This window comes from Pseudomonas syringae group sp. 243L2, from assembly GCF_032587875.1.
Lineage (GTDB): Bacteria > Pseudomonadota > Gammaproteobacteria > Pseudomonadales > Pseudomonadaceae > Aquipseudomonas > Aquipseudomonas amygdali.
This window is the reverse complement of sequence record NZ_JAWHPL010000040.1, coordinates 338,355-770,131: the sequence shown is the minus strand read 5'-3', so window position 1 is coordinate 770,131 and position 431,777 is coordinate 338,355. Positions and strand designations below refer to the sequence as shown.

Below are 431,777 nucleotides of genomic sequence, written 5' to 3'. Positions count from 1 at the left end.
TCTGCGCCGGAAGTGGGGCGAATTATAGACAGATCGCAGAGGGCGTCAACCGTTAATTTCAAAAATCTGCAATTCAACTGCTGTGCCCCAACAAACACGGGAGATCCTCTTTAAAGACGATCTTCCGCTACGGGAATTTACAAGCTGGGAAATGCGAATTGCGACGCTTCATGGCTCGCACGTTGCGGCCAGCGCTGGGTAATCGCCTTGCGACGCGTGTAGAAGCGCACACCATCGGGACCGTACGCATGCAAGTCGCCGAACAGGGAACGCTTCCAGCCGCCAAAGCTGTGATAGGCAACCGGTACCGGCAGCGGAACGTTGACCCCGACCATTCCTACTTCAATCTCATCACAAAACAATCGGGCCGCTTCGCCATCACGGGTAAAGATGCAAGTACCGTTGCCGTATTCATGGTCGTTGATCAGTTGCATGGCCTGTTCAAGGCTGTCCACACGCACGATGCACAGCACCGGCCCGAAGATCTCTTCTTTATAGATGCGCATTTGCGGCGTCACGCGATCGAACAGACAGCCGCCCATGAAGAAGCCCTGTTCGTGCCCGGCAACCTGGAGATTGCGACCGTCTACCACCAGAGTAGCGCCCGACTGCACACCGTCCTCTATATAGCCGCCGACCTTGTCGCGATGCTGCCCGGTGACCAGTGGCCCCATATCCAGACCGCAAGTCGTACCTGCGCCGATTTTCAGGCCCTGAATTTGCGGAACCAGTTTGGCCACCAACGCATCGGCGATCTGATCCCCGACACACACCGCAACCGAAATAGCCATGCAACGCTCACCGCAGGATCCATAGGCAGCGCCCATCAAGGCACTCACTGCGTTGTCCAGGTCGGCATCCGGCATCAGTACCGCATGGTTCTTGGCGCCACCGAGAGCCTGAACCCGCTTGCCACGCGCTGCGCCCTCTTTGTAGATGTACTCGGCAATCGGGGTCGAACCGACAAAGCTCAGCGCCTTGACCTCAGGCGCTTCGATCAGTGCATCGACGGCAACCTTGTCACCATGAACCACATTCAGCACACCCTTCGGCAGCCCGGCCTCGTGCAGCAGCTCGGCTATCAGCAGCGTGGAACTGGGATCGCGTTCGGAGGGTTTGAGGATGAAGCAATTGCCACACGCAATGGCCAGCGGGTACATCCACAGCGGCACCATGGCCGGGAAGTTGAACGGAGTGATACCGGCAACGATACCCAGCGGCTGAAAGTCAGACCACGCATCGATGTTCGGCCCGACGTTGCGGCTGTATTCACCCTTGAGCACTTCAGGCGCAGCGCAGGCGTACTCCACGTTTTCAATACCGCGCTTCAGCTCGCCCGCCGCATCTTCCAAGGTCTTGCCGTGTTCTTCACTGATCAACTGAGCAATGCGCGCTTCGTTCTGCTCCAGCAATTGCTTGAAGCGGAACATCACCTGAGCCCGCTTGGCTGGCGGTGTATTACGCCAGGCCGGAAACGCAGCCTTGGCCGAATCGATCGCCTTCTGGACCGTGTCCCGAGTGGCGAGCGCTACTGTGTGGATAACCTGGCCGGTCGACGGATTGAACACATCTGCGGTGCGGCCATCTTCAGAAATGAACTCGCCGTGGATCAGGTGTTGAATGCTGCTCATGGAAAACTCCGGATAATTGCATCGGGCGCGAATGGCTTCGCGGCCCATGCGACAAAAGCACCTGTGTAAAAGTACCTATATAAGAAGAGAGCCTGTCAGCGTGATCAGTCGATCAGGTTCAGCGTTTCGCCAACGGCATCGAACAACCGGTCCAGGTCCTGCGCCTGACTGTTGAAAGTCGGGCCAAACTGCAAGGTGTCACCGCCAAAACGCACATAGAACCCAGCTTTCCACAGTTTCATGCCTGCCTCGAAAGGCCGCACGATTGCATCGCCGTCACGAGGTGCGATCTGGATGGCGCCTGCAAGGCCGTAGTTGCGGATATCCACCACGTTTTTCGCGCCCTTGATACCGTGCAGCACGCTCTCAAAATGCGGAGCGATTTCTGCTGCCTGCTGTACCAGGTTTTCACGCTGCAACAACTCCAGCGCCGCGAGCCCGGCCGCGCAGGCCACCGGATGTGCCGAATAGGTATAGCCGTGGGGGAATTCGACGGCGTATTCCGGCGTTGGCTGATTCATGAAGGTCTGATAGATCTCGCTGCTGGCGATCACTGCGCCCATGGGGATCGCGCCATTGGTGATCTGCTTGGCGATACACATCAGGTCAGGCGTGACACCGAAACTGTCCGCGCCAAACATCGAGCCTGTACGGCCGAAGCCGGTAATGACTTCGTCGAAGATCAGCAGGATATTGTGCTGATCACAAATCTCGCGCAGACGCTTGAGATAGCCTTGCGGCGGAACGATCACGCCGGCAGAGCCCGCCATGGGTTCGACGATTACCGCCGCGATGTTCGACGCATCGTGCAGCTCGATCAGCTTGAGCATCTCGTCGGCCAGCGCAATACCGCCCGCTTCGGGCATCCCCTTCGAATAGGCGTTGCTGGCCAGCAGCGTGTGCGGCAGATGGTCGACATCCATCAACTGGCCGAACATCTTGCGGTTACCATTCACTCCGCCCAGGCTGGTGCCCGCCACGTTCACGCCGTGATAGCCACGCGCGCGCCCGATCATCTTGGTCTTGGTTGCCTGCCCTTTCAACCGCCAGTAGGCACGCACCATCTTCACTGCCGTGTCCGCGCATTCGGAACCGGAGTTGGTATAAAAGACGTGATTGAGATTGCCCGGCGTCAGTTCGGTAATCTTTTCCGCCAACTGGAACGACAGCGGATGCCCGAACTGAAAGCCCGGCGAGTAATCCAGAATGCCCAGTTGCCGGGAAACGGCTTCCTGAATTTCCTTGCGAGTGTGCCCGGCCCCGCATGTCCATAGCCCGGAAAGCCCATCGTAGATCTTACGGCCCTTGTCGTCTGTCAGATAGCTACCGTGCGCAGCCACGACCATACGCGGGTCACGCTGGAAATTTCGATTCGCCGTGTAAGGCATCCAGTGGGCATCAAGCTTCAACTGACTGGCTACAGGCACATCAGACGCTTCGAACATATTCATGGGGGGCAAGCCTCGCAGGCGCTAAACGAACGGTCATTGCAGCCAAGGTGTCACGCGGCTAAAGTTCATAAAACCCGATTTTCATGATCTTTGGTTTGGTAAGGACTAAACAATGAGTGTCCGTCGCCCCGATCCGCTGTCGCAGGTGAGCGATTTTGATATCCGCCTGCTGCGTATTTTCAAAAGTGTCGTTGAGGCAGGCGGTTTTTCTGCGGCTGAAAGCGTGCTTGGCATTGGCCGGTCGGCGATCAGCCAGCAAATGAGCGATCTGGAACAGCGTCTCGGCTTGCGGCTTTGCCAGCGAGGGCGGGCCGGTTTTTCACTGACCGACGAAGGACGTGAGGTTTATCAATCGTCGTTGCAACTGCTCAGCGCTCTGGAAAGTTTCAGGACTGAGGTCAACGGCCTGCATCAGAACCTACGCGGCGAGTTGAACATCGGCCTGACCGACAACCTGGTCACCCTTCCCCACATGCGCATCACCCATGCACTGGCCCGCCTGAAAGAGCGTGGCCCGGGCGTGCACATCAATATCCGCATGATTGCTCCCGCCGAAGTCGAGCGAGGCGTATTGGACGGCGGCCTGCATGTCGGTGTCGTGCCACAGGCCAGCGCCCTGCCCGGCCTTGAATATCACCCGTTGTACAGTGAGCGTTCGCTGCTTTATTGCGCGGTGGGACATCCGCTCTTCTACGCGGACAACTCAACGCTGGATGATGAACGCCTCGCACAGCAGGAAGCCATTGCCCCGACCTTTCGCCTGCCGAACGATATTCAGGAGCATTATCAGGCACTGACCTGCACCGCGAGCGCTTCAGACCGCGAGGGCATCGCGTTCCTGATTCTGACTGGACGCTACATTGGCTACCTGCCAGATCATTACGCCAACGCCTGGGTGCAGGAAGGTCGATTGCGCGCGCTGAAACCGGACTCGAAGTTCTACGACCTCAACCTGGTGACCGTTACCCGAAAAGGCCGACGCCCTCATTTGGTGCTGGAGAGCTTTCTGGAAACACTGGCCGCTACCCGATGACACACTCCTGCAGGACACCCTTCCAGTCAGCCAACGTTGCAGAGCGCCTAGAAAACGCTATCAGGCTGATATTTATTGAAATAGTTGGACTCAAATAAAAATAACCTGAGCAACTGGACAGTTTTTTGCAGTAATCCCCGACAACGACACGCCAGTACATGGCAGTTCCCCGTCCGAGACCTTGCCATGCAGCCTGAAACACTCGACAACGATGACCTGATTTACGGCCTGAATGATCGCCCAAGACCTTTAACGGCCATATTGGCAGCGTTCCAGCATGTCCTCGCCAGCTTCGTCGGGATCATCACCCCGCCATTGATCATCGGATCGACGCTCGGCCTGACTCAATACCTGCCGTATCTGATCAGCATGGCCCTGATGGTGTCGGGCACAGGTACTTTCATTCAGGCGCGCCGCCCGTTTGGTATCGGCGCAGGCATGATCTGCCTGCAAGGCACCAGCTTCGCTTTCCTGGGCGCGGTGTTGTCCGCGGGTTTTCTGGTCAAGCAACGCGGCGGCAGCCCAGAGGACATCATGGCGATGATCTTCGGCGTGTGCTTTTTCGGCGCGCTGGTGCAAATCGTGCTCAGTCGCTGTATTGGCCAGTTGCGACGTGTCATCACGCCGCTGGTGACCGGCATTGTCATCACGCTGATTGGTGTAAGCCTGATCAAGGTAGGTGTGACGGACCTGGGCGGCGGCTTCAACGCACCTGACTTCGGCGCGCCGTTGAACCTGGCGCTAGGCGCCTTCGTTCTGGCAGTGATCATCGTACTTAATCGTTCGAATACGCCCTGGGTGCGCTTGTCGGCGATCATCATCGGCCTGGCGGTCGGCAGTCTCGCCGCCTGGTTCAGCGGCAAGCTGATTCCACAGCCGATCCACGACCTGCCCTTGATCAGCGTGCCGGTGCCGTTCCGTTTTGGTTTCAGCTTTGACTGGACCGCTTTCCTGCCGGTCGCGCTGATTTATCTGATCAGCAGTATCGAAACGGTCGGCGACCTGACCGCCAATTGCATGCTCGCCCGCCAGCCGATCAGTGGCCCGAGCTACATGGCGCGTCTCAAGGGTGGCGTGCTGGGTGACGGCGTGAGCTGCATGATTGCTGCAACGTTCAGTGCATTCCCCAACACCACCTTTGCGCAGAACAACGGCGTGATCCAGCTGACCGGCGTTGCCAGTCGCTATGTCGGGCTGTACATCGGCGCGGTGCTGTTCGTGCTCGGGCTGTTCCCGCACATCGGAGCCATCGTCCAGCAGATTCCCAAACCGGTACTCGGCGGCGCAACGCTGGTGATGTTCGGCAGCGTCGCGGCAGCCGGTGTGCGCATTCTGGCCCAGTCTCCGCTGGACCGACGCAGCATGCTGATCATCGCCACGTCACTGGGTGTCGGTCTGGGTATCGCCGCGCAGCCTGCGCTGCTGCATCAGATGCCCAAACTGGTACAGAACCTGTTCGATTCGGCCATCACCAGCGGCGGCATCACAGCCATCGTAATGTGCCTGCTGATTCCGGAAGGAAAGGTCGCCGTGACCCGGAATGATTCAGCGACGGAACCCAATCCCCTTGAACAACCACGATAGGTTTCCATAGCCGCACTTGCGCCGGTGCTTGCGAGATAATCGCCGGTGCGCTATCTGTTCATTAGTTGCGCCCTACGACCTGTCCGGAATTGCCCATGACCCTTGAAGTCCCCGCACACAGCGCTCACGTCACCAAGCCCGCAAGCCGTATTCGTCAGAAGAACGAACAAGCAATCATCCAGGCAGCCGAAGATGAATTTGCCCGCCACGGCTTCAAGGGCACCAGCATGAACACCATCGCGCTGAAAGCCGGGCTGCCCAAAGCCAACCTGCATTACTACTTCACCAATAAGCTGGGCCTGTATGTCGCGGTACTGAGCAACATCATTGATTTGTGGGACAGCACGTTCAACCACCTGAGCGTCGAAGATGATCCAGCCGAGGCACTGGCCCGCTACATTCGCGCCAAGATGGAGTTTTCGCGCCGCCAGCCTCAGGCTTCACGGATCTTCGCCATGGAGATCATCAGCGGTGGCGAATGCATGAGCGAGTATTTCAGCCAGGACTACCGCCTGTGGTTCCAGGGCCGGGCAGCGGTTTTTCAAGCCTGGATCGATGCCGGCAAGATGGACACGGTCGACCCTGTACACCTGATCTTCCTGCTGTGGGGAAGCACCCAGCACTACGCTGATTTCGCCTCGCAGATTTGCCGAGTCACCGGTCGCTCCCGCCTGACCCGGCAAGACATGGACCAGGCCAGCAACAATCTTATCCGGATCATCCTCAAAGGTTGTGGGCTCACGCCGCCAGCCTTGTAGAATCGGCGCCTTGACGTCAGCTGGATACACGCATGCCTTTTACCCTGGTCGGCCCTTGCGAGTTTCGTGAAGAAATCCGCAAGAGCCGCTTCATCACCCTCGCCGCACCCATCGCCAGCCCGGCCGACGCCCAGGCGTTCATCGAGCAGCACAGCGACCTCAACGCCACCCACAATTGCTGGGCCTGGAAGCTGAGTGGTCAGTATCGCAGCAACGATGACGGGGAACCGGGCGGTACTGCAGGCAGGCCAATCCTGGCAGCCATCGAGGCGCAGGAATTCGATCAAGTCGTGGTGCTGGTGATCCGCTGGTACGGCGGCATTCAACTGGGGACTGGCGGCCTGGCCCGCGCCTATGGCGGTGGTGCCAACAAATGTTTGCAGCAGGCCGAGCGTCTGCCGCTGATTCAGCGTTCGTCATTCCAGCTTGAATGCAGCTTCAGTGAACTGGCGCTGGTCAAGTTGCGTCTCGCGGAAGTCAACGGCCTGCTGGAAAGTGAAAACTTCACTGCTACTGGCGTGCAGATGGCAATCGCGATAGGCCCCGAGCATGCCGACACGCTGCAACGACAACTGGCTGATCTGAGTCGCGGCAGAATTGTTTTGCACAAGGCCACAACAGAGTAGGCAACGCGTCAGCAATTGCCCACATCTACTGTGCATCCGGCTGTGGATAAGCTGAGCACACTCCACTGCGGGCCTTGCCGGGCTTGCGTTTCAGGCGAATGATCGTTTTTTGAGCAATCGCCTGGCATGGATCCATAAACGGTGCAAAAACAGTCTGTTAGCGCTCGTTAGTCCCTTTGGATGCTAACCACCGGCGTATTATTCTCCGCTGACGTGCTTGCGCACAGTATCTGTGGAAGAACCTGTGGATAACAGGTGCAAGGGTCGCGCATCCACATAACGCACCTCGCTTGACGCCTGCTGTACATTTTTCACTCAAATCAAAGAGCCACATTTGCCCCTCGCTCCGCCAGCGCGCCCCGAACTGGTGCCGAAATGATCGCGTCAGGTCGTCACTGCACGGCCATGAATGTCGAAAACACCTTACTCAACCTTGATTGAACGCACAGGACAGGAATCCTGACTCCTTGGCCAGGATTTTGCTTTATCCACAAGCGACCCACTTCTGCCTTCGAGCCTTTCATGTCAAACCACGCGATACCTGCGCGTCTACAACTGCGCCACATCACTAAACGGTATCCCGGCTGCCTGGCCAACGACGCTGTCGACCTGACGATTCAGCCCGGCGAGATTCATGCCCTGCTGGGAGAGAACGGTGCCGGCAAAAGCACGCTGATGAAGATCATCTATGGCGTGACGCAGCCCGACGCCGGGTCGATCATCTGGCAAGGCCAGGTGCAGACCATGCGCAATCCGGCACAGGCAAGAAGCCTGGGGATCGGCATGGTGTTCCAGCATTTCTCGCTGTTCGAAACCCTCAGCGTCGCGCAAAACATCGCCTTGGCTATGGGCGCTGCGGCAGGCACGCCCAAACAACTGGAACCGCGCATTCGCGAGGTTTCGCAACGCTACGGCATGGCAGTGGAGCCTCAGCGCCTGATCCATAGCCTGTCGATTGGCGAGCGGCAGAAAGTCGAAATCATTCGCTGCCTGATGCAGGACATTCGTCTGTTGATCCTCGACGAGCCCACCTCTGTGCTCACACCCCAGGAAGCCGAAGAGCTGTTCGTGACCCTCAGGCATCTGGCCGCAGAAGGCTGCAGCATTCTGTTTATCAGTCACAAGCTGGGCGAGGTTCGTGCCTTGTGTCACAGCGCAACCGTTCTGCGCAACGGTAAGGTATCCGGGCACTGTATCCCGGCTGAATGCTCCGATCTGGAGCTGGCGCGCTTGATGGTCGGTGATGCCGAAGGCTTGACCGCGCACTACGACAAAGTCAGCGGCAGCGAAGCCTTTCTGCGCATCGACAAGCTGTCCTGGCACAACCCGGACCCGTTCGGTTGCTCACTGAAAGACCTGAGCCTGGAAGTACGCAGCGGCGAAATCGTCGGCATCGCGGGCGTTGCCGGCAATGGTCAGGATGAATTGCTGGCGCTGCTGAGTGGCGAACAGACACTGCCTCATGCCCAGGCGACGACCCTGCGCTTCAAAGACACCCCGGTCGGCGACCTGCGCCCCGACGCCCGCCGCAAGCGTGGGCTGGCGTTCGTTCCGGCAGAGCGTCTGGGGCATGGTGCAGTGCCTGAACTCAGCCTGGCCGACAACGCTCTGCTGACCGCTTTCCAGCAAGGACTGGTGAGCAACGGCTTGATCCAGCGCGGCAAGGTTCGCGCACTGGCCGACGAAATCATCCGTCGCTTTGCGGTCAAGACGCCGGACGCACAGGCCGCGGCGCGCAGCCTCTCGGGCGGCAACCTGCAGAAATTCATTCTCGGTCGGGAAATCCTGCAAAACCCCAAACTGCTGATTGCTGCGCACCCGACCTGGGGCGTGGATGTCGGTGCTGCCGCAGCGATTCACCGGGCATTGATTGCCTTGCGTGACGCGGGGGCAGCCATTCTGGTGATTTCCGAAGACCTGGACGAGTTGTTCCAGATCAGCGACCGACTCGCCGCCCTGAGCGGCGGCCAGCTTTCCGACCTGATCCCCACTGAACAGACCAGCACCGTGCAAATCGGCGGCTGGATGGCGGGACAGTTCGATCATTCTCAAACCCAAGCCCACGTGCCTGGTTAACGGAGCAAAACATGCTGCTTTCTCTGGAACCGCGCGGCCAGCAATCGCGCGCCATGTTGTGGTGTTCCCCTTTACTGGCTGCCGTCCTGACACTGATCTGCGGCTCGCTGCTGTTCATCGGCCTGGGGCTCAACCCTTGGGTGACGCTGCACACCTTGCTGATCGCACCGGTCAGCGACTGGTATGGCGTGTCGGAATTGATGGTCAAAACCTTGCCGATTCTGCTCTGCGCGCTGGGCCTGGCGGTCGCGTATCAAGCGCGCATCTGGAACATCGGGGCGGAAGGCCAGTTGCTGCTCGGCGCATTGGCAGGCAGTGCCGTGGCGGTGAATATCATCGAGATGGAGAGTCGTTGGGCACTGGTCATGGTGCTGCTGGCCGGCACCCTCGCCGGCGCGGCTTGGGCGGGCGTGACCGCCTGGCTGCGCACACACTTCAACGCCAATGAAATCCTCACCAGCATCATGCTCAACTACATCGCCCTCAACTTGCTGCTGTACTTCGTGCACGGGCCGCTGAAGGACCCGGCCGGCATGAACTTCCCGGAGTCAGCGACCTTCGGCGACGCCAGCCGTCTGCCGCTGTTGATGGAGGATGGCCGCGCGCACATCGGCGTGTACTTCGCTCTGTTTGCGCTGGTCGCGGTGTGGGTGCTGCTGCAACGCAGTTTCGTCGGTTTTCAGATCAAGGTGCTGGGCCTGGACAAGCGTGCTGCCGGGTTTGTCGGCTTTCGAGAGAAACGCCTGGTCTGGCTCGCACTGTTGATCAGTGGCGCGCTGGCCGGGCTGGCCGGCGTATCGGAAGTGACAGGGCCGATCGGTCAACTGGTGCCGCAGGTCTCGCCAGGTTACGGCTATGCCGCGATCACCGTGGCCTTTCTCGGCCGCCTCAACCCCATTGGCATTCTGTTCTCCAGCCTGTTGATCGCCCTGCTGTACCTGGGTGGTGAAAGCGCACAAATGACCTTGAACCTGCCCTTGGCAATCACGCAATTGTTTCAGGGGATGATGCTGTTCTTCCTGCTGGCCTGTGATGTGCTGATTCTCTATCGCCCACGGTTGAAACTGCACTGGGCCAAGCGCCAGATGACAGCCGTCACAGGAGCCGCATGATGGATATCGACCTGCTGAGCAACATTTTCTATGCCATGGTCCGCTGCGGAACCCCCTTGATGCTGGTGGCGCTGGGCGAACTGATCTGCGAAAAAAGCGGCGTCATCAACCTGGGTCAGGAAGGCATGATGCTGTTTGGCGCGGTGATCGGTTTCATCATCGCCCTGAGTACCGGCAATCTATGGCTGGGCGTGCTGCTGGCGATGCTCGCTGGCATGCTGCTGTCGGCACTGTTTGCGCTGGTGGCGCTGGTGTTCAACGCCAATCAGGTCGCGACCGGGCTGGCGCTGACCATCTTCGGTGTCGGCCTTTCCAGCTTCGTCGGTGCCGCTTGGGTCGGCAAGCCATTGAGTGGTTTTGAACCGGTGGCCATCCCGCTGCTGAGTGACATTCCGCTGATCGGCCGCATGCTGTTTGCCCAGGACCTGCTCGTCTACCTGTCCTTTGCGCTGTTTGCGCTGGTCGCCTGGGCGCTGCTGAAAAGCCGCGTCGGGCTGATTATCCAGGCGGTCGGCGAAAATCCCGATGCGGCCAGCGCCATGGGCTTGCCAGTGTTGCGTGTACGCACGTTGGCCGTGCTGTTCGGCGGCGCAATGGCTGGGCTGGCCGGGGCTTACCTGTCGCTGGCCTATACGCCGATGTGGGCGGAAAACATGAGCGCAGGACGCGGCTGGATAGCCTTGGCGCTGGTGGTGTTCGCCAGCTGGCGCGTGTGGCGTCTACTGCTCGGTGCGTACCTGTTCGGCCTCGCCAGCATCCTGCACCTGGTCGCGCAAGGCATCGGCCTGGCCATCCCGTCCAACCTGCTGGCGATGCTGCCTTACCTCGCCACCATCATCGTCCTCGTCCTGCTCTCCCGCGACGCCCTGCGCACCCGGCTGTATGCGCCGGTATCGCTGGGCCAGCCGTGGCGGGCGGGTCATTGAGGAGCTAGCGGCGCAGATGGTTGACGCAGAGCGTCATGAACGGCATTCCCACGCTGGAGCGTGAGGAACGATAATCCCGACTATCGCGCCGATGCTCAGCGTCAGACATCTACCTTGAACGTTTCCGGCTCATGGAGATTCCAACACTGCATAGGCAGTAGTACGCTGCGGGGTCGAAACTTTCGAGAGGTCCTGCTGGCGCTGCCATGGAGTCTGTCTCTCAATTTGCCAAGGAATCATTCATGACCACTACCAAGAAAACCGCCCTCATTATCGGTGCTTCGCGTGGCCTCGGGCTCGGGCTGGTGCAGCGCTTGACCGAACAGGGCTGGCAGGTCACCGCCACGGTGCGTGATCCGCAGAACGCCGAAAACCTCAAAGCGGTAGAAGGCGTGCGCATCGAAGCGGTGGATCTGGACGAACCTGCTTCGCTGGAAGTGCTGGTCCAGAAGCTGCGTGGCGAGGTGTTCGACGTGCTGTTCGTCAATGCCGGGATTACCGGTGCGCAACACCAGAGCGCGGCAAAGTCGACCGCCGCCGAGCTTGGGCAGTTGTTCCTGACCAACGCTGTAGCGCCGATTCGTCTGGCCGAGCGCTTCGTTGAGCAAATCCGTCCCGGCACGGGCGTCCTGGCGTTCATGAGTTCGTGGCTGGGCAGCGTCACTTGCCCGGACGGCGCAAACCTTGCGCTGTACAAGGCCAGCAAGGCTGCACTCAATTCGATGACCAATACCTTTGTCACCGAGCTGGGCGAGAACCGTCCTACCGTGCTGTCGATGCATCCGGGTTGGGTGAAGACCGACATGGGCGGCGAAAATGCCGCCATCGACGTCATGACCAGCACCACCGGGCTTGTCGAACAGCTCAATGCCTACGCAGGCAAGGGCGGCCATCACTTCATCGATTACCAGGGCAAGACGATTGCCTGGTAATCGGCTGCTCGACTAGAATCGCCGTCCTTCGCCGGGGCGCACCTGACCCCGGCGACCCTGGATCAGCAGACAGGGCAACACTGAGCTGGCTAACCTGAACCTGTCTTTCAGAGGAGCCGGCCCATGCCTGCGATCCGTATCTGGTTGAAAAATCCCCTTGCCGTGTTCACTGCCAATGACCTGGACGCCCGTGGCGGTCTGGTGATCGAAGGCGGCGTCATCACTGAAGTGCTGGCCGCCGGACAACAACCGTCGACACCCTGCACACAGACATTCGATGCCCGCGAGCATGTGCTGCTGCCGGGGCTGATCAACACGCATCATCACTTCTACCAAACCCTCACCCGCGCCTGGGCACCGGTGGTCAACCAGCCATTATTCCCGTGGCTGAAAACCCTGTACCCGGTGTGGGCGCGCCTGACGCCAGAGAAGCTCGCGGTCGCCAGCAAGGTGGCGCTGGCTGAATTGCTGCTGTCGGGTTGCACAACGGCTGCTGACCATCACTACCTGTTCCCCGACGGGCTGGAACACGCCATCGATGTTCAGGTGCAAAGCGTTCGCGAGCTGGGTATGCGCGCAATGTTGACGCGTGGTTCGATGAGCCTTGGTGAAGCCGACGGAGGTTTGCCGCCACAGCAAACCGTGCAGCAGGGCGAGGTGATTCTAGCCGACAGTCAGCGCCTGATCGAGACCTATCACGAGCGCGGCGATGGTGCGCAGATCCAGATCGCGCTGGCACCCTGCTCGCCGTTTTCGGTCACGCCGCAGATCATGGCCGAGAGTGCGGCCATGGCCGAAAAACTCGACGTGCGCCTGCACACGCATCTGGCTGAAACCCTCGACGAAGAGGACTTCTGCCTGCAACGCTTCGGCCTGCGCACCGTGGATTATCTGGACAGCGTCGGCTGGCTCGGCCCGCGCACCTGGCTGGCCCACGGCATTCATTTCAACCCCGACGAGATTGCCCGCCTCGGCGCTGCGGGCACCGGCGTCTGTCATTGCCCAAGCTCGAACATGCGCCTGGCCTCTGGCATCTGCCCGACGCTGGAGCTGATCGCTGCCGGCGCGCCGCTGGGGCTCGGGGTCGATGGTTCGGCGTCCAACGATGCATCGAACATGATCCTGGAAACCCGCCAGGCGCTTTACCTGCAACGCCTGCGCTACGGCGCCGAAAAAATCACTCCGCAGCTCGTGCTGGGCTGGGCCACCAAGGGGTCAGCGCAATTACTGGGACGTACCGATATCGGTGAGCTGGCGGTGGGTAAACAGGCCGATCTGGCGCTGTTCAAGCTGGACGAACTGCGTTTTTCCGGCAGCCATGATCCGCTCTCGGCGCTGTTGCTGTGCGGCGCTGACCGTGCCGACCGAGTGATGGTTGGCGGTCAGTGGCGAGTGATTGACGGGCAGGTTGAAGGCCTGGATATCAAGCAGTTGATTGCCGATCACAGCCAGGCCGCGCGGGAGTTGATTCGGGGCTGAACGTGCGGGGCGATAATCTCAACTATCGTGCGACGCTCCGCGTCGGCATGCCGTTCAAGACGCTCTGCGTCCTCTTGCGACGCAGAGCGTGGGGCGATAGGCAATAGGCCCTAAAGCCCCAGGCACGACAGCATGATGAACGTCGCGAACAGCACGAAGTGGGTCATGCCTTCGATGGCGTTGGTTTCGCCGTCGTTGAGGTTGATGGCGGACACCAGCAGGGTGATGAAGATCATCACGGTCTGCACCGGCGTCATGGCCATCTGGAACGGCTGGCCGCTGTAAAGCGCCATCGCTTCCATGACCGGAACCGTCAGAATCACGGTGGACAACGATGCACCCAAAGCGATGTTGACCACTGACTGCATGCGGTTGGCGAGTGCCGCGCGCAGGGCGGTCAGAATCTCCGGTGCAGCGGAAATGGCGGCCACCAGAATGGCGGTCATCACTGGCGGTGCCCCCGTCCCTTCCAGGCCCAGGTCGACCGTCTTGGACATCACTTCAGCCAGCGCGCCAATCACCACCACACCGGTGACCAATGTGACAATCGAGCGGGTCAGGTTGACCGGCTCTGCATGCTGTTCAGCCTGATCCGAGCCCTGGCGTTTTTTCTTTTCCGGATAGCTGTAGCTGAAAAAGTAACTGTGCGGCCCGACCTGCATGCGCAGGAACAGCGTGTAGAGCAGAATCATCGCGCCAATGGTGAACGCCGAATAGATCTTCCAGTCGCCTTTGGGGATGAACTCGGGCACCACCATCGACACGCCCATGGCGGTGAGGATCATCACGCTATAGGTGCGCGCCGAGTCATCGTTATAGGACTGCTCGCCGTGCTTGATACCGCCCATCAGCGCGGCCAGGCCAAGGATGCCGTTGATGTCGAGCATTACCGCCGAGTAAATCGTGTCCCGCACCAGCGTCGGCGATGGCTCGTTGCTCATCATGATCGCCAGAATCACCACTTCGACCAGCACCGCCGAGAGCGTGAGGATCATCGTCCCGTAGGGGTCACCGACCTTTTCCGCGAGCATTTCGGCGTGGTGCGCGACGCGCATCGAGGCGCAGACGATGAAGCCGACCAGCGCCAACCCGGAAACCAGTGCGACGACCTGTCCGTTGCCCAGCAGCACATGCTCCAGCGGATAGGCGACAAACATGGCAATGATTGCCAGCAGTAGAAACTTTTCTTGCTTGAGCAAAGCGCCCATTACTTTCTCCAAACCCTTGCGACAGATCGCCGCGGATAGTCATGAACGTGTCTGTCATTGAAGCCGTTCAGAGTGCGGTGTGTGACAAAAGGTTTCAACAAATGACCCGAATGAGAACTGCACCCACACGTAAATGACTTTTGATCCCGTCGTCACGATGTGAAATAGTGCCCGCCGTTTTCAACAATAGCGCCCGCCGTTTTCTTCGCGGCCTTCAGGGCGCGCCTGTTTTCATGATTCCGCTTTGTTAGAAAGGACCTTCGCCATGCGTGCTTTTCGACTTCCGCACCTGCTGGCTTGCGGCCTGCTGACCTTGATGGCCAGCGCCGCCCAGGCCGCGCCTATCGACATCGATGACGGCCAACACAAAGTCCACCTGCCTGACACTCCCAAGCGCGTAGTGGTGCTGGAGTTCTCGTTTCTCGACGGACTGGCTTCGGTCGGTGTGACGCCGGTCGGTGCCGCCGACGATGGCGATGCCAACCGCGTACTGCCCAAGGTGCGCAAGGCCGTCGGCGAATGGCAGTCCGTGGGGCTGCGCTCGCAACCCAATATAGAAGTGATCGCGCGGCTCAAGCCGGACCTGATCATTGCCGACCTCGGCCGCCATCAGGCGCTTTACAACGATCTGGCCAGCCTGGCACCAACACTGATGCTGCCGTCGCGCGGCGAGGATTATCAGGGCAGTCTGAAATCTGCCGAGCTGATCGGCGTGGCGCTCGGCAAAGGCCCAGAGATGCAGGCGCGGATCGCGGAGAACCGCCAGCACCTGAAGACTGTTGCCGAGCAGATTCCGGCCAACACCAACGTGCTGTTCGGCGTCGCCCGCGAAGACAGCTTCTCGGTGCACGGCCCGCACTCTTATGCGGGCAGCGTGTTGCAGGCGATCGGTCTGAAGGTCCCGGAAGTACGCAAAGACGCCGCGCCCACCGAATTCGTCAGCCTGGAGCAGTTGCTGGCATTGGACCCGAACTGGTTGCTGGTCGGTCATTATCGTCGCCCGAGCATCGTCGACAGCTGGAGCAAGCAGCCGCTGTGGCAGGTGCTTGGCGCAGTACGTAACAAGCAGGTAGCTGAAGTGGATGGCGACAGCTGGGCGCGCAATCGCGGGATCATGGCGTCCGAGCAGATCGCCGACGATGCGCTTGCCGTACTCAAGGGCGGCAAGGCCGTGCTGAACCCGTAAATGCGCCGCTGGCTGATGGCGGGCGTGATCACCGCGACCTGCCTGGGACTGTTCTGGGTGTCGCTGTTCGCCCTGTCTTCGTTCAGCATTCGTCAGGTAGATGCCTGGAACGGACTGTTCACGCAGGGTCGCGAGGGCGGCAACATCGCTTATATCGTTGCGCAATTGCGCGTGCCACGCGCCTTGTGCGCGGCGCTGGTCGGTGCCTGCCTGGGCGTGGCGGGCGCGTTGATGCAGGGCATCACCCGCAACCGTCTGGCCTCCCCGTCATTGTTTGGCGTCACGGCGGGCGCAGCGTTGGGGCTGGCGCTGTTTTCCACAGGTCTGGTCGCTCTGCCCTTCCCCGGTGGCGCGCTGCTGATGACCTGCCTCGGTGGTGCGTTGGCATGGATCACAGTGTTCAGTCTTGGCGGCGCATGGTCGCCTGCCACCGCTCAGGGGCGACTGGTGCTGGCGGGTGTCGCCGTCGCCGCGCTGTGCGCAGCCTTGACCCGCCTCACTGTGATTCTTGTCGAAGCACAGGCGCAAAGTGTCCTCAACTGGCTGGCCGGTTCACTGGCCAACGTCGGCGCGGCGCAGTTGCAACTGCTCTGGCCTTGCACGCTGATCGGTCTGGTGCTGGCGATTGCCTGTGCGCCGCGCCTGAACCTGATCAACCTCGGCGAAGACGCTGCCCGTTCACTGGGCGTACGCATCGGTGCCTTGCGCCTGCTGGTGTTCGTGGTCAGCTTGCTGCTGGTCGGCGCCAGCGTCTGTGCGGTGGGGCCGATAGCATTTGTCGGCCTGATCGCGCCGAACATTGCTCGCCAATGGCTGGGCAATGACTACCGCTGGTTGATCCCGATCAGCGCCGGACTGGGTGCGGCTATCGTGCTGGCTTCCGACCTGATCAGCCGCGCCGTGGCATTCCCCGTGGAAACGCCGGCCGGCGTGGTCACGGCGTTGATTGGCGCGCCGTTCTTTCTGTTTCTGGCGAGGCGCGCGCTATGAACCAGTCCCGCTCACGGCTGTTGTTGCTGATTGTGTTGCTGGTACTGGCCCTGCTGTTGAGCCTCAGCGCGGGCACCGTCTGGCTGACGCCCGGCGCGGTGCTCGATCATCTGATCGCCCACGACAGCAAGGACTTCGAAGTCTGGAATCACCGCCTGCCACGCGGACTGCTCGCAATCATGACCGGCTGCGCGTTCGGCCTGGCGGGTGCCATCGTGCAAGGTGTGATTCGCAACCCGCTGGCCTCGCCGGAAATTCTTGGCGTGACCCAGGGCGCAGGGCTGGCGCTGACCATCGCGATTATCGGCCTGCCGCAATTGCCGGTGGCCGCGCTGCCGTTTGTGGCGTGTCTGGGCGGTGCAGCGGGGGCATTGCTGCTGGCGTTGTACAACACCGGCGTGCAGTTCTCTGGCGTGCGTTTCGCGCTCTCCGGGGTAGCGATTGCCGTGACGCTGTCGAGCATCACCGAATTTCTGATTCTGTCCAACCCGCTGGATATCAATACCGCCCTGCTGGCCCTGACCGGCAGTTTGTGGAGCCGTAACTGGCACCATGTGTTGCTGGCCTCGCCGCTTCTGCTGCTGATCCCGCTCAGCTTGCTGCTGGCCAAACCGCTGAACCTGATCGGCCTGGGCGATGAAGCAGCGCAGAGCCTGGGTACCGGCCTCAAACGTACGCGCTGGCTGGCGATGAGCAGTGCCGTGCTGTTGACCAGCCTGGGCGTGGGCATCATCGGACCGGTGAGTTTTGTCGGGCTGGTCGCGCCACACATGGCACGCCGTCTGGTCGGCGGTCATCATCAATACCTGCTGCCCGCCTCCATGATATTGGGCGCGTTATTGCTGGTGCTGGCCGATACGCTGGGGCGCACATTGATCGCACCCAGCGAGATCCCCGCCGGGATTCTCACGGCGGTGATCGGCGCTCCGTATTTCCTCTGGCTGCTGGCCCGATTCAAAGGTTGATCCCATGAGTATTCTGAAGGCGCAGCAACTCGACATCGGCTACGGCGCGACGCGGATCGTGCAAGACCTGTCATTCAGCCCGCCGCCTGCGCAGGTCACCGCGCTGATCGGCCCCAACGGTTGCGGCAAATCCACACTGCTCAAAGCCTTCGCCCGGATTCTCACCCCGCAATCGGGCAGCCTCAGCCTGGACGGCAAAGCCTACCGTCAGCTGTCGGCCAACGAGCTGGCGCGCAAGGTGGCTTTTCTGCCGCAAGTGCTGCCGATTCCGGAAGGCGTCAGCGTACGCCAGCTGGTGGCGTACGGTCGCAGTCCGCACAACAGTCTGTGGGGACGCTTGAGCGGGGCCGATCAGCGCAGTGTCGAACAAGCGCTGCAACGCATGGAGCTGGAAACCCTGGCCGACCGGCCGCTGTCCGACCTTTCCGGCGGGCAGCGCCAACGAGCGTGGCTGGCGATGATCCTCGCGCAGGACGCCGCCATCGTCTTGCTCGACGAGCCCACCACCTATCTGGACATCAGCCATCAGGTCGAACTGCTGGACCTGATGCGCGAACTCAGCGCCGAAGGCAAAACCGTGATTACCGTGCTGCACGACATCAATCAGGCCTGTCGCTATGCCGACCATCTGGCGGTCATGCAGGGTGGACGTCTGGTGACCTGCGGCGCGCCGGGCGATGTACTGACGGCCGAGCTGGTCTGCCAGGTGTTCGATGTGCAGGTGCAGATCATGCGCGAACCCGTGGCCGGTACGCCGATGTGCATTGTCGAGCGCAGCACGCGCTGCACCAGTTAGCGGCGCAGCCCACCGCACCTGCACCTTCTCGCTGCACTACGCGTTACACACGAGTCTGTTTTAGATTCTGGCCGAAGGCCGTGGGAGCGAACTTGTTCGCGAAAGGGTCGGCATATTCTCCGAAAATGCATCGTCTGAACGACCTCCTTCGCGGACAAGCCCGCTCCTACACACGCACTATTGCTACAGGGTGAAGCACGCCAGCATCGTAAGTTGTCCTGTTGGTCAGTTATTTGCATTGCTCGGGCATGCACTCCAACAAGACCGCAAGGAGCTAGACCCGATGCACCTGACCAACCCACGTCGTCCCCTGAAAAAACTGCTGTGTGCCATGGCCGCCGTTGTCGGCATTGGCTCCAGCCTGCTCGCCTCGGCAGCCGATCCGCTGAAAGTCGGATTCGTCTACATCGGCCCCATCGGCGACCACGGCTGGACCTATCAGCATGAACAGGGCCGTCAGGCGATGGTCAAGGCGCTGGGTGACAAGGTGACCAGCAGCTACGTGGAAAACGTGCCGGAGGGCGCGGACGCCGAGCGGGTTATCCGCAACATGGCCAAGGGCGGTTACGACCTGATTTTCAGTACCTCGTTCGGCTACATGAACCCCACTCTGAAAGTCGCCAAGCAATTCCCCAAGGTGAAGTTCGAGCACGCGACCGGCTATAAGCAGGACAAGAACATGGGCACGTATCTGGCCCGTACCTATGAGGGTCGCTACGTGAGCGGCTACATCGCCGCGAAGATGACCAAGACCAAGAAGATCGGTTATGTCGCCTCGTTCCCGATTCCTGAAGTGCTGCGCGACATCGACGCCATCCAGCTGGCGCTGAACAAATACAACCCGGGCACCGAGATCAAAGTGGTGTGGGTCAACTCCTGGTTCGATCCGGGCAAGGAAGCCGATGCTGCCAACGCACTCATCGATCAGGGCGTTGATGTGGTCTTCCAGCACACCGACAGCCCTGCGCCGATCCAGACCGCCGAGCGTCGTGGCGTGTATGCCGTCGGTTATGCCTCGGACATGGCTCACTTTGGACCGAAAGCAGTGCTGACCTCCATCGTCAACAACTGGGGCCCGCATTACATTCAGGCCGCCGAGGGCGCAATCGCAGGCACCTGGAAACCACAGGATTACTGGGGCGGCCTGAAAGAAGGTACGGTCGAGCTGCCGATCAGCGACGTGGTGCCTGCCGATGTGAAGGCCGAAGCGCAGAAGATCATCGCCAGCATCGAAAGCGGCGAATTCCACCCGTTCACCGGACCGATCAAGGACCAGAACGGCACCGTGAAAATTGCTGACGGCGTGGTTGCAACCAACGCTGAGCTGGCGTCGATGAACTATTACGTCGAAGGGATCAAGGCCGAACTGCCTAAATAACCGCCTGGCGTCTCGTGCCTGCTTCGGCGGGCACGCTCATCGACAGCGAACACCACATGATTTCCAGGACCGTTAATGGACCAGCTTCCCGTCATCGACATAGCCCCGCTCTACGGCACCGACCTTGAGGCCTGGCAGGATGTCGCCCGGCAGATCGACAGTGCCTGTCGGCAATGGGGTTTCTTTTATATCAAGGGCCACCCGATCAGCGCGCAACGCATCGAGCAGGTGCAATCGGCAGCCAAAGACTTTTTCGCTCGTCCGGCAGCCGAAAAGCTCATCATCGACATCACGCAAAGCACCCATCATCGTGGCTACGGTGCCATCGCTACAGAGCAACTGGACCCCAGCCTGCCGAGTGACCTGAAGGAAACCTTCGACATGGGCCTGCATCTGGAGGCAGGCCATCCCGACGTGCTGGCTGGCAAACCATTGCGCGGGCCCAATCGGCACCCGGACATTCCCGGCTGGGAAAGCCTGATGGAACAGCATTACCTGGACATGCAGGCATTGGCGCAAACCCTGCTGCGCGCCATGACCCTGGCGCTGGGCATCGAACGCGATTTCTTCGATCAGCGCTTCAAGGACCCGGTCAGCGTGCTGCGCATGATTCATTACCCACCGCGTGATACGGCGACCTCGGCCGAGCAACAAGGCGCAGGCGCGCATACCGATTATGGCTGCATCACCCTGTTGTATCAGGACACGGCGGGCGGCTTGCAGGTGCGCGACGTGCGGGGCGAATGGATCGACGCACCGCCGATTGACGGTACGTTCGTGGTCAATCTCGGCGACATGATGGCGCGCTGGAGCAACGACCGTTATCTGTCCACGCCGCACCGGGTTATCAGCCCGCTTGGCGTCGACCGCTATTCGATGCCGTTTTTCGCCGAACCGCATCCCGACACGCGTATTGAATGCCTGCCCGGTTGCCAGAGCGAAAGCCAGCCAGCGCGCTATCCTGTTACAACCTGCGCCGAGTTTCTGCTGTCGCGCTTTGCTGATACCTATGCTTACCGCCGCGATCAGGAGGCAAGTTGAACGTTCGGTCAGGTTTTACCCTGCGCAGCGACGTGCATCTGTAGAATGCCCGCGATCTGCACCTGATGAGAAAAGAATATGTACGACTGGTTGAACGCCCTGCCCAAGGCAGAACTGCACTTGCACCTCGAAGGTTCGCTGGAACCCGAGTTGCTGTTCGCCCTGGCAGAGCGCAACAAAATTGCCCTGCCGTGGAATGACGTCGAAACCCTGCGCAAGGCCTATGCCTTCAACAACCTGCAGGAATTCCTTGATCTGTATTACCGCGGTGCGGACGTTTTGCGCACAGAGCAGGACTTCTACGACCTGACCTGGGCTTACCTGCTGCGCTGCAAGGAACAGAACGTTATCCACACCGAACCGTTCTTCGATCCGCAAACCCACACTGACCGGGGCATCCCGTTTGAAGTGGTGCTGGCCGGGATTACCGGTGCGCTGAAAGACGGCAAGTCGAAGCTGGGCGTCGACAGCGGTCTGATCCTGAGCTTCCTGCGTCACCTGTCCCAGGAAGAAGCCGAAAAAACCCTCGATCAGGCGCTGCCGTTCCGTGATGCGTTCGTCGCCGTGGGCCTCGATAGCTCCGAGATGGGCCACCCGCCAAGCAAGTTCCAGCGCGTATTTGATCGCGCCCGCAACGAGGGCTTCCTGACCGTCGCCCACGCCGGAGAAGAAGGCCCGCCGGAATACATCTGGGAAGCACTGGACCTGCTGAAGATCGAGCGCATCGACCACGGTGTACGCGCCATTGAAGACGAGCGACTGATGCAGCGCATCATCGACGAACAGATCCCGTTGACCGTCTGCCCGCTGTCCAACACCAAGCTTTGTGTGTTCGACGACATGGCCCAGCACAACATCCTCGACATGCTCGAGCGTGGCGTGAAGGTCACCGTCAACTCGGACGACCCGGCCTACTTCGGAGGCTACGTGACCGAAAACTTCCATGCGCTGTACACCCACCTGGGCATGACTGAAGATCAGGCAAAACGCTTGGCACAAAACAGCCTGGATGCACGACTGGTCAAGCCCTAGGGAGTGATTGAGCGGCTCCCCCATCGTTCCTCACGCTCCGCGTCGCAACAGGACGCGAAGCGTCCGGAACGGCATGCAAAAGCGGAGCAGTGACACGATAGTGGTGGGGCAAGCCACACCTGCGGTTCCCGTCAAGCCGCCGCCGCGATCTTGCTGATTTCCCGCTGCCCACTGGAGGAGACCTGCAAGGTGCTGGGCTCCTCGGTGGTGCGCAGCCAGCCCATTTGGAAGAATAACTGCAGCAGCCCTGCCCCCAGCGCGCCGCCAAGGTGCGGGTTGCGATCATTCCATTTCGGGCAGGCACATACCGTTTCACGCTTGCGCTGTGCCAGCGCCGGTATGTAAATACCGCGCTCGGCAAAACTGGCCATACCCTTGCTCGTGACCTCGACACGCTTCTCTTGCTGTTCTATCCAGCCCGCCTCCAGAAGGCGCTGATAAAGCTCGGCGGCCATTTCGCCGCCCAGATGATCGGAGCAGATTCTTGCACGGCGTAGCGGCAACGGCGGCATAGGCTGAGCAAACCTGCGGCTGATCTGTTCGGCACTGGCCAGCGAGGCACAGGCCAGAGCTTCTACAGCGGCCCCCACTTCCGGCGCGGCGAGGCGAAAGAAGCGCTTGCGACCCCGCGCCTCCTGTTTCAACAAACCGCCGCTGGTCAGACGCGCCAGGTGCGCGCCTGCAGAAGAAGTCGAGAGTCCCGCCAAAATCGCCAACTCATCGGCAGGACGAGCAGTACCATCCATCAGTGCCCAGATCATTGCGCTGCGCTTGGGGTCGGCCAGCAATGTTGCGATCTGGCTGATGCAAGGTCCGTATTCCATGTGTTCACTCCCTGTTGAAACATTCATCTATCGTGATGACTGGGTGAAAGCAATCACGCCTCGGTAGAGTTGAACGTGGTTCTTATATGAAATGACAAGTATAAACTCTATGCCCTTCGGCCCCAGTGGGCGAAAAACGATTCGTACAAACTGTTGTTGTACAACAGCTCGAAAAAACCCACGTTTCTCTCTCGCCCGATCGGCAGGAAGATCTTCCTGCCTTAACGGCAAACCCCCTCTAGCAAAGGGGTTCCGACCATTACTTCAAAAAGAGATTGAAAAAACAAGCGTAATACCCATGACAAAACCGCCAAAACCACTCAACAACAGTCAGTTTTAACTTCGCCTGAGAGTTGAAACTTTGCACCGTTGAAACACTTTCAAATATTATATTTTCCGACACTTCCGAAGGTTATTTCCTACCCGGACGTGGCTATTAAAACAAACCAACGGGCGACGGACCTACAGCCTGTTGCTTACAACGTGACCTGAGCATTTCCAGCAACAGAATGACCGGCTTGCTGAGCTGCGCCCGGTGGGCGCATAACAGGTTCAGCGGCGCTCGCTCGCCGATCAAATCAGGCATCAGTACTTTCAGGTGCCCGGCCCGTACATCTGCGGCAACGTCCAGCCAGGATTTGTACGCCACACCTTCGCCCGCTACTGCCCAGCGGCGCACTACATCTGCGTCGTCACTGAACCGGTTGCCGCTGACCGTCAGGCTGATTTCGCGCTTGCCATCATTCAGCGTCCAGCGGTCATGCACACGATCACCGAGCATGAACAACAGGCAGTTATGCTGCGCCAGTTGCTCAACCTGCTGCGGTTCGCCATGACGCTGCAGGTAACTCGGCGCGGCACACAACACCCGCCGGTTGTCAGGCAACACCGGCAATGCGACCAGGCTTGAATCCTCCGGCTCGCCGTAACGCAGCGCCACATCGACCGGCTGGCGGAACAGGTCGGCAATACGATCATCCAGCAACAGGCGCACGGTCAGTTGCGGATGTTGCTGCTGAAATTCGTCGAGCCAGGGCAAGAGTACGTTACGTCCCAGATCCGACGGTGCCGAGAGTTGCAACACGCCCTCACAACGGTCCTGGCTGCTGGCCAGCAGGCGCCGCCCTTCTTCCAGACTGCCAAGTGCAGCGCGAGCATACTCCAGAAACCCCTCGCCTTCGGCGGTCAGACGCAGGCTGCGCGTCGAACGTGCCAGCAAGCGCGCACCCAATTGCCGTTCAATACGTTTGAGCGCCGCGCTGGCAACCGCCGCAGACATGTCCATCACCCGCGCTGCGGCAGAAAGACTGCCCAGGTCCGCTGCACGAACGAACAACTGCAAGTCGTCAAAACGCAACATCAATGCCTCGTATTATCAAAATAAAATTGAAAGAGCCTGCCGTTTTAGCGGGTTTTATCTTTACTGGAAATAGCCAATGATCTCTTCATCATTTTTTCCGAAGAGGCCCGTCATGAAAGCAATCGCGTATTACCACTCGCTGCCGATCAGCGACGCACTGTCATTGCAGGACATCGAACTGCCTGAACCGGTGGCTGGCGCTCGTGATCTGCTGGTAGAGGTCAAGGCCATCTCCGTCAACCCGGTGGACACCAAAATTCGCCAGAACGTCCAGCCCGAGGACGGCGCTCCCAAGGTGCTGGGCTGGGATGTGGCAGGTGTCGTGAAAGCGGTGGGTAGCCAGGTCACGCTGTTCAAGCCGGGTGACAAGGTGTTCTATGCCGGCTCCCTGACCCGGCCGGGTGGCAACAGCGAACTGCATGTGGTCGACGAGCGTATTGTCGGGCATATGCCAAAAACCCTGAGCTTTGCCCACGCAGCCGCGTTGCCGTTGACGGCGATCACTGCCTGGGAGCTGTTGTTCGAGCGCCTGCAGATCGCTCAGCAAAAAGGCGAAGGCTCGCACAGCCTGCTGATCGTCGGTGCAGCGGGCGGTGTAGGTTCGATCCTTACCCAGTTGGCACGTCAGCTGACCACCCTGAAGGTCATCGGCACCGCTTCCCGGCCTGAGACCGAAAGCTGGGTCCGCGAACTGGGCGCACACGAAGTGCTGAACCACAGCAAGCCGTTGAGCGAAGAACTGAAGCGCGTCGGCCTGAACCAGGTGACCCATGTGGCCAGCCTGACCCAGACCGAACAGCATCTGGACCAGTTGGTCGAGGCGCTCAAGCCACAGGGCAAGCTGGCGCTGATCGACGATCCCAAGTCACTGGATGTGTCGAAGCTCAAGCGCAAGAGCCTGTCGCTGCACTGGGAGTTCATGTACACGCGGTCGATGTTCGAAACCGAGGACATGATCGAACAGCACAACCTGCTCAACCGGGTGGCCGAGCTGATCGACGCCGGAACGCTGAAAACCACCTTTGGTGAGCACTTCGGCAGCATCAACGCAGAGAATCTGCGCCGCGCTCATGCCCTGCTGGAAAGTGGCAAGGCCAAGGGCAAGGTTGTACTGGAAGGGTTCTGAACGCGATATGGTTGTGTCAGCGCATCGCGTGACTGACACAACCGTTGCGCCGAATCAGACAGGCTTCGCCTGTGCATCCCGCGTGCCTTGCGCACGGCGTGTCAGTACCGAAAGGCCGACTGTCAGCACACCGCACAGGCTGATAACCAACGCCATGGGTGTGGCCGTGCCGTCATGCAACAAGCCCACTAGGCTGGCGGCGATGGCGGCAACACTGAATTGCAGACAACCCAGCAGCGCCGAGGCACTGCCCGCACGCGCCCACTGGCCGCTCATCGCGCAGGCTGACGCATTGGGGATGATGCACCCAAGGCTTGCCACGCAAATGAACAATGGCACCAGCAGCGGCCAAAGCGCTTCGGTGCGCAGCAAGCTGATCGCCAGCAACACCAGCGCCGCGGTCAGATAGATCCAGACCGTTCGTGACAGCAAAAATGCCGGCCCCGTCTTGCGCAGCAGACGCGCATTGATCTGCGCGACCAGAATGAAACCCGCCGCGTTCATCCCGAACAGCCAGCCATAATGCTCGGCCGGTACGCCGTACAGCTTGATGAACACGAACGGCGACCCGGCGACGTAAGCGAACATTCCGGCCATGGCAATGCCGCCCGTCAGGGCATGGCCGATGAAGACGCGGTCCTGCAGCAGGTTGACGTACTGGCGAAATGCGCCACTCAACGGCTGACGAGGCGTGCTGGCGGGCATGCTTTCCGGCAGCCCCAGTGCAACCGCCGCCAGGCAGGCACCACTGAAAAGCGCCAGGCTGACAAAGATCGATTGCCAGCCAAAGGTGCTGACCAGTACTCCGCCAAGCATGGGTGCCAGAATCGGAGCCAGGCCCATGACCAGCATCAGTTGTGAAAAGACCTTGGCCGACTCGACGGCATTGCACTTGTCACTGACGATTGCCCGCGACAACACCATCCCGGCACAGCCGCCCAACGCCTGAACGAAGCGCGCACCAATCAGCCATTCAAGGCTCGGCGCAAAGGCGCAGGCTATCGAGGCGAGCATGAACAAGGTAACGCCGAACAGCAGCGGAATGCGCCGGCCGAACCGGTCAGCCACCGGACCATAGGCCAGTTGTCCCAGGGAAAGCCCGAGAAAGTAAGCCGCGAGGGTCAACTGAATATGTTTTTCGTCGGTCCCGAAATACGAGGCCATGGCCGGAAAGCCAGGAAGATAAAAGTCGATGGCCAGAGGGCCGAAGGCACTCAATGAGCCAAGGATAAGGATTGTGCGTAGATTCATCGGGTGTCCATTAACGGGTGCAGGGCAACGGGTTAGTCTAACCGGCTTACCTTGCAGAGAACGAAGGACAGGGTAATTAATTCAAAACTTTTCAAAGTTTACAGACAGGGAGACCGCTCCGGTCTCCCTGACCCGCGTCATGCCGGCTGCGCCTGATAACCCTCTTCGCTGATCAACCTGACGATCTGCTCGGGTGACAGACTGCTTTGTACCTTCACCTGCTTGCTGGCCAGTTCAACCTGAACATCAGCGCCTGGGTCGTCGTTCTTGATCGCTTGAGTCACCGCGCGAACACAGTGCCCGCAGGTCATGCCTTGAACATTGAATAACTGCATGGTGTCACTCCCTTATTGATGGATAGCGAGCATCTTCAACCTTGTCATCGTGGCAAGGTCAAGTTTCTGTTATCGCTGCCGGGCTGGTATTCGAGCTGATCGTGAGCCAAGCTGACTCATCAACGTTTACATCAGGAGTATCAGCGATGCGCTGGTCAGCAGTGAGCCTCTTCAGCATTCTCGGTTTCTTGGCTATCGCACCCGCCACTCAGGCCGATCAGGATTACGGCATCCTGATCATTTCCCGAGAGCGCCTGGAAGTCGCGACCTCCTGTGAGATCGGCATCTATGTGCAGGACCGTCTGGCCGGAAGGCTTTTTCAGGAGGACTCGGTGTCTTTCAACCTGCCTCCCGGTGAAGTGTCGATAAGACTGAGCACCCTGCGGGGTACCGTGGTGGGCTGCGAACCGGGAATGGAAGCGCCGCGCAGCACCAAGATCCAGCTCCGCTCGGGCGATATCATCAAATACCGTATCGCCGCGGACCTGAACGGCATGTACCTCAAGAAAGCCGACCTCAACTATTGATTCGCGCTTGACCTTGCCCATGTGGCAAGGTTGATCCTTGCAGGTATCCAGCCTCAGGGAGTGATTCACATGCAACAAACCACCACCTTCGACCTGCCGATCAGCGGCATGACCTGCGCCAGTTGTGCGGGTCGGGTCGAGCGTGCTCTGGCCAAAGTGCCGGGGGTCAACAGCGTGACGGTCAACCTGGCCAATGAGCGCGCCCATGTAGACACCGCAGCACAGACCGATCCGCAAACCCTGATCGACGCCGTCAGCCGTGCCGGCTACAGCGCAACGCTGGTTGAGGATCGCCACGCCGAAGCTGACCAGAAAGCACGCCACCTGCATAACGAACGATGGGCCCTGCTGTTGGCCATCGCGCTGGCACTGCCGTTGATCGCGCCAATGTTACTGACGCCGCTGGGCGTTCACTGGATGCTGCCCGCCTGGGCGCAATTCGCACTGGCGACACCGGTGCAATTCGTTCTGGGGGCGCGTTTTTATCTGGCTGCCTGGAAGGCCGTACGCGCGGGCGCAGGCAATATGGACCTGCTGGTCGCCATCGGCACCAGCGCGGGCTACGGCTTGAGCGTCTACCAATGGCTGAGTGCTGCACCCGGCACCACGCCGCATCTGTATTTCGAAGCATCGGCGGTGGTTATCGCGCTGGTGCTGTTGGGCAAATACCTGGAAAGCCGCGCCAAGCGTCAGACGGCCAGCGCCATTCGTGCCCTCGAGGCACTACGCCCGGAACGCGCCCTGCGCGTGGTCGACGGCCTCGCACAGGACGTCGCGATCAGCTCACTGCAGCTTGGCGATCAAGTGCTGGTCAAACCTGGCGAACGGTTTCCTGTGGACGGCGAAGTGGTCGAAGGCAGCAGCCATGCTGACGAAGCGCTGATTACCGGTGAAAGCCTGCCGGTGGCCAAGCAGACGGGTGACAAGATCACGGGCGGGGCCATCAACGGCGAGGGCCAGTTGCTGGTGAGAACTACAGCGCTGGGCGCGGAAACAGTGCTGGCGCGCATCATTCGGCTGGTCGAAGACGCTCAGGCGGGCAAGGCCCCGATCCAGAAACTGGTGGATAAAGTCAGCCAGGTGTTTGTACCCACTGTACTGGGGATTGCCTTTTTCACGCTGGCAGGCTGGCTGCTGGCTGGAGCCTCGCTTGAAGTGGCGCTGATCAATGCGGTCGCCGTATTGGTGATTGCCTGCCCCTGCTCTCTGGGCCTTGCGACACCTACAGCGATCATGGCCGGAACCGGCGTGGCGGCGCGCTACGGCATTCTGATCAAGGATGCAGAGGCACTGGAGCGCGCCCACGCTGTGGATGCCGTGGTATTCGACAAGACAGGCACGCTGACCGCAGGCACGCCGCGCATCACCAACATGAGTGCGGTGTCGGGCAATGAAGAACACCTGTTGCAACTGGCGGGCGCACTGCAACGCGGCAGTGAACACCCATTGGCCAGGGCGGTGCTCGATGTGTGTCATGAATGGCAACTCAAGCTCGATGCAGCCGAAAACAGCCATGCCCTCAGCGGCCGGGGCATAGCGGGCACCGTTCAGGGCCGGGAGCTGGCGCTGGGCAATCGACGCCTACTGGATGAAAGCGGCCTGCCCATCGGCGAACTGGCCGAATCTGCGCGTATCTGGGAAGCCGAAGGGCGAACGCTGTCCTGGCTGATCGAGCAGGCCCCGGAGCCGAAGGTCATCGGCATGTTTGCCTTTGGTGACACACTCAAGCCCGGAACGGATCAGGCGATCAGGGCGCTGAACGCACGCGGCATTACCAGCCATCTGCTGACCGGCGATAACCGTGGCAGCGCTCAAGTAGTCGCCAAGACCTTGGGGATACACGATGTACATGCCGAAGTGCTGCCTGCCGACAAGGCGGCCACCGTCACCCAGCTGAAAAACCATCATGTGGTTGCCATGGTCGGTGACGGCATCAACGATGCACCGGCGCTGGCGGCTGCGGATGTGGGTATTGCGATGGGCGGCGGAACGGACGTCGCGATGCATGCAGCAGGCATCACCTTGATGCGCGGCGACCCGCGACTGGTTCCAGCGGCGCTGGACATCAGCCGACGGACCTACGCAAAGATCCGCCAGAACCTGTTCTGGGCATTCGTCTACAACCTGATCGGTATTCCCCTCGCGGCGCTGGGCTACCTCAACCCGGTACTGGCTGGCGCGGCCATGGCGCTGTCCAGTGTCAGCGTGGTGAGCAATGCGCTGCTGCTGAAAACCTGGAAACCACGTGATCTGGAGGACACGCCATGAACATCGGTCAGGCGGCGAAAAGCAGTGGTTTGAGCGCGAAGATGATCCGCTACTACGAGTCCATCGGTCTGCTGCAAGCGGCACATCGCAGCGACAGTGGCTATCGCCTGTACAGCGCCGACGATTTACACACACTGGCGTTCATCAAACGCTCGAGAGACCTGGGGTTCTCGCTGGAGGAAGTCGGCAAACTGCTGACCCTCTGGCAAGACCGCCAACGCGCCAGCGCCGACGTCAAGGCGCTGGCCCGCCAGCATATCGTGCAGCTGAATCAGAAGATCGACGAACTGGCCAGCCTGCGCGATACGCTTCAGGAACTGGTAGAACACTGCCACGGCGACGACCGCCCGGACTGCCCGATCCTCAAGGACCTGGCGTCAGGAGGGTGTTGTTGATTGGGATGCCTGCCGCTCAAGAGCGGACGCAGAGCGTCCAGAACTGCATGCGACGCAGAGCGTCGCACGATAGTTGAGATCATCGTTCCGCACGCTCCAGCGTCGGAATGCAGTTCGTGACGCTCTGCGTCACACGGCGACGCAGAGCATTGCACGAGAGTCAGTCAGTTTTTACTGCATCCACGGCGGCGGTGGTTCTTCGGTGGATTTGCTCGGTGGCGCATCGTCTGCCGCACGAGCTGCCTGACGGCGAGCTTCGTCGAGACGGGCGGCTTCGATTTCGCGCAGTACGCCGCCCACATCGGCTTCGTCCTCCGGCTCGTCGAACTCACCAGTCAACACCGTGGCGGGCGACAAAGTGCCAGCCTCGTAGTACGACCACATTTCCTTGGCGTATTTGGTCTTTCTGAGCTCCGGCGCGAAGCGGCCGAAGTACAGCGCCATGTTGCCAACGTCACGCTCCAGCATGCTGAACGCGTGGTTGTTGCCCGCGGCGTCGACTGCTTGCGGCAAGTCGATGATGACCGGGCCGGACGGTGCCAGCAGCACGTTGAACTCGGAAAGGTCACCGTGCACCAGACCGGAACACAGCATCAGCACGATCTGCTCGATCAGGAACGCGTGATACTCGCGTGCCTGATCCGGCTCCAGCACCACATCGTTCAGACGCGGCGCAGCGTCGCCATACTCGTCGGCCACCAGTTCCATGAGCAGTACGCCTTCCAGGAAGTCGTACGGCTTGGGCACCCGGACACCCGCGCTGGCCAGACGAAACAGTGCAGCCACTTCGGCGTTCTGCCAGGCGTCTTCGGTTTCCTTGCGCCCGAACTTCGAGCCCTTGGCCATGGCCCGGGCCTGGCGACTGTTGCGTACCTTGCGGCCTTCCTGATACTCGGCCGCCTGACGGAAACTGCGTTTGTTAGCCTCCTTGTAAACCTTGGCACACCGCAGCTCATTGCCACAGCGCACCACATAAACAGCTGCCTCTTTACCACTCATGAGCGGGCGCAGCACCTCGTCGACCAGACCGTCTTCGATCAGGGGTTCAATGCGTTTAGGAGTTTTCATCAGCTTTTATTGTGGGTCCTTTGTTGCCAGATACGCGATTGTTGCCGTTATACGGCAATCCTCCGCCAGCGAGTAGGGGTAGGGGCCAGTGGATTGAAAGGTTTTTTAAGCAAAAACCACGCAATCCCCCGGTTTAAAGCACCTTTCGTGCCGTACAGGCGATAAAAGATATTCGGGGACAAAACGTGTAAAGCCCGAAAAATCTACGCTAGATATACTCGTTAGTACGCAATACAACCTGGCGTTACTTGAACAAATCACCGGGCGTATACCCGAACAAGCCCTTGAACGCAGCGATGAAAGCCGACGTCGAGTCATACCCACAGGCCAGCGCGGTATGCGTCACACTGGCGCCCTCTTCCAGTGCAGAAAGTGAGGACAGTAACCGTGCCCGCTGCCGCCAGCCGCGAAAGCTCAATCCGGTTTCCCGCTGAAACAGGCGCATCAGGGTTTTCTCGGATGTGCCAAGACGTGCCGCCCAGTCGTGCAGGGTAATCAACTGGCCGGGTTCTTCGATCAGCTCGTTGCATAGCCCCAGCAAACGCGGGTGACGCGGCAACGGCAGCGAAAAACCGACTTCCGGCAAGTGCGCCAACTGGTCCAGCAATACCTGCACCAGCCGCGCCTCATGGCTGTCCTGCTCGGGATAGTCCACGGGTAACAGGCAGAAGCTCTTGATCAGTTCGCGGGCCAGCGGCGTGACTTCCAGCACCCGGCAACGCTGTGGTGCCCAGCCCGAATCAGCCGTGCGAATGTACAGGCTGCGCATTTCGGCACGCATGGAGGTCACGACCTCGTGTTCAAGCCCGGCCGGCACCCAGACGCCCCACTGTGGCGGTGCAAAAAAACTGCCCTCGGCGGTGTGCACACCCAGCACCCCGCTGATCGCATAGGAAAACTGCACCCAGTCGTGACGATGGGGCGGCGTCCACGAACCGGCACTGAGGCTTTCAGCGCGGGCATACAGCGGGCGCGGCAGACCGGACAGTGCCGGTATCTGCCGCTCGCCAGTGGGATGTCGCATATCGATCTGTCCGTTAGTCGGCATCTTATGGCCTTATGTCGCAAGACGGATATGGCGCAACAGAGTAGCCTGCGCACATCCTTGTTTACAAAAGTTGTCCGGGTCCGTCATGCAATCACTCAAACATTTCAAGCGCGTCGCCACCGACTGGTTCCTCTGGGGCATGGTTCTGGCGACGGTGCTCGCCTACTTCTTCCCGCGTTTCGGCGCTACCGGCGGCAGCATGCACGCTGAATACGTCATCAAGGCCGGCGTGTTCGTGGTGTTCTTTCTGCACGGCGTCAACCTGTCCAGCGAGCAGATCAAACGAGGGCTGACCAACTGGCGGCTGCATGTGATGATCCAGGTCTTCACCTTCGTGGTGTTCCCGCTGATCTGGCTGGCGTGCCAAAAGCTGCTGGGCTCGTATGTGCCGGCGCTGCTGATGCTGGGTTTTCTCTACCTGTGCGCCCTGCCCTCGACCATTTCGTCTTCGGTGGCGCTGACCGGCAGCGCAGGCGGCAATGTCCCGGCAGCGATTCTCAACGCCAGCATGTCCAGCGTCATCGGGATTTTCATCACCCCGTGGCTGGTCAGCCTGGTGGTCGGCACCGGCGCTGGCGGGATCGATCTGGGCGATACACTGCTCGACCTGTGCGCCATGCTCCTGCTGCCACTGGTGCTTGGCCAGCTAATGCGGCCGTTGCTGGGCAAGTTTTTCGCCCGTCACAAGAAGTACACCAACCTGATCGACAAGCTGGTGATCCTCCTGCTGGTTTACGCGGCGTTCTGCAACTCGATGATTTCCGGCATGTGGCAGAGCCAGGGCAACAGCGTGATCCTGACCGCATTCATCGGCACCGCGCTGCTGCTGGCGGTGATCCTGTTGATGACCACGCGCACCGCACGGGCGCTCAAGTTCGATCATGCCGATAAGGTCGCGGCGGTGTTCTGCGCCACCAAGAAATCGCTTGCAGCAGGGGCGCCGATGGCAGCGCTGATCTTCGGTAGTAATCCAGGGCTGGGCCTGATCCTGTTGCCGATCATGATCTACCACCCGATGCAGTTGATCGTCTGTTCGATCATCGCCGAGAGCTACGCCAGTCGTCATCGCCAGCAGCTTTCGCAGGCCGCGCTGGAAGAAGCCCAGGCCGCCTGACCACTGTTACATCAGCGCGTCATCGCCCAGCGTGACGCGCGCGTAAAAGACGATTGCCACTGTCGGGATCAACGCTGAATAACCCGGCCTGAGCGCCGTGCCAAAGTGCGTCAGCAGGCGCTGCACCGGCGCTTGGCGAATTGCACCCAGCAACCCTTTGATCGTGCCGGGAGCTTTCTCGGCCTGCTCAGGCTTGAAGAATGCAGCAACGGTCAAACGCTCGGCCAGTGCGTCGATATGTGCCGCATACACTTCCCAGCTCATCGCGCTGACACTGGCGCGAGGCATTTGTACCAGCGGGTGATCGTTGCTGAACGCCTGCCGGAAAAACGTCCGCAGCAGCAGTTCCTCCACTTCAACCACCGTCGCACAGTTGTGCAGCGAATCGCTCAGGCCGTATTGCCGCGCCAGCATGCCCAGCACTCGCGTGTAGGGCACGCCTCGACGCCGGGCGGCATTGATCAGAAAGTGTCCGGCGACCAGCTGGAATTCGCGCACAAATGCGTAGGTGCGATCCGCTTCGGTGGCCTTGAGGCGCGTCCATCGACTGCTGCACAAATGCTTGATGGCCGCCTCCAGCACGTAGTCCGGCGAGCGGGCCAGAACGCTGTGCAGCCAGATGTCCTGCAACACCGGGTCGCGGCTGACCGTCGGTAAAACGGCAACGCCGGTTTCCAGTCCTTCACAGCCGCTGAAGCGAGTTGCAATCAGCACTTCCTGCAAGCGTCTCCAGTAATGGTGATGGCGATAACCCTGCATCCGCACATTCTCGAAATGCTCGACCGGCGTGCGTCCCAGGCTCTTCTCGCCCAGATTCAGCAACAGCACGTGGTCTTCGCTGGAGTAAGCGTTGATCAATCGCCCGCTGATTTTCTGCTTCAACACTTCGGCCTCGGCCGCGTCAATGCGCACCGCAGCCGCCATCAGCAACACATCGCCCACCACCAGCCCGTGTTCGGGCGTCTGTTGCAGGTTCTTGAGCGCGCTGACCAGTAGTCGTCCGCCCAGTGAGTGGCCAATCAGGTTGACCTGTTTTACGTCCGGATGATGTTCGAACAGGTAACGGTCCAGTTGTGCCAACAACACTTTGCCCATATCGCGAGCCCGGTTGCGGATACGCGCAAAATGAACGACGCGGTCTCCTGCCAGCGCGGCTGCGCCCGCCAGCGGATGCACTCGGGCGGCGGCCATCAACAGGCCACGGGAACGGTTGTCCATCTGGGTAAAATGGCTGGATGGCCAGAACGCCAGAATATTCACGCTTTGGCGCAAGGCACCAGGAATACTGTTGGCCAGCATGCGCCGGTCGTCCAGATCATGCCCTGACGAATAGCCGTGAATGAAGACGTTGGCGACCTCGCCCGATGTCTTGGGCAAGGTCAGAAACTTGAAGTGATTTTCCACGTTGTCCTGTCACACATGGGCGGGTTGCACGCTCAATTTCTGACGATGAAGCGCCTGGCGATCAGTATGATCAGCCGCAGGCAAAACATGATACCGGTCACAGCGATCACCCATTTGGCAACCAGCAGGAAATAACTTTCGATTTCATCGGAAACCAGCCCCACCAGCAAGCCCATCCCGCCGATCAGCAACCCAATCAGCGCCAGGCCGATATAGGGCCTCAGCCAGCGGGTCCGCGCGCCTTTGTCGAACAGATAGAGCACCGTGCCGATCAGAATCAGAAGCACCGATACCCCAATGATGAACCCCATGCCTTACCTCAACGTTACAGGCCAATAATCCTGACTGTTCATCCCGCGCACGGGTGTGACGCGGAGCGTCACGAAATGCATTCCCACGCTGGAGCGTGAGGAACGAGAGGTGTCCAGAAGAATACTTATCGTGCCAATGCTCCGCGTTGGCATGCCGTTCATGACGCTCCGCGTCATATCTCTTCAGACGTACCGCCCTTTTCAGCTGTGGATTATGCCCATGACCCCAGCCATTTGCCTAACGCTCCAGAATCGCCGTCACGCCCTGCCCGCCAGCTGCGCAGATCGAAATCAATCCACGCCCGCTGCCTGCTGCATCGAGCAGTTTGGCCAGGTTGGCGACGATGCGGCCTCCGGTTGCGGCAAACGGATGCCCGGCTGCCAGCGAGCTGCCTTTGACGTTCAGTTTGCTGCGGTCAATAGCACCCAATGGCGCGTCCAGTCCCAGACGGGTCTGGCAGTAATCAGCGTCCTCCCAGGCTTTGAGCGTGCACAGCACCTGCGCGGCAAAGGCTTCGTGGATTTCGTAGTAATCAAAATCCTGAAGGGTCAGGCCATTGCGCGCCAGCAGGCGCGGAACGGCGTAGGCCGGGGCCATCAGCAGCCCTTCTGCGCCGTTGACGAAATCCACCGCCGCGGCCTCGCCATCCCGCCAGTAGGCCAGCACCGGCAGGCCACGCTCGCGAGCCCACTCTTCACTGGCCAGCAGCACCACCGACGCGCCGTCGGTCAGCGGCGTCGAGTTGCCGGCCGACAGCGTGCCCTTGGCACTTCGCTCGAATGCGGGCTTGAGGCCAGCCAGCTTTTCGAGGGTCAGGTCCGGGCGCAGGTTGTTGTCACGGATCAGCCCAAGGTACGGCGTCATCAAGTCATCCTGCCAGCCCTCGGCGTAGGCTGCGGCCATTTTCAGATGGCTCTCGAGCGCCAGTTGATCCTGCGCCCCGCGCTCTATGCCCCAGTTCTGCGCCATCAGCTCGCAATGCTGCCCCATCGACAACCGCGTACGTGGCTCGCCGTTACGGGGCAGCTCCGGTTTGAGGTGGTGTGGACGCAACTGCATCAAGGCCTTGATCTTGTCGCCCGGCGTCTTGCTGCGGTTAACCTGTAACAGAATCTTGCGCAGCCCTTCATTGACACCTATCGGCGCATCCGACGTGGTGTCCACGCCCCCGGCAATGCCACACTCGATCTGCCCCAGCGCGATTTTGTTGGCCACCAGCAACGCGGCTTCCAGCCCCGTGCCGCAGGCTTGCTGAATGTCATACGCCGGGGTCTGTGCCGAGAGCCGCGAGCCGAGCACGCATTCGCGGGTCAGGTTGAAGTCTCTGGAGTGTTTGAGCACCGCGCCTGTCACTACCTCGCCCATGCGCAACCCGTGCAGATTGAAGCGCTCGATCAGCCCCTCCAGAGCAGCAGTGAGCATGTCCTGATTGCTGGCAGTGGCGTAAGGACCATTGGAGCGGGCGAACGGAATGCGGTTACCGCCAACGATGGCGACCCGACGAGGATGCGTCATGGAAAACTCCCTTTCTTCAAGCGAATGGATGAGCCGTGTCGATCGCAAGAACAAACGTCATGCCACCGTGGTCCATTCCTTTGAACCCCGACTTCAGGAGAGTGTTCCATGCCGTCAGATCGCTATATTGATTTCGCCAATTCCGACATGGGTCGGCGCTTGGTGAATGCCGTCGGTCTGCCCGCCCCCACGCACCTGGAGCGCTGGCAGGCCGGCCGGCTTCGTCCTGTAGAAGGCACACTGCTGATCAGTGCCGGGCCGCTGGGTGATCAGGTCCGTCAGTTCGCCAGTCGTCTGACCGACTCGCTTTACAGTTTCGGCAGTGACATGCCTGGCGCCACCACCTGGGTGTCCAACCAGGGGCCTCGCCTGAAAGCGGTGGTGTTCGACGCCAGCCAGATCCTGCGCACCGAGCAGCTCAGGCAGTTGCGGGACTTCTTTCAGCCGCTGCTGCGCAATCTTGACCACTGCGCGCATGTGGTCATCCTCGGCAAATCCCCCGAAACACTCGCTGATCCGCTGGCGGCCAGCACTCAACAGGCCATCGTAGGTTTCAGCCGCTCGCTGGCCAAGGAAGTGCGCAACGGCGCAACGGTCAAGCTGCTGCAAGTGGATGACGACGCGCAGGATCAACTGGAGGGCGCCTTGCGCTTCTTCCTGACGCCCAAGGCTGCGTTCATCTCCGGTCAGTTTGTCCACCTGAGCGCCTGTCCGGGCAAAGTGCAGGACTGGACTCGCCCGCTGGCCGGACGCAAGGCTGTGGTGACGGGCGCGGCGCGCGGCATCGGTGCGTCGATTGCCGAGACCCTGACCCGTGATGGCGCTCAGGTCATCCTGCTGGACGTGCCACAGACCAAAAACGAACTGGAAGCACTGGCCTCACGGCTCGGCGGCCAGGCACTGGCGCTGGACATCTGCGCAGCGGATGCTCCGGCCCAGTTGCTTGAACACCTGCCGGACGGCGTCGACATACTGGTGCACAACGCCGGCATCACGCGTGACAAGACGCTGGTCAACATGCCGGAGGACTTCTGGGACTCGGTACTGGCGGTCAACCTCAACGCTCCGCAAGTGCTGACTCAGGTGCTTCTCGACGCCGGTGCGCTGAGGGATAACGCGCGGATTGTGCTCATGGCGTCGATCAGCGGCATTGCCGGTAATCGCGGGCAAACCAACTACACCACCAGTAAGGCCGGTCTGATCGGTTTTGCCAAGGCGATGGCTCCCGGGCTCAAGTCGCGCGGCATCAGCATCAATGCCGTCGCGCCAGGCTTCATCGAAACGAAAATGACCGCGCACATGCCGTTCACCCTGCGTGAGGCAGGACGGCGCATGAGTTCGCTCGGTCAGGGCGGTTCGCCACAGGATGTTGCCGAAGCTGTGGCGTGGTTTAGCCAGCCGGGCAGCGGCGCGGTGAGCGGTCAGGTTCTACGTGTATGTGGTCAAAACGTGATCGGGGCATAAGCCTCAGCATCGAATTCAAGGAGATAGATGATGACGGCTCACTGGCGCTACCTCAATTCTCTGCAGCCCCTGTCCAACCTGTTCATCCAGGCAGCGCTCAGGCGCAAGGTCACAGGGTCGCAGTTACCCGATCTGGGATTGCGAAGCTGGATCGCAGTCGATACCGACAAGCTTGATGCCTACCGCAAGGTCTGTGGATTCGAAGAAAGCAGCCTGCTGCCGCCGACGTATCCGCATGTGCTGGCCTTTCCGTTACAAATGCAGCTGATGACCTCTCAGGAATTCCCGTTTCCGTTGCTGGGGCTTATTCACCTTGCCAATCGCATTCGCACTCATCGCCCGCTCGGCGGCGTAAGCCAGCTGTATATCAGCGTTCAGGCCACCGACCTGCGCCCGCACGCCAAAGGCGCCACCTTCACCCTGGTGACTCAGGCCGAGGACGGCATGGGCCTGCTTTGGGAAGAAGAAAGCACCATGCTGTGCACCGCTGTGCATCTGGAAGACGCGCCTGTAGAGCATCCCGAGCTTGCGCCGCTGCCCCTGATCGAGCTGGACAACTGGCGTGCGTCGGCACAAATCGGGCGCGAGTACGCCAAGGTGTCGGGCGACTACAACCCGATTCACCTCAGCGCACCCAGCGCCAAGCTGTTCGGCTTCCCGCGTGCCATCGCCCACGGCATGTGGCTCAAGGCACGTACGCTCGCGGCCCTTGGCGAGCACTTGCCAGCCTCGAATGTCGAGATCAGCGTGCAGTTCCAAAAGCCGGTACGCCTGCCCGCCGACGTCACACTCTCGGCCAGCGCTGCCGGCTCTCATGGTCAGTTCCGCGTCGAAGGCCTGGAGGGCATCGTGCATATGATCGGTAGCTGGCAGCCTGCAACCGAGTGATGCTCCTGATAAAGCCCTCTGACGGGAGCACCGCTCCCTTCAATGGCTGAACAAACCGCAACGCCCACTTGCCTGGCGACCCGATCCCCCTGAAGCTATGCACCTTCAGGAGAGCACGATGAACATCGACGAGTTGACCCAACGCCTGCACCGCATCCGCGACCAGAATGACTGGAAGCAATTTCACAGCCCGAAAAATCTGGCCATGGCTGCCAGCGTGGAAATGGCCGAGCTGGTGGAGATATTCCAGTGGCTGCGTGAAGACCAGTCCCGCGAGCTGCCTGCCGACCAACTGGAACATGCCGGTCAGGAAGTCGGCGATATCGTTCTTTATCTGTTGTTGTTGTGCAGCGAGCTGGGGCTGGACATGGAAACCGTGGTGCGCAACAAGCTGGCAGACAGCGAGCGGAGATTTGCCAAGTGAGTGATCGGCATTTCGACCAGCTGGCGACCCGCTTTGCAGAAAAGATCTACGGCGGTGCCAAGGGAGCCATTCGTCTGGCGGTGCTGCAGGCCGATTTGACCGAGACGCTGCCCGCACGACCGCTTCGCGTGCTGGATATCGGTGCGGGGCTGGGCCACATGTCACTGTGGCTGGCCGAACAAGGGCATGAAGTGACCCTGGCCGAGCCCGCCGAACCCATGCTTGAAGGCGCACGCCAGCGCTTTGCCGAAGCCGGACAGACGGCGACCTTCATTCAGGCTCCTTGGCAGGCGCTGCCCGGTTTACTGAGCGACACTTACGATCTGGTGCTGTGCCACGCCGTGCTGGAATGGCTGGCCGAGCCGCACTCCATCCTTCCGGTACTGCGCCGCCTGACCCGCGACGATGGCTGGCTGTCACTGGCTTTTTACAACCGTGATGCGCTGATCTATCGCAACTTGTTGAAAGGTCATTTCCGCAAAATGCGCAAAAATGACATGGCCGGGGAAAAGCAGAGCCTGACGCCACAACAACCGCTCGACCCTCGGGAACTGGCGACGCAACTTGAAGGCCTGTGGCAAGTCGAAACCCGTAGCGGCGTACGGGTGTTTCACGATTACATGCCGGTTGAATTCCAGGCTCGGGCCGAGCTGACGGATCTGCTGGAAATGGAACTGGCGCATCGGCGTCATCCAGCCTTTGCCGGGCTGGGCCGTTACCTGCACTGGATGTGCCGTCCGGTCTGACATCACTGCGGAGACCACCATGAAACACCGTTCTGCCTTGTTTGCCGTGCTTCTGGGGACTGGCCTGCTCGGGATTAGCGCGTGCCAGAGCGATAATCCGTATGTGGCCAGTTCTCTGCCCATGCCGCCTGCTCCTGCGCAGGCGGCAAAGACCCTGGACATGAGCGCCTACCCTGCGCCGCCGCGCGACTATGGCCGGTATCGGTCGTGGGGCTGGCTCAACGGCCAGTTGCCGCCCGGTACGGCGTGGGTGGATTCTGCGCAGGTGGTCGAAGCGGTCAGCAATGGTCTGGACCAACGCGGCTTGCGGCCGGCTCGCGGTAATCAAGCTGCGGACCTCTACGTCAGCGCCACGACCCGGCAGGAAACCCGGTTGCGTCAGGTGCGCGAAGATTACGATCCATATTACGGAGGCGGCATGGGCTATGGCCGCTACGATGGCTACCGGCCCGGTTATGGCGGATACGCCAGCGTGCCGGTGGTGCGCACTTATAAGGAAAACGTGATGGTGGTGCAGATCAATCTGATCGACGCACGCACCGGTCAACCGGTATGGAGCGCCAGCGCAGATGCACGCGCCAGCAATAACCTGGCAGACCGCAGCAGCGCATTACGTCAGGCCGTGCAACAGGCGCTGACGGCCTACCCTCCTTCGTAACCCATTCGGAGCACTGCCATGTTTCGCCGTATCGTCCTGCTGTCCTGTGCCTTGCTGCTGGCTGCCTGTCAGAGCAATTCGATCAATCGCGATTTCGATGCCCAGCGTGATTTCGGCGGCTATCGCAACTGGAGCTGGAAAGAACCTGCCGTTCAGTATCAGCCGGATGATGACCCACGGCTCAAAAGTGACCTGACCGAGCAACGCATTCGCCAATCGATCAGCGAGCAACTGGACCAGCGCGGCCTGCGTATGGCCACTACCGGTGCCCGGTCGGATTTGAAAGTACAGGCCTGGCTGATTGTCGAAAACCGCCAGCAAACGGTCAGCACCAACTATGGCGGCGGCTGGAACCCTTGGGGTGGCTACGGCTACTGGAACGGGCCGATGAACACCGAAACCCGCAGCGTGGACTACAAGGTCGGCACCTTGCAGATTGATATGTTCGACGGTAAGGACGGCAAACTGGTCTGGCGCGGCAGCACCGAGCGCATCCTTAACGACAACGCTGGCAGCCCGGCTGAGCGGGAGCAGGCCATCCGCACCACGGTGGCAAAAATTCTGGAGCAATATCCGCCGCGCTAACCTCGCCTGACGTGTTGCGCAATGAGCAGCGCGATCGAGGCTCAGGCCTGCAGATCGCCCTGCATTTCATCGAGTAGCTCCTGAATCGCGTCGAGGCGTTCTTCGGGGTCGTCGATTTCCAGAAGCTCCACTTTGTCCTTTTCGGTGAACGGCAGCAGATAGGCAAGCTGGTTGGACAATGAATACTGCCCACCGGCCGACACGCCCATGTTCAAGGACGCCACCATCGGGTGCTCGGCCAACGCTTCCAGCAGTGCAACGAGGTCGGCGTCTTCTTCCTGCAACGGACGCTCCACGGGCTCTTGCAGCCATTCAACCTCGGCCACCAGCAGTTGATCGCGCTGAACTTCAGCGGCGACCACCCGGAAGCGCCGCCCACCGACGACACGGATGCCCAGCAAGCCGTTGTCCTGCTGCTGGAAATCCGTGACCAGTGCTTCGCAGCCAATCGGCGAGTAGCCGCCCGGCACGGTGCCCACCTCACTTCCTTCGGTGATGCACACCACACCAAACCCTTCACCCTGCTTCATGCAGCGGCCGATCATGTCCAGATAGCGCGCTTCAAACAACTGCAGATCAAGCACGCAACCTGGAAACAGCACAGCGTTCAACGGAAACAATGGCAACGTCATGGAAAAGCCTCCTTTAAATGGCCAGCGACATTGCCAGCGGCAGGAACAGTGCCGTCGCAACGCCCATCAGACTCATTGCCAACGCAGCAAAAGCCCCCGATTCCTCTCCCTCCTGCAATGCCACGGAAGTCCCCACCGCATGAGCGGTAAGACCCAGTGCCATGCCGCGAGCCGCAGGGTTATCAACCCCGGCCAGCGACAGCAGACCGGGGCCGAAAATGGCACCGAATACGCCAGTAATCAACACAAAAACCGCCGCCAGGGCTGCGACGCCGCCGATCTGCTCGGCAACCAGCATGGCGATGGGCGAGGTGACCGACTTGGGTGCCATGGTCATCAGAATCATATGGTCGGCACCGAACAGCACCCCGAACCCGACACACAACCCGGTGGCAAAAACCCCGCCGACTACCAGCGTAGTCAAGACAGGCCAGAACAGCTGTCGGATTCGGCGCATATTCAGGTAAAGCGGCACCGCCAGCGCCACGGTCGCAGGCCCCAGCAGCGTGCTGAGAATTTCAGTGCTCTTGCGGTACTCGGTGTATTCAAGATCGCAGAACAGCACAACACTGATTACCACCACCATCGAGACCAGCACCGGCTGCAGAAACAGCCAACGGGTTCGCTCGTACACAGCCATCGCCAGTTGATAGGCACCCAGGGTGATCGCGATGCCAAAAAGCGGATGGTGAATCACCGACAGCCATGCACCGTGCCAGTCCATATTCATGGCCCCTCCTGGCGTCGGGCCTGGCGCCTGATGAGTGCCTGCATCAGCCAGCCGACAAAGGTCACGGAAATCATCAACGACAGGGTCAGCGTACCGAAGATCGCCCAGAAGTCCTTGGCGATGGCCGACGCATACACCATCACGCCAACGGCAGGCGGTACCAGCAGCAACGGCAGATAACGCAGCAGACTGCTGGCGGCCATGCTGATCGGCTCGCTCACTTCACCGCGCAGCACCAGATAGGCCATCAACAGCACAAGACCGATGATCGGCCCCGGCAATATCGATAGAAACAGATGGTTCAGCGCGGTTCCCAGCAATTGGAACAGCACCAGCCATGTCAAACCCCGTAACAACATGAGGACCCCGGCAAATAAACGAATCCAGCGAATTATCGGCGTCATTATAAACACGCCGCGTCGCAGTTCATGAGCGGGTATTCGTATTGAGGCAGTTGCTTGACCAACCGGCAACACTCTGCTGATCTTGTGATTCGCCCGCAGGCGTTAGCTGATGCGGGCTGTGGCACCTCGACACAAACCACATCAGACAAGGAGAGCGGCATGCCTTCTGTACCCGTCACAGAGCTCAAGCATTACATTGGCAAGGAAGCAGAATGTTCAGACTGGCTGACCATCGATCAGGAGCGCATCAACCTGTTCGCCGAAGCCACAGGGGATTTCCAGTTCATTCATGTCGACCCGGTCAAAGCGGCGCAGACTCCGTTCGGCGCGACTATTGCGCATGGTTTCCTGTCGTTGTCACTGATCCCCAAGCTGATGGAGGGCATCATGGTGCTGCCCGAAGGCTTGAAGATGGCGGTCAACTACGGGATGGACAGCGTGCGCTTCGTTCAGCCAGTGCTGGTCAACTCTCGCGTGCGTCTCAAGGTCCAGTTGACTGAAGTGACCGAGAAAAAACCCGGCCAATGGCTGCTCAAGGCAATCGCCACGCTGGAGATCGAAGGTCAGGAAAAACCCGCTTTTGTGGCCGAACCTTTAACCCTGTGTTTCGTGTAACACGTTTAAAACATGAAACAGTCGTAACAGACTGTTTCATCCCGCTTACTCGCTGCGGCATACTCCCCTGCGGTCGTGCCCCATAACATCTGCTCAAGCAGAGCCGGGCCCGCCCCTGAATCATTCTTCCGGGATCTCACATGCGCGCGCTCGCTCCATTGGCTTTGACACTCTTGATCGCAGGCTGCGGTGATGGCGAATCAATTTTGCCACCCGACGGCCGCCTCTCCGACGGCGGGCGCTATCGCGGCGATCTGGTCAACGGCGTATTGCAGGGCCAGGGCCGTATCGACTACCCCAACGGCAGCTGGTACGCAGGCCAGTTCGAAAACGGCCTGCGCCAAGGCCAGGGTGAATGGCACACCAGCAACGGCGACGTCTACAAGGGTGGTTTCGAGCAAGGCCTGTTCAACGGTCAGGGCCGATTAACGACCCGCAATGGCGCGAGTTATGTCGGTAACTTCAAGCTCGGGCTGCGCGACGGCGAAGGCACTCAGAAAGACAAGGGCGTGCTTTATCGCGGTCAGTTCAAGGCAGGCCTGTACGACGGCCCCGGACGTCTGGAGCTTGAAGACGGCAGCCAGCACCAGGGCATGTTCGCCAATGGCAAGGCCAACGGCGAAGGTTCGCGCAGTGACGCCAGTGGCAATCAATACAGCGGTAATTTTGTCGACGGTCAATTGCAGGGCACCGGCAGCTTCACCAGCGCTGATGGCGATCAATACGTCGGCAACTTTCGCAACAGCCAGCTCGACGGCAAAGGTCGGTATGAAAATAGCGACGGCGACGTCTGGAGCGGTGACTTCAAGGAAGGCGCGCTGACCGGCAAAGGCGAATTGATCGGTGCTGACGGCAGCCGTTATCAAGGCGACTTCGACAACTGGCGCTTTATGGGGCAAGGCCAGCTGCAACTGGCCGACGGCAGCCGCTATGTCGGCCAGTTCGCCGATGACACCTATCAGGGCGATGGCGTGCTGATCTCCCCGGACGGCAAGGAGCAGCGCGGTATCTGGGCCAATGGCCAACGGGTGCGCGACGCCAAAGGCAAACTGCTGCCTGACGCGCTTGAAGCAGGGCTGCTGGTACAAGGCACCCTGCTGGAAAAAGCGCTGGCCGCAGTGCCTGCGTCAACGCCCGCCACCGAGCTTTACACCCTGGTCGTGGGCGGCGACGGCAAGCAGAGCGTGTTCATGCGCGAGGCAGACTATGTCAGCAACCTGCTGAAGTCGCGTTTTGGAGCCGTCGGGCAGGTCAGTCTGGTCAATCATCGCGACCACATGGATGACCGGCCAATGGCAACCCGCGAGACCATCTCCCGCGCAGTCCAGACACTCGCGCAACGTACCGGCCCGGAAGACCTGATCTTCATTTACCTGACCAGCCACGGCACCCAGGAACATGAACTGGTGCTGGACCAGCCGCGTCTGTCGCTGGCCGACCTGCCCGCCGATGCCCTCGCGGCCGCCCTTGCGCCGCTGAAGAATCGTGACAAGATCGTGGTGATTTCGGCGTGTTATTCCGGTGGTTTCATTCCAGACCTGAAAGATGAACGCACGTTGATCATGACCGCATCACGCGCCGACCGCGTTTCATTCGGCTGCTCGGAAGAGGCTGACTTCACTTACTTTGGCGATGCACTATTCGCCAGGGCATTGGTCGAAACCGATGACCTGCAACACGCTTTCAACGAAGCAAAAGCCTATGTTGCCCAACGAGAGAGCGAAGACAATTTCGACGCCTCCGAACCGCAGATATGGGCACCGAAAGGAGTTCTGGCGCGCTGGCAGCAGTTGCGCAAAAGCCAGGCCGAACGCGCTTTGAATACGGCGTTGAACCGCACGGAAGCGAAGACCTCGACTAGCCACTAGGCTATCAGTGTATGAAGGGAGAACGGTTATGTATCTGACGCCGCAACACATCCTGCTTGCAGGGGCCACCGGCCTGACGGGCGAGCACTTGCTTGACCGCCTGCTCAACGAACCGACAGTCAGCCGCGTGCTGGCACCAACGCGCAGGCCCTTGGCAGAACACCCGCACCTTGAAAACCCGGTCGGCGAGCTGACCACTCTGCTGCCAACACTGGCTGGCCGTGTGGATATCGCGTTCTGCTGCCTGGGCACCACGATCAAGCAAGCGGGCTCACAGGATGCGTTCAAGGCGGTTGATCTGGATCTGGTCATAGCGTTCGCCAAACGAGCGCGTGAGCTGGGCGCGCGCCACTTGCTGGTAATCAGTGCGATTGGTGCAGACCCCAAGTCCAGCACCTTCTACAACCGTATCAAAGGCGAGATGGAACAGGCATTGCGCGCGCAGGACTGGCCGCAACTGACTATCGCCCGCCCTTCCCTGCTGGTAGGCAGCCGCACCGAAACCCGCTGGGTCGAGCAACTGGCAGCCCCCATCGCCAAACTGATCCCCGGTAAGTATGGCGCTATCGAAGCCTGCCAGCTGGCCCGCGCCATGTGGCGCCTGGCGCTGGAAGAGCAGAATGGCGAGCGTATCGTCGAGTCGGATGAACTGCGCAAGCTGGGCAAGTAGATGACGGTCGCTGCGGCCGGACGATGATTGTTTTCCAGCCCATCGCATGATCGTTCCCATGCTCCGCGTGGGAATGCAGTTCGTGACGCTCTGCGTCACCCAAGGGAGCATTACCTGATAGCGCAGGTGTTGCTCCGGTAACCCTAAAGCCCGCCCGTAGCCTGAACCCCTAGTCCCGCTGCCGTCAGCAATGACAGCGGCAGCAACAAGGTGTCGAGCAGCGCGCTGCCCGGCAGGTCCAGGCCCGGATAGCTCGGTGCTTCGGCACCGAAACGGTCAGCCGCACAGCAACCACCCTGCAGCGCATACATATTCAACCGCGTGCCTGCATACACCACCGGCGCGCCGGGTTTGGCCGCATTGAGCGTGCGCGCGGTGGCGCAGCCGGTCAGTGCCAGCGCAAGTGATATCAATATCAGCTTATTCATCGCCGCCAATGTGGTGCTCGCCCCAACGCGGCAGCATGTCCTGAGGAATATTCAGCAGATTGAGAATCCGCGCGACGACAAAGTCCACCAGGTCGTCGATGGTCTGCGGCTGATGATAAAAGCCCGGAGATGCGGGCAGAATCACCGCACCCATGTTCGACAGCTTAAGCATGTTCTCCAGATGAATACTGGAAAACGGAGCCTCGCGGGGCACCAGAATCAACTGGCGACGCTCCTTGAGCGTGACGTCGGCAGCGCGTTCGATCAAATTGTTGCAGGCCCCGGTAGCAATTGCCGACAGCGAACCGGTGGAGCATGGCACCACCACCATTGCGCTGGGCGAACCAGAACCTGACGCCACTGGCGACATCCAGTCGTCACGACCATAAACGCGAATCTGCCCGGCAGACGCGCCGGTGTATTCCGTCAGAAACGCCTGCATCATCATCGGTTTGGGTGGCAGGCGTACGTCGGTCTCGGTGGCCATTACCAACTGCGCGGCCTTGGAGATCAGGAAGTGCACCTCCCGGTCCTCACGCACCAGACAATCCAGCAAGCGCAGGCCATATTGCGCGCCAGAAGCGCCGGTCATCGCAACCGTAACGCGCTCCGGGCCGCTCATTTCAGCGCCTCGGCCAGTTTGCCGTGCAGGCCGCCAAAGCCGCCGTTGCTCATGATGACGATATGCGTGCCGGGCTGCGCCTGGCTATGGACTCGCGCGATGATTGCTTCAAGCGAATCACATACCGTCGAGGGTACGCTGCCTCCTGCGACCGTAGCCGCCAGGTCCCAGCCAAGATTGGGCGGGGCATACCAGACCACCTGATCTGCCTGACTCACGCTTTCCGGCAGACCATCGCGGTGCGCGCCAAGCTTCATGGAATTGGAACGCGGTTCGATGACGGCAATGATCGGCGCATCACCGATTTTCTTGCGCAGGCCATCCAGCGTGGTGGCAATGGCCGTCGGGTGGTGAGCGAAGTCATCATAAATAGTGATGCCGCGCACTTCGGCGACCTTTTCCATGCGCCGCTTGACGCTCTTGAAGGCGCTGAGTGCCTGCACGCCCAGCGAAGGCACAACGCCCACGTGGCGAGCAGCCGCCAGCGTTGCCAGGGCATTGGCCACGTTGTGCTGACCTGTCATGTCCCACTCGACGCAACCTTGAAGCTGGCCCTCGAACAACACTTCAAAACGCGAACCGTCTTCACTCAACAGCCGCGCCTGCCACTGACCGCCTTCGCCAGTGGTTTGCACCGGCGTCCAGCATCCCATTTCGATGACCCGCGACAACGCAGGCTCGGTGGTCGGATGGATCACCAGGCCTTCACTCGGAATGGTACGCACCAGATGGTGAAACTGGCGTTCGATAGCGGGCAGATCCGGGAAGATGTCGGCATGATCGAACTCAAGGTTATTGAGGATCGCAGTGCGCGGGCGGTAATGAACGAACTTGGAGCGCTTGTCGAAAAACGCACTGTCGTATTCATCGGCCTCGACCACGAAGAACGGGGTGTCACCCAGACGCGCCGACACGGCGAAGTTCTGCGGGATGCCACCTATCAGGAAGCCGGGGCTCATGCCGGCATGTTCCAGCACCCAGGCCAGCATGCTGCTGGTGGTGGTCTTGCCGTGCGTACCGGCCACCGCCAATACCCAGCGGTCTTGCAGCACATGGTCGGCCAGCCATTGCGGGCCGGACACATACGGCAAACCTTTATTCAGGACGTATTCAACCGCCGGGTTGCCACGCGACAGCGCATTGCCGATCACGACCAGATCAGGTGCGGGGTCCAGTTGCGCAGAATCGTAACCCTGGGTCAGCTCGATGCCCTGGGCTTGCAGCTGGGTGCTCATCGGCGGATAGACGTTGGCGTCGGAGCCGGTGACCCGGTGCCCCGACTCTTTGGCGAGCACCGCCAGAGAACCCATGAACGTGCCGCAGATACCAAGGATATGAATATGCATGACCAACCTCTCAGAACATCTGCGCAGGTTAACGTAGGGACGGTGAAATGGCACCCTGAGTTTGTCCGCTGCATTGCCTGCACAGGCCATTTCAATGACCGGCAGATAAGCCTAAAGTCCTAACCACGGCCGGATGCAATTGGCCTATTCTTGAACGCTTATTGCCATATGCCCGAAAGCAGAATCGACACAGACTCCCTCACAACAAGAACCAGGAGACATATCATGCGTTACGCTCATCCCGGTACCGAAGGCGCTATCGTCAATTTCAAGGAACGCTACGGTAACTATATCGGCGGCGAGTTCGTCGCACCGGTCAAAGGCCAGTACTTCACCAACACCTCGCCCGTCACCGGCAAGGCCATCGCCGAATTCCCGCGCTCCACCGCCGAAGATATCGAAAAGGCCCTCGACGCTGCGCACGCAGCCGCTGCAGCCTGGGGCTCGACCTCGGTGCAGGCTCGCTCGCTGGTGCTGCTGAAGATTGCCGATCGTATTGAAGCCAATCTCGAAGTCCTGGCCATCACCGAAACCTGGGACAACGGCAAGGCGATTCGCGAAACCCTCAACGCTGATATTCCGCTGGCCGCCGATCACTTCCGCTACTTCGCTGGCGTGCTGCGTGCGCAGGAAGGCAGCGCTGCGGAAATCGACGGCAATACCGTGGCCTATCACATTCATGAGCCGCTGGGCGTGGTCGGGCAGATCATCCCGTGGAACTTCCCGCTCCTGATGGCAGCCTGGAAGCTCGCCCCTGCGCTGGCTGCCGGTAACTGCATCGTGCTCAAGCCAGCCGAACAGACCCCGCTGGGGATCAGCGTACTGATCGAACTGATTGGTGACCTGCTGCCTCCTGGCGTGCTGAACATCGTGCAGGGTTATGGACGCGAGGCAGGCGAAGCGCTGGCCAGCAGCAAGCGCATCGCCAAAATCGCTTTCACCGGCTCGACCCCGGTCGGCTCGCACATCATGAAACTGGCGGCGGACAACATCATCCCGTCCACCGTCGAGCTGGGCGGCAAGTCGCCGAACATCTTCTTCGAAGACATCATGAGCGCCGAGCCTGAGTTCATCGACAAGGCTGCAGAAGGCCTGGTGCTGGCGTTCTTCAATCAGGGCGAAGTCTGCACTTGCCCGTCCCGCGCGCTGGTGCAGGAGTCGATCTATCCACAGTTCATGGAAGCGGTGATGCGCAAGGTCGAGAAGATCAAGCGCGGTGACCCTCTGGACACTGACACCATGGTCGGCGCTCAGGCATCCGAGCAACAATTCGACAAGATTCTTTCGTATCTGGACATCGCCAAGGGCGAAGGTGCCGAGCTGCTGACCGGCGGCAAGGTCGAGAAGCTTGAGGGCAGCCTGTCCACTGGCTACTACATCCAGCCGACGCTGCTCAAAGGCAACAACAAAATGCGTGTGTTCCAGGAAGAAATCTTCGGCCCGGTGGTCAGCGTCACCACCTTCAAGGACGAAGCAGAAGCTGTGGCCATCGCCAACGATACCGAGTTCGGTCTGGGCGCAGGCTTGTGGACCCGCGACATCAACCGCGCCTACCGTGTGGGCCGGGCGATCAAGGCCGGGCGAGTCTGGACCAACTGCTACCACCTGTACCCGGCCCACGCCGCGTTCGGTGGCTACAAAAAGTCCGGCGTCGGCCGCGAAACCCATAAAATCGCGCTTGAGCACTATCAACAGACCAAAAACCTGCTGGTGAGCTACGACACCAACCCGTTGGGTTTTTTCTAGGCCAGTTGATTGTCCGACTATCGTTACCACGCTCCAGCGTGGTAACGCGGTTCTGGACGCTCTGCGTCCGATCTCGAATACGCGGGGTCAGCACGAGCTTGTGACGCAGAGCGTCACGAACTGCATGCCGACGCGGAGCATCGGCACGATAGTCGTCTCAGGATGTTCATCGTTCCCATGCTCCGCGTGGGAATGCCTTTCTGGACGCTCTGCGTCCAATCCTGAATGCGCGCTGTCAGTACGAGCTTGTGACGCAGAGCGTCACGAACTGCATGCCGACGCGGAGCATCGGCACGATAGTCGTCTCAAGATGTTCATCGTTCCCATGCTCCGCGTGGGAATGCCTTTCTGGACGCTCTGCGTCCAATCCTGAATGCGCGCTGTCAGCACGAGCTTGTGACGCAGAGCGTCACGAACTGCACGCCGACGCGGAACATCGGCACGATAGTCGTCTCAGAATGTTCATCGTTCCCATGCTCCGCGTGGGAATGCCTTTCTGGACGCTCTGCGTCCAATCCTGAATGCGCGCTGTCAGTACGAGCTTGTGACGCAGGGCGTCACGAACTGCATGCCGACGCGGAGCATCGGCACGATAGTCGTCTCAAAATGCTCATCGTTCCCATGCTCCGCGTGGGAATGCCTTTCTGGACGCTCTGAGTCCGATCCTGAATGCACGCTGGCAGCACGAGCTTGTGACGCAGAGCGTCACGAACTGCATGCCGACGCGGAGCATCGGCACGATAGTCGTCTCAAAATTCTCATCGTTCCCATGCTCCGCGTGGGAACGCCTTTCTGGACGCTCTGCGTCCGATCTCAAATGCGCGGTGTCAGCACAATAGTCATCTCAAAAAGCATCGCGCACCAACCCTGTGCATCGTGCCTTGGCACACCGCCTTGGCGTGATGCATCTTTGCTCTGAATCCTCTGTTCATGGTTGCAAACTCGCACTCCCGGCCGGGATGGAGTATTAATTGCTTGCATCGCTTCCCACAGTCGTTTGAACCGGGACGTCACCGGTTCACCCGAAAGACTACGTCCGACGCAAGCAGCGCGGCGTCATGGAGAATCTGTATGGCGAGCTTTTCCCATTCTGTCGGTGCGCAGACGTACCGCTTCGACAGCCTCAAAGAAGTCATGGCCAAGGCCAGCCCCGCGCGCTCCGGTGATTATCTGGCCGAGGTTGCGGCGCAAAGCGACGGCGAGCGCGTTGCAGCGCAGATGACGCTGGCGAATATTCCGCTCAAGCACTTTCTTGAAGAAGCCCTGATCCCTTACGAACAGGACGAAGTCACCCGGCTGATCATCGATACCCACGACAAACTGGCGTTTGCCCCGGTCAGCCATCTGACGGTCGGTGGCTTTCGTGACTGGCTGCTCAGCGATCAGGCCGATGAAACCAGCCTGCGCGCCTTGGCTCCCGGCCTGACACCGGAAATGGCCGCTGCCGTGTCGAAAATCATGCGCGTGCAGGACCTGGTTCTGGTGGCACAGAAGATCCGGGTGGTGACGCGCTTTCGCAACACCATGGGCCTGCGCGGGCGGCTGTCGACACGCCTGCAACCCAACCACCCCACCGACGACCCGTCCGGCATTGCCGCCAGCGTGCTCGACGGCCTGCTGTACGGCAATGGCGATGCCATGATCGGTATCAACCCGGCAACCGACAGCACCTCGTCCATCGTCGCCTTGCTGGAAATGCTCGACGCCATCGTCCAGCGCTATGAAATCCCGACGCAATCCTGCGTGCTGACCCATGTCACCACGTCCATCGAAGTGATAAACCGTGGCGTACCGGTGGACCTGGTGTTCCAGTCGATCACCGGCACCGAGGCCGCCAACGCAAGCTTCGGCATCAGCCTCAAGCTGTTACAGGAAGGCTACGAAGCGGGCCTGAGCCTGAACCGCGGCACCCTCGGGAAAAACCTGATGTACTTCGAGACCGGGCAAGGCAGCGCGCTGTCGGCCAACGCACATCACGGCGTCGACCAGCAGACCTGCGAAACCCGTGCCTATGCCGTCGCCCGGCATTTCAATCCGTTTCTGGTCAACACCGTGGTCGGTTTCATCGGCCCCGAGTACCTGTACAACGGCAAGCAGATCATCCGCGCCGGTCTGGAAGATCACTTCTGCGGCAAGCTGCTGGGTGTGCCGATGGGCTGCGACATCTGCTACACCAATCACGCAGAAGCCGATCAGGACGACATGGATACCCTGCTGACGCTGCTGGGAGTTGCCGGGATCAACTTCATTATGGGCATCCCCGGCTCGGACGACATCATGCTCAATTATCAAACCACCTCGTTCCACGACGCGCTGTATGCCCGGCAAAGCCTGGGCCTGCGTCCCGCACCGGAATACGAGGCCTGGCTGGAGAAAATGGGCATCTTTACCCAGACCGACGGCCGTGTCCGCTTCGGTGACAGCCTGCCGCCTGCGTTCCGCCAGGCACTGGCGCACCTCGCATGAGTGATCAGCCGATGAACGAAATACAAGACAACGCCGCACCAGCCAACCCCTGGCTGGAGCTACGCCGCCTGACCTCCGCACGCATCGCGCTGGGGCGAACCGGCACCAGCCTGCCCACCTCCGCGCAGCTCGACTTTCAAGCGGCGCATGCCCAGGCGCGCGATGCCGTGCATCTGGCCTTCGATCATGCCGCGATCAGCGCGCAACTGACCGAGAAAGGTCGTGAAACCATTTTGCTGCACAGCGCTGCTGCCGACCGCGACAGCTACCTGCAACGCCCGGACCTGGGCCGACGCCTGAATGAGGAGTCTGCGCAGGCACTGCGCGAGTACGCGGCGGCTCATCCGGGCGGCCTCGATCTGGCGGTAGTGGTCGCCGACGGTCTGTCAGCACTGGCCGTGCATCGACATGCCGTGCCTTTTCTCATTCGCCTTGAAGAGCAGGCAAAAGCCGAAGGCTGGTCCCTGTCGCCAGTGATAATGGTCGAGCAGGGCCGCGTCGCCGTGGCTGACGAGGTGGGCGAACTGCTCGGCGCGCAAATGGTAGTGATCCTTATTGGCGAGCGCCCGGGCCTGAGCTCACCGGACAGTCTGGGGCTGTATTTCACCTACGCGCCGAAGGTCGGGCTGAATGATGCGCACCGCAACTGTATTTCCAACGTGCGCCTGGAGGGCTTGAGCTACGGCATGGCAGCCCATCGGCTGCTGTACCTGATGCGCGAGGCCTGCAGGCGGCAGATCTCGGGGGTCAATCTTAAAGACGAAGCGCAACTGCAGACCCTTGATTCAGACGGCTCTGCCGAGCATTCAGACAAGCCGATCGGCAATTTCCTGCTCGACGGCCCGGCCGCACCACATTAGATTGTGCTTTCTAAAGTCGCCGGGCAGGATCGAGTAATCATCCCGGCGCACTGCATCAGCCCATAGGGAAGTTGAGGCCAACCATGCGGATCATCAAAGCGACTCTCGAACACCTGGACCTGCTCTGCCCATTGTTCATCAAATACCGCGAGTTCTACGGCGAGTCACCGTTCCCGGACTCCTCACGGGACTTTCTCGAAAAACGTCTGCGTCGTGACGAGTCAGTTATCTATCTGGCGCTGGCCAAGGATGACGAGAGCAGACTGCTGGGCTTCTGCCAGCTGTATCCCAGCTACTCATCGCTGTCGCTCAAGCGGGTATGGATTCTCAACGACATCTATGTTGCCGAGGACGCGCGCCGCCAACTGGTCGCCGATCACTTGATGAAACAGGCGAAGAAGATGGCCAAGGAAACGCATGCGGTGCGACTGCGCGTGTCGACCAGCAGCAATAACGAGGTGGCGCAAAAAGTCTATGAGTCCATCGGTTTCAAGGAAGACACGCAGTTCAAAAACTACGTGCTGCCCATCAACCAGGACTGATCACCCGCTCGCCAGCACGCGGCAGCAAAGCCGCGTCAGCGCAACATACTGCTCCAGTCGTCACACATCAAAAACCCAGCGTTTATTCCCAAACCCCTTCTGCGCATTCTGCTTCTATAATGCCGCGCATACTGAACAGTCGTTTCTTCCGCATGCGACCCCGTACAGGGTTCTCGCCTCAGGTGCCTTAATGGATTTCAACCCGCTTGACCTTATTCTGCATCTCGACGTCTACCTTGACCTGTTGGTGACCAACTACGGTACGTGGGTCTACGCGATTCTGTTTCTAGTGATTTTCTGCGAAACCGGGCTGGTGATCATGCCCTTCCTGCCAGGCGACTCGCTGCTGTTCATCGCCGGAGCCGTGGCTGCCGGCGGCGGCATGGACCCGGTCCTGCTGGCCGGGCTGCTGATGCTGGCGGCGATTCTGGGCGACAGTACCAACTACGTCATTGGCCGCACTGCGGGCGAAAAACTGTTCAGCAACCCCAAATCGCGCATCTTCCGCCGCGACTACCTGCTGCGCACCCAGGACTTCTATGAGCGCCACGGCGGCAAAACCGTAACACTCGCGCGTTTCCTGCCGATCATCCGCACGTTTGCTCCATTCGTGGCCGGTGTGGGCAGAATGTCCTATCCGCGCTTCGTGGGTTTCAGCGTATTGGGCTCAGTGCTGTGGGTCGGCAGCCTGGTGACACTGGGCTTCTTCTTCGGCAACGTGCCGTTCATCAAGCAAAACCTGACCTTGCTGGTGCTGGCAATCATCCTGCTGTCGCTGGTGCCGATGATCATTGGTGTGGTTCGCAGCCGTAGCGCGCCTCCGGCAGACGCACGCTGAATCATGTGGTCGTTCAGCAACTGGCGCAGGCAGCGCACGCTCGCCAGACACCCGATTGCTGACGAGCTGTGGCAGAAGGTGCGTGGACGTCTGCCGATCCTCGATGGGCTGAGCAGCGGGCAGCATGCGCAATTGCGTGACGCCTGCGTACTGTTTCTGAATGACAAACACCTCAGTGCACTGCCGGGCGTTGATCTGGATGACGAGCAGCGATTGTTTCTCGCCGCCCAGGCGCAACTGCCTCTGCTGAATCTGGGCGAACTGAACTGGTATCAGGGCTTTCACGAGATCGTGCTGTACCCCGACGACTTCGTCAGCCCGCAGCGCCACCGCGATGCCAGTGGCGTAGAGCACGAGTGGGACGGCGAACACAGCGGCGAAGCCTGGCTGCAGGGCCCGGTGATTCTGGCCTGGCCGGGCGTGTTGAGCAGCGGCCACTGGGATGGCTACAACCTGGTGATCCATGAACTGGCGCACAAGCTCGACATGCTCAACGGCGACGCCAATGGCCTGCCGCCGCTGCACAGCGACATGCAGGTGACCGAATGGGCTCGCGTCATGCAAAGCGCGTTCGATGATCTCAACCGGCAACTGGACCACAACCCCGACGCCGAGCCCGCCATCGATCCCTATGCCGCAGAAGACCCTGCCGAGTTTTTCGCCGTGACCAGCGAATACTTCTTCAGCGCACCCGACCTGCTGCACGACAGTTACCCGGCAGTCTACGAACAACTGAAGGCGTTTTACCGGCAAGACACTATCGCCAGACTGAACCTGCTGCGTCAGCAGGACCCGGCTTACCGGGACAACTGACAGCCGCCAAGGCCATGCGTGGCAACCAAAACAGAATATGCCTATAATCCGGACCACTTTTTGGCGGTTCGCGCCAAAATCTGTCTGGTCAACTATGGGGGCAATGCCCAATGAGCTACAGCAAGATTCCGGCAGGCAAAGACCTTCCGAACGACATCTACGTCGCGATCGAAATCCCGGCCAACCATGCGCCGATCAAGTACGAAATCGACAAAGAAACCGATTGCCTGTTCGTTGACCGTTTCATGGCCACCCCGATGTTCTACCCGGCCAACTACGGTTTCATCCCTAACACGCTGGCTGACGACGGCGACCCGCTGGACGTGCTGGTGGTGACGCCTTACCCGGTGTCCCCAGGTTCGGTCATCCGTGCCCGCCCGGTCGGCATTCTGCACATGACTGACGACGGCGGTGGCGATGCCAAGGTTATCGCAGTGCCACACGACAAGCTGTCCCAGCTGTATGTCGACGTCAAAGAGTACACCGATCTGCCAGCCCTGCTGCTTGAACAGATCAAGCACTTCTTCGAGAACTACAAGGATCTCGAAAAAGGCAAATGGGTAAAAATCGAAGGTTGGGGCAATGCTGACGCTGCCCGCGCCGAGATCACCAAATCGGTTGCAGCGTTCAAAGGCTGATCACTGATCTGGCGTTTCAGGGCACGCCACACACGTGCCCTGAAACACGCTTGACCCCTTCCCTGCCGCTGCTCCCCGCCAATACCGTTCCTTGAAACACACCTATCCATTTTTTTGCAGCGCACACGTTTAAAAATGCGTTCGACTTTTAGGCGCTCGATAAACAGTTCGTTAATTCCCGTATAGCAAGGGTAAACGCCCGATACGTCGTTTAGCCAAAAAAGCGCTATTACGGAATCTGCCTACACGATATTCATTCCATCCGTAGTCCGAATAGCCGCCACCCCCTTGGGATAACGTCGATCTCAACACCTCGTTCATTTAAACGCCCAAGCGACGTCCGTAGACTTTGCCCTATGAATACATCAGGCGATCGACTCCGCATCCTCCTTCGGGAGTGCCATCTCACAGCGACTGACTTTGCGGCCAACCGCAAAATCACGCCGCAACACGTCAATAACTGGTTCAAGCGTGGCGTGCCCATGGCGCGGATCGATGAGGTGGCTGAACTGTTAACCGTAAACGCACGCTGGCTGCGCACGGGCGACGGGCCCAAACATCCCAATGAATCGGCCAATGAAAACACTGGTGAAGACACACGCATGGTCATCCAGCAGACCAGAAACGTGCTGCGCGGCGATGTGGAAATTCAGATCTACACGGAGGTTGAATCCACTCATGGCGTCGGCAAAACCGTCCTTTCCGAAGCCCCTGGGCAAAAAATCCGCCTGCCCGTGCAAGTTCTGCAAACCATGGGCATCGACCCGAAAAACTGCATGTGTGTCGCCATGGTCGGCAACAGCATGGCCGACAAGATCCAGGACGGCTCGATTCTCGGCGTCGACCGCGAACTGACCCAGGTCATCGACGGCGAAATCTACGCCCTCGAGCACGGCGGCATCCTGCGCGTGCGCTACCTCTACCGCATGCCCAATGGCGGTCTGCGCCTGCGCAGCCATAACGACGCCGAATACCCGGACGAACTGTTCAGTGCCGAAGACATCGACCGGGAGAAAATACGGATTCTGGGCTGGATATTCTGGTGGTCGACACTCAACAGTCGGCGCAATGCGATGCTGCTGTTGTGAGGCGTTTGGGGTTGAAAGGCATTCGGGCTGGGCATTGGCGGAGAATTTCAGTATTCTGTGCGCCATCCAGAGCACCCGACGCAGTCATGCGATGCGGTGTTTGAATGGGGCATGTGATCCGTTTGCCCTGTTGCCTATTCGCGCTTCTTCAAGAGGCGCATCTGTTGAAGGCGATTGCGGTCTATCAAAAATAGATCGGAACCGCCTACGAGAAGCCGGCCACAAGCCGGCTTTTTAATGCCTCCCGCGTTCTTCTCGCGGCTGGGCAGTGGATATCATCTACTTGAGAAACTTCCCGCCAAATCAGCCGTTGACAGTACTTTGCTGGTTGTCCCGGTCGAAACCCACTTTAGGATAATCCCAAGTCAGGTTTATTCAGGTAACCGGACTATTAGAGGGTTTGCCACGTGAAAACCATCCATAACGCCCGCTACCAAGCGTTGCTTGATCTTTTGCTGGAAGCGCGCAACGCAGCCGGTATGACGCAAAAAGAATTGGCCGTCAGGCTGGGGCGGCCGCAGTCATTTGTCTCAAAGACGGAGAACGCCGAGCGCGGGCTCGATGTCATTGAGTTCATGGATGTCTGTCGGGGGATCGGTACTGACCCGTATGCGCTGCTCAGCAAGCTGGACTCTATGGCTCGCCTGTAATCTACAATCGCGAAGCTTTGCTGGATGAGCGCTTGCGTGAAAAATGACTCATAGCGATTCAATGCAGTGCGTTTTGGTCAGCTATAGGACTCTCACGGACACACATCTACGTCCCGTCCTCTCCACAGCTCCCAGACCTCTTCCCAACCGTCTTCATGACTCGGACCCGAGACAATAACCAGCTGACTGCACGCACCGTTGCCTAGCTGCCTGATGTAATGCTTTGCCAGTTCAGTCGGGATCATTTCGTCACGCGTTCCCGACAAGTGACGCTGAGGTATCAATGCCAGGCGCTGGGCGTAATCGAGTGGATCCAACGAGCCATTGAGACGCGAAAGTCCTTTTAGTTCTGTCCACTGGTTCGGGGCGAGATTGCCAGCGATGGTCTGAATCAGGGTGATGTCGTTTCGTTGTCCCGCCAGTAGCAACGCGAGGGTTGCGCCGCCTGAATAACCAATCAGCTCGAACTCGTTATTACCGTAACGTTGTTTCATATGGTCCAGCGCGCTGCTGAGGCTGGTGACCACTGCCTGGGAGAAACGGCGATTGGTCCAAAGGGCAGCGCTACAGGCCGGGGCTGTGATGAATTGACAAGGTCTTGCCAGATAGGCGCTGGGCGTCGGGTCGTTGACTGCCAGCTGCGGCACGAGGAGCTTACGTGGGCTCGGGTCGAGACTGGGTTGAGTGGCGGTGGCCCAGGCATGGCCGTCGCCTTCCAGATAGACTCGTAGGCGAGTTGTTCTGAAGGTCTCTGGCGGCAATAGCGCCGCCAGTGGAAAGGGCTGTGCCGGCAGAATCTGCATCTGTCGGCCATGCTGGTTGGCCAATTGCTGCAGATCAGCGCGCGGAGACTGACAACCGGCGATGGCTCCGCTCAACAGCAGCGCCATCACGACTGCAAGGGTACCGCCCAAGCGTTTTCGACCGAGGCGGTAACTCCACATCAAAAGTCGTAACGCACTTTTGCAGAGAACACATCGGCATCGAAGCCTGATTTACCGATGTAGTCATAGTTGACGCCCAGTGTGACGGCACCCAGTTTGTAATCGGCACCCACACCCGCTTCGTAACTGTCACGCACAGCCTTGGCACCGCTGGTTACAAACGGTGTACTGCCGAGCAAAAAGGTGGACGTGCTCTGCGCTTCGTCGGCGGCGAAGTCGTGGTAGGCCATCAGTTTGGCTTGTGGCTCCAGCGTTCCGGCGCGCAAGAGGAAGCTGCCAGCCACGCGCATGCCTGCGCCCAGCTCAATGGTTTCATAACGCTGGTCTTCAACCTTTAACGCAGCCGACGAGCCTTTCTCACGATAGCCGTCGATGTTCACTTGGCTGTAACGCGCCGCCAGGCGTGGTTCGACCAATACTTGCGGGTTGACGTGATAGGTGTAGCCACCCACCAGATTCAGGCCCAGCAGGTCACTGTCGTAATCTGCCTTGGCACGCGTACCTGCAATGCTGCGTTTGCCCTGGTTGTCGTTGAGGCCGTAAGTCAGGCTTGTATCGACAAAGTAATTGCCTTGTTCGAAGCCGCTGTACAGCGTGAATGCATGGCTATCGACTTCGGTCTTGTTGCCACTTTTGCCATTCACGTCGGTATTGATGAAGCTGTACGCCAACCCCAGCGTCAGGTTGTCGTTGAGCTTGCCGTCAGCGCCCACCGCGACTCCGCTGCTGTACGCGTTATAGCCAGCAATTCCGTCACGCTGGCCTTGAGTGGCGTCGCTGTAGAGCGACTGGACCCAAACCCCGGCATTCTTGAAACCTTCGCCAGAAGACGCGCCGCGTATCGAGCTGGTGCGGCTGCCCGTTACGTTGCTGATCAGACCCTGGCTGGTAGTAGCGGCGCTTCTGGCCCCGCCGTTGACCTCCGGCGACAGCTGCGAGGCCAGCTTGGCAAGCTGCCCTCCGTCAGCGTTCAGCAAAAGCTGTTTGAACGCATCGCTGTCGTTCAGCTTGCTGATGATGCTGTCGCCGGTCAGGTTGACCAGTGTGGTCTGTTCATTAACTGAGCCGCCGTTGTTGGCAACTACCTGAGCGACCTCTTCCTTGCCCTTGGCAGTGACCACAGCTACAACGTCTTTGCCGTCAACGGTATAGCTGTCGATTTTAAGTAGCGCCGAGGTACTGACTACATCCAGTTTGCCAGCAGGGTCGACCGCGCGCCCATCCTTGGTCAGCAGTTCGATCTTGCCTGATTCGATGAGCGTGTAAGCAGTGCCGTTGGCATTGAAGTCGTCACCCTTGGCCGCGAGCTTTACTTGCGCTCCCGGTTCGAACTGAGTAGTGCCGGTAACTTTCAGCACCGCGGTTTTAGTATCAGTGGCCTTACTCAGATTCAGGCCGAGTGCCGAATTGCCGTCGACATACAGATCGCCGCCAATGCTGCTGTGTGCGGACTCGAAAGTCATGGTAGTAGGACTGTCGGAGGTGCCACCAACATAAACCGATCCGCCGCTCTTGAGGCGAATGTTGTAGCCATCTCTACGGCTGTCAGTACCTGTGAAGGAAGTATCCCCCTCCAGCTCGATATTGCTTACGTCGATCAGGTTACCGACAACGACGCTGCCCTTTCTCAGGATCAGCTCGATCGGACGATTGCTTCCAGAAGCGTCGATGGCCCTGTCAGCGGAAATGATCGAACCTTCGTTATAGATATTGAAGTCGCCCCGTTCGATGTACCAAGGCTGAGCGCCGATCATAGAGAATTTAGTAGTGCCCATCACGATAGCAGCGCTCTCGCCGCGGATCGTCCCGGTGTTGGTTATGTCCGCACTATTGCCTATCATAGTGGCCCCGTCGATTCGAAGACCCTGAGACCCCGCGCCGCTAGCGGAGAGGCTGCCATGGTTTTCGAAGAATTTCAGGCTCGTGGCGACGTCCAGGGCCGTCGCGCCTTGACCGGAAACTTCAACCAGACCGTGGTTGATGACGTTGCCGTTGATCTTACCGCCCTCCAGGCTGATGCCTTTGGCTCCTTCACCACTGGCAAAGGTGCCGGAGCCACTGATGTTCCCGTTGAGGATAAGGTTCTTTTCAACGGTCGAACCACTTAGCTGAATCGCATCTTTAACCGCACTCCCCGAATAGGCACCGTTGATCTCAAGATTGCCGGTATGGGTCTGACGCTCGCTTTTGTAGCCAGCGTTGGTCAGTTGGACTGTTTCAGCAAAAGCCGGAACGGCAGTTGCAGCCACAGCCATGGCGAGAAGGGTCTTGCGAAACATCACAGAGTTCAAGATTCATTCCTTATGTTGGGGGCGCTGCCATGCTTGTCGAGAACCTGCCGCAGCGAAAAGTGGCCATTGGCCACACAGAAGAGCGCGGCGAGAATAAAGTAACCGACTTGAAATAACATCAACTATTATCGGCACAATCACACTTCGCTAAAGTCGTGCAAGTGCTCAGGGTCGGGATGGCTAGACCCGATAGGACTCCGCATGCGCTACCTTCCTGAGCGTGCGCCAGTACGAGCGAACGCGCTTGGCAAAGGTCGGCGAACTGCTGAACAATACGATGGTCGCAAAGGACACCCACCAGCCGGGGCGCAGGCAGGTCAGCAGGTACTGATTGAGCCAGATGCGCGCGATTCTCAGCCTGTAGCGCTTCGGATCAATACCCCGCAATTGCTCTATCGCAGAAGCTTTGTAGAGTGTGCTCAATACGCGGCGGCTGGTTAGAAAGCGTTCCGGGAAGTCTACGCCAGCCTCGGAGTGATTCAGGACTCTGAAGTTGCGCCTCAAGACGTTGTCCCATAACTTCAGATTGCTCAGCCCTACCTCGCAGGGACGTCCAAGCCGGGCGTCAATGCCCTTCCTGCGCATGACACCCAGCATCAGCGCCTGCTCGGTCACCAGGCGCGCAGACGTGTAGCCAATGAAGTTGCCAAACGGGTTGCGAGACGGCTTGTCATTGAAAAGCGCGCTCCTTTCAAACAGTGGTTGCTCCCACATGGCGAGCATCGCATCGCGTGTGCCGAACTGAACAAGGTCCGATATGTGGAACAACATCGGTAACCGTTCAGGGTCACGAATGTAGAGCGTCGTGGTGGTAATTGGCGTCTCGAACAGCTTTGTTTCGCCAGGCTCGGCATCATCTGACTGGCCTATTACGGCCAGTGCAGAGCTGGTCAGGTTGTGGTCGGCGCGCATCTTCATGACATACGGTCTTGAGGCGGCCTGAATACCGCACAACGTCGATCGCAGCATGCGATTGATGTTGATCTGATTACCGGCATCGTCGACGAAGGCACCCGGATCATCCGACATGATGAGCTGATCCGCTTCAACCGCAGAAGTATCTTCATGACACCAGGTAGAGACGATAACTTCGGCATGTGGCAGGTGTGTCCTGACCGATGCGATACAGGCGAAGATATTCCGCTGGGGGCTCAGGTTGCGATAAAGAGGCCCTTGGATAACCACGCTGATTTTTCTGGAATCAACGGCCACAAGATGAGGCATGTTCTTAACCTTTAATGAGGAATGACGACGAGAACAGATCATTCAGATAAATCTCGCAGCACGCCGAAAGACGCGCAAAAAAAGACGATGCATGCGACGCAGGACTCCAGCCAGCATTGGCAGGCTGATCAGCACCGTCTCAAGACGAGTGACCATGAATAACCTCCCGATTTGAGCCGAACGAGCTGCAGCTGTTGTGATTGAAGGCAGGTTATTGAACGAGGCATTGAGGGTTCGCGAATAGATACCCAGGTGCATGGCAGGCACCATGATCACGATGTTTCGGTTTCGAAGCCTTGGGCTCAAATAGTTGTAGCGAGCCATTTTCTGGATGAAGTCCATGCAGGTAGCCGAGTCATGCTGACCAAAATCAATCAGTACCCATGCGCTCTCGACTTTATCCATATGACGCGCAACGCTGTTCGCCACGATGCCGCTCAGGCCATTTTCGTGAAGGAAGTCTTCCAGACTGAACTGGACGTGGTCCGTCGGTAGATCGCTGATGGGCAGTTCGGTCAGGTTGTAGCGGTCATCGATGACAAGCACCGGGATAGTCTTTCTATACGCGTGCTGGATGTGGGACAGCTGACAGATCAGCTCATGACTGGCCGGCCTGGGGCTCAAATGAGACACGACGAATATCTTCATTTTGAACCTCTGGCATAGGACTTGAAGGGAGTGGAGTTATAGATAGCCTTCACCGCAGCCCACACGCTTTCAAAATAGAAGATTTTCCCGTTGTTTCTGCAAGCACGAACCGCCGAAATCAAAATACCCGGGAGCGACAGGAGGAGGTGATGAAAGTAATCATCCTGCTGACGAACAAACCATGTCTGCGTACTGCGTTGACGCAACATATTGCGCACTTCACAGCTCTGGGTGATCAGCGTCTGTTTGGCCAGCACAGGGTCTGCAAGGAAGCGATTGACCAGAAACTCTTGCCGCGTACTTGGGAGCTGGTCAAACAACACCAGCCTCTCAAAGTCGCTGATAAATTCTCTGACCGTTCCAATATCGTTTTTGAACGTGGACTGCTGAACGACATGATTGATCAGCTCGATCCAGGCTCGAACACTTATATGACAAACCCCGGTCGGTATACTCACTGCTGCCCGGCTGACGAGGTACTTACTTGCGAACTGGTGCAGCCTGGCGAGAGCCGTTTTGCTGGAGATGTTGATCAGAGGCTTCTTGTTCAGAACCGAGAAGTAACGCGGGCCTATGCGTCCGAGTTTGCCACTTGCTGATTGCACCAAAGTCTCTGATCCCAATAGCGCACGGGAGGTGATTGATTGCGTAATGCCGAATGGATTGACCCTGCAAGGTACGCCAGCTTTTGACAGGCGCATACCGTGTTCAATGTCTTCAAATTCAACCCAATACAAAGACTCGTCCAACGGGAAGGCATTCCACACTTCCTTCCGGCAGATGTAGAGACTGCCGGTCGCGTAGCAGGAGTCGCTGTTGTAACGCATGGCACTGGCATAACTGAAACCGGTCCGCTCGATCTCTGGAAAAATCGACGGGGCGATACTCGCTGCATCGCTGCAGTTTCGGCTCACCCCCTGAAGACCGTTGGCTATCGTGCCCAAAGCCATGCCGTAATCCGAATAGCGGCGAGGGTGCATACTAAGCCGATTGTCGAAAAACATGCTTTGCAGTGTCATCAACGGATAGCGCGGACCAAAGCGACGTACGATTTCTCCAAAATTCCTGGGTAGAAATACGCGGTCATGCAGGATCACGAGATTGCTGAATCCGGCCTCCAGAGCGAGACGATTTTTCTTCTTGCAGATCTGCACTGGCGGAGCGGTAATGTCCTGCCCCACGATGCGGACCTTGTCGAAATAGGCGAAGTTGCTTCCCGGTGTGCCACACAGAAGTATCTCCTTGCGCGGGACGTCAATTTCCAGAATGCGCTTCACTACCGCATTCAGGACCGTGGCGTCTCCTGGCCCTACAGGAAGGCAAAAGCTCCAGCCATCAAGATCGTCATCGGACTCCGCCGCCAGCCTTGCTACCTTTTTGTAGGTGACAGAGGTGGCCGAGCGTTCGATTACCTTGAGTGATCCGGCAAAATATTCACGGTCCAGATAGCACTCAAACTCAGTGTCTTCGATAACTGTAATCTTCTCGCCAACATTCAGAAAATGGACACCGTCCCACAGCAGCAGTGGCGCCAGCGGTGAATCACTTTGGACCCCATAAAAGCAGTAACTACCCGAGTCGTACATGGATAACGGACGCAGTGCGGCATGCAGGTTTTTGATTACCCGCTCCGGCTTGCGAAACGGATGGGCGCGGAACGAAACAAAACCCGAACATTCATGGGGCAGCAGCAGGCCAACCGGGAGCTTACGCAGGCTGTCCGCCGCCAGGTAACCAAGGCTTGGATGGTGCTGGAGATGGGTCGTTTTCATGGTTCAGACGACGTACTTGTCGGCAAGCGCGCCGGGCACCTTAACGACAACGGTGGTTGCATCAGTGAGCGCTTCGAACGCAGTGATGTCGCCCGGCTCCAGAACGATGATGTCGCCTGCATGCCAGACCTGATCGCGCATGTTGACGGACCCGGAAATGAGCACGGTTATCTCTGTGGCAACCTTATGATAATGGGCAGCTTCCTTTTCGCCTGCCTGGTAAATCTTGACCCCGACCTCACAGGACTCGGTATTGAAAGCAGCAGGCTCGAAGCCGCCCACAAACCAGCCTTTGACCATGTCTTGCAGTCTTGCCGTTTTCATCGCATTTCTCCTGCTTCGAAAGCGTGAAGCTGACTATTGGTTTTCAGTGGCCGGTACTGACTGGGTTCGATTCGGTAGGCACCGATCCTTTTCTGTAACAGCACCAGCTCATTGAGGGCGGGTGCTATGTAGAAGTTGTCATTGACCCTGGCATCCTTGCGAATCATCTCTTTCGCCGCCGCCACGAACAGCGAGCCGGATTTGAACCAGTACACACCTGCAATGGCGTGGGGACTGATCGGATTTTTTTCGGCAGCTTCAATGACCCGGCAGTGGCTATCCAGACGTACGAATGAATAGCGAGGGTGCAGTGAATTGAAGATAACCACGCCGGCATCTTCATCGTTGTCCCGAAACGCACGTACGGCGTCACGCAGCTCTATATCCAGAAAATCACTGACACTGAGAATCAACAACTCATCATCGTTGTCGATTTGCCCGCTCACCAGAAGTGCCGTGCAGGCGGCACCCCGGGTGACTTTGTTAATGGGCAGAACACTGGCCGCAGGGTGCATTTGCTGGACCATGTTGCGAAGGTGCAGCCGAGTGACATCGTCATTCGAGAATGTGCAGATGATCCTGCGCGGCTCAAGCGCAGCACAGTTGTCGATCAGCGTATGGATCAGTGGCTTGCCATTGCATTCGCACAGATATTCGGGGTACTCGCCGTCGTCGAGCGACGTCTCTCCCTTCTTTCCCGACAGAAGAATGATGTTCAATGCGCTCACAGGCTAGCCACCTTGTCGACGTTGATCTCATCGACCTTGCCGAGGATGTTATTGAGGTTTACATCGCAGGTTTCAGCCACGACCAGAACATGGGCACCGGAATCTCTGGCGGCTTTGATACCATTTTCGTTGTCTTCGACGATCAGACACTCTTCGGGCATCAGGCCCAGTTGCCTGATGGCTTTGGTATAGATATCGGGAGCTGGCTTGGCATGTTTGACATCCTCGTTGGAGAGCTGCAAATCGAGGTATCGCTCCAGGTCTGCCCTGTTCATCATGACCTCCACGGTGTTGCGAATGGAGTTGGATGCAACCGCCAGCTTGTAGCCCATTGTTTTCAACGATGACAACGCGTACTGATGCACAAACGTCGGTTTGCACTGGGCGTACACGATTTCCATGGTGTACTGCTGCTTCATTTCGTTGATGAATGCGTGCAACGCAACCGGCAGGTCGCGCTCTACGCTCAGCATGTCGAGTTTGCGCGAGGTGGGCAGACCGTCGTAGGCGGTGAGGTGTTCATGGCGACTAATGTTGTAACCGAACAGGCTGAGGGCTTTGTTCAGTGCATCGTAATGCCATTCCTTGGCTTCAATGAGGACGCCATCCATATCGAATATCACTGCCTTGATCATGATTGCCTCACTTGAAGAAAGTGGCTGCGTCTGCGGGAATATCAGTGCAAATCGTTAAACCGTCGTGCGCTTCGAGCTCAAGCAATTGCTGCCACAGGCTGCGATGGTCACGCCCGTGCAACTCGGGAGATACCACACACACCTGCTTGCCCTGAGATAGAAGATCGCCAATAACCTGACTGGAAAACCATTCCCCCTCAAAACCGTCAAGCCAGACACCTGCTGCCTTTTCGATCCAGGCTGGGGACGGTTCAACTTCGCTGAGCCGGGTGTAAGTAATAACGTTCGCGTGAAAGTAACTGCGCATGTCCGGTACCGCCATATCGAAGGCAAACCAGTTGGTATGACCATATCGAGCGAAGGTTTTGGCGAGCGCCTGCGCCATTCCATCAGCTTTGATGTTGATGGCCAGTGGCAAGTTACGACCTGCCATGATGGCGAGCAGCTCCTCAAGCGTCAGCTCGCCACCAACGGGCATGTCGTGAGAAATAACCAATTGACCCGCTACATCACGGACATCGGTTTCTGTGCCGAAACCAAGGTCGAATGATCGGTGAAATGCTTCGGGCAAATTGCGCTGCGGCTTTTGCAGCCAATAGCCACGATGGCTGATGATCTGCATGTCAGGCCTGCCTTCCCGAGGCTGCCTGCCTGCTTAGCGGCAACGACAGGAATTGGTTCAGGTCTGCCGGTATACCCAGGCCGTACATGCCATGACCCTCTGCGCCAATACTGTAATGAATCACTTTGGCGCCGCGTCCGATGATCTCGTTGTACGCCGGGGCAACATAGAACTCGCCATTGACGCGAAGATCTTTCATGACCATTGTCTCGATGGCCGATATCAACTGACCTGCATTGCGAAAGTTGTAGATGCCGACAGTGGCTTCGTCAGAGATGACCTCTTTTTCCACTACGCGGGTGATGAGGCCTTCTGCGCTGAAGCCCACAAACGACCACTTCGGATCGCTGGCTTTCATCGTCATGATCAAGCCCGCTGCGTCACTCTCGTTCATTGCCTGCAGATAAGCGTTTATGTCCACATCGACATACTGGTCGCTGTTGGCAATCATCACTTGCTGGCTATAGTCGAGCAGGTGCCTGGCGGCATAAACGGAGCACGCGGCGCCCCCCGTCAGCCCACCAAGCTCGACGATGTCGCATCCAGGTGCCCACGCATTCAGCTTTTCCTTCAGCGAATAGGTTGCGACCTGATCCGCCTGACAGATGAAGATGAATCGGTGCGGACAATCCGGCGTCAGGTTGTCAATCACGACCTTGATCATCGGTACGCCATGTACAGGGATCAACGGCTTGGGATCGGTGTAGCCCGCGACCGCAAAGCGACTCCCGGCACCCGCCATTGGAACGATAATTTGCAGCATGAAAATCCCTTTTGAATGGGTGATTTTGAAGTTGACGAAGCGGCATTGACTGCAATGAATCAATAACAACCGTGTTCAATCATCCGGCCACGCTCAAGCGTCAAATAGCGCTGACAAAACTCTTTACCCTCTTCTACCGCGTGGGTAACAAGAATCAGGGCCATGCCGTCATCCTGCAAAGTGCGAATTCGCTCGTGGCATTTGCGCTTGAACTCTTCGTCCCCCACAGCGAGCACTTCGTCAGCCAGCAAAACCTGTGGCTCAACATGAACCGCCACCGAAAAACCCAGCCTCATATACATACCCGATGAATAGTTCTTGACCGGAGTATCAATGAAGTTTCCCAGCCCGGAAAAATCCACGATCTCGTTGAAACGCGAACGCACTTCCCTGTTACTTAACCCGAACAGGCTGGCGTTAAGATAGATATTCTCCTCCCCTGTCAGATCAGGGTGAAAGCCCACACCGATTTCTATTAAAGGGGCTACACGACCCACCGTAGTCAAACGTCCGCTGGTGGGAACAAGGATGCGTGAAACCAGCTGTAAGAGCGTGCTTTTACCTGAACCGTTATGTCCCACAAGTGCAAGCGACTCCCCTTTATGCAAGGTGAACGACACGTCGCTGACTGCCATGAACGTTTCGGCATGCTCACGGTATCGAGCATCGAACAGACCTAGAAACTTGCTTTTCAAACCGCCCCTGTTGTGGCGAAGAGTGAACTGCTTGGTAAGGTTTTCCGCCTTGATGACGACGCGGCTCATAAATACTCCACCACGTCGTCGACCTTTCTGAATATCAGCAGGCCGATGAGCAACGAGGCGGCCCCCATCAACACGCAAAGCAGCAGATCACGGGTGTCTGGAACCACACCAGCATGCAAAATGCTGCTGAAACTATCGAAATAAAGAGCTACCGGGTTGTAGGCCGCTATGCTGGCGACACCCTCGGGCAGCGCGGAGGTGACCCACACAATTGGCGTCAACCAGAACAGCAAGGGCAGAAACACATCGATGAAGTGTTTTGCATCCCTCACAGTTACCTGAATGACGCTAAGCGCCAGACCGAACCCCATAATCAGCGCCATGAACGCAATCAGTACAATGGGATAAAAAAACAGAGCGCGTGAAAACACGCCACCCAGCATGGGAAATAACGATGCATACACGATCATGCAGCCCGCCCAGAACACAGCAATCGACAATGCTCCGGAGAGGGGTAGCAATATACGCGGGAACCGTAACTTTCGAATGAGATTGCCGTTATTGATGAGCCATTCCCCGCTCTGTGAAACTATTTGCGCCAAAAGCATCCAGTGGACAACACCCGTTACCAGATGAAGTGCAAAACGGTCCTGACTGCTGGGCAGGATATAGGTAAAAACCGTGTAATACGTGAGTGTAACAACCAGCGGATTTCCCAATGACCAAACGAAGCCCAGCGTCGCACCCATGTAACGGATTTTAATTTCCTTGGACACGAGATTGATGATCAGGTCACGCCATTTTATAAAGCTTGTGCTGCGAGATGACGACATACGGTATCCAGCTATTGACAGGTAGATCAGAGAACGATTTTGACAATCAAGATCATAAATGGATAACCTTATGGCCTCCTGCTGCGGGCACATGTTCTCTTCTTTCATAGAGTTACAGCTATAGGACGACGCCTTAGTTACTGTAGGAATATTCCACAAACTACCGGCGGCAGCTAAATAGCCCTTTCGAGGCCTCGCCACGCTCGATCAGAATCGCAAGGCACTTCCATCCGCGCACGTTGATCTATAACGTCAATGGTCATTCGCAATACGACTGGTCCAGCGATCACCCTTGAACAAGCGAGGCTACTCATGACCCAAACCCCTTACACCCCGCCGAAGGTATGGCAGCAGGAAACAAAAGCAGGCGGTACGTTCGCCAGCATCAACCGGCCCGTAGCCGGTCCCACGCATGACAAGGTACTGCCCGTCGGCAAGCATCCGCTGCAGCTTTACTCACTGGCCACGCCCAACGGGGTGAAGGTCACGATCATGCTCGAAGAGCTGCTGGCACTGGGGCACAGCGGGGCGGAATACGACGCCTGGCTGATCCGCATTTCCGAGGGCGATCAGTTCTCCAGCGGCTTTGTCGAGATCAATCCCAACTCCAAGATCCCTGCATTGCTGGACCGAAGCCATGAAACACCTGTTCGGGTATTCGAGTCCGGTTCGATTCTGCTGTACCTGGCTGAGAAGTTTTCCAGTTTCCTGCCCGCCGACCCGGCAGGCCGTACCGAAACGCTGAACTGGCTGTTCTGGCAGATGGGCGCGGCGCCCTACCTGGGTGGCGGGTTCGGGCACTTCTACGCCTACGCGCCGGAGAAACTCGAATACCCCATCAATCGCTTCGCGATGGAGGCCAAGCGCCAACTCGATGTGCTGAACCGCCGACTGGGCGAGCACCGCTACCTGGCTGGCGATACCTACACGATTGCCGATATCGCGGTCTGGCCATGGTATGGCGCGCTGGTAAGGAACAAGGTTTATTCGGCCGCCGAGTTCCTGTCGGTGCACGAATACCCGAACCTGATTCGCTGGACGGAAGAAATCGCCACGCGCCCTGCTGTCATCAAAGGCCAGAAGGTCAACCGCACCTGGGGCGAAGAGGCGGATCAGGTGCCGGAGCGGCATCAGGCATCCGACCTGGATAAATAAGACGCAAGTCAAGGCCTGCGCAAACAGAAACCTGGTGCTACACACTCAAAAGAGATTCTGGGTCGGACAGTCGTGATCTGAACGTAAGGTAGCGTCCTTAGCCACTGCCCAAGGACGCGCCCTATGAGCCGGACAACTGCCCATCCAGATTTTCACTTGCAACTCGACATCGGTTTCCCACGCAGTGGAGTACTTGCAGCATGAGTACTCCCAATGCACCGCATACGCCTGTAAATGATCGCTTTGATGAAGTGCTCGCAATGATTCAGGGCGCTCGACAGCAAGCTGCACAGGCGGTCAACACTCGCCTGATCGAGCTTTACTGGCAGGTAGGCGCTTACATCAGCCGCAAGATTGAAAACGCCGAATGGGGTGACGCGGTGGTCAGCCAGCTTGCCGAGCATCTGGCTGTAACCCAGCCAGGACTGCGCGGGTTTACGCGTCGAAACCTGTTTCGTATGCGCCAGTTCTTCGAGGTTTACCGCGACGATGAGAAAGTGTCAGCAGTGCTGACACAATTGCCATGGACTCATCACCTGATCATCTTCAGCCAAAGCAAGCGCCCCGAAGAGCGTGAGTTTTATCTGCGCATGGCAATCAGGGAAAACTGGTCCAGCCGAGAGCTGGAGCGCCAGTTCAAGACCGCCTTGTTCGAGCGCAGTATCACCCAGCCAGCCAAGGCCTCGGCGATGCTCAAGGAAACCCGACCGGCAGCACTGGATGTGTTCCGTGATGCCTACATGGTGGAGTTTCTCGAGCTGCCATCGGGACACGCCGAAGCTGACCTGCACCGCGGTTTGCTGCAACGCCTGAGGGATTTTCTGATCGAGCTGGGCCGCGACTTCTGTTTTGTCGGCTCCGAGTACGCGTTGCAGGTCGGCGGCCAGGATTTTGCGCTGGATCTGCTGTTTTTCCATCGCGGCCTCAACTGCCTTGTTGCCATCGAACTCAAGGTCGGCCGCTTTGAACCCGAATACCTGGGCAAGCTGGACTTTTATCTTGAAGCGCTGGACCGGAATGTACGCAAACCCCATGAAAACCCGGCCATCGGCGTTTTACTCTGCGCCAGCAAAAACGAAGAAGTGGTCGAGTACGCCCTGAACCGCTCGCTTTCACCCGCGCTGATTGCCGAGTACCAGACCCGCTTGCCGGACAGGCAGCTATTGCAGGCGAAGCTGCATGAGTTCTATGCGAGCGCTGTGCTGAGCGATCAGTGATACCCGCCAGACGCACGATGCATTACGCTTGTGCATGCCTGAGCGGCAGTCTGCCTGCTTGCCCTTTCCCTGACTGGAGCCTCCAATGCCGCACGATAAGGACCCTCGCGCCTACACCGCCCTGTCGCAACGCGGCCGTAGCGCCAGCAGCGGGCCAGGGCTGGCGGTCAACCCGCCGGTCGTGCGTCTGAGTACGGTGCTGTTCGACAGTCTGGAGAGTTTGCGCGAGGCGGAAATTCGCACCACGGGGCCTGAGCGCTCGCTGACTTACGGTGCCAACGGCAACCCGACGGCGTTTGCCTTGCAGGATCTGATTTCCGGGCTTGAGGGCGCACACGGTACTTGCCTGTACCCGACCGGGCTGGCGGCAGTGGCGCAGATGTTTCAATCGTTTCTGCGCCCAGGCGACCATGTGCTGATTACTGAATCGGTGTATGGCCCCGTTCGGCGCCTGGCAAAAACGATGCTGACGGCCTTCGACATCCAGTTCGATTTCTACGCGGCTGACGGTAGTGATGTGGAATCGCTGATCAAGACCAACACACGGATGATCTACGCTGAAGTGCCCGGCTCGCTGACGTTCGACATGTGCGACCTGCCTGCACTGTCACAGGTGTGCAAGGCCAGGGATCTACTGCTGGCTGTGGATAACTCGTGGGGCTCGGGAATTCTGTTCAAGCCGCTGGAACTGGGCGCGGACATTTCCCTGATGGCCCTGACCAAGTACGTGGCCGGGCATTCCGACGTCATGATGGGCAGCGTCAGCACCACCGAAGCGCACTGGAAAACCCTCAAGACCATGAACACCGCCGTGGGCAATACCGTCAGCCCCGACGATGCGTATCTGGTGCTGCGCGGTGCCCGCAGTCTGGCGGCACGCATGGCCATGCATGAACGCCACGCGATGCAAATTGCACAATGGCTGCAGGACCAGCCTCAGGTTGCCCGCGTGCTGTATCCCGCATTGCCGGACGATCCGGGCCATACCATCTGGAAGCGCGATTTCCATGGCTGCAACGGCTTGCTCAGTTTCGAATTCCATGCCGTTGACCGGAAGGTGCTGGACCGATTTACCGGCGCGTTGAAACTGTTCGGGATTGGTTACTCCTGGGGCGGTTTTGAAAGCCTGATCACTGAAGTCGAGCAATATGGTCCTGACCGCGGCACCGGCCCGATGCTGCGGCTGCAGGTTGGCCTGGAAAGCCCGGAAGACCTGATTGCAGACCTACAGAACGGGTTCGCTGCGGGTTAATCCTGATAGTTGCTGCCCTTGCATTGCTCCGTCGCCGTTATTTGCCCAGAAGCCCTCGCTCTGCTAGTGTCGCGCGGTTTAACCTCTACCGGAAATGCCCCCATGGCCCGCAAGAAAGCTGCACTGGATTTCGAACAGTCACTCGCTGACCTGCAAGCGCTGGTAGAGCGGCTGGAGAATGGCGAGTTGTCTCTGGAAGACTCCCTGACCGCCTTCGAGCAAGGTGTACGCCTGACCCGCGACTGCCAAAGCGCCCTTACCCAGGCCGAACAGAAGGTCCAGGTGCTGCTGGAGCGCGATGGCGAACTGAGCGAAGAGCCGTTCGACGATGCGGAACTTCCCGAATGATCGCGAGCTATCAAGCGCAAAGCCAGACTCGCGTCAACGCAGCACTCGAAAAACTGTTTCAGGCACCGAGCCCTGAGCTGAACCGGCTTTACGAAGCCATGCGCTACAGCGTGATGAACGGCGGCAAGCGCGTGCGCCCGCTGCTGGCCTACGCGGCCTGCGAAGCGCTGGGCGGCGTAGCCGAGGATGCCAACGGTGCCGCCTGTGCGGTTGAACTGATTCACGCTTACTCGCTGGTGCACGACGATTTACCGGCGATGGACGATGACGACCTGCGTCGCGGCCAGCCGACCACGCACAAGGCTTTCGATGAGGCCTGCGCGATCCTCGCAGGTGACGGCCTGCAAAGCCTGGCGTTTACTGCACTGCTCGCGCCGCACCTGACCTCACGCGATGCTGAAACGCGTCTGCAGATGGTCAATACCCTCGCAGCCGCTGCCGGCCCGGCAGGTATGGTGGGCGGGCAGGCGATCGATCTGGGCTCTGTGGGGCTGAAGCTTGATCAGGCAGCGCTGGAATACATGCATCGGCACAAGACCGGTGCGTTGATCGAAGCCAGCGTCCGGCTTGGCGCACTGGCCAGTGGTCAAGCCGATCAGCCCCGTCTTGACGCCTTGCAGATTTATGCGCGCGCGGTCGGTCTGGCCTTTCAGGTTCAGGACGACATTCTCGATGTCGAAAGCGATACTGCGACCCTCGGCAAGCGTCAGGGTGCCGATATCGCCCGCGACAAGCCGACCTACCCTGCGTTGCTGGGCCTGGAAGCGGCCAAGCGCTATGCACTGGAACTGCGTGATCAGGCGCTAACAGCGCTGAGCCCGTTCGATGCCGCCGCAGAACCGTTGCGCGAGCTGGCACGCTATATCGTCGAACGTCGCCACTGATTACCGTCACCGAAGCCGGAAATCTGCTGAATCAACCACGGTTCGTCAGGTCTCAGTCATTAAGCGTGTCAGTCGGCGGACTATCCGCCGACTCACTTCATGGGCAGCTTGCGATGCATAAGGTAAACTGCCGCCTCTTTTACTTATAACGATTCGCCTGATGCCCACGACGTTCAAAGAGATCCCCCGCGAGCGCCCGGTCACGCCGCTGCTCGACCGAGCCGATACCCCGCACGGCCTGCGCCGTCTGGGCGAAGCCGAGCTGGAAACCCTGGCCGATGAGCTGCGCCTGGAATTGCTGTATTCCGTTGGCCAGACCGGAGGGCATTTTGGTGCCGGTCTTGGGGTCATCGAGCTGACCATCGCGCTGCATTACGTTTTCGACACCCCGGACGATCGCCTTGTGTGGGACGTGGGTCATCAAGCCTATCCGCACAAGATCCTCACCGGCCGTCGTGCGCGCATGTCCACCCTGCGCCAGAAGGATGGGGTAGCGGCCTTTCCGCGTCGTAGCGAGAGCGAGTACGACACCTTCGGCGTCGGGCATTCCAGCACCTCGATCAGCGCCGCACTCGGCATGGCGATTGCCTCGCGCCTGCAAGGCAGCGAGCGTAAATCCATTGCCGTGATCGGCGACGGTGCGCTGACTGCCGGCATGGCCTTCGAAGCGTTGAACCACGCGCCGGAAGTGGCAGCCAACATGCTGGTAATTCTCAACGACAACGACATGTCGATCTCGCGCAATGTCGGCGGTCTGTCGAATTACCTGGCCAAGATTCTTTCCAGCCGCACGTACAGCAGCATGCGCGAAGGCAGCAAAAAGGTGCTTTCGCGCCTGCCCGGCGCCTGGGAAATCGCACGTCGCACCGAAGAATATGCCAAAGGCATGCTGGTCCCGGGCACGCTTTTCGAAGAGCTGGGCTGGAACTACATCGGCCCTATCGATGGCCACGACCTGCCGACTCTGATCGCCACTCTGCGCAACATGCGTGATCTGAAAGGCCCGCAGTTTCTGCACGTGGTCACCAAGAAGGGCAAAGGTTTTGCGCCAGCCGAAGTCGACCCGATCGGTTATCACGCCATTACCAAGCTTGAGCCGCTGAATGCGCCTGTCGCCCCGAAAAAAATCAGCGCGCCGAAGTATTCCGCAGTGTTTGGCCAGTGGATCTGTGACATGGCCGAGGCTGACTCACGGCTGGTGGGCATCACGCCAGCCATGAAGGAAGGCTCGGACCTGGTGGCATTCAGCGAACGCTTTCCAGAACGCTACTTCGATGTTGCCATCGCCGAACAACACGCCGTAACACTGGCTGCCGGTATGGCCTGCGAAGGCAGCAAGCCGGTCGTGGCTATCTACTCGACCTTCCTGCAACGCGGCTACGATCAACTGGTGCATGACGTCGCGGTGCAGAACCTCGACGTACTGTTTGCCATCGACCGCGCCGGGCTTGTGGGCGAAGACGGCCCGACCCACGCAGGCAGCTTCGACCTGTCCTACCTGCGCTGCATCCCCGGCATGGTGGTCATGACGCCGAGTGACGAAAACGAACTGCGCAAGCTGCTCAACACCGGTTACCTGCACACAGGCCCCGCGGCAGTGCGTTACCCACGCGGTACCGGTCCGAACGCGTTGATCGAGACAGGCCTTGACCCGGTCGAAATCGGCAAGGGCATTGTGCGTCGTCAGGGCCAGGGCGTTGCGATTCTGGTGTTTGGCGTGCAACTGGCCGATGCGCTGGTGGTGGCCGAGAAGCTCGACGCGACGGTGATCGATATGCGCTTTGTCAAGCCACTGGACGAAGCCTTGGTGAGCGAAGCTGCCGCCAACCACGAGTTACTGGTCACACTGGAAGAAAACGCGGTGATGGGCGGTGCCGGTGCTGCGGTCAGTGAGTTTCTGGCACGCGCCAATATCCTCAAGTCGGTACTCCACCTGGGCCTGCCGGACACCTACGTCGAGCATGCCAAGCCTGCGCAGATGCTGGCTGAGTGCGGGCTGGACGCCCAAGGGATCGAAGCGGCGATCAATGAGCGGCTGGCGTTGATTGGCTGACTGAAAGAGGTTCCTCACGCGCCGAGCGTGAGGAATCATCACCACGACCCCGCATGCAGCAATCCTGATAACATGCTGCGCACTTCGACACTGCCGCGATGCCAGCCGATGCCTCATGTGACCCGCTCCGCCTCCACGCCTGAATTGACTTCGGTGTTCGCTGCCCTGCAGCAGCATTTTCTGCAGGTCGTCGTTCCGCTCTGGCAGGGCCCTGGCTGGAACGCACAATTGGCATTGCCTTACGAAGCGCTAGACGCCAACGATCAGCCTCTACCGCCGCAACGCTATCGAGCCATGGCCTGCGCACGTCAGCTGTTTCTGTTTTCCAGCCTTATCGATAACGTCGAAGTGCCGAACGCTCGGGCGCGGGCCGGTGAGCTGTTTCGCTCCCTGCAACAGCACTTCCACGATGCCGAGCATGGCGGCTGGTTCTATAGCATCGATCCACAGGGCAAACCTCTGGATCGCCGCAAGGACCTCTACACTCACGCCTTCATTATTTTCGCCTGCGCACATTACTGGGCGAAGGTGCAGGACCCGCTGGCAGAGTCAGTGCTCAATGCGGCGCTCAGCGTTGTAGCGGAGCGCTTTGCCGACGATGACGGGCTGTACGAAGCGCAACTCGATGAGGACTGGTCGACGCTGGGCAGCGGCCCGCTCCAGAACCCCTTGATGCATCTGGCAGAGGCCTTTCTGGCAACGCTGTCGGTGCGCGCCGACCCTGCAACCCAGTCAGCGCTGGACGCTCTGGTTATCCACATGCAGCGTCGCTTTGTCGACACCGCCACCGGCGTGATGCTGGAGAAACCCTTGGGCGCTGTGGATAACTGGTACGAGCCAGGTCATCAGTTCGAATGGTTCTTCCTGCTGCAATCGTCGCCAGAGCTGCATGGACGTGAGCTGCACGCATCCATGACCCGCGCGTTTGCTTACGCTCAGGCACAGGGTGTCGAGCCACAGAGCGGCGCGGTGACTGCAATGCTGACACTTGATGGCACGGTACGCGACGCCACCCAGCGTATCTGGGCTCAGGCGGAATACCTGCGAGCCATGGCAATGCGGCCAGAGTGCGAGGCGAACCTGGCTGCGCAGATGTCAGCCTTTGCGCAGCGCTTCCTGCATGCCAAAGGCTGGAACGAGTGCGTAGAGCCCGATGGCGCGGTCAGCCGCAGTGACATGCCGTCGACCACGCCTTACCACTTGGCAACCTGTTACATCGGGCTGGCCGACTTTGTCGAGAACCGCTTCGTGAACGCTTTCCCGCCGCCCACGCCTGTAGAAGACTGATTGATCGAACCGCACCACCTGTGCGGCCCGATCAGCAAACAATCAACCGCGGTTACGATCAATCGCAAAACCGGCCCAGGTCTGGCTGACAGGCATCAGTTCCAGGCTGTTGATATTGACGTGCGCTGGCGTGTTCATGATCCAGAAGATAGTGTCGGCGATGTCCTGCGGCTGAATTGGCTCGGCGCCCGCGTAAGTGGCGTCGTACTTGGCCTGGTCGCCGCCGAAACGCACCAGCGAGAACTCGCTCTCGCACAGCCCCGGCTCCAGATTAGTGACGCGTACGCCAGTGCCGATCAGATCGTTGCGCAGGTTCAGCGAGAACTGCCCGACAAACGCCTTGGTGCCACCGTAGACATTACCACCCGGATAAGGATAGTTGCCGGCTACCGAGCCCAGGTTGACGATACTTGCCCCGCGACCATGCGCAATCAGACGTGGAAGCAAAAGGCGTGTGGTGTAGACCAGACCTTTGACGTTGGTGTCGATCATGGTGTCCCAGTCATCCAGATCGCACTTGGGCGCAGGGTCGATCCCCAGCGCCAGACCGGCGTTGTTGATCAGCCCGCGAATGCTGCCGAACTCTTCAGGCAAATCTGCGATAGCACTCTCCATTGCCTTGCGGTCACGCACATCCAGTACCAGCGTATGCACCTTGGTCTGCTTCGACAGCTCGGCGCTCAACGCGGCAAGACGGTCCTCGCGACGGCCAGTCAATACCAGCGACCAGCCTGCTTCGGCAAAACGGCGGGCACAGGCCTCACCGAAACCGGAGGTAGCGCCCGTGATGAATACAGTGGAAGTCATTTCGTTCTCCTGACCTGGCGCGAAAAACAGCGCACCTGTTAATAAGTTCTGATGAGGGCAGCAGAATGCCCGTCAGCGGCACGTCGATGCAACAACCCAGTGTATTTGTACAAAAAACAACCAACTCAAGCCGAGCCATACGCCACGGGCCTTGCAGGCAGTTTTGCCCACCTTATCCACAGTCAGACACACAATCTCTGGGGGCAAGTCGGTAACGCTGAAAGTCCCGTAGTTCGGGGCTTCCAGCAGGTATGGAGAAGTTTTGACCTTGACTTTGCCCGATACTGCCAGGACGCCACGAGGCGTCAGAAAACCGTAATGGCCTGTAGCCCAGACGCAGTAACGGCTGGATCACTATTTCCAAGGCTTGTTAACAGACTTATCCACAGGCTGTGTAACTGGAAAAGCTGTATGAACGACCAGCTTCAATACTGTTGACAAACACCCCTGAAAACCGGTCGAAAACCCTTGATCAAAATTTAATCAATCGCCTGCAAGCCTTATGCATAAAGGGCTTCAGGCACATACTCCCAAGTTATTAACAGCCGGTTCCACAGTAAACCTGAACAAGTCAAAACGGTGACAAAACAACCATTTGCAGCGGTTTTATGTCGCACTTGGCAGACCCGTCAAAATTGTTTTCCACAATCGCAAAAAGTGACGCCCCGAATGTTTGCACATTCGGGGCGCGCGTCGAAAACGGCAGGGTTTTGACGAACTCAGTGTCCGCCCAGATAAGCGTTCCTGACCTCTTCATTTACAAGCAATTCCTTGCCTGTGCCGGACAGCCGGATCTCGCCATTAACCATCACGTAGGCGCGATCAGACAGCTTCAGCGCATGGTTGGCGTTCTGCTCGACCAGAAAGATCGTCATGCCAGTCGCTGCCAGTTCCCGCAGGGTCGAGAAGATCTGTTTGACGATGATCGGCGCCAGCCCAAGGCTCGGCTCATCGAGCAACAACAGCCTGGGACGACTCATCAGCGCACGGGCGATGGCGAGCATTTGCTGCTCGCCTCCGGACATGGTCATGGCGCGCTGGTTGCGGCGTTCCTTGAGCCTGGGGAACAGTTCGAACATGCGCTGCATGTCTTCAGCCGAATGTTTGTCGCCAATCGGTATGGTGCCCATCATCAGGTTCTCCTCGACCGACATGTCGGGAAACACCCGCCGCCCTTCCGGCGACTGCGCAATGCCGTTGGAGGCGATGTAATGCGAGGACTTCTGGGTGATGTCGGTGCCCTGATAGATGATCTGCCCGCTGGCGGCGCGCGGCTGGCCGAAGATCGACATCAACAGCGTCGACTTGCCTGCACCGTTGGAGCCGATCAGGCTGACTGTTTCGCCCTCGTTTATGTGCAGCGAGACCTTCTTCAAAGCCTGAATCGGCCCGTAAAACACATCGATCTCTTTCAGTTCGAGGATCGGCTTGCTCATACCAGCTCCTCTTCATCAGCGCCCAGGTACGCAGCAATCACTTTCGGATCGTTGCGGATCTGTTCCGGCCCGCCCGCGGCAATCACGTTGCCATGGTCGAGCACCACAATATCGTCGGAAATCCCCATCACCATGCCCATGTCGTGCTCGATCAGCACAATGGTCATGTCGTGTTCATCGCGCAGCAGTCGGATCATGCCGCTGAGCGCCTCGGTTTCCTGCGGGTTGAGACCGGCAGCCGGTTCATCCAGGCAGATCACCTGCGGACGCGTGCACATGGCCCGGGCGATTTCCAGACGACGTTGCTGCCCGTAGGACAGCTCTCCGGCCAGACGATTGGCGCAGTCCACCAAGTCCACGACTTCCAGCCAGTAGAACGCCGTATTGAGCGCATCCTCTTCAGCCTTGCGATAGCCTTTGGTATTGAGGATCCCGCTGATCAGGCTGCGGTTGACCCACATGTGCTGGGCAACCAGCAGGTTTTCAACGACCGACATTTCCTTGAACAGGCGAATGTTCTGGAACGTGCGCGCCAGCCCTGCCCTGTTGACCAGATGGGTACCACCAAACATTTTGTAGTACACCCGGCTGAAGAAGCTTTTCGGCGAAACAAAGTCGGTCGCCTTGAACGGCTCGCCCAGCAACCTGATCACGTTGGTGGTCTTGTCGCGGGTGTGCAGCTCGATACGTCCGCCTGTGGCCTTGTAGAAGCCGGTCAGGCAGTTGAACACGGTGGTCTTGCCTGCGCCGTTGGGGCCGATCAGAGCGAAGATAGAGTTGCGGCGAACTTTGAGGCTGACATCGCTGAGAGCCTTGATGCCGCCGAAGTGCATCATCAGGTGCTCGACGGAAAGAATCACTTCATTACTCATCGCGCACCTCCTTCTGTCACCAGCGCACCCTTGCGCGGTTTCACGCCGGTACGGCTGATGCGGATCAGCCCGCGTGGGCGCCAGATCATCATCAACACCATCAGGATGCCGAACAGCAGCACGCGGTACTCGGAGAAGCTGCGCAACAGTTCAGGCGCAACGGTCAGCACGAACGCAGCGATAACCACCCCTACGGTCGACCCCATACCGCCCAGCACCACAATCGCCAGAATCAGTGCAGACTCGAAGAAGGTGAACGACGTCGGGTTAACGAAGCCCTGATAGCTGGCGAAAAACACTCCAGCCAGCCCAGCCGTCGAAGCACCGATGGTGAACGCCGAGAGCTTGACCAGAACATGATTGAGGCCCATCGAGCGACAGGCGATCTCGTCCTCGCGCAGGGCTTCCCAGGCGCGGCCGATCGGCATGCGAGTCAGGCGATGCTTGATGAACAACACGGCCAGTACGACGAGAAACAGCACGGTGTAGATGAACAGGAATTTCAGGTCCGGGTTGTAATCGAAGCCGAAATATTCATGAATCGGAATGCCACCGTCCTTGGCACGACGCCCGAACTCCAGGCCGAAAAAGGTCGGTGACGGGACCGGCACACCATTCGGACCGCCCGTGAACGACAGCCAGTTATTCAGCACCAGACGGATGATTTCCCCGAACCCCAGCGTCACGATGGCCAGATAATCGCCATGCATGCGTAACACCGGAAAGCCCAGAATACATCCGGCCAGTGCCGCCGCAATTGCCGCCAGCGGCAGCGCCGACCAGAAGCCCAGGCCAAGGTACTGATAGCCAAGCGCCAGGCCATAGGCTCCGATGGCATAGAACGCCACGTAGCCCAGATCGAGCAGGCCGGCCAGGCCGACCACGATATTCAGGCCAAGCCCCAGCAATACGTAGATCAGCCCGAGAATAACCACGGTCAGAATGTACTTGTTGGCGAAGATCGGAAACACGATGGCAATCACGATCAGTAGCGGAATGATCCAGTACAGGCGGGATTTGTGATCAGGCTTGAGCACATGCACGCCGGAGTCGGAGCTTTCGAAGCTCTGGGAAACACGTATGCCTTTGGGTGTTTGCAGAAACAGGCTGATCAGAAAGCGCCCGACCATGACCACGGCCACGAGCCAGGCCACGCGGGTGGGTTGCAGGTTGAAGCTGTAGCCATCGAGCACAATCCCGACGATGGGACCGAACACGATCAGTGCCAGCAGCCCCGCGACCACGGCATCTATCAGGCTTTTCTTGATTTCAACAGGTTTGACGACAGGAGCAGCAACAGGAGCGGACATACTTATACCTTCGCCACGAGTGGGCGACCCAGCAGGCCTTGAGGACGGAAAATCAGGATCAGCACCAACAGGCCGAAACTGAACACGTCTTTGTAATCGGAGTTGATCAGGCCGGAGAACTGCGACTCGGCAACCCCCAGGATCAAGCCGCCCAACATGGCACCCGGCAGCGAGCCGATCCCGCCCAGCACTGCGGCAGTGAACGCCTTGATGCCGATGATGAAGCCGGCATAGAAGTCGAACGTGCCGTAATTCATGGTGATCAGCACACCGGCCAGCGCCGCCATGGCAGCACCGATGATGAACACGTAGGAGATGACCCGATCAGTGTTGATGCCCAGAATCGACGCCATCTTGCGGTCCTGCTGCGTGGCGCGGCACATGCGGCCCAGCTTGGTGTATTTGATGATGTAGGTCAGCACGCCCATTCCGACAAATGCGGCGATGAGAATGAAGATCTTGGTGTAGGTAATTTGCACAAAGCCGCTGCCAATCTCGAAGCGCCACGCACCCTCAAGCAACGTGGGCACGCCCTGCTGGCGAGCGCCCTGACTGATCTGCGCGTAGTTTTGCAGGATCAGGGAAATACCGATGGCGCTGATCAGCGGTGCCAGCCGGGTCGAGTTGCGCAGCGGCTTGTAGGCTACGCGCTCGATGACAAACCCGTATACCCCAGTCACCACGATGGTGAAGACCAGCGTGCCGAGAATCAGGAATGGAAAGGATTCCAGTCCGAAGAAAGACAGAACCGCCAGACCGATAGCGGCCAGGTAGGCGGAAATCATATAAACGTCGCCGTGGGCGAAGTTGATCATGCCGATGATGCCGTAGACCATCGTATAGCCGATGGCGATGAGGCCATAGACAGACCCGAGGGTGAGTCCGTTGACCATTTGTTGCAGGAAGATCCCATCCATCACGCACGCTCACACTGAAAGGCAGCTCAGCACCCTGCCGATCACACCCTCGTGAGGTGCGACCGACAGGTCCGAAAACAATAAAAGAGATGCAGGCTCGCTCATGGGCGAGCCCATCACCGGGTCAGCGTCTGCCGGGCAGAACTGACACGAGGTCTATCTCACTTCTGTTTTTCGAGTTGCTTGTATTTGCCGGTGGCGTCCCACTGGTAAACCACGTAGTCGGAGACTTTCAGGTCGCCTTTGGCATCCCAGGCTTTTTCACCCATGACGGTCTTTACCGGGTGCGCTTTAAGCCACTCTGCGGCTTTGTCGCCCTTGTTGGATTTGGCACCATTGAAACCGGCAGCCAGGGCCTGTATCGAAGCGTACGCGTAGAGGGTATAGCCTTCAGGCTCGTAACCGGACTTGCGGAATTGGTCCACGACTGCCTTGCTGTCCGGCAGTACGCGCGGGTCGGCACCGAAGGTCATGTACACGCCGTCTACGTATTGCGCACCACCGGCAGTGGTGACCAGTTCGTCAGTCACGATGCCGTCATCGGACATGAACTTGACGTCCTTGAGGCCCTGCTCGCGCATCTGGCGAACCAGTGGACCGGCCTCCGGATGCAGGCCACCGAAATACACAACGTCGGCACCGGTCGAACGGATTTTCGTTACCAGCGCACTGAAATCCTTTTCGCCTCGGGTCAGCCCCTCCTCAAGTACCGGCTTCACGCCACGCGCTACCAGTTGTTTGGCAGTGGCATCAGCAAGCCCTTTGCCGTAGGTGTCCTTGTCATTGATGACCGCGACTTTCTTGCCCTTGAGCACATCAACGATGTAATCACCGGCGACCACACCTTGCTGATCGTCACGGCCACACATGCGGAACATTTCCTTCAGGCCACGCTCGGTCACCGTCGGATTGGTCGAACCCGGCGTGATGGCAATTACTCCCGCATCGCTGTAAACCTCTGAAGCAGGAATGGTCGACGATGAGCAGAAGTGCCCGACCACGCCGATCACTTTGTCCTGGTCAACCAGACGGTTGGCCACTGCCACGGCCTGTTTCGGCTCACAGGCGTCATCGCCCGCGACCAGCACGATTTTTTCCCCGTTCACACCGCCCGCCGCGTTGATCGCGTCGGCCGCAGCCTGCGCACCTTTCATGTACTGCTGCCCAAATGATGCGTTCGCGCCGGTCATCGGACCCGCAACGCCGATTTTCACGTCCGCCTGTGCAAACGAAGACACGCCCAATGCAGTTGCCACTGCGATTGCCAGAAAACCTTTCCTGTAAAACGTATGCGACATGAGTGGTGCTCCTGAGGATATTTTTTTAATTAGCAGTGCGGTTACATGATTGCCCGGATACGCGTTTGCTTAGAGCAAGGCCCGTGCCATCACTTTTTTCTTATTGAAAATGTCATGCGTTTCCAGCCATTCAGTAACACGACTGCTCAAGTCGCAGGCCGTACAACCGCTTGAGACGCCAAAGGTGCAACCCTCCCCATAAAAAGGGCAACCCAAGCCAGATCAAATAGCAACCCGACCCAATACCTTTGGACAACCCACCTGTAACAACACGCGTCACCGAATTGCACACGCCCGGTGCGCGAACGCTACGAGACGCACCATTTGAGGCTAGCGGATTCAGCCGCAACTGCCGGAATCAACGCCTTAATCTGAAACACACGTCACGCAACCGCAGTAATAACCTTCCCGCATGCGACCGACAAACGACCTTTAAGCGAGATATCATTCCGATTATTCATAGTGCCCGTGTCTGCACCCTCGCGCCTCGAACAGAGAAACCATCATGCTGAACAAACGTCATCTGCCCTCGATAGCCGCATTGCAATGCTTTGAGGCGGTGACCCGGCACCTGAGCTTCACCCGCGCGGCCGAAGAACTCAACCTGACCCAGAGCGCCGTCAGCAAACAGGTTGCGCAGCTTGAGGAGCTGGTTCAGCACCTGCTGTTTCAGCGCGTCCGCCGCCGTTTGCAGTTGACGCCAGCCGGGGCGCTGTATCTGGCCGAAGTGCGCAAGATCCTGACCCAGATAGAGATGTCCACTCACTTCCTGCGCTCTTACGGCGGAGAAACCGAGGTACTGCGGGTGTCCACGCCCTCGACGTTCGGTGCCCGGTGGCTGGTGCCACGCCTGAAGGGCTGGCGCTTGCGTCATCCGCATATTCACCTGGACCTGATCAACGAACAGGAGTCTGACGACCTGATCAAGGGACGTTGCGACGTGTCGTTCTACTTCGGCCAGGCCGCCATACCGGGCGCGGAAAGCGTGAAGCTGTTTGGCGAAGAACTGGTAGCGGTGTGTTCACCCGAGAGCCTGCCGGTTGAACCCCTCAGCGACCCGACTCAGTTGAGCGAACTGGTCCTGCTACAGAATGCCTTCCGCCCCGAGGCCTGGCACGAATGGTTCGAAAGCCAGGGTTATCACACCGACCATAGCTATCACGGGCCGCGTTTTGAGACGTTCTATATGTGCATCCGCGCCGCCCAGGTCGGCTGCGGTGTCGCGCTGTTGCCACGCTTTCTGGTCGAGGAAGAACTGGCAGAGAACAAGCTGGTAATTGCATGGGATTACGCATTGCCCAGCACTAACAGTGCGTACTACCTGTCCTATCCGGAACACACTGCCGACGTGCCCAAAATCCGGGTTTTTCTGCAGTGGATGCTGGAACAGTTGGATCAACCGGCCCGTTAAGGGCGACAATGCCCACCCATCCGGCCGTGAGCTTTCCGTGGTGACAGACAGGAAGTCGCGGGTCCGACATTATCCGGCTGCTCTGGAGAGCCCGATTCAATGAGCGAGAGCGCCTTTTCAAATCGTATCGTGCAAAGCCTGCTCGACACCGATTTCTACAAGCTGACCATGATGCAGGCAGTGCTGCACAACTACCCCAACGTCGACGTTGAGTGGGAGTTTCGGTGCCGCAACGGGGAGGATCTTCGCCCCTACCTGGACGAGATCAGACACCAGATCGAGTTGCTGTGCGAGCTGTCCCTGAGCCCGGAACACCTGGCTTTTCTGGAGCGCATCACGTTCATAAAACCGGACTTTCTGAGGTTTCTGGGACTGTTCCGCTTTAACACCCGCTATGTGAAAACCAGCATCGAAAACGATGAGCTGTGCATTCGTCTGCACGGTCCCTGGCTGCACGTCATTCTGTTCGAAGTACCACTGCTGGCGATCGTCAGTGAGGTGCGTAACCGGCACCGCTATCCTGACACCCTGCTCAGTCAGGCGCGGGATCGTCTGTATGACAAGTTCGAATGGCTGACCACTCATGCCACAGCCGATGAACTGGCCGAGCTGAAAGTGGCGGACTTCGGCACGCGCAGGCGTTTTTCCTATCGCGTGCAGGAAGAAATGCTTGGCGTCCTGAAAAACGATTTCCCAGGCCAGTTTGTCGGCACCAGCAACGTTCATCTGGCCCGTCAGCTTGACCTGAAACCACTGGGCACAATGGCTCATGAATGGATCATGGCCCACCAGCAACTGGGACCGCGCCTGATCGACAGCCAGATCGCCGCGCTTGATTGCTGGGTTCGCGAGTACCGTGGTCTCCTGGGGATCGCGCTGACAGACTGCATCACCACTGACGCATTCCTGAATGACTTCGATCTGTACTTCGCCAAACTATTCGACGGTTTGCGCCATGATTCGGGCGACCCGGTAAAGTGGGCCGAAAAATGCATCTCGCATTACCAGAAGCTCGGTATCGACCCGATGAGCAAGACGCTGGTGTTTTCCGACGGGCTGAACCTGCCCAAGGCACTCGACATCTTCCGGGCGTTGCGCGGACGCATCAATGTCAGCTTCGGGATCGGCACCAACCTGACCGCCGACATACCCGGCATCGCGCCCATGAACATGGTGCTGAAAATGACCGCATGCGCCGGTCAGGCTGTGGCAAAGATTTCCGACGAGCCCGGCAAGACGCAGTGCAAGGACCCGAACTTTGTCGCCTACCTGCGACATGTGTTCAAGGTGCCGGATTTGCCGAGCCCTGAAAAACCAGCTTGAATTGTCCTATTTACGAGGAGTGAATCATGCACGCCGTACAGCGCCAGATTGCTGAACAGCTCAAGGTCCAGCCACCTTTCGCGGACCAGAACGCGCTACAGGCCGAAGTCGCCCGCCGCGTCAGTTTCATCAAGGAATGCCTGCAGAACGCACGGCTCAAGACCCTGGTGCTCGGCATCAGCGGCGGGGTCGACTCACTGACGGCCGGCTTGCTCGCTCAGCGTGCGGTGAAGGAATTGCGCGCGAGCACAGGCGATAACAGCTACCGCTTTATCGCCGTGCGTCTGCCCTATGTCGTGCAGGCCGATGAGCACGAAGCCCAGGCCTCGGTCGACTTCATCGAGCCGGACGAGCGCCATACCATCAACATCGGTAGCAGCGTCAAGGCGCTGGCTGCCGAGGTGAAGGCGTTTGACGGCCTTCCAGCCAGCTCGGTGGATTTCGTTCTCGGCAACACCAAGGCGCGCATGCGCATGGTCGCGCAGTACACCGTCGCCGGCGCTTATCAGGGGCTGGTGATCGGTACTGACCACGCTGCCGAAGCGGTCATGGGCTTCTTCACCAAGTTCGGCGACGGCGCATGCGATCTGGCACCGTTGAGCGGTCTGGTGAAAAACCAGGTACGCGCCATCGCCCGGCATTTCGGCGCACCGGAATCACTGGTCGAGAAAGTACCGACGGCGGACCTGGAAGACCTGTCCCCCGGCAAACCGGACGAAGCCTCGCACGGCGTGACCTACGCCGAGATCGACGCTTTCCTGCACGGTGAACCAGTGCGTGAGGAAGCCTTCAAGATCATCTGCGAAACCTACGCCAAGACCCAGCACAAACGCGAGCTGCCGTACGCGCCTTGAGTGGGTGCGTGCGGAACGAGAGAGCAGCAACACCATCGTGCCCATGCTCCGCGTGGGTACGCCTTTCTGGACGCTCTGCGTCCGTTTCTGAATGTGCTCTGCGGCACAGTTCTGTGACGCAGAGCGTCACCCACGGCATTCCCACGCTGGAGCGTGCGGAACGATAATCTCAACTATCGTGCGACGCTCCGCGTCTGGTCTTGCGTTTGCGGCGCGGCGCGGCGCATATCTGCGACGCGGAGTGTCAACCAAGGCATCCCCACGCTGCAGAGTGCGGAACGATAATCTCAACTATCGTGCGACGCTCTGCGTCTGGTCTTGCGTTTGCGGCGCGGCGCATATCTGCGACGCGGAGTGTCAACCAAGGCATCCCCACGCTGGAGAGTGCGGAACGATAATCTCAACTATCGTGCGACGCTCTGCGTCGGCATGCCGTTCTGGACGCTCCGCGTCCTCGTTCGGGGGCGTGTCGTTACTTCAGGGTCACAGCGCCTTTCATCATGCTGATGTGCCCTGGAAATGTGCAGAAGAACTGGTATTCCTGTGCCGGGTCCAGCTTCGATACATCAAAGGTAACCGAGTCTTTTTCACCAGCGCCGATGACTTTGGTGTGGGCGATGACGCGGCTGTCGTCGGGCTTCAGGTAATCCTTGTCGATGCCGACAGCCATGCCGTCGGTAACGATTGCCTGGGTATCGGACTTCTTGCTCAGCACCCAGTTATGGCCCATGACATTCTTCGGCAGGCTGCCGGAGTGCGTCAGGTTGACGGTGAATTCCTTGCAGCTCTTGTCGATCTCAATGGCTTTGGTGTTGTACATCATTTGATCGGTCGAATCGACTGTGGCCGAACACTCGGCAGCCAGCAACTGGCTACTGGCCAACGACAACAGCGAAATCGCTACAAGCTTGCGAATCATTTGAATCTCCAGGGCAGGACTTGATTAACGTGATAACTGACGTAAGAAGAGAGTGCCCGATCAGGGCCGGGGTTCCAAGGACGTGCGTCAAATGGTCCCTCGGGCGCTCGCGACGGAGCGCCCTTCTGAAGAACGATTCACGGGAGCAGGTAATTAGGCGCTGACCGGCATCACCGTCACCCGGACATCGGGATCATGCGTACCGCCGCCCAGAATCACGCCGCGCAAAGGCGAGACGTCAGAGAAGTCACGCCCCCAGGCCAGGCTGATGTGCTCCAGCGCAGGTTGCACATTGTTGGTGGGGTCGAAGTCGACCCAGCCCGAAGCCGGACAGAACACCGATACCCAGGCATGCGAGGCATCGGCACCGATCAAGCGGGGCTGGCCCGGTGGTGGCTGGGTCAGCAGATAGCCACTTACGTAGCGCGCGGCCAGACCTCGAGAGCGCAGGCACGCCAGCATCAAGTGGGCGAAGTCCTGACACACCCCCCGTCGCCGCTCCAGCACTTCCACCAGGGGCGTGGCGACCTGAGTCGCCTCGTCATCGAAAGTGAATTCGTCGAAAATCTTTTCCATCAGGGCCTGTACGCACAGCAACAACGGGCGGCCCGGCGGGAAACAGACCTGCGAGAATTCGACGAACGAACGCTTCAGGTGAACATAGGGGGATTCGAAGCGATAGCGGCAGGCCTCCAGAATATCAGCAGTCATCGGCTTGGCGCTGTAAGTCAGCGCACTGCGGGTCACTTCCCATTCCGGCGACAGATTGAAGTCCAGAAACGGCTTCTCCATGACCTCGATACGCAACCGCGCATTGACTTGCAACTCGTCGTGCGGACGCTCGAACGCCAGTCGGGTCAGCGGGTTGCCGAACACATCCAGCTCATCACGGCGCGTGGTAGGCTCCGGAAAAATCTCGAGTGCCTGCTCGGTGCAACGCTGCCACGGGCTGCTGCGCGGCCAGAGATGCGCCAGTTGCTGAGCCAGCGAAACCGGGCTGTCGTACTTGTAATGCGTGTCATGAAAAATCTGGTAGAAGGCGCTCATCAGACAGATACCGTGCGTTGGCTGACGTCATCGACGTGAGCAAAATGGCGCAGCGCCAGGCGGTCGGAGGCCTGCCCACTGCTGTCACCAATGCTCTGCAGCAGATCGGCCAGCCCGTCGAGGACAGCGTCGATGCTGCTCTGACCGAACAGCGGGTTCTCCAGACTGCCAAGGTCAAATGCGGCGAGACGCTGAGCCAGCACCGCCAGGCTGCTGTCACGCGGCGCATCAAACTCGTCGTTCAGGCGGCGCAGCGAGCGTTGCACCAGCTTGAGCTGAAACAGCACCGCATGCGGGTTCTGCTCATCAAGCAACAACAGGTCCAGCACCGGAATCAGATGCGGTACGGCCATGTACCGCGAACGATAAGTGATGCTGCTGTTGCCTAGCTCCAGCAACCACTCCAGCCCGGCTTTCTCCGAGACTGCCGAGCCGCGCAAGAACGCTGCCAGACTGGTGCTGAGAAACTTCAGGCGCTCGATACGTCGCCCGATCATCAAAAAGCTCCAGCCTTCGTCGCGGGTCATGTCGTCCAGCGCAAAACCGGAAAGCGCTGCCAGAGACATCACCAGACGGTTGAGAAAATCCAGCAGCTCGCCAAAATCCGGCTCTTCGGTTTCCAGGCTTGAGGCTTCGCGCTGCAATTCGACCAGCGCCTGCCAGTTTTCCCGTGAGAGCTTGCCGCGCACTTGCGAAGCGGCCCACTGCAAACGCTGCAAATTGGCGCGCAGGCTGAACGGCCACTCGTCGCCCAGCAGAGCAACCAGCAGGCGATCCTTCAACTCTTCGCCCTCCTCGGCTTCGGGCAGCATGCCCAGGCTCTCGGCCAGCGCGACGGCCGCCTGCAACGCGAGGGGATCGTCGTCATCGACATAGCGCGTCAACATGATGCGCAGCAGGCGAGCACTGTCGTCGCAACGTTCGCAGTAACGCCCGAACCAGAACAGGTTCTCCACCACCCGCGACGGCAGGTAAGGGTCACGGCGAATCAGGTCATAGACACCCAGCGTGCGCTGCCCCTTCCAGGGCTCGCCAAGGTGCGAGCGTTCGCCCAGCACCCAGGTGTCCTTGCTCGCACCGCCGCGCTGCATCGACACCACGTCGGCATCGGCTTCGGCGGCCACTCGGGTCAGGCCGCCCGGTAGCACGCGATAGCCGTCGAGGCTGGCCACTGCGTAGACACGCATGCCGATGGCGCGCGGCTGCAAACCGGTACCATCGGCCTGCAGCACCGGTGCATGAGACAACTGCGCCAGCTCCTGGGCGACGTAGGCATAGGGGCGCGACTGCATGCGCAGGGCAAGCGCGTTGCGCTGCTCCTCATTCAAATCGCGACCGAACACCGGGGCGAAGTGCTGCGAAGGAAATGCAGGTTTGATCAACAGATCAGGCAGTTTCTCCAGCGCTTGCGCCAGCACGGGCGGCTCTCCGCACCACCAGGTTGCGACCGATGGCAAGATCAGATCTTCGCCGAACAGGTACTGACTGATTTTCGGCAAAAAGCCCAGCAGGCCAGGCGACTCCAGAACACCACTGCCCAATGCGTTGGCGACCAGCACATTGCCCTGACGCACAGCCTCCAGCAGCCCCGGCACACCGAGCGCGGAATCGGTACGTAATTCCAGAGGATCGCAGAAGTCGTCGTCCAGACGGCGCATGATCGCGTGAACCCGACGCAAGCCGCTGAGGGTTTTCAGGTAAACAGTGGCATCGCGCACCGTCAGATCACCACCCTCGACCAGCGGATAGCCCAGTTGTCGCGCCAGGTACAAGTGTTCGAAGTAGCTTTCGTTGAAACGGCCCGGCGTCAGCAGGACGATCAGCGGTGCCTCGTTGCTGGTGGGCGCCTGACGGGCCAGCGTCTGCTGCAACGCGTCGAAGAAACCCGAGAGGTGCCGGACTTGCAGGTCACGATAGGTTTCCGGCAAGGCACGCGCGACGCTCTGGCGATTTTCCAGTGCATAACCGGCACCCGAAGGCGCCTGGGTGCGGTCGGCAGTCACCCACCAGCGCCCGTCCGGGGTGCGTGCCAGATCGACCGCGTACATATGCAGGAACGTGCCTTCGGGAGGTTTTACGCCCTGACACGGCCACAGAAAGTTGTTATGGCCAAATACCAGTTCAGCGGGCAGCAAGCCATTGGCAATCAGCGTCTGCGGGCCGTAAAGGTCCGCAAGCACTGCGTTGAGCAGCCGTGCACGCTGGGCAATCCCTGCCGCCACGTGCTGCCACTCATCGGCCGCAATGATGTGCGGCAACAGGTCCAGCTCCCATGGGCGGTCCGCGCCTTTGGGGTCGGCGTAAACGTTATAGGTGACACCGTTTTCCTGGATCTGCCGGGTCAGCAAGGCTTGGCGCTGGATCAGCTGCGCCGAGGTGCTGCGCTGCATGTGTTCGTACAGACGACGCCAGTGCGGGCGGACGGCACCGTCGGCATCGAGCATTTCGTGGTAAGTACCCTCGGACAGCGGGTAATGGTCAAGCAGGTCGGGCATGGAAGGCTCGGCAGGCAACGTAAGGACTTCAGATTAGTGCAGTCAGATGTCACGTCCGTGTGCATCTGACGCACAGAGCCACTGTTTTTCTAATGCAGACGCATATCCAGCGTCATCGGCAGCTCGTCGTTAATGTTTAGCGACGGAACGTCCAGTTTGCCCGGGGTGTGACCGATGCGGAAGAAACGTGAAAGGCGACGACTTTCCGCTTCGTTGGCGTTGACCGGCAAGGTTTCGTAGTTACGGCCGCCCGGATGGGCGACATGATACTCGCAGCCACCCAGCGAGCGGTGCATCCAGGTGTCGAGCAGATCAAAAACCAGTGGCGCATGCACGCCGATGGTCGGTTGCAGGCAGTTGGCCGGTTGCCAGGCGCGATAACGCACACCCGCGACGAACTCGCCAACCCGTCCAGTGGGCTGCAAAGGCACCGCGACGCCGTTGCAGGTCAATACGTAGCGCTGCGGTGGTAGCCCGCTGAGATGCACCTGCAAGCGCTCCAGCGACGAATCGACGTAGCGCACCGCGCCACCGGCCGAGCCTTCTTCACCCAGAACGTGCCAGGGCTCCAGCGCCTGCCGCAGCTCCAGCTCGATGCCATTGACGGCGTAATCACCCACTTTCGGAAAGCGAAACTCCAAATGCGCAGAGAACCAGTCGGCCTGCACCGGGTAGCCTGCCGAGTTGAGGTCGGCGACCACATCGGCGAAATCCTGCTCGATGAAGTGCGGCAGCATGAAGCGATCATGCAATTGCGTGCCCCAGCGTGCCAGCTTGGCCGGTGCATAGGGTTCACGCCAGAAACGCGCCACCAGTGCGCGTAGCAGTAACTGCTGCGCCAGGCTCATGCGCGCATGCGGCGGCATCTCGAAGGCACGCAGCTCCAGCAGGCCAAGACGCCCGGTCGCACCATCGGGCGAGTACAGTTTGTCGATGCAGAATTCGGCTCGATGGGTGTTGCCGGTGACGTCGATCAACAGGTTGCGCAACAGGCGGTCCACTATCCACGGCGCGACATCCTCACCAGGCTCCGGCATCTGTGCGAAGGCGATTTCCATTTCATAAAGCGAGTCGTTGCGCGCCTCATCGATGCGTGGTGCCTGGGACGTCGGGCCGATGAACAGGCCGGAAAACAGATACGACAGCGAAGGATGGTTGTGCCAATAGCTGATCAGACTGCGCAGCAGGTCTGGACGACGCAAAAACGGCGAATCCGCCGGTGTCGCACCGCCCAGCACGAAGTGGTTGCCGCCGCCTGTGCCGGTGTGGCGGCCGTCGATCATGAATTTCTCTGTGGTCAGACGTGTGAGACGCGCCTGCTCGTAAAGAAACTCGGTGCGCTCGACCAACTCGTCCCAACTGGCGGACGGCTGCACGTTGACCTCGATCACACCAGGGTCCGGGGTAATGCGGAAGTTACACAGACGCGGATCGCTCGGTGGCTCGTAGCCTTCCAGCAGAATCGGGCATTGCAGTTCTTCAGCGGTCGCTTCGATCACGGCCACCAGTTCAAGGTATTCCTCAAGCTTTTGCAGTGGCGGCATAAACAGATACAGACGCCCGTCGCGCGCTTCGGCACACAGCGCCGTACGAGTCAGCCAGTCGGCCGACTCATCGATTTTCGGTGAGCGTTCGGCGTCGATATCTGTGGACTTGAGCGCCGAGGTCAGCGAGTCGCTGTCGGCAAGCTCGGGGAAGTCCTGGTTATGATCGGTCGGATGAATGAACGGATACTCCGCCGCCTTGACCCAGGGTTGCGAGGCCAATGGCAGGCGATAGCCCAGCGCGGAATCACCCGGCACCAGACGGCAGTGTTCGTCACGCAAGTACCAGCGGCCACTCTGCCAGCTATCGCCGCCTGCATTACGGGCCAACGGCAGGACCTGACCAATCATCTTGTCCAGCCCCTGAGCGAAGACCTTGCGCAGACGCGCGCGCTCCAGCTCATCACCCAGCCGCGAGTCTTCGGCAGTCACGTTGACTGGCAATGCGCCTTCGCGCCACAGGTAGTAGAAATTGTCTTCGTAAGCCGGAAAAACGAAACGGGCCGGTAGTTTCAGACGCTCGGCAACGCTGGCCAGAAAGCGCCCGGCCAGCTCGCCGGTAGCGCCGTAATCCTGGGTTTCATCGGCGATCAGCGCATTGTTGCGCCAGACCGGTTTGCCATCCTTGCGCCAGAAACAGTTCAGTGACCAGCGTGGCAACTGTTCGCCCGGATACCATTTGCCCTGGCCAAAATGCACGATCCCCAGTGGCGCGTAATGCGCGCGCATGCGCTGAAACAGCTCGGCAGACAGCTCGCGCTTGCGAGGCCCCAGCGCAGCCGTGTTCCATTCGGCACCGTCGCGATCATCGATGGACACGAACGTCGGTTCGCCGCCCATGGTCAGGCGCACGTCGTCACGCGTCAGGTCCGCGTCGATCTGTCGGCCGAGGGACTGAATGTCCTGCCATTGCTCTTCGGTGTACGGCTTGGTGACCCGCGGGGCCTCCCAGATGCGCTCGACCGACATTTCGTGGCTGAAATCGGTTTCGCACGGCTCGACCAGACCGCTGATCGGCGCTGCGGAAGACGGTTCCGGGCTGCACGCCAGCGGAATATGCCCTTCGCCTGCAAAGAGGCCGGAAGTAGCATCCAGACCGACCCAGCCAGCACCCGGCAGATAGACCTCGCACCAGGCATGCAGGTCTGTGAAGTCGACATCAGTGCCCGACGGCCCGTCCAGCGCCTCGACATCGGCCTTGAGCTGGATGAGATAGCCCGATACAAATCGCGCCGCCATACCCAGATGGCGCAACAGCTGCACCAGCAGCCACGCGGAGTCACGGCAAGAGCCTGAAGCGTTTTCCAGGGTGAATTCCGGGGTCTGCACACCCGGTTCCATACGGATCAGGTAAGCGACGTCCTGACTCAGGCGCTGGTTGAGGCCCACCAGAAAGTCGATGGCGGGTATCGGCTCGCGACTGATGCTGTCCAGATACGCCTGAAATCTTGGGGTCAGCGGCAGTTTTTCCAGGTACGGCGCCAGCTCGCGCTGTTCTTCGCTGGCATAGTTGAAGGGGATGTTTTCGGCGTAAGGCTCCAGAAAGAAATCGAACGGATTGAACACCGCCATCTCGGCGACCAGATCGACCTCGACGCGAAATTCCCTGGTCTTTTCCGGGAAGACCAGACGCGCCAGGTAATTACCTTGAGGATCCTGCTGCCAGTTGATGAAGTGGTTTTCGGGCAGGACTTTCAGCGAATACGACAGTACGCGCGTGCGGCTGTGAGCGGCCGGGCGCAGGCGAACGATCTGAGGACCCAGTTCGACCGCGCGTTCGTAGCGATAGTGCGTGACATGGTGCAAGGCAATATGAATCGACACGGCGTGCCTCCTGCGAGCCTGAACGGTAATTGAGCCGCGCAAGACTTATGCCATCCGGTCAAAGTCGTGCGCCAACGAGAGTGACATTCCCCGCCCGATCAGGCGCAGCACCAAAATTGTGCTCGCCTGAACTGAAGGTGCAAGGGTCGCACGGAAACGGGGCGCACAGGGCAATAAGGTTGGACCCGCACGCAATATTTACTTAGTGCCACAGACAGATTGATGCCTGATTACATCGTCCTCCAATGATTAACCATTATCGGAGCACTTGTAATGACACAGCTAAATCCCGCGCAACAACCGCTTTCAGAACCGACCCCGGCTGTCGACGCTCACATCGACCTCATGGATCCGGCCGAAAGTGCTGACTACGAGACGACACGAAAAGCATTGCTTGCGGTAATGCAGAGCAGCAATGCCCCTATCAGCCTTGAAGACATTCGAATCAAGCCAGATCCAGCGTCCGGATTCGGCGAATACTGCGCTGAGAAAGCGGCTCTGCCTGCACCGCTCCAAGCCGAAAAGCAGGAGTTGCCGTTTCAGATAGACAGCGATGGCAGCGTCAGCCTGGCATTGATGCTGAGCTACAACTACGGGTTGTCGCTTCCACCATCGCCTGACAAAACGGCAATCAAAACCCTGCTCAATACGCTGGCAGAACTTCGCGCCAGTCAGGAATTGGGGCTTATTGATCAGTTCGACATCAAGGCTATGCTGACACCGAAAAATCTGCAGGACCTGAAACGAGCCTGCACCGAGTACTTGGGCAACGAAGGTGGCACGCTGCTAAGCAAGCTGGGTGCTGAAATCATTGCCTCCTGTCCACTGGCACATGTTCAGGACTCCCCAGTGACGGTTATGGCCCGGGTTCTCAGATCCGGACCGGCAAGGGCATTGGGACAAACGCTGCTGGCACAACTTGATCGGCCTGAGGGAGAAACGTCCGCGTCCCTGATGACACTCATGGACCGGATTTTATGGCATGCCATCAGCAGCGATCTTCAGCAACCTGAGGATCGAAAGCCTGGAGAAATTGCTGGCTACACATTCTCCAGAACAGAAAACCTGGGGCGTAGCCACGCTGACATCCTGAACGATATGCACAGCCACCTGATCAACACGGGCAAGGCGGCGTCGATCAACGAAGCAATACTCGCACGCTTCATACTGGCACTGGAGAACTGCCCTGAATGGCTGGTCAACGGTGTTCCCGACGATCTGCCATATGGTTGTACTGAAGTGTGGGTCAATTTTCAGCATGGGGTCACCCTTGCGGAAGCCATCGAGTTTGGTTCTTCACGCTGGATGAGCTTTGACGACCTGATCGAACTGCCAGTGATCTTCAACAAAAAGATGGACACCGAAGAACAACAGGCAGCCTACCTCACAACCCGCCTGCCCATCCTTCTGGCATGGGCGCAGGCCAACGGTTATATCCGTATTCAGGGCAACCTGCCTTATTCCGAACAAGAGATAGCACAGGCAGTCAGCGCGTTCGAAGAATCCGAAACCGAATCACTTGAAGCTGTGAATGCACTGGTTCGCACAGCGCCAGAACGCAAGGCGATGGCCATCGTCGCCATGACAGAAGCGCGAAGGACGCCTGCAATTCAACAGATACTTGAGCAGGAAGATTATCCATTCCCGCCCATTGATCTACGCCCCAGGCTGGCGGTGCTACGGAAAAGCCATACGCCTGTCTATCGCGATCATAAAGGCACCCTCTCAGCATCCAATCTGCCCTATAACGCTTACGGCATAAAACACGATTCGTCGTCGTTGCTGGAGGTCTACATGGCCGGTGAAAACATTGATGACTGGAGACTGCCGGGGCGCGACAGCACGGAAGGCCTACTTCCCATAAACCGTGAAATGCAGTTGCTGTACAAGGCGCTGCCAGACATCAATCAACAATTCGAGCATGAGTTTCAGGCTTATCTGGCTGATGCCCGCAAGGCTTACGCGACAATCATTAAAAAGTTGCTGACTCAACTGCCTTTCAAGCATCGCCTGGCCATCGAAAATGGTGCCGTATCACTCTACTCGCTCAGACTACCGACCCAAGACCTGATGGCTGTTGCAGAAAGCGAGAAGCATCGAGAACCACTGCGAGGCCGCGCCGGTTTTATCATTGAGGCTGTCTACGAAGGCAAAACAGGGTTCTACGAAGTTTTCCCTCTGTTGATGAGGGTGCGTTATCGCCCTGATCTGAAGGCGCTTATCGAGAATGGTGTACCCGGGATCGAGTTCTGGACGATTACATCCACAATCCCGACGCCGGTGATTGTCAATAAGGGAAGAACATTGCCGTTTGATCAAAACGCCTACCTGCGCGGCGATGAACCGCGTGATGGCGCGACCGCCACCATGATTGCAGAAATTGTTGGCGAGCCATTCGGCCCGTCGAACACTGAGACAGCCCTGCATATGCCCATAACCACGTTTTCAACGCGCTGTGCCAGCATCGCCAGCACTGTCTGCAGCCAGTTGTTCTACGTTAATGAAGATGACCTTTATGCACAATGCAAAGGCATTACCAAAATAGAAAAGGACAAAAGCGCGCCCGGGGCTATCGAAGAGATAACCAATATCCTGATATCTCTGACGCCCTGGCCCGAATTCAAAAGCCTCCTGTCCGGAGAGAAAAACCGCATGAGGGCAGGAGCACTAGGGCTGACGGTCTACATGATTCCGTACGGTGGCTTCGCCGGAAAGCTGCTTGCAGGTACTGCAAAGATCGCCACGCGTTTAGGCAAAAAGCTGATAGCCCGAGTTGGCAAAGTTCATGTTTCGAAATTGCTCATGAAAACGCGCATTACACTTAGAGGTACCACCTCGATCAATATCAGGCCAGCCCCTGACGTGACGGGGAAAGTATTGACTGGCGTCTCGCAATTCGTCGTGAAGCACGTCACCTGGAAGTTTTTGGCGATAAACGTAGGTAAGGGTTACAGTCGCAGACTGATCGCCAGTATGGGCACGCAGGAGCCTCAAGCTGAAGAGCAAAAGGCTACCTGACCTGAAGAACAGCCCAGCCGCAGGTACAAGCGTACCTGCGGCCCATAGCTATCAGCGAGGCACTACAGGCTTGCGGGCTGGCTTGCCGCCTTTGCCCTTGCCACCCTTGGCTGCATCCATGCGCTCCTTGGCGGCCTGCTTGTTGCGCGCCATTGCGGCGGCCTTGGCCTCTTCGCGTTTGTCCCACGGCTTGCTGCCATCGCTGCCACGCGGTGGCAGGCCAGTATGCTGGGTCTGGATCAGCGTAGTCTTCGTGTTCTTGGCAACCTTGTGGCTGCCGGCTGGCGTCGAGTTCTTGCGGCGCGCACTTTGATAGCTGTCGGTCGCCGGCTGATGCAACGGGATCAGTTGATCCTTGCCAGGCCCGATCAGATCGGCACGGCCCATGCGTTCAAGGGCCTCGCGCAACATCGGCCAGCCTTTAGGGTCGTGATAGCGCAGGAAGGCCTTGTGCAGACGACGCTGCGCTTCACTCTTCACAATCGTGACTGCGTCGCTCTTGTAGGTGACCTTGCGCAAAGGGTTCTTGCCGGAGTGGTACATGGCCGTGGCAGTGGCCATTGGCGACGGGTAGAACGCCTGCACCTGATCCGCGCGGAAGCCATTGCCCTTGAGCCACAGCGCCAGGTTCATCATGTCTTCATCGGTGGTGCCGGGGTGTGCGGCGATGAAGTAAGGAATCAGGTACTGCTCCTTGCCGGCTTCCTTGGTGTACTTCTCGAACATGCGCTTGAACTTGTCGTAGCTGCCAATGCCCGGCTTCATCATCTGGTTGAGCGGACCTTCCTCGGTGTGTTCCGGGGCGATCTTCAGGTAACCACCCACGTGGTGCGTTACCAGCTCTTTGACATACTCCGGCGACTCGACCGCCAGGTCGTAGCGCAGGCCAGAGGCGATCAGGATTTTCTTCACGCCCGGCAGGGCGCGGGCGCTGCGATACAGCTGAATCAGCGATGAGTGATCGGTGTTCAGGTTCGGGCAGATACCAGGGAACACGCAGGACGGCTTACGGCAGGCCGATTCGATCTCCGGGCTTTTGCAGGCGATGCGGTACATGTTCGCGGTCGGCCCGCCCAGGTCGGAAATCACGCCCGTAAAGCCCGGCACCTTGTCGCGGATCTCTTCGATTTCGCGAATGATCGACTCTTCGGAGCGGTTCTGAATGATCCGCCCTTCGTGCTCGGTGATAGAGCAGAAGGTGCAGCCGCCGAAGCAGCCGCGCATGATATTTACCGAGAAACGGATCATGTCGTACGCAGGGATCTTTTCCTTGCCGTACGCAGGGTGCGGGACGCGCGCGTAAGGCATGCCAAACACGTAGTCCATTTCTTCAGTGGTCATCGGAATGGGCGGCGGGTTGAACCAGACGTCGACCTCTCCATGCTTCTGCACCAACGCACGGGCGTTGCCCGGGTTGGTTTCAAGGTGCAGGACGCGGTTGGCGTGGGCATACAGCACGGCGTCGTTGCGGACTTTTTCCACCGATGGCAAGCGGATGACCGTCTTGTCCCGGGTCATGCGTGGGCTGGCAAGAATCTGCACCACCTTGGCTTCGTTGGGGTCCTCGACGTTGCCTTTTTCCTGCTCGATGGCGCAGGCCTGCGTGTCCTGGGTGTTGACGTACGGGTTGATGATCTTGTCGACCTTGCCCGGACGGTCAATACGCGTGGAATCGACTTCGTACCAGCCCTGCGGCGTGTCGCGACGAATGAACGCGGTGCCGCGCACATCGGTGATGTCTTCGATCTTGTGGCCGTAGGACAGGCGCTGAGCGACTTCGACAATCGCACGCTCGGCGTTGCCGTACAGCAGGATGTCGGCGCAGGCATCGATCAGGATCGAGTTGCGAACCTTGTCCTGCCAATAGTCATAGTGGGCAATACGACGCAGGGAAGCTTCGATGCCGCCCAGCACGATAGGCACATGCTTGTAAGCTTCCTTGCAGCGCTGGCTGTAGACCAGACTTGCGCGATCCGGACGCTTGCCGGCCATGCCGCCAGGGGTATAAGCGTCATCGGAGCGAATTTTCTTGTCCGCGGTATAGCGGTTGATCATCGAGTCCATGTTGCCTGCAGCGACACCGAAGAACAGGTTCGGCTCGCCGAGCTTCATGAAATCGTCTTTGGACTGCCAGTTTGGCTGCGCAATGATCCCGACCCGAAAGCCCTGGGACTCAAGCAGACGGCCGATGATCGCCATGCCGAAAGACGGGTGATCGACGTACGCATCACCGGTAACGATGATGATGTCGCAGGAATCCCAGCCAAGCAGATCCATCTCTTCCCGGCTCATGGGCAGGAAAGGTGCTGGTCCGAAACATTCGGCCCAGTACTTGGGATAGTCAAATAACGGCTTGGCTGCTTGCATGTTCAGGACCTACGTTTGCACGTTGGAAAAATCGCGGGCGCGGAATATAGCACATTTTTTGATCAAACCCGACGACAGTGGTCGGATTTGATGGGCCTGACCTCGGGTCAATCGTCGTCGAAGTTGTAACTGCCCGGTGCCAGGTTCTCGAAACGCGTGTATTTGCCGATGAATGCGAGGCGCGTGGTGCCGATCGGCCCGTTACGCTGCTTGCCGATGATGATCTCGGCAATGCCTTTATGCTCGGTTTCCGGGTGATACACCTCGTCCCGGTAGACGAACATGATCACGTCGGCGTCCTGCTCGATCGCTCCGGATTCCCGAAGGTCGGAGTTGATCGGACGCTTGTTCGGCCGCTGCTCCAGGGAGCGGTTGAGCTGCGACAGGGCAATGACCGGGCAGTTGAATTCCTTGGCCAGCGCTTTCAGCGAGCGCGAAATCTCGGAAATTTCGTTGGTCCGGTTGTCACCGCTCGATCCGGGAATCTGCATCAATTGCAGATAGTCGATCATGATCATGGCGATATCGCCGTGCTCACGTACGATCCGCCGTGTACGCGCACGCATTTCGGACGGGCTGATACCGGCCGTATCGTCGATGAACAGCTTGCGATCATTGAGCAGATTGACCGCAGACGTCAGCCGCGGCCAGTCATCATCGTCGAGCTGACCCGCGCGCACCTTGGTCTGGTCGATACGCCCCAGTGACGACAACATACGCATGATCAGCGACTCACCTGGCATCTCCAGCGAGTAGACCAGAACCACCTTGTCACTGCGCAGCACCGCGTTCTCGACAAGGTTCATGGCAAACGTGGTTTTACCCATCGACGGACGTCCGGCAACGATAATAAGGTCGGCGGGCTGCATTCCGCTGGTCTTTTCGTCGAGGTCGGTATACCCGGTGGACAGGCCGGTAATGGCGTTATCACTGTTGAACAAGGTATCGATACGGTCGATGGCCTTGGTCAGCAGGTCGTTGACACTGACCGGGCCACCAGTCTTGGGGCGCGCTTCGGCGATCTGGAAGATCTGCCGCTCAGCCTCGTCAAGAATTTCTTCGGCGGTGCGGCCTTCCGGGTTGAACGCACTGTCGGCGATTTCGGTGCTGATGCCGATCAATTGCCGCAATGTGGCACGGGCCCGCACAATCTGCGCGTAGGCCTTGATGTTGGCGACAGAAGGCGTGTTTTTCGCCAGCTCACTGAGGTAGCCCAGGCCGCCTACTTGTGAGGTCTGCCCTTCCTTGTCCAGTTGCTCAGCCAGGGTGACCACGTCAATCGGGCTGTTCTGATCGGCCAAACGAGCGATGGCGCGGAAAATCAGGCGGTGGTCATGTCGATAGAAATCACCATCGGAAACTTGATCAAGCACCCGCTCCCAGGCGTTGTTATCCAGCATCAAACCACCGAGCACGGCCTGTTCGGCCTCGATGGAATGTGGCGGCACCTTCAGGGCAGCGGTTTGCAGATCGTATTGCTCGGGGGTGGAAATATCGTTCATGGCCACTTCAATTCGAGGTTTGCAGAATGGGGATGGCACAAAGACAAAGGGCACGACCTGTGAACAGGATCGTGCCCGATGTTAATCCTCTGGCAGCAATGCCGCCAGACGATTACGTATTGCTTAAGCAGCCACTACGACAACGCGTACGGTCGCTTCTACGTCGCTGTGCAGGTGCACGGCTACGTCGTATTCGCCAACGTTGCGGATAGTGCCGTTCGGCAGACGAACTTCGCTTTTTGCAACTTCAACGCCGGAGGCGGTCAGTGCATCAGCGATGTCGTGCGTACCGATCGAACCGAACAGCTTGCCTTCGTCACCAGCGGTGGCAGTGATAGTCACTTCCAGCTCAGCCAGTTGGGCAGCGCGAGTTTCGGCAGATGCTTTCTTGTCTGCAGCCAGTTTTTCCAGCTCTGCACGACGCTCTTCAAACGCAGCCACGTTGGCAGCGGTTGCAGCGGTTGCTTTGCCGTAAGGCAGCAGGTAGTTACGACCGTAGCCGGCCTTAACGTTTACTTTGTCGCCCAGGTTGCCCAGGTTGGCGACTTTTTCCAGAAGGATCAGTTGCATGTGGAAATCCTCTTAACTTTTAACCTTCACCGTTCGCAGGACCATTGCCGGAATCTTTCGAACTCCGGCGACCGCGAAAATCAATCAGGCTGTCGACAATGGCAATTACCACGAGCAACGGATAGATCAGTTGCATGAACACCAGCAGCGTTATGTACATCCCTACCAGCCAGAACCGGGAAAGCCGCTTTTCAGCAACCAGACCGTGGATCAGAGCCAGCCCCGCAAACACCAGCGGTACGCTGCAAAGCGGTGTAAGCATTGCTATCTGCGGACCGAAATTCGGCCCCACCAGCATGCACACCAACAGCGCCAACGCAGGCACCAGCGGGAGTTTCACAGCGCGAAATTCACGCCCGAAACCACCAGGGTTGTACAACATCGCTTGCCAGTACCGCCCAAGAATCAGGCACAGCACACTGACGATTTGCAGCACAGCCGCTATCAGGCCATTCAGGACGGGTGCAATCAGTGCTCCCAGACGCGCTCGCTCTTCTACGTTCAACTGCTCGTAGAGCCCGGCCAGCATTGTCGGCAGATGCTTTTGCAGCTCCTGCGACATTGCTTCCAGAGGTTCGCGAAAAACCGTGCCCAGAATTACTGCATACACCACGCCCAACGCCACGCTGACCAGCAGCACGCGGACCCAGGACTCGCTGGCACGCAAAACCATTGCCAAACTCAGCGAACCGGCCAGCACCATGGCTGTACGAGGTTCGCCGAAATACCACCAGACCAAAGCCGGCAGCAGAGCCCAGGACAGGACACCAACGGCATCACTGAACCCGCGTCGCAGAAGCACAAGGCACCCTGCGGCAGCACTCAACCAGAACAACAGCGGCAATGCCGCACATCCAGCCACTACGAGAGTGGCCTGCATACGGCCGCGCATGATGAATTCAGCCAGGGCACGCATGCTTTCTATCCTTTGTTACGTTTTGTCGACTACCTGGTCTCAGCGGCCGTGGCTGTCGGTGTAGGCCAGCAGGGCCAGGAAGCGGGCACGCTTGATAGCGGTGGCCAGCTGACGCTGATAACGTGCTTTGGTACCAGTGATACGGCTTGGAACGATTTTGCCGGTCTCGGATACGTAGGCTTTCAGAGTGTTGAGATCTTTGTAATCGATCTCTTTGACGTCTTCAGCGGTGAAGCGGCAGAATTTACGACGACGGAAGAAACGTGCCATGTAATTGGCTCCTCAAAAGGTCCGTGGATTACTCGTCAGCGTTATCGCTAACGTCGCTGTTGTCGCCGTCATCGCCATCGGCGCTGTCGGAGTGCTCAGGACGGTCACGACGCTCACGGCGCTCACTGCGGTTCTCTTCAGCCTTGAGCATCTCGGACTGGCCAGTTACGGCTTCGTCGCGACGGATGACCAGGTTACGGATCACAGCATCGTTGTAACGGAAGTTGTCTTCCAGCTCGGCCAGAGCCTTGCCAGTGCACTCAACGTTCAGCATCACGTAGTGAGCCTTGTGAACATTGTTGATTGCGTAAGCCAGTTGACGACGGCCCCAATCTTCCAGACGGTGGATTTTGCCGCCGTCTTCTTCGATCAGCTTGGTGTAACGCTCTACCATGCCGCCGACTTGCTCGCTTTGATCCGGGTGGACCAAAAAGATAATTTCGTAATGACGCATGAATGCTCCTTACGGGTTGTAGCCTGCCGCTCAAAAGCGGTCAGACAAGGAGTGAATGACACTGTTGGTCTTGCTCAGGGACAGGCACATGCGCGCCTGCCGTGACAGCAAGGGGCGCAATTGTAGAGAAGGGTCGAGGGAGGCGCAAGGCAATTGGTGAATTAATGAGCAGATCGCATGGCGCGACCTGCTCACTCTGGCCAGGCGCCGAAATCAGGCCTTTTTGCCGGCAGCCTTGACACTGCGCTGACGCAGCGCTTCAAACAGACACACGCCGGTCGCGACCGACACGTTGAGACTGCTGACACTGCCCGCCATCGGCAGACGTACCAGATAATCGCAGTGCTCGCGGGTCAGGCGACGCATGCCCTTGCCTTCCGCGCCCATGATGATGATGGTCGGGCCGGTCAGATCCTGTTGATACAACTCGACCTCGGCCTCGCCTGCCGTACCGACAACCCACAAGCCGCGCTGCTGAAGCTTTTCCAGCGTGCGCGCCAGATTGGTCACAGCCACCAGCGGGATGACTTCGGCCGCACCGCAGGCGACTTTTCGCACGGCTGGCGTCAAGGTCGCAGACTTGTCCTTGGGCACGATCACGGCCAGCGCACCTGCCGCATCGGCGGTACGCAGACAGGCGCCGAGGTTGTGCGGATCGGTCACACCATCAAGCACCAGCAGCAACGGCGAACCTTCGCTGCGGTCGAGTAGCTCGTCGAGCATTGCCTCGCCCCAGACCTGACTCGGACTCACATCGGCAACCACACCCTGATGCACGCCTTCGACCCAGGCATCCATTTCGCGGCGTTCCGCCTGACCGATGGTCACGCGATTCTCACCTGCCAGCGCCACCAGCGTCTGTACGCGAGGGTCGTTACGACCCTCGGCCAGCCAGATGTGCTTGACGCGTTTCGGGTGATGACGAAGTAACGCTTCTACGGCGTGAACGCCGTAGATTTTTTCCAGCTGACTCATGACTTGGCCTTGGGTTTACGAGCGCCACCGCTTTTCGCGGTTGGCGCGGAGCCCGATTTTGACGGACCTTTACGGTGTTTACTGGCCGGCTTGCTCGACGAAGGAGCAGAGCCCGACCTGTCAGACTTTCCCGACGACGCCTTGCTACCACCCTTCGCGTCTGCCAGAAGGGCTTTTTTCAGCTCGCGGCTTTTACGCACTTCTGCGTTTTTCGCCGCCGCATCGCTCGGGCGATACGCTTCGGTACTGCTCTCCTTGGCAGAAGCGCTACGGCGACCGGACTTGGCAGGCGCCTTTTCCTTTTCCGTCGTTGTAGTGGCGGCAGGCGGCGCAGTGTCATGACCACGACGCTTGCGACCAGCAGGCGTTGCAGCCGCTGCGGTTTCGGAAATTTCGAAGTCGATCTTGCGCTCATCCAGATCAACACGCATGACGCGCACTTCGACGCTGTCGCCCAGACGGAAATTACGTCCGGTACGCTCGCCGGCAAGGCGGTGATGCAGGGGGTCGAAATGGTAGTAGTCACCCGGCAGAGCCGTGACGTGGACCAGACCTTCGACGTAGATGTCAGTCAGCTCGACGAACAGGCCAAAGCCGGTTACCGCCGTGATCACGCCCGGGAATGACTCGCCCACGCGATCTTTCATGTACTCGCACTTGAGCCAGTTGACCACGTCGCGCGTAGCCTCGTCGGCACGGCGCTCGCTCATCGAGCATTGTTCGCCCAACTGGTCGAGCAGCGCGTCGTCGTACGGGTAGATACGCGCCTTCGGAATCGTTGCAGCACCGGCACGACGTACGTGTGGAGTATCCTGCTTGGAGCGGATAACGCTGCGAATAGCACGGTGCGTCAGCAGATCCGGATAACGACGGATCGGCGAGGTGAAGTGCGTATACGCTTCATAATTGAGACCAAAGTGGCCGTTGTTGTCCGAGCTGTAAACAGCCTGGCTCAACGAACGCAGCATGACGGTCTGAATCAGATGGTAATCCGGGCGGTCACGAACGGTTTCAAGCAGCGCCTGATAATCCTTCGGTGTCGGTCCTTCCTTGCCTTTGTGCAGCGTCAGACCCAGCTCACCCAGGAATGCACGCAGTTTTTCCAGACGCTCTGGCGGCGGGCCATCATGGACGCGGTACAACGCGGGAATTTCGTGCTTCTTCAAGAACTGCGCGGTGGCCACGTTGGCGGCCAGCATGCACTCTTCGATCAGCTTGTGAGCATCGTTGCGAGTGGTCGGACGAATTTCGGCAATCTTGCGCTCGGAACCGAAGATGATCCGGGTTTCCTGAGTTTCGAAATCGATCGCACCGCGCACATGACGCGCACCCAGCAACACCTTGTACATGGCGTAAAGCTGCTTGAGGTGCGGAACCACGTCGCCGTATTCGCCGCGAAGGCTTTTGGCTTCAGCCGTTTTCGGCTGTTCCAGGATCGTGCTGACCTTGTTGTAGGTCAGGCGAGCGTGGGAGTGGATGATGCCTTCGTAGAATACGTAGTCAGTCATCTCGCCGGTCTTGGAGATGGTCATCTCGCAAACCATGGCCAGACGATCAACGTGTGGGTTCAGCGAGCACAGGCCGTTGGACAATTGCTCAGGCAGCATGGGCACGACGCGCTCGGGGAAGTACACCGAGTTACCGCGAACCTGGGATTCAGCATCCAGCGCCGAGCCGATTTTCACGTAGCTCGATACGTCGGCAATGGCCACGTAGAGCTTCCAGCCACCGGAGAACAAGCGCAGTTTGCCCGGCTTGGCTTCGCAATAAACCGCATCATCGAAGTCGCGAGCGTCTTCGCCGTCGATGGTCACGAACGGCAGATGGCGCAGATCGACGCGGTGTTCCTTGTCCTTCTCTTCGACTTCCGGCTTGAGCTTCGCAGCTTCCTTGAGTACAGCCTCAGGCCACACGTGCGGAATATCGTAAGTGCGTAACGCAACATCGATCTCCATGCCCGGTGCCATGTAGTTGCCGACCACTTCGACAACATCACCTTGTGGCTGGAAGCGCGGCGTTGGCCAGTGGGTGATTTTCACCTCGACGAACTGGCCGATCTTCGCATTATTGTTGCGGCCCGGTGTTACCAGCACTTCCTGCTGGATTTTCGGGTTATCGGGTACAACAAAACCAATGCCGCTCTCTTCGAAGTAACGACCAACGATGGTTTCGTGAGCACGCGAGATCACTTCGACAATAACACCTTCGCGACGACCGCGACGGTCAAGGCCGGAAACACGCGCCAGCGCCCGGTCACCGTCGAACACCAGACGCATCTGCGCCGGGCTCATGAATAGGTCATCGGAACCGTCGTCCGGCACCAGAAAGCCGAAACCGTCACGGTGCCCGGAGATGCGACCCAGAATAAGGTCAAGCTTGTCTACCGGTGCATAAGTGCCACGACGGGTATAGATCAACTGGGCGTCGCGCTCCATCGCGCGAAGGCGACGGCGCAGGGCCTCGAATTGATCTTCGGTGGTCAGGCCGAATTCTTCGACCAGTTGCTCGCGACTGGCCGGCGAACCGCGCTCGGCAAGGTGCTGCAAGATCAGCTCACGGCTGGGAATAGGGTTTTCGTATTTTTCCGCTTCACGAGCGGCCTCGGGATCGAGGGACTGCCAATCGGCCATTAGATAGTTTTCACCTTGTATATATAGGGGTTAGTTTGGCATAGACCTCATGAAACGGGAAATTTCACGCTCAAACCACTCGACAAAAAGCCTCCCCGACCACGCTGCAAGACCCGAAACACACCGCTCGCGAATTTTTTCGACTTTTTTTCATCGCCGGGGTTTACAGCCTAAAAAGCGCTCCGTATAGTGCGCGCCATCGGCAGGTTGATGCCTTCCGATACTGCCCAGATGGTGAAATTGGTAGACACGCCAGCTTCAGGTGCTGGTGACCGCAAGGTCGTGGAAGTTCGAGTCTTCTTCTGGGCACCAATTCAGGCAACAGACTACAACAGTCTCCCGCCTCACAAAAACCCGCGAAAGCGGGTTTTTGCATTTTCGGGTTTTGATTATTAAATCAAAACAGGGGTTTACAGAGCAAAATGATCGCCGTATAGTGCGCCCCATCAACGGCGGAGACGCTGCTGATGCTGCCCAGATGGTGAAATTGGTAGACACGCCAGCTTCAGGTGCTGGTGACCGCAAGGTCGTGGAAGTTCGAGTCTTCTTCTGGGCACCAATTCAAAAAAACCGAGCCAATGGCTCGGTTTTTTTTTGGGAATTGCAAAGTCATTTACTTCAACTCAGCAGACCGCATCCAGCTTATATCTTCAAACCAAAGCCATAGGCTGCCTCGCCAAGTATCACGATGTCTTTCAGATCCTTATCCTTGTCATCATCCGGGAAATAGCTCTTTCTGGTAAACGGAAGACTACCATTATCACTTGCCCAGACCCGTCTGTCCCACTGCTGCCCCGCAGGCGCTGCCGGGAGGTCGACACTCAACTTTCCACCACCCTCGGCACGGAGCTTGCGCCAAGTAGCCAGATCCGGAATGACAATACCTCTGCTGTCGGCAATTTTCTTGCACTCCGTGTAAGTATCGAAATTCAGGTACTCCAACGTGGAAATACCTTGGACAGTGACCGTTACGTATACAACCTGGCCAAGGGAATCTCGCACCTGAACATATACAGATCCGTTCTTCCTAGCCATCAGCAGGCCTTTAGCATCGACCTCAACGATAGACGAATCTCCAGACACGAACGTATAGGGACCTTTACCGCCACTAACAACCATTAACTGACTTGAATCGGGCGGCACTGCAGCAGTGCTGCCTGGCTTCGGATACGCAGCGCTCAAAGACACATCTGAAAACTTGACACTCAGCAAGCTGCCTTGCGGTTTGATTGTCAAACTCAGCGTCGGAAAGTCTTCAGCGTAGGTGTCACTGAAGTCACCATCGAACGCAACCTTTGCAAATACCTGCAACTGACTGCCCGCTGCCAAATTATCGAACTGGGCCCGAGTGATAGTAATAGCCAAGTCCTGCTTTGCATCGGCATCGGTCAATATTCTGGCTGTCCAGACGTTGATCTCCACCGCACTACCATCCTGGGCAGTACCCTCCAGGCGCAACCACACCCGTTGACCGGCTGCCATGAATGGCCACTTCTTGAGCGTCACCACGATGTCGGTTTTTACCGAGGCCAGATCCAGCAGATCTGCGGGTGCCTGGCCGACCACTGGCAGAGACAGGTTATGCCCACCAAGTGTATCGACCTCGATGATGGTGTCGTCAGACTCTATCGGATTGATCAGCCCGTTGCGCGTGACCTGGTAATAGACCCAGACCTCTGCCCCGGTGTTGGAACCAATTGCCGAGGCTGGAATAACGAACTCCAATGCCTTGCTCACACTGCCGACAGTTTGTTCGGCTATAGCTGGCGTCCCGGGGCCGTCAGTACCAATCCAGAAGAGCCGAACCTTGTCGCCGACAGCAATGGCGGGGTAAGGCTGAACAACCACTGTTGTGCCATTTTGCACGGCCATCGGATCAAGAACCCCGTCAACAGACGCCGGAACCTCAGGAGCAGGAAGCAATAGACCCGCCACCTGAGTGCCTACCGAAAACAGTTCTTCCTGAGACCTGAACTTCTGAGTCTTGCCGCCAAGCCCTTTTCGCTCAATAACGTAATAGACAATGGCCTTTTTGTTGAGCGCTGTACTGATGGAGGCCGCGGGAACATTGAATACCAGGTCGATATTCACGTTGGCCGCATCAACAGCCTGAACACCCAATACGACCGGATCACCACCCTCGGCCGGCTGCCAATAAGCCGTAACACTATCTCCCATCTGAGTCTCGGCGTAAGGCACGGTGAGTTTTGTTCCAACGCTCGCAAGAGCAGCATCCATCTTGCCATCTTTGACACCGCCCACCACCGCGCCGGTCAAAACCCTGGAATCTGCAGCCTCCTGATCCTTCTGACTGCCGACGAAAAACTGATAGTCAGCAGAACGAAAGCTGACTTTTCGGCCATCTGGCAGAACGCGCTCAAGCAGGTAAAAAACCGTCACAACCTTGCCCCGGTTGAATTCAATAGGATTATCCAGATACACATCAAATGACATGTCGCCATCGACATTCTGCTGGGTAATAACCCCCTCATCGGTAAACGTCTTCTGTTTTGACGAGTCACTCCAGAATAGCGTGATCTTGTCTTTTACCAAGGTTCCAGCGGAAGGAATATGAACATTGATAGAGTCAGCAATTTTGTCCGGATCGAGACGATTATCAGAAACTTCGTTGATAAATGGCGGCAAACTCGCAAGGCTTGGTCCTACATAGATATTGCGCCTGGGCGAGGTATACCAGATGCCCCCTCTATACACCTTGTAGTAGATACTCATAATGCCATTGACCAGCGGCTTGATATCAGCATCTGTCCAGGTAATTTTCATTGGACGCCGCTGTAGATTATTTGCACTGATGGGGCGGTCTTTGTCCGTAAATTTAATTGCATTCTGCTTGGCGCCCACGCCCTCCCTGACCAGTTTTACGGTGTCCTCAAGCTGAATACCTGGGTAATCGAGACTGACAGTGACAAAGTTGACTGTAGCCTTGGCACTGATGTGATCCGGGTCGATAGAGTCGTTGACAGCTTCCAACAGTTCGGGCGCCGGCAGATAAAGACCTCGAATCTGAAACTCAAGAGATCGCGATGTGCGAACCTTGCCAGTCTTGTTGGAACTTGCGGGCCTGACGACATACTGAACAGTCGCCGTTTGACCGGCGAGCGCTTTCACAATATCAGACGGAATCGTCACGGTGCGTACATCACCACCCACGACAGATAGCGCTGTGTAAGTCGTACTCCAACTAATCAGCGTTCCACTCTGAGACTTACCCTTGAAATTAATCTGAACGTGCTCGCCAGGAGCAAAACTCAAGTAGTTGTTCCATATCGACGGCAGCCTGACTCCGAGCCCCCGCCCTGCAAGGTAGGACATATCCGACGGCGAGGGGGGGCGATGACGGCTTGTCGGGGTAGCCTAACTGAACATATTTTACTCCTGTAACCGCATCAGTTCTCCAGACGCCTCCAACACCTACCGGGGCAAGAGGACTTTCCAATAAGGCAGTCATATTCATTCCATCCATAGAAATAAAGTTAAATATCTGGCTGTGCGCTCTGAGGTAAGCACAGTACAAAGTGCTCATTCGCGATCATGAGCTCTTGCTCACTGTAGGGGGGCATTGCCCATAGGGTTACTATCAGAACTGACAGGTAGGCATTTCAAAAAACTTCCTGCGATTATCCAGACACAGCCAACCTCGCGTCCTTGAAAGTTAGCGCTCGATTATTCGCTTCGCCGTCAGCACGTGCTAGACATCGTGCTGGGTGCCTCACAGACCAAGGTGTAAACGAAGGCCTTTTCCCGAAAACGTTCTATACCTCAAGCCCGAAACTGCCCCAGGCTCGCCTTCAACTGCGCAGCCAGCCCGTTTAGCACTTTGCCGCTAGCAGTCGTCTCAACCACCGCTTTTGCGGCTTTCTCGGCCTGTGCGTGAATCACCTCCACCCGGCCGCGAACGGCCTGCGCACCTTCAGCCTGATGAACGGCAGCCTGAGTCGCCAGCCCAATGGCCGCATGCACCTGCTCGACGGACGCCTGCACGGTCTGCTGGCGTTTGGCGCTGTCACGTAATACCTCCAACCCTTCCTTGGCCTGTCGGCCAGCGATGCCGATGGCAGCGACCGCCTCTTTCGCACCGCGCTGCAAGGCGATGATGTGTTCCTGGATATCGCCCGTCGAGCTTTGTGTCTTGCTGGCCAGCGCACGCACCTCGTCAGCTACCACGGCGAAGCCCCTGCCCGTTTCACCCGCGCGCGCCGCTTCGATGGCTGCGTTGAGTGCGAGCAGGTTGGTTTGTTCGGCAATGCCGTGAATAACTTCCAGCACAACCTCAATCTGCTGGCTTTGCTGCGCCAGACGCTCGATGACCTGCGCACCGGTTTCGACCTGCCCGGCCAGCGCCTCGATCAAACCGCCGACCTGATTGGACGTGCGGGTGTTTTCATCGGTCGCCTGCTTGATATCGACCACTTGACGTAGGGCTGCCTGCATCGCCTGGCTTTCCGACTGCGCCTCATCGGCCATCTGCTCCAGCGCCTTGAGGCTGGCCGCCACTTCGTCTCGCTGCAGTTCGGCTGCAGCATCGGCGCCGGCGTTGCGCTGGCTCATCACGCCGATTTCCTGCCCGGTGCGCTGCGCCACCTCGCCCGCCTCACGAACGATAGGCTGCAACTTGTCGATGAAGCGATTGACCGCCGCCGACATGTCGCCGATTTCGTCATTACTGTCCAGCTTGACGCGCTTGGTCAGGTCGCCCTCACCCGCCGCCAGATCATTGAGCGCAGCGATCAGCAGATGCAGCTTGCTGACGACTCGACGCCCGAGCACCACCGCCAGTAACAGCAGTACGCCCAGGCCGACCAGCGCCAGCCCCATGCCGATCCGCCAGCGCAAGGTTTCGGCGGCTTCCTGAACCGCAACACGTGTATTGGTGGTCATTGCAGCACCCGCCGTCTGAGCGGATTGCAAGCGCGTGCGCAAGGCGGTCGAACTGTCTTTGGAGGCACTGGCAAGGCTGTCGGAAACCAGTTGCTCGCCACTGGTTATCAGGGTGGCGAAACGCTTGTCCAGCGCAGCAAGATTTTCCTCGACCGTTGCCGTCGACACTCCCATGCGCACCTTGCCGATCTCGACACCGTTAGGGCTGATAGAGGCCTCGACGTAATACACCGACGGGTCGTTTTTCGCGGCATTGAGGATCTTGTCCATCGCCCGCTCGCCTTCACCCTTGGCCAGCAGCGCCTTGACCAGCGGGTTATCGCGGTTCATGTACCTCGTAAGGTGCTCACCTGCGGCGTCGTCATAGACCACAAACAACACGTTGGGATTGCGCTGGGCGCGTCGGGCAAATTCGGAAAGGGTTGGCGTGTCGTTGTCCCACATGGCGCGCGGGGCAACCGCAGCCAGTAGCTCGGCCATGTCAGTGGCGGACTCTCTCAGGTCTTTTTCCAGCGTGGCACGCAGTTGGGCCTGCTCTTCCTTCAGGCGGGTAGAAAGTCCGACGCTCAAGCGCTGACGCGTACTGGCTGAAAGCGAGTCGAGGCTCGACGTCACTTCGCTACTCGCCAGCTCCAGCTCGGAGGAAAGATGTTGCGAATCTACCCCAAGGCGATTGGCAAGGTCAGCCTCAAGCGCTGTGACTGTGCTCCGGGTAAGAGCAACCGCCACGATGACCTGCACCAAAAGGGCAATGCCCAGGGCAATGAAGACCGGGCGCAGCAGACGGCTTTGCAATAGAGATAAGACAGCAGACACAGGAGAATCCCTCCACCCTCAGCGCCATTAAAATGATGGCACTTTTCTGTCATCTTTGTAGCAAGCGCCGTGCCGTGACACAAGTCTCACTTTTGCCGCAATCGAATCCTGCGGACGCTGAAAACAAAAAGGGCCGCAAACGCGGCCCTCTTGATACAGCGCGGCGAGGTATTAGCCGAACGGGTGACGCAGCACGATGGTTTCGTTACGGTCAGGACCGGTCGAAATGATATCGATAGGCGCGCCAACCAGCTCTTCGACGCGCTTGATGTAGGCGCGAGCGGCTGCAGGCAACTCTTCCAGGGTCTTGGCACCCAGCGTGGATTCGCTCCAGCCAGGCATCTGCTCGTAGACCGGACGCAGACCCAGGTAGCTGTCGGCGTCAGTAGGTGCGTCGATGACCGCGCCTTCTTCGTTCTCGTAGCCGACGCAGATGTTGATGGTCTCAAGACCGTCAAGCACGTCCAGCTTGGTCAGGCACAGGCCCGAGATGCTGTTGATTTCGATGGCGCGACGCAGGATGACGGCATCGAACCAGCCGCAACGACGAGCGCGACCGGTGGTAGCGCCGAACTCGTGGCCACGCTTGGCCAGGAAAGCACCGACATCGTCGAACAGCTCGGTCGGGAACGGACCCGAACCCACACGCGTGGTGTAGGCCTTGGTGATGCCCAGAATGTAATCCAGGTACATCGGACCAAAACCCGAACCGGTAGCGATACCGCCAGCAGTGGTGTTGGAGCTGGTGACGTACGGATAAGTACCGTGGTCGATGTCCAGCAACGAACCCTGGGCACCTTCGAACATGATGTCCTTGCCGTCGCGACGCATTTCATGCAGCGCAGCGGTGACGTCGAGCATCAGCGGCTTGAGCAGATCGGCATATTCCATGCACTCGTCGAGTGTCTTCTGGAAGTCGATGGCAGGCTCTTTGTAGTAATTGACCAGCACGAAGTTGTGGTAGTCAAGCAGCTCGCCCAGCTTGGCCGCGAAGCGTTCGCGATGGAACAGGTCGCCAATGCGCAGACCGCGACGCGCAACCTTGTCTTCGTAAGCCGGGCCGATACCACGACCGGTGGTGCCGATCTTGAATTCGCCGCGGGCTTTTTCACGCGCCTGGTCCAGTGCAACATGGTACGACAGGATCAGCGGGCAGGACGGGCTGATGCGCAGACGCTCACGCACCGGAATGCCTTTCTCTTCCAGCTTGATGATTTCGCGCAGGAGCGCGTCGGGAGCAACCACTACACCGTTACCGATCAGGCACTGCACGCCTTCGCGCAGTACACCGGACGGAATCAGGTGCAATACGGTTTTCTCACCGTCGATCACCAGTGTGTGACCAGCGTTGTGGCCACCCTGATAGCGAACTACGGCGGTAGCATGTTCGGTCAGCAGATCAACGATCTTGCCTTTGCCCTCATCACCCCATTGAGTGCCCAGGACTACGACATTCTTACCCATAACACTTGTCCTCATTCACGCAAACTTGGTGCCGGCGGCGGCCGGCAGGAATACTCAAGAAGCCAGCGGCATTACCTGCCAGTGCTCGCCATGCTGAATCAATTGCCGGTCACAGTCGGCTTCACGCGCGGCGCTCGCCTGCTGCCCAGGCAAAGCCTGAACCACACGCTGACCTTCACTGCGCAACTGGCAAACCATCTGCCAGAGTGCCGCATCCGTACTGTCCGGCACCCAGATGCCACCAGACGGTAAGACGATTTCTGCCTGCCCCAGGGTTACCAGGGTTTTCAGGTCGGTGGAAAAGCCGGTCGCCGGACGGGCGCGGCCGAAGTCGGCGCCGATGTCATCGTAACGACCGCCCTGCGCGATCGACTGGCCCACGCCCGGCACGAACACCGCAAACACCACACCGGTGTGGTAGTGATAGCCACGCAACTCGCCGAGATCGAAGTACAGCGGCAACTGCGGGAAACGCGCAGCCAGACGCTCGGCTATTGCCAGTAAGTCGTCCAGCGCGGCCAGCACCGGCGCAGGTGCGCCAGCCAGACGATCACGCGCCGCGTCCAGCACCTCACGACCACCACACAGATCAACCAGCGCGCGCAGCATTGTTGCGAGCTCTTGCGGGAGATCGGCGGTCAGGGCAACCACTTCATCAATGGCCTTGCGCTGCAGTGCATCGAACAACTGCTGCTCGACTTCTCCCGACAGGCCAGCGGCACGCGCCAGACCACGGTAGATGCCGACATGCCCAAGGTCCATGTGCACATCCGGCACATCGGCCAGTTGCAGCATGGCCAGCATCAGACTGATGACTTCGACGTCACTGCTCGGGCTGGCATCGCCGTACAGCTCGGCGCCCAGTTGAATGGGGCTGCGCGAGGAGGACAGTGCGCGCGGCTGGGCGTGCAGAACGCTGCCCGCATAGCACAGACGGCTCGGGCCTTCACGCTTGAGGGTGTGAGCATCGATGCGTGCAACCTGCGGCGTGATGTCGGCGCGAAAGCCCATCTGCCGGCCCGATTGCGGGTCGATAACCTTGAAGGTGCGCAGGTCCAGATCCGAACCCGCGCCAGTCAGCAGGGATTCGAGATACTCGATATGCGGGGTGACGACAAACTCATAGCCCCAGCTCTGAAACAGATCCAACACCTGACGGCGCGCTACTTCAATGCGCGCCGCTTCCGGTGGCAGTACTTCTTCGATGCCATCTGGTAGCAGCCAGCGGTCGACCGTTGCCATTACGCCATTCCCCTGTGATCCAGGCGGCCAGCCTACAGGCCAGCCTTGAGTGAAGCAGAAAGTGGTGCGCTGTATGACGGGCACGACAAATGCCCGAGACAGGTCTTGCAGACCACTTTCCTCGAAAAATCTTGCCGTGCTCTGATTCAGATACGGCCAATCAATCGTGCAGACGCAAAAAAGCCGGGAATTTCCCGGCTGCCGCATGATACACACGTTTCACCGTACGTTCACCCCACCGGGCGGTTTTGCCGCCCGGCGGGTGATTAATTACGGCTTGGCTTTTTCCAGATAGCGAAAGAATTCGCTGTTCGGATCGAGCACCATCACGTCGCTCTTGTTCGCAAAGCTTTCACGGTAGGCGCGCAGGCTGCGATAAAACGCGTAGAACTCCTGGTCCTGACCATATGCCTTGGAGTAGATCGCGGCAGCCTGGGCATCACCATCACCACGCGCTTCTTCCGACTCGCGATAGGCTTCTGCCAGCAACACACGACGCTGACGATCGGCGTCGGCACGAATGCCTTCAGCCAGCTCGTTACCCTTGGCACGGTGCTCGCGAGCTTCACGCTCACGCTCGGTGCTCATACGCTCGAAAACGCTGCGATTCACTTCCTTCGGCAGGTCGATGGCCTTGACCCGGACATCAACAACTTCGATACCCAGCTCTTTCTCGGCCATGCGGTTCAGCGAACCGGTGATATCAGCCATCAGCGCATCACGCTCACCCGACACGACTTCGTGCAGGGTGCGCTTGCCGAACTGGTCACGCAGGCCCGACTCCAGACGACGCGAAAGACGCTCGTCGGCAATCTGCTTGAGGCCGGAAGTCGCGGTGTAGAAACGCTCCGCATCCTTCACACGCCACTTGGCGTAGGCATCGACCATGACCGCTTTCTTTTCCAGCGTCAGGAAACGCTGGGTCGGTGCATCGAGGGTCAGCAAACGACCGTCGAACTTGCGCACCTGGTTCACATAAGGAACCTTCACATGCAGACCCGGCTGAACGTCCGCCTGGACCACACGACCGAATTGCAGCAGAACCGCGCGCTCGGTCTGGGACACTATGTAAAAGCTGTTCCAGGCGATGACTGCCAGTACCACGCCGACAATAAGGGTGATCAGTGATTTGTTACTCATCAGCGAGTCTCCCTGGTACGTACTTCACCACGCTGCTGAGCCTCATTCGCCCGGGCAGCGGCGGCAGCAGCGGCAGCATCATTAGCCGACTGCGATGGCGTACCTGAATTGGAGCCATTGCCGTTACTGCTGCGGCTGCTCTCGATCATCTTGTCGAGCGGCAGATAAAGCAGATTGTTCTGCCCCTTGTCGCCGGTCACGAGAACCTTGCTGGTGTTGCTGAAGACTTCCTGCATGGTGTCCAGATACAGACGCTGGCGGGTAACTTCAGGAGCCTTGCGGTACTCGGCAACCAGTTTGGTAAAGCGATCCGCCTCACCCTTGGCGCGCGAAACCACTTCATCGCGGTAGCCGTTGGCATCCTCAAGAATGCGCTGAGCCTGACCACGGGCTTCCGGAATCACGCCATTGGCATAGCTTTCGGCCTGATTGCGTGCACGCTGCTCGTCTTCACGGGCGCGGATCACGTCATCGAACGCTTCCTGCACTTCACGCGGTGCCGCGGCGCTCTGTACGTTCACCTGAGTGACGGTGATGCCGGTGCGGTAGGTATCGAGGAAGCGTTGCAGACGCTCCTTGATTTCGCTGGCCATCAGTTCACGACCTTCAGTCAGCACCTGATCCATTGCCGTGGAACCCACGACATGGCGCAGCGCACTTTCAGTGGCGTGCTGCAGGCTGATTTCAGGCTGATCGACGTTCAGGACGAAGTCCTGCAGGTTGCTGATCTTGTATTGCACGGTCAGCGGCACTTCGACGATGTTCTCGTCTTCGGTGAGCATCTGGCCCTGCTTGCTGTAGGCACGCTCGCGAGTCACGTTTTCCATGTACTTGCGATCGAACGGCGGGAAGTAGATGTTGAGACCCGGCCCTACGGTTTCGTGGTATTGACCGAAACGCAGCACGACAGCCTGCTCTTGCTCGTCAACAACATAGATAGCGCTGTAGAGCCAGAAAGCGACGAGCACGACCAGGCCGATACCGAGCAAGCCAAAGCCACCGCCCTTGCCTGAACCGCCACCACTGCCGCCGCCATCGCTGCCGCGTTTGTTACCGCCGCCGAACAACCCCTTCAGGCTTTCCTGCAGCTTACGGAAGGCCTCGTCGAGATCAGGTGGTCCCTTGCGGTCGCCGCCACGGCGTTTGCCACCCCAGGGATCTTGATTATTCGAGTTGCCACCCGGCTCATTCCAAGCCATAGCGCTCTCCATCTGATAAAGCAAAGACGCGCCCGCGGCGCGCCGACCAATGCTACAGAATGCTCGCGAAAGCCGTACAACGGCTTTCTCGTGCTTTTATTGCAAAGTGTGTTGCTCGATGAACTCCAGCGGCTGCAATCCTTCGCGACTCACCAGTCGATTGAGTTCAACGCGCGGCAGCCGTACAGCCAACACGCTCGCACCTTCCTCGTCATGCGTTTCGCTCTGCACCGCACCCAATTCGAAAAACTGGGCACGCAGCCGGGCAAGACTCTGAGGCAAAAGCAGCGTACCGACAAACAGGTCGTCGCCGAGCAGTTCGGCGATGGCCTGCTTGAGCAGATCCAGCCCTCGACCATCGCGGGCAGACACCCAGACACGCTGCGGCTTGCCATCGGCATCCCGCTGTATCTGAGGCTCCACGCCTTCAAGCAGATCGAGTTTGTTATAGACCTCAAGGATCGGCAAGCCCTCGGCACCGATCTCACCGAGCACGGCCATGACCTGCTCGATCTGCGACATGCGGTCAGGCTCGTGGGAGTCGATCACATGCAGCAGTAAATCGGAGTTGCTCGACTCTTCAAGCGTCGCTCGAAAGGCTTCTACCAGTTTGTGCGGCAGATGGCGAATGAAGCCTACGGTATCGGCCAGCACGATAGGGCCCAGATCATCGAGCTGCAGACGACGCAAGGTCGGATCGAGCGTGGCGAACAACTGGTCCGCCGCAAACACATCCGAATCGGTCACCGAGTTGAAAAGGGTCGATTTACCGGCGTTGGTATACCCCACCAGAGAAACCGAAGGGATATCGGCGCGACGGCGTCCACGACGTGCCTGATCGCGCTGGCTGCGAACCTTCTCCAGCCGCCCTTTGATCTGCCGCAGGCGAACCCGCAGAAGACGTCGGTCGGTTTCGAGCTGGGTTTCGCCTGGGCCGCGCAGGCCGATACCACCTTTCTGACGCTCAAGGTGAGTCCAGCCACGGACCAGACGCGTACTCATATGCTCAAGCTGGGCCAGTTCGACCTGAAGCTTGCCTTCGTGGGTACGTGCACGCTGCGCAAAGATATCGAGGATCAGACCCGTACGATCAAGCACGCGGCACTCGAAAACGCGTTCGAGGTTACGTTCCTGACTGGGCGTGAGGGTGTGATTGAAGATAACGAGATCAGCCTGTTCGGCCTTGACCTGGTCGCGAAGCTCCTCGACCTTGCCAGAGCCAATCAGGTATTTGGCCGATGGCCGATGACGCGGCACGTTGATAAACGCAACGGTATCGGCACCGGCCGATATGGCCAGCTCCTGAAACTCCTGCGGATCTTCGCGCGCCTCAGGGTCCTGACCATCCAGATGAACGAGAATTGCACGTTCACCACCACTGTGGCGCTCAAAGAACAAGGCAGACTCCTATCAGGCGTTACCTGGCTCGGCGTCTGCGCCGTCAGCGTCGGTAGCGCTGGGAAGGCGAATCGGGCGAACCGGTACGACGGTGGAAATGGCGTGTTTGTAGACCATCTGGCTGACAGTATTCTTCAGCAAAATGACGAACTGGTCGAAAGACTCGATCGTGCCCTGCAGCTTGATACCGTTGACCAGGTAGATCGATACCCCGACCTTCTCTTTTCGCAAGGTATTCAAGTAAGGGTCTTGTAGCGAATGCCCTTTTGACATGTGCCGCACTCCTTTAAGGATCAATAAATAATAAATCGAATTCGATTGGCTTACCGGCCACCCCCCAAGGATAGACGGCTATTGCAGGGACTCAGCTCAATATGGAGACCGATCCCAGGTATTTCAAGGCGCGCGACAGATTGTCGCTGGCCAGACTGTCCAGCCAGTGCAAATCCTCCCAGCTGCGTAGCCAGGTGAACTGCCTTTTGGCCAACTGGCGCGTTGCAATAATGCCGCGCTCCTGCATTTCATCCCGCGTCAGCTTCCCATCCAGGTGATCCCAGACCTGGCGATAACCGACGGCTCTTATCGAGGGCAACCCGGAATGCAGGTCGCCTCTTGAGCGCAATGCCAGTACTTCGTCCAGAAACCCCTGATCCAGCATTTGCTCAAAACGTAGCGCGATGCGTTGGTGCAGCACCTTGCGATCAGCCGGAGCGATGGCAAGGTTCGCGACAGTATAGGGCAATTGCTGACGCCCTGATGCCGCCGCTTCGGTACTTTGCGCAGTTTGTTGCTCGCGGTGTGCCGTCATGCTCATTCCGCTGACCCGATACACCTCGAGCGCCCTGATCAGTCGTTGCGGATCATTGGGGTGAATGCGCGCCGCCGAAACGGGGTCGACCACCGCCAATTGATCGTGCAATGACTGCCAGCCATAGGCCTGTGCATCAGCTTTAAGCTGTGCCCTTACCTGCGCATCGGCAGCCGGCATATCCGCCAGCCCGTGCAATAGAGCCTTGAAATACAACATAGTGCCGCCGACCAGCAAAGGAATATTTCCGCGCGCGGTAATTTCCGCCATGGCCGCCAGTGCGTCGCTGCGAAAATCGGCTGCGGAGTAGCTTTGCGCTGGGTCGAGGATGTCGATCAGACGGTGTGGATATTCAGCCAGCTGTGCTTTTGAAGGCTTGGCGGTGCCGATGTCCATGCCGCGATAGACCAACGCCGAATCGACGCTGATCAGCTCGCAAGGCAGCACTTTGCTCAGTTCTATCGCAAGGTCGGTCTTGCCTGCTGCGGTAGGCCCCATGAGAAAGATGGCCGGAGGTAAAGCATTCATTCATTGACCGCGCAGGAATAATTTATCCAGGTCATTGAGACCCATCTGGGTCCAGGTAGGACGACCGTGGTTACATTGCCCGCTGCGCTCGGTGTTTTCCATGTCACGCAACAGGCCGTTCATTTCCGGGATGGCCAGCCGCCGATTGGCACGAATCGCGCCGTGACAGGCCATGGTCCCGAGCAACTCGTTCATGTGTGCCTGCACCCGGTCGCTGGTGCCGTACTCCATCAGATCCGCCAGCACATCGCTGACCAGCCGATTGGCCTCGGCCTGCTTGAGCAACGCAGGGATCTGGCGGATCGCCAGGGTTTCCGGGCCAAGCCGCTGCAGCTCGAAGCCCAGGCGCTGAAACGTCGCGATATGTTCTTCGGCGCAGTCCGCTTCACGCTGGCTGACCGCGAGAGATTCGGGCACCAGCAATGGCTGACCACTCAGGCCTTCATTGGCCATCGCTATTTTCAGGCGCTCGTACATGATTCGCTCGTGGGCGGCGTGCATGTCCACCAGCACCAGCCCGTGAGCGTTTTCAGCGAGGATGTAGATACCTTTGAGCTGCGCCAGCGCATAACCCAGCGGCGGGATATCGCCGGGCGACTCCGGCAGCGACGAGGGCGCGGTGCTGGGCAGCGGTGCGAAGAATTCACGGTAGGCACTTTGCGCTTCGGCCACCGGCACGCAAGAGGTGGGCCGAGGCGTATATTGATACTGATAACCGCTGCCAGCGCCGCCACCGGCAGCAGGTCGGGCAAAAGGCTCGCCCTGCGGCTGTTCCAGCACGTTATTGGCCAGACGCATTTCACCCTGCGGCCCGAACTCACCGGCCTCAGGCCCGGTAGGCCGAGGCTCGACGGCGACCGGTACGCTGCCGCCCAGCTGGTTTTCCGGGCGCACATCACCCAATGCACGGTGCAGGGTGCCATAAAGGAAGTCATGCACCATGCGCCCGTCGCGAAAGCGTACTTCATGCTTGGTCGGGTGAACGTTGACGTCTACAGCAGCCGGGTCGACCTCGAAAAACAGCACGAACGTGGGGTGACGGCCATTGAACAACACGTCGCGATACGCCTGACGCACCGCATGAGCGACCAGTTTGTCGCGCACCGCACGCCCGTTTACGAAGAAATATTGCAGGTCGGCCTGGCTGCGCGAAAATGTCGGCAGCCCTACCCAGCCCCACAGATGAAGGCCGTTGCGTTCGATCTCGATAGGCAGCGCCTGCTCCAGGAAGCCCGGCCCGCAGATCGCCGAGACACGTCGTGCTCTGGAAGTGTCGTCATGCGCTTCATGCAGGCTCAGCACGGTCTTGCCGTTGTGACGCAAATGGAAGGCCACGTCGAAACGTGCCAGCGCCATGCGCTTGATGACTTCCTGCAGGTGATCGAATTCGGTTTTTTCGGCCTTGAGAAACTTGCGCCGGGCAGGCGTGTTGAAGAACAGATCGCGCACTTCAACGGAGGTGCCTACCGGATGCGCTGCTGGCTGGACGCGCGGTGCCATGTCACGGCCTTCGGTCTCCACCTGCCAGGCCTGATCGGCGTCGCGGGTGCGCGAGGTCAGCGTCAGGCGCGCCACGGAGCTGATCGAAGCCAGGGCCTCGCCGCGAAACCCTAGGCTCATGACGCGCTCGAGGTCCTCCAGATCGCGAATCTTGCTGGTGGCATGTCGCGCCAGCGCCAGTGGCAGGTCATCCGAGGAAATACCGCCACCGTCGTCACGCACTTTCAGCAGCTTGATACCGGCCTGCTCTACATCGACATCTATGCGCCGCGCGCCGGAATCAAGGCTGTTTTCCAGCAGCTCCTTGATAACCGACGCTGGACGCTCGACGACTTCGCCAGCCGCAATCTGGTTGGCCAGACGCGGGCTTAGCAATTCGATGCGCGCAGCGTTCAGGACAGTCTGAGCGTTATCGGCTTCGGTGCCGTCGAGCAGAAGATCGGTCATTGCTGAGTCGCCACCTCGGAACTTGGAATTCGCAGATCCTGGCCAATCTTCAATTCATCGGTTTTCAGATTGTTGGCGCTGCGCAGCGTGGCAATGTTCATGTCATAGCGCGCCGCGAGCATGGCCAGGGTTTCGCCGGAGCGGACCACATGGTTGCGTGGCCCTTGAGCCAACTTGCCGTTGTCACGCAGCCAGGCAATATAAGTGCCCTGTGGCGGGTTCTGCTGGAAGAACTGCTTTACCCCGGAGTTGATCGAACGCGCCAACGCCTGCTGGTGCGACGCAGAACTCAGCTTGTTGGCTTCGTTGGCGTTGGAGATAAAGCCGGTTTCCACCAGAATCGACGGGATATCCGGCGACTTGAGCACCATGAAACCTGCCTGCTCGACGCGCGATTTGTGCAGCGAGGTGACGCGGCCAATATTGCTCAGCACTTTCTGGCCTACGTTCAGGCTAGACGACAGCGAAGCGGTCATGGACAAGTCCAGCAACACCCCGGCGAGCATGCGGTCCTTGTCGTCGAGGCTTACCGCACCGGCACCACCGATCAGGTCGGAACGGTTTTCACTGTCCGCCAGCCAGCGTGCGGTTTCGGAGGTCGCACCGCGATCAGACAAGGCGAACACCGAAGCGCCAAACGCCGCGGTGGACGGCGCAGCGTCGGCGTGAATGGACACAAACAGGTCGGCCCCCTTGGAGCGGGCGATCTCGGTACGTTTGCGCAACGGAATAAAGTAGTCACCGGTCCGCGTCAGTTCAGCGCGGTAGCCTTTCTCGGCGTTGACCTGGCGCTGCAGTTCCTTGGCGATCGACAGCACCACGTTTTTCTCTTTCTGCCCGGCACCGCCGGAGGCACCCGGGTCTTCACCGCCGTGCCCGGCATCGATCACCACGACAATGTCGCGCTTGCCATTGGGCACCGGGGTCAGCTTGATTTCAGGCTTGGCCGGGCTGACCGGGACAGCGGGCGCGGTATTGGCGGCAGTATCCGGGATCACTGGTGTCGGGTTGGCATCTGCGGCGTTATCGAACAGGTCGACCACCAGACGGTTGCCATACTGCTGGTTCGGCGCAAGCGTAAAGCTTTTGGGCGTCACCGCCTTTTTCAGGTCGATGACCACGCGCAGATCGGTCGGCGTGCGCTGGGCAGAGCGCATGCTGCTGATCGGCGTATTGGCTGTCGATACATTCAGCGGACCACCGAGTGTCGCGCCATTGATATCGATCACCAGACGATCAGGTGAAGTCAGTGTGAATACGCTGTGCTGGACAGGCCCGGACAGGTCGAATACCAGACGTGTGTTGTCCGGTGCTCGCCATAAGCGGACACTTTTTACTTGCGTAGCGGCAACCGCCTCGACAGCCAGGGCCATCAGCAGCAGACCAACTACAGTAACCAGCGCGCGCATGCGCATACCTAACCCCATATCTATTTGAATTCCAAAGCCAAAGTGGCACACCAGCGTTCGCCACGCGAGCCCAGCGGGCTCAATATCACGGACCGACCTTCTCCGTGCGGGCCAATGGTAATGGTCAGGTCAGGCTTTGGCAAAAAGCCTGCACCACGCTGGGGCCATTCAATCAGACAAAGTGCATCGCCGTCGAAGTAATCACGCACCCCCATGTACTCAAGCTCTTCGGGATCGACCAGACGATAAAGGTCAAAGTGAAAGACCCGTATGGCACCTATTTCGTAGGGCTCGACCAGCGTGAAAGTAGGACTCTTGACAGCCCCGGCATGCCCGAACCCGCGAATCATTCCCCGCGAAAGAGTGGTTTTTCCAGCGCCCAGATCGCCATCGAGAAAGATGACGCCCACGCCTTCGGTAACTGCGGCCAGGCGTGCACCAAAATTCATCATGGCCTCTTCGCCAACCACATGCAGCGTTAAATCAGACACGGTTGCAGCTCCTCCAATAACTGACGAATGGCAGGAATAATATCGCTGGCCGCCAGCCCGCGACCGTATTCACCGACTTTCTGACCGGCGCTTGCGTGCAGCCACACCGCCAGACAGGCCGCATCGAATGGCGTTAGATGCTGCGCCAGCAGCGCACCGATCAACCCGGCCAACACGTCACCCAGTCCGGCGGTGGCCATGGCCGGATGACCACGGTCGCACAACGCCAGTTGCCCGCTCGCATCGGCGATCAGGCTGCCGGAGCCCTTAAGCACACAGACCGTATCGAACTTACGCGCCAGCGCCCGCACAGCAGCGGCCCGGTCAGCCTGAACGTCCTTGATGCCAACGCCCAGCAAACGCGCGGCCTCTCCCGGATGCGGGGTGATGACGCAGCCTTTGGGCAGACTCACCAGACCGGCGGCCAGCATATTCAGAGCATCGGCATCCCACACTTGGGGCCGCTCGGCGTTGGCAGCAGCCGACAGCAGGCTGCGCCCCCAGGACGCCTGCCCCAGGCCGGGCCCGACCACCAATACGCTGGCCGGCTCGATCAACGCCATCAACTGGTTAGCCGAGCGAATGGCCGCACTCATGATTTCCGGCATGCGCGTCAGGGCGGCCGGAATATGTTCGGCGCGGGTCGCCAGCGTCAGCATGCCCGCCCCGCTGCGCAAGGCGCTTTCGGCGCTGAGCAAGGCAGCACCGCCAAAACCGTGATCGCCACCGATGACCAGCACTCGGCCGAACATGCCTTTATGAGCAGTACGCGGACGCGGTGCCAGCGTCGGCAGACTGGATGCGCTCAGACGCTTCGCGCTGACCGGCACCTGCGCAACCAGCGCAGGGTCGGCGCGTAAATCATCAAACACCAGCTCGCCCACCAGGTCCGCCGCATCGCCCGTCAACAAGCCCAGTTTGAGGCCTATGAAGGTAACGGTCACATCGGCACGCACCGCCACGCCCAGCGCTTGGCCGGTGTCTGCACTCAAGCCCGACGGGATGTCCACGGCGGCGACCGGCAGGCCGCTGGCATTGATCGCCTTGATGGCCGAAACATAGGGCTCGCGCACTTCGCCGTTGAGCCCGGTGCCGAGCAAGGCATCCAGCACCACGCCGCTCAGCGGTTGTCCGGCCCATGCCTGAGTGTCGATGCCGGAAGCTGCCGCGTGCGCCGAAGCGGCATCACCGGTCAATGCAGCCGGGTCGCCGACAGCCAGCACCCTGACTTGCCAGCCTGCCTTGTGCGCCAGCGCGGCCACCAGATACCCGTCACCGGCGTTGTTGCCACGCCCGGCCAACACGGTCAGTTCATTGGCCTGCGGCCAGCGTCGGAGTATCGTCCGCCATAGCGCCTGGGCAGCGCGCAGCATCAATTCCAGGCCTGGCGTACCGGCAGCAATCAGCCGTGCATCGAGGTCGCGGACCTGCGCAGCGCTGTACAGCGCGTCGGGTAAATGAGGTTTCGTGTCGAACATGCGTCTATAGGCTCCGATGTCTGGCAGAATTATACGCACCTTGGCCCCGGTTTCTCTCTGCGCATGTCCGCTATTACTGCTGTACTTCCCACTTCCGATGATCTCGCCGCCCTTGCCGTCTCAATCAAGGCATGGGGGCGTGAGCTGGGCTTTCAGGAAGTGGGGGTCAGCGGTCTGGACCTGGCAGAGCACGAGCAGCACCTGCAACGCTGGCTCGATGCAGGCTATCACGGCGAAATGGACTATATGGCAGCCCACGGCAGCAAACGTTCCCATCCGGACGAGCTGGTGCCGGGAACGTTGCGCGTGGTGTCGCTGCGCATGGACTATCTGCCCGGCGACACCGAGATGGCCCAGCGCCTGACAGAACCGGAAAAAGCCTATGTGTCACGCTACGCCCTGGGCCGTGACTATCACAAGTTGATCCGCAAGCGCTTGCAGCAACTGGCCGAGCGCATTCAGCAGGCCATCGGGCCGTTTGGTTTTCGGGCGTTCGTGGACAGCGCGCCAGTGCTGGAAAAGGCCATTGCCGAACAGGCCGGGCTCGGCTGGATCGGCAAGAACACGCTGGTGCTCAACCGCAAGGCGGGCAGCTTTTTCTTTCTCGGCGAGCTGTTTGTCGACATCCCGCTACCGGTGGATGCGCCGCATGCGACGGAACATTGCGGGCGCTGCACGGCCTGCCTGGACATCTGCCCGACGGCGGCCTTTGTCGGGCCTTATGTGCTGGACGCACGGCGCTGCATTTCCTACCTGACCATCGAGCTCAAGACCGCGATTCCAGAAGAGCTGCGGCCCTTGATCGGCAATCGGGTGTTCGGTTGCGACGACTGCCAGATTGTCTGCCCGTGGAACCGCTTTGCACGACCAACCGACCAGAGCGACTTTCAGCCGCGCCATAACCTGGACAACGCTGGGCTGGCCGAGCTTTTTTTATGGGATGAAGACAAATTCCTCAGTAGTACAGAAGGCTCGCCCCTGCGCCGCGCCGGGTACGAACGCTGGCTACGCAACCTGGCTGTCGGACTGGGCAACGCGCCCTCCACCATCCCGGTGATCGAAGCCCTGCACGCACGGCGCGACTATCCCTCGGAATTGGTCAGGGAGCATGTGGAATGGGCGCTGCAGAGGCATGGGGTGGCAGACGCAGAGGGCTAACGCGTCTCAGCGGGCCGGGCGACGCTTAACTTGCATGGGAGCGGACTTGTCTGCGAACTGTCGGGAACCGGCAGCAAAAACGGTCGCCTTGGTGCATCAGACACAACAGAGTCAGCAGGTTTAAGGGCCGCTTCGCAGCCCATCGCAGCCGTCGTGACCTCCTGAAGCTCCCACGCCCTTCGGGCAGAAGCCCACTCTGCGGGCATCTCAGGATGTGAATGAAGCAGAGTGCTGCGTATGGGCATGCAGCTCCGGGCGTTCTGCGCCCTCTTCAGGGCTCGTCTTTATAGACGAACTTGGGCATTTCCCAGCGGAATCGGATCGCCAGCAGGCGCAGCAGCAGGCCGCCGAACAAGGTGATGAGCACGGCCTGTTCATCCGGCAGTTGCAGGTACTGGCACAGCAAAAAACACCACGCGGCCAGAAATGAAACGCTGGCATACAGTTCGCGACGGAAGATCAGCGGAATGTCGTTGCAGAAGATGTCGCGCAGGATGCCACCGAAGACCCCGGTGATGACACCGCACACTGACGCGATCACCAGACCATGCCCGGCTTCCAGCGCGGTCATGCAGCCGATCAGGGTGAAGGCCACCAGCCCCAGCGCATCCAGCACCAGAAACAACGAGCGCAGGTGGCGCATCAATGGCGCGATAAAGATCGTTACCAACGCTGCCACACTGGTCAATATGAGGTATTCCGGGTGCTTGACCCAGGTCAGCGGGTAATGGCCGATCAGCACATCGCGCACCGAGCCGCCGCCCAGGGCTGTGACGCAAGCGATCAGCACCACGCCGAACCAGTCCATTCCTCGACGGCCCGCAGACAGCGCGCCAGTCATGGCTTCAGCAGTGATGGCAATCAGATAAAGCATCAGCAACATGGCGGGGACTCTGCGACAAAGGCGCGCAGTCTAACCAGCCGACCAACGCACTGAAAGAGTGCAGCGAAGATTATTCACTGCACGCGCGAGTCTTGATCAAGGCTTGATGAAGTGCTCACGATAAAAGCGCAGCTCGGCAATCGACTCGCGGATGTCATCGAGCGCCAGGTGGGTGCTGCCTTTCTTGAATTTCAGCTCGGGGGACCAGCGCGCCGCCAGTTCCTTGAGGGTCGAGACATCCAGATTGCGGTAGTGGAACCAGTTTTCCAGCGTCGGCATGTGGCGATACAGGAAGCGGCGATCCTGGCAGATGCTGTTGCCGCAGATCGGCGAACTGCGCTCCGGCACCCACAGCTTGATGAACTCAAGGGTCTGCGCCTCGGCTTCAGCCATGCTGATGGTGCTTTCGCGTACTCGCTGGGTCAGGCCCGAGCCACCGTGCTGGCGGGTGTTCCACTCGTCCATTTTCGCCAGCGTCTCGTCGCTCTGATGCACAGCGATCACCGGGCCTTCGGCCAGGGTGTTCAGCTCGCTATCGGTGATGATCGTGGCCATTTCGATGATGACATCGGTATCAGGGTCCAGACCGGTCATTTCCAGATCGATCCAGATCAGGTTCTGCTTGTTCTGCATGTGTCGACTCCTCAGCGTAGGCGCGCAGTTTAGCTCACCCTGCCGTGCTAGACTCCTGCCGATCAATCGTACTGCCTAATTCATCGGTTACATCACATCGGAACACCCATGGCCAAACGCCAACTCAATCGTCGTCAGAACTGGCGCATCGAAAAAATTCAGGGCGAGCGTGCTGCCCGCGCGGCAAAACGCGAGTCCGCTACGCTTGAAACACTGGAAGGCGGCGACCTCGGCCCCGAACAGACCGGCCTTGTAATTGCTCACTTCGGTGTTCAGGTCGAAGTCGAGGCTCAGGAAGGCGAAGCAAGCGGTCAGGTATTTCGCTGCCACTTGCGCGCCAACCTGCCGGCACTGGTCACGGGTGATCGCGTTGTATGGCGCGCCGGCAATCAGGGCATTGGCGTCATCGTTGCGCAACTGCCCCGCACCACCGAACTGCGCCGCCCGGACTCACGTGGCCAGCTCAAGCCTGTGGCTGCCAACGTCGATCTGATCGTGATCGTGTTCGCGCCCATGCCCGAGCCACATGCCAACCTGATTGACCGCTATCTGGTGGCCGCCGAGCATGCCGGGATTCGTCCGCTGCTGCTGCTCAACAAGGCTGACCTGATCGACGAACAGAACGCGCCCGCGCTCAATGCGTTGCTGGCGGTCTACCGCACACTGGGTTACCCGGTGCTGGAAGTGTCGGCGCATCATGGCGATGGCATGCAGACACTGCAAAGCCAGCTTGATGGCCACATCAGTGTGTTCGTTGGCCAGTCCGGCGTCGGCAAGTCTTCGTTGGTCAACAGCCTGCTGCCGGAAACGGATACCCGGGTCGGCCCGTTGTCCGAAGTCTCCGGCCAGGGCACACACACCACCACAACCGCCCGCCTGTTCCACTTTCCGCGTGGCGGCGATCTGATCGACTCACCGGGTATCCGCGAATTCGGCCTGGGGCATGTCAGCCGTGCAGACGTAGAAGCTGGCTTCATCGAATTCAACGACCTGATCGGCACGTGCCGCTTTCGCGACTGCAAGCATGACCGCGAACCGGGCTGCGCCCTGCTCAAGGGGCTTGAAGATGGCCGCGTGCAGCAACAGCGCATGAACAGCTACCGTTCGATCATTGCCAGCCTGCCGCAAGACAGTTACTGAGCACCGAACGCAACACGCAAAAACGCCGCGATGATCGCGGCGTTTTTGTATCGGTTGCAGCTCAGTTCTGGGCTGGCTCGACCCGCAACTTGCCATCGTCAAAGATATTCAGCTTCTGCCGGATCTCGTGAGGCTGGGCGTATGCCTGTGGGTCTGGCGGTGCCCCGACCGAAGCACCCGGAGCAGCGGGAGTAGCAGGAGCGGCGGGCGCAGGTTTGGACTGAGGCGCACCACCGGAGTTCTGGTCGCCTTCGATACGCTGCTGAGCCTTTTTGGTCAAAACCACAATGTCGATGCGGCGGTTGACCGGATTGGTCGGGTTCTCGTGATCATAAAGAGCTGACGAGGCATAACCCACCACCCTGGCCACCTGTGAGTCTGGATAGGTACCGGCCACCAGCGCACGACGTGCAGCGTTGGCGCGGTTGGCCGACAGTTCCCAGTTACCGAATCCGCCGTTGCCTACAAAAGGTGTCGCATCGGTATGACCGCTGATACTGATCTTGTTCGGCACGCTCTTGATGGTGTCAGCCATCGCCAGCAGGATGTCTTCGAAATAAGGCTTGAGACGTGCGCTGCCCGAGTCGAACATCGGCCGGTTGTCAGCGTCCATGATCTGGATACGCAAACCGTCCTGGGTGATCTCGAACAGAATCTGGTCCTTGAATTTCTGCAGTTGCGGGTTTTCCTCGACCTTGTTCTGCAGCTCTTGCAACAGCATCTCCAGACGCTCCTGCTCGACCTCTTCAGCTTTGGTCTCGGAAGTCTCGGCCTCAAGGGGCACGGTGTCAGGTGACGGCGTGGTCTTGACCTCAGGGTTCAGCGTCTGATTCGGCGACATCTCGGGCGAGCCGCCCAGGTCGATCACATACGGCGAACCGCTGTCCGAAAAACCGACCGGGTCCTTGAAGTAACCGGCCACCGCGAGCAACTGTTCGGGCGTGGCAGAAGACATCAGCCACAGCACCAGGAAGAACGCCATCATCGCCGTCGCGAAGTCGGCAAACGCGATTTTCCAGGCACCGCCGTGATGTCCGCCACCAAAGCGCTTTACGCGCTTGATGATAATCGGCTGATTATTTTCCATGACTTAGCGACCGCGAACCGCTTGTTCCAGCTCGCTGAAGCTGGGGCGATGCAGCGGGTAGAGAACCTTGCGGCCAAATTCGACGGCCAGCGAAGGCGGCATGCCGGAGGCCGACGCCACCAGCGACGCCTTGATGCTCTCGTAGACGTTCATTTCTTCCTTGGCATCATGGGCAAGGCAGGTGGCCAACGGACCGAAGAAACCGTATGCCGCAAGAATACCGAAGAAGGTACCTACCAGCGCAGCACCTACGTGCATGCCGATTGCAGCCTTGTCGCCCGACCCCAGCGACGCCATGGTCACCACGATACCTAGTACCGCTGCCACGATACCGAAGCCGGGCATACCGTCGGCGATACCGGTAATGGCATGGGATGGATGCTCGAGCTCTTCTTTCATGCTCAGCAGTTCCATGTCGAACAGGCCTTCCAGCTCGTGAGGAGCCATGTTGCCGGACGACATGATGCGCAGGTAGTCGCAGATGTACGCGGTCATGCGCTCATCTTTCAGCACACCAGGGTATTTGGCGAAGATCGGGCTGGAGGCGGCGTCTTCGATATCCCCTTCAATCGCCATCATGCCTTCACGGCGGCTCTTGTTGAGGATTTCGTATACCAGCCCCAGCACCTCGAGGTAATAGGCGTGTGTGAAGCGCGAACCGAACATCTTCAGCGACTTCTTGAACACGTGCATGGTCATGTAGCCAGGGTTGGCCTGGAGGAACGCGCCCAGTGCAGCACCGCCGATGATCAAGACCTCGTAGGGCTGGAACAGCGCCATGATCTTGCCATGGGACAGCACATATCCGCCGAGGACACTCGCGATAACGACAATGATGCCGATAATTTTAGCCATAGGAAAAAATACTTTACTGAGTCGGGTTCAGGGACAGTCCGGAAGTTCTTGAATCTCTTCTTCTCCTTATCGGCCTAACTGGGCCAGACTATAGCCGGTTCTTTTGAAAAACCCATTTATCCGCCTCCATAAAAGGAGGAAAATGGCCTCAGCGTCCCGTACGCTGGCGGTTTCCCAGCTCAGATAATCAGCCGCACAGGCCATCGAATGTCGACAGCACACGCAGCACATCATCTCGTTCCGAAAACGCTGGATGCCTGGGTCAAGCTGCTTGACGGCATCGCGTTACCGGTCCCTGCCGTCAATCATGGGCACGTTCGCGCAGCATTGAACGACAGTCGCCGCTCACTGCGTGAAATCGCTGAAATGATGCAGGAAAGCCCCGCACTGGTATTGAGTGTGATGCGCGAAGCCAACCATCACACCCACGGTTTGACCGAGCAGGCCGAGAGCCTCGAGATTGCGATCAACCGCCTGGGGCTGGCGCGTACTGAAATCCTTCTGGGCCGCTTGCCGGCCAAGCCGCCCGAGGAAATTCCCGCGGTCTATCGCCAATTGATTCTGGTCAGCCAGCACGCCACACAACAGGCCAACGGGTTGTTTGCCAGTCGCCTTGCACGACTCTGGCAAGACATCCATATGGGCAGCCTGCTGTTCCTCTCCCCCCTTTGGCCGATGGCGCTGGCCTATCCGAAGCTGCTCGAAGAGCTGGAGTTGCGGGTTATCCACAAGGGCCATTCCAGCCTTGCAGTGGAAAAAGAGCTGTTCGGCGTCAATCTGCTGGAGCTGTGCCTGGCACTCGCCGAATTCTGGCGCCTGCCGATCTGGGTCACGCGCGGTTATAAGTTGCTGATCAACGAGCGACGCGATCTGGCCAAGGTGCTGCGCATCGCCCGCGAAGAACACAGCCCGCTGCAACAGCAACAACTCATGGACGCCGACCCCAACCTGCGGCGCTGGCTGAACCAGCCAGCCAATACTGTTTTGCTGGGTAACGGCCTGGCGCTGGCGGCGCAACATGCCTGGAACAGCCCGCATTGCCTGCGCTGGGAACGGCTGACCAGCCTTTACCTGCAACAGTCGATCAGCGAAGTGCAGCAGCAGGCGCATCAAAACGCTGCCAGCAGCGCGCGTATTCATGCGGAAAAAGACCTCTGGCACCCGGCCGAATCGCTGATCTGGCCTTGGGATGCGCGCCGTGTAAGGCGCGACAACGAACCAGCGCCACCGCCATCGGCCGACGCCCTGCAGCTATGGCGCAAGCACTGCGCCGAGCTGCTGCAGGACCCCAGCCCGTTCATCAACGCCATGCACTTGACCACCTCGGCCCGCGACGCGTTCATGTCGTGCGGTATGGAGCGGGTCATGCTGCTGATGCTGGACAAGACCTCGACCGTACTGCGCGTCAATCAGATGGCCGGACTGCCGGCCGAAACCGCCTCCTTGCAGCTGTTCATCAAGGAAAGCACCGTGTTGCAACGCTTGCTGACCCAGCCGACGCAGTTGCGCATGACCCCCGCGAACAACGCGCAGTTTGCCGCCCTGCTGCCCGCGCCACTAAAAACCCTGTTCAGTGGCCAGCACTGGCTTATTCGCTCGCTGAGCAACAACGGTAAAGTCATGCTGCTGGTGGTCGCCGACCAGGGTGGTGGGGCCTTGTCGGAAATTTCCGTCCAGGCATTCGGAAAAACCGCGCAATGTATTGAAAGGGCACTTGGCATCTTTAGTCATCGCAAAGCGTGAGGCCTGGCGTACAATTCGCCTCTTTCCTTTCATCGGAGGCTGCAAATGTCCGCATTCACTGGCTTGTCGCTGGTCATCGAACCCAACGATCTGCTTGAGCGTCTAGACGCCCCGGAACTGATCCTCGTGGATCTGACCAGCAGCGCTCGCTACGAAGCCGGGCACATTCGCGGCGCACGCTTTGTCGATCCGAAACGTACGCAACTGGGCAAGCCTCCTGCACCAGGCCTACTGCCCGACACTGCCGATCTGCAGCAGCTGTTCGGCGAGCTGGGCCACAACCCTGATGCAGTCTATGTCGTCTACGATGACGAAGGCGGTGGCTGGGCCGGGCGTTTTATCTGGCTGCTGGATGTCATCGGCCACCACCGTTATCACTATCTGGATGGCGGCGTGCTGGCCTGGGAAGCGCAATCGCTGCCGTTGAGCACAGAGGTTGCGCCCGTTGCAGGCGGCCCGGTCACGCTGACGCTGCACGACGAACCTACCGCCACACGCGAATACCTGCAAAGCCGTCTGGGTGCCGCCGACCTGGCAATCTGGGACGCTCGCGGCCCTACCGAGTATTCGGGCGAAAAAGTAGTCGCGGCCAAGGGCGGACACATACCCGGCGCGGTCAATTTCGAATGGACTGCGGGCATGGACAAGGCACGCAACCTGCGTATTCGTCAGGACATGCCAGAGATTCTTCGCGGCCTGGGCATCACGCCCGACAAGGAAGTGATCACCCATTGCCAGACTCACCACCGCTCGGGCTTCACCTATCTGGTGGCGAAAGCGCTGGGCTACCCAAGGGTCAAGGCCTATGCCGGCTCGTGGGGTGAATGGGGCAATCACCCGGAGACACCGGTAGAACTTCCGGAAGTGGCCGCCGCGCCCGCCGAGGCAGTCGAGGTTGCGCAACCCGTCGCGCCTGCGCAGCCAGCACCAGCCGAAACCGTCGAACCTGTCCGCTCTAGCGAACCGCGACAGGCCTCGCAGAAATATTCAGGACACTCATCCTCAGGACCTTCAATGAAAGACCGCTTGTTCATCATCAGTCAGTACCTGTTGCCACACCACCTGCTGTCCCGACTGGCTGGCTGCGTTGCCGAATGCCGCGTGCGCTGCTTCAAGAATGCCTTTACCGCGTGGTTCGCCCGCCGTTATCAGGTCGACATGTCGCAGGCCCTGGTCGAAGACCTGACGTCCTACGAGCACTTCAATGCGTTCTTCACCCGCGCATTGAAAGCCGACGCCCGCCCGCTCGATACCACGCCGGGCGCGATTCTTTCGCCAGCCGACGGCGCCATCAGCCAGTTGGGCCCGATTGATCATGGCCGGATCTTCCAGGCCAAGGGGCACAGCTTCAGCGTGCTTGAGCTGCTGGGCGGTGATCCCAAGCTGTCGGCACCGTTCATGGGCGGCGAGTTCGCGACGGTCTACCTGTCGCCGAAGGACTATCACCGCGTCCACATGCCACTGGCTGGCACGCTGCGTGAAATGGTCTACGTGCCGGGCCGCATCTTCTCGGTCAACCAGACCACGGCTGAAAACGTACCCGAGCTGTTCGCCCGTAACGAGCGAGTGGTCTGCCTGTTCGACACCGAGCGCGGACCAATGGCAGTGGTGCTGGTCGGCGCGATGATCGTGGCGTCGGTCGAGACGGTATGGGCCGGGCTGGTCACGCCGCCCAAGCGTGAATTGAAGACGTTCAGCTACGACGAAGCAGCGCGTGCGCCAATCCATCTGGAAAAAGGTGCCGAGATGGGCCGCTTCAAACTGGGCTCCACGGCCATTGTGCTGTTCGGGCCAAATCAGGTGAAATGGGCCGAGCAACTGACCGCGGGCTCCAAGGTACAGATGGGCCAGGCATTGGCAGTTCCGACACAGGCATGATTGTGACTTGAAGTCACAGTGCCTGGCATGGGCGCCCCATTAACAGGGGCGCTCATGCAGTTTAAAACCGGACAGTAATGGCTCCAGGCCATATTTACTGCGTAGTGATGCCGATACTGGTAAAGTCGCCCGATCGGTGCTGTAGGATACTTCGCACTTTCATGGGCGTATGCTCGACATGTCCCCGCTCCGCGATGACGTCAGCCACCCATTTAAAGCCTCCGTCCGGGCCAATGAGTTGTTGGAGTTCGCCTGTCACATGAGTAATTTTAGCCTCCCTCTGCTATTGCGTGCCCCTACGCCGACGCAGTCGAGCCTGACATTCAGTGAAGCCAACCCCCGCGACCTCAAACGCTGGATTTCCAGATTGCCCAAGGCGAACCTCGGAGAAATGGCGCGCCAGCTCTATCAAGGGCTGACCGAGCTCAACCAGTTGATCACCCCGAGCGAGAACCGCCTGCAACTGCTTGAATTGCTGCGGCCCGAGGTGTACTTCGTCTGCAAGCACCTTGAACGTCACTTTCTCAATCAGGCCATTGTGCTGGACGAGCGACCACGCAAGGTGGCCAACCTCTGCCAGGCGCTGCAAAACCATCTCGCAACCGGTTACAAGCAGATCATTCAGCAGGTCGCCCCGCGCTACACCCGAGACCAGGCCGGGCTGTTCAGCACTGCGCTGCAACGCGCACTGCATGGTCTCAACGGGCCACTGATACGCGCCAACCAGCTTTACTGTCCCGTTCAGGATGGCCTGTGGCTCGAGCTGCATCAGATCTACCAGATTGCCCGCCAGTACCAGTTGCACAACACGCCGGTCGAAGAGCCCCTGGCCCATCACAGCAAAGTGCTGAGCGTGGAGCAAACCTACGTGATCGCGCTGCTGATGGGTTGCTCACGCTGCAACCAGATGCGTCAGTTGAACATCGGCAAACTGGCCGATGCGCTGGAGGCCTGGAGCCCTCTGGTAAAGCTGCAATTGCCGGTCACTGAAAGCAGCCTCTTCGCTCTGGACCCGACGGTCGACAAACCACCGCTGTATCGCACCCTGTTCAGCGACGAACAATCTCCTCGGCTGCTGGGTATCAACACCTACGCGCTGGCTGAAGCGATCAATCAGTACCTGGCCCTGCCGGATGACCAGCGCACCCCTTCGCCGTTGCTTATTCCAACCGGTATCAACACCGACCTGCTGCAACATCTGGCGGTCGCCTGGGGTGATGTGGCGGAACGCACCTTTCAGCGCACGGCAGGCCAGGGCACCCTGAAGCTGTGCATCGGCATGAGCGCACTGCATTTTTATGTGGCTGGTCAGAAGTCGTTCAGCGAACTCCTGCAACTCAACAGCGCAGGCAGTGCTGCGAGTTTTTCGCTGAAGATGGCCAATGATGACGCGGACGATCCGTGGGCGTCTGCCTTCGACACTCAGCGCGGCAAGACTTCATCCGTTCTGCGGCCCTACGAAGAGATCGAATACCCGAAAAACGACGGCGACAGCGACTCGCTTTCCAACAACCAGCATACGTTTCCGACCTTCGACCTGAATATTGTCAACCACAGCCCGGGCGGATACTGCCTGGCGTGGCAGAAGGACGTGCCTCAGCAGTTGCAGGCTGGCGAACTTGTGGGTATTCAGGATGACGCCGGCCAGGGCTGGAGCATTGCAATCGTGCGCTGGATCCGCCAGGTACGCAGCGGCGGCACACAGATGGGGATCGAACTGATCGCCCCGTTTGCCCAACCGTGCGGCATGCAGCTGATTCGCGAACAGCAGAACAGCCAGTACCTGCGAACCCTGATGCTGCCGGAAGTACGCGCCATGGAAAAACCGCCCACCGTGCTCGCACCCCGTCTGCCTTTTCAGGAGGGCAACAAGGTGATGATCAACGTCGCCGGTGAAGAACGCCGCGCGTCACTGAGCAACCGGCAGGTCAGCAGCGCCAGTTACAACCAGTTCGAGTATCAGATGTACGACGCCCCGAAAGCGACCGAAACCGAAAAGGCCAGGCCGGATCAGGAATTCGATTCCTTGTGGGGCACGCTGTAGCGATCACTGCGACAGCCGTCGCGATTGGCCCCTCGCCATCAGGGGCAAACCACCACGGCCTGAGCGTCAGCGCTTTCCTTCGCGGTCGCGGAAACCCAACAGATATAGCACGCCATCCAGTCCCAGCGTCGAGATCGCCTGCTTTGCCGATTGCTTGACCAGCGGCTTGGCGCGGAATGCGACACCCAGCCCGGCAATCGCCAGCATCGGCAAGTCATTGGCACCGTCGCCGACCGCGATGGTCTGCTCCAGGCTCAAGCCTTCCTTGTGCGCCAGCTCGCGCAACAGGTCTGCCTTGCGCTGCGCATTGACGATCGGCTCTACGGCGACGCCTGTTACCTTGCCATCGACCACTTCCAGCTCGTTGGCGTACACATAATCGATGCCCAGTTTTGCTTGCAGCTGCTTGGCGAAGTAGGTGAAGCCACCCGAGAGAATCGCGGTCTTGTAACCCAGACGCTTGAGCTCGGAGAATAGCGTTTCGGCGCCTTCGGTCAAGCGTAGAGAAGCGCCGATTTCATCCAGCACACTGACATCCAGCCCCTTGAGCAGAGCCAGACGCTCCTTGAAGCTTTCGCTGAAATCCAGTTCGCCGCGCATCGCACGCTCGGTAATCTCGGAAACCTGCTCGCCCACACCGGCAGCCTTGGCCAACTCGTCGATCACTTCGGCCTCAATGAGGGTCGAATCCATGTCGAACACAGCCAGACGCCGGTTGCGGCGAAACAGCGAATCCTGCTGGAACGCGATATCTACGTTGAGATCCTGGGCAACTGCGAGGAACTCGGCCTGCATGGCTTTCGGGTCGGCTGGCTCGCCGCGCACGGTGAACTCGATGCAACCCTTGCCCTTGTCGGCCGGCGTGTCGAGCGGCATACGCCCGGACAGACGATCGATCTGATCGATATTCAGCCCGTATTTAGCCGTAATGGCGCTGACGCACTGCAATTGCTCGGCCGTAACCTTGCGGGTCAGCAGTGTGACGATATGACGGGCCTTGCCCTGACCTTCAACCCAGTGCTGATAATCCGCTTCGGACACTGCCGTGAAACGGACCTGCTGATCGAGTTTGTAGGCGGTGAACAGGATGTCCTTGAGCACGGAAGAACCCTGCACGGTATCCGGAATTTCAACCAGGATGCCGAACGACAGGGTGTCGTGGATAACCGCCTGACCAATATCGAGAATGTTCACGCCACCCTGGGCGAGGACGCCGGTGATGGCAGCAGTGAGACCTGGACGGTCGACACCTGTGATGTTAATCAGGACGATTTCGCGCAAGGCGCACCCCCATAGTGGAAAAAAACCGCATTCTAACCACATTCAGTGACCACCGGGCACAGGCAGCGCTTTGCCGCTACTGGGTCGCTCGTTATACTGCGCGACAACTTCACCGAAAGAGCCGTGCTCTGTGAACCGGCCCACGCCCGTTAAAACCGATAATTTCTTCCTGCTCATCTTTCGTGCCCTGCGTCATCGCCGTGTACCGATCGCTTTGCGCATTGCCAGCCATAACGTGATCCTGGTCGCTTTGGCGCTGGTGATCTACGCCGGTGTCATGGGCCTGCAGTTCAAGCAGGCCATGCATGAACAGGCGGATGCGCTGGGGCAGGCCCTGACGACCCAGACCGCCACCTCGGCCACCGAGCTGTTGGTGTCTAACGACATCCTCAGTCTCAACGTGCTGCTGGGCAATCTGGTCAAGAACCCGCTGGTGGCGCATGCCGCTATCTACAGTGTGGATAACCGCATTCTTGCGGAAGCTGGCCAGCGCCCGAAAAACGGGCTTCTGGGCGAGGCTCAGGGCCTGTATGAAATCAAGATCACGTTTCAGGACGTGATGGCGGGTCATCTGCGCATCAGCCTCGACATGTCACAGTTCCAGCAGCCGATGACCATCAGCCTGCAGAGCATGGGCATTCTGGCGGGCATTCTGCTGGCCCTGGCGCTGGCCCTGAGCCTGCGCCTCGGTCGCCATATCTCCACGCCATTGATGCAGATGCGCATCTGGCTGCGCGACATCGACCCATACACCCCGGCTACCGACCGCCAGGATGAAATAGGCGATCTGGCCCGGCAACTGCGCACCTCGTTCGCACCACCGGTTCCAGAGCCGGAGCCGCTGCCCGAACCCGAGTATGACGGCGACGAGGACGACGGTGACGATCCGTACCTGGAGCCGGAAGAGCGACCTGCACCACCGGTCTCGGCACGCACCAGCGAACCGAAGCCGCGCCTGCCGGCACCGCCAGTCCAGCGTCGCATTGTTGCCGAAGAAGACGAAGACGACGACGAAGATCCGTTTGTGGACCTGCGTGACAATTCGAATACCGCACCAGTTGCACGCCCTGTGGCTGCGCCGGTAGCGCCCGTCGAGCCGCACAACAGCGCCGTGCTGGCCGTACAATTGGGCGCGCAGGACCAATTGCGCCGCCTGCCGCGCGCACGACTGACCGAATTGCTGCAACGTTATCGCGACTGCCTCGATCAGGCCGCCTCGCTGTATGAAAGCGAGCTGCATACCCTGAACGATGGCAGCACCCTGATGCTGTTTCACAGCCACGAAAGCGGTGATGACTACCTCACCAACGCAATCTGCTGCGGCGAGCTATTGCGTGCCCTGAGCCATGCCTTGCAGATCGAGGTGGCCGACAGCGGCATCACCTTGCAACTGCAACTGGGCCTGACGCTGGGCGAAGGCTTGAGCGGTCTGAGCCAGATCGACCTGCTGCTGACTGAAACGGCGCAGGATGCGTTGGCGCTGTCTCAGCACAGCCGCAACCTGCTGCTGGTTGAACGCCGTATCAACGACGACCCGTTGATACGCCAGCGCGCCCGTATCCGTCCTATCGCCAGCCCTGAAGGCGCATGCTGTGTGGAACGCCTGATGGAGCCCTACCCTTCGATGCTCGAACGCCAGCTGGCGCGCATGCACGAATCCAACAAGGCCTGACCACCGCCTCTCGTTCACATGCGTAAGCACAGGACGAGAGGTGCCCGACCTTGACTGTGGCGGCGCGGCGCAGATCTGTGACGCAGAGCGTCACCCAAGGCATTCCCACGCTGGAGCGTGCGGAACGATAGGTGTCCACAAGATCACCATCGTGACCATGCTCCGCGTGGGCATGCCGTTCTGGACGCTCTGCGTCCGGTCCTGACGGTGCAGTGCGGCGCAGATCTGTGACGCAGAGCGTCACCCAAGGCATTCCCACGCTGGAGCGTGCGGAACGATAGGTGTCCGCAAGATCACCATCGTGCCCATGCTCCGCGTGGGCATGCCGTTCTGGACGCTCCGCGTCCGATCCTGACGGTGCAACGCGGCACAGATCTGTGACGCAGAGCGTCACCCAAGGCATTCCCACGCTGGAGCGTGCGGAACGATAGGTGTCCGCAAGATCACCATCGTGCCCATGCTCCGCGTGGGCATGCCGTTCTGGACGCTCCGCGTCCGATCCTGACGGTGCAACGCGGCACAGATCTGTGACGCAGAGCGTCACCCAAGGCATTCCCACGCTGGAGCGTGCGGAACGATAGGTGTCCGCAAGATCACCATCGTGCCCATGCTCCGCGTGGGCATGCCGTTCTGGACGCTCTGCGTCCTCCTGACTGCGTGGTGCGTCAGGAACGTCGAGGTGTGAGAAGCGAAGATTCGCGTCCAACAAAAAGCCCGCATCGCTGCGGGCTTTTTGTTGGGCCAACCCTAGAAGCGGAACACTTCAAGGTCGGTACGTATGGGCGAGGCCATTGGAATTCTTGGTTTGTCAGGCTCTTTGGCCTTCGCAACCGGGGGCTTTTTCGGTTCTTCGATCGGCTGCCAGGAAATCGGCTTGATCGCAGTACTGACCTGATCGGCCAGGCGTTGCAACAGCATGCCCTGGGCCTTGACCTGGTCGGCGGAGCTGCCGGCATGGACCTGTTCAAGGTGCACCAGTCGGCTGTCACGAACATGACCTTTACGGTCCAGAAGACGCCATTGCGCATCCAGAACGGCAGGCTGTTTGGCACCGGAGTCCAGACGGGTGATCGACAGTACGACCTGAACGTCCGGTGTGAAGTTGGCAACCGCAGGTGCCATGACGACACGCTGGCTGTCCAGCTTCCAGGCCAGCTGACGCAAGAGCAACTGGTCGATGTCCGAAGACAGATTGCCCGCCCAGCGCCCGTCAGGCGATGCGGTCAAAGTGCCGTCAGGCTGGCGTTGCAGCAGGGTTTCGCGTTGCAGATAGTCGGCCACCGAAACAGGACCCAGCAATACTGCCAGACCACTACTCTGTTTCGGCTGACCAGGCTCACCGCTATCGAGCTGATAAAGCGCGGTCGGCTGGCGCACACTGCAACCAGCCAGACCCAAAACGCCAGTCATCAGCAAGATCAGGGGAAGGCGTAGAAAATTCATCATCCCATCCAGGTGGCCGCCCCGAGGCAGGCCACAGTATAAGTACTTTCAAGACCCATGCAGGCACTGAGCCACGCATGCACCCCAAGACCCCATATCATCCGTGAATATGCATCATGACTCCAGCGATTATGCATCGTACTTCATGGCAAAACGAAGAACGCTGGTGCCAGATCAATGTTTTTAGCTATTTTCCACCAATAACGCGTCTACGCGCTGGAAGCCTCTTGGCAATTTATTGCCACGTCGGCCCCGCTCCCCCTTGTAATGTTCAAGGTCTTCAGGTTTAAGCGACAGCGTTCGCTTGCCCGCCTGGAGTACCAGCGTCGCGCCCTGCGCAATCACCGCCAGATCGGTCACATATTCTTCTCGGCTGGCTACCCGCTCACCCGGAATACCGATGATCTTGTTGCCTTTGCCTTTGCCCAACTGCGGCAAATCGCTGATCTTGAACACCAGCAGGCGGCCTTCGGTGGTCACCGCTGCCAGCCAGTTCTGTTCACGGTCGGGCACCGGCCGGGGCAAGATGACTTTTGCCCCGTTCGGCAAGCTCAGCAACGCCTTGCCCGCCTTGTTCTTGGCCTGCAGGTCTTCGCCTTTGACGACAAACCCATAACCGGCATCCGAAGCGATCACATACAGCGCGTCATCTTCGGGCATCAATACGCACTCGAACGTCGCACCCGGTGGCGGTTGCAGTTTACCGGTCAACGGCTCGCCCTGGCCTCGTGCAGATGGCAGGGTGTGTGCTGCCACCGAATAGCTGCGCCCGGTCGAGTCGATGAACACGGCGAACTGATTCGAGCGGCCGATGGACGACGTCTTGAAACCATCCCCTGCTTTGTAGGAAAGCCCGGTGGCATCAATATCGTGGCCTTTCGCGCAACGCACCCAGCCTTTTTCCGAAAGCACGACAGTTACCGGCTCGGTGGGCATCAATTCGTTTTCAGACAGCGCCTTGGCTTCGGCACGGGCAACAATCGGCGAACGACGGTCGTCACCATAGGTTTCAGCGTCGGCAATCAGTTCGGCACGGACCAGCTTGCGCAGCTTGGACTCACTGCCCAGCAGGGCCAGAAGCTTGGCCTGCTCTTTGCGCAGGGCCTCCTGCTCGCTGCGCAGCTTCATCTCTTCCAGACGCGCCAACTGACGCAGACGGGTATCGAGGATGTAGTCCGCCTGGATTTCCGACAGGCCAAAGCGTGCAATCAGTTCCGCCTTGGGATGTTCGGCGGTGCGGATGATGTGGATCACTTCATCCAGGTTCAGGTAAGCCGTGAGCAAACCGTCCAACAGGTGCAGACGATGCTCGACCTTGTCCAGACGAAACTGCAGACGACGACGCACAGTACCGATGCGGAACGTCAGCCATTCGCCGAGCAGTGTCTTGAGGTTCTTGAGCTGCGGCTTGCCATCCAGACCGATGATGTTGATGTTCACCCGATAGCTGGACTCCAGCTCGGTGGTCGCGAACAAATGCTGCATCAACTCGTCCAGCTCAACCCGGTTGGAGCGCGGAATGATCACGATACGACAAGGGTTTTCGTGGTCAGACTCGTCACGCAGGTCGGCAACCATCGGCAGCTTCTTGGCCTGCATCTGCGCGGCGATCTGCTCCAGCACCTTGGCGCCGGAAACCTGATGCGGCAGTGAAGTCACGACAATGTCGCCATCTTCAATGCGGTACACGGCCCGCATGCGCACCGAACCGCGCCCGGTCTCGTAAATTTTCAGCAGGTCGGCACGCGGCGTGATGATTTCCGCTTCGGTCGGATAGTCCGGCCCCAGAATGTGCTCGCACAGTTCCGGGACCGTGGCCTTGGGGTCGTCCAGCAGATGAACGCAGGCGCTGGCGACTTCGCGCAGGTTATGCGGCGGCACGTCGGTGGCCATACCGACGGCAATGCCGGTGGTGCCATTGAGCAGGATGTTCGGCAAACGCGCCGGCAGCACGGCCGGTTCGTCCAGTGTGCCGTCAAAGTTCGGCACCCAGTCAGCCGTGCCCTGGCCCAGTTCGCTGAGCAGGACTTCGGAATAGCGCGATAGGCGCGCTTCGGTGTAACGCATGGCCGCGAAGGACTTGGGATCATCCGGCGCACCCCAGTTACCCTGCCCGTCCACCAGCGTGTAGCGGTAGCTGAACGGCTGGGCCATCAGCACCATCGCTTCGTAGCAGGCCGAGTCGCCGTGCGGGTGGAATTTGCCGAGTACGTCGCCGACGGTACGCGCCGATTTCTTGTGCTTGGCGTCAGCCCCAAGGCCCAGTTCGCTCATCGCGTAGATGATGCGCCGCTGAACAGGCTTCAGGCCGTCCCCGATATGCGGCAAGGCACGGTCCATGATCACGTACATGGAGTAGTTGAGGTAGGCCTGTTCGGTGAAGTCAGCCAGTGATCGGCGTTCTACACCATCCAGGCTGAGGTCAAGGGAGTCGCTCATGCGGGCCTCATTATTTCGTTGACTGGCGCAGCAGCAAGTTGCCGCCACGCTTTGTGAATTCAAGTTGTTTCATGGCGCTCATGCCCAGCAGCACCTGCTCACCGTCCAGACCGGGTGCTACCAGAGCACGCACATTGGTCAGGACAATATCGCCCAGTTGCAAGCGGTCGAGCGTGGTCCGAAAACCCTGGCTGTTGCCATTGGCCGTGCTGACTGTGACCGGATAGCCACGTTTCAGGCCCAGGCTGTCAGCCATATCACCGGGTACCGCCACGTCGGTCGCCCCGGTGTCGATCATGAACTCTAACGTCCGGCCGTTGATCTGGCCGGTACTGACAAAGTGCCCCTGACGATTACCCGCCAGTTGCACTTCGATGTATCCGTCACCGTGTTGCGAAGCAACCACCGTATTAGGGTTCTGCTGCTTGTCTTCCCAACTGCCGAAAAAGCGCGTCGCCAGAAACAGGCCAGCAGCCCAGGCCACGATCATTAATATCTTGCCCGCGCGCTTGCCGGGTTGCGGTTGATTCGCGGGCTGGCTCACTGACCGGCGCTCCAGCCCGCTTCAGGCGCAGCGAACCGCCAGACAATCGGGCGTTTTTCACCATCGGCGCGCGCACCGAAGTTATTGTCGATGCCGATCCACGCGCCCTTCTCGTCCACGACCAGCGCCTCGGTCAGGCCGTAGGGCTGATCATAACGACGCGAAGCCACCATCGCTTCCTTGGCGAACGACCAGCAACGTTCGATCTGCCCGGTCTCAAGCCCACGCCGACAGATGCGATAGGCCGCACGTTCGAGCGTGAACAGCTTGCCGTTGTAGAGCGACAGATCGGAAAAGTCCGTAGACACGGTCCTGTGCCCCTGTTCTGCGGGCAGCAGGTCTTTACCGTCTTCGGACAGCAGCACGCAGCTTTGCCCGCAGCTCCATTGTTCCTTGTCGCGCTGCACAACCAGCAGCCCGCGCTTCTCGCGCTCGGCGGCCAGCCAGATGCGGTCGCCAGAGGCGTTCACGACAATCCCTTCGAAAATCGCATTGAAGTGTTGCAACATGCCCTGGCCGCGCGCCTGTTCTATCAGTGCCTGCGGCAAGTCCAGCCAGAACGGTGCACCACTGACCGGAACCTTGAGCACCGTGCCATAGGCCTCGCTGACCAGATAACGGTTACCGGCTGCATCACAACTCACGCCTTCGAAATCCAGATCACCACCACGCACCAACGCGGAAAGGCCTGCCAACGAACGCAGCTTGAGCGGCAGATAGCTGTGCGGCGCAGGTGCGTCAATGCGGTGTGCTTCTGCCTTCCAGGTATTTTGCGACACATCAAGGCTGTACAGCACATTGTCGTCACGGTCGGAAACGGTCCACAGCTGGCCATTGCACATGGCCAGACCCGACAGATTGCCGCCGACCATGTCGTCTACCGGGTGCTCGGATTGCAGTTTCAGGACCTCAAGCGGCGCGGCGAAAACCGGCGCGGCAACCAGGGTCAGGGCGGCGAGCCAGGCTCGTATCAAGTCAGGACCTCGGCGAGGTTGCCCTTCGATTCAAGCCAGGACTTGCGATCACCTGCACGTTTCTTCGCCAGCAACATGTCCATCATTTCCGACGTAGCAGCGAAATCATCCAGCGTGAGCTGCACCAGACGCCGTGTGTTCGGGTCCATGGTGGTTTCGCGCAGTTGCGGCGGGTTCATTTCACCCAAGCCTTTGAATCGGGTGACCTGTGGCTTGCCCCGTTTCTTTTCAGCCACCAGACGGTCAAGAATTCCGTCGCGCTCGCTTTCGTCCAGCGCGTAGTAGATTTCCTTGCCAAGGTCGATCCGGTACAGCGGCGGCATGGCCACATACACATGACCGGCGTCGACCAGCGGGCGGAAGTGCTGGACGAACAACGCACACAGCAAGGTGGCGATGTGCAAACCATCCGAGTCGGCGTCGGCGAGAATACAGATCTTGCCGTAACGCAACTGGCTGATGTCCGCCGCGCCCGGATCAACCCCGATGGCAACCGCGATGTTGTGCACTTCCTGGCTGGCGAGCACTTCGCCGCCGTCCACTTCCCAAGTATTCAGAATCTTGCCGCGCAGGGGCAGGATGGCCTGAAATTCCTTGTCCCGCGCCTGCTTGGCCGAACCACCGGCGGAATCACCTTCGACCAGAAACAGCTCGGAGCGCGCCGGATCCTGTCCGGCACAGTCAGCCAGCTTGCCCGGCAACGCGGGGCCTTGGGTAATGCGCTTGCGTTCAACCTTCTTGCTGGCCTTGAGGCGGCGACCGGCGTTGTTGATCGCCAGGTCAGCCAGTTGCAGGCCCAGCTCCGAGTGGGTATTGAGCCACAGACTGAAAGCGTCCTTGACCACGCCGGAAACGAACGCCGCCGCCTCACGGGACGACAGACGTTCCTTGGTCTGCCCGGAGAACTGCGGCTCCTGCATTTTCATCGACAGGACGAAGGCAATTCGCTCCCAGACGTCTTCCGGTGCCAGCTTGACACCACGCGGCAACAGGTTGCGGAACTCGCAGAACTCGCGCATCGCATCCAGCAAGCCCTGGCGCAAGCCGTTCACATGGGTGCCACCCTGCGCGGTAGGGATCAGGTTGACGTAGCTTTCCTGAACGCTGTCGCCACCTTCGGGCAGCCAGAGCAGCGCCCAGTCGACCGCTTCCTTGTTACCGGCGAAGCTGCCGCAGAACGGTTCGTCCGGCAGTCGCAGGAAGTCGCTGACCGAATCCTGTAGATACGAGCGCAAGCCGTCTTCGTAATGCCACTCGACTTTTTCGTTAGTGGATTTGTCTTCGAAGCTGACCAGCAGACCCGGGCACAGAACCGCTTTGGCCTTGAGCACGTGCTTGAGGCGGCTGACGGAGAACTTCGGGGTATCGAAATACTTCGGATCGGGCGCGAAATAGACGCTGGTCCCGGTGTTGCGCTTGCCGACAGTGCCGATAACCGCCAGCTCTGTGGCCTTGTAGCCGTCGGCAAAGGTCATTTCATATTCGTTGCCATCGCGCTTGACCCGCACCCGAACCTGAGTGGAAAGCGCGTTGACCACGGAAATCCCTACGCCGTGCAGGCCGCCGGAGAACTGGTAGTTCTTGTTGGAGAACTTGCCACCCGCATGCAGCTTGGTGAGGATCAGCTCGACGCCGGACACACCTTCTTCCGGGTGAATGTCCACCGGCATGCCGCGGCCGTCGTCGGACACCTCAAGCGAGTTGTCGGCATGAAGGATGACCTGTACCGAGCGCGCGTGACCAGCCAGAGCTTCGTCGACACTGTTGTCGATGACTTCCTGAGCCAGGTGGTTGGGCCGCGAGGTGTCGGTGTACATGCCCGGACGTTTGCGAACCGGATCGAGGCCCGAGAGGACTTCGATGGCGTCTGCGTTATAAGAGCTAGCGCTGGGATTGGCCATGGGTTCTCGTTATCAATCTTTCATGGAATTTCGGGGGTTCAATGTTCTTGCATTCAGTAGGCCGGGCATCGATCGCCTATAGCGCCGACAGGTCGATCTTCTGCAACAGATCGGGGGCAAACCCGGCAAAGCTCAACAACGCTGGCATTTGCTCGGCAAAACCCTGAAAACTGTGGTCGCCGCCCGCCTGAATGCGCAAGGCACAGGCCCGGTAAAACTTCTCGGCGCGACGATAATCAAGGGTCTCGTCACCGGTCTGCAACCACACCTGAAACTGCTGCGGGTCCTGGGGAGCAGGAACCTCCAGCTCGGCCAGTGCCTGAATATGGTCTTCGGTCAACTGCCACTGCTCGCCGGTGTACAGGTTCTGCTGCACGCCGAGAAACCCGTCAAACAGCTGATGCGGGTTGACTGCCGGGTTGATCAGCACCGCCTTGAGGCCATGCTGCTGCGCCAAATGAGTCGCATAGTAGCCGCCGAGCGAGCTGCCGACCAGTAATGGCCGTCCCAGCTCCTTTATAGCGGTTTCAAGCTGCCCCATAGCCTGACGCGGATGGTGATGCAGTTCAGGGACTTGCAGACGATCAGCCAGACCCAATGACTTCATCAGCGCGGCCAACTGACAGGCCTTTCTCGACAGGGCCGAGCTGTTCAAGCCATGGATGTATAGCAGTGAAGGTGTGTCGCTCGTCACGCTGTCGCTCCCGAGTGCAAGGCAAAGCCGTGTAGTTTACAGGGACTTACGCTACAACACCTCACTGGAAACGTGTCCGTCCGCTCATTCAGTAGCCGGTGCCGCCGTAATCGACTTCGAACTGCATGCCGACCACTCGGGAAACAGCGGTTTCCAGCCGTCCGTCGTCATGCAGTCGCAGCCAGCGATAGCCCGGTGCCGTGGTGTCCACCTTGAAATCGGCACTGCCCGGCGCGAACTGAATGCAGGTCGAGGGCGACGCCAGCAGGCGCACGCCGTTACGCATCTGGTCGAACTCCTGATGTACATGCCCCCACAATACGGCCCGAACCTGCGGGAATCGATCCAGCACCGCAAACAACGCGTCAGCATTGCGCAGACCGATGGGTGCCATCCATTCACAGCCGATGGCCACCGGGTGGTGATGCAGGCAGACCAGATGATGCCGGTCAGGCGCTTCGCTCAGGGACTGCTCCAGCAACTGCAATTGCCCAGCAGCCAGAAACCCCGGCACCGAACCGGGCACTGCCGAATCCAGCAGTGTCACCCGCCACCGGCCGATGTTGATGATCGGCTCAAGCAGCCCTTCAGCCTGTGCGACATGCTCCATCTGCGGCAACTCATCATGATTACCGGCAAACCAGCGCGCGGGGGCGGCGATCTGCGTACTTATCCGGCGAAACGCTTCGTAAGACTCGACACTGCCATCCTGCGAGATATCCCCGCTTGCAACCACAAGATCAACCTGCGGCTGCTCGGCGAGGACCAGATCAACGACTTTTTCCAGACTGTCGCGGGTACTCATACCCAACAACGCCCCGTCCGCCTCGGCGAACAGGTGGCTGTCGGATATCTGCACCAGCAAAACTGACGATGAAGGGGCTGCGCTTGGCAAGACCGTCTCCCAGAGAGGATTCAGCGCGATTATGTGATGTGGCAGCGGGCGGGTAAACCGGGAATGTGAGCGCAGACGAGCATTTGGTCACATTTGCTGATTTGCTCGGTGCTTGAGCACAATTAAAGCAATAAGTCCGGCAGACACCATGCCCGCCAGTCCCGCACCCAAGAGATAGCTCAGCACCCGCTCATAAGGCATTCCAGGCCAGAGATATCCCGCCAACAAAAGCTCCAGGACAACGCCAAGAATCATTCCTGCCAGTGCAGCCAGATGAACGATCCACGGCATGAGCTTCAAAGACAGAATACCGATGACCACTCCAGTAATGGCCGTATATAGAAAGTGTTCCCAACGCAGAGCGCTGCCTGCCAGGGTTATCAACCCGAGATAGCTGAAAAGGCTGAGGGTGATTCCCGAGAAGCACGCTAACAGACATCGTGGGGTGCCTAAGTCACTCATTCGTTATACCTGCAAATAAATTCAGGTCGAATGTAAGGCATGTGGTTTCAAATCCAAGGTGCCGGGGGATTTTCAGAAACCACCTACAAGACTGGAGCCTGCCCGCTGTCAGCTGACGTCACTTATCGGGCAATCCGTGTGGGATAAATACAGGGCGAAGCCAAGGAGCAGTAGTGCGATAACAATTGAAGAGGCGTTAACGCACCGCCTCAAACTCATGCCCACACGCCAGGCAATGACTCAGCCATTCCCCCAAAAACAAATTGAGCTGGGCCTTTTCGTCTGGCTGGTGCATGTCGGCGTTGGGGTAGGGATAAATCCCGCGAAAGCGCCGCGCATGCTCGGCGCCGATGACTTCGGCCATGCGTGCGTCATGGTAGACCTGTACTTCGAGCACCGGCACCGGCAGCCACGGCAGGCTGTGTTCCTGGCGGACTTGCAGGGTGGTGGTGTACGGGCAGTCGAGCAATACCTCGACGGCCAGTACGCCCAGCATCTGGTCACCCTGTGTAACGGCGACGCGGCGTGAGCGCTGTTCGTTGCGCATGTCGGGCAGCAGGCGCATCAGGCGCGCGTAGTTGGCCTCACACGCAGCCTGCAGTCCGGCAAGGTCGACACGGTAGCGCTCGCGCAATAGATTCACGACCATAAACCCCTTATCTCCGCACGATTCAGCGCCAGCCATTGCAAGGCGATGATCGTCGACGCGTTTTTGATTGTTCCGTCTTTCATCGCCTGCATTGCGTCATCGAATGACCAGACCGTGACCCGGATGTCTTCGCCTTCGGACTCAAGCCCGTGAATTCCGCCTGCCCCTTCACTGCTGCACTGCCCCAGGTACAAGTGAACAAACTCATTACTGCCACCTGGAGAAGGAAAGTATTTTGTGATGGGCCAAAGCGAGCGGAACACCAGTCCAGCTTCCTCCTCTGCCTCGCGATGAGCAACTTCTTCCGGCTGCTCATCCTTGTCGATCAGCCCGGCGACCAGTTCGATCAGCCACGGGTTGCTGGTCTTTTCCATGGCCCCCACGCGAAACTGCTCGATGAGCACCACTTCGTCACGCTTGGCATCGTAAGGCAGTACGCAAACCGCATCGTGGCGAACGAAAAGCTCGCGGCTGATTTCCTTGCTCATGCCACCGTCGAACAGTTCGTGGCGCACATGCAGCTTGTCCAGCCTATAGAAGCCCTTGAAGCAGTTTTCGCGCTGTATGGTTTCAAAAGCGCTTGGTGCAGATCGTGTGGTCTGGGTCATGGGTTTCTCGCTTGCCGCCGTTTTTGACATCGGGCCATCCTAACGCGCATCGACGTTAAGATGCAGCCCCCTTGAAGATGCAGGGTAGACGGCCGGGACTTAAAACAATTCTAATCTGCCATGATCGAACCGAAGACGTTGTTTACAGTCCAACCAGCCTGCATACGCACAACGCAACCGCCTTTACTGACACTGCCAAGGATCAACATGTCGTTATTGAGGATCACTTCACTGGCTTGCCTGGCCCTGTTGCTCGGCGCCTGCCAAAGCCTCTTCACGCCCAACATGCGCACACCGCTGCAAGTCCAGCGCGATGCCTCCGAGCTGATCAAGCCAGGCTGCACCACGGCGGACTGCCCGCTGGTGAACATCGATACCGTGCATTTTCCCGATGAGCCGCGATTGGACGCCATCGTCCAGAAGACCTTGCTGCAACTGACCGTTGCCGACAGCAGCGCCTCGCCGCCTGCGTCCATCAAAGCCTATCAGGAGCAGTTCCTGAGCCAGGCCCAGGGCCGCAACAGCAGTTATCTGCAAGCCAAGGTACGTGAGCAGCATGACGGTATCGTGGTTGTCGAACTTTCCAGTTATCTGGATACCGGTGGTGCCCACGGCAACCCCGGCCGGGCGTTCATCAACTATTCGCGTCAGCAGCAGAAAGTCCTGACCCTGGCTGACATGATCATTCCGGGCAAGGAAAGCGAGTTCTGGCAGAAGGCCCAACTGGCCCACCAGGGTTGGCTGGTCTCGACCAAGATGAATGAAGACAGCGAGTTCATGAAGACTTGGCCGTTCAAGCGCACGCCACATATCGCGCTGACGTACGGCGCGGTGATCCTCAAGTACTCGGTGGATACCATCGCGCCGTATTCGATGGGTCACATCGAGCTGAAGATTCCTTACCCTCAGCTCAATGGCATCCTCAAGCCGGAACTGTTCCCCGGTCGCGGTTGATCGCACCGCCGATCAACAGCTGCAGCACGCCAGCGACGATGAGCGCTGGCAGCGTTGCACCGACATCCGGGTAAAAACCGGCCAGCAGATGATAGGTGCTGAGCCCGCCCAGCCACGCCAGCAGACTCATCCAGCGCAAACCGCCCTCCGCTACCTGACCACTGCGACGACGCAGGATGAAATGGTCGACCAGCACCACACCGAACAGCGGCGCAAACACCGAGCCGATCAGCAGCAGGAAGTTCTGGTATTGGGCCAGCGGTGCCAGACAGGCGATCAGCGTGCAGATCACGCCGATGATCAATGCCAAATGCTCGACCTTGATACGTGACAGCAAAGCACTCGAGACCGCTGCCGAGTGAATATCGGCGAACGCATTTTCCGTCTCATCCAGCAGAATCAGCAGCAGCGGGATACCCAGACCTGCGCCGGCCAGTGCCAGCAGCAAGGCATTGACCTCGCCGCCAGGGGCGAACGCCAATGTATAGGCAACGCCCAGACCCATCAGCCAGAAGTTACCAATGAAAAAGCCTGCGGCCGTGCCGCCAAAGACGCTTTTCGCGCGTTTGCCGAAGCGCGAGTAGTCGGCAATGAGCGGCAGCCAGGACAGCGGCATGGCGATGGCGATGTCGAACCCCGAAGCAAACGGCAGTGAACCGTCCCCGGATGTCGACCACAGCGCTGCCAGATCAGCCTTGCTCAGCAGGTTCCAGGTCAGCCATGAACACGCGACCAGCAGTATCCAGATCCCCCACTTGCGCAAGAATCGGCGCACGAAGGTCAATGGCCCGCTGACCGCCAGCAGAGTGGCCAGCGCTCCGAAAAACAGTGTCCAGAGCAGCGGACTGGTCCACAGACTGCCCTGCGAAAAAGCCCGATCGCCCAACAGACTGGCGGCGTCGCGCATGACGATGATCTCGAACGACCCCCAACCGATCAGTTGCAGCAGGTTCAACACTGCAGGCAACGACGCGCCTTTGCTGCCCAGGCTGAGTTTGAGGGCTGCCATGGAAGACAAACCGGTGTCACTGCCGATCACGCCGACACTGGCGAGCAGTAAAACGCCCACCAGCGTGCCGAGGAAAATCGCCAGCAGCGAGCCGGACATGCCCAGCCCCGGTGCCAGCAAGGCCCCGGTTTGCAGCACCATCAAACCGATGCCGAGGGAAAACCACAGGGAGAACAGATCCCGCCCACCGAACACCCGCTGGCTGGCAGGGATGGGGGTGTCGGGAGAATAGGTGCCAGGTGTGTTCACGTTTGTGTCTCGTGTGGGGTGTTGATCGGTGATTCGGGATCGGACGCGGAGCTTCCAGAACAGCGCTACCACGCAGAGCGTGGGATCATCGCAATTATCGCGCGGCGCTCTGCGTCGCATGCCGTTCTGGACGCTCCGCGTCCTCCTGACGACGCAGAGCGTCGAGAACTGCATTCCCACGCTGGAGCGTGCGGAACGATAATCGCAACTATCGTGCGACGCTCTGCGTCGCATGCCTTTCTGGACGCTCTGCGTCCTCTTGACGACGCAGAGCGTCGAGAACTGCATTCCCACGCTGGAGCGTGCGGAACGATAATCGCAACTATCGTGCGACGCTCTGCGTTGCATGCCTTTCTGGACGCTCCGCGTCCTCTTGACGACGCAGAGCGTCGAGAACTGCATTCCCACGCGGGAGCGTGCGGAACGATAATCGCAACTATCGTGCGACGCTCTGCGTCGCATGACGTTCTGGACGCTCCACGTCCTCTTGACGACGCAGAGCGTCGAGACCTGCATTCCTACGCTGGAGCGTGCGGAACGATAATCGCAACTATCGTGCGACGCTCCGAGTCGTAAAGCCCAATGCTGGAGCGTAGCGATAACCGCTAGCGGTGTTCTGTCGTGCACGTACCGCTTTCTACACCTTCTTGTACAACTGGCTGCCTTCCTGCTTGAAGCGCTCGGCCTGCTCGGCCAGGCCTTTGGCTACATCGACGTCGACTGCTTCGATCCGCTGGTTGGCGGCGTACTCGCGTACTTCCTGAGTGATTTTCATCGAGCAGAATTTCGGCCCGCACATGGAACAGAAATGCGCGACCTTGGCCGAGTCCTTGGGCAGGGTTTCGTCGTGGTAAGAGCGTGCGGTGTCCGGGTCCAGCCCGAGGTTGAACTGGTCTTCCCAGCGGAACTCGAAACGCGCCTTGCTCAAGGCGTTGTCACGGATCTGCGCCCCTGGATGGCCTTTGGCAAGGTCCGCTGCGTGGGCAGCGATCTTATAGGTGATGATCCCGGTCTTCACGTCATCCTTATTCGGCAGCCCCAGGTGCTCTTTGGGCGTGACGTAGCACAGCATGGCGCAACCGAACCAGCCAATCATCGCGGCACCGATGCCCGACGTGATGTGGTCATACCCCGGCGCAATATCGGTGGTCAGCGGGCCCAGAGTGTAAAAAGGCGCTTCGTCGCAGCATTCCAGCTGCTTGTCCATGTTTTCCTTGATCAACTGCATCGGCACATGACCGGGGCCTTCAATCATGGTCTGCACGTCGTGCTTCCAGGCGATCTTGGTCAGTTCACCCAAGGTTTCCAGCTCACCGAACTGCGCCGCATCGTTGGCGTCGGCAATCGAGCCCGGACGCAAACCATCGCCCAGCGAGAAGCTGACGTCATAAGCCTTCATGATTTCGCAAATGTCTTCGAAATGGGTGTACAGGAAGTTTTCCTGATGATGCGCCAGGCACCACTTGGCCATGATTGAACCACCACGACTGACAATCCCGGTCACACGTTTGGCGGTCAGCGGCACATAACGCAGCAACACACCGGCGTGGATGGTGAAGTAATCAACGCCCTGCTCGGCCTGCTCGATCAGTGTGTCGCGGAACAGCTCCCAGGTCAGGTCCTCGGCCGCACCGCCGACTTTTTCCAGAGCCTGATAGATAGGCACAGTACCGATCGGCACCGGCGAGTTGCGGATGATCCATTCACGGGTTTCATGAATATGCTTGCCGGTAGACAGGTCCATGACCGTGTCAGAACCCCAGCGAATGCCCCAGGTCAGCTTGGCGACTTCTTCTTCGATGGAAGATCCCAGCGCGCTGTTGCCGATGTTGCCGTTGATCTTCACCAGGAAGTTACGGCCGATAATCATCGGTTCCAGTTCGACGTGGTTGATGTTGGCCGGGATGATCGCGCGACCACGGGCGATCTCTTCGCGCACGAACTCGGCAGTGATTTCCTTCGGGATGCTCGCGCCGAAGCTGTGCCCGGCATGTTGCTGGGTCAGCAGGCCTGCGGCACGGGCTTCCTGAAGCTTCATGTTTTCGCGGATGGCAACGTATTCCATCTCGGCGGTAATGATGCCCTGACGCGCATAGTGCATCTGGCTGACGTTGGCCCCCGCCTTGGCCCGGCGCGGGTTGCGCACATGAGCAAAGCGCAGCGCAGTCAGTTCGGCGTCGCTCAGGCGTTGCTGGCCGAAGTTGGAACTCAGGCCGGGCAGACGCTCGGTGTCATTGCGCGAGTCGATCCACGGCGAGCGAACATCCGCCAGGCCTTTACGCACGTCGATGATCACGTTGGGGTCGGTGTACGGGCCGGAGGTGTCATAGACCGTGACCGGCGCGTTGATTTCACCGCCGAAGTCAGTCGGTGTGACGTCCAGGGTGATTTCGCGCATCGGCACGCGGATGTCCGGGCGTGAGCCCTGAACGTAGATTTTCTGCGAACGGGTAAACGGCTGTACCGATCCGGAATCGACTTGTGCCGACTCGCTCAAATGGGCTGCGTTTTTTAGTGTTGTACTCATCACGGGCTCTCCAGACATCCGGTTGCGGATTTATTGTCGGAGTGACCTGACGTGACGGACGGGTACACCAGTGCTGGTGCTGAGTATCGAAAGGAGACGTACGCTGTTCATTTTTTGAACAATCGACCCCGGACGATACTCAAGAGGACTCGCCGGGAGACGAGAAATCTTGTTCCCTACGCAGGCGCTAACCTGATCAGGTTCAACGGGATCCGGTTTAACCGATCTCAGCCTCATAGCAAGGCACCCCGACAAGAACGCGATCAGTCTATGCCGGGGCGCGGTCGCAATGCCAGCCTATTTGCACAGGGCTCGATAAATGGCGCAAATCGCCGATTGTTGCTAAAAGAGTCTGGCTCTACACTCGCTAACCCGGTTTCGCTTAAAACCGTGATTACTTTCTTCATGAACAGGGAATGCCTCATGCTGCGCAAACTTTCGTTGGTTGTGGCCGTTTCGTTTGCGTCCAGCGGCCTGACGTGGGCAGCCGATATGCCACTGCCGACCCAGACAGGTCTGCTGAATGTCTATCAGCAGGCGGTGGACAACAATGCCGACCTTGCGGCATCCCGCGCCGATTACGATGCCCGCAAGGAAGCCGTACCGCAGGCCCGCGCCGGTTTGCTGCCGAACATTTCCGGCAGCGCACAAAGCAACAATACCCGCACCAGCATCGACCAGCCCAGAGCCGTGGCGACCCGCAGCGGTAACGTCTATCAAGCCACCCTGAGCCAGCCGATCTTCCGTGCCGACCGCTGGTTCCAGTTGCAGGCCGCCGAGGCGAGCAACGAGCAGGCGGCACTCGAGCTGTCGGCTTCCGAGCAGAACCTGATCCTGCAAGCGGCACAAAGCTATTTCAGCGTGCTGCGCGCCCAGGACAATCTGGCCTCGACCAAGGCCGAGGAGGCAGCGTTCAAACGCCAGCTCGATCAGGCCAACGAGCGTTTCGATGTCGGCCTGTCGGACAAGACCGACGTGTTGCAGGCGCAGGCCAGCTACGACACCTCGCGTGCCAGCAGGATTCTCGCCAAGCGCCAGGTGGATGATGCGTTTCAAGCCCTGGTGACGCTGACCAATCGTGAATACAACTCCATCGAAGGCATCGTGCATACCTTGCCTGTGCTGGCGCCAACGCCAAACGATGCCAAGGCCTGGGTCGATACGGCAGCACAACAGAACCTCAACCTGCTGGCCAGTAACTACGCGGTCAGTGCTGCCGAGGAAACCCTGCGTCAGCGCAAGGCCGGGCACGCCCCGACACTCGACGCCGTAGCGACTTATCAGCGTGGCGACAACGACGCACTGGGTTTTAGCAACCCCAATTACACCGGGCGCAATTATGGCGGCGACGTCGAGCAGCGCAGTATTGGCGTGCAGTTGAATATCCCGATCTACAGCGGTGGCCTGACCAGTTCACAGGTACGCGAAGCCTATGCGCGCCTGAGCCAGAGCGAGCAACGCCGTGAAAGCCTGCGTCGTCAGGTGGTGGAAAATACGCGCAACCTGCACCGTGCGGTGAATACCGATGTCGAGCAGGTCCAGGCCCGCAAACAGTCGATCATCTCCAACCAGAGCGCGCTGGAAGCCACCGAAATCGGTTATCAGGTTGGCACCCGCAACATCGTCGACGTGCTGGATGCGCAGCGCCAGTTGTATGCCTCGGTGCGTGACTACAACAACACGCGCTATGACTACATCCTCGACAACCTGCGCCTCAAGCAGGCAGCCGGCACACTGAGCCCGGGCGACCTGCAGGATCTGTCGCGCTACCTGAAGGCCGACTACAACCCGGACAAGGACTTCCTGCCGCCGGACCTGGCGACTGCCGCGCAGAAGAACTTCGAGCGACCTGCAAAGCGCTGAGATTGCTGACCGATCTGGATGCTCTGCGCCCGACTTCAAGTCATGCAGCGCGACGCAGATTTGTGACGCGGAGCGTCACCCAAGGCATTCCCACGCTGGAGCGTGAGGAACGATAGGCGTCTGGACGAGCTCAACTATCGTGCCGACGCTCTGCGTCGGCATGCAGTTCTGGACGCTCCGCGTCCTCCGACTCAGCGCCTGCCCATCAACCGCCCGATCCCGTCGAGCAGGCGTTGCAGCGCGCCCTGATTGGCCTTCATCACAGCCAGCCCTGCATCGGCCATGCTGCGAGCCTGCTGTGGCTGGTCGAAAAGCCCCTGCACGGCGGCGGCCAGCGTGGTCGCATCGCTGACCTCTTGCAACGCGCCGGCAGCGCGCAGCATGGTGGCAATCTCGAGGAAGTTGAACAGGTGCGGGCCGCTGAGCACCGGTTTTGCCAGCGCAGCAGGCTCCAGCAGGTTGTGACCGCCGTTAGGCACCAGGCTGCCGCCCACAAAAGCGATATCGGCCAGCGCATAGAGAAACAGCAATTCGCCCATGGTATCGCCCATCAGCACCGAGACGTCCGGCGTGACAGCCTGCGCGGATGAGCGCCGAACCGTCGCAAAACCCTGCTGCTGACACAGCGCATGCACGCTGTCGAAACGCTCGGGATGACGCGGCACCAGGATCAGCAGCGCATCAGGATGGCTCGTCAATAACGTGCGATGAGCTGAAAGAACGCTTTCATCCTCGCCTGCATGGGTGCTGGCGGCGATCCATACCGGACGCTGCGTCGCCTGCCATTGCTCACGCAAGTGCGCGGCACGTTCCAGCAATTGCGGGTCGATACTCAGGTCGAACTTGATCGAACCGGTCACTGCAACGCACTCGGGACGCGCGCCCAGATCACGAAAGCGCTGCGCCTCGACTTCTGTCTGCACCGCGAACCAGGCCATTTGCGCCAGCATCGGCCGGGCAAGCTTGGCAAAACGTGCGTAGCCCCTCGCCGAGCGCTCAGAAAGCCGCGCATTGGCGAGCACCACGGGGATCCCGCGCAGGGCGCATTGGTGGATGTGGTTGGGCCACAGCTCGGTTTCCATGATGATGCCCAGCCGGGGCTGCACATGATCGAGAAAACGCCCTGCCGCCCAAGGTAAGTCATACGGCAGGTAGCAATGCTGAATGCGCGGTTCGCTGGCGAACAGCGCCTTGATTCGTTCCGAACCTGTGGGCGTCATGCAAGTCACAGTGATCGGCAGTTGGGGGTATTGCAGCAGCAGCGCGCGAATCATCGGCGCGGCCGCGATGCTTTCGCCCACTGACACCGCATGCACCCAGATACCACCGCGCTGCATGGCAGGCAGGCCGCTGGCGAACCGCTCGCCGATGCGCTGGCGATACGCCGGAGCCTTACGCGCACGTAACCACAGGCGCAGGGCAACCAGTGGCAGGCCGAGATGAAACAGTAGGGTATAAAGGGTTCTATTCATGGGCGCGGAGTTTATCAGCCCGCCATCACAAGTCGCTAGAATGCGCAGCCTGACGAAAAGGAATGCACCATGAACGCTTATTATCTGCTGGCTATCGCCGTCTGCGCAGAAGTCATCGCCACTACTTCCATGAAAGCCGTGAAAGGGTTCAGCACTCCCCTGCCGCTGTTGCTGCTGATCACTGGTTATGCGATTGCATTCTGGATGCTGATTCTGGTGATGCGCACGATCCCGGTCGGCATCACCTACGCCATCTGGTCGGGCATGGGCATTGTCATGGTGAGCATTGCGGCGTTCTTCATCTACGGCCAGAAACTCGACCTGCCCGCGTTGTTGGGCATGGGCATGATTGTGGCTGGCGTAGCCGTCATCCAGCTGTTCTCGAAAACCGCCGGGCATTGAAAAGCCGATCCTTTATAATGCTCGTACTTTTTGCTCACTGAGGTGCTCATGCCATCGGTTATTTCCACTGACGTGCTGATTGTCGGGGCTGGCGTAGCCGGTCTATGGCTCAACGCCCGGTTGCGTCGTCAAGGGTTCTCGACAGTGCTGGTAGAAAGCGCCAGCCTGGGTGGCGGGCAAAGCCTCAAGTCTCAGGGGATCATCCACGGCGGTGCCAAGTACGCGCTGCACGGTGCACTTTCCGGTGCCTCCGAGGCCATCGCCGATATGCCGCGCCGCTGGCGTGAAGCTCTCGATGGCAAAGGCGAGCTGGACCTGTCCGGTGTACGCCTGCTGTCCGAGGCCCACTACTTGTGGTCGCCAGGCACCATCGCCGGCAATCTCACCAGCTTCTTCGCCAGCAAGGCAGTGCGCGGCCGTGTGGATCAGGTCAAGGGCGAGCAATTACCGCCCGCACTGCAAAACCCCAAATTCAAGGGCAAGGTCTATCGTCTCGCGGAACTGGTGGTCGATGTGCCGAGCCTGATCGAGCGACTCGCCGAGCTGGCCGGTGACAGCCTGCTGGCCGGTCAGAATGTTGAGCCGCTGTACGAGGGCGATGAGCTGATCGGGCTGCGCGTCGATGGGCGCGATATTCATGCCCAGCGCATCGTACTCAGTGCTGGCGGTGGCAACGCCGACCTGCTCAATGCACTTGGCGTATCGCAACCGCAGATGCAGCGCCGCCCGTTGCACATGGTGCTGGTCAAGGGCCCGACCCTGAAACCGCTGTTCGCTCACTGCCTGGGTGGCGGGCCCAAGCCACGCATCACGGTCACCACCCACCCTGCGGCTGACGGCCAGTGCGTGTGGTACCTGGGTGGCGATCTGGCTGAGGCCGAGGGCGTGGCGCGCGAGCCTGACGCGCAGATCGCCGTCGCCCGCAAGGAGCTTGAAGCCCTGCTGCCGTGGGTCGACCTGAGTCAGGCACAATGGGCGACCCTGCGCGTGGACCGCGCCGAGCCTGCCCAGTCGGGGCTGGTGCGGCCAGACAACGCCTTTCTCGACAGCCAGCGTCGCCTGATGGTTGGCTGGCCGACCAAACTGGCACTGGCTCCGGACTTCGCTGACCGGGTTCTGTCGCAGCTTTCGAGAGATGGCATCCATCCGACACCGCAGTCACCACTGGTTGATGTACCAAGGCCGCCGATGGCCATACCTGTCTGGGATGAGCTGCTGCCATGAGCCTGAAAACCCTGCACGACCTGCATCGCCCGCTCGGCAATAGCGGCCTGAGCGTATCGCCCCTTGGCCTGGGCACCGTCAAACTGGGCCGCGACCAAGGCGTCAAATACCCTAGCGGTTTCAAGATTCCCGATGACCAGCAGGCGCAGATGCTGCTGCGCATGGCTCGCGACATGGGCATCAACCTGATCGACACTGCACCCGCCTATGGCACCAGCGAAGAGCGCCTGGGACCGCTGCTGCGCGGTCAGCGCCAGGACTGGGTGATTGTCAGCAAGGTCGGCGAAGAATTCGACAACGGTCAGTCGAGCCATGACTTCAGCGCTGAGCACACCCGCAAATCGGTCGAGCGCAGCCTGAAACGACTTGAAACCGATTTTCTCGATTTGGTGCTGGTGCATTCGGACGGCAACGACCTGGCGATCCTCAACGAGGCCGAGGTGTATCAGACCCTCGCCGACCTAAAGCGCGAAGGCAAGATTCGCGGCTTCGGCTTTTCCGGCAAGACGGTCGAAGGCGGCCTGTTGGCATTGCGCGAGGGGGATTGTGCGATGGTCACCTACAACCTCAACGAGCAAGGCGAGAAACCGGTGCTGGATTACGCTGCCGCCCACGGCAAAGGCATCCTGGTGAAGAAAGCGCTGGCCAGCGGTCATGTCTGTCTGACGCCGGGCACAGACCCGGTGCAGGCCAGTTTTCAGCTACTGTTTAAACATCCGGCGGTAGCCAGTGCTATTGTCGGTACCATCAATCCGTTGCACCTGGCGCACAACGTTGCAACTGCCGCTGCCGTGATTTGCCGTCAAGCCTGATTGAGGCGGCCGACCCCAACGCAAGAAGGAGCCGTTATGCCGCGAACACTGATCCGCAAGAACCCCAGCAACTTCAAGACCCTGCCGCTGTTTGTCGAGGCCACGCCGGAAGGCCTGAGCTACCAGAGCATCGGCATGCCGATGAACTTCGCGCAGACCTTGCAGCGGCGGCGCAAGATCGACGTGCCAGACACCGAACGTTTCTCCACCGAGCTTGCAAATCTGGGGGTGTCCGTTCGCCTTACCGTCAGCTGGCAGAATCGCGATTACTGGGTGCTGGTTCGCCAGCGTCGCCAGGACCGTGGCGACGTCGTACTCAAGCTGATCTCGGGTTATGTGCCGGCCCACGAACTGACCCTGCCACTGCATACCGCCATTCAGGAAGTGGCCGAAGAGTGCATGATCGAAACGCCTCAGGGCTGGCTGAGTGGACTGTTCAAAGAGACCTGGCTGCCTGCGCCATATGCCGCTGCGCTGCATTATCGCGAGGCCATGCCCTTTCGTCTGAGCCCGCTCTCCGGCGCAGCGCGGCCGGTGCGAAGCGGCAGCCTGACACTGCTGGAACGCCCACGGGCTTATGTGCATTTACCCACCGCGTCCTTGCAGCTGATTTACGACATGCGCCTGGAAATCCCCAAGGAAGCGCGCCCGGTCAGCCTTTTCCATGTCGATGAAGTGCTTGAAAACGATCAACTGGTCGCCCGCCTTAACCGCAGCAAACCCGACCTGTACCTGATGCCGTTGGAAAATGGAGTGCCGCTGCCCGAGCTGTACACGCTCAAGCGCGACAAACTGATCCCGGCTGGCACCCGAGGGCTGTACCTGGCCGAAAGTTTCGCCGCGCAGGATGGCTGGATCGTGCGTGAGGAACGAATTCGCTGGAAAGACTGGCTACGCCAGCAGGGCATGGCCCCACCGGCGAAGAAGTCAGGACTGAAACGCCTGACCGGAAAAGCCCGTGAGCTGCTGCACGCCATGAGCGGCAAGCTATGAGCCTCAAGCCTTTTGATTTGCCTTGGCTTACGGCTTGCAGCTAAAAACTATCCCTGCCCGCGGATCTTCTCGACAATTGCCGTAGTCGAGCTGTTTTCCACCAGCCCCAACACACGCACATCGCCACCGTACGCCTGGACGATATCGGCACCGACCACTTGGTCAACGCCGTAATCACCGCCCTTTACCAGTACGTCCGGTTTGACGTGACTCAGCAGATTTTCAGGGGTGCCTTCAGGGAAGCTGATCACCCAGTCCACTGCACCCAACCCTGCCAGCACGGCCATACGCCGGTCGACACTGTTGATCGGACGGCCCGGCCCTTTCAGGCGGCTGACAGACGCATCATCGTTGACGGCAACGATCAGACGATCACCCAGCGCCCGCGCCTGCTCCAGGTAGGTCACGTGACCTGCGTGGAGGATGTCGAAGCAGCCATTGGTGAAGACGATTTTCTCTTTGTGCGCGCGCGCATCATCGACCGCCAGCAACAGTTGCTCCAGCCCCAGCACGCCGCGTTCGGAACCTTCTTCGCGCTGAATAGCGCGGCGCAGTTCCGGGGCGCTGATGGCTGCAGTACCCAGCTTGCCGACCACAATGCCTGCTGCCAGATTGGCCAGCGCCACCGCATGCGGCAGTTCCTCGCCCGCAGCAATCGCTGCTGCGAGAGTGGAAATAACCGTGTCACCGGCGCCGGTCACATCGAACACTTCCCGAGCGCGGGCTGGCAGGTGCAGCGCCTGCTGATCAGGACGCAGCAGGGTCATGCCATGTTCACCACGGGTCACCAGCAGAGCGCCCAGGTCAAGCTCCTGCATCAGCTGCGCGCCTTTGGTGACCAGCTGTGCCTCGTCTTCACAATGCCCGACGATCGCTTCGAATTCGCTGAGGTTCGGCGTAATCAGGCTGGCACCGCGATAAATCGTGAAATCCTTGCCCTTGGGATCAGCCAACACCGGGATACCGCGTTTGCGGGCAGCCTGAATCAGTGCCTGATGGTTTCTCAGCGCGCCCTTGCCGTAATCGGACAGGACCAGCACCTTGATGCCATCCAGCAGGCTGTAGACCTCTGCACTCAGTGCCAGCGGGTCAGTATTGAACGCCTCTTCGAAGTCGATACGCAGTAGCTGCTGATGGCGACTGATAACACGCAGCTTGACGATAGTGGGCTGATTGGCAATGCGCTGAAAACGCGCCAGCACACCCGCTGCTTTCAGGCTGTTGGCCAGACTTTCTGCGGCCTCGTCGTCACCCGTCACACCGACCAGCGAAGCCGGTGCGCCCAGTGCAGCGATGTTCAAGGCCACGTTGGCAGCGCCGCCCGGACGGTCTTCGATTTGATCGACCTTGACCACAGGCACCGGCGCTTCAGGGGAAATACGCGAGGTGCCGCCATGCCAGTATCTGTCGAGCATCACATCGCCAACCACCAGGACAGGGGCCTGATCAAAGCGCGGCATGGATAACTTCATGGAACTACCCGTACTTTAAAAATAGACAGGGGCGGAATCTTAGCACAGGGGTTTATAACCGACAGGCTGTTGAATCACACCGCCCGAAGGCAGGCAGGCCGCAGGGGCCCGCCCGGTGAAAGCGAGGTCAGACTGCGCCGACAGGTGCCGGCTCGTCCAGACCCATGGCATGCAGACGGGCGTAATAGCCGTTCTGGGCCAACAGCTCGGTATGCGTGCCGCGCTCGACGATCTGCCCGGCGTCCATGACCAGAATCATGTCGGCCTTTTCGATGGTCGAAAGGCGGTGAGCGATGACTAGCGTGGTTCGGCCCTTCATGACGTGATCCAGGGCCGCCTGGATGTGGCGTTCGGACTCGGTGTCGAGCGCCGACGTGGCTTCGTCGAGGATCAGCAGCGGTGCGTTTTTAAGCAGTGCGCGAGCAATGGCCAGACGCTGCCGCTGACCACCGGACAGCAGCACGCCGTTTTCGCCCACCTGAGTATCGAACCCCTGCGGCAACTGGTCGATGAACTCTTTGGCGTAGGCATCAGCGGCGGCCGCTTCGATGTCGGCACGCGGGGCACCTGCCAGATCGCCATAGGCAATGTTGTTGGCGATCGTGTCGTTGAACAGCGTGACGTTCTGGTTGACCTGGGCGATGTGCTTGCGCAGGTTGCGCAAACGGTAGTCGTTGATTTCGACGCCATCGAGCAGGATGTTGCCCATCTCGTGCCCGTAAAAACGCGGTATGAGGTTGGCCAGGGTCGATTTACCGCTGCCGGAACGGCCTACCAGCGCAATCATCTGCCCAGGCGCTGCGGAGAAACTGATGTCGTTCAACACCTGACGCTCGGTCTGCGGGTAGAAGAAGCTGAGGTTCATCACCTCAAGGTGGCCGGTCACGCGATCACGCTCGATGGTGCCGGTATCGACTTCTTCTTCCACGTCCAGTTGTTCGAAGATGCTCTCGGCCCCAGCGACGCCTTTCTGGATCGTCGAACTGACTTCCGACAGCTGGCGAATCGGCTTGGGCAGCAGACCGGCCGCAGTGATATAGGCAACCAGATCGCCCGCGGTAGCATCGCCTCGCAGGAACAGCACCAGAAACATCAGCACCGCCATGGCGCTGTAGATCACCAGTTGCAGCATCGGCGTATAGATGGCACCGGTTTTGGTCATGCGCAGTTGTTTGCGTGTGTTGCTGTCACTGGCCTGAGCGAAGCGGTTCTGTTCGTAGGACTCGCCACCGAAGCTGCGTACCACGCGATAGCCCTGAATGGTTTCCGAGGCAACGTGCGTAACATCGCCCATCGCTACCTGAATCTTCTTGCTCTGCTTGCGGAATTTCTTGCTTGCACTGCCGACCATGACGGCAATCAGCGGCAGGATGGCGAGCATGACCAGAGTCAGCTTCCAGTTCATCATCAACAGATAGATGAACAGGAACACCACGGTCAGACCTTCACGAATCACCACTTTGATGGCATCGGTGGCGGCACCGGTGACCATCGTGACGTTGAACGTGATACGCGAGATCAGGTGGCCGGAGTTGGTGGTATCGAAGTAACGATTGGGCAGTACCAGCAGCTTGTTGAACAGCTCCACCCGCAGGTCATGGACCAACCCGAGAGACACCTTGGCCAGGAAGTAGTTACCCAGGAAAGAGCCAAGCCCCTGCCATGCGGCGATCAGAACGATCAGCAACGGCACTGCCTGCAACAGTTGCAGCTCACGCAGATAAGGCACATTGGGGAACAGCACGGCTTCAGGGTTGGTCAGGCCATCGACGAAGTATTTCAGGATGCCGGCAAGCATTGGCTGGGTCGAGGCGAAGATCACGAAACCAATGATGCTGAGCAGGAAGATGCCCACATACGGACGCACATAAGACAACAAACGGAAATAGATTTTCACGCTGGAAGTCGAGGACGATTCGGTGGTTGTCATGAGAATCCGTCGTATTAAAAAGAGGCCGAATTGTATCACAGCAGTTTTCGCGGCTGCCTGCTGCGGTAACATAGGCGGCTCGTCCATTCCCAAGGGTTTCTGACCGCTGCTTGAAGCCTGCAAATCCGGCTTCTGTATGACGACCAGTAGCCCTTGGGGCGTAAAAACCGGAGTATCGATGCAAGCGCTTGACCACGCCCATTACCTTGATCTGGTTCAAGGTGCCGAAGTGCTTGAAGCCGATGGCACGGGCGACAAAGTACTACGTCTGCGTGACGGCTCCATGTTGAAATTGTTTCGCCGCAAACGCCTTGTCAGCTCGGCAGCCTGGTATCCCTATGCCCAACGCTTCGCAGACAACTGTGAAACGCTGATCAAACGCGGCATTCCCTGCCCGCGCATACGCTCGGTAAGCCGCATCGCCGAAATCGAGCGCGATGCAGTGCATTATGATCCGCTGGCAGGCTTCACCCTGCGCCAGCTATTGGGCAGTGCGGTGGCCGACGACAAGCTGCGCAGGCAACTGGGAAGCTTCATTGCTCACCTGCATGAAAAGGGCATCTACTTTCGCTCGGCCCATCTTGGCAACGTTATCCTCACACCGGAAGGCAGCCTCGGCCTGATCGACATTGCCGACATGAAAACCTATCGCCGCGCATTGCGCAAAAGCCTTCGCTTGCGCAACTTCAAACACATGTTGCGCTATCAGGAAGATCGCCAATGGCTGCTGGATAACGGCAACCCGGCGTTTCTGGATGGCTATATGAGCGCTCAGAGCCTGTGCGACACCAGCGAACTGGTCCAGGCTATTCAGTAACGCTTTCACTAAAAGAATGGCCGCTTTCGAAGCGGCCATTTTTTATCTTACTGCTGCTGCCTGAGCCGATGCGCCTGCACAATACGGCCCAGCACCATCGTTGCCGGTAACAACACCAGCACCCAGAGCTCATCCGGGTTACCGACCAACTGGCCACCGTCAAAGTTGAGCATCAACAGCGCACAGGCCAGGTAAAGGCCCCAGGCATCACCGTTGCGCAAGGCGTTCCACAGCGTCATCGCCATCACGACCAGAAACATCACCAGCGAAGCCGCGCCGGTGTACAGCCCCAGCGACACGAAAATGTTGTGCGGATGCTGAATGGGCATACCGCCCGTCAGAGTCTGGGTGGTATAAAAATCGACACCACAACCCAGCACCCAGCCGCAGCGACGCCATTCACCGGTCATGATTTCAAACAGCTCGACGCGATAGGAGTCACCTCTGACCATCAGCAGAGCGACCCACTGCTCATCCTTCACAAGCCAGAAACCTATGGCAGCCACAACGCCCGCCACCAGCAAGGCCACGGCAGTGCGCAGTGGAAAGCGGTAAAGCGAATATGCTGTGCAGATGGCAAACAGGAAGGCTGCGCCCACCAGCGCGGTGCGGGTCTGGACGACGAAAGCCGTTAACACCAGAGTAACAAGAACTGCAGACACCGCTTCAATCCAGCGCCGCTCTCTGGCCCATAGCGGCAGTGCCAGGGCGAGGCTGCAAACCAGCCATGCGCTGGTGTAGATCACATTCTCCATACGCCCCGGAAGAATGGCCACACGCTGACCGAACTCGAATTTCCCGGTTACCCAGCTGTAAATGCTGCTGAGCAGAATGTACAGGCAGATGGCCCAGAACATGCCGCGCACGAACAAACCGCGCCGGAAGAAACCGTTTTCCGTAATACCGGCCACGACAAAGACAAACAGGCTGACGTAGACAATATGCTTGTAATACTGGAACTCCTGCGCTTGCAGCGCCGGCACCAGAAAACACGCCATGAATACAGCCCAGGTTATGCCCAGCGGCTCTGCAAACACCCCGGCGCCGCGGTACTTGATCAAGAAGAACAAGCCCGGCAAGGCGGTGAATGCGTAAAACAGATTGTTGGTGATCTTGGCTGACGGGTTAAGAATGAAACTCAGCAGGAAGACTACAATCGCTACGGTGAAATACGTCTGTACTTTGTTGCTGGGGATTGTGATTCGGTCAACTGACATTATTGAGCAACCAACCTGTTACCAGACCAGCAAGCACAGCGATGATCAGCTTGACGCGATCACGACGCTTGCGACGCTGTTTGTCGAGCCGCTCCTGCGGCACCACCACATGCTCACCGAACCCGGTGTGCAATACGGCATCATTTTCCAGAATCAGAGCGTAACGGTTTTGCGACGCGAATAATTGTGAAAGTTTCTTCTCGCCACCATGCTCGGCATACGGCGCATGCTGCTGGTAATCAGCCAGGCGGCGCAGCCCGGGATTGAAGGAAAAACCCTGCCACTCCGGCTTGTGCGAGCCCAGCTTGTAAAACGGGATACCTTCGACCACTTCACGCTCGTTCAGATAAACATAGGGGCTGTGAATACGCAGATCATGATTGTAGCTGCGCAACCAGACCTGCAAGGCCTGAGGGTCGTGTTCCAGCAGCGTCATCGACTCTTCGATGAAGTGCGGGCGGTAGAAATCCCAGTCGTCTTCGCAATGGAACACCCAGGACGTTTCGATCAGCGAATAGGCCGCATCGACAGAGCGCATCTGCCCCAGCTTGGGGTTGTTGATGATGAAGCGCGTATGCGGGTGCCAGTGCTCGGGAATGCACGCCTGGACCCGGGCATCGCCGGAGTCTTCGGTAATCAGCACATGGCGTATGGGCGCAGTGTTGAAATGGTCGAACGTTTCCAGAGTGCGCTTCAACAGGTCGAACCGACCACAACTGGTGACAACCAGCGTAATGTCGCTGTTTTCGCTGAATACCATCATTCGTTCCCAATCATTGAATATTCATAATTCCCTACCACCCCAATCGTGACCGCAGGCGGTCGAGCCAGCTCATCGCCGGCATGCTGCGCAGCGGCGAATGCATTGCGTCCACGATGGCTTTTCCAAGGGCATGGAATGTAAAGCGTTCTTCGACCAAAGTCTGCCCATTACAGGATATTTCGCTGGCCAGCACGGTGTTCTCGCGCAACTTCGCCAGCTTTTCACGAAGCTGGGGAATGTCGCGATAGAGCACGATGTTGTGCATGTCGACAAAGCCCAGCGCGCGGTTTTCTTCAGCGCCCTGATCAAAGGCCAGCAGCACGCAACCGCAGGCCATGGCCTCGAAATTCTTGATCATGTACTCGCCCATGCCGACATCGGCACTGACGAAAAAGCGGATGCGGTTAAGGGTGTCGCAATACTCTTCCCCGGACTTGGTACGCGTGACGAGCAGATTCTCGACCTGCCCCAACTCATCCAGCAACGCCTTGCGGCCGCTGTAGGCCACACTGTTGGTGCTGCCCACGAACGCCAGTTCGATGTCACGCTCACGCGCCTGCAATTGCAACAGGCTCTGGTCATAGCCCTTGGGCACGAACACCGCGTCGAAGCCTTCCTGGCGCAGGCGCTCGCTGACCATGAACCCCGAGCAGATCACCCGCGCCCAAGGCAGCTTGCGATAGTGCGCACTGAACTTGCCGGTGTATTTGCAAGGAATGTAGTTCTGGTAGGCATCGTGTTCAAGGATGACCAGGTTGGGAATCGTGCGGATGAACCCGACCTGACGCACTTCCTGCTTGAAGCGCAGGAAAAACACGATCCGGTCATAACGGCTGACGTCCACTTCGCGGCGGAAATAGCCACGCAGGTTGCGTTGCTCCGCGGAACTCAGCCAGCGCACATCGCATTCGCAGTGTGCCGCGATGCCGTCATAGAGACGGTCCAGAATCGCACGCTGCTCTTTCTGGACCAGAAGTAGAACTTTCATGGTTTTCCTTGCAGTACTGCGCCTGCTGAATCAGATGTCACGGCTGCGCCAGAACAACTCGTGTCGTCGCACAGCTTTGCGGAAGAATTCGTTTTCGCCTTCGGCCGGCCAGTGGCGACCGGCCAGAACGCGTTGCAACGTACGGCGCACACGGCGTTTGAACGGCATCGGCGGCAACAGGTCATGCATCATACCCAGCGCCATTGCCTTGTCGCGTTGGGCCGCAACCGATAAGTGCAGGCTGTACGGTACCAGCGGCAGACTGGCATCGAATACCGGCGGCAGGCTGATGCCACTGTAGGCATCGCCCATTGGCCAACGGTCGTTGTCGTGCAAGTGGTTGGCGTAACCGAGCACCACGTCTGGCTGCCATTCAAGACCGGCCAGCGCTTCACGCACGGCTGCCTGGGCACAGATATGGTCGGGATGCGGATCGATGGCCGGGTGCGGCATGACAATAACCTGCGGCCTGGCCTTGAGGACCAGTGCACGCAGGTCGGCGAGCAGGTTATTCCAGGTTGGCAGGCCGTCATCGCCGGGCAATGGCAGCGTATTGAACTGGCGAAACAACCGCGTATCGGTCAGATCCGCCTCACGCGAAGCGACCGGCGTATCCGGCGCGGCCTGCATGGCGGGTAACTGCAGGCAGAAATAACCCAACTGCACACACTGAGACTCAGGCACACCGCCCCAACGTGCGACGGCGATGCTGTCCCAGGCGCGCAACCGGCCTTTCATGCGCGCAGCTTCGGCGCGCTGCATGCCCATCTGGCGATAATGTTCAGCCTCGATCTCACCGGCGGTCAGCGTGACAATCCAGGCTTCATCGGCCTGGCTGTAAAGCCCGAACGCGGCGAGCTCGGCATCGTCGGCATGCGGTGCGATGACCATGACACGCTGCTTTCGCGCATCCGCCTGACGAAACAGCCAGAGGCGCGGCGTACCAGCAAGACGACAGAAATGCCCGCGCAATTGCAGGGCACCCGCAGCCAGCGGCTCGCCAAGACCGGTCAGGTTCAGATAACGCACGCCGCAGACACCACGCTCGAAGGCCTGCCGGTCACTCAGGCCCTGACCTTGCAGCTCGACCACCGGATCGAGAAAACGTCCCAGCCAGGTGCTTTTTACTGTCAGTGCCAGTATCAATGTTTCGTCGCCGTTCAGTTGCACGGCGGGGTCGATCAGCAACGTGCCGCCGTCCAGGCGGACGCCCGGCACTTCGCTGTCGGCAGCAAAGGTGTACTGATAGTCGTCAGATGGCGAATAGAACAGATGATCGGCAAACCAGGCCTCATGAGCGACCCAGGCACACACAGCCAGCAGCGGCACCAGCCACCAGACCGTCAACACGCCGATGGCAATCAACAGCAGTAGGCCACCCAGTAACGCCAGCCGCTTGTTACGGCGATGGCGCTTGAGCAACTGTTGCTTGCGACTCAAATCTGGAACACCGGAACGGGGTTGCACCATCGGTCCTTGTACTCGCGGTCGGCACGACCAAAGGAAAAACGCAGTGATTTGCCCAAGGCGCGGGCGTTCTCCCAGGCGGACTGGGTATTGACGAAACTCAGCACGCTGCCTGGGCTAAAGTCCCGGGTTTCGGGATCGACACCGCCGTTGACGTACTCGATGCTGACCCACTGCGGCGCTTCGACGCGATACACCAGTTGAATGGCAATCGGCGCATCGTTGAGAAACACCACCGAACCGATCAGCAGTTCACGCAACAGCTCGATGACCTCGGCCTTGTGCCGGGCACCGGTGGCCTCAAAGCCCCAGCGACGCTGAAACAGATCGCAATACATACTCGCCAGCTCGGCGCTGCTGAACTCGCTGACAGGTCTTACCGTGCCGCCAGCCTCCTCCAGCAAGCGAAGTTCACGACGCTGGTTGTAACGAAATTTCTTGGACAGTTCTTCAGGCGTACGCGCCATCGCCAGCGATTCGGTCTGCGGCCTGAAGGTGCTGATGCGGCCCTCGTTGAGCGCAGACACATAGCGGGCACGATGGCGGACCGGGACCTGAATATCGTCGGCCACCGGCAAAATCAGTTCGGCGTTGCCCAGGTCGAACAGGCCTTTCTTGCCGTGACGCTTGAGTTCGTCCTTGGACAGCGCCAGCGAACGCCCCCAGGTGGCAATCGCTGCCTTTACTTCGCCGCCCTGCTCCCAGGCCAGATAACGCACAGCAATACCGGAAAACGCCGACAGGCGCGCAACGACCAGCGGATGAGTGGCTACGCTGCCACCCAACCGTTGCCATGCCTGCTCGTAAGCAGCCGCGTCGATCTGCACCCAGCCACGCTCGCGCCAGCCTTTGAATCGATTGAGCATCAGGCCCCCGCCGTCAGGCTGGAGACTTGCGGCAGCCGCCAGAAGACATCGCGCACAGCATGATCGGAAAAGCGTTCGCGCAAACGCAGCAACATGCGCTCGGCGCAGTCCTGACGCTGCTCGGCGTCAAGACCGGCCATGTGTACCAGGCCGTGCGCCAGGCTGTGAACATCACCCAGCGGGAACAGCAGACCCACGTCTTCGACCACTTCCTTCGCGCCGCCGCAGGACGTTGCAACCAGTGGCACACCGGCCACCATCGCCTCCAGAAGGACCATACCGAACGGCTCGTGGTCAGAGCTCAGGGCGAATACATCGAACGCCTTGAAGTAGCGGCGGGCGTCAGGCACCTGCCCAAGAAACAGCACCTGCGGACCAATGCCCAGCTCCAGCGCAAGCGCCTTGAGGTTTTCTTCCAGGCGGCCCTTGCCGAGAATCACCAGCTGGCTGTTCTCGGGAAGATTGGGCAGAGCCTCGGCAAAACCGCGCAACAGCGTGGCCTGATCCTTGTCGGGATGCAGGCGACCGACGTTGGCGACAATCCAGGCCGATGCCGACAGACCCAGCTCTGCGCGAGCATCTTCAGCGGAAAACTGACTGCCCTGCAGTTGCTCGACATCGATCCGGTTGTACAGGGTCTGAATACGTTCGGCCGACCACTTGGGCAGGCTGTTGCGCATATCGTCACGAACTGCATCGGAAACACCCAGCAGGCTCAGGCGCTTGCGAAACAGGTTGGCGAACAGCTTGCGACTGCGCCGTTGATAATCGCCGAACGCATGATGCACACCGATGACCGGCAACTTCGTCGCCAACAGGGCGATGTACACCGGCTTGAAGCGATGCGCGATGCAAAAGCTGAACGAGCGCGTCGCGGCAATTTTGCGCAGGTCACGGATGGCACCCAGCTTCAGGCCACGAATGGCACTGGAGCTGTATTCCATGAACAGCACTTCTTCCGAGCCGCAGTCGGCGACCACGTCGGGGTCGGCGGCGCCGGTCAGAAACACCGTCGTCACCCGATAACCCTTGCCGGCGAACAGGCTGGCGTATTGCCGCGCGCAGTCTAGAAACGGCCCGTCATAGCCGTGACAGAACTGCAGTACGTGACGTTCAACCGAGCGTGTCATAAGCCTCGACGCCCTCTTTGACCACCAGGATGTCTTCCATGATCAGGTACTCGAGGTCCGAGCCGAAGAACATGTTCAGCGCATCGGTCGGCGAACAGATCATCGGTTCGCCACGGCGGTTGAGCGAGGTGTTCAGGGAAACGCCATTGCCGGTCAGTTCTTCCAGCGCCTTCATCATGTCGTAGTAGCGCGGGTTGTATTCGCGCTTGAGCACCTGGGCACGGGAAGTGCCGTCTTCATGGACGACTTCCGGAACACGGGTTTTCCACTCTTCCGCCACTTCGAAGGTGAAGGTCATGAACGGTGCCGGGTGATCGATCTTGATCATCTGCGGCGCGACGGTGTCGAGCATCGACGGGCAGAAAGGCCTCCAGCGCTCGCGGAACTTGATCTGATGGTTGATACGGTCGGCTACCCCGGTAACGCTCGGGCAACCGATGATCGAGCGACCACCCAGCGCACGCGGACCGAACTCCATGCGTCCCTGGAACCAGGCAACCGGGTTGCCCTTGACCATGATTTCGGCAATCCGCTGTGGCGTATTGTCGATCTGACGCCAGACCGGCTTGCTCGGGTGACGGGCACAGGCTGCGATCACGTCTTCGTTGCTGTACGCCGGGCCAAGGTAGACGTGTTCCATCTTCTCGACCGGCACACCGCGAGCGTGGGACACATAAGCCGCGGCACCGACCGCCGTACCGGCATCGCCGGACGCAGGCTGCACGAACAGTTCCTTGACTTCAGGACGGGCAATGATGCGCTGGTTGAGTTTGACGTTCAGCGCACAGCCACCGGCGAAAGCGATCTTGCCGGTCTCCTTGAGGATGTCACCCAGGTAGTGATCCATCATCTGCAACGCGAGCTTTTCGAACAGTGCCTGCATGCTCGCGGCATAGTGAATGTAGGGCTCGTCGGCTACGTCGCCAACGCGTTTCGGGCCGAGCCACTCGATCAGCTTCGGCGAGAAGTAGAAGCCCTTGCCGTTCTCTTTATAGCGACGCAGGCCAATGACATTGGCCAGCTCGGTATTGATGATCAGCTCGCCGTTCTCGAACGTGGCCAGACGCGAAAAATCATACTTGCTGGCATCGCCGTACGGTGCCATGCCCATCACCTTGAATTCGCCGTCGAGCATCTCGAAACCGAGGAATTCGGTGATAGCGCCATACAGGCCGCCCAGCGAGTCCGGATCGAAGAATTCCTTGATCTTGTGGATCTTGCCGTTTTCGCCATAGCCGAAGAAGGTCGTGGCGTACTCACCCTTGCCGTCGATGCCCATGATCGCGGTCTTCTCGGTGAAACCAGAGCAGTGGTAGGCGCTGGATGCGTGGGCCAGGTGATGCTCGACCGGCTCGATCTTGATCTTTTTCGGATCGAAGCCCAGCTGCTCGAGGCACCAGACGATCTTGTTGCGGTAGCGCTTATAGCGGCGGTTGCCCATCAGCAACGCATCAAGGGCGCGATCCGGCGCGTACCAGTAGCGCTTGGCGTAGTGCCAGCGGGCCTTGCCGAACAGGCTGATGGGGGCGAACGGAATTGCAACCACGTCGACGTCCGAAGGCTTGATGCCTGCCTGTTCCAGACAGAACTTTGCCGACTCGTAGGGCATGCGGTTCTTCGCGTGTTTGTCACGAACGAAGCGCTCTTCTTCAGCCGCTGCTATCAGCTTGCCGTCGATATAAAGCGCTGCGGAAGGATCATGGCTAAGGGCGCCGGACAGGCCAAGGATCGTCAATGCCACTAGGGTCTAGCCTCTTTAGTCTGCATGCAGGCGCATTGCGCCCGAGAAAAGGTGTGCCCCCGCACAGCGGGCTGAGGGCAGCTAAAGGGCGGGATTATAACGTAATGACCAAGGATTGGCTCGACGCGCTGAAATGTCATCGGGGATGCCCGCCAGACGGCGTAGGAAACATCTCTTTCTCAGCATCAATAACTATCTACGACCTGACGCCCGTTGCTTCTGATTAATTGAGGCCCATCGTCGCCGGCCCTACGGCCGTCGCTCAAACCTCAGCGCCTGAAGCGCGCAATGGAACGCCTGTCATGACACAAACACTGTCCTCTTTGGCTATAACGCCTACACCACTGAAACCTGCCGATACCTGGCCTGCCGCCTCCGCCGCACTGAAAAGGCTCGATGAACTGCGCACACTTCTGGCCATCGAGCTGAAGGCCCAGCCTGGCCCGGGCGAAGCGCTGTTGACTGCGCTTGGCGGTTCCGATGTTTCTGAACGGGAACTGGAAATATTCAGCCTGCTGCAACAGACCGATGACTACTGGACAGACCCTGGCAAAAACGCTGAAAGCCGCCGCGACCGGCTTGTACCTGCCTTGCAGCGAGCCTTGCGTGATGAAGCCAGCGTCAGGATTCACGAGCGTGATCTGGAGAGTGGCTATCTTGTCTGCCTGCCGGACTCGCCCGATCAAAGCCCGGCGCTCACTTCCGCCTCGCTGCATGTGCAACTGCACGATGACGAACACGTTGAAATGGCAGGCGCGCTGGCGATATCCGAGGAACAGGGACGCACGCTGCTGATGTTACCCGGGCTCGGTATCATGGGCTTTGCCACGCAGGCCCTGATGCTCGCAACCCTGGCGCGCTGGCTCAACACAGCGACGTTGCAGGATGCTCTTCTGAACACGATGGAAAGGCGTCATCAAGATCAGCTTTTCAAGATCATCCAGGACGCCGACCTTTACCTTGAGCCATTCAAGGCTGAAGACCTGCAACTACAGCCGGTCACCACCACCCCCTTCATGCATGCCCTGGATCGCCTGCTGAACAAGCAGCGCAATGACATTCGCCATGCGTGCGAACGACCTGATACTGAAGACCGGGCAACACGTCAGGCGCTGATTCAGGCAGCCATCGACATGCGCGGCCTGCTTGGCCCTGCCTACATGCTCGAACTGCGCGAACTGACCAACAGGCAACGTCAGTATCATCGAAGCCTGCCGGACTGGATGAAGATTGCCAGCGAAGCCGACCTGCAGACCTATGCCTGGCACTTGCGACACTACGATGAGGCGCATGCAGCGATGCTAAGCGTACTGGGCATCGCGGCCTCTCCAGAACATTTTGCCGAAGCACGTTTGCGCACCCGGCTGGCCGATGACCTGGGCCATGACCTGGACCCACGCGCATTGACCATCGACACGCGGCGCTTGCTGCCATCCACGAGCGAGACCTACCGCGTGACATGCTCACTGGTCGAGCTGGCACTCTATGGCCTGCACCCGGAAGACGAGAGTGCAGGCTCGGACTTTCTCGATCACACCGTTATCACTCTTGATGGCAAACCGCTTGATGCAGCCTGCTCGGCATTGAATCCGGCTTACCTTGCCGGAGTGATCGATGAGCTCGATCTGCGGGCGGAGTTTGGCGAGTTTCAACGCAAGGCTTACCAGCAAGAGCACAACCGGCAAATGCTCTGCGCACTGGCGCGAACCCGACTGACCGCGCAGGGTTGGGCAGCGAAGATGCAGGGGCATATCCAGCCCGGTGATTTCGCCATGGTCGCGGCACTGACCGGCCCGGCAGCGCGCGCATCCGATCCAGCATTGCGTGTACAACAGATCAAACTCAACAACCGCAACGTGATGGCCAGATTGCTGGTGTTTCGCAAGCAGGGTGCCGAGGGGCGTACGCAGCGGCTGATCATGGTCGCTACCGATGCACCCGGGCAGCAGTACTTCAAAGCCTTCGACACTGAAACCCAACTGCTGCACGAGGTGGTCGGCTGGACTGCTTCGCCATCAATGGTCAACTACCTGCTCGATCAGGTGGAAGTGGATGCCCGTGCGGCACTGGCAGAGCAACTGACGGCACTGGCACTCAAACCCCAGCCTTCGAAAGACTTCATTCAGTTTATTGATCATGCGGACTGCGAGTCGGCCTTGCGCCGCTTTACCGACGAACAGACCCGCATATTGCTTTCCGAACAGGCCAGGCATACGCCGGACTGGTACCTGCGCGCCAGTCGCGCTCAGCGCCGGGAACTGCTGGCCCTTGAACAGGCCATTGGCGGAGCGCTCGACAACTATCAGGCGCAGCCACACACCGGAGTCAAGCCATTCAAGGATTACGTACACCAACGTGCCAGCCAGCAAATCGGCAAGCTGCTGAACGTACCAGCCGGCACGGTAGACCCCGACCTGATCGTAATTACCACCGAGCGCGAAACACTGACCTACACCGACATGCTGCTCAATGGCTATGACGACAGCATTGACCCCTTGCGTGCTTCCGCAGCAACCAACGCGACGTTCAGCGGCCCGGAAGGCATCGACGTGAGCGCGCTGTCAGCTGCTGCCGTTGCAGGTTCGGTGCGCGGTCAGTGGCTGGCGGACGAGTACATTGCCTTGATCAGAAACACCCTGCTGAACAGCGAAAGCGAAGGCTATGCCTATCGTCGCCAGTTCAGCGTGATAATCACGCAACTGCAGATGCAGGCAGCGGCATTGCGCAGCGTGCTGAAAGGTCATATCGAAGCAGCGCACTATGCGTGGTTGAAACAATCTCTGGATAACGCCCACCTTGACGACACCGCCTCCCGCGAGCGATATCCCCTCTACCCGCTGCAAGTGCATGTGGACAAACCGTTTATCGCCTCGGGGCTGACCGGCGTCGATCAACTGGTCATTCCCAGCACGCTGCTCACCCACGTCGAAACCGTGCAGGGCTGCCTGGTGATCCTGCCGACACAGACTCGCCATGCTGCGCTGCTCTACACGCCGCAGGCGCCTGACGGTATCGAGTTTCGTCTGTTCAGCGACTTTGTGCGCTCGCTCGTTAGCGAAGGCATGATCGATTACTACAAGGATCGCTGCCGGATCAAGACGCGCCGAACCTTGTCGTTCTTGCTCCGCGACATGCAGCAGGGTAAGGCCAACAAACCTCCGGTCATTCCCAAGGCATTCATTTCAGACTTCGCCGACACCTGTTTCAACAGGCCGCTGGAGCGCAGGTTGCGTGATGTGGAAGAGACCACCACCGGCCGCAACGACATGCTCGTCCGGCTGATCCGGGTCAGCGTCGAGATAATTGCTACCGCCTTGACCCTGCCGTTCCCACCGGCAAGCTTTGCGGTTGGCAGCCTGCTTTCATTGCATGACAGCGGGCAGGCAGTTGCCGCCTTGACTGAAGGCGACCAGCAACGCGCTGCAACATACATGCTCTCGGCACTCTTCAACGGCATCGGCGCAGGCAGCGACTTGTTGGTTGGCATTAAGGGCTTCGGCGGCGTATTGCATCAGCTTGAGCACGGTCATCAATCAGCGCCGGTCCTGCGCTCGTTCCAGCGCCAGTCCTCGCTGCCGCGTTACGAGGACCTGTACCCGGTTGAACTGCAGGAGCAGGTTTTTCTGATCGGCAAGCCCAACGCCCATGGTCACGCCGCAGTTTTCCATGCACCCCACGTCGCCTCGGCGCCCCCTATGGCAACCGGTCAGTTCGCCCTGCGAGAAGCCGCTGGTGCCTGGCAGCCGCTCCTGCCACCGCCCAACGCCGTGGCGCGCGCGCCTTCCGGGCTGCGCACCGACCTGGCAGTCGACGTTTCGCTGGATAACGTGCCACGTAGCACCGACGGCCACGCGAAAGGCGTGTACGCACTCAACGGAAAAAATTACATCAGGTTGTCAGGCAACACCTTTCAGGTTCAATACGATGCGCATCTGCGCTGCTGGCAGATCATCGATCCGGCCAATCCATTCGCATTCTTCGGCAAACAGCCGGTTCGCCTGAATGAACAGGGCCAGTGGCTGGTCGTCGACCGGCGCTTGCGCGGCGGCGGGCTGGACGGTCCGGGGAACTATAGGCCACTGCCTGAAGATGCCGCCGCAGGCTCGCTCAACACGTTGATCGACTATGAGATGCCAAGCACCATGAGAGCGCATCTGGACATCGTCATCAGCAAGGAAGTCTTTGACCCGACCGGCGCAGGTCTGGAAATCTATTTCGAGACCTATTTCACGGAAATACGCCAGACCTTTACAGCGTTTCGGGAAAAGCTCTACCAGGACGCTCAGGCATTTTTTGCCCGATTTTCTCCGCCGCCCAGGCCGACACTGCCCGCTTATGGCCTGCCCGGTAGAGTCGAGACGCTGATCGAGCACATCTTCACGCACAGCAACGGGTTGGTTTTCAGCGAGGCCCCAAAGTCGGTAGCCAGCAAGCGCCTGCTCCTGCTCAACATGCCATTGCTCGCAGAGCAGCGTGTCGAGGTCCTGTACATCGAACACCTGCTCACCGACAAACACCTGCGCAAACTGGCCAGATATCGCCAGTTGGGCAAAAAGAGTCGCTCTGGCTCTCATGAGCTCAAGTACTACCTGCACGACGTCAATCGCGGCGCCTTGAACAACTCGAGCAGCGAATACGACTACTACCACCTGATCAAGGAAGCCCACCGTCACGGCATCGAAGTGCGCCCGTTCAGCTCGTCGATAAGCTACCCGTTTTTCGGCCATTCGGTGCTGGCCGCCGCTGATGATCCGGCAGCGGCCAGCAAAATGAGCAACTTCTTCGGGCACAGGCTCATCAGCCAGGACATCGCACCCGGCTCTTCCAAACGCTGGGTCGCACTGCTCGACCAGAAACTTGCCACGACGCATGATCAGGTGCCCGGCATTGCCGAGATGCAAGGAGTCGTCAGTGTGCATGTTCAGGACATACCGGCAGGACGCCCGACCCGCATAAGTGAAGGTACCGACGGGCCGCATCAAAACACGCCGACTCGCTGTGACTTCACCATTGCGTTTGCCGACCCTGCACTGCCGGGCGTTCCGCTGCCCCCCGCCACCCCTGTGGATGACATGCTGATCCGCGAGCTGAGGGGCTCCGTTGCCGAGGGCGAGCATTGGGCGGGCCAGTACGGGTTTGTCCACGGCGAAAACACTACCTGGCTACGCGTACCACCCGAAGAGTGGACTGCCGACAGCCCGATGACAGCGATCCAGCAATCCTTGGCCGACGCGACCTATGAGATGCCGCTTGATACCAGAACGACGCTTCATACATTGGCGAACTTCGAAAGGAAAGGGCTCGACATGGAGTATTTCTTTGAAGACACAAAACTCGACACTGTTCGCAATACGTTCGCCCAGCGCCGCAAAAATCTGCAAAAGGACGCCGCCACAATCAGATCGGCCCAACTGCCACCTCGCCCGACATTGCCAGCCATCGAGCCACAGACGAGCACGGCGGGGCTGCTTGAAACCCTGTACCGTCACACGGAAGGCATTGTTATCGGCGAGTCGCATTTTTCTGTTTCGAGCAAAAAACTGATCATCGACAACCTGCCATTGCTGGCGCGGCAAAACGTCAAGACGTTGTACATGGAGCACCTGCTGACCGACCTGCATCAGGCGGACCTGGATCGTTTCTTCGAAACCGGCCAGATGAGCAAAACGTTGCTGCATGACCTGAAAATCCTGGACCGTGGGCATCACACCGATCCGGACAAGGTCTATAACTTCGAACAACTGATCATCAAGGCGCGGCAGTACGGCCTGGAGGTCCGCGCTATCGACTGCGCAAGCAGCTATCACCTCAAAGGTATTGCCAGAGAAGAGTCCATCACCCGCCAGCAGATGATGAATTACTTTGCGTCGCGCACAATCCGCAGGCATCAGGACGTGATGGGTTCCCACAAATGGATCGCGCTGGTTGGCAACAGCCATTCCAATACCTACCAGGGCGTGGTACCCGGTATTGCAGAACTGCAAGGAGGGATCGGTCTGCGGGTTATCGATGTGGCACCAGGGAAATCGACCGGCGTAGTACCGGATCCGGGAGAGCTTGTTACGGGAGGCATAACCAATGAACAGGTCTACATCAAGGGCGATTACCGAGTGGCTATGGAAGTGTTGCGCCCAGAGTCAGCCAGGCTCTTGAGCATTGACAAACGCCTCTTCAAGCCGGGAATGTTTCTGGTGCAACAGGGCGAAGGCGATTTGCAGACCATCGTCCATCGTGCTCGTGACACATGGATTCATCGCACACCGGTGCAGCGCAATGCCGAGGGCAAACTGTATCTGGAGCGTGTGCGTTGGCCGCGTATCCACCTCAAACCCTTCGACGACATGGACGCGCTGGTGACGGCCCTCGAGGCGATGAACCTCACCCGCATTGCCTGAGAGGCCAGGCTCAGTCTGGCGTGATCTTCGGCAAGCGCTGCTCCAGTATCTGGTGCAGCGCACTCTGCACCGGCCAGTTGCGCATAAACCGCGCCCGGTCACGCGCGTAGGCTGCTGCAAAGGACGATTGAGAACTGTGCTGCTGCATGGCATCCAGGTCGATCATCGCCCAGCGATCGGTGTGCCAGAACAGGTTATGCCCCTTGAAATCACCATGACTGATACGCGCCTGGATAAGCTGTGCGAACAGCGTGTCCAGCGCCAGCAGTTCGGCCTCTGGTGCATCACCGGTTGCCACATGGGGAGCGAAGCGCTCGATGATGTCCGGTCCCTCGATAAACTCGGTCACCAGCCAGGCTTTGCTGCGCAAGCCGAGAAAACGCTTTTCCTGAACTGCCAGCGGTTTTGGCGTGGCGATGCCGAGAAACATCAGGCGGTTACCTTCGCGCCATGAATGCCAGGCCCGGCTGGGACGCCAGAAGCGCTTGAGCCAGTGACTGAAATTCTTGATGTTGTAACGCTTGATGACCAGCGTACGACCACTGATGTCGACACGGCCGACGCTCGCAGCACCACCGGTCTTGTACAGATGGCCCCTTTCGAGCTGGGCATCAGCCTGAGCGAGCACCGGTAGCATCGCGGGTTCTTCCTCGCGACGAACAGCACGGAACACCGAAGCGCTGTCCTCGACGCTGAACAGACTGCAATCGCGCACGGTCTTGCCCATGAAGTCCTTGAGCCGCCAGCTGCGAACCTTGTCGATCTGCTTTTGCAGCGCCTCCATCGGCAAACCATGTTCGGCGTTGCTCAACAGGTAATGCACCAGCAACTCTTCAGTGAAGGGCTCGAAAGACCTGGGCAACTGGGCGAAGAACACGCCGAGGTTTTCCAGCACCTTTTGCCGGGACAACGGTTTGCCGGCCTGCTCGGCGCGAATGCCGGCACCATCAATCAGGTACAGCCGGCCTTGGTGGCGCAGCAGATTGTCCAGATGCAGATCTTCCTGCCACAAGCCTTTGGCGTGCTGTTGAGCGATGGCGCTCAGCGCCTCGCCGAGCACGGCTTGCTGCTCATCCGCCAGCGGTGGCAGGTGCTGGACAGCATTCCAGGCATCGCCCAGGCTTGACGCCTGCTCCAGAAACTCGAACAGCAGCCAGCCACCCTCGCCATCCTGCAAACCGTCGGCCAGCAGCAGCGGAGTGGTCAGCCCCTGTTCGGCAAGCAGACGCACCCCGGCCAGTTCACGCTGAAAGTGCCGGGCCGCCTTGTCGCCCACCAGCAGTTTTGCCAGCACCGTTCGGCCTCGCCAAACGCCTGCGCCCACATAGCGCTGCCCCGGCAATACCCGCAGCAGGGTCAATAATTGCAGTTCAGCCGAACCGGCAGCATCGGCCAGCGTCAGACTCATCGGCAACTCGGGGGTACGTCCGGCATTCTTGAGTTCAGACAAGCGCATCAACGGGTCTCTTTATCATCGCGGTGTTGAAGGTCACGTTTGTGAGCGCTGCGCTTGCCCAAACGCGCATTCCAGGCATCGACCAGCAAGCTGTCCGGAGTGGCTTGCAGGTATGCCGCCAACAGCTCGCGGCGCTCGGCTTCATGCCACATCGGCGCACGGCGCAGCAGCGGTTCCAGGTCACGGGCAAGATCACGCTTGCCGAAGATCACCGGACGGGTTTTCTCCAGGTCGATCAGTTGCGCCTGATAGCCCTTTCCCACCGCCTGCAGAAAAATATGCTTGGGATAAAAGCAGCCATGAACCTGCCCGGCACCGTGCAGTGTGCGGGCCAATTGGCCGCAGGCGTGAAGTACCGCCAGACGCTGCACGCTCTCCATCTGGTTCCACTGCTGCAACAGTTCGTCGAGATCGGTCCAGCCGTCCAGCGCACGCGTCATCAGGATCGCCCGGCGTTCCCCGTCGACCTTGCGCTCGCCATAAAACACCGCTTGCAGCGCGGGAATACCCAGCTTGCGATAGCGACTGATGTTACGAAACTCACGAGAGAAGGACGGTTCGCCAAACGGATGATGCAACGTGCGAGTCAGGTAATTGCTCTGGCGCTTGAGGTAAAAACCCTGACCCTCCAGGTCGAGGCGGAACACACTGCTCCAGCCGCCGCGCCCGGTATTGGGCTCGTCGACCGCATCGAGCCTGATGTTCCAAAGCGATTCAAAATCAGCCAGGTTGTGACGCGCCAGTAACGGCTGGTCGGCACTGGCAATAAAAACGCTCATTCACGGCCCTCGAAAAAGCTGACGATATGTCGGATACGTTTTTTGTCGGAGGCGTTCAACCGCGTTCGCTGACGGTACTGCAGGTAGAAGCGCAGGCGCTGGGTGGCCGACAAGTGATACTTCGCGACCTTGTCCAGGCACGCCAGATCCTTGGTGATCCGGTAGCGCAGCATGAAGCTCCACCAGAATGCGCCATTAGGGCAATCGATGAAAAACAGCTGGCCTTTGTCATCAACCAACAGGTTGCGCCATTTCAAATCATTATGTGTGAAATGGTTGTCGTGCATGGTCCGGGTACAGGCAGCCAGCTGGTGACTTACCGCGTCGACCCATTGCCGGTCGGCCAGTCGCGGATCCTTGCGTTGCGCCAGCGCAGACAAGTCTTCGGTATTGGGCAAGCCGCGAGTGATCAGTGCGCCGCGATCATACGCTGCGCCGTTGCGCTCCAGCCCCCAGGCCACCACTTCTGCCGTGGGAATGCCCCATTTGGCAAAACGCTTGAGGTTCTGCCACTCGGACTTGACCCTGGGCTTGCCGATGTAACGGCGCAGGCCTTTGCCCGCCCCTACGTAGCGTTTGACGTAGTAGTAAACCCCGGCGCGCTCGACGCGGATGACGTCGGACAGCGGGTCTCGGGTCAACTGCTGGCCTTGCAAGGCAAACACGGAATCCAGACTGCCGAAATCCTGCTGCAGAAAAGCGTACTCGGGCTCAAGCTTCCAGCCCGCCATCAGAGTGCATCCCCGTAGCGCACTTTGCGCTGATAAAGCTTGTCGGCCTTCTTCTCCAGCCAGCTCAGCAGCGGCGCTTCCTTGAGCAGTATTTCGCGCAGCGGTTTCTGGAAATAACCCTTGAGAAAACGCAGCTTGTCGCGTCGCGTGAGACCAATGTCCAGCGCTGAAAAATACAACGCGGCCAGGTCCTTGTTGCGCCAGCGTGGTGTTATTGCCCGACGCGTCTGGGCACGGTGCAGGTCGATGACTGACAATCTGAAATCGTCAGCGGTGACCGGCGTGTCGGTGTGCAACAGAAAATGACAGATGTAACAGTCGCGATGGTTCACTCCGGCGCGGTGCATCATACCGACCAAACGGGCAACTTCGGCGATAAACGCTCTTTTCAGACGGGGCTCCGGCGGCTCGTTGCGCCAGTTGATACTGACGTCTTCCAGGCTGGTAGTCGGGGCCAGCTCTTCAGTGACAATAAACGAATGCTGCGCGGCAGGGTTGCTGCCACGTTCACCATAGGCCACGGCCGTCATGGTCGGGACGCCGACTTCATGCAGACGCTCGATGGCGTCCCACTCCTTGCCAGCGCCCAGCACTGGCAACTTGGCAGTTGCCAGGTTCTTGGCGATTTCACCCCAGCCGATACCACGGTGGATCTTGACGAAATAACCACGCCCGTCGACCTCGGTGCGCAGCGTGCGGCGTCCTTCAAGCTCGCGGTAGACCTCGCCGCTCAGGCCCTCGACCTCGACGAACGCATCGCGTCCGGCCCACAGGCTCTTGAACGGTTCAGCCAGGAACAGCTTCATCAATAGTGCTCCGCCAGAATCACATCCGCAGCGTGTTGCGGCATGCTGTAAAGGTCCGCCGTGTCAGCAAAGGCCAGGCCATTGCGACCCCAGGCGCTGCGCGCGTCATCATCCTCAAGCATGTCCGACAGGTAGCGATTGAGTTGCACCTGATCGAACGGCTCGTCCAGCACCCGCCCGCAGTCAGCTTCGGCTATGTAATGGGCGTACCCGCAGACTGCACTGACCAGAACCGGCAAACCGGCGACCAGTGCTTCAAGCAATACGGTGCCAGTATTCTCGTTGTAAGCCGGATGAATCAGCAGGTCGGCGCCCAGCAGAAAACGCGGAATATCGCTGCGCCCTTTCATGAACGTCACTTGGTCGCCCAAGCCCAGCGCCGCGCTCTGCAGCTGGAATACTTTGGGGTCGTCCTGGCCGATTACAAACAGGCGCGTGCGTTTTTTGAGCTCGGCAGGCAACGCCGCCAGCGCCTTCAGGCTGCGATCGACGCCCTTTGTCTTGAAACCGGAGCCTATCTGCACCAATAACAGGTCGTCGTCGGCAAGCCCGAATTCCTTGCGAAAGCCAGCACGGATGTCTGGTGCGTCCGGCGGTGCGCGGCGATCCTGGGAAATGCCCGGTGGCAACAAATGAAAGCGCGACGGCGGGGTGTCGTAATGCTTGATGAACAGCGGCTGCTGTACTTCGGAAATCATCAACACCTGAGTTTTCGAGTCTTTAGCAAACACCGCGCGCTCGTAGTCAGCAAAGTGGCGATAACGGCCCCACTTGCGATACAGCGGGCTGCGCAGGTTCTGCGCCTTGTCCTCGAAGCAGCCGTCGGCGGCGTAATACACATCCAGGCCGGGCATCTTGTTGAAACCGATCAGACGGTCCACCGGGCGCCTGGCCAGGTCTGCTTCCATCCACGCCGTGAGCTTTTCATTGCGTCGATGATTGAAGAACGCCTTGACCGGCGCTACCAGCACTTCAAAACCGGGCGGCACATCGCCTTCCCAGATCAGGGTGTAGACGCGGATCTGGTGGCCGCGCTGCTGGCACTCCAGCGCAATGCGCATGAAATCGCGTTGCAGACCGCCGAACGGAAAGTATTTGTAGAGCACAAAAGCCAGTTGCATCAGCCAGGTTCCTTTGCCAGCAACAGCGCGCCCAGTTGGCTCGCTACTCGCTCGGGATTCAAACGAGTGAAGCACATCGGCCACTCGCGTTTAAGGTCGAACCGGCGCTGATCATCGGCGGTCGGTTGGTACGTGCATTTCTTTTGCAGGCAAGGTGTGCAGCCCGGATAGTCGCTGGCCAGATGCACCTGCGACTTGCCATACGCTCCGGTCAGGCTCGGGTTGGTCGGGCCGAACAGGGAAATGGTCGGCACGTCCAGTGCGGCGGCCAGGTGTCCGATTCCGGTATCCACCGCAACGCAGGCCTGTGCGCTGGCCAATACCCGCGCTACACCCGCCAGATTCAATTTCGGCAGCACGTGTGCGCTGTCCAGACCGTCGGCAATGCGCTCGGCGCGTGCCTTTTCTGCCGGGTTGCCCCATGGCAATTGCACCTGCAGGCCCCGAGCCGCCATCAGTTCGGCCAGTTGTCGCCAGTACAACTCGGGCCAGTGCTTGGTGCCCCAGGTTGTGCCATGCAGGAACAGCACGAACGGAGCCTGCAACGTGTCATCCAGAGTCGCCAGCGGCTTGAGGCCGTAGTCGCCCATACCGGACGGCTGTGGATAACCCAATGCCTGAGCGAACAACTGACGCAGTCGTTCGACCGCATGCTGCCCGCGTGGCACTGCAAAAGCGCGGTCATAAAAGCGACTGGCGACCGGTTCGCGTGCCGAGTCGCGGTCCAGCCCCGCCACCGGCGCATCGACATAACGTGTCAGCCAGGCACTTTTGAACAAGCCCTGAGCATCAATCACCAGATCGTAGCGCTGTTCGCGCACCTGCTGTTTGAAGCGCCGCCACTCCCCCGACCTGAAGGTCTGCCAAAGGTGCTTGCGCCAGCGGCGGATCGCCACCGGGATCACCTTGTCGACCGCCGGGTGCCAGGCGGGAATTTCGGCGAAACCCTCTTCCACTACCCAGTCAAAGCGGATGCCGGGCAGCGCTCGCTGCGCATCGGTCAGTGCGGGCAAGGCATGGATCACATCGCCCAGCGAAGAAGTCTTGATCAGCAGTACCCGCAAAATCAGGCGACCTCCACCGGCGTGCTGTTCAGGCGGCTCAGCGCCTGAATCACGGCGTCCGGTTCAAGCAGACGCATACAGTTGTAATGGCCGAAACGGCAGGTACGCTCAAAGCACGGGCTGCACTCGATACCCAGGCGCACCACTTCCACTGCGTCGGCCAGCGGTGGCGTGAAGCCCGGCGAGGTCGAACCGTAGACGGCCACCAGCGGGCGGTTCAGCGCTGCGGCCACATGCATCAGGCCGGAATCGTTGGACACCACCGCGTCGGCACACGAGAGCAGGTCGATGGCTTCGGCCAGCGAGGTTTCACCACTGAGGTTGACCGACTCCTCACGCAGACCGGGAATCAGTTCCTGGCGAATACTCTCGCCGACCGGGTGATCCTTTTTCGAGCCGAACAGCCAGACTTGCCAGCCTTCGCGAATGCTGGCGTCGGCGACTTGTGCGTAATGCTCGGCAGGCCAGCGCTTGGACTCGCCGAACTCTGCACCTGGGCATAGTGCCAGCACCGGACGATCGAGGGTCAGCCCGAACTTGCTCAATGCCGCATCGCGAGTCGCGGTGTCGATGCGCAGGCTGGGCTTGGGATAAGGACGCGGCAACTCGGTGCTCTTGTCGAATGCCAAAGCCATGAAACGCTCGATCATCAGCGGATAGCGCTGTTTGTCGAGGGTGCGCACGTCATTGAGCAGGCCATAGCGGAATTCACCGCGCCAGCCGGTACGCTTCGGTATACCGGCAAAAAAGGGCACCAAAGCGGATTTCAGCGAGTTGGGCAGCAGGATAGCCTGATCGTATTGGCCAGCCAGGGACTTGCCGATCCGGCGACGGGTCGCCAGCTCGAGGGCGCCGTGACCCAGCGGGAAACTGAGCGCAGCACGAACCTGCGGCATGCGTTCCAGTATCGGACGGCTCCATTCAGGGGCCAGCACGTCGATTTCGCACTCGGGATGACGCTGTTTCAGACACTGGAACAGCGTTTGTGCCATCACCATGTCACCGACCCAGCTAGGCCCAACGATCAGAATTTTCATGTTCTATCCAAAAACGACCAGAAACGATCAGGGAGGCCGATCAGACTGCGTGACATTCCCACACAACCTGTCGCCTCCCTGTCATAGCTTTATATAGTGTTGCAGCGGAATATGGCGTTGCCGCGCGGCTCAGCTCAACCCCATCTGCGTCCAGATCCGCATCACCTCACGCCGCTGGGCATGAAACTGATCGCCGCTGACCACGCCCGCCTGCTTCTGCAAAGCCTGACGATGCGCTGCCGAGCGGTACGCCTTGTAGGCTTCGCGCAACAGGCCGGCGTCCGTGTCAGGCAACAGTCCGGCGTCCTCAAGCCCTTCGAGAATCCGTATGTTGTCGGTGTATTGCAGCAGCGCAGGATGCTCTCTGGACCACGCCAAGGCGGCGTATTGCACCATAAATTCGATATCGACGATACCTCCGGCGTCCTGCTTGAGGTCGAACGGCACCGACGCCTCGAAGGCATTGGCCGCCCTTCCGGCTGCTGTCACGCGGGTGCCGAGGTTGTCGCGCATCTTGCCGCGCATCTCGCTGACCTCTGCGCGCAGCTTGCCCAGATCACGCTCGCGCCCCAGCACATCGGCACGGACTTTTTCGAACTGCTCGCCAACATCGCGACTGCCGGTCATAACCCGCGCACGCACCAGCGCCTGATGCTCCCAGGTCCAGGCTTCATTGGCCTGATAACGGGCGAAGGCCCCCAGCGAACTGACCAGCAGGCCGGATGCACCCGACGGCCGCAGGCGCATGTCGACGTCATACAACTGACCGGAGTTGGTTTGCGTGGTCAGCAAATGGATCACCCGCTGCCCCAGACGAGTGAAGAACTGCGCGGTGTCGATCGGTTTGGCACCGTCGGTCTCGGCCTCCAGATCGCCATCATGAATGAACACCAGATCCAGATCGGAGCCGTGCCCCAGCTCGATGCCGCCGACCTTGCCGTAGCCGACGATCACGAAGCCCGGATCGCACAACGTGCCGTCCGGACGTAAAGGCGTACCGTGCCGGGCCACGCTGTAGCGCCAAGCCAGAGCGAGCACCTGATCGAGAATCGCCTCGGCCAGCCAGGTCAGGTAATCACTGACTTTCATCAATGGCAGGCTGCCGGATATCTCGGACGCCGCAACGCGCAGACTGTGCGCCAGCTTGAAATGCCGCAAGGCTTCCATCTGCTGCTCAAGGTCGTCCTCCGGGATACGAATCAGTCGTTCACGAAGCTCGGCCGCCAGCTCTGGTGCCAACGGCGGATTGAACAGGCGACCTTCATTGAGCAGCTCATCGAGCAGCAGCGGGAAGCGTGCGATCTGCTCCGCAATCCATGGGCTGGCAGCGCACAGGGTCAACAGTTGTCGTAATGCATCGGGGTTTTCGGTCAGCAACACCAGATACGCCGAGCGCCGGGCGACCGCTTCTACCAGCGGCAGCACACGCTCCAGCACCAGGTCGGGCTTCTCATGCTCTACCGCCTGAGCCAGCAACCGAGGGATGAACGCATCCAGCCGCTCACGACTCAGACGCTGCATCGAACGCAGGTTGGGACTGCTGCGCAGGCTGGCCAGATTCTTCAGTGCCTTTTCGGCATCGACGAAACCGGCCTGCAACAGCTGGCGACCCGCGGCTTCCTCGTCCTGGGACTCTTCCCACAGGGGCAGCCACTCGCCACCCACCGCGACTTCACTGTCGTCCTGCTGCTCGTCGTCGGGATCCGAATCGGGGTCGGCGATGACCTGACGGAAATGCCAGGACACCCGACTGCGCCAGTACATAAGGCGCTCGTGAAAACTGACCCAGTCGGCAAAGCCCATGATCAGGGCAATGCGTGCCTGATCCTGATCGTTGTCCGGCAACATTTGCGTCTGACGGTCGGCAATCGCCTGAATGGCGTGCTCGGTGTAACGCAAAAACTCATAACCCTCGCGCAGCTCTTCAGTCACCGCCGAAGGCAGATAACCCTGCCCTTCAAGGGTTTTCAGCACTTTGAACAGCGGGCGCTGTTGCAGGCTCAGGTCGCGGCCACCGTGGATCAGCTGGAACGCCTGGGCGATAAACTCGACTTCGCGAATCCCCCCCGCACCGAGCTTGATGTTTTCCGCCATGCCCTTGCGCTTCACTTCCTGCTGAATCAGCTGCTTCATGGTGCGCAGCGCTTCAATGGCCGAGAAGTCCAGGTAACGGCGATACACAAACGGGCGCAACATATCCAGCAGCTCGGCACCTGCGGTCTGATCGCCGCCGACCACTCGTGCCTTGATCATCGCGTAACGTTCCCAGTCCCGGCCCTGATCCTGGTAATACTGCTCCAGCGCGTTGAAGCTGAGCACCAGCGCCCCGGAAGAACCGTAGGGCCGCAGGCGCATGTCGACCCGGAACACGAAACCATCGACGGTTACCGGGTCCAGAGCCTTGATCAGCCGCTGCCCCAGGCGAATGAAAAACTCCTGGTTATCCAGCGCACGCTTGGTGCCCAGCGTCTCGCCACCCTCCGGGTAGGCAAAGATCAGGTCAATGTCCGACGAAAGGTTCAGTTCGACCGCGCCGAGTTTGCCCATGCCCAGAATGACCATGTGCTGCGGCTGCCCAGAGTGACGACCGGTCGGTGTGCCGAACTGCTCGCAGTGCCGTGGATACAGCCATTGGTAGGCCAGGTCGATCGAAGCATCGGCCATTTCCGATAGATCACGGCAGGTTTCGATCAGATCTGCCTGACGGGTCAGATCGCGCCAGATGATTCGCACTTGCTGGCGTGCGCGCTGCCGACGTAGATTACGCCCCAGCTCGTCATCACTGGTGGCGCTCGACAGGGCATCGGCAATCTGACCGCGCAATTGGCCGGCAGAGAGGCTACGCTCCAGCTCGCCCGAATCGGCCAGTTGCAGGAGCATCTGTGGGTCACGGCAAACTTGCTCGGTGACAAAATCACTGGCGGCGCAAACCCGGTCGAACGCCTTGCGGCGCGCTTCCGGCCAGGCCTCGAAAGACGCCAGCGCGTCCTCCGACAAAGCAGTGAGCGCGGCCTGGAAAGTCTGGCGGGCACGGGTAATCAATGGCAGCAGAATGGCCGGAAATTCAGCCAGTAAAGGTAGGCTCATGGTCTATCCTTGATCGGCGTGCAAACGCCCGTCTGTCATGACGGCAAGACACGTCTGCCAGCACCGCTTGTCGAACAAAGGTTATAAATTGCTGGAAAAATCAAATTAGAAGCATAAAAATCCGCTTTTTCCCTGCAAGATATTCAATAGCAATCAACAGTAACGTTTTAAGTTACAAGACAACAGGAGCGATTGAGTCGCTTCTCTGTAGTTTTACTACTGGGTCCGATACTCGGAGGGCTGAAATCGTCGTCGATTTGTAGTAAAACTACACGCCGCCGGATCCCACCCTCCGGTAATCCAAGAATTTATGTCGTCTGCCCACAAGGCCAGTCGCAAACTCAGGCAACCGATTCTGGAAGCCTTTCCGCCCTGGAGCAAGCCATGCAAGACCTCGATCCCGTCGAAACCCAGGAATGGCTGGACGCCCTGGAATCGGTTCTCGACAAAGAAGGCGAAGACCGCGCTCACTACCTGATGACCCGTTTGGGCGAGCTGGCCACCCGTAGTGGTTCGCAGCTGCCGTACGCCATCACTACGCCATACCGCAACACGATTCCTGTCACCCACGAAGCACGCATGCCTGGCGACCTGTTCATGGAACGCCGCATTCGCTCGCTGGTGCGCTGGAACGCATTGGCAATGGTCGTCAAAACCAACCTGAACGACCCGGATCTGGGCGGCCACATCTCCAGCTTCGCCTCCAGCGCCACGCTGTACGACATCGGCTTCAACTACTTCTTCCAGGCCCCGACCGACGAACACGGCGGCGACCTGATCTACTTCCAGGGTCACGCATCGCCAGGCGTCTATGCCCGTGCGTTCCTCGAAGGCCGTATCACCGAAGACCAGATGAACAACTTCCGCCAGGAAGTCGACGGCAATGGCCTGTCGTCTTACCCACACCCGTGGCTGATGAAGGATTTCTGGCAGTTCCCGACTGTATCGATGGGCCTTGGCCCGATCCAGGCGATCTACCAGGCACGCTTCATGAAGTACCTGGAACACCGCGGTTACATCCCGGAAGGCAAGCAGAAAGTCTGGTGCTTCCTGGGTGACGGCGAGACCGACGAGCCGGAATCCCTGGGCGCCATCGCTCTGGCCGGTCGCGAGAAGCTCGACAACCTGATCTTCGTCGTCAACTGCAACCTGCAGCGCCTCGACGGTCCGGTTCGCGGCAACGCCAAGATCATCCAGGAACTCGAAGGCGTGTTCCGTGGTGCTCAGTGGAACGTCACCAAAGTCATCTGGGGCCGTTTCTGGGACCCGCTGCTGGCCAAGGACGTCGACGGTATCCTGCAACGTCGTATGGACGAAGTCATCGACGGCGAATACCAGAACTACAAGGCCAAGGACGGCGCGTTCGTCCGCGAGCACTTCTTCAACTCGCCTGAACTCAAGGCAATGGTTGCCGATCTGTCCGACGACGAGATCTGGAAACTCAACCGTGGTGGCCACGATCCGTACAAGGTTTATGCGGCCTACCACGAAGCCGTCAACCACAAGGGTCAACCAACCGTGGTTCTGGCCAAGACCATCAAAGGTTATGGCACCGGCGCCGGCGAAGCGAAAAACACTGCACACAACACCAAGAAGGTTGATGTCGACAGCCTGCGTCACTTCCGTGACCGTTTCGACATCCCGGTCAAGGACTCCGAACTCGAAGCCCTGCCGTTCTACAAGCCGGAAGAAGGCAGCGCCGAAGCCCGTTACCTGAGCGAGCGTCGTGCTGCGCTGGGTGGCTTCGTACCTCAGCGCCGCGCGCAGAGCTTCAGCCTGCCGACGCCGCCACTCGATACCCTCAAGGCCATCCTTGACGGTTCGGGCGATCGTGAAATTTCCACCACCATGGCTTTCGTGCGCATCCTGGCGCAGCTGGTCAAGGACAAGGAAGTCGGTCAGCGCATCGTGCCGATCATCCCGGACGAAGCCCGTACCTTCGGTATGGAAGGCATGTTCCGCCAGCTGGGCATCTACTCGTCGGTCGGCCAGCTCTACGAGCCAGTCGATAAAGAACAGGTAATGTTCTATCGCGAAGACAAGAAAGGCCAGATTCTCGAAGAAGGCATCAACGAAGCGGGCGCCATGTCCTCCTTCATCGCTGCCGGTACTTCGTATTCCAGCCACAACCAGCCGATGATTCCGTTCTACATCTTCTACTCGATGTTCGGTTTCCAGCGTATCGGCGACCTGGCATGGGCTGCTGGCGACAGCCGCACCCGTGGTTTCCTGATCGGCGGCACCGCCGGCCGTACCACGCTGAACGGCGAAGGCCTGCAGCACGAAGACGGTCACAGCCACATTCTGGCGTCGACCATCCCGAACTGCCGCACCTTCGACCCGACTTACGGTTACGAACTGGCAGTGATCATCCAGGACGGCATGCGCCGGATGTTCGAAGAGCAGCAGGACGTTTTCTACTACCTGACCGTGATGAACGAGTCCTACACCCAGCCAGCCATGCCGGCCGGTGCGGAAGAAGGCATCGTCAAGGGCATGTACCTGCTCGAAGAAGACACCAGGGAAGCGGCGCACCACGTCCAGTTGCTGGGCTCGGGCACCATCCTGCGTGAAGTTCGCGAAGCGGCGAAGATTCTCCGTGACGAGTTCAACATCGGCGCTGACGTCTGGAGCGTTACCAGCTTCAACGAACTGCGTCGCGACGGTCTGGCGGTAGAGCGTAACAACCGCCTGCACCCTGGCCAGAAGCCGGAACTGAGCTATGTTGAGCAGTGCCTCAACGGTCGCAAAGGCCCGGTCATTGCATCGACGGATTACATGAAGCTGTTCGCTGACCAGATTCGTCAGTGGGTTCCAACCAAGGAGTATAAAGTCCTGGGCACCGACGGTTTCGGCCGTAGCGACAGCCGCAAGAAGCTGCGTCACTTCTTTGAAGTCGATCGTCACTTCGTTGTGCTGGCAGCCCTGGAAGCTTTGGCGGATCGTGGCGATATCGAACCTAAAGTGGTGGCGGAAGCCATCGCCAAGTTCGGCATCGATCCTGAAAAACGCAATCCACTGGACTGCTAAGAGTCTGCTTCAAGAGCGCTGATCAGAGCGTAAACAGCCGAGGATGCGGAATTTACCTACCGTAAATGAGCATCCAACGCTGTTTCGTTGTAACTGAACCAGCGTATTGGTGAGTGAACAGGTTCTCCTAAGGAGAGACATAGTGAGTGAGTTAATTCGTGTACCCGACATCGGCAACGGTGAAGGCGAAGTCATTGAATTGATGGTCAAGGTCGGTGATCGCATCGAAGCCGACCAGAGCATTCTGACGCTGGAATCAGACAAGGCGAGCATGGAAATCCCTGCTCCCAAGGCTGGCGTCATCAAGGCCATGAAGGTCAAGCTGGGCGACCGCCTGAAAGAAGGCGACGAGCTGTTCGAGCTGGAAGTGGAAGGCGAAGCGGCTGCCGCTCCTGCCCCCGCAGCCGAACCTGCCGCGGCCCCAGCTGCTGCCGAAAAACCGGCTGAAGCTGCACCGGCACCTGCCGCTGCGCCTGCTCCGGCAGCCAGCGCCAGCGTTCAGGACATCCACGTGCCGGACATCGGCTCGTCGGGCAAGGCCAAAATCATCGAGCTGATGGTCAAGGTTGGTGACTCCATTCAGGCTGATCAGTCGTTGATCACCCTGGAATCCGACAAGGCCAGCATGGAGATCCCATCTCCGGCAGCAGGCGTTGTCGAGAGCATCGAAGTCAAGCTGGACCAGGAAGTCGGTACCGGCGACCTGATCCTCAAACTGAAAGTCGAAGGCGCAGCGCCCGCCGCAGCTGCGGCACCTGCTGCCAGCGCACCGGCTGCCGCTCCTGCCAAGGCTGAAGCGGCTGCACCGGCCGCTGCTCCAGCGCCGAAAGCCGAAGCAGCACCTGCTCCGGCTGCACCGGCCAAAGACGGCGCCAAGGTTCACGCAGGCCCGGCTGTTCGTCAGCTGGCACGCGAGTTCGGCGTCGAGCTGAGCGCGGTCAGCGCCACCGGCCCACACGGCCGCGTGCTGAAAGAAGACGTTCAGGTTTACGTCAAGACCATGATGCAGAAGGCCAAGGACGCTCCGGCTGGCGGCGCAAGCGGCGGCTCGGGCATTCCGCCGATCCCGGAAGTCGATTTCAGCCGTTTCGGCGAGATCGAAGAAGTACCGATGACGCGCCTGATGCAACTCGGCGCTTCGGGTCTGCACCGCAGCTGGCTGAACATTCCGCACGTCACGCAATTCGACCAGGCCGACATTACCGACCTGGAAGCTTTCCGTGTTGCGCAGAAAGGCGCTGCCGAGAAGGCTGGCGTCAAGCTGACCGTTCTGCCTCTGCTGCTCAAGTCCTGCGCCCACTTGCTCAAGGAGCTGCCGGACTTCAACGCCTCGCTGGCACCAAGCGGCAAGGCTGTGATCCGCAAGAAGTACGTGCACATCGGCTTTGCCGTGGACACCCCGGATGGCCTGCTGGTACCGGTTATCCGCGACGTCGATCAGAAGAGCCTGTTGCAGCTGGCCGCCGAAGCCGCAGCACTGGCTGAAAAGGCACGTAACAAAAAGCTGACTGCAAACGACATGCAGGGCGCGTGCTTCACCATCTCCAGCCTCGGCCACATTGGCGGCACCGGCTTCACGCCGATCGTCAACGCGCCGGAAGTGGCAATCCTCGGAGTTTCCAAGGCCACCATCCAGCCAGTCTGGGACGGCAAAGCCTTCCAGCCAAAACTGATGCTGCCGCTGTCGCTGTCCTACGATCACCGCGTGATCAACGGTGCAGCTGCCGCCCGCTTCACCAAGCGCTTGAGCGAATTGCTGGCGGATATCCGCACAATCCTGCTGTAAGCCAGGCAGGCCCGTCCCCGGACGGGCCTTGCTATACATCTTTGCGAGCTGCCACGCTCGAACCTCAACCCCGCCTTCCAGCGGGGATTTTTTTGCCTGGCTATCGCGCCCATGCTCCGCGCTCATTGCTGGATTCTGTGGGAGTGACCGGGGCGGCGATCCGCATTGCTCACGACCATCTTCTGGGGCTGTACGGACCCCTTCGCGAGCAAGCTCGCTCCCACGACCTTTATCGCGGTGCCAGGTCTGACTGGCGGGTGATACACTACGCGACATTTTTGTTTTGCAGGTCCACCGTCGTGACTAACACCGCTTTCAATTCTCTGCCTCTGTCCGCTGCCATGCTGGCTAACCTGGAGTCGCTTGGTTACGCCGAAATGACACCGATTCAGGCGCAGAGCCTGCCGGTGATCCTCAAGGGCATGGACCTGATCGCGCAAGCCAAGACCGGCAGCGGCAAGACCGCTGCGTTCGGTATCGGCCTGCTCAACCCGATCAACCCGCGGTTCTTCGGCTGCCAGGCACTGGTCATGTGCCCGACCCGCGAACTGGCGGATCAGGTGGCCAAGGAAATCCGCCGTCTGGCGCGCTCGGAAGACAACATCAAGGTGCTGACCCTCTGCGGCGGCGTGTCTTTCGGCCCGCAGATCGGCTCGCTGGAGCACGGCGCGCATATCATCGTCGGTACGCCTGGGCGTATTCAGCAACATTTGCGCAAGGGTTCGCTGGTGCTGGACGGCCTGAACACGCTGATTCTCGATGAAGCCGACCGCATGCTGGACATGGGTTTCTACGACGCCATCGCCGACATCATCGAGCAGACCCCGCAACGCCGTCAGACCCTGCTGTTCTCCGCGACCTACCCGGTCGGCATCAAGCAGTTGTCGTCGAAATTCATGCGTGACCCTCAAACTGTCAAAGTCGAAGCGCTGCACGCCGACAGCCAGATCGAGCAGATTTTCTATGAGATCTCTCCGGAACAGCGTCTGGAAGCGGTGGTCAAGGTACTCGGTCATTTCCGTCCGGCGTCCTGTGTGGCGTTCTGCTTCACCAAGCAGCAGGTTCAGGAAGTGGTCGACCACCTGACCGCCAAAGGCATGTCTGCCGTCGGTCTGCAGGGTGATCTGGAACAGCGCGACCGCGATCAGGTACTGGCGATGTTCGCCAACCGCAGCACCTCGGTACTGGTCGCCACCGACGTGGCCGCGCGCGGTCTGGACATCGACGCACTGGACATGGTGATCAACGTCGAGCTGGCGCGCGATTCGGAAATCCACATTCACCGCGTAGGCCGTACCGGTCGCGCAGGCGAAAAAGGCATCGCGGTCAGCCTTGTGGCACCGTCGGAAAGCCAGCGCGCCCGCGCTATCGAAGAATTGCAGAAAGCCCCGTTGAACTGGCAGCAGTACGATCAGCTAAGCGTCAAGGAAGGCGGCAAACTGCTGCCGACCATGACGACGCTGTGCATCGGTTCGGGTCGCAAGGACAAACTGCGCCCGGGCGACATTCTTGGCGCGCTGACCGGCGAAGCGGGTATTGCGGGCACTCAGGTGGGCAAGATCGAGATCTTCGATTTCCAGGCGTACGTCGCCGTCGAGCGCAGCATGGCCAAACAGGCTCTGGAGCGTTTGAACAACGGCAAGATCAAAGGCAAGTCGCTGCGCGTGCGGATTTTGTAAAGTTTATAGTTGACCCTGATAGTCCCTACACTCCGCGCCGAGCATCATATACAGGCCCCGAAGGTCCTGAAAACGCGGTTTTCAGGCCTCTGCCCGTAGGGCGTGGGAGCGAACTTGTTCGCGAAGACGGTAGTTCAGACGATAAATCTTCGGAGAACATACCGGCCCTTTCGCGAACAAGCGAAGCGTCGCCCGGTCCGCTCCCACGGCCTTCGGCCAGAATCAAAAACAGGCTTGTATATAGCTTAGCGCGGAGCATAGGAACGATCGTGACCTACAGATCGAGGAAACACGCTGTGCCCGTTACCGACGTTGTAATCATTGGCGCTGGCGCCGCTGGTCTGATGTGTGCGTTCACCGCTGCCGCTCGCGGGCGCCGGGTGATGTTGATCGATCACGCCAATAAACCCGGCAAGAAGATCCTCATGTCCGGTGGCGGGCGCTGCAACTTCACCAACATGTACACCGAGCCGGCCAATTTCCTGTCGCAGAACCCACACTTCTGCAAATCGGCGCTGGCGCGCTATACCCAGTGGGATTTCATTGCGATGGTCGCCAAACATGGCGTGCCGTATCACGAGAAAAAACTCGGCCAGCTGTTCTGCGACAACAAGTCCAGCGACATTCTGGAAATGCTCCTGGAGGAATGCCGTCAGGCCGGTGTCAGCCTGCACATGGACACTTCCGTGCAGCAGATCGACAAAACCGAATACGGCTACAGCCTGCAAACCACGCTGGGCACGTTGAGCTGCGAGGCGCTGGTCATCGCCACGGGCGGGCTGTCGATCCCGACGCTGGGCGCGACCGGCTTTGGCTATCAGGTCGGCAAGCAGTTCGGCCACACGCTGCTGCCCACCCGCGCCGGCCTGGTGCCGTTCACCATCACCGATCAGCTCAAGGAGCTGTGCACCGAGCTTTCGGGCACATCGGTGGATTGCCTGGTCAGTTGCAATGACACCAGCTTCCGCGAAAACATCCTGTTCACGCATCGCGGCCTCAGTGGCCCGGCGATCCTGCAGATCTCCTCGTTCTGGCAGCCCGGTGACACCGTGGAAATCAACTTGCTGCCCGATCACGATGTGCCCGCCTGGCTCAGTCAGCAACAGGCCGAGCGTCCCAACAGCGAGTTGAAAACCCTGCTGGGCGAGATTTTCACCAAGAAGATGGCCAACCTGATCGCCGAACACTGGTTCGTGTCCAAGCCCATGAAGCAGTACACCCACGCCGAACTGTCCGACATCGCCGAAAAACTGGCGAGCTGGAAGGTGGTCCCGGCAGGCACCGAGGGTTATCGCACCGCTGAAGTGACGCTGGGCGGTATCGATACCCGTGAAGTGTCGTCCAAGACCATGGAGTCGCTGAAATCCCCTGGCCTCTATTTCGTCGGCGAAGTACTCGACGTGAGCGGTCATCTGGGCGGCTTCAACTTTCAGTGGGCGTGGGCCTCGGCCTACGCAGCGGCGCAGTACGTGTGACGTAGTGCGCGTGGCGTAACATCACGACACTGCAAACCGGTATAAATTTTGCCAAGCGGATGTACAGCCAGTCGTTTGGTCTGTACATATCCTCCTGCAGAATTGATCAATTGCGAACAGGGCCGTCAGCTTACCCATGGCATCGAAATCTCTCCGTCATACATTCCGTCGATTGTGGGCGCTGGATAAATTCAGCTATAGCGTTCGAGTCTTTATCGCACTGACCGGCAGCATGGCGCTGTGCTGGTACCAAAACGAGATGGCATTGCTGATCCCGCTGTTTCTGGGGATTATTGCCTGCGCATTGGCAGAGACTGACGATAGCTGGCAAGGCCGGCTAAATGCTCTGGCCGTGACGCTGGTGTGCTTCAGTGTTGCCGCACTCGCCGTAGAACTGCTCTTCCCCTACCCCTGGCTGTTTGTCTGCTCACTGGCGCTGGCCAGCTTCTGCCTGACCATGCTCGGCGCGCTGGGCGAACGCTATGGCGCGATTGCCTATGGCACGCTGATCCTCTCGGTCTACACCATGATCGGCGTCGATCAGCGCGGCGGTGAGGTACTGGACTTCTGGCATGAGCCGATGCTGCTGGTGGCGGGTGCAGCCTGGTACGGCCTGCTGTCGGTGCTGTGGCAGATGCTGTTTTCCAACCAGCCGGTGCAACAGGCGCTGGCGCGACTGTTTCGTGAGCTGGGCCAGTACCTGAAACTCAAATCGACCCTGTTTGAACCGATTCGCACGCTCAACGTGGAGGCACGTCGTCTGGAACTGGCGCAGCAGAATGGCAAAGTGGTCGCCGCGCTGAACTCCACCAAGGAAATCATCCTGCACCGCGTTGGCAGCGGCCGCCCCGGTTCGAAAGTCAGCCGCTACCTGAAGCTGTATTTCATCGCCCAGGACATCCACGAGCGCGCCAGCTCGTCGCACTACCCCTACAACTCACTGGCCGACGCCTTTTTCCACAGCGATGTGCTGTTCCGCTGCCAGCGCCTGTTGCGTCAACAGGGCGTTGCCTGTCAGGCCCTGTCGGAATCCATCCAGTTGCGTCAGCCATTCGTATACGACCCAAGCTTCGCCGAAGCCATGGAGGACCTGCACGCCTCTCTGGAACACCTGCGCATCCAGAGCAACCCTGCGTGGCGTGGCCTGTTGCGTTCGCTGCGTGCACTGGCTGCCAACCTCGGCACACTGGATCGCCTGATCAGCGACGCCAGCAACCCGGACGCCGTGGCCGATGCCACCGACAGCAGCCTGCTGGACCGCTCGCCGCGCAACCTCAAGGATGTCTGGACCCGCCTGCGCCTGCAGATGACGCCGACCTCACTGCTGTTCCGTCACGCCCTGCGCCTGCCGCTGGCGCTGACCATCGGTTATGCGATGGTGCACCTGATTCACCCGTCACAGGGCTACTGGATCATCCTGACCACGGTGTTTGTCTGCCAGCCGAGCTACGGCGCCACCCGACGCAAACTCGGCCAGCGGATCATTGGTACGGCAATAGGTCTGACGGTCGGCTGGGTACTGTTCGATCTGGTTACCAGTCCGATTCTGCAATCGATGTGCGCGGTGTTGGCCGGTGTGGTGTTCTTCGTCAATCGCACCACGCGCTACACCCTGTCGACCGCCGCCATCACAGTCATGGTGCTGTTCTGTTTCAATCAGGTCGGCGACGGTTACGGGCTGTTCCTGCCAAGGCTGTTCGATACGCTGCTGGGCAGCTTGATCGCCGGGCTCGCGGTGTTCCTGTTCCTGCCGGACTGGCAAGGACGACGCCTGAACAAGGTGCTGGCCAACACTCTGACCTGCAACAGCATTTACCTGCGGCAGATCATGCAGCAGTACGCCAAGGGCAAGAGTGACGACCTTGCCTATCGACTGGCGCGACGCAACGCACACAATGCCGACGCTGCGCTGTCGACCACATTGGCAAACATGCTTATGGAGCCCGGTCACTTCCGCAAGGAGGCCGATGTCGGTTTCCGCTTTCTGGTCCTGTCACATACGCTGCTGAGCTACCTTTCCGGCCTCGGCGCGCACCGTGATACACAGTTGCCTGGCGATGTCCGCGAACACCTGATCGATAACGTCGGCGCTACGCTGGCAGCCAGTATCGACGAAATCGCCGCAGGGCTGGCCGAGAAGAAACCTGTCGCCGTACAGAGTGACGCAGAGGAAGCACTGGCCGCGCAACTGGAACAGCTGCCGGAAGAGATGGACGAAAGCCAGCGTCTGGTACAGGCTCAGCTAGCCTTGATCTGCCGCCAGCTGGCACCGCTACGCACCCTTGCCGCCCACCTGATCAAAGCTCCGGAGGCTGTTGCAGCCCATGCAGTCTGAACAGCTCGTCGTAGGTGCCGTCGGCCTTCATGGCGGCAATTTCACGATCAAAATCGGCGACGATTTTTGCGTGCTGAGGGTTTTTCAGGCTGACCAGAATATGCAGACTGTTCTCGCTCAACGACCCGGGTAGAAACTCGACACGGTCGCGAACCGCTTCTGGCTCCATCGCCAGGTTATAGCGGGCGACGTATTCGTCCTCCAGTGTCAGGTCTACACGTTCGGCAGCGAGCATGCGTACGGCTGTGGAGAAGTTTTGTACAGGGACCTTCTTGAGCAGACTGTCGCCGTCAAACGCAGGGGAATAGGCATAACCGCGTACAACCGCAATCCTGTAATTGTGCAGTTGTTCATGGGTCCGAACCTCGATAGGCGATTCCCTGCGTTTGATGAAGCGCACGCGATTGAGCAAGTATTCGGCTGAAAACTGGCCAATTTTTGTGCGATCTTCGCTGAACCATGCGTTGATCAGCACATCGTGCCGCCCTTCACTCAACCCCAGCATTGCCCGCGCCCAAGGCACTTGCTCATACAGGGTGGTGTATCCGGCGCGGCGTAAAGCCGTATTGACGATATCGGTCGCAAGCCCGCCGTTGAGCAGCAGCGCATCGGTAAAAGGTGGCCAAGGGTCAGCGACGAGGCGCAGTTTCTCCGCTGCACTGGCATGCGCCATCAGCAAAAAGACCAGCAACCCAACCGCTCGAAGCCACTGCGACATGCTCAGGTTCCTGAAAAGGGCGGTATACCCGATTTAATCCTATCGGCAGCAAAACCATCACTCATGAGAGTGCCAGCAGCTTTTAATTGAAGACCTGAAGCGGTCAGTAGACAAGCCGGAAGAAGAACATGCTCAGTAAAGCTGTACGCACATCGTTGACAGCGTTTATTGGGAATGTCGGCGGATACGTTTAGACTTCGCTTCTGGTTTCCCTGCGAGTCTGCGACATGTCTATCAAATGGATCTGCAAACATCACACCGAGTTGAGCATCCAGCAGCTGTATGCCGTGCTGCAACTGCGCGCCGAGGTGTTTGTGGTCGAGCAGCAATGTGTGTATCTGGACGTGGACGGGCAGGACCTGACGGGCGATACCTGCCACCTGATGGCCTGGCAGGAAGACAAGCTGGTCGCCTACCTGCGCTTGCTGGACCCTATCCAGCAGGGCGGCGACGTCACTATTGGGCGAGTCGTGACAGCCCCTTCGATTCGCAGCCGGGGCATTGGCCATGAACTGATGGAACAGGCTCTGGAAAACGCCGAACGCAAATGGCCTGACCAGCCAATCTATCTGTCGGCACAAGCCCACCTGCAAGGCTATTACAGCCGCTACGGTTTCAACCCGGTGGGCGAGGTCTACCTGGAAGACGACATCCCCCACATCGGCATGCGCCGCGATCTGGACTAAGAGCAGTTGCACGCCTTGAGCTGCAAGCTGCACATTGAAAGCATTGAAAAGGGATTCGTCGATGGAGGTCAGCAAGACCAAAAGCAGTTTCTATCGCCGCCTGTACGTGGCGTACCTGATTGATTCGAAGCTCGCCAGCAGCGTACCCGAACTGACCGCCGTGACCGGCATGCCACGCCGCACCGCGCAGGACACCATCAGCGCGCTCTCCGATCTGGACATCGTGTGTGAATTCGAACAGCAGGAAGGTGCCCGCAATCACGCAGGCAATTACCGTATTCGCAACTGGGGCGCCATCGACAAAACATGGATCGCCCGCAACCTGAACAGCATCAAGGCCGTGCTCGGGTATCCCTAGCAGGGCAGTTGCGAGCTTAAAGCTTGCCGTTCGAAGCCTGCAGCTCGTTATAGGTCAGGTAGACGCGCAGGTCGAATTCCAGCTGGTGATACCGGGGCAGCATGTGCTCGCATAACTGGTAGAACGCCTTGTTGTGGTCTGACTCGCGAAAATGTGCGAGCTCATGAACCACGATCATCTTCAGGAATTGTGCAGGGGCTTCCTTGAACAAGGCGGCTACCCGAATTTCATTGCTTGCCTTGAGCTTGCCGCCCTGCACTCTGGATATTTTAGTGTGCAACCCGAGCGCGCGATGGGTCAGGTCCAGGCGACTATCGAAGAGCACCTTCCTGATGGCCGGCGCGTTGCGCAGGTGATCCTGCTTGAGCGCCAGCGCGTAGGCGTAAAGAGCCTTGTCGCTTTGTATCTGATGACGCTCAGGGTAGCGCTGCTCCAGATAGTCCGCCAGACGGTTCTGGGCAATCAACTGATGCACTTGATCCTGCAGGGTCTGCGGATAGGCCTGCAGGTATTTGAGCGGAGCATGGCTGGCGGCAGTCATGGGGCCTTTTGCATGATGACGAAAGACGCCATTCTACAGCAATCCACTCGATCTCAAGCCTGCCACCTCAAAGTGCCCGGGGAAGCGCAGCGCGTCTTCGGGCACCATCGGATGCGCGATCAGAAAGCCCTGCATGACCTGACAGCCGTTGTCCGCCAGCCACTGGTATTGCTCGGGGGTCTCGACCCCTTCGGCAATAACCAGCATATCGAGGTTGCGACTCAGGTCGATGATGCTGCTGGCCATCGCCGCCTCGCGCCTGGACTCGACAATGTTGGCGACAAAACGCCTGTCCAGCTTCAAGGTGTCTAGCTGAAGATTGCGCAAGTGCGACAGCGAGCATTCGCCGGTCCCGAAATCGTCCAGCGCAATACGCACGCCGACGTCATGCAGCAACTTCAGCTGTTTATGGCTATGCGTAAGGTTATGCACCAGAGAGCTTTCAGTGATTTCCACCTCGATCTGCCCTGGTTTGAGCTCGAAGCGATCCATGGCACGCTTCAGCTCCGAAGCCAGGTTGGGCATGCAGAATTGCGTGGGGCTGACACAGACACTCAGTACCACATCGGCAGCAAACACCCGACTCCACGCCTGACGCTGTTCGGCACCCTGATCGAAAATCCAGCTGCCTAGCCGGTTGATCAACCTGGTCTCTTCAAGCAAGGGAATGAACAGTGCAGGAGGTACCTCGCCGACCGCCGGATGCTGCCAGCGCAACAACGCTTCGAAACCACGCAGGCGGCCATCCGCAACGTGGACCTGGGGCTGGTACACCACCGAAAAATCCTTGCCATCGATGGCCGTGCGCACGCTTTCCTCAAGCATCAGCCGTGAGCGGGCGCGTCCGTTCATGTTCTGGTCGTAGAACCGGTATTGCTGACGCCCTGCACGCTTGGCCTCGTACATGGCGATATCTGCCGCACGCAGCAAACCGTCCAGATTCGAGCCGCAGTCCGGAAAGGTCGCAATACCGACACTGGCACCCAAGGTGATATCGACACCGTCGACCTGGCGTCTTCCCGACACCCGTTCAATGAGCTTTTCGGCGATTTTGGCCGCCTGTTCGGGGTAATCAAGCCCATCGATCACGACCGTGAATTCGTCGCCGCCAATGCGCGCCAGAACATCATAGGGGCGCATGCTGTCCTTGAACTGCTCGGCGACCCAGAGCAATACCTGATCACCGGCGTCATGACCCAGCGCATCATTGATCTGCTTGAAGCCGTCCAGGTCCATGAACAGCACAACCAGGTATTTGTCTGTCTGCTCCTTTCGCAGGAGCATGCCTTCAACGGCCTGATAAAGCCCGCGGCGATTGAGCAGGCCTGTCAAAGCGTCGGTAACGGCCTGTTTTTCAAGTTGCTGATAAAGATCACGGACTACCGACATATCCAGAACCGTCATCACCATCGCCTTCTGCTCCGCAGGCAGCGCCGCGCAAGACAAGGCAACCGGCAACTGTGTACCTTGTGCGGTACGCAGAACGGCATCGTGCACCCGGTAGGTGTCGGCCTTGCGATAGTGCTTGTAGAAGCCAGACTCCAGCCAGTCGCCCACTTGCGGTTCGATAATGTAATCCAGCACTTGCGTACCGCGCAGTTGATCGACCGAAGCGCTCAACAACTGGCAGATGGCGGGATTGGCAAAACTGATGGTGCCCGCCTCATCAACGACCAGAATGCCTTCGGCGACGTTGGCCAGCACTGACGCGTTGAACGCTCGGGCCGATTCAAGCTCCAGCGAGAGCTGTTGCAGCGCACGACGGTTACGCTGCTGCTCAAGCAGGGTCTGCACCTTGGGCTTGAGAACGTTCGGGTCGAAGGGTTTGAACAGGTAATCCGTCGCGCCATTCGCATACCCCTTCTGCACGGCATCCTGAGTCTGCTCATTGGCCGTGAGAAAGATAATCGGCGTCAGACGGGTGCGCTGACTGCCTCGCATTAGCCGGGCGACTTCGAAGCCGTCCATGCCCGGCATCTGCACATCCAGCAGAACCAGATCGACTTCCTGCTCAAGAAGTACCGTCAATGCTTCGATGCCTGAACTCGCAGTCACAATATGCCAGTCCGTTCTTTGCAGAACAGCGCACATCGTCACCAGATTTTCCGGGTAATCGTCTACAACCAGTAAAACCGAAGAGCCATCGTGTGGCTGTGTTGGCACGCGTTCCATGCTGCTTCTCTATGTGGGCATGACGCCTGGGTTTCAGGACGACCGTCATACTTTGGAATAACTCTAGCCCCGTCTCGCAAAAAGCAGAAGCAAGGCACCCCTTCCCTACCATCAAAGTTCGATCTACCCGACTAACGGTCATTCCCTGTACGCCGTGCACACTCTGCTCTGCAGGAAAAGTGACAGCACTTTGACGTCATTGGTTCGACAACTTTTAATTAACAAATCGCCCTACAATCCGTATAAAACTCGCTCAAACCCTCTTGCTAGAGGCCCCCCTTGGTAGCAAACAGACATGCGCGGAAGGATTGAACATGATCGATCTCGGATCGTACCAACTCAGCATTCCAGTGGGCTCACCCCCCAAAACCATTACCACCGCTCAGCTTGTTAAGGGTTATGACGGCAAATACTTCAAATCAAAATCGGACTCCATTGTGTTCTGGTCTCCGGTGACCGGGACCAAAACCGAAAACGCTAAATATTCGCGCAGCGAGTTACGGGAAACATGGTCAGATGGATCACTGCACAATTGGGTATATCCCGACGCGGACAACTATCTGAACGCTAAACTGGAAGTCGATCAGGTGCCCTCTTCCGGCAAGATCGTGATCGGCCAGATACATGCCTACGAGAGCACCGAGCCTCTTCTGAAAGTCGAGTATCAATACAAGGAAGACACCAAGACCGGAGACATCGTTGCGAAAGTTCGCAATCGTTTCGATGACGACGAAAGCAAGGTCTATAAGATAGTCGAAGGTGTGAAGCTCAATCAGACATTCAGTTACGTCATTCACCTGAGCAAGGGTGGAAAATTGACTGTCAGTGTCAACGACACCGACTGGAGCAAGCGCATCAGCGAGACCTGGCGCGACAAGCCTTTGTATTTCAAAGCCGGTGTTTATACCCAGGACAACACCGGGTATACCTCGGAAGGCGGCAAGGCCACGTTCTATAATCTGGATATTGATCACAACAAGAGCTGAGTCGCACGCAGGCCTTGAATCAAACGATCAAAAAAACGGCCCGCACTTGCAGAAAGTGCGGGCCGCTTTTCATTTCATCGGTTATTCAAGCAGCATTATCAGCGGTTGGCTTTGAACTCCTGCTCAGCCGCCAGGAAACGTGTCTGCATGGACGCGGACGCAGGCTTGCTGATCAGACTGAATACCACGATGGCAATGCTGGCAAGGATGAAACCCGGGATGATTTCATACAGGCCAAGGGTACTGAACTGCTTCCAGAGTACGACAGTCGCAGCGCCGACTATTACCCCAGCCAGCGCACCATTGCGCGTCATGCCTTTCCACAGCACAGATATCAGCACCACAGGGCCGAATGCAGCGCCAAACCCTGCCCAGGCATAGCTCACCAGCCCCAGTACGCGATTCTCGGGATTGGCGGCCAGCAGAATGGCAATGACAGCGATCAGCAACACCATCGCACGCCCGACCCACACCAACTCAAGCTGCGAAGCCCCCTTGCGCAGATAAGCCTTGTAGAAGTCTTCGGCCAGCGCGCTGGAGCACACCAGCAACTGGCAACTCAGCGTACTCATCACCGCAGCCAGAATGGCCGACAGCAATACACCGGCAATCCATGGATTGAACAGCAGCTTGGCCAGTTCGATGAAGACCCGCTCCGGGTTCTCGGTCACCGGCCCGGCCACATCCGGGTGCGCGGAGAAGTAAGCGATACCAAAGAAGCCTACCGCCACAGTACCGCCAAGGCACAGGATCATCCAGGCCATAGAGATGCGTCGGGCGCTGGCAATCGACTTGACCGAATCAGCCGCCATGAAGCGCGCCAGGATATGCGGCTGACCGAAATAACCCAGTCCCCAGCCAAGCAGGGAAATGATGCCGATGAAGGTCGTGTTCTTGAACATGTCGAAGCTGGTCGGATCTTTCGCTTCAATGGCCAGGAAGGTGGTATCGACCCCGCCTGTTGCCAGCAGGACGATGATCGGCGTCAGGATGAGGGCGAAGATCATCAGCGTGGCTTGTACGGTGTCGGTCCAGCTCACGGCCAGAAAACCACCGACGAAGGTGTACGCAATGGTAGCCGCAGCGCCGGCCCACAGGGCGGTTTCGTAGGACATGCCGAAGGTGCTTTCAAACAGACGCGCGCCCGCAACGATGCCCGAGGCGCAATAGATGGTGAAGAACACCAGAATCACGATGGCCGAGATGATGCGCAGCAGGCCGCTGTTGTCTTCGAAGCGGCTGCTGAAGTAATCCGGCAGGGTCAGCGCGTCACCGTTGTGCTCTGTCTGCACACGCAGACGACCGGCCACGAACAGCCAGTTCAGGTAGGCGCCGATGATCAGACCAATGGCGATCCAGCTTTCCGACAGGCCGGACATATAGATAGCCCCCGGCAACCCCATCAACAGCCAGCCGCTCATGTCCGAGGCCCCTGCTGAAAGCGCTGTTACCACGCTGCCCAGGCTGCGCCCGCCGAGGATGTAATCCGAAAGGTTGTTGGTAGAGCGATAGGCCATCAGGCCGATCAAGACCATTGCCGCTATATAGATCACAAACGTGATCAAGGTAGGGTTACTGACACTCATGAGTTCTGCCTTGGCATTGTTTTTATGTTGGCACCCGATGCCAAAGGGAATAGCGACCGATATTCGGCGCATCCGTGCTTTTGCACCCGACACCGCGTTGACTGATCGCTCCGCAAGGATCGGCAATCAATGACTGGCGGTTGCACCGCGGGAATGAATCCTATTAAACAAACCAAACAAGGTGCAACCCATTTCAACGTGCAAGTTGCACCTGTTACAAAAAAACCAATAAAGGCGTTTTTCTGCGCCATTTTAGGGCGTTTTCGACCCTCTCTACAAACAATCGCGCACCAGCTCTGAGCAAAGCAGCACTCTCGCGGGTCACTTGCCGGGAATGTCACAAAATATTATCGAAACAGGGTTGCACTCGGTTGCACCTGACCCCGTCACAGCGCTAATCTTCGCCAAAGCCGATGCCACCGTTGCGTGGCTATAATGAGGACAACACATGGCCACCACTACTCTAGGCGTCAAACTTGACGACCCGACCCGCGAGCGATTGAAAGCCGCCGCCCATTCGATCGACCGCACACCGCACTGGTTGATCAAGCAGGCAATTTTCAATTACCTGGAAAAACTGGAGAGTGGTGCAACCTTGCTGGAGCTCAATGGCGCGACTGGCAAAGACAGCGAAGACCGAGGCGAAGTGGCGGAAGACACAGGCCTGCAATGCTTCCTGGATTTCGCCGAGAGCATTCAACCGCAGTCGGTATTGCGGGCGGCCATCACCTCCGCCTACCGCCGCCCCGAGCAGGAAGTGGTGCCGATGCTGCTGGAGCAGGCGCGCCTGACTGCACCTGTTGCCGAAGCCACCAACAAGATGGCCGCGTCTATTGCCGAAAAGCTGCGCAACCAGAAAAGTGCTGGCGGCCGCGCTGGCATTGTTCAAGGCCTGTTGCAGGAATTTTCGCTGTCCTCGCAGGAAGGCGTTGCACTCATGTGCCTGGCCGAGGCGTTGCTGCGCATTCCGGACAAGGGCACGCGCGATGCCCTGATTCGCGACAAGATCAGCAACGGCAACTGGCAGCCGCACTTGGGCAACAGCCCCTCGCTGTTCGTCAACGCTGCCACCTGGGGCCTGCTGCTGACCGGCAAGCTGGTCGCCACTCACAATGAGGCAGGCCTCACTTCTTCACTGAGCCGCATCATCGGCAAGAGCGGCGAACCGATGATCCGCAAGGGCGTCGACATGGCCATGCGCCTGATGGGCGAGCAGTTCGTCACCGGCGAAACCATCGGCGAAGCCCTGGCCAATGCCAGCCGTTTTGAAGCCAAGGGCTTCCGCTATTCCTACGACATGCTGGGTGAAGCGGCGCTTACCGAGCATGATGCGCAGAAGTATCTCGCGTCCTACGAGCAGGCCATACACTCCATCGGCAAGGCCTCCCACGGCCGCGGTATCTACGAAGGCCCGGGCATTTCCATCAAGCTGTCGGCACTGCACCCGCGCTATAGCCGCGCCCAGTACGAGCGCGTGATGGAAGAACTGTACCCGCGCCTGCTGTCGCTGACCCTGCTGGCCAAGCAGTACGACATCGGCCTGAACATCGATGCCGAAGAGGCTGATCGTCTGGAGCTGTCACTGGATCTGCTCGAGCGCCTGTGCTTCGAACCGCAGCTGACTGGCTGGAACGGCATTGGCTTCGTAATTCAGGCTTACCAGAAGCGCTGCCCTTATGTGATCGATTACGTGATCGATCTGGCTCGGCGCAGCCGTCACCGCCTGATGATCCGTCTGGTCAAGGGCGCGTATTGGGACAGCGAGATCAAGCGCGCCCAGGTCGAAGGTCTGGAAGGCTATCCGGTGTACACGCGCAAGGTGTACACCGACGTCTCGTACATCGCCTGTGCCCGCAAGCTGCTGGCGGCACCAGAAGTCATTTATCCACAATTCGCCACACACAACGCCCACACCCTGGCGGCTATTTACCAGATCGCCGGGCAGAATTATTACCCAGGTCAGTATGAGTTCCAGTGCCTGCACGGCATGGGCGAGCCTTTGTACGAGCAGGTCGTAGGCAAGGTCGCAGACGGCAAGCTGAACCGTCCATGCCGCGTGTACGCTCCGGTCGGCACGCATGAAACGCTGTTGGCCTATCTGGTCCGTCGTCTGCTGGAAAACGGTGCCAACACGTCGTTCGTCAACCGGATTGCCGACCATTCGATCTCCATTCAGGAACTGGTGGCCGACCCGGTCAGCCAGATCGAACGCATGGCAACACAGGAAGGCGGTTTCGGCTTGCCGCACCCGCGCATTCCGCTGCCGCGCGACCTGTATGGCACCGAGCGCGCCAACTCCAGCGGCATCGACATGGCCAACGAGCATCGTCTGGCTTCGCTGTCCTCGGCCCTGCTCGCCACAGCGCACAATGACTGGAAAGCTGCCCCCATGCTCGGCTGCCCGGCCAGCGCAGGCACACTGACTGCCGCGTTGAACCCATCGGACCTGCGTGATGTGGTCGGTCATATTCAGGAAGCCTCGCTGCAGGATGTCGAGAACGCCATCCAGTGCGCCTTGAGCGCTGGCCCGATCTGGCAGGCAACACCGCCTGCCGAACGCGCCGCAATTCTGGAACGTGCTGCCGATTTGATGGAAAGCGACATCCAGCCCTTGATGGGCCTGCTGGTCCGCGAGGCGGGCAAGACCTTCGCCAACGCCATCGCCGAGGTGCGCGAAGCCGTCGACTTCCTGCGTTACTACGCCGTACAGGCGCGCAATGATTTCACCAACGACGCCCATCGTCCGCTGGGGCCGGTGGTCTGCATCAGCCCGTGGAACTTCCCGCTGGCAATTTTCAGCGGTCAGGTCGCTGCTGCACTGGCTGCGGGCAACCCGGTGCTGGCCAAACCGGCCGAGCAAACACCGTTGATTGCCGCCCAGGCTGTGCGCCTGCTGCTTGAAGCCGGTATCCCGGAAGGCGTGGTGCAATTGTTACCGGGGCGCGGTGAAACCGTAGGTGCCGGGCTGGTCGGCGACGAACGCGTCAAAGGCGTGATGTTCACCGGTTCCACTGAAGTCGCCCGCCTGCTGCAACGCAACGTGGCGGGTCGCCTGGACTCGCAGGGCCGCCCCATACCGTTGATCGCCGAAACCGGCGGTCAGAACGCGATGATCGTCGACTCTTCGGCGCTGACCGAACAGGTTGTCATTGACGTGGTTTCTTCGGCGTTCGACAGCGCCGGGCAACGTTGCTCGGCACTGCGCGTGCTGTGCCTGCAGGAAGACTCTGCCGACCGCGTCATCGAAATGCTCAAGGGGGCGATGGCCGAGAGCCGCCTCGGCAACCCGGAGCGCCTGTCCGTGGACATCGGCCCGGTGATCGATGCCGAGGCCAAGGCGGGTATCGAAAAACACATCCAGGCCATGCGCGACAAAGGCCGTACGGTTTATCAGGTGGCCATTGCCGATAGCACGGAGCTCAAGCGTGGCACTTACGTGATGCCGACCCTGATCGAGCTGGAAAGCTTCGATGAGCTGCAACGCGAAATCTTCGGCCCGGTGCTGCACGTGGTGCGCTACAAGCGCAAGGAACTGGGCCTGCTGATAGACCAGATCAATGCATCCGGCTACGGCCTGACCCTTGGTGTTCATACCCGTATAGACGAGACCATCGCCAAGGTCATCGACAACGTCAACGCAGGCAACGTCTATGTAAACCGTAACATCGTCGGTGCTGTGGTGGGCGTCCAGCCATTTGGCGGCGAAGGCTTGTCCGGCACCGGCCCTAAAGCCGGTGGCCCGCTGTACCTGTACCGCCTGCTGTCGACGCGTCCGCAGGATGCCATCGAGAAATCGTTCGTGCGCAGTGATGCACTGTCTGCTCCGGACACCCGCCTGCGTGACATCCTCAACAAACCGTTGCAAGCCTTGAAGACCTGGGCAGCCAGTAACCAGCAAAGCGATCTGGATGCCCTGTGCAGCCAATACGCCGAGCAATCGCAAAGCGGCATCACTCGCCAGCTGGCGGGGCCGACCGGCGAGCGCAACAGCTATGCGATTCTGCCGCGTGAACACGTGCTTTGCCTGGCGGATGACGAGAACGACCTGCTGATTCAACTGGCGGCCGTGCTGGCTGTCGGCAGCTCTGCCGTTTGGCCGGAAACAGACATCAGCAAGCCATTGCGCGCTCGTCTGCCAAAGGACGTTCAGGCACGCATCAAGCTGATCCCTGACTGGACCAAGGACGAAGTCGCTATCGACGCCGTCCTGCACCACGGCGATTCCGATCAGCTACGCGCCATCTGCCAGCAGATCGCCCAGCGCAGCGGCGCAATAGTCGGCGTCAACGGCCTGTCCCACGGCGAAACCAACGTGCCGCTGGAACGCCTGGTGATAGAGCGGGCATTGAGCGTGAACACTGCGGCGGCGGGTGGCAATGCGAGCCTGATGACGATCGGCTGATGCCGCTAGGTAACAGATGACGCAGGGCGTCAAGAAAGGCCTTCCCACGCTGGAGCGTGCGGAACGAAAGGTGTCTGAAAAACACCGACCGTTCCCATGCTCTGGACGCTTCGCGTCCGCTCTCGATACCCCCCGCACACGCTCGACCATCACCCGAATCAATCTTGCTACCCTCCCCCCTCAACCCGACCTAGACTTGAGCCATTCCAAGAATAGGTACGCCATCATGTCCGAGTCGCTGCTCAGTTCCCGAAACCTGGCTTTCGAGCTGTATGAAGTGCTGGACGCCGAAGGGCTGACGCGGCGTGAGCGGTTTGCCGAGCATTCGCGGGAAACCTTCGATGCAGCGCTGGGGACGGCGCGTACTATCGCGGAAAAGTATTTTGCGCCGCACAACCGCAAGGCTGACGAAAACGAGCTGCGCTATGAAAATGGCGAAGCGATTCTGATCCCCGAGGTCAAGCCTGCGGTGGATGCGTTTCTCGCCGCTGGTTTTCTCAATGCATCGCGTGATTTTGAAGCGGGCGGCATGCAGTTGCCGACCCTACTGTCACAGGCCTGCTTTGCCCACTTTCAGGCAGCCAATGTCGGAACCACGGCCTACCCGTTCCTGACCATGGGCGCGGCGAATCTGATTGAGAGTTTTGGCAACGACGAACAAAAACAGCGCTTTCTGCAACCGATGATCGAGGGGCGCTTCTTCGGCACCATGGCGCTGACCGAGCCACACGCAGGCTCGTCGCTGTCAGACATCCGCACCCGCGCCGAACCGGCAGACGACGGCACCTACCGGCTGCGTGGCAACAAGATTTTCATCTCGGGTGGTGATCACGCGCTTTCGGAAAATATCGTGCACATGGTATTGGCAAAACTGCCGGATGCGCCTGGCGGGGTCAAAGGTATCTCGCTGTTCATCGTGCCCAAGTTTCTGGTCAACGACGACGGCAGCCTCGGCAAGCGCAACGATGTGCTGCTGGCTGGCCTGTTTCACAAGATGGGCTGGAAAGGCACTACCTCTACCGCGCTGAATTTCGGCGATAACGGTGAGTGTGTCGGCTATCTGGTCGGCAAGCCTCATCACGGTTTGAGTTACATGTTCCAGATGATGAACGAAGCACGCATCGGCGTCGGCCTGGGCGCGGTCATGCTCGGCTATTCGGGGTATCTGTATTCTCTGGATTATGCCCGCGACCGACCTCAAGGTCGGCTGCCCGACAGCAAGAGCCCCGAGAGCACGCCTGTTCCGATCATTCAGCACGCCGACGTGCGGCGCATGCTACTGATCCAGAAAGCGTATGTAGAAGGCGCGTTCGACCTGTGCCTGTATGCCTCACGACTGTTCGACGACACACAGACCGGAGAAACCGAAGACGCCCGCAAGCATGCCCATGAACTGTTGGACCTGCTGACTCCGGTGGTCAAGTCATGGCCCTCGGAGTTCTGCCTGAAGGCTAACGAGCTGGCGATTCAGGTTCTAGGCGGTCATGGCTATACCCGCGAATACCCTGTTGAGCAGTACTACCGCGACAACCGGCTTAATCCGATTCATGAAGGTACTCACGGCATTCAGTCGCTGGACCTGCTTGGCCGCAAGCTGGCGCAGAACGGCGGCACCGGCCTCAAGCAACTGCTGCGCCTGATATCCGATACATGCGAGCGGGCGCAGGTTTATGACTCACTTCATGAGCTGCGCCAACCTCTGGAGCAATTGGTCACTCATGTGCAGGCTGTCACCCTCGGCCTGCTGACCGATCTGGCGCAAGGCAGAATCACCAGTACGCTGGCCAATTCGGCGCTGTACCTCAAGGTATTCGGCCACACCATCATCGGCTGGCGCTGGCTGGAACAGGCGATTCGCGCCGAGGAAGGTCTGGGCAAAGGTCATTCGTCTGACAGCGACTTCTACAAGGGCAAGCTGCAAGCTGCCCGCTACTTCCTGACATGGGAATTACCGGGCTGCCATCACGAGCTGAGCATTCTGGAGAACCGCGATGACACCTGCCTCGCTATGCGCGATGACTGGTTTTAAATAAAACCGGGCGGCGCTTGGTCAGTGAGGGCTGAACAGGTCAGTCATCGGGTTCTGTGGAAAGAACCGGTCGACCAATACCTTGGCATCTGCCCCCAACTTGAGCGCGTATTGCTCTCGACTGAATGGCTCGCCCGTGCGCATATCGTAAAGCGCTCTTCCCTGAACCGGGCGATCGACCTCCTGCATCTGGACTTTCATGAGACGATAAAAATCGCCGACCACTTCTTCGATACTCTCGATCTGAAAATAACAACCGGGCAAAAAGATCGATTCGGCCTCATCGGGCGAGGCTGAAAATGGCGCGATCGGCGTGGCCCTCAAATACCGTCCTTTGGGCAAAACAAAGACCACCGAAGTATCATCGAACGTTATCGGCCCAATCACCGCATTAGTAGGGGCACCGGCTCGACTGCTGGCGAACGCGCTGACCACATAGGGGTTTTCACTGAACGAAGTGATATCGGTATTGACCAGCACATCGCCAACCTTGATCTGCCCGCTACGGAACACGGCACCCGAGGTGCCCCGATCACCGCTGCCACCCCGATACAACTCGACATCATTGCTATAGCCCACCACCTGGATGTCATCGGCAAGACGCTCAATGAACCTTACCTGGTTGGGGCCCCTACGTTCGCCTGTACGCAGGAATCGATTGAACACCGTATCCTCCTGGGTATAGAGCATGATGTTAGCGCCGTAATAGTCGTCCTCGCCCAGCTTGAACACCCTGTGTTTACCGTGCCACGGGTCCCGGTACACTTCATCGCCTTCGGGTGAAGAGTCAGACTCCAGAACATCGTCCGTGGCTGGCTCCCAGATATCCATGACCTCTTTCTGACGAGTCAGGGCTCTTTCTGCATAATATTGCTCATTGAATATGTCCGTTTGCAGGTACCTGTCCCAGAACGTTGAATGCACTGTTGCATAAGGTTTTCCTGGCGGGACTGATGAGCTGGTAGACGGCACCTGCGGATCCATAGGCGAGCCACCCTGCAAGCCAGGTGATTGAATCAGCGTCCATTCTCCGTCGAGCCCCAAGCGAACCGGCTTACTGCCAACGAACGCAAAAGGATTGTCAGGGTCAACGATAAACCAGCACTGCTGTTGCTCACTGAACATCACGCGGTACGGCAACCGCGCAAGCTTGATCCAGGTTTCGCCATTGCCCAACGAGTAAACGCCACGAAACCTGCCTTCCTCGGCTGAGGGCGTGAGGCTGTCCAGCAGCAGGTTGCCTTCCATGTTTTCCAGCGGATCGACAATCACGCCACTCTCCACAACTTCACTGGGGAGCGACACGACATCCGCCCGCACTAATGGAATACGCTCAGGCATGGCACGAATGGACATCAGTAGCGGCAGATTAAAAAGCAGGTAAAGGGTGTTGATAATGGCACCCAATACACCAGCGCGACGTTGCGCCGGGGTCTTGCCATTGACCGCCTGATCAATGTTCAACCCGGTATTGGCGAGGCCTGCGCCAACCAGCGTCAGAGCAACGGGCCACCCCAACGCGGCTAGGCCGCCAAAAGCCTGCATGAAGGCACTTAGATAACCGATCCACATCTGCTTGCGCAGATCGGCGTTGGACGTCAGCAACTGATGCGCGTCGGCGGTCATGACCTGACGCGCGATATCACGCAGATAAATAAAGGGATCACCCACGATGGGTGCCCGGGATTGATTGATAAGTCGGACATCGGCACGCCAGTCATGCGCGAGCAATTCACTGACTCCGCGCGCAAACCTGACGCTGTCCTGTGTTCGTGCCGCCTCGCCGCGCAGGAAATTGCCTGTCAGTGCCTTACCCGCCTGCTCGCTCGCGAACTGCCCCTTGAGCCAGTTGTATAGCGCGCGTTCGTTTTCGAACACCTGAAAAGGCTGCTCGGCATCAGGCCGGTAAATCACTTCCCGGCCATCAGCGATAACGATACGCAGCATGTCGTAAGTCTTGACGCCGTTGATATCCAGCGTATGCACCGAAAGGCCAGGCGTTACCAAGGGCGAGTCCCGCAAGGCCTTCAGCGTCGCAGGCTGCGAGGGATCAGTGACGACGAATCGAGTGACGTGCTTGAAGTCGTCTGGCGAAAGCTGACCTTTGCGCAGGCAATTACCGGCTGCAACCAAATAGTGCGCTTTGGCCAGAATGCAAAAATTCTCACTGTGCGAACTCCAGAAACGCTCCATGCGGCGGGTGTACAGCGAGCTGAAATCCAGCGTCCACATTTCTGCCAGCAAAGTCTGCGGTAGCATGGGCACCTCGTTGCGCTCGTCGAACACCTCATGATCCGGACCGTCGGTATAAAAACCGCCGTAAAGGGAAAGCTCATCACTGGCCTCTTGGTCGTGGGCGTTGAAGTTCTGCATGAGCAGTTCGATCAACGTCATCGATTGCAGCGGTTTGCCGGAATGTTGCCAGCCGGTAAATGTACGCGGACTGCTGCTTGCGCTGCCGAAACGATGCCAATAGACCTTGTCAGGGTTAAACACCTTTTGCGTGTGCTGAAGCATGATCTTGCTGACTACGCTATAGGCCAGATCGTGCAGATCGGGGTAGTCGAAAACAAATTGCTTCGCGCGTTCACGCAGCAGTTGCTGATCGGTTTTAGGTATTTTCAGAGATTGGGTCGTCATGACTTCTTCCTGTATGAGAGAAGTCATGCACGTAATCACTCCTTACGGCATACGTGGCACTAACTATTTATAACGCGACCCTGCGCAGGCAGGCACGTGAACTGATTCAGTCAGAGGCCCGAACAGCAAAGGCGGCGGGTGACTGCAGATTGATCGGGTTCGGCCGGAAGTAATCGCGACCGAAAGTATTTGCTCGCCCGCCTCCAGAACTCTGCATGCGGATCCCGCTTATCGCCGAACGGATTTCCGCCCTTCTTATTTCTGCAATTTCATCGTCCATGATGAAAACCTTCTATAGCTGAAGCTCGACAACAGGCCGCAAGAAGGCTTGGCTTGCGGCATATACGTCTGTGTCGACCGCCAGATTGCGACGAGTCACGTGCTCTGGAACGCCGAATCTGCGTGATCCGCCGGAAATTGATCTTTGACAGCCAAGCAATTCAACAGGTTAAATCGCTTGGCACGCGGACTGCATGGTCAGTTTTCGCCCCTCTCGCTTCAATTCAGTTTTCTACGGAGTACCGCCCTTGGACGCCACCACCATCAACAGCCTGTTCCTGATCGGCGCGTTGCTGGTAGCCGCAAGCATCCTGGTCAGCTCTCTTTCATCACGCCTGGGTATTCCGATCCTGGTCATCATCCTGGCCGTGGGCATGGTGGCGGGCGTGGATGGCGGCGGGATCATCTTCGACAACTACGCTACCGCCTACCTGGTCGGCAACCTTGCGCTGGCCGTGATCCTGCTCGACGGCGGGCTGCGCACACGGGTGGCCAGTTTCCGGGTTGCGCTGTGGCCTGCCTTGTCGCTGGCAACGGTGGGCGTGCTGATCACCACCGTACTGACCGGCATGGTGGCTGCCTGGCTGTTCAATCTCAGCGTCATTCAGGGCCTGTTGATCGGCGCGATCGTCGGCTCCACAGACGCCGCTGCGGTGTTCTCCCTGCTGGGCGGCAAAGGCCTGAACGAGCGGGTCACCGCCAGCCTTGAGATAGAATCGGGCAGCAACGACCCTATGGCCGTGTTCCTGACCGTCACCCTGATCGGCATGCTGGCCAGCGGTCAGACCGGCTTGCACTGGGGGCTGCTGGGGCATTTGATTCAGGAGTTCGGCATCGGCAGTTTCATCGGCCTGGGCGGCGGCTGGATCCTGCTTCAGCTGGTCAACCGCATCAATCTGGCGGCCGGCCTGTACCCTATTCTGGTGATTGCCGGGGGGCTTGCGATCTTTGCCCTGACCAACGCGATTCACGGCAGCGGCTTTCTCGCGGTCTACCTGTGCGGTCTGGTGCTGGGTAACCGGCCGATCCGCAGCCGCCACGGCATCCTGCACATGCTCGACGGCATGGCCTGGCTGGCACAGATCGGCATGTTTCTGGTGCTGGGCCTGCTGGTCACGCCCCACGACCTGCTGCCGATTGCAATACCGGCGCTAGGCCTGGCGCTGTGGATGATTCTGGTGGCACGCCCGCTGTCGGTGATGGTCGGCCTGCTGCCGTTCAAGGCCTTCCATGGCCGCGAAAAAGCCTTTATCGCCTGGGTCGGCCTGCGCGGCGCGGTGCCGATCATTCTCGCCGTGTTCCCGCTGATGGCCGGGCTGCCCAATGCGCAGCTGTACTTCAACCTGGCGTTCTTCATCGTACTGGTCTCGCTGTTGCTGCAAGGCACCAGCCTGCCGTGGGTGGCCAAACTGTTGAAAGTGACGGTTCCGCCTGACCCTGCGCCTATTTCCCGAGCCGCGCTGGAGGTGCACGTCACCAGTGAATGGGAGCTGTTCGTCTACCGTCTGGGCGCTGAAAAGTGGTGCATCGGTGCAGCGCTGCGTGAGCTAAAAATGCCTGAAGGCACGCGTATTGCCGCGCTGTTCCGGGGCCAGCAGTTGCTCCACCCGTCCGGCAGTACGACGCTGGAAGTGGGCGACCTGCTCTGTGTGATCGGTCACGAACATGATCTTCCGGCATTGGGCAAACTGTTCAGCCAGGCACCGCAACGTGGCCTGGACCTGCGCTTCTTCGGCGACTTCGTTCTTGAAGGCGATGCACGGCTGGGTGAAGTCGCGGCCCTGTATGGCCTGAAACTCGATGGCATTGACCCCGGAATGCCACTCAGCCAGTTCATCGTGCAGAAGAACCGCGGCGAGCCAGTGGTGGGCGACCAGATTGAATGGAATGGAACTATTTGGACAGTTGCCGTCATGGACGGGAACAAGATCCAGAAAGTGGGCGTCAAATTCCCCGAAGGAACCCGCCCGGGCCCCGGACTGTTCCTTTAAACTGCCAATCCACACGTATCATCATGCGACCGGTGTCTATGTTTTCCCTGCGTTCCATTTGTGCTGCCGCACTGTTTGCGCTTTGCCTGTCCACCTTCCCGGCGCTCGCCGCCGACCCGCCCAGCAGCGATGCCGTGCAGCAAAGCCTCGACAAGATTGCTGATCGCAAGCTGCCTGATGCCGAGCAGAAAGCGCTGCAACAGGTACTCGAGCAAACGTTGGCTTTTCTCGCCAGCAAGAAGGACAGCGAGCAGAAACTCGAAGCGCTCAAGCAACAACTGGCCCAGGCGCCAAAACAGACCTCGGAAAACCAGCGCGAGCTGGCCCGCCTGAAAGAAAGCAAAGTGGTACCCGTCGCCCAGCGCTACGGCGGCCTTGATGTGCCACAACTGGAGCAGCTTCTCAGCCAGCGCAGTACCCAGCAAAGCGACCTGCAAAGCGAACTCAACGACGCCAACAGCCTGGCCATCACCGCGCAGACCCGGCCTGAGCGGGCGCAGACTGAAATCAGCGCCAATCAGACGCGTATCCAGCAGATCAACGCCATCCTCAAGAGCGGCAAGGACAATGGCAAGACCCTGAGCGCCGACCAGCGCAATCTGCTCAATGCAGAACTGGCCTCGATCAACGCCCTCAACCTGCTGCGCCGTCAGGAACTGGCCGGTAACAGCCAGTTGCAGGACCTGGGCAATAGCCAGCATGACTTGCTGACCGAAAAGGTCGCGCGCCAGGAACAGGAAATTCAGGACCTGCAGACCCTGATCAACGACAAGCGTCGCGCCCAATCGCAGAAAACGGTCGCCGACCTGTCCCTGGAAGCGCAAAAGTCCGGTGGCAGCAGCCTGCTGGCGACCGAAAGCGCCGCTAACCTCAAACTGTCTGACTACCTGCTGCGCGGCACCGACCGCCTCAACGAGCTGACCCAGCAGAACCTCAAGACCAAGCAGCAACTGGACAACCTGACCCAGACCGATCAAGCCCTCAGCGAGCAGATCAACGTGCTGAGCGGTAGCCTGCTGCTGTCCAAGATTCTCTACAAGCAGAAGCAGGCGTTGCCGCACCTGGAGCTGGACAAGGGCCTGGCCGACGAAATCGCCAACATCCGCCTGTATCAGTTCGACATCAACCAGCAACGCGAGCAGATGAGCACGCCGACCGCCTATGTCGAAAAGCTGCTCGCCACTCAACCGCCTGAAAACATTACCCCGCAACTGCGCCGTACGCTGCTGGACCTGGCAATCACCCGCAGCGACTTGCTGGAGCGCCTCAATCGCGAGCTGAGCGCGTTGCTCAACGAGTCCATCACGCTGCAACTGAACCAGAAGCAGCTGACCAGCACCGCTCAGGGACTGCGCGCCACACTCGACGAGCAGATGTTCTGGATCCCCAGCAACAAGCCGCTGGACCTGGAATGGTTTCAGAATATCTGGCCGCGCCTGCAAAAGCAGATCGCCACCCTGCCCTGGACATCCAGCCTGAGCGAGCTGTCAGACGGCCTGACTCAGCGACCGCTGCTGTTCCTGCCCCTGTTGCTGTTGATCGGCGTACTGACCTGGCGGCGCAAGGCGCTGTATCAGAAGCTGAATCGCCTGCATGCCGACATCGGCCACTTCAAACGTGACAGCCAATGGAAAACGCCACTGGCGCTGCTGATCAACGTGCTGCTGGCAATGCCTGTGGCGCTGGGCCTGGCGCTGTGCGGCTATGCCCTGCAAATCGATGCACGCGGGCAAAACGCCAATCTGGGCGAGGCCTTGTTGCAGATCGCCCTCGCCTGGCTGGTGTTCTACACCGCCTACCGCGTACTCGCCCCATCTGGCGTTGCCCAACTGCATTTCCGCTGGGAAACGGCGCAGGTCGAGTTCCTGCGTGGCTGGGTGCGTCGCCTCGGGCTGGTCGTTCTGGCCCTGGTGGCGGTGGTGGCCGTTGCTGAACACCAGCCTGCGGCACTGGCCGACGATGTACTGGGGATCGGCGTGGTCCTGACCTGCTACGCGCTGATGACCTGGCTGCTCGCTCGCCTGCTGATTTCAAGCCCCACGCACCATAACGCCTCGCTGTTCCGCAAGACTGTCGGCGTGGTGTTCACGGCATTGCCGGTCGCGCTCTTCCTGGCGGTTTGCTTTGGCTACTACTACACCGCGCTCAAGCTCAGCGACCGTCTGATCGACACTCTGTACCTGATGATGATCTGGCTGATGGTCGAGGCGACCTTCGTCCGCGGCCTGAGCGTCGCCGCCCGGCGTCTGGCCTATCAGCGCGCGCTGGCCAAGCGTCAGGCAGCCCGGGAAAACGGCGACAGCGACATTCCGGTCGAAGAGCCGAAGCTGGACATCGAACAGGTCAACCAGCAGTCGCTGCGCCTGATTCGCCTGGCCCTGCTGGCCGGATTCGTCGGCGCGCTGTATCTGGTCTGGGCCGAGCTGATTACTGTGTTCGCCTATCTCGATAACATCATTCTCTACGAATACACCAGCGGCACCGGTGCCAACATGAGCATGGTGCCGATCAGCCTGAGCGACTTCCTCGGTGCCGGAGTGATCATCGTCATCACCTTCGTGCTCGCCGGCAACCTGCCGGGTCTGCTGGAAGTGCTGGTGCTGTCACGCATGAACCTTGCGCAAGGCAGTGCCTACGCGACAACCACGCTGCTGTCGTACACCATCGCCGGTGTCGGCTTCGTGACCACGCTGTCGACGCTGGGCGTGAGCTGGGACAAATTGCAGTGGCTGGTCGCGGCGCTGTCGGTAGGGCTCGGGTTCGGTATGCAGGAGATCTTCGCCAACTTCATCTCCGGCATCATGATCCTCTTCGAACGTCCGGTGCGGATCGGTGACACCATCACCATCGGCGCACTCTCGGGAACGGTCAGCAAGATCCGCATCCGCGCCACGACCATCACCGACTTCGATCGCAAGGACATCATCGTCCCGAACAAGACCTTCATCACCGGCCAGCTCATCAACTGGTCGCTGACCGACACCGTCACCCGCGTAACGCTCAAGCTGGGCGTCGATTACGGCTCGGACCTGGACCTGGTGCGCTCCCTGCTGCTGCAAGCCGCTCGGGAAAACCCTCGGGTGCTCAAGGAACCAGAGCCCATCGTTTACTTCCTGAACTTCGGCGAAAGCACCCTCGACCACGAACTGCGCATGCACGTCCGCGACCTGGGCGACCGCAACCCGGTGCTGGACGAGATCAACCGCTTCATCAATCGCGAGTTCAAGAAGCAGCACATCAACATCTCGTTCCGCCAGATGGAGATTTACCTCAAGAACACCCAGGGCCTGGAATACAAGCTGGTGCCCGCCGAGCCAAGCGACAAAACCGGTGCCCCGACCGGGCAAACAACGCTGCAACCGGTAAACACCAAAGTGGCCCCGGCGACCAAGGATGCGCCCGAGCCGCCTGAGTTGCGGCTGGACTGAGGCGATTATTTTCTGCAACAGCACGCGTCAATCGGGTAACCGCCCGGTTGACGCGCGATTGCAATGAAATCAGGCCTCAACCCGACCAATCACCACCTTCGCCTCCAGATACCCGCCAGGCTCCTTGCTGATCTGCACGGTTCCGGCACACGGCGCCAATATCGATGTTTCCATCTTCATCGCCTCCATGATCGCGATCACCTGCCCCTTTTCTACCGTCGCTCCGTCCTCAACCGCCCAGGCATGCAGGTTGCCCGCAACCGGGGTCAGCACTGCGTGCGGGTCCGGGGCATCGGCAACTGGCTGGCTAGCGTCAGCTGGTGCAGCCGAATTCAGGCTCATGCCACGCAGCAGCGCAGCGGGCAGGCCCAGTTCGTGGCGTTTTCCGTCGATTTCGACGAAGGTGCGCAGCACACCTGCATCAACTGGCGCAGCGCTGCGCGGTGCGAGGGTCACGTGTTCGGCGAAGTCGGTTTCGATCCAGCGGGTGTGGACGGCAAAGGTATTGGACGCCGTGAAGTCATCATGGTCCATGACCGCCCGATGGAACGGCAGCACGGTGGCCACGCCTTCCACCTTGAACTCGGCCAACGCACGGCGGGCGCGGCTGATGGCCTGTTCGCGGGTTGCGCCGGTGACGATCAGTTTGGCGATCATCGAATCGAAGTTCGCTGACACTCGCGAGCCTTCTGTCACGCCGGTGTCCAGCCGCACGCCCGGTCCGGACGGTGGCTGAAACACGTCGATGGTGCCCGGGGTCGGCAGGAAGCCGTTGCCTGCATCTTCGGCGTTGATGCGGAATTCGAAGCTGTGGCCGCGCGGTACAGGCGTACCGTCGAATGACAGCGGCAGGCCGTCGGCCACGCGCAGTTGTTCGATGACCAGATCCACACCGCTGGTTTCTTCAGTCACCGGGTGTTCGACCTGCAAGCGTGTGTTGACCTCCAGGAATGACAGGGTGCCGTCGCCACTGAGCAGGAATTCCACCGTACCGGCACCGACATAGCCTGCCTCGGCACAAACCGCACGGGCCGAATCGTGGATGCGCTGGCGCAGCTCGTCGGTCAGGTAAGGCGCTGGCGCTTCTTCGATCAGCTTCTGATTGCGGCGTTGCAGCGAGCAGTCGCGGGTGCCGACAACGATTACGCGGCCGTGGCGGTCGGCGATGATCTGCGCTTCGATATGACGAGGACGGTCCAGAAAGCGTTCGACGAAGCACTCGCCACGACCGAACGCGGTTACTGCCTCGCGTACGGCAGACTCATACAGTTCGCTGACTTCATCCAGCTTCCAGGCCACCTTCAAGCCTCGACCGCCGCCGCCAAATGCCGCCTTGATGGCAATCGGCAGGCCGTACTGCTCGGCGAACGCAAGCACTTCAGAAGCATCTTTCACCGGGTTTTCAGTACCGGCTACCAGCGGCGCACCGACTTTCAAAGCGATGCGCCGGGCTTGCACCTTGTCGCCCAGCGCGTCGATGGTTGCAGGGTCCGGGCCGATCCAGGTCAGGCCGGCGTCGATTACGGCGCGGGCAAAGTCGGCGCGTTCCGAGAGGAAGCCATAACCTGGGTGAACCGCGTCGGCACCGGCACGAGCAGCGACTGCCAGCAGCTTTTCGATGTTCAGATAGGTGTCGGTCGGGCGCTCACCTTGCAGCCCGTAGGCTTCATCGGCCTGACGCACATGCAGCGCGTCGATATCGGCATCGGCATACACGGCCACCGAGGCAACCCCATAGTCACGGCAGGCGCGGGCAATACGCACGGCAATTTCGCCACGGTTGGCAATCAGAACCTTTTTCATCTGTTATTGGTCTCGTCTGAAGTGGCGGAGCGCACTGGCTCGAAGGCGCTCAGCGGGTTGAAACGAATGCGGGCATTGACCGGAATCTGCCCGGCCTTGTCCAAGTGATAGGTAGCGACTGCGCCGATGACCGGGTAACCGCCCGTCAACGGGTGGTCCGCCAGAAACAGTACCGGCTGGCCACTGGGCGGCACCTGAATGGCACCGACCGTGGTGCCCTCGCTGGGCAGTTCGCCACTGACGGCGCGCGCAAGCGACTGCTCGCCTGCCAGGCGGATACCGATCCGGTTGGATTGCGGTGTGACCAGCCAGGTCTGCTGCGCAAGCAACGCCTGAGCCTCGGCGGTGAACCAGTCGCTGCGCGGCCCCATGACCACATCCAGCGTAATGACCTGATCATTGCGCGGCATATCGAAGGCCGGTTGTTCGCCAGTCGACACCGCAGCACCACCGGTTCTGCGCCTGAAGCCCAGCCGGTCACCCGCCGCCAGCGCTGCGGGCCCCACCTGGGCCAGCGTGTCGGTGGACAGACTACCCAGCACCGGCTCGTGGACAAAACCGCCGCGCACGGCCAGATAACTGCGCAAGCCTGCGGTGGGCGAACCGATGCTCACCTGATCGCCGCTCTGCAACGAAAACGGCGCGTAAAGCGGCGGCTGTATGCGTTGGCCATCAGCCGTCAGCACCTCGACAGGCGCCTGAGCACCGGTAACCGCTACCACGGCCTGGCCCTGACAGGTAAACGTCAGGCCACCCATGAGAATTTCCAGACAAGCAGTGCCCGGCTCGTTGCCTACTGCGCGATTGGCCGCACGCAATGCGCCGCGATCCAGTGCACCCGATGCGGAAACACCCTGCCCTGCCCGACCAGGACGACCCAGGTCCTGAAACAGGGTCTGCAAACCCGGCGTAACGACTTGCAGATAGTCTTCGGTGATTGTCGACGCCTGCTGACGAACGGGCGCAGCCACCGAAACGCTGGTCACGGGCAGCGGACCGGCGTCTTGAAAGCGCACGCGATAGCCAGGCTGAAGCAAGGCTGGCTCGTCGCGGCCCAGATCCCACATTTTTGAGTGGGTCACGCCGATGATCTGCCAGCCACCGGGGCTGGCCTGTGGATAAATGCCGCTGAAACCACCGGCCAACGCCACTGCACCAGCCGGAATGCGCGTGCGCGGCGTGCTGCGCCGCGGCACGACAAAGCCGGCACCGCCGCTGAGGTAGGCAAAACCGGGCGCAAAGCCACAGAAGGCAACGTTGTAGTCGCTACCGGTGTGGCGCTTGATCACTTCGTCAACGCTGATGTCCAGCTCGCGGGCCACATCAGCCAGGTCTTCACCGTTGTAATGCACGGGTATTTCAATCAGCTTGCCGGGCTCGCGAGCGCTGCCGCGAATGTCACGCGAGGCAATCTGCGCCGCCAGCCCTTCGAAACCGATGCCAGACGGACGAAAATGCACCAGCAGCGTCCGGGCCGCCGGAACGATTTCCTCCACGCCTGCGATGGGCATCTGCTGTAACGATTCGAACAGGGCCAGAGTCTCGTCCAGGTTCGACAGTTCAACCAGGAGCGCGTCCAGGTTGGCCGGGTAGAAACGCATGAGCCTCTCCTATACGTGGTAGTAGCTGTCCGGAATATCGGTAATGAACATGTGCCCCGGCGCATGGGAAATCGCGAACGGCACACGAGACGCCATGACCACCGCCTGCGGGGTCACGCCGCAGGCCCAGAACACAGGAATCTCGCCGGGCTTGATGCTCACTGCATCGCCGAAGTCCGGATGCGCCAAGTCCTTGATGCCAAGCAGCTCAGGTTCGCCGACATGCACCGGGGCGCCGTGCACGCCGGGGTAGCGCCCGGTGATCCTTGCTGCCTCGGCAACCCGGTCCGCAGCGATGGGCCGCATAGAAACCACCATGTTTCCCTGCAAGCGCCCGGCAGGTCGACAGACACGATTGCTGCGGTACATCGGTACGTTGCAGCCTTCGCTGATATGGCGCACGTCGATCCCGGCGTTCATCAGGTCGGTTTCGAAGGTGAAGCTGCAGCCGATCAGAAAACTGACCAGATCGCCGTGCTGCGCCCAGATTTCGCTGGCGTCGCTGACTTCTTCAGCCAGTTGCCCATCACGCCAGACCCGATACAACGGCAGGTCGGTGCGCAGGTCGGCCTGTTCGGCCAGCAACGTGGTGTAACTGCCGGGCTCGGTCACATCCAGCACCGGGCAGGCTTGCGGGTTGCGCTGGGCGAACAGCAGAAAGTCATAGGCCCAGTCGCGCGGCAGCGTGATCATGTTGCACTGGGTCAGACCGGGAGCCTGACCTGCGGTAGGCGAGACAAACCCTTGTCGATAGCGGGCACGTGCGTCGATAGCCGCCTGACGGGCGTGTTGCAAGGTGTTGTTCATGATCAGCCCCTATTGAATGCGCGGACGGTAACGCCTGCGTCGTGCAAACGGTCTTTCAGGATGCGGGCGATGTTCACCGCGCCCGGGCTGTCGCCGTGTACGCAGATAGAATCGGCTTGCAGGCTGATTTCGCGGCCATCTTCAGTCTCGATAACCCCGTCGCGCACCAGGCGCAACATGCGTTCGGCGATCCGTTCGGCATCGTGCAGCACGGCACCGGGCCGCGAGCGCGAGACCAGCGTGCCTTCAGCGGTATAGGCGCGGTCGGCGAACGCTTCGGCGACGCACGCCAGTCCGGCTTCCCGCGCCCAGCCGAGCAGCGGGGAATTAGCCAGACACACCAGCTTCAGCGCAGGGTCGATGCGCAGCAGCGCCTGAATGACCGCCGCTGCCTGGCGCTGATCGCCAGCGATGGTGTTGTACAGCGCGCCGTGGGGTTTGACGTATGTCACGCTGGTACCAGCGCTGCGCGCCAGCCCCTGAAGCGCGCCGATCTGGTAAATGACGTCGGCGGTCAGTTGGTCGCTCGGGATATCCATATTGCGGCGGCCAAACCCGACGAGGTCCGGGTAAGCCACATGCGCACCAATGGCCACGCCGCGGGCCGCAGCGGCCTCAAGGGTACGGAGGATGCCGGCCGGATCGCCAGCATGAAAACCGCAGGCCACATTGGCGCTGCTGACCACATCGAGAATCGCCTCGTCGTCGCCCATGCTCCACGCGCCGAAGCTTTCACCGAGATCACTGTTGAGGTCTATTGCAGGCATTTTTATTCTCCGAAATCAGGCTGCATTGATGAAGGCAAAGATGGCTCCCGCCGATTTGAATGCCATGTACCACGACAGCAGACAGGTCAGCACGCCCAGCACCAATAGCCAGCGCGGGTAGTGGTAGCCGTCCATCATGTCGGACCGACGCCAGCCGACGTACATGAAAATGCTCAGGCCCAGTGGCAGAATCAAGCCGTTGAAGCCACCGGCAAACACCAGCAGCGCAGCCGGTGGTTTGCCCCACATGACGTATACGACCACGGTGATCAGGATAAAGCCGACCGTGGCAAGGTTGCGCACGCGCTCGGTGATGCGTTTGGAAAATACCGTGATGAACGACATCGAAGTATAGGACGCGCCGATCACGCTGCTGATGCCGGCCGCCCAGAGCACCAGGCCGAACATGATCAGGCCGAAGTTGCCAGCGGCAGCGGTGAACGCCTGGGCCGCAGGGTTTGCGCCCTGGCCGGATACATCGATGACAACGCCGCTGGCGACCACGCCGAGGATTGCCAGAAACAGTATGTAACGGACAACCCCGGTGACCAGAATACCGGTCAGCGCCGCCTTGGACACGACATCGATGTTCTCGACCCCGACGGTGCCGCGATCCAGCAAGCGGTGAGCACCGGCGTAAGTGATATAGCCACCGACCGTGCCGCCGACGATGGTGGTGATGGCCGCGAAATCAACCATATCCGGCAGGATCGTCTGGCGCAGAGCCTCGCCCAGCGGCGGGTGCGAGGCAAAGGCGGCGAAGAGAATCAGGCAGACCTTCAAGGTGCCCAGCACCATCATGATGCGATCCATCGCAATACCCGCACGGTGCGACGAGAAGATCGCAATGGCGATCAGCGCACTCAAGGCGCCCCCCCATTTGGGGTCAAGACCGGTCAACGCATTCAAGCCCAGGCCCGCACCGGCGATGTTGCCCAGACTGAACACCAGACCGCCGAAGATGACCAGTACCGCGAGCAGATAACCACTGCCTGGGATCGCTGCGTTGGCCAGATCGGCCGCGCGCATTCTGGTCAGCGTCACGATGCGCCAGACATTCAACTGCACCACGAAGTCGATCAGGATCGACGCCAGAATGCCGAAGGCAAACGCCGCCCCCAGGGTCGCGGTGAAAGTGGCTGTCTGGGTCAGAAATCCTGGGCCGATGGCAGACGTTGCCATCATGAAGATCGCGGCGATCAATGAGGCGCGACGCGCCTTGGTGAACTCATTGGCAGTCTGTGTCACGGCGGCATTCCTGAGATGAGAGGTAACCTGCCAGAGCAATGAGCATGCCAAAGGGCTTTAAACAGCGCCAAGTTGTAGATACATAAAGAGAATATTGTTGAACAATGTTGGTGATATGGATCAACCATGTGCACCATGTTGTTACGCGGGGACTCAGATGTGCTACCTGATGAAGCATCTGCTGACCTTCGTCCTTGCCAGCCAATGAGCTGTCGTGGAATATCGACCTGGCTTTTCTTTCTCTGGACCCTTTATGAACGACGCTGCTTCTGCCCTCCCTCGCACCCTCGGAGAATCGATCACCACTGAGCTTCGCAGAATGCTGGTCGAGGGCGAGCTGGTACCCGGTCAGCGCCTCTCGGAAGCCGCGCTGGCCGAGAGTCTGGATATTTCCCGTAACACCCTCAGAGAAGCCTTCAGAGTGCTGACCCGCGAAGGACTGCTGACCCACGAACCCAATCGAGGGGTCACCGTGGCCAAGCCTGATATGGCTTCAATCATCGATATCTACCGAATTCGGCGCTTCATCGAATGCGGGGCGATTGCCCAGGCTTATCCACAGCATCCCGGTGTGCTGCACATGCGCAATGCGGTCGAGGCCGGCGTGCAGGCGCGTGAGGCCAAGGACTGGATTGCCGTGGGCACCGCCAACATGATGTTTCACAAGGCCATCGTCGAGCTGTCCGACAGCCCGCGACTGGCGGCGTTTTATGCGCAGATATCAGCAGAGTTGCGCCTGGCCTTCGGGCTGCTCAACGACCCGGAGCTTCTGCATTCGCCCTATCTGGACATGAATGCAGCGGTTCTCGGGCGCCTTGACGCGGGCAAGACCGATGAGGCGACGCGCATGCTCGAGGATTATCTGGTGCAATCGGAACGAACGATTCTGGCCGCCTTCGAGCGAAGCCGGAACCGGTAGTCCGGGCGCAGGCCCGATCGCCAGAACTACCACCCAGGGACCCGGTCTACGGGTTCTGACCGTTGCAACACGCCCGACGAGCCAGGCAGGCCGCCGCTTCGTTGAAAGCCTGAAATTCCCCTCTGGAGGCGATACGCTTTGAAAGCACTCGACGAACTCACTTTCGACAACCGCTTTGCCCGACTGGGCGATGCGTTCTCCACTTCCGTGCTGCCTGAGCCCATCGATGCGCCGCGGCTTGTGGTTGCCAGCGAATCCGCGCTGGCGCTGCTGGACCTGGCCCCTGAACAAGCCGATCTGCCGCTGTTCGCGGAAATCTTCAGCGGCCACAAGCTGTGGTCAGAAGCCGAGCCGCGAGCGATGGTTTATTCCGGCCATCAGTTTGGTTCCTACAACCCGCGCCTGGGCGACGGCCGCGGGCTGTTGCTGGGCGAGGTGTACAACGACGCAGGCGAACACTGGGACCTGCACCTCAAGGGCGCGGGCCGCACGCCGTACTCGCGGATGGGCGATGGACGCGCTGTGCTGCGTTCGTCGATCCGCGAGTTTCTGGCTTCCGAAGCATTGCACGCGCTGGGTATCCCCAGCAGCCGTGCAGGGTGCGTAGTCAGCTCCAGCACGCCGGTATGGCGCGAAACCCAGGAACACGCGGCCATGGTGCTGCGTCTGGCGCAGAGCCATGTGCGCTTCGGCAGTCTTGAATACTTCTTCTACACCAAACAGCCAGAGCAATTGAAGACACTGGCCGAACATGTACTGACGATGCATTACCCGCATTGTCAGGAGCAGCCAGAGCCGTATCTGGCGATGTTCCGCGAAATCGTCGAGCGTAACGCCGAGCTGATTGCCAAGTGGCAGGCCTACGGTTTCTGCCACGGCGTGATGAACACCGACAACATGTCGATTCTGGGCATTACCTTCGATTTCGGTCCGTTTGCGTTTCTGGATGATTTCGATGAGCACTTCATCTGCAACCATTCCGATCACGAAGGTCGCTACTCCTTCAGCAATCAGGTGCCTATCGCGCAATGGAACCTGAGCGCACTGGCGCAGGCGCTGACGCCGTTCATCAGCGTGGAAGCGTTACGCGAGACCATCGGCTTGTTCCTGCCGCTTTATCAAGCGCACTACCTGGACCTAATGCGTCGTCGACTGGGCCTGACCATTGCCGAAGATCAGGACGAACAACTGGTCAGCCAATTGCTGAAGCTGATGCAGAACAGTGGCGTGGATTACACCCTGTTCTTCCGCCGTCTGGGCGATCAGCCCGCCGTAGAAGCGTTGCGCACGTTGCGTGACGACTTTGTCGATATCAAGGGCTTCGATGCCTGGGCAGAAGCGTATCAGACGCGTATTGCCGGCGAGGACAACGGCACCGAGCAAGAGCGTCAAACCCGCATGCACGCGGTCAATCCGCTGTACATCCTGCGCAACTACCTGGCCCAGAACGCTATCGCCGCAGCGGAAAAAGGTGACTATGCAGAAGTCCGCCGCCTGCACCAAGTGCTCTGCACGCCTTTCACCGAACAACCCGGAATGGAAGGCTACGCCCAGCGACCACCGGACTGGGGCAAGCATCTGGAAATCAGCTGTTCGTCGTGAGGCTTTTGGTCCCCTATCGTGCCCATGCTCAGCGTGCTCTGCGTCCTGCCTTGAGTGTGCGGCGCGGCATAGATCTGTGACGCGGAGCGTCACGCACGGCATTCCCACGCTGGAGCGTGCGGAACGATAATCCTGTAACTATCGTACGGCGCTCCGCGTCGCATGCCGTTCTGGACGCTCCGCGTCCTATCCGGAATGTGCGGTGCGGCGCAGATTTGTGACGCGGAGCGTCACGCACGGCATTCCCACGCTGGAGCGTGAGGAACGATAATCCTGTAACTATCGTGCGGCGGTCCGCGTCGCATGCAGTTATGGACGCTCTGCGTCCGATCCTGACTGTGCGGTGCGGCGCAGATTTGTGACGCGGAGCATCACACACGGCATTCCCACGCTGGAGCGTGCGGAACGATAACCCTGTAACTATCGTGCGGCGCTCCGCGTCGCATGCAGTTCTGGACGCTCCGCGTCCGATCTTGAATGCGCGGCGCGGCGCAGATCTGTGACGCGGAGCGTCACGCACGGCATTCCCACGCTGGAGCGTGCGGAACGATAATCCTGTAACTATCGTACGGTGCTCCGCGTCGCATGCCGTTCTGGACGCTCCGCGTCCTATCCGGAATGTGCGGCGCGGCACAGATCTGTGACGCGGAGCGTCACGCACGGCATTCCCACGCTGGAGCGTGAGGAACGATAACCCTGTAACTATCGTGCGACGCTCCGCGTCGCATGCCGTTCTGGACGCTCCGCGTCCGATCCGGAATGTGCGGTGCGGCACAGATCTGTGACGCGGAGCGTCACGAACGGCATTCCCACGCTGGAGCGTGCGGAACGATAATCTCAACTATCGTGCGACGCTCCGCGTCGCATGCCGCTCTGGACGCTCTGCGTCCTCTTTACCTATGACAGCCCTGCATCCACCAGCCACTGCTCCAGCCCTTCCAGGTCGGGGATGCGCGCCACGGTTTCGCCGATCTGTACGGCAGCCAGCTCCAGTTCGGCCAGTGGGACGTCGACGTAGCTCAACTGGCTGTCGACTTTGCACGAGCGCGGAATGCCTTGGGTGAGCAACGCGATGAACCTGACGTCGTTACGCCCGCCCAGTGCATTGAGCACTACAATCCGGGCCCGGCCACCCACGCGGGTGCGGCCTCCGCAGGCGGCTTCGAAACTGAGCAACGGCAAGGTCAGCTCGCGCCAGCTGATCGGTCCCAGATACCACTCGGGAGCGCCCGGCTCCGCGCTGCAGTCCTGGTAGTCGATCAACTCGGCGACCGCGACGTTGGGCAGCAGCAAATGCCGGTCACTCAACGGCAGCAGCAGGCCGGTCAGGCTGGTCAGGCGACTGGTCTGGAACGTACCTTCAGACATGCACCTGACTCCAGTAAGCAATACTCTCCAGCAACACGGTTTCCTGATAAGGCTTGCTCAGGTACTCGTTGACGCCCACCGCCATGGCCCGATCCCGGTGCTTCTGGCCCGAGCGGGAAGTGATCATGATGATGGGCAGTTCCTTGAGCTGTTCGTCCTGGCGGATCTGGCTGGCTACTTCAAAGCCGTCCATGCGCGGCATTTCGATATCCAGCAGCATGATGTCAGGCGTGTGCTCCTGCAACAGGGTCATGGCGTCAATCCCGTCCTTGGCGGTCAGCACATGCATGCCGTGGCGCTCAAGCAACCGGCTGGTGACTTTGCGTACCGTCACCGAATCGTCCACCACCATCACCAGCAACGGCCTGGCGTGCTCGGCTTCGTGGTAGACAGGCGCCAACCCTCTGAAAGGCAAGCCCTGCAAGGTACGAATCTGCGCCATCAAGTCGAGAATCAGGACCACACGCCCATCACCCAGAATGGTCGCACCGGAAATGCCCTGCACCCTTGAGAACTGCGTACCAAGGCTCTTGACCACAATTTCGCGTGAACCTGCCAGCGCATCGACCTGCACCGCCACCCACTGATCCTGCAAATGCACCAGCAATACAGGCAGCGGCTGCAATTGCCCGGCAAGCCTGGGTGGACTGCTGCCCAGCAACTCGCCCAGATAACGCAGCTCGTAGCTGCGTCCGCCGTATTGATAACGCGGCGGGCTGGTCTGGTAATAGCCATCCAGCTCGTTGGCCATGACGCGCACGATGCCATCGACGGTATTGAGCGGCACGGCATATTGCTCTTCGCCGCAGGTCACCATCAGCGCACGGTTGACCGACACCGAAATAGGCAGGCGAATACGGAAGCGCGTGCCCTTGCCAGGCACCGAGTCGATGACCATCGAGCCGCCCAGTTGTTTGACCTCGGCATGCACCACATCCATGCCGACGCCACGTCCGGAAATCTGGGTGATGATCTCGCTGGTGGAAAACCCCGCCTGCAGAATGAACGGCAAAACCTCATGGTCGGACAGATCGGCATCCGGATGGATCATGCCGCGTTTGACGGCCTTGCGGCGCACGGCCGCCAAGTCGACACCCGAGCCGTCATCGCTCAACTCGATCACCATATCGCCGCCTTCATACATCAGCTCAAGGCTGATATGGCCCTGCTCCGGCTTACCGGCAGCGATGCGTTTTTCAGTGCTTTCCAGGCCATGATCAACAGCGTTGCGCAGCATGTGCTCCAGCGGCGCGACCATCCTTTCCAATACATTTCGGTCCATTTCACCGTCGGCATTGCCGACCTCGAAATGGACCTTCTTGTGCAGTTCCGAGGCAACCTGGCGCACCACGCGACGCAAACGCGGCACCAGGCGTTCGAACGGCACCATGCGCGTACGCATCAGGCCTTCCTGCAACTGGGTGTTGACCCTGGCCTGTTGCGACAGCAGCGTTTCAGCGTCGCGGGCCCGCGCACCGAGGGTTTCCTTGAGGTCCATCAGGTCGGAGGCAGACTCGAAAAGCGCACGCGACAACTGTTGCAACTGCGAATGACGGTCCATTTCCAGCGGGTCGAATTCCTCATAACCCAGCCGCTCGGCCTGAACCTGCTCGCGACTGAGAATACGGCCTTGGGTTTCCATATCCAGGCGACGCAATTGATCGCGCATCCGCTCGATAGTGGTTTCAACTTCCAGCAGCGCGACCTGCGAATCCAGAATCTGCTGTTCGATCCGCCCACGGAAAATAGACGTTTCACCGGCCAGGTTGACCAGGTCTTCCAGTTGCTCGGCGGGCACCTTGACCATTTCCGGCCCACTGCGCTCGACCTCGCCGTCAGCAGCAGGCGCGACGGCCACCACCGATTCAGGACCGGTTTCAAAGGTTTGCGCAACCACCGGCTCGCCCACCGGTTCATCGCTGGCCAGTCTGCGAATGCTTTCAATCAGCAGCGAGGCATCAGGCAGCGGCTTTTCGTTACGCACTGCGTCGAGCATATCGGCCAGCACATCGTGACCGCTTTGCAACAGGCTGATCATCAATGGCGCAGGTTGCAGGTTGCCGGCAGAAAGCCCTTCATAAAGCGTTTCCAGCTCGTGGGCCAGATCGCCTATCGGGGCGATTTCGACCATCCGCGCGCCGCCCTTGAGGGTGTGCAGGTCACGCAACAGGTTTTCGACTTCCAGCAGGTTGTGCGGATCAGCCTGCCAGCGGGCCAGTGCCGCGCCCGAGCTTTCGATAATGTCGAAACCCTCCTCAAGGAAGACTTCACGCAGCTCGGTGTCATGTTCAGGAGGATCTTCGCTGGCCGCTGGCGGTGCCTGCACATCAGACCCTGAGCTCTCGAGCGAGCGGCAGCGGCCCAGCGCTTCGATCAAGGCCGAGGGGTCACTGAGCGCTTCCTGCCGATACAACTGCTCCAGCAGAATCGCCAGATGGTCGTGACTCTCATGCAGCAGCTCGGCCAGCGCTGGCGAATGGTTGAAGCGCCGGTCGATCAAGCCTTCGTAGAGGTTTTCCAGTTCGTGGGCAAGGTCGCCCACCTCGGCCACCTCGGCCATCCGCGCGCCGCCCTTGAGGGTGTGCAGGTCGCGCTGCAGTGAGGCCAGCGGCGCGGAGTTTTCCGGATCAGCCAGCCAGCGCTGTAACGCCTGTCCGGCGCTGTCGAGGATATCGACAGCCTCTTCCAGAAATATCTCGACGATCTCGTCGTCAGGGCCAGCAGTTTCAGCATGCTCAGCCTCACTGGCCAATTGCTCGGTGGCCGCGTTGAGTTCGGTAACGCTCAGGGTCCGATGGCCATCGCTCTTGACCAGACCGGTCGCCGAAGGGTCCAGCGCCTGATCCAGCAACTGGTTCAAGGCTCGCACGCACTCGGGACGTGGTTCGACGTCCTGACCGGCAGCCACCTGATCAAGCATATTGATCAACGCTTCGTGGGCGCTCTCTGCTGCATCGAAAAAGCGTTCGCTGACCGCCAGGCTGCTTTCCTCGACCGCCCCGTATAGGTCGAGCAAGGCTTCGCAGAGCTCATCGACCTGCGGCAGATCGGCCAGATGCGCGCCATGCCCCAGCGTAGTCAGTTCATCGAGCAACGCGCTCAGCTCCTGACGTTCGCCCGGGTGCTGACGCCAGCGCCGCAACAGGTTTTCCGCGTCCAGCACGATATCCATGCCTTCGGCCAGAAAGCCGGCAAGCAGCGTGGGATTACGCTTGATCCGTAGGCCACTGTCCGACTCGCGCAGCACCACAGTGAGCCGCTCGTTGAGTAGCGCCAGGGCCGCTTCGATCAGCTGCGCAGCACCCGCAATGGCTGCCAGCGGGGTTGTGTCGAGTTGCTTGAGCCCGTCGTGCAACAACGGTTCTGCGCTGCGCAGCAGAGCGAGTTCGGGCGCGCCGATGTCGATAAGGTTGGCTTTGTATTCACGCACCAACTGGTCGAGCGGGCTGGCCAGTTCGGCAATCGGCAACACACCGGCCATGTGCGCGCTGCCTTTGAGGGTGTGCAGCGCACGCAGCACTGCGTCGCTGATTGAAGGCGATGCCGATTGTTCGGCGTTGTCGAGGAAGCGACCCAGGGTATTCAGATGCCCGAGCGCTTCCTGACGGAAAATTTCCAGCAATTGCGGATCAAGCGCTTCGACCGGCACAGATTCACCGGTTGCGGGCAGTGCCGGCAGCTCAAGTCCATTGGCCAGCGCATGGGCACGGGCCGCCAGCAGGTCGACATCGTTACGCTGGCGCTGCGCATCCTCGGCGAAATCGCGAATCACCGACGGCAGCAGCGTCAGCACTTCGCTCATCAATTGCTGAACTTCAAGACCCGCCAGCACATCGCCTTCCAGCACCCGGTTGAGCAGGTTCTCCACCGACCAGGCCAGTTCGCTGAGAATCAGCGCACGCACCATCCGGCCGCTGCCCTTGAGGGTATGAAACGCCCGGCGCACTTCGGTCAGTGCGGTGCTGTCCCAATGGCCGCCGCTGCCCAGCGAGGCAAACCAGCGCGGCAGATACTCGCGCAATGCGTCGAGCACCTCGTCTGCCTCTTCCAGAAAGACTTCGCGCAACTCGTCGTCCACCGCCTCTTCGTCTGCCGAGGGCGGCAACAGGCTGGTGGGCACGTTGCGGGCAGGCGGATTGACTGCCGACACCGGGCTGGCGAGGACCTGGGCAATGGTTTGCGCAGGGCTGACCAGCGCCTTGCGATCATCCAGTTCCAGCAACTCATCCTGGGTGATGATTTCTTCCAGCAGCGGCACTTCAAGGGTGTCGGCAGCGGGCGTATAGCCCAACCGCGCCAGGCTTTGCTGAGCCATGTCGAGGACCTGATCACCCGGCGCTTCATGGTCTTCGAGCATGCGCTCCAGGTAATACTCGATGCCAGTAATTGTATCGGCCAGGCAATCGAGCTGAACCCAGCTGGGACGGGTTTCGTCCACCAGCAGGTGTTCCTGAATGTATTCGTTGCAGGCGGCCAGCAGGCTGGCAGCACGGGCCAGCGGGATCATCGCCAGCGCACCGCGAACCTGCACGATCAGCGCGCAAAGCGGGTCGAGCCGCTGGCGGTCCCACTCACCGTCGATGTAATCGAGGATCACGTCCTTGGCCTGCTGCAACACCGTGCGGGCTTCGCGAATCACCAGTTGATGAATTTGCGTCAGGTCAGTGGTCGGCAGGCGGCTTTCTTCACGGCTGGTCTGTTCGTTGCTCCCGGCCATGCCCGCGAGGGTCGATTCGACGTAGAGCAAGGCGCCCGCGACATCCATCAGCGCGCCGTCGCTGGGCTCGCGCTGCCCCTGCGCCAGCCCCAGAACGACAGAAAGCTGATCGATGATCACCTTGCGCGGCTGGCCGAAGCCAAGCACTGCAAGGGTATCGGCGATCTGCCGCAGCGGCGGCAGCAGCGCGTTGAGTTCACTGACATGCTGGCGGTCACCGCGCACGAACACGTCAAGCCGTTCCTTGACCCGGACCAGCCCTTCGCACAGGGCTACGATTACCGAGCGCATGGCGTCGCGGTCCGGCCCGGCCATGCGTGCGCGTTCTTCATTGACCACATCGTTGCCGGGCAAGGCATCGGCCAGCGCGTACTGGTCTTTGAGGTCGAGCATCTTCGGTGCCAGGCTGTCGGACTTGGCGATGTAGAACAGCAGGCTTTTCAGCAGCTCTTCGGGGGCCGGCTGATTGATGCCGGTCACGCCCTGCTCGGCCAGCCGCTTGAGTTCCTTGTCGGCATCCTTCAGCAGGCTGCGCAGGGCCGGGCTGTTGGTGAAGTTGCCGTTGAGCATGGTTTCGACCAGCGCCGAGGCGATTCGCCAGAGCGGACCGAGCGGCGCGTCCTCGCATAACTGCTCCAGCCGGGCAAACACCTTGGCCATGTAACCGAGCTGGGTCTGAACACCCTGCTCGCGCATCAGGCCCGCCAGCGCCGCCTGCAAGGTCTGACGCAGCTTGCGCAGCAGGTTGGGCAATTCAGGGGTATTGCGCCGCGCCAGTTCCTGGTCATCGAGCGCAGGAACGACGACCAGTTGCGGGGCGAACAGGCTGGTTTCCGAGAGCAGACTTTCGCCCCGCGCACTGCGCAGGTCATTGAGCAACGGCAACACCACCAACGGCAGGTCGCGGCGCGCGGAGTGGATACGCTCCAGATAAACCGGCAACTGACTCATAGCCTGTATCAGCAGTTGCTCGGACTCCGCCGGATGGCTGACACGGTTCTGCTGGACCGCCAGCGCCAGTTGCTCGATTTCCTCGGCCAGCAACGCCGCGCCGTAAAACTCGATCATCTGCAGGCTGCCGTGAACCTGATGCACCAGGTTCAGACATTCGGCCATCGCCGCGCTGTTGGCCGGGTCTTCAATGAAGGCATCCAGCTCGTTGCGGGCCTGGCGCAGCGTTTCGGCGATTTCGCCCTTAAGCCATTCAAGGGCCACGTAATCGTGACGATCAGCCATGACGAGTACCGCCTGTTACCCAATCAAGGTTGTTCATTGGTTGTACATCATCCGGCTTTCTTCGATGACGGCAGGGCAAAACCCGATACCGAGCGCCGCATTTCGCTGGCCATTTTTGCCAGATTGCCGATGCTTTCGGCCGTGGCCGAGGTGCCCGAGGTGGTCTGCGAGGTGGTCTGCTGAATGACAGTCATGATCTGTGAAATCTGACCGGCCGACTCGGCCTGCTGGTGAGCGGCATCGGTGATACTTTCGATCAGTTCGGCCAGCACTCGGGAAACACCTTCGATTTCGCCCAGCGCCACCCCGGCGTCCTGCGCCAGTCGTGCGCCGCGTACCACCTCGCTGGTGGTCTGCTCCATGGAGATGACCGCCTCGTTGGTGTCGTTCTGAATGGCCCGCACCAGCGTTTCGATCTGCTTGGTGGCAGACGACGAGCGCTCGGCCAGCCGCTGTACTTCGTCAGCCACCACGGCAAAGCCACGTCCGGCATCACCGGCCATCGAAGCCTGAATGGCCGCGTTGAGGGCCAGAATATTAGTCTGATCGGCAATATCGTCGATCAGACTGACAATATCGCCGATTTCCTGAGAAGACTCACCCAGGCGCTTAATACGCTTGGACGTGTCCTGAATCTGTTCGCGAATGTTGTCCATGCCGTGGATGGTGTTGTGTACGACCTCGTTGCCCTTGTTGGCAATCGCTACGGAGCGCTCTGCCACCGCCGAGGATTCCGATGCATTGGTCGATACCTGATCGATGGACGCTGCCATGTCGTTGATTGCCGTCGAAGCCGCGCTGATCTGCAGCGCCTGATGCTCGGAGGCGGCAGACAATTGCATGGCCGTGGCCTGCGTTTCGGTAACGGCAGCAGCAACCTGTTCGGCCGTCAGGTTGATGGTCACCACCAGCTCGCGCAACTGGTCGATGGAATAATTGATGGAATCGGCAATCGCGCCGGTGAAATCTTCGGTCACCGAGGCCGTCACCGTCAGATCACCGTCAGCGAGGTTTTCGATCTCGTCCAGCAAACGCATGATCGCGGTCTGGTTACGCTCGCTCTTCTGTGCGGTTTCGCGCAACTGGCGGTTGGTCTCGCGGACCATGACCAGACCGATAAGGATGATCGACATCAGCGCCAGCAAGCCCAGTACATAGCCACCGATGGTATTCACAGTACGGCGCTTGGCCATGTTTTCCAGGCTGTTGGTGAGTACCGAGGTTTCATCCAGCAGGGTCTGTGAGGTGTTGAAAATGTTTCCGGACGCCTCACGCACCTGATACAGCTCGGGCGAGGTTTCAAGAATCTCGTCCACCGAGCCGGACACAAACTCGAACAGCTCGGCAATTTCCGCCAACCGTGCACGGGCATCGCGGTCTTCGACCTGGGAGATTCGCAGCGTGGCGTTGCCCTCCAGCATGCCGTTGAGCACACGACCAAACTGGCTGGCGTCGCGGCCAAACGCATCGGCTGCCTGCACCGCTGTTTCGTCACCGGCCAGCACGGTATTGACCGAGCCGAGGATTCGTTCTGCGAGCAGCGCCTGACGCTGCGCAACCACCACCTGCGCAGCCGGCGCACGGCTTTGCAGAAGGCTTTCCACGACTTTTTCGTATTCGGCCTGCAATTGCGGGATGGTTTCGGCCAGTGTCGCAGCCACCTGATGCAGCGACAAAACCGTCTGTTCGCTGGCCAGAATCACATCGGTACTTTTGCGCAGCCCTTCCCAGTCGCGCTGAACGGTGCGCAATTCGTCGCGTATCAGATCAGGAGCCGCAGGCAGCCCGGTGGCCGGATCGCCTTTTCTCAGGTAGCCCCAGCGCACGTCGAAATCGTTGCGCGCATCGGCCAGCAGCTTGAACGCCTGGGTTTTACCGGCGGCCGCTTCGGTGGCGTTTTTCGCGATGCGCTGGGATAACACGCGTAGCTCACCAGCATGCCCGATGTACTGTTTGTCGTAGTTCGATTGAGTGTTGAGATAGGCGAAGTTGGCGAACAGCAACATGATGAAAACGATGAGCGCGACAAACAGCAGAATAATCTGCGTCCGGCTACGCGCGCCTTCCCTTGATCTGCCTGTATTACTCATTAATCAGGCCCCCGCCTGGATCAATTGTGAAACAAAACAAACCAGAGCCTAAGATGCCAGGTCCATGAAGTCTGCAGACTGCACCAGCGCCCACGGACTGAATATCTGCCACGCCTGCTCGCGAATGAACTGCCCGCGCAAGAACGGCGCGATACCTTGATCGATGTCTTGTGATGTCTGGGGTATGAGGCTCAACTGACTGAAACGTTGCATGCCGAACACCTCATCGACCAGCAGACCGGCGAACACATCGTTGTGCTCGACAACCAGCACCCGGCGCTGTTTGCGCGCGGGGGTCAGTTCGTGGCCGAAAAACCCGCATAAATCCATGAGTGGTAACAATCGGCCGCGCAGATTGGCGATACCCGCCACCCAGAACTTCACGCCCGGCATCACTGCATGATGAGGCTCGTGAAGGATTTCGGCGATTTCGCCGATAGGTGCCACGAAGCGCTGCTCACCCATCCGGAAACCGATGCCGACCCAATCCTGCTGATGAGCTTCCTGCAGCGGCAGGCCCGCCGCCAGCGAACGACAGCGTCGATCCATATCAAGAAGCAGTTCAAAGGCGGTACGTGGCTCGGCCATGGCGATTCCGGCAATCAGCCGGCCAGCACCGCATTCAGGGTTTTCATCAGGGTTTCTTCATCCACCGGTTTGGTCAGGTAATCCCGCGCGCCCTGGCGTTTGCCCCAGACCTTGTCGGTCTCCTGATCCTTGGTGGTGATCATGATCACCGGGATCATGTTGGTGTCGGCATCCTTGGTCAGCTGACGCGTAGCCTGAAAGCCGTTGAGCCCGGGCATGACGATGTCCATCAGCACTGCATCGGGTTTTTCCTGACGGGCCAGAGCCACGCCATCAGCGCCATTTTCGGCCTTGAGCACTTCATGACCGTGCTTTTCCAGCATGCCGGTGAGTTTGTACATTTCAGTCGGCGAGTCATCGACGATCAATATTCGAGCCATGGGTGTTCCCCGTCAGGTTACGAGCGTGCCACATCGGGCGCGGGCGTCATGATATGTGTTGTTCTGCTGCGACGAAGCCCGGCACATGAGCCTTGATCGCGCTGAGCAGTTCTTCCTTGCTGAAAGGCTTTGTCAAAAACTGATCGGAACCGACAATCCGCCCCTTGGCCTTGTCGAACAGACCGTCCTTGGAGGACAGCATGATGACCGGCGTGGACTTGAATGCGCGGTTGTTCTTGATCAGCGCACACGTCTGATAACCGTCCAGACGCGGCATCATGATATCTACGAATATGATTCGTGGGTGGTTATCGGCAATCTTGGCCAGCGCGTCGAAACCGTCTATCGCAGTGATGACTTCACAACCTGCGTTTTTAAGCAGTGTTTCGGCGGTGCGGCGAATGGTCTTCGAGTCATCGATGACCATGACTTTCAAGGCGGAGGCGTGTTGTTCCATAGCTGCTCTTCCATCGCCGCAGCGAATTTTTGCGCATTCTGCGAGGCACTGGGAGCCTGACGGTATCGCTTCATTGATCCCCAAGGATCGAAAACCGGATGCCGAGCCTTTTTAGCATACTCTCCAGACTCAATCCATAAAGCGCACCGTGGCGGGCCTGCCCCTTGACCCGGAGCAAACGGAACGCCACCCTGATGCCAATTTTACGGCCGTTGCGGCCCTTACCGATCAGAGGATATTGCCCATGAGCGTTCGCCTAGGGATTGTCATGGACCCCATTGAGCGCATTTCCTATAAAAAGGACAGCTCGCTGGCCATGCTGCTTGCCGCCCAGGAACGCGGTTGGTCACTGTTCTATATGGAACAGAAAGACCTGTATCAGAACGCCGGCCAGGCCCGCGCGCGCATGAAGCCGCTCAAGGTGTTTGCCGATCCGGCCAAATGGTTCGAGTTCGAAGCCGAAGTCGACGCAGGTCTCGACGACCTGGACGTGATCCTGATGCGCAAGGACCCGCCGTTCGACATGGAATTCGTCTACGCCACCTACCTGCTGGAGCAGGCCGAGCGCGCTGGCGTGCTGGTCGTCAACAAGCCGCAGAGCCTGCGTGACTGCAACGAGAAGCTGTTCGCCACGCTGTTCCCCCAATGCACCCCGCCGACTCTGGTCAGCCGCCGCGCCGACATCATTCGCGAATTCGCCGAAAAGCACGGCGACGTCATCCTCAAGCCGTTGGACGGCATGGGCGGCGCGTCGATCTTCCGCCATCGGGCGGGCGATCCGAACCTGTCGGTGATCCTTGAAACCCTGACCGCTCATGGCACACAGCAAATCATGGCGCAGGGCTACCTGCCCGCCATCAAGGACGGCGACAAGCGCATCCTGATGGTCGATGGCGAACCAGTCCCGTATTGCCTGGCGCGCATCCCTGCCGCAGGTGAAACACGTGGCAACCTGGCCGCAGGCGGGCGTGGCGAAGCCCGTCCGCTGAGCGACAAGGACCGCTGGATCGCCGAGCAGATCGGCCCCACCCTGCGCGAAAAAGGCCTGTTGTTCGTCGGCCTCGACGTGATCGGTGAGCACCTGACCGAAATCAACGTCACCAGCCCGACCTGCATCCGCGAAATCGACAATGCTTTCGGCACCAATATTGGTGGCCTTTTAATGGATGCGATCGATAAGAAGCTGCAGGCGCGCAAGGGCTGATCAACGACTGACGCCGCTGGCCACGGATCAAACCGTGCGCCGCGGCGTCCCTTCGTCTGATCCGCAACAGAGCTTCGCCGTACATTGCGTTATCATGCGCCACCTGTAACACGACACGGATTTTGACATGCAGGCTGACGAGATGCTGAACCGCCAATGACATCCATGGCCAGAAACGACCTTCCCCTCGAACTCGCCAATGTGGGTGTGCGTCCTGCCGATCGCCTGGGCTTCACCATGATGATCGCGGCGCTGATCCACCTCGCGGTGATCCTTGGCGTGGGTTTCACTTATGTAAAGCCGGAGCAGATCTCGCAGACCCTGGAAATCACCCTCGCTACGTTCAAAAGTGAAGAAAAGCCTAAACAGGCGGATTTCCTGGCACAGGACGATCAGCAGGGCAGTGGCACGCTGGACAAGGCCGAAACGCTCAAGACCACCGAGCTGGCGCCGTATCAGGACACCAAGGTCAACAAGGTTACCCCGCCTCCGGCCAGCAAGCCGGTGGTCAAGCAGGAAGCGCCAAAGACTGCCGTCGCGACCACTGCGCCCAGCCAGCAGAAAACCGTCGCCAAGCGCGATGAAGTCAAGCCCGAGCCAACCACCAAGGCCGCACCGACCTTTGACAGCTCGGAGCTGAGCAATGAAATTGCCAGCCTGGAAGCCGAACTGTCGACCGAGCAGCAGCTTTACGCCAAGCGTCCGAAGATCCACCGCCTCAATGCGGCCTCGACCATGCGCGACAAAGGTGCCTGGTACAAGGACGACTGGCGCAAGAAGGTCGAGCGGGTCGGAAACCTGAACTATCCTGAGGAAGCACGGCGCAAGCAGATCTACGGCAATTTGCGACTTCTTGTGTCAATCAATCGCGACGGCTCGTTGTATGAAGTGCTGGTGCTTGAATCATCAGGGCAACCTTTGCTGGATCAGGCAGCACAACGAATCGTGCGTCTGGCGGCACCTTTTGCGCCGTTCACCGGCGATCTGGCCGACATCGACAGGCTGGAGATCATCCGCACCTGGAAATTTGCACGCGGCGACAAGCTGTCGAGTAATTGAATTTTTTGCAAACTGACACTCGACACGTACAAGTGTCAGTTGTCAGGCGCGCAAGGCAACGCCAAACTAGGACTCATGAAAAAAGTCTCCCCGAGTTATCTAAAGCACCAGTTCCTGATCGCCATGCCGCACATGCACGACGAGAACTTTGCTCAGACCTTGACCTACGTTGTCGAGCACAACGCCAATGGCGCAATGGGGCTGGTGATCAACCGCCCGCAAAGCCTGACCCTGGCGGATGTACTCGAACAACTGCGACCGGAGCTTCCTGCGCCCAAACGCTGCCAGGAAATCGCCATACATTCGGGTGGCCCGGTGCAGACAGATCGCGGCTTTGTCCTGCATCCCAGTGGCCAGACGTTTCAAGCCACAGTCAATCTTCCCGGCGGGATTTCGCTGTCGACCTCACAGGACGTGCTGTTTTCCATCGCCGATGGCTACGGGCCTGATCAAAATGTGATCACCCTCGGCTACGCAGGGTGGGACGCAGGCCAACTGGATGCGGAAATGGCCGATAATGCCTGGCTGACCTGCTCGTTTGACCCGGCCATCCTGTTCGATGTCGACAGCGAGCAACGCCTGGATGCGGCAGCCAGACGCCTGGGCATCAATCTCAACCTCATATCGACCCAGGCAGGACACGCTTGATGGCCGCTTTACGGCTGCTGCTGGGGATTGATTACGGCACCAAACAGATCGGCGTTGCGGTCGGTCAGGCCATTACCGGTCAGGCACGTGAACTCTGTACACTCAAGGCGCAGAATGGCGTGCCGGACTGGGACAAGGTTCAGGCACTGATCAACGAATGGAAACCTGACGCCATCGTGGTCGGCCTGCCGTTGAACATGGACGGCACGCCCAGCGACATGAGCGCGCGCGCGGAAAAGTTTTCGCGCAAGCTCAACGGCCGCTTTGGTGTAACCGTCTACACCCATGATGAACGCCTGACCACCTTCGAAGCCAAGGGCGAGCGCATGGCTCGCGGCGGCCAGAAAGGCAGCTACCGTGATAATCCGGTGGATGCCATTGCTGCTGCGCTTCTTCTGCAAGGCTGGCTGGACGAGCACCCCGAGCTGTTGAATGTGTGACTTTTTCTGCCTTTATCGCTTCGAGATACCCGGATTCCACGTTATCGCTTGAGCATTGCGCCACGGACCGACGCTGCCCGAGCCTCTGAAGGAGCAACCATGAGCCTGCCCGATCCCGCCGAATTGATTCGTCAGATGGCCACTGACCTGAACGCTCACCTGAGCAAGCGCGGCATCAGCGATCCTCGTTTCATTGGTATCCGCACGGGCGGTGTATGGGTTGCCCAGGCGCTGCTCAAGGCACTGAACAACCCCGCTCCGCTCGGCACCCTGGACGTTTCTTTCTATCGCGATGACTTCAGCCAGAACGGCCTGCACCCTCAAGTGCGACCTTCGGACCTGCCGTTCGAAATAGAAGGGCAGCATCTGGTGCTGATCGACGACGTGCTGATGAGTGGCCGTACCGCCCGCGCCGCCCTCAATGAACTGTTCGATTACGGCCGCCCGGCCAGCGTCACGCTGGTCTGCCTGCTGGACCTGGACGCCGGTGAACTGCCGATCCGCCCGAATGTGGTTGGCGCGACTCTGTCGCTGGCACCCGATGAACGCATCAAGCTGTCCGGCCCAGAGCCGCTGGCGCTCGAACTTCAAGACCTCTCCACCGCCCTTTAAGAGTCCATTGCGATGACGCCTCTCGACGCCAAGCGCCCGCTGCAGCTCAACCATCAGGGCCAGCTGCGCCATTTTCTGTCTCTGGACGGCTTGCCCCGCGAGCTGCTTACCGAAATTCTCGACACCGCTGACTCGTTCCTTGAAGTCGGCGCGCGGGCGGTGAAAAAAGTCCCGCTGTTGCGCGGCAAGACGGTGTGCAACGTGTTCTTCGAGAACTCCACCCGTACCCGCACCACCTTTGAACTGGCTGCGCAGCGGCTGTCGGCCGACGTGATCACGCTGAACGTCTCGACCTCGTCCACCAGCAAGGGCGAAACGCTGTTCGATACCTTGCGCAACCTTGAGGCGATGGCCGCCGACATGTTCGTTGTGCGTCACGCAGATTCGGGCGCTGCGCACTTCATCGCCGAACACGTATGCCCGGATGTCGCGATCATCAACGGCGGCGATGGCCGCCACGCACACCCGACCCAGGGCATGCTCGACATGCTGACGATTCGTCGGCACAAGGGCGGCTTTGAAAACCTGTCGGTGGCCATCGTTGGAGACATCCTGCATTCACGGGTAGCGCGCTCCAACATGCTCGCGCTCCAGGCGCTCGGCTGCCCGGACATCCGCGTGATAGGGCCGAAAACCCTGCTGCCGGTCGGCGTCGAACAATATGGGGTGAAGGTCTACACCGACCTCAACGAAGGTTTGAAGGACGTGGACGTGGTCATCATGCTGCGCCTGCAACGCGAACGCATGACCGGTGGACTGCTGCCCAGCGAAGGCGAGTTCTACCGTCTGTTCGGCCTGACCACCGCGCGCCTTGCGGCCGCGAAGCCGGATGCGATTGTCATGCACCCCGGCCCGATCAACCGCGGCGTGGAGATCGAATCGGCAGTGGCCGACGGCGCGCATTCGGTGATTCTCAATCAAGTGACCTACGGCATCGCAATCCGCATGGCAGTGCTGTCCATGGCCATGAGCGGGCAAAACGCACAACGTCAATTCGAACAGGAGAACGCCCAGTGAAGCTCAGCATCCTCGGCGCTCGCGTCATCGACCCGGTCAGCGGGATGGATCAGGTTACCGACCTGCATGTTGAAGCAGGCAAGCTCACCGCTATCGGTGCCGCCCCGGAGGGTTTCGAGCCCACCCAGATCATCGATGCTGCCGGACTGGTCGCAGCACCCGGTCTGGTCGACCTCAACGTGTCCCTGCGCGAGCCGGGCTACAGCCGCAAAGGCAGCATCGCCAGCGAAACCCGCGCGGCGGTGGCAGGCGGCGTGACCAGCCTGTGCTGCCCGCCGCAGACCAAACCGGTGCTAGACACCTCGGCGGTGGCCGAACTGATTCTGGACCGCGCCCGTGAAGCCGGTTTCAGCAAGGTGTTTCCTGTCGGCGCACTGAGCAAGGGCCTGGAAGGCGAACAACTGGCAGAGCTGATCGCCCTGCGCGACGCTGGCTGCGTGGCGTTCGGCAACGGTCTGAGCAGCTTCAGCAACACCCGTACGCTGTGCCGGGCGCTGGAATATGCGGCCACCTTCGACCTGACGGTGATTTTCAATTCGCAGGATCGTGATCTGGCCGAAGGCGGTCTGGCGCACGATGGCGCGACGGCGGCGTTTCTGGGTCTGGCGGGCATCCCCGAGACGGCCGAGACAGTGGCGCTGGCTCGCGACCTGTTGCTGGTCGAGCAAAGCGGTGTGCGCGCACATTTCAGCCAGTTAACCAGTGCGCGTGGTGCGGCGCTGATTGCCCAGGCGCAGGCACGTGGTCTGCCAGTGACAGCGGATGTGGCGTTGTATCAGTTGATTCTGACTGACGAGGCGCTGATCGACTTCTCCAGCCTCTATCACGTCCAGCCGCCACTGCGCACTCGCGCAGACCGCGATGGCCTGCGTGAAGCGGTGAAGAGCGGTGTCATTCAGGCGATTTCCAGCCATCACCAGCCACATGAGCGTGACGCCAAGCTGGCGCCATTCGGTGCCACGGAACCGGGAATCAGCAGCGTTGAGCTGCTGCTGCCGCTGGCCATGACGCTGGTGGATGACGGCCTGCTCGACCTGCCGACCCTGATCGCCCGCCTGAGCAGCGGCCCTGCCGCCGCCTTGCGCCTGCCAGCCGGCAAGCTCAGCGCAGGAGCGCCAGCGGATATCGTGCTGTTCGACCCTGCCGCCTCGACGGTTGCGGGCGAGACCTGGCTGTCAAAAGGCGAGAACTGCCCCTTCATCGGCCACTGCCTGCCCGGCTCGGTACGCTATACGCTGGTGGATGGACGGATCAGCTACAGCCGTTGAGGCACTACGCTCAGACCAACGAAGGAGAGCGAGACCTCTGTAGGAGCGGACCGGGCGACGCTTCGCTTGTCCGCGAAGACGGTGTGTCAGTCGATGTATTCTCGGCGATCATAAAGACCCCTTCGCGAACAAGTTCGCTCCCACGCCCTTCGGCCAGAGGCTTTAATGATGAGGCTTCTGTAGGAGCGGACTTATCCGCGAAGACTGTAATTCAATCGATGAACTTTTGGTGAATGTAACGGCCCTTTCGCGAACACGTTCGCTCCCACGCCTTTCGGCCAGAGGCTTTAATGAGGGGGCTTCTGTAGGAGCGAACTTGTCCGCGAAGACTGTAATTCAATCGATTAACTTCCGATGAATGTAACGGCCCTTTCGCGAACAAGTTCGCTCCCACGCCCTTCGGCCAGAAGCTTTAATGATGGGGCTTCTGTAGGAGCGGACTTGTCCGCGAAGACTGTAATTCAATCGATGAACTTTCGGTGAATGTGACGACCCCTTCGCGAACAAGTTCGCTCCCACGCCCTTCGGCCAGAGGCTTTAATGATGAGGCTTCTGTAGGAGCGGACTTATCCGCGAAGACTGTAATTCAATCGATGAACTTTTGGTGAATGTAACGGCCCTTTCGCGAACACGTTCGCTCCCACGCCTTTCGGCCAGAGGCTTTAATGAGGGGGCTTCTGTAGGAGCGAACTTGTCCGCGAAGACTGTAATTCAATCGATGAACTTTCGGTGAATGTGACGGCCCTTTCGCGAACAAGTCCGCTCCCACGCCCTTCGGCCAGAAGCTTTAATGATGGGGCTTCTGTAGGAGCGGACTTGTCCGCGAAGACTGTAATTCAATCGATGAACTTTCGGTGAATGTGACGGCCCTTTCGCGAACAAGTCCGCTCCCACGCCCTTCGGCCAGAAGCTTTAATGATGGGGCTTCTGTAGGAGCGGACTTGTCCGCGAAGACTGTAATTCAATCGTTGAACTTTCGGTGAATGTAACGGCCCTTTCGCGAACACGTTCGCTCCGACGCCCTTCGGCCAGAGGCTTTAATGATGGGGCTTCTGTAGGAGCGGACTTGTCCGCGAAGACTGTAATTCAATCGATGAACTTTCGGTGAATGTAACGGCCCTTTCGCGAACACGTTCGCTCCGACGCCCTTCGGCCAGAGGCTTTAATGATGGGGCTTCTGTAGGAGCGGACTTGTCCGCGAAGACTGTAATTCAATCGTTGAACTTTCGGTGAATGTAACGGCCCTTTCGCGAACACGTTCGCTCCGACGCCCTTCGGCCAGAGGCCTTAATGATGGGGCTTCTGTAGGAGCGGACTTGTCCGCGAAGACTGTAATTCAATCGATGAACTTTCGGTGAATGTAACGGCCCTTTCGCGAACAAGTTCGCTCCCACGCCTTTCGGCCAGAGGCTTTAATGATGGGGCTTCTGTAGGAGCGGGCTTGTCCGCGAAGACTGTAATTCAATCGATGAACTTTCGGTGAATGTAACGGCCCCTTCGCGAACAAGTTCGCTCCCACGCCCTGCGGGCAGAAGCCCTGACGCTCTGCGTCCGCCGCTGAGCAAGCCTCACCCGCGCTGGGCGTTCTTCATCGAGATCTGGTCATTCAGGGTCCAGAAGTCATACAGAATCCCCAAGAGAAACAACCCGCCCGTGCACAGGTAGATAATGCCGGTGATCCACTTGCCCTGATACATGCGGTGTACACCAAACAGGCCCAGGAAGGTCAGCAGGATCCACGCCAGGCTGTAATCGGTGGAACCCGAGGTAAAGCGCAGGTCGGCTTCGCGGTCCATCGAAGGGATCAGAAACAGGTCAATCAGCCAGCCGATACCAAACAGACCGAACGTGAAGAACCAGAGGGTCCCGGTCACCGGCTTGCCGTAGTAAAAGCGATGCGCCCCCAGGAACCCGAAAATCCACATCAGGTAGCCCATGACCTTGCTGTGCGTGTCCGAACGATAGGCGTTCATTTTTACCCTCTTTGCGCTGATAGAAAAAAATACATAACAAATTTGTGACTTGGTTTCCCTCTTCCGACGTATGGCACACGAGGCGGTTTTATGCCGCCAAGCCCTTGTCGTTAAAGGGATTAGCAAGAAAAAAGAAAGAGTCTGTCGCATAAAACGCAATGATACCAGTGTGATGCGCTCGACAAATGGGGTCAGATTTTCCGAAAAAGCTGTTATAAAGTTGCGCGCTGACCACTACGAGCCCTGCCGAATGCGTCCTTTTTTCAAGACATGGCTAACCATTTGCCTTTTTATGCCACTGGCCGCCCACGCCACCAATCGTGAGCAACAACTTCCTGCGAGCTTCACGGGCTACACCGCCAAAAGTCACTCTTCACCGGCACTCGCGACTCGCAATGCACCTCAGGAAGCCACACCAGTATCCGTTCACCCCAAAAATGCCCGCGCCTCCAAGCCGGTTTCACGCAAGAACGCCAGCAAGGCCACCTTGCAGGCGTCGGCTGCTGTACCTGCCAAGCAGGGCAATGCCGTCGTGAAACGCGCCTTGCAGGCTGTCGGTACGCCTTACCGCTGGGGCGGCACCACGCCCGGCAAGGGACTGGACTGCAGCGGGCTGGTCAAATATGCCTACACGGATGTCCGTGAGGTCGACCTGCCACGCACCTCCAATGCCATGGCCCAGGGTCATGGTCAGACGGTGGATCGCAAGGATCTGAAACCCGGTGACCTGCTGTTCTTCAATATCAAGAGCCGCAACATCAACCACGTCGCCATTTACCTGGGCGACAACAAGTTCGTTCATGCGCCGCGCCGTGGCAAGGCGGTAACTGTCGATACGCTGAACAAACCGTATTGGAACAGTCACTACAAGATCGCCAAGCGCGTTCTGCCAAAACAGCCCGGCCAGATGCGTGTGGTTCAGCGCTGATACTGGCGTTAATCCGCAGTCCGCAAGCTGCATCTGAAAAAGGGGTCTTGAACGCGTTCAAGACCCCTTTTTCGTTCCTGCAGCCTCCCTGCGATCAGAAGTTATCCGGCACCTTGGCACGTTCGCGCGCGCTTTCGCGGGTGATCAGCCCCTTCTTCACCAGATCGGCCAGGCACATGTCCAGCGTCTGCATACCCAGCGAACCGCCGGTCTGGATAGACGAATACATCTGCGCCACCTTGTCCTCGCGAATCAGGTTACGGATGGCCGGGGTGCCCATCATGATTTCATGCGCTGCCACGCGTCCGCCGCCGACCTTCTTGAGCAGCGCCTGCGAAACCACGGCGTGCAATGACTCGGAGAGCATCGAGCGAATCATCGATTTTTCCTGCGCCGGAAACACATCGACGATCCGGTCGATGGTCTTGGCTGCTGACGTGGTGTGCAGCGTGCCGAATACCAAGTGGCCGGTTTCAGCGGCGGTGAGCGCCAGGCGAATGGTCTCCAGGTCACGCATCTCACCGACCAAAATCACGTCCGGGTCTTCACGCAACGCCGAGCGCAGCGCCTCCGAGAAGCCCAGTGTGTCGCGGTGCACCTCGCGCTGGTTGACCAGGCACTTCTTCGACTCGTGAACGAATTCGATCGGGTCCTCGATGGTCAGGATGTGGTGATGCTTGTTGCAATTGAGGTAGTCAATCATCGCCGCCAGCGTCGTCGACTTGCCTGAGCCGGTCGGCCCGGTGACCAGAATCAGGCCGCGTGCCACGTCGGTAATCTTCCGAAACACACTGCCCATCCCCAAGTCTTCCATGCTCAGGATTTTCGAGGGAATGGTACGAAACACCGCGCCTGCGCCGCGATTCTGGTTGAAAGCGTTGACCCGAAACCGCGCCACGCCCGGCACTTCGAAAGAAAAGTCGGTTTCCAGCCGTTCTTCGAAGTCCTGCCGTTGCTTGTCGTTCATGATGTCGTAGATCAGCGCCTTGACCTCTTTGGCGTCCAGCGGGGGCAGGTTGATACGCCGCACATCGCCGTCGACGCGGATCATCGGTGGCAGACCTGCAGAGAGGTGCAAGTCCGACGCGCCCTGTTTGGCACTGAAGGCCAGCAGCTCGGTAATATCCATACAGCTCCTCAATCACATAGAATGCCGCAGACTTTAGCCCTGCTGGCGCAAATCAATGTCCACGATAGCAGCGAACATTTCAACGCTCGAACAACGAATTCGCGACGCAGCCCTCGCCGCCAACCGCGAACCGGCGTCCGTCGGCCTGCTGGCGGTGAGCAAAACCAAGCCCGCCGGCGACTTGCGTGAAGCTTACACCGCAGGCTTGCGCAACTTTGGCGAAAATTATTTACAGGAAGCATTGGGCAAACAGCTCGAACTGAGCGACCTGCCCTTGTGCTGGCACTTCATCGGCCCCATTCAATCGAACAAGACGCGCGCTATCGCCGAGAACTTCGCCTGGGTACATTCCGTGGACCGCCTGAAAATCGCCCAACGCCTGTCCGAGCAACGCCCCGAGGCGCTTGAACCACTGAACATCTGCATTCAGGTGAACGTCAGTGGCGAAGCCAGCAAGTCGGGCTGCACGCCTCAGGACCTGCCGGCACTGGCCGCCGCCATCATCGCCCTGCCGCGACTGAAATTGCGTGGCCTCATGGCGATCCCCGAGCCCACAGACGACCCTGCGGCTCAGCATGCCTCGTTCGCCGCTGTGCGCACATTGCAGGAGCAATTGAACCTGGCGCTCGACACACTTTCCATGGGCATGAGCCACGACCTGGAAGCCGCCATTGCACAAGGCGCAACCTGGGTGCGTATCGGCACAGCTCTCTTTGGCGCCCGCGACTATGGCCAGCCATAACCTTCCCCATAAGGACCCCTTCATGAGCAAGACTCGTATTGCCTTCGTCGGTGCCGGAAACATGGCTGCCAGCCTGATCGGCGGCCTGCGCGCCCAAGGCGTGGACGCGGCACTGATCTGTGCCAGCGCGCCGGGTGCCGAAACCCGCGAACGCATCGCCAACGATCATGGCATCCAGGTATTTGCCGACAACGCCGAGGCGATCAAGGGCGCAGATGTCGTGGTGCTGGCGGTCAAGCCGCAGATGATGAAAAACGTCTGCCAGGCGTTGAAGTCCAGCCTCGAAGCCAATCAGTTGATTGTTTCGGTCGCAGCCGGCATTACCTGCGCCAGCCTGACTCAATGGCTTGGCGATCAGCCGGTGGTGCGCTGCATGCCCAATACCCCATCACTGCTGCGTCAGGGTGCCAGCGGGCTGTATGCGACCGACAAGGTCACTGCCGAACAACGCGAGCAGGCCGAGCAACTGCTGTCGGCCGTCGGTGTGGCAGTCTGGGTCGAGCAGGAAAAACACATGGACGCTGTAACAGCGGTGTCCGGCAGTGGCCCTGCGTACTTCTTTTTGATGATGGAAGCGATGACCGCGGCAGGTGTAAAACTGGGCCTGCCGGAAGACATCGCGAAAAAGCTGACCCTGCAAACCGCACTGGGCTCGGCACTGATCGCGACCGGCAGTGATGTGGGTGCGGGCGAGCTGCGTCGTCGTGTCACCTCGCCGGGCGGGACCACCGAGGCGGCCATCAAGGCATTTCAGGCAGGCGGCTTCGAAGCACTGGTGGAAACGGCACTAACTGCCGCAGATCACCGTGCAGCCGAGCTGGCTGAGCAACTGGGCAAATAATTTTCGGGTTTTCTGGAGCAGATCGATGATCGGATTGAACACCGCTGCAATTTACGTCCTGCAAACGCTTGGCAGTCTTTACCTGCTGATCGTGCTGTTGCGCTTTGTGCTGCAACTGGTGCGGGCCAATTTCTACAACCCGCTGTGCCAGTTCATCGTGCGCGCCACCCAGCCGCTGCTCAAGCCGCTGCGGCGCATTATCCCAAGCCTGGGCGGGCTGGACATGTCTTCGCTGGTACTGGCGATCATCGTGCAGATGATCCTGATGGCCCTGACCCTGCTGCTGATGTTCGGCACCACGGGCGATCCGCTGCACCTGCTGCTCTGGTCGATCATCGGCGTCACCGCACTGTTCCTGAAGATATTCTTCTTTGCCCTGATCATCAGCGTGATTCTGTCGTGGGTAGCACCGGGTAGCAGCAACCCCGGCGCAGAGCTGGTCAACCAGATCTGTGAGCCTGCCCTGGCACCGTTTCGCAAGATCGTCCCTAACCTGGGCGGGCTGGATATCTCGCCGATCCTCGCATTCCTGGTGCTCAAGCTGCTGGACATGCTGGTCATCAACAACCTCGCCGCCATGAGCGGCATGCCGGATGTGCTGCGGTTGCTGATGTAAGCACTCTTGTTCCACGCTGGAGCGTGAGGAACGATAACCTCAACTATCGTGCGACGCTCCGGCGTCGCATGCCGTTCTGGACGCTCTGCGTCCTGTCCCGAGGTGCAGCTGATTTGTGCCTCACAACATCGCTTATTGCCGCTGCACCCCGCGGTCTTTAGACTTACGCCTCATTTATGCGAGAGCAGGGTCGATGCCCACGGTATTCCCTCACGATTCTGTCGGACTGGTCACACCACAGACGGCGCACTTCAGCGAGCCTCTGGCGCTGGCGTGCGGTCGTTCGTTGCCGGCCTATGACCTGATTTACGAAACTTACGGTCAGCTCAACGCCGCACGCAGCAATGCCGTGCTGATCTGCCACGCGCTGTCCGGGCATCACCATGCTGCAGGCTTCCACAGCGCCGATGACCGCAAACCGGGCTGGTGGGACAGTTGCATCGGCCCTGGCAAGCCTATCGACACCAACACGTTCTTCGTCGTCAGCCTCAACAACCTGGGCGGCTGCAACGGCTCTACCGGCCCGAGCAGTATCGACCCGGACACCGGCAAGCCGTTTGGCGCCAACTTCCCGGTGGTGACCGTGGAAGACTGGGTCAACAGTCAGGCCCGGCTGGCGGATCTGCTCGGCATCGACACGTGGGCAGCGGTCATTGGCGGCAGTCTGGGTGGCATGCAGGCACTGCAATGGACCATCAGCTACCCGGATCGCGTGCGCCATTGCCTGGCAATCGCCTCGGCCCCCAAGCTGTCGGCACAGAACATCGCGTTCAACGAGGTGGCACGTCAGGCCATTCTCACCGACCCTGAATTCCACGGTGGCTCGTTTCAGGAGCGCGGAGTGATCCCCAAACGCGGCCTGATGCTGGCACGGATGGTCGGGCACATCACCTACCTGTCGGATGACTCGATGGGCGAGAAATTCGGCCGTGGTCTGAAGAGCGAAAAACTCAACTACGACTTCCACAGCGTCGAGTTTCAGGTCGAAAGCTATCTGCGCTATCAGGGTGAAGAGTTTTCCGGGCGTTTCGACGCCAATACCTACCTGTTGATGACCAAAGCGCTGGATTACTTCGACCCTGCCGCCAACTTCAACGACGATCTGGCCAAGACCTTCGCCAATGCCACCGCCAAATTCTGCGTGATGTCGTTTACTACAGACTGGCGCTTCTCGCCGGCCCGCTCGCGGGAACTGGTTGACGCACTGATGGCCGCGCGCAAGGACGTCTGCTATCTGGAAATCGACGCACCTCAAGGCCACGACGCCTTTCTGATCCCGATTCCGCGCTACTTGCAGGCTTTCGGTAATTACATGAACCGAATTTCGTTGTGAGGACGTCATGAGAGCCGATCTGGAAATCATTCAGGAATGGATTCCCGCGGGCAGCCGCGTGCTCGACCTTGGCTGCGGTGACGGCGAATTGCTGACCTGGCTGCGTGACCACAAGCAGGTCACCGGTTACGGACTGGAAAACGACGCTGCCAACATTGCCGAGTGTGTCGCCAAGGGCATCAACGTCATCGAGCAGGACCTCGACAAGGGGCTGGGCAACTTTGCCAGCAACAGCTTCGATGTCGTGGTCATGACCCAGGCCCTGCAAGCTGTGCATTACCCGGACCGAATCCTCGACGAGATGCTGCGCGTCGGGCGTCAGTGCATCATCACCTTTCCGAACTTCGGTCACTGGCGCTGCCGCTGGTATCTGGCGAGCAAGGGCCGCATGCCGGTGTCCGAATTCCTGCCGTATACCTGGTACAACACGCCGAACATCCACTTCTGCACCTTCGGCGATTTCGAAGAACTGTGCCGTGAACGCGATGCAAAGGTGCTCGACAGGCTGGCCGTCGATCAACAGCATCGCCACGGCTGGGCTAGCAAACTCTGGCCCAACCTGCTCGGTGAAATCGGCATCTACCGGGTCACCAGCCCAGGGCTGACGGACCACAGGATTGCCGTTTAACCGACCGTTTTCAAGCACCACGACAGGCCAACCATGAACCTCACACAACTCGTACTGGCCAGCCACAATGGCGGCAAACTCAAGGAACTCCAGGCCATGCTCGGCGGCAGCGTAACGCTGCGCTCGGTCAGCGAGTTCAGTCTGGTGGAGCCGGAAGAAACCGGCCTGTCATTCGTCGAGAATGCAATCCTCAAGGCACGCAACGCCGCGCGTCTGTCCGGCCTGCCTGCGCTGGCCGACGACTCTGGGTTGGCGGTGGACTTTCTCGGCGGTGCGCCGGGTATCTATTCCGCGCGCTACGCCGATGGCCAGGGCGATGCCGCCAACAACGCCAAGCTGCTGGAGGCGCTCAAAGACGTGCCGGACGAGCAGCGTGGCGCACAGTTCGTCTGCGTATTGGCGCTGGTACGCCACGCCGACGATCCATTGCCGATCCTCTGTGAAGGGCTGTGGCACGGGCGCATCCTGCACGCCGCCAGCGGTGAACACGGCTTCGGCTATGACCCGCTGTTCTGGGTGCCGGAGCGCAACTGCTCAAGTGCCGAACTGGGCCCGACCGAGAAGAACCAGCTCAGCCACCGCGCCCGCGCGATGGTCCTGTTGCGGCAACGCCTGGGTCTGCAATGACCCACGATTCGCCTGCGCAGCCGCTGTTTCTCGGCGAGAGCGGCTTCTCGTCAGAGAGCCCACGCCCTGCACTGCCGCACCTGCCGCCGTTGTCGCTGTACATCCATATTCCGTGGTGCGTGCGCAAATGCCCGTACTGCGACTTCAACTCGCACACTGCCAGCCCGGTGCTGCCGGAACAGGAATACGTCGACGCCCTGCTCGCCGACCTGGACCTGGACCTGCCGCACGTCTACGGCCGCGAGCTGCAATCGATCTTCTTTGGTGGCGGTACGCCGAGCCTGTTCAGCGCCGATGCGCTGGGGCGCCTGCTGCAAGGCGTCGAACAGCGCATCCGCTTTGCCAGCGATATCGAGATCACGCTGGAAGCCAACCCCGGCACCTTCGAGCAGGTCAAGTTCAGCGCCTATCGCGGCCTGGGCATCAATCGACTGTCGATCGGCATTCAGAGCTTTCAGGAATCCAAACTCAAGGCGCTGGGCCGCATTCACAATGGCGACGAAGCAATTCGTGCCGCCGATATGGCGCGTCAGGCTGGTTTCGACAACTTCAACCTGGACCTGATGCACGGCCTGCCGGATCAGTCCCAGGACGAGGCGCTGGCCGATCTGCGCCAGGCCATTGCCCTCGCGCCGACCCACCTGTCCTGGTATCAACTGACCCTGGAGCCCAACACGGTGTTCTGGAATCAGCCACCGGTGCTGCCCGAAGACGACATTCTTTGGGACATTCAGGAAACCGGACAGCAGTTGCTGGCCACTCATGGCTACGCGCAATACGAAGTGTCAGCTTATGCACAGCCCGGAAAACCGGCGCGGCATAACCTCAACTATTGGGCGTTCGGGGATTTCATCGGCATCGGCGCAGGTGCACACGGCAAGCTGAGCCACCCGGACGGGCGCATCATGCGCACCTGGAAAACCCGGCTGCCCAAGGATTACCTGAACCCGAACAAGCCGTTTCAGGCCGGTTCCAAGCTGTTGCCGCTGGATGAATTGCCGTTCGAATTCCTGATGAACGCACTGCGACTGACAAATGGTGTGGACGCTGCGTTATTTCGCGAAAGAACCGGTCTAAGCCTCGATTCGCTGGCCGAGGCGCGTCGACAGGCTGAACAAAAGGGGTTGCTGCACCAGGACCCGACACGCCTGATCGCCACGCCACAAGGCCAGCTGTTCCTCAACGACCTGCTGCAATACTTTCTGATCTAAGGACCCTGCATGGATTTCGTACTCGATTTGCTCGCCACCGTCTCGCGCTGGAGCCGCAGCAATCTCTCGGAAATCGCGCTCGCGCTGGTGGGCTGTCTGCTGGTGCTGTTTGGCTCGGACATCAAAGGCTGGCTGGAACAGCGAATCAGCGGCATCACAGGTGCTCTGCGCATCCCGCTCATCGCCCTGCTGTGCGCCGTGGGCAGCGGCGCGGCGCTGATCTATGCCACGCCTTGGGTAGTGCGCGGCCTCAGCCAGTTCAACAACTACAGCCTGGCGCCGGTGCTGTTGGTGGTGCTGGTGCTGATCGGGGTAATTGCGGACCGCAAGTAAGCGCTGCTTTTTCAAACGCAGCAAAAAGCCCGGCATCTCTGCCGGGCTTTTTAGTGTTGCCGATGCAGATCAAGGCACCAGTTTGTCCAGCAACGCCTTGTCACGTACCGCGCCCTTGTCAGCGCTGGTCGCCAGCAGGGCATAGGCCTTGAGGGCGGTGGTCACTTTGCGTGAACGCGACTCGACCGGCTTCCAGCCTTTCTTGTCCTGTTCGGCGCGGCGCTCGGCCATTTCCGCATCGTCGATCAGCAGGTTGATCGAGCGGTTGGGGATGTCGATTAGCACCTTGTCACCGTCGCGCACCAGGCCGATCGCTCCGCCTGCCGCAGCCTCCGGTGAGGCGTGGCCGATGGACAGGCCGGACGTACCGCCCGAGAAACGACCGTCGGTGAGCAACGCACAATCCTTGCCCAGCCCTTTGGACTTCAGGTACGACGTCGGGTAGAGCATTTCCTGCATGCCCGGGCCGCCTTTCGGGCCTTCGTAGCGGATGATGACAATGTCGCCCGCTTTGACTTCGTCAGCGAGAATCCCGCGCACCGCGCTGTCCTGGCTTTCGAAGATCTTCGCGTTGCCTTCGAAGACGTGGATCGACTCGTCGACGCCAGCGGTTTTCACCACGCAGCCATCCAGCGCGATGTTGCCGTACAGCACGGCCAGGCCACCTTCTTGCGAATAGGCGTGCTCTACGCTGCGGATGCAGCCGCTTTCGCGGTCGTCATCCAGGCTTTCCCAACGGGTCGACTGGCTGAACGCGGTCTGCGTCGGGATGCCCGCCGGGCCTGCCTTGAAGAAGGTGTGCACGGCTTCGTCGTCAGTCTGGGTGATGTCCCATTTGGCGATGCCTTCAGCCAGGGTCTTGCTGTGTACGGTCGGCAGGTCGGTGTGCAGCAGGCCGCCACGGGCCAGCTCGCCGAGGATGCTGAAGATCCCGCCCGCGCGGTGCACGTCTTCCATGTGGTACTTCTGGATGTTCGGCGCGACCTTGCACAGCTGCGGCACCTTGCGCGACAGGCGGTCGATGTGGCGCAGGTCGAAAACGATCTCGGCTTCCTGAGCGGCGGCCAGCAAGTGCAGGATTGTGTTGGTCGAGCCGCCCATGGCGATGTCCAGCGTCATGGCGTTTTCGAACGCCTTGAAGTTGGCGATGTTGCGCGGCAACACCGAATCGTCGTTTTCCTTGTAGTACTGACGGCACAGGTCAACGATGGTGCGGCCAGCCTGCAGGAACAGTTGCTCGCGGTCGCTGTGGGTGGCGAGAGCCGAGCCATTGCCCGGCAACGCCAGGCCCAGTGCTTCGGTCAGGCAGTTCATCGAGTTGGCGGTGAACATGCCGGAACACGACCCGCAGGTCGGACAGGCGCTGCGCTCGTACTCGGCGACTTTTTCGTCACTGGCGGTCGAGTCAGCAGCGATGACCATCGCATCGACCAGATCCAGGCCGTGGCTGGCCAGTTTGGTCTTGCCCGCCTCCATTGGCCCGCCGGAGACGAAGATCACAGGAATGTTCAGGCGCAACGACGCCATCAGCATGCCCGGGGTGATCTTGTCGCAGTTGGAAATGCACACGATGGCGTCGGCGCAATGCGCATTGACCATGTACTCGACGGAGTCGGCAATGATCTCGCGGCTCGGCAGCGAATAGAGCATCCCGTCGTGGCCCATGGCGATGCCATCGTCGACCGCAATGGTGTTGAATTCCTTGGCCACGCCACCGGCGCGCTCGACTTCACGCGCGACCAGCTGGCCCATGTCCTTGAGGTGGACGTGGCCGGGTACGAACTGGGTGAAGGAGTTGGCGATGGCGATGATCGGTTTTTTGAAGTCTTCGTCCTTCATGCCCGTGGCGCGCCACAGGGCACGGGCGCCGGCCATGTTGCGGCCGTGGGTGGACGTTTTCGAGCGGTAATCAGGCATTGAAACACTCCGGCAAAAATAAGGCTGATCAGGAAGGGAGTGAGCTTCTATTGACGTCGCGAACGAGCGGCAGTGACCGCAGGCAGCGAAGAAACCGAACACCACGGGATCACCGTGTATTCGGCCTGAGCTCATAAACCCGCCGGGGATGACTGGCGATGAATAGCGCCGATTCTACACCGCCGGGTGGTTTGGTGGGGTCCGAATATCGCCATCGGTGCCGCGCTGGACAAAATGCTATCAGGGCATTTATCTTCCTCGGCAGGCCGCCTCATGTGGCCACGTCGCTCGGACGGTTCCGGGCGCTTACGTTTGCGAGATACTCATGGCTGACCAAGGTTCGCCGCGCCGCTTTGCGCGCATCGATCGACTCCCCCCTTATGTGTTCAACATCACCGCCGAGCTGAAAATGGCTGCTCGTCGTCGTGGTGAGGACATTATCGACCTGAGCATGGGCAACCCCGACGGGGCCACACCGCCGCACATTGTCGAAAAACTGATCACCGTCGCCCAGCGCGAAGACACCCACGGTTACTCCACCTCGCGGGGCATTCCGCGCCTGCGCCGGGCCATTTCCAACTGGTACAAGAAGCGCTACGAGGTCGACATCGACCCTGAAAGCGAAGCGATCGTGACCATTGGTTCCAAGGAAGGCCTGGCCCACCTGATGCTCGCCACGCTGGATCAGGGCGACACGGTGCTGGTGCCCAACCCCAGTTACCCGATCCACATCTACGGTGCCGTGATTGCCGGCGCCCAGGTGCGATCGGTGCCGCTGGTGCCAGGCGTGGACTTCTTCGACGAGCTGGAAAAAGCCATTCGCGGCTCGATTCCCAAGCCGAAGATGATGATTCTGGGCTTCCCGTCCAACCCGACTGCGCAATGTGTGGAGCTGGATTTCTTCGAGCGCGTGGTGGCGCTGGCCAAACAGTACGACGTGCTGGTGGTGCATGACCTGGCGTACGCCGACATCGTCTACGATGGCTGGAAAGCCCCGTCGATCATGCAGGTGCCCGGCGCCAAGGACATTGCCGTGGAGTTCTTCACCTTGTCCAAGAGCTACAACATGGCAGGCTGGCGGATTGGCTTCATGGTCGGCAACCCCGAACTGGTGAATGCACTGGCGCGGATCAAGAGTTACCACGACTACGGCACCTTCACGCCACTGCAGGTGGCGGCGATTGCCGCGCTGGAAGGCGATCAGCAGTGCGTGCTCGACATTGCCGAGCAGTATCGCCAGCGCCGCAACGTACTGGTCAAAGGCCTGCACGAACTGGGCTGGATGGTCGAAAACCCCAAGGCGTCGATGTACGTCTGGGCGAAGATTCCCGAAGCCTACGCGCATCTGGGCTCGCTGGAGTTCGCCAAGAAGCTGCTGGCCGAAGCCAAGGTGTGTGTCTCGCCGGGCATCGGTTTCGGTGAGTACGGCGACGATCACGTGCGCTTCGCGCTGATCGAGAATCAGGACCGCATCCGTCAGGCCGTGCGCGGCATCCGCAGCATGTTCAGGGCTGACGACAAGCTCAAGTCCTGAGTTCCTTCTGAGACACCGCGCCTGCTGACCGACTGCGCTCGGCAGGCGTGGACGCTGCAACCAACCCCCTCTCCACACCTGACCGACAGTCGCCTCGGCAATTTTTGATTTCTGCAAATCGCTGCAGACCGGTATGATCGCGCGCCCCGATACACCCGGAAGCCTGACCTAAAATGAAACCCACCTTGATCGCCGCCGCAGAACTCGATCGTATCGACACCTGGGCCAAATACTCCAGCCACATGTGCGGGGGCTGCGTGTCCAGTTGCTGCACGTTGCCGGTAGAAGTGAAGATCAAGGACCTGATTCGCATCGGCATCGTCGATGAGTTCGAGCGCGGCGACCCGGCGAAGAACATCGCCAAACGTCTGCAGAAAGAAGGCATCGTCGAGCGTTACAACCAGAAGTCGGAAATCTTCACGTTGCAGCGCATGAGCAACAACGACTGCCTGTATCTGGACCGTAAAAGCCGCCTGTGCACCATCTATGACAAGCGCCCGGACACCTGCCGCAACCACCCGAAAATCGGGCCGCGCCCAGGTTATTGCGCGTACAAACCCAAAGAAGTCGTGCGTCAGGAAAGCGGCTCACTGAGAAACGCCACCAGCGCGCCAGTGCCGAAGTTCTGACCCCTTGAAGGGCTGCGCAACGCGCAGAATATCGGCTCACATCAATCAAGCCCCGCACAGGGGCTTTTTTGTGGGCGATGGAAAAAGCCTATCGATGTTAATTTTTGTGAAAAATAAAAATACTTCACATTATTTACTCATTGATTCACTATCCGATTCACAGATCAGAACAATAACGCTCGAATGCCAGCGACACAGGCATCGGCACTGACTTTGAGGATTACTGCATGACCAGCAAAAACGTTGGCGTTATCGGCCTGGGTGCGATGGGTCTGGGCATTGCCCGCTCGTTGCTGCGTAGCGGCTTCACTGTGCATGCCTGCGATGTGCGCAGCAGCGTGACCGAAGCGTTTGCCCAGGAAGGCGGCGTTGCCTGCCAATCCCCAGCCAGCATGGCCGCTGCCTGCGATGTGATCATTACCGTCGTGGTCAATGCCGAGCAGACCGAAACCGTCCTGTTTGGTGAAAACGGCGCGGTCGCGGCGCTGCGTCCGGGCAGTCTGGTCATCGGTTGCGCCACTGTCGCACCGACCTTCGCCGTCGAACTGGGCGAGCGTCTGGCCGCACAGAACCTGCTGTACCTCGATGCACCGATCTCCGGCGGCGCCGCCAAGGCCGCCGCTGGCCAGATGACCATGATGACCTCCGGCCCGGCCGAGTCTTACGCCAAGGCCGAAGCCATCCTCAATGGCATGGCCGGCAAGGTCTATCGCCTGGGTGACGTCCACGGGCTGGGCTCGAAAGTCAAAATCATCAATCAGTTGCTCGCTGGCGTACACATCGCCGCCAGCGCCGAAGCCATGGCCCTCGGCCTGCGTGAAGGCGTCGATGCTGACGCGCTGTACGAAGTGATCACCAACAGTGCCGGTAACTCGTGGATGTTCGAAAACCGCGTGCCGCACATCCTCAATGCCGATTACACGCCGCTGTCGGCTGTGGATATCTTCGTCAAAGACCTCGGCCTGGTACTGGATACCGCACGCAGCAGCAAATTCCCGCTGCCGCTGTCGGCCACCGCACACCAGATGTTCATGCAGGCCTCCAGCGCCGGTTTCGGCCGCGAGGATGACTCGGCGGTGATCAAGATTTTCCCGGGCATCGAGTTGCCGAAAGCCAAGCCAGAAAAAGCCTGAGGAGCGACTGATGAGCCTGAACAACGCTCGCCCGCTGCTGGGCTGCATTGCCGATGACTTCACCGGCGCGACCGACCTTGCCAACATGCTGGTGCGCGGCGGTATGCGCACCGTGCAGAGCATCGGCATCCCCAGCGCCGAAATGGCTGCCGGCCTGGACGCCGACGCGATTGTCATCGCCCTGAAATCGCGTACCACACCAAGCGCCGACGCGGTGGCTGAATCCCTCGCTGCGCTGGAATGGCTGCGCGAGCGCGGCTGCGAGCAGATCTTCTTCAAATACTGCTCGACCTTCGATTCCACCGCCGCGGGTAACATCGGCCAGGTCAGCGAAGCACTGCTGGAGCAACTGGACAGCGACTTCACCCTCGCCTGCCCGGCCTTCCCGGAAAATGGCCGCACGATTTTCCGTGGACATCTGTTCGTACAGGACCAGTTACTCAGCGAATCGGGCATGCAGAACCACCCGCTGACGCCCATGACCGACGCCAATCTGGTGCGTGTGCTGCAAGCGCAGACCCGCCACAAGGTCGGCCTGTTGCGCTATGACAGCATTGCCCAGGGCGTCGAAGGCGTGCGCAACAGAATTGCCGAGCTGCGCGCCGAAGGTGTGAGCATGGCGATCGCCGATGCCCTGTCGGATGCCGATCTGTACACCTTGGGCGAAGCCTGCGCCGACTTGCCGCTGCTGACCGGTGGCTCGGGTCTGGCGCTGGGCCTGCCGGGTAACTTTCGCAAGGCAGGCAAGCTGCGCGATATCGATGCCGCCAAACAGGTCGCCATCAGTGGCGGCGAAGTGGTGTTGGCGGGCAGCGCTTCGGTTGCCACCAATGGCCAGGTCGCGGCCTGGCTGGAAGACAATCGCCCTGCACTGCGCATCAATCCGCTGGATCTGGCCGCAGGCAAGCCGGTGGTCGAGCAGGCGCTGGCCTTTGCCAGAGACGCCGGGCAGACCGTATTGATCTACGCCACCAGCACGCCGGATGAAGTCAAAGCCGTGCAGAAAGAGCTGGGTGTTGAACGCTCCGGTGCAATGGTCGAAGCCGCGTTGGGCGAGATCGCCAAAGGGCTGCTGAACGCTGGTGTGCGCCGCTTTGTGGTCGCCGGTGGCGAAACCTCCGGTGCCGTGGTTCAGGCGCTGGGCGTGCAACTGTTGCAGATCGGCGCACAGATTGATCCGGGCGTTCCGGCCACGGTGAGCAGCGGCGCACAACCGCTGGCTCTGGCCCTCAAATCCGGCAATTTCGGTGCGCGCGACTTCTTCGCCAAGGCGCTCAAGCAACTGGCGGGGGCGGCTTGATGATCGACGAAAACGCATTGCGTCAGGAAATCTGCGACGTCGGCCGTCTGCTGTATGGCCGTGGCTATACGGTGGGCAGCGCCGGCAACATCAGCGCACGACTCGACGACGGCTGGCTGATTACCCCGACCGACGCCTGCCTGGGCCGCATGGACCCGGCCGATATCGCCAAGGTCAATCTGGCCGGTGAATGGGTGTCCGGCAGCAAGCCGTCCAAGACCCTGGCCCTGCACCGCGAAGTCTACGACCGCAACCCGCAGGTCGGCGGCGTGGTGCATACGCACTCGACGCATCTGGTCGCCCTGACCCTGGCCGGAGTGTGGCAGGAGGACGACATTCTGCCGCCGCTGACGCCGTATCAGGTCATGAAGGTCGGGCATATCCCGCTGATCCCTTACGAGCGTCCGGGCTCGCCGAAAGTCGCCGAGCGCGTGGCGGAGCTGGCCAACAGCGTGCGCGGCGTGATGCTCGAGCGGCTCGGCCCGGTGGTCTGGGAAAGTTCGGTGGCCAAGGCCTGCTACGCACTGGAAGAGCTGGAAGAAACAGCGCGTCTGTGGCTGATGAGCAATCCCAAACCTGCGCCGCTGGACCCGGCGGCGCTTGAAGAACTGCGTCAGGTGTTCGGCGCGAAGTGGTAACGGACACACATTGATCGGGGGGCGCGCTGCGCCTCCCGGACGAAAAACAATAACAACAGGAATCGAGAGCATGACTCACCCCTATCCCGCTGTTTCGTTGTTCCTCTTTACCACCATCGACCGGAGTGCACGGGCATGACGCCGCTCATGTTGATGATCGTGGCCGGTGCGGGCATCGCACTGCTGTTGTTCCTGGTGCTCAAGTACAAATTCCAGCCCTTTGTCGCCCTGATGCTGGTCAGCATTATCGTGGCGCTGGTCGCCGGTGTTAAACCGGCCGATCTGGTTACCACCATTGAAGGCGGCATGGGCAAGACCCTTGGCCACATCGCGATCATCATCGCTTTGGGCGCGATGATCGGACGCATCATCGAGCTGTCCGGCGGGGCCGAGGCGCTGGCCAAAACCCTGATCAACCGCTTCGGTAACAGACGCACGCCACTGGCGCTGACCGTTGCAGGCTTCATGGTCGGTATTCCGGTGTTCTTCGAAGTCGGCGTGATCATCCTCATGCCGTTGGCATACGGTGTGGCACGGGCGGCACGCAAGCCGCTGCTGATCTTCGCGCTGCCAATGTGTGCAGCCTTGCTTGCCGTGCACGCGTTCCTGCCGCCGCATCCCGGCGCGGTAGCCGCTGCCAGCCAGTTGGGCGCGGACCTTGGCCGGGTGCTGATGCTGGGCATTCCGATCGTTGCTGTACTGTGCATGATCGGCTATTTCGTCGCGGGGCGCATGACCCGCAAGACCTACCCGATGACCGACGATATTCGCGCCGAAGTCTACGGCCCGCACGTTACCAACGAAGACCTGGAAGCCTGGGCGCGCAACGATTATTCCGCTGTGCGTGAAGCCACTGAAACCAGAACAATGGGCATCGAAGAAAGCGCCAGCAGCCTGGCGAGCAAACTGCCGCCAGCACCTGCACCGGGTTTCGGGCTGATCATCGCGCTGATCCTGCTGCCGATCGTGCTGATTCTGATGGGCACACTGGCCACCACCATGCTGCCAGCCACGTCCACGCTGCGCGCAGTGCTGACCGTACTGGGTGCCCCCTTGGTTGCGCTGCTGATCGATACCCTGCTGTGCGCCTGGCTGCTGGGCTCACGTCGCGGCTGGAGCCGTACTCAGGTGTCCGATGTGATCGGCTCGGCCTTGCCGGGTGTGGCGATGGTGATCCTGATTGCCGGTGCCGGTGGCGTGTTTGGCAAGGTGCTGGTCGACACCGGCATTGGTGCGGTGGTCTCCGAGGCGCTGCGTAACACCGGTCTGCCGGTACTCGCGCTGGGCTTCCTGCTGACCCTGCTGCTGCGCGCTGTTCAGGGTTCGACCACCGTTGCACTGGTGACCACTGCAGGCATTCTCAGCCCGCTGATCGCCACGCTGGACCTGAGCGCCAACCACCTGGCTCTATTGTGCCTGGCGATGGGCGGTGGTGGTCTGGCCATGTCGCACATCAATGATGCCGGTTACTGGATGTTCACCAAGCTGGCAGGCCTCAACGTCGCCGACGGCTTGCGCACCTGGACCGTACTGGTCACGCTGCTCGGCACACTGGGCTTCGTGATCACCCTGCTGCTTTGGCCATTCGTCTGACCCTTTGAAGACTGGAGTTAACATGCCTCGTTTTGCCGCCAACCTCAGCATGCTGTACCCGCAGCATGACTTTCTTGAGCGCTTTGCCGCAGCCGCTGCCGATGGTTTCGGCGCGGTCGAGTACCTGTTCCCCTACGCCTACAGCACTCAGGAACTCAAGCAGCGCCTGAGCGACAACGGTCTGGTGCAGGCGCTGTTCAACGCCCCGCCAGGCGACTGGGAAGCAGGCGAGCGAGGCATTGCCACGCTGCCGGGTCGTGAAGCGGAATTTCGCAGCGGTATCGAGCGGGCTCTGGAGTACGCACAGGTGCTGGGCAATGACCGAGTGCATGTCATGGCTGGCTTGCTGGCCGATGAAAGCTTGCGTGAGCGTCATCAGGCGGTCTATCTGGAAAACCTCGCGTTCGCGGCTGAGCAAGCCAAGGGCGCAGGCGTCACGATTCTGATTGAGCCGATCAACACCCGCGACATGCCGGGCTTCTTCCTCAATCGTCAGGATCAGGCACAGGAAATCTGCAGACTGGTGGGCGCTGACAATCTGAAGGTGCAGTTCGACTGCTACCACTGCCAGATCGTCGAAGGCGACCTGACCAGCAAACTGCGTCGCGACTTTGCGGGCATTGGCCATATTCAGATTGCAGGCGTCCCGGACCGCCATGAGCCGAACCTTGGCGAGCTGAACTACGAACACCTGTTCAATGTGATCGACGAGTTGGGCTACAGCGGCTGGATCGGCTGCGAATACCGCCCCAAAGGCGACACCAGCGTTGGTCTGGCGTGGTTGCGCAAGCTACAAGTCAAGAGCTGAAAACGCGATATAGACGACGCGGAGCGTGAGGAACGATCACTCTGTAACTGTCGTGCCCAGGCACGCCAGGCTTGCGCAAGAACACTATCGTGCGACGCTCCGCGTCGCATGCCGTTCTGGACGCTCTGCGTCCGCTCTTCAGCGACCCGAGCCTCAATCCTCTACGTCGAACTGGTCCTTTATATAGCGGATTTCAGTCCGGCCATGCGGCGCCGGCTGGCCGTCTTCGTCGAGGTTGACGAAGACGATCTTGTCGACAGTCAAAATGCTTTTGCGGGTGATCTTGTTGCGCACCTGGCACTTGAGGGTGATCGAGGTGCGGCCGAATTCTGTGGCGGTGATGCCTAGCTCAATGATGTCGCCCTGACGCGAGGCGCTGACAAAGTTGATTTCAGAGATGTACTTGGTCACCACCCGCTGATTACCCAGTTGAACGATCGCGTAGATCGCCGCTTCTTCATCGATCCAGCGCAGCAGGCTACCGCCGAACAACGTGCCGTTGGGGTTGAGGTCTTCGGGCTTGACCCACTTGCGGGTGTGGAAATTCATGTTCACTCCTGAGCGTCTGGCCGGTAGAGACGTGCATGATGGCAGAGCCGACGGCCCGCGCCCATGCCTGTGTCATAGCGAATGTGCATCGACTCGATTACAGACAGATGGCAATTGTATGGCCTTTAAACCGACAGAAAGCCTTGGGAAGAATCGCGAGCGCAGCTATACTGCCCAACGTTTCAAAACGGTCATCCACGCTTGATACCGTTCCCGCCACCTGTCCGAGGGGCGCTGCAGCAGGTTTTCCCTGTCAGGCTCGGATGGGGCGTTGTTTGCCAGGACGATCCTCGACCGGCAAACCTTAAACGCACAACGGCGCCCATTCGCATTTTTATGGAATGGAGACTCTCAATGAGTGCTGTAATCACGCCCGCAGAATTTAATGACTACAAGGTTGCCGACATTTCCCTGGCCGCCTGGGGTCGTCGCGAAACCATCATTGCCGAATCCGAAATGCCTGCCCTGATGGGTCTGCGCCGCAAATACGCCGGTGACCAGCCGCTCAAGGGCGCGAAAATTCTCGGCTGCATCCACATGACCATTCAGACCGCCGTGCTGATCGAAACCCTGGTTGCCCTGGGTGCTGAAGTTCGCTGGTCGTCGTGCAACATTTTCTCCACTCAGGACCAGGCCGCCGCTGCCATTGCCGCTGCCGGCATTCCTGTGTTCGCCTGGAAGGGCGAAACCGAAGAAGAATACGAGTGGTGCATCGAGCAGACCATCCTCAAGGATGGCCAGCCATGGGACGCCAACATGATTCTCGACGACGGCGGCGACCTGACCGAGATCATCCACAAGAAGTACCCGGCGATGCTGGACAAGATCCACGGCGTTACCGAAGAAACCACCACGGGCGTTCACCGCCTGCTGGACATGCTGGCCAAGGGCGAGCTGAAAATCCCGGCCATCAACGTCAACGACTCGGTGACCAAGAGCAAGAACGACAACAAGTACGGCTGCCGTCACAGCCTGAACGACGCCATCAAGCGCGGCACCGACCACTTGCTGTCCGGCAAGCAGGCACTGGTGATCGGCTACGGTGACGTGGGCAAGGGCTCGGCCCAGTCCCTGCGTCAGGAAGGCATGATCGTCAAAGTGACCGAAGTCGACCCGATCTGCGCCATGCAGGCCTGCATGGACGGTTTCGAGCTGGTTTCGCCGTTCATCGACGGTGAGAACGACGGCACCGAAGCAAGCATCGACAAAGCGCTGCTGGGTAAGATCGACCTGATCGTGACCACCACCGGTAACGTCAACGTTTGTGATTCGAACATGCTCAAAGCGCTGAAAAAACGCGCTGTGGTGTGCAACATCGGTCACTTCGACAACGAAATCGACACCGCATTCATGCGCAAGCACTGGGCATGGGAAGAAGTGAAGCCACAGGTTCACAAGATCCATCGCACCGGCCCAGGCTCGTTCGACGCACAGAACGACGACTACCTGATCCTGCTGGCCGAAGGCCGTCTGGTAAACCTGGGTAACGCCACTGGCCACCCAAGCCGCATCATGGATGGCTCGTTCGCCAACCAGGTTCTGGCGCAGATCTTCCTCTTCGAGCAGAAGTACGCTGACCTGGCACCGGCCAAAAAGGCCGAGCGTCTGACCGTTGAAGTGCTGCCGAAGAAACTCGACGAAGAAGTGGCCCTGGAAATGGTCCGCGGCTTCGGCGGCGTTGTGACCAAGCTGACCAAGACTCAGGCCGATTACATCGGCGTGACCGTCGAAGGTCCGTTCAAGCCGCACGCTTATCGCTACTGATTGATCTTCTGTGAAGAGTGCGCGGCGTTCCTGACGCCTCTCACTCTCTCAGTTGGCAATTATCTGTGGGAGCGGACTTGTCCGCGAAGGGGCCTGTGCATTCAATCAAGATGCAGCGTCTGAAATAAAGCCTTCGCGGACAAGTCCGCTCCTACAAAGTATGTGTTCGTTTCTATATCGAGATCGGCCTCCATGAGCCAAGAACGCCGCTTCAGCTTCGAATTCTTTCCTACCAAGACCGACGCTGGACATGAAAAGCTGCTGACCGTTGCTCGTCAGCTCGCTACGTACAACCCCGATTTTTTCTCCTGCACCTATGGTGCCGGTGGCTCGACCCGCGACCGCACGCTCAATACCGTGCTGCAGCTGGAAAACGAGATCAAAGTCCCTGCTGCGCCGCATTTGTCCTGCGTGGGCGACAGCAAGGACGACCTGCGCAACCTGTTGGCGCAGTACAAGGATGCGGGCATCAAACGCATCGTGGCACTGCGCGGCGACCTGCCTTCCGGCATGGGTATGGCCAGCGGTGAGTTGCGTCACGCCAATGACCTGGTGAGCTTCATTCGCCAGGAAAGCGGCAGCCATTTCCACATCGAAGTCGCCGCCTACCCGGAAATGCATCCGCAGGCGCGCAACTTCGAGGACGACCTCAAGCACTTCGTCAACAAGGCCAACGCCGGCGCCGACAGTGCAATCACGCAGTACTTCTTCAACGCCGACAGCTATTTCAACTTCGTCGAGCGGGTCGAGAAAATGGGCGTCAGCATTCCGATCGTGCCGGGCATCATGCCGATCACCAACTACAGCAAGCTGGCGCGTTTCTCGGATGCCTGCGGTGCGGAAATCCCGCGCTGGATCCGTAAACAGCTGGAAGCCTACGGCGATGACGTGCAAAGCATCCAGGCGTTTGGCGAAGAAGTCATCACGCAGATGTGCGAACGACTGCTGCAAGGCGGCGCCCCCGGTCTGCATTTCTACACGCTGAACCAGGCAGAACCGAGCCTGGCGGTGTGGAACAACCTGCAACTGCCACGCTGAAAACGGCTGCGGCACCGCGGTCCGACCGGTAATTTCCGGGGGATCGCGGCCTCATACACCGTTGGGCAGCAGGAAAGCGGCGTATTGCGCTCGCTCTGTTATACTCCAGCCTTCCCGCCAGGCTTACGCCCGGACGCCCGGTCTTGCAATCGTCATCCGTTCACGCCAACAGCGCAATTTTCATCAAGCGCAGGCGTCACGGAATGCACTGAAGACCCGGCAGGACCGGACGGGATCGCGTTGTCTTTACACGCCATTCGCGCCAGGCAAGACATCCCTTGAGCTTAAGCTCCAACAGAACAGGATTACTCATGTCCTTTGCTTCCCTCGGTCTCTCCGAGGCTTTAGTCCGCGCCATCGAGGCAGCGGGCTATACCCAGCCTACCCCCGTGCAACAGCGGGCCATTCCCGCCGTGTTGCAAGGTCGCGACCTGATGGTTGCGGCACAGACCGGTACTGGTAAAACCGGTGGTTTCGCCCTCCCTATTCTGGAGCGGCTGTTTCCCAATGGTGTTCCGGACAAATCCCAGCGTCATGGCCCGCGTCAACCACGCGTTCTGGTCCTGACCCCGACCCGCGAACTGGCCGCACAGGTGCACGAGAGCTTCAAGCTCTATGCCCGCGACCTGAAGTTCGTCAGCGCCTGCATCTTCGGCGGCGTCGGCATGAACCCTCAGGTTCAGGCCATGTCCCGTGGCGTGGACGTCCTGGTGGCCTGCCCCGGCCGCCTGCTCGATCTGGCCGGTCAAGGCAGTGTCGATTTGTCCCACGTCGAAATCCTGGTGCTCGATGAAGCAGACCGGATGCTCGACATGGGCTTCGTCCATGACGTCAAGAAGGTCCTCGCGCGGCTGCCGGCCAAGCGCCAGAACCTGCTGTTCTCGGCTACCTTCTCCAATGACATCACGTCGTTGGCCGGCAAGCTGCTGCACAACCCAGAGCGCATCGAAGTCACGCCGCCGAACACCACGGTCGAGCGTATCGAGCAACGGGTTTTCCGCCTGGCAGCCAACCACAAGCGTTCACTGCTGGCGCATTTGATTACCGTCGGTGCCTGGGAACAGGTGCTGGTCTTCACCCGCACCAAGCACGGTGCCAACCGTCTGGCCGAGTACCTGGACAAGCACGGCCTTGCGGCTGTCGCGATCCACGGCAACAAGAGCCAGAACGCCCGTACCAAGGCACTGGCCGACTTCAAGGCAGGTGATGTACGCATCATGGTCGCGACCGATATCGCCGCACGCGGCCTGGATATCGATCAGTTGCCGCATGTCGTCAACTTCGAGCTGCCCAACGTCGACGAAGACTACGTTCACCGTATCGGTCGTACCGGCCGGGCCGGTCGTTCGGGCGAAGCCATTTCCCTGGTTGCGCCGGACGAAGAGAAGCTGCTCAAAAGCATCGAGCGCATGACTAAACAGAAGATCGCCGATGGCGACCTGATGGGCTTCGACATCACCGCAGTCGAGGCTGAAAAACCGGAAGTGCGTGAGCGTCCGGATGTTCGAAACTCCCGTGGTGCACGTCCTGCCGGCGACAAGAACAACGGCGGTCGTCGCGACAAGGGCAAGGACAAAGGCAAGGAAAAACCTGCCGCTGCATCCGCCACTGGCGAACGCCCTGCAAGGCAGCCACGCGAAAAAAAACCTCGTGAGGGCACGCCTCGCAGCGAACAGCGTGCATCGCAGCCATCCATACCGCGCCCGGCAGCCGATCGTGCGCCGGACGAGTTCCGCGATGATGAAGTAGACAACTTCGGCAATCGTGCTGACTACGTCAGCCCTTATCAGGGCAAAGGCCAGAACCGTGGTCGTCGTCCTGCTGCTGCGCCCGGTGCAGCACCGGCTGCTGGCGGCGCAGCTCGCCCAGCCAATTCGGGTCGACCTGCGGGCGGCGCTCGTAACGGTTCCGGTACTGGCGCGCCAAAGCGCAACGGTTCGGGTTCGTCGGCTCCGCGTTCGCGTGATGGCCAGCCGCGCGGTCGTCGCCCGGCACGTGAAGATCAGCCCTTGCCGCGTGAAGGTCAGGAGCCAGCCGTGCGTGCCCCTCGCGACGGTCAGCCTCAGCCGAAGATCGTGCACAAGGAATCCAAGATCGACCGTTTCCCGTCTGCCGAGCAACTGGATCAGTTGCCAACACGGCCACGCGGTGAAAAACCGGCTCTGCTGACCCGCAATCGCGACAGCTGATAGCCACGCAACACTAAAAACGCCCCGACCTGCTCGGGGCGTTTTTGTTTGTAGCCCTGGAGGATGTTGATCATCGCTCCCACGCTCCGCGTGGTAGCGCAGTTCTGGACGCTCTGCGCCCTCTTGACTATCGTGCCGACGCTCCGCGTCGGCATGCAGTTCTGGACGCTCTGCGTCCTCTTTGTTGCGCTCTGCGTCAAACACAGGTTCTGCGATGTCAGTGCCACTGTAATAAAGAAGCGCTTTATTCATCGCTCCCACGCTCTGCGTGGTAGCGCAGTCCTGGACGCTCCGCGTCCGATCTTGAGACGGCAGCGCGGCGCCGATCTGTGACGCAGAGCGTCACGAACTGCATGCCAACGCAGAGCATTGGCACGATAGTCATCCCAAGACGTTTCATCGCACCAACAAAAACGCCGACCCAAGGGTCGGCGTTTTTTCGATCAAGCGTGCAATTACTTCTTCTGTACGCCTTCGAAGCTGATGTCCAGATCCAGCGTCTGCGACGTCGGGCCTGGGCCCTTGATGCCGAAGTCGTTCAGGTTCAGCGTCGAAGTACCGTTGAAGCCGGCACGGTAGCCGCCCCACGGATCCTTGCCTTCGCCGTTGAAGGTTGCCTTGATCACGATTGGCTTGGTCACGCCGTGCAGGGTCAGGTCGCCAGTGACGTCAGCCGTTTTCTCGCCTGTCGATTTGACTGCGGTGGAAACGAATTTGGCTTCCGGGTATTTGGCAACGTCCAGGAAATCCTTGCTGGAGATGTGTTTGTCGCGCTCGGCGTGGTTGGTGAACAGGCTGGCGGTTTTCAGCTCGACATTGATTTTGCTGGCTTCAGGCTTGGCAGCGTCGAAGCTGAACGTGCCGTCCCAGTCCTTGAAGGTACCGTGAATGAAGCTGTAGCCCAGGTGGCTGATCTTGAAGTCAACGAATGCGTGTTGACCTTCCTTGTCGATAACGTAGTCGGCGGCCATGGCCTGGCCAGCAGACAACAGTGCGGTACCCAGAGCCAGAGCGGCGAGAGACTTCTTCAACATGCTTTTATTCCCGTTTTGGTTGAACAATCAATTACGACCCAGCATGCGCTTGAGGGTCACATCGCGATCGATGAAGTGGTGCTTCAATGCAGCAAGACCATGGAGCCCCGCGAATATCACGATGACCCAGGCCAGATACAGGTGAATCCAGCCCGCCGTTTCTGCCTGATCAGGAAGGCCCGAAACCAGCGCGGGCACATCGAACAGGCCGAATACCGGAATCCCCACGCCGTCGGCGGTGGAAATGAGATACCCGGCGAACATCACGGCAAACAGTGCGACGTACAAAAACAGATGGCCGAATGCAGCACCGATGCGCGTCAACTTACTGTAGCTAGTCAACGGCGGCGGTGGCGGACTGAGCAGACGCCAGACCACGCGGATCAGCATGATTGCAAACAGCGTGATGCCGATGCTCTTGTGCAGATCAGGGCCCGCCTTGCGCCACGTATCGTAGTAATCCAGCCCGACCATCCACAGCCCCAGCGCAAACATTCCAAACACGACAGCAGCCACACCCCAGTGCAGCACCATGCTGACCAGACCGTAGCGAGAGGATGAATTACGTAGCTGCATTACCAGTACCTTGTCAGAAGTGTTACCAGACTAGCTTTTTATCTATCGAATGAAAGCGCAAAATTTCGCTCGGACGTATCGAACAATACGATAGGTCTGCTTGACCATTCGTACGCCGGTTCTGCTGGTTACACCAACACCTGACAGGCTTTACAGCATCTCAGGCTGTCCTCGCTGCGGCAGCATCTCGATAATTTGCCGTAAGTAATACTTTGCAATGACCATCGGCCGTTCGATACCGATGAACGGCATGATCCGCTGAGATATCACCAGCCCACACAGACAGAACGAATTCAGCGCGCATAAAAAAAGGACGCGGCATACACCGCGTCCTCTTTCGCTCAGCTATTGCCCGGTCAGTTGTTAACGTCTGCGGGCGCTGTTTCAGCAGGGGTTTTGGCAGGAGCCGGTTTGCTCTGAGCCTTTTTCGCAGCTTCCTTTTTTGCTGCTTCTTTCTTCGCCGCTTCTTTTTTGGCGGCTTCCTTGCTCTGCGGCTTTTTCGCAGGCTCAGCCTTGGTCGCCGGTTTCTTCGCAGGCTCGGCTTTTACCGGCGGCTTGGCAGGCTGGACAACCGGCGCAACCACAGGTGCTGGCGCGGCAACAGGTGCTGGAGCTGCAGCCGGTTCCGGGGCCTTCTCTACCGGAGCAGGTGCCGGGGCCGGTTCTTCACCACCACCAAACATGCGCGAGAAGAAGCCCGGCTTGTCGGCCTGCGGCTTGGCAGGTTCAGCCGGTTTGTCGGACGAACCACCGAACAGGTTGCTGAAGAAATTGCCTTCGGACTTCTGCGAAGCCGGGGCCGGTGCTTTCGGCGGTGCAACCTTGACCGGTTCGAACGACTTGCCAGCCGCCAGATCCTGGACTTGACCGGCCGCACGCTGACCGCTGCGCAAGGCACCTTCCAGAGTGCCGGGGTACAAGGTGTCGGTGTGCTCGCCAGCGAAGGCTACACGCAGAATCGGCCGCTCCCACAGACGCCAGTATTTACTGATCTGACCGGGGCCGAACGCCAGGTAGGAACCACCCGTGGACGGGTCGACGCTGTAACGGCGGATTTCATAGCCGGTGTAAGCGCCACGTGCTTCAGGGTAGAACGCATGCAGACGGATCAATACCTGATCAACCATCTGCTTGTCGCCGAAGGCCTGCATGATGCGTGCGTTGTCGCCGGACAGGTTGATCACCACGTTGGCGCCGCCCTTGAGCGCGGGCTCTACCCACAACATGCCCAGACCGGTGTTGCTGAACACTTCACCGGACATGCGTGCCTTGCTGTCCCAGACCGGGGTCTTGAACTTGAGCATGATCTGGTCGCGCCAGCCGTAGTTGGTGCTCTTGATCGCGCCCATGTGCTGAGCGTCCAGCGCAGGCGTCATCTGGATCTTGCCCAGCGAGCGCAGCGGTACGGCCATGACCACGTAATCTGCGGTGTAGCTGGTTGCGCCAGCCTTGACGGTGACCTTGTCCTTCTCCTGAACGACTGCCGTCACCGGCGAGTTGGTCTTGACGGTCTTGAGCTGCTTGACGAACGCCTGGGTCAGCACCGCACTGCCACCGGGCAGGCGCGCAGCACGCAAGTCACGCTCGTCGACCGAGCGATAAACCCGCGATTGCTGGGCAAGGTACAGCAGCGACAGGCGCGAAGGCTCGTCGTAGCGGGTGCGGATCTGCTGGTTGATCAACTGACGCGCCGTGGCAGGCAGGTTCAGACGGTCCAGCCAGTTGGCGACGTTGATCTGGTCCAGCGCGAACAAGGTGCTGTTGGAAGCGGGGTTTTCCGGGTCGTCAACCGAACGCGCGAGGTTGTCCAGCGTGTCGTTGTAGCGCTTGATGGCTTCGGCGGTCGCAGGCTGTTTGACGGCCAGGTCAGCCTGAGTGAAGTACACGCCGTCGATCAGGTAGCTGGGCGTGCGAACAAATTCAGGCGCAGGCACGGTCGTCAGCTTGAAGCTGTCCAGGTAGCGGTTCAGCACAGGCTGAGCCTTGGTGTTGCCGATCCACTCGCTGGTCGCCAGACCGGAACGTCCGCCCAGGCTGGGCTTGGCTTCCAGTAGCGTCACCTGCCAGCCTTTGGCCTGCAGTTCATAGGCAGCGGTCAAGCCTGCCAGACCACCACCGACGACAATGGCGGTTCGTTGTTTTTCATCGGCGAGCGTAGAAACGCTGACCAACCCTGCCACTATCAGCGCACAGGCGCGCAGCCACCCAGAAAGCATTCGGCGAACTCCAGAAAACATAGGGAAGATTGGGCAAGTCAGCCCGGCACATCGACTTGCTGCGCAGGATACGCGAGCCATCAAATAGCCGCCAGCAATGTCCATCAGCTGTTAAAACTGCATCAAAGGTTGTTCCGCAGCCGGGCATTGCATAGGCTTGCGCGATTGTTCGTCCTCGCATCAGGCGAGTCGCTACCCGGAGATTGAAAATGGGCCTCAATGACCAGTGGATGCAACGTGACCTGAAGGTCCTGTGGCACCCCTGCACCCAGATGAAAGACCACGAAAATCTGCCGTTGATACCGATCAAGCGTGGTGAAGGCGTATGGCTTGAAGACTTCGAGGGCAAGCGTTATCTGGACGCTGTCAGCTCTTGGTGGGTCAACGTTTTCGGACACGCCAACCCGCGCATCAATCAGCGCATCAAGGATCAGGTCGACCAACTGGAGCACGTGATTCTTGCCGGTTTCAGTCATCAGCCGGTCATCGAGCTGTCCGAACGGCTGGTCAAACTGACCCCTGAAGGCCTCAACCGCTGCTTCTACGCCGACAATGGCTCATCGTGCATTGAAGTCGCGCTGAAGATGAGCTTTCACTACTGGCTCAATCGCGGCCAGCCGGACAAGAAACGCTTCGTCACCCTGACCAACAGCTACCACGGCGAGACCATGGCGGCGATGTCGGTCGGTGACGTACCGCTGTTCACCGAAACCTACAAGGCGCTGCTGCTCGATACCATCAAAGTGCCGAGCCCCGATTGCTACCACCGCCCGGACGGCATGAGCTGGGAAGAGCATTCGCGCAACATGTTCGTCGCCATGGAGCAGACCCTTGCCGAACACCACGCCAGCGTTGCGGCGGTGATCGTCGAACCGCTGATCCAGGGCGCGGGCGGCATGCGCATGTATCACCCGGTCTACCTCAAGCTGCTGCGCGACGCCTGCGACCGCTATGGCGTGCACCTGATCCACGATGAAATCGCTGTCGGTTTCGGCCGCACCGGAACCATGTTCGCCTGTGAACAGGCCGGCATCCGTCCGGATTTCCTCTGCCTGTCCAAGGCGCTGACCGGTGGCTACCTGCCGCTGGCGGCCTGCCTGACCACCGATGATGTGTACGACGCGTTCTACGATGACTATCCGACACTGCGTGCGTTTCTGCACTCGCACAGCTACACCGGCAACCCGCTGGCCTGTGCGGCGGCGCTGGCGACCCTGGATATCTTCGAGCAGGACAACGTCATCGAAAACAACAAGGCCCTGGCGCAACGCATGGCGACGGCCACCGCGCACCTGGCCGATCATCCGCATGTCGCGGAAGTGCGTCAGACCGGCATGGCCATCGCTATCGAAATGGTTCAGGACAAAGCCAACAAGACCGCCTACCCGTGGCAGGAACGGCGTGGCATGAAGGTCTTTCAGCATGCGCTGGAGCGCGGTGCATTGCTGCGACCACTGGGCAGTGTGGTGTATTTTCTGCCGCCGTACGTGATTACCCCGGAGCAGATCGACTTTCTGGCCGAGGTGGCCACCGAGGGCATTGATATCGCTACGCGCAGCAGTGTCAGTGTTGCCGTGCGCGAGAACTTTCATCCGGATTTCAGGGATCCGGGCTAGGGCTGGAATTTGCGGCGCCGCGACTGACGCCTTCGCGGACAAGTCCGCTCCCACGAGCGGACCGGGCAACACCGCATTAATGTGGGAGCGGACTTGTCCGCGAAAGGGCCATCACAAAACAACACCGGAACCGAGACACACCATGAGACTCTCCCGCTTTTTTACTGAAGCGCCGCTTAGCCTGGGCGAGCACGAACTGCCCGAGGCCCAGGCGCATTACATCAGCCGCGTGCTGCGCATGACCGAAGGTGACGCGCTGCAACTGTTCGACGGATCGGGCCAGGAGTTTCGCGGCACCTTGCTGGAAGTCGGCAAGAAGCGCGTGCATGTGCAACTGACCGAAAGCTTTGCCGGGCAAGTCGAGTCAGGGCTGCGTATTCATCTGGGCCAGGGCCTGTCGCGTGGTGAACGCATGGACTGGGCTATTCAGAAGGCTACCGAGCTGGGCGTCAGCGAAATTACCCCGATTGTCAGCGAGCGCTGTGAGGTGCGTCTCAAGGACGAGCGCGCCGAGAAGCGCCAGGCGCATTGGCAACAGATCGCTATCAGCGCCTGCGAGCAGTGCGGTCGCTCGGTGGTGCCGGTGATTCATGCGCCGATGCCGCTGGCCGAGTGGATCAAGCATACCGAGGCCGACCTGAAACTGGTCCTGCACCCGGTGGCCGAGCCGCTGACCAGCCATGACAAGCCAGCCAGCCTGGCCTTCCTGATTGGTCCGGAAGGCGGCTTGAACGACGCAGAAGTCGATCAGGCGCAAGCCGCTGGATTCCACGCCGCGCGCCTCGGCCCGCGCGTTCTGCGCACTGAAACCGCCCCGGTGGTCGCGCTCAGCGTGGCGCAACAGCTGTGGGGCGATTTCTGACTACTGATGCTCGTCCCCTCCTCACAGCACATAAAAACAAATCGCCACGAAGTGCATCAAACTGCCGCCGATGACGAACAGGTGCCAGATGCCGTGAAAGTGGCGGATCTGGTCGTAGGCGAAGAACAGAATGCCGACGGTGTAAAGCACGCCGCCGCCGGCCAGCCAGATGAAGCCCGCCAGGCCGAGCGCAGCAATCAGTGGTTTGACCGCCACGAGGACGATCCAGCCCATCACGGCGTAGATCACGATGGACATGATTCGCGCTTCAGAGCGGGGTTTTATCTCCTGCACAATGCCGATCAGCGCCAGCCCCCAGACGATACCGAACAGGGTCCAGCCCCACGCGCCGCGCAATGTCACAAGACAGAACGGCGTGTAGCTGCCCGCAATCATCAGGTAGATCGAAAAGTGATCGACCTTCTGCATGATCGATTTCGAACGGCCCTTGACGCTGTGGTAGATCGTCGAAACGCTGTACAGCGTGACCAGACAGGCGCCATAGATCGCAATGCTGACCACCTTCCAGACATCGCCGTGCAGACTCGCCATCACCAATAGCCAGATTGCGCCGACACCTGCCAGTACTGCACCCACCAGGTGGGACCAGGCGTTGAATTTTTCTCCGTAATACATCCGCTCAATACCCTCTTGTGGCAAAACACTGGGAGCAGAGGCTCGCGGTTATTGAAACAAATCGCAACACCCTGTTTCAGTGACGGATATTTTAAGCAGCTATCGGCGCACGACTTGTGCACAATCAGCGCACATCAATAACCAGCGCCACGACATGCAGATCGATGACGAACTGACGCTCAAGAAACTGGAAATATTCCTGGCCTTCATGCGCACCGGCAATCTGGCGCGGGCGGCGGAGGAGTTGCAGACCAGCAACGTCAGCGTGCACCGCGCCATTCACTCGTTGGAAAGCGCCCTGCGTTGCCCGCTGTTCAAACACGAAGGCCGCAACCTTACGCCGCTGGAAAGCGCGTATGTGCTGGAAGAGCGTGCGCAGAAGCTGGTGCAGGATGTGCTCGCCACCGTAGAGCTGACCCGTCAGGCGGCAGGCTTTTCGGCGGCACGCTTCCGCCTTGGGGCTTTGTATTCACTGACCGTCAAGACGGTGCCGCAGCTGATCATGGGCCTGAAAATCCGCCGCAGCGAGCTGAATATCGATCTGATTCTGGGTTCGAACATGGACCTGCTGTACAAGCTCAAGAACATGGAAGTCGACGCCATGCTGGTGTCGCTGGATGAAAGCACCCATGACCCGGACTGCGAGCAGTTGGCGTTGTTTTCCGACGATATCTTCCTGGCTGTGCCCACCGACTCGCCGTTTGCCGAGCACAGCGAGGTGGATCTCAGCGACCTGCGTGAAGCGACATTTATCACCCTCACCCAAGGCTTTGCCACTCATCGCGATGGCATACGGGTGTTTCAGCAGGCCGGGTTCGAGCCCAAAGTGGCGATGCAGGTCAATGACATCTTCACCCTGCTGAGCATGGTCAGTTCCGGCGTCGGCTATGCGCTGCTGCCGGGGCGCATAGCCGCAGTGTATGAAAACCGCGTGCGGCTGATTCCATTGCAGAGCCGCTACCGGATGCAGCAACACATCGGCATGGTCTTTCTCAAGTCCAGAGAGCGAGACCCTAACCTGCTGGCGCTGCTGGCCGAGTGTCGGATGTATGCGAATCGCCTGCTGGAGCAGGCGACCTGATCGAAGGGATCTAACCGACGATTGCGCGCACGATGAAATACAGCACCGACGGCCCCAGCAGACAGCCCAGTCCGGTATGAAAAGTGGCGGTCAGCGCACCATAAGGCACCAGACGCCGATCCGTTGCCGCCAGCCCTGCGGTAACGCCGCTGACAGTACCCGCCAGACCACCGAAAACCATCGCCGAACGCGGGTTGTCCAGCCCCATCCAGCGCGCCGCCATGGGCGTACCGACCATCACCAGAATCGCCTTGATCAGGCCGGTGGCAATCGACAGGGCCATCACGTCAGAGGTCGCACCCAACGCAGCACCGGTCACCGGGCCGACGATGTAGGTCACAGCACCCGCGCCAATGGTGGTCATGCTGATTGCATCGCGGTAGCCAAACACCCAGGCAATGCTCGCGCCCACGATAAACGGCAGAATCGTGCCCAACAGCAAGGCAATTGCTCCGATCAGCCCGGCCTTGCGTGCTTCGGTGGCCTGCACTTCAAAGGCAGTCGCCACGATGGCGAAGTCACGCAGCATCGCCCCGCCCATCAGGCCGATGCCTGAGAACAGCGCCATATCGGCAAGCCCCTTCTGGCCGCCGGTCAACGTGCCGCCGACCCAGGCCAGAATCAGCCCGATGACAATCGCGATGGCCGAGCCATGCACCCGGCCGAAGGTCAGGCGCTTTGAAAGCACCACCGAGACCCACATGATGATACCGACGAAGGCAAATGCGGTGATCAGGCCGTTGTGTTCAAGTCCTTTCTCGATGAGGTCCCACATATCAGCGACCTCCAGCCGGGGCTATTTCAGGCTTGATCACAGGCGTCAGCAGCGGCTCTTCCTTGGGTAAAGGCTCGCCGCGATTGGTGCGGCTGATCACTGCGATGGTGCAGGCGCAGAGCACCACTGAACCGACAGCGGCCAATACCGCCACCGGCCCGCCCTTGAGTGCGGTCACAACGTTTTGTTGCGCGGCCATCGCCACCACGACCGGTATGTACAGCGCGCCCCAGAAACCCACGCCCATTTCGCAGTCCTTGGTCATGCCGCCGTGTTTCTGCATCCACAGGCGTGCGCAGATCAACAGGATCATGGCGATCCCGACCCCGCCCACATTGGATTTCACGCCCAGCAGAACGCCGAGCATGTCACCGAGAATCACGCCCGCGAGCGTGCAGATAGCCAGTAGTGCAACACCATAGATAATCATTGTTGTTATTCCTCTGTTTGCATTGCTGAAGTTGTTGTTTTTGTCCTTCGTAGCAGCTGCACGGCGGCTCTATGGAGTGCGGCGACCCTCCTCGTGCGACAGCGCGATCAGGCTGTCCAGACGCGCAGCCTGAAAGGCCAGCGCTGTTCCTTGCTGAAAGACTTTGCGCGCCAGCCCGGTCAGCACGGCACCGGGCGGCAATTCGATGTGCAGGCGCACGCCTCGCTCCCAGGCAGTTTCCACGGTGCTGCGCCAATCGATGACCCGGCACATGTTGAAGGCCAGGTCGTCACGCAGTTTTTCGGCATTCAGCAGCGGACGCGCCGTACTGCCGCTGAGGTAACGTATCTTCGGTGCCTGCAACGCAATCCTTGAAAAGGCTTCTGCCAGTTGCTGCGCGGGAGCTTCCAGCAAGGCGCAATGCGACGGCACGCTGACCGCAAGACGCTTGACCGCCGCGGCCCCCGACGCCTTGGCCAAATGACTGACCTGCTGCATCGCCTCGACGCTGCCCGAGATCACCATCTGGTTGTCGGCGTTGATATTGGCGAGAAACACCGGCATTTGCGGGCTGTGTACTTGCCTGATCAACGCCTCGACCTGTGTCTGGTCCAGACCGATCACCGCAGTCATGCCATAACCTTCGGGCCAGGCGCTCTGCATCAACTCGCCGCGCAACGCCACCAGACGCACGGCATCGGCGAAGGCCAGCGCCCCGGAAATCACCGCTGCCGGATAAGCGCCGATGGACAACCCTGCAACGTAGTCCGGCACACAGTCGCGCGCCTGCAACAGGCGGGCGCAGGCGACACCGGCGATCAACAGGCAAAGCTGGACGGCGCGGGTCGCTTGCAGCGCCTGAGTGCTGTCCAGCGCCAGTACGTCTTCGCCCAGAGCATCGGCAGCTTCCTGCAGGCAATCGTGGACGACAGGGTCGTCGGGTAATTGATGCAGCATGCCGGCCTGCTGCGCGCCCTGACCGGGAAACACCCACAGGCTGCTCATGCGCACGCCCCGATCAGATGCCACGGATCTGCAACCAGCCGCGCCCCTGCTGCGGTCTTGAGCAACACCCGCCCCGCTGGGCGCGCCCATTCACGCAACGCCACAGCGCCATGATCGAGTTGCAGCTGCACATCGACCCGGCAGACCGATGTTTCCAGCGCCTCGACCAATTCGGCTGCGCAACTGCGACTTAACGGCTCAGGCGTGCGCAAAATCAGGTCCAGATCGCTGTCCTGATTCAACGCCGCAATACCACTGGCCAATTCGAACCCGGCGCTGCCGCCAACGCCCCAGACCAGTTCCAGCGCATCCATCACCGGGCGGACCTGACGCAAGGCACGCAATGCGGGCCAGTCCTGAATATTCTCGACCGGGCACAAGACCAGTTGTTCGGGGGTTACCCGCCGATAGACATCCGCCAACAGCATGCTCGCGGCATAGCGCTGCTCACGACCGTAGCCGCGCAACCCTACGGCCACCTGACCGGCTGGCATGGCCTGCCGACGCACCACGACCGGCTGCCCGGCCAGCACCGTTTCAACCGCCCATTTGGGCGCATCGTCCGACAAGGCAGACAGTGGCATGCCCCACAGCAAATCATGGGGCAGTACTGCGCAAGCGCTGTCGATCACCATTGCGCCCGCAGCAACTGGCGCACGGTAGCCGATGCCGCACGATTGCTCGCGCCCAGACGGCTGCTCAGGTCGACCCCGCTGGCCTGCACGTCTTTGATCGCACTGCTCAGAACATTGCGGACCTGAGTCAGGTCGTTCGCAGTGGGCTGCTCGATCTGGCTGACCGAGAGGGTTTCCCACAGCAGACCAAGGCTGGCATAGCTGTCAATGTCGTAGGCCATTGGCGGGATGCTGGCGGCGAGCTTTTCCAGGTCTTCGACACTGCGCAGTGTTACCCGAGCGGCGGAAGCCTTGCCCATCGCATGCACCATCACGCCTGGATCACGCAGTGCAATCAGCCGATTGGCCTGATAACCGTGGGCCAGAAACGCGCCGGACATAGCCTTGCCAACCAGCAGACCAATCACCGCATGCCCGGCAAGACGCGCCCGTGCATAGCTGTCCACCGCCCCAGCCAGCGCCTGATGAATGCCCAGCGCTTCTTCGCGGCGGCCATAGGCCTGGCTCGGCACATCGACAATCGCAATCAATGCACGCTTTTCGGCGCGGTCGCGGTCCTGCTCGATGGCATCATCCACAGCTTTGGCCAGGCCCCAGCCTTCCAGCAGACCGACCTCGCCCTGACGCGCCCGAGGGAAACGATTGCCGGTATCGGCAACCACCGCCACAAAGCGCACCGGCTGCTCGCCCAGCAAGCCATCGGCGACCTTGAGCGAGGCAGGCAGACCGTCAACTTGCGTAGCACCTGCGCTCAATGCGTTGAACCAGTGCAAACCCCGTTGTGAATAGCTCATGACCGGGCTCCTTGATAAAGGGTACGTACACTCTGCGGATCGATTTGCGCTCCGGTGTCGAGGCTGGCGAGGCGCTGCAAAAACAGTTCGTACTGGCTGCTGCGATGCGCTGCCGGTACGCCCTGCTTGAGCCAGCCGCTGACCTGCTGCCGGACATCGGCCACATCGTCTGCGGCAAAACCGTCCACCAGATCACTGGCAAACCGCTGTTCGCCACCGGTCAGGCTCCAGATAAACGGGCGGTCACGGGAGTCGTATTCTTCGATGCCGGCTTCCTGCTCGATCACCTGCGGGCCGTTCAGGCCCAAGCGGGCTTCCTGGGTCACCAGTAGATAACTGCACAAGCCCGCAGCGATGGACATCCCGCCAAAACAGCCGACGCTGCCTGCAACCACGCCGATCACTGGCTGGTACTGACGCAAGTCGACCATCGCGGCATGAATCTCGGCAATCGCCGCCAGGCCCAGATTGGCTTCCTGCAAACGCACACCGCCGGTTTCCAACAGCACGATGGCAGCGGTGGGAATACCGTTGCGGTTGTCTTCGGCAGCCAGCTCCAGCGCGCCTGCCATTTTTGCGCCGCCGACTTCGCCCATGCTGCCGCCCTGAAACGAGCCTTCAATGGCCGCAATGACTACCGGCCGCCCATCAACAGTGCCCTTGGCAACCACCACGCCATCGTCGGCTTGAGGGACAACGCCTTGTCTGGCAAGCCAGGGCGACATGACGCGATCAAACGGGCCAAGCAATTCGCGGAAACTGTCGGCATCCAGCAGAGCGCGGGCGCGCTGCCGTGCACCGAGCTCGATGAAACTGTGCTGGCTCAGCAAACGTGCGTTATCAGTCATGACCGATCTCCTCGAAGCCCTGCTCCAGACGCAAGCGCACCACGCCGGGCGTGGCCCCGAAGTCGTGGATGTCGATGCTCAGCGCAGGCGGGGTCTGGCCGTCGAACATGCGCTCGAAAAGATGTTTCCAACGCAGTGAAGCACCGTTGACCGAGGTCACCACCTGAATTGATAGCTTGCCTGGCGAACCGGGCTCCAGCAGCACTTCCAGATCGCCCGAGCCAACCACACCTACCAGCGCGCGGCCTTTGGGCGGCTGTCCGGCAGGGAATTCAAAAGACAGGGTTTCCATTTCAGACACTCCTCGAAACACGGCCGAGCGCAGGCTCCAGGCCGTCGATAAACAGGCAGGCAGCCAGCAGATCAGCCGCGCCGCCAGGCGAAGCATTCAGCGCCAGCAGTTGCTGATCCAGTTGGTTCAGTGCGCGGCGCCCGGCAAGGCTGGCACTGCCGCCAACGTCCAGCACGTGCTGAGCGCCGCGCTGCATGGTGTGCAAGCCTTCGATACCGGCACGATGCAGCACGCAGGTGTCGGACAGGGTGGTCATGATCGCCAGCAGCGCATCCAGCCGGGCGTTCTGCTCGCCACTGCCCGCCGCGCGACTGCGTTGCAGTTGCGGCAAGGCGAAATCCCTGACTGCCGGGAAGCCTTGCTGCGCCTGTTCCCGGGCGCCCATTACACCGTAACGGCGAACCACTTCATTACCGTGACTGCCTTGCACGAGCACCTGGCGGTCCTTGATCTGCGCCAGGCTGGCAGCCCGCGCGAAGACGGCTTCGGGTGCGCAGTTGCGGGCATCCAGCGCGGCAGCTGTCACCAGCAGGCCCAGCGCCCAGATCGCACCTCGATGAGTATTCACGCCCAGGGTGGTGCGCAGCATCGTTGCTTCGCCATCGCGACCGAGACGGCCGAGCGCCTCACGTAATGGCTGGCCCACTGTGTTGAATTGCCCGGCGGCGTCAGCCATCAACTTGAAGGTCGGCCACAGTGACAGCGCCGAGGAATGCATCAGGCCCAGGTGCAGGTCGGTGTGTGCGCCGCTGCCACGCCGGTCCACCAGTGCAGGTTTGGGCGACAGGTCGGCTTCGGCGATCAGGGCATCGACGGTCAGATCGGCCAGTCGCTCGGCAAGCGAAGCAACTTGCGGTGTCAATTGAAGTGCGCTCATCACCAACTCCTGAATTTGGCAGGCGGGCTGTACAGACCACCGGACCACTGAACCAGATCGGCAATGCTCTTGGCCGCAAGCAGTTCACGGCTGGCATCGGTGCGCCGGATGCCGAGGTCTTCCGGCAGCGCGATCAGCCCTTCACGACGCATACGTGCGGTGTCTTTCGGGTTATGGCGCAAGCCAATCACGGTCACGCCCGCCACGGCGGCAATCATCGCCTGACGCTCTTCCAGGCTGCGCGCCTTGTAGAGGTAGGCGATGCCTTCTTCGGTCAACAAATGGGTGACGTCGTCGCCGTAGATCATGATCGGTGCCAGCGGCATGCCGCTTTTCTTCGCCACTTCTACAGCGTCCAGCGTTTCAACGAAGGTCGGCTTGCCGCCCTCCTGAAACGTCTCGACCATCTGCACCACGAGCTTTTTGCCGCGCTCCAGATAGGCATCCGGGCCGCTCTCGTTCTGTTGGCGCATGTCCAGCCAGGCCGGGGTGGCATGACGTCTGCCGCGCGGATCATGGCCCATGTTCGGTGCGCCGCCAAAACCTGCCAGCCTGCCACGGGTGACGGTCGAGGAATGCCCATCTCCATCCACCTGCAGGGTCGCGCCGATAAACAGGTCAACGGCATATTGGCCAGCCAGCTGACAGAGTTGGCGATTGGAACGCAGCGAGCCATCTCGCCCGGTGAAGAACACATCCGGGCGCGCAGCAATGTAGTTTTCCATGCCCAGTTCGGTGCCGAAGCAATGCACGCTCTCGACCCAACCGCTTTCGATGGCCGGGATCAGTGTCGGATGCGGGTTAAGCGTCCAGTTACGGCAGATCTTGCCCTTGAGGCCTAACGACTCGCCGTAAGTCGGCAGAATCAGTTCAATGGCTGCGGTATTGAAGCCAATGCCGTGGTTCAGCGACTGAACGTTGTGTTTTTCGTAGATGCCGCGAATCGCCATCATCGCCATCAATACGTGCACCGGCTTGATGTGCCGCGGGTCGCGGGTGAACAGCGGCTCGATGTAGAACGGCTTGTCGGCTACCACCACAAAATCGACCCACGAGGCCGGAATGTCCACGCGAGGCAGTTCGCTGACGTCATCCACCAATTGATTGACCTGAACGATGACGATGCCATCGCTGAACGCAGCCGGCTCGATCAGCGCGGGGGTGTCTTCGGTGCTCGGGCCGGTGTAGATGTTGCCTGCCCGGTCGGCCATGAAGCCTGCGGCCAGCACCACGTTGGGGATCAGGTCCACCACCAGCCGCGAATACAGTTCGATGTAGGTGTGGATCGCACCTATTTCCAGCAGGCCGTCTTCCAGCAACTGGCTGATGCGCAGGCTCTGCGTGCCAGCAAACGAGAAGTCCAGTTTGCGTGCGATGCCTTGCTCGAAAAGGTCGAGGTGCTCGGCGCGGCCAACGCTTGGCATGATCATGTGCAGGTCATGGACCTTGCCCGGATCGACTTTGGCCAGCGCGCGGGACAGGAAGTCCGCCTGCTTCTGGTTATTGCCCTCAAGCACCACCCGATCACCGGAAACCAGCAAGGCCTCCAGCGCCGCGACAATCTTGTCGGTCGGCAGCACTACGCCATCGGCCAGCGTCCGCACCTGCTCCAGACGCCGCTGCTTCTCGGTGCGACGACGTGTCCAGCGTGCGTCGGGGGAAGTTGTTGTTGTCATGATCGCTCCACGATTTTGCTGTCGTGGGCCACCTTAGGAGCGATAGGGGCAAGCATCAATCAAGCAGCGAGGTGAATCGTTACGGCTAGAGTAACGATAGTAGAAGTGATCATTTTTTGATCACCTTTATTGATACCCGTAACATCCGCGAAACACTCTGCTGATCTTTGCGTAGGACCGGTCTTTAACAGGGCTTCTGCGCACCTGAGTAGCGGTTTTACGCCTAGCCTTCAGGCTTCCAGAACTCAAAGGAAGCACTGCCATGTCGTTCATAGTCAGGGAAGGCGATCTCACCACCACGGGCGGCTTTGTGCTGGCCGCATCGGCAAGCGAGGTCATTGACCTGCGTCGCGTGGCCCGCATGGGCGACCCGGTGTGGTGTCCGGCATGCGGGGAAATTGGTTTCATTGCCCAGGGCAACCCGACATATGTAGACGAACTTGTTGCGGTCGCCACTCAAGGTCATGAGGTGCGGTGTGGCTGCGCCCCCGGCAGCAACCGCCTGACCGCATCACAGCAAGAAATCCAGGCCGATATGGACGCAGCTGTCACCATATCCACAGAACTGGCATCTACAGCGAGGCTGCATGCCGAACAGCTTGCGCGCTCACTGAGAGACGGCAGCTATACGCCCGAGGTGCTCAGGCCACGATGATTCCTGCGCCCCAGCGTTATGCATAAGTCTTGAGATGCTCACAGATTGGCTTCTGCCCGCAGGGCGTGGGAGCGAACTTGTTTGCGAATACGGTAGTTCAGACGATACATTTTCTGTGACTATACCGGCCCTTTCGTGAACAAGTTCACTCCCACGGCCTTCGGCCAGAATCAAAAGCGGACTTGTGTGCGAAGCTGAGTGCTACGCGCGGTGCATACCCATCACGGATGGGCATTGGTCTCCAGCAAGTGATGCAGGTCCACGAACTGCTGCGTCAGCTTGTGGCGGGGGTCCAGGTGGATCAGCGGCAGGCTGGCCTGATGCGACTCGCGCATTTTCACCGATGCGCCCAGGTAGACCGGCAACACCGGCAGCCCCTCGGCTATCAGCTCGTCGAGCATCTGCTGCGGCAGGCTGGCTCGGGGCTGGAACTGGTTAACGATGATGCCTTCAACCTGAAGATCTTCGTTGTGATCCTCTTTCAGCTCCTCGATCTCGCGCATCAGTCCGTACAGCGCCTGTCGGGAAAAGCTGTCGCAGTCGAACGGAATCAATACACGATCAGACGCAATAAGCGCCGAAACCGCATAAAAGTTCAGTGCTGGCGGCGTATCCAGATAAATCCGCTCGTAATCCTCACTCAGTTCGTCGAGCAGTTTGCGCAGCTTGTTGATCTTGTGCTTTGCCTCAAGTTTGGGCTGCAAGTCGGCAAGCTCGGCAGTGGCCGTGACCACATGCAGGTTATCGAAAGGTGTTTCATAGATATCAACGTGGTTTTTCTTGGCGAACGGTGCTGCTGACAATGTGTTCTTGAAGAACTCGGCAATACCCATCGGAATATCCTGACCGGTAAGGCCGGTGAGGTACTGAGTCGAGTTGGCCTGGGCATCGAGATCGATCAACAACGTCCGATAGCCTTCGTGAGCGCTGACTGCAGCCAGATTGCAGGCGATGCTCGATTTGCCTACACCGCCCTTCTGATTGAATACCACGCGACGCATGCTTTGGGTTCCTTGAAAGATGAAGAAACAGCAGGTGTGGCCGATAACGACCTTAAGAGGTGTAGAGTCTAGGCAGTACATATGACAACAGCGAGCTTATCGCAAAACGGCACGTACCTGCCTGTCATCCTAAAGCCAGACTTGAACTTTAAAATACACGTCTGTAAACGATTTTTATGTAACAAATTTGCTAGTAATGACCCCCATCGGGATAATGCGCGCACTCGGTCAAATTACCGCACCCAGGCTGATATCTACCTGATATCGATGTAGCGAGAAACAAGCCCGCAGGGGCGGGAAGAGAAGTCTTGATCACCTTCAACATTGCACGATGGCACGCCTGGGCTCCGGGCCTGGCGAGCGCGGACGACTGGCTGCAATGGAGCCGCAATCCGACGCTACTGGAAACCAGTGATGCCGCGCCAGACGTGTCTTTCCTGCCTGCCATGCAACGTCGCCGCCTGGGCCGCATGGCCAGAATGGCATTTGCCGTCGGCTGGCCATTGACTGAAGGTTTGGGGCGCGTACCGCTGGTGTTTGTCTCGCGCCACGGAGAAACCCCGAGAACGTTTGAAATTCTGCGCGATCTGGCTGCGAACGAGCCGGTTTCACCGACCCAGTTCAGCCTTTCAGTGCATAACGCAGTGATTGGCCTGTGGTCGATCATGCGCGGTGAAACAAGTGAGATGACAGCCCTGGCCGCCGCAGGCGACGGGCTGGAGTATGGAGCGTTCGAGGCCGCAGCGTTGCTGGCCGAGGGTGCAGAAGCAGTATTGCTTGTGGTGACTGAAGAGCAGCCACCACACGCTTATGCACAATGGATTGATGACGTGCCCTTTCCCTACGCGGTCGGCTTGCTGCTGACGCCCGGCAACGAGTGGGAATTGTCTTTGCACAGCGACACACAAGGGAACCCGCAGACTCGATGGCCCCACGCATTGAATCTGCTGCAAGCCTTGCACACTGATCAATCCGTCTGCCTGCACCCCTGGAATAACCGGTTATGGAACTGGCAACGCAAGAACTGAAAAAACGTCAGGATGCTTATTACTGGCGTTTGCTGGCAACCGCCTTCAGCTTTGCCCTCTTCGGGTTCAGCGGCCTGTGCCTGCGCTTGTTCGTTTTTCCGGTACTGAGTTGCCTGCCCGGCAGTGTAGCCAGTCATCAGCGCCGCGCCAGGCGGACCATCAGCCGCCTATTCTGGCTGTTCATCCGCATCATGGCGCGCATGGGCGTGTTGACCTACGAGGTACAGGGTGCCGAAAAGCTTGGCCGCCCCGGGCAGATGATCATTGCCAACCACCCGTCATTGATCGACGTGGTGTTCCTGATCGGGCTGGTGCGTGACGCCAATTGCGTGGTCAAGCGCAGCCTGTGGGAAAACCCGTTCACCCGTGGCCCGGTGCGCTCCACAGGTTACATCAGCAACGACGGCAGCATGGCCATGCTCGATGCCGCCGTGGAGCGCCTGCAAAGCGGCCAGACACTGATTATTTTCCCCGAAGGCACCCGCACCCAGCCGGGTCAGCCGCCGGTCTTTCACCGGGGCGCGGCCGCCATTGCACTGCGTGGCGCGAGCATGATCACTCCGGTGACCATCAAGGTCCAGCCGACCACCCTGACCAAGGCCGAGCCCTGGTATCGCATTGCACAACGCCGCGTGCACTTCAGTTTGCGCGTCGGTGCCGATATAGACCCCACCGCCTTCAGTTCGCTGGGTCCGCCGCCCGTGGCGTCCCGCAAGCTCAACGATTACCTGCATGACTATTTCACCAAGGAGCTCGCCTCAGATGAGCGATCTGCACCAGGACATTAAATTGTTGATCATCGATGCCCTGGGCCTCGAAGACATCACCCCGGAAGATATCGGCAACGATATGACGCTGTTCGGCGAAGGACTGGGACTGGACTCGGTGGATGCGCTCGAACTGGGCCTGGCCATCCAGAAGCGCTATGGCATCAAGATCGATGCCGATGCAAAGGACACCCGTAACCATTTCGCCAGCGTCGACAGCCTTGCGGCCTTCGTCAGCGCCAGACAACCGGCCTGAGAATTGAACATGCAAACCCGTGAAGACATCTTCGAAATCCTGCGCGCCGCAATGGTGGAACTGTTCGAACTGGAGCCTGAGAGGGTCACACTTGAAGCCAACCTGTATCAGGACCTGGAAATCGACAGCATCGATGCCGTGGACCTGATCGACCACATCAAACGCAAGACCGGCAAGAAGATTGCCGCTGAAGAGTTCAAGTCAGTCAGAACCGTGAACGACGTGGTAGAGGCCGTCTACAAACTGGTCAACACGGCCGAATGAAGCGGCTGATTGGCCTGATTCTGGTGCTGGCCGGTGTGCTGTATCCGTTTGCCGTCTACTGGGGAACCGAACACTTCGCCCCGTGGCAGTTCGCGCTGCTGCTGGGCAGCCTGTGGCTGGCGCGCGCACTGACCGGCGAGCGCAAGCCCGGCAGCCTGGCGATGGCGCTCGTCGCCCTGGTTTTTTGCGTGGCGCTGGGCGTAATCGACAGCCACCTGATGCTGCGCTGGTATCCGGTACTGGTCAGCGCGTTCATGCTCGGCCTGTTCGGTTCAAGCCTGATATACGGCCCGCCTATCGTAGAAAGAATGGCGCGCATAAACCGCCCTGAACTGCCCGAGTCCGGCATCCGCTACACCCGTAAAGTCACACAGATCTGGTGCCTGTTCTTCCTCGCCAATGGCCTCACGGCAGCCATACTGACGCTCTGGGCACCGTTGTCCTGGTGGACGCTGTACACCGGCCTGGTTTCCTACGGATTGATGGGCCTGTTGTTCGCTGTTGAATGGATCGTCCGCCCACCCTCTGCGGGCGGCAAATGAAATGGATCGCATGAACTGGTTGAACCTTGAACACCTGCTGCTCGACGCCCTGCCCGACCGGCCGCTGACACTGGCCCCGACCCTGGACCACGCGCAATTTCGTGATCAGGCATTGAGTGTGGCCGCAGGACTGCAAGCCCGTGGTGTCAAAAACCTCGCGGTACACCTTGAAGATGCCGCTGACCTGGCCGTCGCCTTGTTCGGCGCCTGGCGCGCCGGTGTGCATGTGTTGCTGCCCGCTGACTTGCAAGGCCAGACCCGCGAGCGCTGGGCCAATCGGGTCGACCTGTGGCTGACCGACCTAGCGCACGACACGCATTTAAGCGATCTGCACGCCGCGCAGCTGGCTCCGGCAGCGCTCGACCTTGACCAGTGCCGATTGAGCCTGTGCACCTCGGGTTCCAGCGGCGAGCCCAAACTGATTGAAAAACGCCTGCGCCAGCTGGCCAACGAAGTCTGCGGGCTGGAACAGCTGTGGGGCGCGCAGCTTGGTTCGGCATGCATGATCGGCAGCGTTGCGACGCAACATATTTATGGGCTGCTGTTCCGTTTGCTATGGCCGATGTGCGCCGCACGCCCGTTCGTGCGCCGCCAGTTGCCGTTTGCCGAAGACCTGCAACGCGCCAGCCGCGAATACCCGTCCTTTGCCTGGGTCGCCAGCCCGGCACTGCTCAAGCGCATGGGCGACAACCTCGACTGGAGCAGCCTCAGTGCCGTGCGCCGGGTGTTTTCATCCGGCGGCGCATTGCCAGCCGAAGCGGCGCAAAGTCTGCAACAACGTCTTGGCCAGTGGCCGACGGAAATTCTCGGCAGTTCGGAAACCGGAGGCATCGCCTGGCGGCAGGGCGAACAACACTGGCAAGCCTTCGACGGCGTAGAACTGAGTCAGAACAACGAAGGGGCGCTGTGCATCAGCTCGCCCTATCTGCCGCCCGGTCACGTAGAGCAGACCGCCGATGCCGTGCAGATTGGCAATGATGGGCGACTCGAACTGCTGGGCAGGCTGGACCGCATCGTCAAGCTTGAAGAAAAGCGCGTGTCGTTGCCGCTGATCGAGCAGGCCCTTACGACCCACGAATGGGTAAATGAAGCGCGCCTTGGCGTGGTTCAGGAAAACCGTGCGTCGCTTGGCGCGCTGCTGGTGCTGAGCGATGCGGGCTTGCTGGCCCTGCGCAATCAGGGCCGTCGAGCGCTGACCGAAGCCTTGCGCCAGCATCTGCGACCGCACTGCGAAACCATCGCTCTGCCGCGGCGCTGGCGTCTGCTGCGGCAGATGCCGCTCAACGCCCAGGGTAAGCTGCCTCAGGCAGAGGTCGAGGCGCTGCTGCTGGCGCCACGCCCGAAACAGCCAGAAGTGCTTGAGCAACAGAACGTCGAAGGCGAGCTGCACCTGCAATTGAGCGTCCCGCCAGATCTGGCATTTTTCAGCGGCCACTTTCCCAAGGCACCGGTCTTGCCAGGCGTGGTTCAGGTCGAATGGGCGATCAGTCTGGGGCAGCGCCTGTTGAATCTGCCAACCGACTTTGCTGGCATGGAAGTGCTCAAGTTTCAGCAACTGGTGCGCCCCGGCGACCGCCTGAAACTGACCCTGCGCTTCGATGCCGCACGCTCAAAGCTGCATTTCGCCTTTCACAACAGCGAAAACGCACCCTGCTCCAGTGGCCGGATTGTGCTGGAGGGCGGCCATGCATAAGCCTTGCGTGATCATTCCGGTGTTCGACCACGAGCTGGCCGTGCCCAACGTGGTCAAGGCCGTCCGCAACGCAGGCTTGCCCTGCATACTGGTGGACGATGCCAGCAGCCCGGCTTGCGCCGCAGTGTTACAGCAGCTGGCGCAGGGTGAGGGTATTTACCTGTTGCGCCTGCCGGTCAATCAAGGCAAGGGCGGCGCGGTCATGGCCGGGTTCCGCGAGGCGGCACGCCTGGGTTTCAGCCATGCGTTGCAGGTCGATGCCGATGGTCAGCATGACCTGAACGATATTCCGGTGTTTCTGGAGCAGTCACGCCAGTACCCGCAAGCGTTGATTTGTGGCTATCCGCAGTACGACGAAAGCGTGCCCAAAGGCCGCCTGTACGCCCGTTACCTCACCCACGTCTGGGTATGGATCAACACCCTGTCACTGCATATTCGCGATTCCATGTGCGGCTTTCGGCTCTACCCGCTGGCCCCGGTTCTGGCGCTGATCGACAGCGTGCAGATCGGCAGACGCATGGACTTCGACTCGGAAATTCTCGTGCGCCTGTCATGGCGTGGCCAGGCGATGCGCTGGCTGCCGACCCGCGTTCACTATCCGCAGGACGGCCTGTCGCATTTCCGCCTGTTTCACGACAACGCCCTGATCTCGAAAATGCACGCCAAGCTGTTCTTCGGCATGCTGATGCGTCTGCCGGTGATCCTCTGGCGACGGTGGCGCTCATGACCATTGAAAAATCGCCCAAAGAACATTGGGCCAGTCACGAAGAGCGTGGCAGTTTCCTGCTCATGAAGCTTACCGCCTGGGGCATGCGCGTGCTCGGTCGTCGCCTGCTCAGCCCGGTGCTGTATGGCATCGTTCTATATTTCTTCGCCTTCGGCCGCCGTGCCCGACACAGCATCTGGGAATACCAGCAGCGCCTGGCGGACTGGAGCGCCAGACCCGAACTGCGCCCCACCCAACGGCGCGTGTTTGGCCAGTTCATGGCCTTCGCCGAGGCACTGCTCGACAAGCTTGATGTGTGGAACGGCAGGCTGGGCATCGAGCAGATCGAGATCATCGACCCAGCCCTGCTGCGCCACAACCTGCGCGGCGAGCGCGGGCAGATGCTGGTCGGGGCGCATCTGGGCAACCTTGAGGTGTGCCGCGCACTGGCCGAACTCGGCGAAAAAGTCACCATGAACGTGCTGGTGCACACCAAGCACGCCGAACGCTTCAATCGCCTGCTCGGTGAAGCCGGAGCGACCAACCTGCGGCTGATTCAGGTCAGCGAACTGGACCCGGCGATCATGCTGCAGCTCAGCCAGCGTCTGGACGAAGGCGAGTGGCTGGCCATTGCCGGTGACCGCGTTGCCCTGCACGGCGGGCGCAATGTGCGGGTCGACTTTCTGGGCCGGCCAGCGACGTTCCCGCAAGGCCCGTGGCTGCTGGCCGGTCTGCTCAAATGCCAGGTCAATCTGTTTTTCTGCCTTAAAGGCCCGAAGGGCTATCGGGTGATTCTCGAACCGTTCGCCGACGCCATCGAATGGCGGCGCAGCGACCGCGCCCAGGTCATCGCCCACTGGGCCACACGTTATGCCGAGCGTCTTGGGCACTACTGCCTGGAAGCCCCGCAGCAATGGTTCAATTTCTACCCATTCTGGAAGTCCGATGATGATTCAAGCTCCTGACCCGATCATTTTCGGCGAGCGCGCTCTGTGTATCGAAGACGTGCTGGCCCTGGCCAATCGTCAAGCGCCGAGTGCGTTGCAAGGCGACGCTGAATTTCGCGCACGCATTGCCAGGGGCGCGCAGTTTCTCGATTCGTTACTGAACAAGGAAGGCGTGATCTACGGCGTCACCACCGGCTACGGCGACTCCTGCGTGGTGGCCGTGCCATTGGAGCATGTAGAGGCGCTGCCGCAGCATTTGTACACGTTTCACGGCTGCGGGCTGGGCAAGCTGCTGGACGCCCAAGCCACCCGCGCAGTGCTGGCGGCACGTTTGCAGTCACTGTGTCAGGGCGTTTCCGGGGTGCGCGTCGAACTGCTTGAGCGTTTGCAGGCGTTTATCGATCAGGACGTGCTGCCGCTGATCCCGGAAGAGGGCTCGGTGGGTGCCAGCGGTGATCTGACCCCACTGTCTTACGTGGCCGCAACCCTGTCCGGCGAGCGCGACGTGATGTTCCGTGGCGAGCGCCGTCCGGCCAGCGACGTGCACCGCGAACTGGGCTGGACGCCGCTGGTGCTGCGCCCCAAGGAAGCGCTGGCGCTGATGAACGGCACCGCCGTCATGACCGGCATCGCGTGCCTGGCGTTCGCCCGCGCCGATTACCTGTTGCAACTGGCTACCCGTATCACCGCCATGAACGTGGTGGCGCTGCAAGGCAACCCGGAGCACTTCGACGAGCGCCTGTTCGCCGCCAAGCCGCATCCGGGCCAGATGCAGGTAGCCGCGTGGTTGCGTCAGGACCTGGCCATCGACGCGCCAACCGCCCCACTGCATCGTTTGCAGGACCGCTATTCGCTGCGCTGCGCACCGCATGTGCTGGGCGTGCTGGCCGACAGCCTGAACTGGCTGCGCTCGTTCATCGAGATCGAGCTGAACAGCGCCAACGACAACCCGATCATCGATGCCGAAGCAGAGCGCGTGTTGCACGGCGGGCATTTCTACGGCGGGCACATTGCTTTTGCCATGGACAGCCTGAAAACGCTGGTGGCCAATGTCGCAGACCTGCTCGACCGGCAATTGGCGCTGCTGGTCGACGAACGTTACAACCACGGCTTGCCGAGCAATCTGTCGGGGGCCAGCGCCGAGCGGGCCATGCTCAATCACGGTTTCAAGGCGGTGCAGATAGGCACCAGCGCATGGACCGCCGAAGCACTGAAAAACACCATGCCGGCCAGCGTATTTTCGCGCTCCACCGAATGCCACAATCAGGACAAGGTGAGCATGGGCACCATCGCTGCGCGTGACGCCATTCGGGTGCTGGAGCTGACCGAGCAGGTTGCCGCCGCCACGCTGATCGCCGCCAACCAAGGTATATGGCTGCGCAGCAAGGCCGCCGATGCGCGCCCGCTGCCACCAGCACTGGCGGCCATGCACCAACAACTGGGCGAGGACTTTGCCCCTGTCATCGAAGACCGGGCGCTGGAGAATGAACTGCGCCTGTGCCTGAAACATATTGCCAACCGCCGCTGGAGCTTGCATGCGCAGTAAGGGTTTTCTGCACGTCGACACCGAAATCGTGGTGCCGTTTTTCGACGTCGACATGATGAACATCGTCTGGCACGGGCATTACGTCAAATACCTGGAAGTCGCACGCTGCGCATTGCTCGACCACATTGGTCATAACTACATGCAGATGCTCGAATCCGGTTATGGTTGGCCGGTGATCGACCTGCAACTGCGCTACGTGCGCAGCGCGGTATTCGGCCAGACACTGAACGTACGCGCCAGTCTGGTGGAGTGGGAGAACCGTCTGAAGATCAACTACCTGATCACCGACGCACACACCGGCGAACGCTTGACCCGCGCCAGCACCGTGCAGGTTGCGGTCGACAGCCAGAGCCGGGAAATGCAACTGGCATCGCCCCAGGTCTTTATCGATGCCGTGAAGAGAGCTTTGCCATGAACCGTCCGTTTCGCGCCTTGCTGCTATTGGGGTTGCTGTGCCTGTCTTCACTGGCGCAGGCTTTCGATCTACAACAACTGAGTGATCAGCTCGCTAAACCTGCGGTGGTGCAAGGGCGCTTCATTCAGGAAAAACACCTGCGCGCCCTGCCGCAACCACTGCTCAGCAAAGGCCGCTTCGTGCTCGCCAGGGATTTCGGGCTGCTCTGGCTGCTGGAAACACCGCTGAAACAGGATTACCGCATCAATGCCAGCGGCATTTCCCGCCGTGAAAGCGTGGGCGACGTCAGCACCTGGAAGCCCGTACCAAACAAAAATGCCGGGGCCGAGCAGAACCGCTTGTTCCTTGCTGTACTGCAGGGCGACAGCAGCGGCCTGCAACGGGATTTCGACTTGCAGCTCAAGGGCGACGCGAACGCCTGGCAACTCACGCTCACGCCGCGCTCGATGCTGCTGCAACAAGTGTTCAAACAGATCAACATCGATGGCGGAGAACTGGTCCAGCGTATCGAGTTGCTGGAAACCCAGGGCGACAGTACCGTCCTGAAAATGATCGACAGCAGCAGTGCTTCCTCCCTGACCGATGCGCAGCGCAATGACTTCAACGACTGAGCGGCTATTGCCGCGACTGTTCCTGCTGATTCTGGCAAGCGTGCTGGCGCTGGCCGGCTGGCAGTGGCACGACCGCTCGCCGCTGTCGGCCAACCTCATGGAACTGGTGCCAGGCACTGACAACGACGAACTGGTGGTGAGCGCCGAAAAGCGCATGCAGGAACCGCTCAATCGCGAAATGCTTGTGCTCGTGGGTCACACCGACCGCCAGCAGGCTGTGGAGCTGGCTCGCACGCTGGCGGAGCAATGGCAAGCGAGCGGCCTGTTCGAGAAGGTTCAGTGGTCGCTGCAAGCCGATCTGCCCGGGTTGCGCACCCAGTTGCTGCAAGGGCGAATCGCGATGTTGCCGGCAGCGGATCGCGCTCTGTTGATCGATGAGCCGAAGACTTTCATCGAGCAGCGCGTACAAACTCTCTTCGACCCGTTTGCCGGGTTCAGCCTGGTGCCGGGTCAGGATGACTGGCTGGGGCTGACCGGACGTATCCAGAACGGCTTGCCGAAACAGGGCTCGGTCGAGGCGGATCTGGCCAGCGGCGCGCTGATCGCCAGCGCCGAGGGCAAAAGCTGGGTACTGCTGCGTTCGCGAACCCGAACCGATGCTTTCGATCTGCACCTGCCCGGTCAGGTCGCCGACCTGCTGGCGAAAGCGCGGGGGCAGGCGCAGCAGGCCGGTGGGCAATTGCTCGCCGCCAGCGGCCTGCTGTACGCCGCCGACGGGCAGAAGCAGGCCAGCCGGGAAATCACCTGGGTCGGCGGGGGCGCCACGCTCGGTATTCTGTTGCTGCTGTTGCTGGCATTCCGACGCTGGAGCGTGCTGCTGGCGTTTGTACCGGTGGTAGTCGGCATGCTCTTCGGTGCAGTGGCTTGCGTGGCGCTGTTTGGCAGCATGCACGTCATGACGCTGGTGCTGGGTTCCAGCCTGATTGGTGTGGCGGTGGATTACCCACTGCATTACCTGTCCAAGAGCTGGAGCCTGAAACCCTGGCGCAGTTGGCCCGCCTTGCGCCTGACCCTGCCGGGCCTGACGCTGAGCCTGATCACCAGTTGTATCGGCTATCTCGCCCTGGCCTGGACGCCGTTCCCGGCGCTGACACAAATTGCCGTGTTCTCCGCCGCTGGCCTGATCGGCGCTTACCTGACTGCGGTGTGTCTGCTGCCTGCGCTGCTTGCAAAGGTCGAGATCAGCCCCGCGCAATGGCCGCTGAAACTGGCGCAACTGATGCTTGATTGCCGCGCTGCGCTGTTGCAGCGCATCAGCACGCCGATTCTGCTGGCGCTACTGTTGGCCTTCTGCGGCGGCGGGCTCTGGCACCTGACCACCAAGAACGATATTCGCCAATGGGTCTCGGCACCTCAGGCATTGACCGACGAAGCCCAGGCTATCGCGCGGATCACCGGTTATCAGCCCACCAGCCAGTTCTTCCTGGTGCGCGGCAAGGATCAACAGCAGTTGCTGGATCGGCAGTCGGCGCTGACTCAGCGGCTCGATCAACTGATCAGCATGGACAAGCTGCAGGGTTACATGGCCCTCAACCAGTTGCTGGATTCGCCTGCCGAGCAGCAACTGACCCGTGATGCGCTGGGCAAATTGCCGCAACACTGGCCACCACTGGTGCAGCTTGGCGTCCCGGCCAACGCGCTGAAGACCGAACTCTCTCAATTGCAGGCACTGCCAACGCAAGACATTGATCAGGCGCTTCAAGGCCCGCTCAGCGAACCGTGGCGCACGCTCTGGCTAGGCGCCAGCGAAGATGCCGAAGGCGACGCTCAGGTAGCCAGCATCGTCAGCCTGCGTGGCATGAACAGCATTGCGTTGCTGCGCGTGCAGGCCATCGGCCTGGAGGGCGTGCAACTGGTCGACCGCCTGGGTGAGCTCAACGAGGTGTTTGCCCACACGCAGATCAGCGCGGCAGAATTGAAGCTGGCTTCATGTGTGCTGATCGTCCTGCTGCTGATTGTCCCATTTGGTTTCAACGGCGCGCTGCGCATCGTCGCCCTGCCCCTGCTGGCGGCCCTGTGCAGCCTCGCCAGCCTGGGCTGGCTCGGTCAGCCGCTGACTCTGTTCAGCCTGTTCGGCCTGTTGCTGGTAACGGCGATCAGCGTCGATTACGCCATCCTGATGCGCGAGCAGATAGGCGGCGCGGCGGTCAGCCTGCTGGGCACGCTGCTGGCAGCGGTCACCACTTGGCTGTCGTTCGGCCTGCTGGCCGTTTCCAGCACTCCGGCGATCAGCAACTTCGGCCTGTCGGTCAGCCTGGGGCTGGCCTTCAGCTTTCTTTTGGCACCGTGGGCCAGCCCGCGTAAAGCGCTTCATTCGCCAGCCAATGCTGAAGGGCCACACGCATGAGTCTTGCAGCGTTGTCGTCACTCCCTGCCACCGCCCAATCGGAAAGGAATACCTGTGCCCATCACTGATAGGGAAATTCGTCAGGTCGTCGTCATCGGTGCCGGCCCGGCCGGTTGCATTGCGGCAGCCCTGCTCAAACGCCAGGGCCATGACGTGCTGATTATCGAGCGTCAGCTGTTCCCGCGCTTCTCCATCGGCGAAAGTCTGCTGTGCCATTGCCTGGACTTCGTCGAAGAAGCCGGGATGCTCGACGCCGTGCAGGCGGCCGGTTTCCAGCTCAAGAACGGTGCTGCCTTTGCGCGCGGCGAGCAATACAGCGATTTCGACTTCAGCGATACGTTCAGCAACGGCAAGCCGACGACCTTTCAGGTGCAGCGCAGCGAGTTCGACAAACTGCTCGCCGATCAGGCTGCGCTGCAAGGCGTGGACATCCGCTATCAGGAAGAGATCGTCAGCGCCGACTTCGATGGCCCGCAGCCGGTTTTGCGTGTGAGGCGTGAGGACGGCAGCGAATACAGCGTACAGGCGACCTTCGTACTCGACGCCAGCGGCTATGGCCGCGTGTTGCCGCGCCTGCTGGACCTGGAAGCGCCGTCGGGCTTTCCGGTGCGCCAGGCGGTGTTTACCCATATCGAAGACCATATCGAAAGCCCGCCCTTTGACCGCCAGAAGATCCTGGTCAGCATCCATCCGCAGCACAGCGATGTGTGGTTCTGGTCGATCCCGTTCAGCGAAGGCCGCTGTTCGATAGGCGTCGTGGCCTCGGCCGAGCGCTTCAAAGACAAGCCCGATGACCTGGACGCCTGCCTGCGCGCCTTTATCGATGAAACACCGCAACTGGCCAGCGTGCTGAAAAATGCGGTCTGGGATACACCGGCAAGGACCATCGGCGGCTACTCGGCGAACGTCACAACCCTGCATGGAAAGGGCTTTGCGCTGCTGGGCAATGCAGCAGAATTCCTCGACCCGGTGTTTTCATCTGGCGTGACCATCGCCATGCGTTCGGCGAGCATGGCCGCTGGCGTGCTGAATCGACAATTGCAGGGTGAGAGCGTGGACTGGGAAACCGAGTTCGCCGTTCCGCTGAAGCGTGGCGTCGATACCTTCCGGGCCTATGTCGAAGGCTGGTACGACGGCTCGTTCCAGAGCGTCATTTTCTACCCGGGAAGCGCGCCGGATATCCGCCGCATGATCAGCGCCATTCTGGCTGGCTATGCCTGGGACGAGCGCAATCCGTTTGTCAGCGAGCCCAAACGCCGCTTGCGCACGCTCTCGGAAATCTGCGCGGACGGTGACTCATGAATCGACCGTTCCTGAGTGACAGCTATGTCGAGGAAACCCGCTTCGGCCTGTGGTTTCTGCGCAGCCACACCTGGCAGTACCGCGTATTGCGTGTGGCGATAGACGATTTGCGCAGCCTGTTCGATAGCGCGCTTCCGGCCGCACCGGTTTTGCTCGACGCCGGTTGCGGGCAGGGCAAGTCGTTTCAGCACCTGAGCAGGGTTTTTCAGCCTTCAAGGCTGATTGGTGTCGATGCCGACCTGCACAGCCTGGAGATGAGCCGTCAGGAGGCACGCGCCAGAGGCATAGAGGTCGAGCTGATCGGCAGCGACTGCGCAGCCCTGCCAGTACCCGACGCCAGCGTCGATCTGCTGTTCTGTCACCAGACCTTTCATCATCTGGTCGAGCAGGAACAGGCGCTTGCCGAGTTTTATCGCGTACTCAAGCCAGGCGGTTACCTGCTGTTCGCCGAGTCCACCGAGGCGTACATCGACACCTGGGTGATTCGCTGGCTGTTCCGCCACCCCATGCACGTTCAGAAAAGCGCGGCTCAGTATCTGCAGATGATCCGCGACCAGGGTTTCGAGTTCGGCGCACAGCATGTTTCGTACCCTTACCTGTGGTGGAGCCGCGCCAGGGATTTCGGCCTGCTCGAAGCCTTGAAACTGCAAAAACCCAGGCCGTTCGGGCAACGGGAAGAAACGCTGGTCAATGTCGTGGCCCGCAAACCGCTACAAGGTGGCGCATCATGATCCGGGTATTATTTCTGGCCTTTCTGCTGCTGGGCGGCTGCGCTGCACAGGCACCGCTGCCGACTACCGCACCGACGATGCAATTGCCGGTGCAGCTGCACATCGAACGCCGACAGGCTGATCAGCGGCAAGACTGGATGCTGGTCATCCAGCGCGAAAACGCCGGGTTGCGCTGGTCGATGATGGACCCGCTGGGTATCCCCCAGGCTCGCCAGTTGCTGATCAACGGACAATGGCAAGCCGACGGTCTGCTTCCCCCCAACCCCGAAGCACGCGAGCTGTTTGCGGCAATAATGTTCGCCATGACCTCGGATCTGGAAATGCATGGCCGCTACCCCACGGCGTACCGCCAGGGCATGCAGCGGCGTCTGGATGATCGCTGGCTGGTCGAATATCAGTCAGCCAACGCCTACACCATTCGTCTCAAGGACGGGTTGAGCTACAGGGTTACACCGCTGAACGACGAGAGCATGCCATGACTGCCTATCTCAATGCGCTGGGCCTGATCTGCTCGCTGGGCGACAGCCGTGAAGAGGTGTCGCGCAGACTGTTCGCAGGCGACAGCTCGGGCATGGTGTTCGAAAGCGGCTGGGTGCCGGAACGCGAATTGCCGGTCGGCGCGGTAAAATCCGCATTGCCGCCCATTCCGCCCGCCATGCAATCGCAGCGCAGCCGCAACAACCAGTTGCTGCTGGCCGCGGCCTTGCAGATCGAAGATGACATTCGTCAGGCTATCGCGCGCTACGGAGCCGGGCGGATTGGCGTGATCGTCGGCACCAGCACCTCGGGTATCGATGAAGCAAGCGAGAGCATGGCAAGCTGGCTGCGTGATAAGACCTTCCCCGACGATTACGATTATCGCCAACAGGAACTGGGCGCACCGGCGAACTTCCTGGCCAGCTGGCTGCAATTGAGCGGCCCGGCCTATGTGATTTCTACAGCCTGCACGTCCAGCGCGCGGGCGCTGCTCAGCGCACGACGGGCGCTGGACATAGGCCTGTGCGATGCGGTGCTGTGCGGCGGCGTCGACAGCCTGTGCAGGTTGACCCTCAATGGGTTCTCGGCGCTTGAAGCCATGTCGCCACAACTGTGCAATCCGTTTTCAAGTCACCGCAACGGGATAAACATCGGCGAGGCGGCAGCGCTGTTTCTGATGACCCGCGAAGCTGGCAACAGCCACTCGATTGCCCTGCTGGGCGCGGGTGCCAGTTGCGACGCCCACCACATCTCGGCCCCCGAACCTACCGGCCGGGGTGCGCAGGATGCCATGCTGCAAGCGTTGACCAACGCCCGGCTCGATGCCGCACAGATCGGTTACCTGAACCTGCATGGCACCGCTACGCCACATAACGATGCGATGGAAAGCCTGGCCGTGCAGGCGGTATTCCCGAACGGTGTGCCTTGCTCGTCGACAAAGCCGCTCAGCGGCCACACGCTGGGTGCCGCTGGAGCGCTGGAAGTGGCGTTTTGCTGGTTGAGCCTGGCACCGGACAACAGCGAACAGGCCCTGCCCCCGCACCTGTGGGACGGCGAAGCTGACCCGCTATTGCCTGCACTGCAATGGACACTGCCAGGTTCGCGCCTGGCACCTGCAAATGCTCGTTACATGATGAGCAATTCGTTTGCCTTCGGTGGCAACAACATCAGCCTGATTATCGGAGATGCCCCATGACCGAGTGGTCGCTCGCCGAACTCATACCCCATGCTGGCGACATGATTCTCATCGATCAGGTGCTGAGTTTTGACCAAGAGCAGATTCGAACCTGCCTGACCGTACGCGCCGACGGCCTGTTCAATCAAGCCGACGGCAGCCTGCCCTCCTGGCTTGGCATAGAGCTGATGGCCCAGAGCGTCGCGGCCTATGCCGGTTGCCAGGCGCGCACCAAGGGTGAAGCGGTCAAGCTGGGGTTTCTGCTCGGCAGCCGCAAGTTCGAATGCAACGTAGCGCGCTTCCCGCTGGGCAGCGAACTGCATATCCATGCCGTGCGCTCCTTGCAGGATGACAGCGGCATGGGCGTGTTCGAATGCACCCTGACCGGACCGGATATCAAGGCTTTTGCCCGACTCAATGTATATTGCCCGCCCAACACTGCTGACTATCTGGCTGAAGGAGCCCCGGCATGACTGAATCGATACTGGTCACCGGCTCCAGCCGTGGCATCGGCCGCGCCATCGCTTTGCGTCTGGCCCAGGCCGGATACGACCTGATCCTGCATTGCCGCACCGGCCGCAGCGAGGCCGAAGCCGTGCAGGCCGAAGTCGTTGCCCTGGGCCGTCAGGCACGCGTGCTGCAATTCGATGTCTCGGACCGTGCCGCCTGCAAGGCAATTCTGGAACAGGATGTGGAGACGCACGGCGCCTATTACGGCGTGGTACTCAACGCCGGGCTGACCCGCGACGGCGCGTTTCCGGCACTCAGCGATGATGACTGGGATCAGGTGCTGCGCACCAATCTGGACGGTTTTTATAACGTTCTGCACCCGCTGACCATGCCGATGATTCGCCGTCGTGCGGCGGGCCGTATTGTCTGCATCACCTCGGTTTCCGGCCTTATCGGCAACCGTGGCCAAGTCAATTACAGCGCCTCCAAGGCAGGCCTGATCGGTGCCGCCAAGGCCTTGGCCATCGAACTGGGCAAACGCAAAATCACTGTCAACTGCGTCGCGCCAGGTTTGATCGACACCGCAATGCTCGACGAGAACGTGCCAGTCGACGAACTGCTGAAAATGATCCCGGCGCAACGCATGGGCACGCCCGAGGAAGTGGCGGGTGCCGTGAATTTCCTGATGTCGGCCGAAGCAAGCTACATCACTCGTCAGGTGCTGGCCGTCAACGGAGGGCTGTGTTGATGAAGCGTGTGGTCGTCACCGGGATGTCCGGCATTACCTCGGTGGGCAGCGACTGGCCGACTATCGATGCGAGCTTCACCGCCAATCGCAGCGGCATTCGCCGAATGGACGAGTGGAACCGTTTCGCCGAACTGAATACCCGACTGGCTGGCCCCATCGACGATTTCGCCGTGCCCGCACACTGGACACGCAAGCAACTGCGCAGCATGGGCCGCGTATCGAGACTGGCAGTGGCTGCTGCGGAACAGGCGCTGATCGACGCCGGGCTGCTGAATGATCCGCTCATTCGCGATGGGCGCATGGGCACCGCCTGCGGCTCGTCAACCGGCAGCACCGACGAGATCAAGGCTTTCGGCAACATGCTGATCAACTCGGTGGCAGTAGGCCTGAACGCCAACTCCTACGTACGAATGATGCCGCACACCACCGCCGCGAACATCAGCATTTTCTTCGGCCTGACCGGACGCCTGATTCCGACTTCCAGCGCCTGTACCAGTGGCAGCCAAGGCATTGGCTACGCCTACGAGGCGATCAAGTTTGGCCGTCTGCCGCTGATGCTGGCGGGCGGGGCCGAAGAGCTGTGCCCGACCGAGGCGATGGTGTTCGACGCGCTGTACGCCACCAGCCTCAAGAATGACGCGCCACACACCACGCCACGCCCCTACGACAGCGGGCGAGACGGACTGGTGATCGGTGAAGGCGGCGGCATGCTGGTGCTCGAAGAACTTGAGCACGCTCAGGCACGTGGCGCACACATCTACGCCGAAATCGTCGGCTTCGGCAGCAATGCCGACGGCGCCCACAGCACTCGTCCCGAGCAGGCCACCATGCGTCGCGCCATGGAACTGGCCCTGGAAGATGCCAACCTGCCTCCCGAAGCCATCGGCTACGTCAATGGCCATGGCACCGCCACCGAACAGGGCGACATCGCCGAAACCCTGGCCACCAGCAGCCTGTTCGGCTCACGCATGCCACTGAGCTCGCAGAAAAGCTTCCTCGGCCACACGCTGGGAGCCTGCGGCGCACTGGAGTCATGGTTCAGCATCGAAATGCTCAATAGCGACCGCTACATTCATACGCTGAACCTGGTCGACATCGATACCCAGTGCGGCGAACTGGACTACATCGTCGGCGAACCCCGGCGGATGAGTAACGAATATGTGATGAACAACAACTTTGCCTTTGGCGGGGTGAATACGTCATTGATATTCAAGCGTTGGGGGTGAGATCACGCACGTCTCAACTCTCGTACGTCGCTCCGCGTCGCATGCCGTTCTGAACGCTCTGCGTCCGGTCTTGAGTCTGCGGCGCGGCGCAGATTTGTGACGCAGAGCGTCACGACAGGCATTCCCACGCGGAGCGTGCGGAACGAGAATCTTAACTAACGTGCGACATTGCGCGTTAAAAGCTCGGTAAACGCCTTGGCCATCGGTGACTGTTCGTCCTTGCGCTGTACCAGCCACACCGCGCTTGTCGCGCCGGGGTCGAGGACATTGCGATAGACCACGCCGTCGATGCGCATTCGGCGGTAGGACGCTGGCAGCACGGTGACGCCCAGTCCAGCCGCCACCAGGCCGATGATGGTCATCACTTCACCCGCTTCCTGAGTGATCAGCGGGCTGAAACCCGCGGCGCGCGCCAGACTCAGAACCTGCGCGTAAATGCCGCTGCCATAAGTGCGCGGGAAGAACACGAACGGCTCGGCGGCCAAGGCCGACATATAGATCCCGTTTTCGCTTTCTGCCGCCAGTGGATGGTCAGCACGCATGATCGCCACCAGCGGCTCGTTCAGCAGCTCAAACACCACCAACGAATCGGGTAACGCCAACGGGCGCATGATGCCGACCTGAATGGTCTTGTCCTCAAGCCCTGCTGCCACTTCCTGGCTGGTGATTTCGGTCAGGGTCAGGTGCACATCCGGATAAGCCTGACGGAAGGCAAAAATCGCCTGTGGAATGCTGGAAGTGAACGGTGCCGACGAAGTAAAGCCAATCTTCAGCTCGCCGATTTCACCCAGTTGCGCACGCCGGGCAACATCAGTGGCTTTATCGACCTGCGCCAGCACCAGACGCGCCTCATCGAGAAAAAGCCTCCCGGATTCACTCAGTTCGACACGCCGGTTGGTGCGGTCAAACAGACGCGTGCCCAGCTCCTGCTCCAGCGTCTGGATCTGCTGACTCAGCGGCGGCTGGGAGATACCTAGCGCCTGTGCCGCACGACCGAAATGCAGCTCTTCGGCAACCGCGATGAAGTAACGCAGATGACGCAATTCCATGCGGCCTCCATTAAGTCGTTTTACCTATCAAACAGGTCGAACAATATATTGGATGGAATGATTGTCGGGCTATATGATTTTTTCATTGCCTGCCCAATCGTGCTCCGAGGTCTTCCTTGAATCCTGCCGTCGCCCCGCCCACCACAGACTTGAATGCCTCCGCTAAACCGTCTGGCGACACTTACATCGAGAAAAATACGCCGCTTTTCAAACGCACCGCACTGGCGCTGTTCGCTGGCGGGTTCTCGACATTCACCCTGCTGTATTGCGTCCAGCCGATGATGCCAACGCTGTCCGGCGAGTTCTCCCTTTCGGCAGCCCAGAGCAGCCTGATTCTGTCCGTCGCCACGGCGATGCTCGCCATCGGCCTACTGATCACCGGACCGATATCCGACCGGCTGGGGCGCAAATCGGTGATGGTCATGGCGCTATTCTGTGCATCGCTGTTCACCATCGCCAGCGCGCTGATGCCCAGCTGGGAAGGCGTACTTATCACACGGGCACTGGTGGGCCTGTCGTTGAGTGGTCTGGCGGCAGTGGCGATGACTTACCTGAGCGAGGAAATCCATCCCACGCATCTGGGCCTGGCAATGGGGCTGTATATCGGCGGCAGCGCGGTCGGCGGGATGAGCGGGCGGCTGATCGTCGGGGTCATGATCGATTACGTAAGCTGGCACGCGGCGATGCTGGTGGTCGGTGGGCTGGCCCTGATCGCAGCTGTGGTGTTCTGGAAGATCCTCCCGGAATCGCGCAACTTCCGCCCCCGCTCACTGCACCCTCGCAGCCTGCTGGACGGCTTTGTGGTGCAGTTCAAAGACGCCGGGTTGCCGCTGCTGTTTCTGGTCGGGTTTCTGCTGATGGGCGCATTCGTCACGCTGTTCAACTACATCGCCTACCGCTTTTTGAGCGCCCCCTACAACCTGAGCCAGGCCGTGGTCGGGGTGTTTTCCGTGGTGTATCTGTCGGGAATTTACAGCTCGGCAAAGATCGGCTCATTGGCCGACCGTCTTGGCCGCCGACGGGTGCTATGGGCCGTGATCGTGATGATGCTGGCCGGCCTGCTGCTGACCCTGTTCACACCGCTGCCACTGGTTATCGCAGGTGTGCTGATATTCACCTTCGGCTTCTTCGGTGCGCATTCGGTAGCCAGCAGCTGGGTGGGACGCAGAGCGACAACGGCCAGAGGTCAGGCTGCTTCGCTTTACCTGTTCTGCTATTACGCGGGCTCAAGCGTAGCCGGAACCGGTGGCGGAGTGTTCTGGCATTACGCGGGCTGGAACGGCATCGGGCTGTTTATCGGGGTGTTGCTGTTGATTGCCCTCGGGGTAGCGTTGCGGCTGGCGAGGTTGCAGCCGCTGGGGGCGAAGGTTTAGTCACAGATAGGGCGATGGCGGATAGAGTGAGCCAAGGTACACTGGCGCATCCGCCAGTTCTGGTAAAGGAAACCGACATGCGCCTCGACCACCTCCATCTGCAGAATTTTCGTTGTTACGAAGATGCTCATTTTGATTTCCAGCCGGGGTTCAATCTGGTGGTGGGGGTTAATGGCAGTGGGAAGACGTCGCTGTTGCTGGGTGTCGCGGGATGCTTCGGGAATTTACTTGGAAGCATTGGCGTCCATCAGCCATCGATAGCTGAGTCCGATGTTCGGTTCGCGTTAGTAAAGTTCGAAGACAGGATTCGTTTCGAACGCAGCTATCCTCTTGTATTGACTGCCCAAGGTGGCGCGTTTGAGCGTCAGGAATGGCACGTATCGCTAGAACGCAGCAGTCTTCAGACAAATTTCAGCGCGCTGAACAGTCTCGTATTTTCGGAAAATCTGATTAGCATCGATGTAAGTGCCCACGGGGATTTGCCTGTATTCGCCGTCTATCAAGCCAATCGACGCTGGCTGACGATGAGTGTAACCGCTGAGCTTGCTGCACAGAGCAAACCATCAAGACTGGATGCGTACACCTCTTGGTTCGATGCCGCCTCCAATTTGAAAAACTTCGAGACCTGGTTCATCGGCAAAACACTGGAGCGCTTTCAAAGGCTATCCCGAGCAGGTTCTTCCAGCGTTTTCAACGACGAACTGACCTGGATAAACTCAGCCATCCAATGCGCACTACCCGACGCCAAGGGAATAGAGTACGACATGGAGCTACGTGCGTTGGTAGTCGATATGGATGACCGAAAAATCCCGTTCAACGACCTGAGCGACGGACAACGCGGAATGGTCGCACTCTTCGCCGATATCGCTCGCCGTATATGCCTGCTCAACCCGCACATGGGGAAGGATGTGCTAAGCAAGACAAACGGCATCATCGTCATCGATGAACTCGATATCCATCTTCACCCCGGCTGGCAACGCACCATTGCTCCAGCACTGAAAAAAGCATTTCCCAGCATCCAGTTCATCGCCGCCAGCCACTCGCCACAGGTCATCGGCAGCCTGCAACCGGGCGAGGTCATCCTGCTGAATAACCATGACGGCTCTCATCCAAGAGCAACCTATGGCCTGGACTCCAGCACTATTCTGGAAGAAGTCATGGGCGTACCGCAGCGCGAGCCTGAAATTGAAGCACTGCTCGACGAGCTATTCAGCACACTGGAAAACAACGAGCTTGAAAAAGCCAGACTGCAGCTTGATGCGTTAAAACAGAAAGCGCCTGATCTGCCCGAGTTCGCAGGTGCCGAAGCGTTGCTCAAACGCAAGGAGCTCATTGGACGATGAGACGCGTTATCAAGGGAACTGAGCCTGCGTCACTCACCGAATGGAAAGCCAGCGCAAACGAAGACTGGACGCCCACCTATCCAACCTTGCAGAACCCGCAAAAACGCGACTTGCATAATTGCTTACTGCAAGAGCAGAACTTCTCATGCTGCTATTGCGGCAGGGAAATAGAGCTTGATAGCAGCCACATCGAACATTTCAGACCGCAGGATCATTATCTGCCATTGGCACTGGAATACAGCAATCTTCATGCGTCTTGCCTGCGCGAGACCACACCAGGAAACCCGTTGCACTGCGGCCACTATAAAGGCAACTGGTTCGATGAGGACCTGCACATTTCCCCGACAGAGGACGATTGCGAGCAGCGCTTCCGTTATCTGCTCACAGGGAAAATCCAAAGCACGTCCCACACAGATCTTCCCGCCACGACGATGATCGAAAAGCTCGCACTCGATATCGCGTATCTGACAAAAAGACGCCAAGAGGCAATCACGCGCGTGTTTGATGAGCAAATCTTAGCCAGCATCAGCGACACAGAGTTGACACTTTTGGTACAAGGCCTCCGCTCTGGGGATGCCAACAAACAGCTCGCCTTTAGCCACGTTGTCGCCCGCTATGCGGAGCAGTTTCTGGCGTCTTTAAACCCTCCTCCCGAAAAAAGCTCGGTCGGGAATACGTGACACGCGTCGTCCTGCGCACGTACGCGGAAAGAAAATTACTTTCATATATTTGTTTATATTTCATTTTCGTGTAATTTATTTTCATCACGAAAACAGAGATAAAAATAATGAATACCTGTGATCGCCTCGAAACCTGCTTCACTCCTTTTCCTGCGTCATCCCTGCCGAGTACTCCCGAGTCGCCTTCCGGCTGACGGCTTCAGCCGTCGGTATTGCGCCCTCGCCTACCCATTCTGCAAGGAACCGCCGCTATGTCGCCGTCACCCGGTATTTCGCTGTTGGTCTACGCCGCTGTCGCCATCATTGCCTTGATCGTGCTGATTGCGCGCTATCGCCTCAATCCGTTTATTGTCATTACGCTGGTGTCGGTCGGTCTGGCGCTGGTTGCCGGGATGCCGGCCAGTGGCGTGGTCGCCTCCTACGAAGCGGGAGTGGGCAAAACGCTGGGGCATATCGCGCTGGTCGTCGCGCTGGGCACCATGCTCGGCAAAATGATGGCCGAGTCCGGTGGTGCCGAGCAGGTAGCGCGCACTTTGATTGACCGCTTTGGCGAGCGCAACGCGCACTGGGCCATGGTCTGCATTGCGTTTCTGGTGGGTTTGCCGCTGTTTTTCGAAGTGGGTTTCGTTCTGCTGGTGCCGATTGCCTTTACTGTGGCCCGACGTGTCGGGGTGTCGATCCTGATGGTAGGCCTGCCGATGGTCGCCGGTCTGTCGGTGGTGCACGCGTTGGTGCCGCCACACCCTGCGGCAATGCTCGCCGTTCAGGCTTATCAGGCGTCGGTAGGGCAAACGCTGTTCTATGCCATTCTGATCGGCATCCCTACGGCCATTATCGCCGGTCCGGTGTATGCCAAATTCATCGTGCCGCGTATCCATCTACCGGCTGAAAACCCGTTGGCGAAGCAGTTTCTCGACCGCGAACCAAGAGCAAAACTGCCCAGTTTCGGCCTGACCATGGCAACCATTCTGCTGCCGGTGGTGCTGATGTTGCTGGGTGGCTGGGCCAACCTGATCAGCACACCGGGCAGCGCGTTTAATGGCTTTTTGCTGTTCATCGGCAACTCGGTGATCGCCCTGCTGCTGGCCACCCTGCTGAGTTTCTGGACGCTGGGCATCGCTCAGGGTTTCAATCGCGACTCGATCCTGAAATTCACCAATGAGTGCCTGGCACCGACCGCCAGCATCACGTTGCTGGTCGGTGCCGGTGGCGGTTTGAACCGTATTCTGGTCGACAGCGGCGTCACCAACCAGATCGTTGGTCTGGCGCAGGACTTTCATCTCTCGCCTTTGCTGATGGGCTGGCTGTTCGCGGCGCTGATGCGTGTTGCGACAGGCTCGGCAACGGTGGCTATGACCACCGCATCGGGGATCGTTGCACCAGTGGCGATGGGCCTGGGTTACCCGCACCCCGAGTTGCTGGTGCTGGCGACAGGCGCAGGCTCGGTGATCTTTTCCCACGTCAACGACGGCGGTTTCTGGCTTATCAAGGAATATTTCAACATGACTGTAACGCAAACCTTCAAGACCTGGACGGTACTGGAGACACTGATTTCCATCGTCGCTTTCGCCTTGACGCTGGGCCTGGCGCAGGTGCTTTGAGTGGACATTCTGTACCAGATACGTGCCCGTCAGGATTCACTCAGCGCGGGAGAAGGCCGGATCGCCAGGCTGGTGCTCAGCGATATCGCCTTTGCCGCAAGTGCCAGTCTGGACGAGCTGGCCAGCCGCGCCGGGGTCAGCAGCGCGACGCTGTCACGCTTCGCTCGCAGCATCGGTTGTCGGGACCTGCGCGACTTGCGCCTGCAACTGGCTCAGGCGAGCGGCGTGGGCAGTCGTTTTCTCAACCCTGAGCCGGCCCCGGAGCAGTCGGCCTTTTTCACCCGGATTGTCGGTGACATAGAGGCCACTCTGCACCAGCACCTGGCCGGGTTTGATGAGTCGCGCTTTGCCGCAGCCGTAGCGTGCCTCAGCGATGCACGCATGATTCATGCGTTCGGCATGGGCGGTTGCTCCAGCCTGTGCAGCGAGGAGCTGCAAACCCGGTTGGTGCGTCTGGGCTACCCGGTGGCGGCCTGCCGCGACCCGGTGATGATGCGCATGATTGCGGCCACGCTTGGTCCGCAACACAGCCTGATTGTCTGCTCGCTCAGCGGACGCACGCCGGAACTGCTCGACGCAGTAACCCTGGCGCGTAGCTATGGCGCGCGCGTGCTGGCCATTACCTTGCCTGACTCCCCTCTGGCGCAACTGGCCGAGGTGGTGTTGCCGTTGCAAATTGCTGAGACCAATTTCATTTATAAACCCACCGCCGCGCGCTACGGCATGCTGCTGACCATTGATGTGCTGGCCACTGAACTGGCGTTGCTGAGCCCTGAAGACAATCAGGAACGGCTGCGTCGGATCAAGCTTGCACTGGATGAATACCGTGGTGGCGAAGACGGCCTGCCGTTGGGAGACTGAAGCATGATTTACGACCTGATCATCCGCGATGCGCTAGTCATCGATGGCAGCGATACGCCCGGAGTGCGCGCCGATGTAGCGATTAGCGACGGGCGCATCCAGCGCATCGGCAACCTGATCGATGCCACTGCGCAGGAAGAGGTCAACGCTGCCGGTCGTGTGCTGGCCCCCGGCTTTATCGACGTCCACACCCATGACGACACGGTAGTGATTCGCAAGCCCGACATGCTGCCCAAGATCAGCCAGGGCGTAACCACGGTTATCGTCGGCAATTGCGGGATCAGCGCATCACCGGTCTCGCTGCGCGGCAATCCGCCAGACCCCATGAACCTGCTGGGCGACGCGGCAGCGTTTGTCTATCCGCGCTTCGCCGACTACCGCGCAGCCGTGGATAACGCCCGGCCCGCCGTGAACGTGGCCGCTTTGATTGGCCATACGGCGCTGCGCAGCAATCACATGGATGATTTGTTTCGCAGCGCCAGCCGGGAAGAGATTGACGCGATGCGCGAGCAGTTGCGCGACAGCCTCGAAGCCGGCGCGCTGGGTTTGTCGACCGGCCTTGCTTACGCTTCGGCCTTCTCGGCCGAGACCAGCGAAGTCAAGCAGCTGGCTGAAGAGCTCAGCGCTTTTGGCGCGATCTACACCACCCACTTGCGCAGCGAATTCGAGCCGGTGCTGGAGGCGATGGCGGAGGCCTTCGACATAGGCCGCCATGCGCGCTCGCCAGTGGTGATTTCCCACATGAAATGCGCTGGCGCGGGTAACTGGGGCCGCAGCCCGCAACTGCTGGCGGCCCTGGAAAAAGCTGCGCAGGACCATCCGGTCGGTTGCGATTGTTACCCTTATGCAGCCAGCTCTTCGACGCTGGACCTGAAGCAGGTCACCGATGCATTCCGTATCACCATCACCTGGTCAACGCCGCACCCGGATCAGGGCAGCCGGGATCTACAGGACATTGCCGCCGACTGGGGGCTGTCATTGCTGGACACCGCACGCAAGTTGCAGCCTGCGGGTGCGGTGTACTACGGCATGGATGAGGGCGACGTCGAGCGCATCATGTCTCACCCGCTGTCGATGATCGGCTCCGATGGCCTTCCGGAAGATCCGTTCCCCCATCCGCGCTTATGGGGCGCATTCCCCAGAGTGCTCGGCCATTTCAGCCGCGACAAAGGGTTGTTTGCGTTGCACACCGCCGTACACAAAATGACCGGGCTGTCGGCAGCGCGCTTTGCCTTGCACGAGCGCGGCTTTATCCGCGAGGGCTATTGGGCAGACCTGGTGCTGTTCAATCCGCAAACCGTGCGCGATGTGGCGGATTTTAAAGACCCTCAGCGAGCGGCGCAGGGCATTGACGGCGTCTGGGTCAACGGCCGCTTGAGCTATGCCGAAGGCAAGCCGCAAGGCGAGCACCAGGGCAGGTTCCTGCCGCGCAGCGGTTCGCTGCTGGAGGGTTTTACAGATGGAAAAGCGCCGACGTAATCGTCGGCGCTGAAAAGAGCCGATGCGCCCTGATGTATCGACGCATCGTCAGCCGGACAATTACTGGTGATACTGCGCCGACAACTCATGTACTGCGTTGATGAACGCACCAGCATTGGCCGGGTCGACTTCAGGGGTGATGCCGTGGCCGAGGTTGAAGACGTGGCCAGTGCCGCTGCCGTAGCTGGCGAGGATGCGTGCGACTTCCTGGCGGATGGCTTCCGGGCGGGCGTAAAGCACGGTCGGGTCCATGTTGCCCTGCAACGAAACCTTGCTGCCGACGCGCTGACGCGCTTCGCCGATGTCGCAGGTCCAGTCCAGGCCCAGAGTATCGGCGCCGATGTCGGCGATGCTTTCCAGCCACAGACCGCCGCCTTTGGTGAACACGATGACCGGCACCTTGCGCCCATCGTGCTCGCGAATCAGGCCGTTGACGATCTTGCGCATGTAAGCCAGCGAGAATTCCTGATACGCCGCCGAAGACAGGCTACCGCCCCAGCTGTCGAATATCTGCACCGCCTGGGCGCCCGCGAGAATCTGGCCATTCAGGTAGGACGTGACTGACTGCGCCAGCTTGTCGAGCAGCAGGTGCATGGCTTGCGGGTTGTCGTAGAGCATGGCCTTGGATTTACGGAAGTCCTTCGAGGAGCCGCCTTCGACCATATAGGTCGCCAGGGTCCAAGGGCTGCCGGCAAAGCCGATCAGCGGCACACGGCCGTTGAGTTCGCGACGGATGGTGCTGACCGCGTCCATCACATAGCCCAGGTCCTTCTGTGCATCCGGGATGGGCAGTGCTTCGATATCAGCCAGCGTGCTGACGGTTTTCTTGAAACGCGGACCTTCGCCGGTCTCGAAGTACAGGCCCAGGCCCATTGCGTCGGGAATGGTCAGGATGTCGGAGAACAGAATCGCCGCATCCAGCGGGTAGCGATCCAGCGGCTGCAGCGTGACTTCACAGGCGAACTGCGGGTTCTTGCACAAGCTCATGAAGTCCCCGGCACTGGCGCGGCTGGCGCGGTATTCAGGCAGGTAACGGCCTGCCTGGCGCATCATCCATACCGGCGTGACATCTACGGGTTGCTTAAGCAAAGCGCGAAGGAAACGGTCGTTCTTCAGGGCAGTCATGTCGGCATCCGCAATAAAAGTGCCGGCATTTTCTCAGAGCGCGACGCAAAAGGCACGGCAAGAGCCGTGCCTTTTGTCTATCGTGCCGATTTGCCGTGCGAATACAGCTCCGCGCCCGGCGTAAGACTGGGGCGGGCCTGCGCTATTTGTGGGGATCTATGACGTCAAACGCCTTGATAACGCTTTTTTCAGCCCGGGCAAGTATCAGGCGCCAGGCACCTCTGCCGGTGCTCCTGCCAATACCGGGAAGGTCCAGCGAGAACTGGCTTTTACCATACTTGTGCAGACTGCCATTGCCATCCAGCACATATCTATCAACTGCTTTTTTGACAGCAGCTTCAAGGTCATCGTTAGGGAGGTCATTTTCCGCATGCCTGAAACGCCGACTTTCAAAAAAGCCATCGATGTCCACTTTGTATCTTTTTATCCGATTGCTATCCGAGGAATCGCCATCACTCCCCGAGCCGTTCGATGGTCTGCCTTTTAATCGTTTGTTGCCGCCGCGCAACCCTGCCGACGCATGTACCCAGACCCCTTGCCTATCAAGTTGAATCGGCAATTGATAATGCGCATCTGGCCGCCGGGGATCGATCACCCTCCATGCTGCGAAATCGGCATCGTATCTGACGGCATAGGTCTTACCTTGTTGCACAGCATAAAAGCGGCTTGGCGCACCTTCCTGGGTCTTTTCATAAACGCCGTTGTCGAGCTGTTTCAATCCACCGGGTGTTTTTGCCACTGCTGTTTTCGGATCAAGGACAGAACGGCCGATTGATGTGGTCGACGATGTCTGAACCCTTCGTGCTCTGGGCAGCGTCAAACCATCAGCCAGCAGCAACGCCGCCTGGACAAAATACAAGGGGGCACCTTGCTCTTCACCGCCAGCTTTTGCGACGCCCTGCCAGATGGCATAAAAGCTGCGCAATGCTGCAATCGGCAGCCTTACCTTGAAAGGCGCGAAGGTGAGCACGATGTCGCCAACGACTTTGGTGATTTCCCAGGCACTTTCCCAATAGATTTCCCAGTTGGTTTTGGTCTGTTCATTCACAGCAGAAATCACCCTCCCGACTTCAGAGTCATAGACTGCCTCAAGAAAACTTCCAGTGCAGGGCTGCAGTTCCATGAACAGCGTTTCACGGCGGACGGTCAGAATATGCCTGACATCGTCCTGGGAGGCCAAAGGCGCCCTGCCCACCAGATAGTCCAGTAAATCCGGTTCAAGCAGTATCCGCTGCTGAAACTCCTGCGGATCGCTCATTTCCCGGAAGCATATTCCGTCAGGAGCCTGCGGGGTAAAAACCACAAAAGCGGCGACGCTGGAGCGCGACTCTGCGCCGATCACCAGTACGCCGCTCAATGACACGTCATTGATGGATAACTGGCTGACCTGAATGCGATGCCCCTCCACCGTTGCACGGTCATCACTGTCAATTGGGTGATCAAGTACGGCAGCAACCCATTTGTAGCCCCTGCTCGCCAGCTCGGGAGGAAGTCCGCCATCGCCCAAAAAGTCACCCGCCATCTTCGCCTCTATCACGTCGAGGCGCATTTGCGCGCGCATGACACGTGCATAACGTTCACGGTGCCATTGCCCTGCCGCCGACGTGGACAGTACTGTGCGGAGGTATCTTGAATAATCTTCGCCAATGTTCAGATCACGAATCAGGCCGAACAGATAACCGGCGTTGAGGAAACTGACCAGTTGCCCTTGATCGTCAAACGCGCGGCTGGTGAGCAGAAAGTTGATATTGGTGAGTGCAATGTTTTCCAGCGACAGATCTGTAAGGCTGCGCTTATGCGTTTCATAATGCGGCTCCAGTTCTGAAGGGCCGATATATTCGTAATCGGTATCAATAATAATGCCTGGATCAATCTCGATGCTGACGGTATGCACGCTGATATGGTCAGGATCCACTGCAATACCGTGGTCGAGCAAAATCCGTTCCTGCAGCTTTTGCCGCGCATATTTGCGCAATTGGTCGGGCTGTCCGTAGCCGGAAGGATCCAGCAGGTCAGGTGCCTGAGCTTCGAGCAAGGCTTGGCTGTAGTCCTGCACCGCCATTTTCCAGCTTTGTTTTTCGGCAGCCGTCGCGTTCGCGAACCAATCAGGCAGAAACCCGCTTTCGATTTCGGTTGGTTTGCCGGGGTCGAACCAGCCGCGATTTTCCTCGATCGCGTGCTGGGTCAGAACATCGCGAAAGCCCTGTACGTCCTGCTCGAATTGCATACCCAGCGATGACCGCTCGTCAGCCTTCAATTGCGAACTGATTGCCAGATAGAAGCTGTCGGTGCCCTGTTTGAATGAAGTTATCTCACCGTTGCCGGTGTCCTTTGCGCTGTAATTTCCGTAGTTGTCATGCAGCAGAATAATACGGTTATCGTCAGTATCTGCCGGGGCGTAATTGCTCGCACCAGCGTCGAAGATCAACACGTCCCAGCCCGATTCGGCCGCCAGTAATTTGCGGACGATACTGCGGGCCAGCTCATCCGTGTACGAATTGAAGCTTCGCGTTCGCGACAGCCCGTCGATAGCCAGACTGTTGCTCCACTCATCCAGCGAAATATTCATTGCTTCGCCAAATGCGTCCGGCAGAACAAGATTATTCAGGAAATCGGCCTCTTCCTGTTCTGTCAGCGGCATCTGCTGCAACAGCTCTTCGAGACGTCCTGCAGGAACCTCGGGGCATAAGGCGCACAGCGCGCTAAGGGCCGGAGACAGCGGCGTCTGCTGACGAACCCACAGAGGCAGGAAAGGATTGCGCGCGCGGGTATCCAGTTGGCCCTTTGAGGTGCCTTCATCAGCTGCCACCAGCGCATCGAACAACAGCGGTCTCTGGTCTTTTGCCAACCCCGCTATTTGCTCACGCAGGGTAACGATTCGCCCGGCATCACTGCTACTGCCCGGAAAGTTACCCCCCATTCCAACGCTGGAACCTGCCGGCAACTGACTGAACACCCAGCGCAGTAACGGCTCGTCATCGGCGACCTGAACATTGTCCGGGACGATGTAAGCGTCGACATTTTGCGTCAGGACAATGCTGTCCTGAACTACGCTTTCATCACTGCTTTTCAGAAAGACCGCGAGTACTTCATCGTTTTCGTTGTGAATCCTGATGGACAGGTCTGCTGGCCAGTCTGGCAACTGAACCAGCAAGGAGAACAGCGCGTCTTCACCGTCTTCAGGAAAAAAATCCTTTTCTGTAAAGCGCTCGACGAACTGGTCGATTATCCGGTCCGCGCGTTCTCGGGTCCGGTGTTCGCGCACGGCAACCGTGCTGGGCGTGAACCTGTCCGGCCCGAGAGATTTCTGCTCATTGGATCGAGCAAGTTTGCCCATGGGTGCTGCTTTCAACATGGCTATTTCCTTATAGCGACATGGATGGCGGGAGTATCTAAGGCGATGAACTCCCCAAAAGGATCAGGAGCCTAAACCTTTTTAAGAGCAGGTACAGAGGGCGGAAAACAGCTGTAAACAATCGCTTGTCGCAGACGCCGGAACAGGCCTTGATCGGGACCTGGACAAGAGGGTTGAAACCTTGATGCGCCGCCTCTGGCGGGGCGACGCAACTTAATGAAAGGCGGTTGTAATTCCGGGACCGGATTATTTCAAAACGTCACAAAACCGTTTTCCGACGCCCGTCCCTGACATCCAGGCCTGGCCTGCACCAGACAGGGATAGGGAATCAATCAGCCTGGCTAATACCCGAATGAACCGAAGCTGCCGATGTTGCAAGCGCCTGTTCGAGTGCGTAGGCATAGCTCAGCAAAGCACCTTCATCCCAGGCAGTGGAAAGAAAATACAACCCTCTTGGCAGGCCATTCTCTTCGAGCCCGACAGGCACGGTTATTCCCGGATAACCGGCGATAGCGCCAACCGCTTTGAAAGAAACCTCTGACCAGTCAATGAGCACGTCGAGCGAGTGTTGCTGCAAGAGCCCATCGATCAATTGTCGATGAGCAGCACGCAAGCTGGTTGCAATCGACAGGTAATCCTCCTGATCTACAGACACGCTGGAGGAGTCAATCAATAAATCCTGATCATAAGCTTGCGCCCCAGGAAACGCGGTGTTGAATGCAATGATGTCATCCAGCGTGCTGACACCCAGCCCGGTGCGTGTGCTCAAGTAAGCGTTAAGCTCGCGCTTGAAATCATGCAGCAGCATTAAATACTCTGAAGTGCTATCAATCGACGGAACATCGACGGGAACCAGTATCGCCCCGGCAGCACTCAGACGACTCTTCACCTTTTGGAATTCTGGATCGTCATCCATTGGCATGCCGTCATGGGTGTGGTTTGGATAGCCCAGGCGCTTGCCGCTCAAGGCGTCCGTTCTGAGGTGGTCGACATAGTTCACTACATCGGTGGAGGCTCGGGCGGTGGCTTCGTCGAGAGGGTCGTTGCCGCTCATCGCCGTCAGCAGGATCGCGGTATCCGTGACCGTTCGCGCCATTGGGCCGGGGGTGTCCTGACGACTGGAGAGCGGAATCATACCGGTACGACTAAGCAGACCCAGCGTAGGCCTAAGCCCTATGATGCCACTCGTGGCGGCAGGTTGAATGATCGAGCCATTGGTCTCGGTGCCTACCGCCAAAGGTGAAAATCCAGCTGCAAGACCCACTGCCGAACCTGAGCTGGAGCCAAGCGGATCAGCGCTCAGGTCATAGGGATGACGCGTCTGCCCGCCTCGGCTGCTCCAGCCGCTAGGTACCTCGTACCCACGGAAATGCGCCCATTCGCTGAGATTGGCCTTGCCGATAATGATCGCGCCGGCATCGCGAAGCCGCTGAACCACAAAAGCATCGCGTGGAGCAGGCAATCCGACCATTGAGAGAGCGCCCGCAGTGGTCTGCATCTGATCGCCCGTATCAAGATTGTCTTTTACCAGTATGGGGATGCCATGCAGCGGCCCACGTTTCTCCCCGCGAGAACGCTCCCCGTCCATTTGCGCGGCTATCTGCAGAGCGTCGGGGTTGATTTCAATGACAGCGTTGAGCGCCGGGCCATTTTTGTTCAGCACTTCGATGCGCTGAAGCAAGTCTGTCACCAGCCCGACAGAGGTCAGGTTGCCTGCACTCATGCGTCGCTGAAGCTCGACACTGGATTCAAAATAAACGGCTTTGTTTTCGATGATCGAACCGAAAACGGGTCCATCGAAGTTGGCGGGTGTCTGGCTGGCAAATGCAAAGGGCGCTATCGAGAGCGCGAGGCAGAAACCAAACTGATTTTTCATGATGTCCTTCCCTGGTTGATAAAACGCTCGTCTTGAGCGAGTTACACCCAGCTTAGGAAGGAGGTGGCAGAGGGGATGTCAGAAAAGTCGGTAAATCACCCGTGATGGGTAGACGCCTGTTGTCAGAGCGCGCCTCAGTAACGGCGCGCTCTGGCAACACAAGGCTCAGACGCCCAGATAATCCAGAATCCCTTCAGCCGCATTACGGCCTTCGAAGATAGCGGTCACCACCAGGTCAGAGCCGCGCACCATGTCGCCACCGGCGAAGATCTTCGGGTTGCTGGTCTGGTGCTTGTACTGTGCTTGTTCCGGGGCCACGACACGGCCCTGGCTGTCAGTACTGATCGTGAACTGCTCGAACCATGGCGCAGGGCTTGGGCGGAAGCCGAATGCGATGACCACGGCTTCTGCCGGGATGATCTCTTCGGAACCCGGAATCGGCTCCGGGCTGCGACGACCACGAGCATCGGGCTCGCCGAGACGCGTCTCGACCACCTTCACGCCTTCGACCTTGCCATCGCCCACGATGGCGATAGGCTGACGGTTGTAGAGAAACTTCACGCCTTCTTCCTTGGCGTTCTTCACTTCCTTGCGCGAGCCTGGCATGTTCTCTTCGTCGCGACGATAAGCGCACGTCACCGACTTGGCACCCTGACGGATCGAGGTGCGGTTGCAGTCCATCGCCGTGTCGCCACCGCCCAGAACCACGACACGCTTGCCTTTCATGTCGACAAAATCTTCCGGGGCCTTTTCAAAGCCCAGGTTGCGGTTGACGTTGGCGATCAGGAAGTCGAGCGCATCGTGCACGCCCGGCAGATCCTCACCGGGGAAGCCGCCTTTCATGTAGGTGTAGGTGCCCATGCCCATGAATACAGCATCGTATTCTTCGAGCAGTTGATCGATGGTGACGTCCTTGCCGACTTCGGTGTTGAGCCGGAACTCGATGCCCATGCCGGTGAACACTTCACGGCGATGGCTGAGTACGGATTTTTCCAGCTTGAACTCGGGGATGCCGAAGGTCAGCAGACCACCGATTTCCGGATTCTTGTCGAACACCACCGGCGTCACGCCGCCACGCACCAGCACGTCGGCACAGCCCAGGCCTGCAGGCCCTGCACCAATGATGGCGACGCGTTTGCCGGTTGGCACGACTCTGGACATGTCCGGACGCCAGCCCATAGCAAACGCGGTGTCGGTGATGTACTTCTCGACCGAACCGATGGTGACCGCGCCGAAACCGTCGTTCAGTGTGCAGGCACCTTCACACAGGCGATCCTGCGGGCACACGCGGCCGCAGACTTCCGGCAGAGTGTTGGTCTGATGAGACAACTCCGCCGCCGCGAGAATATTGCCCTCGGCGACCAGCTTGAGCCAGTTGGGAATGAAGTTGTGCACCGGGCACTTCCACTCGCAATACGGGTTGCCGCAACCCAGGCAGCGATGCGCCTGATCGGCGGACTGCTGGGGCTTGAACGGTTCGTAGATTTCCACGAACTCCTTCTTGCGTTGACGCAGCAGTTTCTTCTTCGGGTCTTTACGTCCGACGTCGATGAACTGGAAGTCGTTACTGAGACGTTCAGCCATTCTCTGGAGCCTCTTTACGGCAGCTTCAGGTTACAAGCCTGAAGCTGCAAAAAATCGTGATCGCAGGCAATTAGCGCACTGCCGTTGGCTTGCGGTTTGAAGCTCACCGCTAGCAGCTGCTTTTATTGCGGATTCGCCCGAGTGCTGGAGAGCAGCGATTTCAGGTTGGCAGCCTTGGGCTTGACCAGCCAGAAACGACGCAGGTAGTCGTCCAGGTTTTCCGCAAGATTACGGCCCCATTCGCTGTCGGTTTCAGCCACGTACTCGTTGAGAACGCTCTGCAAGTGTGTGCGATAGGCTTCCATCGACTCGCCGCTGATGCGCTGGATCTCGACCAGCTCATGGTTGACGAGGTCAACGAAGGTGTTGTCCTGGTCGAGCACGTAAGCGAAACCGCCCGTCATACCAGAACCGAAGTTGTAGCCGGTCTTGCCCAGTACGCAGACGAAACCACCGGTCATGTATTCGCAGCAGTGATCACCAGTGCCTTCCACAACGGTGTGGGCACCCGAGTTACGCACCGCGAAACGCTCGCCCGCCGTGCCCGCCGCAAACAGCTTGCCGCCGGTTGCGCCGTACAGGCAGGTGTTGCCGATGATCGCGCTCTCGTTGGTCTTGAACGGGCTGCCCTTGGGCGGCACGATCACCAGCTTGCCAGCGGTCATGCCCTTGCCGACGTAGTCGTTGGCATCGCCTTCCAGATACATGTTCAGGCCACCGGCGTTCCACACTCCGAAGCTCTGACCGGCAGTGCCTTTGAAGCGGAAAGTGATCGGTGCCTTGTTCATGCCCTGGTTGCCGTGCAATCGGGCGATTTCGCCGGAAATCCGTGCGCCAATGGAACGGTCGCAGTTACAGATGTCCAGTTCATACTCGCCACCGCTGAGCGATTCAATGGCCGGTTTGGCCATCTCCACCATCTGCTCGGCCAACAGACCCTTGTCGAACGGCGGGTTGCGATCCACCAGGCTGAACTGAGGCTTGTCAGCCGGAATGTGGTCGCTGCCCAGCAACGGTGTCAGGTCCAGATGCTGCTGCTTCTCGGTTTCGCCCGGCAGGATATCCAGCAGGTCGGTACGGCCGATCAGTTCTTCCAGCGTGCGAACGCCCAGCTTGGCCAGCCACTCACGGGTTTCTTCAGCCACGTAGGTGAAGAAGTTGATCACCATATCGACGGTGCCGATGTAGTGGTCCTTGCGCAGCTTTTCGTTCTGCGTCGCAACGCCGGTAGCGCAGTTGTTCAGGTGGCAGATACGCAGGTATTTGCAGCCCAGCGCGATCATCGGCGCGGTGCCGAAACCGAAGCTTTCAGCACCGAGAATGGCCGCTTTGATCACGTCCAGTCCGGTTTTCAGGCCACCGTCGGTCTGCACCCGGACCTTGCCGCGCAGGTCGTTGCCGCGCAGGGTCTGGTGAGTTTCGGCCAGACCCAGCTCCCACGGCGCGCCAGCGTACTTGATCGAGGTCAGCGGCGATGCACCGGTGCCGCCGTCGTAACCAGAAATGGTGATCAGGTCGGCATAGGCCTTGGCCACGCCAGCGGCAATGGTGCCAACGCCTGCTTCTGCCACCAGCTTGACCGAAACCAGCGCTGCCGGGTTGACCTGTTTCAGGTCAAAAATCAGCTGCGACAAGTCTTCGATGGAATAGATGTCGTGGTGCGGCGGCGGCGAAATCAGCGTCACGCCCGGTACGGCATAGCGCAGCTTGGCGATCAAGCCATTGACCTTGCCACCCGGCAGCTGCCCGCCCTCGCCCGGCTTGGCACCCTGTGCAACCTTGATTTGCAGCACATCGGCGTTGACCAGGTATTCTGGCGTGACACCAAAGCGGCCCGTGGCGATCTGCTTGATCTTGGAGCTGCGGATGGTGCCGTAACGCGCCGGATCTTCGCCACCTTCACCGGAGTTGGAACGCGCGCCCAGGCGGTTCATTGCCTCAGCCAGCGCTTCGTGAGCCTCCGGCGACAAGGCACCCAGAGAAATACCGGCCGAATCGAAGCGCTTGAGGATTTCGCTCAGCGGCTCGATTTCGTCGATGTTCAGCGGCTGGTCAAGCGTCTTGACCTGCAGCAGGTCGCGAATCATCGACACCGGACGCTGGTCTACCAGCGAGGTGTATTCCTTGAACTTGCTGTAGTCGCCCTGCTGCACGGCGGCTTGCAGGGTGCTGACCACGTCCGGGTTGTAGGCATGGTATTCGCCACCAAACACGAACTTGAGCAGACCGCCTTGCTGGATCGGCTTGCGCGTGCTCCAGGCTTCGGCTGCCAGCGCTTTCTGTTCGGCTTCAATATCGACGAAACGCGCGCCTTTCAGGCGGCTCGGCACACCGCGGAAACTGGTGTCGCAAACTTCCTCGGACAGACCGATGGCTTCAAACAACTGCGCGCCACGGTAGGACGCAACGGTCGAGATACCCATCTTCGAGAGGATCTTGAGCAGACCCTTGGTGATGCCTTTGCGGTAGTTCTTGAAGACTTCGTACAGATCGCCCAGCACTTCGCCAGTACGGATCAGATCGCCCAGCACTTCATAGGCCAGGAACGGATAGACCGCCGACGCGCCGAAGCCGATCAACACCGCGAAATGGTGCGGGTCACGCGCGGTTGCGGTTTCGACCAGGATGTTGCTGTCGCAGCGCAGGCCCTGTTCGGTCAGACGGTGGTGAACCGCGCCGACCGCCAGCGAAGCATGCACCGGCAGTTTGCCCGGTGCGATGTGTCGGTCGCTCAGCACGATCAGGGTACGACCGGCACGCACGGCCTCTTCGGCCTGATCGGCAACGCTGCGCACAGCGGCTTCAAGACCCAGGCTTTCATCGTAGTTCAGGTCAATGATGTGGCGTTCGAAGCCCGGACGCTCCAGGTTCATCAGCGAACGCCATTTGGCTGGCGAAATGACCGGCGAACTGAGGATTACGCGTGAGGCGTGCTCTGGCGATTCCTGGAAGATATTGCGCTCGGCACCGAGGCAGATTTCCAGCGACATGACGATGGCTTCACGCAGCGGGTCGATCGGCGGGTTGGTCACCTGCGCGAACTGCTGGCGGAAGTAATCGTAGGGCGAACGCACACGACGCGACAACACCGCCATCGGTGTGTCGTCACCCATCGAGCCCACAGCTTCCTGGCCCTGTTCACCCAGCGGGCGCAGCACCTGATCGCGTTCTTCGAACGTGACCTGATACATCTTCATGTACTGCTTGAGCTGCTCGCTGTCGTAAAAAGCCGAGCCGTGGTCGTTGTCTTCCATGGTGGCCTGAATGCGCAGGGCATTCTTGCGCAGCCATTGCTTGTACGGATGACGCGACTTGAGACGGTTGTCGATGGCGTCGGTGTCGAGGATCTGACCGGTTTCAGTGTCCACGGCAAAGATCTGCCCAGGACCGACGCGGCCCTTGGCGATAACGTCTTCAGGCTTGTAGTCCCACACGCCGATTTCCGACGCCAGGGTGATGTAGCCGTTCTTGGTCGTGACCCAGCGCGCCGGGCGCAGGCCATTGCGGTCGAGCAGGCAGACGGCATGACGACCTTCGGTCATCACGATGCCGGCCGGGCCGTCCCACGGTTCCATGTGCATGGAGTTGTATTCATAGAAGGCGCGTAGATCCGGGTCCATGGTCTCGACGTTCTGCCACGCAGGCGGAATGATCATGCGCACGCCACGGAACAGGTCGATGCCGCCGGTCACCATCAGCTCAAGCATGTTGTCCATGCTCGATGAGTCCGAACCCACGCGGTTGACCAGCGGGCCCAGCTCGTCCAGATCCATCAGGTCGTTGGTGAACTTGGTGCGGCGCGCCTGTGCCCAGTTGCGGTTGCCGGTGATGGTGTTGATCTCGCCGTTGTGGGCAAGAAACCGGAACGGCTGCGCCAGCGGCCATTTCGGCAGGGTATTGGTGGAAAAGCGCTGGTGGAACACGCAAATGGCAGTCTGCAGACGCTCGTCGCTCAGGTCCGGGAAGAAGGCCGTGAGATCGGCCGGCATCATCAGGCCTTTATAAATGATGGTCTTGTGCGAAAAGCTGCAGATGTAATGATCGGTATCTGCGGCGTTGGACACTGACGAACGGCGGCGCGCGCTGAACAGTTTGATGGCGAATTCCTGATCGCTCAGGCCTTCACCACCAATGTACACCTGCTCGATTTTCGGCAGGCGCTCCAGTGCCAGACGGCCCAGGACGCTGGTATCGATCGGCACCTGACGCCAGCCGACCAGTTCCAGGCCCTCGGCGAGGATCTCGCGGTTCATGTTTTCGCGTGCGGCGTCCGCCTTGGCGTCGTCCTGATTAAGGAACACCATGCCCACAGCATATTGGCGGGGCAGATCGGCACCGAAGTGCTCTTTGGCCATCGCACGCAAGAAGCCATCGGGCTTCTGAATCAACAGACCGCAACCGTCACCGGTCTTGCCGTCGGCGTTGATACCGCCACGGTGGGTCATGCAGGTCAGGGCCTGAACGGCCGTCTGCAACAGGTGATGACTGGGCTCGCCCTGCATATGAGCGATCAGGCCGAAGCCGCAGTTATCCTTGAATTCATCTGGTTGGTACAGACCTGCTTTCATAGACACTTTCTCACCAGGCTGCCTCTATGCGAGGCAAATTTCCTTTTAATTCAACCAATTACCTGTCACGCCGAACGTACGCCAGCTTCGGACAGGCAAAACGGAGGTCATTGTACACAGCGACACAAGGGCTAACAAATTTAACGACGACTGGTTGATAATCAATGTCGCAATTATGAAAGTTTTAAAACGGGTCGCTGTGCTAGTCAAAGCATTTCTTCAAGTATCTGACTGACGCGACGGGAGACTGTAAAGCGCTTGTAACGCAGACGCCGCAAGGCGCGCACCAATCAGGTGGCGCGCTTTGCGGGTTAAGTCAGGCTGGCTGGGTGAAGCGGCCCGGATAAGGCCGCTGCGACTTCAGCGACTGGCACCAAGCTCTTGTTGGACGCTGGCGACAGTACGGGGCCAAGGTTTACCAGCCTGAACCTTGGCTGGCAATACCTTGATGGCTGCCAGGGCGGCAGCACGGTCAGGAAAGTTGCCATACGTGATGACGTACAGCGGCTTGCCCTGCAGGGTTTTCTTGAAATAACGGTACTCGCCACCTTGCTCTGCGATGTAGGCCTGAGCGGTCGCTTCGGAGCTGGTGCCCAGAATCTGTACCACATAATGGCCTGGCGCCTGACTGCTGTACCAATTGCTACCGGCAGCCGGTTTGGCGGCTGCTGGCGCAGGTTTTTCCGCAGGCTTGGCAGCCGGGGCCGGAGCTGGCTTGGCTGTGGCGACCTGAGCAGGCGCAGGTGCAGGCGCTGGCGCTGGCTTGGCGGCTGGGGCAGGAATAGACGAGCGTGGCGTCTGGGCAGCAGCCTGACCGGCAGGCACGCCCGCAGGCGGCGCAGTGGTGGTCACGGTCGGCGGCTGGGCAGGCGAACCTGTCGGAACCGCGTCTTCGTCGGAATCACTCGACCCGGCCGCTTCTGCCAGCGGGCCGCGCATCACCGGTTGCGAGTTGCCATTCATCGGCAGCGGCATCGGCTGGGAATTGCCCGCGAACTCGATGGCCGGGCTACCGTTGTTCGATTGCTGAGCAGTTGGCTTGCCCTCGCCCAGCGGCAATTGCGCCTGAGCAGAAGCAGGGGCATTGGCTGGCGTGCCCGTTTTGTCACCGCGACCCGGGATCAGCACTGCTGCTGCCACGGCCACTATGACGACGGCACCCAAGGCCAATACGTGTTTTTTCGGCATGTTGAACCCCACACTTGGACGCTTGACCGCGGAACGACTCGCGATCATCGCCTCGATCATTGAATCGCGGGCTACCTGGTTGATTGCCCCAGGCCAGCCATCGGACTGTTCATGAATATCGGTGATCTGGTCGGCAGTGAACAACGCGATTCCTTGCCCTGCACCCTCCAGACGCTGAGCCAGATACTCTCGGGTTTCCTCTTCCGTATAGGGTTGCAGCTCGATGACGTGAAAGCGTTCGCCTTCGACATCGCCCTGCAGGTCGGCACACATCTGATCGAGACGATCGAGCAGCGATGGCTCTCCGAACAGGAATACATGCGGACGCCCTTCAGGCGTTCCCGCAGCAAGACCCAGCAACGCTTCGAGCGCCGAATCGCCCAGTTGTTCCGCGTCGTCAACCAGCAAGTAGACTTCCTGGCCGGTCAGCCCGAGCTGCACGACCTGCGACAGGATCGCCTGCATTTCAGCCTGGGCAACGCTCAGCGCCTGGGCAACCTGCTGCAGCACACCTGCCGCATCGCCAGCGCCGCGTGCAGAAACCACAACGCTTTGCACCGACTGCTTGTTGGTGCTTGCTACCAGCGCCTGACGCAGCAGGGTCTTGCCGCTGCCCTGCGGCCCGGTCACTGCCAGCAACAACTGGCTGTAACGCGCCAGATGATGAAGCTGACCCAGTACAGGCTTGCGCTGGGCAGGAAAGAATTTGAAGCCAGGTACCCGCGCTGCAAAGGGGTCATGACTCAACTGATAATGGCCGAGGAAGGCCTCGTCGGCATGCAAACTAGTCATGGGTTTTCCGTTAACCTCTAAGCTGATCCACCAGGGCGCGATAGTCCGCAACCAGAGTGGCCTGTAATACTTCTTTTGGATAATCGTCCGTGATAACCGCTTCACCCATCTGGCGCAACAGCACCAGACGCAAGCGACCGTCGATGACTTTCTTGTCGATCGCCATGTGTTCGAGGAAATTGTCTTCCGTCATGTCCTGTGGTGGCACCACAGGCAGCCCGGCGCGCTGAAACAGGCGAATACCGCGATCCCGATCCTGCGTGCTGATCCAGCCCAGACGCGAGGACATTTCCAGCGCCATGACCGTACCGGCAGCTACTGCCTCGCCATGCAGCCAGACACCATAGCCCATATGCGTCTCGATGGCGTGACCGAATGTGTGACCCAGGTTCAATGTGGCGCGGACACCGGACTCACGCTCGTCGGCGCCGACCACCAGCGCCTTGGCTGCACAGGAGCGTTCGATGGCCACGGTCAGCGCCGCCTGATCCAGTCCGCGCAGCGCGTCGACGTGCTCTTCAAGCCAGGTCAGAAACGGCTCGTCGCAGATCAGGCCGTACTTGATGACCTCTGCCAGCCCGGCGGACAGCTCACGCTCGGGCAGGGTATTGAGCGAGGTGGTATCGATCAGCACGACGCTTGGCTGATAGAAGGCCCCCACCATGTTCTTGCCCAGCGGATGATTGATGCCGGTCTTGCCGCCCACCGAGGAGTCCACTTGGGACAGCAACGTGGTGGGGATCTGGATGAAATTTACGCCGCGCTGATAACAGGCGGCAGCGAACCCGGCCATGTCGCCAATCACACCGCCACCCAGGGCGATGACCGTGGTGCGGCGATCATGACGAGCGGTCAGCAGGCCATCGAAAATGGTCTGCAGGGTTTCCCAGTTCTTGAACGCCTCGCCATCGGGCAGAACAATCGGAAGAACGTTGTAACCGGCCAGGGTCTGCGTCAGACGCTCCAGATACAGCGGTGCCACTGTCGTGTTGGAAACGATAGCCACCTGACGCCCGACGATATGCGGGGTCAGGAGCTCTGGCTGATCCAGCAGGCCTTCGCCAATATGGATCGGGTAGCTACGCTCACCAAGCTCGACCTTAAGTGTCTGCATGTGTCCCCACATTGATTACCGGTTGGACGGTTTGTGCTTCAGCAGGTCATGACGCAAGGCCATGCACCGTCGCTGTTTTGCTGGTCGACGAGAATAGCGCATTTTCGCCTGCGCTTTAACGGGGAGGAAGCTCTGCAAGGCGCGCCAATATCTCGAGAACCACCATTCGGGGTGGCCGCTCATCGGTTTCAATCACCACGTCGGCGATTTCCCGATAAAGCGGGTCGCGGATAGCCAGCAATTCACTGAGCACCCGGGCCGGATCAGCGGTACGCAACAAAGGACGATTTCGGTCACGCGCGGTGCGCCCGACCTGCTGTTCTATGGAAGCATGCAGATACACCACGCGCCCACCGGCACGCAACGCCTGACGGTTTTCACCGCGCATGACCGCACCGCCACCGGTGGCCAGAACCAGGCCATCGGCTTCGCACAGCTCGGCAATCATGGCCTGCTCGCGCTCACGGAAACCCGGCTCGCCTTCCTTGTCGAAGATCCACGGGATATTGGCGCCCGTGCGCAACTCGATTTCCTTGTCGGAATCCTTGAACGGCAGTCGCAACTCTTTGGCAAGCAAACGGCCGATGGTGCTTTTGCCAGCACCCATCGGCCCCACAAGTATTAAATTTCGCACAAAATCAACGACTCACAGAAATCGCCTGGTTGTTCATGATACGCGGAGTCAAAAATACCAACAGCTCGGATTTGGACTCGGATACCACATCGCGCCTGAAAAGCCGGCCAAGATACGGTACATCGCCAAGAAATGGCACTTTATCGACAACTTTACTTTGCGTATTTGAGAACACACCACCAATGACGATGGTTTCGCCATCGGAAATCAGCACTTTGGCGTTGACCTCGTTTTTCTTGATCGGTGGTACACCAAGCACCGCATTCAGGTAGTCCGGCTCATCCTTGGTGACCTTGACCTCCATGATGATGCGGTTATCCGGGGTGATCTGTGGCGTTACCTCAAGCGACAGCGAGGCCTCCTTGAAGCTCACAGTGGTTGCACCGCTGGAGCTGGATTCCTGATACGGAATCTCGGTGCCCTTGAGGATCTTGGCGGTTTCCTTGTCGGAAGTGACTACCTTGGGCTGGGAGACGATTTCACCGTTGCCGGTCTTCTCCATCGCGCTCAGTTCAAGGTCCAGCAACGTATTGTTGGTGACGAAGCCCAGGCCAATGCCGGAGGTTGCGCCAGATGCGCCCATATCGACAAACGGCACGTTGGAGGTCACGTTGCTGCCAGTGTTACCTGCCTCATCGCCATTATTATCAAGGCCATAGGTTGTCCATTTTCCATTGCCGCTGGTGTTGGTCGAGCCGCCCCAGCGCACACCCAGTTGCTTGTTGTAATCGACGTTGGCCTCGACGATGCGCGCCTCGATCATCACTTGACGCACCGGAATGTCAAGTTGCGAGACGATGCGACGCAGTTCGTCGAGCCGGTCCTGGGTCTGATAGGCAATGATGTTGTTGGTCCGGTCGTCCACAGTGATCGAGCCACGCTCGTCGGTCTTGGACTCCGCGCTGGTCACCGACTGGAACAGCTTGGCGATATCGGCAGCCTTGGCGTAATTGACCTGCAACAATTCACGACGCAGGGGCGCCAGCTCGGCGATCTGCTTGAGCGATTCAAGCTCCTGACGCTCGCGGGCAGCAATTTCATCGGCGGGCGCGACCAGCAGAACGCTGCCGACCTTGCGCTTGTCCAGGCCCTTGGTTTTCAGCACCAGGTCCAGCGCCTGATCCCATGGCACGTTCTGCAGACGCAGAGTAATACCGCCCTGAACCGTGTCGCTGGCTACCAGATTGAGGTTGGTGAAGTCGGCAATCAGTTGCAGCACCGAGCGTACGTCGATGTCCTGGAAGTTCAGCGACAGCTTTTCACCGGTGTACACCGGTTTGTCAGCGGCGCGGCGGTCCAGATCCTCATTGGTCAACGGCCGCACACTGATGGTCAGCTTGTTTTCGGTCTGAAACGCCGAGTAGTCGAAGGCACCCGACGGCTCGATCAGGATACTGGCCTTGTCGCCCGTAGCCGACGCACTGACAAACTGCACCGGCGTGGCGAAGTCCTTGACGTCCAGCCGCACGCGCAGCGGTTCGGGCAGTTGGGTCTTGGCGAAGTCGACACGGATCTTGCCGCCCTGCTCCTGAATATCCGGGGCAATGCCGGGGTTGCTCAAGTCTATGATCACATTGCCTTCACCCAGCTCGCCGCGCTGGAAATCGACATTCCTGATGGCCTTGACGCCCGCAGGGATAAACGGTTTGGCAGATGCCGGAGTGGGTGGCGGCACCGCTACCCGTTGCGCGCCCATCGCGGTGGTTGGCTGGGAAGCCTGCGCAGCGGCTGCGCCCTGACCGATAACCACGTAAAGGTTGTTACCGTCGACGCGGGAGCTGTAGGGCGAAAGCGTGGTCAGGTTAATGATTACCCGCGTGCGGTCCTGAGCCTGTACAACGACCACGCTGCGTGCGTTACCGTTACCGAGTTCACGGCTTTTGGTCGCCAACTGACTGGTCACGCCCGGCAGGTCCAGCGCAATACGCGCAGGTTGCGCCGTGGTGTAACCGCGCGGCGCAGGCACCGGCGAGTCGAATGCCAGCTTGAGCTCGATGCGATCACCCGGCAGGGCGGCGACATCCAGGGTCTTGAGGTTGGCAGCCTGGAGAACCGGCGAAAGCATCGCGATGCATAACGACACGCCGATAATCGAGAAAATCCGGGTCATGATCAATTTCCGTTGAGCGCTACTGTGCATACTTGGCCTTGCCCACTTCATGAGCGTTCTTTGAGGGCGATAGTGCGCGGCCTTTCCAGCCAGGCCCCCTCTCCATCAGGAACAATTTCAATGACATCTACCTGCGCATCACCGATTGACACTACCCGGCCGTTGTTACGGCCCAGGTAATCTCCCACCTTGACGCGATGAACGCCTCCCGCACCGCGCAACAGGGCAAATGTCCCTGACTCGTTGCCAATCGTGCCGACCATCTCGAACGACTCGATATTGAACCCTTCCAGGAACTGCCTGACCCGGTGCTCGTCCGGTGCTACCAGCCGCGAGCCCTTCTGGCGGTTGAGCAGGTCGATCTTGACCGGCGGCTGAAAAGGACTGCGCAGCGTAGAGGCGTTGTAGGTGAACGCTTCATACGGACGAAACTTCGGCAGGGCCTCGATAGTGCCGCTCGGGCGCGCTCTGGCCTGATCCATGAACGCCGACAGGTCGGCAAAATCATTGTCATTACCGCAACCGGCCAACCCTGTCATAACCACACTGACGCACAGCAATCGCGCCGCCCTCATTTCTTCAGCCCTTCATCGTTGTAGCGGTAGGTCTTGGCCAGAATGCTCATGCGCAACTTGGTCGGCACCTTCGGATCGACCGGTTTGATCTCGAAATCATGCAGCGTGACGATGCGCGGCAGGCTGGCGACACCGCTGACGAAGGTTGCCAGGTCGTGATAACCACCGACTACCGTGATCTGTATCGGCAGCTCGATGTAGAACTGCTGAACCGCCTCGGGCAGCAGTTTGATTTCCTCGAACTCAAGCCCGCTTCCCAGTCCGGTCCGGGTTATATCCTCAAGCAAGCCAGGCACTTCGGTGTCGCTGGGCAATTGCCGCAGCAGAGCACCGAAGGTGTTTTCCATTTCTTCCATCTGCTTCTTGTAAGGCTCAAGGTTGGCAGCCTGGAAGGCCTTGTTGGAAAACTGCTCCTTGAGCGTCACTTCACTGTTCTGTGCGCTTTCCAGCTGGGTTTCCAGGTCCTGAATAAAGAAGAAGTAGCCCAGTGCGAAAATCAGTACCGCGACCAGCACGCCGGCAATGGCCTTGACCGCTGCTGGCCAGGAACCCAGGTTGTTCAGGTCCAGCTCGCTCAGGTCAACCTTGCGAAGCCCTTCCAGCCATTCAGACATATTCATGGCTTGGCTCCTGTAGCGGGCGTGGTTGCAGCGGGTGCAGCCGCGGCAACCGGCGGCTGGGTCTGACGCACTGTCAACTGAAAGACGTTGGCCTGATCCACAGCCCCTGCAGTCGTGGCCTTCACTTCAGTCAGGCTCGGCGCTTCCAGCCAGTCAGAGGCTTCAAGGTTGCGCATCAGGTCGGAAACCCGGTTATTCGATTCGGCAGCGCCACTGATGGCAATCAGCTTGTCGGTCATTTTGACCTGCGAGAAATAAACGCCATCCGGAAGAGTGCGCGCCAGTTGATCGAATACACGCCCCGTGATCGGGCGGTTGCCTTGCAGGTCCTGAATGATCTTCATGCGCTCAAGTAACTGTTTACGACGCGCCTTCAGGTCGCTGATTTCCTTGATGCGTATATCGAGCTGAGCGATCTGCGTCTGCACAAACGCGTTGCGCGCCATCTGATGCTCAATGGCGTTGCTGACGTAACGATCAATCAGAAACAGAATACCGACTGACACCACCAACACGCCGACCAGCGCGGTCAGGAAGCGTTTTTTTCGTTCTTCGCGAAGCTCTTCGCGCCACGGTAATAAGTTGATCCGCGCCATCAGTCGAAGCTCCTCAACGCCAGACCGCACGCGATCATCAACGCGGGAGCGTCACTGGCCAGCGCCCCGGCATTGACCTTGGAGCTCAGGGCCATGTCGGCAAACGGGTTGGCGACCATCGTCGGGGTGCCAATGCGTCGTTGAATCAAATGCTCCAGCCCTGAAATCGAAGCCGTGCCGCCTGCCAGCATGATGTGATCCACGGAGTTGTATTGACCGGCCGCAAAGAAGAACTGCAAAGAACGGGAGACCTGCTGCACCAACGCATCCTTGAAGGGGTCCAGCACCTCGCTGACATAGTCGTCGGGCAACCCGCCCTGCTTCTTGGCAAGCCCGGCCTCCTCCATGGAAAGCCCATAGCGGCGCTGGATTTCGTCAGTCAGCTGGCGGCCACCAAACAGCTGCTCGCGGGTATAGATGATCCGGCCATGATGCAGCACGCTGAGGGTGGTCATGGTGGCACCGATATCGACCACCGCCACGGTAAGCTCGTCATGGCCGTTACCCAGTTGCGCAGCCAGCAGGCCGAACGAGCGCTCCAGGGCATAGGCCTCGACGTCCACCACGCGCGCGGTCAGCCCGGCCAGAGCCAGCGCCGCCTCACGCACTTCGACGTTCTCTTTGCGGCAGGCAGCCAGCAATACTTCAACGCGTTCGGGATTGCGCACCGAGTAGCCCTGCACTTCGAAATCGATGGCGACTTCTTCCAGCGGATAAGGGATGTACTGGTCAGCCTCAAGCTTGAGCTGGTTTTCCATGTCGTCGTCGGAAAGACCGGCGTCCATTTCAATCGTCTTGGTGATCACGGCGGAACCGGCTACGGCGACCGCCACGATCTTGACGCTGGTCTTGGCCTTGGCGAGCACGCGAGACAGCGCCTGACCAACCCCTTCGAGCTCGGCAATATTCTTTTCGACGACAGCGTTGGCCGGCAACGGCTCGACTGCGTAAGACTCGACCTTGTAACGAGTGCCGGAACGACTCAATTCCAGGAGTTTTACCGAGGTGGAGCTAATATCGATCCCTAGAAGGGTGTTGGCCTTCTTACTGAAGAGTTCGAACACAACCTGATTCCTATGAGTTTCCGCCACTTACGGAGTTATTTCGGGCCAACGTCACTGTCGACAGCCTTGACAGTAGCGCAAATCACGCTCGTGGACGAAAAATGCTTATAATGCCCAGCGATTTTTTCATTTAAGAAAGCTTCAAGGCGTGTTCATTTGTAAATGCCTGCGCTTAACCCATTATTTTTTCTGGAAATCCAAAAGCCTTGATACGCCTGCTGAAGTTTTTCTGGTGGTCCCTCGTCGCGGTATTCTGCTCGCTGTTGCTTGGCCTGAGTGGCGCGTTTCTCTACCTGAGCCCGACCCTGCCATCGGTTGAAGCGCTGCGAAGCATTCAACTGCAAATCCCCCTGCGCGTATTCAGCAGCGACGGCAAGCTGATTGCCGAGTTTGGCGAGATGCGCCGCACGCCGATTCGCTTCGCGGAAATTCCACCCAACTTCATCAACGCCCTGCTATCGGCCGAAGACGACAACTTCGCCAACCACTATGGCGTCGACCCGAGCAGCCTGATGCGCGCTGCCACACAACTGGTAAAAAGCGGCCATATTCAGTCAGGCGGCAGTACCATCACCATGCAGGTCGCGAAAAACTTCTTCCTGACCAGCGAAAGAAGCTTTTCACGCAAAACCACCGAGATTCTGTTGGCCTTGCAAATCGAGCGCCAACTTACCAAAGACGAGATTCTCGAGCTGTACGTCAACAAGATTTATCTGGGTAACCGCGCCTACGGAATCGAAGCCGCGGCGCAAGTCTACTATGGCAAATCGATTCGCGATGTAAGCCTTGCGCAAATGGCCATGATTGCCGGTCTGCCCAAGGCGCCGTCACGCTTCAACCCGCTGGCCAACCCGACCCGCGCCAAGGAACGTCGCGACTGGATCCTCGGCCGCATGTATCGCCTGGGCAAGATCGACCAGACCGCTTACCAGGCCGCTTTGAATGAGCCGCTCAACGCCAGTTATCACGTGCCGACGCCGGAAGTGAATGCACCGTACATCGCTGAAATGGCGCGGGCTGAAATGGTCGGCCGCTATGGCAGCGAGGCCTATACAGAAGGCTTCCGCGTTACCACCACCGTGCCGAGCGACCTTCAGGAACACGCCAACAAGTCCATCCAGCAGGGCCTGATCGATTACGACCAGCGCCACGGCTATCGCGGCCCGGAAAGCCGCTTCCCGGGCATGACCCGCGCCAACTGGGTACAGGAACTGACCAAGCAGCGCATGATCAACGGCCTCGAGCCCGGCATCGTGACGCAGGTCGACAAGACCGGTCTACGCGTTCTGACCCGCAACGGCGAGAAGGAAGAAACCGTCGATTGGGCCACCATGAAGTGGGCGCGGCCTTATCTGAATACCAACAGCCTGGGCGCGAATCCGAAGCAGCCAGGCGATGTTGCGAAGGTGGGCGATCTTGTTCGGCTGTTGCGCCAGGACGACGGTTCGCTGAAATTCAGTCAAATTCCCGTCGCACAGAGCGCCCTGGTCTCGCTTGACCCGCAAAACGGCGCCATTCGTGCACTGGTCGGCGGCTTCGCTTTCGAGCAGAGCAACTACAACCGCGCCATGCAGGCCAAGCGTCAGCCGGGCTCCAGCTTCAAACCGTTCATCTACAGCGCTGCACTGGATAATGGCTACACCGCCTCCAGTCTGGTGAACGACGCACCTATCGTGTTTGTCGACGAGTATCTGGACAAGGTATGGCGTCCGAAAAATGACACCAACACCTTCCTTGGGCCGATCCGCCTGCGCGAGGCGCTGTACAAGTCTCGCAACCTGGTCTCGATCCGCCTGCTCCAGGCCCTCGGTATCGACAGCACCATCGACTACATCACCCGCTTTGGCTTCTCCAAGCAAGACTTGCCGCGCAACCTGTCGCTGGCACTGGGCACGGCTACATTGACCCCGATGGAAATCGCCACCGGCTGGGCCACCTTTGCCAATGGCGGTTACAAGGTCAGTCCTTATCTGATCCAGACCATCGAGAACCGTGACGGGCAGACCCTGTTTGTGGCCAATCCGCCAAGCGTTCCGGCCAACGACGTCAATACTGCGCCCAACACGTCGACCTTTGCCGTGCATGACAGCCCGAGCGTGATCGCAGGCCCACCAGGGACACCGGCCCAGCCGCAAGCGCCCGCCGTTGCAGAGCGAGTTGTGGATGGCCGCACGACCTACATTCTGAACAGCATGCTGCAGGACGTAATCAAGCGCGGCACCGGGCGGCGCGCTCTGTCGATGAACAGGCCGGATATCGCCGGCAAGACCGGTACGACCAACGATTCCAAGGATGCGTGGTTCTCCGGTTACAACGCGGACTATGTGACAACTGTCTGGAGCGGCTTCGATCAGCCTGAAAGCCTTGGTCGTCATGAATTTGGCGGTACGGTCTCCCTGCCGATCTGGATGGACTACATGAGCGCTGCACTCAAGGACAAGCCACCGCATCAGCAGGCAGAACCGCCGGGCATCCTCAGCCTGCGCGTAGACCCACTAAGCGGCCGCGCTGCCACGCCCAGCACGCCGAACGCGTTCTTCGAACTGTTCAAAAGCGAAGACACACCGCCAAGCGTCAACGAACTGGGCGGCAGCAGCGCACCGGGCAGCCCGTTGCCAGCGGATGAGTCAGCACCGATCGATTTGTTCTGATAGCACTGCGCAGGTAGGTGACGCAGAGCGTCACCCAAGGCATGCCCACGCTGGAGCGTGAGGAACGATGATCCTAACTATCCCGTTAATCCCAATATCGTGCGACGCTCTGCGTCGCATGCCGTTCTGGACGCTACACGTCCGCTCTTGATTCAGCGGTGCCGCGCAGATTTATGACGCAGAGCGTCACCCAAGGCATTCCCACGCGGGAGCGTGAGGAATGATGATCCCAACTATCCTGTTAATCCCAGCTATCGTGCGACGCTCCGCGTCGCATGCCGTTCTGGACGCTCCATGCCCGCTCTTGATTCAGCGGCGCGGCGCAGATTTATGACGCAGAGCGTCACCCAAGGCATTCCCACGCTGGAGCGTGAGGAACGATGATCCCAACTATCCCGTTAATCCCAACTATCGTGCGATGCTCCGCGTCGCATGCCGTTCTGGACGCTCCGCGTCCTCTTTTGATTCAGCGGCGCTGCGCAGATTTGTGATGCAGAGCGTCACCCAGAGCATTCACACGCCGACGCGTGAGGAACGATAATCTCAATTCCAGGCATAAAAAAACCCCTGCATCGCTGCAGGGGTTTTTTATTGCATCAAGGATCAGCCCTTGAACACATCATCCACGCTGGTCAGCGGGTAGTGCTTCGGATACGGCAGGGTGGCAACACCGCTCTCGATGGCTGCCTTGGCAACTGCATCGGCGATCAAGCCCAGCAGGCGGGTGTCCATTGGTTTCGGGATGATGTACTCACGACCGAATTCCAGTTTGATGCCGCCGTAGGCATCGCTGACTTCCTGAGGAACAGGCAGTTTGGCCAGTTCACGCAGGGCGTTGGCTGCAGCGATCTTCATTTCTTCGTTGATACGCTTGGCGCGAACGTCCAGAGCACCGCGGAAGATGAACGGGAAGCCCAGAACGTTGTTGACCTGGTTCGGGTAATCCGAACGGCCGGTCGCCATGATCACATCGCTACGGGTGGCGTGAGCCAGCTCCGGGGAGATCTCCGGGTCCGGGTTCGAGCAGGCGAACACGATCGGGTCCTTGGCCATCAGCTTGAGGTTTTCAGCGCTCAGCAGATTAGGACCTGACAGGCCCACGAATACGTCAGCGCCATCCAGCGCATCGGTCAGCGAGCGTTTCTCGGTCGCGTGAGCGAACACAGCCTTGTACTGGTTCAGGTCGGTACGGCCGGAGTGAATGACGCCGGTACGATCGACCATGAAGATGTTTTCGATCTTCGCGCCCATGCTCACCAGCAGCTTCATGCAGGAGATGGCTGCAGCGCCAGCGCCCAGGCAGACGATCTTCGCGGTATCGAGGGTTTTACCGACAATTTCCAGTGCGTTGATCATGCCGGCAGCAGTCACGATAGCGGTGCCGTGCTGGTCATCGTGGAAAACCGGGATGTCGCACTGTTCGATCAGCGCTTTCTCGATTTCAAAGCACTCAGGTGCCTTGATGTCTTCCAGATTGATACCACCGAAGGTGATGGAGATACGCTTTACGGTGTCGATGAACGCCTGCGGGCTTTCGGAATCGACTTCGATATCGAAAACGTCGATACCGGCGAAACGCTTGAACAGAACCCCTTTACCTTCCATGACCGGCTTGGAGGCCAATGGGCCCAGATCGCCGAGGCCGAGAATAGCGGTGCCATCGGAAATAACTGCTACCAGGTTGCCTTTGCCGGTGTACTTGTAAGCCAGCTCGGGGTCACGGGCAATTTCACGCACGGGTTCAGCAACGCCAGGGCTGTAGGCCAGAGCCAGGTCACGAGCGGTTGCAGTCGGCTTGGTGAGTTCGACGCTCAGCTTCCCCGGACGAGGATTGGCATGGTATTCGAGCGCGGCAGTTTTCAAATCTGACATGTATTGGATTCCGCTTTTTTTACTGTGGGACAGACGGACCGCCGAGGATACGCAAGATGCATAGTCCTAACAAGACTGACCAGTCACTGCTGTCAATAGGCACAGGATTAGACTTTACGCTTAGATGCCTGAAACGTGAACAACCGGCCACCCATCACCAGACAACTGGCCAAAAGGCAGTATCTATCGACCTGACGGGCTCAGCATCGCGGGGTGGGTCAGTGGCAGCAGCCAGCGTGCCTGCCCTGATTTCAGAGCACCGCGCCGGGACCGATCGACCACCCAGCCGCGCGCCTCGACCTGCCGGCCCTTGAGGCGCTCCAGCATTGCCGTGTCGAATGAGTTCACGTTAGCCGGGGCAACACGCAGGACCAGCGAGCCTTGCAACTCGATCCAGATACCGCCGCGATTGCGCTGCACGCTCTTGACCTGACCGGACACAATCGCAAAGCCGCTTTTGCTCAGCCTGGTCGAGGGCTGAACCGGCGAGTCGCGCCACACACCCAATTGCGCCTGCCGCGCCGCACGTTCGGCAACTTGCTGGCAATCGACCAGCGCAACGTTGGGCGCAACGGCCACCAGATACCCCAGCCCTTCGCTGAGCAACTGCGCCTCAAGGTTTGCACCCTTGCGATCATAGACGTTGGCCAGAGTACGACCGTAATGGTCCTTGCCCTGCTGGCCGACACGCAAACCGACCTGACCGCCGCTTTCATCCACCAGTGCCTGCAAACGTCTTTTCGCAGCCTCGGCAAACGGCTCGGCAGACTGGCCTTTCTTGCCGGTCTCAGGCGTGTTGAGCCCGATCATCCGCACGCTGCGGCCATCACTCAGGCGCAGCGTGTCGCCATCGACCACACGCTGCACCTGCGCAACCGGCAACGAGGCAGGTGCCGGACAGAAGGCCTGCGCGCCGGACACCCAAATCGCGGACATAAAAAAGACGCCCACAAGGAGCGCCTTTTCAAGCAGCCTGGAGATGCCCATGGGGCAGCCAGTCTTACTTCGCTTTGGTAGCGCCGAACGCACCGAAACGGGATTTGAACTTGTCGACACGGCCGCCAACGTCAAGCGTCTTCTGCTTGCCGGTGTAGAACGGGTGGCACTCGTTGCACACGTCCAGGCTCAGCGGAGCGGCCAGGGTGGAACGGGTCTTGATGACATTGCCGCAGCTGCAGGTAGCGTCAATGGCTTCGTAAACTGGATGGATATCAGCTTTCATCGGTACTTCCTCGGTCTAACGCGCCGCCATCCAACACTATTGTTGAATACCGCACGGAAATAGGCTGCGGATAGTACCAGACAATTGCAACGACGCAAGCGAACCTTCACACCGGTCGTCTGCTAAGATCGCGCCTCCGTCATCACTCATCATCACAGGGAAACACCGCGTGCCCGACGCCATCCTGCGCCTTGCCCTGCCCTCGCCGCTTCGCCGCCTGTTCGACTACCGCGCTCCTGCGGGCGTGTCGCGTAGCGCCTTGCAGCCTGGCATGCGTCTGCGGGTGCCATTCGGGCGACGGGAAATGATCGGCATTCTGGTGGAAGTGGTCGATCACAGCGAAGTGCCTGCCGACAAGCTCAAACCGGCCATCGCCCTGCTCGACAGCGAAGCGCCATTGCCGCCCGCGCTGTTCAAGCTGTGCCTGTGGACCTCGCAGTATTATCAGCACAGCCTGGGCGACACGCTGAGCTGGGCCTTGCCGGTGTTGCTGCGTCAGGGCGAACTGGCCGAAAGTCGCCAGGAACGCTTCTGGCACGTTGCACCGGGTGCCAGCGTCGGCGACCCGCGCATCGCGCGAGCGCCCAAGCAACGCGAAGCGCTGACCACCCTCGCCCAGCACCCGCATGGCGTGGCGCATCAGTTGCTGAGCAAGCTGATGCTTAATAAAGACAGCCTCAACCTGCTGCTGGCCAAGGAGCTGGTGTATGTCGAGGTTCGCAGCCACGCACCCAGCGCACGCCATGAACACTGGCTGGCCCAGCCTGAATTGCCGCTCAACACCGAACAACGCGCCGCTTACGAAGCGATCCGCGCCGGGTTCGACAGCTTTCATGCGTTCCTGCTGGCCGGCGTCACCGGCAGCGGCAAGACCGAAGTCTATCTGCAACTGATCCGCGAGACCCTCGAGGCGGGCAAACAGGCGCTGGTGCTGATTCCGGAAATCAACCTGGGGCCACAAACCCTGGCGCGTTTCGAACAGCGCTTCAATGCCCGCATCGCGCTGCTGCATTCGGCAGTCAACGACCGCGAACGACTGGATGCCTGGCTGGCGGCTCGCGATGGCGAAGCCGACATTATTATCGGCACGCGCTCGGCGCTGTTCACGCCGATGAAAAACCCCGGGCTGATCATCATCGACGAAGAACACGATGGCTCCTATAAACAGCAGGAAGGTCTGCGCTATCACGCCCGTGATCTGGCCCTGGTGCGGGCCCGTCAGGAAAACATTCCGATTGTCCTGGGCTCGGCCACCCCGTCCCTGGAAAGCCTGCACAACGCCTACACCGGCCGCTACGGCCTGTTACGCCTGAACCAGCGTGCAGGCGGTGCGCAACAGCCGCGCTTCATGCGCCTGGACGTCAAGAGCAGGCCACTGGACAGCGGCATTTCCGGGCCGATGCAGCAAGCCATCGGCCAGACGCTTGCGGCAGGTCAGCAGGTGCTGGTCTTCCTCAACCGTCGCGGCTTCGCACCCACCTTGTTGTGCCACGACTGCGGCTGGATGTCTGGCTGCCAGCGCTGCGATGCGCGCATGACCGTGCACCAGCGCTCGGGCGAGCTACGCTGCCATCACTGCGGGTATGTCGAACGTGTACCGCGCCAGTGCCCGTCCTGCGGCAAGGTGGATTTGCGCCCGGTAGGCGCGGGCACCGAACGTGCCGAAGAGCGCCTGGCGATTCTGTTTCCGGACTTTCCCGTGCTGCGCGTGGATCGCGACAGCACCTCGCGCAAGGACGCCATGAATCAGTTATTCGCGACCATCCAGCGCGGCCAGCCCTGCATTCTGGTGGGTACGCAAATGCTCGCCAAGGGGCATCACTTCCCACGGGTAACGCTGGTGTCGATTCTGGATGCCGACGGCGGGCTGTTTTCCGGTGACTTCCGGGCCAGCGAGCGCATGGCGCAGTTGATCGTGCAGGTTGCAGGTCGTGCCGGCCGCGCGGAAGAGCCGGGCAAGGTGATCATCCAGACTCATCTGGCCGATCACCCACTGCTGATCCAACTGACCGAGCAGGGTTATTTCGCCTTCGCCGAGCAGGCCTTGAGCGAGCGTCGTTCGGCTGGCTTGCCACCGTTTTCACACCTCGCCCTGCTGCGCGCCGAAGCGCACAAGCCGGGGCAGGCCGAAGCCTTTCTCGATCAGGCCTGCAGTGACGCCGAGCAACTGGTTGCGCAAATGGGCCTGGGCGGCATCGAGCTGCTGGGGCCGGTTCCGGCACCTATGGAACGCCGCGCCGGGCGTTACCGGGCACAGCTGCTGATACAGTCCAGCGCACGCGCGCCACTGCACAAATTGCTTGCCACCTGGCTGCTCGCGCTGGAGCAGATGCCCAGCGGACGACAGGTCAGATGGTCGCTGGATGTGGACCCGGTGGATCTTTATTAAGTCACGCCGTTGGCAAGCACGCTTGAGCAACGGATAATGCGGAGTTTTTCCACCCGCGCATCGAAGCGCCACCGCGCTTGCGGTCGAAGAGAGCACAATGAAAGACACCATTCGCCAGCTGATTCAACAAGCCCTGACCCGTCTCGTCACCGAGGGCGTCTTGCCAGAAGGGCTGACGCCGGCGATTCAGGTGGAAAACGCCCGTGACAAGACCCACGGCGATTTCGCCAGCAATATCGCGATGATGCTCGCCAAGCCTGCCGGCATGAAGCCGCGGGACCTGGCTGAAAAGCTGATCGCCGCCCTGCCTGCCGACGAGCAGGTCAGCAAGGTCGAAATTGCCGGCCCGGGCTTTCTGAACTTCTTCCAGAACACTGCGGCGCTGGCCGCACGCCTCGACGCTGCACTGGCCGACGCGCACCTGTCAGTCCGCAAGGCGGGCGCTGTACAGCGCGTGGTCGTCGATTTGTCGGCACCTAATCTGGCCAAGGAAATGCACGTAGGCCATTTGCGCTCGACCATTATTGGCGACGGCGTGGCGAACGTTCTGACGTTTTTGGGCGACACAGTCATTCGCCAGAACCATGTGGGCGACTGGGGCACCCAGTTCGGCATGCTGCTGGCCTATCTGCAGGAAAAACCGGCGACCAGCGACGAGCTGTCCGACCTGGAAAACTTCTACCGCGCCGCCAAGCAGCGCTTTGACGAATCCGAAGAGTTCGCCGAGCGGGCGCGAGGCCTGGTGGTCAAGTTGCAGGCAGGCGATGCCGAGTGTCTGGCCCTGTGGACACGCTTCAAGGACATCTCGCTGTCGCACTGCCAGGAAACCTATGAGCGCCTCAACGTCAAGCTGACCCCGGCAGATGTGATGGGCGAAAGTGCCTACAACGATGACCTGGCCAACGTGGTCAACGATCTGAAAGCCACTGGCCTGCTGGTCGAGAGCAACGGTGCGCAATGTGTGTTCCTCGAAGAATTCCGCACCGCCGATGACACGCCTCTGCCGGTGATCGTGCAGAAGGCCGGCGGCGGCTACCTGTACGCCACCACCGATCTGGCCGCCATCCGCTACCGCAGTAAGGTGCTCAAGGCCGACCGTGTGCTGTATTTCGTCGACCAGCGTCAGGCCCTGCACTTCCAGCAGGTGTTCGAAGTCGCTCGCCGCGCCGGTTTCGTCCACGACGGCATGCAGCTGGAACACATGGGTTTCGGCACCATGAACGGCGCCGATGGCCGCCCGTTCAAGACCCGCGACGGCGGCACGGTCAAACTCATCGACCTGCTCGATGAAGCCGAAGAACGTGCCTACACGCTGGTGAAGGAAAAGAACCCGGAAGTCGCCGAGGTCGAGCTGCGCAGCATTGCCAAAGCCGTGGGCATCAGCGCGGTGAAATACGCTGACCTGTCCAAGCACCGCGCCAGTGATTACAGCTTCAACTTCGATCAGATGCTGAGCTTCGAAGGCAATACCGCGCCTTATCTGCTATACGCCTACACCCGTGTGGCCGGTGTATTCCGCAAGCTGGGCACGCCGTTCGACGCCAGCAAGGGGCAGATTGTCCTGGCAGCACCGCAAGAGCAGGAACTGGCTGCACGTCTGGCGCAGTTCACTGAAACACTGAATAACGTCGCAGAAAAAGGCACACCGCACGTACTTTGTGCTTACCTGTATGACCTTGCGGGTCTGTTTTCGAGCTTTTACGAAAACTGCCCGATCCTTGGTGCGGAAAATCCCGATCAGCAGCAAAGCCGTCTGCGTCTGGCTGCCCTGACCGGCCGCACCCTCAAGCAAGGCCTGGACCTGTTGGGTCTGGAAACTCTGGAGCGTATGTAAGTTGGCAGTTGCGAAGAAGAAACCGGCACCCAAGCGGGGCGCCAGCCGTTATCAGGCACCCGCGAAGAAGCCGATTCCAGGATGGTTGTGGCTGGCGATTGGCTTGACCGTGGGCGCGTTCGTGGTCTTTCTGATGAAGCTTGAACCGGGCGGCGAAGACGTCAAGCGGGTCAAGGCGGACGCCAAGGCCGCGAAGATCGCCGAGGCGAATAAAACACCACCGAGCCCGACGGCTCCGGTCAAGCCGAAGTACGACTTCTACACATTGCTGCCGGAATCGGAAGTGATCGTGCCGAACGAAGCCGTGCCGGAGAAGACCCCGCCGCCTGTGGCACCGACCGCACCGGTCTCGCCGGAGCAGGCAGCCAAGATCGACACGGCACGTGCCCAGGCAGCCCTCAGCGGCCTGACGCCTCCGCCGGCACCACCGGTTGCCACGACCAAGCCGGCAGCAGTCACGACGTTCTTCCTGCAGGCGGGCTCGTTCCGCAAACAGGCTGACGCCGAGAAGGTACGCGCGCAAATCATCCTGCTGGGCCAGACGTCTACCGTCGAGTCAGGCACTGTGAAAGATGAAACCTGGTACCGCGTACTGGTCGGCCCGTTCAGCAACCGCGAACAACTGACCACCGCCCAGAAACAACTGGCAAGCGGTGGATTTAGTAACCTGTTGTTGCAACAGCGTCAGAGCCGTTAGTCAAAGCACCTCTGTTTCCGTGCTCATCGCGATGTTTCGATGAGTACGAAGAACGGAGCTTCTGCCCGGTCGTCGTAGGAGCGGACTTGTCCGCGATCTGCCGGGAACCGGCAGCAAAACCAGCCGCATCGGTTTATCAGGCGCAGCCGAGGCAGCCTATTCTGGGGCCGCTTCGCAGCCCCTCGCGGACAAGTTCGCTCCCATAAAAGCAGGGAGATCGCGGACAAAAGAAGCGTCGTCCGGTCCGCTTAAAGGGTTGGGACAAGAATCGTACGATCATTTCCCCCCGATTTACCCCCAAGGTTGAAATACTCACCCACACCCCCATATGAGTTTGCATCAGGGCATTTTCGCCCCGCAGTGTGGAGACTCTCCCTTGACCACCATCGTTTCAGTGCGCCGCCACGGTAAAGTCGTCATGGCTGGCGACGGCCAGGTTTCTCTGGGCAACATCGTCATGAAAGGCAACGCCAAGAAGGTGCGCCGTCTTTATCACGGTGAAGTAATCGCCGGGTTCGCTGGCGCAACCGCCGATGCATTCACGCTGTTCGAACGCTTTGAAGCCCAGCTGGAAAAACACCAGGGGCATCTGGTTCGTGCAGCTGTCGAGCTGGCCAAGGACTGGCGTACCGATCGCTCGCTGAGCCGTCTTGAAGCAATGCTGGCCGTCGCCAACAAGGACGCCTCGCTGATCATCACCGGCAACGGCGATGTGGTCGAGCCCGAGGACGGCCTGATCGCCATGGGCTCCGGCGGCGCATTTGCTCAGGCCGCCGCACGCGCCCTGCTGCTCAAGACCGACCTGTCGGCACGCGAAATCGCCGAGACCTCGTTGCATATCGCTGGCGACATTTGCGTGTTCACCAACCACAACATCACCATTGAGGAGCAGGACCTCGTCGGCTAAGCCCTTGCCGGGCCGCACAGTCTGCGGCCCCTTCGGCTTGACCGTACCAGAGGACCGTGAATTACCATGTCCATGACTCCCCGCGAAATCGTCCACGAACTTAACCGCCATATCATCGGCCAGGACGATGCCAAGCGCGCCGTCGCCATTGCCCTGCGCAATCGCTGGCGCCGCATGCAGCTGCCTGAAGAGCTGCGCGTTGAAGTGACACCCAAGAACATTCTGATGATCGGCCCGACCGGTGTCGGCAAGACCGAAATCGCCCGTCGCCTGGCCAAGCTTGCCAATGCGCCGTTCATCAAGGTTGAAGCGACCAAGTTCACCGAAGTGGGCTATGTAGGTCGTGATGTAGAGTCGATCATCCGCGACCTGGCCGATGCGGCTATCAAGCTTCTGCGTGAACAGGAGATCATCAAGGTCCGTCATCGCGCCGAAGACGCGGCCGAAGACCGTATTCTCGATGCCCTGTTGCCGCCTGCGCGTGTCGGTTTCAATGAAGACCCTGCGCAAAGCAATGATTCCAACACCCGTCAGCTGTTCCGCAAGCGTTTGCGCGAAGGCCAGCTGGACGACAAGGAAATCGAGATCGAGATCAACGAAGCCGTAGGTGTGGATATCTCCGCGCCACCCGGCATGGAAGAAATGACCAATCAGCTGCAGAGCCTGTTTGCCAACATGGGCAAAGGCAAGACCAAGAGCCGCAAACTCAAGGTCAAGGACGCGCTCAAGCTGGTACGCGAAGAAGAAGCGGGCCGTCTGGTCAATGACGAAGAGTTGAAGGCCAAGGCGCTGGAAGCGGTCGAGCAACACGGCATCGTGTTCATCGACGAGATCGACAAGGTTGCCAAGCGCGGTAATTCGGGCGGTGTCGATGTGTCCCGCGAAGGCGTACAGCGCGACCTGCTGCCGCTGATCGAAGGCTGCACCGTGAATACCAAACTGGGCATGGTCAAGACTGACCACATCCTGTTCATTGCATCTGGTGCGTTCCATTTGAGCAAGCCAAGTGATCTGGTCCCCGAGCTGCAAGGTCGTCTGCCGATCCGCGTTGAACTCAAGGCGCTGTCGCCGCAGGACTTCGAACGCATTCTCAGCGAGCCACATGCGTCGTTGACCGAACAGTATCGCGAGCTGCTCAAGACCGAAGGCCTGAAGATCGAGTTCAAGCCTGAAGGCATCAAGCGTCTTGCCGAGATTGCCTGGCAGGTCAACGAGAAAACCGAGAACATCGGTGCCCGTCGCCTGCACACGCTGCTTGAGCGTCTGCTTGAGGAAGTCTCGTTCAGCGCTGGCGATTTGGCTATCAGCCCTGACGCAGCACCGATTGAAATCGATGCAGAATACGTCAACAGCCACTTGGGCGATCTGGCCGAAAACGAAGACCTCTCGCGGTATATCCTTTAAGGCTGCAAGCGGTTAGCTACAAGCTGCAAGAGGTTCTCCTCTTGCAGCTTTTTTGCTTCTGCCTGTAGCTTGTAGCTGCTATTCCTTGAGGCTGCTTTCAATGCTCCCCACCGCCATCCAGCTGCACAAAGCTTCCAAAACCCTGACGCTGAAGTACGCGCCGGATGAGGAATATCATCTGCCCGCCGAATTTCTGCGGGTGCATTCCCCTTCTGCCGAGGTTCAGGGCCATGGCAGGCCGATCCTGCAATTCGGCAAACTGGGCGTCGGTCTGAGCAAGGTCGAGCCGGCAGGGCAATATGCACTGAAATTGACCTTTGATGATGGTCACGACTCAGGACTGTTCACCTGGGAGTACCTGTACGAGCTGGCAAGACGCCAGGAGTCCCTGTGGGAGGACTATCTGCAAGAGCTGAAAAAAGCCGGCAAATCCCGCGATCCCTCCGAGCAAGTCATCAAGCTGATGCTCTGATACCGCCCGCCCGCGCGATCCTCACAGAACATTCAAACCCGTGCAGCCTCACCGCTCGCCGTTTTAGAACGCGCTTTCTAATCGTTTTTGTTTCAATGTTCCGTGCAGCGGCCAATGAGTGGCTGACGCTGCTTGCGATTTTTTGAAATCTCGCGTAACCAATAACCTTGGCAAGTTCCCTGCATCGAAGTCGATGCGAGAAACAGCCTGCAAGGCATGAGTTACACGAGCAGTAGTGCTGGCTAACCGCCTGTGTCACTGGTTCACGGGCAAGGAATGTCAGTGTTCGCATCAAGACAATGGAGCGTCGTAGATGAGTAACGCGAAAGACGATGACCTGCAGCGCCAGGCTTCCGAGCACACCCTGGGCCTCAACCCGGTCGTTGGCCTGCGGCGCAAGGATTTACTGAGCACTGCCCGGATGGTTTTGCGTCAGGCTTTCAAGCAACCGATCCACAGCATCAAGCACGTCGCACACCTGAGCGTCGAACTCGGCAACGTGATCTTCGGCAAATCTGCCTTGCAGCCAACACCGGATGACCGCCGCTTCGCTGATCCGGCCTGGAGCCAGAACCCGCTGTATCGCCGTTACTTGCAGACTTACCTCGCCTGGCGCAAGGAACTGCATGACTGGATCGGTGGCAGTGACCTCACCCCACAGGACATCAGTCGCGCGCACTTTGTGATCAACCTCATGACCGAGGCCATGTCACCGACCAACTCTGCCGCCAACCCGGCCGCCGTGAAACGGTTCTTTGAAACCGGCGGTAAAAGCCTGCTCGATGGTCTGTCGCACTTGGCCAAGGACCTGGTGAACAACGGCGGAATGCCGAGCCAGGTCAACATGGACGCGTTTGAGGTTGGCAAAAACCTGGGCACCACTGAGGGGGCCGTGGTGTTTCGCAATGACGTACTGGAACTGATCCAGTACAAGCCGATTACCGAGCAGGTTCACGAGCGACCGCTGCTGGTGATCCCGCCGCAGATCAACAAATTCTATGTCTTCGACCTGAGCCCGGAAAAAAGCCTGGCGCGCTTTTGCCTGCGCAGTAACGTGCAGACCTTCATCATCAGTTGGCGCAACCCGACCAAGGCGCAACGCGAATGGGGGCTGTCGACCTATATCGAGGCGCTCAAGGAAGCGGTCGATGTGGTGCTGGCGATCACCGGCAGCAAAGATCTCAACATGCTGGGTGCCTGCTCCGGCGGCATTACCTGCACGGCGCTGCTGGGCCACTACGCAGCCTTGGGCGAAAAGAAAGTCAACGCCATGACCCTGCTGGTCAGCGTGCTCGATACAACGCTGGATACCGAGGTCGCGCTGTTCGTCGACGAGCAGACTTTGGAAACCGCCAAGCGCCATTCCTATCAGGCGGGCGTGCTGGAAGGTCGTGACATGGCCAAGGTGTTTGCCTGGATGCGCCCTAACGACCTGATCTGGAATTACTGGGTCAACAATTACCTGCTGGGCAACGAGCCGCCCGTCTTCGACATTCTGTTCTGGAACAACGACACCACACGCCTGCCCGCCGCCTTTCACGGCGACCTGATCGAAATGTTCAAGAACAACCCGCTGACCCGCGCCAACGCGCTGGAAGTCTGCGGCACGCCGATCGACCTCAAGCAGGTAACAGCCGACGTGTTCTGCCTGGCTGGCACCAATGACCACATCACGCCGTGGGCCTCATGCTACAAATCAGCACGGCTGTTTGGTGGCAAGACTGAGTTTGTACTTTCCAGCAGCGGCCATATCCAGAGCATCCTCAACCCGCCGGGCAACCCCAAGTCGCGTTACATGACTCACGACGAGCTGCCAGCAGACCCGGCGGCCTGGCAGGAAAACGCGACCAAGCACACCGATTCCTGGTGGCTACACTGGCAAGAGTGGCTGGCCACGCGCTCGGGCAAGTTGAAAAAGGCGCCTGCCGGGCTCGGCAACACAGCCTATCCGGCAGCCGAGGCAGCGCCTGGAACCTATGTTCACGAGCGTTAGACCCGTCAGTCTTGAAAAAAACCGGGGTGCGTTCCCGGCGGTTAAATCAACAGGGCTTAGCGCATGCCGCAACCGTTTGTTTTTCGCTCCATCGACCTGAACGGACACACAATTCGTACGGCCGTGCGCCCAGGCAAGAGCCATCTGACACCACTGCTGATATTCAACGGCATCGGGGCCAACCTGGAGCTGGTGTTCCCGTTTGTCGAAGCACTGGATCCGGACCTGGAAGTCATCGCGTTCGATGTGCCGGGGGTCGGTGGTTCGTCGACACCCAATCGGCCTTATCGCTTTCCGGGGCTGGCCAAGCTCGCAGCGCGCATGCTCGATTACCTCAACTACGGGCAGGTCAATGCGATCGGTGTTTCGTGGGGCGGGGCGCTGGCCCAGCAGTTCGCTCATGACTACCCGGAGCGCTGCAAGAAACTGGTGCTGGCCGCCACGTCGGCAGGCATGGCGATGGTGCCGGGCAAGCCTCGGGTGCTGTGGTTGATGGCCAGCCCGCGTCGCTACATTCAGCCGTCGCATGTGATCCGTATCGCGCCGGAGATCTATGGCGGGGCGTTTCGACGTGACCCCAATCTGGCGGCCAATCATGCTGCCAAGGTGCGCTCGTCCGGCAAGCTGGGCTATTACTGGCAATTGTTCGCGGGCATGGGCTGGACCAGCATTCACTGGCTGCACAAGGTTCACCAGCCGACTCTGGTTCTGGCCGGTGATGACGACCCGCTGATTCCGCTGGTGAATATGCGCCTGTTGGCCTGGCGAATACCCAATGCCCAGCTACACATCATCGATGACGGGCATTTGTTCCTGATCACGCGTGCCGAAGCCGTGGCACCGATCATCATGGGTTTTCTGCAACAGGAACGGCAGCGCGCAGTCATGCACCCGCAGCCAACGCCGCCCAGAACGCGCTGATAGCGCCAGCACGCCCGTTAATGTGAACAGCCCGAGAGAAACAGCGTCACCCACTGCGCAACACACTGGAGTTTCAACCGCGCAGAACGACGCCAGCCCCTTCGCAAGCGGACTGGCGCCAACCCATGAGTTGCCTGACGAAGGAGTGTTGCCCTCATGCAAGAAAAATCGGCGAAGGTTGCCAGCGCTGCACCCACAAACTTCATCAACGCGCAGAGCGCCATCACCGGCCTGCGCGGGCGAGACCTGTTTTCTACCTTGCGCAACGTCGCAGCCCAGGGTTTGCGGCACCCGTTTCGCAGCGCTCGCCACGCGCTGGCGCTGGGCAAGCAGTTGGGGCAGGTGGTGGTGCTGGGCGAAACACCCTATCCGCACAATCCCAAAGACCCCCGCTTCGCTGACCCGACCTGGAGTCTCAACCCGCTTTATCGCCGGGGTTTGCAGGTGTATCTCAGCTGCCAGCATCAGGTCAGGCAGTGGATTGATGACAGCGATATGTCCACAGAAGACCGGGCGCGCGCGCACTTTCTGTTCACACTGATCAACGATGCGCTGGCCCCTTCCAATACGCTGCTCAACCCGCAGGCCGTCAAAGAGCTGTTCAACTCGGGTGGCACCAGCCTGATCAAGGGCCTGAGCCACATGGCCGATGATCTGTTGCACAACAGTGGGCTACCCAGCCAGACCACCAAAGACGCTTTTGAGGTAGGCCGAACCGTAGCGACCACGCCCGGTGCGGTGGTGTTTCGCAACGAAATGTTCGAGCTGATCCAGTATCGGCCGATGAGCGAAAAGCAGTTCAGCCGACCGGTCCTGATCGTGCCGCCGCAGATCAACAAGTTCTACATCTTCGACCTCAGCCCAACCAACAGCTTTGTGCAATATGCGCTCAAGAACGGCCTGCAGACCTTTGTCATCAGCTGGCGCAACCCGGATGTCCGCCATAGGGAGTGGGGGCTGTCCAGTTATGTTGAAGCGACCGAGCAGGCGATGAATATCTGCCGGGCGATTAGCCCAGCACGCGAGGTCAATCTGGTGGGCGCTTGCGCGGGAGGTCTGACCGTTGCCGCGTTGCTGGGTCACTTGCAGGCCAAGCGCCAAACCCGCCGCGTGGCCAGCGCAACCTATATGGTCAGCCTGCTGGACAGCCAGATCGAAAGCCCCGCCACGCTGTTTATCGACGAGCAAACCCTTGAAGCTGCAAAGCGCCGCTCCTATCAGCGCGGCGTACTGGAGGGCAGCGAGATGAATCGGGTGTTTTCCTGGATGCGCCCCAATGACCTGATCTGGACTTACTGGATCAACAATTACCTGCTGGGCAAATCGCCACCGCCGTTCGACATTCTTTACTGGAACAACGACACCACGCGCCTACCCGCTGCGTTGCACGGTGATCTGCTGGACTTCTTCAAGCACAACCCGCTCAGCCATCCGGGTGGCCTGGAGGTCTGCGGGACACCCATCGACCTGCAGAAAGTCACGGTGGACAGTTTCAGCATCGCTGGCATCAACGACCACATCACGCCATGGGACGCGGTGTACCGCTCTACGCTGCTATTGGGCGGTGAGCGGCGCTTCGTGCTGTCCAACAGCGGCCATGTGCAGAGCATTCTCAACCCGCCGGGCAACCCGAAAGCCAACTATGTCGAGAACAGCAAGCTGAGCAGCGACCCGCGCGCCTGGTACTACGACGCGCAGCATCATGATGGCAGCTGGTGGCCGAACTGGCTGAAGTGGATTCAGGAGCATTCCGGGGCCGAGCACGACACCAGGACGGAGCTGGGCAACGCCACTTACCCGCCAATGGAGGCTGCGCCCGGGACTTATGTGCATGTGCGCTGAAACGCTGGATTGCGCCCTGCCCGATCAGACAAAGCCGGCCCTTTGACTCTTGAACAAGAAGACTGGATGAAAACCCGCGACCGTATCCTTGAATGTGCCTTGACGTTGTTCAACCAGCAGGGCGAGCCCAATGTTTCCACGCTGGAAATCGCCAATGAAATGGGTATCAGCCCCGGCAATCTGTATTACCACTTTCATGGCAAGGAGCCGTTGATTCTGAGTCTTTTCGAGCGGTTCCAGGCAGAGCTGGCACCCCTGCTCGATCCGCCTTCGGATGCCAGGCTTGAGGCCGAAGACTACTGGATGTTTCTGCACCTGATTGTCGAGCGGTTATCGCACTATCGTTTCCTGTTTCAAGACCTGTCCAACCTCGCCGGAAGGTTGCCAAAGCTGGCCCGCGGCATTCGCAACCTGCTCAACTCGATCAAGAAAACCCTCGCGTCACTGCTGGCCCGTTTGAAATCGCGGGGGCAACTGGTCAGCGAAACCCAGGCGCTGGGGCAACTGGTGGAGCAGATCACCATGAACCTGCTGTTTTCGCTGGATTACCAACGCATTCTGGGCCGCGAGGGTGATGTGCGGGTGGTGGTCTACCAGATCATGATGCTCGTGACCCCACACCTGCTGCCCACCTCGAGGCAGGCTGCCGAACAGTTGGCGATGGAGTATCTGGGTAGGTAAACCTGGGCACGATAAGAAAGTTAACGTTAGCGCTCCTCACGCTCCAGCCCACACCTCTATCGTTCCTCACGCTCCAGCGTGGGAATGCCTTGGGTGACGCTCTGCGTCACAACTCTGCGCCACGCCGCATGCTCAAGACCGGACGCGGAGCGTCCAGAACGGCATGCCGACGCGGAGCGTCGCACGATAATTGAGTTCGCTCCCACGGCCTTCGGCCAGAAGCATTGGAACAGGCGGTGTTCGGGGATATCAAAAAAGCCCGGCCTGCTTGGCAGACCGGGCTTCGATGTTGCAGCCGGTTGTCAGGACTGGCTGGCGGGTGTTGCCGGTGCAGCGCTCGGGGCTGATGCAGCGGGGGCCGAACCGGTTGCCGGAGCCGCCGATGCAGCGGGCTTGGCGGCAGGCTTGGCAGCCGGTTTTCTGGCTGCTGGCTTCTTCGCCGCGGCCGGTTTGGCAACTGCCTTCGCCTTGCTGGCGGTGGCAGCAGCGGCCTTGCTGGCTGCATCGACCGGTTTGGCCGCAGCTTTCTTGACTGCTGGTTTGGCCGCTGCGGTTTTCTGCGCCGTTTTATCCGCTGTTTTGGCGACGGTTTTAGCCGCAGCCTTGACCAAAGGTTTTGCCGCAGTTTTCGGTGCAGGTTTAGCCGCAGCAGCACGCGAAGCGACCGGTTTGGCTTTCTCACCCGTCAACAGCTCGATCTGCCGGGTCAGTTGGTCGACCTTGCTGTGCAGCGCCTGAACTTCATTGCGGCTCGGCACGCCCAAACGCGAAATGGCACTGTTCAGGCGCTTGTCGAAGGCCCCTTCCAGCTCATTCCATTTACCCACCGCGAGGTCTTTCACATCACCGACCCGCGATTTCGCGGTCTTGGCGGTGTCCTTGACCTCATCGAGCTGCTTCTGCGCCTCGACCTTGGTCTGCTTCTCGGCTTTCTCGCCGTCTTTGACCAGTGTCTCGAAAAGCTTGCTGCCGTCATTGCTTATCTTGGAATAAGCGCCCAGGCCCGCCAGCCAGATCTGGCGAGAGTATTTCTCGACCTCACCAATCCATGAGCTGCCGTCTTTGTCGGTTTTTTTCTTGCCAGCCATCCTGCTCTCCTTATTGTCCAGACTCTGAACGTTCGAATCGTTTCGACCCGGAGCGTCCAAGCTTTTTAGGCACGACACGTTCAAGCAATGCCGTCAGCTCGTCGAGCCTGGCAGAGAGCGTGTCAACATCATGTTTAGACGGGATTGCGATGCGGTTCAAGGCTTTTGCGACGCGACGGTCGAAAGCACTCTCGATTCTGCCGAGTTGCGCCTCGACACGACCTTTGGCGTAAGACACTTCGCCCTTGACCGAGTCGATTTCGCCGTTGGCCGCAAGACGCTTTTCATCGACCGTTTTGACGACTTCCTTTTCGGCCTGCTCGCCAGTCCTGATCAAGTCCCTGACGTACTGTGTGCCTTCCTCGTTGACCCTGGAATAGGCCCCCAGACCGGCCAGCCAGATCTTGCGGGCATACAGCCTGACGTCGGAAAGCGTGGAGGATTGCTGGTCTTCGATGTTTTTCTTCGTGTTCGCTCTGGCCATGGTGCACCTCATGCTCGAAAGTTGAAGGAACCGCCCAGCTATGGGCATAAGCACAACGTTACGGAGAAAAATTAGAATGCTCACCCTAGGGCGAATGCTCAGGCGGCCAGTGCTTTATCCAGGACGCGCTCGACTTCAGTCTTGATGGAGCCGCTCATGGCCGACAGGATGAAGTTCAGCTCGATGTTGATACGGATCAACGCGTCTTCGACTTCAACCTTGCCCTTGGCCCCCTTGCCTTCCAGTTTTACGGTATCGCCTGCCCATTCGTGCGCCAGTCCGTATTTGTCGGAAAGCTTCTCGACCAGTTGCTCGGCCCTCTCGCGAGCCTTTTCCCGGCCCAGTGCGTGCGGGCGTTCAACGGTTATCTTGGCCATGCAGGCTTCCTTGATGATCAGATGAAATGCGGCGCAACTATATACAGCCGTCTGCATCCAAGAAAGCGTTGCCGGTGAGCCTTGTCAAGACAAAGCCGGCCCTGGCGATTAGAATGACCCGCACTCTATTCCGGTGAAGCGATATGAACGATCAGCGCAAAGGCAGCGATGCCGAACCTACGACTCACTTCGGTTACAAAAATGTACCGGAAAGCCAGAAGGCAGAAAAAGTCGCTGAGGTTTTCCATTCGGTTGCAGCCAAATACGACCTGATGAACGACCTGCTGTCCGGTGGCATGCATCGTCTGTGGAAGCGTTTTGCAATCGAGCTTTCAGGCGTTCGTACCGGCAACCGCGTGCTCGACATTGCCGGCGGCACGGGCGACCTGACCCGTAAGTTCTCGAACCTGGTCGGCCCGACCGGGCAAGTGGTTCTGGCTGACATCAACGCCTCCATGCTCAAGGTCGGCCGTGACCGCCTGCTGGACCTTGGCGTGTCGGGCAACGTCGAGTTCGTCCAGGCCGACGCCGAGAAGCTGCCGTTCCCGGACAACCATTTCGACTGCGTGACCATCGCCTTCGGCCTGCGCAACGTGACGCACAAGGAAGACGCTCTGCGTTCCATGCTGCGCGTGCTCAAGCCCGGTGGACGCCTGCTGGTGCTGGAGTTTTCCAAGCCGACCAACAAGCTCATGTCCAAGGCCTATGACGCCTATTCGTTCGCGTTCATGCCGTTGATGGGCAAACTGGTCACCAATGACTCGGAAAGCTACCGCTATCTGGCCGAATCGATCCGCATGCACCCCAACCAGGAAACCCTCAAGTCGATGATGGTCGAAGCCGGTTTTGACCGTGTGACCTACCACAACATGACGGCGGGCGTCGTGGCTTTGCATCGCGGTATCAAACCCTGATGTTGCTTCGGGGGCTGCTCGCCAGTATCGAGCACGGCATCAATCGCGTGTTGCGCCTGGACAGCACCGCGCTACCGCGTATGGCGCGCCTGTCCGGGCATGTCATTGCCGTGGACTGTCGCGATCCGTCTCTGAAAATCTTCATCCTGCCCAGTGACGAAGGCCTGCTGCTGGCAGCAGACTGGGCTGCCGACGCCGACTGCACCTTGCGTGCGCCAGCCTCCAGCCTGCTGCGTCTGGCCCTGAGCAAGGACAAGACCGCTGTGCTGCATGGCCCCGACGTCGAGCTGGACGGTGACAGTGGCGTACTGCTGGAACTGGTCGGCATTCTTCAGGACCTGGAACTGGACTGGGAACACGAACTGTCCAACTGGGTCGGCCCGGTGGCCAGTCAGCTGTTCAGCAGCCGACTGCGCAACAGTGGACGCTGGACACGTGAAAGTTTCACCAGCCTCAGCCAGAACGTTGCCGACTACCTCAGCGAAGAATCGCGTACGCTGGTGGGTAAGCACGAAGCTGAAGCACGATTCGCCGAACTCGATCAGATCAAACTCGATCTGGACCGTCTTGAGGCGCGCTTTGCCCGCCTCGCCCACTCCCTCAATACCAGCGATAACGCATGAAGCTGCTTGCCGTCCGCCGTTTGTTTCGCATTCAACGTGTCGTTATCCGCTATCGCCTTGATGACCTGTTGTTCGCCCTGCCCCTGCCCTGGTGGATGCTCGCGGTGCGTTTCGTGCTGCCCTGGCGCTGGCTGCCACGGCGCAAATCCGAGCTGAGCCGTGGTGTACGCTTTCGTCTGGCATTGCAGGACCTGGGGCCGATTTTCATCAAGTTCGGGCAACTGCTGTCTACCCGGCGCGACTTGCTGCCCGAAGACATCGCCGACGAACTGATGCTGCTGCAGGACCGCGTGCCGCCGTTCGACCAGCAGGTGGCCATCAATCTCATCGAAGAACAACTGGGCGCACGTATCTGCGACGTCTTCAGTCGCTTTGACGAAACCCCGCTGGCATCTGCTTCGGTCGCCCAGGTGCATGCCGCCTGTTTGAAGACCGGCGAAGAAGTCGTGGTGAAAGTGGTACGCCCAGGCCTCAAGCCGGTTATTGGCCAGGACCTCGCGTGGCTGTTCATCCTTGCCCGCATGGCCGAGCGCGTGTCAGCCGATGCACGCCTGCTGCACCCGGTGCAGGTGGTGATGGATTACGAAAAAACCATCTACGACGAGCTGGACCTGCTGCGTGAAGCCGCCAACTCCAGCCAGTTGCGTCGCAACTTCGAAGGCTCGGACCTGCTCTACGTGCCACAAGTCTACTGGGACTGGTGCCGCCCCAAAGTGCTGGTCATGGAGCGTATCTACGGCCTGCAGGTCACCGATATGGCCGGGCTGGCCGACCAGCGTACCGACATGAAACTGCTGGCCGAGCGCGGCGTGGAAATCTTCTTCACCCAGATATTTCGCGACAGTTTCTTCCACGCCGACATGCACCCCGGCAATATTTTCGTCAGCACGGTCAACCCGTGGAGCCCGAAATACATTGCCATCGACTGCGGCATCGTCGGCAGCCTGACGCCGGAAGATCAGGATTATCTGGCCCGTAACCTGTTTGCCTTCTTCAAGCGTGATTATCGTCGGGTTGCGCAGCTGCACATTGATTCGGGCTGGGTGCCGGCAGAAACCAAGCTCAATGAATTCGAAGCTGCAATCCGCACGGTCTGCGAGCCGATTTTCGAGAAGCCGCTCAAGGATATTTCCTTTGGTCAGGTGCTGATGCGCCTGTTTCAAACCGCGCGCCGCTTCAATATGGAAGTCCAGCCGCAATTGGTTCTGCTGCAAAAGACCCTGCTCAATATCGAGGGGCTGGGTCGTCAGTTGTACCCTGATCTGGACCTGTGGAGCACCGCGCAGCCTTATCTGGAGCGCTGGATGCGTGAACGGGTCAGCCCGAAAACCCTGCTTGGCAATCTGCAGTCACAGGTCGAGCAACTGCCGCATATCGCGGGCATGACCCGCGATTTGCTGGAGCGCATGTCTCGCCCGCACGCTTCGGATCCGCCCCGTCCCTGGCACGAACGCAAGGACGAGCCGGTCCTGCGGCTTATCGGTGCAGCGTTGCTGGTAGGTGGCGCGATACAGGGCTGGGTGATGAGCGAGGCAGCTACGCAGCTGCTGACGCTCACCGCCTGGCCAGCGGCGATCATGCTGATTGCCGGGCTGTATCTGATCGTTCGCCGATAGCCAGCAGCGTATGGCGCTGGCACACTGTTCAATCCGCCGGGCATGAAAGCCGGCTGCCGGAGTAGATATGAAAGACTGGCTGGACGAGATTCACTGGAACAGCGACGGTCTGGTGCCTGCAATCGCTCAGGATCACAAGACCGGTCGAGTATTGATGATGGCCTGGATGAACCGCGAAGCCCTGAGCCTGACGGCGTCGGAGAATCGTGCCATCTATTGGTCGCGTTCGCGTGGCAAACTCTGGCGTAAAGGTGAAGAATCAGGTCACGTGCAAAAGCTGCACGAACTGCGCCTGGACTGTGATGCCGATGTCATTATCCTGATGGTCGAGCAGATCGGCGGTATCGCGTGCCACACCGGCCGCGAAAGTTGCTTTTACCGAGTGTACGAAAACTCAGGCTGGAAGACCGTCGACCCGGTTTTGAAAGATCCTGACGCTATTTACTCAGCAGGCCACTGAACATGACTGATACGTTGTCCCGTCTGGCCGAGGTGCTGGAATCACGCAAGGACGCCGCTGCCGACAGTTCCTACGTCGCCAGCCTGTATCACAAGGGCCTGAACAAGATTCTGGAAAAGCTCGGTGAAGAATCGATCGAGACCATCATCGCTGCCAAGGACGCTGCAGTCAGCGGAGATTGCAGCGACGTGATCTATGAAACCGCTGACCTGTGGTTTCATAGCATGGTGATGCTCGCAGCGCTGGGTCAGCACCCACAAGCCGTGCTCGATGAACTGGACCGCCGATTCGGCCTGTCCGGCCACGCGGAAAAAGCCGCTCGCACGGCAGAATAACGCTCACCCCTTTCAAGCTTGAAATCTTTTACGAGGACTGTTTCATGGGTATTTTTGACTGGAAACACTGGATCGTCATCCTGATCGTCGTGGTACTGGTTTTCGGGACCAAGAAACTCAAGGGTCTGGGCAGCGACGTCGGCGAATCGATCAAGGGCTTTCGCAAGGCGATGAATGACGATGACAAGCCAGCAGAACAGCCTGCACCTCAGCCACAGCAGGCACAGGCTGCCCCTCAGGGTTCGCCATTGAATCAGCCGCATACCATCGACGCGCAGGCGCACAAAGTCGACGAGCCGATCCGCAAAGACCAGGTTTAAGCCCATGTTCGGTATCAGCTTCTCTGAACTGCTGCTTGTCGGCCTGGTTGCCTTGCTGGTACTGGGCCCAGAGCGCCTGCCGGGTGCGGCACGCACCGCAGGCTTATGGATCGGCCGGTTGAAGCGCAGCTTCAATGCGATCAAACAGGAAGTTGAACGTGAAATCGGGGCCGACGAAATTCGTCGGCAGCTGCACAACGAGCACATTATTTCGCTGGAAGACGAAGCGCGCAAAATGTTCGCGCAGAATCAGCACCCCGAGACCACTTACGAGCCGGTTAGCCCGCAGCCGGCCTCGGTGCAGGCCGACGCCGCCAATACCGGTCACAACACGCTCGGCCCGGCGGAACCTGCGGCACCGAAACCCGCACTGTCGCTGGAGAAAACCGCGAAGCCTGTCGATGTCGGCACACCGGTCCCGACGCCTCCCGCCCACGATTCGTCATTGCCACCGCGAGCACCATGAGCGCTGATATCCCGGAAAACGATCAGCAAATGCCGCTGATCTCGCACCTCACCGAGCTGCGTACACGTCTGTTGCGTTGTGTCGCGGCAGTGTTCCTGATTTTTGCCGGTCTGTTTTACTTCACCCAGAAGATCTACACGCTGGTTTCGGCCCCGCTGCGCGTCTACCTGCCTGAAGGCGCGACGATGATCGCCACCGACGTGGCCTCGCCGTTCATCACGCCGTTCAAGCTGACCATGATGGTCGCGCTGTTTCTGTCCATGCCGGTCATCCTGCACCAGATCTGGGGCTTTATCGCGCCGGGCCTGTACAAGCACGAGAAGCGCGTTGCAGTGCCATTGCTGGTGTCGAGCATCATCCTGTTCTACGCAGGCATGGCCTTCGCGTACTTTTTGGTCTTCCCGCTGATTTTCCACTTCTTCGCCAGCGTTACACCGGAAGGCGTGTCGATGATGACCGACATCGCCAGTTATCTGGACTTTGTGATGACGCTGTTCTTCGCCTTCGGCGTGGCCTTCGAAATCCCGGTGGCCGTGGTGTTGCTGGTGTGGATCGGCATCGTCGACGTCAAATACCTGAAGAAGATCCGCCCTTACGTGATCATCGGCTGCTTCGTGGTCGGCATGATCCTGACGCCGCCGGACATCTTCTCGCAGACGCTGCTGGCGGTGCCAATGTGGCTGCTCTTCGAGCTGGGCGTACTGTGCAGCACGATGATCAAGAAGCGTGGCGAACATCCGGACGATCAGGCCGAGGACGCTGACAAGCAGGATCAGCCGCCCGCGACCACACCGTGAACCTGCTGTTGCTTGAGGAAGCCGATTTCATTGCGGCTGACCGGGTGGTCCTGCGTGACCGCCGCTTGAAGCACATGCAGGAGGTGCATCGTGCAGAGATCGGCGACAGTCTGCGCGTCGGCCGCATTAATGGCCTGCTGGGCAGCGCCGAACTGCTGCGCCTTGAACCTCATGAAGCAGAGCTGCGTGTTTCGCTGGATAGCGCCCCGCCGGAAAAACTGCCCATCACCCTGTTGCTGGCACTGCCACGCCCCAAGATGCTCCGCCGGGTGTTCCAGACCATCGCGACCATGGGGGTGCCGAAAGTCATCCTGCTGAACAGCTACCGGGTAGAAAAAAGCTTCTGGCAGACGCCATTTCTGGAGCCCGAGGCCATTCGCGAGCAATTGATTCTGGGGCTGGAGCAAGCGCGCGATTCTGTGCTGCCGGAAGTCATCATCGAAAAGCGCTTCAAGCCGTTCGTTGAAGACCGTTTGCCGCACATGGCTGCAGGCACCCTGGGCCTGGTCGGCCACCCCGGTGACTTGCCTGCCTGCCCGCGCGCGGTTACCCAGCCTGTCACGCTGGCTATCGGCCCCGAAGGCGGCTGGATCCCTTATGAAGTCGACTTGTTGCGACAATCCGGCTTGCAGCCCGTGCAACTTGGCGAGCGCATTCTGCGCGTCGAAACCGCTGTAACTGCCCTTCTCGCTCGTCTGTTCTAGACTCTGTTACATCAACCAGGCCGCTTCAGTTAGTTGATGCGCTGCCGATGTAAGTGCATTCATAAAAGAACAGACAGCTAAGGAGTGGTCATGTCTCGTGGGTTATCTCAACGTCTCGCCAATGCGAGTGTCAGCCTGAAATTGGGAATAGGCTTTGGTCTGGTCATGCTAATGACCCTGATGATCTCGGCCACAGGCTGGTTCAGCAACCAGGCACTGATCGATCGTGGAGATCGTGTCACAGCGATTGCAAAAATCAACGAGCTGACGCTCCAGCTACGCATCGACCGCACCCGTTACGAAGACCTGTTCAACGCAGAAAGCGCGGCCGAAGTCAGAAAGACCCTGGATCAACTTGATGCCGCACTGGTGCACGCGCGAAATCTGCTGCGCTCGCCCGAAAACATCCAGTCACTCGACGGTCAGATTCAGTCCGCTCGCGAATACCGCCAGTCTTTCGCTGACATGACCAAAGCTATCGATGCTCGCGAGATCAGCCGCAGCCAGATGGGCGACAATGCTGACAAGGCGGTGGATCAGGCAAACAAGGTTGAAGCCGAGCTGCTCAAGGCAGACAACATCCTCGCCTTTAACGGCATCGTCGGCGTCAGCAAGCTGATTCAGCAGGCGCGCTTCCAGGTTCGCGGTTACACCTACAGCGGCCGTCCGGATTTCGAAAAGAACGCCAACCAGGCCATTGATGAAGCCATTACCGGGATCAATACCCTGGCCGGTGACATTTCCTCCGAGTACCTGCCGTTGCTGCAGCAGGCCGTTGTCGGGCTCAACGGCTACCGCGCTGCAGTAGGCCAGTATCGGGACACGCAAGCCGCCAGCAAGGCCGCGCTGGAGAAAATGACGGCACTGGGCACCAAGATGCTGACCACCAGCGATGACATGATCGCCAGGCAGAACAAAAGCCGCGACGCAGACAGCGAAAAATCTGTTTTTATGATCGCGGTGGCCACCGCTCTGGCCTTGGTGATCAGCATTCTGGCAGCCTGGGTAATCACTCGTCAGATTACAACGCCCCTCCAGGAAACCCTTGAAGTGGTGGAGCGGGTTGCTTCCGGCGACCTGAGTCGCAACCTGCGGGTCGACCGCAAGGACGAGTTGGGCAAGCTGCAAAGCACGATCCAGCGCATGACCGTCAGCCTGCGCGAGCTGGTGGGCGGAATTCGCGATGGCGTGACCCAGATCGCCAGCGCAGCGGAAGAACTCTCGGCAGTGACCGAACAGACCAGTGCCGGGGTCAACAGCCAGAAGGTCGAGACCGATCAGGTCGCCACCGCCATGCATGAAATGACTGCGACCGTTCAGGAAGTCGCGCGCAACGCCGAAGAAGCCTCTGAAGCAGCCGTCGCCGCCGACCAGCAGGCCCGTGATGGTGAGCGAGTGGTCAACGAAGCCATTGCGCAAATCGAGCGCCTGGCTTCTGCAGTGGGCAATTCCAGCGAAGCCATGGGCGCTCTGAAACAGGAAAGCGACAAGATCGGCAGCGTGCTGGACGTCATCAAGTCGGTCGCGGAACAGACCAACCTGCTGGCGCTGAACGCCGCCATCGAGGCCGCCCGCGCCGGTGAAGCGGGTCGGGGCTTTGCCGTGGTCGCCGATGAAGTGCGCAGCCTGGCGCAGCGCACGCAAAAGTCTACCGAAGAGATCGAAGCGCTGATCGCCCGTCTGCAAAGCGGCACACAGCAGGCCGCAACCGTCATGGACAGCAGCCGGGAACTGAGCACCAGTAGCGTTGAGCTGACACGTCGGGCCGGTGGCTCATTGGAAAACATCACCAAAACCGTCTCGGCTATCCAGGCAATGAACCAGCAGATTGCAGCGGCCGCCGAGGAACAGAGCGCGACCGCCGAAGAGATCAACCGCAGCATCATCAATGTCCGCGATGTGTCCGAACAGACGTCTGCGGCCAGCGAAGAGACCGCGGCGTCCAGTGTCGAACTGGCAAGACTTGGCAACCATCTTCAATTGCTGGTGAGTCGCTTTACTGTCTGACCTGGCAGCATCCAGCCCGCGCCAGCACTGAGCGCGGGCTTCTTCTCCCGTAAAAACGTGACACCGTTCACCCCTCCTTCGTGCTCGGAAATATCCTACGACCTTCTCAGGTCACGCAATGAATCACCACGCCGATGCGCTCACAACGCATGTTCTGACTCGCCCGGAACATGCTTTTGTTCGCTCATTGCAGGAGATTCCTATGTTCCGACTGATCAATCACGCGCTCGGCAACATGAACGTCAGATTCAAACTGTCACTGGGTTTTGGCCTGGTGCTGTTATTGACGCTGATCATCACACTGACCGGCTGGCATGGCCTATACACCATGATCGACCGCTCCGAGTCGCTCTCGGACATTGCCCAGCTCAACAGCCTCACCAAAGACCTGCGTGCCGAACGCATCACCGATCGCGTGGAAAAAACGCCAGAAAGCACGGCATTGGTGACAGACAAGCTCAACGAAATGAAAGCCCAGCTCACAACGCTGCACCGACAGAGCCTGGAGACGGAAACCATTACGCTGCTCAACGGACAGTTTGAGACGGTAAGCAGACTCGAGAAAACCTTCGCCGACGTCCGGGCCAACCGTCAGACTCGTAACCAGGTACGCACGCGCCTGGAGCAGACGTCAGAGCAAGCCTTGCAGGCCATCGCACTGGTTGAGAGCGAGGTACTCAAGAGCGTAAGCCAGGAACAGGACAGCACTGAGCGGATGGAGGAATTCACCAACATTTCCCAGCTCAGGCAGCAGGTACAGATCGCTCGCTATCAGGTACAGGCCTACACCTTCACCACTCGCGATGCCGATGAAGCCGCAGCCATTGTCGCCATCGACGAAGCGCTCAAGGAAATCGGGCAGATCGGGCAGGACGAGGACAGTGAAAGCCTTCAGGGCCTGGGAGCCGCCACTACAGCCCTGCAAGGCTACCGGGAAAGGCTCAACGAGTTCAAACAGATACAAACCAAAGCCGAGGCGGACCAGGAACTTATGAGAAGTCTCGGCGACCAGTTGCTGGACTCCGTCGCCGCGTTGAACCGTCTGCAAACCGCTCAGCGCGACAGTGAAGCAGTCAATTCCAGCACCACCCTGAGCAGTGTTGCGGGCCTGGCGCTGCTGGTCGGGTTGCTGGCCGCCTGGGTCATGACCCGGCAGATCACCGTACCTTTACAGCAGACCCTGCTTGTCGCAGCACGCATCGCTAAGGGTGATCTGAGTCGGGACATGTCAGTGACGCGTCGTGACGAAATGGGTCAGTTACAAGGCAGTATGCAGACCATGACGGTCAGCCTGCGCGAGCTGGTCGGCGGTATCAGCGAGGGCGTATCGCAGATCGCCAGCGCGGCAGAGCAGTTGTCAGCGGTGACCAAGCAGACCTGCATCGGGGTCACCAGTCAGAAAGACGAGACCGACCAGGTGGCCACGGCCATGAATGAAATGGCCGCGACGGTGCAGGAAGTCGCGCGTAATGCTCAGGAGGCTTCCCAGGCCGCGGCTCAGGCGGATCAACAGGCCCGCAGCGGTGACGAGGTTGTCGGGCGGGCTATCAGTCAGATCGAGCAACTGGCTCGCGAGGTAGTGAACTCTACGCAGTCGATGAGCGAACTCAAGCTGGAAAGCAACAAGATCGTCGGCGTTCTCGACGTAATCAAGTCGGTTTCGCAGCAAACCAACCTGCTGGCCCTGAATGCGGCCATTGAGGCAGCTCGCGCTGGTGAAGCCGGACGCGGCTTCGCGGTGGTCGCCGATGAGGTACGCGGCCTGGCGCAACGCACGCAAAAGTCCACAGAAGAGATCGAGGAATTGATCGCCGCACTGCAAACCGGCACTCAGCAGGTCGCAACCACGCTGGACAACAGCCGCACCCTGACAGACAACACCGTTGAACTGAGCCGCCGCGCGGGAAGCGCGCTGGAGCAGATCACCCGTACGGTGGCGACCATCCAGCACATGAACGAACAGATCGCCACCGCCAGCGAAGAACAAAGCGTCGTTGCCGAACAGATCAACCGTAACGTCATCAGCGTACGCGACATCTCCGAACAGACCGCCGCCGCCAGCGAGCAAACCGCAGCCTCCAGCGTCGAACTCGCCAGACTGGGAACTCACTTGCAGACACTGGTGGGGAAATTCAGGGTGAGTTGAACCACCATTGCACCAGCAGGCGGCCCGGCTAACACTATCGTGCCCATGCTCCGCGTGGGCATGCCCGTCTGGACGCTCCGCGTCCTCTGACGACGCAGAGCGTCATGAACTGCATTCCCACGCTGGAGCGTGAGGAACGAGCGTCGTCAGGGGTAACACCATCGTGCCCATGCTCCGCGTGGGCATGCCGGTCCGGACGCTCCGCGTCCTCTGACGACGCAGAGCGTCATGAACTGCATTCCCACGCTGGAGCGTCAGGAACGAGCGTCGTCAGGGATAACACTATCGTGCCCATGCTCCGCGTGGGCATACCGGTCCGGACGCTCCGCGTCCTCTTGCGACGCAGAGCGTCATGAACTGCATTCCCACGCTGGAGCGTGAGGAACGAGCGTCGTCAGGGATAACACTATCGTGCCCATGCTCCGCGTGGGCATGCCGGTCTGGACGCTCCGCGTCCTCTGACGACGCAGAGCGTCATGAACTGCATTCCCACGCTGGAGCGTCAGGAACGAGCGTCGTCAGGGATAACACTATCGTGCCCATGCTCCGCGTGGGCATACCGGTCCGGACGCTCCGCGTCCTCTTGCGACGCAGAGCGTCATGAACTGCATTCCCACGCTGGAGCGTCAGGAACGAGCGTCGTCAGGGATAACACTATCGTGCCCATGCTCCGCGTGGGCATACCGGTCCGGACGCTCCGCGCCCTCTGACGACGCAGAGCGTCGTGAACTGCATTCCCACGCTGGAGCGTGAGGAACGAGCGTCGTCAGGGATAACACTATCGTGCCCATGCTCCGCGTGGGCATGCCGGTCTGGACGCTCCGCGTCCTCTTGCGACGCAGAGCGTCGTGAACTGCATTCCCACGCTGGAGCGTGAGGAACGAGTGTCGTCAGGGATAACACTATCGTGCCCATGCTCCGCGTGGACATGCCGGTCTGGACGCTCCGCGTCCTCCGACGACGCAGAGCGTCATGAACTGCATTCCCACGCTGGAGCGTGAGGAACGAGCGTCGTCAGGGATAAGACTATCGTGCCCATGCTCCGCGTGGGCATACCGGTCCGGACGCTCCGCGTCCTCTTGCGACGCAGAGCGTCGTGAACTGCATTCCCACGCTGGAGCGTGAGGAACGAGTGTCGTCAGGGATAACACTATCGTGCCCATGCTCCGCGTGGACATGCCGGTCTGGACGCTCCGCGTCCTCTTGCGACGCAGAGCGTCGTGAACTGCATTCCCCACGCGGGAGAAGAACGAGCGTCGTCAGGGATAACACTATCGTGCCCATGCTCCGCGTGGGCATGCCGGTCTGGACTCTCCGCGTCCTCTGACGACGCAGAGCGTCATGAACTGCATTCCCACGCTGGAGCGTGAGGAACGAGCGGTGTTCTGGAGAACCCGTCTTGACCATGTCCTCTGTATTTATGTGCCACAAAGCCCAATAAAAAAGCCCCCGACGCGCTAAGCGGCAGGGGCTTTTTTCGTAGCCGGGCGGTTTTAGACCGGGACCGGCTCCGACGCTTTACCTACAGGCTGCAAAGGCAGCAAGGGCGCATGTGGATCAGCTTCGATGGAAGCTCTCCAGGCGGCCAGCCACTCTTCGTGACCTTCGCTCCAGACGCGCTCATGCAGGCGTCCAAGGGCGACCGGGTCGCTCAGCAGCATCAGACGTTCCTGATTGCCGAGTTTGGCCGGACCTACCTTCAGAGCCTGATCAACACGCTCCATACGCACCACTTCGATCGGCTGTGCCTGACGGTGACGCGAGGTTGCCAGGGCGCAGGCCAGAGCATTCTGGCGAGGATCCACCACAGCCCGAATGAAGCCTTGTTTCAGCGCATGCCAGCGGTTCTCGTAGGTGTACTGATCCGTCGAGATCAACTCTTGCGGCGGTTCGAACTCTTCAGGAATCAGGAAGAACTTCTCGTCACGCGCCTTGACGCCCAGATTGGTACGGCTGGAAATCACCGACACAGGAATCGACAGCATCAACGAGACCACAATCGGCGCAAGCCACCACAGGAAGCTCGGGTTCAACCAGAACACCAGCAAGGCCCAGCATGCGCCCAGCAGTGTCTGTGGACCATGACGCTTAACGGCTTCGATCCACGGCGTGGAGTCGTCGTCGCGTTGCGGAGAGTTCCAGGTCGCGGCCCAGCCCAGGAAAGCGGCCAGTACGAAGCGGGTGTGGAACAGCATGCGCACCGGTGCCAGCAGCACCGAAAAGAGCATTTCCAGCAGCATCGAAACGGTGACCTTGAACTTGCCACCGAAGCCTTTCGCGCCCTTGGCCCAGATCAGAATGACGCTGAGCAGTTTAGGCAGGAACAGCAGGACGATGGTCGTCGAGAACAACGCAACAGCTTTTTCCGGGTGCCATTGTGGCCACAGCGGATACAGCTGACGCGGTTCAAGGAAGTAAGTCGGCTCCATCAGTGTGTTCACCGCCAGCAAGGCCGTGGACAGCACGAGGAAGAAGAACCACAACGGTGCAGACAGATACGACATCACGCCCGTCAGGAACACCGCGCGGTGAACCGGGTGCATGCCCTTGACCAGGAACAGCCTGAAGTTCATCAGGTTGCCGTGGCACCAGCGACGGTCACGCTTGAGTTCGTCCAGCAGGTTGGGCGGCAATTCTTCATAACTGCCCGGCAGGTCGTAAGCAATCCACACCCCCCAGCCGGCACGGCGCATCAGCGCAGCTTCGACGAAGTCGTGAGACAGGATCGCACCGGCAAAGGCACCTTTACCCGGCAGCGGCGCCAGGGCGCAATGCTCGATAAACGGCTTCATGCGGATGATCGCATTGTGACCCCAATAGTGGGATTCACCCAACTGCCAGAAGTGCAGACCGGCGGTGAACAGCGGACCATAGACCCGGGTAGCGAACTGCTGCATGCGTGCATACAGCGTGTCCATACCCGACGCACGTGGCGCGGTCTGGATGATACCAGCGTCCGGCGTGGCTTCCATCAGGCGAACCAGACTGGTCAGACACTCTCCGCTCATGACGCTATCGGCATCGAGCACGACCATGTAGCGGTATTCACCACCCCAACGACGGCAGAAGTCGTCCAGGTTGCCGCTTTTGCGTTTTACGCGACGACGACGACGGCGATAGAAGATCTTGCCGAAACCTTTGGTCTCGCGGCATACGTCCAGCCAAGCCTGTTGCTCGGCAACGGCAATGTCGGTCTCGTTGGTGTCGCTGAGTACGAAGAAATCGAAACGATCCAGATCACCCGTAGCCGCGACCGACTCGAACGTAGCGCGCAGGCCGGCGAAAACCCGTGGCACGTCTTCGTTGCAGATCGGCATGACCAGCGCAGTACGTGCGCCCTTTTCGATCGGCTCGTTGCCAGCACTGGCCCCCGAGATACGGTATTTGTCGCGACCGGTGAGCAGCTCAAGGAAGCCCATCAGTGCGGTCCAGAAACCGGCCGACACCCAGCAGAAGAGAATCCCGAACAGCAACAGAATGCTGGTCTGCAAGGCATAAGGCATGACCTGCAAAGCAGTCTGCACAAAGGTCTGACGGGTGATTTCGTCGAGCGAAACCAGCGACCAGCCCTGATACGGCAGAATGCCCTTCATGTACCAGCCAGCCACGATCGTCTGGCCCAGCATGAGGATCAGCAGGATGTAGCGACGGATCGAACCGACGGTGCGCCAGCGCGCCTTCGGCAGATCCCGCGGCAGATCATCATGCGCGGGCTTGGGCGGGTTGGTCTTGCCGGTCAGGCGACGCCAGCCGCGTACCAGAATGTTGGTGCGCCATGGCTCTGGCACGACCTTGGTCCGGCGAATGGGCGGTGTGGCCTTGAGGCACAGGCGACCGCTGGCATCGACGCCGAGCATCTCGGCGTCCTCCAGCTGGTCTGCGGTGGTCAGCGTAAGGCGGCGACCCACCGAAGCCTGAGCGGCCTCGGCAGGGTCATTGACCGGCTGCGCAGAAAGACGCTCATGCAACTCGGCGAAGGTCTTGCAGCCGGCAAGTTCTGCCCGCTGCTCGTCGCTCATCGGTAAATGCGCCAGGTACTCGTTCAGAGACACTGGCACCGGTAGAGAATTACTCATCGCTCGGCAACTGATAGCTCCAGGTCTCGGTCATGACTTGCAACGTCTTGGCCGGTTCCGGATGGGTGGGTGCTGCCTCGGTTTCAGGCTGCTGAATCTCTTTACCGTCCTTGTCCTTGGCTACGTCAGCCTTGGCTGCGTCGGCTTTGGCTGCATCGGCTTTGGCAACTTCGCCTTTACCTTTCGCAGCGTCGGCCTTGCCAGCTTCAGGCTTGGCGGTCTCGGGTTTGGCGGCTTCAGGCTTCGGCGCGTCGGCCTTGGCGATTTCTACCTGGTCGTTGGCAGATTCCTTGGCAACTGCCGGCTTGGCAGCTTCCTTGGCAGCAGCCTTCTTCTCTTCAGCCTTGTCCGCAACGAGTAGCGCAGGCTCCTTGCCCGGTTCGGCAGGGATCTCACGCAGCAGGTAAGCACGCATTTCGGTTGGCTTGCCGGAATCCTTGACCTTCACACGCAGGGTCAGGCGGTAGCCTTTGGTGACCGGGTTATAGCGCAGGTTGTTTTCCACCAGTTCGACGTTGTCGTCAGTGGTCACCTGGCTGCGAATGGTCTTGTCTTCCGGCAATGCGGCCAGTACCGGGCCCACGAAATCGACCAGGAAGGCAAGGCTGCCATCCGGCTGACGGATCAGGTTGGACTGACGCACATCACCGATGGAGCGTTGGGTCTGCTTGACCCAGCCCAGATCCGGCGAGTGGATCGAGTTTTCCTGCATGGTCCAGTGCAGACGGTAATCGAATGCCATTTCCTTGCCCGGCTCTGCGAGAGTCTCAGGCTTCCAGTAGGCCACGATGTTGTCGTTGGTCTCGTCGGCAGTCGGAATTTCGACCAGCTCGACGGTGCCCTTGCCCCAGTCGCCCTTCGGCTCGATCCAGGCGCTTGGACGTTTGTCATAGCGGTCATCCAAGTCTTCGTACTGGCTGAAGTCACGGCCACGTTGCAGCAGACCGAAACCACGCGGGTTTTCGACCGAGAAGCTGCTGATCGACAGATGTTTAGGGTTGTTCAGCGGACGCCACAACCACTCACCGTTGGCAGCCTGAATCGACAGACCGCTGGAGTCGTGCAGCTCGCGACGGTAGTTAGGTACACGCGAAGGCTGGTTGGCACCGAACAGGAACATGCTGGTCAATGGGGCAACACCGAGCTTGTTGACCTTGTCACGCAGGAACATGCGCGATTTGACGTCAACCAGAGTGTTGGTGCCCGGACGCAGGGTCAACTGATAAGCACCGGTAGCGCGCGGCGAGTCGAGCAGCGCGAAGATCACCAGATGGTTGTCATCCGGGCCCGGCTTCTCGATCCAGAATTCCTTGAAGCGCGGGAACTCCTCACCAGACGGCGATGCAGTGTCGATTGCCATGCCGCGTGCGGACAGGCCGTAGACCTGACCCTTGCCGATCACGCGGAAGTAGCTCGCGCCCAGCATGGTCATGATTTCGTCCTGCTTGTCATCCTTGTTGATCGGATACAGGACACGGAAACCGGCATAACCCAGTTTCTCGGTGGATTTGGGGTCGATTTTCAGATCGCCGAAATCGAAACGACTGGAGTCGTACTTGATTTCGTCGACGCTGGTGGCGGTCACTTCGTTGATCTTGACCGGCGTGTCGAAGTGCATGCCCTGGTGGTAGAAAGACACTTTGAACGGAGTCTTCTCGCCCGCCCATTCGGCCTTGTCATCGCGGAAGCGAATCTTCTGATAGTCGGCAAACTTCATATCGCGAAGCTCGTTCGGCAGATTGCTCCTTGGAGCCTCGAACTTCTGCCCGGCCAGTTCTTTGGCTTTTGCCGTTACATCATCAAGATTGAACGCCCACAGCTGACCTGCACTGAACAGGCATACAAGGGCCGAGCTTGCCAGAAGTGCACTACGCAACCGCTTGACAGGTGTCTTTGGAGCATCACAGGGACTAACAATCACGAGCAACCCTCGCCGAAAAACAGATGAAAAAACCAACGGCCAGCTATCAATGCCGGGTTGGCGAGCATTGTTCCGACTCCGAATGGGCTTAATGATTCCCCAACCCGGTGTCAGAACCGCTTTTGTCATACCAAATGGACCAACAGTGTCGATCCCCGTAACGCGCGATTATCCAGCAGCGCGCGCCACAACGCATCAGGTATGACAAAGAAATTTATTTCCCGTGCGACCGGAAAATTCAGGGGAGAAACGATGAAATCGTAGCTTATGTATCGAACAAAAATGTCACTGGGCCATCATTTATCAAATGCACTTGCATGTCCGCACCAAATTGGCCCGCAGCCACAGCGGTATGCGCGATTCTGGCCTGACTCAATAGATAGTCGAACAGCTCGGCGCCCAGCGCTGGAGCAGCGGCTTTCGAGAACCCCGCACGCAACCCGCTTTTGGTATCCGCGGCCAGCGTGAACTGCGAAACCAGCAGCAACCCACCGCCTACCTCGCGCAAGGATAAATTCATCTTGCCGTCGGCATCGCTGAACACTCGATAATTAAGCAGCTTGTGCAGCAACTTATCGGCACTGGCGCGGGTGTCTTGAGGCTCTATGCCCACCAGCACCAATATGCCCTGATCGATAGCACCGACAACTTCGCCGCCCACCTCCACGCGTGCGTTTCGCACGCGCTGCAACAAACCTTTCATAAATGCCTTTCCAGACTCAAAACCAATACCAGACTACTGTCATGCTTCTTCGGGCGGGAGGTCGAGCAGGTTGCGCGCAACTTCTGCAGCGGCACGCACCAGCGCATCGGCGATACCGGATTCCGATGCCGAGTGGCCAGCCTCGCGAATGACCTGCAGTTCGCTGCCGGGCCAGTTCTGATGCAACTCCCAGGCATTATCCAGCGGGCAGATGACGTCATAACGACCGTGGACGATGATCGCCGGCAGGTGCGCGATCTTTGGCATGTCGCGAATCAACTGGTTTTCCTCAAGGAACGCCTTGTTCATGAAGTAATGGCATTCGATGCGCGCAATGGACAGCGCACGGTGCGGTTCGGCGAAGCGATCGACCACTTGCGGGTTGGGGCGCAAGGTTGCACAACGCCCTTCCCAGGTCGACCAGGCTTTGGCAGCGTGCATCTGGGCGATCTGGTCCGGCCCGGTGAGGCGCTTGTGGAAGGCAGCCAGTAGGTTGTCGCGCTCATCCAGCGGGATCGGTGCTACATAATCCTGCCAGTAATCCGGGAACAGACGGCTGGCACCCGCTTGATAGAACCAGTCGATTTCCTGCTGACGGGCCAGGAATATGCCTCGCAAAATCAGCGCGTGCACACGGTCGGGATGGGTCTGCGCGTAAGCCAGGGCCAGAGTCGAGCCCCATGAGCCGCCGAACAGCACCCATTTGTCGATTCCGAGGTGCTCGCGAATCCGCTCAAGGTCCTCCACCAGTTTCCAGGTGGTATTGTTCTCAAGACTGGCATGCGGTGTGGAACGACCGCAGCCACGCTGATCGAACGTTACGATACGGTACAGGTTAGGATCGAAATAGCAGCGACTGTGCGCATCGCATCCGGAACCAGGGCCGCCATGAATGAATACCACTGGCAACCCTTCTGGCGAGCCACTTTCATCGACGTAAAGCACATGCGGTTGTTCCACGGCCAGATCGTGCCGGGCGTAGGGTTTGATCTGCGGGTACAAAGTCTGCATAAGTGCTCCATAAGTCCAGTTCAGAGGCTTCTATTATTCTGCCGTTGGGCATCATAAACCCGAAACGAAGAATCAGCATGCTGCACGTCATTGATCGGGATGGAACGATCGATGCAAGCGTTTTGCCAATTTGGTCAGCGCGCGAACCAGAGCCGTTGCCTTGGGTCGAAGCGAGGGCGCTGCCTTCAATTATTTCTACTATTTTCAGGAAATAACTGACGACACGCCTACAGTCTAAGAATCCCGTTTTCCATTCGTCAGACTACTTGAGGTTGTACCGATGTCTCAGGAACCACTTGTTCGTGACGCTGATGTGGCTGCTTTCCGCGCCGCTGTGCTCGCCAAACTCACCTATTCGGTGGGCAAGGACCCCGACCATGCGTTTGAGCATGACTGGTTTGAAGCTGTTGCCCTTGCCGCCCGCGACCACATGGTCGAACACTGGATGGACCACACGCGGCAGATTTATCGCAAGGTCCAGAAGCGCGTTTACTACCTGTCTCTGGAATTCCTCATTGGCCGACTGCTCTACGACAGCCTGAGCAACCTCGGCCTGCTGGAAGTGGCTCGCGAAGCATTGACCGAGCTGGGTGTGGATATCGAACGTATCCGCTTGCTTGAACCGGATGCAGCGCTGGGCAACGGCGGCCTGGGTCGTCTGGCAGCGTGCTTCATGGAAAGCATGTCGACCCTGGGCATTGCCGGGCACGGTTATGGGATTCGTTACGAGCACGGGCTGTTTCGTCAGGGCATCGTCGACGGCTGGCAGCAGGAACAGACCGAAAACTGGCTGGACTTCGGCAACCCGTGGGAATTCGAGCGTCCTGAGGTGGTTTACTCCATCGGTTTCAGTGGCAGCGTCGACACTGTGGTGACCGAAGCGGGCGACTCGCGTCAGGTCTGGCGTCCGGGCGAAACCGTTCGGGCCATTGCTTACGACACCCCTGTGGTCGGCTGGCGCGGGAAAAGCGTCAACACTCTGCGCTTGTGGCGCGCCCGTGCAGTGGAAGACCTGCATCTGGAACGTTTCAACGCGGGCGACCACTTTGGCGCCGTCGCCGAAGTAGTGCGCGCCGAAAGTATTTCCCGCGTGCTGTACCCGAACGATGCAACCGAAGCGGGCCAGGAACTGCGCCTGCGCCAGGAATACTTCTTTGTTTCCGCATCGCTGCAGGATTTGCTGCGCCGCCATCTGAACCAGCACGCCACGCTGACCGATCTGCCAGACCATGCAGCGATTCAGATGAACGACACGCACCCGTCCATTGCGGTGGCCGAGCTGATGCGTCAGTTGATCGACAACCACAACATCCCGTGGGACACCGCTTGGAAAATCACCGTCGGCACCCTTGGCTACACCAACCATACGCTGCTGCCGGAAGCGCTGGAGACCTGGTCGGTCGGCCTGATGGAGCGGATGCTGCCGCGCCACATGCAGATCATCTACCTGATCAACGCACAACACATCGACACACTGCGCGCCAAAGGCGTCGACGACGTCAACGTGCTGCGTGCGGTATCGCTGATCGAAGAAGACAATGGTCGTCGGGTACGCATGGGCAACCTGGCGTTCCTCGGCTCGCACAGCGTCAACGGCGTTTCGGCGCTGCATACCCAACTGATGCGCAAGACCGTGTTTGCCGAGCTGCACAAGATCTATCCGGAGCGGATCAACAACAAGACCAACGGCATCACCTTCCGCCGCTGGCTGTTCCAGGCCAACCCGAAGCTGACCGAAATGCTCGTCGAAGCGCTGGGTGAGGACGTTCTGGATAATGCCGAGACTCGCCTCAAAGAGCTTGAGCCGTTCGCCGATAAGTCTTCGTTCCGCAAGCAGATGGCCGACCAACGCCTGCACAGCAAGCGCGCACTGGCAGCGATCATTCATGAACGCTTGGGTATTGCCGTCAATCCTGCAGCGATGTTCGACGTCCAGGTCAAACGGATTCACGAATACAAACGCCAGTTGCTGAACCTGTTCCACACCGTAGCGCTGTATCAGGCAATTCGTGCCGAGCCAGGCACAGACTGGGTTCCGCGGGTGAAGATCTTCGCTGGCAAGGCGGCGGCCAGTTATCACTCGGCCAAGCTGATTATCAAGCTGACCAACGATATCGCGCGGACCGTGAACAACGACCCGACGGTGCGTGGCCTGCTGAAAGTGGTGTTCATGCCCAACTACAACGTCAGTCTGGCGGAGAGCATCATCCCGGCAGCCGACCTGTCCGAGCAGATTTCCACGGCAGGCCTGGAAGCTTCAGGGACCAGTAACATGAAGTTCGGCCTCAACGGCGCGCTGACCATCGGCACGCTGGACGGTGCCAACGTGGAAATGAGCGAGCAGGTCGGGCTGGAGCACATGTTCATCTTCGGCATGTCCTCGCAACAGGTCGAAGCCCGCAAGCGCGCAGGCGAATTCAACGCACATGGAGACGTGGCGGCATCGGGGCGTTTGAACGATGTACTGCAAGCGATTCGTGGCGGCGTGTTCTCGCCGGATGATCCGAACCGTTACGTGGGACTGATCGATCAGCTGCTGGATTATGACCGCTTCCTGGTCTGTGCCGACTTCGATTCGTACTGGGCAGCACAGGCCAAAGTCGAGGAACGCTGGCACGATTCCAAGGAATGGTGGCGCTCGGCAGTGCTCAACACCGCACGCATGGGCTGGTTCTCTTCGGACCGGACTATTCGCGAGTACGCCGGCGACATCTGGAAGGCGCTGGACTGACTCGGAGCTGCTCGCGCACTCACTGGGCTCTCGTTACCACGCTCCGGCGTGGTAACGCAGTTCTGGACGCTCCGCATCCGATCTTGAATGCGCGGTGCGGCGCAGATCTGTGACGCGGAGCGTCACCCAAGGCATTCCCACGCTGGAGCGTTAGGAACGATAGGTGTCTGCGCTATTGAACGTACCCTCGCACTGCATAAAACATTACAAACGATGTCCGCCCGCCCCTATATACTGCGCTCGATGAACCTTCACACATCGAAAAGGATGTCGTCGCGTGCTTTGGATTTGTCTGGTGGTGGGCGGTGCAGCGCTGGGCTACGCGCTGAGCTATGACGAGTGGGCAGGTGCGCTGATCGGCGCAGTCATGGGCTGGGCCGTCTGGGCAGGCATTCGCATGCGCCTGCTTGGCAGGCAATCTGCCGACCAACTGCAACAACTGCTCGCAACCCGCCAATCCCTCGACGCCGTTCAACAGCGCCTGAACGCGCTCGAGCGTCAGTCCGCACCCGGCGTGCCACCTGCGCAGGACGCCGCACCGCTCCCAGTGGATGCGGTCATTATCGAGACACCCACTGAAGGCCCAGAGCTGATCTGGGACTTGCCGGACGAAGAGCCGCAGGTAGCAAAGCCTGTCGAACCCGCTCCCGATATCCACCAGCCTTCAAAGGCCGCTCAGCCCAATCTGCTGGACAGCGCCATCAATCGCGCAAAAGACTGGCTGCTGGGCGGCAATACGGTACTGCGCGTGGGCGTAGTGGTGCTGTTTCTCGGGCTGGCCTTTCTGTTGCGCTACGCCACCGAAGGCATGGTCGTACCAATTGAAGCGCGCTACGCCGGTGTTGCAGCCAGTGCGCTGGCACTGCTCGGTCTGGGTTGGTGGCTGCGTTTGCGCAACGGTCCTTACGCGCTGATGTTGCAAGGCGCAGGCGTAGGCGTGCTGTACCTGACCGTCTTTGCGGCGATGAAATTGCACACCCTGCTCGATCCGGCAGCGGGCTTTGTGCTGCTGGTAGCAATCACCGCTTTCTCGGCCATTCTGGCGCTGACACAGAATGCTCTGGCCCTGGCCTGCGCGGGTGCGCTGGGTGGATTCGCAGCACCACTGCTTGCTTCGACCGGGCAAGGCAGCCACATCTCGCTGTTCAGTTACTTTGCCCTGCTCAACGCGGGCATCATTGCCATCGCCTGGTTCAAGGCCTGGCGCATTCTCAACCTGATCGGCTTCTTCGGCACGTTCGGCATCGGTTTCGCCTGGGGCATACGGGCTTACACCCCAGAGCTGTTCTGGAGCACGGAGCCCTTTCTGATTCTGTTCTTTGTGATGTACCTGGCCATCGGTCTGCTGTATGCGCGTCGCAAGCTGCTGGAACTCACTGACGCGCCACCGGAGGCCAGTCGCGAAGCCCTGCTGCGCTGGTCGGCACGTCAGGGTGATTACGTCGACGGCACACTGCTGTTTGGCACGCCGATCGTCGGGTTCGGCCTGCAATACGCGCTGGTCGAACACCTTGAGTTCGGTGCCGCGTTCAGCGCGCTCGCGCTGGGCCTGATCTACATGGGGCTCGCACGCTGGCTGGCGGCACGTTCGAACGGCCGAACCGTTTTGTTGATGGAAACCTGCCTGGCGCTGGGCGTGGTGTTTGCCACCCTGGCCATCCCGTTGGGCCTCGGTTCGCAATGGACGACCTGCGCGTGGGCCGTGGAAGGCGCAGCGGTTTTCTGGCTGGGCCTGCGCCAGCACCGCAAGCTGGCACAGATTTTCGGCCTGGTGTTGCAGGTGTGTGCCAGCGCAATGCTGATCAGTGATTCAGACAACTCCAGCTGGGCTGGCGACTACTGGACACCGATGATTCTGGCCATCGCGGCCCTGATCAGCGCCTGGAGCGTGTTCCGTTTCAACACCCTGATGATCATCGATCAGAAAATCGCCAGAACGGTACTGACGATATGGGGCGCGATCTGGTGGGCGGCTTCATTGATCAGCGTCGTGCAACTGTACGCACCGAACAGCGTGCAGACGCCACTGCTGTTGACCGCGGCTGCGCTCAGCGTAGCTATCTGGGCAGTGCTGGCCCTGCGTCTGCACTGGCCAGACCTCGCCGTATTGTGCAGCGTACTCACCCCAGTCAGCGCCCTTCTGTTACTGGGCTCGCTGAGTGAGCATTACCACCCGGCCGCGAACTGGGGCTGGCTGGCCTGGGCAGCCGTGTTCGCCGTGCATCTGCTGACCCTGCACTATCTGGCAGACACGCTGCCGATCCTCGCACAACGTATCGCTCACACCACAGGCTGCCTGTTGATCATCGCCGTACTGGCGCTGGAATTGCGTTTCGGCCTGTTGCAGCTGTCCGAGTCCTACAACGCCTGGCGCTGGCTGGGCTGGGCGATTCTGCCCAGCCTGTTCCTGCTGGCGATGAGCTCAGAGCGTCAGTGGCCATGGCCGGTGAAGGCTTGCCCCGAGGCCTACCATGTCGGGGCCGCGGCACCACTGGCGACATTGATGCTGGCGTGGTTCTGGCTGGCGAACACGTTCAGCGACGGTGCGGCGGAACCGCTGCCCTATATCCCGCTGCTCAACCCGCTGGAAATCGGCCTGCTGCTGGCTCTGGCCGGGGTATGCCTGTGGATACGCAAGTACCTCACACGCCCTCGCAATGCTGCCTTGCTGGTGGCAGGCGCTTCACTGTTTGCACTCGTCACGGCAATGGTCATGCGCACGGCGCATCATTGGGCTGATGTGCCATGGAACACCGGGGCGCTGCTCGACTCGATGCGCGTCCAGGCCGGGTTATCGATAGTCTGGACGCTGATGGCACTGGCCCTGATGATCGGCGGTCATATGCGCAGCAACCGCGAGCTCTGGCTGGGCGGCGCAGCATTGATCGGCGTGGTGGTGATCAAGCTGTTCTTCGTCGAGCTGAGCAACCGTGGCGGCATGGAGCGAATCGTCTCGTTCATCGGTGTTGGCATTCTGCTACTGGTGGTGGGATATTTCGCACCATTGCCGCCGAAACACTCTGCCAGAGAGGTCGGCGAAGAACCCGGCCCAGGCCCGACCGCTGCGCCGGATAAGCTATGAGGAAAACGTTCTTGAGTCATCCCGCCATGAAGATCGCCGTGCTTGGCCTGGCCTTGTGCACGGCGGTAACCGCCGTCGCCCAGGACAAACCGACGGACTTTGCCAGCCAGACCCCACTGAGCCTTAGCGGCGACGGGCCTTGGTATCGCATCGAGTTACCGCTTGCCGTCCAGTTGAATGCCCGGCAGGGCGACCTGGGTGATGTGCGCGTGTTCAATGCCGAAGGCCAGCCGCAGGCTTATTCGATCACGCCGCGACAGCCTGCACGCGAGCAGGAACCCACGCCAATCCCGGTCAAATGGTTTGCCCTGTACAGCACGCAGGAAGCAGGCGATGCCGCGCCGGTCATCCGCATCGAGCGCTCAAGCAACGGCAGCGTGATCGAGGTCCAGCCGCAAAGCGATATCGAGGCTGGTGAAGAAGTGCTGCGCGGCTGGTTGCTGGACACCAGCGCGATCAAGGCGCCACTGGAGCAGCTGGTGATCGACTGGAGCACCGAGCGTGAAGGTTTCCAGAATTTCAGCATCGAAGCCAGCGATGACCTGCAGCACTGGCGCAACTGGGGCGAAGGGCAGGTTGCCCGGCTGTCATTTGCCGACGAAGTGATCGAGCAACGTGAAGTCGGCCTGCCCGGCCAGAGCGCCCGCTACCTGCGTCTGTTGTGGCGCGCCCCGCACAGCGCCCCCCTGTTGATCTCCGCCCACCTGCTCAGCGCCAGCACTGAAAGCCCGACCCCGCCGCTGACCTGGTCGCCACCGGTCAAGGGCGTCGTCGAAAGTCCCAACGAATATGTCTGGCAACTGCCGAGCGGCTTGCCGGTAGGGCGCGTCAAGGTCGATATTGCCCAGCCAAACAGCCTCGCTCCGGCGACGCTTTACGGTCGGATGGACGCGAAACAACCCTGGCAGCCGATCAGCAGTGGCCTGTTGTACCGGTTATCGCAGAACAACAGCGATATCTTGCAGGACCAGCTGCAATTGTCCGGACGCATCGTTCAACAGCTAAAACTGGTGGTGGATGATCGCGGCGGCGGGCTGGGCAGTGAAGCGCCGCAGTTGAGCGTGGCCGTGCCTGCCACGGAAATCGTATTCCTGGCACGCGGTAAAGGACCCTTCACGCTGGCCATCGGCAACCCGAACGTCAAGGCGGCGAACCTGTCGCTGGCCACCCTGATCCCCGACTTGAGTCCGGAAAAACTGGCCTCGCTCGGGACAGCGGAACCCGCTACGGCATCTGTTGCCAACATGGCAGCTGCGCCGATAGCGGTGCCGCAGAGCATGGACTTCAAACGCCTCGGGCTTTGGGCTGTTCTGCTGCTCGGGGTACTGTTTCTGGGCTGGATGGCGTTCAGCACCCTGCGCGCATCAAAACGCTGAAACACACAGGCTGTCGGGTGCGCTTTGCCCGACATCTGAACTGAAACAGTCATAAGCCAGTCTGATAGCAGTATTACGTCGCCACTCGCGTTAAACTGCGCGGGTTTTCATACCCCCTATTTTCGGAGCTATCCATGTCCCGCGTTACACTAAGTCGTTACTTGATTGAGCAGACTCGCAGCAACAACACCCCTGCCGATCTGCGCTTCCTGATCGAAGTTGTGGCGCGCGCATGCAAGGAAATCAGCCACGCCGTCTCCAAAGGCGCGCTGGGCGGCGTACTTGGCAGCATGGGCACCGAAAACGTTCAGGGCGAAGTGCAGAAAAAGCTCGATGTGATCTCCAACGAGATCCTGCTCGAGGCCAACGAATGGGGCGGTCACCTGGCCGGCATGGCGTCCGAAGAAATGGACAACGCCTACCAGATCCCGGGCAAATACCCGAAGGGCGCGTACCTGCTGGTTTTCGACCCGCTGGACGGCTCGTCGAACATCGACATCAACGCTCCGGTCGGCACCATCTTTTCGGTACTGCGTTGCCCGAACGAATACCTCAGCCAGAACGAAGCGCTGAATGAAAAGGCCTTCCTGCAGCCGGGCACCGAACAGGTCGCCGCCGGTTACGCCATCTACGGCCCGCAGACCATGCTGGTGCTGACTCTGGGCGACGGCGTGAAAGGCTTCACGCTGGACCGCGAAATGGGCAGCTTCGTGCTCACTCACGAAGACATCAAAATCCCGGAGTCCACCCAGGAATTCGCGATCAACATGTCCAACCAGCGCCACTGGGAAGCCCCGGTACAGCGCTACGTGAATGAGTTGCTGGCCGGCGAAGAAGGCCCGTTGAAAAAGAACTACAACATGCGCTGGGTCGCTGCGATGGTGGCCGACGTGCACCGTATCCTCACCCGTGGCGGTCTGTTCATGTACCCGCGCGACAGCCGCGAGCCTTCCAAGCCGGGCAAACTGCGTCTGATGTATGAAGCCAACCCGATGTCCTTCCTGGTCGAGCAGGCTGGCGGCGCATCCACCGACGGTCATCAGCGCATTCTCGACATTCAGCCGGAAGGCCTGCACCAGCGCGTAGCGGTGTACCTGGGTTCGAAAGAAGAAGTCGAGCGCGCTACTGCGTATCACAAAGAGTAAGAAGGCTTGCTGTGCGCCAGTGGTGATTCGGCCCGTCTGAATCACCACCTGGCGACAGGCAAACGAACATTCAATGCTGCGTTCGGCACAGGCCTGCGGGCCAACCATCTGATCTACGGCATAAATCCTTGCGCCGTCCGGGAACCAGATTCCCTTTTTCTCTTCTAAGCTTGCGGTACTGCGCCAGCCTGCCTCCGCTTGCACTGCGACGCGACCCCCTTCCGTTCAGGAGCTACACCCATGTCCTTGCGCACTGTCGCGTTACTCTCGTTCTGCGTATTTCTGGCTGCCTGCAGCAAGATCACCCAGGAAAACTACTCGAAAATTTCAGCCGGCATGCCCAAGGCACAGGTCGAATCCTTGCTGGGCAGCCCGACGGAATGCTCCGGCGCACTGGGCATGTCCAGTTGCACATGGGGTGACCAGAACACCTTTATCAGCGTGCAGTATGCGGCAGACAAGGTTGTGCTGTTCTCGGGTCAGGGTCTGAAATAAAACATGATCAAGGTACTGGTACGTTTCGGAATTTTTGTCATGGCCAGCTTTCTAGCCATCGGTTTTGCCCACTCGGCTGACAACCTCGAGCCAAGGACAGTCGACAGCGTCGACCTCAAGCAATATCAGGGCACCTGGTACGAGATCGCCCGCCTGCCAATGTTTTTCCAGCGCAAATGCGCCCAGTCCGAGGCGCTTTACGCGCTCAAGGACGACGGCAACATCGCTGTGACCAACCGCTGCCGCACTATCGAGGGCAAGTGGGAAGAAGCCAAAGGCACCGCTTCGCCGCAAGTGCCGGGCAAGACCGACAAGCTGTGGGTGGTGTTCGATAACTGGTTCTCACGCCTGCTGCCGGGCGTTGCCAAAGGTGACTACTGGATTCTGGACGTCAGCGAAGGCTACCGGACCGCCGTGGTCGGCAACCCGGACCGCAAATACCTGTGGCTGCTGTCGCGCACGCCGACAGTGTCTGCATCGGTCAAGGAAAACATGCTGAGCAAGGCTCGTCAGCAAGGCTACGACACCTCCCGCCTGATCTGGCGCGAAGATGATTCGAAGATCGGCAAGGGCGAGAAGTAAGCGGACTCCACTTATTGTACTCACGCTTGATCATCGTGCGACGCTCTGCGTCGCATGCCTTTCTGGACGCTCCGCGTCCGATTTTCGATGGGCGGCGCGGCGCAGATTTGTGACGCGGAGCGTCACCCACGGCATTCCCACGCTGGAGCGTGAGGAACGATAAGCGTCGTGGCTGAAAAGTGAGGAACGCCAAGCGTCCGCAAGAACACTATCGTGCCCATGCTCCGCGTGGGCATGCCGTTCTGGACGCTCCGCGTCCGATTTTCGATGGGCGGCGCGGCGCAGATTTGTGACGCGGAGCGTCACCCACGGCATTCCCACGCTGGAGCGTGAGGAACGATAAGCGTCATGGCTGGAAAGTGAGGAACGCCAAGCGTCCGCAAGAACACTATCGTGCCCATGCTCCGCGTGGGCATGCCGTTCTGGACGCTCTGCGTCCGATTTTCGATGGGCGGCGCGGCGTAGATTTGTGACGCGGAGCGTCACCCACGGCATTCCCACGCTGGAGCGTGAGGAACGATAAGCGTCTTGGCTGGAAAGTGAGGAACGCCAGGCGTCCGCAAGAACACTATCGTGCCCATGCTCCGCGTGGGCATGCCGTTCTGGACGCTCTGCGTCCGATTTTCGATGGGCGGCGCGGCGCAGATTTGTGACGCGGAGCGTCACCCACGGCATTCCCACGCTGGAGCGTGAGGAACGATAAGCGTCGTGGCTGGAAAGTGAAGAACGCCAGGCGTCCGCAAGAACACTATCGTGCCCATGCTCCGCGTGGGCATGCCGTTCTGGACGCTCTGCGTCCTCCCTCGCATCAGCCCAGCAATTCCCTCAGCACCTGTGCAAACGCTCGACTGCTTTGCTCCTCTGCGGCATGTCGCCCTTCGCGTATGACCCAGCGTCCATTCACGGCTACGTCGCGAATCTGTCGGTCGCTGCCGGCGAACAGCCAGCGGTTGAGGATGGCGTCGCCCGAAGCCGTGGCGATGTACGGGTCGTTGCCATCCAGCACCAGCCAGTCGGCGCGTTGCCCCACTTGCAGCGTACCAACCTGCTGCCCCAGCGCTTGCGCGCCACCCGCGAGCGCGGCGTCGTACAAGGTGCGGCCAACCATCGGCTGATCACTGCGATACAGCCGGTTACGACGCTGATCGCGTAGACGCTGGCCGTACTCCAGCCAGCGCAACTCCTCGACCACGCTGAGCGAAACGTGACTGTCCGAGCCAATTCCCCATCGGCCACCCTGGGCAATGTAGTCCACCGCCGGAAAGATACCGTCGCCCAGATTGGCCTCGGTGGTCAGGCATAACCCGGCCACCGCGCCACTTTGCGCCATCAGTTGCACCTCATCTGCCTCGGCGTGGGTCGCATGCACCAAGCACCAGCGGTTATCCACAGGGGCATTTTCATACAGCCATTGCAGCGGACGCCGACCGCTCCAGCTCAGGCAGTCATCGACTTCCTTCTGCTGTTCCGCAATATGGATATGCACAGGGCACTGCTGGTCGCTGGCCGTAAGCACTTCACTGATTTGCTGTGGCGTCACCGCACGCAGCGAGTGGAAGCACAGACCCAACTGCTGCGTGGGCTGAGCCGCCAGAAGCGGGCGTAGACGAGCCTGCAAATCCAGATAGCTGTCAGTGCTGTGGATAAACCGCCGCTGCCCTTCGTTGGGTGCCTGCCCGCCAAACCCCGAGTGGCTGTAAAGCACCGGCAGCAGGGTCAGGCCGATGCCGACCGAACTTGCCGCCTGACTGATCTGCACGGCCAGTTCGGCAGGATCTGCATAGGGTTTGCCGTCCAGGTCCTGATGCACGTAATGAAATTCGGCAACCGAGGTGTAACCGCCCTTGAGCATTTCGATGTACAGCTGGCGAGCGATAACGCCCAGTTGCTGCGGACTGATGCGCCCTACCAGGCGATACATGAGGTCGCGCCAGGTCCAGAAACTATCGTTGGGGTTGCCCGCCACTTCCGCCAGCCCGGCCATCGCCCGCTGAAACGCATGAGAGTGCAGGTTCGGCATGCCAGGCAGCAACGGGCCACTGACGATTTCGGCACCCTGCCGATCCGCATTGGCCTCGATGCGGGTCAAAACGCCTTCCTGGCTGACCTCCAGACGCACATTGTTGGCCCAGCCGTCGGGGAGTAACGCGCGCTCGGCAAAGAAGGCTGACATTGACTTCACACCTCATCACTGTAATTTGTATATACATATACAGACGTTTAAGCGACCGGTAAACCTTCGGCACGCTTGCCGAGCAGCAGGTTAATGGTTAGCGTGGCGCTCTCAGGCGTCTGAATCATCGTCAAAACGTCATTTTGAAAACAAGGACTCACACGTGTCGACTCCGCCCGCCTCTTCTTCCCTGGCAGCCCAGATGGGCGAAAGTCCCGCACCCTTGTACGCCCGCGTCAAACACATGATCGCCCTGCAGATCCAGAATGGCACCTGGCCGCCGCACCATCGCGTACCGTCGGAAAGCGAGCTGGTGACGCAACTGGGTTTCAGCCGCATGACGATCAACCGCGCCCTGCGTGAGCTGACCGTTGAAGGTTTGCTGGTGCGCATGCAGGGTGTTGGCACTTTTGTCGCCGAACCCAAAAGCCAGTCGGCGCTGTTCGAAGTGCATAACATTGCTGACGAGATCGCCGCGCGCGGCCATCGCCATACCTGCAAGGTCATGGTGCTAAAGGAAGAAGCCGCAGGCTCCGAGCGCGCTCTGGCGCTGGACATGCGCGAAGGCCAGCGGGTGTTCCATTCACTGATCGTGCACTACGAGAACGACATTCCGGTACAGATCGAAGACCGCTTCGTCAACGCCCAGGTCGCCCCGGACTACCTCAGGCAGGACTTCACCCTACAGACGCCTTATGCCTATCTGTCGCAGGTTGCACCGCTCACCGAAGGCGAGCATGTGGTCGAGGCGATCCTCGCCGAAGCCGATGAATGCACGTTGTTGCAGATCGATGCCGGAGAGCCCTGCCTGCTGATTCGTCGCCGTACCTGGTCAGGCCGCCAGCCCGTCACCGCTGCGCGCCTGATCCACCCCGGCTCCCGCCATCGCCTGGAAGGACGCTTTACCAAATGAGCCAGACTCGCCTCCTGCGTGCCGTCGACTACCCGCGCATGCCGTGGAAAAACGGCGGTGGCAGCACTGAAGAAATCGCTCGCGATGCAGGCCAGGACCTCGACGGTTTCGGCTGGCGGCTGTCGATCGCCGATATTGAAACCTCGGGCGGCTTCTCGGTGTTCGCCGGTTATCAACGCATCATTACCGTCTTGCAGGGCGCGGGCATGACACTGGACGTGGACGGCGTTACCAGCCGCCCGTTGCTGCCATCGGACCCGTTTGCGTTCAGCGGCGACAGTGAAGTCAGTTGCACACTGCTGGACGGGCCGATTCGCGACTTCAATCTGATCTATGCTCCTCACCGTTACACAGCACGCCTGCACTGGATAGACGTGCGTCATCCGCAACGGCTGTTCAGTTCAGCCGGCATCTTTGTGCTGTTCAGCATGGCCGAGCAAGTAACGATAAGCGTGAACGGCCAGCCGTGGGAAATTCTCGGTAAACTTGATTGCGCTCAAGTGGATAATTCTGGCGGTTTGCTGGAAATTGAACTGCAATCACCTCTCGCCAGTCGTTGCTGCCTGATCGAACTCACCGCCACGGGCCTGTAGACGCATTCCTGGCACCTCATAACAAAAATAGCCTTGCACTCAAGGATGACCATGACTCAAGTTTCCAACCGGGAAACGTCCAGAGGCGTTGCCGTCCTCACCCGTTTCCTCGCCTCCGAATCAGCAGGCGGCATCGTCTTGATGGCGGCGGCGCTGGCCGCCCTTATCGTCGCCAACTCTTCTCTCTCAGCGAGCTACTTCTCGATTCTGCACAGCGTCTGGCTGGGCCTGTCGGTGGAGCTGTGGATCAACGACGGGCTGATGGCCATCTTTTTTCTGATGGTCGGCCTGGAGATCAAACGCGAAGTGCTGGCCGGCGGCCTGGCAACCTGGGGACAACGCGCCCTGCCCGGCTTTGCAGCGGCGGGCGGCATGCTGGTGCCTGCGCTGATCTACATCGCGATTAACTGGGGCAATCCGCAAACCCTCAGCGGCTGGGCGATTCCAGCGGCCACCGACATCGCCTTCGCCCTCGGCGTGCTGTCGCTGCTGGGCAGTCGGGTGCCGACCTCGCTGAAGGTCTTTCTGGCCGCGCTGGCGATTCTCGATGACTTGGGTGCTGTAACCATCATCGCGTTTTTCTACAGCTCGGGGCTTAACCTGCCGATGCTGGCCGCCGCATTCGCGACCCTCGCCGTACTGATCGCGCTGAATCGCCTGAACGTCCGCCGTCTGCTGCCCTATTTGCTGCTCGGCGCGCTGCTATGGTTCTTCGTCCTGCAATCGGGCGTACACGCCACGCTGGCCGGCGTGGCGCTGGCGCTGTGCATCCCGATGGGCAAGCCCGAGGAGGAAGCACGCTCGCCGCTGCTGTTTCTTGAAGAAAAAATGCATTACTGGGTGGCGTTCGCTGTGGTGCCGATCTTCGGCTTTGCCAATGCGGGTGTATCGCTTTCCGGCATCACCCTGGCAAACCTGATCGACCCGGTGCCTATGGGTGTCGCATTGGGCCTGTTCGTCGGCAAGCAGATCGGAGTGCTCCTTGCCGCAGTGCTGGCGATTCGTGCCGGGCTGGCGACATTGCCGGAAGGCAGCAACTGGGTGCAGTTGTACGGCGTCGCTATTTTGTGCGGCATCGGCTTTACCATGAGCCTGTTCATCGGCAACCTGGCGTTTCCTGGTTCGCAGCACCTGATCGATGAAGTAAAAGTCGGTGTGCTGATCGGCTCGGGCCTCGCGGCAATTGCCGGTATTTTGCTGCTGCGCAGCCGTTTCAGCCGGCACTGAAAAAATATTTTCAAATCACTGCATCCGGATGGGTTTCTCGCGGGTAGTACATTCAGCAGCCACTTCGAGTTGCTGAGCGCGGTTAAACAATCTGGAGATTTCTGCATGAACGCAAAACGCTTGCTCTGCCTTGCTGGTAGCACCCTGGCTTTCACTTGCCTGTCATCCATTGCCATGGCTCAGACTGACCTGCCCGAAAGCGTCCGGGTACCGGCCGGCAACAAAGTCAGCATGACCACCACCGGGGTCGGCGAGATCACTTACGAGTGCCGCGCCAAAGCCAACATGCCCAACGAGATGGAGTGGGCATTCGTCGGTCCCAAGGCCGTGCTCAATGACAAGAGCGGCAAACAGGTCGGCACCTACTACGGCCCACCGGCCACCTGGGAAGCCAAAGACGGCTCGAAACTGACCGGTACTCAGGTTGCTGTGGCCCCGTCGAGCGCAGGCAACCTGCCGTACCAACTGGTCAAGGCCAACCCGGCTGAAGGCAAGGGCGCAATGACGGGCGTCACTTACATTCAGCGCGTGGCCTTGAAAGGCGGCGTAGCCCCGGCCAAAGCCTGTGCAGAGAGCAACAAGGGCGCGAAGGAAGTGGTCAAGTATCAGGCCGACTACCTGTTCTGGACCGCCAGCTGATCAATGCGCTTAATCAGGTGACCGTGCAACAGTAGGCTATGCTGCTGCACGGGAGCCTCGTGATGTCAGCGAGGCAGTAGTCTTCCTTTGATGGCGGATCATCTTGTCCTCGCACGAATCTCTCTTTGATTACGAAGCAACGTTGCAGGCCTGCGCTCGCGGTGACAAGCAGGCCTTGCAGCGTCTTTATCAACAGGAAAGCGCGCGGCTGCTCGGCGTCGCTCAGCGGCTGGTGCGTGACCGGGCGCTGGCTGAAGACATCGTGCATGACGCATTCCTGAAAATCTGGAGCCACGCGGCCAGCTTCGACGCGGCGCGCGGTTCGGCGCGTGGCTGGATATTCAGCGTGACCCGGCATCTTGCGCTGAACACGCTGCGCAACACGGCGCGCGAGGTACGTGTCGAGGATGACGGCAGCGACGATCATCACGAACAGGCAACCCTGGAAGGCTGGCAGGAAACCGGGGATGCTTTCGATTGGCGGGTCAATCCAGGACGGATGACTTCATGCATGGAGCAACTCGAGCCGGTACGCCGAAACTGTATCTTTCACGCTTACGTAGACGGCTATTCGCATCAGGAAATCGCGCAGAAGATCGGCGCGCCATTGGGTACGGTCAAAGCCTGGATCAAGCGCAGCCTGACGGCTTTGCGGGAGTGCATGGGATGAACCGGCCTTTAGACGACAACATTCATGACCTGGCGGGCGAGTATGTGCTCGGCACCCTGTCGGCACAGGAAAGGCTCAACGTAGAGCGTCGCCTGCCCCACGAGCCTGATCTGCAGGCGGCCATCGACGCTTGGGAGCAGCGCCTGCTGCCCCTGACAGAGTTGGCCGAACCGGTTACGCCATCGCCCGGCCTGTGGGATCGCATCGAACGTAACTTGCTGGAGCTGGCAGCACCCGCCAAAGCGCTGCATAGACAGCGAGTGCGCTGGTGGGACAACCTGTCGGTCTGGCGGGGGCTGGCGGGTGCCGGATTAGCGGCGTCGCTGGTGCTGGGCATGACGTTGCTGACCCGCGCGCCGGCGCAACCGTCCTACCTCGTGGTATTGGTCGGGCCGCAGGACAAGGCTCCCGGCTGGGTTGTGCAAGCCAGCAACTCGCAGGAAATCCAGCTTATTCCGCTTGGCGTGTTCGAGGTTCCGAACGACAAGGCGCTGGAGTTCTGGACCAAGGGTGACGACTGGCAAGGCCCGGTCTCACTCGGGCTGGTCAAGCCGGGTCAGAGCCTGCATGTTCCGCTGGACAAACTGCCGCCACTGCAACCCAATCAGCTGTTCGAACTGACTCTGGAGAAATCCACCGGTTCGCCAATAGGCAAGCCTACCGGGCCGATCCAGTTCATCGGCCGGGCAGTGAAGGTGATCTGATAACGGAGCGATCTCACTTCTTGCTGCAATCATCCTGTTGCAGCAAATTGGCCTGGGTCAGGTTGCAGCCCGCCGGTACGCTGCGGGTCAGCCAGACATTGCCGCCGATGGTCGAGCCCTTACCGATGGTGATGCGCCCCAGAATGGTCGCACCCGCGTAGATCACCACGTCGTCTTCAACGATTGGATGCCGTGCATGGCCTTTCTGCAACTGGCCGTCCTCGTCCGACGGGAAGCGCTTGGCGCCCAGGGTCACGGCCTGATAGATCCGCACCCGCTCGCCGATGATCGCGGTTTCGCCAATTACCACGCCTGTTCCATGGTCGATAAAGAAGCTCGGGCCGATCTGCGCGCCCGGATGAATATCGATACCGGTCGCCGAATGGGCGATCTCCGAGCTGATGCGCGCCAGTAATGGCAGACCGGCGCGATACAAATGGTGCGCCAGACGATGGTGGATCACCGCCAGAATGCCGGGGTAGCACAGCAGCACTTCATCAACGCTGCGTGCAGCCGGGTCGCCGTGGTAGGCGGCCAGCACGTCAGTGTCCAGTAACAGACGAATACCCGGCAGGGCCATGGCGAAGCCCTGAATCAGCTCGAGCGCTCGCGCATCGATGCTCTTCAGGTCACCGCCCTGCTGATGAGCGACGTAGCGCAGCTCCAGGCGGGCCTGGGCCAGCAGCGCATTGAGTGCCACATCCAGCGTATGCCCCACGTAAAAATCTTCGCTTTCTTCACGCAGGTCCACCGGGCCAAGCCGCATCGGGAACAACGCCCCGCTCAGCGCTTCAAGAATTTCGCCCATGGCTGCACGCGAAGGCAGTTCGCGCCCGCCGTGCTCGCCGCTTACGCGACGGTTACGAGCCCGCCAGTCTTCACGCGCGCCGCGCAACTGGCTGACGATCCGCTGCAACTGCCAGTGGCTGGAACTGCCGTCGGCGGATGCTTCTGGAATATCGCTCACGCTTGACTCTCCTTGATGTGAAGGGTGGCGACCGACAGTGCTGGCCGCTGCTGTTGCCACTCTACGGCAAACATTCAGACGAAAAAAACAACAATTTCTGTAGGAATACGCCAACAGAGCAGTGAGCACAGATAAGTTGCCGTGCGGGAAACGTCTGCCTATAGTCCGGTGACTCTCTACACGGCTTACCGACCACCATGATCAAAAATCAGCTTGCCTGTTTCAATCGCCTGGACTTGATCAGCGCGCCGACGGCTCTGGAAAAGCTTGAGCGCCTGTCGATCTGGGCAGATCGCGATATCTACATCAAGCGTGATGACACCACCACCCTGGCGCTGGGCGGCAACAAGGTTCGCAAACTTGAATACCTCGCCGCAGACGCGCTGGCCCAAGGTGCCGACACGCTGATCACTGCGGGCGCTATCCAGTCCAACCATGTTCGCCAGACTGCTGCCCTGGCGGCGCGCCTGGGCCTTGGCTGCGTGGCGCTGCTGGAAAACCCCATCGGCACTGAAGACCCGAGTTACCTGAAAAACGGCAATCGCCTGCTGCTGGAGCTGTTCGATGCCAAGGTCGAGCTGGTCGAAAACCTCGACAATGCTGACGAACAACTGCACGCGCTGGCTGCGCGTCTGCGCTCCAGCGGCAAGAAGCCTTATCTGGTACCCATCGGTGGCTCAAGCCCGGTCGGTGCGCTGGGTTATGTTCGCGCCGGGCTGGAACTGGCTGAGCAGATCAAGCAAACCGGCATCGACTTTGCGGCGGTTGTTCTGGCCTCCGGCAGCGCGGGCACCCACAGCGGCCTGGCGTTGGCACTGGCTCACGAGTTGCCGCAATTGCCGGTTATCGGCGTGACCGTTTCGCGCAGTGAAGAAGCACAACTGCCCAAAGTGCAGGGCTTGGCCGAGCGCACGGCACAATTGCTGGATATAGCCCTGCCGGAGCATTTCAAGGTTGAACTGTGGGACGAATATTTCGCTCCGCGTTATGGCGAACCGAACGCCGGTACGCTGGCGGCGATCAAGCTGGTGGCCAGCCACGAAGGGCTGTTGCTGGACCCGGTTTATACCGGCAAGGCCATGTCCGGCTTGCTGGATGGCATTGGCCGTCAACGCTTCAACGACGGCCCGCTGATCTTTCTGCACACTGGCGGTGCTCCGGCGCTGTTTGCCTACCCGGATGCGTTTGATCAGTAACTTTTCAGCCGGCGCAGCTTTTATGCCTTTTGATAGGAAAAATAACTTTTTTTGTTATTTTTCCTCATAAGCAGATGGCTATATAGTCGCGCCCGGCAGGCAACAACTCTGACGCAACACCTGACGTAACTGCCTGAAAAAAAGCTGAATAATCAGCACGATGTTGCTTGAGTCGGGTCAGAAAATGGCCAGACACTTCCATACCAACAAGGGGCTCGCATGAACATTTCCGCTATTCGTCGCACGTTTCTTTTCTCGGCACTGGGCTTGATGCTCGGTACCGGTATCGCCGGGCAAGCCATGGCTGGCGAGCAACTGCAGAAAATCAAGGATAGCGGCACGCTTAATGTGGGCCTTGAAGGCACTTACCCGCCGTTCAGCTTCGTCGATGAAAACGGCAAGCTCACCGGCTTCGAAGTAGAGTTTTCCGAAGCGCTGGCCAAGGAACTGGGTGTGAAAGCCAAGATCCAGCCATCGAAATGGGACGGCATTCTGGCCGCTCTGGATTCCAAGCGTCTGGATGTGGTGATCAATCAGGTGACCATCTCCGAGGAGCGCAAGAAGAAGTACGACTTCTCCGAGCCCTACACCGTGTCCGGCATTCAGGCGCTGGTTCTGAAGAAGAACGCAGACACCATCAAGACAGCCAAGGACCTGACCGGCAAGAAGGTTGGCGTGGGGCTGGGCACCAACTACGAACAATGGTTGAAGGAAAACGTCCCGGGCGCAATCGTCAAAACCTATGACGATGACCCGAGCAAAATTCAGGACCTGAGTGTAGGCCGTATCGACGCGATTCTCGTTGACCGTCTGGCAGCTCTGGAAATGGCCACCAAGACCAAAAACAAACTGGTGCCCGCAGGTGACGCGTTTTCCCGTCAGGAGTCCGGCATTGCCCTGCGCAAAGGCGAACCCGAGTTGCAGGCAGCTATCGACAAGGCGATCGACAAACTGCGCGCCGACGGCACCCTGGAAAAACTGTCGAAGAAATACTTCAACGCTGACGTCACCAAATGATCGAAGAGAGCCTTCAGCTCGCGCTGGACTCCGCGCCCTTTCTGCTCAAGGGCGCGTATTACACCGTCTTCCTCAGCCTGGGCGGGATGTTTTTCGGATTGCTGCTGGGCTTCGGCCTGGCATTGATGCGCCTGTCGCGCCTCAAACTGGTGAACTGGATTGCACGCATCTACGTGTCGTTCTTTCGCGGTACGCCCTTGCTGGTTCAGCTGTTCGTGATTTATTACGGCCTGCCGGAACTGGGTATCCAGCTTGAACCCCTGAGCGCGGCACTGATCGGCTTTTCGTTGAACATGGCCGCTTATGCTTGTGAAATTCTGCGTGCGGCCATCAGCTCTGTGGAACGCGGTCAGTGGGAGGCTGCCGCAAGCATCGGCATGACCCGCTGGCAGACCATGCGCCGGGCCATACTGCCGCAAGCAGCACGCACGGCCTTGCCGCCGCTGGGCAACAGCTTCATTTCGCTGGTCAAGGACACCGCGCTGGCCGCCACCATTCAGGTGCCGGAGCTGTTCCGCCAGGCGCAGTTGATCACCGCACGCACCTTTGAAATTTTCACCATGTACCTGGCCGCCGCACTGATCTACTGGATCCTTGCCACGGCGCTCTCGCACCTGCAAAACAAGCTGGAAGCCAGGGTCAACCGGCATGATCTGGAGACCTGACGCATGATAGTCGTTGAAAAACTCACCAAGAAATTCAAGGGCAATCAGGTGCTCAAGGGCATCGATCTGCGTATCGAAGCCGGGGAAGTCGTCGCCATCATCGGTCCCAGTGGCTCGGGCAAGACCACCCTGCTGCGCTGCCTGAACCTGCTGGAGACACCGGATAGCGGCAGGATCAAGGTGGGCGACATCGAGATCGATGGCACACGTTCCATGAACCAGCAACAGGGGTTGATTCGCCAGTTGCGCCAGCAGGTAGGGTTCGTGTTTCAGAACTTCAATCTGTTTCCGCATCGCACAGCGCTGGAAAACGTCATTGAAGGCCCGGTAGTGGTCAAGAAGGTCGCGCGGGAAGCCGCCGAGGCGCTGGGCAGGAAACTGCTCGCCAAGGTCGGTCTGACCGGCAAGGAAGACGCCTACCCGCGTCGTCTCTCGGGCGGGCAGCAGCAGCGCGTGGCGATTGCACGGGCGCTGGCGATGGAGCCGCAAGTGATTCTGTTCGACGAGCCAACCTCGGCACTGGACCCGGAACTGGTTGGCGAGGTGCTGACCACTATTCGCGCCCTGGCCGAAGAAAAGCGCACGATGGTGATCGTCACCCACGAGATGAGCTTTGCACGGGAGGTCGCCAACCGGGTGATCTTCATCGACAAGGGGGTGATCGTGGAGCAAGGCGAAGCCAAAGCACTGTTCGCCGACCCTAAGGAAGAGCGCACACGGCAGTTTCTTGAGCGCACTCGTCACTGATCATGCCGGTAGGTCCCCAAAAAAGCAGCGTCCATCAACGGCGCTGCTTTTTTCTTACATTTCAGAAGGCGTTAATCGTTCAAGATCCTTGCTCAATTCCCGCGTAATTTTCCGAAAAATCATCGAAATAATAAAATCGGCCTACGTCAGCTCTCATACCTGATTCGTAGTCGGCTGGCCTGAGACACACGCCCCTTGCCGAACACACTCTTCTGAGCCCTCCTCCGTCGGTCACTGCCTGTTGCTATTGGTACTTTGTGGTAGGACGGTTGTTTATCGCGAAGTAAACAGTTCCAAATAAACCGTGTAGGAAGTCTCCGGTTTTCAAGTAAAACACTAGCAAACGCCACCCACATATTGACAAGTGCCTGCAAAGCCCATTAGCTCATACATATCACTCAGTTAGTGAGACACTAAAGTTTCAAGCCCTCTTTTCATACCATTTGTAATGTTTGCCATAAGTTGGATATTTAAGGTACTTATCCCACCGCCTTAAGCGCACCTCTTATTACTTCAACATGACAATTTATGACGAATCGTTACTTAAACTATTGATTATCAGGAGCACCCGTACATGAGCCAAATCATTTGCAAACCGACCCCTCTGGGCCTGTCAGCCCCTTCCATACCGCTGGCCAGCCGACATGGCATAGGCGTGAGAGGTGCCTCTCAACTGCTTGTTCATGTGGCCCCCTATGACAGCATGGACGAGGGAGACCTGATCGAACTGTTCTGGGACGGCTGTTACGTCGCGTCAAAAATATTGAAGGCATCCGACGTCGGCAAACCCGTTGTCCTACGCGTGCCGGAAAGCTTTCTACAGAACGGCAAAGCAAGAACTTACTACCGGGTCATGAAAATAGGCGGTTTGCCCATAACCTCGCCCTGCCGCAAGCTATGGGTGAAGCTGAACGCACCAGGCGGGCAATTGGTCAGCACCAACACGGAAGAAAACCAGGGGCTGGCACCCCTGTATGTTGTGCCATCGGTAATACGTCGAGGACTGTCGCGCAGGCACCTGGAAGGCGGTTTACCGATGACCATCGAGCCGTACCTGAACATGGCTGTCCACGACGAGATCACTGTGCGCTGGGGCGATTTGCGTATGGACCTGCCGCCGCTTGTTGCCGAAGACGTCGGTGAGCCTGTCGATCTGGTCGTGCCGCCCGCGCTGATACTGGAAGGCGGAGAGGAACAACAACTGGAAGTGACTTACTGTGTTATAGACCGAGTGGGTAACAACTCGCTCTGGGCTCCGCCACGGGTAATACGGGTTCAGCCACTGGGCCATTACACTGATTGAATACGACGAATCGAATAATCGAGGCTCCTGAAAAAATCACCTGCAAAATAGCCGGCGCGGTAATAGCAGTCATCAATAAAATAAACATTGGTAACTTATGTCCGCTACTTTTTAAACCTATGCCGCGCATGCAATAAACGGCGAAATCGCGCAGGCGTCAGCGGTGTTCATTTCGCATTTGATTCTGCACCTCGGTCTGGCACGTGGGGTGACGTCGGTTGAGGCGCTGAACGGACGCAGACGACTGACAATTACTGTCTATGCTTATTCCAAAAAGCACGTTTTAAAAAATTTTATACACGCTTAGGGTATATATACCGGACCACCGGACATCGTGATGTTTTCCAGCCGCACTTGATGCGGTCTACTGCTACGAGGTTCCGATGGTCCCTTTCACAACTACCCCTGTGGATAAACCCAGGGCTGTACCTACTGACGGTGAGCGACGCGAGTCTGATCCGACGGCGGTAGCAGCCCACCACGTCGAGGCTTCACAAGAGCCTGACGTAGCTCCCCGACTGCTTGCGGCCAAGGTGTTGCAAAACGACGCCGAGGCCATTGCAGCCGCTCATGAACTGGCAGCGGCAGCCAGGATCAACGCTGCAAACCGCGACCGGCAACGCGCTTTGCCGTGGGCTGAAATCGAACAATTCACCCGTAGCGGACTGGGCAGCATATCCATCCCGCGCGCGTACGGCGGGCCGCAAGTATCGTTCGTCACGGTGGCCGAGGTGTTCAGGATTATTTCTGCTGCCGACCCCGCATTGGGACAAATTCCGCAAAATCAGTTTGGCATCCTGCACCTGCTGCAGGGCAGCGCCACCGAACAGCAGAAAAAAACACTGTTTCAGAGCGTGCTGGACGGCTGGCGCATCGGCAACGCCGGGCCGGAGCGTGGCACCAAAAACACGCTGGAACTCAAGGCACGGATCACCGCCAATGGCGACCGCCTGACCATCACCGGACAAAAATTCTATTCCACCGGCGCGTTGTTTGCGCATTGGGTCGCGGTCAAGGCGCTGGATGATCAGGGCCGGCAGATCATGGCCTTCGTCAAACGCGGCACACCGGGGCTGCGCATCGTCGATGATTGGTCGGGCTTTGGCCAGCGCACCACCGCAAGCGGTACCGTGCTGCTCGACAATGTTGCGGTCGACGCCGGGCAGGTGGTCGACAACTGGCGTCTGGCCCTGACGCCCAATATTCAGGGTGCGGTATCGCAGTTGATCCAGGCTGCGATAGACGCGGGCATTGCTCGCGGTGCAATTGATGATGCGATTGCGTTCGTTCGCGAGAAATCCCGTCCGTGGATCGACGCCAATGTCGAGCGTGCCAGCGACGATCTCTATGTGATCGCCGACATCGGCAAGCTGAAACTTGAGCTGCACGCCGCCGAAGCGTTACTGCGCAAGGCGGGTCAGGAACTCGACGAAATCAACGCTGCGCCCATAGACGAGCACTCGGCAGCGCGCGCTTCCATTGCCGTGGCGCGTGCCAAGGTGCTGACCACCGAAATCTCCTTGTTGGCCAGCGAAAAGCTGTTCGAACTGGCGGGCAGCCGCGCGACCCTGGCCGAGTTCAATCTCGACCGCCACTGGCGTAACGCACGCGTCCATACCCTCCACGACCCGGTGCGCTGGAAATACCACGCAGTCGGCACCTGGCATTTGAACGGCACCCTGCCTGCTCGCCATTCCTGGATCTGAACCAGACCACTGGAGAACACCTTTGATGAGTTCCAACCTTCAGGCGCGCGACAACGCAGCGCTGATTACCAGTGACGCTCAGGCCCTGCAAACAGCCCGCGAACTGGCCCTGCACTTCAAGACCGACAGCGCACAACGCGACCGCGAGCGTCGTTTGCCTCATGCCGAACTCGACCTGTTCAGTCAGTCCGGTCTGTGGGGCATCAGTGTCCCGAAGGCCTTTGGCGGCGCGGGTGTTTCAAACGTGACGCTGGCCAAGGTGATACAGCTGATTTCCGAAGCCGATGGCTCGCTGGGCCAGATTCCGCAAAACCATTTCTATGCCCTCGAGGTGTTGCGCGTGAACGGCAACCCGCAGCAACAGGCGCAACTGTATGCCGAGGCGCTGGCTGGCGTGCGGTTCGGCAACGCGCTGGCCGAACTGGGAACCAAAACGGCACATGACCGCACCACTCGCCTGACCCGTGACGGCGACGGTTATCGCATCAATGGCCGCAAGTTCTACGCGACCGGCGCGCTGTACGCGCAACGTATTCCCACCTCGGTGATCGACGACGAGGGTGTGCAGCAACTGGTTTTCGTCGCGCATGACAGCGAGGGCCTGACCGTCATCGACGACTGGAGCGGTTTCGGGCAGCGCACCACGGGCAGCGGCTCGGTGCTGTTCGACAACGTGTACGTCCGCGCCAACGACGTCGTGCCGTTCCAGAGCGCTTTCCAGCGCCCCACTACGGTCGGGCCGCTGGCGCAGATTCTTCATGCGGCGATCGACACCGGCATCGCCCGCGCAGCCTTTGAGGACGCCCTGACCTTCGTGCAGACGCGCACCCGGCCGTGGATCGACTCGGGTATCGAAAAGGCCGTGGACGACCCACTGACGCTGCACAGCTTCGGCAAACTCGGTATTCGCCTGCACGCCGCCGAAGCACTGCTCGAGCGCGCCGGGGAGTTTCTCGACGTTGCCCAGGCAGACAGCAATGCCGAAACCGTGGCCGCCGCCTCGATAGCCGTTGCCGAAGCCCGCGCCATCAGCACAGAGATTTCCCTGGCGGCCGGCTGCACGTTGTTCGAACTGGCTGGCAGTCAATCGACACTGGCTGAACACGGCCTGGATCGCCACTGGCGCAATGCGCGCGTTCATACGCTGCACGATCCGGTGCGCTGGAAGTTTCACGCCATCGGCAATTACTACCTCAACGACACCAACCCTCCGTTGCGGGGGACGATCTGATGGCGCGTAAAAAGATCCTCCTCAACGCGTTCAACATGAACTGCATCGGCCATATCAATCATGGTCTGTGGACGCATCCGCGTGATACCTCAACGCAATTCAACAGCCTGGAATACTGGACCGAGCTGGCGAAACTGCTGGAACGTGGTCTGTTTGACGGTTTGTTCATCGCCGACATCGTGGGCGTGTACGACGTCTATCAAAACTCGGTGGACGTCACCCTCAAGGAAGCCATCCAGTTACCGGTCAACGACCCGCTGCTGCTGGTTTCGGCAATGGCTGGCGTGACCAGACACCTGGGCTTTGGCCTGACGGCCAACCTGACCTACGACGCGCCCTATCTGTTCGCCAGGCGCATGTCGACGCTCGATCATCTGAGCCGTGGCCGGGTGGGCTGGAACATCGTGACCGGCTACCTCGACAGCGCGGCGCGGGCGATGGGTCTCACCGAGCAGAACGAGCACGACCGCCGTTACGATCAGGCCGATGAATACCTGGAGGTGCTCTACAAGCTCTGGGAAGGCAGCTGGGAAGACGATGCCGTCATCAATGACCGCGAGCAGCGCGTCTATGCCCAGCCGGGCAAGGTGCACAAGGTACGGCACCAGGGCGAGTTCTATCAGGTCGAGGGCTACCACCTGTGCGAGCCGTCACCGCAACGCACGCCAGTGCTGTTTCAGGCCGGCAGTTCGGAGCGCGGCCTGCAATTTGCCGGGCAAAACGCAGAATGCGTGTTCATCAGCGGCCAGAACAAGACCGCGACCCGCGAGCAGGTAGACAAGGTGCGCGCCAGCGCAGTGAAGGCCGGGCGCAACCCGGAGGACATCAAGGTGTTCATGGGCCTTAACGTCATTGTCGCCGCGACCGAGGCGCTGGCTCGGGAGAAACACGCCGAGTACCGCCACCATGCCAGCGCCGAAGCAGGCGTGGCGCACTTTGCGGCGTCGACCGGTATCGACTTTGCAGAGTACGAACTGGACGAACCCATTCAGTACGTGAAGAGCAACGCCATTCAGTCCGCGACCAGAAACCTGAAAAACAACGACTGGACCCGCCAGAAACTGCTCGATCAGCACGCGCTGGGCGGCCGTTATATCACCCTGGTCGGCTCGCCTGAACAGGTCGCTGATGAGCTGGAATCGTGGATTGCAGAAACCGGCCTGGACGGTTTCAACCTGACCCGCATCGTCACGCCAGAGAGTTACGAGGACTTCATCGATCTGGTGATCCCGGAGTTGCAACGCCGCGGGTCCTACAAGACCGCTTACGAAGACGGCAGCCTGCGCAAAAAACTGTTTCCGGAAGGTACGGATCGATTGCCGGAACGGCACGCGGGAGCGGCACACCGGCGTATTTGATTTTCAAACGGACGCAGAGCGTCCAGAACGGCATTACCACGCAGAATGCTCGGCGTTATACATAAGTCTGCTCTTGATTCTGGCCGAAGGCCGTGGGAGCGGGCTTGTCCGCGAAAGGGCCGGTATATTCTCTAAAAATGCATCTACTGAGATACCGTCTTCGCGGACAAGTCCGCTCCCACAAAGCTCCATATTCAAGGAATCTCAGGACTTTGTGCAGAACGCAGGAGCAATAATTTCTTAAAGGACCGCACCATGAGCAAAACCCTCGCTGCACTGGCCCTCGGGCTGTTGACCCTGACCGCTTACGCTGACGACAAACCCTTGAAAGTCGGCACCACGGCAGCCTTCGCCATACCGCTTGAAGCCGCTGTCGAAGAAGCTGGCAAGCAGGGCCTGAAAGTCGAGCTGGTCGAATTCACCGACTGGATCGCCCCCAACGTCACCCTCGCCGCAGGCGATATCGACGTGAACTACTTCCAGCACATCCCTTTCCTGACCAACGCCAATGAAGCCGCCGGTTTCGGCCTGGTGCCCTACGCGCCGGGAATCATCAACAACGTGGGTCTGTACTCGAAAAAGTACAAAAGCTTCGATGAGCTGCCGACCGGCGCAACCGTGGCCATTGCCAATGACCCGATCAACAGTGGACGCGGCCTGCAACTGCTGGCCAAGGCCGGGCTGATCACGCTCAAGCAAGGCGTCGGCTACAAGGCGACCGAGGAAGACATCACCGCCAACCCGAAAAAGCTCAAGATCATTCAGGTTGAAGCCGTACAGCTGGTGCGCGCCTACGATGACGCCGACCTGGTGCAGGGCTACCCTGCCTATATCCGTCTGGCCAAAACCTTTCCCGCCGACTCGGCCATCCTGTTCGATGGCCTGGACCACCCGGAATACGTCATTCAGTTCGTGATCAAACCTGATCATAAAGATGATCCGCGTCTGGCTAAATTCGTCGATATCTATCAGCACTCGCCCGTCGTCCGCGCTTCGCTCGACAAGGTCAACGGCAAGCTTTACCAGGCGGGATGGAAAGAATGACCGCAACCGCGCAACGCCAACTGCCACTCGATACCCCGATCGCAAGCACACTGGCGCAACAGGCCGAGCTGCACCCGGAGCTGAATCGCGCCCATGTGCGGTTCATCAACCTGGGCAAGACCTATCACGGCAAGCAAGGCCCCGTTGAAGCGCTGGGCAATATCGACCTGGCTGTCCAGCGCGGCGAGATCTTCGGCATTATCGGCCGCAGCGGCGCAGGCAAGTCCTCGCTGATCCGCACCATCAATCGCCTGGAACAACCCAGCAGCGGCCGGGTGCTGATCGATCAGGTGGACATCGGCGAGTTCGACGAAGACAAACTGGTGGAGCTGCGCCGACGCATCGGCATGATCTTCCAGCACTTCAACCTGATGTCGGCCAAGACCGTCTGGCAGAACGTCGAGCTGCCGCTCAAGGTCGCAGGCGTGCCCAGGGAGCAACGCGCGCGCAAGGTCGCGCAGTTGCTGGAACTGGTGGGTTTGCAGGACAAGCACAACGCATACCCCGCGCAACTGTCCGGCGGGCAGAAACAGCGCGTCGGCATTGCCCGCGCACTGGTGCATGATCCCGCAATCCTGTTGTGCGACGAGGCCACTTCAGCACTGGACCCGGAAACCACTCAGTCGATCTTGGGCCTGTTGCGCGAAATCAATCAGCGCCTGGGCCTGACCATCGTGCTGATCACCCATGAAATGGCGGTTATTCGTGATATCTGCCACCGCGTTGTGGTGCTGGAGCAAGGCCGGATAGTCGAGCAAGGGCCGGTCTGGCAAGTGTTTGGCGACCCACAGCACGACGTCAGCAAAACCCTGCTGGCACCGCTGCAAACCGGGCTGCCGAAGGAGTGGGCCGAGCGTCTGAGCGATCAGCCGCAACGGCCTGATGCAGCCCTGTTACTGGATGTGCATTTTACCGGTGCCAGTGACCAGGGGCCTGATCTGGCCGCGCTGTTTGCCGCGCTGGGCGGCAAGGTGCAATTGCTGCAGGGCGGGGTCGAGCGCATTCAGGAGCGGGCCATCGGCCACTTGATTCTGTCGGTCGCCGGCTCAGTGCATACACGCGACGAGTTGCTGGCACGCGCCCGTCAACTGGCGCCACGCGCGGAGGTATTGGGTTATGTGGGTTGATCGTTTGCTGCAAGGCACCCTCGACACGTTTCTGATGGTCGGTGTGTCGTCATTGATCGCACTGCTGCTGGGCATCCCGCTGGCGGTGATTCTGGTCACCAGTTCCAAAGGCGGCATCTATGAGGCACCGGGGATCAACCGCGTGCTGGGTGCCTTCGTGAACCTGTTTCGCTCTATTCCCTTCCTGATTCTGATGGTCGCGCTGATCCCGTTCACGCGGATGATCGTCGGCACCACGTATGGTGTCTGGGCAGCCGTTGTGCCGCTGACCATTGCTGCCACGCCGTTCTTTGCACGGATCGCCGAAGTGAGCCTGCGCGAGGTCGATCACGGCCTGGTCGAAGCGGCGCAAGCGATGGGCTGTCGGCGCTGGCACATCATCTGGCACGTATTGCTGCCAGAAGCGCGCCCCGGCATCGTCGGCGGCTTTACCATCACGCTGGTGACGATGATCAACTCATCAGCCATGGCCGGTGCCATCGGCGCAGGCGGGCTGGGCGACATTGCCTATCGCTACGGCTATCAGCGCTTCGATACGCAGGTGATGCTGACCGTGATCGTCTTGCTGGTGGCGGTCGTAGCGCTGGTGCAACTGGGCGGTGACCGGCTGGCGCGCAGCTTCGACAGGCGCTGAGCAGCCGCAACGCAGCGAGGGTATATTGGCGGTCTTCCTTTACCGGACCGCCCCTGATGAAACTCGACCCTCAGACGCTTGCGCAGATTACCTCGACCACCGTCAGCCATTACAACAGCGTGGCCGACGAATTTCGCGAAGGCACACGCGACCACGACGTCAGCCAGAATATCGATGCCCTGTTGCGGCATATCGAAGGCCCGGCACCGTGGCAGATTCTCGACTTCGGCTGCGGGCCGGGGCGTGATTTGAAGACGTTCACAGCGATGGGCCATGTTGCGGTCGGGCTAGACGGCTCAGAACGTTTCGCCGAAATGGCACGCGCCGAGACCGGTTGCGAAGTGCTACAGCAGAACTTCCTCGAACTCGACCTGCCGCAAGGCCGCTTCGATGGCCTCTTCGCCAACGCAGTGCTTTTCCACATCCCAAGACAGGAACTGCCACGCGTGCTGCGCGAACTGTATGCCACACTCAAACCGGGCGGCGTGCTGTTCAGCTCCAACCCGCGTGGTGAGAATCAGGAAGGCTGGAACGGCGAGCGTTACGGCGCGTACCACGACCTCGAAACATGGCGCGAACTGCTGACCGAAGCCGGGTTTAGCGAGCTGGAACACTACTACCGCCCCGCCGGGTTGCCGAGAGAGCAGCAGCCTTGGTTGGCGAGTGTCTGGCGGCGGCAGTGATGTGCGGCGCTGTGCAGTTCGTGTGCTGGTACTTCTGACAGTATCGCTCAGCAACCTGTGCGTCTTAGGATAGATTCAGCCACTTAAACAGGCGGCTTGCATCCATCCGAATCGATCAAAGGAACTGATCATGGCGAACGAATATCTGGAAAATGGCGATTTCAGCGACAATCTTACTCACTGGACAGCCCCAGTGGGCTTTGAGCCAGACTTCAAGCCCATGGAAGGCGAAGGTCAAAGCATCAAGCTGAATACGGGCGTGACCGTAAGCCAGTCTATTATTGAACTGCCCGCCCAGCGTCTGCATCTCGAGTTCGACGTTCTTAACGCAGAGGATGTAGACGACGTGTTCTTCGTCGTGGTCGTGGGTGGCTACAACATTAAGGATGAGATTAATCTGACGCAGGTCGTAAACTTCGCAACTCAGGAATGGGTGCATTATTCTGGCGACTTCGATTTCCAGGTGCAGCTCAAGAAATGCTTCTTGAATATATCTGCCCCGGCGGAGACCTCCAGCTTTTCGCCTTCAGGCCTGACAAAGGCCTCGCCGTTCGGCCCGGTACGGTTCGCCAACCTCAGCCTGTCCACGATCGACGTCAAGGACGCAGGCGAGACCGACTGATTGCCGGGTCGTCAGCCCTGCCCCGCGTTACAGGCGGCAGGGCACGCCGACCTCAATGCGCTGGCTGTGCGTGCTCGCCGTCACCCTTGTCAGCCGCTTCGCGACGCTGTTCGTCGGTTGGTTCCTTGATGCGGTACCAGGCCACGTACAACGCAGGCAGGAACAGCAGGGTCAGCAACGTGGCGATGATGATGCCACCGATCATGGCGTAGGCCATCGGGCCCCAGAACACTTCCCGCGCAATGGGGATCATGCCCAGGCTCGCCGCGGCCGCGGTCAGCAAAATCGGACGACGGCGATGCTCGGTGGCTTCGACCACAGCGTCCCAAGGCAGATACCCACTGCGCTCATAGGCATCGATCTGGGTCACCAGAATCACCGAGTTGCGGATGATGATGCCGATCAGCGCCAGCACCCCGAGAATCGCCACGAACCCCAGTGGCGTCCCCGTCGGGATCAGCGCCAGCACCACACCGATTAGCCCCAGAGGCGCGACACTGGCCACCAGAAACATCTTCTGAATGCTGTGCAACTGAATCATCAGGAACGTCGCCATGAGGAACAGCATCAGGGGCGCAACGCTGGCAATCGGCCCCTGCGCCTTGCTGCTTTCTTCGACCGTGCCGCCCGTTGCAACCTTGTAGCCGACCGGCAGACCAGCGGCGAACTTGTCGATTTCAGGTTGCAGCTGTTTGACCAGATCAGTTGGCTGAATCGCGTCCCGTACCGCGCCCTTGACGGTGATGGTCGGCATGCGATCGCGGCGCCAGACCAACGGCTGCTCCAGCTCGTAACCAACGGTGGCGAACGCCAGCAGCGGAATGGATGTTCCAGTCTGGGTCACGATTTGCAGGTTCTGCAGGGTTTCCGGCGTGCCGCGTTCTGCGTCTTCAGCACGTCCGATCACATTGATCAGATAGATATCATCACGCACCTGGGTCACGGTTGAACCGCTGACCACGCTGTTCATCAGCTTGGCGACGTCTTCCGACGACAGGCCCAACTGCCGGGCCTTGTCCTGATTGATATCGATGCGCAGCACCTTGCCCGGCTCGTTCCAGTCGTAGATCACTTCGCCCACATGCGAGTTGTGATCGAGCAGTTTGGCCAGCTCGATGGCGTGCTGGCGCACCTTGTCGATGTTCTCGCCGCTGACGCGATACTGCAACGGACGACCCACCGGAGGGCCCATCTCCAGCGCCTGCACATACGAACCGATGCCGACGAAGTCATCACGCAAGCGTTTTTGCAGACGGGCAGTCAACGCGCTCCGCTCCTCCAGGCCTTTGCTGACAATCACCAGCTGGGCGTAGAACGGATTTTCCAGCTGCTGATCGAGTGGCAGGTAGAAACGCAACGCGCCCTGGCCGATGTAGGTGCTCCAGCGCTCGATGTCCGGATCGTCCTTGAGGCTCGCTTCAAAACGATCCACCACCTTGCGCGTTTCGTTGATTGAGGCGTTCTGCGGCAGGTTCAGGTCGACCAGAATTTCCGGGCGGTCCGAAGACGGGAAGAACTGATTCTGCACGAACTGCATGGAGAACAGCGACGCGGCGAACAACCCTACCGTGATGGCAATCGCCAGCCAGCGATGGCGCATGGCCCAGAGCATGCTGCCGTTGAATGCCCGGCCGATGCGGCCCGGCTCTTCGGATTTCGGTTTGATGTTGGCGCTCAGAATGTGCACGCCGATCACCGGTGCGAACAGAACGGCGACCAGCCACGACACCAGCATCGCCACGGCAATCACGGCAAACAGCGTGAATGTGTATTCCCCCGCAGAGCTGTTGTTCAGCCCGATCGGCACAAAGCCGGCCACGGTCACCAGCGTACCGGTGAGCATCGGGAACGCTGTCGAGGTATAGGCGTACGTCGCGGCCTGCTCCTTGGATTCACCCATTTCCAAACGTGTGACCATCATTTCCACGGTAATCATGGCGTCGTCCACCAGCAGGCCGAGGGCGATGATCAGCGCGCCGAGGGAAATCCGTTGCATGGTGATGCCGCTGTATTCCATGAACACGAACACCATCGCCAACACCAGCGGAATCGAACACGCGACCACCAACCCTGCGCGAAACCCGAGGCTGACGAAGCTGACCAACAGCACGATAATCACTGCCTCGAACAACGCGCTGGTGAAGCCGCCCACAGCCTTGTTCACCACCTCGGCCTGATCCGACACCTTGTGCACGCCAATGCCGACTGGCAGCTCCGCTGTTGTAGCGTCCATACGTTCGTGCAGCGCCTTGCCGAAGGACTGGATGTTGCCGCCCTTCTGCATCGCGATGGCCAGGCCTATCGCCGGTTTGCCGTCGAAGCGGAACAGCGGCTTGGGCGGATCGGTGTAGCCACGGGTTATGTCAGCAATGTCGCTCAGACGATAAAAACGGTCATTGATGCGCAGATTGACTGCAGCCAGATCCTTCTCGGACGCGAACTGGCCGGAGGTACGCACCGAGATCCGCTCCGGCCCGGCTTCTATCACCCCGGCAGGCGTCACCGCGTTCTGCGATTGCAGGCTTTGCACCACCTGGCTCTGGTCGATGCCCAATGCTGCGAGCTTGCGTGTCGAGAAGTTCAGGTACACCACCTCGTCCTGCTGACCGATCATCTCGACCTTGCCCAGCCCGGGCACGTCGCGGATGTCGGCGCGGACCTTCTCGACGTAGTCACGCAACTGACGCATCGAGAAACCGTCTGCGGTAAACGCATAGATCGAGCCGTACACATCGCCGAACTCGTCGTTGAACGACGGGCCTTGCAGCCCCTGCGGGAACTGGCCACGGATGTCATCGACTTTCTTGCGCACCTGATACCAGATTTCCGGTATCGCCTTGGCGCTGGTGGTGTCACGCAGGTACACGAAGACCGTGGACTCGCCCGGTCGGGTATAGCTCTTCACGTAGTCCAGCGAGTCCAGCTCTTCGAGCTTCTTCTCGATGCGGTCGGTGACTTGCTCGAGAGTCTCATCCACCGTCGCGCCCGGCCAGCGGGTCTGGATAATCATGGTCTTGATGGTGAAGGACGGATCTTCCTCGCGCCCAAGCTTCATGTAGGAAAACACGCCCATCAGCAGCGCGACAAACATCAGGTACCAGACGAACGACTGATGCTTGATGGCCCACTCGGATAAATTGAAATTCCCTTTCATCGCGGGCTTTCCTCATCGACTTTGACTTTCTGGCCCGGCTTGAGGCTGTTGACGCCCGCGCTTACCACTTTTTCACCTGCCTTGACGCCGTCGGCCAGCACGAAACTGTTGCTGTCACGGCTGACAATGTTCACAGCCCTCGGGTTCACCGTCTGGTTTTGCGGGTCGACGATCCATATCTGGCTTTTGCCATCGGCCTGCTGCAAGGCATTGATCGGCAAACGCATGCGCGGCGTGATGGTCGAGCTGAGCGTCACGCTGATGGCCGTGCCCAGCCGGAAGGCCGCTGGCGTTTGCGCCAGCGTCAGACGTGCACGGCGGGTACGTGTGGTACGGTCGGCCTGAGGTTCGATTTCACGAATGGTGGCGGTGGTGTTCACTTCCGGGTTCAACTGACTGGCGACGGTGAATACCACGTCGGACGGCAGCTGGTCGGCCAGTGTGTCAGGGAGGTCGATCACCGCTTCCTTGATGTCCGGCCGCGCCAGGGTCACGACTTCCTGCCCGGCCGTAACAACCTGACCGGCTTCAACTTTCCATTCAGTGACCACAGCATCGTGATCACTGCGCAGCTCGCTGTAGCTCAATTGATCGCGGGCCTGTTGTGCAGCGGCTTTGGCCTGTTCCTGCGACGAGCGGGCGGTCTTCAGATCGGTCAGGGCGATGTCCAGTTGCGCCTGGGCACCCACACCGCGATCAAACAGTTCCTGCTGGCGGCGAGCATTGGCCTGAGCGTTGATCAACTGCGCCTGCACATTGGCCAGGTCGCCCTGCCGGGCACGCACTGTATTCTGCTGATCGGTCGGATCAAGGGTGGCGAGCAAATCGCCTTTCTTCACTTCAGCGCCTACGTCGACGTTGCGCCGGGCAATACGTCCCGCCACACGAAAACCCAACACGCTCTGATAACGCGCCTGAATATTGCCGGCAAAACGCCCGAAATCCTGATTTGACTCAGGCCTGGCTTCGACGAACACGACAGGACGCACCGGCTCCGGAGGGGCCTCGTCCTTGCCGCAGCCACTCAACAGAAAGCCACTGGACAGAAGGCCACCCAGCAACAGGCATGACGACAAACGCTTCATGGCTGCACCTGCGCGTTCTGCTGTTTGGGCTGTTCGGCAATCTCGACCTGCATGTCCGGGTGTAACAACTGTCCGCCTGCCACCACGACTTTCTCTCCACTTTTAAGCCCGTCGCCGATGATGACTTTGGCAGTCAGATAACGAGTAACGGTGACCCTGCGCAAATTGACTTTGCCCTGCTCGTCCACCACCCACACGGCAGGCTTGCCCAACTGCTCGCCAAGGTCCTTGGTCAGCGCCGCCCAAGGTAGCTCGACACTGGCATTGGCCGGTGCGCTCAGCGCCACGCTGACTACCGAGCCCAGGTCCATGCCTTCAGGCAGCGGATCGAGCGCGATCTTGACCTGTAAAGTGCCGGTTTGCGCCGAGACTGCCGGGGTCACTTCGCGTACTTTGCCGCTGACCTTGATGTCCGGGTTGTCGAGCAGCGTGACCTGCACAGGCTGATTGGTCGGCGGCTGAACGAACAGGGACTCGTAGACATTGAACACCGCATCCCGATCACCGTCGCGTGCCAGATCGAAAATCGGCATCGTGGCCTGCACCACCTGCCCGACTTCAGCCTGACGCGCGGTGATCACACCCGGCGCATCCGCGACCAGTGCGGTATACCCCAATTGCTCACGGGCATTGGCCAGTTGCGCTTGCGCAGCCTTCAACGAGCTTTCGCTGCCGCGCAAGGCGGCCTGGGCCGAGTCATATTCACTACGGCTGGTATAGCCTTTGGGCAACAGCTTTTGTTGCCGGACAAAAGCGGCGCGGGCCTGATTCACGCGGGCCTGCTCGGCGGCCACAGAGGCTGCGGCCGAATCGACATTGATCTGCAAATCCTTCGGATCAAGCCGGGCCAGCACCTGCCGGGCAGTGACCCGGTCGCCCACATCGACATTACGCTGAATGATCTTGCCATTGACCCGGAATGAAAGCCGGGTCTGCACCCGCGCCTGAACATCACCGGTCAGGGCGACACTGGCGGCGAAGTCGGCACTTTTTACCGTTTGCACATAAACCCTGGGCAGTTCGGGCGCCGCCGGTTTTTCCTCGCCACACCCCGTTAACATCGCCAAGGCAGCAGCGAGACCGAATGTAACCAGTCTAGAAGGAAGAACGGGCATGCAGACTCCTTGTGCGGCTGCCGGATGTGGGCGCGATAGGGCGAGAGAATAGCGTGACTATGCGACTGTGCGCGAGAGGGAGGGTTCATTAACTGGGCAGAAAGTGGGTAGACAAGAAAGACCTTCAAATGAGTGATTGGCCTAAAGGAACTCAGCGCATTTTTTAAGTTTTGCCGGTTCGAATTTCGGCGGGGACATTGCCTTGAGCGTCACTGCCGGAATTAAGCGTAGCTTATCGATTAAGCCAACGATTCAGTACCCTGGCGAATGGTAGTCGGCAACTCTTCAGTAATCGTTGGCATCTTGTGGACACGAGATAAAGCCTTTTTAAACTTAAGCTCTCTTATATTTTTGTATGTAGGGTCAACTCTTCTGCGAACAGACGACCTTGCCGGTGCAAGGTTTGATGATGATAGTTGTGCTCGTGGCAATGTAAAGGGTGCAGCCTGCAACCCAGCAGCGGTTTGCCAAGGTGATTGAGGTGTCAATGTTATCGAGTTTCTGATTGGAAAATCATGGGCCCAGCTAGCAAGCTCGATACTCTCCAGGTTAGGGATTGAACGCCCCACTCCAGCAGCCTTCTTTACAATTGAACTCAGAGCAAAACCAACGCCCGCAACAGCTAACACACTGCCCACGCCCATAAGCACCCCACTGAGCGTTGGATTCGATTCTTTTACGTGCGTAGACACATAAATTGACCCACCTCCAGTGAGCAATAACCCAGCCGCCAAAACCCCACTTAAGAAAGACGAAAAATGCCCGGTCGGGTCTATGTATTTGATCGGATTGTTTAGCCCATACGCATACGCATTCAACCCACCGTCACCAAACGGGCTAAAACTGTCCGGGCTGTTAAAGCGCATCAGCACCGGGTTGTAGGCGCGATAGCCATTGCCGAGCAGGTAATGGCCGGTTACCAGGTCAGGCTGCTCGCCGTTGAAACCGGGTAGTGCTGCGACTGTCTGCTCGGCTTGACGATGCCCGAACGGCGTATACGCGATATCAACCTGCCTCCCGTCTTCGCTCGCGTGCAGAACGCTGTTGTGCAGGTCACTGGCGACCATCGTCGTCATGACCTCTTCGCCCTCGCGACTCTGCTGCGCCAGTAACTGGCCGCCTGCGCGGATACAGGTCCGTTGCCTGTCGCCCAGTAACTCGGTCATCAGTTGCTCGCCGTTATAGAACCGACTGGAGAGGACCTGAGCCAGCGGGTTCAATGTGGAGACACGGTCCAGCGGGTCGTAGGTGTACGTGCAGAGGAGAGCCATGATCGATCCTTGATGATGGAGTAAGCGTTCAGGTGAATCAGGCTGGAGAAATCATGTACAGATAAATGTATCAGTACATCATGCGACTCAATTCGTCTGCCGGATCACCCCAAGGGCGTGTTTCTCGAATGGCGCTAGCGGTATCAGCGAACTCACTTTTTAAACTTGAACGCCTATCATTGAGCAGTTTTATATCTGCCCCTGCATCCTCCCAACGCTTGATGCGCGGGTTGAATGTCCGAACGGCCAGCACTGGAATCACCATGCCTATTGCAGTCGCGAGCAAAACATCCTTGGCAGGGCCGTCAGGGTCGACCGCGTTGATTACACGGCTTACGGTAAACACGGTGCTCGCTGCGATCTGGCCGAGTGCCGAGGAAGCTGTCAGTTTCGTTGATAGCGGAGCATTGCCCTTGGCGACAGCCTTTATCGCAGGAACAGCCGCCTTTACACCCAGGTAAGCACCGAACAAACCGAGCCCTATCCACACAAATGAAAGTATCTGACTCTCATCTATCTTATGCCCGGTCGGATCAGACCGATTAACCGGATCACCCGCGCAGTACGCATAGGCATTCATACCGCCCTTGCCAAACGGGCTCAGGCTGTCCGGGCTGTTGAAGCGCATCAGAACGGGGTTGTAGGCGCGATAACCATTGCCCAACAGATAATGACCGGTCAATGGGTCGGGTCGCTCATCGTTGAAGCCTGGCAGCTGGCTCAACGCTTGCCGATGCCCGTAGGGGGTGTAGGCGATAGGGTCAGACAAGCCGGCCGATACGGTGTGGAGCACGCTGTGCTGTTGGTCCGAGCCGATCAACAGCGTAGCGAGCGCTGACTGCGTGGCCAGCAACTGACGGTCGCGATGCAGGAACCGAACGTGTTCTGCCCCCTGAATCTCGCTGACCAGGGTGTCGGACTGATAGAACGAGCGGGCAATGGTCCCTGCCACAGGCGTGCGAGCCGCAAGCCGGTCAAGCGCGTCGTAGCGGTAACGGCACAGGGTAGTTTGCTGGCGCATGGTGAGTAACCGGAGTGGTCTTGATCGGCGAGGTAGGCCTCTTCAGGCACACAATGCATTGCGGGGACCGCAGCGGCTACTCGTAGAACTGCTAGGTTGCGTCAGGGGCTGTCAGTGGCTCTGAACACATTCCAGCGAGCGCTCCAGCTCGGCCTTGGCCATGTTGATCAGATGCACCACCGAGAACGCAAGATCACGTTTCAGGCCCTCGAGGTTGTCACCGGTTTCAGAAGCGGTGGCAGAGGCACAGCGCAGTATTTCGCTGACCTGTATCAGGGAATCTTCAAGAGAGTTGGGGAGCGGTGGAGACGGGGTCGAGTTGATCATCATGCGTGCCTCTGCAAGTAGGGCCATCAGATGTTCGCTGCTAAACAAACAAGGTGGCGACTTTGACGCGGGTTAGCAGACCGGTAGAGAACACAGACCCGGCGCACTCGAAAGTGCCCCACGCAAAGCCGCCATAAAACGGTAATTGCGCTGCGTGTCTCTGGACAGGCTGCTAAACCCGATCGCTGAAAAATCAGCGACCGACGCAGCCTAGTGCGCAGAGTTGGCAGGCACAAGGGCCCGGGATTTTCTAGGAAAGGTCATACGCAGGAAAGAGAAAAGACTGAAAGAAATGTCCCGCAGGACAGGTTTTTCGTGAGCGGAAGTAACCTGATTTGTTCAGAAGAGGACGCAGAGCGTCCAGAACGGCATTCCCACGCGGAGCGTTGGAACGATAAGTGATCCTCCGGACAACCTACCGTTCGTGACGCTCTGCGTCGCCAAGAGGACGCGGAGCGTCGCACGATAGTTGAGATTATCGTTCCGCACGCTCCAGCGTGGGAATGCCCTTCATGACGCTCCGCGTCATCTTCAAACCGCCCGGATCAACTGCCCTCTGTGCCGTGCGCCTCTTCGAAGAAGTAGTCCTTCCAGCTCGCCGCCTTGTTTTTAAGTACGCCCAGTTCATGCAGTTTTTCGGCGTAGATGAAGGTGCGCTGCGGGGTGACGGTGAAGTCGATTTCCGGGTCAGCGACGATTTTCTCTACCAGCGGCAACGGCAGTTTCGATTGCTCGACACGGATGTAGGTCTGCGCGGCAGCGGGCTTGTCGGCCTTGATGATCTTCTCGGCTTCGGCCAGCGCGTCGTAGAACGCCTTGTAGGTCTTGGGGTTCTCGTCGTGGAATTTCTCGGTGGTGTAGAGCACGTTGAACGTCGCCTGACCGCCCAACACGTCATAGGAACTGAGCACTTTGTGGACGTTGGGGTTTTCCAGCGCCTGGTACTGGAACGGCGGGCTGGAGAAGTGCGAGTTGATTTCCGAACCGCCCGCCAGCAGCGCTGCGGTGGCATCCGGGTGCGCCAGGCTCACCGAGATGTTGTCGAATTTCTTGTAGTTGTCGTTACCGAATACCTTGGCGGTCTCGATCTGCAAAGTACGCGACTGAAAGCCCACACCGGCAGCCGGTACAGCGATGCGGTCCTTGTCGGTGAAGTCCTTGATGGTTTTCACGTTGGGATTGTTGGTCAGCAGGTAGTTGGGCATGGAACCCAGCGAAGCAATGGCCTTGACGTTCTGCTTGCCCTTGGTGCGATCCCAGACGGTCAGCATCGGTGGCACACCTGCCGACACCACGTCCAGCGCACCGGCCAGCAGCGCTTCGTTCATCGCCGTGGCACCGGAGATGCTGTTCCAGTCGACCTTGATGTCCAGCCCCTGTTCCTTGCCATGTTTCTCGATCAGTTTCTGATCGCGCACCACGTCGAGGATCAGGTAGCCGATACCGAATTGCTGAGCAATGCTGATCTTGCCTTCCGCCTGCACGCCGCTGCTGAGCAGGGCACCGAACAGGCCAAGTGTCGCCGCCAATACAGTCAGCGCCGGACGATGAAATGTTGTTGTCATGTGGTTCCCACCCTGATTATTCAAAAAAAGACGGTACTTCAACGCTGCATGCCCCAGCGCTTGACGGTCAGGCGCTCGATATTGGCGAACAGCAGGTTCTCGACCAGCAGGCCGATGAGAATGACTGCCGCCAGACCTGCAAAAACCTTGTCGGTATACAGCTCGTTACGATTCTGGAAGATGTACCAGCCCAACCCGCCCTTGCCGGACGACGCACCAAACACCAGCTCGGCGGCGATCAGCGTGCGCCAGGCGAAAGCCCAGCCGATTTTCAAGCCGGCAAGGATCGACGGCAGCGCAGCGGGAATCAGGATGTGCCAGACAAAGCGCAAGCCCTTAAGGCCATAGTTGCGCCCGGCCATACGCTGGGTTTCCGAAACGCCGAGAAAACCTGCGTAGGTATTGAGCGCCAGCGCCCACAGTACCGAATGCACCAGCACGAAGATCAGGCTGTTCTGGCCCAGCCCGAACCACAGCAGCGCCAGCGGCAACAGGGCAATGGCCGGCAGCGGATTGAACATCGCAGTCAGCGTGCCGAGCAGGTCGCGGCCCAGTTGGGTGGACACTGCCAGGGTGGTCAGGGCGAACGCCAGCACGATGCCGATCAGGTAGCCCTGAATCAGTACGGTCAGGGAAATCCACACCTTGCCTGGAAGCTCGCCGGAGATCAGCCCGTCATAAAAGGCGGCCGCCGTTTGCAGAAAGCTCGGCAACAGCAGGTCGTTGTTCTGCAGACGTGCAGCCAGTTCCCAGATCACCGCCAGAGCGATCATGATGACGCATTTGCGCACCCAGCCCAGTTGCCAGATGCGCTGTGCCAGAGGCAGATCGCGGGCCAGGTCTTCCTGAGTGAAAGGCTCCAGCGTGATTTCATATTCTTCGCGAGCGGGAGGTGCGAGGCTCATGGTTCGGGTTTCCCGGTAATCGTGTAGATAGGACGCGGAGCGTCCTGAAAGGCATTACCACGCGGAGCGTGGGAACGATCAAGGCAGTCGTCTAGTAAGCAATCCGGATGTCCTGAAAATTCAGATCCTGCTCCACTGGCCCGGCCTCGCCCTCATCGAACAACAAACGATGAATACGCTGCGCGGTTTGCTGGAAACCAACGCCGCCGAGGCTTTTCAGGTCGTATTGATGGCTGTTGATTTCCGCTCGCACACGGCCCGGATGCGGTGACAACAGCAGGATGCGGTTGCCCACCACCAGCGCTTCTTCAATGGAATGGGTAACGAACAGCAGCGTGAAACGCACCTCGTCCCACAGCTCCAGCAGTTCTTCCTGCATCTTGCGCCGGGTCAGTGCATCGAGCGCGGCGAACGGCTCGTCCATCAGGAGAATTTTCGGCTGCATGGCCAGGGCGCGGGCAATCGCCACGCGGGCTTTCATGCCTCCGGACAAGGTATGCGGATAGGCTTCGGCAAACGCGCTGAGGCCGACTTTTTCCAGGTAATAACGAGCGCGCTCCAGCGCCTCGGGACGCTTCAGGGTGCGTGACGCCAGCAGCGGAAACATGACGTTCTCGATCACGGTTTTCCACGGCGGTAACTGGTCGAATTCCTGAAACACCACGATGCGGTCCGGGCCAGGTTCGGTGACCTGATGACCTGCCAGACGAATCTCGCCCTCGCTGGGCCGGATGAACCCGGCTACGGCTTTGAGCAATGTGGACTTGCCGCAACCGGATGGGCCGAGCAGCACAAAACGATCGGCCGGGTCGACCTCGAAACTGACCTGATGCGTCGCCCGGACCACGCGCTCTGGCGTGCGGTATTCAAGGCTTACACCGCGAACTTGCAACAAGGCTTCAGTGGTGTGCTGAACAGTCGGTTGCGGTTGGGCGCTCGTGCTGGCCGTGTGGCCTTGCGCGACAGCATTCATGAACGGCTCTCCTGAATCAAAATGGCGCGGTGCCTTGAATGGTCGTGCGATGCAGTTTGCGTCGCAGATGGGCCGGGCAGCCGGCAGCCAGGTGAATCAGGGAACGGTTGTCCCAGAACACCATGTCGTTGGCTTGCCATTGGTGCCGGTAAATATGCTCGGGCTTCACGCTGTGGGCGTAGATCTCGTTGAGAATCTGGCGGCTCTCGTCTTCCGGCAGGTCAAGAATCCGGGTGGTGAAACCTTCGCTGACAAACAACGCCTTGCGACCGGTTTCAGGATGCGAGCGAACAATCGGGTGGCTGACTTCGACCACTTGGGCCAGTTGCTCGGCGGTCAGGGTCGGACGCCAGTTGGCGGCGTTATGGCCCTCGGCGTAGCGCGCAGTGTAGCTGTGAACCGCCGAGCGCCCTTCGACGGCATCACGCAGGTGTTGCGGCAAGGTGTCCCACGCCTGATGCATGTCGGCGAACAGCGTGTCGCCACCTCCGCTCGGCAACTCTTGTGCGTAAAGCATCGAACCCAGGCTTGGCAGCTCTTTGTAAGACAGGTCCGAATGCCAGTATTTACCGGCATCGCCCAGCCCCACAGGCTTCTCGTTCTCGACAATGTTGGAGACGATCAGGATTTCCGGATGGTTGGCCAGCAGAAACTGCTTGAGCACATGGATCTGCAACACACCAAAACGACGGCTGAAATCGACTTGCTGCTGTGGCGTGATCTGCTGATCGCGGAACACCACGACGTGGTGATCCAGATGCGCCTGATGCACTCGCGCGAAATCCGCGTCATTCAACGGCCTGGACAGATCCAGCCCGACGATTTCCGCGCCCACCTTTCCGGTGAATGGACGCACGTCGAACGATTGCGAAGCAGATTGAGCGGACGATGAAGCGAGGGAGGCTGCTGGCATGAGAACTCCGACTCCAGAACAGTGTGACTGAAAGGCGGAACTGTATAGATATAAGAAAGAGAATTTAAATACCGTTGAGGAATATCGATAGTTCTGAATGCTTCCTGAGGATTTTTTGAGCGCACTCGCCCACATAAATGTGTCACGGCAGATACATCCAAGTGTAAGAACGCCTTGCTAGGGTCGGCGCCTTATCCAGATTGAGTACAGGCGCTCGCCATGCGATGTAATAAACCGGTTGCCCACGTAATGATGTCGTCGTTGATACTTTCACTGCTTGCGGTATCGGTACAGGCAGCGAGCCGTGCAAATGACAACCGGATCAACGGGGTCGATCTGCTTTCCGGGTTCAACACGCTGTGGACGACCGGCGCGACCTGGGATACTGGCACACCGACTGCGCTGGGGCAGAGCCTGCTCCGACGCAACCTGCAAATTGTCGTTGACCGTGCCAACTCGCGCACGCTTGCCCAGGAAACCGCCGCTTACTTCGATGACCGTCGCGATCAGAGCTACAGCGCCATCAGCGGTCTGGGCTCATTGAGTGATGCCTATAAAGCAGGCGCGGGGGCCTTCACTACCATCACGCAATTTGACGACAGCAACAAAACCGTCAAGTACGACGACAAGGGCAATGGCGCAGGCAGTTCGTCTTCAGCGCTGGGCAAAGTGGTCGATCTGGTCGGCGCCGTGCGCAATGACGCCTCCACGACCCCGGCCAAGTCCCACTATCTGTATCCACGGCCATGGCGGCAGAGCCTCGACGGACAAAACCTGGCATTCGTCGTCGCGCCGTCTTTGCGCCCGGCCGAAAGCACCACGCCGGCCAGTGACTCGGGGTTCCCCAGCGGCCATACCAATGCTGCCTACCTGTCTGCCTACGCCTTGGCCTATGCAATCCCAGAGCGGTTCAGCGAGTTGATGCTGCGTGCTTCGGAGATTGGCGACAACCGCATCGAAGCAGGCATGCACTCGCCCCTCGACGTGATCGGCGGGCGTATCACGGCGACCTATTTCGCCATCGACAACCTGTCCAATTCAGCCAACGCACAGTTGCGCGCCGACGCCCGCGCCCAGGCACTGACTTACTTCACGGCGCAATGCGGTGGCAACATCAACAACTGCATAGCGAGCATTGACCCGGCCACTGACCGCACTTCCCAGCATGCCCAGGACAAAGCGCTGTATACCTCACGCATGACCTACGGTTTCGATCCGGTCGGCCCCACCAACCTGGCTCCGGTGGTGCCGACCAACGCAGAAGTGCTGCTGGAAACCCGCTTTCCATACCTCGACGCCAGCCAACGCCGCGAGGTTCTGGGGACCACTGAAATATCTTCGGGCTACGCGGTAATCGACCAGTCAGGTGGCTACGGTCGCTTGAACCTGTATGCCGCAGGAGATGGCTACGGCGCGTTCAATTCCAACGTCACCGTCAACATGAACGCCAGCCTCGGCGGCTATAACGCCATCGACGCCTGGCGCAACGACATCAGCGGCAGTGGCGCACTGATCAAAAACGGCACCGGCAACCTGATACTGACAGGCAACAACACCTACTCGGGCGGCACCGTGATCAACGGCGGCACCTTGACCGGTCATGCCCAGGCCTTCGGCAGCGGCACGATCACCGACAACGCAACGCTGGTGGTCGATCAGTCCACCAACGACACCCTCGCCAACACCCTGACCGGCAACGGCGCGTTGATCAAACGCGGCGGCGGTTCACTGAACCTGACCGGCAACAGCAGCCTGTCCGGCGCGACCACCGTGCAGGCCGGTCGCCTCGCAGTGAATGGCAACCTCGGCAACTCCATCGTCAGCGTGCAGCAAGGCGCGACGCTGGGTGGCAACGGCACCGTTGGCGGCATCAACGTCGCTCAGGGCGGCGTGGTCGCACCGGGTAATTCAGTCGGGCAGCTGAACGTCAATGGTGACGTCAACCTGGCTCAGGGTTCGGTTTATCAAGTGGAATCGGACGCCAATGGCAATGCCGACCGCATCGTCGCCAGCGGCCGCGCGACGATCAATAACAGCACGCTGTCGCTGGTCGAAGGCGGTAACTGGCTGGCCGCCAGCCGTTACTCGATCATTTCCGCAGCCGGTGGCGTGAGCGGTGCATTTGCCGCCGTGCAAACCAACTTCGCGTTCCTTACCCCGACGCTGAACTACACCGCGACCGACGTAGGGCTGACGCTGGATCGCAACGCACAAACCTTCGCCAGCCTGGCGACCACGCGCAATGCCAGCGCCGTCGCTCAGGGGCTCGACAGCGCGGGCGCAGGCAATGCGCTATGGCGTCAGGTGGTGCAGGACGACGCAGCAACCGCACAGGCGACCTTCAAGGCGCTGTCCAACGAGCTGCACGCATCGACTCAATCTGCGCTGATCGAAGACAGCCGGCTGGTGCGCAATGCCATGAACGATCGCATGCAACAAGCGCAATCCGCACAGTCATTCGGCAGCACAACACAAACCCTGGCCGGTGATGCCTCGCGTGGCGTGGTGTGGACACAAGCCATCGGCGCGACCGGCCAGACCGACAGCAGCCGCGACGCCTCGGGCCTGGAAACCCGCACCAGCGGCCTGTTGTTCGGCGCCGACGTACCGCTCGACGACACTTGGCGCATAGGCGCGCTGGCAGGCTTCAGCAACAGCAGCTTCGACCTGCGCCATGCGTCCGGTTCCACCGACAGCGACAACTACCACCTGGGCGTTTATGGCGGCGCGAAATGGGGCCAACTGGGCCTGCGCCTCGGCGCGGTACGCACCTGGCATGAACTGACCGCCAAGCGCACGCTGGACCTGCCGGGCTCGTCCGAACACTTCAAGGAAGACTACAAAGCAGCGACCAATCAGGTCTTCGGCGAACTGGGCTACTCCATCGAAATGGGCAATGCGCTGCTCGAACCCTTCGCCAACCTCGCCCACGTGCGGCTGGACACCGACGCCTTCGACGAGAACAGCAACGCCATCAGCCTGCAGAACAAATCCCAGGACAACCACATCACCTTCAGCACCCTGGGCCTGCGTGCAGCGACCCGCCTGAGCGCTGGCAGCGTCGTGATCAAGCCCAACGCCACACTGGGCTGGCGTCGCGCCTACGGCGACGTCACCCCGGAAAGCCGCTCAGCCTTCAGCGGCGGCAGCACCTTCGAACTCTCCGGCGCACCGATTGCCCGCAGCGCCGCAGTGCTCGGCGCAGGTGTCGACCTGGGGTTGAGCGATACGCTGAGCGTGGGCCTGAGTTACGACGGTCAGGTGAGTAACGATGCTTCGGATCAGTCACTGAATGCCCGGGTGACATTGGCGTTTTAAGGCTGAAGTGGCGGCTGCTCTCTGTAGGGACGGAGAGCAGCCTGCCAAAGTTATCAGGGGGTCTGAGCGCTCTTGCGTTGACCTTCAATTCCATCCAGCTCCAACCCTCTCGTTTTCATTTCCCGGCCTCTCGATCAGCCTCAACAATCGAGGTCGGGAATGGGCTGCGTGCCTTTGCAAACCACCACAGGGCACCCGCTCCGATAACGCTCGTCAGCACGGCCAAACTCAGGATGACCTGGCGAATGCCCAAAGGCGCTGCGAGCAGGGCCACCAGCAAACCTGCCAGAGGCTGCGACAGGTTGTTGAGCAACGTGATCACGCCCACCGTCTTGCCGAAGTCCTGGGGCGGTATCACCCGCTGCCGGAGGGTGCGCATGTAGACGTTGAACATCTTGTCGAAGCCGACGATCAACAAAAAACCCAATACATAGCCCATCAGGTTCGGGCTCAGGGCGCTGATAAATGCCCCGATCGCGATCATTGAATACCCGACACCGCCCAGCACCCGCAAAGGCAGCACCACACGGGCCAGGAAGAACAGGATCACGATAGTGGTCACTGCCCCCGCCGCCTGCAGCCCTGCGTAGTTATCCTTGCCTGCGCTGTACTCGCCGATGACCATGGCTGCCGAGGTCGCCAGCGTGACGCCGACGATCAGGTTGACCCCTACTGCCAGCGTGATGATCTTTTTCAATTCGGTGAGGCCACGGATATGCCCGAACGCAATCCGCAAGGGCTGCAGCCAGATGTCTTGATGCTGCTCGAACACTTCCAGCTTAAAACGGCCAAAACGTTGCCACGCCAACATGCAGAGGTCTGCCAGGAGGAATAGTCCGGCGATCCAGAGCACTACCCAGTGCCAGGCCCACACTTCAAGCATCAGTGCCGCCACCAGCGGCCCGAGGACCAGCCCTGACTGGTCGGCGATCTGGGAATAGGACAACGTTTTGGTGTAGCTGTAGTGCTGAAAGATACGCGGCATGAGCACTTCGCGCGCCATGATGCCTTGCGTGGTCAGCACCCCGCATAATGCCGAGAGCACCACGAGCCATCCAATGCCACCAAAGATAGCGTAGAGCACCATCGCCAGCCCGCAGAGCAATGCCCGGTACACCTGGCTGATATGCAGAATTCTGATAGGCGAATACTTGTCGCACAGCGCGCCGCATAACGGAAACGCGAGAAACCTCGGTAACGATTCGACGAAAAACGCCAGCCCGGCCCATGAAGCGCTGTTAGTGGTCTGGAACACCACCAGCGGCACTATGAACAACAGGATCTGATCCGCCAGCCTGGACAGGAAAAGCGAGATGAAGAAAGCGAGGTAATCCTTGCGCATGAAGAACTCCGTTCAGCACTGGCAGCGCGTGCGTCAGTTATCATCGCTCAGGTCATAATCGGCTTGATACATCGATGCTGATGCGCGCTCTCCTGTCAGCTTGTGGAGAAATACCGATGAACTCATCGCCAAGGTATTCGGCCGTTCTGGCCACCCTGTTGATGGTCCTGCTCGCAGCTTGCAGCGCAGTGCCAGGCACTTCCATGAAAACTGTCGCCGCTGCCCAGTCAGACCCGGGCGAAGGCGGTGTTCCCGCATTTTACATATGGCCGGATAAAGTGCCGTCGACACCGGGCCAACTGCTGCGCTCGGAACCGCTGACGGCTACGCAAAGCCTTGAGAATGCCGGACAGAATGTTCGCATCCTGTACACCTCAACAGACGGGCTCAACAACCAGCCAGTCGCAGTGTCAGGAGCCTTGTTCATGCCCAAGGGCACGCCGCCAAAGGGCGGATGGCCGCTGATGGCGTGGGCACATGGCACGGTTGGTAGCGCGGACATCTGTGCGCCTTCCTTTGCCGGGCGCAGTGATCGCGACACGCGCTATCTGAATGAATGGCTCGGGCGTGGCTATGCGATTGTGGCTACTGATTACCAGGGTTTGGGCACGCCGGGGCTGCACCCGTTCGGGCTGAGCAGTCCGCTGGCGTATGGCGTTCTCGACAGCATTCGGGCGGTTCAGAAAGCGGACTTCAATCTGTCTTCGCGGGTCGTTGTGTTTGGCCAGTCGCAAGGTGGCCGTGCCGCTTTCGCAACGGCCGTCTACCAGAAGACTTATGCGCCCGAATTGAACATTGTCGGTGTAGTCGCGACCGGGACGCCGTATCCGATGGCTCAATCGCGTGAGAAACATGCCGGACCGGACACCTTCCGCGATCAGGTCACGCAGTCGCTGGCCTATAACCTGTTGCGACTGAGCACTGCCGCACTGATCGACCCGTCGCTGCATCCTGCCGACTACCTGAGCGACCGCGCGAAGCCCGCGTTCGAAACCAGTCAGCGTGAATGCCTGCAAGCCATCGAGCGCAAGGTGGTCGCGGATGGACTGACATTCAACAACAGTTTCAAACGCTCACCCGATAAGGCGCTTGATCAGGTCAATCGCCAATCGGACTACCCGACGTTGAAGTCTGACATTCCGGTTTTTATCGGCACGGGGGGCAAGGATGTCATTTCACCTGTTCGCAGCCAGATCGCGCTGGTGAAAGACGCGTGTAAGGCCGGCGACCGCATCGAGTGGCATTACTACCCGCAGCTGGATCACTCGGGAGCGGTGAATGGCTCGCTGCCGGACTCGACACGTTTTGTCGAGAAAGCGTTTTCGGGGGCGTTTATGGCGGGGAATTGTGGGGCGATGCGGAGCGACGCACGATAGACGAGATTATCGTTCGGTACGCTCCAGCGTCGGAGTGCCTTGCGTGACTGCGTCACAGATCTGTGCCGCGCCACATGCTCGAAAGAGGACGCAGAGCGTCCAGAACGGCATGCGACGCGGAGCGTCGCACGATAGTTGGATTACGCACGACACTCAGTGGGTCAGAACGCAGGCAGTACCGCGCCGTCGTACTTCTTGTTGATGAAGTCTTTGACTTCCTGGCTGGTCAACGCTTTCGACAGCTTTTCGATGGCGTCGGTGTGAGCGTTGTCTTCGCGGGTGACGAGGAAGTTCACGTACGGCGAATCGGCACCTTCGATGATCAGCGCGTCTTTCTTCGGATTGAGCTTGGCTTCCAGCGCGTAATTGGTGTTGATCAGGGCAAGGTCAACCTGGCTCAACGCACGTGGCAGTACAGCTGATTCGAGTTCGCGGAATTTGAATTTCTTCGGGTTGCTCGCGATGTCTTTCGGCGTGGACAGGGCGTTGGTCGGATCCTTCAGGGTGATCAGGCCACCTTTTTGCAACAGCAGCAGTGCGCGGCCTGCGTTGCTGCCTTCGTTTGGAATGGCGATGGTTGCGCCTTCAGGCAAATCAGCCAGTTTCTTGTACTTGCTGGAGTAGCCGCCGAACGGTTCAACGTGTACGCCCACGCCAGTCACCAGATTGGTGCCTTTGCCCTTGTTGAAGCCATCCAGATAAGGCTTGGTTTGAAAATAGTTGGCATCCAGACGCTTTTCGCTCAATTGAACGTTTGGCTGCACGTAGTCAGTGAAGACCTTGATTTCCAGGTCCACGCCTTCTTTGGCCAGGGTCGGCTGGATCAGCTTCAGGATTTCCGCATGCGGCACGGGCGTTGCACCGACCACCAGTTTTTCGCCTGCGTGAGCCAGGCCAATCGAGAACGCAGCCGCCAGAGCGGTCATCAGAAACGTCTTTTTCATGCAATGTCCTTAGCGAAATCCGGGAGCGTCATCAGAAAATGACGCTTTATTACTCAATGGTTTGCCGTCGCGCGATCCAAACCCTGCGACATCATGCTGACATTACCGAGATTTTATATTCCGATAAAAGACTTTTTAATCGAGTACTTATATCTTTTTGTCTCACGCCTTCACGCAGGGTTCTGCTCAAGCTGCGACGTCACCGTTTCGAGCAATCGCCGCAGCGCGCGAAGCTGCTCGTGATCCCCGCTGCTGACCAACAACCTGGCCTGACGCTCGATCAGCGTCAGCGGCGCGGCAATATCCGGCAGATTGATATCTTCAGCCCGAATTTCGTCGCCACTGCTGACCAGCAAGGCAAAGTGAATGACGTTCTCCAGCTCACGGGTGTTGCCGGGCCAGCTGTGGGCTTCAAGCGTGCGCTGCGCGTCTTCGCTGATCAGTTGCACAGGCAGGCTGAGGCGCTGGCTGTAGATACCGACAAAATATTCGGCCAGCGGCAGGATATTGCCCGGTTGCTCGCGCAACGCCGGCAGGTCAAGACGGCCCTCGCTCAGGTAGTGATAAAGCCGCTCGTGAAATTTTCCGGCAGCCACCGCCTGTGCCAGATCGATACTGGTGGCGGCTACCAGACGCACATCGACCGGGCTCGGCTGGTGCGCGCCCACTCGTGTGACTTCGTGGTTTTCCAGAGCGGCGAGCAGCTTGACCTGAATGGGCAGCGGCAAGTCGCCGATCTCATCCAGATACAAAGTGCCGCCGTTGGCCGAGCCAAACCAGCCGGCCCGACTGCTGACCGAACCGCTGTGCGCTCCGGCGGCATAACCGAACAACTCCGCATCGGCGTAAGTCGGGCTGATGGCACCGCAGTTGACTGAAACGAACAAGCCCGAGCGATCACTGCCGCGATGAATATGCCGCGCCAGTAATTCCTTGCCGGTCCCGGACTCGCCACGGATCAAGACCGGCAGCGAACGAGGCGCCAGCTGTTCCATTTCTTCTCGTAAACGGCGCGAGCGCGGGTCGATGAATACCAGCGCCTTGGCACGAATGCTCAGCGGGCTTTTTTCTGCATCGGGGAAAGTCAGCAGCGGCTGACCGAAATTTTCGTGAAGGCTCATGACACACTCCCGCCTGAGCCCTTGCGACGGCTCAAGCGTTTAAAAGACAGGACCCGTTGGGTCGATAAACAAGCTGCCGCTCATGCGCGACGACGCGCATGCTGCTCCAGACGGTTTTGCAGCCGGTACAGGTAGGCAAACCCCTGCTCCCAGCGCTGATGACCGGACTTGACGTTGATATGCCCGGCCTGACTCAGAAATCCGACTTCCGCCCCCCAGTGACGGGCCATTTCCATAGCGCGCTGAGAGCTGACCGCAGGGTCGTTGTCAGAGCTGACAATCTGTGTCGGAAACGGCAGTAGATCATTAGGGATCGGCGCAAAATTACGCAATGCAGGCGGGCAATTCGGACGCTCGACGTCGGCAGGTGCTACCAGCAACGCACCTTGCACCTGACGCAGGGTCTCCAGCGGTGCGAGTTGTGCCCAATGCGCGACTGTCACGCAACCCAGGCTGTGAGCGATCAGGATCACCGGCGTGCTGTGCGCTGCAATCGTGCGTTGCAACTCGCCCACCCAATCCTCACGGCGTGGTTTGAGCCAGTCGGCCTGTTCCACGCGCGTACTGTTGGGCAGGCTGTTTTGCCAGTGGGTCTGCCAATGATCATCAGGAGACCCTTGCCAGCCTGGCACGATCAGATACCGGATCGACTCGTTATGCATGGATTCGCCTCCTGCATGTATGCGTTCATGAGACGAGTATAGGGATGGAAGTTATATTCGCTAAGGAATAAGAAGCTATTTATTAATTCCTAAAACGAATATCAGCTATCAGGCAAAAAAAGAAGCCGTCCCCTGCCTTCGAGGAACGGCCTCTAATAAAAAATCACTTTCAGAGCAGAGAATATCCGCAGTTCGTTACAGGATTACGACGGCCTCACGTTGCGGGAACAGTTCGAGAACCCGATTCATCAACGCTCAGCGCCACGGCCTCGTCGTTCTGCGGCACTTCGCGGGCGACGGTCCACACCACAATGGCGGCGACGATATCGAAAATCGCCAGTACCACAAACAGTGGGCTGTAGCCGATTTTGGTGACCAGCACACCGAACACCATGGTGAACGCTGCAGCGCCCAGAAAACCGAACATCCCGCCCATGCCAGTCGCCGTGGCCACCTCGTTTTTGCCGAACGAATCCGAGGTGATCGAGTACAGTGCGCCCGACAGTGTCTGGTGCGCGAAACCACCGATGCACAGCAATGCGATAGCGGTGTAAGGGCTTTCGACCAGCCCGATACAGGCCGGGCCGATCATGCATGAGCAGCCGAACAGCATGACCATCTTGCGGGATGTGAACAGCGAAACCTTGCAGTATTTGTGAAACAGCGGGCTCAGATAGCCACCCAGTACACAGCCGATGTCAGCCGCCAGAAACGGCAGCCAGGCGAACATCGCGACTTCCTTGATGTTCATGTGCCGCTCGGTCATCAGGTACAGTGGGATCCATGCGTTGAAGGTTTGCCA

General features: G+C 59.5%; 353 protein-coding genes, 2 tRNA genes, 3 pseudogenes and 2 riboswitches (1 of these 360 only partly in view). Of the genes and pseudogenes, 186 read left to right on the top strand and 172 right to left on the bottom strand.

All coding sequences use genetic code 11. The features are described 5' to 3' along the window. Window positions 1-137: 137 nt before the first annotated feature. Together RYB66_RS26440 and RYB66_RS26435 are read right to left on the bottom strand one after the other, a co-directional pair. Window positions 138-1,631: a CoA-acylating methylmalonate-semialdehyde dehydrogenase gene (locus RYB66_RS26440; RefSeq protein WP_005742910.1), complete on the bottom strand. Its 1,494-nt coding sequence runs from the start codon at window positions 1,629-1,631 to the stop codon at window positions 138-140. Window positions 1,632-1,735: 104 nt separating this feature from the next. After that, on the bottom strand, window positions 1,736-3,082 hold the full coding sequence (locus tag RYB66_RS26435; RefSeq protein ID WP_002555507.1) for an aspartate aminotransferase family protein: 1,347 nt from the start codon (window positions 3,080-3,082) through the stop codon (window positions 1,736-1,738). A 112-nt stretch (window positions 3,083-3,194) separates the two neighbouring features. Between RYB66_RS26435 and RYB66_RS26430 the strand changes: the two genes are divergently transcribed. From RYB66_RS26430 to RYB66_RS26390, 9 genes are all read left to right on the top strand, one after another. Further along, window positions 3,195-4,115: a LysR family transcriptional regulator gene (locus RYB66_RS26430; protein ID WP_002555508.1), complete on the top strand. Its 921-nt coding sequence runs from the start codon at window positions 3,195-3,197 to the stop codon at window positions 4,113-4,115. Window positions 4,116-4,301: 186 nt separating this feature from the next. Beyond that, on the top strand, window positions 4,302-5,699 hold the full coding sequence (locus RYB66_RS26425) for a uracil-xanthine permease family protein (RefSeq protein ID WP_044295505.1): 1,398 nt from the start codon (window positions 4,302-4,304) through the stop codon (window positions 5,697-5,699). Between the two features lie 95 nt (window positions 5,700-5,794). Further along, window positions 5,795-6,457: a TetR/AcrR family transcriptional regulator gene (locus RYB66_RS26420; protein ID WP_316895874.1), complete on the top strand. Its 663-nt coding sequence runs from the start codon at window positions 5,795-5,797 to the stop codon at window positions 6,455-6,457. A 32-nt stretch (window positions 6,458-6,489) separates the two neighbouring features. Further along, window positions 6,490-7,083, top strand: a complete 594-nt coding sequence (locus tag RYB66_RS26415) for an IMPACT family protein (protein ID WP_057404555.1) — start codon at window positions 6,490-6,492, stop codon at window positions 7,081-7,083. Window positions 7,084-7,605: 522 nt separating this feature from the next. Beyond that, window positions 7,606-9,159, top strand: a complete 1,554-nt coding sequence (locus tag RYB66_RS26410; RefSeq protein WP_316895873.1) for an ABC transporter ATP-binding protein — start codon at window positions 7,606-7,608, stop codon at window positions 9,157-9,159. An 11-nt stretch (window positions 9,160-9,170) separates the two neighbouring features. Beyond that, window positions 9,171-10,271, top strand: coding sequence for an ABC transporter permease (locus tag RYB66_RS26405; RefSeq protein WP_316895870.1), 1,101 nt, complete (start codon window positions 9,171-9,173; stop codon window positions 10,269-10,271). Then, the gene (locus tag RYB66_RS26400; RefSeq protein ID WP_316895893.1) at window positions 10,271-11,197 is read left to right on the top strand and encodes an ABC transporter permease; all 927 of its coding nucleotides are present in this window, start codon (window positions 10,271-10,273) and stop codon (window positions 11,195-11,197) included. The genes RYB66_RS26405 and RYB66_RS26400 overlap by 1 nt, the downstream gene beginning before the upstream one ends. Before the next feature lie 242 nt (window positions 11,198-11,439). After that, entirely contained in the window at window positions 11,440-12,129 is a 690-nt protein-coding gene (locus RYB66_RS26395; protein WP_005742916.1) for an SDR family oxidoreductase, read from the top strand. Between the two features lie 123 nt (window positions 12,130-12,252). Beyond that, window positions 12,253-13,608 (top strand): 8-oxoguanine deaminase, encoded by a 1,356-nt coding sequence (locus RYB66_RS26390; RefSeq protein ID WP_316895868.1) that lies wholly within the window; start codon window positions 12,253-12,255, stop codon window positions 13,606-13,608. Between the two features lie 110 nt (window positions 13,609-13,718). Here RYB66_RS26390 and RYB66_RS26385 read toward each other — a convergent pair whose 3' ends face one another. After that, a complete protein-coding gene (locus tag RYB66_RS26385) occupies window positions 13,719-14,816 on the bottom strand; it encodes a calcium:proton antiporter (RefSeq protein WP_004659338.1) in 1,098 nt (365 codons plus the stop codon). A gap of 265 nt (window positions 14,817-15,081) precedes the next feature. Between RYB66_RS26385 and RYB66_RS26380 the strand changes: the two genes are divergently transcribed. From RYB66_RS26380 to RYB66_RS26350, 7 genes are all read left to right on the top strand, one after another. Then, window positions 15,082-16,002 carry a Fe(3+) dicitrate ABC transporter substrate-binding protein FecB gene (locus tag RYB66_RS26380; RefSeq protein ID WP_003431850.1) on the top strand — a complete coding sequence of 307 codons (921 nt, stop codon included), beginning with the start codon at window positions 15,082-15,084 and terminating at the stop codon, window positions 16,000-16,002. After that, the gene (fecC, locus tag RYB66_RS26375) at window positions 16,003-16,992 is read left to right on the top strand and encodes an iron-dicitrate ABC transporter permease FecC (RefSeq protein WP_002555519.1); all 990 of its coding nucleotides are present in this window, start codon (window positions 16,003-16,005) and stop codon (window positions 16,990-16,992) included. Then, window positions 16,989-17,957 (top strand): FecCD family ABC transporter permease, encoded by a 969-nt coding sequence (locus RYB66_RS26370; protein ID WP_316895866.1) that lies wholly within the window; start codon window positions 16,989-16,991, stop codon window positions 17,955-17,957. Before fecC ends, RYB66_RS26370 begins: the two co-directional genes overlap by 4 nt. A 4-nt stretch (window positions 17,958-17,961) precedes the next feature. Continuing rightward, a complete protein-coding gene (fecE, locus tag RYB66_RS26365; protein WP_016980654.1) occupies window positions 17,962-18,753 on the top strand; it encodes a Fe(3+) dicitrate ABC transporter ATP-binding protein FecE in 792 nt (263 codons plus the stop codon). A 283-nt stretch (window positions 18,754-19,036) separates the two neighbouring features. Next, window positions 19,037-20,131: a BMP family ABC transporter substrate-binding protein gene (locus RYB66_RS26360; protein ID WP_003366477.1), complete on the top strand. Its 1,095-nt coding sequence runs from the start codon at window positions 19,037-19,039 to the stop codon at window positions 20,129-20,131. A gap of 75 nt (window positions 20,132-20,206) precedes the next feature. Further along, on the top strand, window positions 20,207-21,172 hold the full coding sequence (locus tag RYB66_RS26355; RefSeq protein WP_005731181.1) for a 2-oxoglutarate and iron-dependent oxygenase domain-containing protein: 966 nt from the start codon (window positions 20,207-20,209) through the stop codon (window positions 21,170-21,172). A 78-nt stretch (window positions 21,173-21,250) separates the two neighbouring features. After that, the gene (locus RYB66_RS26350; protein ID WP_005742922.1) at window positions 21,251-22,204 is read left to right on the top strand and encodes an adenosine deaminase; all 954 of its coding nucleotides are present in this window, start codon (window positions 21,251-21,253) and stop codon (window positions 22,202-22,204) included. Between the two features lie 131 nt (window positions 22,205-22,335). Here the strand turns inward: RYB66_RS26350 and RYB66_RS26345 are convergent, their stop codons facing one another. Then, window positions 22,336-23,028, bottom strand: coding sequence for an ArsR/SmtB family transcription factor (locus RYB66_RS26345; protein ID WP_005742923.1), 693 nt, complete (start codon window positions 23,026-23,028; stop codon window positions 22,336-22,338). 436 nt (window positions 23,029-23,464) lie between these two features. Then, a complete protein-coding gene (locus RYB66_RS26340) occupies window positions 23,465-24,388 on the bottom strand; it encodes a LysR family transcriptional regulator (RefSeq protein WP_005742924.1) in 924 nt (307 codons plus the stop codon). A gap of 112 nt (window positions 24,389-24,500) precedes the next feature. Here RYB66_RS26340 and RYB66_RS26335 point away from each other — a divergent pair, with 112 nt between their 5' ends. After that, window positions 24,501-25,514: a zinc-binding alcohol dehydrogenase family protein gene (locus RYB66_RS26335; protein ID WP_005778965.1), complete on the top strand. Its 1,014-nt coding sequence runs from the start codon at window positions 24,501-24,503 to the stop codon at window positions 25,512-25,514. A 54-nt stretch (window positions 25,515-25,568) separates the two neighbouring features. Here RYB66_RS26335 and RYB66_RS26330 read toward each other — a convergent pair whose 3' ends face one another. Beyond that, on the bottom strand, window positions 25,569-26,765 hold the full coding sequence (locus RYB66_RS26330) for a multidrug effflux MFS transporter (RefSeq protein ID WP_005742926.1): 1,197 nt from the start codon (window positions 26,763-26,765) through the stop codon (window positions 25,569-25,571). 137 nt (window positions 26,766-26,902) lie between these two features. Then, complete coding sequence (locus RYB66_RS26325) at window positions 26,903-27,100, bottom strand: heavy-metal-associated domain-containing protein (protein WP_004659353.1); 198 nt, start codon at window positions 27,098-27,100, stop codon at window positions 26,903-26,905. A 146-nt stretch (window positions 27,101-27,246) separates the two neighbouring features. On the opposite strand from RYB66_RS26325, the gene RYB66_RS26320 reads away from it, so the two are divergent. The 3 genes from RYB66_RS26320 to cueR all read left to right on the top strand — a co-directional run bounded on the left by RYB66_RS26320 (window position 27,247) and on the right by cueR (window position 30,290). Further along, a complete protein-coding gene (locus RYB66_RS26320) occupies window positions 27,247-27,627 on the top strand; it encodes a hypothetical protein (protein ID WP_044295517.1) in 381 nt (126 codons plus the stop codon). A gap of 69 nt (window positions 27,628-27,696) precedes the next feature. After that, entirely contained in the window at window positions 27,697-29,895 is a 2,199-nt protein-coding gene (locus tag RYB66_RS26315) for a heavy metal translocating P-type ATPase (RefSeq protein ID WP_316895862.1), read from the top strand. After that, the gene (gene cueR / locus RYB66_RS26310; protein WP_005742930.1) at window positions 29,892-30,290 is read left to right on the top strand and encodes a Cu(I)-responsive transcriptional regulator; all 399 of its coding nucleotides are present in this window, start codon (window positions 29,892-29,894) and stop codon (window positions 30,288-30,290) included. Before RYB66_RS26315 ends, cueR begins: the two co-directional genes overlap by 4 nt. Before the next feature lie 171 nt (window positions 30,291-30,461). On the opposite strand, the gene RYB66_RS26305 is transcribed toward cueR, so the two are convergent. Next, entirely contained in the window at window positions 30,462-31,358 is an 897-nt protein-coding gene (locus RYB66_RS26305) for a PA4780 family RIO1-like protein kinase (protein ID WP_002555533.1), read from the bottom strand. Between the two features lie 244 nt (window positions 31,359-31,602). Next, window positions 31,603-32,406 (bottom strand): AraC family transcriptional regulator, encoded by an 804-nt coding sequence (locus RYB66_RS26300; protein WP_044295522.1) that lies wholly within the window; start codon window positions 32,404-32,406, stop codon window positions 31,603-31,605. 85 nt (window positions 32,407-32,491) lie between these two features. On the opposite strand from RYB66_RS26300, the gene RYB66_RS26295 reads away from it, so the two are divergent. Next, window positions 32,492-33,520, top strand: coding sequence for a bile acid:sodium symporter family protein (locus RYB66_RS26295; RefSeq protein WP_316895859.1), 1,029 nt, complete (start codon window positions 32,492-32,494; stop codon window positions 33,518-33,520). 6 nt (window positions 33,521-33,526) lie between these two features. On the opposite strand, the gene RYB66_RS26290 is transcribed toward RYB66_RS26295, so the two are convergent. The 3 genes from RYB66_RS26290 to RYB66_RS26280 form a co-directional block, all read right to left on the bottom strand. Next, complete coding sequence (locus RYB66_RS26290) at window positions 33,527-34,924, bottom strand: DUF726 domain-containing protein (RefSeq protein WP_044295524.1); 1,398 nt, start codon at window positions 34,922-34,924, stop codon at window positions 33,527-33,529. Between the two features lie 32 nt (window positions 34,925-34,956). Next, on the bottom strand, window positions 34,957-35,235 hold the full coding sequence (locus tag RYB66_RS26285) for a hypothetical protein (RefSeq protein ID WP_005731174.1): 279 nt from the start codon (window positions 35,233-35,235) through the stop codon (window positions 34,957-34,959). A 238-nt stretch (window positions 35,236-35,473) separates the two neighbouring features. Continuing rightward, window positions 35,474-36,751 (bottom strand): acetyl-CoA C-acetyltransferase, encoded by a 1,278-nt coding sequence (locus tag RYB66_RS26280; RefSeq protein WP_010193497.1) that lies wholly within the window; start codon window positions 36,749-36,751, stop codon window positions 35,474-35,476. A gap of 108 nt (window positions 36,752-36,859) precedes the next feature. Between RYB66_RS26280 and RYB66_RS26275 the strand changes: the two genes are divergently transcribed. From RYB66_RS26275 to RYB66_RS26250, 6 genes are all read left to right on the top strand, one after another. Beyond that, entirely contained in the window at window positions 36,860-38,215 is a 1,356-nt protein-coding gene (locus RYB66_RS26275; protein WP_002555539.1) for a 3-oxoacyl-ACP reductase, read from the top strand. 30 nt (window positions 38,216-38,245) lie between these two features. Then, window positions 38,246-39,103 carry a MaoC family dehydratase gene (locus RYB66_RS26270; RefSeq protein WP_005778955.1) on the top strand — a complete coding sequence of 286 codons (858 nt, stop codon included), beginning with the start codon at window positions 38,246-38,248 and terminating at the stop codon, window positions 39,101-39,103. Between the two features lie 118 nt (window positions 39,104-39,221). Next, window positions 39,222-39,527 (top strand): MazG-like family protein, encoded by a 306-nt coding sequence (locus RYB66_RS26265; protein ID WP_004659381.1) that lies wholly within the window; start codon window positions 39,222-39,224, stop codon window positions 39,525-39,527. Further along, window positions 39,524-40,273, top strand: a complete 750-nt coding sequence (locus tag RYB66_RS26260; RefSeq protein ID WP_005778953.1) for a methyltransferase domain-containing protein — start codon at window positions 39,524-39,526, stop codon at window positions 40,271-40,273. The genes RYB66_RS26265 and RYB66_RS26260 overlap by 4 nt, the downstream gene beginning before the upstream one ends. Window positions 40,274-40,292: 19 nt before the next feature. Continuing rightward, window positions 40,293-40,931: a DUF4136 domain-containing protein gene (locus RYB66_RS26255; protein WP_004659385.1), complete on the top strand. Its 639-nt coding sequence runs from the start codon at window positions 40,293-40,295 to the stop codon at window positions 40,929-40,931. An 18-nt stretch (window positions 40,932-40,949) separates the two neighbouring features. Continuing rightward, a complete protein-coding gene (locus RYB66_RS26250; protein WP_005742940.1) occupies window positions 40,950-41,516 on the top strand; it encodes a DUF4136 domain-containing protein in 567 nt (188 codons plus the stop codon). Window positions 41,517-41,557: 41 nt separating this feature from the next. On the opposite strand, the gene RYB66_RS26245 is transcribed toward RYB66_RS26250, so the two are convergent. The 3 genes from RYB66_RS26245 to RYB66_RS26235 are packed head-to-tail and all read right to left on the bottom strand — an operon-like array spanning window position 41,558 to window position 43,237. Then, the gene (locus tag RYB66_RS26245) at window positions 41,558-42,148 is read right to left on the bottom strand and encodes an LON peptidase substrate-binding domain-containing protein (protein ID WP_004666370.1); all 591 of its coding nucleotides are present in this window, start codon (window positions 42,146-42,148) and stop codon (window positions 41,558-41,560) included. Between the two features lie 13 nt (window positions 42,149-42,161). Next, a complete protein-coding gene (locus RYB66_RS26240) occupies window positions 42,162-42,878 on the bottom strand; it encodes an LrgB family protein (RefSeq protein WP_002555546.1) in 717 nt (238 codons plus the stop codon). Continuing rightward, the gene (locus tag RYB66_RS26235) at window positions 42,875-43,237 is read right to left on the bottom strand and encodes a CidA/LrgA family protein (RefSeq protein WP_029240830.1); all 363 of its coding nucleotides are present in this window, start codon (window positions 43,235-43,237) and stop codon (window positions 42,875-42,877) included. Before RYB66_RS26235 ends, RYB66_RS26240 begins: the two co-directional genes overlap by 4 nt. Before the next feature lie 204 nt (window positions 43,238-43,441). Between RYB66_RS26235 and RYB66_RS26230 the strand changes: the two genes are divergently transcribed. The 3 genes from RYB66_RS26230 (at window position 43,442) to RYB66_RS26220 (ending at window position 46,435) form a co-directional block, all read left to right on the top strand. Further along, the gene (locus tag RYB66_RS26230) at window positions 43,442-43,897 is read left to right on the top strand and encodes a MaoC family dehydratase (protein WP_005778945.1); all 456 of its coding nucleotides are present in this window, start codon (window positions 43,442-43,444) and stop codon (window positions 43,895-43,897) included. A 140-nt stretch (window positions 43,898-44,037) separates the two neighbouring features. Further along, window positions 44,038-45,765 (top strand): C13 family peptidase, encoded by a 1,728-nt coding sequence (locus tag RYB66_RS26225; protein WP_005778943.1) that lies wholly within the window; start codon window positions 44,038-44,040, stop codon window positions 45,763-45,765. Window positions 45,766-45,793: 28 nt separating this feature from the next. Further along, window positions 45,794-46,435 (top strand): oxidoreductase, encoded by a 642-nt coding sequence (locus RYB66_RS26220; protein ID WP_005778941.1) that lies wholly within the window; start codon window positions 45,794-45,796, stop codon window positions 46,433-46,435. A gap of 143 nt (window positions 46,436-46,578) precedes the next feature. Here the strand turns inward: RYB66_RS26220 and RYB66_RS26215 are convergent, their stop codons facing one another. The 3 genes from RYB66_RS26215 to mpl are packed head-to-tail and all read right to left on the bottom strand — an operon-like array spanning window position 46,579 to window position 48,831. Further along, the gene (locus tag RYB66_RS26215) at window positions 46,579-46,863 is read right to left on the bottom strand and encodes a YceK/YidQ family lipoprotein (protein WP_005778939.1); all 285 of its coding nucleotides are present in this window, start codon (window positions 46,861-46,863) and stop codon (window positions 46,579-46,581) included. Next, window positions 46,856-47,485: a flavin prenyltransferase UbiX gene (gene ubiX, locus RYB66_RS26210; protein WP_002555552.1), complete on the bottom strand. Its 630-nt coding sequence runs from the start codon at window positions 47,483-47,485 to the stop codon at window positions 46,856-46,858. The genes RYB66_RS26215 and ubiX overlap by 8 nt, the downstream gene beginning before the upstream one ends. After that, entirely contained in the window at window positions 47,482-48,831 is a 1,350-nt protein-coding gene (gene mpl, locus RYB66_RS26205; protein WP_004666376.1) for a UDP-N-acetylmuramate:L-alanyl-gamma-D-glutamyl-meso-diaminopimelate ligase, read from the bottom strand. Before mpl ends, ubiX begins: the two co-directional genes overlap by 4 nt. Before the next feature lie 225 nt (window positions 48,832-49,056). Between mpl and RYB66_RS26200 the strand changes: the two genes are divergently transcribed. From RYB66_RS26200 to RYB66_RS26160, 9 genes are all read left to right on the top strand, one after another. Then, window positions 49,057-50,577, top strand: a complete 1,521-nt coding sequence (locus RYB66_RS26200; RefSeq protein ID WP_004666377.1) for an aldehyde dehydrogenase family protein — start codon at window positions 49,057-49,059, stop codon at window positions 50,575-50,577. A 1,071-nt stretch (window positions 50,578-51,648) separates the two neighbouring features. After that, a complete protein-coding gene (locus RYB66_RS26195) occupies window positions 51,649-53,043 on the top strand; it encodes an ethanolamine ammonia-lyase subunit EutB (RefSeq protein ID WP_005778937.1) in 1,395 nt (464 codons plus the stop codon). Further along, window positions 53,040-53,903 carry an ethanolamine ammonia-lyase subunit EutC gene (gene eutC / locus RYB66_RS26190; protein ID WP_005742952.1) on the top strand — a complete coding sequence of 288 codons (864 nt, stop codon included), beginning with the start codon at window positions 53,040-53,042 and terminating at the stop codon, window positions 53,901-53,903. Before RYB66_RS26195 ends, eutC begins: the two co-directional genes overlap by 4 nt. Before the next feature lie 83 nt (window positions 53,904-53,986). Then, the gene (locus RYB66_RS26185; protein ID WP_002551873.1) at window positions 53,987-54,445 is read left to right on the top strand and encodes a GNAT family N-acetyltransferase; all 459 of its coding nucleotides are present in this window, start codon (window positions 53,987-53,989) and stop codon (window positions 54,443-54,445) included. Between the two features lie 190 nt (window positions 54,446-54,635). Continuing rightward, a complete protein-coding gene (locus RYB66_RS26180; protein WP_004659409.1) occupies window positions 54,636-55,283 on the top strand; it encodes a DedA family protein in 648 nt (215 codons plus the stop codon). A gap of 3 nt (window positions 55,284-55,286) precedes the next feature. After that, window positions 55,287-56,096 carry a zinc-dependent peptidase gene (locus tag RYB66_RS26175; protein ID WP_005742953.1) on the top strand — a complete coding sequence of 270 codons (810 nt, stop codon included), beginning with the start codon at window positions 55,287-55,289 and terminating at the stop codon, window positions 56,094-56,096. 110 nt (window positions 56,097-56,206) lie between these two features. Next, window positions 56,207-56,734 (top strand): inorganic diphosphatase, encoded by a 528-nt coding sequence (gene ppa / locus RYB66_RS26170; protein WP_002551870.1) that lies wholly within the window; start codon window positions 56,207-56,209, stop codon window positions 56,732-56,734. A 356-nt stretch (window positions 56,735-57,090) separates the two neighbouring features. Next, window positions 57,091-57,822, top strand: a complete 732-nt coding sequence (locus tag RYB66_RS26165; protein ID WP_002551869.1) for a helix-turn-helix transcriptional regulator — start codon at window positions 57,091-57,093, stop codon at window positions 57,820-57,822. A gap of 407 nt (window positions 57,823-58,229) precedes the next feature. Further along, entirely contained in the window at window positions 58,230-58,472 is a 243-nt protein-coding gene (locus RYB66_RS26160) for a helix-turn-helix domain-containing protein (RefSeq protein ID WP_010193528.1), read from the top strand. A 92-nt stretch (window positions 58,473-58,564) separates the two neighbouring features. Here the strand turns inward: RYB66_RS26160 and RYB66_RS26155 are convergent, their stop codons facing one another. The 12 genes from RYB66_RS26155 to RYB66_RS26100 all read right to left on the bottom strand — a co-directional run bounded on the left by RYB66_RS26155 (window position 58,565) and on the right by RYB66_RS26100 (window position 69,960). Beyond that, on the bottom strand, window positions 58,565-59,416 hold the full coding sequence (locus tag RYB66_RS26155) for an alpha/beta fold hydrolase (RefSeq protein ID WP_010193530.1): 852 nt from the start codon (window positions 59,414-59,416) through the stop codon (window positions 58,565-58,567). Then, entirely contained in the window at window positions 59,416-61,695 is a 2,280-nt protein-coding gene (locus RYB66_RS26150) for an autotransporter outer membrane beta-barrel domain-containing protein (RefSeq protein WP_016980657.1), read from the bottom strand. The genes RYB66_RS26155 and RYB66_RS26150 overlap by 1 nt, the downstream gene beginning before the upstream one ends. Window positions 61,696-61,887: 192 nt before the next feature. Further along, window positions 61,888-62,931 (bottom strand): WavE lipopolysaccharide synthesis family protein, encoded by a 1,044-nt coding sequence (locus RYB66_RS26145; RefSeq protein ID WP_005778927.1) that lies wholly within the window; start codon window positions 62,929-62,931, stop codon window positions 61,888-61,890. Window positions 62,932-62,973: 42 nt separating this feature from the next. After that, entirely contained in the window at window positions 62,974-63,579 is a 606-nt protein-coding gene (locus RYB66_RS26140; protein ID WP_005742958.1) for a hypothetical protein, read from the bottom strand. Continuing rightward, window positions 63,576-65,351, bottom strand: coding sequence for a hypothetical protein (locus RYB66_RS26135; RefSeq protein ID WP_010193538.1), 1,776 nt, complete (start codon window positions 65,349-65,351; stop codon window positions 63,576-63,578). Before RYB66_RS26135 ends, RYB66_RS26140 begins: the two co-directional genes overlap by 4 nt. Window positions 65,352-65,354: 3 nt before the next feature. Next, a complete protein-coding gene (locus RYB66_RS26130) occupies window positions 65,355-65,675 on the bottom strand; it encodes a hypothetical protein (RefSeq protein WP_002551862.1) in 321 nt (106 codons plus the stop codon). Continuing rightward, window positions 65,672-66,403, bottom strand: coding sequence for a glycosyltransferase family 2 protein (locus RYB66_RS26125; RefSeq protein WP_005742960.1), 732 nt, complete (start codon window positions 66,401-66,403; stop codon window positions 65,672-65,674). The genes RYB66_RS26130 and RYB66_RS26125 overlap by 4 nt, the downstream gene beginning before the upstream one ends. After that, window positions 66,400-67,038, bottom strand: a complete 639-nt coding sequence (locus RYB66_RS26120) for an HAD family hydrolase (protein ID WP_002551860.1) — start codon at window positions 67,036-67,038, stop codon at window positions 66,400-66,402. Before RYB66_RS26120 ends, RYB66_RS26125 begins: the two co-directional genes overlap by 4 nt. A gap of 7 nt (window positions 67,039-67,045) precedes the next feature. Further along, on the bottom strand, window positions 67,046-67,660 hold the full coding sequence (locus RYB66_RS26115) for a hypothetical protein (RefSeq protein ID WP_005778924.1): 615 nt from the start codon (window positions 67,658-67,660) through the stop codon (window positions 67,046-67,048). A gap of 1 nt (window position 67,661) precedes the next feature. Beyond that, window positions 67,662-68,423, bottom strand: a complete 762-nt coding sequence (locus tag RYB66_RS26110) for a glycosyltransferase family 2 protein (protein ID WP_005778922.1) — start codon at window positions 68,421-68,423, stop codon at window positions 67,662-67,664. A 59-nt stretch (window positions 68,424-68,482) separates the two neighbouring features. Next, window positions 68,483-69,187 (bottom strand): ABC transporter ATP-binding protein, encoded by a 705-nt coding sequence (locus tag RYB66_RS26105; RefSeq protein WP_005742963.1) that lies wholly within the window; start codon window positions 69,185-69,187, stop codon window positions 68,483-68,485. Further along, entirely contained in the window at window positions 69,184-69,960 is a 777-nt protein-coding gene (locus RYB66_RS26100) for an ABC transporter permease (RefSeq protein WP_005742965.1), read from the bottom strand. Before RYB66_RS26100 ends, RYB66_RS26105 begins: the two co-directional genes overlap by 4 nt. A gap of 312 nt (window positions 69,961-70,272) precedes the next feature. Between RYB66_RS26100 and yghU the strand changes: the two genes are divergently transcribed. The 7 genes from yghU (at window position 70,273) to RYB66_RS26065 (ending at window position 78,156) form a co-directional block, all read left to right on the top strand. Beyond that, entirely contained in the window at window positions 70,273-71,115 is an 843-nt protein-coding gene (yghU, locus tag RYB66_RS26095; protein ID WP_005752809.1) for a glutathione-dependent disulfide-bond oxidoreductase, read from the top strand. Window positions 71,116-71,315: 200 nt separating this feature from the next. After that, the gene (locus tag RYB66_RS26090) at window positions 71,316-72,332 is read left to right on the top strand and encodes a YhcG family protein (RefSeq protein ID WP_057404549.1); all 1,017 of its coding nucleotides are present in this window, start codon (window positions 71,316-71,318) and stop codon (window positions 72,330-72,332) included. 85 nt (window positions 72,333-72,417) lie between these two features. Further along, a complete protein-coding gene (metC, locus tag RYB66_RS26085; protein ID WP_316895847.1) occupies window positions 72,418-73,584 on the top strand; it encodes a cystathionine beta-lyase in 1,167 nt (388 codons plus the stop codon). Between the two features lie 102 nt (window positions 73,585-73,686). Continuing rightward, window positions 73,687-73,932 (top strand): exodeoxyribonuclease VII small subunit, encoded by a 246-nt coding sequence (locus RYB66_RS26080; RefSeq protein ID WP_002551852.1) that lies wholly within the window; start codon window positions 73,687-73,689, stop codon window positions 73,930-73,932. Continuing rightward, a complete protein-coding gene (locus tag RYB66_RS26075) occupies window positions 73,929-74,816 on the top strand; it encodes a polyprenyl synthetase family protein (RefSeq protein ID WP_005731143.1) in 888 nt (295 codons plus the stop codon). The genes RYB66_RS26080 and RYB66_RS26075 overlap by 4 nt, the downstream gene beginning before the upstream one ends. A 160-nt stretch (window positions 74,817-74,976) precedes the next feature. Then, entirely contained in the window at window positions 74,977-76,869 is a 1,893-nt protein-coding gene (gene dxs, locus RYB66_RS26070) for a 1-deoxy-D-xylulose-5-phosphate synthase (protein ID WP_316895845.1), read from the top strand. 72 nt (window positions 76,870-76,941) lie between these two features. Beyond that, a complete protein-coding gene (locus RYB66_RS26065) occupies window positions 76,942-78,156 on the top strand; it encodes an AGE family epimerase/isomerase (protein ID WP_316895843.1) in 1,215 nt (404 codons plus the stop codon). A gap of 42 nt (window positions 78,157-78,198) precedes the next feature. Here the strand turns inward: RYB66_RS26065 and RYB66_RS26060 are convergent, their stop codons facing one another. The 6 genes from RYB66_RS26060 to RYB66_RS26035 all read right to left on the bottom strand — a co-directional run bounded on the left by RYB66_RS26060 (window position 78,199) and on the right by RYB66_RS26035 (window position 84,796). Further along, window positions 78,199-78,963: an SDR family oxidoreductase gene (locus RYB66_RS26060; protein WP_005742971.1), complete on the bottom strand. Its 765-nt coding sequence runs from the start codon at window positions 78,961-78,963 to the stop codon at window positions 78,199-78,201. Window positions 78,964-79,682: 719 nt separating this feature from the next. Continuing rightward, window positions 79,683-80,399, bottom strand: coding sequence for an ABC transporter ATP-binding protein (locus RYB66_RS26055; protein ID WP_003376368.1), 717 nt, complete (start codon window positions 80,397-80,399; stop codon window positions 79,683-79,685). Next, window positions 80,396-81,271 carry an ABC transporter ATP-binding protein gene (locus RYB66_RS26050; RefSeq protein WP_004654666.1) on the bottom strand — a complete coding sequence of 292 codons (876 nt, stop codon included), beginning with the start codon at window positions 81,269-81,271 and terminating at the stop codon, window positions 80,396-80,398. The genes RYB66_RS26055 and RYB66_RS26050 overlap by 4 nt, the downstream gene beginning before the upstream one ends. Next, the gene (gene livM / locus RYB66_RS26045) at window positions 81,268-82,581 is read right to left on the bottom strand and encodes a high-affinity branched-chain amino acid ABC transporter permease LivM (RefSeq protein WP_002551845.1); all 1,314 of its coding nucleotides are present in this window, start codon (window positions 82,579-82,581) and stop codon (window positions 81,268-81,270) included. Before livM ends, RYB66_RS26050 begins: the two co-directional genes overlap by 4 nt. Before the next feature lie 2 nt (window positions 82,582-82,583). Further along, window positions 82,584-83,498 (bottom strand): ABC transporter permease subunit, encoded by a 915-nt coding sequence (locus tag RYB66_RS26040; protein ID WP_002551844.1) that lies wholly within the window; start codon window positions 83,496-83,498, stop codon window positions 82,584-82,586. Between the two features lie 161 nt (window positions 83,499-83,659). Next, entirely contained in the window at window positions 83,660-84,796 is a 1,137-nt protein-coding gene (locus RYB66_RS26035) for a branched-chain amino acid ABC transporter substrate-binding protein (RefSeq protein WP_010193574.1), read from the bottom strand. Window positions 84,797-85,301: 505 nt separating this feature from the next. Between RYB66_RS26035 and RYB66_RS26030 the strand changes: the two genes are divergently transcribed. The 3 genes from RYB66_RS26030 (at window position 85,302) to nadE (ending at window position 88,384) form a co-directional block, all read left to right on the top strand. Next, complete coding sequence (locus tag RYB66_RS26030; protein ID WP_010193576.1) at window positions 85,302-86,207, top strand: LysR substrate-binding domain-containing protein; 906 nt, start codon at window positions 85,302-85,304, stop codon at window positions 86,205-86,207. A 99-nt stretch (window positions 86,208-86,306) separates the two neighbouring features. Then, window positions 86,307-87,530 (top strand): nicotinate phosphoribosyltransferase, encoded by a 1,224-nt coding sequence (gene pncB / locus RYB66_RS26025; protein WP_002551841.1) that lies wholly within the window; start codon window positions 86,307-86,309, stop codon window positions 87,528-87,530. Between the two features lie 26 nt (window positions 87,531-87,556). Beyond that, window positions 87,557-88,384: an ammonia-dependent NAD(+) synthetase gene (gene nadE, locus RYB66_RS26020; RefSeq protein WP_004654655.1), complete on the top strand. Its 828-nt coding sequence runs from the start codon at window positions 87,557-87,559 to the stop codon at window positions 88,382-88,384. A gap of 472 nt (window positions 88,385-88,856) precedes the next feature. Here the strand turns inward: nadE and azu are convergent, their stop codons facing one another. The 4 genes from azu to RYB66_RS26000 form a co-directional block, all read right to left on the bottom strand. Then, window positions 88,857-89,303 carry an azurin gene (gene azu / locus RYB66_RS26015; RefSeq protein ID WP_005731138.1) on the bottom strand — a complete coding sequence of 149 codons (447 nt, stop codon included), beginning with the start codon at window positions 89,301-89,303 and terminating at the stop codon, window positions 88,857-88,859. A gap of 153 nt (window positions 89,304-89,456) precedes the next feature. After that, window positions 89,457-90,350, bottom strand: coding sequence for a transglutaminase N-terminal domain-containing protein (locus tag RYB66_RS26010; RefSeq protein ID WP_004666395.1), 894 nt, complete (start codon window positions 90,348-90,350; stop codon window positions 89,457-89,459). Continuing rightward, window positions 90,350-92,845 (bottom strand): circularly permuted type 2 ATP-grasp protein, encoded by a 2,496-nt coding sequence (locus RYB66_RS26005; protein ID WP_044295550.1) that lies wholly within the window; start codon window positions 92,843-92,845, stop codon window positions 90,350-90,352. The genes RYB66_RS26010 and RYB66_RS26005 overlap by 1 nt, the downstream gene beginning before the upstream one ends. A gap of 89 nt (window positions 92,846-92,934) precedes the next feature. After that, entirely contained in the window at window positions 92,935-96,213 is a 3,279-nt protein-coding gene (locus tag RYB66_RS26000) for a transglutaminase family protein (protein ID WP_316895841.1), read from the bottom strand. Window positions 96,214-96,486: 273 nt separating this feature from the next. Here RYB66_RS26000 and RYB66_RS25995 point away from each other — a divergent pair, with 273 nt between their 5' ends. Then, on the top strand, window positions 96,487-99,231 hold the full coding sequence (locus tag RYB66_RS25995; protein ID WP_316895839.1) for an MFS transporter: 2,745 nt from the start codon (window positions 96,487-96,489) through the stop codon (window positions 99,229-99,231). Between the two features lie 51 nt (window positions 99,232-99,282). Here RYB66_RS25995 and RYB66_RS25990 read toward each other — a convergent pair whose 3' ends face one another. From RYB66_RS25990 to rnr, 8 genes are all read right to left on the bottom strand, one after another. Beyond that, window positions 99,283-101,598 (bottom strand): YgiQ family radical SAM protein, encoded by a 2,316-nt coding sequence (locus RYB66_RS25990; RefSeq protein ID WP_316895837.1) that lies wholly within the window; start codon window positions 101,596-101,598, stop codon window positions 99,283-99,285. Window positions 101,599-101,705: 107 nt separating this feature from the next. Then, complete coding sequence (gene dnaB / locus RYB66_RS25985) at window positions 101,706-103,100, bottom strand: replicative DNA helicase (RefSeq protein WP_002551832.1); 1,395 nt, start codon at window positions 103,098-103,100, stop codon at window positions 101,706-101,708. 123 nt (window positions 103,101-103,223) lie between these two features. After that, entirely contained in the window at window positions 103,224-103,670 is a 447-nt protein-coding gene (gene rplI, locus RYB66_RS25980; RefSeq protein ID WP_002551831.1) for a 50S ribosomal protein L9, read from the bottom strand. 19 nt (window positions 103,671-103,689) lie between these two features. Next, window positions 103,690-104,586 carry a hypothetical protein gene (locus tag RYB66_RS25975; protein ID WP_004666401.1) on the bottom strand — a complete coding sequence of 299 codons (897 nt, stop codon included), beginning with the start codon at window positions 104,584-104,586 and terminating at the stop codon, window positions 103,690-103,692. A gap of 39 nt (window positions 104,587-104,625) precedes the next feature. Continuing rightward, window positions 104,626-104,856 (bottom strand): 30S ribosomal protein S18, encoded by a 231-nt coding sequence (rpsR, locus tag RYB66_RS25970; protein WP_002551829.1) that lies wholly within the window; start codon window positions 104,854-104,856, stop codon window positions 104,626-104,628. A gap of 28 nt (window positions 104,857-104,884) precedes the next feature. Next, entirely contained in the window at window positions 104,885-105,310 is a 426-nt protein-coding gene (gene rpsF / locus RYB66_RS25965; RefSeq protein ID WP_002551828.1) for a 30S ribosomal protein S6, read from the bottom strand. Window positions 105,311-105,523: 213 nt separating this feature from the next. Next, window positions 105,524-106,285, bottom strand: coding sequence for a 23S rRNA (guanosine(2251)-2'-O)-methyltransferase RlmB (rlmB, locus tag RYB66_RS25960; protein WP_004666402.1), 762 nt, complete (start codon window positions 106,283-106,285; stop codon window positions 105,524-105,526). Beyond that, the gene (gene rnr, locus RYB66_RS25955) at window positions 106,282-108,915 is read right to left on the bottom strand and encodes a ribonuclease R (protein WP_057402890.1); all 2,634 of its coding nucleotides are present in this window, start codon (window positions 108,913-108,915) and stop codon (window positions 106,282-106,284) included. Before rnr ends, rlmB begins: the two co-directional genes overlap by 4 nt. Before the next feature lie 225 nt (window positions 108,916-109,140). On the opposite strand from rnr, the gene RYB66_RS25950 reads away from it, so the two are divergent. Next, a tRNA-Leu gene (locus tag RYB66_RS25950) sits at window positions 109,141-109,227 on the top strand. Window positions 109,228-109,387: 160 nt separating this feature from the next. Beyond that, window positions 109,388-109,474, top strand: a tRNA-Leu gene (locus RYB66_RS25945). 83 nt (window positions 109,475-109,557) lie between these two features. Here RYB66_RS25945 and RYB66_RS25940 read toward each other — a convergent pair. The 13 genes and pseudogenes from RYB66_RS25940 to RYB66_RS25880 form a co-directional block, all read right to left on the bottom strand. Next, window positions 109,558-112,384 (bottom strand): annotated as a pseudogene (locus RYB66_RS25940) (hypothetical protein). 311 nt (window positions 112,385-112,695) lie between these two features. Then, complete coding sequence (locus RYB66_RS25935) at window positions 112,696-114,630, bottom strand: methyl-accepting chemotaxis protein (RefSeq protein ID WP_004666404.1); 1,935 nt, start codon at window positions 114,628-114,630, stop codon at window positions 112,696-112,698. Window positions 114,631-114,801: 171 nt separating this feature from the next. Beyond that, window positions 114,802-116,094: an adenylosuccinate synthase gene (locus RYB66_RS25930; RefSeq protein ID WP_002551824.1), complete on the bottom strand. Its 1,293-nt coding sequence runs from the start codon at window positions 116,092-116,094 to the stop codon at window positions 114,802-114,804. A gap of 54 nt (window positions 116,095-116,148) precedes the next feature. After that, window positions 116,149-117,336: an ATP phosphoribosyltransferase regulatory subunit gene (locus RYB66_RS25925; RefSeq protein WP_005778895.1), complete on the bottom strand. Its 1,188-nt coding sequence runs from the start codon at window positions 117,334-117,336 to the stop codon at window positions 116,149-116,151. A gap of 270 nt (window positions 117,337-117,606) precedes the next feature. Further along, complete coding sequence (hflC, locus tag RYB66_RS25920; protein ID WP_002551822.1) at window positions 117,607-118,476, bottom strand: protease modulator HflC; 870 nt, start codon at window positions 118,474-118,476, stop codon at window positions 117,607-117,609. Further along, window positions 118,476-119,675 carry an FtsH protease activity modulator HflK gene (hflK, locus tag RYB66_RS25915; RefSeq protein ID WP_002551821.1) on the bottom strand — a complete coding sequence of 400 codons (1,200 nt, stop codon included), beginning with the start codon at window positions 119,673-119,675 and terminating at the stop codon, window positions 118,476-118,478. The genes hflC and hflK overlap by 1 nt, the downstream gene beginning before the upstream one ends. Before the next feature lie 96 nt (window positions 119,676-119,771). Continuing rightward, entirely contained in the window at window positions 119,772-121,073 is a 1,302-nt protein-coding gene (gene hflX / locus RYB66_RS25910; protein WP_002551820.1) for a ribosome rescue GTPase HflX, read from the bottom strand. A gap of 12 nt (window positions 121,074-121,085) precedes the next feature. Next, a complete protein-coding gene (gene hfq / locus RYB66_RS25905; protein ID WP_002551819.1) occupies window positions 121,086-121,346 on the bottom strand; it encodes an RNA chaperone Hfq in 261 nt (86 codons plus the stop codon). Window positions 121,347-121,437: 91 nt separating this feature from the next. Then, entirely contained in the window at window positions 121,438-122,409 is a 972-nt protein-coding gene (gene miaA / locus RYB66_RS25900) for a tRNA (adenosine(37)-N6)-dimethylallyltransferase MiaA (protein ID WP_316895834.1), read from the bottom strand. Further along, the gene (mutL, locus tag RYB66_RS25895; RefSeq protein WP_316895833.1) at window positions 122,410-124,356 is read right to left on the bottom strand and encodes a DNA mismatch repair endonuclease MutL; all 1,947 of its coding nucleotides are present in this window, start codon (window positions 124,354-124,356) and stop codon (window positions 122,410-122,412) included. Beyond that, window positions 124,353-125,783 carry an N-acetylmuramoyl-L-alanine amidase gene (locus RYB66_RS25890; protein ID WP_197710600.1) on the bottom strand — a complete coding sequence of 477 codons (1,431 nt, stop codon included), beginning with the start codon at window positions 125,781-125,783 and terminating at the stop codon, window positions 124,353-124,355. The genes mutL and RYB66_RS25890 overlap by 4 nt, the downstream gene beginning before the upstream one ends. A gap of 2 nt (window positions 125,784-125,785) precedes the next feature. Beyond that, window positions 125,786-126,214, bottom strand: coding sequence for a tRNA (adenosine(37)-N6)-threonylcarbamoyltransferase complex ATPase subunit type 1 TsaE (gene tsaE, locus RYB66_RS25885; RefSeq protein ID WP_220273530.1), 429 nt, complete (start codon window positions 126,212-126,214; stop codon window positions 125,786-125,788). 29 nt (window positions 126,215-126,243) lie between these two features. Beyond that, on the bottom strand, window positions 126,244-127,734 hold the full coding sequence (locus RYB66_RS25880) for a bifunctional ADP-dependent NAD(P)H-hydrate dehydratase/NAD(P)H-hydrate epimerase (RefSeq protein ID WP_005742995.1): 1,491 nt from the start codon (window positions 127,732-127,734) through the stop codon (window positions 126,244-126,246). Window positions 127,735-127,797: 63 nt separating this feature from the next. Between RYB66_RS25880 and queG the strand changes: the two genes are divergently transcribed. Next, a complete protein-coding gene (gene queG, locus RYB66_RS25875) occupies window positions 127,798-128,892 on the top strand; it encodes a tRNA epoxyqueuosine(34) reductase QueG (protein WP_316895831.1) in 1,095 nt (364 codons plus the stop codon). Window positions 128,893-129,163: 271 nt separating this feature from the next. On the opposite strand, the gene RYB66_RS25870 is transcribed toward queG, so the two are convergent. Together RYB66_RS25870 and orn are read right to left on the bottom strand one after the other, a co-directional pair. Continuing rightward, entirely contained in the window at window positions 129,164-129,775 is a 612-nt protein-coding gene (locus tag RYB66_RS25870; RefSeq protein WP_005742997.1) for a trimeric intracellular cation channel family protein, read from the bottom strand. Window positions 129,776-129,871: 96 nt separating this feature from the next. Next, complete coding sequence (orn, locus tag RYB66_RS25865) at window positions 129,872-130,408, bottom strand: oligoribonuclease (RefSeq protein ID WP_002551812.1); 537 nt, start codon at window positions 130,406-130,408, stop codon at window positions 129,872-129,874. A 108-nt stretch (window positions 130,409-130,516) separates the two neighbouring features. Between orn and rsgA the strand changes: the two genes are divergently transcribed. Continuing rightward, window positions 130,517-131,548 carry a small ribosomal subunit biogenesis GTPase RsgA gene (gene rsgA / locus RYB66_RS25860; RefSeq protein ID WP_002551811.1) on the top strand — a complete coding sequence of 344 codons (1,032 nt, stop codon included), beginning with the start codon at window positions 130,517-130,519 and terminating at the stop codon, window positions 131,546-131,548. Window positions 131,549-131,609: 61 nt separating this feature from the next. On the opposite strand, the gene motB is transcribed toward rsgA, so the two are convergent. Together motB and motA are read right to left on the bottom strand one after the other, a co-directional pair. Beyond that, on the bottom strand, window positions 131,610-132,635 hold the full coding sequence (motB, locus tag RYB66_RS25855; protein WP_057441847.1) for a flagellar motor protein MotB: 1,026 nt from the start codon (window positions 132,633-132,635) through the stop codon (window positions 131,610-131,612). A 3-nt stretch (window positions 132,636-132,638) separates the two neighbouring features. After that, a complete protein-coding gene (gene motA, locus RYB66_RS25850) occupies window positions 132,639-133,490 on the bottom strand; it encodes a flagellar motor stator protein MotA (protein WP_002551809.1) in 852 nt (283 codons plus the stop codon). 207 nt (window positions 133,491-133,697) lie between these two features. Here motA and RYB66_RS25845 point away from each other — a divergent pair, with 207 nt between their 5' ends. The 4 genes and pseudogenes from RYB66_RS25845 (at window position 133,698) to RYB66_RS25830 (ending at window position 139,155) form a co-directional block, all read left to right on the top strand. Next, window positions 133,698-135,233, top strand: coding sequence for an HDOD domain-containing protein (locus tag RYB66_RS25845; protein ID WP_044317842.1), 1,536 nt, complete (start codon window positions 133,698-133,700; stop codon window positions 135,231-135,233). A 45-nt stretch (window positions 135,234-135,278) separates the two neighbouring features. After that, a pseudogene (locus RYB66_RS25840) lies at window positions 135,279-136,091 on the top strand (rhodanese-like domain-containing protein); the annotation flags it as partial. A gap of 156 nt (window positions 136,092-136,247) precedes the next feature. Then, the gene (gene asd / locus RYB66_RS25835; RefSeq protein WP_316895891.1) at window positions 136,248-137,111 is read left to right on the top strand and encodes an archaetidylserine decarboxylase; all 864 of its coding nucleotides are present in this window, start codon (window positions 136,248-136,250) and stop codon (window positions 137,109-137,111) included. A gap of 259 nt (window positions 137,112-137,370) precedes the next feature. Further along, window positions 137,371-139,155 (top strand): molecular chaperone, encoded by a 1,785-nt coding sequence (locus RYB66_RS25830; protein ID WP_316895826.1) that lies wholly within the window; start codon window positions 137,371-137,373, stop codon window positions 139,153-139,155. 66 nt (window positions 139,156-139,221) lie between these two features. Here the strand turns inward: RYB66_RS25830 and serB are convergent, their stop codons facing one another. Then, window positions 139,222-140,436, bottom strand: a complete 1,215-nt coding sequence (serB, locus tag RYB66_RS25825) for a phosphoserine phosphatase SerB (RefSeq protein WP_004654576.1) — start codon at window positions 140,434-140,436, stop codon at window positions 139,222-139,224. A 130-nt stretch (window positions 140,437-140,566) separates the two neighbouring features. On the opposite strand from serB, the gene RYB66_RS25820 reads away from it, so the two are divergent. Then, a complete protein-coding gene (locus RYB66_RS25820) occupies window positions 140,567-142,108 on the top strand; it encodes a HAMP domain-containing protein (protein WP_010193646.1) in 1,542 nt (513 codons plus the stop codon). Between the two features lie 747 nt (window positions 142,109-142,855). On the opposite strand, the gene RYB66_RS25815 is transcribed toward RYB66_RS25820, so the two are convergent. The 10 genes from RYB66_RS25815 to RYB66_RS25770 all read right to left on the bottom strand — a co-directional run bounded on the left by RYB66_RS25815 (window position 142,856) and on the right by RYB66_RS25770 (window position 152,717). After that, window positions 142,856-143,551, bottom strand: coding sequence for a membrane integrity-associated transporter subunit PqiC (locus RYB66_RS25815; RefSeq protein ID WP_029241083.1), 696 nt, complete (start codon window positions 143,549-143,551; stop codon window positions 142,856-142,858). Between the two features lie 183 nt (window positions 143,552-143,734). Continuing rightward, window positions 143,735-145,990: a DNA topoisomerase IV subunit A gene (gene parC, locus RYB66_RS25810; RefSeq protein ID WP_005778869.1), complete on the bottom strand. Its 2,256-nt coding sequence runs from the start codon at window positions 145,988-145,990 to the stop codon at window positions 143,735-143,737. A 10-nt stretch (window positions 145,991-146,000) separates the two neighbouring features. Continuing rightward, on the bottom strand, window positions 146,001-146,534 hold the full coding sequence (locus RYB66_RS25805) for a TIGR02281 family clan AA aspartic protease (RefSeq protein ID WP_316895825.1): 534 nt from the start codon (window positions 146,532-146,534) through the stop codon (window positions 146,001-146,003). Further along, window positions 146,531-147,508, bottom strand: a complete 978-nt coding sequence (locus RYB66_RS25800) for an esterase-like activity of phytase family protein (RefSeq protein WP_005743009.1) — start codon at window positions 147,506-147,508, stop codon at window positions 146,531-146,533. The genes RYB66_RS25805 and RYB66_RS25800 overlap by 4 nt, the downstream gene beginning before the upstream one ends. Then, on the bottom strand, window positions 147,505-149,409 hold the full coding sequence (gene parE, locus RYB66_RS25795) for a DNA topoisomerase IV subunit B (protein ID WP_002551799.1): 1,905 nt from the start codon (window positions 149,407-149,409) through the stop codon (window positions 147,505-147,507). The genes RYB66_RS25800 and parE overlap by 4 nt, the downstream gene beginning before the upstream one ends. A gap of 76 nt (window positions 149,410-149,485) precedes the next feature. Beyond that, window positions 149,486-150,103 (bottom strand): YqiA/YcfP family alpha/beta fold hydrolase, encoded by a 618-nt coding sequence (locus RYB66_RS25790; protein WP_005731105.1) that lies wholly within the window; start codon window positions 150,101-150,103, stop codon window positions 149,486-149,488. A gap of 88 nt (window positions 150,104-150,191) precedes the next feature. Further along, the gene (cpdA, locus tag RYB66_RS25785) at window positions 150,192-150,998 is read right to left on the bottom strand and encodes a 3',5'-cyclic-AMP phosphodiesterase (protein WP_032706911.1); all 807 of its coding nucleotides are present in this window, start codon (window positions 150,996-150,998) and stop codon (window positions 150,192-150,194) included. Window positions 150,999-151,085: 87 nt separating this feature from the next. After that, window positions 151,086-151,460, bottom strand: coding sequence for a hypothetical protein (locus RYB66_RS25780; RefSeq protein WP_316895822.1), 375 nt, complete (start codon window positions 151,458-151,460; stop codon window positions 151,086-151,088). A gap of 196 nt (window positions 151,461-151,656) precedes the next feature. Continuing rightward, the gene (locus RYB66_RS25775; protein WP_002551796.1) at window positions 151,657-152,109 is read right to left on the bottom strand and encodes a DUF1249 domain-containing protein; all 453 of its coding nucleotides are present in this window, start codon (window positions 152,107-152,109) and stop codon (window positions 151,657-151,659) included. Beyond that, entirely contained in the window at window positions 152,100-152,717 is a 618-nt protein-coding gene (locus RYB66_RS25770; protein ID WP_004666418.1) for an NUDIX domain-containing protein, read from the bottom strand. Before RYB66_RS25770 ends, RYB66_RS25775 begins: the two co-directional genes overlap by 10 nt. A gap of 207 nt (window positions 152,718-152,924) precedes the next feature. Between RYB66_RS25770 and RYB66_RS25765 the strand changes: the two genes are divergently transcribed. Continuing rightward, a complete protein-coding gene (locus tag RYB66_RS25765) occupies window positions 152,925-153,671 on the top strand; it encodes an RsiV family protein (protein WP_004654549.1) in 747 nt (248 codons plus the stop codon). On the opposite strand, the gene cytX is transcribed toward RYB66_RS25765, so the two are convergent. Together cytX and thiC are read right to left on the bottom strand one after the other, a co-directional pair. Then, window positions 153,640-154,929 (bottom strand): putative hydroxymethylpyrimidine transporter CytX, encoded by a 1,290-nt coding sequence (gene cytX / locus RYB66_RS25760; RefSeq protein WP_316895820.1) that lies wholly within the window; start codon window positions 154,927-154,929, stop codon window positions 153,640-153,642. The two genes, RYB66_RS25765 and cytX, sit on opposite strands and share 32 nt — an antisense overlap. 637 nt (window positions 154,930-155,566) lie before the next feature. Then, window positions 155,567-157,456, bottom strand: a complete 1,890-nt coding sequence (gene thiC, locus RYB66_RS25755; RefSeq protein WP_005731099.1) for a phosphomethylpyrimidine synthase ThiC — start codon at window positions 157,454-157,456, stop codon at window positions 155,567-155,569. Between the two features lie 156 nt (window positions 157,457-157,612). Continuing rightward, a riboswitch (TPP riboswitch) is annotated at window positions 157,613-157,717 on the bottom strand. Window positions 157,718-157,879: 162 nt separating this feature from the next. Between thiC and RYB66_RS25750 the strand changes: the two genes are divergently transcribed. After that, window positions 157,880-159,319 carry a TolC family outer membrane protein gene (locus RYB66_RS25750; protein ID WP_010193662.1) on the top strand — a complete coding sequence of 480 codons (1,440 nt, stop codon included), beginning with the start codon at window positions 157,880-157,882 and terminating at the stop codon, window positions 159,317-159,319. 191 nt (window positions 159,320-159,510) lie between these two features. Here RYB66_RS25750 and waaA read toward each other — a convergent pair whose 3' ends face one another. After that, window positions 159,511-160,791 (bottom strand): lipid IV(A) 3-deoxy-D-manno-octulosonic acid transferase, encoded by a 1,281-nt coding sequence (waaA, locus tag RYB66_RS25745; protein WP_005778850.1) that lies wholly within the window; start codon window positions 160,789-160,791, stop codon window positions 159,511-159,513. Window positions 160,792-160,860: 69 nt separating this feature from the next. Between waaA and RYB66_RS25740 the strand changes: the two genes are divergently transcribed. From RYB66_RS25740 to RYB66_RS25725, 4 genes are read left to right on the top strand one after another with little or no spacing between them, the layout of a single operon-like run. After that, window positions 160,861-161,193, top strand: coding sequence for an SMR family transporter (locus RYB66_RS25740; protein ID WP_002551789.1), 333 nt, complete (start codon window positions 160,861-160,863; stop codon window positions 161,191-161,193). 48 nt (window positions 161,194-161,241) lie between these two features. Then, window positions 161,242-162,417, top strand: a complete 1,176-nt coding sequence (locus RYB66_RS25735; protein WP_005778848.1) for an NAD(P)/FAD-dependent oxidoreductase — start codon at window positions 161,242-161,244, stop codon at window positions 162,415-162,417. Continuing rightward, on the top strand, window positions 162,414-163,229 hold the full coding sequence (locus RYB66_RS25730) for an aldo/keto reductase (protein ID WP_005743020.1): 816 nt from the start codon (window positions 162,414-162,416) through the stop codon (window positions 163,227-163,229). Before RYB66_RS25735 ends, RYB66_RS25730 begins: the two co-directional genes overlap by 4 nt. A 36-nt stretch (window positions 163,230-163,265) precedes the next feature. Then, window positions 163,266-164,222, top strand: coding sequence for a hypothetical protein (locus tag RYB66_RS25725; RefSeq protein ID WP_002551786.1), 957 nt, complete (start codon window positions 163,266-163,268; stop codon window positions 164,220-164,222). Window positions 164,223-164,269: 47 nt separating this feature from the next. Here RYB66_RS25725 and hldE read toward each other — a convergent pair whose 3' ends face one another. Next, a complete protein-coding gene (hldE, locus tag RYB66_RS25720; RefSeq protein ID WP_011167538.1) occupies window positions 164,270-165,694 on the bottom strand; it encodes a bifunctional D-glycero-beta-D-manno-heptose-7-phosphate kinase/D-glycero-beta-D-manno-heptose 1-phosphate adenylyltransferase HldE in 1,425 nt (474 codons plus the stop codon). 127 nt (window positions 165,695-165,821) lie between these two features. After that, complete coding sequence (gene msbA, locus RYB66_RS25715; protein WP_316895816.1) at window positions 165,822-167,624, bottom strand: lipid A export permease/ATP-binding protein MsbA; 1,803 nt, start codon at window positions 167,622-167,624, stop codon at window positions 165,822-165,824. Between the two features lie 178 nt (window positions 167,625-167,802). Here msbA and RYB66_RS25710 point away from each other — a divergent pair, with 178 nt between their 5' ends. Further along, a complete protein-coding gene (locus RYB66_RS25710) occupies window positions 167,803-168,441 on the top strand; it encodes a toluene tolerance protein (protein WP_005778844.1) in 639 nt (212 codons plus the stop codon). 47 nt (window positions 168,442-168,488) lie between these two features. Here RYB66_RS25710 and RYB66_RS25705 read toward each other — a convergent pair whose 3' ends face one another. The 7 genes from RYB66_RS25705 to RYB66_RS25675 are packed head-to-tail and all read right to left on the bottom strand — an operon-like array spanning window position 168,489 to window position 176,613. Further along, on the bottom strand, window positions 168,489-169,658 hold the full coding sequence (locus RYB66_RS25705) for an O-antigen ligase family protein (RefSeq protein ID WP_016982611.1): 1,170 nt from the start codon (window positions 169,656-169,658) through the stop codon (window positions 168,489-168,491). Next, a complete protein-coding gene (locus RYB66_RS25700) occupies window positions 169,648-170,421 on the bottom strand; it encodes a glycosyltransferase family 2 protein (protein WP_005778841.1) in 774 nt (257 codons plus the stop codon). The genes RYB66_RS25705 and RYB66_RS25700 overlap by 11 nt, the downstream gene beginning before the upstream one ends. A gap of 31 nt (window positions 170,422-170,452) precedes the next feature. Beyond that, a complete protein-coding gene (locus RYB66_RS25695) occupies window positions 170,453-171,409 on the bottom strand; it encodes a glycosyltransferase (protein WP_004666424.1) in 957 nt (318 codons plus the stop codon). Window positions 171,410-171,439: 30 nt separating this feature from the next. Beyond that, a complete protein-coding gene (locus tag RYB66_RS25690) occupies window positions 171,440-172,849 on the bottom strand; it encodes a PIG-L family deacetylase (RefSeq protein ID WP_316895813.1) in 1,410 nt (469 codons plus the stop codon). Next, a complete protein-coding gene (locus RYB66_RS25685) occupies window positions 172,846-173,742 on the bottom strand; it encodes an antimicrobial resistance protein Mig-14 (RefSeq protein WP_002551778.1) in 897 nt (298 codons plus the stop codon). The genes RYB66_RS25690 and RYB66_RS25685 overlap by 4 nt, the downstream gene beginning before the upstream one ends. Then, window positions 173,742-174,872, bottom strand: coding sequence for a glycosyltransferase (locus RYB66_RS25680; protein WP_316895811.1), 1,131 nt, complete (start codon window positions 174,870-174,872; stop codon window positions 173,742-173,744). The genes RYB66_RS25685 and RYB66_RS25680 overlap by 1 nt, the downstream gene beginning before the upstream one ends. Then, window positions 174,856-176,613 (bottom strand): carbamoyltransferase, encoded by a 1,758-nt coding sequence (locus tag RYB66_RS25675; RefSeq protein ID WP_002551776.1) that lies wholly within the window; start codon window positions 176,611-176,613, stop codon window positions 174,856-174,858. Before RYB66_RS25675 ends, RYB66_RS25680 begins: the two co-directional genes overlap by 17 nt. 302 nt (window positions 176,614-176,915) lie before the next feature. Here RYB66_RS25675 and RYB66_RS25670 point away from each other — a divergent pair, with 302 nt between their 5' ends. Beyond that, complete coding sequence (locus RYB66_RS25670; RefSeq protein WP_316895809.1) at window positions 176,916-183,008, top strand: membrane-targeted effector domain-containing toxin; 6,093 nt, start codon at window positions 176,916-176,918, stop codon at window positions 183,006-183,008. 10 nt (window positions 183,009-183,018) lie between these two features. On the opposite strand, the gene RYB66_RS25665 is transcribed toward RYB66_RS25670, so the two are convergent. From RYB66_RS25665 to glnE, 8 genes are all read right to left on the bottom strand, one after another. Next, on the bottom strand, window positions 183,019-184,464 hold the full coding sequence (locus RYB66_RS25665; RefSeq protein WP_316895807.1) for a lipopolysaccharide kinase InaA family protein: 1,446 nt from the start codon (window positions 184,462-184,464) through the stop codon (window positions 183,019-183,021). Continuing rightward, a complete protein-coding gene (locus RYB66_RS25660; RefSeq protein ID WP_004654511.1) occupies window positions 184,464-185,243 on the bottom strand; it encodes a lipopolysaccharide kinase InaA family protein in 780 nt (259 codons plus the stop codon). The genes RYB66_RS25665 and RYB66_RS25660 overlap by 1 nt, the downstream gene beginning before the upstream one ends. Beyond that, complete coding sequence (locus RYB66_RS25655) at window positions 185,240-185,974, bottom strand: lipopolysaccharide kinase InaA family protein (RefSeq protein WP_004666427.1); 735 nt, start codon at window positions 185,972-185,974, stop codon at window positions 185,240-185,242. The genes RYB66_RS25660 and RYB66_RS25655 overlap by 4 nt, the downstream gene beginning before the upstream one ends. After that, window positions 185,974-186,780 (bottom strand): lipopolysaccharide core heptose(I) kinase RfaP, encoded by an 807-nt coding sequence (gene rfaP / locus RYB66_RS25650; protein WP_057460327.1) that lies wholly within the window; start codon window positions 186,778-186,780, stop codon window positions 185,974-185,976. Before rfaP ends, RYB66_RS25655 begins: the two co-directional genes overlap by 1 nt. Next, window positions 186,780-187,901: a glycosyltransferase family 4 protein gene (locus tag RYB66_RS25645; protein WP_044295605.1), complete on the bottom strand. Its 1,122-nt coding sequence runs from the start codon at window positions 187,899-187,901 to the stop codon at window positions 186,780-186,782. The genes rfaP and RYB66_RS25645 overlap by 1 nt, the downstream gene beginning before the upstream one ends. Beyond that, on the bottom strand, window positions 187,901-188,965 hold the full coding sequence (waaC, locus tag RYB66_RS25640; protein ID WP_316895801.1) for a lipopolysaccharide heptosyltransferase I: 1,065 nt from the start codon (window positions 188,963-188,965) through the stop codon (window positions 187,901-187,903). The genes RYB66_RS25645 and waaC overlap by 1 nt, the downstream gene beginning before the upstream one ends. 2 nt (window positions 188,966-188,967) lie before the next feature. After that, window positions 188,968-190,002, bottom strand: a complete 1,035-nt coding sequence (waaF, locus tag RYB66_RS25635) for a lipopolysaccharide heptosyltransferase II (RefSeq protein ID WP_002551768.1) — start codon at window positions 190,000-190,002, stop codon at window positions 188,968-188,970. Window positions 190,003-190,131: 129 nt separating this feature from the next. Next, window positions 190,132-193,089 (bottom strand): bifunctional [glutamate--ammonia ligase]-adenylyl-L-tyrosine phosphorylase/[glutamate--ammonia-ligase] adenylyltransferase, encoded by a 2,958-nt coding sequence (glnE, locus tag RYB66_RS25630; RefSeq protein ID WP_004666430.1) that lies wholly within the window; start codon window positions 193,087-193,089, stop codon window positions 190,132-190,134. 384 nt (window positions 193,090-193,473) lie between these two features. Here glnE and aceE point away from each other — a divergent pair, with 384 nt between their 5' ends. From aceE to yccS, 5 genes are all read left to right on the top strand, one after another. After that, window positions 193,474-196,119, top strand: coding sequence for a pyruvate dehydrogenase (acetyl-transferring), homodimeric type (gene aceE / locus RYB66_RS25625; RefSeq protein ID WP_002551766.1), 2,646 nt, complete (start codon window positions 193,474-193,476; stop codon window positions 196,117-196,119). Between the two features lie 142 nt (window positions 196,120-196,261). Continuing rightward, window positions 196,262-197,905, top strand: coding sequence for a dihydrolipoyllysine-residue acetyltransferase (gene aceF, locus RYB66_RS25620; protein WP_004666432.1), 1,644 nt, complete (start codon window positions 196,262-196,264; stop codon window positions 197,903-197,905). Between the two features lie 299 nt (window positions 197,906-198,204). Beyond that, window positions 198,205-199,584, top strand: coding sequence for an ATP-dependent RNA helicase DbpA (gene dbpA, locus RYB66_RS25615; protein ID WP_316895799.1), 1,380 nt, complete (start codon window positions 198,205-198,207; stop codon window positions 199,582-199,584). A gap of 296 nt (window positions 199,585-199,880) precedes the next feature. After that, on the top strand, window positions 199,881-201,059 hold the full coding sequence (locus RYB66_RS25610) for an NAD(P)/FAD-dependent oxidoreductase (protein ID WP_005743041.1): 1,179 nt from the start codon (window positions 199,881-199,883) through the stop codon (window positions 201,057-201,059). A gap of 136 nt (window positions 201,060-201,195) precedes the next feature. Further along, the gene (gene yccS / locus RYB66_RS25605; protein ID WP_011167518.1) at window positions 201,196-203,394 is read left to right on the top strand and encodes a YccS family putative transporter; all 2,199 of its coding nucleotides are present in this window, start codon (window positions 201,196-201,198) and stop codon (window positions 203,392-203,394) included. On the opposite strand, the gene RYB66_RS25600 is transcribed toward yccS, so the two are convergent. Next, window positions 203,357-204,112: a substrate-binding periplasmic protein gene (locus tag RYB66_RS25600; protein ID WP_044295611.1), complete on the bottom strand. Its 756-nt coding sequence runs from the start codon at window positions 204,110-204,112 to the stop codon at window positions 203,357-203,359. The two genes, yccS and RYB66_RS25600, sit on opposite strands and share 38 nt — an antisense overlap. Window positions 204,113-204,339: 227 nt before the next feature. On the opposite strand from RYB66_RS25600, the gene RYB66_RS25595 reads away from it, so the two are divergent. After that, window positions 204,340-204,798, top strand: a complete 459-nt coding sequence (locus RYB66_RS25595) for a GNAT family N-acetyltransferase (protein WP_002551760.1) — start codon at window positions 204,340-204,342, stop codon at window positions 204,796-204,798. Window positions 204,799-204,859: 61 nt separating this feature from the next. Next, window positions 204,860-205,156 carry a helix-turn-helix domain-containing protein gene (locus RYB66_RS25590; RefSeq protein ID WP_002551759.1) on the top strand — a complete coding sequence of 99 codons (297 nt, stop codon included), beginning with the start codon at window positions 204,860-204,862 and terminating at the stop codon, window positions 205,154-205,156. A gap of 16 nt (window positions 205,157-205,172) precedes the next feature. On the opposite strand, the gene RYB66_RS25585 is transcribed toward RYB66_RS25590, so the two are convergent. Together RYB66_RS25585 and RYB66_RS25580 are read right to left on the bottom strand one after the other, a co-directional pair. Next, on the bottom strand, window positions 205,173-205,697 hold the full coding sequence (locus RYB66_RS25585) for a M48 family metallopeptidase (RefSeq protein WP_044295614.1): 525 nt from the start codon (window positions 205,695-205,697) through the stop codon (window positions 205,173-205,175). A 33-nt stretch (window positions 205,698-205,730) separates the two neighbouring features. After that, window positions 205,731-207,869, bottom strand: a complete 2,139-nt coding sequence (locus RYB66_RS25580; protein ID WP_004654469.1) for an EAL domain-containing protein — start codon at window positions 207,867-207,869, stop codon at window positions 205,731-205,733. A gap of 314 nt (window positions 207,870-208,183) precedes the next feature. On the opposite strand from RYB66_RS25580, the gene RYB66_RS25575 reads away from it, so the two are divergent. Next, window positions 208,184-208,855 carry a polysaccharide lyase family 7 protein gene (locus RYB66_RS25575; RefSeq protein WP_005743045.1) on the top strand — a complete coding sequence of 224 codons (672 nt, stop codon included), beginning with the start codon at window positions 208,184-208,186 and terminating at the stop codon, window positions 208,853-208,855. A gap of 98 nt (window positions 208,856-208,953) precedes the next feature. On the opposite strand, the gene putP is transcribed toward RYB66_RS25575, so the two are convergent. Continuing rightward, window positions 208,954-210,441 (bottom strand): sodium/proline symporter PutP, encoded by a 1,488-nt coding sequence (gene putP / locus RYB66_RS25570; RefSeq protein WP_316895795.1) that lies wholly within the window; start codon window positions 210,439-210,441, stop codon window positions 208,954-208,956. 448 nt (window positions 210,442-210,889) lie between these two features. On the opposite strand from putP, the gene putA reads away from it, so the two are divergent. Both putA and RYB66_RS25560 read left to right on the top strand, forming a co-directional pair. Next, window positions 210,890-214,843, top strand: coding sequence for a trifunctional transcriptional regulator/proline dehydrogenase/L-glutamate gamma-semialdehyde dehydrogenase (gene putA / locus RYB66_RS25565; protein WP_005743047.1), 3,954 nt, complete (start codon window positions 210,890-210,892; stop codon window positions 214,841-214,843). A 226-nt stretch (window positions 214,844-215,069) separates the two neighbouring features. Then, window positions 215,070-216,872, top strand: a complete 1,803-nt coding sequence (locus RYB66_RS25560) for an acyl-CoA dehydrogenase (RefSeq protein ID WP_316895792.1) — start codon at window positions 215,070-215,072, stop codon at window positions 216,870-216,872. A 21-nt stretch (window positions 216,873-216,893) separates the two neighbouring features. On the opposite strand, the gene RYB66_RS25555 is transcribed toward RYB66_RS25560, so the two are convergent. Then, complete coding sequence (locus RYB66_RS25555; RefSeq protein WP_316895790.1) at window positions 216,894-219,539, bottom strand: dermonecrotic toxin domain-containing protein; 2,646 nt, start codon at window positions 219,537-219,539, stop codon at window positions 216,894-216,896. A gap of 79 nt (window positions 219,540-219,618) precedes the next feature. Beyond that, window positions 219,619-219,792, bottom strand: coding sequence for a hypothetical protein (locus tag RYB66_RS25550; protein WP_164513093.1), 174 nt, complete (start codon window positions 219,790-219,792; stop codon window positions 219,619-219,621). A gap of 247 nt (window positions 219,793-220,039) precedes the next feature. On the opposite strand from RYB66_RS25550, the gene RYB66_RS25545 reads away from it, so the two are divergent. Together RYB66_RS25545 and mscK are read left to right on the top strand one after the other, a co-directional pair. Further along, on the top strand, window positions 220,040-221,782 hold the full coding sequence (locus RYB66_RS25545) for a potassium/proton antiporter (protein ID WP_002551752.1): 1,743 nt from the start codon (window positions 220,040-220,042) through the stop codon (window positions 221,780-221,782). A 38-nt stretch (window positions 221,783-221,820) separates the two neighbouring features. Beyond that, window positions 221,821-225,210, top strand: a complete 3,390-nt coding sequence (gene mscK, locus RYB66_RS25540) for a mechanosensitive channel MscK (protein WP_054083575.1) — start codon at window positions 221,821-221,823, stop codon at window positions 225,208-225,210. Window positions 225,211-225,279: 69 nt separating this feature from the next. Here the strand turns inward: mscK and RYB66_RS25535 are convergent, their stop codons facing one another. From RYB66_RS25535 to RYB66_RS25515, 5 genes are read right to left on the bottom strand one after another with little or no spacing between them, the layout of a single operon-like run. After that, a complete protein-coding gene (locus RYB66_RS25535) occupies window positions 225,280-227,013 on the bottom strand; it encodes an acetyl/propionyl/methylcrotonyl-CoA carboxylase subunit alpha (protein WP_316895785.1) in 1,734 nt (577 codons plus the stop codon). Beyond that, window positions 227,010-228,614: a 5-oxoprolinase/urea amidolyase family protein gene (locus RYB66_RS25530; RefSeq protein WP_316895782.1), complete on the bottom strand. Its 1,605-nt coding sequence runs from the start codon at window positions 228,612-228,614 to the stop codon at window positions 227,010-227,012. Before RYB66_RS25530 ends, RYB66_RS25535 begins: the two co-directional genes overlap by 4 nt. 9 nt (window positions 228,615-228,623) lie before the next feature. Beyond that, window positions 228,624-229,421: a putative hydro-lyase gene (locus tag RYB66_RS25525; protein WP_002551749.1), complete on the bottom strand. Its 798-nt coding sequence runs from the start codon at window positions 229,419-229,421 to the stop codon at window positions 228,624-228,626. A 2-nt stretch (window positions 229,422-229,423) separates the two neighbouring features. Beyond that, window positions 229,424-230,188, bottom strand: a complete 765-nt coding sequence (locus tag RYB66_RS25520) for a LamB/YcsF family protein (RefSeq protein ID WP_057401762.1) — start codon at window positions 230,186-230,188, stop codon at window positions 229,424-229,426. A gap of 15 nt (window positions 230,189-230,203) precedes the next feature. Continuing rightward, complete coding sequence (locus RYB66_RS25515; RefSeq protein WP_002551747.1) at window positions 230,204-231,436, bottom strand: NRAMP family divalent metal transporter; 1,233 nt, start codon at window positions 231,434-231,436, stop codon at window positions 230,204-230,206. A gap of 253 nt (window positions 231,437-231,689) precedes the next feature. Here RYB66_RS25515 and RYB66_RS25510 point away from each other — a divergent pair, with 253 nt between their 5' ends. After that, window positions 231,690-232,355, top strand: a complete 666-nt coding sequence (locus tag RYB66_RS25510) for a GntR family transcriptional regulator (protein ID WP_005778794.1) — start codon at window positions 231,690-231,692, stop codon at window positions 232,353-232,355. 138 nt (window positions 232,356-232,493) lie between these two features. Then, a complete protein-coding gene (gene selO / locus RYB66_RS25505; RefSeq protein WP_117140120.1) occupies window positions 232,494-233,957 on the top strand; it encodes a protein adenylyltransferase SelO in 1,464 nt (487 codons plus the stop codon). A gap of 897 nt (window positions 233,958-234,854) precedes the next feature. On the opposite strand, the gene RYB66_RS25500 is transcribed toward selO, so the two are convergent. The 6 genes from RYB66_RS25500 to pilG are packed head-to-tail and all read right to left on the bottom strand — an operon-like array spanning window position 234,855 to window position 244,793. Then, a complete protein-coding gene (locus RYB66_RS25500; protein WP_002551743.1) occupies window positions 234,855-235,325 on the bottom strand; it encodes a chemotaxis protein CheW in 471 nt (156 codons plus the stop codon). Continuing rightward, complete coding sequence (locus tag RYB66_RS25495) at window positions 235,318-241,278, bottom strand: Hpt domain-containing protein (protein WP_316895779.1); 5,961 nt, start codon at window positions 241,276-241,278, stop codon at window positions 235,318-235,320. The genes RYB66_RS25500 and RYB66_RS25495 overlap by 8 nt, the downstream gene beginning before the upstream one ends. A gap of 47 nt (window positions 241,279-241,325) precedes the next feature. Further along, window positions 241,326-243,368, bottom strand: a complete 2,043-nt coding sequence (locus tag RYB66_RS25490) for a methyl-accepting chemotaxis protein (protein WP_002551741.1) — start codon at window positions 243,366-243,368, stop codon at window positions 241,326-241,328. A gap of 48 nt (window positions 243,369-243,416) precedes the next feature. Further along, the gene (locus tag RYB66_RS25485; RefSeq protein WP_002551740.1) at window positions 243,417-243,956 is read right to left on the bottom strand and encodes a chemotaxis protein CheW; all 540 of its coding nucleotides are present in this window, start codon (window positions 243,954-243,956) and stop codon (window positions 243,417-243,419) included. 14 nt (window positions 243,957-243,970) lie between these two features. Next, complete coding sequence (pilH, locus tag RYB66_RS25480) at window positions 243,971-244,336, bottom strand: twitching motility response regulator PilH (RefSeq protein WP_002551739.1); 366 nt, start codon at window positions 244,334-244,336, stop codon at window positions 243,971-243,973. Window positions 244,337-244,382: 46 nt separating this feature from the next. Then, entirely contained in the window at window positions 244,383-244,793 is a 411-nt protein-coding gene (pilG, locus tag RYB66_RS25475) for a twitching motility response regulator PilG (protein WP_002551738.1), read from the bottom strand. Window positions 244,794-245,037: 244 nt separating this feature from the next. On the opposite strand from pilG, the gene gshB reads away from it, so the two are divergent. From gshB to RYB66_RS25440, 7 genes are all read left to right on the top strand, one after another. Next, entirely contained in the window at window positions 245,038-245,997 is a 960-nt protein-coding gene (gene gshB, locus RYB66_RS25470) for a glutathione synthase (RefSeq protein WP_005743059.1), read from the top strand. A gap of 156 nt (window positions 245,998-246,153) precedes the next feature. Beyond that, window positions 246,154-247,056 (top strand): energy transducer TonB, encoded by a 903-nt coding sequence (locus RYB66_RS25465; protein ID WP_016982509.1) that lies wholly within the window; start codon window positions 246,154-246,156, stop codon window positions 247,054-247,056. A gap of 75 nt (window positions 247,057-247,131) precedes the next feature. Beyond that, window positions 247,132-247,704, top strand: a complete 573-nt coding sequence (locus RYB66_RS25460; RefSeq protein WP_002551735.1) for a YqgE/AlgH family protein — start codon at window positions 247,132-247,134, stop codon at window positions 247,702-247,704. Further along, window positions 247,704-248,144, top strand: a complete 441-nt coding sequence (gene ruvX, locus RYB66_RS25455) for a Holliday junction resolvase RuvX (RefSeq protein ID WP_002551734.1) — start codon at window positions 247,704-247,706, stop codon at window positions 248,142-248,144. Before RYB66_RS25460 ends, ruvX begins: the two co-directional genes overlap by 1 nt. Window positions 248,145-248,243: 99 nt before the next feature. Then, complete coding sequence (gene pyrR, locus RYB66_RS25450) at window positions 248,244-248,756, top strand: bifunctional pyr operon transcriptional regulator/uracil phosphoribosyltransferase PyrR (protein ID WP_057422021.1); 513 nt, start codon at window positions 248,244-248,246, stop codon at window positions 248,754-248,756. Between the two features lie 12 nt (window positions 248,757-248,768). Then, on the top strand, window positions 248,769-249,773 hold the full coding sequence (locus RYB66_RS25445) for an aspartate carbamoyltransferase catalytic subunit (RefSeq protein ID WP_004666454.1): 1,005 nt from the start codon (window positions 248,769-248,771) through the stop codon (window positions 249,771-249,773). After that, the gene (locus RYB66_RS25440) at window positions 249,770-251,041 is read left to right on the top strand and encodes a dihydroorotase (protein ID WP_117140116.1); all 1,272 of its coding nucleotides are present in this window, start codon (window positions 249,770-249,772) and stop codon (window positions 251,039-251,041) included. The genes RYB66_RS25445 and RYB66_RS25440 overlap by 4 nt, the downstream gene beginning before the upstream one ends. Before the next feature lie 1,568 nt (window positions 251,042-252,609). On the opposite strand, the gene RYB66_RS25435 is transcribed toward RYB66_RS25440, so the two are convergent. Next, the gene (locus RYB66_RS25435) at window positions 252,610-253,014 is read right to left on the bottom strand and encodes an NINE protein (protein WP_004666455.1); all 405 of its coding nucleotides are present in this window, start codon (window positions 253,012-253,014) and stop codon (window positions 252,610-252,612) included. Between the two features lie 250 nt (window positions 253,015-253,264). Here RYB66_RS25435 and RYB66_RS25430 point away from each other — a divergent pair, with 250 nt between their 5' ends. Then, window positions 253,265-253,942 carry a C40 family peptidase gene (locus tag RYB66_RS25430; RefSeq protein ID WP_002551729.1) on the top strand — a complete coding sequence of 226 codons (678 nt, stop codon included), beginning with the start codon at window positions 253,265-253,267 and terminating at the stop codon, window positions 253,940-253,942. A 94-nt stretch (window positions 253,943-254,036) separates the two neighbouring features. Here RYB66_RS25430 and RYB66_RS25425 read toward each other — a convergent pair whose 3' ends face one another. Further along, a complete protein-coding gene (locus RYB66_RS25425; RefSeq protein ID WP_002551728.1) occupies window positions 254,037-255,071 on the bottom strand; it encodes a type IV pilus twitching motility protein PilT in 1,035 nt (344 codons plus the stop codon). A gap of 55 nt (window positions 255,072-255,126) precedes the next feature. Between RYB66_RS25425 and RYB66_RS25420 the strand changes: the two genes are divergently transcribed. The 8 genes from RYB66_RS25420 (at window position 255,127) to RYB66_RS25385 (ending at window position 261,402) form a co-directional block, all read left to right on the top strand. Next, window positions 255,127-255,813 carry a YggS family pyridoxal phosphate-dependent enzyme gene (locus RYB66_RS25420; protein ID WP_005731051.1) on the top strand — a complete coding sequence of 229 codons (687 nt, stop codon included), beginning with the start codon at window positions 255,127-255,129 and terminating at the stop codon, window positions 255,811-255,813. A 22-nt stretch (window positions 255,814-255,835) separates the two neighbouring features. Continuing rightward, window positions 255,836-256,654 carry a pyrroline-5-carboxylate reductase gene (gene proC, locus RYB66_RS25415; protein ID WP_004654392.1) on the top strand — a complete coding sequence of 273 codons (819 nt, stop codon included), beginning with the start codon at window positions 255,836-255,838 and terminating at the stop codon, window positions 256,652-256,654. A 25-nt stretch (window positions 256,655-256,679) separates the two neighbouring features. Then, window positions 256,680-257,270: a YggT family protein gene (locus RYB66_RS25410; RefSeq protein WP_004666457.1), complete on the top strand. Its 591-nt coding sequence runs from the start codon at window positions 256,680-256,682 to the stop codon at window positions 257,268-257,270. A gap of 193 nt (window positions 257,271-257,463) precedes the next feature. Beyond that, on the top strand, window positions 257,464-258,603 hold the full coding sequence (locus RYB66_RS25405; protein ID WP_002551724.1) for a homoserine O-succinyltransferase MetX: 1,140 nt from the start codon (window positions 257,464-257,466) through the stop codon (window positions 258,601-258,603). A 7-nt stretch (window positions 258,604-258,610) separates the two neighbouring features. Next, window positions 258,611-259,231, top strand: coding sequence for a methionine biosynthesis protein MetW (gene metW, locus RYB66_RS25400; RefSeq protein ID WP_002551723.1), 621 nt, complete (start codon window positions 258,611-258,613; stop codon window positions 259,229-259,231). A 33-nt stretch (window positions 259,232-259,264) separates the two neighbouring features. Then, on the top strand, window positions 259,265-259,858 hold the full coding sequence (rdgB, locus tag RYB66_RS25395) for an RdgB/HAM1 family non-canonical purine NTP pyrophosphatase (RefSeq protein ID WP_032613349.1): 594 nt from the start codon (window positions 259,265-259,267) through the stop codon (window positions 259,856-259,858). Continuing rightward, window positions 259,855-261,069, top strand: coding sequence for a radical SAM family heme chaperone HemW (hemW, locus tag RYB66_RS25390; RefSeq protein ID WP_316895775.1), 1,215 nt, complete (start codon window positions 259,855-259,857; stop codon window positions 261,067-261,069). Before rdgB ends, hemW begins: the two co-directional genes overlap by 4 nt. 9 nt (window positions 261,070-261,078) lie before the next feature. Then, window positions 261,079-261,402: a DUF3392 domain-containing protein gene (locus RYB66_RS25385; protein ID WP_002551720.1), complete on the top strand. Its 324-nt coding sequence runs from the start codon at window positions 261,079-261,081 to the stop codon at window positions 261,400-261,402. Window positions 261,403-261,471: 69 nt separating this feature from the next. On the opposite strand, the gene ilvD is transcribed toward RYB66_RS25385, so the two are convergent. Next, window positions 261,472-263,319: a dihydroxy-acid dehydratase gene (gene ilvD, locus RYB66_RS25380; RefSeq protein ID WP_316895774.1), complete on the bottom strand. Its 1,848-nt coding sequence runs from the start codon at window positions 263,317-263,319 to the stop codon at window positions 261,472-261,474. A gap of 325 nt (window positions 263,320-263,644) precedes the next feature. Between ilvD and alaC the strand changes: the two genes are divergently transcribed. The 7 genes from alaC to otnI all read left to right on the top strand — a co-directional run bounded on the left by alaC (window position 263,645) and on the right by otnI (window position 270,954). After that, window positions 263,645-264,853 (top strand): alanine transaminase, encoded by a 1,209-nt coding sequence (gene alaC / locus RYB66_RS25375; RefSeq protein WP_002551718.1) that lies wholly within the window; start codon window positions 263,645-263,647, stop codon window positions 264,851-264,853. 173 nt (window positions 264,854-265,026) lie between these two features. After that, entirely contained in the window at window positions 265,027-265,482 is a 456-nt protein-coding gene (locus RYB66_RS25370; RefSeq protein WP_003422458.1) for a YkgJ family cysteine cluster protein, read from the top strand. A gap of 227 nt (window positions 265,483-265,709) precedes the next feature. Then, window positions 265,710-266,615: an L-threonate dehydrogenase gene (gene ltnD, locus RYB66_RS25365; RefSeq protein ID WP_005778759.1), complete on the top strand. Its 906-nt coding sequence runs from the start codon at window positions 265,710-265,712 to the stop codon at window positions 266,613-266,615. A gap of 10 nt (window positions 266,616-266,625) precedes the next feature. Continuing rightward, window positions 266,626-267,915: a 3-oxo-tetronate kinase gene (otnK, locus tag RYB66_RS25360; protein WP_005778757.1), complete on the top strand. Its 1,290-nt coding sequence runs from the start codon at window positions 266,626-266,628 to the stop codon at window positions 267,913-267,915. Further along, a complete protein-coding gene (locus tag RYB66_RS25355; RefSeq protein ID WP_005778755.1) occupies window positions 267,915-268,553 on the top strand; it encodes an aldolase in 639 nt (212 codons plus the stop codon). The genes otnK and RYB66_RS25355 overlap by 1 nt, the downstream gene beginning before the upstream one ends. A gap of 135 nt (window positions 268,554-268,688) precedes the next feature. Then, on the top strand, window positions 268,689-270,146 hold the full coding sequence (locus RYB66_RS25350) for an SLC13 family permease (RefSeq protein ID WP_005743069.1): 1,458 nt from the start codon (window positions 268,689-268,691) through the stop codon (window positions 270,144-270,146). Window positions 270,147-270,168: 22 nt separating this feature from the next. Continuing rightward, on the top strand, window positions 270,169-270,954 hold the full coding sequence (gene otnI / locus RYB66_RS25345; protein ID WP_057404835.1) for a 2-oxo-tetronate isomerase: 786 nt from the start codon (window positions 270,169-270,171) through the stop codon (window positions 270,952-270,954). 153 nt (window positions 270,955-271,107) lie between these two features. Here the strand turns inward: otnI and RYB66_RS25340 are convergent, their stop codons facing one another. Continuing rightward, window positions 271,108-271,503 (bottom strand): acyl-CoA thioesterase, encoded by a 396-nt coding sequence (locus tag RYB66_RS25340; RefSeq protein ID WP_004409331.1) that lies wholly within the window; start codon window positions 271,501-271,503, stop codon window positions 271,108-271,110. Window positions 271,504-271,723: 220 nt separating this feature from the next. After that, window positions 271,724-271,834, top strand: a riboswitch (S-adenosyl-L-homocysteine riboswitch). Window positions 271,835-271,857: 23 nt separating this feature from the next. Here RYB66_RS25340 and ahcY point away from each other — a divergent pair. The 3 genes from ahcY to RYB66_RS25325 all read left to right on the top strand — a co-directional run bounded on the left by ahcY (window position 271,858) and on the right by RYB66_RS25325 (window position 276,494). Further along, window positions 271,858-273,267 (top strand): adenosylhomocysteinase, encoded by a 1,410-nt coding sequence (gene ahcY, locus RYB66_RS25335; RefSeq protein WP_057404833.1) that lies wholly within the window; start codon window positions 271,858-271,860, stop codon window positions 273,265-273,267. A gap of 192 nt (window positions 273,268-273,459) precedes the next feature. Next, complete coding sequence (gene metF / locus RYB66_RS25330) at window positions 273,460-274,305, top strand: methylenetetrahydrofolate reductase [NAD(P)H] (RefSeq protein WP_003346344.1); 846 nt, start codon at window positions 273,460-273,462, stop codon at window positions 274,303-274,305. A 311-nt stretch (window positions 274,306-274,616) separates the two neighbouring features. Further along, window positions 274,617-276,494, top strand: a complete 1,878-nt coding sequence (locus tag RYB66_RS25325) for a DEAD/DEAH box helicase (protein ID WP_054077072.1) — start codon at window positions 274,617-274,619, stop codon at window positions 276,492-276,494. A gap of 455 nt (window positions 276,495-276,949) precedes the next feature. Here the strand turns inward: RYB66_RS25325 and RYB66_RS25320 are convergent, their stop codons facing one another. The 3 genes from RYB66_RS25320 to RYB66_RS25310 all read right to left on the bottom strand — a co-directional run bounded on the left by RYB66_RS25320 (window position 276,950) and on the right by RYB66_RS25310 (window position 280,320). Beyond that, window positions 276,950-277,528 carry a YceI family protein gene (locus tag RYB66_RS25320; protein WP_002551707.1) on the bottom strand — a complete coding sequence of 193 codons (579 nt, stop codon included), beginning with the start codon at window positions 277,526-277,528 and terminating at the stop codon, window positions 276,950-276,952. A gap of 27 nt (window positions 277,529-277,555) precedes the next feature. Next, complete coding sequence (locus RYB66_RS25315) at window positions 277,556-278,104, bottom strand: cytochrome b (RefSeq protein ID WP_002551706.1); 549 nt, start codon at window positions 278,102-278,104, stop codon at window positions 277,556-277,558. Between the two features lie 356 nt (window positions 278,105-278,460). Then, complete coding sequence (locus tag RYB66_RS25310) at window positions 278,461-280,320, bottom strand: flavin monoamine oxidase family protein (protein ID WP_016980640.1); 1,860 nt, start codon at window positions 280,318-280,320, stop codon at window positions 278,461-278,463. 209 nt (window positions 280,321-280,529) lie between these two features. On the opposite strand from RYB66_RS25310, the gene RYB66_RS25305 reads away from it, so the two are divergent. Together RYB66_RS25305 and RYB66_RS25300 are read left to right on the top strand one after the other, a co-directional pair. Continuing rightward, complete coding sequence (locus RYB66_RS25305) at window positions 280,530-281,936, top strand: adenosylmethionine--8-amino-7-oxononanoate transaminase (RefSeq protein WP_316895767.1); 1,407 nt, start codon at window positions 280,530-280,532, stop codon at window positions 281,934-281,936. A 142-nt stretch (window positions 281,937-282,078) separates the two neighbouring features. Beyond that, complete coding sequence (locus RYB66_RS25300) at window positions 282,079-282,798, top strand: 16S rRNA (uracil(1498)-N(3))-methyltransferase (protein WP_005743076.1); 720 nt, start codon at window positions 282,079-282,081, stop codon at window positions 282,796-282,798. 21 nt (window positions 282,799-282,819) lie between these two features. On the opposite strand, the gene trhA is transcribed toward RYB66_RS25300, so the two are convergent. Continuing rightward, entirely contained in the window at window positions 282,820-283,434 is a 615-nt protein-coding gene (trhA, locus tag RYB66_RS25295; protein ID WP_002551702.1) for a PAQR family membrane homeostasis protein TrhA, read from the bottom strand. A gap of 154 nt (window positions 283,435-283,588) precedes the next feature. Between trhA and RYB66_RS25290 the strand changes: the two genes are divergently transcribed. After that, window positions 283,589-284,515: a LysR substrate-binding domain-containing protein gene (locus RYB66_RS25290; protein WP_005731031.1), complete on the top strand. Its 927-nt coding sequence runs from the start codon at window positions 283,589-283,591 to the stop codon at window positions 284,513-284,515. 10 nt (window positions 284,516-284,525) lie between these two features. Here the strand turns inward: RYB66_RS25290 and madM are convergent, their stop codons facing one another. The 9 genes from madM to mdcA form a co-directional block, all read right to left on the bottom strand. Continuing rightward, on the bottom strand, window positions 284,526-285,290 hold the full coding sequence (gene madM / locus RYB66_RS25285; RefSeq protein WP_004666470.1) for a malonate transporter subunit MadM: 765 nt from the start codon (window positions 285,288-285,290) through the stop codon (window positions 284,526-284,528). Between the two features lies 1 nt (window position 285,291). Next, window positions 285,292-285,720 carry a malonate transporter subunit MadL gene (gene madL / locus RYB66_RS25280; protein WP_002551699.1) on the bottom strand — a complete coding sequence of 143 codons (429 nt, stop codon included), beginning with the start codon at window positions 285,718-285,720 and terminating at the stop codon, window positions 285,292-285,294. A 69-nt stretch (window positions 285,721-285,789) separates the two neighbouring features. Next, window positions 285,790-286,725, bottom strand: coding sequence for a malonate decarboxylase subunit epsilon (gene mdcH, locus RYB66_RS25275; protein ID WP_005778739.1), 936 nt, complete (start codon window positions 286,723-286,725; stop codon window positions 285,790-285,792). Next, on the bottom strand, window positions 286,722-287,360 hold the full coding sequence (locus RYB66_RS25270; protein ID WP_005743079.1) for a malonate decarboxylase holo-ACP synthase: 639 nt from the start codon (window positions 287,358-287,360) through the stop codon (window positions 286,722-286,724). Before RYB66_RS25270 ends, mdcH begins: the two co-directional genes overlap by 4 nt. After that, window positions 287,354-288,154 carry a biotin-independent malonate decarboxylase subunit gamma gene (gene mdcE / locus RYB66_RS25265; protein ID WP_054077063.1) on the bottom strand — a complete coding sequence of 267 codons (801 nt, stop codon included), beginning with the start codon at window positions 288,152-288,154 and terminating at the stop codon, window positions 287,354-287,356. Before mdcE ends, RYB66_RS25270 begins: the two co-directional genes overlap by 7 nt. After that, entirely contained in the window at window positions 288,151-289,002 is an 852-nt protein-coding gene (locus RYB66_RS25260) for a biotin-independent malonate decarboxylase subunit beta (protein WP_005743081.1), read from the bottom strand. Before RYB66_RS25260 ends, mdcE begins: the two co-directional genes overlap by 4 nt. Then, on the bottom strand, window positions 288,995-289,294 hold the full coding sequence (locus RYB66_RS25255) for a malonate decarboxylase subunit delta (RefSeq protein ID WP_004654333.1): 300 nt from the start codon (window positions 289,292-289,294) through the stop codon (window positions 288,995-288,997). The genes RYB66_RS25260 and RYB66_RS25255 overlap by 8 nt, the downstream gene beginning before the upstream one ends. A gap of 1 nt (window position 289,295) precedes the next feature. Continuing rightward, window positions 289,296-290,171 carry a triphosphoribosyl-dephospho-CoA synthase gene (locus tag RYB66_RS25250; RefSeq protein WP_316895763.1) on the bottom strand — a complete coding sequence of 292 codons (876 nt, stop codon included), beginning with the start codon at window positions 290,169-290,171 and terminating at the stop codon, window positions 289,296-289,298. Next, a complete protein-coding gene (mdcA, locus tag RYB66_RS25245; RefSeq protein WP_004654329.1) occupies window positions 290,171-291,847 on the bottom strand; it encodes a malonate decarboxylase subunit alpha in 1,677 nt (558 codons plus the stop codon). Before mdcA ends, RYB66_RS25250 begins: the two co-directional genes overlap by 1 nt. Window positions 291,848-292,109: 262 nt before the next feature. Here mdcA and RYB66_RS25240 point away from each other — a divergent pair, with 262 nt between their 5' ends. Next, complete coding sequence (locus RYB66_RS25240) at window positions 292,110-292,502, top strand: PAAR domain-containing protein (RefSeq protein ID WP_005743086.1); 393 nt, start codon at window positions 292,110-292,112, stop codon at window positions 292,500-292,502. 221 nt (window positions 292,503-292,723) lie between these two features. Here the strand turns inward: RYB66_RS25240 and RYB66_RS25235 are convergent, their stop codons facing one another. Continuing rightward, window positions 292,724-293,503, bottom strand: coding sequence for a ParA family protein (locus tag RYB66_RS25235; RefSeq protein ID WP_004654324.1), 780 nt, complete (start codon window positions 293,501-293,503; stop codon window positions 292,724-292,726). A 308-nt stretch (window positions 293,504-293,811) separates the two neighbouring features. Here RYB66_RS25235 and RYB66_RS25230 point away from each other — a divergent pair, with 308 nt between their 5' ends. Genes RYB66_RS25230 through RYB66_RS25140 form a run of 19 tightly spaced genes read left to right on the top strand, consistent with a single transcriptional unit; the run spans window position 293,812 to window position 310,733 of the window. Beyond that, window positions 293,812-294,531, top strand: a complete 720-nt coding sequence (locus RYB66_RS25230; RefSeq protein WP_002551689.1) for a beta-ketoacyl synthase chain length factor — start codon at window positions 293,812-293,814, stop codon at window positions 294,529-294,531. Then, window positions 294,507-295,319, top strand: coding sequence for a lysophospholipid acyltransferase family protein (locus RYB66_RS25225; protein ID WP_005778732.1), 813 nt, complete (start codon window positions 294,507-294,509; stop codon window positions 295,317-295,319). The genes RYB66_RS25230 and RYB66_RS25225 overlap by 25 nt, the downstream gene beginning before the upstream one ends. Continuing rightward, the gene (locus RYB66_RS25220) at window positions 295,294-295,554 is read left to right on the top strand and encodes a phosphopantetheine-binding protein (protein WP_002551687.1); all 261 of its coding nucleotides are present in this window, start codon (window positions 295,294-295,296) and stop codon (window positions 295,552-295,554) included. Before RYB66_RS25225 ends, RYB66_RS25220 begins: the two co-directional genes overlap by 26 nt. A 9-nt stretch (window positions 295,555-295,563) precedes the next feature. After that, window positions 295,564-295,818, top strand: a complete 255-nt coding sequence (locus RYB66_RS25215; RefSeq protein WP_002551686.1) for an acyl carrier protein — start codon at window positions 295,564-295,566, stop codon at window positions 295,816-295,818. Beyond that, a complete protein-coding gene (locus tag RYB66_RS25210; protein WP_004654313.1) occupies window positions 295,815-296,360 on the top strand; it encodes a membrane protein in 546 nt (181 codons plus the stop codon). Before RYB66_RS25215 ends, RYB66_RS25210 begins: the two co-directional genes overlap by 4 nt. A gap of 10 nt (window positions 296,361-296,370) precedes the next feature. Continuing rightward, entirely contained in the window at window positions 296,371-298,053 is a 1,683-nt protein-coding gene (locus RYB66_RS25205) for an AMP-binding protein (RefSeq protein WP_316895761.1), read from the top strand. Continuing rightward, window positions 298,046-298,780, top strand: a complete 735-nt coding sequence (locus RYB66_RS25200) for a glycosyltransferase family 2 protein (protein ID WP_016980634.1) — start codon at window positions 298,046-298,048, stop codon at window positions 298,778-298,780. Before RYB66_RS25205 ends, RYB66_RS25200 begins: the two co-directional genes overlap by 8 nt. Continuing rightward, complete coding sequence (locus tag RYB66_RS25195) at window positions 298,777-299,724, top strand: glycosyl transferase (protein WP_316895760.1); 948 nt, start codon at window positions 298,777-298,779, stop codon at window positions 299,722-299,724. The genes RYB66_RS25200 and RYB66_RS25195 overlap by 4 nt, the downstream gene beginning before the upstream one ends. Then, window positions 299,705-301,252, top strand: coding sequence for a histidine ammonia-lyase (gene hutH / locus RYB66_RS25190; RefSeq protein ID WP_039847343.1), 1,548 nt, complete (start codon window positions 299,705-299,707; stop codon window positions 301,250-301,252). Before RYB66_RS25195 ends, hutH begins: the two co-directional genes overlap by 20 nt. Next, window positions 301,242-301,667, top strand: a complete 426-nt coding sequence (locus RYB66_RS25185; protein ID WP_002551680.1) for an acyl-CoA thioesterase — start codon at window positions 301,242-301,244, stop codon at window positions 301,665-301,667. The genes hutH and RYB66_RS25185 overlap by 11 nt, the downstream gene beginning before the upstream one ends. Continuing rightward, complete coding sequence (locus tag RYB66_RS25180; protein ID WP_005778722.1) at window positions 301,664-302,278, top strand: outer membrane lipoprotein carrier protein LolA; 615 nt, start codon at window positions 301,664-301,666, stop codon at window positions 302,276-302,278. Before RYB66_RS25185 ends, RYB66_RS25180 begins: the two co-directional genes overlap by 4 nt. Then, a complete protein-coding gene (locus tag RYB66_RS25175) occupies window positions 302,262-304,625 on the top strand; it encodes an MMPL family transporter (RefSeq protein ID WP_057404859.1) in 2,364 nt (787 codons plus the stop codon). Before RYB66_RS25180 ends, RYB66_RS25175 begins: the two co-directional genes overlap by 17 nt. A 54-nt stretch (window positions 304,626-304,679) precedes the next feature. Then, entirely contained in the window at window positions 304,680-305,927 is a 1,248-nt protein-coding gene (locus RYB66_RS25170) for an NAD(P)/FAD-dependent oxidoreductase (RefSeq protein ID WP_005778717.1), read from the top strand. Then, window positions 305,924-306,658 (top strand): class I SAM-dependent methyltransferase, encoded by a 735-nt coding sequence (locus RYB66_RS25165; RefSeq protein WP_016980628.1) that lies wholly within the window; start codon window positions 305,924-305,926, stop codon window positions 306,656-306,658. The genes RYB66_RS25170 and RYB66_RS25165 overlap by 4 nt, the downstream gene beginning before the upstream one ends. Next, window positions 306,655-307,137: a hypothetical protein gene (locus tag RYB66_RS25160; protein WP_057424268.1), complete on the top strand. Its 483-nt coding sequence runs from the start codon at window positions 306,655-306,657 to the stop codon at window positions 307,135-307,137. Before RYB66_RS25165 ends, RYB66_RS25160 begins: the two co-directional genes overlap by 4 nt. After that, the gene (locus tag RYB66_RS25155; RefSeq protein WP_316895759.1) at window positions 307,134-308,330 is read left to right on the top strand and encodes a beta-ketoacyl-[acyl-carrier-protein] synthase family protein; all 1,197 of its coding nucleotides are present in this window, start codon (window positions 307,134-307,136) and stop codon (window positions 308,328-308,330) included. The genes RYB66_RS25160 and RYB66_RS25155 overlap by 4 nt, the downstream gene beginning before the upstream one ends. Beyond that, a complete protein-coding gene (locus tag RYB66_RS25150) occupies window positions 308,327-308,782 on the top strand; it encodes a hotdog family protein (protein WP_005778710.1) in 456 nt (151 codons plus the stop codon). The genes RYB66_RS25155 and RYB66_RS25150 overlap by 4 nt, the downstream gene beginning before the upstream one ends. Next, window positions 308,779-309,507 carry a 3-oxoacyl-ACP reductase FabG gene (fabG, locus tag RYB66_RS25145; protein WP_005743101.1) on the top strand — a complete coding sequence of 243 codons (729 nt, stop codon included), beginning with the start codon at window positions 308,779-308,781 and terminating at the stop codon, window positions 309,505-309,507. The genes RYB66_RS25150 and fabG overlap by 4 nt, the downstream gene beginning before the upstream one ends. Then, window positions 309,507-310,733, top strand: a complete 1,227-nt coding sequence (locus RYB66_RS25140; RefSeq protein WP_005743102.1) for a beta-ketoacyl-ACP synthase — start codon at window positions 309,507-309,509, stop codon at window positions 310,731-310,733. The genes fabG and RYB66_RS25140 overlap by 1 nt, the downstream gene beginning before the upstream one ends. A 155-nt stretch (window positions 310,734-310,888) precedes the next feature. Here the strand turns inward: RYB66_RS25140 and RYB66_RS25135 are convergent, their stop codons facing one another. Then, window positions 310,889-311,782, bottom strand: a complete 894-nt coding sequence (locus tag RYB66_RS25135) for a LysR family transcriptional regulator (protein WP_005731006.1) — start codon at window positions 311,780-311,782, stop codon at window positions 310,889-310,891. Between the two features lie 116 nt (window positions 311,783-311,898). Here RYB66_RS25135 and RYB66_RS25130 point away from each other — a divergent pair, with 116 nt between their 5' ends. The 6 genes from RYB66_RS25130 (at window position 311,899) to RYB66_RS25105 (ending at window position 319,119) form a co-directional block, all read left to right on the top strand. Next, the gene (locus tag RYB66_RS25130; protein WP_005743104.1) at window positions 311,899-313,155 is read left to right on the top strand and encodes an MFS transporter; all 1,257 of its coding nucleotides are present in this window, start codon (window positions 311,899-311,901) and stop codon (window positions 313,153-313,155) included. A 77-nt stretch (window positions 313,156-313,232) separates the two neighbouring features. After that, window positions 313,233-314,498, top strand: coding sequence for an AAA family ATPase (locus RYB66_RS25125; RefSeq protein WP_005743106.1), 1,266 nt, complete (start codon window positions 313,233-313,235; stop codon window positions 314,496-314,498). Further along, the gene (locus RYB66_RS25120) at window positions 314,495-315,178 is read left to right on the top strand and encodes a retron system putative HNH endonuclease (protein WP_005743108.1); all 684 of its coding nucleotides are present in this window, start codon (window positions 314,495-314,497) and stop codon (window positions 315,176-315,178) included. Before RYB66_RS25125 ends, RYB66_RS25120 begins: the two co-directional genes overlap by 4 nt. A gap of 251 nt (window positions 315,179-315,429) precedes the next feature. Continuing rightward, window positions 315,430-316,779: a GntP family permease gene (locus tag RYB66_RS25115; RefSeq protein ID WP_002551666.1), complete on the top strand. Its 1,350-nt coding sequence runs from the start codon at window positions 315,430-315,432 to the stop codon at window positions 316,777-316,779. Next, window positions 316,780-317,640 (top strand): MurR/RpiR family transcriptional regulator, encoded by an 861-nt coding sequence (locus tag RYB66_RS25110; protein ID WP_005743109.1) that lies wholly within the window; start codon window positions 316,780-316,782, stop codon window positions 317,638-317,640. Window positions 317,641-317,643: 3 nt separating this feature from the next. Beyond that, complete coding sequence (locus RYB66_RS25105; RefSeq protein ID WP_005778697.1) at window positions 317,644-319,119, top strand: N-acyl-D-amino-acid deacylase family protein; 1,476 nt, start codon at window positions 317,644-317,646, stop codon at window positions 319,117-319,119. 60 nt (window positions 319,120-319,179) lie between these two features. Here RYB66_RS25105 and hemE read toward each other — a convergent pair whose 3' ends face one another. The 13 genes from hemE to RYB66_RS25040 form a co-directional block, all read right to left on the bottom strand. Then, window positions 319,180-320,244: a uroporphyrinogen decarboxylase gene (gene hemE / locus RYB66_RS25100; RefSeq protein WP_005731000.1), complete on the bottom strand. Its 1,065-nt coding sequence runs from the start codon at window positions 320,242-320,244 to the stop codon at window positions 319,180-319,182. A 142-nt stretch (window positions 320,245-320,386) separates the two neighbouring features. Beyond that, complete coding sequence (locus tag RYB66_RS25095) at window positions 320,387-323,599, bottom strand: dermonecrotic toxin domain-containing protein (protein WP_005778695.1); 3,213 nt, start codon at window positions 323,597-323,599, stop codon at window positions 320,387-320,389. A 328-nt stretch (window positions 323,600-323,927) separates the two neighbouring features. Further along, window positions 323,928-325,475 carry an amidase family protein gene (locus RYB66_RS25090; RefSeq protein ID WP_316895753.1) on the bottom strand — a complete coding sequence of 516 codons (1,548 nt, stop codon included), beginning with the start codon at window positions 325,473-325,475 and terminating at the stop codon, window positions 323,928-323,930. A gap of 165 nt (window positions 325,476-325,640) precedes the next feature. Beyond that, window positions 325,641-327,059 carry an FAD-dependent oxidoreductase gene (locus RYB66_RS25085; RefSeq protein ID WP_002551661.1) on the bottom strand — a complete coding sequence of 473 codons (1,419 nt, stop codon included), beginning with the start codon at window positions 327,057-327,059 and terminating at the stop codon, window positions 325,641-325,643. Between the two features lie 122 nt (window positions 327,060-327,181). Continuing rightward, complete coding sequence (gene gltB, locus RYB66_RS25080) at window positions 327,182-331,627, bottom strand: glutamate synthase large subunit (protein ID WP_004667265.1); 4,446 nt, start codon at window positions 331,625-331,627, stop codon at window positions 327,182-327,184. Between the two features lie 360 nt (window positions 331,628-331,987). Then, window positions 331,988-333,607, bottom strand: a complete 1,620-nt coding sequence (locus RYB66_RS25075) for an SPOR domain-containing protein (protein WP_005778690.1) — start codon at window positions 333,605-333,607, stop codon at window positions 331,988-331,990. A gap of 10 nt (window positions 333,608-333,617) precedes the next feature. Then, the gene (gene aroB, locus RYB66_RS25070; RefSeq protein WP_002551658.1) at window positions 333,618-334,721 is read right to left on the bottom strand and encodes a 3-dehydroquinate synthase; all 1,104 of its coding nucleotides are present in this window, start codon (window positions 334,719-334,721) and stop codon (window positions 333,618-333,620) included. Between the two features lie 115 nt (window positions 334,722-334,836). Beyond that, entirely contained in the window at window positions 334,837-335,355 is a 519-nt protein-coding gene (aroK, locus tag RYB66_RS25065) for a shikimate kinase AroK (RefSeq protein ID WP_002551657.1), read from the bottom strand. A 4-nt stretch (window positions 335,356-335,359) separates the two neighbouring features. Then, window positions 335,360-337,465: a type IV pilus secretin PilQ gene (gene pilQ, locus RYB66_RS25060; RefSeq protein WP_005743117.1), complete on the bottom strand. Its 2,106-nt coding sequence runs from the start codon at window positions 337,463-337,465 to the stop codon at window positions 335,360-335,362. Between the two features lie 47 nt (window positions 337,466-337,512). Next, window positions 337,513-338,040 (bottom strand): type 4a pilus biogenesis lipoprotein PilP, encoded by a 528-nt coding sequence (pilP, locus tag RYB66_RS25055; protein WP_002551655.1) that lies wholly within the window; start codon window positions 338,038-338,040, stop codon window positions 337,513-337,515. Continuing rightward, a complete protein-coding gene (gene pilO, locus RYB66_RS25050) occupies window positions 338,037-338,660 on the bottom strand; it encodes a type 4a pilus biogenesis protein PilO (RefSeq protein WP_002551654.1) in 624 nt (207 codons plus the stop codon). Before pilO ends, pilP begins: the two co-directional genes overlap by 4 nt. After that, entirely contained in the window at window positions 338,657-339,256 is a 600-nt protein-coding gene (locus tag RYB66_RS25045) for a PilN domain-containing protein (RefSeq protein ID WP_004654254.1), read from the bottom strand. The genes pilO and RYB66_RS25045 overlap by 4 nt, the downstream gene beginning before the upstream one ends. Further along, window positions 339,256-340,320, bottom strand: a complete 1,065-nt coding sequence (locus RYB66_RS25040) for a pilus assembly protein PilM (RefSeq protein WP_002551652.1) — start codon at window positions 340,318-340,320, stop codon at window positions 339,256-339,258. The genes RYB66_RS25045 and RYB66_RS25040 overlap by 1 nt, the downstream gene beginning before the upstream one ends. 209 nt (window positions 340,321-340,529) lie before the next feature. Between RYB66_RS25040 and RYB66_RS25035 the strand changes: the two genes are divergently transcribed. Next, window positions 340,530-342,971, top strand: a complete 2,442-nt coding sequence (locus RYB66_RS25035; protein WP_371911680.1) for a penicillin-binding protein 1A — start codon at window positions 340,530-340,532, stop codon at window positions 342,969-342,971. A gap of 603 nt (window positions 342,972-343,574) precedes the next feature. Here the strand turns inward: RYB66_RS25035 and RYB66_RS25030 are convergent. From RYB66_RS25030 to rpmE, 3 genes are all read right to left on the bottom strand, one after another. Next, complete coding sequence (locus RYB66_RS25030) at window positions 343,575-344,843, bottom strand: malic enzyme-like NAD(P)-binding protein (protein ID WP_011167463.1); 1,269 nt, start codon at window positions 344,841-344,843, stop codon at window positions 343,575-343,577. Between the two features lie 183 nt (window positions 344,844-345,026). Further along, window positions 345,027-345,830: a thermonuclease family protein gene (locus tag RYB66_RS25025; RefSeq protein WP_005743119.1), complete on the bottom strand. Its 804-nt coding sequence runs from the start codon at window positions 345,828-345,830 to the stop codon at window positions 345,027-345,029. A gap of 13 nt (window positions 345,831-345,843) precedes the next feature. Next, window positions 345,844-346,065, bottom strand: coding sequence for a 50S ribosomal protein L31 (gene rpmE, locus RYB66_RS25020; protein WP_002551648.1), 222 nt, complete (start codon window positions 346,063-346,065; stop codon window positions 345,844-345,846). Between the two features lie 169 nt (window positions 346,066-346,234). On the opposite strand from rpmE, the gene RYB66_RS25015 reads away from it, so the two are divergent. From RYB66_RS25015 to RYB66_RS24970, 10 genes are all read left to right on the top strand, one after another. Further along, entirely contained in the window at window positions 346,235-348,454 is a 2,220-nt protein-coding gene (locus RYB66_RS25015; protein ID WP_005752528.1) for a primosomal protein N', read from the top strand. 97 nt (window positions 348,455-348,551) lie between these two features. Continuing rightward, window positions 348,552-350,288 (top strand): arginine--tRNA ligase, encoded by a 1,737-nt coding sequence (gene argS, locus RYB66_RS25010; protein WP_010194656.1) that lies wholly within the window; start codon window positions 348,552-348,554, stop codon window positions 350,286-350,288. A gap of 1 nt (window position 350,289) precedes the next feature. Beyond that, complete coding sequence (locus tag RYB66_RS25005) at window positions 350,290-350,985, top strand: SPOR domain-containing protein (RefSeq protein WP_002551645.1); 696 nt, start codon at window positions 350,290-350,292, stop codon at window positions 350,983-350,985. Window positions 350,986-351,361: 376 nt separating this feature from the next. Beyond that, entirely contained in the window at window positions 351,362-351,892 is a 531-nt protein-coding gene (gene hslV / locus RYB66_RS25000; protein WP_316895750.1) for an ATP-dependent protease subunit HslV, read from the top strand. Window positions 351,893-351,958: 66 nt separating this feature from the next. Further along, window positions 351,959-353,296, top strand: a complete 1,338-nt coding sequence (hslU, locus tag RYB66_RS24995) for an ATP-dependent protease ATPase subunit HslU (protein ID WP_002551643.1) — start codon at window positions 351,959-351,961, stop codon at window positions 353,294-353,296. A 100-nt stretch (window positions 353,297-353,396) separates the two neighbouring features. Next, window positions 353,397-353,768, top strand: a complete 372-nt coding sequence (locus tag RYB66_RS24990; protein WP_002551642.1) for a gamma-butyrobetaine hydroxylase-like domain-containing protein — start codon at window positions 353,397-353,399, stop codon at window positions 353,766-353,768. Window positions 353,769-354,081: 313 nt separating this feature from the next. Beyond that, on the top strand, window positions 354,082-355,761 hold the full coding sequence (phaC, locus tag RYB66_RS24985) for a class II poly(R)-hydroxyalkanoic acid synthase (RefSeq protein WP_054077038.1): 1,680 nt from the start codon (window positions 354,082-354,084) through the stop codon (window positions 355,759-355,761). Window positions 355,762-355,824: 63 nt separating this feature from the next. Continuing rightward, the gene (gene phaZ, locus RYB66_RS24980; RefSeq protein ID WP_004654231.1) at window positions 355,825-356,682 is read left to right on the top strand and encodes a poly(3-hydroxyalkanoate) depolymerase; all 858 of its coding nucleotides are present in this window, start codon (window positions 355,825-355,827) and stop codon (window positions 356,680-356,682) included. Between the two features lie 156 nt (window positions 356,683-356,838). Further along, the gene (gene phaC / locus RYB66_RS24975; protein WP_316895748.1) at window positions 356,839-358,524 is read left to right on the top strand and encodes a class II poly(R)-hydroxyalkanoic acid synthase; all 1,686 of its coding nucleotides are present in this window, start codon (window positions 356,839-356,841) and stop codon (window positions 358,522-358,524) included. A 66-nt stretch (window positions 358,525-358,590) separates the two neighbouring features. Beyond that, window positions 358,591-359,205 (top strand): TetR/AcrR family transcriptional regulator, encoded by a 615-nt coding sequence (locus RYB66_RS24970; protein WP_002551639.1) that lies wholly within the window; start codon window positions 358,591-358,593, stop codon window positions 359,203-359,205. Between the two features lie 302 nt (window positions 359,206-359,507). On the opposite strand, the gene RYB66_RS24965 is transcribed toward RYB66_RS24970, so the two are convergent. The 3 genes from RYB66_RS24965 to RYB66_RS24955 all read right to left on the bottom strand — a co-directional run bounded on the left by RYB66_RS24965 (window position 359,508) and on the right by RYB66_RS24955 (window position 361,154). Then, complete coding sequence (locus RYB66_RS24965) at window positions 359,508-360,293, bottom strand: phasin family protein (protein WP_316895746.1); 786 nt, start codon at window positions 360,291-360,293, stop codon at window positions 359,508-359,510. Between the two features lie 10 nt (window positions 360,294-360,303). Then, window positions 360,304-360,777: a phasin family protein gene (locus RYB66_RS24960; RefSeq protein WP_316895744.1), complete on the bottom strand. Its 474-nt coding sequence runs from the start codon at window positions 360,775-360,777 to the stop codon at window positions 360,304-360,306. Between the two features lie 98 nt (window positions 360,778-360,875). After that, a complete protein-coding gene (locus RYB66_RS24955) occupies window positions 360,876-361,154 on the bottom strand; it encodes a polyhydroxyalkanoic acid system family protein (protein WP_002551636.1) in 279 nt (92 codons plus the stop codon). A gap of 143 nt (window positions 361,155-361,297) precedes the next feature. Here RYB66_RS24955 and ubiE point away from each other — a divergent pair, with 143 nt between their 5' ends. The 12 genes and pseudogenes from ubiE to RYB66_RS26755 all read left to right on the top strand — a co-directional run bounded on the left by ubiE (window position 361,298) and on the right by RYB66_RS26755 (window position 371,542). Beyond that, window positions 361,298-362,068 carry a bifunctional demethylmenaquinone methyltransferase/2-methoxy-6-polyprenyl-1,4-benzoquinol methylase UbiE gene (ubiE, locus tag RYB66_RS24950; RefSeq protein WP_002551635.1) on the top strand — a complete coding sequence of 257 codons (771 nt, stop codon included), beginning with the start codon at window positions 361,298-361,300 and terminating at the stop codon, window positions 362,066-362,068. Then, entirely contained in the window at window positions 362,068-362,691 is a 624-nt protein-coding gene (locus RYB66_RS24945; RefSeq protein WP_004654219.1) for an SCP2 domain-containing protein, read from the top strand. The genes ubiE and RYB66_RS24945 overlap by 1 nt, the downstream gene beginning before the upstream one ends. Further along, window positions 362,688-364,307 carry a ubiquinone biosynthesis regulatory protein kinase UbiB gene (ubiB, locus tag RYB66_RS24940; protein WP_016982474.1) on the top strand — a complete coding sequence of 540 codons (1,620 nt, stop codon included), beginning with the start codon at window positions 362,688-362,690 and terminating at the stop codon, window positions 364,305-364,307. The genes RYB66_RS24945 and ubiB overlap by 4 nt, the downstream gene beginning before the upstream one ends. Window positions 364,308-364,374: 67 nt before the next feature. Then, on the top strand, window positions 364,375-364,767 hold the full coding sequence (hisI, locus tag RYB66_RS24935) for a phosphoribosyl-AMP cyclohydrolase (protein WP_002551632.1): 393 nt from the start codon (window positions 364,375-364,377) through the stop codon (window positions 364,765-364,767). Window positions 364,768-364,769: 2 nt separating this feature from the next. Then, window positions 364,770-365,102, top strand: a complete 333-nt coding sequence (locus RYB66_RS24930) for a phosphoribosyl-ATP diphosphatase (protein WP_002551631.1) — start codon at window positions 364,770-364,772, stop codon at window positions 365,100-365,102. A gap of 44 nt (window positions 365,103-365,146) precedes the next feature. Then, window positions 365,147-365,422, top strand: a complete 276-nt coding sequence (locus RYB66_RS24925) for a twin-arginine translocase TatA/TatE family subunit (RefSeq protein ID WP_002551630.1) — start codon at window positions 365,147-365,149, stop codon at window positions 365,420-365,422. 4 nt (window positions 365,423-365,426) lie between these two features. Beyond that, complete coding sequence (tatB, locus tag RYB66_RS24920; protein ID WP_316895741.1) at window positions 365,427-365,888, top strand: Sec-independent protein translocase protein TatB; 462 nt, start codon at window positions 365,427-365,429, stop codon at window positions 365,886-365,888. Beyond that, a complete protein-coding gene (gene tatC / locus RYB66_RS24915) occupies window positions 365,885-366,685 on the top strand; it encodes a twin-arginine translocase subunit TatC (protein WP_316895740.1) in 801 nt (266 codons plus the stop codon). The genes tatB and tatC overlap by 4 nt, the downstream gene beginning before the upstream one ends. Beyond that, the gene (locus RYB66_RS24910) at window positions 366,682-367,389 is read left to right on the top strand and encodes a 16S rRNA (uracil(1498)-N(3))-methyltransferase (protein ID WP_316895738.1); all 708 of its coding nucleotides are present in this window, start codon (window positions 366,682-366,684) and stop codon (window positions 367,387-367,389) included. Before tatC ends, RYB66_RS24910 begins: the two co-directional genes overlap by 4 nt. A 171-nt stretch (window positions 367,390-367,560) precedes the next feature. Then, the gene (locus tag RYB66_RS24905) at window positions 367,561-369,396 is read left to right on the top strand and encodes a methyl-accepting chemotaxis protein (protein WP_010194628.1); all 1,836 of its coding nucleotides are present in this window, start codon (window positions 367,561-367,563) and stop codon (window positions 369,394-369,396) included. A gap of 118 nt (window positions 369,397-369,514) precedes the next feature. Next, window positions 369,515-370,684, top strand: a pseudogene (locus RYB66_RS26760) (methyl-accepting chemotaxis protein); the annotation flags it as partial. Beyond that, the gene (locus tag RYB66_RS26755; protein WP_371912912.1) at window positions 370,667-371,542 is read left to right on the top strand and encodes a methyl-accepting chemotaxis protein; all 876 of its coding nucleotides are present in this window, start codon (window positions 370,667-370,669) and stop codon (window positions 371,540-371,542) included. The pseudogene RYB66_RS26760 and the gene RYB66_RS26755, both read left to right, overlap by 18 nt. Before the next feature lie 1,493 nt (window positions 371,543-373,035). On the opposite strand, the gene mdoH is transcribed toward RYB66_RS26755, so the two are convergent. From mdoH to pip, 4 genes are all read right to left on the bottom strand, one after another. After that, window positions 373,036-375,618 carry a glucans biosynthesis glucosyltransferase MdoH gene (mdoH, locus tag RYB66_RS24895; protein WP_057404668.1) on the bottom strand — a complete coding sequence of 861 codons (2,583 nt, stop codon included), beginning with the start codon at window positions 375,616-375,618 and terminating at the stop codon, window positions 373,036-373,038. Then, window positions 375,611-377,539 (bottom strand): glucan biosynthesis protein G, encoded by a 1,929-nt coding sequence (locus RYB66_RS24890; protein WP_029241064.1) that lies wholly within the window; start codon window positions 377,537-377,539, stop codon window positions 375,611-375,613. Before RYB66_RS24890 ends, mdoH begins: the two co-directional genes overlap by 8 nt. Before the next feature lie 265 nt (window positions 377,540-377,804). Continuing rightward, entirely contained in the window at window positions 377,805-378,242 is a 438-nt protein-coding gene (dtd, locus tag RYB66_RS24885) for a D-aminoacyl-tRNA deacylase (RefSeq protein WP_004654194.1), read from the bottom strand. Between the two features lie 39 nt (window positions 378,243-378,281). After that, entirely contained in the window at window positions 378,282-379,253 is a 972-nt protein-coding gene (gene pip, locus RYB66_RS24880) for a prolyl aminopeptidase (protein ID WP_005778642.1), read from the bottom strand. A 280-nt stretch (window positions 379,254-379,533) separates the two neighbouring features. Between pip and RYB66_RS24875 the strand changes: the two genes are divergently transcribed. From RYB66_RS24875 to RYB66_RS24850, 6 genes are all read left to right on the top strand, one after another. After that, window positions 379,534-381,984 carry a glycogen/starch/alpha-glucan phosphorylase gene (locus RYB66_RS24875; RefSeq protein ID WP_002551620.1) on the top strand — a complete coding sequence of 817 codons (2,451 nt, stop codon included), beginning with the start codon at window positions 379,534-379,536 and terminating at the stop codon, window positions 381,982-381,984. Window positions 381,985-382,261: 277 nt separating this feature from the next. Beyond that, the gene (locus tag RYB66_RS24870; protein ID WP_316895735.1) at window positions 382,262-385,066 is read left to right on the top strand and encodes a DUF2339 domain-containing protein; all 2,805 of its coding nucleotides are present in this window, start codon (window positions 382,262-382,264) and stop codon (window positions 385,064-385,066) included. Window positions 385,067-385,092: 26 nt separating this feature from the next. Next, window positions 385,093-386,442 carry a DUF3999 domain-containing protein gene (locus RYB66_RS24865; protein WP_316895889.1) on the top strand — a complete coding sequence of 450 codons (1,350 nt, stop codon included), beginning with the start codon at window positions 385,093-385,095 and terminating at the stop codon, window positions 386,440-386,442. Between the two features lie 134 nt (window positions 386,443-386,576). Then, entirely contained in the window at window positions 386,577-387,587 is a 1,011-nt protein-coding gene (locus RYB66_RS24860) for a class 1 fructose-bisphosphatase (protein ID WP_004666507.1), read from the top strand. A 240-nt stretch (window positions 387,588-387,827) separates the two neighbouring features. Next, window positions 387,828-388,082 carry an outer membrane protein assembly factor BamE gene (gene bamE, locus RYB66_RS24855; RefSeq protein WP_002551616.1) on the top strand — a complete coding sequence of 85 codons (255 nt, stop codon included), beginning with the start codon at window positions 387,828-387,830 and terminating at the stop codon, window positions 388,080-388,082. Window positions 388,083-388,085: 3 nt separating this feature from the next. After that, window positions 388,086-388,664: a lipocalin family protein gene (locus RYB66_RS24850; RefSeq protein ID WP_002551615.1), complete on the top strand. Its 579-nt coding sequence runs from the start codon at window positions 388,086-388,088 to the stop codon at window positions 388,662-388,664. Window positions 388,665-389,472: 808 nt separating this feature from the next. Here the strand turns inward: RYB66_RS24850 and RYB66_RS24845 are convergent. Next, window positions 389,473-390,837, bottom strand: coding sequence for a formimidoylglutamate deiminase (locus tag RYB66_RS24845; RefSeq protein ID WP_316895731.1), 1,365 nt, complete (start codon window positions 390,835-390,837; stop codon window positions 389,473-389,475). Window positions 390,838-391,039: 202 nt separating this feature from the next. Here RYB66_RS24845 and hutC point away from each other — a divergent pair, with 202 nt between their 5' ends. The 6 genes from hutC to RYB66_RS24815 all read left to right on the top strand — a co-directional run bounded on the left by hutC (window position 391,040) and on the right by RYB66_RS24815 (window position 395,583). After that, a complete protein-coding gene (gene hutC / locus RYB66_RS24840; RefSeq protein ID WP_161796169.1) occupies window positions 391,040-391,750 on the top strand; it encodes a histidine utilization repressor in 711 nt (236 codons plus the stop codon). After that, window positions 391,747-392,343, top strand: coding sequence for a HutD family protein (locus tag RYB66_RS24835; protein ID WP_316895729.1), 597 nt, complete (start codon window positions 391,747-391,749; stop codon window positions 392,341-392,343). The genes hutC and RYB66_RS24835 overlap by 4 nt, the downstream gene beginning before the upstream one ends. Window positions 392,344-392,394: 51 nt before the next feature. Next, window positions 392,395-393,570: a Na+/H+ antiporter NhaA gene (gene nhaA / locus RYB66_RS24830; protein ID WP_316895727.1), complete on the top strand. Its 1,176-nt coding sequence runs from the start codon at window positions 392,395-392,397 to the stop codon at window positions 393,568-393,570. A 105-nt stretch (window positions 393,571-393,675) separates the two neighbouring features. Beyond that, complete coding sequence (locus RYB66_RS24825) at window positions 393,676-394,209, top strand: DUF3455 domain-containing protein (RefSeq protein WP_005730965.1); 534 nt, start codon at window positions 393,676-393,678, stop codon at window positions 394,207-394,209. A 103-nt stretch (window positions 394,210-394,312) separates the two neighbouring features. Beyond that, window positions 394,313-394,879 carry a sigma-70 family RNA polymerase sigma factor gene (locus RYB66_RS24820; protein WP_002551609.1) on the top strand — a complete coding sequence of 189 codons (567 nt, stop codon included), beginning with the start codon at window positions 394,313-394,315 and terminating at the stop codon, window positions 394,877-394,879. Then, window positions 394,876-395,583, top strand: coding sequence for an anti-sigma factor domain-containing protein (locus tag RYB66_RS24815; RefSeq protein WP_316895725.1), 708 nt, complete (start codon window positions 394,876-394,878; stop codon window positions 395,581-395,583). The genes RYB66_RS24820 and RYB66_RS24815 overlap by 4 nt, the downstream gene beginning before the upstream one ends. Before the next feature lie 13 nt (window positions 395,584-395,596). Here RYB66_RS24815 and epsC read toward each other — a convergent pair whose 3' ends face one another. Next, complete coding sequence (epsC, locus tag RYB66_RS24810; protein WP_002551607.1) at window positions 395,597-396,550, bottom strand: serine O-acetyltransferase EpsC; 954 nt, start codon at window positions 396,548-396,550, stop codon at window positions 395,597-395,599. Between the two features lie 197 nt (window positions 396,551-396,747). Between epsC and RYB66_RS24805 the strand changes: the two genes are divergently transcribed. From RYB66_RS24805 to RYB66_RS24745, 13 genes are all read left to right on the top strand, one after another. Beyond that, window positions 396,748-397,746, top strand: a complete 999-nt coding sequence (locus RYB66_RS24805) for a D-cysteine desulfhydrase (protein WP_316895723.1) — start codon at window positions 396,748-396,750, stop codon at window positions 397,744-397,746. Window positions 397,747-397,965: 219 nt separating this feature from the next. Continuing rightward, window positions 397,966-398,763, top strand: coding sequence for a cystine ABC transporter substrate-binding protein (gene tcyJ / locus RYB66_RS24800; protein ID WP_005778615.1), 798 nt, complete (start codon window positions 397,966-397,968; stop codon window positions 398,761-398,763). Beyond that, window positions 398,760-399,428 (top strand): cystine ABC transporter permease, encoded by a 669-nt coding sequence (gene tcyL / locus RYB66_RS24795; RefSeq protein ID WP_002551604.1) that lies wholly within the window; start codon window positions 398,760-398,762, stop codon window positions 399,426-399,428. Before tcyJ ends, tcyL begins: the two co-directional genes overlap by 4 nt. 3 nt (window positions 399,429-399,431) lie before the next feature. Next, on the top strand, window positions 399,432-400,175 hold the full coding sequence (gene tcyN, locus RYB66_RS24790; protein ID WP_005743147.1) for an L-cystine ABC transporter ATP-binding protein TcyN: 744 nt from the start codon (window positions 399,432-399,434) through the stop codon (window positions 400,173-400,175). A gap of 574 nt (window positions 400,176-400,749) precedes the next feature. Next, window positions 400,750-401,478: a hypothetical protein gene (locus RYB66_RS24785; RefSeq protein ID WP_016982752.1), complete on the top strand. Its 729-nt coding sequence runs from the start codon at window positions 400,750-400,752 to the stop codon at window positions 401,476-401,478. Between the two features lie 533 nt (window positions 401,479-402,011). Further along, the gene (locus RYB66_RS24780) at window positions 402,012-403,184 is read left to right on the top strand and encodes an SfnB family sulfur acquisition oxidoreductase (RefSeq protein ID WP_004654156.1); all 1,173 of its coding nucleotides are present in this window, start codon (window positions 402,012-402,014) and stop codon (window positions 403,182-403,184) included. Between the two features lie 25 nt (window positions 403,185-403,209). Beyond that, a complete protein-coding gene (locus tag RYB66_RS24775) occupies window positions 403,210-404,415 on the top strand; it encodes an SfnB family sulfur acquisition oxidoreductase (RefSeq protein ID WP_316895721.1) in 1,206 nt (401 codons plus the stop codon). Then, on the top strand, window positions 404,415-405,773 hold the full coding sequence (locus RYB66_RS24770) for an LLM class flavin-dependent oxidoreductase (RefSeq protein WP_005752440.1): 1,359 nt from the start codon (window positions 404,415-404,417) through the stop codon (window positions 405,771-405,773). Before RYB66_RS24775 ends, RYB66_RS24770 begins: the two co-directional genes overlap by 1 nt. A gap of 255 nt (window positions 405,774-406,028) precedes the next feature. Further along, window positions 406,029-406,817, top strand: a complete 789-nt coding sequence (locus RYB66_RS24765) for a MetQ/NlpA family ABC transporter substrate-binding protein (RefSeq protein ID WP_004654148.1) — start codon at window positions 406,029-406,031, stop codon at window positions 406,815-406,817. Next, a complete protein-coding gene (locus RYB66_RS24760; protein ID WP_005743154.1) occupies window positions 406,814-407,944 on the top strand; it encodes a methionine ABC transporter ATP-binding protein in 1,131 nt (376 codons plus the stop codon). Before RYB66_RS24765 ends, RYB66_RS24760 begins: the two co-directional genes overlap by 4 nt. Continuing rightward, complete coding sequence (locus tag RYB66_RS24755) at window positions 407,934-408,578, top strand: methionine ABC transporter permease (RefSeq protein WP_002551596.1); 645 nt, start codon at window positions 407,934-407,936, stop codon at window positions 408,576-408,578. Before RYB66_RS24760 ends, RYB66_RS24755 begins: the two co-directional genes overlap by 11 nt. Window positions 408,579-408,634: 56 nt before the next feature. Further along, complete coding sequence (locus tag RYB66_RS24750; RefSeq protein ID WP_005743155.1) at window positions 408,635-409,261, top strand: class I SAM-dependent methyltransferase; 627 nt, start codon at window positions 408,635-408,637, stop codon at window positions 409,259-409,261. Between the two features lie 130 nt (window positions 409,262-409,391). Then, entirely contained in the window at window positions 409,392-409,883 is a 492-nt protein-coding gene (locus RYB66_RS24745) for a hypothetical protein (protein ID WP_005743156.1), read from the top strand. A 52-nt stretch (window positions 409,884-409,935) separates the two neighbouring features. On the opposite strand, the gene RYB66_RS24740 is transcribed toward RYB66_RS24745, so the two are convergent. The 10 genes from RYB66_RS24740 to RYB66_RS24695 all read right to left on the bottom strand — a co-directional run bounded on the left by RYB66_RS24740 (window position 409,936) and on the right by RYB66_RS24695 (window position 422,212). Continuing rightward, complete coding sequence (locus RYB66_RS24740; RefSeq protein ID WP_005743157.1) at window positions 409,936-413,037, bottom strand: efflux RND transporter permease subunit; 3,102 nt, start codon at window positions 413,035-413,037, stop codon at window positions 409,936-409,938. Beyond that, window positions 413,034-414,122, bottom strand: coding sequence for an efflux RND transporter periplasmic adaptor subunit (locus tag RYB66_RS24735; RefSeq protein ID WP_005743158.1), 1,089 nt, complete (start codon window positions 414,120-414,122; stop codon window positions 413,034-413,036). The genes RYB66_RS24740 and RYB66_RS24735 overlap by 4 nt, the downstream gene beginning before the upstream one ends. Beyond that, window positions 414,119-415,237 carry an efflux RND transporter periplasmic adaptor subunit gene (locus RYB66_RS24730; RefSeq protein ID WP_005743159.1) on the bottom strand — a complete coding sequence of 373 codons (1,119 nt, stop codon included), beginning with the start codon at window positions 415,235-415,237 and terminating at the stop codon, window positions 414,119-414,121. Before RYB66_RS24730 ends, RYB66_RS24735 begins: the two co-directional genes overlap by 4 nt. A 239-nt stretch (window positions 415,238-415,476) precedes the next feature. Continuing rightward, window positions 415,477-416,508 (bottom strand): RHS repeat-associated core domain-containing protein, encoded by a 1,032-nt coding sequence (locus tag RYB66_RS24725; RefSeq protein WP_316895717.1) that lies wholly within the window; start codon window positions 416,506-416,508, stop codon window positions 415,477-415,479. 70 nt (window positions 416,509-416,578) lie between these two features. Next, on the bottom strand, window positions 416,579-417,529 hold the full coding sequence (locus tag RYB66_RS24720) for an RHS repeat-associated core domain-containing protein (RefSeq protein WP_005744781.1): 951 nt from the start codon (window positions 417,527-417,529) through the stop codon (window positions 416,579-416,581). Window positions 417,530-417,640: 111 nt separating this feature from the next. Then, the gene (locus tag RYB66_RS24715) at window positions 417,641-417,856 is read right to left on the bottom strand and encodes a DUF6124 family protein (protein ID WP_005747748.1); all 216 of its coding nucleotides are present in this window, start codon (window positions 417,854-417,856) and stop codon (window positions 417,641-417,643) included. A 545-nt stretch (window positions 417,857-418,401) separates the two neighbouring features. Beyond that, the gene (locus RYB66_RS24710; protein WP_005730944.1) at window positions 418,402-419,421 is read right to left on the bottom strand and encodes an ABC transporter substrate-binding protein; all 1,020 of its coding nucleotides are present in this window, start codon (window positions 419,419-419,421) and stop codon (window positions 418,402-418,404) included. 38 nt (window positions 419,422-419,459) lie between these two features. Then, complete coding sequence (locus RYB66_RS24705) at window positions 419,460-420,326, bottom strand: ABC transporter permease (protein WP_005744777.1); 867 nt, start codon at window positions 420,324-420,326, stop codon at window positions 419,460-419,462. A gap of 91 nt (window positions 420,327-420,417) precedes the next feature. Next, window positions 420,418-421,299, bottom strand: a complete 882-nt coding sequence (locus tag RYB66_RS24700) for an ABC transporter ATP-binding protein (protein ID WP_016982744.1) — start codon at window positions 421,297-421,299, stop codon at window positions 420,418-420,420. A gap of 16 nt (window positions 421,300-421,315) precedes the next feature. After that, entirely contained in the window at window positions 421,316-422,212 is an 897-nt protein-coding gene (locus RYB66_RS24695) for a TauD/TfdA family dioxygenase (protein ID WP_316895715.1), read from the bottom strand. A gap of 219 nt (window positions 422,213-422,431) precedes the next feature. Between RYB66_RS24695 and RYB66_RS24690 the strand changes: the two genes are divergently transcribed. Next, the gene (locus RYB66_RS24690; protein WP_316886955.1) at window positions 422,432-425,530 is read left to right on the top strand and encodes an autotransporter domain-containing protein; all 3,099 of its coding nucleotides are present in this window, start codon (window positions 422,432-422,434) and stop codon (window positions 425,528-425,530) included. A 115-nt stretch (window positions 425,531-425,645) separates the two neighbouring features. Here RYB66_RS24690 and RYB66_RS24685 read toward each other — a convergent pair whose 3' ends face one another. After that, complete coding sequence (locus RYB66_RS24685; protein WP_005778583.1) at window positions 425,646-426,872, bottom strand: MFS transporter; 1,227 nt, start codon at window positions 426,870-426,872, stop codon at window positions 425,646-425,648. Window positions 426,873-426,988: 116 nt separating this feature from the next. Here RYB66_RS24685 and RYB66_RS24680 point away from each other — a divergent pair, with 116 nt between their 5' ends. Next, window positions 426,989-428,248, top strand: coding sequence for a lipase family protein (locus RYB66_RS24680; RefSeq protein WP_316895713.1), 1,260 nt, complete (start codon window positions 426,989-426,991; stop codon window positions 428,246-428,248). A 161-nt stretch (window positions 428,249-428,409) separates the two neighbouring features. On the opposite strand, the gene RYB66_RS24675 is transcribed toward RYB66_RS24680, so the two are convergent. The 4 genes from RYB66_RS24675 to RYB66_RS24660 all read right to left on the bottom strand — a co-directional run. Beyond that, window positions 428,410-429,192: a MetQ/NlpA family ABC transporter substrate-binding protein gene (locus RYB66_RS24675; RefSeq protein WP_005744771.1), complete on the bottom strand. Its 783-nt coding sequence runs from the start codon at window positions 429,190-429,192 to the stop codon at window positions 428,410-428,412. A gap of 170 nt (window positions 429,193-429,362) precedes the next feature. Beyond that, window positions 429,363-430,313, bottom strand: a complete 951-nt coding sequence (locus RYB66_RS24670; RefSeq protein ID WP_316895712.1) for a sigma 54-interacting transcriptional regulator — start codon at window positions 430,311-430,313, stop codon at window positions 429,363-429,365. Window positions 430,314-430,393: 80 nt separating this feature from the next. After that, window positions 430,394-430,975: an alpha/beta hydrolase gene (locus RYB66_RS24665; protein WP_005734806.1), complete on the bottom strand. Its 582-nt coding sequence runs from the start codon at window positions 430,973-430,975 to the stop codon at window positions 430,394-430,396. Window positions 430,976-431,189: 214 nt separating this feature from the next. Continuing rightward, on the bottom strand, window positions 431,190-431,777 hold the final stretch of the coding sequence (locus tag RYB66_RS24660) for an MFS transporter (RefSeq protein ID WP_005744768.1). It continues 696 nt past the right edge of the window; 588 of the gene's 1,284 nt are visible here — the last part of the coding sequence; its start codon lies off the right edge, out of view; its stop codon occupies window positions 431,190-431,192.

Coding starts and splice junctions, on each gene's coding strand:
- RYB66_RS24905 (WP_010194628.1), top strand. CDS start 367,561: ATGACCCTGATGATCTCGGCCACAGGCTGGTTCAGCAACCAGGCACTG.
- RYB66_RS25260 (WP_005743081.1), bottom strand. CDS start 289,002: ATGACTGATAACGCACGTTTGCTGAGCCAGCACAGTTTCATCGAGCTC.
- dtd (WP_004654194.1), bottom strand. CDS start 378,242: ATGAAAGGTTTGTTGCAGCGCGTGCGAAACGCACGCGTGGAGGTGGGC.
- RYB66_RS25815 (WP_029241083.1), bottom strand. CDS start 143,551: ATGAATTTTCTACGCCTTCCCCTGATCTTGCTGATGACTGGCGTTTTG.
- RYB66_RS26265 (WP_004659381.1), top strand. CDS start 39,222: ATGAACATCGACGAGTTGACCCAACGCCTGCACCGCATCCGCGACCAG.
- yghU (WP_005752809.1), top strand. CDS start 70,273: ATGACCCAAACCCCTTACACCCCGCCGAAGGTATGGCAGCAGGAAACA.
- RYB66_RS24945 (WP_004654219.1), top strand. CDS start 362,068: ATGTTGCTTCGGGGGCTGCTCGCCAGTATCGAGCACGGCATCAATCGC.
- RYB66_RS25045 (WP_004654254.1), bottom strand. CDS start 339,256: ATGGCGCGGATCAACTTATTACCGTGGCGCGAAGAGCTTCGCGAAGAA.
- RYB66_RS25780 (WP_316895822.1), bottom strand. CDS start 151,460: ATGAGTGACTTAGGCACCCCACGATGTCTGTTAGCGTGCTTCTCGGGA.
- RYB66_RS25705 (WP_016982611.1), bottom strand. CDS start 169,658: ATGTCAGTTGACCGAATCACAATCCCCAGCAACAAAGTACAGACGTAT.
- RYB66_RS24875 (WP_002551620.1), top strand. CDS start 379,534: ATGTCTCAGGAACCACTTGTTCGTGACGCTGATGTGGCTGCTTTCCGC.
- hutC (WP_161796169.1), top strand. CDS start 391,040: ATGGGCGAAAGTCCCGCACCCTTGTACGCCCGCGTCAAACACATGATC.
- RYB66_RS26030 (WP_010193576.1), top strand. CDS start 85,302: ATGCTGAACAAACGTCATCTGCCCTCGATAGCCGCATTGCAATGCTTT.
- RYB66_RS24990 (WP_002551642.1), top strand. CDS start 353,397: ATGCTCCCCACCGCCATCCAGCTGCACAAAGCTTCCAAAACCCTGACG.
- RYB66_RS26380 (WP_003431850.1), top strand. CDS start 15,082: ATGCGTGCTTTTCGACTTCCGCACCTGCTGGCTTGCGGCCTGCTGACC.
- yccS (WP_011167518.1), top strand. CDS start 201,196: ATGGCATCGAAATCTCTCCGTCATACATTCCGTCGATTGTGGGCGCTG.
- RYB66_RS25225 (WP_005778732.1), top strand. CDS start 294,507: ATGGAACTGGCAACGCAAGAACTGAAAAAACGTCAGGATGCTTATTAC.
- metF (WP_003346344.1), top strand. CDS start 273,460: ATGAGCCAAGAACGCCGCTTCAGCTTCGAATTCTTTCCTACCAAGACC.
- RYB66_RS25160 (WP_057424268.1), top strand. CDS start 306,655: ATGATCCGGGTATTATTTCTGGCCTTTCTGCTGCTGGGCGGCTGCGCT.
- RYB66_RS25420 (WP_005731051.1), top strand. CDS start 255,127: ATGTCCACGATAGCAGCGAACATTTCAACGCTCGAACAACGAATTCGC.
- hldE (WP_011167538.1), bottom strand. CDS start 165,694: ATGAAGTTATCCATGCCGCGCTTTGATCAGGCCCCTGTCCTGGTGGTT.
- RYB66_RS25585 (WP_044295614.1), bottom strand. CDS start 205,697: ATGACTGCCGCCAGCCATGCTCCGCTCAAATACCTGCAGGCCTATCCG.
- RYB66_RS24710 (WP_005730944.1), bottom strand. CDS start 419,421: ATGACAACAACATTTCATCGTCCGGCGCTGACTGTATTGGCGGCGACA.
- RYB66_RS26355 (WP_005731181.1), top strand. CDS start 20,207: ATGGACCAGCTTCCCGTCATCGACATAGCCCCGCTCTACGGCACCGAC.
- RYB66_RS24765 (WP_004654148.1), top strand. CDS start 406,029: ATGAGCAAAACCCTCGCTGCACTGGCCCTCGGGCTGTTGACCCTGACC.
- RYB66_RS26390 (WP_316895868.1), top strand. CDS start 12,253: ATGCCTGCGATCCGTATCTGGTTGAAAAATCCCCTTGCCGTGTTCACT.
- RYB66_RS25655 (WP_004666427.1), bottom strand. CDS start 185,974: ATGGCGGGCTGGAAGCTTGAGCCCGAGTACGCTTTTCTGCAGCAGGAT.
- RYB66_RS26035 (WP_010193574.1), bottom strand. CDS start 84,796: ATGTCGCATACGTTTTACAGGAAAGGTTTTCTGGCAATCGCAGTGGCA.
- RYB66_RS25290 (WP_005731031.1), top strand. CDS start 283,589: ATGCAGATCGATGACGAACTGACGCTCAAGAAACTGGAAATATTCCTG.
- RYB66_RS24665 (WP_005734806.1), bottom strand. CDS start 430,975: ATGCATAACGAGTCGATCCGGTATCTGATCGTGCCAGGCTGGCAAGGG.
- mdcE (WP_054077063.1), bottom strand. CDS start 288,154: ATGAGCTATTCACAACGGGGTTTGCACTGGTTCAACGCATTGAGCGCA.
- RYB66_RS25435 (WP_004666455.1), bottom strand. CDS start 253,014: ATGAACGCCTATCGTTCGGACACGCACAGCAAGGTCATGGGCTACCTG.
- RYB66_RS24670 (WP_316895712.1), bottom strand. CDS start 430,313: ATGAGCCTTCACGAAAATTTCGGTCAGCCGCTGCTGACTTTCCCCGAT.
- RYB66_RS26345 (WP_005742923.1), bottom strand. CDS start 23,028: ATGGAATACGGACCTTGCATCAGCCAGATCGCAACATTGCTGGCCGAC.
- RYB66_RS25205 (WP_316895761.1), top strand. CDS start 296,371: ATGAACTGGTTGAACCTTGAACACCTGCTGCTCGACGCCCTGCCCGAC.
- RYB66_RS24835 (WP_316895729.1), top strand. CDS start 391,747: ATGAGCCAGACTCGCCTCCTGCGTGCCGTCGACTACCCGCGCATGCCG.
- RYB66_RS24725 (WP_316895717.1), bottom strand. CDS start 416,508: ATGGCTCTCCTCTGCACGTACACCTACGACCCGCTGGACCGTGTCTCC.
- RYB66_RS25735 (WP_005778848.1), top strand. CDS start 161,242: ATGCCATCGGTTATTTCCACTGACGTGCTGATTGTCGGGGCTGGCGTA.
- RYB66_RS25215 (WP_002551686.1), top strand. CDS start 295,564: ATGCAAACCCGTGAAGACATCTTCGAAATCCTGCGCGCCGCAATGGTG.
- RYB66_RS25595 (WP_002551760.1), top strand. CDS start 204,340: ATGTCTATCAAATGGATCTGCAAACATCACACCGAGTTGAGCATCCAG.
- RYB66_RS26230 (WP_005778945.1), top strand. CDS start 43,442: ATGCCTTCTGTACCCGTCACAGAGCTCAAGCATTACATTGGCAAGGAA.
- RYB66_RS25195 (WP_316895760.1), top strand. CDS start 298,777: ATGACCATTGAAAAATCGCCCAAAGAACATTGGGCCAGTCACGAAGAG.
- RYB66_RS26315 (WP_316895862.1), top strand. CDS start 27,697: ATGCAACAAACCACCACCTTCGACCTGCCGATCAGCGGCATGACCTGC.
- RYB66_RS25075 (WP_005778690.1), bottom strand. CDS start 333,607: ATGACTAGTTTGCATGCCGACGAGGCCTTCCTCGGCCATTATCAGTTG.
- RYB66_RS26130 (WP_002551862.1), bottom strand. CDS start 65,675: ATGAAAACGGCAAGACTGCAAGACATGGTCAAAGGCTGGTTTGTGGGC.
- RYB66_RS25210 (WP_004654313.1), top strand. CDS start 295,815: ATGAAGCGGCTGATTGGCCTGATTCTGGTGCTGGCCGGTGTGCTGTAT.
- RYB66_RS26360 (WP_003366477.1), top strand. CDS start 19,037: ATGCACCTGACCAACCCACGTCGTCCCCTGAAAAAACTGCTGTGTGCC.
- RYB66_RS25135 (WP_005731006.1), bottom strand. CDS start 311,782: ATGGAATTGCGTCATCTGCGTTACTTCATCGCGGTTGCCGAAGAGCTG.
- RYB66_RS25405 (WP_002551724.1), top strand. CDS start 257,464: ATGCCCACGGTATTCCCTCACGATTCTGTCGGACTGGTCACACCACAG.
- RYB66_RS25430 (WP_002551729.1), top strand. CDS start 253,265: ATGCGTCCTTTTTTCAAGACATGGCTAACCATTTGCCTTTTTATGCCA.
- rsgA (WP_002551811.1), top strand. CDS start 130,517: ATGGCCAAACGCCAACTCAATCGTCGTCAGAACTGGCGCATCGAAAAA.
- RYB66_RS24825 (WP_005730965.1), top strand. CDS start 393,676: ATGAACGCAAAACGCTTGCTCTGCCTTGCTGGTAGCACCCTGGCTTTC.
- mutL (WP_316895833.1), bottom strand. CDS start 124,356: ATGACCGATCTTCTGCTCGACGGCACCGAAGCCGATAACGCTCAGACT.
- RYB66_RS26220 (WP_005778941.1), top strand. CDS start 45,794: ATGTATCTGACGCCGCAACACATCCTGCTTGCAGGGGCCACCGGCCTG.
- RYB66_RS24680 (WP_316895713.1), top strand. CDS start 426,989: ATGAACTCATCGCCAAGGTATTCGGCCGTTCTGGCCACCCTGTTGATG.
- RYB66_RS26110 (WP_005778922.1), bottom strand. CDS start 68,423: ATGCTGCAAATTATCGTTCCAATGGCGGGTGCCGGGAGTCGCTTTGCG.
- pilH (WP_002551739.1), bottom strand. CDS start 244,336: ATGGCTCGAATATTGATCGTCGATGACTCGCCGACTGAAATGTACAAA.
- RYB66_RS25180 (WP_005778722.1), top strand. CDS start 301,664: ATGAACCGTCCGTTTCGCGCCTTGCTGCTATTGGGGTTGCTGTGCCTG.
- RYB66_RS24760 (WP_005743154.1), top strand. CDS start 406,814: ATGACCGCAACCGCGCAACGCCAACTGCCACTCGATACCCCGATCGCA.
- pilG (WP_002551738.1), bottom strand. CDS start 244,793: ATGGAACAACACGCCTCCGCCTTGAAAGTCATGGTCATCGATGACTCG.
- RYB66_RS26180 (WP_004659409.1), top strand. CDS start 54,636: ATGGATTTCAACCCGCTTGACCTTATTCTGCATCTCGACGTCTACCTT.
- RYB66_RS25645 (WP_044295605.1), bottom strand. CDS start 187,901: ATGCAACTGGCTTTTGTGCTCTACAAATACTTTCCGTTCGGCGGTCTG.
- ltnD (WP_005778759.1), top strand. CDS start 265,710: ATGACCAGCAAAAACGTTGGCGTTATCGGCCTGGGTGCGATGGGTCTG.
- RYB66_RS26150 (WP_016980657.1), bottom strand. CDS start 61,695: ATGTTTCGCAAGACCCTTCTCGCCATGGCTGTGGCTGCAACTGCCGTT.
- miaA (WP_316895834.1), bottom strand. CDS start 122,409: ATGAATGCTTTACCTCCGGCCATCTTTCTCATGGGGCCTACCGCAGCA.
- RYB66_RS25530 (WP_316895782.1), bottom strand. CDS start 228,614: ATGCGTTTCTACCCGGCCAACCTGGACGCGCTCCTGGTTGAACTGTCG.
- RYB66_RS26270 (WP_005778955.1), top strand. CDS start 38,246: ATGACGGCTCACTGGCGCTACCTCAATTCTCTGCAGCCCCTGTCCAAC.
- RYB66_RS25460 (WP_002551735.1), top strand. CDS start 247,132: ATGAAAAAAGTCTCCCCGAGTTATCTAAAGCACCAGTTCCTGATCGCC.
- RYB66_RS25370 (WP_003422458.1), top strand. CDS start 265,027: ATGAAACCCACCTTGATCGCCGCCGCAGAACTCGATCGTATCGACACC.
- RYB66_RS24685 (WP_005778583.1), bottom strand. CDS start 426,872: ATGCGCAAGGATTACCTCGCTTTCTTCATCTCGCTTTTCCTGTCCAGG.
- RYB66_RS26400 (WP_316895893.1), top strand. CDS start 10,271: ATGGATATCGACCTGCTGAGCAACATTTTCTATGCCATGGTCCGCTGC.
- RYB66_RS24955 (WP_002551636.1), bottom strand. CDS start 361,154: ATGGCCAAGATAACCGTTGAACGCCCGCACGCACTGGGCCGGGAAAAG.
- proC (WP_004654392.1), top strand. CDS start 255,836: ATGAGCAAGACTCGTATTGCCTTCGTCGGTGCCGGAAACATGGCTGCC.
- RYB66_RS26140 (WP_005742958.1), bottom strand. CDS start 63,579: ATGAAGATATTCGTCGTGTCTCATTTGAGCCCCAGGCCGGCCAGTCAT.
- madM (WP_004666470.1), bottom strand. CDS start 285,290: ATGTGGGACCTCATCGAGAAAGGACTTGAACACAACGGCCTGATCACC.
- RYB66_RS25510 (WP_005778794.1), top strand. CDS start 231,690: ATGAACGACGCTGCTTCTGCCCTCCCTCGCACCCTCGGAGAATCGATC.
- RYB66_RS26225 (WP_005778943.1), top strand. CDS start 44,038: ATGCGCGCGCTCGCTCCATTGGCTTTGACACTCTTGATCGCAGGCTGC.
- mdcH (WP_005778739.1), bottom strand. CDS start 286,725: ATGAGCAGCCTGTGGGTGTTTCCCGGTCAGGGCGCGCAGCAGGCCGGC.
- RYB66_RS24705 (WP_005744777.1), bottom strand. CDS start 420,326: ATGAGCCTCGCACCTCCCGCTCGCGAAGAATATGAAATCACGCTGGAG.
- RYB66_RS24735 (WP_005743158.1), bottom strand. CDS start 414,122: ATGAAGCGTTTGTCGTCATGCCTGTTGCTGGGTGGCCTTCTGTCCAGT.
- RYB66_RS26410 (WP_316895873.1), top strand. CDS start 7,606: ATGTCAAACCACGCGATACCTGCGCGTCTACAACTGCGCCACATCACT.
- RYB66_RS26415 (WP_057404555.1), top strand. CDS start 6,490: ATGCCTTTTACCCTGGTCGGCCCTTGCGAGTTTCGTGAAGAAATCCGC.
- RYB66_RS24675 (WP_005744771.1), bottom strand. CDS start 429,192: ATGAAAAAGACGTTTCTGATGACCGCTCTGGCGGCTGCGTTCTCGATT.
- trhA (WP_002551702.1), bottom strand. CDS start 283,434: ATGTATTACGGAGAAAAATTCAACGCCTGGTCCCACCTGGTGGGTGCA.
- pilQ (WP_005743117.1), bottom strand. CDS start 337,465: ATGACCCGGATTTTCTCGATTATCGGCGTGTCGTTATGCATCGCGATG.
- RYB66_RS24740 (WP_005743157.1), bottom strand. CDS start 413,037: ATGAAAGGGAATTTCAATTTATCCGAGTGGGCCATCAAGCATCAGTCG.
- RYB66_RS24775 (WP_316895721.1), top strand. CDS start 403,210: ATGAGTTCCAACCTTCAGGCGCGCGACAACGCAGCGCTGATTACCAGT.
- RYB66_RS26055 (WP_003376368.1), bottom strand. CDS start 80,399: ATGAGCAAGCCGATCCTCGAACTGAAAGAGATCGATGTGTTTTACGGG.
- otnI (WP_057404835.1), top strand. CDS start 270,169: ATGCCTCGTTTTGCCGCCAACCTCAGCATGCTGTACCCGCAGCATGAC.
- RYB66_RS25770 (WP_004666418.1), bottom strand. CDS start 152,717: ATGACCCAGACCACACGATCTGCACCAAGCGCTTTTGAAACCATACAG.
- RYB66_RS26075 (WP_005731143.1), top strand. CDS start 73,929: ATGATCGCGAGCTATCAAGCGCAAAGCCAGACTCGCGTCAACGCAGCA.
- RYB66_RS25185 (WP_002551680.1), top strand. CDS start 301,242: ATGCGCAGTAAGGGTTTTCTGCACGTCGACACCGAAATCGTGGTGCCG.
- RYB66_RS24720 (WP_005744781.1), bottom strand. CDS start 417,529: ATGCGCCAGCAAACTACCCTGTGCCGTTACCGCTACGACGCGCTTGAC.
- RYB66_RS25500 (WP_002551743.1), bottom strand. CDS start 235,325: ATGTCTGAAGGTACGTTCCAGACCAGTCGCCTGACCAGCCTGACCGGC.
- mscK (WP_054083575.1), top strand. CDS start 221,821: ATGTTTTCCCTGCGTTCCATTTGTGCTGCCGCACTGTTTGCGCTTTGC.
- RYB66_RS25495 (WP_316895779.1), bottom strand. CDS start 241,278: ATGGCTGATCGTCACGATTACGTGGCCCTTGAATGGCTTAAGGGCGAA.
- putA (WP_005743047.1), top strand. CDS start 210,890: ATGGCCACCACTACTCTAGGCGTCAAACTTGACGACCCGACCCGCGAG.
- RYB66_RS25150 (WP_005778710.1), top strand. CDS start 308,327: ATGACCGAGTGGTCGCTCGCCGAACTCATACCCCATGCTGGCGACATG.
- rpsR (WP_002551829.1), bottom strand. CDS start 104,856: ATGGCACGTTTCTTCCGTCGTCGTAAATTCTGCCGCTTCACCGCTGAA.
- alaC (WP_002551718.1), top strand. CDS start 263,645: ATGGCTGACCAAGGTTCGCCGCGCCGCTTTGCGCGCATCGATCGACTC.
- RYB66_RS25695 (WP_004666424.1), bottom strand. CDS start 171,409: ATGAAAGTTCTACTTCTGGTCCAGAAAGAGCAGCGTGCGATTCTGGAC.
- RYB66_RS25220 (WP_002551687.1), top strand. CDS start 295,294: ATGAGCGATCTGCACCAGGACATTAAATTGTTGATCATCGATGCCCTG.
- ubiB (WP_016982474.1), top strand. CDS start 362,688: ATGAAGCTGCTTGCCGTCCGCCGTTTGTTTCGCATTCAACGTGTCGTT.
- RYB66_RS26295 (WP_316895859.1), top strand. CDS start 32,492: ATGCAATCACTCAAACATTTCAAGCGCGTCGCCACCGACTGGTTCCTC.
- RYB66_RS26200 (WP_004666377.1), top strand. CDS start 49,057: ATGCGTTACGCTCATCCCGGTACCGAAGGCGCTATCGTCAATTTCAAG.
- rfaP (WP_057460327.1), bottom strand. CDS start 186,780: ATGAAGCTGTTCCTGGCTGAACCGTTCAAGAGCCTGTGGGCCGGACGC.
- ruvX (WP_002551734.1), top strand. CDS start 247,704: ATGGCCGCTTTACGGCTGCTGCTGGGGATTGATTACGGCACCAAACAG.
- hutH (WP_039847343.1), top strand. CDS start 299,705: ATGATGATTCAAGCTCCTGACCCGATCATTTTCGGCGAGCGCGCTCTG.
- RYB66_RS25685 (WP_002551778.1), bottom strand. CDS start 173,742: ATGCTCAATCGATTCAAAGGCTGGCGCGAGCGTGGCTGGGTGCAGATC.
- RYB66_RS26155 (WP_010193530.1), bottom strand. CDS start 59,416: ATGTGGAGTTACCGCCTCGGTCGAAAACGCTTGGGCGGTACCCTTGCA.
- RYB66_RS26300 (WP_044295522.1), bottom strand. CDS start 32,406: ATGCCGACTAACGGACAGATCGATATGCGACATCCCACTGGCGAGCGG.
- RYB66_RS25315 (WP_002551706.1), bottom strand. CDS start 278,104: ATGCAGCTACGTAATTCATCCTCTCGCTACGGTCTGGTCAGCATGGTG.
- RYB66_RS25990 (WP_316895837.1), bottom strand. CDS start 101,598: ATGCAAGCAGCCAAGCCGTTATTTGACTATCCCAAGTACTGGGCCGAA.
- msbA (WP_316895816.1), bottom strand. CDS start 167,624: ATGACAACCACCGAATCGTCCTCGACTTCCAGCGTGAAAATCTATTTC.
- RYB66_RS25485 (WP_002551740.1), bottom strand. CDS start 243,956: ATGGCCGAGCCACGTACCGCCTTTGAACTGCTTCTTGATATGGATCGA.
- RYB66_RS25085 (WP_002551661.1), bottom strand. CDS start 327,059: ATGGCTGAACGTCTCAGTAACGACTTCCAGTTCATCGACGTCGGACGT.
- RYB66_RS25600 (WP_044295611.1), bottom strand. CDS start 204,112: ATGTCGCAGTGGCTTCGAGCGGTTGGGTTGCTGGTCTTTTTGCTGATG.
- ilvD (WP_316895774.1), bottom strand. CDS start 263,319: ATGCCTGATTACCGCTCGAAAACGTCCACCCACGGCCGCAACATGGCC.
- tatC (WP_316895740.1), top strand. CDS start 365,885: ATGAGCGCTGATATCCCGGAAAACGATCAGCAAATGCCGCTGATCTCG.
- RYB66_RS25090 (WP_316895753.1), bottom strand. CDS start 325,475: ATGAAAAATCAGTTTGGTTTCTGCCTCGCGCTCTCGATAGCGCCCTTT.
- RYB66_RS25410 (WP_004666457.1), top strand. CDS start 256,680: ATGATCGGATTGAACACCGCTGCAATTTACGTCCTGCAAACGCTTGGC.
- rpmE (WP_002551648.1), bottom strand. CDS start 346,065: ATGAAAGCTGATATCCATCCAGTTTACGAAGCCATTGACGCTACCTGC.
- RYB66_RS25445 (WP_004666454.1), top strand. CDS start 248,769: ATGACGCCTCTCGACGCCAAGCGCCCGCTGCAGCTCAACCATCAGGGC.
- RYB66_RS25425 (WP_002551728.1), bottom strand. CDS start 255,071: ATGGATATTACCGAGCTGCTGGCCTTCAGTGCCAAACAGGGCGCGTCG.
- metC (WP_316895847.1), top strand. CDS start 72,418: ATGCCGCACGATAAGGACCCTCGCGCCTACACCGCCCTGTCGCAACGC.
- RYB66_RS25310 (WP_016980640.1), bottom strand. CDS start 280,320: ATGCTTTCTGGGTGGCTGCGCGCCTGTGCGCTGATAGTGGCAGGGTTG.
- RYB66_RS25775 (WP_002551796.1), bottom strand. CDS start 152,109: ATGGTCGTGAATCTATTGCGCGAGCGCTACCGTGTCGACCTTGCCGGA.
- RYB66_RS26065 (WP_316895843.1), top strand. CDS start 76,942: ATGCTGCGCACTTCGACACTGCCGCGATGCCAGCCGATGCCTCATGTG.
- RYB66_RS26100 (WP_005742965.1), bottom strand. CDS start 69,960: ATGTCGTCATCTCGCAGCACAAGCTTTATAAAATGGCGTGACCTGATC.
- RYB66_RS25740 (WP_002551789.1), top strand. CDS start 160,861: ATGAACGCTTATTATCTGCTGGCTATCGCCGTCTGCGCAGAAGTCATC.
- RYB66_RS25890 (WP_197710600.1), bottom strand. CDS start 125,783: ATGGGGTTAGGTATGCGCATGCGCGCGCTGGTTACTGTAGTTGGTCTG.
- RYB66_RS26005 (WP_044295550.1), bottom strand. CDS start 92,845: ATGCCCGACCTGCTTGACCATTACCCGCTGTCCGAGGGTACTTACCAC.
- RYB66_RS26195 (WP_005778937.1), top strand. CDS start 51,649: ATGGCGAGCTTTTCCCATTCTGTCGGTGCGCAGACGTACCGCTTCGAC.
- RYB66_RS25030 (WP_011167463.1), bottom strand. CDS start 344,843: ATGTCAGATTTGAAAACTGCCGCGCTCGAATACCATGCCAATCCTCGT.
- RYB66_RS26255 (WP_004659385.1), top strand. CDS start 40,293: ATGAAACACCGTTCTGCCTTGTTTGCCGTGCTTCTGGGGACTGGCCTG.
- RYB66_RS25240 (WP_005743086.1), top strand. CDS start 292,110: ATGTCGTTCATAGTCAGGGAAGGCGATCTCACCACCACGGGCGGCTTT.
- bamE (WP_002551616.1), top strand. CDS start 387,828: ATGTCCTTGCGCACTGTCGCGTTACTCTCGTTCTGCGTATTTCTGGCT.
- mdcA (WP_004654329.1), bottom strand. CDS start 291,847: ATGACAACAACAACTTCCCCCGACGCACGCTGGACACGTCGTCGCACC.
- hemE (WP_005731000.1), bottom strand. CDS start 320,244: ATGACTGCCCTGAAGAACGACCGTTTCCTTCGCGCTTTGCTTAAGCAA.
- RYB66_RS26080 (WP_002551852.1), top strand. CDS start 73,687: ATGGCCCGCAAGAAAGCTGCACTGGATTTCGAACAGTCACTCGCTGAC.
- RYB66_RS26305 (WP_002555533.1), bottom strand. CDS start 31,358: ATGAAAACTCCTAAACGCATTGAACCCCTGATCGAAGACGGTCTGGTC.
- ahcY (WP_057404833.1), top strand. CDS start 271,858: ATGAGTGCTGTAATCACGCCCGCAGAATTTAATGACTACAAGGTTGCC.
- RYB66_RS25325 (WP_054077072.1), top strand. CDS start 274,617: ATGTCCTTTGCTTCCCTCGGTCTCTCCGAGGCTTTAGTCCGCGCCATC.
- RYB66_RS24690 (WP_316886955.1), top strand. CDS start 422,432: ATGCGATGTAATAAACCGGTTGCCCACGTAATGATGTCGTCGTTGATA.
- RYB66_RS26240 (WP_002555546.1), bottom strand. CDS start 42,878: ATGAATATGGACTGGCACGGTGCATGGCTGTCGGTGATTCACCATCCG.
- fecC (WP_002555519.1), top strand. CDS start 16,003: ATGCGCCGCTGGCTGATGGCGGGCGTGATCACCGCGACCTGCCTGGGA.
- hflK (WP_002551821.1), bottom strand. CDS start 119,675: ATGGCTTGGAATGAGCCGGGTGGCAACTCGAATAATCAAGATCCCTGG.
- pncB (WP_002551841.1), top strand. CDS start 86,307: ATGAGCGAGAGCGCCTTTTCAAATCGTATCGTGCAAAGCCTGCTCGAC.
- queG (WP_316895831.1), top strand. CDS start 127,798: ATGTCCGCTATTACTGCTGTACTTCCCACTTCCGATGATCTCGCCGCC.
- RYB66_RS25670 (WP_316895809.1), top strand. CDS start 176,916: ATGACACAAACACTGTCCTCTTTGGCTATAACGCCTACACCACTGAAA.
- RYB66_RS26175 (WP_005742953.1), top strand. CDS start 55,287: ATGTGGTCGTTCAGCAACTGGCGCAGGCAGCGCACGCTCGCCAGACAC.
- RYB66_RS25105 (WP_005778697.1), top strand. CDS start 317,644: ATGATTTACGACCTGATCATCCGCGATGCGCTAGTCATCGATGGCAGC.
- RYB66_RS25845 (WP_044317842.1), top strand. CDS start 133,698: ATGTCGACAGCACACGCAGCACATCATCTCGTTCCGAAAACGCTGGAT.
- RYB66_RS25765 (WP_004654549.1), top strand. CDS start 152,925: ATGTCGTTATTGAGGATCACTTCACTGGCTTGCCTGGCCCTGTTGCTC.
- RYB66_RS26145 (WP_005778927.1), bottom strand. CDS start 62,931: ATGCCTCATCTTGTGGCCGTTGATTCCAGAAAAATCAGCGTGGTTATC.
- hemW (WP_316895775.1), top strand. CDS start 259,855: ATGACCCACGATTCGCCTGCGCAGCCGCTGTTTCTCGGCGAGAGCGGC.
- RYB66_RS24860 (WP_004666507.1), top strand. CDS start 386,577: ATGTCCCGCGTTACACTAAGTCGTTACTTGATTGAGCAGACTCGCAGC.
- RYB66_RS25340 (WP_004409331.1), bottom strand. CDS start 271,503: ATGAATTTCCACACCCGCAAGTGGGTCAAGCCCGAAGACCTCAACCCC.
- RYB66_RS25830 (WP_316895826.1), top strand. CDS start 137,371: ATGAGTAATTTTAGCCTCCCTCTGCTATTGCGTGCCCCTACGCCGACG.
- nhaA (WP_316895727.1), top strand. CDS start 392,395: ATGACTCAAGTTTCCAACCGGGAAACGTCCAGAGGCGTTGCCGTCCTC.
- phaZ (WP_004654231.1), top strand. CDS start 355,825: ATGCCGCAACCGTTTGTTTTTCGCTCCATCGACCTGAACGGACACACA.
- RYB66_RS26050 (WP_004654666.1), bottom strand. CDS start 81,271: ATGAGTAATGAAGTGATTCTTTCCGTCGAGCACCTGATGATGCACTTC.
- RYB66_RS24850 (WP_002551615.1), top strand. CDS start 388,086: ATGATCAAGGTACTGGTACGTTTCGGAATTTTTGTCATGGCCAGCTTT.
- rplI (WP_002551831.1), bottom strand. CDS start 103,670: ATGCAACTGATCCTTCTGGAAAAAGTCGCCAACCTGGGCAACCTGGGC.
- RYB66_RS24745 (WP_005743156.1), top strand. CDS start 409,392: ATGGCGAACGAATATCTGGAAAATGGCGATTTCAGCGACAATCTTACT.
- phaC (WP_054077038.1), top strand. CDS start 354,082: ATGAGTAACGCGAAAGACGATGACCTGCAGCGCCAGGCTTCCGAGCAC.
- RYB66_RS26245 (WP_004666370.1), bottom strand. CDS start 42,148: ATGACGTTGCCATTGTTTCCGTTGAACGCTGTGCTGTTTCCAGGTTGC.
- RYB66_RS24695 (WP_316895715.1), bottom strand. CDS start 422,212: ATGCCAGCAGCCTCCCTCGCTTCATCGTCCGCTCAATCTGCTTCGCAA.
- RYB66_RS25560 (WP_316895792.1), top strand. CDS start 215,070: ATGTCCGAGTCGCTGCTCAGTTCCCGAAACCTGGCTTTCGAGCTGTAT.
- hslU (WP_002551643.1), top strand. CDS start 351,959: ATGTCCATGACTCCCCGCGAAATCGTCCACGAACTTAACCGCCATATC.
- RYB66_RS25975 (WP_004666401.1), bottom strand. CDS start 104,586: ATGCGTGCCCTGGCTGAATTCATCATGCGCGGCCGTATGCAGGCCACT.
- pyrR (WP_057422021.1), top strand. CDS start 248,244: ATGAGCCTGCCCGATCCCGCCGAATTGATTCGTCAGATGGCCACTGAC.
- motB (WP_057441847.1), bottom strand. CDS start 132,635: ATGGAAAATAATCAGCCGATTATCATCAAGCGCGTAAAGCGCTTTGGT.
- RYB66_RS26395 (WP_005742916.1), top strand. CDS start 11,440: ATGACCACTACCAAGAAAACCGCCCTCATTATCGGTGCTTCGCGTGGC.
- pilP (WP_002551655.1), bottom strand. CDS start 338,040: ATGAGGGCGGCGCGATTGCTGTGCGTCAGTGTGGTTATGACAGGGTTG.
- RYB66_RS25535 (WP_316895785.1), bottom strand. CDS start 227,013: ATGAAAAAGGTTCTGATTGCCAACCGTGGCGAAATTGCCGTGCGTATT.
- rpsF (WP_002551828.1), bottom strand. CDS start 105,310: ATGCGTCATTACGAAATTATCTTTTTGGTCCACCCGGATCAAAGCGAG.
- RYB66_RS26435 (WP_002555507.1), bottom strand. CDS start 3,082: ATGAATATGTTCGAAGCGTCTGATGTGCCTGTAGCCAGTCAGTTGAAG.
- fecE (WP_016980654.1), top strand. CDS start 17,962: ATGAGTATTCTGAAGGCGCAGCAACTCGACATCGGCTACGGCGCGACG.
- ubiE (WP_002551635.1), top strand. CDS start 361,298: ATGAACGATCAGCGCAAAGGCAGCGATGCCGAACCTACGACTCACTTC.
- tatB (WP_316895741.1), top strand. CDS start 365,427: ATGTTCGGTATCAGCTTCTCTGAACTGCTGCTTGTCGGCCTGGTTGCC.
- RYB66_RS25140 (WP_005743102.1), top strand. CDS start 309,507: ATGAAGCGTGTGGTCGTCACCGGGATGTCCGGCATTACCTCGGTGGGC.
- argS (WP_010194656.1), top strand. CDS start 348,552: ATGAAAGACACCATTCGCCAGCTGATTCAACAAGCCCTGACCCGTCTC.
- hisI (WP_002551632.1), top strand. CDS start 364,375: ATGAAAGACTGGCTGGACGAGATTCACTGGAACAGCGACGGTCTGGTG.
- RYB66_RS25115 (WP_002551666.1), top strand. CDS start 315,430: ATGTCGCCGTCACCCGGTATTTCGCTGTTGGTCTACGCCGCTGTCGCC.
- RYB66_RS24815 (WP_316895725.1), top strand. CDS start 394,876: ATGAACCGGCCTTTAGACGACAACATTCATGACCTGGCGGGCGAGTAT.
- RYB66_RS25730 (WP_005743020.1), top strand. CDS start 162,414: ATGAGCCTGAAAACCCTGCACGACCTGCATCGCCCGCTCGGCAATAGC.
- RYB66_RS25520 (WP_057401762.1), bottom strand. CDS start 230,188: ATGCCTGCAATAGACCTCAACAGTGATCTCGGTGAAAGCTTCGGCGCG.
- RYB66_RS25750 (WP_010193662.1), top strand. CDS start 157,880: ATGCTGCGCAAACTTTCGTTGGTTGTGGCCGTTTCGTTTGCGTCCAGC.
- RYB66_RS24750 (WP_005743155.1), top strand. CDS start 408,635: ATGAAACTCGACCCTCAGACGCTTGCGCAGATTACCTCGACCACCGTC.
- RYB66_RS25200 (WP_016980634.1), top strand. CDS start 298,046: ATGCATAAGCCTTGCGTGATCATTCCGGTGTTCGACCACGAGCTGGCC.
- RYB66_RS25320 (WP_002551707.1), bottom strand. CDS start 277,528: ATGTTGAAGAAGTCTCTCGCCGCTCTGGCTCTGGGTACCGCACTGTTG.
- gltB (WP_004667265.1), bottom strand. CDS start 331,627: ATGAAAGCAGGTCTGTACCAACCAGATGAATTCAAGGATAACTGCGGC.
- RYB66_RS25575 (WP_005743045.1), top strand. CDS start 208,184: ATGATCGATCTCGGATCGTACCAACTCAGCATTCCAGTGGGCTCACCC.
- ppa (WP_002551870.1), top strand. CDS start 56,207: ATGAGCTACAGCAAGATTCCGGCAGGCAAAGACCTTCCGAACGACATC.
- RYB66_RS26060 (WP_005742971.1), bottom strand. CDS start 78,963: ATGACTTCCACTGTATTCATCACGGGCGCTACCTCCGGTTTCGGTGAG.
- RYB66_RS26275 (WP_002555539.1), top strand. CDS start 36,860: ATGCCGTCAGATCGCTATATTGATTTCGCCAATTCCGACATGGGTCGG.
- RYB66_RS26165 (WP_002551869.1), top strand. CDS start 57,091: ATGAATACATCAGGCGATCGACTCCGCATCCTCCTTCGGGAGTGCCAT.
- RYB66_RS26250 (WP_005742940.1), top strand. CDS start 40,950: ATGTTTCGCCGTATCGTCCTGCTGTCCTGTGCCTTGCTGCTGGCTGCC.
- RYB66_RS25555 (WP_316895790.1), bottom strand. CDS start 219,539: ATGACTTCTCTCATACAGGAAGAAGTCATGACGACCCAATCTCTGAAA.
- tcyN (WP_005743147.1), top strand. CDS start 399,432: ATGATAGTCGTTGAAAAACTCACCAAGAAATTCAAGGGCAATCAGGTG.
- RYB66_RS25250 (WP_316895763.1), bottom strand. CDS start 290,171: ATGAGCGCACTTCAATTGACACCGCAAGTTGCTTCGCTTGCCGAGCGA.
- RYB66_RS25490 (WP_002551741.1), bottom strand. CDS start 243,368: ATGAGTAATACAGGCAGATCAAGGGAAGGCGCGCGTAGCCGGACGCAG.
- RYB66_RS25930 (WP_002551824.1), bottom strand. CDS start 116,094: ATGGGTAAGAATGTCGTAGTCCTGGGCACTCAATGGGGTGATGAGGGC.
- RYB66_RS25355 (WP_005778755.1), top strand. CDS start 267,915: ATGATCGACGAAAACGCATTGCGTCAGGAAATCTGCGACGTCGGCCGT.
- RYB66_RS25125 (WP_005743106.1), top strand. CDS start 313,233: ATGCGCCTCGACCACCTCCATCTGCAGAATTTTCGTTGTTACGAAGAT.
- RYB66_RS25095 (WP_005778695.1), bottom strand. CDS start 323,599: ATGTTGAAAGCAGCACCCATGGGCAAACTTGCTCGATCCAATGAGCAG.
- RYB66_RS26420 (WP_316895874.1), top strand. CDS start 5,795: ATGACCCTTGAAGTCCCCGCACACAGCGCTCACGTCACCAAGCCCGCA.
- RYB66_RS25525 (WP_002551749.1), bottom strand. CDS start 229,421: ATGAACAACACCTTGCAACACGCCCGTCAGGCGGCTATCGACGCACGT.
- motA (WP_002551809.1), bottom strand. CDS start 133,490: ATGGCTAAAATTATCGGCATCATTGTCGTTATCGCGAGTGTCCTCGGC.
- RYB66_RS26330 (WP_005742926.1), bottom strand. CDS start 26,765: ATGAATCTACGCACAATCCTTATCCTTGGCTCATTGAGTGCCTTCGGC.
- azu (WP_005731138.1), bottom strand. CDS start 89,303: ATGATTCGCAAGCTTGTAGCGATTTCGCTGTTGTCGTTGGCCAGTAGC.
- asd (WP_316895891.1), top strand. CDS start 136,248: ATGAAAGACCGCTTGTTCATCATCAGTCAGTACCTGTTGCCACACCAC.
- RYB66_RS26405 (WP_316895870.1), top strand. CDS start 9,171: ATGCTGCTTTCTCTGGAACCGCGCGGCCAGCAATCGCGCGCCATGTTG.
- RYB66_RS25155 (WP_316895759.1), top strand. CDS start 307,134: ATGACTGCCTATCTCAATGCGCTGGGCCTGATCTGCTCGCTGGGCGAC.
- RYB66_RS25665 (WP_316895807.1), bottom strand. CDS start 184,464: ATGCGCTTGTCTGAACTCAAGAATGCCGGACGTACCCCCGAGTTGCCG.
- waaA (WP_005778850.1), bottom strand. CDS start 160,791: ATGAATAGAACCCTTTATACCCTACTGTTTCATCTCGGCCTGCCACTG.
- livM (WP_002551845.1), bottom strand. CDS start 82,581: ATGTCCGCTCCTGTTGCTGCTCCTGTCGTCAAACCTGTTGAAATCAAG.
- RYB66_RS26340 (WP_005742924.1), bottom strand. CDS start 24,388: ATGTTGCGTTTTGACGACTTGCAGTTGTTCGTTCGTGCAGCGGACCTG.
- RYB66_RS24730 (WP_005743159.1), bottom strand. CDS start 415,237: ATGCCCGTTCTTCCTTCTAGACTGGTTACATTCGGTCTCGCTGCTGCC.
- pip (WP_005778642.1), bottom strand. CDS start 379,253: ATGCAGACTTTGTACCCGCAGATCAAACCCTACGCCCGGCACGATCTG.
- RYB66_RS26430 (WP_002555508.1), top strand. CDS start 3,195: ATGAGTGTCCGTCGCCCCGATCCGCTGTCGCAGGTGAGCGATTTTGAT.
- RYB66_RS25880 (WP_005742995.1), bottom strand. CDS start 127,734: ATGTTCGACACGAAACCTCATTTACCCGACGCGCTGTACAGCGCTGCG.
- aroB (WP_002551658.1), bottom strand. CDS start 334,721: ATGCAGACACTTAAGGTCGAGCTTGGTGAGCGTAGCTACCCGATCCAT.
- RYB66_RS26335 (WP_005778965.1), top strand. CDS start 24,501: ATGAAAGCAATCGCGTATTACCACTCGCTGCCGATCAGCGACGCACTG.
- tcyJ (WP_005778615.1), top strand. CDS start 397,966: ATGAACATTTCCGCTATTCGTCGCACGTTTCTTTTCTCGGCACTGGGC.
- parC (WP_005778869.1), bottom strand. CDS start 145,990: ATGAGCGACTCCCTTGACCTCAGCCTGGATGGTGTAGAACGCCGATCA.
- RYB66_RS25235 (WP_004654324.1), bottom strand. CDS start 293,503: ATGCGTCGCGTGGTATTCAATCAGAAGGGCGGTGTAGGCAAATCGAGC.
- waaF (WP_002551768.1), bottom strand. CDS start 190,002: ATGAAAATTCTGATCGTTGGGCCTAGCTGGGTCGGTGACATGGTGATG.
- RYB66_RS26105 (WP_005742963.1), bottom strand. CDS start 69,187: ATGAGCCGCGTCGTCATCAAGGCGGAAAACCTTACCAAGCAGTTCACT.
- RYB66_RS26280 (WP_010193497.1), bottom strand. CDS start 36,751: ATGACGCATCCTCGTCGGGTCGCCATCGTTGGCGGTAACCGCATTCCG.
- RYB66_RS25925 (WP_005778895.1), bottom strand. CDS start 117,336: ATGGCAACGGTCGACCGCTGGCTGCTACCAGATGGCATCGAAGAAGTA.
- RYB66_RS26135 (WP_010193538.1), bottom strand. CDS start 65,351: ATGAAAACGACCCATCTCCAGCACCATCCAAGCCTTGGTTACCTGGCG.
- RYB66_RS26385 (WP_004659338.1), bottom strand. CDS start 14,816: ATGGGCGCTTTGCTCAAGCAAGAAAAGTTTCTACTGCTGGCAATCATT.
- RYB66_RS26185 (WP_002551873.1), top strand. CDS start 53,987: ATGCGGATCATCAAAGCGACTCTCGAACACCTGGACCTGCTCTGCCCA.
- thiC (WP_005731099.1), bottom strand. CDS start 157,456: ATGAGTACAACACTAAAAAACGCAGCCCATTTGAGCGAGTCGGCACAA.
- RYB66_RS26235 (WP_029240830.1), bottom strand. CDS start 43,237: ATGTTGTTACGGGGTTTGACATGGCTGGTGCTGTTCCAATTGCTGGGA.
- hflC (WP_002551822.1), bottom strand. CDS start 118,476: ATGAGTAACAAATCACTGATCACCCTTATTGTCGGCGTGGTACTGGCA.
- RYB66_RS25120 (WP_005743108.1), top strand. CDS start 314,495: ATGAGACGCGTTATCAAGGGAACTGAGCCTGCGTCACTCACCGAATGG.
- gshB (WP_005743059.1), top strand. CDS start 245,038: ATGAGCGTTCGCCTAGGGATTGTCATGGACCCCATTGAGCGCATTTCC.
- RYB66_RS24700 (WP_016982744.1), bottom strand. CDS start 421,299: ATGAATGCTGTCGCGCAAGGCCACACGGCCAGCACGAGCGCCCAACCG.
- RYB66_RS26755 (WP_371912912.1), top strand. CDS start 370,667: ATGCAGACCATGACGGTCAGCCTGCGCGAGCTGGTCGGCGGTATCAGC.
- RYB66_RS24845 (WP_316895731.1), bottom strand. CDS start 390,837: ATGTCAGCCTTCTTTGCCGAGCGCGCGTTACTCCCCGACGGCTGGGCC.
- RYB66_RS24785 (WP_016982752.1), top strand. CDS start 400,750: ATGAGCCAAATCATTTGCAAACCGACCCCTCTGGGCCTGTCAGCCCCT.
- orn (WP_002551812.1), bottom strand. CDS start 130,408: ATGCAGAACAAGCAGAACCTGATCTGGATCGATCTGGAAATGACCGGT.
- RYB66_RS25175 (WP_057404859.1), top strand. CDS start 302,262: ATGACTTCAACGACTGAGCGGCTATTGCCGCGACTGTTCCTGCTGATT.
- RYB66_RS26440 (WP_005742910.1), bottom strand. CDS start 1,631: ATGAGCAGCATTCAACACCTGATCCACGGCGAGTTCATTTCTGAAGAT.
- RYB66_RS25660 (WP_004654511.1), bottom strand. CDS start 185,243: ATGAGCGTTTTTATTGCCAGTGCCGACCAGCCGTTACTGGCGCGTCAC.
- ubiX (WP_002555552.1), bottom strand. CDS start 47,485: ATGAGCGGCCCGGAGCGCGTTACGGTTGCGATGACCGGCGCTTCTGGC.
- RYB66_RS25025 (WP_005743119.1), bottom strand. CDS start 345,830: ATGGGCATCTCCAGGCTGCTTGAAAAGGCGCTCCTTGTGGGCGTCTTT.
- RYB66_RS24925 (WP_002551630.1), top strand. CDS start 365,147: ATGGGTATTTTTGACTGGAAACACTGGATCGTCATCCTGATCGTCGTG.
- RYB66_RS25700 (WP_005778841.1), bottom strand. CDS start 170,421: ATGATGGTATTCAGCGAAAACAGCGACATTACGCTGGTTGTCACCAGT.
- RYB66_RS25255 (WP_004654333.1), bottom strand. CDS start 289,294: ATGGAAACCCTGTCTTTTGAATTCCCTGCCGGACAGCCGCCCAAAGGC.
- RYB66_RS26040 (WP_002551844.1), bottom strand. CDS start 83,498: ATGGATGGGATCTTCCTGCAACAAATGGTCAACGGACTCACCCTCGGG.
- RYB66_RS25300 (WP_005743076.1), top strand. CDS start 282,079: ATGAGACTCTCCCGCTTTTTTACTGAAGCGCCGCTTAGCCTGGGCGAG.
- eutC (WP_005742952.1), top strand. CDS start 53,040: ATGAGTGATCAGCCGATGAACGAAATACAAGACAACGCCGCACCAGCC.
- RYB66_RS25580 (WP_004654469.1), bottom strand. CDS start 207,869: ATGGAACGCGTGCCAACACAGCCACACGATGGCTCTTCGGTTTTACTG.
- RYB66_RS26350 (WP_005742922.1), top strand. CDS start 21,251: ATGTACGACTGGTTGAACGCCCTGCCCAAGGCAGAACTGCACTTGCAC.
- RYB66_RS24715 (WP_005747748.1), bottom strand. CDS start 417,856: ATGATCAACTCGACCCCGTCTCCACCGCTCCCCAACTCTCTTGAAGAT.
- RYB66_RS24805 (WP_316895723.1), top strand. CDS start 396,748: ATGATCAAAAATCAGCTTGCCTGTTTCAATCGCCTGGACTTGATCAGC.
- RYB66_RS25165 (WP_016980628.1), top strand. CDS start 305,924: ATGAATCGACCGTTCCTGAGTGACAGCTATGTCGAGGAAACCCGCTTC.
- hfq (WP_002551819.1), bottom strand. CDS start 121,346: ATGTCAAAAGGGCATTCGCTACAAGACCCTTACTTGAATACCTTGCGA.
- RYB66_RS26215 (WP_005778939.1), bottom strand. CDS start 46,863: ATGAATAAGCTGATATTGATATCACTTGCGCTGGCACTGACCGGCTGC.
- aceE (WP_002551766.1), top strand. CDS start 193,474: ATGCAAGACCTCGATCCCGTCGAAACCCAGGAATGGCTGGACGCCCTG.
- nadE (WP_004654655.1), top strand. CDS start 87,557: ATGCACGCCGTACAGCGCCAGATTGCTGAACAGCTCAAGGTCCAGCCA.
- RYB66_RS26325 (WP_004659353.1), bottom strand. CDS start 27,100: ATGCAGTTATTCAATGTTCAAGGCATGACCTGCGGGCACTGTGTTCGC.
- RYB66_RS25995 (WP_316895839.1), top strand. CDS start 96,487: ATGACACAGCTAAATCCCGCGCAACAACCGCTTTCAGAACCGACCCCG.
- madL (WP_002551699.1), bottom strand. CDS start 285,720: ATGATTATCTATGGTGTTGCACTACTGGCTATCTGCACGCTCGCGGGC.
- tsaE (WP_220273530.1), bottom strand. CDS start 126,214: ATGAATTTTGGTGCACGCCTGGCCGCAGTTACCGAAGGCGTGGGCGTC.
- RYB66_RS25305 (WP_316895767.1), top strand. CDS start 280,530: ATGGGCCTCAATGACCAGTGGATGCAACGTGACCTGAAGGTCCTGTGG.
- dnaB (WP_002551832.1), bottom strand. CDS start 103,100: ATGAACGATATTTCCACCCCCGAGCAATACGATCTGCAAACCGCTGCC.
- RYB66_RS24770 (WP_005752440.1), top strand. CDS start 404,415: ATGGCGCGTAAAAAGATCCTCCTCAACGCGTTCAACATGAACTGCATC.
- RYB66_RS24970 (WP_002551639.1), top strand. CDS start 358,591: ATGAAAACCCGCGACCGTATCCTTGAATGTGCCTTGACGTTGTTCAAC.
- RYB66_RS25725 (WP_002551786.1), top strand. CDS start 163,266: ATGCCGCGAACACTGATCCGCAAGAACCCCAGCAACTTCAAGACCCTG.
- mdoH (WP_057404668.1), bottom strand. CDS start 375,618: ATGAGTAATTCTCTACCGGTGCCAGTGTCTCTGAACGAGTACCTGGCG.
- dxs (WP_316895845.1), top strand. CDS start 74,977: ATGCCCACGACGTTCAAAGAGATCCCCCGCGAGCGCCCGGTCACGCCG.
- RYB66_RS25270 (WP_005743079.1), bottom strand. CDS start 287,360: ATGGTGATCGACAGCGCTTGCGCAGTACTGCCCCATGATTTGCTGTGG.
- tcyL (WP_002551604.1), top strand. CDS start 398,760: ATGATCGAAGAGAGCCTTCAGCTCGCGCTGGACTCCGCGCCCTTTCTG.
- RYB66_RS24755 (WP_002551596.1), top strand. CDS start 407,934: ATGTGGGTTGATCGTTTGCTGCAAGGCACCCTCGACACGTTTCTGATG.
- RYB66_RS25590 (WP_002551759.1), top strand. CDS start 204,860: ATGGAGGTCAGCAAGACCAAAAGCAGTTTCTATCGCCGCCTGTACGTG.
- phaC (WP_316895748.1), top strand. CDS start 356,839: ATGCAAGAAAAATCGGCGAAGGTTGCCAGCGCTGCACCCACAAACTTC.
- RYB66_RS25350 (WP_005743069.1), top strand. CDS start 268,689: ATGACGCCGCTCATGTTGATGATCGTGGCCGGTGCGGGCATCGCACTG.
- cueR (WP_005742930.1), top strand. CDS start 29,892: ATGAACATCGGTCAGGCGGCGAAAAGCAGTGGTTTGAGCGCGAAGATG.
- RYB66_RS25710 (WP_005778844.1), top strand. CDS start 167,803: ATGCAAGCGCTTGACCACGCCCATTACCTTGATCTGGTTCAAGGTGCC.
- RYB66_RS25680 (WP_316895811.1), bottom strand. CDS start 174,872: ATGACACGCTCGGTTGAACGTCACGTACTGCAGTTCTGTCACGGCTAT.
- RYB66_RS24960 (WP_316895744.1), bottom strand. CDS start 360,777: ATGGCCAGAGCGAACACGAAGAAAAACATCGAAGACCAGCAATCCTCC.
- rnr (WP_057402890.1), bottom strand. CDS start 108,915: ATGGCCGATTGGCAGTCCCTCGATCCCGAGGCCGCTCGTGAAGCGGAA.
- putP (WP_316895795.1), bottom strand. CDS start 210,441: ATGAGTGTCAGTAACCCTACCTTGATCACGTTTGTGATCTATATAGCG.
- fabG (WP_005743101.1), top strand. CDS start 308,779: ATGACTGAATCGATACTGGTCACCGGCTCCAGCCGTGGCATCGGCCGC.
- RYB66_RS26285 (WP_005731174.1), bottom strand. CDS start 35,235: ATGGGGTTCATCATTGGGGTATCGGTGCTTCTGATTCTGATCGGCACG.
- pilO (WP_002551654.1), bottom strand. CDS start 338,660: ATGAATATGTCTGAATGGCTGGAAGGGCTTCGCAAGGTTGACCTGAGC.
- parE (WP_002551799.1), bottom strand. CDS start 149,409: ATGGCCAATCCCAGCGCTAGCTCTTATAACGCAGACGCCATCGAAGTC.
- rdgB (WP_032613349.1), top strand. CDS start 259,265: ATGAACCTCACACAACTCGTACTGGCCAGCCACAATGGCGGCAAACTC.
- RYB66_RS26010 (WP_004666395.1), bottom strand. CDS start 90,350: ATGAGCGCCTTCTACCAGATTTTTCATGACACGCATTACAAGTACGAC.
- mpl (WP_004666376.1), bottom strand. CDS start 48,831: ATGCATATTCATATCCTTGGTATCTGCGGCACGTTCATGGGTTCTCTG.
- RYB66_RS26370 (WP_316895866.1), top strand. CDS start 16,989: ATGAACCAGTCCCGCTCACGGCTGTTGTTGCTGATTGTGTTGCTGGTA.
- RYB66_RS24865 (WP_316895889.1), top strand. CDS start 385,093: ATGAAGATCGCCGTGCTTGGCCTGGCCTTGTGCACGGCGGTAACCGCC.
- RYB66_RS26425 (WP_044295505.1), top strand. CDS start 4,302: ATGCAGCCTGAAACACTCGACAACGATGACCTGATTTACGGCCTGAAT.
- RYB66_RS26115 (WP_005778924.1), bottom strand. CDS start 67,660: ATGCAGATCATCAGCCATCGTGGCTATTGGCTGCAAAAGCCGCAGCGC.
- RYB66_RS25550 (WP_164513093.1), bottom strand. CDS start 219,792: ATGGACGATGAAATTGCAGAAATAAGAAGGGCGGAAATCCGTTCGGCG.
- rlmB (WP_004666402.1), bottom strand. CDS start 106,285: ATGAGTCAGCTGGAAAAAATCTACGGCGTTCACGCCGTAGAAGCGTTA.
- otnK (WP_005778757.1), top strand. CDS start 266,626: ATGAGCCTGAACAACGCTCGCCCGCTGCTGGGCTGCATTGCCGATGAC.
- RYB66_RS26090 (WP_057404549.1), top strand. CDS start 71,316: ATGAGTACTCCCAATGCACCGCATACGCCTGTAAATGATCGCTTTGAT.
- glnE (WP_004666430.1), bottom strand. CDS start 193,089: ATGAGCCTACCTTTACTGGCTGAATTTCCGGCCATTCTGCTGCCATTG.
- RYB66_RS24930 (WP_002551631.1), top strand. CDS start 364,770: ATGACTGATACGTTGTCCCGTCTGGCCGAGGTGCTGGAATCACGCAAG.
- metW (WP_002551723.1), top strand. CDS start 258,611: ATGAGAGCCGATCTGGAAATCATTCAGGAATGGATTCCCGCGGGCAGC.
- RYB66_RS25870 (WP_005742997.1), bottom strand. CDS start 129,775: ATGTTGCTGATGCTTTATCTGATTGCCATCACTGCTGAAGCCATGACT.
- RYB66_RS26120 (WP_002551860.1), bottom strand. CDS start 67,038: ATGATCAAGGCAGTGATATTCGATATGGATGGCGTCCTCATTGAAGCC.
- RYB66_RS25465 (WP_016982509.1), top strand. CDS start 246,154: ATGACATCCATGGCCAGAAACGACCTTCCCCTCGAACTCGCCAATGTG.
- RYB66_RS26320 (WP_044295517.1), top strand. CDS start 27,247: ATGCGCTGGTCAGCAGTGAGCCTCTTCAGCATTCTCGGTTTCTTGGCT.
- RYB66_RS24965 (WP_316895746.1), bottom strand. CDS start 360,293: ATGGCTGGCAAGAAAAAAACCGACAAAGACGGCAGCTCATGGATTGGT.
- RYB66_RS25385 (WP_002551720.1), top strand. CDS start 261,079: ATGGATTTCGTACTCGATTTGCTCGCCACCGTCTCGCGCTGGAGCCGC.